This window comes from Micromonospora sp. Llam0 (genome assembly GCF_003751085.1).
In the GTDB taxonomy this organism is placed as follows: domain Bacteria; phylum Actinomycetota; class Actinomycetes; order Mycobacteriales; family Micromonosporaceae; genus Micromonospora_E.
In genome coordinates, this window is the sequence record NZ_RJJY01000001.1 from 2584872 (window position 1) to 3046244 (window position 461373).

Here is a 461373-nt window from a genome sequence, read left to right on the forward strand (position 1 = left end):
GTTGATGTCGGCCGACCAGGTCGGCCCAGTCGACGTGCTCACCGCGGGCCTGGTGGCGATGACCCTGCCAACCGCGATCGTCACGGTCAGCTACGGGATGCAGGCCCGGCGTGAGGCCGCCGCTGCCGCCCAACGGATCGTCGACCTGCTCAACACGCCGGTGCTACCGCTCGCCGCGCATCCACGCGATCCCGCCGACGCGACGGTCGCGTTCGAGGACGTGTCGTTCAGCTACGACGGCACGACGACGGTGCTCGACGACATCAGCCTGCGGCTGCCGATAGGCAGCGTCACCGCGCTGGTAGGGCCATCCGGCTCCGGCAAGTCCACGCTCGCCACGCTGCTGCCGCGGTTCCATGACGTGACCAGCGGACGGGTCAGCGTCGGCGGGGTCGACGTGCGCGAGCTCAGCCAGCGTGCCCTGTACGAGCGGGTCGGCTTCGTACTCCAGGACGTGCAGCTCCTGCGGCTGAGCGTCGCGGACAACATCCGCCTGGCCCGCCCGGATGCCTCCCTCGACCAGGTACGGGCCGCAGCCCAGGCGGCGCAGATCGACGCCCGCATCCTCGAACTGCCGCGGGGCTACGACTCGGTGATCGGCGACGACGCGCAGCTCTCGGGCGGGGAGGCACAGCGGGTGTCCATCGCGCGCGCCATCCTCGCCGACCCGCCGATCCTCGTGCTCGACGAGGCGACCGCCTATGCCGACCCGGAATCGGAGGCTGCCATCCAGGACGCTCTCTCCCGACTCACCGGCGGCCGGACTCTACTGGTTATCGCACACCGGCTCGGTTCGATCGTCGGCGCCGACCAGATCGCCGTCCTCAGCGCCGGACGCCTGGTCGAACTCGGCACCCACCCCGAGCTCGTCGCCGCGCAGGGCGAGTACGCACGGATGTGGCAGATCTACACCTCGGCATCCGCAGCGACCGGAAACGCCGCGGCGACGACGTCGACAGGAGGACAGCGATGATCCGCCAGCTCCGGGCAGTCCTGGGACCCCAGGACCAACGCCTCTACACCCGGTTCCTGATCTGGGCGACTGCCTACGGGGTCCTGCAAGGCGTCGCGATCGTCTTCCTGGTGCCCATCGCCCGGGCGCTGATCGCAGGCGACTACCCGGCGACGCTCGCCTGGCTTGGCGGCATGCTCGTCGCGGTCCTGGCCTGCTCGGTCGCGCACTACACGCAGGCGATGCTCGGATACCAGGTCGCGGTGATCGTGCTGAAGACCATGCATCTGAACATCGGCGACCACCTGGTGAAGCTGCCGATCGGCTGGTTCGCCGGCAAGGTCGGCCGGGTCGCCCAGGTCGCCAGCAAGGGCACGCTCGCGGTCGGCGGCGGCGCGGCCCACCTGATGACCCCGCTCATCACCGGGATCGCCGGGCCGGCGACGGTGACGGTCGCAATGTTCTTCCTCGACTGGCGTCTCGGGCTCACCCTGCTCGCGGCCGCACCGGTGGTCGCGCTGGCGAGCCGCGGGGCCAGCCGGCTGATCTCCCGCTCGGACGCCGCGGTACACGCCGCCGCGGTCGAAGCCAACGACCGGGTGATCGAGTTCGCCCGCGCCCAAGGCGTCCTGCGCGCCTTCGGCCGCTCGGCGGAAGGCTACGAACCGCTGGAGGACGCCACGCAACGGCAACGCGTCGCCGTACGCCGAAACCTCGTCGAATCGGTGCTCGGACTGATCCTCAGCGGCGTGGCGATCCAACTCACGTTCTCGATCTTCATCGTGCTGGCCGCGAGCTTCGCTCTGGGCGGCACATTGACCGGGGCTGAGCTGATCGCCCTGCTCGGGGTCATGGCCCGGTTCGTACAGCCGCTCAACGAAATCGGAGAGTACGGCGGCTCAATCCGCTCCGCCCGCAGTGAACTGGCGCGCATCCAGGAGATCATGGACGCCACGCCGCTTCCCGAACCGGACGGTGCCGCCACCGTCGTCGAGCCCGGCGCGATCGAGTTCGACGCTGTCCGATTCGGTTACCGCACCGGTGAACCGGTGCTGAACGGAATCTCCTTCCGAGTGCCACCTCGTACGATGACCGCCCTGGTCGGACCCTCCGGTTCCGGCAAGACCACGGTCACCCGGCTCATCGCCCGGTTCTACGACATCGACGCCGGAACCGTGCGGGTCGGCGGCGTCGACGTACGTGACCAACGCGCCGACGACCTCATGGCCCAGCTCTCGCTGGTCTTTCAGGACGTCTATCTGTTCGACGACACCCTGCGCGAGAACGTCCGCATCGGCAACCCCGCCGCCACTGAGGAGGAGATCGACCGTGCCGCGCACCTGGCCGGCGTCAGCGAGATCGCCGCTCGGCTGCCACACGGGTGGAACACCAAGGTCGGTGAGGCCGGCTCAGCGCTTTCCGGCGGGGAACGCCAACGGGTCTCGATCGCCCGCGCAATCCTGAAGAACACCCCGATCGTCCTGCTCGACGAGGCGACCGCCGCCCTCGACCCCGAGAACGAGGCCTACGTGCAGGACTCCATGCGCACCCTCATGGCACGCAGCACCCTACTGGTCATCGCACACAAGCTCTCCACGGTGATGGCCGCCGACCAGATCGTGGTGCTCGGCGACGACGGCAGCGTCGTCGAACGGGGCCGCCACGACGAACTGCTGGCGGCAGGAGGCCGCTATGCCGACTTCTGGCACGAACGCGACCGCGCCCGTGGCTGGACGCTACAACCAGCGCAGGCCTGACCGGCCGTGGTCCCAACTCGCGCCGATCAGCGGCGGCCAGCCGACCAGCGCCTATCTCGACCACCGGCCGCTCATCCGCGCACCGCGCGCACGACACCGAACTGTCCGACCTCGGTCGTGAAGCCAGCCGCCGACAGCTCCTCGATGAGTTGTGACTCCGACACCACGTACCACGTGTAGTCCGCCACGATCTCCCGCACCGATCGACCTTCGTCGTCGAGCACCCGGTACCGCATCCGCCAGGTCACCTGGTCGGCCCCGGCGGGCTGTGCGGCTCCGCTGCCCTGGTAGCGGAGCCGACCCACCCGCACCGTGGTGAACTCCGACTCCGGGACGGCTACCGCCTCGGCTGGCGGCTGCAGATTCACCACCAGCGGGGCACCGTCACACAGCCGACTGGCCAGGCGTTGCCAGAGCGCACCGCGTTCCGCCGCCGTCAGATGGCCGATCATGTTCATCGCCAACACCGCACCGATCGACTCAGGCAGGGCGACCTGTTGCGCGGTGCCGGCAACGACCGTCGTACGGGAGACGAGATCCGGGTCGTCGACAATCCGGGCGTGCAGGGCCGCCCGCTGCACCGGTGACGGCTCCACCGCGATGATCTCGCCCGCCGGCAGGGTCTCGGCCAGGATCTGGACACCACGTCCACTGCCGGCACCCAGATCCACGGCGGGAGCGGATGAAGAAGAACCGACGAGAGCCTGCTGGACCGGCGTGCGCAGAGCCTCCCAGGCATCGACGCTCAACAGGTCGAGGAACTCCCCGGCTTCCTGGTACTGATCGAGCACGAAGATCTCCATTTCCGGGGGAACAGGTCGAGTCCATCATCTCCGAGCAGAACGCCGGGCGGCGTCCCCAGGTGGGCAGCCACGGCTACGACCCTTCGCACCCACTGGGGTCCACCAGGGTCGGGTCGGTCTCACCGACGACCACCGCCAGGCTGAACACATCCGACAACGGCGAGCCATCCGCACGCGTACCGGTGCGTTCGAACGCGAGGCAGTAACTACCCTGCGCCGTGAACGTCCAGTTGCCGTGCACGTGCGTACCCGTGCTGATCCGCTGGGTGTCCGGGAGCCCGTTACTCGAATCAAAGAGGTGGACCGGCGCACCGAACGGACCAACCTGGTAGACGAAGACGTCACCCGGTCCCTCGACGGCAGTCAACGACCAGGACAGCCCGTCCCCATCGAGGTCCGTCGGGCGGATCGTCTTCGCTGACCAGCCCGGCCAGAGCAGGCCCGGCTGCTCAGCCTGTGCAAGGTTCCAGACGGGAGTGCCCACCGGCCCGATGAAGCCGTACGCGTCACCCAGGACCACCGTCCGGGACTCCGGAAGCAGTTGGAACACCACATCCGACAACTCATGCCAGAACGCCTGATTGCCGTCCGAGGACCGGGAGATCCCTTCGACTGTCAGGTCCCGGACCCTGGTACGCAGCGTACCGTCGTCGAGCGTCGAGGCGATGTCCACGTATCCACGGTTGAGGATGACCGCGCCCGACGTCGTACGCGACCAGTTCGGGACGTTCCAGGGGTCCTCTACCGGGTTGGGATCTTCACCAGGTAGTAGGTCCGCGCATCCTCCCGGATCGACGCCGGTCGGGTCGGCCTCGCCGACGACGACCGCCAGGGTGAAGGCGTTCGACAGTTGTGTGCCGTCGGCTCGGGTGCCGGTCCGTTCGAACGCGAGGCAGTAGCTGCCCTGGGCAGTGAACGTCCAGTTGGCGTGCACGTGCGAGCCGGCGCTGATTCTGGTCGTGTCCGGCAGCCCGTTCGCGGAGTCGAAGATGTGCACCGGCGCCCCGAACGGACCGACCTGGTGGATGAAGAAGTCGCCGGGTCCACGGGCGGCAGTGAGCGTCCAGTTCAGTCCGTCTCCGGTGAGGTCGGACGGGCGGATGGTCTCCGCGGACCAGCCTGGCCACAGCAGGCCAGGTTGTTCGGTCTGCGGCAGGTTCCAGATGCGGCTGCCGACGGGTCCGATGAAGGTGTACGCCCCATTCGGCACGGTTGTCGCGGACTCCGGGAGCAGTTGGAGGACCACGTCCGACATCTCGTGCCAGTACGCCCCGCTGCCGTCGGGTGGGTGTGCGATCCCCTCGGTGGTGGTGTCCTTCACCATGGTGCGCAGTCCGCCGCCGTCGAGGGTCGAGGCGAGGTCGACGTGTCCGCGGTTGAGGATTGTCGCGCCGGATGTAGTCCGGGACCAGTTCGGGACGTTCCAGGGATGCTCCACGGGGTCGGGTTCGCCGCCGGGAATGGGAACCTCCTCGGGCTTGGTCGGCCGGCCGCCGTCGACACAGGTCTTCGTCAGCGTCTCGGCGTCGTGGGTGAAGGAGGCACCCGGGTAGCTGCCGTCAGGGTTGGCGCGGACGGTGGGGTCGAGCGGGCCGTCCACGACGAAGGTCAGTGTCCTGCGGTCCGAAGCGATGTCACCGGCGGGCAGGTCTGCTGTCCATTCCAGGTCGAGGCAGTACTTCCCCGGCCGGCTGAAGGACCATAGGACGGCGCTGTTCGTCTCGCCGCCGCCCGCACCCGGCCACAAACGGTGGGCCTCGGTCTGGCCGGTGGCGGTGTTGAACACGAACGGCCCGCTCTGAGTCTGACCATGAGACAGTGCCACATCTCCTGGCCCCACCACCGAGTGCAGCGACCAACGTAGGTCGCCGTCTAGTTGCTCGGGCCGGATTCCAGTGGTGTCCCACCGGATCACCTGCATCGAATTGCCGTACACGCCGGTGTCGAAGCCGGGCACGTTCCCGGTGCCGGCCCGGAACAACGCCGCCGGGCGGTGAAAGATCACGCTTTCCAGGTCGTGCCGGGTCCCGGGCGTGGACAGCGTCGGGTCGAGGACCGCGAGTTGGGTCTCCAGGTCGCCATCGTCGATCGCGCTGACCAGGGAGGACACGCCAGCGCCCAGCACGAACGAATCCGATATCGGATTCGGTGCCGGCACAGCGGCACTCCGCTCAGGATAGTCCTGCGTCCGTCCGCACGGTGTGACGGTGGACGGGTCGGTGCTGTCGCCGACCACGAGGGTCAGCTGCTCCGTGTCGGCGACCCGCCGACCATCCTCGGTCTCCGCATCGAGGGCCATCGCGATGCAGTAGACACCAGGCTCGGTGATCGACCAGTTGAAGTGGGCATGGGTGTGCAGCGGCACCCACCGCGCCGCCGGTAGGCCGAGTTTCGTGCTGAACACCGGCAGGTCGATGCGTTCCATTCCGATGCCGGCCCGCTGCGGGTATCCCTCCCACAGGATGACGTCCCCGGGGGCGGGCTGGTTGTCCGGCCCGGTGACGGCGTCGACGCGCCACAGCACCCGGTCCTGGCCCAACCCGGCCAGTGTCGGGGACTCGGTGCTCAGGCCGGCCCACGGCGCACCGGCCAACTGGCCGAGCGGCAGGTTCCAGTACGACGTGGCAGGCGGGGCGATGAAGGACCATTCGTCACCGGGCAGGTACGCGGCGGGGGTGCTCAGCTGCACGGAGTCCGGGACGACGATGACCAGCTCGTCGTACTCGATCCACTCCGCACGGGACTCGCCGGGAACGTCGTACTTCGCCTGTAGCGACAGCGCGTCCACGTCGTCAACGGTGTCGATCCGCCCGGCGACCGCATCGATGTGACCGTCACGGATCACCCAGTCGGCAACCGAGGGATCACCGGGGTCGGTCGGGTCGGTGGGATCGGTCGGGTCAGTAGGATCCGTCGGGTCGGAGCCGCCAGGGGTGTCACCGCACTGCGCATCGGCTGCGATCCCGTCGCCGACAGCGAACCGCAGCCGCACCGAGGCGGTCCCGGTCGTACCGTCCGCCAACGACGCGCTCGTCGTCACGGTCAGGCAATACATCCCGGCAGCGGAGAAGCGGAAACGGTCGTTGATCGTCGTGCGGGGTGCCAACTCGACCGGGACCGCCCCCTGCGGCGTGCCGTCACGTTGCACACCGGTACCGAAGCGGGAACCGGCCGGAGCATTTGGCTCCGGCGCCAGGAACGGTAGATCGGGAAGCTGATAGAACGCGAAGTCACCGGGACCGGTCACGTCCGAGAAGGCAAAGGAGATCGGCGCGTCCTCGCCGAGGAGGTCGTCGTAGTAGTCGTAGCCGGCGACTCCCCGGGTGGACAGCGACAACTTGACCGCCGACGAGCCGGTCAGCCAGCCCTCGGTCGCGTAGCCCGGCGATCCCGCCGACCCGAGCCAGGCGTACGCCCCGGCGTCGGGCACCGGGTAGGACGCCTGACTCGGAAGGCGGAACGTGAGCACATCGCCCGTGACCTCGGTGATCTCACCACGGTCGGCAAGACCGATCGTCATCCCACCGCTATCGACCGGATACGAGGTCAACTCGTACTCGCCCGCGGTGATCTCCTCCGGCACGGTAGCAGCGGCCGGCGTCGGGGCAGAAATCAGCGCGGTCATGACAGCGACCACCGTCACGACCGCGCACGTCGACCTCGGTGTTCGCTGACGCCGTCCCAGAGGCTCCACGGGTTTCCCTTCGAGTTGCACGGTCCTGTTTCATCGGAGCGACAGGGGCGGCCGCGCAACGGCCGCCCCTGCTCCAGAACTCAGGGGACGATTACGAACTTCGCTGCCAGCCAGTTCTGGGTGGACAGTGGCGCGGAGGCGGAGAATCCGAAGTACAGGTTGTAGATCTGCGGCGTGGTTGCCTTCGACGCCGCGTAGAAACGCCACTCGAAGTGGGTGTGCGCTCCCGACCCGAGCGGGTATGTGCCGGACGACGTGCCCAGCACCTGCGAGCCTGCCGAGTTGAACAGACGGACGTCACCCGGATTCGCGCCAGCGGCGCTCATCCACACCGCGCCACTTCCCGGGCAGGAACCTTCGAAGCTGAACCCGACCCAGGGAGCGGAGGACTGCGTGGCCGAGCCGATGTCGATCTTCCAGTAGCCGGCGGTACCGGTCGTCGACACCCAGGTCACGGCGGTGCTCACGTCGTCGTAGACGAACGCGTAGTTGTGCATGTCCACCGGGTTCACCGGGGTACCCGAACCGATCTTCGTGGTCAGGGCGAGCGTCGGAGTGGACGGACACTCAATGTTGACAATGTCGATGTGACCGGCGGTGATGTCGTTCGTCGCGTAGACGCCCGCGTACGCGGGCGAGCCAGCCGCTACAGCCAGCAGCAACCCACAGACGCCAGCGCCGACGGCGGCGAGGATGTTCCGCCCCGCCTTCCTCGGGAGACCGGTGTCTTCCGATGTCCGGACAGCAGTCATGGTCTCGGTCACCTCTCACTCACTGGAGTTGGCAGCCACTGATGAGTACGTAGTGGACGCAAACGGCTCCTTCCAGCACGTCTCACCCCAGTAGCGTTAATGAAAATGAATTTCATCTTGATCTAAGCAGTGAGCTGTCACCCTGTCAAGACGATCTAGTCGAAACCCGGAGGACACCAACCCCTACCGCGACGCAGCTCGAAGGCCACGACAGCACCTCGCACCGACAGGCGGCTCCGGCTGTCGGTGCAGAATGGAGAAGGCTGGAGTGGGCAGCCCATCCAACAAGGCTGGATCCTTCCGCCCCGGAACCAGGCCGGGCCGGCATTGCCGCAAGCCATCAGTCCTCGCGGGCTACAGCCGTTGGCCGCGGCTACGGACGATGCACGGAGCAGGGCGCCGGACCGCACCAGCGCTCGTTGCAATGGCAACCCTGCAACAGTGGTCCACGTGCCGGCGAGGTGCGATCCGAGGCGGCAACATGATCCGCCGGCTGGCACGCATTCCAGGTGCGCGAGCACGCCGGGAAGGACCGGGACACCGGTACTGGACGGCTGCCATGGCACGCCCGGCAAAGGTTGCGGGCCGGGCGCAGCAAGCGCCGCGCCAAGATCATCCTGATCGGCGGCGAGGGTGGCGATGTCGACCCGAGCCGTCCGGCGAATGTCCGGCCACGTCGTGGACTGATCCCCACGCGGAACCCGACCAGCACCGACCGGAGCGAGATGGGGATGAGAGCCGACCAGCAAGGCGGGCGGGCCTCGGTCGGTGGCCGCCGTCAACGCGACCGCGCCGGTCGGATAGGCGCGCATCAACTCCCGGAATCGGCCTGCAAGCATACCCGAAATTCAGTCATCGCCGTGCCGGGCGCAGTCGGTGCAGATGCCGAAGAGCTCGAGTATGCAGTTGACGTCGGTGAAACCGTGCTCGGCGGCGACCTGGCCGATCCACTCCTGAGTGGGCGGTCCGGCGACCTCGACGGTCCGGGCGCACAGCCGGCAGACCAGATGGTGGTGCTCGGTCTGGCTGCACCGACGGTACAGCTGCTCGCCGCCGGCACTGTGCATCACATCGACCTGACCGGCGCTGGCGAACACCTGCAGGGTCCGGTAGACGGTCGTCAGACCGACGGTCGAACCTCGTGCACGCAACGCCGCGTACAGCTGCTGGGCGCTGCGAAACTCGGCGGTCGCGTCCAGCAGAGCGAGGATCTCGTTGCGCTGGCGGGTGGAGCGGCCGGCCTCCGCGGGCTGTTGATTCACCACGCCCACCTCATGTTAGTAACGGTTGCCATTACCATAATGGCAACGAGGAAGGTCGGTGGTGATGTGGGTGCCGGTGACCGGTGGCAGGGGTAGCCGGCACCCACATCGCGTGAATTCGCGATCCGCGCTGACCTGGTCGGGGCAGTACCTGGGCTTCGCCACCGGGCAGGCCGTGGCCCGGCTGCTGCACCAACGGCTCGGCGAGAAGATCGCCCAGCTGCCGCTGGGCTGGTTCAGCCCGACCCGCACCGGCGAGGTCAGCCGGCTGGCGAGCCAGAGCGTCCTGCAGCTGATGAACGTGCCCGCACACCTGATGCGGCCGGTGATCACCGCCGCGGTGACACCACCAGTGGTGGTGCTGGCGCTGCTCGTCGTCGAGCCGCGACTCGGGATCGCCGTCGCCGTGGCCGCACCGCTGCTGCTGCTCATCCTGCGCTGGAGCAACCGGGCGATCGCCCGGGCCGACGCCGACCGGCACCGGGTGATGGACGACTCGGCGAGCCGGATCGTCGAGTTCGCGCAGGCGCAGCCGCTGCTGCGGGCATACGGGCGGACCGCCCGGGAACACCGTCTGCTCGACGACACCCTGCTCGCGCAGAGCCAGGCGGACCGTGCCCTGCTGAGCCGCGCCATCGTCGGCCTGATTTCCTTCGGATTCGCCGTACGGGCCCTACTCGGCGCCGTACTGCTGATCGGGGTCCACCTCGCGCTCGGCGGCGCGCTGGACGCGGCGACGCTCGTCGCCGTACTGGTGTTGACGGTCCGGTTCACCGAACCACTGGCCACGGCCGCCGAACTCGGCGCGTCGCTACGGATGGCCGCTGGACACCTCGCCGGGCTGAACCGGGTCCTGCAGGCGGCGACGTTGCCCGAGCCCCAGCACCCCCGGCAGCCGGACGGTTGCGAGGTCGTCTTCGACGACGTGCAGTTCGGCTACGAGGGGCGCCCGGTGCTACGCGGGGTCAGCTTCACGCTGCCGCAGCGGAGCATGACCGCGTTGGTCGGCCCGTCGGGCGCCGGCAAGACGACGGTAGCCCGCCTGCTGGCCCGGTTCTGGGACGTCGACGCCGGGGCGGTACGCGTCGGCGGAGTCGACGTACGGGACCTGAACGCGGCGGACCTGGCGTCACGGGTGTCGTTCGTCTTCCAGGACGTGTATCTGTTCGACGGCACCCTCGCCGACAACGTCCGACTCGGCCGGCCGGATGCCAGCGACGACGAGGTGCGCGAGGCCATCACCCAAGCCGGTCTCGGCGACGTCCTCGCCGAGCTGCCCGCCGGATTGGACACTGCGGTAGGTGAGGGCGGCACGGCGCTGTCAGGCGGGCAGCGCCAGCGGGTGTCGATCGCCCGGGCGCTACTCAAGGATGCTCCGATCGTCGTCCTCGACGAGGCGACCGCGTCGTTGGACGCCGAAGCCGACGCGGCGGTGCAGACGGCGGTAGCCGCCCTGGCCAGCCGGGCGACCCTGTTGGTCATCGCCCACCGGCTGCAGACCGTACGGGCCGCGGACCAGATCCTGGTGCTGTCCGACGGGCAGGTCAGTGACCGGGGCACCCACGACGAACTCGTCGACCGAACCGGCCTGTACGCGTCGTTCTGGCATGAGCGCGTCGCAGCACAAGGGTGGCGCCTCGTCGACCGATAGGCGGGTCTGTCCCCCGGTGCGCCACCGGCGGCGCGACAACCGGCGGAATCACCGGTGTCAGTGGTCGTCCCAGTGCCCGTCGTGCCGGGTGTGTCGATGTCCGTCGTGCACGTAGTCCACGTGTCCGTCGTGCGGCACCGCCACGTGCCCGCACCCTTCACGGTGCTCGTGGTCGTGCCGGTCGTGAACCTGGTGACCGCCGGGCTCGCATTCGTCGAAGTGGCCCTGGTGCTCACGGTGCAGGTGACCGTCGTGGGCGTAGTCGACGTGTTCCTGGTGCGGTACGGCGACGTGACCGCAGTCCGGCCCATGTCGGTGCTGGTGTGCCTCGTGTTGCCGATGCATCTGTTCGGTTGCCACTGCCCCTCCTCCGAAGAAGCCCGGTACGCCAGGAAACGGTAGTGAGGGCGGCACCGATTCTCACGGATTCGGAGACAACCTGCCCGATCGGCTACTACCGGTGCGGCCACTCGGCCGGTCCTACCAGGACGCCCTACGGATCCAGGGCAGTTCACCGCGCAGCGGAAGCTCGCGGAACGCACCCGCGTCGGGCCGAACGGGGTCCACTACGAGCTCATCCATCCGACTGACCGCAGCTCGCCCGGGCACAACAAACCCGACAGCGTCGCGCAGCGGCCCCGTTCCCGTCGACGATCCACCATCAGCGCCGCAGTCCACACGACAGTCCGTGACCACGAACCACCTCACGGTCAATCCGTAAAGATGATTGCCAGCGGCGCCTACGACGTCGCAGTCAGCGAGGGGCCGCTTCCCGCGATCGAAAGGGCACCACGGCACCGCCGACCACGTCAGCACCTTCAGCCCCGGGCTATGTCACTTGGCGGCGGGAGTTGGGTTCGCAGCTCGCGTCGTAGTCGACGGATGCGGCGAGCAGTCTGGCGGTTGCTGAAAAGCTGGGACTGCAGTTTCACCTGCCAGTTCGTCGAAAGCCGTTTCGCCGACCGCTACCCACAGGCCCAGAACTGCGAGGTCGGACCGGCTGATCAGCCGGTCCGTCGACGGCACCGGGGCTGGAGAACGACACCGAAGGCGCCGCAGGACGGGAAGACTTCGGTGGCGGCCATCGCGACGACGCGATCTGGGCCCCGGTAACCGGCAGGGTGGGCGAAATCTGGTCGAGCAAGCGCTGCGCCAGGGCGGCGTCGATCTCGAGGTCTGCGCTGATGCGAACATCAGCCGCGGTCGCCAGGTCCACGACGTCGTCGCTGGTGAACGTATCAGCTCCGAGAGTACTCAGCCGTTGCGCGAACTCCTGGACATTGATCATTTGCAGCCTCATCGTCGGATTGTTGGTTATCCACCGTAACCCCCGCTTCGGTCGGCGGATCGTGCGCCCGCCGTGCGGGCCACTGCGGCCGACAGTCGGCGCCGGCAACTGCGACCGCTGCGCGGCAGTCCGCAACTCTTCGGTGAGCTAATCGCGCGCGGGGCCGGCAGGGCTGTCACGCTCTGTGCTACCCATGCTGCCCCACGACGCCCCACGACGCCCCACGACGCCCGGAAATGCCGCCGCGCGGGCGCTGCTGAACGTCGAGGGACTCAGCCCTCAAGGAGGAGCGTGTCGTCACGGCAGGAACGTGCACCACACCGGGAACGGTGCAGGTGGCTGCGCCTTCCGCATGTCCGTGTCCGTGGCTTAATCGGTGATGTCGACCAGTTCGCTCCAGGAAACGACACCGGCTCCGGGTCCACAGCGGCCAGCTGCACAACCTCGACAGCGTCGCCGGTCACCACGGAGGGCGCTCGGAATGGAAGGGTCTCCGGTGGGAATGAGGACAGCGAACATCTCAGTTGGCCCGCCTGCTGGTCGTACCACGCGTAGAACGTGCCCGAGCTATGAGTGGCCAGACGCTGGCGGAGCTCCGCTGCGACGACCCGGAGCGCCGCCACGACCGCAGGCACGTCGCTGCTCCCCCGGAGCTTCGCCAAATGCGCTCTGCGGCACCGGCCAGTAAGGCTGTAGTATCAGCGCATGCGCACTCAAAGTGCGCGTAGGTGCGGACGGTGGGGATTCTCGGACACGTTAACCCCCACGGGTGGTCTTCACGGTAGATGAAGCGCCTCGGTGGGGTTTTCTGCTGCCCTGCGCTGGTGTGGGATCGCGGCTGGCCGGTGTATCGCCGACCGGGTGGGGATATCCATGACGGTCAGCGTTCCACCAATGGCGCAAGTGACGTGGACATCGTGTTCGAGCAGCGCGGCTACGACGGCGTTGGGGTCGGCGGCCGGGATACCGAGCCGCTGGGCAAGTTGTCTGATCGCTTTGGCTTCGTGGATGTAGACGTTGCGCGGCCGGGTCACCCCGTCTGCCGCTGTGGTGCGATGACCGTGGCGGCAGCGGTAGGCGGCGTGCTTGTTGACCCAGTGTGCGTCGAGAGTCCGGCCGCATTCCTGGCAGCGGATCAGTCCGGTGAGCAGATAGCGACCGCTTCCGCTGTCGGCCGGTGCCGGTCGGGCGTCGGCCTGCTGGGCGGCAACAAAGTCGCGTTCGCTGACCAGCGGCGGATGGGCGATGTCCTGGGAGATGACCCACTGTTGCATCAGACTCCAGCGGCGCACCTCCGAATGACCAAGAAGATCATCGGCGGCGTCGAGCGGGCCGCGGTCAGTGTGCTGCCGGTTCCAGACCTGCCGACCTGTGTATCGAGGGTTGGCCAGGATCGACGCCACCGTACGCAGCGTCCATCCCGCACCACTACGGTGCGGGTTACGACCCGGGTCAACGCTGGACGGGCATGGGACGCGACGGTCGTTGAGATCACGGGCGATCCCGGCCACGCTGCGCCCGGTGAGGCGTTGGGCGAACATCCACCGCACGTGCGGCGCGGTGGACGGGTCGGGTTCCAGCCGGTGGGCCACGCGTCCCCACTTGGCATGGGCCGGGTTCGGGTGCGGCCCCGCCGCGACGAGGCGGTACCCGTACGGCGGCCGGCCGCCGAGATGACGGCCCTGCTCGATCACCTGGGCGCGCATGGCCGCCTTCGCCCGAAACCGGGAGCGCTGGACCTCCCGTTTCGAGTGCACGCCGAGCAGGGCCAGTAGTGACAGGTGATGCTCGTTGCCGGTGTCGACCGGGCCATCGAGCTCGGGCAACCACAACCGCACCCCGTACAGATCGAACAGTGGCGCGAGTTCACGGAACTGGTTGCCGTAGAAGGCCCGCTCGAACTCGCCCACGACCACCGCATTGAACCCCCGGCCGGGATCAGCCAGACCTGCCAGCAACCGGGCGGCTTGCGGACGACGCTGCCAGGGCACCTGCCGGGAACAACCCACATCGAAGAAGTCGGCCACGATCGCACCCCGGCCCGCGATCGTCTCCTCAGCGACGTCCCGCTGCCACCGCGCCGACGACAACCGATCCTGGAACTCCCGGGTCGACATCCGTCCGTAGAAGGCGAACCGTATCCCCGCGGAAGCCGACGGTGGTGTCGGGCACCGCATCCGTGTGCGGCCCCGCCGGTCCGGCTGCCGCAGCCACCAGCCGAGCAGATCAGGACCGTCCGACTCCGGTGAGTACCGCACCAGGACCCTCCCGCGCAGAGACTCCACAAAAAATTACAGCTGTCGATGCAAGTGGACAACGATGCGGCGGTCGGTGAGACTCGGCTTCCCGCACGACGGCAAAGCCCGCCCAAGACGACCATGGAGCCCGAGGGGAACCGGTCAAGGAGATTACAGCGGTTGAATAGCTGGGGTCTGTTGGTCGGTTCGGGTCTGGTTGATCACAGGCGGCGTGTCGGCGTGACCACCGATGACGGCCGGTCTATGCCGGAGGTATGAGGTACGCCGATAGTGGTGGTCTGTCCGCCGGCGGGCGGGCCAAGCGGGAAGAGATGCGGATGCGGGCGGCGCGGATGTTCGCCGCCGGTGTGCCCGCGACCGAGGTCGCGGCCCGGCTGCGGGTGTCGACGAAGTCGGCCTACCAGTGGCGGCGCCGCTGGCAGGCCGGCGGGATGACCGCCCTCGCCTCGACCGGACCCGGCGGAACCATCTGCCGGCTCTCACCCGATCAGCTGCTGCGACTACGCGCCGAGCTGGACCTCGGACCAGCCGAACACGGCTGGAGCGAGGACCAACGCTGGACCCTCGCCCGGGTCGCCACGCTCATCGGACGGTTGTTCCACACCTCCTACACCCTGCGCGGAGTGTCCTACCTGCTGCACCGCATCGGCTACACCCCGCAGGTCCCGAAGCATCGGGCGGTCCAACGCGACGAGGACGCTATCGCCGCCTGGCGGGCCACGACCTGGGCCAAGGTACGAGGCTAGCGGCGGCGACCGGGGCGTGGATCGTCTTCGAGGACGAGGCCGGACAGACCCTGCGACCACCACGGGCCACCACCTGGGCCCGCAGAGGACACACACCCGTCGTGCGAGTCAACGCCAAGGGCTCGGGCCGGGTCTCGATCGCCGGCCTGGTCTGCCTCAAACCCGGCCGGCGCGGCCACGTCTTCTACCGGCTCCGTGTGCACCGCAACCGCGCCGGTGAACGCCGCAGCCTGTCCGAGGACGACTACGCAGCCCTGATCACCGCCGCGCACCACCAACTCCACGCCCCGATCATCCTGATCTGGGACGGGGTCAACACCCACACCAGCACCACGATGCGTCGCCTGACCGCCGCCCGTCACCGGTGGCTGACCGTGGTCCAGCTACCCGCGTACGCCCCGGACCTCAACCCCGTCGAGAGTCTGTGGTCGACAGTGAAGTTTTCTCAACAACGAATGGTTCGTTGAATGGTGCGACACGCACATAAGGGGCAATAGCGACGATTCTTGTGGGACGTGAGGTCCTCCGATAAACCGGTCTCACCACAAGAATCCGTCACCAAGAGGACCCCACGTGATCACTTATCGTGCCACACTCGACGTCCCGAGGGAACTCGTCTCCTACGTGGCGAGTCTGCTACGCGCCCACCGGCGGTCGCTGGGCACACGCAGGAAGACCCGACTGCTCACCTGCTGGCGGCAGGCGGTGTTCGGCCTTGTCTGGTTCCGTAACCGCGGCGTGGACATCCCCCAGCTCGGCGCCGGGTTCGGGCTGTCCCGGGCCACCTCCTACCGCTACCACGACGAGGTCTTGGCGGTGCTGTCCGCGCAGGCGCCGGATCTGTCCGAGGCCCTCGACCGGGTCGAAGCCGAGGGCTGGTCACACCTGATCCTCGACGGCAAGGTCGTGGACAGCGACCGGTACGCGGAGAAGACAGCCAACAGGAAGGGCGAGACCATCGACGCCTACTACTCCGGAAAGACCCACGACTTCGGCGGCAACGTCCAGGCGCTGATGCGCCCCGACGGGTTCCCGGTATGGGTCTCCGGTGTCGCTCCCGGCTCAGTCCATGACCTACGTATCGCCCAGGAAGAGGTCCTCGGCGCGCTCTACGCGGCCGCCGCTCGCGGACTACCCACCTTGGCGGATTCCGGGTACGAAGGTGCAGGTCAGGGCGTACACACCCCCGTGAAGAAGCCGACCAGTGGACACCGGCTCCACGTCGACAACCGGACCTACAACATGCTCCTGCGTGCGATGCGGTGCCTCGGCGAACGCGGATTCGCGCTATTGAGCCAGAGGTGGCGCGTCCTGCAAGGTGTCACGACTCCGCCGACGAAGATCGGCGACATAGCGAAAGCCGCCCTCGTGCTACTTCACTTTGAACATGGTTACAGATCTTGTTGAGATAACTTCAATGAAAGCCGGCCTGGGCAACCTCGCCGTCGACGGCGTGGACCACCTCGCCGCGATCATCCGCAACCGGCTCAAACGCATCCAGTACCGGCCGGAGCTGATACCCGGCTTCCTCGCCCAGACCGGACTCACCCTCGAACCGGAACCACCATGACAACTACAGACCCCAGCTATTCAACCGCTGTAGCGGGCCGGGGTATGGGTCATTGGGCCGGCGCGGTGACCACCGACAGTTCCAGGATCGGCGGCAGCGGTGCCACTCCGGGTCCACCGTCGAGCACCCATCCGATCAGGTCATCGTCGATCGCCGGGGCGTCGACCAGCCCGAACCAGACCGGACGGGCGCCTGCCCGACGGGTCGCCGGGGTGGGATGCACCACGATCACGTTGGCCTGGTCGCAGACGTCCAGACACTGGCTTGTGCGTACCCGGTGCCGCCCGGTCAACGCCTCCCGCAGCCGCCGCAGTTGGCCGTCGTGGTCCACGGCCGGGCGTTTGGACGGGTTGCCGCAGCAGCAGTCCCGGCACACGGTCACCGTGCATCCGACAGGCCCGGTCGTTGTCACTGGCGTGTCTCCTCGTCATCATGACCCCATGGGTCGGGTCGTCCGGCACGGTCACGGCGCCAGCGATGCAGCCGAGGGCACGCTGTGCAGTGTCCGGCCTCGTCACCGCCGCTGAAGGGGTCGGAGTGGATCCGGTACAGCAGGCAGCAGGTGCCGTTGATCAGCAGGATGTCGCTGGCGGCTACCGCTGTATCGTCCAGGCGGGGCCGGGTGCGCAGCGGCACACGCCTGGCGAGGCGGTCGGTGAGCCGGCCGGCCGCAATCCATGCGGTCGCCGGCTCCGGACCGGCGGCCAGGGCGCGGCGGTGGATCTGGTCAGCGACGTGCCCCCACAGGCCGGGCAGGCCGTAGCGGGTCAGGGCAGCGACATACGCGAATACCGGGGCGAGGAAGGCTGTGATCTCGTCGGCCGCGGCGTCGAGCAGGTCGCCGTCGGCCGGCAGGTCGGGTTCGCCGAGGTGGCGCAGGCGTGCCCCGGGTACGGCGATCGCGTCGAACCACCGGCCGTCGGGGTGCACCCGGGCATCGACCGGGCCGTCGCGGAGGGTCCATAGTGCGCTGTGTGCGGTGACGGCGGCGGCGATCGGTCCGGCGACGGCGTGGGCGAGGTACAGTCCGTGGAACGCCCCGGCGACGCCGGGATCGCCGCAGGCGTCGGTGGCGAGCATCGCGTCGACCGAGCGTTGGACCGCGTCGACGCGGCCGAGGCCGGTCAGGTCCACCCACTCCCGCCCGTTCGCAGGGTCGGGTGGTGCGCTGCTCAGCTGCAGGTCGCCGCAGCGCGCGGTCACGGCGGCCAGCAGCTGGTCGAGCGTCCCGACGCGGTCGGCTCCGGTCACTGGAACCGGTCGGGGTGCAGCGCCCGGGCGATCTGCGCCGCAGTGTCGGCGTTGCGGATTCCGCTGAACAGACCGGGGAAGGGCACGACGACGAACCGCTGGTCGCGTACGGCGGCCACGTCGGACAGCGCGGGGGCGGCGAGGTACTTGTCGATCTCCTTCTGTCCGTCGGCGACGGTCATGTCCGCGCCGCAGCAGGGGGCTAGCACGATGACGTCGGGGTCGCGGCGTACGAAGTCCTCGACGGAGACGCTGGCCTGGCGGGTGGCGACGTCCGCGTAGGCGTTAGTGCCGCCAGCGATGTCGATGATCTCCTGGGTGATACCGCTGCCGCCCTGGACCGATACGGTCCCGTCGTCGCGGAGGGTGCCGACGGCAACGCTGACCGAGGTGTCTGCACCGCTGACGCGCTGACGGGTGTCGTCGACGGTGGCTTGCATCGCGGCGATGATCTCGGCCGCCCGGTCCGCTGCGCCGAGGAGGTCACCGACCTGGGTGATGTCGGCGTAGGTCGTTTCGAACGTGGCCTGCGTCAGCTGCAGCGGGTTGCCCTCCCCCGGCTCCCCCGCTGGACACCATTCACCGAAGACGTAGCTTTCGATACCCTGCTGCGCCAGGTCGTCCTGGCTGCCGAGGACGGCGGGGGTGAAGGCGTCGTTGAAGGCGCTGAGCACGAAGTCCGGAGACAGCGAGTAGAGCCGTTCCTTGCTGGGATAGTCGTCGTTGTACGGCACATCGGCCTGTGCTGCGGCGTACTCGGGCAGGATCTCGTTGTCCAGGAAGGCCGAGCCGATGAGCCGGTCGCTGGCACCGAGTGCGTGCACCAGCTCGATGGCCGGGTGGAAGACAGCGAAGATTCGCTCTGGCGAGGTCTCCAGGGTGATCGTGCGCTGGCACGTTTCTACGGTGATCGGGCCGGTGGCTGCAGTCGGCGCGGCGGCGGGGTCGGCCCGGTTGGAGTCGGAGGTGCTGGTGCAGCCGGCGACGGCGACGACGCCGGTGAGGGTGGCTGCGACGACAGCGCGTCGGCTGCGGGTGGGCGCTGTCACGGTTGGTCCTGTGGTCATGGTCGCTCCGGTTGATCGGTGGGTTCGATGCCTTGGCTGGCGGGTCCGGCGTCCTGGCCGATGAGTCCGGCGTCAATGGGCAGATCCGCGAATGCGGTCGCGAGGTACTCGAGCGCGTCGATGTTGTTGGCGCCTTCGACGGTGTCGCGTAGCGGTAGGACGACGGTGGGCAGCTCGCCGACGCGCCACGCGGTGATCTCGGGTCGGGCCCGCAGGCGGTCGAGCTTGTCCGCTACGTCGAATGGGCCGTAGTCGCTGACGAGCAGCACGTGTGGGCGGGGTCGCGTGGCGAGCTGGTGCCAGGGCATCCAGCCGTAGGTGAAAGGCAGATCGGTTGTCACGGGTTCACCGCCGACTCGACGCAGCAGATCGGTCACCACGGCGGCGCTACCGGCGGTGAGCACGGCGTCGTGGCGGGGCATGTCGAGTACGAAGACCCGTCGTGGTGGGTTGCGTCGTGTTCGCGAGGCGACGGCGTCGATCCGGGTACGCCAGCCGGCGGCGATCGTCTCGGCCCGGTCGGCGACGCCGAGGGCGTGGCCGAGGGCGATGGTGTCGTTGATCGTCGAGTGGATCGTGGCCGGTGTGATGACGGGTGCGTCCTCGAGTGCGGCCTCGGTGAGCAGGAACGAGCGGATGCCGCGTCGGGCCAGTGCGGCGCGGGCGCCGAGGGCGCCGTCGCCGAACGCCTCGTTGTCGCCGGCGACTACCAGGTCGGGGCCGTGGGCAAGGATGTCGGCGAGTGTTGGGAAGCGACGCGGTAGCAACGAGATCTGTGCTCGGGTAGTGGCGGGCAGCGTCGACCAGCCGCCGTCGGTGTCGTTGGCGGCGACGACGCGGTCGACGGTGCCCAACGCCGCGAGCAGGGACAGTGGGCCGCTGTCGATGGTGACGACCCGCCGCGCCGGTGCCGCTGCTTCGCCGACGAGGCCCGGCCGGTAGGTCAGCTCGTCACCGGGCATTGTCGGCTCCGGTCGGTGTGTCCGGGACCGGATGCGACGGCGGGGGTCCGAGTGGGGCGTACACGAGTTGGGTTCCTCCGGTGAGTGGGTTGACGACGGTGGCGGCTCGGATGCCGAAGACCCGCTCGACCAGAGCGGGTTCGATGATCTGCGCCGGGGGGCCGCTGGCGACCAGCGCGCCGGCGTACAACACGTGCACGGCGTCGCAGTACGCCAACGCGAGGTTGAGGTCGTGCACGGCGGCCAGCACGGTGAGCTCCAGCCCGCGCAGCAGACGCAGGACCTCGTGCTGCGCGGCGACGTCGAGGTGGTTGGTGGGTTCGTCGAGCACGAGCAGATCGGCGCGTTGGGCCAGCGCGCGGGCAATGAGTACGCGTTGACGTTCGCCACCGGACAGCGTGGCGAAGGCCCGGTGCCGCAGATGGGAGGCGTCCACCCGGGTCAGGCAGCGGTCGAGCCAGGCGAGGTCGGCTGCGGTGTCGGGCTCGAATGCCCGCTTGTACGGGGTCAGGCCCATGGCGACCACGTCGGCGACGGTCAGTTCGAGCGCGTGGTCGCGTTCCTGCAGGACGACGGCGAGCCGACGGGCCAAGGCACGCGGGCGTAGCTGGGGAAGGCTCGTACCGTCGAGCCGGACGTCGCCGGAGTCGGGGCGCACGACGCGGTAGCCGGCGCGCAGCAGCGTCGTCTTACCGGCGCCGTTCGGCCCGAGGATGCCGGTTATCGTGCCGCGTCGTACGGTGATCGAGACGTCCCGCACGAGGTCCCGGCCGCCGACGTGCACGGTGACCGTGTCGAAGTCGAGCGCGCCGGTCACGCGGTGACCCCGAGCCCGCTGCGGCCGCTGCGGCGCAGCAGCAGCCAGAGGAAGAACGGGCCGCCGCACAACGCGGTGAGCACTCCCAGGGGCAGCTCCGCCGGAGCGGCCACGGTGCGGGCCGCGAGGTCGGCCAGGACGAGGAACGACGCGCCGGTGAGCATCGCCACCGGCAGCACGGCCCGGTGGTCGGCTCCCATGACGAGCCGCACGGCGTGCGGGGCCATCAACCCGACGAAGCCCACAGCGCCCACCCCGGCGACCGCCACGGCCGTCATCAGCGCGCAGACGCCCAGCAGTACGTATCGTTCCCGGGCGACATCGACGCCGAGGGTCGCGGCGGACTCCTCGCCGCCGCTGATGGCGTTGAGTGCCCGGGCGCGGGCCAGTAGTGCCGCGCCGCCGGCGACGGCCACCACGGCGGTCAGTGCCACCACGTCCCAGCGTGCCCCTGCCACCGTGCCGAGCAACCAGAACAGTATCCCGCGTACCGCCTGGTGGTCGGGTGAGCTGATCACCAGGTAGCTGGTGACCGCTGACAGGACGTACGAGACGACGACGCCAGCCAGTACCATCTGCACCGGTCCGGCCCGGCCGCTTCGGCGGCCGAGCGCGGTGACCAGCAGCACCGCCAGTAACGCGCCGAGGAAGGCTCCGGACGGCAGGGCGTAGATGCCCCAGGACGACAACGCGCCGAGCAGCGCCACCACGGCGGCGCCCACCGACGCTCCCGAGGAGACTCCCAACAGGTACGGGTCGGCGAGCGGGTTGCGCAGCAGCGTCTGCATGACCGCACCGACGGCGGCGAGCGCGGCGCCGACGACGGCGGCCAGCGCCGCGCGCGGCATCCGTACCAGCCAGACAATCTGTTCGTCGCCGTGCGGCCAGGTCACCGGGACCGGGGCCAGCAGTCGGCCACCGGTGTTGTTCCAGGCCACTGACCACACGGTCGTCGCCTTTACCTGCACCGGTCCGAGGCTCACCGCGGCGGTGAGGCAGGCGACGGTGACGACGGCGGCGACGGGCCAGTTACGGGCGCGCACGTCGGCGGCGTACGCGCGGGTCACCCCCTGCCGCTGATGGTGGGGGTTTCCGGAGCTGCCCGGGCAGCACGACAGTGACCACGGTGCCTCCACGCCTCGTAGAGCCGTTCGTTGTGGGGCGCGGTCGGTCTTCTGGCTTCCGGATCACTGCCGGCACCCGGCCTTCCCGGGCCGGGGTGGCCCAGTGGCGTCGCGAGGGGTGCCCGCTCCCCGGTCACAGCTGCGAGGGCAGCGCCGGATTCACACCGGCTTCCCACTACCGCGACCCGTTTCGGACCAGCGGAAACTAGCACACACGCCGGTGTGTGCCCTACAGCTGAGGTCTGCTGCCCGGTGCGTTCGCGCATGCTTGTCACGCCTCAGTGCGGCAGCGGGGTCAGCCGCAGCTGGCCGGGACCCTGCAGCAGTCGTGGCAGGCGAGCGCCGCCGAGCAGCGGAAACGCCGCTGCCGCGTTGCTGTACAGACCGGGCACGACTGCGCGTACGACGTGGAGCCCGGCCCAGCGTACGTCTGGTGTGGTCACGTCGACGGCGACGGCGTCGAATCCGTTGGCCCGGACCTGGTCGACCAGGAGGCGGACGCGCTGCGTCGCGCTCGGGTCGGCCCGGGCGGGCTCGGTGGGCGCGGCGGGTGGCGACGGCGGGGCAGGCTCGGCGGACCGGGCGGGCAGGGTCGGTGTGTCGGTCGGGGGCCAGCTGTTGACGGCGTCGACCAGCCCGTGTGCCAGCTCCGGGTCCAGGTATGCCTGCAGGTGGCATCCGGGGTCGGTGGCGTCGTGCCAGTCGGCGCGGTAGTCGCGCAGGTAGGCGCGGTCGGCGCGCCAGGGCTTGAGCGGGCTGCCGGGTGCGGCGGCCACCGCGGCGAAGGCGCCGTGGGGGTCGTCGAGGTCCCGCATGACCATCTGTACATGCAGGGCTTCGGCGAGTGCCTTGGCTGCGGCCGCATCGGTGTCGGGGTGGCAGGCGGTGCCCAGGGTGACGTAGTCGTCGACGGTGTCGTGCACGAGCGCGCCGAGCACCGGGAGCCCGAGTTCGCTGGGGAACCGGCAGAGCCGGGTCCGTAGGGCACCGGTCGCTCCCGCCGCTGGTGCCTGCAACCACGCCGGCGTCGGCAGGCGTGTCCCCGCCAGCCTCGCCGTCCAGGTCAGTGTCATCGCGTCACGTTCGACGAGTTCGGCCAGGGCGCTGGCGAGCGCTGCGTCCGTCGTCGTGCCGGCGCCGATCCCGGCGTACGCGGTGGCGGTGATCGGGGGCAGGTGGCGGTACCGGTAGCTGGTCCAGACCAGGGCTGCTGGCACCCAGACCGGTTCGCCGGTAGGGAGTCGGTGCCCACGGACCCACTCGGCCGGGGTGTCCCGGGTGAACGGGACGAAGGGGAAGCCGTCGGCGGCGTACTGGTCGGTGCTGTACAGCGGTAGGGTCTTCGGGTCCACCGCCTCATCACCGACGGTGGTCAGCTGCGTCCAGGTCGCGACGGGCAGGTCGGGCGGGACGAGGTTGCCGCAGTAGCGTTCCACCGCCTCGCCGATGGCGGCGCCCTCGGCCGCTGTCGGGTCCCACAACGCGGCGCCCATTCCGGACGGGTCGCTGCGCCATTCGCAGAAGGCGGTCGTGTCGCTGATGACGGAACGGACCAGGTGCAGCGCGGCGGGCAGGTGTGGGTGGCGTGGGTAGGGCTCGACGCGGCGGATGACGCCGGTGCGCGGGTCGACGAGCCCGCCGGGGACCGCTGTGCGCTGGCCGGTCACGAGTACGGAAGGGGGTCGAGCACCAGGTCCTCCTCGCGTGGTGGTGTGGACGTCCAACCCAGGCTGACCGGCTCGGTGTAGAGCCGTGGCACGCCGAGCAGGGGGAAGGCTGCGGGTGCGTACGCGGCGAGGCCGGGTACGACGACGCGGGCAACGTGCAGTCCGGCGAGCCGTACGTCCGGGGTGGAGAGGTCTGCCCACAGGGGTTGCAGCCCGGCGGCCAGCAGCGCTTGCAGCGGGCCGCCGGTGGTGTGGGCGGCGGCGTCGAGGTCGGCGGCGCTCACCCGGCCCTGTGGCCGGCGTAGGCGTGGCAGCAGGCGTTGTCGCACGGACGGGTCGAGGTAGAGCTGGGTGTGGCAGGCGAGGTCGTGGACATCGCGCAGGTCGGTGCGGTAGTCGGCTCCGTAGCCGCGGTCGGCGCGAAACGGCCGGTACGGGTGGGCATAGGCTGCCCCGCCGGCCACGGCCCGCCACAGCGCTGACGTCGGGTCGAGGAGCTCGGCGGCGACGGCGAGGCCGTCGAGTGCCTCCAGCAGCGCCTTGCGCAGCGCGGCCGTGGTGTCGGTGCGGCAGGCGGCGCCCAACGCGCTGGTGCCGTCGCGTGGGTTGTCCACCAGGGCGGCGACGACCGGCAGCCCGAGCCGGTTCGGGACGGCCAGCACCGTCGCCGTCAGCGACTCCGGCAGTCCATGCCGTGCGGGCCGGGCTGCTAGTAGCGCCTCGACCTGCGCGTCCACGCCGTCGAGGGCGACGGTGGGCCCGCCGCCGAGCCACCAGACCGTCAGCGCGTCGCGCTCCACCACTTCCAGCATGGCCCGGTGGCGGGCGTCAGCCGGTGTGGTCGCGGCGGCGATGCCGGCGTACATCTGCAGGTTGGTCGCGGGCAGGCCGTCGTGGCCGGGGTTCAGCACGACCAGTGACGCCGGGACGAACAGGGTGTCGCCGCTGGTGTCGGTGGTGGCTGAGCGGCTGGGCCGGTCGAGCGGACGGGCCGGCACCCAGCGCATCGGCAGGTCCCGGGTCATGGGGACGAACGGGAAGCCCGGTGCGGCGTACTGCGCGATGGAGTAGAGCGGCACCGCCTGCGGGTCGAGTACGGCGACGCCGCCGGCCTCCAGTTGGTCGAAGGTGGCAACGCGGACCCCGGAGGGCGGCGCGTTGCCACAGTAGCGTTCGACGGCTTCGCCGAGCGCGGCTGCCCGGGCCCCCTCCGGATCGTCGAACGCCGAGCCGTGCCCGGTCGGGTCCGCCCGCCAGTTGGCGAACTGCCCGGTGCCGGCGACCTGCGCGGTCGCGGCCGTGTACGAGCGGGGAAAGCCGTCGCGGCGGGCGTCAGGCACCACCCGCCGGACGAGGCCGGTGCGTTCGTCGACGAGCAGAGCAGCCGGCCCGTTCATCGCGCACCTGCCTCGTCGAGCACCGGCAGGACGACCCGGGTCGGCTGGTCACCGCCGTGGTGGACGCGCTGCCGGCCGACGGTCCACGTCGTGGCGCGAGTGCGGTCCTCCGCACGGTTGAGGCTCCGGGCGAGGTCGGGAAAGTCGCTGCTACTGATCTGCAGCAGCAGGGCTGAGCCGGCGCGGACCCGCGCCGCCACTGGGGTGAGCTGGACCTCGATGCCACCGTCTGCGGCGGTGGGCCGGTGCCGGGCGCTGCCGTGGGCCAGCGACAGCACTGCTCCGTCGACCCGTCGTTCCAGCAGGCGTACCACCCAGTCGGTGTCGTCTGCGTCGGTGTCGACGTGCAGCACCGCCACTGGGTCGCCGGTCAGGGTCAGCGGTGCCGGCAGCGGGCCGCTGTCGTAGTGCACGGTGTCGGTCCGGTCCAGCAGATCCCGGCGGTCAGTCCCGGGGGCGCGTGACGGAAACGGATCGGCCGGGTCGTCGAGGTAGCCGGTCTTCCCCGCGCGGCCGCCGGGGCGGCGCGTCAACCCGCCGTCGCCAGCGGCGTACCAGGTCGTGGCCGTGGTCGGGCCGGGCGGCCAGGTCGGCGCCGCACGCCACCGGTCGACGCCGGGCAGGAAGTAGGTCACCTGATCCTGACGACGGTCCGGGGCGTGCAGGCCGGTGGCGGCCAGCCAGTCGGCCAGCAGCGGGCCCAGCAGTCGCCGCGCGTGCGGGCCGTGCTCGCGCGCTCCGACGCGGGTGGCACCGGACAGACCGAAACCGTGATCCCACGGGCCGAGCACCATGGTGCGATGGGGACGAGGCGCGACGGCGGCGCCGACCAGCTGCCACAGCCGTACCGTCTCTGGGAGGAACAGGTCGTACCATCCGCCGACGTGCAACGTCGGCAGGTCCAGCCCGGCCAGATCGACGTCGGACAGTTCGCCCGCGCGGACGGCGGCGGAGTCGGGGCACAGCACCTCGCGCCAGCGCCGGGTCCGGGGCCAGGCGTGGTCGCCGATCTCGGCGACCGGCAGTCGGCGCAGCAGGTCCGGCTCGGCGGCGAGCATCCGTTCGGTGAGCTGCACCCGGCTAGTGCGGCCCTCGCCGTGCAGGAACCACCAGCCGGCGTGTTCGGCGAGCCGCAGGATGCCGCTGGGCTCGAACTTGGCCGACCGCAGCCCCAGGCTAGGGGCCACGCTCAGCACCGCGCGCACCACGCCCGGCCGGCTGACGGCCGCCGCCCAGGCGCAGAACGCCGAGTACGAGGCCCCGTAGGTGACCACCGGTCGACCGGCGGCCCACGGCTGATCCGCCAGCCAGTCGACGGTCGCCGCGCCGTCGGCGGCCTCATGGCGGTAGGGCTGCCAGTCGCCGTCGCTGTCGTAGCGGCCACGCACATCCTGCACGACGGTCGTGACGCCCCGGCTGCTCCACGCCAACGCCTCGTCGGTCATCCGGGAGCGGCCGTAGGCCGTGCGGACCAGCAGCACGGGGTGACCTGCGGGGTCGTTCCCCGCAGCGACGGCGGGAAAGCCGGCAGGGCTACTCGGGCTGTCGGTGCTGTCGGCGCTGTCGGGGGGGAGGTAGACGTCGGCGGTCAGTCGCTGTGCTGCCGGTCGGCCGGGCACCGGGACGCGTACCCCGCCGAGCACGCGGCGGGTCACGGGGCCGCCGCGGTCGGCGGCAGCGGTAGGACCGGATGGGCCAACGGCACCGGCTCGCCGGGCACGCACTCGATCTGGTGGTGACGGCCGGGCGCGGGTTCGCCCCGCAGATGCGCCAGTACGTCGCGGGCAGCGTGACCGGCCGCGACCGCAACCTCAGGCCCCGACGGCCACCAGTCGTCACGGCCATCGTCGCTGGCCTCCAGGTGCGCCCACAGCGCCCGCAGCTCGTCCGCCGCGCCGGCGGCCAGGCGCCGTCCCCGTAGGTCGCGGTAGCCTGCGGAGACTCCGGGGACGCCGAACGGGCCGATCACGAATCGGTCCCCTTCGACCAGGACCAGGTGGCGGGCGGTGCCGTGCGCAGCGCACCAGTCGTCCACCAGCAGCCAGCGTCGGTCGGGCAGGCGCGCGGCGATGGACACGACCACGTCGGCCGACGCGACGGCGGCCTCGTCCACCGGCCCGTGTCGCAGGTGGACGCCCGGGTGCTCGCCGAGAATGCCGGCGAGGGCGTCGGCTGGGTAGCCACCGCCGTCGAGGTGTACGACCCCGCGGACCGCGGCGACGGATGTCGCGTCCGACGGGGACACGGTCACCACGCCGGCCCGGCGCAGGGCGTCGAGCACCGGGCCCGCCTGCGGCAGCCTACGCAGCAGATCATTGCGGGTGTGCCCGCCGGCGCGCAGCAGCGGCCCCAGCCCGTCGAAGTCGTCGTACCCGCGCAGCCGGGTGAACTGGTCGCCGGGGCCGGCGCAGCGCCACACACCGTCCGGGCCAGGGTAGAGTTCCCGTCCCGGCGCGAGTCGCCACACCCCGGTCAGGTCACCGCTGCCGTCACCATCGTTGTCGCTGTTGGGTTGCGCGGCATCCTGGGTAGAGGAAACCGCAGGTGGGAACCCGGAGTGGGTCCCCACCTGCGAGGAGTGTCCTGCCATGTCGCCGTCAGGCGTCCGTGGGCTCCGCCCACTCGAACGGCGTGTGCAGCAGCGAGTTGTGCTTGTGCAGGGCCGGGATGACCTCCTGGTCCTCGACCGCCTCGAACGTGATCGCCTCGTCCTCTACTGCTTCGAACGTGACCGCGTCGCCCATGCGAACCTCCGCTGCTCGGCCGGAGAGCCATCACCCTCCGGATCGGGTGACTTGTTGCGACGATGTCGCCACAACGGATTCAACGCTATGGTCGTAGCGTCCATTCGTCAATGCTGATGGGAGCGCTCGGGTGGAGCCGGACACTGTGGCTGCGACGTCCGAGGCCGCACCGCCGCCCGGGCCGGGGTCCGAACGAGCTGTGCCGGCGGTGCGGCGGTGGCGGGTCGCGGTGCAGGTCCTGCCGGTCATGGCCCCGGCGTTCGTGGCGCGCCTGCCGGTCGGCATGTACTCCATCGCGCTCCTGCTGCTGCTGAGCGAGGGCACCGGCTCGTACGCGATCGCGGGCACCGCGACGGCCGGATATTGGGCGGCGACCGGGGTAGGTGCCCCGATCGCCGGCCGGCTCGCCGACCGACGGGGAGCGGTCGCCGTGCTCGCCGTGCTGGCCGGGGTGCACGCGGTGGCCCTGGTGGCGCTGGTGCTTCTCGTCCGTGGGATGTCACCGGCAGCGACGTCGGGTGCGACGATATCCGCAGCCGTTGCGTTGGCTGCCCTGGCAGGGTTGACCCAGCCGCCGGTCGCCGCCGTCGTCCGTGCCCACTGGTCGCGCCGGTTCGGCGGCGACGAGGCGGCGCTACGCACGGCGCTGGCCGTGGAGGCCGTCGTCGGGGAAGCCGTGTTCATCGCCGGGCCGTTGCTCGTCGCGGTCGTTGGTGTCGTGGGCGGCCCGCCGGTGGCGATGCTGGCCGGCGCGGCGATGACCGCCGCCGGCACCTGGTGGCTGGTCACCGCGACCGCCGTCCGCCACGCCCCTGCCGCCGCACCGCCTCCGGGCACCCGGTGGGCCGCGCTGGCGGTGCCCGGGCTGCGGGTCCTCACCACGGCGCAGATCCTGCTGTTCGCGGGATTCGCGTGCGTTGAGGTCGGGGTCCTGGCGACCGCCGGCGAACGCGGTGCCGGCTGGGCGGCCGGCGTGCTGCTGGCGGTGTGGGCGGCGGCGAGTGTCCTCGGCGCGCTGGCCTGGGCGGCACGCGACTGGCCGGGACCGGCACCTCGGCAACTGGTGGCCCTGCTCGCGGTCGGCGCGGTCGGCACGGCCACGATCACGCTGCCGACGTCGTGGCCGGCGATCGGCGCCGCACTCGTGTTGTCCGGGCTGTGCATCGCACCGGCCGGGATCGTCATCCAGACCGTGCTGACGCAGGTGACCGACCCGGCGCGACGCACCGAGTCGTTCGCGTGGCTGACCACCGCCGCGGTGCTCGGTTCGTCGATCGCCACGATGGGTGCCGGCTGGCTGGTGCAGGCGTACGGAGCGACGACCGTGCTACACGCGGCCGCGCTGTGCGGGGCGAGCGCCGCGGCGGTGGCGCTACTCGGCCGGCGGGCGCTGCAGCCCGCAGGTCGCTGAGCGCCAGCAACGGCAACGGCAACGGCAACGGCAACGGTCCACGTCGACGGGGTCGGACGGGTGCACCGCCCGAACGACCAGGTGGCGGGTCAGCCCCGCTTCGACAGACGCCAGCGTCCGGCGCGGTCGTGTGCGGTCCACAACGCACGGTACGTCGCGCTGGTACCCAGCACCTGATCGTGTGTGCCGGTGCCGGTGACCCGGCCATCCGTCACGACCACGACATGGTCGGCACGCGACGCGATCGCCAGGCGGTGGGTAACGACGACCACGGTCGTCCCGGCGTCACGCAGCCGGGTCAGCGTGTCGATGACCTGCTGCTCGTGGCCGGTGTCCAACGCCGCGACGGGCTCGTCGAGCAGCAGTAACGCGGCGTCGCTCAGCAACGCCCGGGCCAGGGCCACCCGCTGCCGTTCGCCTCCGGACAGCCGGTTGCCCAGCTCACCCACTTCGGCGTCGTAGCCGCCGGGCAGGTCGGCGACGATGTGCTGGCAGGCCGCAGCCCGGACAGCGGCCTCCACCTGTACGAACGTGGCGTCCGGGCGCCCGGCGAGGATGTTGTCCAGCACCGAACCGGAGAACAGCGACGGACGCTGCGGCACGAACGCGACCGTCGCTGGCGTGCGCACCTGCCCCAGGGTGGGGCGCCACAGCCGGGCGGCCAGGTGCAGCAGCGACGTCTTGCCCGCGCCGGACGGGCCGACCACCACGGTCAGCGTCCCGGTCGGGCACGTCAACGACACATCGTGGAGTGCCGGCGGCCGACCGTCGCCGTAGGAGAAGCTGACGCCGTCGACAGTCAGCCCTCCGTCCGCTGCCACCGCCGCCGCCTCCTCCGGGGTCGGCTCTGTTGCCTCGGTGGACTGATCAGGCAGCGGCGGACCCGGTACGGCGATGTGCTCGTCGTGGAAGCGCCGGACCCACGCCACCGAGGCGGCTGTACGCGGCAGACTGTCGAGCCGACCCGCCAGCTCCCCGATCGGCTGGGCGACCCGCAGGGCGAGCACCAGCGCCGCAGCCACCCGGGCGCCGTCGGCACCCGGGGCGCCCGCGACGGCCACCACGGCCGCCCCGGTCATGGCCGCGACGACCAGGAGGTCCACCAGCAGGACGAAGGCGGCGTACGCGGGGACGACTCGGCGCAGGATGCGGGTGTTGACGGCGCGGTAGGCGACCACCGCCCGGCTCAGGGCGTTGCCGCGCTGCTCGACCAGCCCGAAGGCGCGGATGACCTCGATGCCGTCGACGTGTTCGACCACCGCCTTGTCCAGGTCCGCGCGGCTGTCCCGGTGCTCGGTGGCGAAGCGGGCGTAGCGGGCCTGCGCCCACCGGTAGACGGGCACCCCGGCGGCCAGGACCACCACCAGCGAAGCGGCCACCACCGTTTCCACGACGAACAGCGCGACGAGGGCGGTGACCGGCGTCGCGGTCAGGCGCACCAGTTCCGGCAGTGTCCAACCCAGATAGTTCTCCACCACCCGGGTGTCACTGCCGAGCACGGTGCCGGCGTCGTCGCCGGCGAGCAGTCCACGTTGGCCAGGCCACGGCCCGACGAGCCCACGCACCCCGGCGGCACGCAGCCAGGCACCCGTGTCGTAGCACGCGGCCCACGTCACCTTGGCAGCCGCGAACGCGGTCGCCGACTGCAGGGCCACCAGCAGCAGACAGCCGGCGGCGTAGCCGACGATCCGGGCACCGTCAAGAACACCTGAGGACAGATCGACCACGGCCAGAACCGCCAGGACCGCCGGCCCGCACGCGAGCGCACCCTCCAGCGCGCGCAACGCCAGGCCGGCGATCAGACGTGGTCGGGCCGGCCCGGCCAGGAACAGGGCGTCGCGGGCGACCGCGTGCAGCCGGGGCGCCGTCACGACTGCCACAACCTGGCGTACCGGCCACCGGCTGCCACCAGGTCGGCGTGCCGGCCCTGCTCGACCAGCCGGCCGCCGTCGAGCACGGCGATCGTGTCGGCTCCGGCCACCGTCTTCAGCCGGTGCGCGACCACCAGAAGGGTGCGTCCGACGGCGAGGTTGGTCAGCGCGTCCTGCACCAGGGTCGCATTGTCCGGGTCCACGTGCGCGGTCGCCTCATCCAGGATGACCACCGGCGCGTCGTGTAGCACCGCCCGGGCGATCGCCATCCGCTGCCGCTCCCCTGCGGACAGTCGGGATCCGCGCTGGCCCAGCGGCGTGTCCAGGCCGTCCGGAAGCCGGGCGACGACCTCATCGAGTCTGGCGGCCCGCAGCGCGTCCCACATCTGGTCCACCGTCGCGTCCGGACGTCCGACCCGCAGGTTCGCGGCGACGGTGTCGTCGAAGAGAAAGACGTCCTGGAAGACGAATGTCACCAGCTGCCGCAGTCGGTGGGCTGGAAGGTCGCGTACATCGACGCCGTCGACGAGCACCGCGCCCGCCTGCGGGTCGAAGAACCGTCCCACCAGCCGCACCAGCGTCGTCTTGCCCGCACCCGACGCGCCCACCAACGCGGTCAGGGAACCCGGCGCACAGGTCAGCGTAACGTCGTCGACGGCCGGCCGGCTCGTGCCGGGGTAGCTGAACGTCACGTCACGCAACTCCAGGAGGCCACGCCCGACACCCCCACTGGTGTCGGCTGCCGTGCCCTCGCCGGCTCCGACGATTGTCGTTGGGCGGGGCGGCGGCAGGCTCGGGACATCGAGCAGTTCCTGCAGCCCGTTCGCGGCGCTGGTGAGCAGTGCGAGGCGCATCGAATGGTGGTAGAACCGCAGCAACGGCGCGCTGTACCCACCGCCGACGACCAGGACGACGATCAGCTGCGCGGGTGTTACCGCGCCGGCGTCCAGCCGCCACAGTCCCAGCGGCAGCAGGACCGCCAGCGGGGCGGCGAGCAGCACCGCGAACGCCGTTCCCGCCGGCAGGAACGCCGCAGCCCAGTCACGCTCACCGGCCGCGTACGCCTCGGCGCAGTCACACGACCGACCCACCGGCCCACGGCTGGCCGCACCGGGCAGCAGATGCAGCACCGGCAGACCACGCAGCACCTCCAGCACGGCACCGCTCCACGCCGACCAGGCGGCGTGGGTGCGTGCCTGCATCACGTCGGCGCCACGCAGCGCACGCGTCAGCGCGACGAACGCCAGCATCACCACCGCGACCGCGGCCAGCGCCAGCAGCGGATCCACGGTGACCAGCCACACGGTCACCGCTACCCACACCACCGCCGCCGAGACCGTTTCGGGCACTCCATGCGCGACGAAGACCTCCAGCTCCTCCACGTCGTCGGTGAGCAGAGCCCGCATCTGTCCGGCGCGCGGCCCGGTGACCCGGCCGAGCGGCACCTGGTGCAGCCGGTCGACCAGGCGGCCGCGCAGCCGCACCGACAGCACGTCGAACGCGACGTCGTGGCTGACCGCCAAACCCCACGCCCACAGCGCCGACCGCGCTACCGAGATCACCAACGCCAACGCCGTCCAGCGCACGATGTCGGCGCCGGTCGCGGCGCCGCCGAGCAGCAGTCCGCCGACGTGCGCGAGCACGAGGTAGACAGCGACCTCCCCGGCCGTGGCCACCACCGTGAGCGCCACCGCACCGGCCAGTCGCCGTCTGCCGGGCCGGGCGAAGCCGAGCATCAGGCCGACACCACGCCACAACGACACCGCACCTGCGCCGCCGGCGTCAGCGCCCGGACCGACGTTGGCCGAGGCACCCACGCTGCCCGCCTGCGCGCTCATGCCGACGCGTCCCCTTCTGAGTCCCACAGGAACAGGTGTGCCCGGCCGGTCACCGGATGGGTGGTCAACCGCGATCGCACCCCGAACACCCGGGCCACCAGCTCCGGCCGTAGCACCTCCTCCGCAGGTCCGACGGCGACGACGCTGCCACGGTCCAGCAGGACGATGCGGTCGGCGTAGGCCGCGGCCAGGTTGAGGTCGTGCAGTGCGGCCAGGGTGGTCACTCCCCGCGAGCGCACCAGCCGCAGGGTCTGCAACTGGTGCGCGACGTCCAGATGGTTGGTCGGCTCGTCCAGCACCAGCACTCCCGTCCGCTGCGCTAGCACCCGCGCCAGCAGCACCCGCTGCCGCTCGCCGCCGGACAGGTGCGAGAACCGGCGGCCCGCCAGATGCTCCACCCGGGCCGACGCCATCGCCTCGCGCACCGCAGCATCGCCCTCCGCTGGCCGGCTCTGGTGCGGCAGCCGACCCAACCGCACCACCTCCACCACCGTAAGGTCCACATCGGTGGGCCGCTCCTGCGGCAACGCGGTCAGCAGCCGAGCCACCGCAGTCGCACCCGTCCGCCAGACGTCGGCCTCCCCGACGTGCACCGCCCCGGCCACCGGCCGCAGCGCCCGGTACACCGCACGCAGCAGCGAACTCTTGCCACTGCCGTTCGGCCCGACCACCGCGACCACCTCGCCGGGCTGGCACAGCACCGTCGCGCCGCTGACGACCGTACGCCCGTCCAGGTGCACCCGCAGATCCGTCACGCGCAGCGGCAGCGCACTCGTCCCACTCACCCGGCCCGCCCACGTCGACGCACGAGCAACGCCGCGAGCACCGGGGCGCCCACGACCCCGGTAACCACCCCGATCGGCAGCTCACGAGGGGCCAGGACCGTGCGGGCCAACAGGTCAGCGACGACGAGGAACAACGCACCCGCCAACGCCGCCGCCGGCAACAGGCGCCGGTGGGCGGCGCCGAGCGCCAGCCGCACGGCGTGCGGCACCACCAGCCCCACGAACCCGATCGCCCCCGACACCGCCACCACCGTTCCAGTCAGGACCGCCGCCAGCGTGGCGAACACCCCCCGCGCCACCTGCGGACGCACCCCAAGGCTGGTCGCGGTCTCATCACCGAGCAGCAGCGCGTCGAGCCGCTGCCCCGCCAGCACCGCGACGACAGCGATGACCAGGGTCACCGCGGCGGGCAGCGCCAGCATCGGCCACCGCGCCGCCCCCACCGACCCGGCCAGCCAGAACAGCGCCGAACTCGTCTTCGCCGGATTGTCGGCCAGCAGCAGCAGAAAGTTCACCACCGCCTGCAGGGCGTACCCGACCGCTACCCCCGCCAGCAGCAGACGGGTCACGCTGTCCGGGCCGGCCGCCCGGCCCAGCGCCGCCACCACCGCGAACGCCACGGCGGCGCCCAGCACCGCAGCCAGGGAGGTCGAGGTCACCCCGAAGGCCGCGCTGCCCAGCACGATCACGGCGACCGCACCCACCGACGCGCCCTGCGAGACCCCCAGCAGGTACGGGTCGGCCAACGGGTTGCGGGCGATGGCCTGGACCAGGGTGCCCGCGACCGCGAGCGCCGCCCCCACGATCATCGCCAGCAGTACGCGCGGCAACCGGAGGTTGAACACGATGTCCTCCGCCGTCGCGTCCCAGTTCACCTCGCCCCACCCGGTGAGGCGGTACACCAGCACGGATGCCACGGTGTCCAGCGGCACCGGCACCTGCCCCGACCCGACCGATGCCAGACCCGCGACGGCCAACGCCACAGCCAGCACCGCACACGCCGCCACACCCCGGCCGACGCCGGGCCCGGGGCCCGCCTGGTCGGCAGCGACGCCCGTACCGACCGGACCGGTGTCCATCGGTGACGGCGACGCGGCCGACGTCACCGGGACCGCCGGTCCTCGCCGCTACCGGAACGCATCCGGGTGCAGTTGACGCGCCAGCTCGGCCACCCCGTCGGCGTTGCGTACGCTGCCCGCTCCCACCAGCCAGTAGTCCAAAGTGGCAAATCGCTCCTCACGTACGGCCCGCATCGAACGTGTCGCCGGATTCGTCGCCAGCGCCTGACGACCGGCGGCGAGGGCTTCCTGACGCTCCTTCTCGCCGCCGTAGCCGTAGCTCAGCAGCAGGATCACGTCAGGATCGCGCCGGGGAATCTCCTCCCAGGTGGTCACCGCGAAGCTTTCGTCGAGGTCGCCGAAGACGTTGCGCCCACCGGCCAGCTCGATCACCGCGTTGACCGTGTGCCGGTTGCCCAACGCTGATCCTGGGCTGGTCTCCTGTGCCTCCTCGACCGTGAACGCCCACACCGTCGGCCGGTCCGCGTCAGCCACCGTCGACTGCACGTCAGCCACCGTGGCTCGCATGTCGGTGACCAACTCCTGCGCCCGTTGCGGCGCACCCATCAGCCGGCCAACGTTCTCCAGGTCGCGGTAGACCAGGTCGAATGTGGTCTGCGCGGCGGCCTCGGGGGCGCAGTCGGTCGAGAACGCCAGGTACGACGGCACACCCCGCTCCGCCAGATCCGCCTGGGACGCCGCACCGGCAGCCTCGAAGGTCGAGGTGAAGTCGCTGATCACCAGATCTGGCCGCTCCGCCAACAGCACCTCCCGGCTCACCGGGTCGTAGCTGCCCGGCACGTACGGGCCGGTCAGGCTGCGCACCTGCTCCCCGGCTGCCTGGAACTGCGGCGGAAACGTCCCTGGCCGCACCGACTCCCCGGACCCGACGACGGAGTCCTGCACTCCCAGCCAGAACAGGTGCTCCAGCATCGTCGCGCTCAACGGCACCACACGCTCCGGCCGCTGCGCCACCGTAACGTCCTTGCCGCCACACTCCTGCACCGTCACCGGGTAGCCCTCACCTACCGCACCGGACGGCGAAGCCGGCGACCGCGTCGCCTCGCCACACGCCGTCACCGTCAGGGCGACCGCCACGGCCACCAACGGAACCCGCCACCTAGTGTCCATCCCGACCGTCGATCCCTCCGGACGCCTTACTGCGATGCAGTCACAATATGCCCAACCCACCTGCCCGCGACGATCGAGGTCTGACCGCCCGGGTCCGCCGTCCCAAGGCAGCAGGCCAGCGACGCCGGGAGCGGCGTTCGGCGATGATGGGCAGATGACCAGGACTCCCAGCGTGACGACGACCGACCGCGGTGATGTCGTCGCGGAGATAACCGCCGCACTGCACTCTCGGGGCGAGCGGATGACCACACCACGCCGCACGGTCGTCGAGGCACTGGCCCGGGAGCCGGGTCACCTCACGGCGGAGCAGGTCGTCGCCGCCGTCTCGAACTCACCCGTACACCGGGCTAGCGTCTACCGCACCCTCGACGCGCTCTGCGACCTCGGCGTGGTTCAGCACGTCCACGTCGGGCACGGTGCGACCACCTACCACCTCGTCGACCGTTCCGGGCCACACCCGCACGGCCAGTGCGGCCGTTGCGGCGTCATCTACGATCTTCCCCAGCGGATATTCAACACGGTCACGAGCCGGCTACACCGCGAGATCGGCTTCCGGCTCGACGCTTACCACGTCGCGCTGTCCGGAGTCTGTGCCAACTGCGTGGCGACCGGTGCCGACGAGTCCAAGTCCAGCCCAGCCTGAACGAACAGGCGGCGCGACGTGGTGGTCCCGCCGATCGGTACCCGGCTGCGGTAGCGTCACCCGGCCGCTGACTGCGACGGAGGTACGACGATGAGCGGGGTCCGGCGGTCGAGGTCGATGCGGCGGTCGTCGCTACGACTCGCGGTGGTTGTGCTGTTCAGCGTCTCGACTGCGGTGCTGCTGCCCACCGGCCACGCTGCGGCGCATGTCACGGTCGTTCCGTCGCAGGCGGTCCGTGGCGCGACGGTTCCGCTGACCTTCCGGGTGCCCAACGAGCGCTCGGACGCCACTACCGTGGAGATCTCGGTCCGGATACCGACTGATCCACCGATCAGCACCGCTGCGGTACGCGAGACACCAGGATGGCAGGCGGAGGTGACCCGGGCGTCCGCGGCGTCGGCAGGTGGGTCCGGACAACCAGCCGTCACGACGGTGACCTGGCGGGCGCTGTCGGCGGAAGCCGCGATCGACGGCGACCAGTTCCAGGACTTCGTGGTGCTGCTCGGGCCGGTGCCCGAGACCGAGCAGGTCGTGTTCCCGACCCGGCAGACGTACTCCGACCAGCAGGTCGTCTCCTGGGACGAGCCGCCCACGTCGGACGGAGCAGAGCAAGCTCGGCCGGCGCCGGCGCTGTGGCCGGTCGACGCGGGCGACGAGACCGTGGTGGACGGCCATGGCCACGGCGGCCCGGTGGGCTCAGGCCGTTCGACGGACGGCGCGATGTCAGGTGCCGCGCTCGGTGTCGCAGTCGCCGCGTTGGTGGTCGCGGTCGCGGCGCTGCTGCTCGCGTTGGCGCAACGGGCGCGACCGGCGCGACCGTTACCCACCGCGCTACCGCCGCTGCCGGGCCGGCACATCCCGCCACGACCGCCGGCCGAGGACGCAACCTGATTAAGACCGTGTGTCAGTAGGGGTTGTTGCTGGTCAACAGGTTGAGTCGGTCGGCGCGGCGGTAGCAGATCAGAGCGCATGCCAGGTGGAGGAATCCGAGGTAGTGGGAAGCCTTGCGGTCGTAGCGGCGGACCAGCCGCCGGAACCGGGTCATCCACTCGAGGCAGCGTTCGATGACGTAGCGGTGCCGGCCCAGGCGCTTCGACGACTCGATGCCCTTGCGTGCGATCCGCGGAACGATGCCGCGTTCGCGCAACAGGTCGCGGCATTCGGGGTAGTCGTAGCCCTTGTCGGCATGGAGTTTGGCCGGTCGTCTACGCGGCCGGCCGACCGGTTGACGCACCGGTGTGATGCCGTCGACCATGCCCTCGAGCATCCGATGGTCGTTGAGGTTCGCGGCGGAGACGCCCACGTGCAGCGGCAACCCGCCACGGTCACCGACGGCGTGGATCTTGGAGCCGGGCTTGCCCCGGTCCACCGGGCTCGGCCCGGTCAGGTCCCCCTTTTCACCGCGCGCACGTGCATGCTGTCGACACTCACCCTCGACCAGTCGATCCGCCCGGCCGCGCCCAGGACATCGAGCGTCGCCCGGTGCAGGGCGGACATCACCCCGGCCTCGACCCATTCGGCGAACCGGCGGTGCGCGGTACGCCAGTGCACCGGGAACGAGGCGGGCAGCTTGCGCCACGAGCACCCGGACTCCAGCACGTACAGGATCGCCGCGAGCATCGCCCGGTCATCGGTCCGCCGCCGGCCGCCGCCCTGGTGCCTTTCCGGATGCGGCGGCAGCAACGGCCGCGCGAGGTGCCACAACGCGTCGGGGCAGTACTTCTCCACGTCATCCACACCACGCCAACGAATGACCTTGAACTTCAACAACCCCAAACGACACACGGTCTAAGTCGGACGGGACGGCCGTTTAGTTCCCACGATCAACGATTGTCGCGGATGATGGATGAACGTCCGGTGCGCGGTCTGTACAAGCGAAGGACACGGCTAACGTCAACAGTTCGGCACGGCTCTCGATCTGGAGGCGGCAATGGCAGCCGAGGAACTTGTTCACGTCCTGACCCTGTGTGGAAATTGCAGTTGCGGTTGTCCGGAGCTCTACATCGACCCGTCAGCTCCCATTGATCAGCGAATCGTGATCTCCGACGACTTCGGAAGCACCATCCGGCTCAGTCCGGCCCAGCTCGGTGACATTGTCGAGCTCGCCCGCGCAGGCTCTCTCGACGAGGCGACCAAGGCCTAGCCGGCGGACATCCGGGCGCCTTCACCGGGCGTATCCCGCCCAGCTTCCCGCGCCGTGACCAGCACTTGTGGTCACGGCGCGACTGCGTGTCCGGAATAGAACGTGCCGGGTCGGGCCAGCCGGCAGTCGGCGGAGATCCGGCCCGGAAACGCGGCCGTGCCCTGAACCGATCCCGCAGCGGTGCCGTACCATCATCCGTGGGCAGCCGAGCAACCGGCCGGACGAGTGGCCGACGAATTCCGGGTAGTTTCAGAACGGACCGCGATCCCGTACGTCGTCCGTTCAACACCCCTGTTCCACCTGCCCTTCTCTCACAATCGAGGTAGAGGATCAATGGAACTGTCGTACCAGGTCCGCGGTATGAACTGCGACCACTGCGTTCAGGCCGTGACGAAGACGGTCAGCGCGTTGCCGACAGTCGGCTCCGTCCGCGTGGACCTGCCAACTGGCACGATCAGCGTCACCAGCGCGGCCGCCGTGCCGCTCGATGACCTTCGGGCCGCGGTGGACGACGCCGGCTTCGAACTGATCGGTGCCGCGACGTGACGGCGACCGTGGACACCCCCAGCGTCACCCTGCGGATCGCCGGGATGACCTGCGCGGCCTGCGCCGGTCGGATCGAACGCCGACTCAACCGGTTGACCGGGGTCCGCGCCAGCGTCAACTTCGCCACTGAGACGGCGTACATCGAACACTCGGCTGCAGTCACGGTGACCGAACTGACGGAGACCGTACGGGCGCTTGGCTATTCCGCGCTGGCACCGAGTCAGCCCGAACCGATCGACGGGACCGCAGCGTCGGCTACCGCCGGTTGGCGGCTCGTCGGCGCGACAGCCGGGACAGTTCCGGTGGTGGTGCTGTCGATGGCACCGGGATGACAGTTCGACTACTGGCAGTGGGTGGTCGCCGCGCTCACCACTCCCGTGGTCGCCTGGGCCGGTTGGCCCTTCCACCGAGCCGCCATCGCCAGCCTGCGCCACCGCGCCGCGACCATGGACACACTCGTGTCACTCGGCGCGGTCGTGTCCTACCTGTGGAGTGTCTGGGCACTGCTCGGCGGCGGCGCTGGCGATCCGGCGATGCGTATGGCGATGTCATGGCGGCCCGGCCACGGCCACGACGTCTACTTCGAGGTCGGCGCCGCGCTGGTGACGTTCCTGCTCGCCGGTCGGTGGCTGGAGGCACGGGCACGGCACCGGGCCGGCACCGCGATCCGGGCACTGGCCACGCTCAGCGCCCGGGATGTCACCGTGATCGGCCTCGACGGTCGTACCGAGCGTCGGATACCGGTGGCTCAACTGCGGGTCGGGGACCGCTTCGTCGTCCGCCCGGGGGAAAAGGTAGCCACCGACGGCGTGGTCGAGGCGGGCGCGAGTGCGATCGACGTCAGCATGTTGACCGGGGAGAGCTCGCCGGTTGAGGTCGCACCGGGTGCGATGGTGATCGGCGCGACGGTGAACGTCGGTGGACGCCTACTGGTCCGGGCGACCCGGGTCGGCGAGGACACCCGGTTGGCGCAGATCACCCGGCTCGTCACCGAGGCCCAGAACGGCAAGGCCCAGGCCCAGCGGCTTGCCGACGCCGTCGCCGGGGTCTTCGTCCCGCTCGTCGTCGTGCTCGCTGTGGCCACGCTGGCCGGCTGGTGGGCCGCCGGTGCCCCGGGCACCGCCGTCGGCGCCGCGGTCACCGTGCTGATCGTCGCCTGCCCGTGTGCGCTCGGTCTGGCGACCCCGACCGCGTTGCTGGTCGGCACCGGCCGGGGCGCGCAGATCGGGTACTGATCCGGGGCGCCGCCGCGCTCGAATCGGCCCGTCGGATCGACACCGTCGTGCTCGACAAGACGGAACGCTGACCACCGGTCGGATGCGGGTCGTAGACGTGCTGCCGGTGCCTGGTGTAGACCGCCGGGACCTGCTGCGCCGGGCGGCCGCCGTCGAACAGTACGCCGAGCATCCGATCGCCCACGCGATCGTGCAGGCCGCCGCCGAGGACGAGCCGGACCTGCCGGACGCCGACGAGTTCGCCACGCTGCCGGGCCTCGGCGCACGCGCTGTGGTGGACGGTACACAGGTGCTGGTCGGCCGGGCCGCCACGCTGGCCGAGGCCGGCGTGCCGGACGTCGCCACCGTCCCGACCGGCGGGCACACCGTGGTGCATGTGGCGTGGGACCGTCACCACCGGGGGATGATCACCGTCGCGGACGGGCTTCGCCCGACCGCCGTAGCCGCTCTGGACCGGCTGCGGGCGCTGGGGCTGCGCCCGGTGCTGCTGACCGGAGACACCGCTGAGGCGGCCAAGCCGGTCGCCGACCGCCTCGGGGGGCCCGAGGTGATCGCCGAGGTCCTGCCGGAAGAGAAACAACAGGTCATTCAGGCACTGCGGGCCAGTGGCCGGACCGTCGCCATGGTCGGTGACGGTGTCAACGACGCGGCGGCGCTGGCCGAGGCCGACCTCGGGGTGGCGGTAGCGTCCGGCACGGATGTGGCGATCGAGGCCAGCGACATCACGCTGCTGCGGATTCGTCGTGGCGATGTCGACCTGCTTGGCGTGGTCGACGCGATCGGCCTGTCCCGGGCGACGCTGCGGGTGATCAAGCCCGATGGCCGCCGCTGCGGCGATGGCCTGCTCGAGTCTGCTCGTCGTCGGCAACAGCCTGCGGCTGTTCCGGTGGCAGCCGATCGGCGGTGCCGTGCGCTCATAGCGCCGCGAGCAACGCGGCACTCATGGCGGCCGACATCAGCGCATGGAACGCCGCCTCCCCCGCATCGCCGAGAAGCCAGGTGGTGACCGGGGCAACGCTCGGGGATCGGGTCGACTGTCGCCCGCCACCAAGCGGGGCCGGACGACGGCTGACCCAGATCCACCACAGGGTCGACACCCCGAGACAACTGGCGAAGAGGATCGTGACTACCGTCGAGGTTCCACTCGTGGTGTGGTGCGCATGCGCCGCCGTCCCGTGGGTGCCGTGGCCAGGTGAGACATGTACGCCGAGGAACATCCAGGCCATCGCCGCCATGGCGACCCCCTGGTTGACCTGCCCGAAACGCACCCGGGCCGGCTCCTCATGACTGTGTAACGCCATGAGTATGAACCACAGTGTGGCGAGGACGAACCCGGCTGCCTGCAGACCCCACAGGTCACCGGCGTCTAGACCCCACAGCATGACGATCATGCTCACGCTCATCGCCAGATGGGCGGCGTCGCCGACCCACATCCGCCACCGGCCGCCGTGTCCCGACCCACCGACGTGGGCCAGGCACCGCCACAGACAGTACGTCCCAACGACGATGAGCGGCTGTGAGCAGCCACCGAACGGCGGTCGAGGGGACCACCAGCACCTCCCACAAGCCCGCCGGTCGAGCGTGGCCCGCTGCGGCCGTGAAGTCGACCACGGTGCCAGGCGCCGACAGCGCGACGCCGGGCGCACGTCATCCGATCGGCGCGGCGATCAACGACAGCTTCAGGGGCCGATTCATGTCGTCGCCGCGCCGAGCGATCAGGGTGGGGTGATCGAGGGCGCCTGGCCGGAGCCGAACCGCCAGCCCTCGACCGTGCCGATCGCCGGGTTGTAGCTGCTGGCGCCGAGGGTGCTGTAGGTCCAGGTGCCGCCCGGGGTGGCATGCCAGTATGACCAGTAGGCGCTGGTTGGTGGTGTGTTGACGCAGGGTTCGGCCGCAGGCGTAGGCAGGCCGTCGATGCGGCAGATGAAGGCGAGTCCCCAACGCAGGGTGCCGGTGGGGGTGAAGCCGGTGCCCTGCAGGGCGGCGAGGCCGGTGGGCGGGTCGCCGAGGTAGCAGTTGGTCTGCACGCCGAGGCCGAAGGCGGTGAAGTCGACGACGACGGTGACGCCGGTGCCGGGTGTGCAGGCGGCAGCATGCGCCGGGCGGGTCAGTGGGTCGACCGCGACCAGTCCTGCTGCCAGCACGACGATCGCGGCGAGTGCCGCCACACGACGGCGGATCAGTGTTGTCATCATTCCTCCGTGGGCTAGCTACGCGGGACTGAACGGCTGGGCGCAGGCCAGCGTCGGCGCGTCCGGTCGGGAGCCGTTGGCAGACAGGGTGACCAGGCTGGCCGCGGCCAGGCCGGGTACGGCCTGCGCGGTGGCGCGGGGTGCGGTGGCGGGGTCGAATCCGGTGGTGGTGTAGGCAATCGCGCCCCGGTCAGCAATGGCACCGGTGCAGCCGACCTGCAGGCTCAGCAGGAACTGACGGGCCTGCCACCAGGCCAGCACCCGGCCGGTCGCCACCAGCGCCTGGGCGGCCAGGCCGGTGCTGTTGGCGTTGGCGACCCCGCCGGCGGTGAACGAGCCGTCGGTGGACTGCACGGAGATCAGCCACTGCGCGGCCGTCTGGGCCTTGTGCCATTCGCCGGCCGCGATCAGTGCCTGGATCGCCATCGCGGTGGCGTCGACGTCGCTGGTGCAGGTGGCCTGGGCCAACTGGAGCGGGAACCCGGCGTCCGGACACTGGCTGGCGGCCAGGAACGATATGGCCTGCGCTGGTGCGCCGCCGGCCCGGTCCAGGGCAATGACGGCGAACGACTGGCTGAACATGTTGCTGTAGTCGCCGAACACGGACTGGTCGGAAAACCGGCCGGAGGGTGCCATCAGCCCGGTGAGCCGGGTCAGCAGATCGACACCACCGAACGAGGTGGGGTCGAGGCCACGGACCTGCACGCCGAGCGCGAGCTTGGCGGTGGCGCCGGCGTACGCCTCGGTGCCGTCGCCGATGTAGCCGGTGATCACCGCTGGTTCGGCGAGCCAGGTGATCGCGTTGGTCGCGTAGCTGTCGGCTTCCTTGGCTGCGGCGAAAGTGAAGATCGCGTCGATGGTGAGGCCCTGATCGGGGTAGGCGACGCCACCGAAGACGACTTCGAAGCGTTCTCCGTCGACCATCTGCCGGGCGAGCCAGCCAGCGGCGGCGTCGACGCGGTTGTGGGTCTGCGGTGGAGTGGCTGCGGCCGGCGCGGCCGCGGTCACGGTCAACGCGAGAGCGGCGAGTACACCGGTGGTGACGAGTCGGAGACGGTGACGGCGGTGGGTGGCCATCGGGCGGCGCCTTTCCGGCCCATACGTCGAGGCGACCCAGGCGACCCGGGTGGCTCCGACCCGTGGGCCACGACGGGTGGAAATCCTCAGCAGCAGTACGTCGACGGGTATTCGGGCTCGCGGCGTCGTGTTCGCCGCCTACCGTTGCGGGCCAGCGCCGGCTTCCGACCGGACTTCCCCCATCGACGCACAGGTACAGAACTGCTGCGGATAGTGTGGGCACGACTCCTCTCGGCCGTCAACGCTTCGGCCTTGATCAGGCCGGTGGCTGCGGCGGCCATACTCGGCACAGTGGTTGTCAACCGCTGAGCAGATCCGCTATTCGACCCGATCGGCCGCCATCCGTGACGTCCGGTGAGGACGCCCGCGGTTGCTGATCTGACATACTCGGTAGCAGCTCGTCACAACTGAATGTGCTCCCAGGCGGGGGAAGCCGGTGCGAGGCCGGCGCTGACCCGCAGCCGTATGCGCGCTGGTGTGCCCGTCAGCACCGGTACGCGAGCCGGATTGCCCGACTGTGGAGTGAGCGGCTCAACACGTCGTGGTCTACGGATCGAGCCCGGATCGGCCATGGTCGCGTGCGACCGGCGGATGCGGTTTCGGTCACCGCTCCGAAAGGTCTCCACCATGGTTCGTGGCTTCATCAGCCGGATTCTGCCGGCGCTTGCCGCCCTCACGGTGGTCGCCGCCAGTGCCGGGGTCGTTCTCAACCGTCCCGCCGGGTCTCCTGCGCTGCGGTTGGCCGCCACCCCCGCGGCGGCGCAGGCCGGCTCGCACTGGATTTCCGGTCAGCTGGTCGACGGCGGCCTGCCGGGCTTCGTCGGCAGTGACTGGGGACTGACGATCGACGCGCTCTTCGCGCTGCGGGCCACCGGTGCCGAACAGGCCGCCGTTGCCGCCATCGTCGAGGCGCTCACGGCCAACGCCGACGGCTACGCCGTCATCCGTACCGATATGGGCGATTTTGTCACCGGCGGATCGACGGCGAAGGTGCTCCTGGCCGCCGTCGCAGCCGGTGTCGACCCGACCGATTTCGGCGGCCACGACTGGCGTCAGCGCACACTGGACCTGATCTACGGTGCCGACCAGGGCACCAAGGCGGGCTGGCTCTACGACCGTAACCTCGACACCACCGCCGGGTCGAACCTGTTCGGTCAGTCGCTGGCCGTCATCGGGCTGGCCCGCTCCGGCGGCGTACCGCAGACCGCGGTCGACTTTCTCGTCAAGCAGCAGTGCCCAGGTGGCGGCTTCCGCCTCTATCCCAACGCGGCCGGCACCTCATGCTCGGCGGATCCGGTCACGGAGCAGAGCATGGAGGTGGACGCCACGGCGATGGCGGTGCAGGCTCTGCTGGCAGCCGCCGACGCCGGAGCGAGCGGCACCGCCGAGCCGGCGGCGGCCGCCACGTCGTGGCTGCTGTCAGCGCAGGCGGCTGACGGCTCCTTCAACGGCTCCGGTTTCACCGACTACCCCAACACCAACAGCACCGGTCTGGCTGGGCAGGCACTGGCCGCCGCTGGCGAGCACACCGCCGCCGGACAGGCCGCCGGGTTCGTCGCCGCGCAACAGATCACCACCGCCAACGCCGGCGCGGCCTCGGCACACGTCGGCGCGATCGCATACACCCCGGACGCGCTCGCCACAGCCGTCACCGACGGAATCGGCGAGTTCGAACTGGACCAGTGGCGCCGGGCCACCGCCCAGGCGGTCCTCGGCTTGGCACAGGTGCCGCTGGGTCGGATCGGGATCGGCGACCCGGCACCCACCCCGACCTTGACGCCGACACCGAGCCCCGCCGCGACGCCCACCCCGAGCGCCACGCCGAGTCCCACCCCGACACCCACCAGCAGCCCGGGCACACCGTCGCCGACGCCCACCTCGACGGCCACCTCCAGCCCGACCCCGATCCCGAGCCCGATCCCGTCCGTCACACCGGCCACGACGCCACCACCGAGTGGACGCCTGCCCACCACCGGTGCCCCGGTCGCCGCCTACGGTCTACTCGGCGGCGCGACGATCATCGCCGGGGTGGGCCTGCTCCTGGTGGCCCGCCGACGACGGGAAACACCGCAATGACGACCGGCACAGGAGCCGGAGTGGACAGCGCGGCGAGCCACCCAGCCTGGTCGATCCGTGCGGCGCAACTGCTCACCGCCGTGGTTGTCGCCGCCGGTGCCGCCTTGGCGCCGGTCGACCCGGCCATAGCAGCCGGCCGGGCCGGCTACTGCCCGGACGGCAACGGAGTCACCGTCATCGTCGACTTTCAGGAACTGGGTGGGCCGACGATCATCCGGTGCGCCGTCGGCGACCAGGCCACCGGCCACGCGGCGCTGAAGAACGCCGGCATTTCGATCACCGGCACCACCCGCTGGGGCGAATCATTCATCTGCCGGATCGAAGGCAGACCGACCGCCGCCGAGGAACCATGCATCGACACGCCCCCGGCGAGCGCGTACTGGTCCTACTGGCACGCCTCCGACGGCGGGCCCTGGACATATAGCCAGCGTGGCGTGCTGGCGCGCAAGCCTCCGCTGGGCAGTTTCGAGGGCTGGTCGTTCGCCAAGAACCGGACCGCGTCGACCAGCCCGCCGCCCCGCATCGCCCCGGTACGTCCCGCGCCACCGCCGCCGCCACCGCCCACCCCACCGCCGGCGACGCCGCAGCTGCCCAGGGCAACACCCCCGACCGACCCGCAACCGCCTACAGGTCCAGCACCGCCAGGCGGGGCACCCACCCGTCAACCACCGGCCACCTCGCCCGCAGACGCACCGACGTCAGTTCCGTCGTCTCCGGACCCGACCACCGCAGGCACCCCTGACGTTTCGACCGCACCGTCGACCAGCCCTGCGGGTGAGGTTTCCGCGCCGGTGGACAGTGGAGACTCTGCTGCCCGGGCCGAGGCGTGGACCGGGGACGTCAACCGGACGTCCGCCCAGCGCACCGGGGTGCCGGTCATGACAGTGCTCGGTGCCGGCCTGCTGCTCGTGGTCACCGTCGCCGCGGTGGTCACCGCGCGCCGCCGTCGCCGGAACGGATAGATGCCGACGTCACGCGCCCGGGTGCCCCGGGCGGTGCACCCGGGCGCCTGGTGGCTCTGGGCGCTCGGGCTGGCCACCGCCGCCACCCGTACCACAAATCCGCTGCTGCTCGCGCTGATCATCGGAGTGGCCGGTTACGTGGTCGCCGCCCGCCGCACGGACGCGCCGTGGGCCCTCGGTTTCCGGCTCTACCTGTGGCTCGGCGCGATCATCGTGTGCTCCCGGATCCTGTTCCGGGTCGTCTTCGGCGGCGGTCAGGGCGACCATGTCCTGTTCACCCTGCCGCAGATCCCGTTGCCGGAGTGGGCTGCCGGGATCCGGCTACTCGGGCCAGTCGCCCTGGAACAGGTCCTCGGTGGCGGGTACGACGGGCTGCGGCTGGCCGCGATGGTGATCTGCCTCGGCGCGGCCAACGCGCTGGCCAACCCGAAACGGCTGCTGCGGGCTGTGCCCAGCGCGCTCTACGAGGTCGGGACCGCCGTCGTGGTGGCGCTGTCCGTCGCGCCGCAACTGGTGGAGAGCGTGCTGCGGGTACGCCGGGCCCGACGGTTACGCGGCGCACGCCGCAGTGGGATGCGCGCACTGCGTGGCATCGTCATCCCGGTGCTCGCCGACGCCCTCGACCGGTCGCTGGCCCTCGCCGCCGCGATGGACTCCCGCGGTTACGGCCGCCGCGGACCCCAGCCCGGCTCGGTGCACGCGCTGACCGGTGCGCTGGTGATCGGCGGTCTGTGCGGGGTCTGCGTCGGGATGTACGGGCTGATGGACGCCTCCACCCCCCGTTATCTGGGACTGCCGATGCTGGCCGCCGGGGTCGGCGTCGCCGCCGCAGGGCTGGTGGTCAGTGGTCGTCGGGTGCTGCGCAGCACCTACCGCCCGGACCGGTTCGGCGGCGCCGAACTGCTGGTCGCGGCCTGCGGACTGGTCACGGCTGCCGGGCTCTACCTGACCACCCGGGTCGACCCGGCCGACCTCTACCCGTCGCTGAACCCGCTGGAATGGCCGCAGATCGCGCCGCTACCGGCCGCCGCGATCCTGATCGCCGCACTGCCCGCCTGGCTGGCACCGCCGCCACCGGCTGACACCGACGCAGTCGCCGCGCCGGCTGACACCGACGTGCCGGGCGGGCGTGAGCAGAAGGAGGCAGTGCACGGATGATCGAGTTCGACGCAGTCACCGTCACCTACTCGAGGGCGGCGGCACCCGCGCTGGTCGACGCGACGCTGACCATCGCCGAGGGCGAGCTGTGTCTGGTAGCCGGCCGTACCGGATCCGGAAAGTCCACTCTGCTCCGTGCGATCAACGGACTCGTCCCGCACTTCACCGGGGGTCGGCTCAGTGGCCGGGTCACCGTCGCCGGGCGCAGCACCCAGGACCATCCGCCCCGTGAGTTCGCCGATCTGGTCGGCGTCGTCGGACAGGACCCACTGGCCGGGTTCACCACCGACACCGTCGAGGAGGAGCTCGCCTACGGGATGGAACAGCTGGCCGTCCCTGCCACCGTGATGCGCAAACGGGTGGAGGAAACCCTCGACCTGCTGGGCATCGCCGAACTGCGCCGCCGCCCGCTACGTGCGCTCTCCGGCGGGCAGCAGCAACGGGTCGCGATCGGTGCCGCGCTCACCGCGCACCCCAAGGTTCTCGTCCTCGACGAGCCCACCTCCTCCCTCGACCCCACGGCCGCCGAGGAGGTGCTCGCGGCGATCACCCGCCTCGTCCACGACCTTGGTGTCACCGTCGTCGTGGCCGAGCACCGGCTGGAGCGCGTCGTCCAGTACGCCGACCACCTCGTCTACCTGCCCGGTGACGGCACTGTGCAGTCCGGGACACCGGGCGAGATCCTGGCCACCGCGCAGGTTGCCCCACCCGTCGTCGAGCTGGGCCGCCTCGCCGGCTGGCAGCCGCTACCGCTGTCGGTACGCGATGCCCGCCGGCACGCCGCCGACCTGCGTACCCGGCTGGCCGCTGCCGACCCGCCGCCGACCCGCGCCCTCGCCGCCGGGCCGGTCCTGCTACAGGCCCGACAGATCGTCGTCCGCTACGGTCCGGTCATCGCGGTACGCGGCGTTGACGTCGACCTGACGGCAGGTACCGTGACCGCGCTGATGGGACGCAACGGTTCCGGCAAGTCCTCGCTGTTGTGGGCACTGCAGGGATCCGGGCCGCGGCAGGGCGGGCGCGTCGACGTCGGCGGGTTCGATCCCCGCAGTCGGCCAGCGAACCAGGCCCGCGCGCTCGTCGGCCTCGTCCCGCAGACCGCCAGCGACCTGCTCTACCTCGACAGCGTCGCGGCAGAGTGCGATCAGGCCGACAGAGAGGCCGGCTCGCCCGCCGGTACCTGCAGGACACTGCTCGACGGGCTCGTACCCGGCATCGGGGACCAGCAGCATCCCCGGGATCTGTCCGAGGGGCAGAAACTGGCCCTCGTCCTGGCCGTACAGCTGACCGCCGCACCCACCACCGTCCTGCTGGACGAACCCACCCGCGGCCTCGACTACCCCGGCAAGAGGCACTTCGCGACGATGATCCGCCGCCTCGCCGACGACGGACGGACCGTCGTCGTCGCCACCCACGACGTCGAGTTCGTAGCCGCCGTCGCCGACCGCGTCCTGGTGATGGCCGACGGCGACATCGTCGCCGACGGATCCGCCACCGACGTGCTCGCCGCCTCGCCCGCCTTCGCACCGCAGGTAGCCAAGATCCTCGCACCGCAGCCCTGGCTGACCGTCGACCAGGTTGCCGCCACGCTCGCTGAGGGACCGAGATGAGCCCGGGAACAGCCGGCGAACCGGTGCCGCCGCTACCGCGCCGGGCACTGCTGCGGATTCCGGCACGCGGTGCCGTGGTCCTCGGCCTCGTGTCGGCTGCGGGTCTGGCCATGTTCTTCTGGCCGCTGTTCGCCGCCCCTGACCCGACGGCGATCGCGCACACCAACGACGCCCCGCTGATGTTCGTGCTGATCCTGCCGCTGCTCATCGCCATCGTCCTCAGCGAGCTCACCTCTGGCAGCATCGACTCGAAGACGTTGGCGATGCTCGGCGTACTGTCAGCGGTCAACGCCGCGCTCCGGCCGCTCGGTGCCGGCACCGCCGGCATCGAAACAGTCTTCTTTCTTCTCGTCCTCGCCGGACGGGTGTTCGGCCCCGGTTTCGGATTCGTGCTCGGCTGCACCAGCCTGTTCGCCTCGGCGCTGCTGACCGCCGGCGTCGGTCCGTGGCTGCCGTTCCAGATGGTCGCCGCTGCCTGGGTCGGCCTCGGCGCCGGGTTGCTCCCCCGCCGGTCTCGCGGCAAGGCCGAGATCGCCGTCCTCACCCTGTACGGGATCCTGGCCGCCTACGGCTACGGCTTCCTGATGAACATGTGGTTCTGGCCCTACCTGGCACAGGGCACCCAGCTCAGCTTCGTCCCCGGCGACCCCGTCGGGGACAACCTGCACCGGTTCGCTCTGTTCACCGTCACCACCTCCACCCTCGGCTGGGACACCGGCCGTGCCCTGACCAACGGCATCGCGATCCTGCTCGCCGGACCGGCGGTACTCGCCGTGCTCCGCCGCGCCGCCCGCCGCGCCGCCTTCGACGCACCGGTGGAGTTCGGGCCGGCTACTGTGCGATGACGTGTGTGGCCGACATGACGACGCGGTGAGGAGGTCTGCCGGGTGGGGTCATGCCGCTGCGGTGAGGTCGCGCAGTCGTGCCAGCAGCTCAGCTGGATCTCCGGTGGCCTTGCCCTGGGCGAACGCGGCATTGCCGCCACCGCGGCCGGCGAGCAGCTGCTTGATCAGGTCAGCAGCGGAGAGCCCACGTTCGACGCCGGTACCGGTGACAGCCACGACGACACCTGGTCCGGTGACGACGCCGACGACGCCCGGACGGCGGCCCAGCCGGTCGCGGACCTTCTCCGCGAGGCGTCGGCCGTCGCAGGTGGCGGTGACCCCGACGTAGGCCACGCCGCCGAGGTCAACAGCACCGGCAGCACAGCTCTCGGCATCGAGTTCCGGCAGCCGACCGCGCAGGTCGTTGGCCTCACGTTCGGTCTGCTTCATCCGGGACAGCAGGGCAGCCACCCGGTCGGGCAGTTCCTCAGGCCGGGCTTTGAGCTGGGCGGCGAGCTGGTGCACGAGGTCGCGTTCGCGGGCCAGGTACCGGAACGCCTCGATTCCGGTGACCGCTTCGATCCGGCGTTGGCCGGCACCGACCGAGATTTCGCCGGTCACGGCCAGGGGGCCGATCTGCGCGGAGCGGTCGACGTGCGTCCCGCCGCACAATTCCCGGGACCATTCGCCGCCGATGTCGACGACCCGGACGGTCTCGTCGTAGGTTTCGCCGAACAGCGCCAGGGCGCCCTCGGCGCGGGCGCGTTCCAGCGGCAGGTACCGCACCTCGACGGGCAGGTCACGGCGGATCGCGAGGTTCGCGACCTCCTCGACCTCGCTGCGGGCGGCGTCGGACAGGCCACCACGCCAGGCGAAATCCAGACGCAGGTATCCGGGCCGGTTGTACGAGCCGGACTGCAACGCGGTCGGCCCGAGCACCTGGCGCAACGCGGCGTGCACGACGTGGGTGCCCGAGTGCGCCTGACGGGCGCTGAAGCGCCATTCCGGGTCGACCGCGGCGTGCACGACGTCGCCGACGGCGAGGCCTCCATCGGAGATCCGGACAGTGTGCGCGATCAGGCCTTTGACCGGCCGCTGCACGTCAATGATCTCGGCCCGCAGGTTAGGTCCGGTGAGCGTGCCGGTGTCGGAGTCCTGGCCGCCGCTCTCGGCGTAGAACGGTGAGCGGTCCAGCGCGACGGTGACGATGTCGCCTGCCTGGGCCGCGGCAGCGGGCGTAGCGACGGACCAGATCGCGACGACCGTCGACTCGGTGTCGAGGGTGTCGTACGCGACCCAGTCTGTCGGGCCCTGGGCGTCGAGCACTGTCCGGTACGCGGACAGGTCGGCGTGGCCGGTTTTGCGGGCTGTCGCACCGGCCTTCGCCCGGGCGCGCTGCTCGGCCATCAGCGCCCGGAATCCGTCGGCGTCCACGGTCAGCCCTTGCTCGGCGGCGATCTCCAGAGTGAGGTCGATCGGGAAGCCGTACGTGTCGTGCAGCTGGAACGCCTTGTCCCCGGAGAGCACCGGATGTACGGCCTTCTTCGTCTCGGCGATCGCCGAGACGAGGATGGTGGTGCCGGCGCGCAACGTGCCGAGAAAAGTGTCCTCCTCGGCGTACGCGGCGGCGGCGATCCGGTCGAAGCCGGCGGCGAGTTCCGGATACGACGGGGACATGCAGTCACGGGCGACCGGCAGCAGTTCCGGCAGGGCCCGGCCCTGCCAACCGAGCAACCGCATGGCGCGGATCGCGCGCCGCATGATCCGCCGCAGCACGTACCCGCGGCCCTCGTTGGACGGGGTCACCCCGTCGCCGATGAGCATCAGCGAGGTCCGCACGTGATCGGCGATGACCCGCAGGCGTACGTCGTCGGGATGGGACTGGGTGGCCGCATGCCCGGACCGGAGGCCGTAGCGCTTGCCGGTCAGATCGGCTGCCCGGGACAAGATCGGGCGGACCTCGTCGATCTCGTAGAGGTTGTCGACGCCCTGCAGGATCGACGCGATCCGCTCCAAACCCATCCCGGTGTCGATGTTCTTGGCAGGCAGCTCACCGACGATCCGGAAGTCCTCCTTCGACACGACGTCGGCAATCTCGTACTGCATGAAGACGAGGTTCCAGAACTCCAGGTACCGGTCCTCGTCTGCCTCCGGGCCGCCCTCGGCCCCGTAGGCGGGGCCCCGGTCGTAGTACAGCTCGGAGCAAGGGCCGGCCGGGCCGGGAATGCCCATCGACCAGAAATTGTCGGCCTTGCCTCGGCGCACGATCCGCTCGACCGGGACTCCGGTGGTGAGCCACAGGTCGTACGCCTCGTCGTCGTCCAGGTAGACGGTCACCCAGATTCGCTCCGGGTCCAGGCCGAGGCCGCCCTCCTCGACCGGCTTAGTCGACAGCTCCCAGGCGAGGCGGACCGCACCGGCCTTGAAGTAGTCGCCGAACGAGAAGTTGCCGTTCATCTGGAAGAACGTGCCGTGCCGGCTGGTCTTGCCGACCTCGTCGATGTCCGGCGTCCGAACGCACTTCTGCACTGAGGCTGCGGTCGGGTAGGGCGCAGGCCGCTGACCGAGGAAGAACGGGACGAACTGCACCATCCCGGCGTTGATGAACAGGAGGTTGGGATCCGAGATCGCCGGCAGCGGAGCCGACGGGACCACCGTGTGCCCGTTCGCCGCGAAGTGGGCCAGGAACCGCTGCTTGATCTCCGCCGTGCGCACCAACACCCCCTTGTTGCATATACTTTGCAACTGCATCATATGCGTGACAGGGGAGGCGGATACGGGGTGCCCAGTACCCGCTACTGCGGCTCGCGCCCAGACCGCCGGGGTGGCGGCAGATCCGGGTGCAACGCACAACGGCGTCGTCACCTACGGTGATGCACCGGCCGCCGATCCACCGCCGACCGAGGCCATGACCACAGACCCACGGGAGCTTCCTGCCAATACTTTGCGGTTGCCTATAATTTGCAGTTGTGCAGACATCGACCGGCACCCCACACCCCATCACCAGATACGGATCCCCCGTCCTGCACCGCCGTTGTGCCGAGGTGACGGTTTTCGACGACGCCCTCACCGGGCTCGTGGCCGACATGTTCGCCAGCATGTACGCCGCACACGGCGTGGGGCTGGCCGCCAACCAGATCGGCGTCGACGCCCGGATCTTCGTCGTCGACTGCCCTGACGCCACCGGCGACCACACTGTCGCCGCGATCGTCAACCCGGTCCTGCACCTACCGGAACAGCGGGAGTTGATCACCGACGTCGAAGGATGCCTGTCCGTACCCGGCCAGCACGCCGACCTGGTCCGCTGTGCCACCGCCACCGTCACCGGGTTCGACGTACGCGGAACGGAGATCCGGCTCGACGGCACCGGCACCCTGGCCCGGTGCTTCCAGCACGAGGTCGACCATCTCGATGGCCTCGTCTACGTCGACCGGCTCCCGGCCAAACTTCGCAGGAGGATCATCACCGCCAGCGCCGAGCATCCCGGCGTAGGCGCAGGCGTCAACGCGACCCCGGACCGCTGACCGATGCCCATCGTCCTCGGCATCGAGACCTCCTGCGACGAGACCGGCGTCGGCATAGTCGCCGACGGGGTCCTCCTCGGCGACGCCCTCGCCACCAGTATGGACGAACACGCCCGCTTCGGGGGGATCGTCCCCGAGGTCGCCGCCCGCGCCCACCTGCACGCCATCACCCCGATGGTCCGCCACGCCCTCGACCACGCCGGCATCAACATCGGCGAAATCGACGCCGTCGCCGCCACCGCTGGCCCCGGCCTCGCCACCGCAGTGCAGGTCGGCCTCGCCGCTGGCAAGGCCTACGCGCTCAGTCTCGGCGTACCGCTCTACGGCGTCCACCACCTCGCCGGCCACGCCGCCGTCGACGTCCTCGAACACGGTCCCCTGCCCGCCCGCAGCGTCGCGTTGATCGTCTCCGGCGGGCACACCTCCCTCCTACTGGTCGGCGACCTCGCGACCGAGCCGGTCATCCACCTCGGCGACACCGTCGACGACGCCGCGGGAGAGGCGTTCGACAAGGTCGCCCGCCTCCTCGGACTGCCCTACCCCGGGGGTCCCGCCATCGACCGGGTCGCCCGCGACGGCAACCCCGACACGGTCGCCTTCCCCCGTCCCATGACCGGACCGGCCGACCCGCCCTACCAGTTCTCCTTCTCCGGCCTCAAGACCGCAGTAGCCCGCTGGGTCGAGAAACACCGCGAACACCCCCTGCCGGTAGCTGACATCGCCGCGTCCTTCCAGGAGGCCGTAGCTGACACCCTCACCCGCAAGGCCCTGACTGCCTGCCGGGACCACCAGGTCGACACGCTTCTGCTCGTCGGTGGCGTCGCCGCGAACAGCCGCGTCCGCGCCCTCGCCGAACACCGTTGCGCAGCCGCCGGCGTCCGGCTCCGCGTGCCCTCGGTACGGCTCTGCACCGACAACGGCGCCATGATCGCAGCACTCGGTGACCTGCTCGTGCGTGCCGGCGTCACCCCCGACCGGCTCAATCTTGGCGCCAACCCGTCCGCCGTCCTGGACGGCGCGCTCCTGTACGGACACCGCCAGAAGCGAGCACCGTGAGCAGTCCGGCGTAGCGTGATTCCATGTCTTGTAGATCAGCGCCCGCCGAATCCGTAGGCCAGGCGACACGCACCGTTCATGGCCTACCCCGGGTCCGGCCCGGGCGGACACCTACGTGGTGTCCGCCCAGGCGCCAGCCTCGTCAGTTCCCGCGCAGCTGCGCAGCGGCGACGACCAGATGCCGCAGCGACGCCTCGACCTCAGCGTAACCACGGGTCTTCAGACCACAGTCCGGGTTGACCCACAACCGCCCGGCCGGTACGGCCGCAACTGCCCTACGGAGGGCCTCGACCACCTCGTCGCGGGAGGGCACCCGGGGCGAATGTATGTCCCACACCCCGGGGCCGACACCGCGCCGGTAGCCGATCGCAGCCAGATCGTCGAGGATCTCCATCTTCGAGCGTGACGCCTCGATGCTGGTCACATCGGCGTCCAGCGCATCGATCGCGGCGATGACCTCACCGAACTCCGAGTAGCACAGGTGGGTGTGGATCTGAGTATCATCGGCGACGCCGCTCGTCGCCAGCCGGAACGCGCCGACCGCCCAGTCCAGGTACGCCTGCTGGCCGGCCCTACGCAGCGGCAGGGTCTCCCGCAGGGCTGGTTCGTCGACCTGGATCACCCGGATTCCGGCCGCCTCCAGATCCCGGCATTCGTCGCGCAGGGCGAGCGCAACCTGGTCGGCGGTGTCGGCCAGCGGCTGGTCGGTACGGACGAACGACCAGGCCAGGATGGTCACCGGGCCGGTCAGCATGCCCTTGACCGGCCGCTTGGTGAGGGACTGGGCGTAGGTGGACCAGTCGACCGTCATCGGGGCCTTGCGGGCCACGTCGCCATGGATGATCGGCGGGCGGACACAACGGGAGCCGTAGGACTGGACCCAACCATGCTCCGTGGCCGCAAAACCGTCCAGCTGTTCACCGAAGTACTGCACCATGTCGTTACGTTCCGGTTCGCCGTGCACCAGCACATCCAGGCCCAGCTTCTCCTGCAGTCGGATGACGTGTTCGACCTCAGCGCGCATCCGCTCGACATAGCCGTCGTGGTCGAGCCGACCAGCCCGGTACGCGGCGCGGGCCCGACGCAACTCGTCGGTCTGCGGGAACGACCCGATCGTGGTCGTCGGCAACTCCGGAAGCCCCAGCCGCTGCTGCTGCGCGGCCGCCCGATCCGGATAGTCGCCACGCAGGCGGTCGGCGGGGCCGAGGGCTGCCAGCCGGGCACGCACGTCGCCGCGCCGCCACCCGACCGAAGCGACCGGCAGAGGTGGGGGCAGTTGCGCGATGCCGTCGCGCAGCGCCCTGCCGAGCAGGACCACCTCATCGACCTTCTGCCGGGCGAACGCCAGCCGGGCGGACAGCTCCGGGTCGAGCCCGCCTTCGACCGCGAGGTCGACCGGGACGTGCAGCAGCGAACAGGAGGTGGCGACGGCGACATGGTCGGCCAGCCCGGCAACGTTCGCTCCGACAGCGACGGCGGCCTGCAGGTCCGTACGCCAAATGTTGCGGCCGTCCACCAGCCCGGCGACGATCGTCCGGCCGCGTAGCGGCCCGGCTGCGGCGAGCCGATTCATACTTGCCGGCCCGGCCACCAGGTCCAGGCCAATCGCCTCCACCGCCGTGTCCAGCAACGCGGGCAGGGCGTCACCGAGTTCACCGAAGTAGGTGGCTACGAAGATCCTCGGCCGCTGAGTGACCTCCGCGAGGCGGGCGTAGGCGCCGCGCAGGGCGTCAATCTCGGCCGGGGTGCGGTCGGCGACGTAGGCCGGCTCGTCCAACTGCACCCAGGCCACCCCTGCAGCCGCCAGCGCGGCGAGGATATCGACGTACACCTCGACCAGCTCGTCCAGCCGGGAGAACGGGTCGTCGCCCTTGGCCAGCAGCAGGAACGTGGCCGGCCCGACGAACACCGGTCGAGTGGTGATACCCAGCTCACGGGCTTCGGCGTACTCACCCAACGCCTTCGCCGGGCTCGGACGGAAGACGAGGCCCGGGTCGATCTCCGGCACCAGGTAGTGGTAGTTCGTGTCGAACCACTTCGTCAGCTCCAACGCCGGCTCGACGTCGGCCCCGCGCGCCATCGCGAAGTAGGTGTCCAACTCGCCGAGCCCAAGCCGGGCGAACCGGCCAGGGATCGCACCAACGGCGACAGCGGTGTCGAGCACGTGATCGTAGTAGGAGAACGTGTTCGACGGAATCGCGTCGAGCCGGGCGTCGGCCAACGTCCGCCAGACCTCGGACCGCAGCTCAGCGGCGGTCCTCTCCAATTCCTCGGCGCCGATGCCGCCCGCCCAGTAGGCCTCGAGGACCTTCTTCAGCTCACGGTCGGCGCCGATGCGCGGATAGCCGAGCACAGTGCTCTGCCCGAATGCGGTAGTCACCAATGGGTCCTTCCCTCGAAGTGCCCGGCGGACACGGGAGGGGAGGAAGGCAGGGTACGGCGAGGTACCAGCTTCCGCCCTGGCCCTCCCGAGGAGCCGCCGGCGGCGCACACCGTGCGGCGTGCGCAGTGCTGGCAGGTCTTCGGACTCGTGGGCGTGACACGTCGGTCGCCTACTGGCCGTCGCTTCCCAGACCTTACGGTCCAGTGCTTCGTTGACGGCGGTCGTTCCCACTCACCGCTGCGGGGCAGTCCCGGTCTCACACCGGGTTCCCTCTTACGACGCCCCACCCAACCTACGGACGGGACGAACCAACACCGTCCGCCATCGTACGGGCCGTACCGTCGCGCCAGTGTCCGCCGCACGGGACACCGCAGAATTTCGATGCCCGGTCGACGAATCTGGGATGCCCACCTGGGGCCATACGGTCTTGGGCCTGACCCGGTTTGACGGACATCCCAGGTCAGAGGGGCTGTGTGCTCCTCGGGAGGATGTTCATCATGGAAGGCATGGGCAAGAAACCACGCCGGCCGCGCAGAGCGTTCACGCCGGAGTTCAAGGCGGAGATCGTCGAGGTGTGCCGGCGGGGTGACCGGACGATGGCGCAGGTCGCGAGGGACTTCGACCTGACCGAGACCGCGGTACGCGAGTGGGTCAGGCAGGCAGACCTCGACAACGGCACCCGGTCGGACGGGTTGACCAGCGAGGAACGCGACGAGTTGGCGCGGCTGCGGCGGGAGAACCGCCGGCTCCGCGAGGACGTCGACATCCTCAGACGGGCCACGGCTTTCTTCGTGTTAATGCCAGGCTGATCGATGTCCGGCGGGGTTCGCTCGTTTCTTCGTTGCCCCGGCCCGCGCGGCTGGTGGCTTGTCCTGATGTGCGGCCCCGTCGGACACCGCGCCGGGCGGGGAGTGGCTTGATAGGAGCCTGCGAACGCTCGATTGAGGCATGCCCCCTCGTCCGGCTCGTGGACCTGCCCCCTGTCTGCGGTGAGGAGCCGGCATGACCGTGATCGGAACCGACGCCCACAAACGCACCCTACGCTGGTCGCAGTTGACGACCTTGGCCGCAAGCTAGGTGAACGGACCATCGCCGCCACGGACGAGGGCCATCTCCAGGCACTGGAGTGGTCCGCCCGATGGACCCAGGTGACCTTCGCCGTCGAGGACTGCCGGCATATGACCCGCCGGCCGGAACGTGACCTGCTGCGCGCCGGGCAGCGGGTGGTGCGGGTGCATACCCGGCTGATGGCAGCTGCGCGTAGTCGCCGCAGCACACGGGCATCGCAGCATCGTGCTCGGTGCGTGGGGGTGCGGGGTGTTTCGCAACGATCCCGCGACCGTGGCCGACGCGTTCGCCCAAGCCTTGGACGCGGTCGCTCACTTCGATCACGTGGTGTTCGCCATCCGCGACAACCTGCCCGGAACACCGGTCCGCGCGGCGTTCGCCGAACGTTTCAGCCCAACGGCCGGCGAGCGGACCAGCGGCGACCCTTGTGGCTGACCACCGCCCGGTACGCCAGACACAACCGGCAATCCGCTTCCAGTTCCAGCTACGCCCGCTGGACCAGGTGCACCCCTGGGGTCGGGACAAACAGACGCTGCACTGGTTCGGACTCACCGAAGGCTGGTACTGGCTCGACCTCAACGGACATCAGCTGCTGCGCTACTCCGCCGAGACGGTACGCCGACGGCCATGACGATCCGCCGTACGCCGACTACTACGTCGTACGGCTCTGGGAAGACCTGCTGCAGCTACTCCCTACGATTCTGGAACCGATGCCCGCCGACCTGCTGCCCTTCATCGAAGCGGACGCCACGACCTGGACCGCCCGAGACGACGAATCCGATGCAGACACCACGGCCGAGGAGTGGTGCGGCGATCACTACCTGGACTTCGGCTACCTACGTAACGCCCCGAAGGTGCGCTGCTGGCGCACGATCAGCACCGACGACGACACAGTGACAATCGACTGGTGGAACCAGCGCCTCGACCCGGACGACGACATCGTCTTCACCGGCCCAGTACGGGGACGGATCGCTTTCTGCACTCAGCAGTTCACCGACGCGGTGCGCGATCTGGATCGCCAGCTGATGGTTGCCATGGACAAGCAGGTCAGTGAGTTGGAGCGGCGCGGTTCTCTGCCCGGCGTCGAACTGGATCTGGTCGCGTTGCGCAACGAGCACCGCCAGCGCACCACCTGGCTCGCCCACGCCCTGGACCGGACGCCAGCGACGAGCCAGCCGGTGACGTAGCGGGAGTAGATGTCGATGACGACGTAACACCGGTACCAGACGCCTTTGACAGGTCCCTTCAACGCGGTGATGTCCCAGGACCACACCTGACCGGGTCCGGTCGCGACCAGCTCGGGCCGTACCCGGGGTGGGTGGGTCGCCAGTCGGCGTCGTTCCCGGCTCTGCCCCGCCGCGCGGGCGATGCGGTACATCGTGGACATGGAGCAGTGGTAGCGGCCCGCGTCGAGTTCCCGCGCCCACACCTGAGGAATCGCCAGATCGGCGTAGGCAGGCGAGTTCAGCACCGCGAGGACCCGGTCACGTTCGGCCGGGCTCAGCGCCTGCGGCGGCGGGTTCCGGGGCAGCCACGGCCCGTGTCGCGGACCGACCGGGCGCGCCCGCCGGTAGTAGGTCGCCCGCGAGGTCCCGGTCAACGCGCACGCCCGCTGCACCGAGATGTCCGCATCGCGCAACTCGCCGAACACGGCGGTCAGGACCTCCTCGGCGGGTTGTCGTTGTCCGCGCTCTCGGAGAGTTCTTCCAAGAGCGCGTGCGCTTTTCCCATGATGTCCAACGCCATCCGGGTCTTCTTCAGGTCCGCCTGCAGTTTCTCGTTCTGCCGGCGCAGCTTCTCCAACTCGATCTGTTCCGCGGACTTCTTCACCCGCGACCCGACCGCCGCGGTGCCGGCGCCCATCGCCGCAGGGGCATCGGGGCCGAGTTGCCCGGCGTCGCGGGCCCGTGTCCATTCGACGATGTGCGACGAGTACAGGCCTTCCCGGCGCAGGATCGCACCCTTCTCTCCGTTCGGGGCGTTCTCGTACTCGGCAACCATCGCGAGCTTGTATTCCGCGCTGAAGACCCGCCGCGACGGCTTCGGCGCCGGATCAGCCCCGCCGCTGGCCGCCGACTGCTTGCCAGATGAAGTGGACATGTACACAAGGATCTCCGATCCCCGCCCTCAGGTCAGCACCCCACTCACACGGGGTGTCTCACACCACCTTGACCAAGAAGGCAAATCCCCTCCGGTCCGCAGGTTCTCTAATCTGCTGCCGATCGGGCGTACCGCCGGCTGGTCAGGTCATTGATCTTGCTCATAGTCGCGGATGTCACCGCTGGCGAGGATGCCGTCGAGGAAGTGTCGAAAGACCGGCCAGGGAAACGTCGGGCTGCGGTGCCCGATAACTGTGACCTGCCCTGCGGGGGCCGGTACGAACGGTCCGCCACCCGGTTGGAGGTCGGGGATGCGTACGTCGATGTAGCCATCTGAGCTGTCTGTCGGGTTGACCTCGTAGAGCTCGTAGCACCAGCCGTCGTGCTGGCCGTCATGGTAGGACGTGACCTCGAAAGCCTGGCTCGCGAAGCGCCACGAGTTCACGGATAGAGAGAGGTCACCGCTCGCGGTCGCGGTCGCGGTCGCCGGGTCGGACACGATGTCGCCGGATGCCTCGACGAAGCGGATAAAGCGCAGCAACACCGGCCAGGGCAATGGCCCTCCAGCGAAGGCCACGTAGGCATAAGTCGCGTCCGCCGGCGTGAACGGCACACCGGCAGGCGTCGTATCCGGAATCACCACGGCGACCCCGCCGGAGGTTCGGTACCACCCAGTCAGCTCATAGGTCCATGCGTCCTCCGGCAGGAGGTACATCGAGTTGATCTGGAAGGTCGTCCCGTTGTACGTCCACTCTTCCACACCGGCAGGATGCCAGGCCCAAAGTGCGAGGTAGTGACCTGCGGGGCACGACGCCCGGATCTGCCGCCGATCGGTCGGGGAGCCTACGTGCGGGCAGGTATCGCTACGTCGCGTGTGCCAGGATCCTGCTGTGACAACGATCGAGATCGTCCAGGGCGACATCACTCGGGAACACGTGGACATCATCGTCACCGCCGCGAACGAGTCGCTGCTCGGCGGCGGCGGTGTCGATGGTGCCATCCACCGCGCCGCCGGACCTCGCCTGGCACAGGCCGGCGGCGCGATCGGTCCCTGCGAGCCGGGCGATGCGATGGCGACCCCGGCGTTCGACCTCGACCCGCCGGTTCGGCACATCATCCACACCGTCGGACCGATCTGGGAAGGCGGTGACCACGGCGAAGCCGACGTCCTGACCTCCTGCTACCGACGTAGCCTGCAACTCGCCGACGAACTCGGCGCCCGGACCGTCGCCTTCCCCGCGATCGCCACCGGCGTATACGGGTTCCCTCCCGACCAAGCCGCCCGGATCGCCGTGGCAACGATCAAGACCACACCAACCGCAGTCCAACGGATAAGACTCGTCGCTTTCGACGAAGACACCCGGGAACACCTGCAAGCGGCAATGGTACGCAGCGACTGACGAATCCGGATCTGCCGCGAAGCGCTCGTCACTGACGGTAGCGACAGTTTGCGCCTAGCTCCGGGCGCCTGGGCAATGGCGACCGTGATCTGGTCCGGGACCAGGTGTTGCGAATTGAACACCGAGTGATCTGGAGGATCGTCGTCAGGTGTGCCCGGAAGCGTTGGCGGGCGGAGTGGTGGAACGCGGGTTCACGCGACACGCCCCGTCCTGGGTCGGCTCGCGGGTACAGCGTCAGCTGCGGCCTGCTGGTGGGCGCCGTCGTCCGAGAGACGATCATCAGCCGCGAGCCCAGGAGGTCTTCTCCAGGCCGACCGCAGCTTCTCCTTGCACAGGCTTGACGCAAGCCGAAACCGCACTTCGCTGCTCCCCCAGAGCTTCGCCAAATGCGATCTGCGGCACCGGCCAGTGAGGCTGTAGTATCAGCGCATGCGCACTCAAAGTGCGCGTAGCTGCGGACGGTGGGGATTCGAGTCCCCCCTCGGACACAAGTTTTCCGCAGCTATGCGCAGGTTCACGTGTTCGTGTTCAAGCGTCTTTGAACACCTCATCTACCCTGTCTCGTCCCGATCGCTAATCACCTGCTGCGGGCGGGGGTGGTCGTGGTGACCACCTCGTTCGTGCCGCCGGTGATCCCCAAGGTGGCCCCGGGCGGTGGTGGCGGCACCGGCCCTGCGGGTCGGGCTCGAGGGCCGCTTCCCATACCGGCTTTGGCAGCCGGATACCCACGGGCGTCGGACACCGCGTACGCGTTGAGCGCGGTGGACAAGAGCGGCCGGGTCGCCGATCGCAGTATCGTCCGTGTGCTCTGCTGGATGCCGGGCACCCGGCTGGACATCCGCGAGAAGGCCGGCACCATCGTGGCCCGCCCAGCGGCTGACGCTGTGCACTTCATCGACGATCGCGGCCATCTACACCTGCCGTTGGCGGTGCGTCGGTGGTGCGGCCTGACCCCCGGGGACCGCGTGCTGCTCGCTGCCATCCGTGCCAGCGGTGTGCTGGTGGCGCATCCCCTCGCGGTGCTCGACCGGCTGCTCGCCGATGTTCACGCCGCCGTCGAGGGAGGTGAGGCGTCGTGAGTCGCAGCGTTGCCGGGCGGCCGGAATTGGAGGCGGCCCGGCTGTTGCTGGAGCGAATGGGCATCGCCCCGTCCGACCTGCTGGACGTACGGCCGACCCGTCCACCGGCCCCGACGTTCGCCGAGTACGTGCCGGTCGTGGCCGCCGCAGTGTCGCCAGGTACCCGGCGTGCGTACGGCTCGTACTGGAACCGCGTCGTGGAGGCATGGGGCGATCGGTGTATCGACGAACCCCGCCCCTCGGAAATCGAACAGCTACGCGTCAGGTGCAGGCCAACGTGGTGGCCCGACGCAACAACCGGGGCGGCCGATCCGCCGCCGAGCACTTGGTGGCCGCGCTGCGCTGCCTGTACCGGCGGGCCGTGGCGGACGGATACCTCGATGCGGCCGACAACCCGGCGCTGAAGGTGGACAAGCCGCGCCGGCTGCCAAGTACCCGACGCGCGATCGGAGACGCACGCCTGGCCCAGATCAACGAGGTGGCGGCCAGCACCGGCGATGACCCGGCTCTGGACGCACTGCTAATCCGGCTACACACCGAGACGGCCTGCCGCCGCGGCGGGGCGCTCGGGCTACGCCTGAAGGATCTGGACACCGACCAGTGTCTGATCTTCTTGCGGGAGAAGGGCAGCACCTCCCGCTGGCAGCCGGTCTCGCCGACGCTGACGCGACACCTGTTAGCCCACCACGCTGAACGCGGCGACGGCGACCGGGAGGGGCCGCTGTTGCGCTACCGCGACGGTCGCGCGCTGACCTACCGGCGCTACGACTATCTGTGGGCGCGGATCGGGCAGCATCTGCGGTGGGTGCACACCCAGCAGATCAGCACCCACTGGCTACGGCACACCACCCTGACCTGGGTGGAACGCACCTACGGTCACGCCGTGGCCAGCGCCTACGCCGGCCACACCGACGGCGGCGCCAGCGGATCGACAGCAACCTACGTGCGGGCAACACTTCACGAGGTCGCGGTGGCGTTGGCCGGCCTGACCGGTGAGGAGCACCCGCTCGCCGCAGAAGCCTGGAGATGATCACGGGTGGCCTCCCTCGCTCGTGGGCGAGGGAGGCCACCCATTTCTGCCGGGGTACGTGGCAGCAACCGAATGGCGCGGGCCGCACCCAGTGATGTCAATCCGGAACGGAATGTCGGCGTACGTAGGGGACCTGTCCGCACCCGCAGCACTGGGTCCGCCGCGCGGCGTCTACGGCATGGCGGTGACGTCACCACTCACCGCGGTCCGGTCCGCTGGGCAGACCCATCCACCGGGCGGCGACCGCGCGGGCCAGGGCCTGATCGAGGTCCAGGTGGGGGGTGTCCATGTCCAGGTCGAAACGGCCGTAGAAGTGGACGTTCTCGTGGTGGGTGGGCCAGTGCCACCACTTCGGTGGGCAGCTTGGCCAGGCCCGTCCGGGTGGCATCCACGGCGGCGTATGCAGCCCCCGCTCGCGGCACCCGGCTACCTTCGGGCCGGTTATCACGACTGAGGAGCGGGAGCCCATGCCAGACGTCAATTGGAGCACTGTGTGGACCGCCGTCGTTACCGCCGGCTTCGTCACGCTGGCCATCGAGTATGCCGCGAAGCCTCGGCTGGAGGCCCGCAAGGAGGACATCCTCGCCGGGCTGCGCGCCCGCCGTGAGGTCAAGACGCTGATCGTGCAGATGACGATGGCGGCGCAGAAGTACGGCGCCGTCCTGCCCACGGGCGTCGACCGCGAACTTGGGCAGCGCTGGAAGGAAGAGCGGGACCGCCAGTACGACATGGTGGTCGACCGCGTACGTCAGTTGGTCAACGGGCTCGACCTCTACGCCGGCACCTACCGAGAGCCGCTACTTAGCCTCGATCCACCGACGCGGTTGCCGCTAAATGTTGGTTGAACATTTCTGTATTGGGGTGGTGGGGCGGGCGTGAGGGAGTCGCCGATCACGTGATCGGCTTGCTCCGAGGGTGAGGGTTCGAGGTGGAACGGGGATTGTGGCCTGTGGTCGGGCCGCCTGGTTTCGGCTGGTGGGGTGTGGTCAGCCGGGTGCCGGCTGGACGGCGGTGAACAGGTTGTCGAACGCCGCCTGCCAGGGCCAGTACTCGGGCAGGTGTAGGTGGATGGTGCGGGCCCGGTGGGCGAGGCGGGCCGCGACGGTGATGATCCGGGTCCGGATGGTGGCGGGTCTGGCGGTCGACCAGGTGCCCGCGGCGAGGTGTCCGGCGGCGCGGGTGAGGTTGTGCGTGATCGCGGCGCAGGTCAGCCAGGCGTCGTTGGCGCTGAAGTGTCCGGAGGGCAGGTGGGCGAGGGGCCCGGCGATCAGGTCGGCGTTGACGTGCTCGATGATCGCGTGTTGCCGGTGCTGGGCTTCGGCCTGGACGAGGGTGTACGGGCTGTCGGTGAACACGGCGTGGTACCGGTAGGTCGGCAGGAGTTCGTCCTGGCCGGGGATCTGTTGCGGGTCGTCGCGGCGGACGCGGCGCACGATCAGCCGGGCGGTCGCCTCGTGTCGGGTGCCGGCGAACGCGGTGTACGTGGTTTCGGCGATCTGCGCGTCGGAGATCCACCGGCCGGCGTCTTCGTCCCAGACGGCCTGCGGATAGGTGATGTCGACCCACTGGTCGGCGGCGATGCCGTCGCACGCGGCGCGGATCTTCGGGTCGATGCGGCAGGTGACCGAGAACCGCACGCCACGACGCCGGCAGCCGCTGATCACCGTCTTGGCGTAGAACGCCGAGTCCGCTCGCACCATGATCTCCCCCGAAGCGCCGCATGCCCGGGCGGTCGTGATGGCCTCGGCGATCATGGTGGCGGCGCCCCGGGCCGAGCCGGCGTTACCCGACCGCAGCCTCGTGGCGGCGATCACCGGCGCGGACAGCGGGGTGGACAGCGTCGCGACCAGGGGGTTGTAGCCGCGCAGGTAGACGTTGTAGCCGCCGACCTTGGCGTGGCCGAACCCGATGCCCTGCTTCTGCTTGCCGTACACCCGCCGCAGCATGGAGTCGATGTCCACGAAGCACAGGGTGTCGGCGCCGGTCAGGATCGGTGCCCGGCCGGTCAGACCGATCAGGGTGTCGCGGGCGGCGGCCTGTAACTGCCGTACGTGCCCGTGGGTGAACGTACGCAGGAACGACCCGAGTGTCGACGGCGCGTACACGCCGCCGAACAGCGACCGCATGCCGCCGTGCCGGGCGATGTCGAGGTCGTCGATGCTGTCCGCGCCCGCGAGCATCCCGGCCACGATCGTGGCGACCTTGCCGGCCGGGTTCGCGCCCTTGTCCGTCGGTAGCCTGACCCGGTCTGCGACCGCGTCGTGCAGACCGGCCTGCTCGGCAAGGCGCATCACCGGAACGAGACCGGCACACGACACCAGATTCGGATCGTCGAACGTCGCGCGCACCACCGGCGCGTCCTGGCGTATTCTCACCTGCGAGGTGCCCTCTCGAACCGAGTGATAGAAGCGTCAGAACTCCTATCCTTCCAGTTCAGAGGGCACTTTCTGTAGCCGGGGTCCTGCCGGTCAAACCTTCATCGGTGGATCGAGGCTTAGCCTCCCCCAGTCAGTGGGAGAATTAGGTCATCGAGGCCGGTAAGGGAAAGATGCACCTGGCCTGCAAGGATGTGAGTGTCGAAGTCATATCCATAGCAGAAACGGGTGCACCTTTCCGGTGAGTAAGAGTACGGGATGGGCCACACGGTTGCGGGTGGCCGTGGGCGGCAAGGGTCTGGTCGGGCACGCGGGCGCGGTGTTGCTGCGGCAGTGCGCGGACCGGACCGGTCTGACCTCGGCGTTGAACAAGGTCCTGCCGCGCGGGAGCGGGCCGGGGTGGTGGGACCGGGGCACGGTGCTGGTCTGTCTGGCGACCGCGATCGTGCTCGGCGCGACGAGCATGTCCGATATCGGGCTGTTGGCGCATCAGGCCCTGGTGTTCGCGGATCCGCCGTCGGAATCGACCGTCCGCCGCGCTCTGGCCGGGCTGGACGAGACAGCGTTACGCCGGATCGCCACCGCGCGGGCGAAGGTCCGCGCCCGGGTATGGGACCTCCTCGCCCGCCGGCCGCAGGGATTTCCGTGGCTGACCGTGGCCGGGAAACCGTTGACCGGGTGGGTGGTCATCGACATGGACGCCACGTTGATCACCGCGCACAGTGACAAGCAGGGCGCGGCCGCCACCTTCAAGAAGGGCTACGGACACCACCCCCTCGGGGCGTGGTGCGCCAACACCGCGGAAAGTCTGGCCATGCTGCTGCGCCCCGGCAACGCCGGATCGAACACGGTCAGCGACCACACTGCGCCACGAGGCGCTCTGTCATATCCCCAGCACAGTTGGGAAGAATTCGAAGGGAAATTCTTGGGTCCAATGGCTCACCTGGATCTGAAAAGTGAAGGGAACCGTAGCATGCCAGGAAATCACCGCTCGTGTTCAGACGCATGAAACGAGGCGACGAGGGACCCGCGCGTCATGGTTAAAGCTGGATTGCCTGAACCCCAATTCCCGGTAGGTGAAGCGGCTGACTCCCGCCGGAAAGGCGTCTGCAACCGGCGTCACGCTCTGCGTCGACATGATGTGGTGGTCGGCGCAACCTTCGGAGCGTGGAACGGCTCCCAGCGAGGGAGATCAAGGGAATGAGTGGGGAACCTAAAACGCGCTATTACGTATGACAGGGACGAACGTGGGATCACCTGTCGGGTGCGAACCCTATGGTGACAGAGGCCCCGTATTAGTCGTCGGAGTCACGCCCGACCAGGGAGGACGGGAAGGCCGTCCACAGGGCGAAGGGGGCCAGGTGGCTGGATACTCAACGACCGTGAGGTATGCGTAATGCAGAACGCCGAAATGGTGCTGAATGTCCTACGTGAACGCGGAAGGCGTGGCCTGCCGTGCAACGAACTGTACCGACAACTGTTCAACCCGAGCCTGTACCTACTGGCCTACGGCCGAATCTACTCCAACGACGGAGCGATGACGCCTGGGGCCTGCGGAGAAACCGCCGACGCGATGTCTTTGGCCAAGATCGACCGCATCATTGATGCGATGCGCCACGAACGCTACCGATTCCAGCCAGCACGACGCGTCTACATTCCCAAAAAGAATGGAAAACGGAGACCCCTGGGTCTACCGTCATGGTCGGATAAACTCGTCGGCGAAGTCGTCCGCCTTCTGTTGGAGGCGTATTACGAGCCGCGATTCTCCGATCGCTCACACGGTTTCCGTCCCAACCGTGGCTGCCACACCGCACTAAACGAAGTGGCAACCACCTGGACTGGGACGACCTGGTTCATCGAGGGAGATATCGCCGACTGTTTCGGAAGTCTTGACCATGAGGTCATGCTGTCGATCCTGGCGGAAAACATCCACGATAACCGGCTCCTCCGGCTCATCAAACAGATGCTACAAGCCGGGTACTTGGAGGACTGGGAGTATCACGCAACACTCAGCGGCGCCCCGCAGGGTGGTGTGGCATCACCGATCCTTTCCAACATCTATTTGGATCGGTTGGACAGATTCGTCGAGACAGTGCTCATCCCGCAGTACACCCGAAGGGCTGGCAGAACACCCAACCCTGCCTACCACAGGATATCGGCCGCTATCAAAACGCGCTTACCGGCGCGGCGATCGGATAGCGGCACGCCGGCTGCGTGTGGAACGACGTGGCATGTCCGGATGGGACACTCATGATCCCGAATACCGGCGGCTACGATATTCCCGTTACGCAGACGACCACCTCCTCGGGTTCATCGGACCCAAGGCCGAAGCCGAGCAGATCAAACAACGCCTGGCCCAGTTCCTGCATGACGACCTCAAACTGGACCTGAGCCAGGACAAGACCTTGATCACGCATGCCCGCACCCAGGCTGCGCAATACCTCGGCTACGAGGTCACCGTCCAACACAGTCAGTGCCGCCCCAGCGTCAACGGCAGCATCTGGCTGCGGGTTCCCCGGACGGTGATCACCGCCAAGATCGCCCCCTACCTCGAACGCGGTCAACCCGAGCGCCGCAAGGAGTTGATGAGCTGGGACGACCACGCCATCATCAGCACCTACGACGCCGAGTACCGGGGCGTGGTTCAGTACTACCTGCTCGCCGGCGACGTGTCGAAGCTGAAACGGCTTCGGTGGGTCGCCGAAACGTCGATGCTCAAGACCCTGGCTGCGAAGCATCGCTCGACGGTGATGAAGATGGCCCGCAAGTACAAGGCCAAAATCGTCACACCGCACGGGCCGCGCACCTGCTTCCAGGCCATCGTGGCACGGCCGGGCAGGAAACCACTGGTCGCCAGGTTCGGTGGTATCCCCCTGAAACGGCAGAAGAAGGCGGCCATCAACGACCGCCTACCAGCCCCGATCACCACCCGTCGTAAAGAGCTGGTCATCCGGCTCACGGCGGGACAGTGCGAGTGGTGCGAGCGACGCGGCCCGGTGGAAACCCACCAGGTCCGCAAGCTCGCCGACCTCGACAAGCCGGGGCGACCACAGCCCGCGTGGGCGCAACTCATGGCCCGGAAACGCCGCAAGACCCTCGTGGTCTGCGCGGACTGCCACAAGGCCATCCATGCGGGACAGCCAACCGCGACACTCACGGAACAGCCGCTGGAGAGCTACGTGCGCTGAAAGGTGCCCGCGTGGTTCGGACCGGGGGCCGTTGGAAAAGGCGCCGCACACAGCGGAAACCTCGCCAACGGCCTACCGGTGTTTCGGGTACTCGACGACGCGATCGCCCAACTACCGGCGTCCTACCGGCGGAAGATCCTGATCCGCGTCGACGGCGCCGGCGCCACCCACGACCTCATGACACACCTGGAGCGGCTGAACCGGACACGACGCAACGTGCGCTTCACCGTCGGCTGGACCATCACCGCCGCCGACGAGACCGCCATCGCCCGGCTACCCGAGACCGCGTGGACCGACAGCCTCGGCCAGGACGGCACCGCCACCACCGGACAGGCACACACCGCCGAGCTGACCGGCCTCAACCAACGCCTCGACAACTGGAACACCGGGCTACGGCTGATCGTGCGACGCACCAGAGCGTCGGCCCGGCACGCGAAGAACCTCACCGCCCTGGAACGATCCACCGGCTGGCGATACGCGATCGTCGCCACCAACATCGGTCGCCTCGGACGGGTAGCCGGCTCGCACCAGCCACAATGGCTCGACGCCCTCCACCGCGCCCACGCCGGCGTCGAGGACCGCGTCCGCACCAACAAGGCCATGGGCCTACGGAACCTGCCCTCCAAGGACTGGACCGTCAACCAGGGCTGGGTCCTCGCCGCGAACATCGCCGCCGACCTCGACACCTGGACCCGGCTCCTCGGCCTACACGACCAGGCCGACCTCGCCCACGCCGAACCCGACACCCTGCGCTACCGAATCCTGCACCTCCCCGCGAAACTCGCCACCCACGCCCGCCGCACGATCCTGTCCATCCCCGACACCTGGCCCTGGGCCGAAGCGTTCACCCTCTGCTGGCAACGCCTCAGCCTGATACCCCCACCCACCTGACCCCCAACACCGGCCCCTACCAGCAGAAAGACGCCACCGGCACCAGGAGGACCGGCGCACCCGCAGCGACACGCGGCGAACCGACCCCCACCCCGAGTGGACAAAACGGTCAGCCGAACCGGACTACCAGGGATCAACACCCTCTGACGGATTGAGGCTAAGCCTCGCGTTTAGCGTCTGAGCTTTGCTTCTGTCGCTCTGTTGAGGGACTGGCATGGGACGGCCGGGTGTGTACAACTAACGGCGGATCTGCTGATCAAGGGAGATGCGCCAGATGACGACCGAGACCACCATCGAGCAGGAGCCCGCAGGCGGGTCGGTGGGTACGGCCACGGATGAGCAGTTGATCGCGCTGCTGGTGGACCGGGCACGCGGTGACGGGCTGAAGCTCACCGGTGAGGGCGGTCTGCTGCAGCAGCTGACCAAGCGGGTCCTGGAGTCCGCCCTGGAGGGCGAGATCACCGACCACGTCGGCTACGACAAGCACGACCCGGCCGGCAAGGGCACCGGGAACTCCCGTAACGGCACCCGGACGAAGACCGTGCTGACCGACGTCGGCCCGGTCGAGGTACGGGTCCCCCGGGATGTCGCGGGGACGTTCGAGCCGCAGATCGTGCGTAAGCGCCAGCGCAGGCTGTCCGGGGTGGACGAGCTCGTGCTGTCGTTGTCGGCCCGGGGGCTGACGCACGGGGAGATCGCCGCGCACCTGGCCGAGGTGTACGGCGCCGAGGTGTCGAAGCAGACGATCTCGACGATCACGGACAAGGTCATCGACGGGATGACCGAGTGGCAGAACAGGCCACTCGACCCGGTCTACCCGGTCGTGTTCATCGATGCCATCAATGTGAAGATCCGGGACGGGAAGGTCGCGAACCGGCCCATCTACCTGGCGATGGCGGTCACCGTCGACGGCCACCGGGACATCCTCGGCCTGTGGGCCGGTGACGGCGGTGAGGGCGCGAAGCACTGGCTGCACGTGCTCACCGAGCTGAAGAACCGGGGCGTGGCCGATGTGCTGATGCTCGTCTGCGACGGGCTCAAGGGCCTACCGGAGGCGGTCGAGGCGGTGTGGCCGGCCACCATCGTGCAGACGTGCGTGATCCACCTGCTGCGCAACTCGTTCCGCTACGCGGCGCGGCAGGACTGGGAGAAGATCGCCCGAGCGCTCAAGCCGGTCTACACCGCGCCGACGGAGGACGCGGCGACGGAGCGGTTCCTGGAGTTCGCCGAGGCCTGGGGGCGGAAGTACCCGGCGATCGTGAAGCTGTGGGAGAACGCCTGGGCCGAGTTCGTGCCGTTCCTCGCGTTCGACGTGGAGATCCGCAAGGTCATCTGCTCGACGAACGCGATCGAGTCCGTCAACGCCCGGATCCGCAAAGCGGTCCGCGCCCGCGGGCACTTCCCCAACGAGCAGGCCGCGCTCAAGTGCGTGTACATGGCGTTGATGAGTCTGGACCCGACCGGCAACGGCCGCCGCCGGTGGACCATCCGGTGGAAGGCACCTCTCAACGCGTTCCAGATCGCCTTCGAGGGCCGGCTCACCCCGGCCAACCTCTGACCACTTCAACAACCAAGATCAGCCGTTAACTTGACACTCCCGGACGGCCACCTGATCACTCTGTGAGGAAGAGACGAATCTTCTCGGGGAGGTTCAGGTGGCCGTTGTTCGTAGTGTCGGGCAGGTCGGTGGTGGTGACCAGGGTGAACTTCGCCGGTTTAGTACTGCAACGGCGGGTCGTTGCTTCGGCTGCTGATCGTTCGTTGGTTGGCTGTGGTGGATGCGCAAGTGGTCGGGTCGTGGGATGCCGGGTTGGAGGAGTTGTTCTTCCGGTTCGCGCATCGGTTTGAGCGGGTGGAGCCCCGGCGGCGGGCGTGGGCGTATGCGCGGGGGTTGTTGGCGCCGTTGGAGCGGCGGAACGGGTGGACTCTCGCGGAGCAGGCTGGGCATGTGTCGCCGGACGGGTTGCGGGGCATGCTGTGCAGCGCGGCGTGGGACCGGGACGCGGTCCGCGATGACGTGCGCGACTACGTCGTGGAGCGGATCGGCGATCCGGCCGGGGTGCTTGTCGCCGATGAGACCGGGTTCATCAAGAAGGGCCGCGCCTCGGCGGGAGTCCAGAGGCAGTACTCGGGCACGGCGGGCAAGACCGAGAACTGTCAGATCGGCACGTTCCTGTGCTACGCCACGGCGCGGGGTCGGGCGTTGATCGACCGGGAGTTGTACCTGCCGAAGTCGTGGACCGATGACCGGGACCGGTGCCGGGCGGCGGCGATCCCGGAAGAGGTGGAGTTCGCCACGAAGCCGCGGCAGGCACAGGCCATGGTGGAGCGGGCGATCGAGGCGCGGGTGCCGTTCTCGTGGTTCACGGCGGATGAGGCCTACGGGCAGAACCCGGGCCTGCGGGGCTGGCTGGAGGATCAGGACATCGCCTATGTGATGGCCACCCGCTGTGACGACGAGGTGCCCTCCGGACTGCACACCACCCTGCGTGTCGATGAGTTGGTCGCGAGGGTGCGTGCGGGCGCGTGGCAGCGCCTGTCGTGCGGCGATGGCGCGCGCGGGCCACGCCGCTACGACTGGGCCCGGGTACCGATCCGGCGCACCTTCGCCCACGGCCGCCGCGGCTGGGTCCTCGCCCGACGCTCGATCAGCGACCCTGACGAGATCGCCTACTACGTCTGCTTCGGCCGACGCGGCACCCGACTGCGTGAGTTGGTGCGGGTCGCCGGCGGTCGTTGGTCGGTGGAGGAGTCGTTCCAGACCGCGAAGAACGAGGTCGGCCTGGACCAGTACCAGGTCCGCCGCTACGACGCCTGGTACGCCCACATCACCCTCGCGATGGCCGCCGCCGCGTTCCTCGTCGTCACCCGCGCCGCCGAGGCCGCAAAGGGGGCACCACCCCAAGCGAGCGCAGCCTGATCCCGCTGAGCGGCAACGAGGTCCGCCGCCTGTTCGCCTACCTCGTCCTCATCGGGCGTACCGCAGCTGATCACGTGCTGCACTGGTCAACCTGGCGCCGCCGTCGGCAAGCTCAAGCGAAAGCCTCCCACTACCGCAAACGATTCGAACCGCCATAAGTCACGACCCGCCGTTGCAGTATTAGGGGCGAGGTGTACGACTGTTTCGACCGGCGGGCAGACGCGTTGTTCGATCTGGTCGATGGGATCTGCGCGCCGGTCACGGTGGCTGGGGTGGCCTATGTGAGCTTGGCGCCGGGTGCCCGGCGGGGGCACGACGCCGGGTACGGGGCGTTGTCCGCAGGTCGGATCGACGAGGATCTGCTGCGTGATGTGCTGCTGGCCCGGTTTCGGGCAGCGGGGTGGCGGCCGGATTTCGCGGTCGATGCTTCGGTGTGGGCGCGGTGCGATGCGGAGTGCTCGCCCGGGCGCGGGTTCTATCACCACCCGGCTCGGCATTCGGCGGGCCAGCCGATCGTGGCGGGCTGGTGTTACTCGTGGCTGGTCGGGTTGTCGACCGAGCATGATTCCTGGACAGCGCCGCTGGATGCCCGGCGCCTAGCGGTGTCGGACAACCCGAATATGGTGGCGGCCGGGCAGGTTCGGGCGGTCCTGTCCCGGCTCGGGCCGCTGGAGCAGCCGCGTTGGTCGCCTTCGACGGCGGTTACGACCCGGTGCAGTTGACCGTCGAGCTCGCTGGGACCGGCGCGCAGATCGTGGTCCGGGTCCGCGACGACCGGGCGTTCTACGCCCGGCCGGTTCCCCGGGTCGGTGGGCGTGGTGGCGCGCCGCGCCGGCACGGCGCCAAGGTGTCCTGCGCCGATCCGGGCAGTTGGCCGGGCACAGATGCCCGGCTCGAGGTCGACGACGAGGTTTACGGCCGAGTGCAGGTGTCCGCGTGGCATCGGTTGCACCCGAAACAGCGCACCTACCGGGGAGCCGGGCGGTGCCTTGCGGATCGTCGAGGGCACCCTGATCCGGCTGCGGGTGTCGCGGCTGCCTGGCCGCCGGGACCGGGAGCCGAAGACGGTGTGGCTGTGGTGGCACGGCCCGATCTAGTCCGATCTGGACCTGGACCGGGTCTGGCGCTGCTATCTGCGCCGCTTCGATATCGAGCACACCTTCCGTTTCGCCAAGCAGGTCCTGGGCTGGACCGTGCCGAAACTGCGCACACCGCAGCAGGCCGACCGGTGGACCTGGCTGATCCTGGCCGCCTGGCCCAGCTACGCCTGGCCCGCTTCCTGGTCGCCGATCACCGGTTGCCCTGGCAGCGGCCGCAGCCGGTCGGCGCGTTCACGCCTGGCCGGGTCCGTCGAGGTTTCGGTCATCTACTGCCAGCCATCGGCACTCCGGCCAGTGCACCGAAACCCACCCAACCCAGCCCCGGACGTCCGAAAGGCTCCCGATCCACGCCCGCCCCACACCATCCCGCGACCAAGAAGTCCCAGGTCAAGACCCCAAACGGCGAAACCGACGCTAACCGGAAGGCTAAGGCGCGGCGATGGTTCGCAGCAGCCCAGCGATCTCGTCGAAGTGGTCGGCGACGAAGAAATGGCCGCCCGGCATCGAACGGACTTCGGCGGACCCGTCGGTGTGCCGCTCCCAGACGCTCGCCTCCTCGGCGGTCACCATCGGGTCCTCGGTGCCGGTGAGCACCGTGACCGGGGCGTGCACCACCCGGCCGGGCTGGTGGCGATACGTCTCCACGGCTCGGTAGTCACCGCGTACGGCCGGAAGAATCAATCGCAGAGTCTCCGGGTCGGACAGGACACTCGCGTCGGTGCCGCTGAGCGCCCGCACCTGCGCGACGAGCCCGGCCGGTGGCAACCGATGGAACTGGTCGTCCCGGTAGCGCGACGGCGCCCGGCGGCCCGACACCACCAGGCGTACCGGCGGCGCGATGCCGTTGTCCTGCATGAGGAGGGCGATCTCATACGCGAGGAGCGCCCCCATGCTGTGCCCGAACAGGATCAGCGGCCGGTCGATCGACGGCCGCAGCGCCTCGAAGCACTGCCGCGCGAGCTCGGTGAGGGACGTGACGAGCGGCTCCCGATAGCGGTCCTGCCGCCCCGGGTACTGGGCGGCCAGAACCTCGATGCCGGGGGCCAGCGCCCGGGCGAGCGGGTGGTAGAAGCTCGCCGAGCCGCCGGCGTGCGGCAGGCAGGCGAGCCGGACGGGCGCTCCCGGTGCCGGCCGGAAGGTGCGCCACCACGCCGGGACGACCTGCGGTGCTGCGGACATGAACCCTCGTCTCCTCTACAGCGTGCGTGCCAGTTCGACCGCGCCGGCCAGCGATGACAGTCCACCGAGGGCGGCGGCGCGTACGGGCAACGGTTCCTGGCCGGGGCGGATCAGCCCGGCGACATGGCCGTTCAGGGCCGGTATCGCACCGGGGACCCCGGCGAGGAAGCCGCCCCCGACGACCACCAGACGCGGGTGCAGCAGTTCCGCCACGCTGACGATCGCCGTGGCCAGCGCGCGGTAGGCCGCGCCGAGCGCCGTGATCGCCCAGGGGGCCGTGGCGGCCGCCCGGCACAGTTCCTCGTACGTGACGGGCAGCCCCCGCGCGCGTGCGGCCCGGTCGAGGATCGCCGGGCCGGAGGCGACCGCCTGCAGGCAGCCGCCGCGGCCGCACCGGCAGCCCTCCCCTGCGCCGACGGCGATGTGCCCGATCTCGAAGGATCCCCGGCCGGGCCCCGGGCACAGCTCGCCGCCGAAGACGAAGCCACCCCCGACGCCGGTTCCGACGCCGAGGTACAGCAGGTCGGTGACGCCTGCCGCGCGGGCCTCGGCGAGCGCACCGAGGTCCCCGTCGTCGGCCCAGGCGACCGGGACGGGCCCGAAGAGCGCACCGAACACCTCCCCGGCCGGCAGCCCGATCCACGATGGACGGCTTGGCCACGCGCTGACCCGGCCGGCGGCGTCCACCGTCGCGGGCAGGGCCACCCCGGCCGCCCGCAATGGCAGGCCGACCTCGGCCACCCGCTCGGCGAGCAGTGCGAGATCCCGGCCGGCGTCGTGTCCCGGCACCCAGCGGAACGCGGATTCGTGCACGCGGCGGTGCCGGTCCTCGGCTCGCAGGGCGACCTTCGTACCACCGATGTCGACACCCAGGTCGTACACCGGCCCGGTCAGCGGGCCGGCACCGGCGGGCACAGCGCCAGGAGGTCGGCGGGCTTGTGCAGGACGACGTCGGGGCGGGCGGCAAACAGCTCGTCCTCCTCGGGTTGCGCCCACACCGCCGCGACGGCACTGACCCGGGCTCCGTGCGCGCTGAGCAGGTCGGTCGGCGCGTCGCCGACCATGACGGCTTCGCCGGCCGGTACGCCGAGCAGCTCCAGCGCCCGCAGCACGATGTCCGGTGCGGGCTTGGGCCGGGCGACCTCGTCGGAGCCGACGACGTGGGCGAAGTACGGCAACAGGCCGAGCGTGTCGAGCAGGGACCGCGCCCGTTCGCCGCTCTTGCCGGTGGCGATGGCGAGCAGCAACCCGCGCTCACGCAGCACCGACAGCAGGTCCACGACGCCGTCGAACACGGTGACGCGGTGGGCGAGCCGGTAGCTCTCCCGGACGAAGGGCTCCTCCATGGCCAGCGGCAGGCGCATCTCCCTCATGATGTCCGGGAAGTAGCGGCCGAGGTGCCGCCGGTACTCCGCGAAGGGTGCCGGGCCGGGCCCGACGACCTCGGCGTACGCGATGGCGAACGCCTCGCTCATCACCGCGAAGCTGTCCACGACGACCCCGTCGAGGTCGAAGATCACCGCGCGCCGCAGCGGCACGGCGACGCCGGTCCCGATGGGTTCGGTCAAGGGATTGGTCATGAGTGCCCTCCCTGGTCCCGGCGGCGCGGTCACCTGGCGTGCGGCGCCCCGGTCGCCGGAGGTCATCCGGCGACCGGGTGCGCGGACTGGTAGAACCTGTCGATAAGCCCGACGGTCAATCGGGCGTCAGCGATGGCGGTGCCGCGGTTTCCCGGATCGGCCAGGCTCGTGGCCAGACCGTCCAGCTGGGTCCTGTACTCGGCGCCGACGGGATCGGCGGGTACAGGCAACAGGGTGGTGGCGCCCACCCTGGTCACGGTGAGTTCGGATTCCGGCAGGCGGTTCGGGCTGAAGCCGAAGGTGCAGCGCAGGCAGGCGACGCCCTCACTGCCCTCGATCCGCAGCATGGACACGTCCCGCTCGTCGTGGGAGGCCCAGCTCGTACGCAGCGACACCGACACGCCGTCCTGGCGTACGAGAAAGCCCCGGGCCGTGTCCTCGACGTCGCCGCACCCGTCGGCCGGATCGCCGTCCCGGCGCCAGGCCGCGTTCCAGCCGCCGGCCCGGACGAAGTCGTCGGACGTGACGCCGACGACCTGCCGGCTCTCGGCCGGGCCGATCAGCGAGTTGAGCGTGTCGAGCAGGTGCCAGCCGAGGTCGACCAGCGCACCGCCGCCGGCCATGCTGAGCCGCGTGAACCACCCGCCGGGCCGCGGAATCCCCCGGGACCGGGTCCACGCCAGCTCGGCGTGCTGGATCCGGCCCAGGGTGGGCACCACCCGGCGCAGGGCGGTGACGTCGGCCCGGTGCCGGGCGGCGCTGCCGGCCAGCAGGGTGGCGCCCGCCGCGCGTTCGGCGCCGGCCAGTTCGGCCGCTTCCTCGAGCGTCAGGCACACCGGCTTCTCGAGGAAGACGGAGATGCCCCGGCGCAGCAATCGGGCGGCGGTCTCGGCGTGCAGGTGGTTGGGTACCGCCACCACGGCGAGGTCGATGTCGTACGGGTCAAGGGCATCAACGTCCGGGACCGTCCGCACGCCGGTCTCCAGCGTCGCCGCCTCGCGTGCCCGGGGATCCGGTTCGGCCGCCGCGACGACCTCGAAGGCGTCGTGCTCCCCGAGCAGCCGCAGCCAGAGCTCCCGGCCCGCCCAGCCGAGGCCGGCGACCGCCACCCGGATCGTCATGCGGCGGTCACCGCACCGGCGATGATCTCGACGGTGGCGTGCAGGGCCTCCGGCTCGGCCAGCAGGGTCCGGTGGTGCAGCCAGATGCCGTCGGTGCTGATCGCCTCGGTGTGCGGGCAGCGCTCGGCGATCTGCTCGACGGTCTCGGCCGGCCGCGCGCCGTCCCAGAACGCGTCGGTGCGGTAGATCGCCCGGAAGGTGGCGAAGGCCGGCAGCCCGGCCGCGACGAGGCGGTCGACCAGATCGTTGCGCGCCTGCTCGCCGAGGCCCGGTACCCGGAACATCGCCATGTAGTGGGTCTTGCGCTCGGCGCGCGGGTCACCGCTCTGCGGCACCACACCGGGGATCCCGGCGAGCAGCCCGGACAGCAGCGCCCAGCGCTCGTCGCGGACCGCGTTCTGGGCGTCGAGCCGGCGCAGCTGTGCGCGCAGCACGGCCGCCGCGAACTCGCCGAGCCGCAGGTTCGACCCGCTGACCTTGTGCATGTAGTGCCGGTCGGTGCGGGGCCGTCCGCAACTGTGGCGCAGGAACGCGTTCTCGAACATCTCCTCGTCGGGCAGCAGGAGGGCACCGCCCTCGCCGGCCGTCATGAGCTTGCCGTTCTGGAAGCTGAAGGCCGCGATCGTGCCGAACTCGCCGATGCGCTTGCCCTGCCAGCGGGCGCCCTGCGCGTGCGCGGCGTCCTGCAGCAGCGCCACGCCGTTGTCGGCGGCCAGCTTGGCGAGCGCGTCCATGTCGGCCACCAGCCCGGCCATGTGGACCGGCATGATGACCCGGGTCCGCGGCGTCACGGCGGCCGCGGTGGCGGCGACGTCGATGTTGTACGTCTCGAGGTCCACATCGACCGGTACGGCGACCGCGCCCAGCCGCTGCGCCGCCTGCGACGACGAGATGAAGGTGAACGCCGGGACGATGACCTCGCTGCCCGGCCCGGCGCCGAGGCACTGCAGGGCCAGTTCGAGGGCGTGGGTGCCGTTGGTGACCGCCAGGGCGTGCGGGGCGCCGTGGAACTCGGCGAACTCCCGCTCGAACGACTCCACCTCGGTGCCGCCCATCCGCCACCACTGACCCTGTTCCAGGGCCCGGATCAGCGCGGTGCGCTCCTCGTCGTCGTACTGCGGCCATTGCGGGAAGACGGGTGCTTTGCCGATGGCGTCCATGTCTCTCCGAAGCTCGCCGGGACTGAGGGGGGACTCGCTCAGGTTATGAGCGGCGGCCGGGGGCGTCGTATACCCCGACCTGCTAGTCATGGCCGGAGCAGGCGGGCGGCGTGCCGGGCGACTTCGAGCGCCTGGGACGGGTTGAGGCGGGGGTCGCAAGCCGTGCGGTAACGCCGCGGGATGTCGTGCTCCGCGAGGCCGTCCGTGCCGCCGACGCACTCGGTGACGTCGTCGCCGGTGAGTTCGAGATGCAGGCCGCCGGGGTGGGTGCCGAGATCCCGGTGCACCTCGAAGAAGCCGTCCAGTTCGTCGGCGATCCGGCCCAGGCTGCGGGTCTTGAAGCCGCTCGGGAGCAGATGGGTGTTGCCGTGCATGGGGTCGCACTGCCACACCACGGTATGGCCGGCGGCGGTGACCTTCTCCACGATGGGCGGCAGCACGTCGCGGACGCGGTCGTGGCCCATCCGGCTGATCAGGGTGAGGCGGCCGGGCTCGCGTTGCGGGTCGAGCCGCTGGGCGTACTCGACGGCTTCCTCGGGGATGGTGGTGGGGCCGATCTTGAGGCCGATCGGGTTGGCGAGCAGCGCGGCGAGGGCGATGTGCGCGCCGTCGAGCGCCCGGGTCCGCTCGCCGATCCACAGGAAGTGGGCGATGCCGCTGAGCACGCTGGATCCGTACGCCGTGAGCCCGGCCGCCTCGTAGTCCAGCAGCAGCGCCTCGTGGCTGACGTACGTCCCGGCGTGCGCGGCCCGGATGACGTCCATGGTCCGCGCCGCGTGGATCCGGGCGCGCCGCATCCGCCCCGGATCCGGGGTGCGCGCCGCCGCGGCGGCGGTCCGGCCGTTGATGATGTCGCCCCGGTACACGGGCAGGCCGTCCGCGTCAACGTACGCGGAACGCGGCTTGGCGTACTGGCCGGCGGCCCGGGCAAGGCGTACGACCGGCCGGTCGCCGGCGGTGGCGAGAAGGGCGGCCATGCGGTGCAGGAGGGCCACGTTTCCCCGTACGTGCGTGGCGGTGTTGTCGGTGAAGGTCTCCGCGCAGTCGCCGCCCTGCAGCAGGAAGCTCTGGCCCCGGGCGACGGCCGCGAGTCGCTGCCGCAGCCGGGCCATCTCCCCAGGCCGCACGATGGCCGGCAGGGTACGCAGGGAGGCGGTCACGGCGGCGGCGCGTTTGCGGTCGGGCCACTCCGGCTGCTGGGCCGCGGGCAGGGTCAGCGCGGCGCGTACAGGGGCACTGTGATCCCGGCCGATCCGGCGGCTCACCGGGTCCCCGCGGGTTCGGCGGTGTCCGCGACCAGGGCGTCCAGCGGTTGCCGCGGCATCTCGCCGAGCACCTGCCGGACGGCTTCGGCATCGACCCCGGCGACCAGGGCGGGACCGCCGTCGCCGTCGAGGACGAAGCTCAGCCCGCCGGCCGACTTCTTGTCGTGGCGCATGATGCTGATCAGCTCCTCGGCGGCGACGCCCTCCGGCAGGGCCGCGGGCAGGTCGTAGCGGCGTACCACCGCCTCGTGCTCGGCGGCCCGCTCCGCCCCGATCCGGCCCAGCGCGTGGGCGAGCCGGCCGGCGAAGACGGTACCCACCGCGACCGCTTCGCCGTGGTACAGCCGGAAATCGGTCGCGATCTCCAGCGCGTGCCCGAGCGTGTGCCCGTAGTTGAGGATGTGCCGCAGCCCGGTGTCCCGCTCGTCCCGGGAGACGACGTCCGCCTTCAGCGCGACGCTGGCGGCGATCTGCTGCTCGGTGGTCAGGCCGCTCAGATCGCCGGCCCCGATGAAGTGGCACCGGGCGATCTCGCCGAGCCCGTTGCGCCGTTGCCGGTGCGGCAGCGTGCTCAGGTATTCGGTATCGCACAGGACCGCAGCCGGCTGCCAGTACGCCCCGACGAGGTTCTTGCCGGCCGGCAGGTTGACCGCGGTCTTGCCGCCGACGCTGGCGTCGACCTGGGCGAGCAGCGTGGTCGGGACGTGGATGACCGCGACGCCGCGGTGGTAGAGGGCGGCGGCGAGCCCGGTCACGTCGGTCGTGGTGCCGCCGCCGCACGCGACGACCACGTCCGCGCGGCCCAGCCCGAAGGCGGCGAACCGCGCGCAGAAATCCTCCACGGTGGCGAGCGTCTTGGCGTGTTCCCCGTCGTGGGCCGGGACCACCGTCGAGGGGACCCCGGGATCCGGCACCCACGGCCGGGGGCGGGCCGAGACCACCACGGCCCGGCGGGCGCCGAGCCGTTCGACGATCCCCGGCAGCAGTTGGCGCACGCCGACGCCGATGACCACTTCGTACGGACGATCGCCGGCGCGCACCTCGACGGTCGTGGGCATCTCGATCCTTCCGGTCGGCGGAGGTTCAGTGCGAGGTGCCGAGGGCCCGGCGTACCAGGTCGGCGACGTCCATCTCGTCGATGAGGTCGTCCTCGGCCGGCGGGGAGTCCGGTTCGTCGGCCGGGGTGCCCGAGGCCAGGGCGATGAGCGTGTCGAGCACACCGGCCTGAGCGAACCGGTCGAGCGGCACCACGGCGAGCACGCGCCGCAGGGTGGCCTCGTCCGCCTCGGGCGGGGCGGGTTCGCTGAGCAGTTCGTCGCGCAGGTGCCCGACCAGCGCGGCCGGGGTCGGGTAGTCGAAGATCAATGTCGACGGCAGCCGCAGCCCGGTCGCAGTGTTGAGGCTGTTGCGCAGGTTGACGGCGGCCAGCGAGTCGAATCCGGCGTCCTGGAAAGGCTGCTCGGCGGCCACCGCGTCGCCGCTGCTGTGCCCGAGCACCGCGGCGGCATGCCCACGCACCAGCCGCAGCAGAATCCGGTCCCGCTCGCCCTCGGGTGCGGCGTGCAGCGAATCCACCAGCGTGCCGTCGGGTCCCCCGGCCGGCGCGGCGGACTCCTGGGCGGTCAGTGCGACCCGGGCCTCGGGCAGGGAGTCGAACAGCCGGGTCGGCCGCACCGAGGTGAACGCCGGGATGAACGCCGACCAGTCGACACCGGCCACCGTTACCGTGGTCTCGTCGGCGCCGGTGGCCCGGGCCAGTGATTCCATGGCGAGCGTGATGGTCAGCGGCAGCACACCCCGGCGGCGCAGCTGGGCGACCGCCGTCTCGTCGGCACCGATGCCGATCTGCTCCAGCACGCCCCACGCGACCGAGGTGGCGCGCAGGCCCCGCGCACGGCGGGCTTCCACGAGCGCGTCGAGGGTGGCGTTGGCGGCCGCGGACAGGCCCTGGCCGCCGCCACCCCAGACCCCGGCGATCGAGGTGAACGCGACGAACGCGTCGAGCGGGACGCCGGCCAGCGCTTCGTCCAGCCACACGGCCGGATCCACCTTGGCCGCGAACATCCGGGCCACCTCGGCCTCGCTCGTATCGGCGACGGCGCCGTTCCACCACTGGTCGGCCGCGTGCACCACGGCGGTGAGCGGCAGATCCGCCGAGACCGACACCAGCCGCAGGATCTCGTCCCGGTCGCCACCGTCGCAGACCTCGACCGGGACGCCGGTCCCGGCCAGGTCGGCGCGCAACTGCTCGGCGGCGTCGAGCGGGTCGCCGCCGCCGGTGGTGGTGGTGACGACTAGCCGCTGCGCACCGGCGTCGGCGAGCCAGCGGCAGGCGTACCGGCCCAGGCCGTCGTCGCCGCCGGTGACCAGCACGGTTCCGCGCGGCTGCCAGCCGTCGGAGGCCGAGACCGGGGCGGCGGCGCGCACGAGCCGCCGGGCGTACGTGCCGGAGCGCCGGACCGCGATCTGGTCCTCCCCGGAGGCGCCGGTCAGCGCGGCGAGCACCCGCGGGACCGTACGCCGATCGTCCGCACCGGGCAGGTCGACCAGGCCGCCCCACCGGTCGGGGTGTTCCAGCGCCACGACCATCCCGAGACCCCACAGCGCGGCCTGGTGCGGCGCGGTGACCGCGTCCCGGATGCCGACGTCCACCGCACCGCGGGTCAGCATCCACAGTGGTGCCGTGAGGCCGGCGTCGCCGAGCGCCTTGACGAGGTTCACCGCCGGGGCGACCGGTTCGGTCCCGCCCCCGAGCGCGAGCAGCGACAGAACCCCGGCGAACTCCCGGTCGTCGCCGATGGCCGGGGCGGTCCCGTCGTCCGAGCGTACGGTCACAGTGTTGAGGCCTTGGGCAGTGAGTTCCGCGACGAACCCGTCGACCACATCGCCGGTGGGGGCGACCACGAGCCAGCGTCCGGCCGGCACCCCCGCCGCGTCGTTGTCGAACTGCTGCCAGGACGCCCGGTAGCGGAGCCCCTCGATCGCGGTGGCGGACTCCCGCCGCGCCCGCCACCGGGCCAGCAGCGGCAGCACCCGGCCGAGGCTCTCGAGATCGGTGGGGTCGCCGGCGCCGAGCACCTCGGCCAGGGCCCGCGGATCCGCGTCGCGCACCGCCGCCCACACCTCGGCGGCGTCGTCCGCGGCGGTGACCTCGTCGCCACCGGCGGGCTCCCGCAGCCAGTACGCCTGCCGGTCGAACGCGTACACCGGCAGATCCACCCAGCCGTCCGCGGCGGGCAGCACGGCCGGCCAGCGCGGCGTGATCCCGGCGACGCTCAGTTCGGCGATCGAGGTGATCAGCCGCCGCATCCCGCCGTCGTCGCGCCGCAGCGACCCGGTGGCCGACACGTTCCGCCCGGCCGCCTCGGCACACTCGGTCACCGGCTGGACGAGGACCGGGTGCGGGCTCATCTCGACGAAGAAGCCGAAGCCCTCCTCGACGAGCGCGGTGACCGCCGGTCCGAAGTTCACCCGGCCGCGCAGATTGCGGTACCAGTAGTCGCCGTCGAGTTCACCGGCGTCGCGGATCCAGTCGCCGGTGAGCGTCGACCGCATCGGGATCGCGGGGGCCTGGGAGCGCACGTCGCCGAACGCCTCGGCGAGCGCGTCCCGCACCGCTTCCACGTGCCGGGTGTGCGAGGCGTAGTCGACGGCGACCCGGCGGACGCGGACGCCGTCGGCGGTCATCCGTTCCAGCGCGGAGTCCAGCTGTTCGGGCTCCCCGGCGATAACCACCGACGCCGGGCTGTTCACCACGGCGACCTCCACCGAGTCCGCCCACGGCAGCAGGCGCTCACCGGCCTCCGCCTTGGTCAGGACCGCCGACGCCATCCCGCCGCCCCCGGCCAGCTTGGCCGCGATGACCCGGCTGCGCAGGGCGACCACCCGGGCCGCGTCGTCCAGCGACAGCGCCCCGGCCACGCAGGCCGCGGCGATCTCGCCCTGGGAGTGACCGATCACCGCGTCCGGCACCACACCGGCCGAGGACCACACCGCAGCCAGGCTCACCATCACGGTGAACGTGGCGACCTGCACCACGTCGACGCGCTCGAGCATGGCCGGTTCGGCGTCGCCGCGCAGCACTTCGAGCAACGGCCAGTCGAGCCACGGCTGGAAGGCCCGCACGCAGTCGGCGACCCGGGCGGCGAAGACCGGCGACTCCGCGAGCAGGCCCCGGCCCATCCCCGCCCACTGCGCACCCTGGCCGGGGAACACCCAGGCCAACTTGCCGGCGCCCGCGGTACCCGAGACCAGCCGGGGATCACATTCGCCCCGGGCCAGGGCGTGCAGGGCGGGCAGCGCCTCGCCGGCCGTGCCGGTGACGACGACGGCCCGTTCGCCGAGCACCGCGCGGCGGGTGGCGAGCGCGGCCGCGACCGGTGCCAGCGGCACGTCCGGGTCCGCGGTCAGCATCGCCGCCAGGCAGGTGGCCTGGGCCGTCAGGGACGCCGGGGTTTTCGCGCTGAGCGTGAGGGCGACGACGCCGGGTCCGCCGGTCGGGGCCGGGTCCTCGCCGGGGGCTTCCTCGATCACGAGGTGGGCGTTGGTTCCGCTCGCCCCGAAGGAGGAGATGCCCGCGCGGCGGGGTTTGCCGGGCGTACGCGGCCAGTCCCGCTCCTCGGCGAGCACGCGTACCGTCCCGGCCGACCAGTCGACCTGGGAGGTCGGCTCCCCGGTGTGCAGCGACGCCGGGAGTACCCCGTGCCGCAGCGCCTCCACCATCTTGATGACCCCGGCCACGCCGGCCGCCGCCTGGGTGTGGCCGATGTTCGACTTCAGCGACCCCAGCCACAGCGGGCGATCCGGATCCCGGCCCTTGCCGTACGTGGCCATCAGCGCCTGGATCTCGATCGGGTCGCCGAGGACCGTGCCGGTGCCGTGTCCCTCCACCACGTCCACGTCGGCGGCGGCCAGCCCGGCCTCGGCCAGTGCCCGCCGGATGACGCGCTGCTGGGCCGGGCCGCTGGGGGCGGTGAGCCCGTTCGAGGCGCCGTCCTGGTTGACGGCACTGCCGCGCAGCACGGCCAGCACCCGATGGCCGTTGCGGCGGGCGTCCGACAGCCGTTCCAGAACCACCATCCCGGCGCCCTCGGCCCAGCCGGTGCCGTCCGCGTCCGACGAGTACGACTTGCAACGACCGTCCGCCGATAGCCCGCGCTGACGGGAGAATTCCAGGAACGCGTCGGGGCTCGCCATCACGGTCGCCCCGCCGGCCAGCGCCATCGAGCACTCGCCACCCCGCAGCGCCCGTGCGGCCAGATGGATCGCCACCAGCGACGACGAGCACGCCGTGTCGACGGTCACCGCCGGGCCCTCGAAGCCGAACACGTACGACACCCGGCCGGACGCCACGCTGGCGGCCGTCCCGGTCATCACGTAGCCCTGCACGTCCTCGGGCACCTGCCGCAGCCGGGTCACGTAATCGTGGTGCACGATGCCGGTGTAGACCCCGACGTCCCGGCCGCGCAGCGACAGCGGGTCGATCCCGGCGCGTTCGAACGCCTCCCACGATGTCTCCAGCAACAGCCGCTGCTGCGGGTCCATGGCCAGTGCTTCCCGTGGCGAGATCCCGAAGAGGGCGGCGTCGAACCGGTCGGCGTCGTGCAGGAAGCCGCCCGCGCGGGTATACAAGGTGCCGGGATGGGCGGGGTCCGGGTGGTAGAGCCGGTCGACGTCCCAGTCCCGGTCGGCCGGGAACCCGGTGATGGCGTCACGCCGCTCGGCGACCAGTGACCACAGTGCTTCCGGGCTGTCCGCCCCGCCCGGGAACCGGCCGCTCGTCGCGATGATGGCGATCGGCTCGTCGGCGCCGGGGATCACGGGAACGCCGGATCCGGCGTCGGCGTCGGCTTCCGCATCGCCGCGCAGGGCGGTGCCCAGGTGGGCGGCGAGGGCTTCGGTGGTCGGGTGGTCGAAGGCGATGGTGACCGGCATCTCGACGCCGGTGAGGTCGCGCAGGCGGTTGCGCAGCCGGACGGCACCCAGCGAGTCGAGGCCCAGATCCTTGAAGGACATCCGCTCGTCGAGGACGGTGTCCGGGCGGTGGCCGAGGGCGACCAGGGCACTCTCCCGGACGAGATCGGTCAGATCGGTGAGGCCGCGAACGGCTGCCGGGGTGACCGGGGCGGTGACCGGGAGCGGCGCGGGCTCGTCCGGCTGGGCGCCGATCCAGAAGCGCTGGTGCTCGAAGGCGTACGTGGGCAGTTCGGTACCGAGCGGCGCCCGGCCGGAGCGACCGAGGATGGCGGGCCAGTCGGCGCCGATTCCGCGTACGTGCAGGCCCGCGACGGCGGTACGGACGGCGAGCGTCTCGTCCGGGCCGGACGGCAGCAGGGGCAGGCAGGCGTCCGCCGGCAGGCCCGGTGCCTCGAGCAGCATGCCAGTGAGCGCATTGCCCGGTCCCGCCTCGAGGAACGTCGTGGCGCCCTCGGCCCGCAGGACGGCCACCGCGTCGCCGAACCGGACGGCGTGCCGCAGCTGCCGCACCCAGTAGCCGGCGGTGCTCATCTCCCCGCCGGCGTCGAGCCGCCCGGTCAGGGTGGACACGATCGGCACGGTGGCGGGCCGGTAGGTCAGGCCCGCGGCGACCGCCCCGAACTCGTCGAGCACCGGATCCATCAGCGCCGAGTGGAACGCGTGGCTGACGCTCAGCCGGCGCGTCTTGTGGCCGTCGCGGTGCAGCCGGTCGGCGATCGCGTCGACCGCCGCCTGCTCGCCGGCGAGCACCAGCGAGTCGTGGCTGTTCACGGCGGCCACGCCGACGCTGCCCGGCGCGTCCCGCAACAGGGCGGCGACCTGCTCCGGAGTCGCCCGGACGGCGGTCATCGCCCCGCCGGCGGGCAGGGCGTCCATGAGCCGGGCCCGCGCCGCCACCAGCCGGGCGGCCTGGCTCAGGTCGAGGATCCCGGCCACGTGCGCCGCGGCGATCTCCCCGATCGAATGCCCGGCGAGCAGCGCGGGCCGGATGCCCCACGCGACGAGCAGCCGGTGCAGCGCGGTCTCCAAGGCGAACAGCGCGGGCTGGGTGTAGAGCGTACGGTCAAGCAACGCCGCGCCGGGTGTGCCGGGCGCCGCGGCCAGAACCTCGGCCAGCGGGCGTGGCCAGTGACCGCCGAGGTGCCGTTCGAGCTCGGCGATCGCCGCCGTGAAGGCTTCCCGGAACACCGGTTCGCCGCGGCCGAGTTCGGCGCCCATGCCGGCCCGCTGGCTGCCCTGCCCGGTGAACACCACGGCGAGGCTGCCCTCCACGGTGGTTCCGGTGACCGCAGCGGCGCCGGGCGTACCGCGTTCGAGGTCGCGCAGTTCCGCGGTCAGGTGCTCGCGATCGGTCGCCAGGATCACCGCCCGCCGACCGAGGTGGGCGCGGGCGGTCGCGAGGGCGTGGGCGACGTCGCCCGGACGGGTGTCCGGGGCCGCGGCGAGGAAATCGGCGATCCGCGCGGCCTGGCCGGGGAGTCCCGACACGGTACGCGCCGACAGGAGCACGGGCACGACGGCCGGTTCGGGCATTTGCTCCGGCGCGGGCTCCGGTGCCGGTCCGGCTTCGAGGATCACGTGGGCGTTGGTGCCGCCGATGCCGAACGACGACACACCGGCGCGGCGGGGACGTCCGGCGTCCGGCCAGTCGCGGGGTTCGGTGAGCAGGCGTACGGTCCCGGCCGACCAGTCGATGTGCGACGACGGGCGGTCGACGTGCAGGGTGGCGGGCAGCGTGCCGTGCCGCATCGCCATCACCATCTTGATGACCCCGGCCGCACCCGCCGCCGCCTGGGTGTGACCGAGGTTCGACTTGACCGACCCCAGCCACAGCGGCCGCTCGGGGTCGCGGTCCCGGCCGTACGTCTCGATCAGTGCCTGGGCCTCGATCGGGTCGCCAAGAGTGGTTCCAGTGCCGTGTGCCTCGACGGCATCCACATCGGACGGACCGAGGCCCGCTCCGGCGAGGGCGGTGGTGATGACCCGTTGCTGGGCGGGCCCGCTCGGCGCGGTCAGGCCGTTCGACGCGCCGTCGGAGTTCACCGCCGACCCCCGGACAACGGCCAGCACCTGATGGCCGTTTCGGCGGGCGTCGGAGAGCCGCTCGACCAGCAGCAGGCCGGCGCCCTCGGACCAGCCGGTGCCGTCGGCCGCGTCGGCGAACGACTTGCACCGCCCGTCCGGGGCCAGGCCGCGCTGGCGGGAGAACTCGACGAACGTCTCGACCGTGCCGATGACCGTCACGCCACCGGCCAGCGCCAGCGAGCACTCCCCCTGCTGCAGCGCGCGCACGGCCAGGTGCAGGGCTACCAGCGAGGACGAGCACGCCGTGTCGACGGTGATCGCCGGGCCCTCGAAGCCGTAGTGGTACGCGATCCGGCCCGAGACGACGCTGCCGGAGTTGCCGGTGAGGCGGAAGCCCTCGGCACCGGTCGACCGGTGCGCCCGCATGCTGTAGTCGTGGCTGTTGACGCCCGCGAACACGCCGACGTCGCGGCCGTTCAGGCCGGCCGGGTCGATGCCCGCGCGTTCGAGCAGTTCCCAGGAGGTCTCCAGCAGGATGCGCTGCTGCGGATCCATGGCGAGCGCCTCGTTCGGCGAGATGCCGAAGAACGCAGCGTCGAAACCGGGGGCGTCGTCCAGGAAGGCACCGTGGCGAACGTACGTCGTACCGAAGTGGTCGGGGTCGGGGTGGAACAGACCGTCGGCCGGCCACCCCCGGTCGTCCGGGAAGCCGGTGACCGCGTCGGCGCCGTCGAGCACCAGCCGCCACAGGTCCTCGGGACTGTTGATCCCGGCCGGGAACCGGCAGGCCATGGCCACGATGGCGATCGGTTCGTCGGGGGCGGCCGGGGCGGCGCTCGGCGTGGTGTCGCGCCCGGTCAGCCGGTCCCGCAGGTACCCGGCCAGAGCGAGCGGACGCGGATAGTCGAACGCCACCGTGGCCCCGAGTTTGAGGCCGGTCTCGGCGGCGAGCCGGTTGCGCAACTCGATGGCGGTCAGCGAGTCGAGGCCGGTCTCCCGGAACGGCCGGTCGGCGGGCACCGACTCCGGGCCGTCGTGACCGAGGACCTCGGCCGTGTGCCGCCGCACCATTCGCAGGAGGGCGCCGGCCTCGTCCAGGCCTGCTGGCGGCTCGGCGGCCTCTCCTTTCCGCGCCAGCGGGCGGCTCGGCGGCACGAGGGCCGACAGCAGCGGCTTCTCTCGCACGCCGGCCAGGTCGAACCGGGTGGCGACGACGTCCGGTGGGGTGTCCCCGAGCAGCGCGGCGTCGAGCAGGGCCATGCCGTCGGCGGTGGAGAGGCCCAGCATGCCGCCGCGCCGGGTGCGGGAGTGGTCAGCGTCGCCCAGGTGCCGGGTCAGGCCGCCCGCCTCGGTCCAGAAGCCCCAGGCCACCGAGACCGCAGGGAGGCCGAGGCGGCGGCGTTCCCGGGCGAGGGCGTCGAGGCCGGCGTTGGCCGCCGCGTAGTTCGCCTGCCCCGGGTTGCCGAGCACACCAGCCGCCGAGGAGTAGAGCACGAACGCCGCGAGGTCGTGGCCGAGGGTCAACTCGTGCAGGTGCCGGGCCGCGTCCAGCTTGGGACGCAGCACGGTGTCGAGGCGATCAGCATCGAGCGTGGTGACGACGCCGTCGTCGAGGACCCCGGCGGAGTGCACGACGGCGGTCAGCGGGGCGGTGTCCGGGATGCCGGCCAGCAGCTCCCGGACCTGCTCGCGGTCGCCGACGTCGCACCGGGCAACCGTGACGGTGGCGCCGAGGGCGGCCAGTTCGTCGCGCAGCGTCCCGGCGGTGGGGGTGAGGCCACTACGCGAGGCGAGAAGCAGATGACGTACGCCGTACCGGGCCACCAGATGCCGGGCGGTGATCGCGCCGAGCAGCCCGGTGCCGCCGGTGATCAGGACGGTGCCGTCCGGGTCGAGCGGCCGCGCCGTGCGGGTGCCGCCCCGGGGTGTGCGGACCAGCCGGGGTACCTGCGCCCTTCCCTCGCGTACGCGGATCTGGGGTTCCCCGGTTGCCAGGGCATCGCCTTCCCGGCCGCGGGACTGCTCGTCGGTGGCGACCAGCACGATGCGGCCGGGGTGTTCCGACTGCGCCGAACGCACCAGCCCCCACACCGCGGAGGTGGCGACGTCGTCACTGTCGGAGGTGCGCACGACCAGCCGGCCGTCCGTCGCGTCGGGGCCGGTCAGCCAGGTTCGCAGGGTGGTGAGAACCTCGGCCAGAACCGTCCGGGGATCGTCGCCGGCGGGCACCTCGTAGTGGCGCGTACCAGGGATCGGGGCCGCCACCGGGGGCAACTCGATGTCGGTCCAGGCGGCGTGGAAGAGCGGGGGCCCGGCCGTGGGGGCCGTCGGCTCCGGTCCGGTCGTGACCGCCGCCGACAGCACGGGAGCCCCGGCCGGATCGGTGAGCAGCAGCCGGCGGCCATCCCCGTGAACCGTCAGCGCGGTGGCGCCGGTGGCGTGCAGAGCCACGCCGGTCCAGGTCAGCGGAGTCGTGCCGGGTTCGATGAGGGCGCGTACGGCCGCGTCGAGCAGTGCCGGGTGCAGTCCGTACCCGGCCGGTTCCCCGTCCAGCTCCACCTCACCGGCCTCGGGAAGGGACGGCGGGACGGGCTCGGCGGCGGCCGGGGTGAGCAGGCCGTGGGCGTGCCGGGTCCAGGGTTCGCCGGTCACCGGTCCGGCGGCGCGGGCCCAGATTTCGACGGTACGGTCGCCGTTCGGTCCGGGGCCGCCCACAGTCATCTGGACGTCGAGGGCGCCGTGCTCGGGAAGGACCATCGGCGTACCGGTGGCGAGGTCGGCGATGACCGGCGTTCCGGTCCGGTCCCCGGCATGGATCACCACGTCGAGCAGGGCCGAGGCGAGCAGCACGGTGGCGCCGTCCTCGCGGCGGGCGGTGATCCACGGGAACGACGACGCCGACCACCGTGCGACGGCCACCAACCCGCCGTCGCCGGACCAGTCCTCGCCCGGACGACCCTCGCCCGGACGGTCCAGGAGGGCGCCGAGCAGGGGGTGCCCGGGTTCGGTCAGGCCCAGGGGTCCGGCGCCGGGGCGGGTGGCGGTGGCCGGAAGCCAGTAGGCGCTGTGGTCGAAGGCGTACGGCGGCAACTCGGCCCGTCCCCGGGCGGGCGGCGACACGGCGGCCCAGTCCACGGCGATTCCCGTGACGAACAGGCGGCCCATCGAGGCCCCGAGACGCCGGAGTCCACCCTCACCGCGGCGCAGGGATTCGGTGACCACCACTTCGGCGCCGGCCGCCTCGGCGATCTCGGTCACCGGCTGCACGAGAACGGGATGGGCACTGGCCTCGATGAACGAGGTATGACCCCGGTCGATGAGGGCGGCGACGGCCGGGGCGAAACGCACCGGGTGACGCAGGTTGCGTACCCAGTAGTCGCCGTCGAGCTCACCCGCTTCGGTGATCCACTCGCCGGTGACCGTGGAGAGCAGCGGAATCCGGGGTGGCTCGGCGCGTACATCGGCCAGAGCGGCACCGAGCTCTCCGGCGATCAGCTCGACCTGGGCGGTGTGCGAGGCGTAGTCCACGGCGACACGGCGCACGCGCACCCCGTCGCCCTCCCACGCGGTCAGAACCTCCTCCAGCGCGGCCGGCGGCCCCGCGACGACCACCGACCCGGGACTGTTGACCGCGGCGATCGACACCCGGTCCCGGCCGGCAAGCCGCCCGGCGGCCTCCGCCTCGCTGAGCGCCACCGATGCCATGGCGCCGCCGCCCGCGAGTACGTCGCGGATGAGGGTTGCCCGGACGGCCACGACCCGCGCCGCGTCGGGCAGGGACAGGGCGCCCGCCACGTACGCGGCGGCGATCTCCCCCTGGGAATGGCCCACCACCGCCGACGGCTCGACGCCGGCCGACCGCCACACGGCCGCGAGCCCGGTCATCATCACGAAGGAGGCGATCTGGACGACGTCCACCCGCCCGGCGACGTCCTCGGGCCGCTCACCCAGCAACGCCCCGGTCAGCGGGAAGTCCGCGTACGGCTCGACGACGGCCGCGCAGGCCCGTACGTGCGCGGCGAAGACCGGTGAGGCGTCGAGCAGGTCGCGGCCCATCCCGGACCATTGCGCGCCCTGCCCCGGGAAGACGAAGACCACCGGGCCCGGACGAACGGATCCTACGATGATCCCGGACCCGCCGCGGCCCTGTTCGACGGTACGCAGCAACCTGACCGCCTCAGCGCCGGACTCCGCCACGACCACCGCGCGCTCGTCGAACGACGCCCGCGAGCGAAGGGCGGCCGCCACGTCCGCCAAGGTGTCGTTCCCGGCCTCGACGAACGCCGCGAGCCGGCCCGCACTCGCGGCGAGGGCCGCCGGCGTCCTGGCCGACAGGGCAAGCGCGACAACGGGGGCGATGGCTTGCGGTGCTTCGTCGGGCGCCTGCGGCGCCGGATCGCCGGGCGCCTCCTCCAGGATGAGATGCGCGTTCGTGCCGCTCACGCCGAACGACGACACCCCGGCGCGGCGGGGCCGCCCGGTCCGCAGCCAGGGCCGGGCCTCGGTGATCAGCCGGACGGCACCGGCCGACCAGTCGACACGTGACGACGGGCTGGTCGCGTGCAGCGTCGGCGGGAGTACGCCGTGCCGCAGCGCCTGCACCATCTTGATGACCCCGGCCACGCCGGCCGCCGCCTGGGTGTGGCCGATGTTCGACTTCAGCGAGCCCAGCCAGAGGGGCCGATCCGGAGCCCGTTCCTGACCGTACGTGGCAAGCAGCGCCTCGGCCTCGATCGGATCCCCGAGCACGGTGCCGGTGCCATGCCCCTCCACCACGTCCACGTCGGTGACGCCCAGCCCGGTTCCGGCCAGCGCCCGCCGGATGACGCGCTGCTGGGCGACACCGCTGGGGGCGGTCAGCCCGTTCGAGGCGCCGTCCTGGTTGATCGCCGACCCGCGCAGGACGGCGAGCACCCGGTGACCGCGGGCCCGGGCCACCGACAGCGGCTCCAGGACGACGACTCCGGCGCCCTCCGCCCAGCCCGTACCGTCGGCGCCGTCCGAATAGGACTTGCACCGCCCGTCGGGAGCGAGCGCCCGCTGCCGGGAGAACTCGACGAAAGCGCCGGGGGTGGTCATGACGGTCGCCCCGCCGGCCAGCGCCATCGAGCACTCGCCACCCTGCAGCGCCCGCGCGGCCAGATGGATCGCCACCAGCGACGACGAGCACGCCGTGTCGACGGTCACCGCCGGGCCCTCGAAGCCGAACACGTACGACACCCGCCCGGACGCCACGCTGGCGGCGGTCCCGGTGGTCATGAAGCCTTCGAGGCCGGGCGGCAGCTGCCCGTCCGGCGCGGGACCGTGCCCCATGACACCGGCGAAGACGCCGACGTCGGTGCCGCGCAGCGTGGCCGGGTCCAGGCCCGCGTGTTCGAGTGCCTCCCATGAGGTCTCCAGCAGCAGCCGCTGCTGCGGGTCCATGGCCAGTGCTTCCCGTGGCGAGATCCCGAAGAACGCCGCGTCGAATCCCGCGGCGCCGGCCAGAAACCCACCACGTCCGACGTACGACGTACCGACATGGCCCGGGTCGGCGTCGAACAGGTTGGCCAGGTCCCAGCCACGGTCGTCCGGGAAGCCGGTGATGCCCTCGCCACCCGCCAGAATCAGCCGCCACAGATCGGCCGGGCTGTGCACGTCGCCGGGCAGGCGGCAGGCCATACCGACGATCGCGATGGGGTCACCGGCCCCGGCTGCCGGAAGGGCAGCCTCCGCCGGTTCGCCGAGGCAGACGTCGGGGCCGAGCAGCCGGGCGCGCAGGTGGGTGGCGAGCGCGTCGATGGTCGGATGGTTGAAGGTCACGGTGGCGGGCAGTGCCAGCCCGGTCGCCGCCGTCAGCCGGCTGCGCAACTCGACCACGGCCGCCGAGGTGAGGCCGAAGTCCCGGAACGCCCGCCCGTGGTCGTCGGTGGCCGCACCGCCCAGCACCCCCCCGGTGTGCCCGGCGACGAGGTCACGCAGCAGGGCGAGCTGTCCCGGTTCGTCGAGCGCCGTCAGGCTGCGACGCAGTTCGGCCGTGGTGGCGGCGACCGGCGTGGCGGTTCCCGGCCGCGCGGCGACGAGTTCGCGGAGCAGATGCGGAACGTCGGCGGCGGGCGGTGGAAGCTCGGGGCGCATGGCTAGGAGCGTGGCGACGTCAAGGGCGAGCGCGACGTCAAGGGCGGGAGGCAGACCGTCCGCGTCCCCACCGATGTAGGTGGCGGGAAGCCCCATCCGACGACGGGTGTGGACCAGGGCTTCGGCATGCGTCGGGCCGGTGGCGATGAAGGGCGTCGTTCGCAGTGCGGCGGTTGCCTGGTGCAGGGCGCGGCCGACCTCGGCATCGCCCGAGGCGTGCAGGATTCCCACTACCGCGCTCGGCGAGGCGTCGAGTGCTTGCCGGAGGCTGTCGGGCGCGACTGTCACCACCTCGGCATCGGGGCCGAGAACGGTGGCGCCCACCACGAGGGCGGTGCTTGCGCCGGTGGCCGCGATCAGCCGCCGGGCCAGCGCGGCACCGGCCTCGGTGTCGGTTCCGGTGACCACCACCGAACCCCCGGGAGCGAGGTCGGCGAGCGGCCACGGGCGGTTCTCGGCCGGGGCCGGGATCAGGCGTGGCACGAGTGCTTCGCCGCGTCGGACCGCCACCTCCGGCTCGGTGCCACCGGTCGCCGCGGCGGGGGCGGTGGTCCCGTCGCCGAGGTCGACTAGGACGAGCCGACCGGACAGGTGCGGCCGGAGCCTGCGGGCCTCGTCCCAGATCGGGTACTGGGCGGGGTCGGGCGCGTCGTCGGCCGGGCCCGTCGTCACGGCGTGCCGGGTGAGCACGACGAGCCGGTCGCCGGCGCCGAGCTGCCCGGCGCGCTTGGCCAGTTCCCGCGCCAGACGACGGCCCAGTTCCTCCCGGAGGCCGGGATCCGCCGGACCGTCCGCCAGCGGCGTGAGGTCGAGCGGCGGCCCGGGTTCGCCGGTGGGGTCGCCCTCGGGCAGCGGCCTCCACACCACGGTCAGCAGGCCGGCGTGGTGGCCGCTCGCGGACCATCGCAACCAGGACGGCTGTTCGGCCAGGCGGCGTCGCGAGATCTTGCCGGACGCCGTACGCGGAATGGCCCGGACCTCCCGGATCTCCTCCGGCAGCTCGGCGGGAGCCAGCTCGGACCGGCAGTGGCCGAGGAGGGCGCCCAGGTCCAGGCCGCCGGGTCCCGGCCGCACGTACGCGACGGGAACCTCGCCCAGCACGTCGTGGGGAATGCCGCTCACCCCGGCGTCTGCTACTCCCCCGGCGTCGCGCAGTACGGGCTCGATCGCCTCCGGATGGATGTTCTCGCCGCCACGGATGATCAGGTCCTTGATGCGCCCGCAGACGGTGACGTAACCGGCGGCGTCGCTCCGGGCCAGGTCGCCGGTGCGGAACCAGCCGTCACGCAGCGCGGCGGCCGTCGCCTCGGGGTCGTTGTGGTAACCGGCCATGACGCTCGGGCCGCGTACCCACACCTCGCCCTCCGCACCGGTGTCCACGTCCTCGCCGGTGGCCGGGTCGACGATGCGCACGTCGACGCCGGGAACCGGCCGGCCGCAGGAGCCGTCGGGGCCGGCGCTGCCGGGCGGGTTCATGGTGATCGCGCCACAGGTCTCGGTGCTGCCGTAAGCGTCGACCAGCGGCACCCCGAACGACTGCTCGAACGCCCGCCGCAACTCGGGCCCGGTCACCGCACCGCCGACGAGTGCCATCCGCAGGCCGGGCAGCTCGCGGTCATCCGCCCGCCGCGCCTCGACCAGCCGGTGGTACGTCGTCGGCACCCCGGCCAGGAAGGTCGATCGGTGGGTACGCAGGAGTTCGAGCACGTCCTCGGCCGACTGCCCGTCCATGATCCGGGCGGTCGCGCCCACCGCGGTCACCGACAGCACGCAGGCGATGTGGGAGAGGCTGTGGAACAGTGGCAGCGGCCAGAGCACGCGATCCTTTTCGGACAGATCCGGGACCGGTACGTAGCAGGAGGCCACCGACCAGAGGCAGTTGCGCTGACTGGAGAGCACGCCCTTGGGCCGCCCGGTCGTGCCGGAGGTGTAGAACATCCAGGCGATCTCGTCCAGCCCGAGGTCGTCGGGAGCGGTCGCGGCCGGATCGGTGACGGCGAGCTCGTCGAATGACGAGCAGCCCGCGGCGGTCCCCGTCGACAGCACGACCGGCCGCTCGGGCGCCGAGGTGAACTCGCCAGCGTGGGCGGCGGTGGTCAGCACGAATCGCGCGCCGCTGCCGCTCATCACGAAGGCGAGCTCCCGGCGGCCGGCGTACGGGTTGAGGGGTACGCCGATGCCCCCGGCACGGACCGTGGCGAGGTAGCCCTCCACCATCGCGACCGTGTTGCCGAGGCACAGCCCGACCCGGTCACCGCGGCGCAGTCCCGCGTCGATCAGGTGACCGGCGAGCCGGCCCGTCCGCGCCTCGAGCTCCGCGTAGGTGACGGCCCGGGTGTCGTCCTCGTACGCGATCTTGTCGCCGAGGCGCTCCGCGTGCTCGCGCAGGATCACGGACAAGGATTTGACTAAATCGGCACGCACCACAGCCCCCTGACGCTCCGGGAAACCGGCACCGGGCACACCGGTGCCAGCCCTCCCGATATCGAAAGCGGCCGCCGGAAATGCATTCCTCTCCGAACACGGCATCGCACTTCGCGGGCGGGTATCCACCTTCATCCCTGCTGGACATTAATCACCGTCCGCGCCGGGCCGGATCCCCCGGTCTGGTAGCACCACGCGGCGGGCACGCCGCTCGAACCGGCCGGTTCCTGGTGAATCGGACGGGGGAGGCTGCGGATCTGTCGAGTTCATCACACGTCCTGCTCCTCGATTGACATGTCTCTTTAAAACCTTTTGCGGCACGTGAAGCGAACATGAAGTATTCATTCAGACACGAGGAGTGACATATGTGCGATCATCATTCACGCGGACGACGAGGCTCGCATGCCCGAGACCTCGTCACCGGAGGCCGCCCTCCAAAGATCCGCTGCGGGCCGGAACTTGACACCTATCAAGCATTCAGTGTTACCCGGAGTGATAACTACCAGACCTTGCGTATATGGCCCGGCGCCGACTACCGTGGGGCCCGAACGGGGGAAATAGCGATTTACCGATTCACTGTCGACTCATCGACGACCGACATTGCTCAAGCCACGGGCCGGCCTCGATCGGCAGGCCCGGAGGCGGCCACGGAGGAGAGGCCCCAGTGGACGGTTCGTGCCGTCGCACCTCCCGCACGCGGTTCCCGGGCAACGGCCCGGACGACCAGCCCGGACAACCGGGCCGGAATTCCGCGCGGGTGGGCGGCAATTCGAAGGTCGAGAACGCATAGACCACGCATGCGGTCGTTCGATCCCGCTTTGTGATCCACGTTCGCCGGTCCGGGACTTCCGGCGCCCCGTGAGGGTGCCCGGCAGCACGAAATCGAGGAAACGATGACGTCAGAGGCCTCATCCCTCTTGAAAGAACCCACCGGAAGTTACCTCGGGCAGGATGTCCACGCGACGGTGGCGACCATCGTGGCCTCCGCCGCCGCCTGGCGTGAGGGCCGGATCGACTGGTGCCGCGAGCTTGCCCGGCGGGCCGCGTCCGGCCGGGACGACAGCACCGCCGCCGATCGCGACCGCACCCGTCTCGCGCAGGTCTGGCACGCCACTGTCCTCGTCCGCCTCGGCGATCTGCCGCACGGTCGTCAGGAACTGGCCCGCGCGCTGACCCGCGACACGCACGTCCCGAGCGATCGCCTGCTGGCCGCCGCCACGCTGTGCCGATCGGAGATCGCGCTCGCCGTGGGCCGGCTGGACGACGTGGTCGCCGCCGCCCGGGACGGGCTGGTGCTGGCCGAACGGGCGGCCGCGCGCACCCTGCTGCCGCTGGGCCGGACCCTGCTCGCCCAGACCGCGCTGCGGCAGGGCGACATGAACGCCGTCGGCACGTACGTCAACCAGCTCAAGGACGACGCCCTGCTCGGGCACACCCGGTTCATACCGGGCCGGTGCTCGTGGGCCGTCGCCCAGATCCTGGAGGTCCGTGACGGCACCGCCAGCGTCGCGCACCTCATCGAGAGCATCACCACCGACGAGCGCCTGCTGCGGGAACTGCTGGTGGCCAACCCGGCCGCTGCGGCCTGGCTGGTGCGGGCCGCGCTGAAGCTGGACGCCCGGGACCTCGCCGCCCGGGTCGTCTTCCAGGCGCACGGCCTCTCGGTGTGCAACCCGCAGTACCCGCTGCTCTACGCCTCCGCGCTGCACGCCGCCGGGCTCTTCGACGACAGCGCCGAGCGCCTCCTCGCCGCCGAGGACCTCACCCAGGACCCGTGGGCACGAGCCTCGGCGGCCGAGGACGCGGGCCTGCTGCTGTCCGCCCGGGCGTCCGACCAGGACGCCGCCGTGGTGGCTCTCAGCCGGGCCGCCGACGGCTACCTCGACATCGGGGCGTCGCGCGACATGTTCCGGGTCAACAGCAAACTGCGCGACCTGGGCGTACGCCGGCGGCAGGTACCCCGGCTGACCGGGCGGGCCGGCACCAGCGCGGGTCCGCTCACCGACACCGAGTTCGCCGTGGCCGAACTGGTCAGCCAGGGTCTCACCAACGCGGGGGTGGGGAGGCAGCTGTTCATCTCGACGCACACCGTGGCGTTCCACCTGAGGAAGGTGTTCCGCAAACTCGACGTCAGTTCCCGGGTCGAGCTGGCCAGCACCTGGAAGCAGATCGCGACGCCCTGAGCGGCGACGACTATCGAGTTCGGTGATTGTGCCCGGGTGCTTCCGGGCGCGAGTCTGACCTGGTGGACAACGACGATTTCCTCGCGCTGGACGACCAGCTCGACGACGCCGAGCGCTCGGTGCGCGACACCGTTCGCGCGCACGCCACCGAGCATTTCCTGCCCCGTGTGGACGACTGGTACCAGGATGGCGAACTGCCCCGGCAGATCGCCAAGGACCTCGGGAAACTTGGCCTTCTCGGCATGCAGCTCGACGGGTACGGGTGCGCGAACGCCTCGCCGGCGGCCTACGGCGTGGCCTGCCGGGAACTGGAGGCCGTGGACTCCGGTCTGCGCAGCTTCCTGTCGGTGCAGAGCTGCCTGGCCATGTACGCGATCCACCGCTGGGGTGACGACGAGCAGCGCCGGGAGTGGCTGCCCACGATGGCCGCCGGCGATGCCCTGGGCTGCTTCGGGCTGACAGAGCCGGATTCCGGTTCCGACCCGGCGTCGATGCGCACGGTGGCCCGCCGCAACGGCGCCGACTGGGTGATCGACGGGACCAAGGCGTGGATGTCCAACGGGACGATCGCCGACGTCGCGATCATCTGGGCCGGCACCGAGGATGGCCCGCGCGGGTTCCTGGTGCCCACGTCGGCCCCCGGCTACACCGCGACCGAGATCCGGGACAAGCTCTCGCTGCGCGCCTCGGTCTCGACGAATCTGCGGCTGGAGAACGTACGCGTACCCGGCTCGGCCGTGCTGCCGCTGGCCCGCGGGCTCAAAGCGCCGCTGTCCTGCCTCAACGAGGCCCGCTTCGGCATCCTCTGGGGTCTGGCCGGCGCAGCCCGCACCTGCTACTCGGCCGCCCTCGAGTACGCCGGGCGGCGCCACCAGTTCGGACGGCCGATCGCCGGGTTCCAGCTGACCCAGCGCAAGCTCGCCACCATGGTCGTCGAGCTGACGTACGCCGGGCTCACCGCGCTCCGGCTGGCCCAGCTCAAGCGGGCCGGGACGCTGACCCCCGAGCAGATCAGCCTCGGCAAGCTGGCGAACGCGCGCTCGGCGATCGAGGTGGCCCGCGCCGCCCGTACGATCCTGGGAGCCGACGGCATCACGATGGCCCACCCGGTCGCCCGGCACCTGGCCAACCTCGACGCGGTGCTGACCGTAGAGGGCACCGAGGAGATCCACCAGCTGGTCATCGGGCGGGCGGTGACCGGGATCTCCGCGTTCCGCTGACCCGCGAAGGCGGCCGGCTCAGAGCGGCCAGGATCAGAGCGGGATGTTCCCGTGCTTGCGGTCGGGGGTGGCGACCCGCTTGCCCTCCAGCAGGCGCAAGGCCCGGCCGATCTGGCCGCGGGTGTGCGACGGCGGGATGACCGCGTCGACGTAGCCACGGCCGGCCGCCTGGTAGGGGTTGACGAGTTCCTCGTACTCCCGCTCCAGCTCGGCGCGGCGGGCGGCCCGCTCCGCCTCGCCGAGGGCGTCCAGCTCGACCCGGTTGAGCACGCTGACCGCGCCGGACGCCCCGGTCACCGCGATCTGGGCGGTCGGCCACGCCAGGTTGAAGTCGGCGCCGAGGTGCTTGGAGCCCATCACCCCGTACGCGCCGCCGTACGCCTTCCGCGTGATCACCGTGATCTTGGGGACGGTGGCCTCGGCGTACGCGTAGATCAGTTTGGCACCGCGGCGGATCAGCCCGTTCCACTCCTGGTCGGTGCCGGGCAGGAAACCCGGCACGTCGACGAAGGTCACCAGGGGCACGTTGAACGCGTCGCAGGTCCGCACGAACCGGGCCGCTTTCTCGGACGCGTCGATGTTCAGCGCCCCGGCGAACCGGGCCGGCTGGTTGGCGACCACGCCGACGCTGCGGCCGTCCACCCGGCCGAACCCGCAGATGATGTTCGGCGCGAACAGCGGCTGGACCTCCAGCACCTCGCCGTCGTCGAGGACCCGGGCCAGGATCTCCCGCACGTCGTACGCCCGGCGCGACGAGTCCGGGATCAGCGTGTCGAGCTCGAGGTCGGCGGTCGTGGGCTCGGCGGCGGCCGCGGCGCGCGGCACCGGCGGCGGCTGCTCCCGGTTGTTGCCCGGCAGGTGGCCCAGCAGCTTCCGGACGTAATCGAGCGCGGCGGGCTCGTCGGCGGCGAGGTGGTGCGCCACCCCGGTCCGCGTGTTGTGCAGCCGGCCGCCGCCGAGATCCTCCAGGTCGATCTCCTGGCCGGTGGCCGCCCGGACGATGCCCGGCCCGGTGATGAACATGTGGCTGGTCCGGTCGACCATCACCGTGAAGTCGGTCAGCGCCGGGGAATAGACGGCACCGCCCGCACACGGACCCATGATCAGCGAGATCTGGGGTACGACGCCGGAAGTCGCCACGTTGCGCATGAAGATCTCGCCGTAGATGCGCAGCGCGACGACGCCCTCCGGGATCCGCGCTCCCCCGCCGTCGTTGATTCCCACGATCGGGCAGCCGACGCGTACGGCCAGGTCCATCGCCTTGAGGATCTTCTCGCCGCCCACCTCGCCGACCGCACCGCCGAAGACCGAGGCGTCCTGGCTGTAGACGACCACCGGGCGGCCGCCGACCGTGCCGGTGCCGGTGACCACGCCGTCGCCGGCCGGGTGGCGGGTGGCCATGCCGGGGGCGCCGCTACGGTGGGCCGCCAGGGCGTCGATCTCCACAAAGGATCCCGGATCGAGGAGTCCGCCAATGCGTTCGCGCGCGGTGCCGCGGCCCCGGGCACGCTGGCGGGCGACAGCCGCCGCACCCCCGTTGCGCTCGGCTTCCGCCGTACGGTCGGACAGGTCTTTGATCTTGCCGGCGGTGGTGTCCGGCGCGGCGTCCTGATTTTCCCCGATCAGCACACCGGACCTCCCGCCACCTGGACGACTTGCCCGGACACGAACGACGCCCGCTCACCGGCCAGGAACGCCACGACCTCGGCGATCTCCTCCGGCTGCCCGACCCGCCGCAGCGCGATGCCGGCCGCGGCCCGCGCCTGGTGCTCGGCCACGGTCTGCCGCGCCCGGGCGGCCAGCGCCGCGGTCATGTCGGTGGCGATGTAGCCGGGCGCGACGGCGTTCACGGTGATGTTGAGCGGCCCGAGCTCCAGCGCGAGCGTCTTGGTCAGGCCCTCCACGCCCGCCTTGGCCGCCGAGTAGTTCGCCTGCCCGGCGTTGCCGAGCGCCGCGATGCTCGACAGGTTGACGACGCGGCCGGATCCGGCCTTCGCCATGTGGTCGACGACGGCCTGGGTCATCAGGAACGTCCCGCGCAGGTTGACGCCGAGCACCAGGTCCCAGTCGCCGGGCGACATCAGGAACAGGGCGTTGTCGCGCACAGCACCGGCGTTGTTGACCAGCACGACCGGCGGGCCGAGCGCCTCGGCCACGTGTTCGGTGGCGGTCCGCGCCGCGTCGGGGTCGTTCACGTCGGCCTCGACGGCGATCGCCCGGCCCCCGGTGCTGGCGATACGGTCGGCGGTGGCGGTGGCGGTGGCGCGGTCCAGGTCGAGGGCGGCGACCGGCATCCCCTCGGCGGCCAGCCGCAGGGCGATGCAGGCTCCGATGCCCCTGCCGGCGCCGGTCACGATGGCTACCCGGCTCATGCGACCGGGGTGGCTTCGGCGCGGGCCGGCGGGCACCCGACGGCGTCGAGGCCACGCAGCGCGGCGATCCGCTCGTCCGGGTAACCGAGGTCGCGCAGCACCGCCTCGGTGTGCTCGCCCAGCGCGGGCACCGGGCCCATCGGCAGTTCCACGTCGGCGAACGTGAACGGCGGCAGCAGCCCGCGCACGACGCCAGCCGGTGTGCGTACCGGTCGCCAGCGTCGTCGTCCGGCCAGCTGCGGATGGTCCAGCAGGTCGTTGGCGTCACCCAGCCGGGCGTACGCGATACCGGCCCTCTGCAACGACTTCTCCAGCACCGGGCCGGCCAGCCGCGACGTGACCCCGGCGATGAGCGCGTTCAGGGCGGTACGGCCGCGCACGCGGGCCTCGTTCGTCGCCCAGTCCGGGTCGGTCGCGAGGTGCGGCCGGCCGAGCACGTCGCACGCGAACCGCACCCACTCCCGGTCGTTCTGTACGCCGATCATCACGTCTGTCCCGTCGGCGGTCGGGAAGGCGTCGTACGGCGCGACCGAGGCGTGCGACAGGCCCATCCGCTGCGGCGTACGGCCGGTGCCCTGGGCGAAGTAGAGGTGGAAACCCATCCACTCGCTGGTCGCCTCCAGCATGGAGATCTCCAGCTGGACGCCGAGGCCGGTCGTCGTACGCCGGAGCAGAGCCGCCAGCACCGACGAGAGCGCGTACATGCCGGCGGCGATGTCGGACGCGGGGAAACCGGCCTTCGCGGGCCGGTCGGGCGAGCCGGTCACCGAGATCAGGGCGGCCTCGCTCTGCACCAGCATGTCGTATGCGCGGCGGCTCTCGTACGGGCCGCCGGTGCCGTAGCCCGACATGTCGACGGTGACCAGGCGAGGGTGCCGGGCGCGCAGGGCGGCCGCTCCGAAGCCGAGCCGTTCGGTGGCGCCGGGCGCGAGGTTCTGCACGAAGACGTCGGCGGTGGCGATCAGCCCGGCGAGCACCTCGCGTCCGCCCGGCGTCTTCACGTCGAGCGCCACGGATTCCTTGCCACGGTTGAGCCAGACGAAGTGGCTGGACTGGCCCTTGATCGTCGAGTCGTAGCCGCGGGCGAAGTCGCCGCCCTCCCGGCGTTCGACCTTGATCACCCGGGCACCGAGGTCGCCGAGATGGCGGGTGGCGAGCGGCGCGGCGACGGCCTGCTCCAGCGCCACGACCGTGACCCCGGCGAGCGGCAGGGGCGCCCGCTCGACGGCGGTGGGAGCGAGTGGCGGCTGAGGGTCCATGAAGGCGGCTCCGATCGGCTCCGGAAGCGCCGGGACCCGGTCCGAGCAGGCAATCCGCGGCGCGGGACGTTGTCTGAACGGTACGTCCGGGCCGCCGCGGCCGGGCATCCCTCGACCTGACAGTGCGCCCGGGCCGGCCGTGATCGGGAACGGCCGGTCCGCGGGAGTGCCGGTCAGTGGGCCGGTTTCAGCGGGACGGCGGCGTGAGGAACGCCCGCAGCGCGGTGGCGGCGTGCCGTCCCGCGTCGTGCTCGACCGCCTCGGCCAGCGCGCGCAACTGGGCGGTGGCGATCCGCTGGGTGAACGGGTCGACAATGGTCGTGGTGATCTCGCCGGTCGTCTCGTCCTTGACGTTCTGCAGGCGGGTGCCGGCCTCGTTGACGATGAGGTTGGGCCCCGATATGACGTGGGCGTGGCAGTCGTGCAGCACGCGGCTGAGGTCCGCCATGCAGTTACGGCCCAGGTTGCGACCCGGCGTCGCCACCATGACGCACACGCTCTTGCCGAGCAGGGCGGCGCTGGGCACCGGACGGGAGGCCCAGTCGACGGCGTTCTTGACCACGCCGGGGATCGAGTTGTTGTACTCCGGGGTGGCGATCAGGAGACCGTCCGCCTCCTCGATCGCCGTACGCCAGCGGCGCACCGGCTCGGGCGGGTCCTCGACGTCGAGGTCCTGGTTGTAGTGCGGGAGGTCGGCGAGGCCGTCGAAGACGTCGAACTCCATGGTGGCGGGCGCGACGCTCGGCAGGGCTCGTAGGAGCTGGGTGTTGAAGGATTCCTGACGCAGCGATCCGGACAGCGCGAGAATTCGCAACGGGATGACTCTCTTCCTGGAGCGGAGTGTGCCGCCTGCATTGACCATGCAGGTAACCAGGGCGAATGGGGTAAGTCTGAAAGACCGCGAAACTCTACCATGCTCGGGGCGAAACCGCCATGCGAATATCGCGTTCGGTGATCGACTCAGAACGTTGCGACATCCACCAATACCTTGCCGACCGATCCGGACTGCACCGCGTCGTGTGCCTCCGCCGTACGTTCCAGCGGGAAGCGCAGCACGGGCAGGCCCGAGTCCGCCCCGACGGTCAGGGCTTCGGCCGTCACCGCGGCGGCGACGTCCGTGACAGCGATCTCCTTAGCGGCGGCCGGTAACGTCGTGCCGAGGACGAACTGGTAGCGCACGTTGCGTCCCATGAGGACAGCGGTCGGCAGGGTGACCTGACCACGGCCCTCGGTCGCATAGGCGGCGACGGTCCCGGCCGGGGCGAGCACCTGCTGATCCACTTCGGCGTACGCCGAAGGCGCCACCTGCACGATCAGGTCGACTCCGTCGGGGGCCGCCGCGCGCACGTCCGCCACCGCCGTGTCCGCGCGGTAGTCGACGGTGTGCCGGGCTCCGGCCGCCCGCGCGCGCTTCTCCTGCTCGGGACGGCTCGCCGTGGCGATGACCTCGGCACCGCTCCACGCCGCGAGCTGGATCGCCGCGTGGCCGAACGTGCCGGTGCCGCCGACCACCAGGACCCGGCGCCCGGTCAGCGCACCCGGGCCCAGGCGATCGGGCGCACCCCACATGGCGAGCAGGCAGGCGTGCGCCGCCACGGCCGGCAGCCCGATCCCGGCGCCAGTCTCGTCCGACACGTCCGGCGGCAGCCCGACCGCCTGGCGCTGCGGGACGACGACGTACTCGGCGGCGGTGCCACCGGGGCGGCGCCAGGCCGCGTCCCACAGCCACACGCGCTGCCCCACCCGCCCCGGGTCGACTCCCTCGCCGACGGCGTCGATCACCCCGGCGCCGTCGTGGTGCGGGATGACCTCCGGGTACAGGAGCCGGCCCTGGACGTGGCCGAACTGGCGGCACTTCCAGTCGGTGGCGTTGACGCCGGAGACCCGCACCCGCACCCGCACCTCGCCGGGACCGGGCGACGGCGTCGGCCGCTCGGTCAGTTCGAGGACGTCGCTGGCACCGACCGAGGTATAGATGATGGCCTTCACACCGGTGACGCTAGGAGCGGCCTCCGTGCCGCACAACGGCTGTGGCACGGTACTACCAGCACTGGGGATGCGGGCCGGTCACCCCACCGGCGCAGGCACCCGGTCGGCCAGGCGGTCGAGGGTCCCGCGCACGTGATCGTGGATCCCGGTCATCTGCGCGGTGGTGAAGCACTCGGTGCTGTACGGCATCTCGATGCTGAGCCGCCCGTGGACGGTCATCGGCGACGCGAGCACCGGACCCTGCCCGAAGTCCGGGTTCCACTTACTGTTCACGGCGAACTTGCGCGTGTCGACGATCTCCAGACCGGGTGGCGACGCCGGGCCCTCGATCCGCCCGACGTTGGACAGCATCAGGCTCGACGCCCACACCGCCGGATGGGTCATCAGCCGGTCGAGGGCCTGCAGCTCCAGGGCGGGGCCGCCACGCTCGACCGCCTCCCACAGATCGGTGCCCAGCCAGTTGCCCAGCAGCACCAGGTCGGCGTCGCGCGGCACGGCGGCCAGCGTCTGGTGCCACGCGGCGGCCGGAACCATCTCCTCGTGGCCGAACGGCGTCACGACGCGGTCCCGCAGGTCGACGGCGTTGAAGCAGCCGAGGCGGTGGTCGTCGAACTCCGGGGGAAGCTGGTCGCGCAGGGCCGACAGGAGGGCCGCGGCGACGTAGCCGTTGAGCGGCACCCCGGCGTCCTTGGCCCCGGCCAGCACCCGGGTCGTCTCGTCGCGGGTGAGCAGGAGGCGGCAGGAGGTCATCGCACCTTCCCGCGGCGGTTCCTTGCCGTCCTGAGCCGCCAGGAACGGCAGCAGCGCCACCGGTGCCCCCTCCGCGCGTTCGAGGCGGCGCCGCACGTGGGCGTCGAGCTCCTCGTCGGTACGCGGCGGCAGCAGGTCGTCGATCGGCGCCGGCCAGTCCTCGCGCGGGGCGGCGGGCGGCTCGTAGGTGCCGGCCTGGATCTCGGCGTAGTAGCGCCAGAGGCGGTAGCACAGCTCGTTGGCGCTGCGCCCGTCGCAGATCGCGTGGTCGACGCCGAGCACCAGCGTGTCCTCGCCGTCGCCGGTGAGCAGCACCGCGCGCACCAGCGGGCCGCCGATCGGCAGCGGGCTGTTGTACTCGCGTACCTGCGCACCGGGACCGTCCGGCCGCACGGCCAGCCGGGGCAGCTCACCGGGATCCAGCGGGGTGAGGAACCAGCGGTCGCCGTCGCGCGTGATCCGGCTGCGCAGCGAGGGCTGACCGGCCAGTGCGGCGCTCAGCGCGCGGTCCAGCAGGGCGGGATCGACTCCGCCACGCACCGTGCAGATGGTCAGGGCCTGGGTCCGGATCTCCCCGACGTACATGAGTTCCGAGCGGGACAGTTCACGGCGCATGACGTTCCTGTTCTGTCCAAGGAGGCACGGCCGGTGCGAGGATGCGGTCGCGTACGGCGGGCCACTCCTCGTCGGTCAGCGTGCGGGTCTTCTCGATGCCGCCGCGCACGGTCAGCAGTCGCAGTCCTTTGAGGATGGTCTGGCCGTCGTCGGTGGCGCGGCTCCACAGCCCCGGGCCGTCCGGATCGGGCGGGACGGTCAGCAGGGCGTTCGCCGCTTTCTCGAACGGCCGCCACTCCGGCAGCTCCCGCGGCTCGGGGCTGACCCGGTAGACCGTGTTCCAGCGGCCGAGCCGGGGGCGGCGCCGCAGGACCAGACCGTCGCCGTCCGGTTCGAAGCGGTACCGGCAGCCGTGCCGTACCTGCTCGCCGGTCTCCCCCAGCCGCAACGGCGCGAGGAACGAGGGGCCGGCGTACCCGACGTCGGCCAGCCACGTGTCCCCGCCGGCCCGGACGTACAGCAGCATGTGCTCGATCTCGACGCCGTACGCCTCGGCGCCCTCCAGGGTGGTCCCGGCGAGCAGCCCGGCCTCGAACCCGAGGTCGCGCAGCAACCGCAGGAAGAGCCGATTCAGGTGTACGCAGCCGCCACCACCGCCCGCGACAACGACCGGGTCGAACGCGGCGTCCAGGTCCAGGTCGACCACCTCGACCACGGCACCGTCGCGGCGCGGCACCGCGAACGATCCGGTGCTGCTGAACGGCAGCGCCCGCATATGCCGCTCGTGCAGCATGACCAGCGTGTTGAGGCTCGGCCCGGCGCGGTGGACCGGTTCACTGCCGAGTCCCAGGCACCGCAGGTAGGTGTCGGTGTCGTACACGGGTGGCCTCCCGGTTGTCGATGGCACCGGTCACGCGGCGTCGAGGGTTTCCAGGACGTGCTTGGTGAGCCCGGACAGCGTCGGGTGGCTGAAGATCCCCGACGGGGTCAGCGCGATGCCGGCCCGGTCGCTGAGCCGGCGGGACAGGTCCATGGCCATCAGTGAGTCCAGGCCGAGCTCGAAGAAGCCGCTGCGGGTGTCCAGCGGCCGGCCCGGTTCCAGCCGCAGCACCTCGACGAGCTGGTCCCGGATCAGGCCGAGCACGATCTGTTCCCGCTGCTCGCCGGTCGCCCCGGCCAGCCGTTGCGCCCAACCGGCCCGATCCGGCCCAACCTCGGTCGCCGCAACCGCTCGCCGCCGGCGCGGACGCACCAGACCACGCAGCAGGAACGGCACCGGACGACCAGGTTCCACGGCGGCCCAGGCATCGGGCCGCCCCGGCGCCCGAAGCAGTTCACCCGATTCCAGCGCGGCGGAGACGGTGGTGGACGCCGGAGCGAGGGTTGCGGCCGCAGCGGCGGCTGCGTTTTTCGGAGCGAGGACGACCACGCGGCCGACGGGGTGCCGGGCCGCCAGGGCGCGAGCTGCTCCATCGGCGGCGGCGGTGGCTACCCGGTCGGCGGGGCCGGTCAGTCCGGCGGTCGAGATGACGACCAGGAAGGCGGTGAGCGGGAGTCCGGCGGTCAGTTCCACCAGCGGTTCGAGGGTTGCCGCCCGGGCGTCGAGCTCGGCGGTGAGCTGGTCGGCGTCCAGTTCCGCGAGGGGGGTCGCCTCCCCTCCGGATACCGCGTGCACTACGGCGGTGAGCGGGTGCAGTGCGTCCAGCAGTCCTCTCACGGCGGCGGGATCAGACACGTCGCCGGCCACGACCGTCACGCCGGGGAGATCCGGGGCGTCCCCGCTCGCCTCCGGCCACGCGAGGACGATCCGGCGCCGGTCGTCCTCCGCGGCCAGGTCGAGGGCGACAGCGGGATCGCCGATCACCAGGACCGTGCCGTCCGAACTGGTCACAGTCGGTTCGGCGCCGATCGGAGTCAGTCGTGGGCGCAGGACGCGGCCGCCCCGGAGAGCCACCTGCTCGGCGTTCACATCGAACCCGACGGCATCGGTGTCGGTGTCGGTGTCGGTGTCGACCAGCAGGAAACGGCCCGGATAGGCGGCCTGAACGGCGGCGACCATGTCCCACACCGCGGCGGCGGCAGGTTCCACCGTGTCGGCCGCTTCCACGGCGACCGCCCGGCGGGTGCGGACGATCAGGCGATGGCCCTCGAGGTCCGGTTCGTCGAGCCACAACTGGGCCAGGCCGAGCACCGTGGCGCACGCCTCCGCCGGCGTCTCGGCCGGGACGTCGAACACCGCCGCATCGGCTCCGCCCAGGTCCGGCAACCTATCAGGGTCGTCGAGGACAGTCACGGCCAACGGCGTGGCCGCGTGTGCGAGCGGAAGATCGAACCACCGCAGGGTCAGGTCCCCGCCCGGCGCGCCGGTGCGAGCGGGCGCGGCCACGACCCGGGCCACGGCGAGGACCGGCAGGCCCGCCTCGTCGACGGCGTCCAGCGCGACGCCGCCGTCCACCGGTGTCACGCGTACGCGCAGCGCCGAGGCCCCCGAAGCATGCAGGGTCACCCCCTCCCACCGGGCCGCCGTCATCCCGGCGGCGGCGCTCAGCAGCAGCGGGTGCAGCCCATAGTGCTCGGCCGCATCCTGCTCGGCGCGGGGCAGCACGACCTCGGCGTACGGCCGGGTCTCGTCTGCCCGCGGCCGGTGTTCGGCAACCGGGCCAAGAAGCCCTTCGGCGAGCACCGCACCCGCCACCGACTCGACGACCAGTGGCCGGCGGCCCACCGGGTCCTCGGCGCCCACCCGCACACGCAGCTCGACGTCAGGGCCGGTGGGCAGCGAGCCGGTCAGTTCCAGGTGTTCCAGGACCGGGCAGTCCACCTCGTCTCCGGCGCGAATCGCGAGTTCGACCAGGACGGCCGACGGATCCGCCTCGGCGATCCAGGCCTGCTCCAGGCGGGCCACGACGAGAGCGCCGTCGGGCAGACCGGCCGCCGCGACCACCAGCGGGTGGCCGGAGCCGCCCGTACGCCCGGCGTTGGTCTGGCCGTTGAGCCAGTAGTGGCGGTGCTCGAACGGATAGGTGGGCAGCGTCCCGCAGAGTCGCCGCCACGAGCCGCCGCCGACCGGCACCGCGGTCGTCCAGTCGACCGGCAGCCCGGCGGCGAACGCAGCGGCCATCGCGGCCAGCAGGCGCTTCCGGCCGCCCTCGCCGCGGCGCAGGGTGCTGAGCACCGCCGTGGGCCGCCCGGTGTCGGCCATGACATCCAGCAGCGAGGTGGCGAGCCCGGGATGGGTGGAAATCTCGACGATGGCCCGCGCGTCGGTCGCGGCCGCACGGATGGCGGGGTCGAGCAGCACCGGCCGGCGGAGGTTGCGGAACCAGTACTCGGCGTCGAGCCGTTCGTCTTCCCCGATCCAGCGCACGTCCACCGTGGACAGGAAACGGCAACGGGGTACGAGGCCCTGCGCGGGACGCTCTCCGACCCCGTCGAGCGCGCGCAGCATCGGCTCGCGCAGCTCCTCGACGAGGAACGAGTGCGAGGCGTAGTCGGCGGCCAGGCGTCGGTGCCAGATGCCCTGGTCGGCGGCCGTGGCGGCGATGGCGTCGATGCCGCCGCGCTCGCCGGTGAGCACCACGGCCGACGGCCCGTTCACCGCGCCGATCTCGACCCGGCCGCCGCAGCCGGCGATCAGCTCCTCGGCGCGCTCACGTCCGGCGCCCAGCACGAGCGTGCCACCGCCGGCGGGCAGGCCGGCCGCGAGCCGCGAGCGGAGCACCACGATGTGCAGGGCGTCCTCCAGCGACAGCAGACCGGCCACGCAGGCGGCGGCGATCTCCCCCTGCGAGGATCCGAGTACGACGTCCGGCACCACCCCGGCCGCGGCCCAGATCTGGGCGAGGCCGGTCATCATGACGAACGTCGCGGGCTGCACGACCTCGACCCGGGACAGGTCCCCGTCGTCGCCGATGGCCCGCTCGACCGTCCAGTCGAGGCCGTACCCGGCGAGGATGTCGTCGCAGCGGCGCACCCAGGCGCGGAAGTCGGGCGAGGTGGCCAGGAGCTCGCTTCCCATGCCGGTCCACTGGGCGCCCTGGCCGGGGAAGACGAAGACCACGTCGGTTCCGGGCCGGACCGTTCCGCTCACGACATCGTCGCCGGGGCGGCCGGCGGCCAGATCACCCAGGCTCGCGACCAGCTCGCCGGGGCCGGAGGCGAGAACCGTCGCCCGTACGCGATGGTGGCTGCGGCCGTGGGTGAGGGCGGCCGCCAGGTCCCGCAGCGGGGTCTCCGTCCGCCCGACGGTCCCCGCGAGGCGCGCGGCCAGCTCCGCCAGCCGGTTCTCGTCGCGGGCCGAGAGCACGAACGGCAGGACCTCGTCGTGCGGTTCCGGGGCGGCCTCGGCGACGGCGGGCGGTTCCTCGAGGATGAGGTGCACGTTGGTGCCGCTGAGGCCGAAGGCCGACACCCCGGCGCGGCGGGTGTGGTCCGGGCGTACCGGCCACGGCCGCGCCTCGGTGAGCAGCCGGACCGTCCCGGCCGACCAGTCGACCTCCGGGGTAGGGGTGTCCACGTGCAGGGTCGCCGGCAGCTTCTCGTTCTCCAGCGCCAGCACCATCTTGATCACGCTGGTCACGCCGGCGGTGGCCTGGGTGTGCCCGACGTTGGACTTGACCGAGCCGAGCCACAGCGGGTCGGCGCTGTCCCGGTCGCCGTACGTCGCGAGCAGCGCCTGGGCCTCGATCGGGTCCCCGAGGCGGGTGCCGGTGCCGTGCGCCTCGACGGCGTCGACCTCGGTGGGTGCAAGCCCGGCCACCGCGAGCGCCCGGCGGATGACCCGCTGCTGGGCCGGGCCGTTGGGGGCGGTGAGCCCGTTGGAGGCGCCGTCCTGGCTGACCGCTGATCCGCGGACCAGGGCCCGCACGGTGTGCCCGTTGGTACGCGCGTCGGCCAGGCGTTCCAGCAGCACGACCGCGACCCCCTCGGCGTTGCCGGTGCCGTCGGCCGACGCCGCGAACGCCTTGCAGCGCCCGTCGGTGGCGAGCCCGCCGTTCTGGGCGAACTCGACGAACGAGCCCGGCGTGGTCATCACGGTGACGCCGCCGACGACCGCCAGCGAGCATTCCGCGTCGCGCAGCGCCTGCCGGGCCAGGTGCATGGCGACCAGCGACGACGAGCAGGCGGTGTCCACCGATACGGCGGGACCGGTAAAGCCGTACACATAGGACACCCGACCGGAGACCACCGAGACGGCGCCGCCGGTACCGCGCAGGCCGTCGGACTCGGCGTCGCCGCCGAACATCCCGTAGCCCTGGCCCATGACGCCCACGAAGACGCCGACGTCGGTGCCGCGCAGGGCGAGCGGGTCGATCCCGGCGTTCTCCAACGCCTCCCAGACGACTTCGAGCAGGATGCGCTGCTGCGGGTCCATCGCCACCGCCTCGCGCGGGGAGATGCCGAAGAACCCGGCGTCGAAGCCCCCGGCGTCGTGCAGGAAGCCACCGGCCCGGACCGGGATCCGCCCGAGGTCCCAGCCCCGATCGGCCGGGAACGGCGACTGCGCGTGCCGGCCGCCGGCCAGCAGGTCCCAGAAATCGTCCGGCCCGTCGATGCCACCCGGCAGCCGACAGCCCACCCCGACGACGGCGATGTCGTCCCGCGGACCGGCCGGCAGCACGGGCGCCACCGCGAGTGGCTGGTCGCCGCCGGTGAGCAGGTCCCGCAGGTAGCGGGCGAGCTCCCGGGGCGTCGGGTAGTCGAAGACGAGGGTCGCCGGCAGCGTGATCCCGGTGCTCGCGCCGAGCCGGTTGCGCAGCTCGACGGCGGTCAGCGAGTCGAGGCCGGCCGACTGGAACGGCAGGTCGGGGCCGATCTCCTCGGCGGATCCGTAACCCATGATCAGCGCGACGCGGGAGCGCACCAGGGCGAGCAGCACGGACTCCTGCTCGGCGGGGGCGCGACCGGCGAGCGACCCGGCCAGGTCGGCGCCGGCCGCCGTGGCCGACGCCCGGCGGCGTACCCGCACCAGCGAGCCGAGCAGCGGCTGCACCGGTCCCCCGGCGGCGGCGTCGGCCCGCGCGGCGGCGAGGTCGAGCTTCATCGGTACGAGGTGAGCGCGGTCGCTGTCGAGGGCCGCGTCGAACAGGGCCAGGGCCTCGGCGGGTTCCAGGGCGAGCACGCCGCCCCGGCCCATCCGCGCGCGGTCGGCGGCGCCGAGGTGCCCGGTGATACCGCCGTCCTGCTCCCACAGGCCCCAGGACAGCGAGACGCCGGGCAGGCCGGCGGCGTGGCGGGCGGTCATCAGGGTGTCGAGGTAGGCGTTGGCGGCCGCGTAGTTGGCCTGTCCGGCCGACCCGAGCAACCCGGCCGCCGAGGAGAACGCGACGAACGCGGCCAGGCCGCCGTCCCGGGTCAGTTCGTGCAGGTGCCGCGCCGCCGTGGCCTTGGGTGCGAGGACGGCGGCGAGCCGTTCCGGCGTCATCGCGTCGAGCAGGCCGTCGTCGAGGATGCCCGCGGTGTGCACGACGGCGGTCAGCGGGTGCTCGTCCGGGATGCCGGCCAGCAGTGCGGCCACGGCGGACCGGTCGGCGACATCGCAGGCGGCCACGGTCACCGTCGCGCCGAGTGCGGACAGCTCGGCGACGAGCGGCTCGGCACCGGGGGCCTCCGGACCGGTACGGCTGACGAGCAGCAGGTGGCGGACGCCCCGGGTGGACGCCAGGTGGCGGGCCACCATGGCGCCGAGGGATCCGGTGCCGCCGGTGACCAGGACCGTGCCGGTGGCGTCGAGGGGTGCCGGGCGGTGGTCCAGCCGGCCGACCGGGGCCAGCCGGGGTACGAGGACCGCGTTCCCGCGTACGGCGATCTGGGGTTCGCCGAGAGTCAAGGCGAGCGTGACGGCGGCCTCGGTATCCGCACCGGTCCCGGCGTCGAGCAGCACGATCCGCCCCGGGTTCTCGGCCTGGGCGGCCCGGACGAGACCCCACACCGCCCCCGCGTGCGGATCGGTGATCGCATCGCGGGTCAGGACCACCAGGCGCGCCTCGGCCGGAGCGTCGCGCAACCAGGCCTGGAGCACGGCGAGAACGTCGGCCAGCAGGCCGTCCCCCGGCATGGCCGCGAACACAGCGTCCTCGGTGGGAACGTCGGCCGGGCCGGTGATCGGGGTGGTGCGGACGGGCGCGGGCGCCGGATCCGGCAGCGTGATCTCCTGCCAGCGCACCTCGAACATGGCGTCCATGGCGGCCACCGGGGCGGCCGCCGGAGCGGTGGTGCGCAGGGTCGCGGTCAGCACCGGGGCACCGGTCCCGTCCGTGGCCCGCAGCGTCCAGGTGTCGTCGCCCGCGGGGGCCAGCCGGGCCCGCAGGACGCGGGTGCCGGTCGCGTGCAGGGCGACGGCCTCCCAGCGGCCCGCGAACCCGGTCCCGGCCGTCACCGCGTCGAGCAGGCGCGGGTCGAGATGGAAGCCGTCCGCCTCGGTGTCGTCGTCGAGAGCCGCCTCGGTCAGCGTCTCGTCGCCGTGCCGCCACACCGCCACCAGCTCGGCGTGGTCGGCGCCGGGGTCGGTGGGTTCGACTGCGGCCGGGGGCCAGGGGCCGTTGTCGGGTCCGGGCACGGCCGGTGTGGCGGCCGACAGCACCGCGGTGGCGTGCCGCACCCAGGTTCCGAACCCGTTGGGTGCACTGTGGATGGTCAGGTTCCGCCGGCCGGTCTCGTCCGGCGCTCCCACGACCACTTCCAGGCGTACGGCGTCGGACGGCCCGAGAACCAGCGGCGCGTCGACGGTCAGGGTGTCGAGCGTGGTGCAGCCGGCCTCGTCACCGGCCCGCAGCGCCAGCTCGACGAAGGCCGCGGGCGGCAGCGTGCCACCGTCCGGCAGCCACCGGCAGGACGCCGCCGTCAGCCGAGCGGTTCCGATCAGGCCGGCGGCGTCCGGCAGCGGGGCGACGGCCGACAGCAGCGGGTGGTCGACCGGGGTGAGTCCGAGCCCGGCCGCACTCGCGCGGGACCCGGAGGTACGCAGCCAGTAGTGCTTGTGGTCGAACGCGTAAGTCGGCAGGTCGGTCCGGGCGCCACCGGTGGGCAGCAGTGCCGACAGGTCGACGGGCACGCCGCGTACGAACAGCTCGCCCATCGCCGCGACGACGTTGCGCACCTCGTCCCGGCCGTCGCGCAGGGTCGGCGTGAAGACCGCGGCGACCTCCGCGGCGGCGCCGGTGTGGGCCGTCGCCGCGGACAGCCCGGCCCCGGGTCCCATCTCGACGAACAGGCGCCCCCCACGGTCGAGCGCGGTCCGGGTGCCGTCGGCGAACCGTACGGTGCGGCGTACCTGCTCGACCCAGTAGCCGGTGCCGGCCGGGTCGCCGTCCTGCAGGTTGACGACCGGGATGCGGGCGGGCTGCCAGGTGACACCGGCGAGGGCCGCCCGGAAGTCGTCGAGCATCGGGTCCATCAGCGCCGAGTGGAAGGCGTGCGAGACGCGCAGCGCGGTGACCTTGCGGCCCTCGGCGCGCAGCCGCCCGGCGGCGGCCTCGACCGCCTCCGCAGTGCCCGACAGCACGACGGACGACGGGTGGTTGACCGCGGCGAGGTCGGCACCGGCGCCGAGCAGCGGGCGTACCTCGTCCTCGGTCGCCGCGACCGCGACCATCGCCCCGCCGGTGGGCAGGTTCTGCATGAGCCGGCCCCGGCTCGCCACCACGAGGGCCGCGTCGTCGAGCGAGAGCATTCCGGCGACGTACGCCGCGCTGATCTCGCCGATCGAGTGGCCGACGAGCTGGGCCGGGCGCACACCCCACGACTCGGTCAGCCGGAACAGTGCCACCTCGGTGGCGAACAGGGCCGGCTGGGTGTACGCGGTCTCGTCGAGCAGCGCCGCCTCGGGGCTGCCCGGCTCGGAGAACACGACGTCACGCAGCGGGACACCGCCGGTCATGTGGGCGTCGAGGCGGGCGCAGACGTCGTCGAAGGCCCCGGCGTACGCGGGGAAGGCGTCGTACAGCTCGCGGCCCATGCCCGGACGCTGGGATCCCTGACCGGGGAACACGAACACCACCGACCCGGCCGCAGCCGGGGTGAGCTCCCCGGCGGCGACACCCGGTGCGGTCTCCCCCGCGGCGAGCGCGTCGAGGCCGGCCAGCAACCCGTCGGTACCGGCCGCCGCGACGACGGCCCGGTGGCCGAGCAGGGCCCGGGCCTCGAGCAGGGTCCGCGCGGTGGCGGCCGGCGGCGCACCGGCGGCGACCGCGGCGTGCAGGCGACGGGCCTGTCCGGCCAGGGCGGCCGGGCTGTTCGCGGACAGGACGAACGGCAGGACCCCGGCCGGGGGCTCGGCGACCTCGGGGGCGGCCGGAGGCGCCTGTTCGAGGATCAGGTGGGCGTTGGTGCCGCTGATGCCGAACGAGGAGACGCCGGCCCGGCGGGGCCGCTCCCCGGCGGGCCACGGGCGGCTGTCGTTCAGCAGGGCCACCGTGCCGTCGGACCAGTCGACGTGCGGGGTGGCCTCGGCAGCGTACAGGGTCGGCGGCAGCATCTCGTGCCGCATCGCCTGCACCATCTTGATGACCGAGACCACACCGGCGGCGGCCTGGGTGTGGCCCAGGTTCGACTTTACCGAACCCAGCCGCAGCGGGTTCCCGGGCGACCGGCCGTTGCCGTACGTCGCGACGATCGCCTGCGCCTCGATGGGGTCACCGAGTGTAGTGCCGGTGCCGTGCGCCTCCAGCACGTCGATCTCGTCGGCGGCAACCCCGGCGACGGCGAGGGCGGCCCGGATCACGCGCTGCTGGGCCGGGCCGTTCGGGGCGGTGAGCCCGTTCGAGGCGCCGTCCTGGTTGATCGCCGAGCCGCGGACGACGGCGAGCACCTGGTGACCCTCGCGCCGCGCGTCCGACAGCCGTTCGAGCAGCACCACGCCGACACCCTCGGACAGCACCGTGCCGTCCGCATCGGCCGAGAACGGCTTGCAGCGGCCGTCGGCGGCCAGGCCCCGCGCCCGGGAGAAGCCCATGACCCCGACCGGGGAGCCCATCACCGCCACGCCCCCGGCGAGCGCCAGCCGGCATTCGCCGCCGAGCAGCGCCTGGGCCGCCAGGTGGATCGCCACCAGCGACGACGAGCAGGCGGTGTCGACCGTCATCGCGGGGCCCTCGAGGCCGAACGCGTACGACACCCGGCCCGACGCGACGCTGCCCGCCGTAGCGGTCGTGGTGTAACCCTCAAGCTCGGCCGGTACGTCGGTCAGCGAGCCCAGGTAGTCGTGGATGGACATGCCGGTGTAGACGCCGACGCGTTCGCCGCGCAGCGACGAGGGATCGATGCCGGACGACTCCAGCACCTCCCAGGTGCTCTCCAGCAACAGCCGCTGCTGCGGATCCATCGCCAGCGCCTCGCGCGGCGAGATCCCGAACAGGGCGGCGTCGAACTGCGCGGCGTCGTGCAGGAAACCGCCGCGCCGGGCGTACGACGTGCCCGCGTGGTCCGGGTCGGGGTCGAACAGGGCGCCGAGGTCCCAGCCCCGGTCCTGCGGGAACTCCGACATGCCGTCCCGGCCCTCGGCGACCATCCGCCAGAGGTCGTCGGGCCCGGCGACACCCCCGGGCAGGCGGCACGCCATGCCGACGATGACCACCGGGTCGTCGCCGGTCGCGGTGGTCGTGGCATGTGCCGGTTCGGGAGCCGCGGAGAGGTCGTCCCCCAGGCGTTCCAGCAGGTAGCGGGCGAGCACCTCCGGGGTCGGGTAGTCGAAGACCAGGGTGGCGGGCAGCTTGACGGCGGTGACCGCGGAGAGGCGGTTGCGCAGCTCGACCCCGGTCAGCGAGTCGAAACCGATGTCGCCGAAGCGGTGCGTGTCGAGGGTGGGGTCGGGCTGCCCGAGGCCGAGGACGGTGGCGACCTCCTCCCGGACCAGGCCCAGCAGCAGCTCGGTGCGCTCCGGCTGGGACAGGCCGGCGAGGCGGCGGCCCAGGTCCCCGCCCGCACCGGCCGCAGCGGCCTGAACGGCCCGGCGCGGCGGACGTACGAGCCCGCGGTACATCGGCGGCACCGACCCCGAGGCGGCCGCGTCAGCGCGCAGCGCGCCGAGGTCGAGGCGGATCGGGATCAGCACGTCGTTGCCGGCCCCGATGGCGGCGTCGAAGATGCGCAGGGCGTCGGCGGCGGGCAGCGGGCGGACCCCACCGCGGCTCATCCGGGTCCGGTCGACCTCGCTGAGGGTCCCCGTCATCGACGTCTCGGGCTCCCACAGGCCCCAGGCCAGCGACACGGCGGGCAGTCCGGCCGCCCGGCGGGCCGCCATCAGGGCGTCCGCACAGGCGTTGGCGGCCGCGTAGTTGCCCTGGCCGGCCGAGCCGAGAACGCTGGCGGCGGACGAGAAGGCGGCGAAGACACCCGGCGGCCGGGTCCGGGTCAGCTCGTCGAGCGTGCGCAGCACCCCGGCCTTGGGCTGGAAGACGGCGTCGAGGCGGCGCGGGTCGAGGCCCGCGATCGTGCTGTCGTCGAGCACCCCGGCCGCGTGCACCAGCCCGGTGAGCGGGTGCCCGGCGGGGATGCCGTCGAGCAGGGCGGCCACGGCGGCGCGGTCGGTCAGGTCGCAGGCCACCACGCGGACGGCGGCTCCCCGCCCGTCCAGCTCCTCGACCAGCTCGGGCACGCCCTCGGCGGCCGGGCCGCGACGGCTGGCGAGCACGAGGTGGCGTACGCCGTGCCGCTCGACCAGGTGGCGGGCCAGCAGCCGGCCGAGCACGCCGGTCCCGCCGGTGATCAGCACGGTGCCGTCGGCCAGCGCGGTCTCCGGCGTCTCCCGCTCGACGAGGCGTGCCGGGACCAGCCGGGGGACGTGGACGGTGTCCGCGCGTACGGCCGACTGGGGTTCACCGGCGGCCAGCGCGAGCACGACGGCCCGGTACCGGTCGGCGCCCGGCTCGACGTCGGTGAGCACGAACCGGCCGGGGTTCTCGGCCTGCGCGGCCCGGAGCAGACCCCACACCGCAGCGGCCGGCGGGTCGGTGACCGGGCCGGTGGGGCCGACCGCGCCGCTGGTAACGACGACCAGCGGCACCTCGTCCGGGACGGGCTCGGACAGCCAGGCCTGGACGACGGCGAGCACCCGGCGCAGCAGGGGCAGCGGCTCGGTGTCCGGACCGCCTGCGGTGAGGTCGAGAACGACGGTCTCCGGCATCTCGTCGCCGAGTTCCCCGGCCAGCGCGATCCGGGCGACGTCGCCGGTGCCGGTGACCTCCGCCCAGCGGCCCGGCCCGGTCGTGGTCGCCGGCGGCAGGGTCGCCCAGTCCAGCTGCCACAGCGAGTCCGGCACCGGAGCGGCGGTGAGGTCGGCGACCGGCAGGGACACCAGGGATTCCATGCTCAGGACCGGGGCGCCGTGCTCGTCGGCGGCCTCGAAGGACAGCGCGTCGGGGCCGTACGGGGCGACGCGTACGCGCAGCGACCGCGCCCCGGTGGCGTGCAGCTGCAGCCCGTTCCACGCGAACGGCAGGACGTTGCGCTCGTCGTCGCGGCGGTGGAACGCGTTGGCATGCAGCGCGGCGTCGAGCAGGGCGGGGTGGATGCCGAACCGGCCGGCGTCCTCGCCGTGCCCGGCCGGCAGGGCGGCCTCGGCGAAGATCTCGTCGCCGCGCCGCCAGACCGCAGTGAGGCCGGCGAACGCGGGGCCGTAGTCGTAGCCACGGGCGACCAGGGCGGGGTAGAAACCGTCGATGTCCTCCCGTCGCGCGCCGGCCGGCGGCCACGAGGTGAAGTCGAAGGTGCCGCCGGGCGCCGGGGCCGCGGAGAGCAGACCGGTGGCGTGCCGGGTCCAGCCGGTCGCGTGCTCGCCGCTGCTGAAGACCTCGATCGGGCGGCGGCCGGTGGCGTCCGTGCCGCCGACGGCGACCTGGATGCGGACGCTGCCGCTCGGGGGCAGGGGCAGGGGTGCCTCGATGACGAGCTCGTCGAGGGTGCCGCAACCGAGCTCGTCCCCGGCGCGTACGGCGAGGTCGACGTAGACGGTGCCGGGCACGAGCACGATGTCCTGGATGCGGTGGCCGGCCAGCCAGGGGTGCGTGGTCAGCGACAGGCGGGAGGTGAGCACCAGGCCGTCGGTCTGCGGGAGGTCGACCACGGCACCGAGCAGCGGGTGGTCGCTGGACTTCTGGCCCAGCGCCTCGGGGCTGGTCCGCGTCCCCGGCATGGTGATCCAGTAGCGCTGGTGGTCGAACGGGTACGTCGGCAGCGGGACCGGTTCCGGCGTACGGCCCGGGGTCAGGGATTCCCAGGCGATCGGCACCCCGCGGACGAACAGCTCGGCCATCGACCGCAGCAGCCGGTCCCGTCCGCCGTCGTCGCGGCGGATCGAGCCGGAGGCGATGACGTCGGCCGCCACGGCGTCGGCCGTCGCGGTGATCGCGGCCAGCAGCGTCGGGTGGGCGCCGAGCTCGATGAACACGCGGTGGTCGCCGGCGATGAGGTCGCGGACGGCGGGCTCGAAGCGGACGGTCCCGCGCAGGTTGCGGTACCAGTACCCGGCGTCGAGGCGGTCGTCGTCGGTCAGCCAGCGGACCTCGGTGGTGGAGTAGAACGGAATCCGCGGCGCGGACGGGTCGAGGCCGGCAAGGTCGTTGCGCAGGGCCGGTTCGATCGCCTCGACGTAGTGGCTGTGCGAGGCGTAGTCGACGGCGATCCGCTTGAACCGGAACTCACGCCCGGCCACCTCGGCGGCGAGCTCGTCGAGGGCGGCCGCCTCCCCGGCGACGACGACGGCGGCCGGCCCGTTGAGCGCCGCGATCTCCAGCCGCGGACCCCACGGCTCGATCAGCGCGGCGGCCTCGTCGGCGGGCAGCTCGACCGAGGCCATGCCACCGCCGCGCGGCAGCTTGCCGGCGACCGCCAGGCTGCGCAGGATGACGACGCGGGCGGCGTCCGCCAGGGTCAGCGCCCCGGCCACGCAGGCCGCCGCGATCTCGCCCTGGGAGTGGCCGATCACCGCGTCCGGCGTGACACCGGCGGCGGTCCACACCGCGGCCAGTCCGAGCATCACCGCGAAGCAGGCCGGCTGAACGACGTCGACCAGGCCGAGGTCCGGGCCCTCGCCGCGCAGGACGTCGGCGACCGACCAGTCCAGCCACGGGTCGAACGCCTCCTGGCACTCGGCGATCCGGGCGGCGAAGACCGGCGAGCTGTCCAGCAGGTCCCGGCCCATGCCCACCCACTGGGTGCCCTGGCCCGGGAAGACGAAGACGACCTGCCCCGGGTCACCGGCCGGGCCGGTCCCGGCCACGGCGCCGCCCCCGGTACGCCCGGCCGCCAGCAGCTCCAGGCCGTCCCGCAGCTCATCGGCGTCGCGGGCGACGACCACGGCCCGGCGGCTCAGGCGGGCGCGGCCGGTGGCCAGGGTGGCGGCGAGGCGGCCGAACGGCACGTCGTCCACTACCGCGGCGAGGCGGCGGGCCTGTTCGGTCAGGGCGGTGGGCGACTGGGCGGAAAGCACGAACGGCAGTACGCCGTCCGGGTCCGCCGGCGCCTCCGCCTCGGGTGCGGCCGGCGCCTCCTCCAAAATCATGTGGACGTTGGTGCCGCTGGCGCCGAACGACGAGACGCCGGACCGCCGGGGCCGCTCGCAGGCCGGCCAGTCACGCCCTTCGAGCAACAGTTCGACGGTGCCGGGCGACCAGTCGACCTGCGGGGTGGGCGCATCGACGTACCGGGTGGCGGGCAGGTGGCCGTGCCGCAGCGCGAGCACGGTCTTGATGATCCCGGCCACGCCGGACGCCGCCTGGGTGTGGCCGATGATGGACTTGACCGAGCCGAGCAGCAGCGGCCGCCGCGGGTCACGGTCCTGGCCGTACGTCGCGAACAGGGCCTGCGCCTCGATCGGGTCGCCCAGCGACGTACCGGTGCCGTGTGCCTCGACCGCGTCGATGTCGCCCGGGGTCAGGCCGGCCGCTCGCAACGCCCGGCGGATCACCCGCTGCTGCGCGGGACCGTTGGGCGCGGTCAGGCCGTTGGAGGCGCCGTCCTGGTTGGCCGCCGAGCCACGGATCACGGCGAGCACCTGGTGGCCGTTGCGCCGGGCGTCGCTGAGCCGCTCGAGCAGCACCACCCCGGCGCCCTCGGCCCAGCTGCTGCCGTCGGCACCGGCCGCGAACGACTTGCAGCGCCCGTCGAACGCAAGCCCCCGCTGCCGGGCGAAGCCGACGAACCCGCCGGGGGTCGCCATCACCGTGGCACCACCGGCGAGGGCCATCGCGCATTCGCCCCGCCGCAGCGCCTGGCTCGCCAGGTGGATCGCCACCAGCGACGACGAGCACATGGTGTCCACCGTGACGGCCGGGCCCTCCAGCCCCAGACAGTACGCGATCCGGCCAGAGGCGACGCCGCCCGCGCTGCCGAGCGCGCGTTCGAGGCTGAGGTAGTGTTCCGCCCCGGCGAGGTCGGGTGCGTAGTCCTGGTGGACGACGCCCGCGAACACGCCGGTGTCCGAGCCTCGCAGGCTGCGCGGGTCGATCCCGGCGCGTTCGATCGTCTCCCAGCACACCTCGAGCAGTTGCCGCTGCTGCGGATCCATCGCCAGCGCCTCCTGCGGGGAGATGCCGAAGAACCGCGCGTCGAACTGGGCCGCGTCGTGCAGGAAGGCGCCCTGCTTGACGTACGTCGTACCGGGAGTGTCCGGGTCGGGGTCGTACAGGCCCTCGAGGTCCCAGCCCCGGTCGTCCGGGAACGGGGTGTAGACGTCGGTCCCCTGCGACACCACGGACCAGAAATCCTCCGGGCCCGTGATGCCGCCGGCGAAACGACATCCCATCGAGACGATGGCAATCGGTTCGTTGGCCGCGGCGACCAGTTCGCTGTTGCGCTGCCGCAGTCGCGCGGTTTCCTTCACCGATTCCCGGAGCGCCTTGACGAGGTCGTTTTCCGGCATAGCCACGTTCGTCCTCCAGAGCTGCAAGGGTCCCCGCCGGCGCGGCGGTGCGCCTCGGGACCGACGCTAGATATCGCGCCGCGGCGGCGGCATCCCTCAGGCTGGTAGCGAGGTGGACACCGGCAGCGCCATCGGGCCGAAGAAGAGCAGGGACGGCCGCCACTCCGGGTCGCCGGCCAGTCGCAGGGCCGGAAGCCGGTGCAGGCCGGCGCAGAACTCCTCCACCACGAGCCGGGCCAGCGCCGCGCCCAGGCAGTGGTGGATGCCGGCCCCGAGCGCGAGCGTGGCCACCTCGGGGCGGTCCACGTCGAAGCCGTCGCCGTCGGCGTAGCGGGTGGCGTCCCGGTTCGCCGAGCCGAGCAGCATCACCACGACGGAACCCTCGGGCACCTCGACATCGTCGAACCGCACGGCCTGCGACGCGTACCGGCGGGCGATGTGGTACGTGCCACCGAACCGCAGTACCTCGGCCGCCGCCGCGGTGGCAGCGGCCGGATCGCGGGCCACCCGGGCCAGTTGCCGCGGGTTGGTGGCGAAGGCGTGCGCCGCGTTGCCGAGCGTGTCGCTGAGGGTGGTGATGCCGGATCCGAAGATGGGCAGCATGGTGAGCCCCAGCTCCCGGTCGGTGAGCCCGTCCGGATCGTCGGCGTGGTCCGTCGTACAGGCGCTGATCAGATCGCCCCGCGGGTCCTTGCGCCGGGCGGCGGCCAGCTCCGCGAAGTAGCCGACCAGCTCGGTGGACGCGACCTCGGCCCGGCGCATCGTCTCCGCGATCACCGCCGGGTCGCTGCCCGGTGGTGGCGGCGGCGGAATGGCCTCCCGGAGCAGGTCCCAGGTGCGGGCCTGGTCCTCGACCGGCACCCCGAGCAGGCGGCCGAGCACCCGCAGGGCCAGCGGCACCGCCACCAGCTCCTGGAAGTCGGCGGCCCGTCCCCCGCCACCGGCCTCGGCGAGCCGGTCCAGCACCCGCGCGACCTCCTCGCGGGCCGGTTCCCGCAGGGCCAGCAGCTGCCGCGCGCTGAACCCCCGCGCCAGCAGCCGCCGCAGCCGGGTGTGCGCCGGCGGGTTCTGGAAGAACAGCGACGACATGAACTGTTCCTGCGACGACGTCGGTGCCCGGTGCGGCTGCTTCGCCCGGATCCAGGCCAGATCGACCACCGGGAACGCACGCGCGTCGGTGAGCACCCGGACGCAGTCGGCGTGCCGCGAGAGCAGCGTCATGTCCAGCTTCTCGCTGCGATGCACCGGCGCGATGTCCCGCAGCCGCCGGTAGTACGCGAACGGGTCGCCGGCCGTCCCCGGGGCGAGGACGAAGCGTACGAGCTCCTCGGCCTCCAGCTCGTCCACCGGCGCCGTGGTTACGCGCGGCGGGCGACCCACAGCCCGTCCCTCACCGGCAGGATGACGCTGACGAAATCGGTGTCCTGGGAAAGCAGCTCGTTCATCGTCTGCACCCCGCGGGCCTCGATCGAGTCCGTGGCGGTCCCGTCGAGTACGTGGTTGCCGCAGAACGCGTTGTCGATCATCAGGACGCCCTGCGGGCCCAGGTGCGACTTCGAGAGCTTGAGCAGCGCGGCGGCCTTCGACGGGTCGTCGCCGAAGTAGCGGTGCTTCATGACGTCCTGGAAGATGACGTCGAACTCGCCGCGGCCCGGAACGATGTCGAAGGCGTCGCCGACCAGCACGTCCACCCGGTCGGCGTACCCGGCGCGCTCGATGAAGGCGGAGGCGCGTGCCGCGCGTACCGGGTCGATCTCGATGCTGGTGACCCGCCCGCCCGGCGCCAGCGCACGGGCCAGCCAGATCGCCGAATAGCCGATGGCCGTGCCGATGTCGAGGATCCGGCGGACCGACGGGCCCGGCAGCGACGCCAGCGTCTGGAGCGTCATGCCCTCGAGACGCCCGACGACCGGAATGTGCTCCTCGCGGGCGACGTCCTCCATCTCGCGCAGCACCTCGTCGATGACGGCCGGCAGGGCCGCCGCCCGGGCCAGCGAGGTGGCGTACAACTCACGCGGGTCGGTGCTGTCCTGGGGAACGATGGGGAGCGATCCCCTGAGCGAGCTGCTCATCGAGGTATACCTGATCCTTCCGGGCGCAGATCGGTCCATTGGTGTTCGACGTACGCGAGGCAGTCGGTCCGCGAGGACGGGCCGTTGACGACCGCCCAGCCGGGCGGCGGAACGGCGAACGCGGGCCACAACGAGTACTGCCCCATCTGGTTGGCGAGGGCGAGGAAGCTGGCGCCCTCGTCGTCGAACGCGTGCGGCATGTAATTCCTCCTACTAGGACAGTGGCGTGCTCTCGGGGTGCAGCCGCACCGGCAGCGAGCTCATCCCGTGCAGGATGCTGGAGTAGATCCAGCTCTCCGGGCCGGTCTGCACGGCGTGCGAGACCCGGCGGCGCAGCGTGTCGAGCATCGCCTCGATCTCGATGCGCGCCAGGTAGTGCCCGAGGCAGTAGTGGGTGCCGACGGCGAAGGTGAGGTGCTTGTTCGGCGAGCGGTCGAGCCGGAACCGGTCCGGGTCGCCGAAGACCTGCTCGTCGTAGTTGGCCGAGTCGATCCAGACGCTGACGACGTCGCCGGCCCGCATCATCTGACCGTTGACCTCGACGTCGGACGTGACCGTACGGCCGCCGTGCAGCGACGGCACGGTCCAGCGCAGCAGTTCCTCGCCGGCGACCGCGGGGTCGACGGCGCTTTCCTTGAGCGCCTGCCACTGGTCCGGGTGCTCCATCAGCGCGAGCAGGCCGCCGGTGATGGCGTGCCGCCCGGTCTCGTCGCCGCCGATCATCAGGCCGTAGCAGTTGGTCATCACCTCGGCGTCGCTGAGCGGCTCGCCGTCGATGTGGCAGTTCGCGAGCAGCGTCACCACGTCGTTCTCGTCGCTGCCGATACGCGACTTGGCCAGGTCGGAGAAGTACAGCAGGATCTCGCTCTTGGCCGCCCAGCTGTCCTCCGGCTTGGCGTCCGCCTCGTCGGAGCTCCAGGCCTGCGAGGTACGGTCCAGCAGGTACTGCCGGTCGGAGCGGGGCACGCCGAGCAGGTCGCAGATGGCGCCGAGCGGGACGTTGCCGGAGACGTCCCGGACGAAGTCGCAATCGTCCTTCTCGATGGCGGCGACGATCAGCTCCTCGACGGTCTGCCGCACCCGCGTACGGATGGAGTCCAGCATCCGCGGCGAGAACGCCCCCATCAGCAGATTGCGGATGCGGGTGTGGGTGATCCCGTCGGTCACCGCGAGCATCGTCCCGGCCGCGGGGTCACCCCCGGCCAGCAACGTGTTGAGGGCGTTGCCGCGCTCGACCGTGAAGTGCTCCTTGTCGCGGTAGACAGCGTTGGCGTCCTCCCACCGGGTGACCGCCCAGAAGCCGGGCTGGCTGCCGCGCTCGGGCTGGAAATAGAACCCGGGCTCGCCGCGCAGGTGCCGCCAGACCTCGCTGAGGTCCTTCTCGGCGTGCAGGCGCGGGTCGGCGAGGTCGATGTCGGCGAGGTCGTCCGGTGACACCACCGGATGCGTGGTCATCATGAGGGGTTCTCCTGGGCCGGCGGCGCGGACGGGCGGGCGACGGTGGTGGCGGCCGCGGCCAGGCCGGCGACCGTCGGGTCGGCGATGATTTCGCGGGGCGAGACGGCGTATCCCGCGTCGCGGGCGCGCTGGATGAGCGTGATGGCGAGCATGCTGTCGCCGCCGAGCTGGAAGAAGTTGCTGCCGGGCTCGGCGTCGGGCACGGTGAGCAGGTCCATGAAGATGGCCCGGAACGCACGTTCGGCGTCGGTGAGACCGGCATCCGGCGCGGCCGGTTCGGCGGTGGGCTCCGGCAGGGCGGCGCGGTCCAGCTTCCCGGCCGGCGTGACCGGGAACTCGCCGGTGAGCACGACCGCGGCCGGCACCATGAAGGCGGGCAGCTGGGCGGCGGCGTGCTCGCGCAGCTCGGCTCCGGTCGGTGCGGTGCACCCGGCCGGGATGACGTGGGCGACAATTTGGGCCCGGTCCGGCGTGATCGCGCGGACCGAGGCGACCGCCCGGCCGACCGCCGGATGGGTGGCCAGCACCGCCTCGATCTCACCCAGCTCGATCCGGTGGCCGTACAACTTGACCTGGTCGTCGCCGCGGCCGTGGAACATCAGCGTGCCGTCCGCCGTCCACGAGACGAGGTCTCCCGTGCGGTACATGCGGGAGCCGTCCGCGCCGAACGGGTCCGCCACGAAGCGGGTCGCGGTCAGGGCCGGGCGGCCGAGGTAGCCGAGGGCCACCCCGTCCCCGGCGACGTACAGCTCCCCGACGACGCCGGGCGGAACCGGCTGCAGGCCGGGTCCGAGGACGTACGCCGTGGTGCCCGCGATCGGCCGCCCGATCGGCGGCCGGTCCTCACCGGAGAGCGGATCGCTGCTGGTGGCGCACACGGTGACCTCGGTCGGGCCGTACGCGTTGACCAGGTGCCGCCCCGGTGCCCAGAGCGCCGCGAGCTCGGCCGGAAGGGCCTCCCCCGCCGTCATGATGCACCGGACACCGGGCACCTGCTCGGGGGTGATCGAACCGGCCGCCACCGGGGGCAGCAGCACCCGGTCCACATCGTGCGCGGTGATCATCGCCGCGAGGGACTCCCCGGCCAGGGTCTCCTCGCTGACGACCAGCGCGCAGCCGGCCTCGAACGCCCCGAGCAGCTCGGCGATGAATGCGTCGAAGCTGGGCGAGGCGAACTGCAGCAGTCGGCTCGCCGGCCGCAGGTCCATCCCGGCGACCATGGCCCGGCTCAGCGCGGTCAGGCCCGAGTGGGTGACGGCCACGCCCTTGGGCCGGCCGGTGGTGCCGGAGGTGTAGACGACGTACGCGATGTCGCCGAGCCCGGGCGTCACCGCCACCGCAGCCGGCACACCGTCCGGTTCGGATCCGAGGTCCGCGCCGAGCAGCAGCGCGGGTGTGTCCCCGGGCAGGGCGGCCGAGGCCGCGTCGGTGGTGCACACGAGCAGCGGACGGGAGTCGGCAAGCATGAAGGCGATCCGCTCCGCCGGGTACGAGGGATCGATGGTGACGAAGGCGGCCCCGGTCCGGGCCACCGCGAGCACCGCAGTGATCAGCTCCGCCGAGCGGGGCAGGGCCAGGGCGATCAGCGACCCGGGGGCGGCACCACGGGCGCGCAGGATTCCGGCCAGCCGGTTAGCGCGATCCGAGAGGGTGCCGTAGCTGATTGTCCCGGTCGCGGTGACCAGGGCGGTGGCCTCGGGCGTCTCGCGTATCGGACGGTCGAGCAACTCGGCCAGCACGTGGCGTTCGGGACCCGGATCGCCGCGGCCCCAGCCGTCGAGGATCTGCCGTCGCTGCGGTTCGGCCAGCATCGGCAGGCGGCCGACCGGTGCCCGCGGATCGGCTCCGGCCGCTTCGAGGACGGCGGCGAGCATACCGAGGGCGGTCCCGGCGTCGGCGCCCGGCTGGTGCCACGCCGCGAGCCGCAGGCCGTCGCCGGCGGGCCGGGCGTCCAGGGCCAGGGCGATCCCGGCGGCCGGCGGGGGCGGGGGCGCGCCGGTCTCCTCCGGCGGGACGGTCACCGCGGTGTCGAACAGCGGGTTCACAGTGGCGAGGTCCCGGATCCGCGGCACCGGCCGCACCGAACCGGCGAGCTCGGCGAAGGTGACCCCGCCGGCGACCTCCACCAGGATGCCGTCGCGCGGGTCGTAGCCGCCGAACGCGACGGTGTCCGCCCGGGTGAGCCAGGACAGCACCACGGCGTACGCGGCGTGCACGACGTCCCGGACCGCCAGTCCCGCGCCCTCGGCGTACGCGACGATCCGCTCCCCCACCACGCCGGGCAGCTCGACGAGGACGGGCGAGTCCTGGGCCGGCACGCCGAGCAGGCAAGGCTCCACGGTGGACAGCGCCGCCCGCAGTTGCTCGCGCTGCTCCTGCTCCGTCCGTAAGCGCAGGGTGATCGCCGTGACCACGCCCGTGCGCAGCAACGCCCGGTCGGGCTTGCCGGGCCCGGTCACCGGCAGGCTGTCGCGCATCTCGAACTCGGCGGGCACGTGGCTCGGCGACAGCACCAGGGCGACGTGTTCGGCCAGCTCGGCGACTTCGGCGTGCTCACCGGGGCGCAGCGCGACGACCGCGACCATGCGTTCCACCCGGTTGGCGTCCTCCACACCGAAGACGGCGGCCTGCGCCACCGCGGAGTGGTCCATCAGTGCCCGCTCGACGGCGTCCGGGTAGACCTTGATGCCGTTGACCTTCATGACGTCGGCGAGGCGCCCGTGCAGGTGCAGGTATCCGTCCTCGTCGAAGTGCCCGACATCGCCGGTACGCACGAACCCGTCGCGGATCGTGGCGGCGGTCAGCTCCGGCTCGTTCCAGTAGCGTTCCATACGCCAGCGGCCGGTCACGCACACCTCACCGGCCTGACCGGCGGGCAGCGGCTCACCGCTCACCGGGTCGCAGATGGCGACGGTCACCGGGCCCGGCGGGCGGCCGACGGTGCGGCGCAGCCCGGCGTCCAGGTGGTCGTGCGGCAGCAGGAGGCTGATGAGCCCGGTCTCGCTGGTGCCGTAGACCTGGAACAGGACCGGGCCGAAGATCTTGGCGGCCTCGGCGAGACGTTCCGGGGAGGCGGGGCTGCCGGTGTAGAACACCTCCCGCAAGGTCGACAGGTCGGTACGGTCGATGTCCGGGTGCCCCGCCAAAGCGTACACCTGCGGGGAACCCAGCACCAGCCGGCTGATCCGGTGCTCGCCGATGGCCCGCAGCACCGCCGCCGGCTCGAACCCGTGGTGCAGCACGACGAGCCCGCCGGTGACCACGGTGTCGTCGGCCGACGATCCGCCGGAGTGCGTCAGCGGCGCGGTGATCAGCAGGGTGACCTTCTGACCGTGCGCCGCCTGGGCCTGCGCCATCTCGTTCTTGACCCGGAAGCTCCAGCTCACACCCTTCGGCCGGCCGGTCGAGCCGCTGGTGAACGTGACCATGGCGACGTCGCCGTCGCGTACCGCGGCCGGGTCGAGGGCGGGGGCCGTGGTGAGGTCGATCAGGCCTTCGGCGGCGCCGAGCACCGCCACCAGGGGCGCCTTGGCGAGCGGCCCGCACAGCTGTCGGGCGCGCTCCACATTGGCCGGATCCACCACCAGCATGGCCGGCCGGGTCGAGGCGAGTATGTCGCGCTGCACGGCGAGCGGCAGCTCCTCGTCGGGGTTCACGGCGTTGACCCCGCGGATGTGGATGACCGTGGCGCCGAGCAGGTTGGCCGCCCAGCGCAGCAGCAGCGTCGCCGCGGTGTTGGGATCGGTCAGCACCGCGACAAGGCTGCCCGGCCCGATGCCACGCCCGTGCATCGCAGACGCCGCCGTTTCCACCGCGGCGGCGAGGTCTCCGGACCGCACGGGCTCACCACGCGAGATGAGCGCCGTGTTGCCGGGATCCTCGTTCAGCTTGCCGAGGATCTGGCGAACGTAGTGTTCGGGATGTGGCACGGTGCGCCTCCAATACCGATGCCTGACCGTCTAGCCAGGAACGTATCGGCGGGGAGCTTCGCGCCCTATCCCTCGGGTTGACAGTCGTTCGGGCGGCGGCCGATCGCGACCGTGCAGTACCACTCGTCGGACGTCGAGGTGTGCGCCACCAGCCCGTGGGCCGACATCGCCGCGGCCGTCAGTGCGGCCTGGCTCTCGCCGGTCTCGATGAGCAGGTGCCCGCCGGGTGCGAGCCATTGCCCGGCGTGCTCGGCGACGCGGCGGTGCACCTCGACGCCGTCGAAGCCGCCGTCCAGTGCCACCAGCGGCTCGTAGTCGCGGGCCTCCGGCGGCATCATCGCGATCTCGTCGGTGGGCACGTAGGGGGCGTTGACGATCAGGACGCCGACGGCGCCGCGCAGTTCGGCCGGGAGCGCGTCGAAGAGGTCGCCCTCGTAGACCCGGCCGCTGATCGGCTCGACGTTGCGGCGCGCGCACCGCACGGCGGTGGGCTCGATGTCGGCGGCGTACAGCCGGATGCCGGGAACCCGGGACGCGACGGCCGCGCCGATCGCACCCGTGCCGCAGCACAGGTCGACGACGACCGCGCCCTCGGCGGTGACGGCGACCGCCTCCTCGACCAGGTAGGCGGTGCGCCGGCGGGGGACGAACACACCGGGGTCGACGGCGATGCGCAGGCCGCAGAACTCGGCCCAGCCGAGGATGACCTCCAGCGGTTCGCCGTCCACCCGGCGCTGGGTCATCACGTCAAGGTCGTCGGGCGTACGCGCGGCGTCGACGAGCAGCCGCGCCTCATCCTCGGCGAACACGCAGCCGGCGGCGCGCAGCCGCAGGACGATGGCCTCGGTGGGGTCGGTGGTGGTCATCGCGGGGCTCCCGTCGTCGTGCCGGTCGTGGCCAGGGCGGCGCGGACGGCCGGCACGACGTCGCTTCCGAGCAGTTCGACCGTACGCGCGACGTCGGCGAAGGGCAGGCCACCCGAGTCGACCTGCAGCAGCACCCGGTCCTGGCCCAGCACCCGGTGTTGTTCCACGATCTTGGCGGCGACCTGTGCGGGGTCGCCGGCCAGCAGCGCCTCGGCGCCGGCGGCGTGCCGTTCGAAGCCTTCCCGGTCGAGCACGATCCGCCCGCGGGAGTGCAGGTCGAGGTATTCTGCGAGGTACGGATAGAAGCCCGCCGCCTGGGCGGACTCCGCAACGACGTACGCCTGGCCGGTAGTCGCCACCCGCAACGCGGCCGGATCGTGACCGTGCGAGGCCGCTGCCTCCCGGTACGCCGCGAGGTTCTCGGCCAGGCGGGCCGTGGATCCCGGGGTGACCGCCGCGGTCACCGGCAGCCCGAGCTTGCCGGCCCGGATCAGGCTGCCGCGGTTGCCGCCGACGCCGATCCCGACCGGCAGCGGCTGCTGCACCGCGCGCGGGCCGACCCAGGAGCCGAGCAGCGGCGGCCGGTGCTCGCCCCGCCAGGTGACCGAGGACTGCCGGGTGATCTGCAGGAGCAGGTCGAGGTGCTCGGTGAACACGGCGTCGTAGTCGTCCATGGAGTATCCGAACAGGTCGAACGGCTCCGGGAACGCACCCCGCCCGACGGTGATCTCGGCGCGCCCGCCGGACACCGCGTCGAGCGTGGCGAAGTCTTCGTAGACCCGCACCGGGTCGAGCACGCCGATCAGCGTGGTGGCGCTGGTGAGGCGGATGCGCTCGGTGGCCTGCGCGACGGCGGCCAACACCACGGCCGGCGACGGCACCGCGTAGTTGGGATGGTGGTGCTCCCCGACCGCGAACACGTCGAGACCGGCCTGCTCGGCGAGCTGCCCGAGACGGACGATCCGGCGGATCCGCTCGTCGGGTGCCACCGCGTGGTCCGAACGCGGGTCGGAAGTGAGGTCTGCGAGGCTGATCAGCCCGATTTCCATGAACCTGCCTCAACGGGACGGCTGCGACGATCCACCGTACCGTGGGACATCACGCCGCGTTCAGCTGCCTCCTCAGGTCGTCCAGCAGGGCGTGGACCAGCGCGAGGTCCGCCACCGCGCCGAAGACGTGGTAGTCGGGGCGCACCAGGACGGCGGCGGCGCCGAGTCCGGCCAGGTAGGACGTGTAGACACCGTCCACGTCGCCGACCGCGCCGGGTCCCAGCCGCGCGACGATCGGATCGACGCCGGGTATCGCCGGCCCGGTGTCGACCTCACCGGTGGTGAGCAGCACGAACCCGCGCCCCACCCGGTCGTCGAACAGGCCGGTCTGCCCGCCGACGCGTACCCGGCCCTGCGGGACCACGTCACCGCGGGCCGCCGCCAGACCCTCCGGCAGGCGGCTGAGCAGGCCCTCGGCCAGCGGCTTGGCGGGTTCCGGCCGATTCGGCCCACGCCGTGGGTTGGCGAGGATCGCGGCGTCGCGGTCGGCGGCGGCGTCCGGATCCGACACGCAGATGACCCGCCCCAGCTTCACCGACTCCCGGATGGACTGGCGGGCCTGGGCGCGTCGCTCGATCGTGTACGTGTCGAGCAGTTCCGCGGGTGCGCCACGCAGCACGAGGTCGAGCTTCCAGCCGAGGTTGGCGGCGTCCCGCAGGCCCGAGCACATGCCCTGGCCCGCGAACGGCGGCATCAGGTGCGCCGCGTCGCCGGCCAGCAGAACCCGCCCATCCCGCCACTGGTCGGCCCACATCGCCCGGAACGTGTAGGTGGAGCTGCGCAGCAGGCGCGCGTTGTCCGGCCGTACGCCGCGCGGCTCGAGCAACCGCCACGCCGCGTCGCTCGTGCGCAGCTCGTCGAGGTCCTCACCGGGCAGCCGCATGAACTCCCAGCGCCGGCGCCCGGGCCCGCTGCCGACCACCGTGGTCGGCCGGGCCGGATCGCACCACTGCTGGTTCGTCGGCAGGAACGTACGCTCGACAGCCAGCTCCACGTCGCACAGCAACCAGTCGTACGAGAAACCGAGATCCGTGACGCCGACGCCGAGCCGATCGCGGACGTAGCTGTTCGCCCCGTCGCAGCCGATCACCCACCGCGCGGCGACGGTGTGCGCCTCACCGTCCACGCTCTTGGTGCCGACCATCACCCGGTCGCCGGCCTCCCGCAGGTCGACGACCTCGTGCCCGCGCCAGATCCGGACATCCGGAAAGGTGGCCAGCCGGCGAGTGAGAAGGGCCTCCAGCGCGGGCTGGTGCATCGTGCTCGCGTCCGGCCAGCCGTACCGGCCGGTGGTGGCGAACACGATGTCCAGCAGCACCCGGCCCCGCGCGTCCAGCCACTGGTAGCCGGTGGCGGGCTGGGAGAGGCCCGGCAGGTCCGCGCCGACGCCCGCACCGGCGAGCAGCCGTGCCGTCTCGCCGTCGAAGCTGGTGGCGCGCGGGAGCGGGTACGCCTCCGGCCGGCGCTCGACGACACCGACCCGCCAGCCGCGCTGGGCCAGCAGGATGGCCAGGGTGGCGCCGATCGGGCCGAGGCCCACGACGGCGACGTCGACGTCGCCCTGCGGGCCGCTCACCAGCGTACGAGCAGCTCGTGGAGGCTGAAGACCGGCGTCCGCGCGCGCAACCGCACGTCGCCGGCCGGGACCTCCGGCACCAGCCCCGGCAGCCCGGTGACCAGGGTGCGCAGCGCGATCGTCAGCAGCGTACGGGCGAGGCGCTGACCGAGGCAGATGTGCACGCCGTACCCGAAGGCGAGGTGCCCGGACGGGTCCCGGCTCAGGTCGAGCAGGTCGGCGTGCGCGAAGCGGCTCCCGTCGCGGTTGGCGGCCGGCAGGGAGATGGTGACCGTGTCCCCCTCGCTGACCAGGCGGCCGCCGACCTCGACGTCGGTGAGCGCAGTCCGGAAGATTTGGTACTGGTTGACCGTGGTGTAGCGCAGCAGCTCCTCGACGGCGTTCTCCACGCCGGCCCCGCTCGCGCAGGCGTCCCGGAACGCCGCCAACTGCTCCCGGTGGTGCAACAGCGCCATGCTGGTGGCCGCCAGCGCGCCCTCGCAGGTGGTGAGCCCGGCCACGAACACGATCAGGAGCATGTTGGTGATCTCGCGGTCGGTCAGATCCGGTACGCCGGTCAGCCGGCCGATCATCGAGTCGCCCGGGTCGGCGCGCTCCTTCTCGACGCAGTCGCGCAGGTAGAGGAACGCCTCCTTAGACGCCGCGAACTCGTCCTCGACCGGCACGTCGTCGTCGTTCGAGGTCTCGGACAGCCGTGCCAGGATCGCCCCGCCCTCGGCCGAAATGCCGAGCAGATCGTTCAGGACCCGGCGGCACAGCGGTTGCACGTACGCGGTCACGAGGTCGGCCGGCGACCCCAGCCCGCGCAGCTCGGTCAGCTGCTCCGCGGCCGCCACCTCGATCCGCTCGCCGAGCGCCGCCACCCGGTGCGTGGTGAACTCCCCGGTCAGCGTGGCCCGGTAACGCGTGTGCTCGGGCGGATCCATGTGGATGAACATGCCGGGGATGATCGGCATGGTCGGGAAGGGCTGCCCCTTCTTGGTGACCGGGAAATGGGCCGAGTGGAAGTTGTGGCTGAACGCCGGGCTGCTCAGCACCTCCTTGGCCACCTCGATCCCGGTCGCCAGCCATCCGACGTGCCCGTCTGGATAGACCATTCTAGACAGTGGCTGCTCGGCGCTCAGCTCGCGCAGCACCGCCGGCGGGTCGAACGCGTCCGCGCGGTCCCAATGTTCCAGGTACGTGATCGGCTCGGACATGTCGAAACCTTTCCTCGATCCCCACGGGCGTCACCCGGACGTTTCGAGGCTAGGAAAGTTCCTGCCGCCCACCATCCCCAGCTCTGGTAACTCCACCGCGCACCCGTTGTTCACCCGTCGCCGCCGCCGTTAGCTTGACCCCATGCTCAGCGACAGCATGCGTGCCGTGTACGCCTCGGCGCCGACCCCCGATGACCCGCTTTCCGCCCTCGTCGTCGGGGAGCGCCCGGCCCCCGTGGTCCCCGACGGGTGGATCCGCGTCGACGTACGAGCCGTGTCGCTCAACCACAAGGACCTGTGGACGCTGCGCGGCGTGGGCCTAGACCACGATCAGTACCCCCGGATCCTGGGCTGCGAGGCCGCCGGGCTGGACCCCGACGGCCGCCGAGTGCTGCTGTACCCCCTGCTGAACACCCCGCCGGGCGCCAGCGACGAGACGCTGCACCTGCCGGCCGCGCAGCTGTCCGGCGCCCGCCCCGGCACCCTCGCCGAGCAGTTCACCGCGCCGGGCTCGAGCCTGCTGCCGATACCCGACCACCTGACCTGGGAGGAGGCCTCCTGCCTGATCTGCACCTGGCTGCCGGCGTACCGGATGCTGTTCACGAAGGCACAGCTGCGACCCGGCGACACGGTCCTGGTCCAGGGCGCGGCGGGCGGTCTCTCGACCGCGCTGATCGCCATCGGCGCCGCGTCCGGCCTGCGGGTCTGGGTCACCGGCCGTACGCCCGAGAAGCGAGCCCTGGCCCGCCGGCTGGGCGCCGCCAACACGTTCGAGCACGGCACCGAACTGCCGGCCCCGGTCGACGCGGTGATCGACGGCGTCGGCAAGGCCACCTGGCACCATTCCCTGCGAAGCGTCCGCCACGGCGGCACGGTCGTGGTGGCCGGCGCCACGACGGGCGACGTGCCCCCGGCCCGCCTGCACCGGGTCTACTTCCACCAGATCAACATCGTGGGCTCCCTGAGCGGCACACGAGAGGAGTACCAGCGCCTCTTCACCCTGATGAACACCACCGGCCTGCGCCCCCTAGTCGACGACGCACTCCCGTTGTCCGAGGCCCGAGCCGCCTTCAAACGCCTCTCCGACGGCGACGTCCGCGGCAACCTGGTGATCACCCTGCCCTGAAAGGACGTCTCATCCTGATTCACGTTTCCCGTTTTGAAGCTCTTGACGACCCTGATGGCTTATTCGGTGTAGGTCAGGCGGCGAGGGTGAAGTCGAGGCGTTGGAGGTGTGTTGTCCGGGTGCGGTCGAGGGGGTGTCCGGTCCAGTAGCTGTCGAGGCGGATGATGTTGATCGCGGTGGCCGTGAGGGTGTGTTCGAGTCTGGTCTTGGGCAGGCCTCGGTAACGGGCGGTACGGATCCCGGTGACATGGGTGCTTTGGCGCATGGTGCCCTCGACTCCGGCGCGGACGGCGTAGCGGGCCTTCCACTCGGAGGTGTTCTGCTGGATGCGGGCAGCGGTGAGGGCTTCGTGTAGGTCACGGGGGTGGATGGTGATCTGGCGGCGGGTGCCTCGGGTGCATTCCTGGCGGGTGGGGCAGGGCTGGCAGACGCTCTTCGGCCAGGACACCACGATGGTGTCGGTGTCGCGTTGTCGGCAGGGTGACCAGCTTGTGCTGGTGTTGCCCTGGGGACAGACGCCGTGGCGGGTGTCGAAGTCGAAGGTGAACGCCGCTTTGTCGTAGCCTCGCCCGGCGCGGGCCTGCGCGGACGGGTCGATCAGCATCGGGGAGGTCAGGGTGATCCCGTGCCGGCGGGCGGCGGGCGGCGGTGATCTCGGCGGACGGGTATCCGGAGTCGACGAGGTGCTCGGCGGGAGTCAGTGCCTTGTCGGCCAGTCGCTGGTGGATGATGGCGGTCATGGCCGAGTCCGGGACGGTCGCGGTGGTGGTGGCCACGTTCGTGATCAGGTTCGGGTGTTCTCCGCGTCCGGTTTCCCGGCCGGTGGTGCCGGTCGGTGGGTCGCAGGTCTCGGTGAAGTGGACCTTGTAGCCGCCCCAGCCGGTGTCGCGTTTGACGCTGTATCGGGCGTCCGGGTCGTATGGGGAGATGAGGCGGTCTCTGCCGGGCGGGACACCGTCCCCGTCCGGGGCGTGTTCCCGCCGTCGCGCCTCCTGCCCGGCGCCGTCGGTGTCGCGGTAGAACTGCTGGATCCAGATCAGGCGTAACGTCTGTGTCGCTGGGATCTGTGCCAGCCATTCCGGTGCGTCCGGGTGGTGCGCCGCGTCGAGCAGGTGGTAGCCGTCGATGCCGTAGCGGACCGTCAACTCGTCACGTCTGGTCTGGCTCTCGGGCAGGCGTAGGTTGTCGACGCGGGTGCCGTAGACGCCGGTCCAGGAATCGTCGATGACCGAGGTGAGCCAGTGCGGTGCCGCCGCGGCGAGGGCTTCCAACGCCGCCCGTAGTGTCTCTCCGGCCAGTTCGAGGCGGTTGAGGTCGCGGATCGCGCCGAGTACGTGGGTGGAATCGGTGCGTTGGCGGCCCCGGGCCTTGACCAGTCCGAGCCCGGCCAGGCGTCGCAGCAGGGCGTCCAGGGCCAGGCTGGTCAGGTCACCGGCGACCAGCCGGTCCCGGAACTCCGACAGGACGGTGGGGTCGAAACCCGGATCGTCGAGTTCCAGACCGAGGGCGTATTTCCAGGTGATTCGGTCCCGGACCGCGTCGGCGGCCTGACGGTCGGTCAGGTTCTCCGAGAACTGCAACACGCTGGCGGTCATCAACTGTGCCGGGGAGATCCCCGGCCGTCCCCGGAGCCCGAACGCCGCCGAGAACCGGGCGTCCTCGTACACCTGGCCGAGTTCGTCACGGATCCGCGTCGCCAGGTTCCCTTTCCGGAACGCCGCCCGCGCCATCCGCGCGGTCTGCTCCGGAACGTCTGGCCACGGCCTCGGTTGCATCGACATGACCACAACAACCCTACTGACCCACCGAAGGAGACGGGTACACGGCCGAATAAGCCATCAGGGTCCTTGACCCCATATGGACAGGCCAGCCGGGCAACACATGAGGGTGTCGGCCCCTATGGTTGTGCCGGCTGTCAGCGACTTGCGGACAAACCTAACCAGACACTCGTAGCGTAGTAAAACCGCTCAAGCTATACTTTCACGAATGCCCTCGATCAGGGCGAAGTCCCCATGAAACCGGCGATTATATCGACAGCCTTCACTTGTCGGGCCGGGCTTATCGGGCGCAACGTGAACAAGACGTCCAGTGAGAGGGCGGTCCGCAGTAGCTTGATATGATCTATGCGTTGCGCCCGGTTGGAGACCTTACGGCGGGTTCGCCGTGGATAGCGGCTGGTAGATCTGTGGAATGTGAGTCCTGGTCGTGACCGTTCCGGCTGCTGCGGCGTTAGCTTGATCTTTAACCTGTGCGGCGTGGTCTGGGATTGGCCGATTTTTTCTTTCTGGAGGTCGTCTTCCCGGTTTGGCTGCTGGTGACGGTGTGGACGTCGTAGCGGCGGGTGGGGTGACGGTTGGGTGTGCCGGGTGGTCGTCCGGGGCCTGGCCGGGTGGGTTTCGGCGCGCTGGCGGGGCAGGTGCTTGTCGGACGTAGGTGCCGAAATCCGCGGCGGACCCGGGATGGGGTGAGCCGTTCGGGTGGCGCTGGTCGTTCCCATGGGTGACGCAGGTCGGCGGCCAGTGGCCGGGCCAGCCTCAGCTGCGTGTAGGCGGCGATGATCAGCCAGGTCCACCGGTCGGCGGCGTGCGGGTCGCGCAGTTTCGGCACTGTCCAGCCGAGGGTCTGCTTGAACAGCCGGAACGTGTGCTCGATGTCGAAGCGGCGTAGGAACGCCTGCCACAACAGGTCGATCATCGCCGGATCCGGGCTGGGATCGTGGCCCGGCTCGTGGTCGATACCGGTGGACCACCACAACCATACCGGTTTCGCGGTCGCGCCCGACGGCAGCCGCCCGACGTCGAGACGGATCACGGTGCCTTCCAGGATCGGCAGTGCAGGGCAGTCGGTCCAGGCCGCGCGGCGGGTCAGTCTCGGATGCAAGCGGTGCCAGGCTCGGGCGGTGACGGTGCCGTAGAGGCGGGTATCGGTCACCGTGGTCACATCCGGGGCACCCCAACTGCGGGGGTCGCCGAAGATGAACTCGGCGCCGTGGCGGGGCAGCCGGCCCCGCCGGCCGGGCAGCGGTGGTGGCGCGGGTCGGCGCAGGACCCTGTCCGAGCGCAGCCTGGCCAGGACGCGCACCGGCAGGTCCCGCAGCAGCCAGGCCAGGCGGGCCGCGTCGTAGCCTGCGTCCATCACCACCCAGACCTGCGGATCGCCGGGCCGCCAATGGCCGGCGGCGATCAACCGGCCGACCACGTCCCGCAACTGGGCGGCGGTCACCGCCGCCAGATCCGCACCCGGAGCCAAGCGGACCGCGTCCAGCGGTGCGGTCCACGAGGTGCGGCCGGTCTCCAACGCCACAACGAACGCATACGGCCAGCCCGGAACTCCGATGTGCTGGTCCCTGCCACGGCCGTAGGTGTGACACAGGATCCGCTCCGGCGACGTGTGCGCCTCCGGCCGCAGCCAGCACGTCACATCCACGGCCAGGACGAGCCGCCCGTCAGCCGCCCGCGGCGGCGGCACCGCCGCCACCGCCGTACGCAGCCGTTGCACGTCAACCCGCCCGGCGGCCAAGGCGTCGTACAACGCGCCGTGCCCACGGCGGTACTCCGCTACCAGCGACAACCCGGGCAACGACCGCACCGGCCCATCCGCGCACAACACCGCGTCGGTCAACTCGAACAACGCATCCGACCGCCGTGACAGGGCCTGGTGGAAGTCCCGCCGAAACCCGGCCAACACCTCCGCCGGATCCCTCACCGGCCCGGTCGAGACAGAGCCGGGTAACACCAGCCCACTCAGATGGTCCAAAATCGTGGCCACGGCCACCGCCTTGATCTCGCGTCCTTGCCAGGGAACCCGAAGATCATCAACGGTGGCCGTTCCCACGTCAGCCCGACACGCCGGAATCCTCACAGGAGCAACCGGCGCCCGCCACCGACGGGTTAAAAATCAAGCTAAGCGCGGCCGAGGCCCAGAGCACATAGGCGAAGCTGATGGCACCTATCAGCACTTGCAGGCCCGTTGTCGATTGACTTCCTCCACTCACCGGAAGAAGCTGAGGTCACCGAAACGCGGATCCAACCGACGCAAAGGTGGCAGGGGTAGATGAGTGAGCCATACGACGTCGTCATTGTCGGGTCCGGTCCGGTGGGCACAGCAGTCGCTCGCGAGTTGGCGGATGACGACCCAGCGCTGCGGCTGATCGTCCTTGAGGCCGGACCCGCCTTGGACGACCCGGCCGGCGGACACGTCAGAAACATCGCCGACCCCGATCGGCGCAACCGCAGGCTGGCCGAACTCCCCCATGGCGCGGACCCGGTACCTGGCGGAACCGCAGCCCGCCCCGGTACCGCTCTCGTCGGAGCGCCGGCGATGCCGAACGCAGCCATCTCCACGAACGTCGGCGGCATGGGCGCACACTGGACAGCAGCGTGCCCACGGCCAGTGGACGACGAGATTCCCGACGCCCTCGACGCTGACGTGCTCGACAAGGCGCTCGGACGGGCCGAGGAACTCCTCGCCGTCACCACTCACGCCTTCGACCGTGCCCCTCTGATCGGAGCGATCCAGGAGCTGCTCGGCGCGTTGTTCGACCGGCCGGACCGCCGCCCGGTGGGACCCATGCCCGTTGCGGTCACGGTCGAGGACGACGGCGACTTGCACTGGACGGGCCCCGCGATCATCGCCGGCGATTTGTGGCAGCGGCCGAACGCCGCCTTGCGCACCGGGGCCCTGGCCACGCGGATCCGGCTAGATGGCAACCGCGCGACCGGGGTGGACCTCGTCAATCTCGCCACCGGCGAGCGGGAGTTCCTCGGCGCCCGCGCCGTCGTGATCGCCGCCGACGCCTTCCGGACGCCCAGGCTGCTGTGGGTCTCCGGTGTCCGCCCCGCAGCGCTCGGCCGCTACCTCACCGAGCATCCCCAGATCATGGCCGCCGCCCTCCTGGACGAAAAGTACATCCCCGACGACGCGCCGCTCGACATCCACCTACCGGTCTCGGCAACCGTGACCCCGGGCGGTGGTGCCATCGTGCCCATCTCCGGCGTTTCCTGGGTGCCCTACGCCACCGACCGGCCCTTCCACGGCCAGATCATGCAGATGGATGCCTCGCCGGTACCGCTGAACCCAGGCGTTACCGTCCGGCCAGGTCAAGTCATCGGCCTCGGCTGGTTCTGCCGCAAGGAACTCTCACCCGACAACCGGGTCTGGTTCGACGAGGACACCCTCGACGAGCACCACCTGCCGGCAATCCGCATCGACTACCGGCTAAACGCGGCCGACCGGGCCGCGATCGCGAACGCGACCGAGGAGGTCCGCGCCGCGGCACAGTCGCTCGGACGACCGCTCGGCGAACCGTTCCTCATGCCGGCCGGCAGCTCGCTGCACTATCTCGGGACGACTCGTATGGGCCGCGTCAACGACGGCACCAGCGTCTGCGACCCGACCGGCCGAGTCTGGGACACCGACAACCTCTACGTCGGTGGCAACAACGTGATCCCCACCGCGACCGCCTGCAATCCCACCCTGACCGCCGTGGCGGTGGGCGTCATCACCGCCCGCGCGATACGCGAGCAGCTCCAAACCGATACCCATTGAGGAAGGAACAACGTGCCTCGCCCGATCACCTTGTTCACCAGCCAGTGGGCTGATCTACCGTTCGAGGAGGTATGCCAGCTGGCATTCGCCTGGGGCTACGACGGCGTGGAAGTCGCCTGCTACACTTTCGCCGCCACCACCACGCTCGACAAGATCGCGCCGCGTCGCCGAGAGGCCGACCAGCACCGCACCGACCGCTTCGATCGGATGTGCCTGCTGGTAACCCACGGCTTCGCCGATGTGTCGGAAAATCTGGCACGCGGCAGCGACAACCGGCCGGCCAACCTGACCGCGGCACTCACCTGGTCGCGTCAACTGCCCGCAGGCAAACCCACCACCGCGCCCGGCTCGACACCCTGGAGATTGCTCGGGAACGGGCACAGAAGCAGCTCGAGAGCACGATGCGGTCCGTCAACCAGGCACTCGCAGAGTTCGACCGGCAGCTCGACAGCACCACCCTCGAGGGCACCGAATGGCGGCGCGTCACGCTCGCCGCTCCCAACGCCGCCGTCGGCGAGGATCTGCGGCAAGCCGCCGAGACACTCCGCACCCAGCCGAAGGCCTCGAACAAGATCTGCGCCAGGATGTCAAAGCGACTCTCAAGACGTCGATGTTCACCCAGCTGCGGCGGGACATCCAGACCCGCCGTTAGTTGTACACACCCGGTCTCGGCAGCGGGCCGGGTCGTGCGCGGCGACCTGTCGCGCAGCAGCCCGCGTAGTCCGGACTCGCGCATCAGCCGCTCGACCGTGCACCGGGCCACCTCGACGCCCCGCCGGTGCAGCTCGTGCCAGATCTTGCGGGCCCCGTAGACGCCGTAGTTCTCCTTGTGGACCTGCTCGATCATCGCGGTCAGCTCCTCATCGCGCCTCGACCGGGCGCTGGCGGGCCGGGCCTTGGCGGCGTAATAGGTCGACGGTGCGATCCCGGCGGGCGTGTCTTCAAGCGCCCGCAGGACCGACTGGACACCGTGTTCGGCCTTCTGCGAGTCGACGAACGCGACCCTCATCTCGACGGCCGGTCCAGTTCGGCCGCGAAGAAACTCGCCGCGGACTTCAGGATCTGGTTCGCCCGCCGCAGCTCACGGACCTCCCGTTCCAACGCGGCGAGGCGTTCCGCGTCGCCGCTGGTGGTGCCCGGCCGGTCGCCGGGCGTCGGTCTCGGCCTTCTTCACCCACCCACGCAACGCCTCGGGGTGCACCCCGAGTTGGTCGGCGATCCGCCGGATCGCGCCGACCGCACTGGCCGGATCCCGGCGGGCCTCGACCACCAACCGGGTCGCACGCTCACGCAGCTCGTCGGAGTACTTCTTCGGTGCGGGCATCGCTGGTGTTCCTCCCAGGTTTCGATGTCTCCATCAAACCCGGTGCGGGACAGTCTTACGGCACGACGTCCGTGAACGCCTCCCAGACGGCCACCGCTTCCCCGGCATGCTCTGGTCCCCCTTCAGGTTTCCCCTCCAGGTAAGCCGGGCGACCCAAGAACCTCCCTTCGAGTCCATCCCCGCTGCGCGGGGGATACAACGAAGCGCCTCACGGCGCACACGGAACGTGACAGTCTCCCGTCACTCCGCTCGTACCACCCTGGCCATCATCAGAGGGTTACGGACCCCACGCCTGGGTGTTCGCGTAGCCAGGCTTCCAGGGTGTCGGCGGTGCGGTCGGGCAGTACGTCGATGCGTTCGTGTGTTTCGGCGTCGATGACGACGGTGGCGTAGCGGTGCCTGCGGCGAAGGGCGAAGTCGTCGACTCCGATCACCCGGGGCGTGCGCCGGGTGGGTAGCGGGATGCGTAGCAGGGTCCGCAGGGCCGTCGACCACATCCTCGATGACCAGCGGGGAAAGACCCGAGAACATCGTCTGCGCAAGCTTGTTGGCGTCCGTCACGCGGGTGTCAACGAGCCGGACGACTCTCCGTCACCACCGCATGTGAGACAGGGCCGTCAACTTGACACTCCCCTGTGGCGGATGCGTGGTGAGGCTCAGCAGCAGGTCGACCCATTCCGTGATCCGCCCGCAGTCGGAACCGGGCACACCGAGCAACTCGCAGATCACGGCGACCGGCAGCCGGCGGGCGAAGCCGGTGACGAGGTCGGCCGGTGGCCCGGGCCGCCAGCAAGTCGTCGAGCAGCGTCCACGTCGCGACGCAGCGCCGGCCGGAGGTCCTCGATGCGGCGTGGGGTGAACGCCGGCGCGGCCAGGCGGCGCAGTCGGGTGTGCTCAGGGGGGCATGTTGAGCATCGATCCCGGTCCGGCGGGATCGGTTGCAGCCGGGGAGCACCAAGTGCAGCAGCGGCGGCTCGGCTGAACCGCTCATCGGTCAGCACGGTCCGGTTCTCAGCGTGGCCGGTGACCAACCAGGCCTCGTCCCCGGTGGGCAACCTGACCCGGGCGACCGGCTCCTCCTCACGCAGCCGGGCAAACGCGACCGGCGGCTCGCCGGGGAACGGCGACGGCATCGGGAAGGCCGGCAGGTCGGTGGTGTCGGTGGAGCGCATCCGCTCGGTCCCTCCGTCGGTGGCCGCCTGGAGCCTGCCGGACCTCGCTCGGCGGCGATCGAGGCCCGGTCGAAGGGGAGGGCTCGACCGCCAGTCGACCCGCACTCCAGGCCGGCCACGCAGCCTGCCTGCAGCAACTCATCGAGCGGAGGTTCCGACGTGCCCGAATCCCTCGGCACGCAGCCGGTCAGTGCCGAGCCCCTGTGGCGGCTCGGCACGGCGTACTTCAGCCGTAAGGTGACGTTGACCGCCGCCGAGCTCGGTGTCTTCACCGTCCTCGCCGACGGCCCACTGACCGCCGAGCAGCTACGTCGAAGGTCTGGGCAGGCTCAATCCCGATCATCCGGCAACCGGCTGCGGAGCCGGGTCTGACACGAGCGCGCGGTAGAAGGCGAGGTGCTGCTGAGCCGCCTCGGCCCATGTGTGCCGCGCGGCAAGCTGCCGACCCGCGGCCCGCACGGCCGGGTCGTCTTCGGCGAGCACCGCGGCAAGCTCGGTGGCGAAGGTCGGTGCGTCGCTGGCGAAGCGCGCGACCCGGGCGAAGACCTCGCGCAGGACCGGCAGGTCACGTACAACCAACGGCACGCCGGCGGCGAGGGCTTCCATCGCCGCCAGGCCGAAGCCCTCCTTGAGGGACGGGAAGGCGAATGCCCCAGCCGCCGCGACCAGCGCCGGCAGATCATCGTCTGGCACCGCGCCGAGGACGACCGGCTCGACGCCCAATTCGACGGCGTGCGCGTCCCAGCGTGCCCGGTAGTCGCGGTAGTCGAACAAAGTCTCGCCGCCGGCGATGACCAGTCGCACGTCGGGCATTTCGGTGTGCAGCAGGGCGTACGCGTCGAGCAGGTCGAGCGATCCCTTGCGCGGCTCGATGCCGCCGACGCTGAGCACGTAGCGGCCCAGCCGGGTCCGCCAGGCGGCGCGCATGGTCGCGTCGGTCGCAGCGAACCGTTCGTAGGCGACACCGTTCGGGATGACGTCGGCTTTGACGCCCCAGCCGTGGGCGAGTTCCGCGGCGACGGCTGCTGAGACACAGATGTGCGCGTACGGCCGGACAATCGCCTTTTCGTGGCAGTCGGCCAGCTCCGGGGTGGTGAACTGGTCGATGTGGTGGACGGTACGTACGCACCGGTCGACCGCGTTGGCGCTGATGCAGTCCTGGGCGTGCACGATGTCGTACGGCGAAGGGTCGAACGCGTCGCGCAGCACCGCGATCGAACGCAGGATCCGCGTGCCGACCGCCTCGTCCTGTGGGCCGTCTGGAAACGGCACGATCCGCTGGCGTACGGCCGGGTCGAGCGGCCGGTAGAAGCCGGCGTCGCCGCCACGGCCCAGGGTCCACACAGTCACGTCCTGACCCGCAGCGGCCAGGGCTTCAGCGAGGGCAAGCGTGTGCACCACTCCGCCGCGTGGCTTGGTGGAGTAGCTGAGCAGCGCGATCCTCACGGGCTGCTCCGGTAGGCGTCGAACCGCAGCTCGCCCAGGTGCCGCAGGACGCGGCGGGCACGCTCGATCTCGGCGGCGACGTCGATGTCAGCGACCGCGAGGCCGGCCTTGCCGAAGGTCCGGGCGAGAATGCCCCCGCCCGGTCCGACCACTTTGGACTGCCCCAGGAACCGCATCCCGCCCATGGCTCCGGTCTGGTTGGACGAGGCGAGCACGACCTGGTTCTCTGCGGCGCGGGCCTGGTCGTAAAGGTCGAACAGCCGGGCCTGGCGGTCCTGGGCCATGCGCGGGGCACGGTTGGTGATGCTGGTCGGCCAGGCGGACAGGCAGGCCAGGATTTCCGCACCGTCGAGGGCGAGGCTGCGGGCTGACTCCGGGAACGTCTTGTCGTAGTCGATGAGCATGCCGATGCGGCCGACCGGGGTGTCGAAGGCGTCGAAGCTGTCGCCGGGCGTGTAGGCGGCGACTTCACCTGCGGGAAGGTGGACTTTGCGATGCCGGCCGAGAACGCCGTCCCCGGTGACGCACGCTGCCGCGTTGTACCGGATGTTACCGTCGGCTTCGCAGTACCCGAAGCAGACGGTCAGCTCGGCGGCCAGCCGGGCGACCTCGAAGATGATCGGGTCGTCGGGCTTGAGCGCGGGCGGCAACGCGTCGGGATCCGGGTGGCGTAGATCGGCGAGGTACCCGCCCAGTGCCGCGTCAGGCAGGACGAGCAGCCCGCAGCCCTGGCTGCGGGCGTCGTCGATCAGCTTGCCGATCCGGGCGACGTCGAAGTCGAGGTCGCGGCCGAAGTGCGCGGCTGCGGCCGCGATGCGGACTGTACTCATGCGCTGGCCGCTCCCACGGGGTACGTGTATGTCTCCGGTCGCCGGTCGCGAAGGTGCCCCATCGACCGGCGTGCTGTCTCCAGCGCGTTGGCCACGTCGAGTTCGGCGATGGCCACACCGGCAGCCACACCGGTTTCGGCGAGGATGTCGCCGCCCGGCTCGACAACCTTGGCGCTGCCGACGAAGCGTAGCGACCCGAAGGACCCGGCCTGATTGGCAGACAGCCATACCATCTGGTTCTCCAGCGCCCGGGCACGATCGAACAGGTCGAAGCGCCGCTTCCAGCGGTCCTCGGCCAGGTCGGCTGCCTGGTTGGTCCGTGAGCCCGGCCAGGCCGAGACACAGACACCGATCTGCGCCCCATCCAGGGCCAGGGCACGCGCGGACTCGGGGAACGCCTTGTCGTAACAGATCATCATGCCGATCCGGCCGACCGGGGTGTCGAAGGCATCGAACCGGTCGCCCGATGCGTAGCTGGCGTTCTCGTTCAGCGGCTGGTGCACCTTGCGGTGGTTGCCGAGCACACCGTCACCGCTCACGCAGACCACGCTGTTGTACCGCGTGTCGCCATCCGCCTCGCAGTACCCCGCGACCACGGTCATCTCACCGGCGAGTAAGATCAGGCGGCGGATCTCCGGGCCGTCCAGAGCCAGGGCTGGCGGGCCGGCGTCCAGATCGGTGTCGCCGTCGAGGCCGAGCAGGTATCCACCCAGGCACGCCTCGGGCAGGGCCAGCAGCTGAACACCCTGAGCCCGTGCCGCCACGATCAACCGCTCGACGGTACGGAAGTCCACGTCAAGGTCGCGGCCGAACTCCTCGGCGACGGCGGCCATACGCAGGACGGTCATGCTCTCCCCATTCCGGTCACTACACCAGTGACGGCGTGCGTAACTTCTCCGTCGGGCCAACGCAGCCCGATACCTTGACCCTCGGTCAGCTCCCCGCACACCGCGCCCACAGCCGGTCCGGCCGGCAGCGGTGGCCGCCCCGGCTCGTCGGCGGTCAGCATCGCGTACCCCGGAAAGCAGGTGAGCCAGTCGCCAGCGGTGGCGCTGCTTGGGCGCGGGACGGCGGCGACGTCAAGAATGGCCGCACAGCCGCTCGCCTCGGCGAGCATGCCCAGCGTGCCGACGATGCCGGCCATCGACACGTCCTTGGCGGCGGCGGGGCGCGCGGCGGCCACGGCACGACTCATCGCGCGCAGCTCCGCGGTGGCGCGACCCGTGGTCGAATCCCACTGCCGACCGTGGTACCCGGGCCGCCACGCGCCGCTGAGATCGGCCGTGAGCCGGACCTGATGCCCGGGCCGGCCTCCGCCACCGGGCACCGGGTGGTGGGTGCGGCCGAAGGCGGTGACCGACAACGCGGCGGGCACCCCAAGATGTGTGTGGCCGCCGAGGACCGAGACGTCGTATGCACGCGCGGCGCGGCGCAGGCCGGCCAGGACGCGGGCCGCGTGGCTGGCGTCGCGGGCCGCAAGCGCGTCGAGCAGGCCGAGTGGTTCGGCGCCCATCGCGGCCAGATCGTTGACGTTCACCAGTACCGAGCACCAGCCGGCCCACTCCGGATCGCGTTCCACCATCGCAGGCACGATGGCGTCGCACGCCGCGATCAGATCCGTCCCGGGCACCGGTGCCCCGTCGTCGCCGACGAACCCGTTGCCGCCAGGGGCTATTTCGGCCAGCAGCGGGCCGAGTGTCGCCTTGACCGCCGCCGCGTGCTGGGTCCGCTCGATCGGCCACCGCATCAATGTGTGCTGGCTGCCCGCCACGGTCACCGGGCGCACGCGTGTCCAGCCCAGCCGGCGGAACATCGCCTCATTGCGGGACTGCACGGTGGCTTCGAAGCGCAGCGCACCCCGCGCCTCCGCGTGGGCGCACGCCGCCCGGACCAAGGCCGCTCCGATGCTCTGCGGGCCGCGCGCGGCGCGGGCCACGACCAGCCGCCCACCGGTCCACCAGCCGACGTCGGGACCGTCATCGACGGGGCCGAGCCGCACCCCGCCGAGTACGAGGCCGGTCGGATCGCGGGCGACCAGGACGATGGTGCGCGGGTCGTCGTCCCGGCCGTCGAGGTCGTGACCGTCGAACAGACCTTGCTCATCGACGAACACCTCGCGGCGCAGCCGCCGGTATGCGCGTACCGCGGCGGCGTCGCCGGCCGGCTCGATGTGGAAGCGCGGCTGGCGGGCCACGGTGCTGCGATCACCGAGCAGTAGCAGGATGTCCTGCGTGGTGACGACGGTTTCGGAGGTTTGCGGGGCGGTGGGGCCGCCGTCGAGCAGTGTCATGGTGTTCACCCGCCCGCGGTCTGCAGCACGCTGCATGCGCCACAGGCAGCACAACCGGCCCTCTGGTCGGCGCCGGACATGCCCGCGGCGCGCAGCTTGGCGGCGACCTGTTCGGTGACGTAGGCCAGCAGGTGCGGGTCGGGGGCGGTGACGCCGTCGTGGGCGGCCAGGGTGCCGCGCATCGGCCGGAAAGGGACGATGAACGGGTAGACGCCGCGGTCGATCAGCCGTGCGGCGCCGGCGATCAGCTCGTCGGGATTCTCGCCGAGGCCGACCAGCAGGTACGTGGACACCCCGTTGCGCCCGAAGACCCGTACCGCCTCGTCCCACGCGGCCTCGTAGTCCACCATGGCGACCGTGGACTTGCCCGGCATCCAACGGCGGCGTACCCGGTCGTCCATGGACTCGACGTGGATGCCGATAGCGGTGGCCCCGGCCTCGTGCAGTTGCCGGATCCACGCCAGGTCGCCAGGAGGTTCACATTGCACCTGGACAGGCAGCCCTGGGACTGCCTCCAGCACCGCCCGCACCGCACGGACGAGATTGCGCGCACCGCGGTCGGCTCCGGTCGTGGTGCCCGTCGTCATCACCATCTGCTTGACCCCGTCCAGGCGGACCGCCGCCTCGGCGACCTCGGCAAGTTGGGCCGGAGTCTTCGCGCCGACGGTCGCGCCCGAGTGCAGCGCCTCCTCGATGGTGCAGAACCGACACCGATCCGCCTCGGCGTACCGGACACAGGTCTGCACCACCGTGGTGGCGAGCACGTCTGCGCCGTGCAGCCGGGCTATCTGCTCGTAGCGCACCCCGTCCGCGGTGGTCAGGTCGTAGAACCGGGGGCGGCGCACCGGGGTCAGGGTCAGACCGGTGTCTTCGTCGCCGACCCAGACCTTGCCGTCGCGCACGCTGTACGGGCTTGCGGGATTCGTGGGTAGCGCGGCGTTGGCACCGTCAACAAGGACGTGGTCGTCGCCGCTGGGTCCCGCACCGTCCGGCCGACGCACGCCAGCGTCCACCTGGACACCTCGCAGGGCCAGCTCGGCGCGGGTCAGGATCCGTACATCCACCGTCGTACGAGTGCCAACACTCACGGCAAGCCCCTTACAACTGGTAGGTGGAATTGATGATGGCGCCCTTGCGGGCGTAGTGGATGATCGCGTCCTGCACGTCGAGCGGGTGGGTGGGGATGACTCCCTCGATCAGGTCCTCTTCCCGGGCACCGTGCAGCGACAGCCCGAACCGGCAGCAGTAAACCTTGCCGCCCTCGGCGATGAACGTCTTGAGCTGGTTGTTGATGTTGTGCTCACCGGGGAATGCCGAGGTGCCGGTGGTGGGGAAGCCACGGGTGGCCAGGCAGTTGAGGGATCCGGGCCCGTAGAAGTAGATCGCGGATTCGAATCCCTTACGTAGCGCACGCGTGGCCTGCAGGACCGCCACGAAACTCACCGACGACTCGTGCGCGATGCCGTGCACCAACGTGAAGTATGTTTCGCCGTTTTCGGCCCGATAGTCGGGGAACACCTTGGTGCTGCCGTAGATGCTGGAGCCCTCCGGCAGCGACGGGTGCGGGATCTCCACCAGGCTCTGCTTCTCAAGGTCGGTCAGGTCGACGGTCATTGCGTACTCCTCTTTGGATACATTGGTGTCTAGCGGTAAAGGGTGGCGAAGGTGTCCCGGAAGACGAGGTCTGCCAGTTCACCGCCGCCGGTCGCGGCGGACATCCGGGCGTACTCGCCCGCGTAGTCCCCCCATGGCTGATCGCTGGCGAACAGCACTCGGTCGTGGCCGAGGCCGCGTTGCTCGATCTGCTGTGCCAGCCAGTACGGGGCGAAGCCGATGGCCCAGGACAGGTCGGTGTAGACGCGCTTTCCGGCTGCGATCCACTCGAAGAACCGGCTGCCGACAAGCTTGATGTGCCCGCTCATACCGCCGCCGAAATGCACCAGGTGCACAGGTACGCGGTCGGCGTACCACTCGACGAGGTTGCCGATCTCGTCGATGTCGGATGCGGCGCCCGGGGAGGTGTGCACGTGAACCACCAGGCCATGGCGCTGCGCATGGTCGAAGATCTGGTCCAGCATTGGGCGGCAGGCCGGATCCGTGGCCCGGCCGCCGAGCAGGAAGCTGAGCTTCAGTGCCCGTACTCCGTCCTCCCCCGCCAGTGCCAGAGCGCGACGTGTGCGTTCGGCATCAGCCGGACGCGGCGAAACCCACAACCCCGCCCGGATCCGCTCGTCGGTCTGCGCCGCTTCGATGACGAGTTCGTTGAAGGAGAAGGCGATCTCCGGATCGGGTACCCCGTAGTTCGGCAGGACCAAAGCCCGCTCGGTGCCTTCGGCATCCAGATCGGCGATCAGGTGTTTGATGGTGGCGCGGGCGGTGGTGTCGGGGTTGACCGGTGGGCCGCCATAGAAGGGGTATGCGGGCAGGACACCGATGTGCCGGTGAGCGTCGGAAACCATGACGTGTCCTGCCTCAACCGACCGGCAGAGCAACGGACAGCGTCGTCGGCGCACCGGTGAGGGTGCCGCAGACATCGGCCAGACGGCGGGATGCGTCGATATGTCCAGCCAGGAACTCGGCGTCGCGACCCACCGCTTCGAACCGGCCCGAACCCCAGCTGCGCTGCCATGGCAGGCCCAGGAAGTACAGCCCCGGGCAGTTGGTCGCGCCGCGCCAGTGCATGGGGTAGCCGCGGCCGTCGAATACGGGAACCTCGATCCAGCGGTGGTCGCGGACGAAGCCGGTCGCCCACACTACCGAGGTGATGCCGGCCGCACACAGGTCCAGCGAGCGCGGATGGTCGGCGGACGGCTCCCACACCGGCATGTAGCGCGCTTCCCGGGGTGCGTCGATGGCGTGGGCGACGATGTGCGCGTCAATGGCGTCCTTGATGCCCTCGGCTACCGCGTCGGCGCCGTCCAGGTTCGCCCGCAGATCGTCGGCGAACGACATCATTGAACCTGCTACGCCGGCCAGTCGGCCATAGAGCCGCATGCCGTCGCGGGCAAATGCGCGCAGGTCGATGTCCCGGCCACCGTCACGGCCGGTGACGTAGTGGTTGACCCGCATCCGTACGGCGTCAGCGTCGGCAAACTCGTCGATACCCTTGCGGTAGTAGCCCATATCGTCCAGCCACGCCACGCAGTCGCGCCCCCGGTAGAACCGGGCGACCCGTGGTGCGCTGCCGACGGCCAGGTGCACCTGCCGACCAGCCAGGTGCAGGTCCTCTGCGATCTGGCATCCGGATTGACCGGTGCCAACCACCAGCACCGCGCCGTCAGGCAGCTGGGCGGGGCTGCGGTAGTCCCCCGAATGCAGCTGCACCACGTCGGCGGGCAGCCGCTCGGCCATCCGCGGCACCGATGGCGTGTGATAGGGACCGGTGGCCACAACCACCTGATCGGCGGTCAGCTGGCCGTGCGAGGTCGACAGCTCAAAGACTCCGGTGGCCGCACGGCGTAGCCCGTTCACGCGGACACCCTCGATCAGCGGCGGCCCGAACGAGGCCGCGTACTCCTCCAGGTATCGCACGATCTCGTCGCGGACCATGAACCCGTCCGGATCTGGTCCCCGGTAAGGGAAGCCGGGCAGTCGGCACTGCCAGTTCGGGGTCACCAGGCAGAAGGAATCCCAACGGCGGGTACGCCACTCGTGTCCGAGCCGGTTGGCCTCCAGCACGAGGTGATCGATGCCTCGCTGCCGCAGGCAGTAGCTGGCTGCCAGGCCGGCCTGGCCCCCACCAACGACCACGACCGGATGGTGCGCACCGGAAACGTTCACCGGGCTGCCCCGTCCGCGCGAGTGATGGCCTCCACCGTGACCGCAGCCTCAGGTGCGGAACCGAACCCGGCTGCCGCCGCCTCGATCTCGGCGAGCTGGTCGGCGGCCGAGCTACAGGCGAAGCCGTACTTCGCACGTACCCTGTCGCTGGCGACGCCGAGCGCCTGCCGGCTGCGCTCGACGAAGTCCGCGAGCGGGTATACTTCGCCCGGCACCAGGAAGTCTTCGATGACCGTTGACGGTGAGTAACACCGCTGGATCGCACCGTCCGGCCATCGGACTAGGAAATGCATCTCAGGCATAGTGTCCTCCAGACAAGTGCCGAGGTTGTGACACCTCGCCGCCGCTCGTGGAGAGCACTTCATCAGCGCTCCGTTACGGATCGACGTCATCCGGAACAAAGCTGCATTACCTAAACCTCACTGCGTTTGCCGATCTGGACCGGGGCGGGTACGCCCTTGCGTGCCCACCCCCGCTGTTCACCAGCACCACCGCCCACCGGGCCGTCACCTTCACCCGCAACGCCGCCTCCCGGTACCGGAGCACCAGGACGGTCCTGTACCTGCCGAGAATGTCATCCGGGCAGGTCAGGCGGCATGTTCGTACTCGTGGAGGATGCCGCCGAGGCGGTCACGTCGGTGGATGTTCAGGTGGATGAGCCGGTCCGGGTCGCTGATCGCTTCGGGCAGTGGCGCGACTGGCCGGACGTTGGCGATGCCCTGATGAGGGCGATGCTCGTTATAGAAGACCTCGTACTCGCGGAGTGCGTGCCGCAGGTGCCGCTGGTGGAGGATCAGGGTCTGGTCGAGGAGTTCACGCCGGCAGGTCCGGACCCAGCGTTCCATCACCGCGTTCATCCTGGGTACCCGGACTCGGCTGAGGACCACGTCGATACCGGCGTCGGCGAGGACGGTGTCGAACAGAACCCGGTACCTGCCGTCCCTGTCCCGGATCATGTACTTCACCTGGCAGCCGAGATTGATGTAGCCCGGGCGACCCACGGCCGCCAGCCCCAACCCGATCCGGGAGGCTCCGGCCAGACGGTCGATGATTGCCCTCAGCCCATCCAGCACCCTGCGTCACGCACTGCGGTAGCTGCCCCGCCCCACACCGGCTGGGGACACGGCGACGTGCGGGCCCGATCCTGGTCCGTGACAACGCTTCGCCTCGGTCGGCGGCACATCGAGTGCCGGGTTCTTGTCGAAGAAGTTCACCGGAAGCAGGTGAAAGCCCGCCTTCTCGACCGGCATCACGGGCCAGTCCTCGGCCCGCGGGATGTGGGTGACGCCCAGGGTGTGCCAGAGCACCACGTCGGTGTCCTCGGTCGGCCGGTTCTCCCGGGTCCACCGGGGTAGCCCGTCGCCGCTGCGGCTCTGGTTCGGGTAGTCGCCGGCCGAGCGCATCTCGCTCTGGCGGTACGGGGTGACCCACATGTTCCGGGTGCCGAAGCCCGCCCGCTTCGCGATCAGGGACGGGTCCTGCGCGAGCATGGTGGCCGAACTCCAGCCGGGCAGGAACTTGTAGCCGACCGGCACGCCCCACCGGTTGGTCCGGCCGGGGTTGACGACGGTCCAGTTGCGCGAGCTCTGGGTGTCGGTGACCCCGTCGCCGGCGTTCTCGGTGCCGATCACGGTCCGGCGTACGCCGATCGCGTTGCCGTTCGGGTTCTCCGGTCCGACCGGCACGCCGTACGCGTCGTTCTGGATCACCGTGTTCTGCCAGCCGTCGACCTCCATGTCCAGCCGGAACGAGAAGAGGTGCTGGTGGTACGTCGCCACGAGGTTCTGGCCGATCGGGGTGCCGTGCGGGGCGTGCTCGCCCTCCTCGACCGCGCGGGTCTGCACGATGCCGAGCAGCTTGATCTCCACCTGGATGGAGGCGTCCTGGTAGAAGTACCAGAAGAAGCCGTAGTGGTAGTTGCCGACCGTCGCGATGAAGCTGACCACCAGCCGCCGGGACCGGCGCACGTCGACGTTGCCGGTGACCCAGTCGGTGTGCTTCCAGAGGATGCCATCATCCTCCTCGTGGATGCAGATGGCGTTCTCGATCGTGGTCGGCTCGCCGTCCTCGCCGGCCAGCACCGCGTCCAGGTACACGATCTCGCCGAGGCAGTCGCAACCGAGCCGCAGCGGGTTCGCCAGCTTGCCGAGTCCGTACTCGCCGACGTCGAACGCGCTGCGCCAGAAGTGCTCGGACGCCGGATCGCCGTAGGGGACGACCATCTCGGCGAGCGATCCACGGTGCATGATCGACCGGTACGCGTCACCGTCGCGGTATTCGACGGCATGCAGCACCAGACCTTCGAGCGGGTGCATGCCGATCCGGAAGCGCCACTTCTGCCAGGTCAGCTCGGGACCGTCGAGCTGGAATCCGACGCCTTCCGGCTGAGTGATCTCCAACGGCGCGACATCCGTACGCATGGGTTGGTTGGCGTCCGGGGTGTAGTTGCACAGCTCGGGGTTCATCGGGCGGCCGCCGAAGTCGTGTACCGCGACGACCTCGCCGGAAACGAGGTCGACCACGGCCAACACACCCTCGATCGGGTGGGCGTACCCGTTGTCCTCGGGGAATTCCCGGTAGTACGAAACGGATCCGGCCATCCGGCGACCGTCGACCGGCACGTCGGGCATGTTGCCGACGCCCCACGGGTCGATCTGCACCTTCGACAGATCGGTGATGCCGCGCTTGGCGAGCGCCTCGACGTACCGCGGATCCTTCTTGATCAGCTCAGGAGCGAGGCTGAACTCCTCGAGAAGGACCGGGGCGGAGCCGTCGGTCACCTCGGCGACAGCCACCATCTTGTCATCATCCAGATCCACCACGACGTCGTACGAGCGTCCGGTGTCCCGGTCGAGGATCATCGCCCGCGCCTTGCGGGCCACCGCCTGCCCGGCTCGCAGCAGATGCTTGTCCGGCTCGTCGGTGAAGACCGCGCTGAATCCGGGCCGGGCTCCCCCGACCCCCGCATCGCGGATCACGGCGGCCACCCGGCCGATCTCATCGGCGGTCAGCGCATCGAACAGCGGATCACGCACAGTTCGTTCCCTTCGGTCGACAGCCCGATCAGCGAAGCACCTGCTGGTCGGTCCGGTCCTGGGCCCGGTCCGCTGAGCGGGCCGCGCTCTGCACGAGCATCAGGATCGAGCGCAGTTCGTCAAGGACGCGCTCGGTGCGTTCCGCGGACCGGTAGATGGAGTGCTGGAGGACGAGCCCGTCGAGCGCGGCGAAGACCAACGCGGCCAGGGGGTGGCCGGGATCCTCGACGCCGAGGTTGGCAAGCGTGCCGGAGATCTGGCCGATGTAGTGGTCGTACAGCTCGGTCACCGGCTCGATCGGGCCGCCGCCGCGCACCGCGCGCAGCAGGAAGTCGTACTGGATGAGCTGACGGTCGGGTTCCTCGGTGATGGTGCGAACCAGGCCGGCACCGAACGACTCCACATCCTCGGCGAGCAGGCCGGTGTCGGCGGCGTCGCGCCGGGCCGCCCGTTCGAAGGCCTGGGTGAGCAGGACCTCGCGGGACCCGAAGTAGAAGCGGACCAGGCTGTGCGACAGCCCCGCCTGCGCGCCGACCGACCGATAGGTGACCTTTTCGGGTCCCTGGGTGGCCGCGATGTGGATCGCGGCGTCAAGCAGCGTCTCCCGGGCGTTCGGATACAAGAGTGACCCCAAGATTGCACGGATCTTACGAACAGCTCTGGACAGCCGCCACGGTAGGCGCACAGAATCCGTGTTGTCCAGTTGGAAAAAAGTGCACGGGAGCTGCGATGACGGTCTCGGTCCTTGGCAAGGCGCACCAGCTTTTCGGTGCCTTCGACGGCAGCCGTACCACCCTCGGTCTGACCGACCTCAGCCGGCGGTCGGGCGTGCCCAAGGCCACGGCGTACCGCCTGGCCCAGGAGCTCGTCCAGCTGCATCTGCTGGAGCGGGTCACGGACGGCTACCAGCTGGGCTGGCGCATGTTCGAGCTCGGGCAGCTCGTCCCGGGGCCGGCGAACCTGCGCCGGGTCGCCCGACCGGCGCTGACCGATCTGCACGCGACCATCAAGGCGGTGATCCACCTCGCCGTTCCACACGGGCTGGACACGCTCTATCTTGAGCGGCTCGCCGGCCGACGAGACAAACGGATCCACACGGCGGTCGGCACTCGCCTACCGCTCTGGTTCACCGCGTCCGGCAAGCTGTTCCTGGCGCACAGCGCCGATTCCGAGTACGCGCTGAGCGTCCTCGAACGCGGCGACGTGACCGCCCGTACCCGCCGTAGTCTGCGCAGCTCCGCCCAGCTCCGCGCTCAGCTGGCCATGATCCGGGAACGCCGGTGGGCGGAGGAGCACGAGGAGTGCCTCGACGGCTACAAGACCTACGCCGTGCCGATCACGGTTGGCGGCCCGCAGCAGGTGTCGGCTGCGGTGTCGGCGACCGTCGAGGTGGGCCGCCGTGACGATCAGCAGATCGCTCGGACGCTGTGGGCGGCCGCCACGGAGATCAGCCGCGCCCTGTGAGGTCCAGGGCGATGTCGACGATGAGGTCCTCCTGTCCGCCGACCAGTCGGCGACGACCGACCTCGACCAGGATGTCCCGGACGTCCACGCCGTAACGGCCCGCAGCCACCTCGGCGTGCCGCAGGAACGAGCTGTACACGCCCGCGTACCCGAGCGTCAGCGTCTCCCGGTCCACCCGGACCGGCCGGTCCTGCAACGGCCGCACCAGATCCTCCGCCGCGTCCTGCAACGCGAACAGATCACAGCCGTGCTCCCAGCCCCGCAGATTCGCCACCGCCACGAAAGGCTCGATCGGGCAGTTTCCCGCCCCCGCGCCCTGGCCCGCGAGCGAGGCGTCGACCCGATAGACGCCCTCCTCCACCGCGACGATCGAGTTGGCCACCGACAGCGACAGGTTCTCGTGCGCGTGAATGCCGATTTCGGTACCCGCGCCCAGCACGTCGCGGTAGGCGCGGATGCGGGCCCGCACGTCGTCCATCATCAGCCGCCCACCCGAGTCGGTGACGTAGACACAGTGCGCGCCGAAGGACTCCATCAGCTTCGCCTGGACGGCCAGCTCGGCCGGCTCGGCCAGGTGGCTCATCATCAGGAAACCGGCGACGTCCATGCCCAGCTCGCGGGCGGTCGCGATGTGCTGGGCGGCCACATCCGCCTCGGTGCAGTGCGTCGCGATCCGCACCGACCGCACACCCATCTCGTTGGCGCGTTTCAGGTCCACGATGGTGCCGATGCCGGGCAGCAGCAGCGTGGTCAGCCGGGCCCGGCTGATGTTCGCGGCCGCGACCTCCAGCCACTGCCAGTCGGTGTGTGAGCCGGGGCCGTAGTTCAGGCTCCCGCCGGCCAGCCCGTCGCCGTGCGAGACCTCGATGCCGTCCACACCCGCCGCGTCCAGGGCACAGACGATCTTCGCGACCGCGTCGAGTTCCATCCGGTGCCGCACGGCGTGCATGCCGTCTCGCAGCGTCACGTCCTGGATGAACAGCCTTGTCATGCCATCGCCTCCGCCGCCGCGATCGCCGCCGACGTCATGATGTCCAGATTCCCCGCGTACGCGGGCAGATAGTGGGCCGCACCCTCGACCTCGAGGAACACCGACACTTGATGGGTCACCGGCTCACCACCGGTCAGCGTGTGCACGGGCTGGCCCTCCGGCACCGGCATGATCTGCACCTGTTGCTTGAGCCGGTAGCCGGGCACGTACTTCGCTACCACGGCGACCATCTCCTCGACAGTCGCGCGAATCGCGTCACGCGTCTCGGCGGACGGCGCATGCACGAGGCACAGCACGGTGTCCCGCATGATCAGCGGCGGCTCGGCCGGATTGAGCACGATGATCGCTTTTCCTCGCGTGGCACCGCCGACCGACTCGATGGCATGCGCGGTGGTCTCGGTGAACTCGTCGATGTTGGCTCGGGTGCCCGGACCAGCCGAGCGGGACGCGATCGAGGCGACGATCTCCGCGTACGGCACCGGAGCCATCCGGGACACCGCCGCCACGATCGGGATCGTCGCCTGCCCACCGCAGGTCACCATGTTGATCTCCGGAGCCGTCCGGTGCTCGTCGAGGTTGACCGCTGGGATCACGTACGGCCCGTCCGCCGCCGGCGTCAGGTCGATCATTCGGATGCGCCGGCCCGCCAGAGCTGCCATGTTGGCCCGGTGCGCGCCCGCCGAGGTGGCGTCGAAGACGATCCTGATGTCGTCGAAGCCGGCCAAGCCGATCAGTCCGTTGACGCCGTCGGCCGTGGTGGCCACGCCGAGGCGACCGGCGCGGGCCAGACCGTCGGACGCCGGGTCGATGCCGACCATCGCAACGATTTCCAACCGCTCCGACATCCGCAGAATCTTGATCATCAGGTCGGTGCCGATGTTCCCCGACCCGATGACGGCCACTTTGGTCTTACTCATACCCGGTCCTTCCCACCGAAGACGACGTCCACCGATCCGAGCGAGGAGATCTCCGCGTGCGCCCGCTCATACGGGCCAACCGCGACCATCCGGCCGAGCGCGCCGGAGAGTACGACCTGGCCCGCGCGCAGCGGATCGCCCAGGTCGGCGGCGGTGCGCGCCAGCCAGGCCAACGCGTTCAGCGGATCGCCGAGGCAGTCACGTCCAGTGCCCGCGGACACCGGTTCGCCGTCGACGGTCATCCGCATGACCACCTCGGCCGGTTCCACCTCGGCCATTGACACCGGGTGGCCGGACAGCACGAACAGGGCGCTGGACGCGTTGTCCGCAACGGTGTCGGCGAAGCTGATGTCCCAGCCCGCGATGCGGCTGTCCACGATCTCGACAGCCGCCTCCGCGTTGCTGACTGCCGCGCGGACGACCGCCGGGTCGAAGTCCGGGCCGGTCAGATCCGCGCCGAGCCGAAAGGCGATCTCGGCTTCTACCTTGGGCTGCAACAGGCCGTCGAACGGCACCTCGTCGAGGCCCGAGACGTCCATGGCGGCGAAGAGCACGCCGAAGTCCGGCCGGTCGACGCCGAGTTGCTTCTGCACGGCCGGCGAGGTCAACCCGATCTTGCGGCCGACGATCCGGTCCCCGGCGGCGATCCGGCGGCCCACACCGATGCGCTGGGCCCGGTAGGCCAGCTCGACGTCGTCGGTGCCGAGCAGGTCGCGGACCGGCGCGCACGGGATCCCGCTGCTCTGGGCGAGATGCAGGCGGTCGGCCGCCAACGATTCTGGTGATCTCATGGCGCTCCCCTGTGTCGGGAGCGCCATTGTGCCCACCTGCGGGGCAGGGCTCGTAGCGGGACGGTTCGGCTACCGGACTGGTGATTGTCAGGCAGCCACACCGGGTAGCCGGGCGACACACGCGTCAACGGCTCGGCTGATGAAGGCGGTGGCCGCCCGCATCTGTGGAAGCAGCCGGCCGATGATCAGCCGGTTGGTGGGCAGGGTGACCGAGACCGAGGCGTACACCATGCCGTACGGATCGACGAGCGGCACGGCGAGGGTGCTGTAGCCGACCAGCATCTCCTCCAACTCGACCGCGTACCCGTGCTGCCGTACGTCGAGCAGCTGCGCCCGCAGCGCCTCAACGGTGGCCACGCTGCGCGTCGTCGGCCGGACCAGGCCCTGCCGGTCGAAGGCGGCGAAGGCCTTTGGCGCGTCCGGGCGCAGGGCGAGGAAGAGCTTGCCGGAGGCCGAGCAACTGGCAGGCAGGCGGGCACCGACCTCGGAGTAGGTGAGCACGTCCGCAGCCCCGGCGATCTTCTCCAGGAACATGACGTGCGTGCCGTCCGGGACGACGAGGTGCACCGTGGCGCGGGTCGCCGCGTACAGGTCGACCAGGGCGGGCCGCGACACCCGGCGCAGGATCGCCGACGCCGGGACGCGCTGGCCCAGCTCGAAGACCCTCAGCCCGAGCTGGTAGCTGCTGCCGACGCGCTCAAGCAGGCCCCAGTGGACCAGCTCCTGGGCGAGCCGGTAGCATGTCGCCTTCGACACCCCGGAGCGCTGACTCAGCTCGGTCAGCCCGAGCCGGATGGCACCCGCGCCGAAGGCCGCGAGCAGTAGCTGAGTCTTACCTAGGACGGACTTCGGGCAGCCGGTCTCGTCGTCGATCTCGGTGCCGGGCGGAATCTCGATCGCGGGGTCGGACACAACGACTCCTCGCACTAGGAGTGGATCTAGATCCCTAGAATAACTCTGGGTAATGACGCCGGGCCTGAGCCGTCCGGCAGAACTTTCTGCACGAACGGATCCCGACCCTGGCCGGTCCGGTGACCGGACCGGGCTGGTTGCCGACCGTCGAGCAAAGCAATCACTCTCGGTATTCCCGACACCCGTGACGCGAGGAGTGCCATGACCACAGATCCGGTGCTGGAGAGATTCCGTCCCGGTGCGGACTACCGGATGTTCATCGGCGGCGACTGGATCGCCGCCTCGGACTCCTTCGAGGCCGTCGATCCGAGTCTGGGCACGTCGTGGGCGGCGATCGGCAACGGCACCGCAGCCGACGTCGAGACCGCCGTCGCGGCAGCCCGCAAAGCCCTGCTCGGATGGCGTCGGTCCAGCCCCTCGACCCGGCAGGCGATCCTGGCCGCGATCGCCGACCGGATCGAGGAGAACGCCCCACTGTTCGCCCGGCTGCTGCCGACCGAGAACGGCCGGCCGGTACGCGAGGTCGGCATCGCCGACGTGCCGGCCAGCGCGGCGATCTACCGCTACTACGCCGGGCTGGCCCGCTCGCACCGCGGCGACCAGATCCCGGTGGAGGACCCGGACAGCCTGATCTACACCGTGCGGGAGCCGCTGGGCGTGATCGCGGCGATCCTGCCGTGGAACTCTCCGCTGATCACCACGGCCAACAAGCTCGCGCCGGCCCTGGCATGCGGGAACACCGTGGTGCTCAAGCCCAGCGAGTTCGCCTCGGCAAGCGTTCTCGAGTTCGTCACGCTGATCGCCGACCTGCTGCCGCCGGGCGTGGTCAACGTGGTTACCGGCTTCGGTGCCGGAGTCGGCTCGGCGCTGGTCGGGCACCCGGACGTGGCGAAGGTGACGCTCACCGGCGGCGGTCCGACCGCTCGGGCGGTGATGGCGACCGCGGCCGGGGCGCTCACCCCGACGGCCATGGAACTGGGCGGCAAGAGCGCGATGATCGTGGCCGAGGATGCCGACCTCGGCCGGGCGGTCGCCGACGCCGCCCTCGGCATCTACCTGGCCAACGGCGAGGCGTGCATCGCGTCGTCGCGACTGCTGCTGCACGAGGGCATCGCGGTCGAGTTCCTCGACCGGCTCGCCGCGTTGGCCCGCTCGATCGTGGTCGGCGACGCGCTCGACCCGGCGACCCAGGTCGGCCCGATGGTGTCCCGGCCGCACTTCGAACGGGTGCTCGGCCATGTGCGCAAGGCCCGCGAGGAGGGCGTACGCGTGCTGGCCGGCGACGAGGACCTCGGGCTCGCACCGGTCAACGAGAAGGGATTCTTCCTACGGCCGACACTGCTGCACGACCCGTCCGGCGCCGCCGACGTGGTGACCAGCGAGGTGTTCGGCCCGGTCACGGTCGCGGAGACCTTCGTCGACTACGACGAGGCCGTCCTGCGCGCCAACGCGACCCGGTACGGGTTGGCGGCCGGCGTGTGGACCACCGATCTCGCGCGGGCACACCGGATCGCCGGTAGCCTCCAGGCCGGGATCGTCTGGGTGAACAAGTGGTTCGACCTGCCGGCCGGCGCGCCGATGGGCGGGGTGAAGGACAGCGGCTTCGGCCGGGAACTGTCCTGGGAGACGATGCTGGAGTACAGCGCCCCGAAGACGATCAACATCGACCTCGGCGCTCCACGGTTCCCGCTCTGGGGCTGACCCGACGAAAGCGCCCCGGTCGTCGTTGACCGGGGCGCTCTCGGGCTATCGGGTCACTTCACGCTCACCGGGATGTTCGCCAGGGTGTAGCCACGCTCGGCGGGCTCCTTGTAGTCGGCGATGTTGGACTTGTCCCAGTACTTCGCCGTCACGACGTAGTTCTTGCTGCTCGTACCCTTCTTGGCATCGTCGATCGCCTTCAGCACGCACATGCCGGTGGCGTACGCGTCCGGGTCCCAGGTGCCGGTCAGCCGGCCCTGCTTGATCGCCTCGATCGCGTCCGAGTCGCCGTTGGCGCCCTGGATGATCACGCCCTCACTGGTGCCATCGGAGATCATCAATCCAGCCTGCTGCGCCGAGGTCGAGGCACCGAGCGCGGTCGCGTCGTTGTACGCCCACACCGCGTCGACGTCCTTGTACTTGGTGAACAGGTCGGCGGTCAGCGCCGCCGCCTCGGCCGAGGTGTCCTTGGTGTTGTCGGTCTGGTTGACGATGGTCAGCCCGGCCGCCGTCGCCGCATCGCTGAAGCACTTGACGTTCTGCTGGATCGACGGCACCGGCGGACCGCCCATCACGATCACCTTGCCGCCCGGGCGTGCCGTGGCGATCTGCTTGGCCGCCTGCTTGAACGGCGCGTCCTCGCTGTCGCAGAGATTGAAGCCCCACCACACGGTCGAGGTGACGTTCTGGCCGGTCGAGTTGACCCCGATGACCGGGATGTTGGCGTCCTTCGCCCGGGCGTACGCGCCCTCCATGGCGCCCGCGTCGAGTGCCCACAGGCCGATTCCGGCGACGTTCTGCTGGATCATGGTCTGCACGTTGGACACCTGCGCGTCGGGCGAGAGGTTCGCGTCCACGACGCTCACGGTCCAGCCGAGTTCCTTCGCGGCGAGATTGAGGCCATCGGTGAGCAGCGCCTGGCTCGGTTGGGAGGCGACCGGGCTGGAGTAGCCGATCTTCAGCCCGCTCGTGCCACCGGGCGACTCGGGGTCGTCGGCATCGCCGCAGGCGGCGGTGACGGCCAGGACAGCGACGGCGCCAAGGGCGATCACGGGGGTCAGTTTCCGTCGGGAAATGCGCATGGTTGTACCTCCAGAGGGGTGCAGATCGCCGTGCTGCCGGATCGGCCCGGCACCATCAGCGCGGTGAGGCAAAGTCGGTGGTGACTGGTCGGCCGGTCAAGGTCGGCGTCATGGACCGGACCAGGGCGGACGCGGTCCGCTCGGCCAGCGCCATGACAGTGATCATCGGATTGACGCCGGGCGCGGTCGGCAGCGCGGATGCGTCACCGATCCAGACCCCAGCGGTGTCGTGCAACTGGCCCCAGCCGTCGGCCACCGAGGTGGCCGGGTCGGCACCGAGCCGGCAGGAGCCCATCTGGTGGGCCGAGAAAGCGGTGTGGTCGCCGATCGGCGAGTCGGCCAGCCGGCTCAGATACGCCTCGAAGTCCTCGCCGCGTCGCCAACGCTTGTCACTCCAATGGAAGGTGAAGATCTCGATGGCCCCGGCCGCACGGTGCATGCGGGCCAGTTCGGTATGCGCGCGGACGGCGATCTCGTGGTCGACCGGGTCGTCGAGGTTCCAGTGCACCGCCGCCCGGCCGTCGGCGTCCAGGTACACCTGCCCGCTGCCGTGGTCGTGCGACACGCCGTGCCAGGTGGCGTAGTAAGGCAGGTTCCGTAACTGGTCGCGGGTGGTCCGGCCGTCCACGAACGGCGACTGGCCGGCCCATGTGCCGGGGTTGAGGGCCAGGCTCTCCACCAGGAACCCGCCGCCCCTCACGACCTGGGTCAGGTCGAAGCTGACCGCCGACTGGATCTGGCCGTGCCAGGCCTGGATCGGCTCCTCGTACCGGCCGGTGACGATCCACGCGGGGTGCAGGGTCAGGTGACGGCCGACGGCGGGGCCGCCGATGCCCGAGCGCAGCAGCACCGCAGGCGACTCGATGCCACCGGCGGCCAGCACGACGGTCCGAGCGCCGACGGTGAGCGCGCACGGTCCGGTATCGGTGGCGGCGGTCGCCTCGACGCCGGTGGCCCGCCCGCCCGCGGTGGTGATCCGGTCGACGTGGGCACCGGTGACGATGCGGGCGCCGGCGTCCACCGCGTCCCGCAGGTACGTGTGCAGCGTCGACCGCTTGCTGCCCTGCTGGCACCCGGCGTTGCAGTAGCCGCAGAGCCCGGAGTCGTCGTCCGGTGCCGCGTTGCGGGGCAGCCGCTCGTGACGGTAACCCAGCGATGCCAGCCCGGTGATCATCGCCCGGGTGTTGGCGTTGTACGTGGTGGCGTCAGTGTTCACCCCGATCCGGTCCCAGACCAGGTCGGTGAACCTGTCGAAGTCCGGCCCGTCCAGGCCGGTGAGCCCCTGTTCGGTCCACAACTCCCGGATGTGCTGCGGGGTACGCAGACAGACCATCGAGTTGATCACTGTGCCGCCGCCAAGGGTGGCCCCGGCCAGCAGACCCATCTGCCCGGACGTCGACCACATCGAGCCGCCGCGCAGGAACATTGCCGCGCCGAGCGAGTCGATCTGCCGGAAGTCGGCCTCGTTGCGGTATTGCGCGGCCTCGAGCACCAGCACGGAGAGCCCGGCCTGGGCGGCCCGCGCGGCGACGATCGAGCCGCCCGCCCCGGACCCGATCACCACGACATCCGCGTCCAGGCTCGCCGTGCCGGCCGGCAGCGGCAGCACGGGCAGTGTTTTCGGGGTGTTCGGCGGCGCGCTGCCCGGGCCCGGGTAGCCCAGCGCCGGCCAGGTCGGGTTGACGCCGCTGTCGTCGACCGCACCGACGAAGGTCGCCAGGGTCATCGCCTTGAGCTGGCGCACGGCCAACCGCAGCCGCATCGACTCGTCCGCCACCGCCCGCAGTGTGGCGGTGCGAGTCTCGAGCGACGCTTGCGCGAACGCCGGCCCGAGTCTGGTCACCAGGTCGGCGACCGCACCGCGGGTGAGCGCGTCGAGCGAACCCACCGCAGTGGCGACAGCCGCGTCGATGCCGCGAGCCGCCGCACCGTCACGGTAGTAGGTGACCGTGGCCTCGTCGGCGCCGTCGGGGGCAGTCAGCGACGGCGCGAACGTGTCGCACACGGCGCGGACGATCTCGGTGGTCATGCGGTCTCCGTCTCTCGCGCTGTGGCCGGCTTCCTGGTCCGGTTGAACCTGAGCCAGCCGCGGTCGCGGGCGACGCCGAGCGTCACCGCGAGGATGAGCACCACGCCGTTGACCGTGCCCCGCCAGAAGGTGGACACGTCGCTGAGCGTCAGCCCGTTCTGGATCACGCCGAGAAACAGCACGCCCAGCACCGTGCCGCCAACCCCGCCCTCACCGCCGGTGTACGAGGTGCCGCCGATCAGCACCGCGGCCACGACCGTGAGCAGCAGGGTCGAGTCGACGCCGGGACCGGCGCCGGTGAGCCGGCCGACCTGGATCAGGCTGGCGACCGCCGCGGCCAGGCCGGCGATCAGGAACACGCTGAGGGTGGTCCGGGCGACGTTGACACCGTTGAGCCGGGCCGCTTCCCGGTTCGAACCGAGGGCGTACACGCTGCGCCCGAATGTGGTGTAGCGCAACGCCAGCGCGGCGACGACCACCAGCACCACGTCGAAGATCAACAGGTACGGAACTCCGCCCACGCCGCCGTTGGTGATCTTGTAGATCGGTTGGAAACCGGGCATCGAGAACACGTTGATCGTCCTGCCCTGGGTCATCACCAGCGCCGCGCTCGCGAAGATCGAGAGCGTGCCGAGGGTGACGACCAAGAACGAGACCTTCACGTACGCGATGAGCACCCCGTTGATCACGCCCAGCAACAGGCCCACGAGCAACGCCCCGGCGACCGCGGTCAGGGCACCCTGGCCGTGCTGCAGCAGCAGGCCGTACGTCATGCCGGTGACCGCCGCCGCCGAGGCGGTGGAGAGGTCGAGCGCGCCCGAGATGATCACGAAGGTCGCGCCCACCGCCAGCACCAGGATGACGCTGTTGCTGGCCACGATATTCGTGATGTTTCCCCAGGTGGGAAAGATTGGCTGGGTGATGCTCAGGTAGAGGCAGAGCAGGATCAGGCCGGCCAGCACGCCGGTGCTCCGGGCGGAGGCCCGCCACAGACTCGTCAGCCGGCCGGTGGCGCCCGCCGGCCGGTGGGCCGGCGCCGGCGCGGTCACCGGCTCGTCCGGACGGGTCGTGGTGTCATGGCTCATGCCGCTTCTCCGGATTCGTCGCCGTGGAGGTGGCCACTGACCGCGATCGCGTTCAGCGCCTGTTCCGTGAGGTCGTCGCCGTCGACCTCGCCGTGCACCCGGCCCTGGAAACAGACCAGCACCCGGTCGGCCAGGCCGATCAACTCGGGCAGCTCGGAACTGACGATCACGAGAGCCGCTCCGCTCTCAGCCAGCCGCTGCAACAGGGCGTAGATCTGACTTTTCGAGCCGACGTCCACCCCGCGGGTCGGCTCGCTGAGCACATACACCGCACAGCCGAGCGCGAAGATGCGGCCCAGAACCACCTTCTGCTGGTTGCCGCCGGAAAGCTGGGTGACCAGCTTGGCCGGCGAGGACGTCCGCACGCCGTACTCGTCGATCGCCGCACGGACCCGGCGCCGCTCCGCCCGGCTGCGCACCACACCGAACCGGGACAGGGTCGGCAGCCAGGTCAGCGTCATGTTGTGGGCGACGCTGCGGGTCGGCAGCAGAGCGGCACGCTTGCGGTCGTCGGGAACCAGACCGATACCGGCCCGCAGCGAGCGGCGCGGATCGCCCAGCACGACCCGCTCACCGTTGACCCGGACCTGGCCGGTGGCCGCGATGGCCCCACCCAGCGCCATGGCGATCTCGGCCTTGCCGGAGCCGACCAGGCCGGCGATGCCGACGATCTCGCCGCTGCGCACCTGGAACGACGTCGGTGCCAGCGAGCCGTCGACCGAGGCCAGGTCCCGGACCTCAAGCACGACCTCGCCCGGAGTCGCCGTCCGGCTGCCGTAGTAGTCGTTGAGTTCGCGGCCGACCATCATGTGCACGAGCCGCGACTCCGGCGTCTCCGGCAGCGGCACACGGCCGACCATCCGGCCGTCCCGCAGCACCGCCGCGGCACCCGCCGCCGCGTACAGCTCCGGCATCCGGTGCGAGATCATCAGCACCGCGACGCCGCGCAGGGCCTGTTCCCGGACCAGTTCCAGCAGGCGCGCGGTGGCACTCTCGGAGAGCGAACTGGTCGCCTCGTCGAGGATGAGCAGCCGGGCCCGCGCGGAGATCGCACGGGCGATCTCGACCTCCTGCTGCAGTTCCACCGACAGATCGCCGACCCGCGCCCCCACGTCGACGTGCACGCTGAGCGCGTCCAACTCTTCCCGCGCCCTGGCGTGCACCGTGGGCCAGTCGACGATCCCGCCGCGTCGCGGCAGCCGCCCCAGGAAGACATTCTCGGCGACGGTCAGGTGCGGGGCCAGCGTCAGTTCCTGGCTGATCATCACGATGCCGAGTCGCAGCGCGGTGGCCGGGTTGGCGATGACCATGGGCTGGCCGTCGACCAGGACCGTCCCACCGTCCGGCTGCTCCACCCCACCAATGATCTTCGAGAGGGTCGACTTGCCGGAGCCGTTCTCCCCCGTCAGCGCCAACACCTCGCCCGGGCGGACGGTCAGGCTGACATCGTCGAGGGCCAGCACGCCGGGATAGCGCTTGGAAACGCCACGAACCTCAACCACAGGCGCCGCACCTTCGTTCATCCGCGTACCTCCCTGGGGCTGGGCCGGCGAGTTCATCCGCCGGCTACCGGATTGGCGTCACCCTGGCACCGGGAGGTTGCCGCAAGTAGCAACCCGGTCCGCTGAACGAACTGGTCACACCGGGTTCGGTGAACGGACCGTTCGACGGGCGTGACGGACGCCGAAGCGGTCAAGTGGTGGCAGCACGTGACCCGGACCACCCTGGGAGGACGCCCGATGACCCCTGTGCCGACCCGCGGCTATGCGGGCACGCCGCACGGCCAGATGCACTACGCCGAGCTGGGTGAGGGACCCGCAGTCCTGCTGTTGCACCAGACGCCCCGCTCCTACGACGAGTTCCGCGAGGTGCAACCGCTGCTCGCCGGCGGCCATCGGGTGATCGCGATGGACATGCGTGGCTTCGGGTTGAGCGCACCGCTACCCGCGCCACAGACCATCGAGGCCATCGCCGAGGGCGCGTTCGCACTGCTCGACGCGCTCGGCGAGAACCAGGCGGTGGTACTCGGGCACCACACCGGGGGCGCGGTCGCCATCGAGATGGCCGCCTCCGCGCCGGACCGGGTGCCCGCGCTCGTGCTGTCCTCGGCGCCCTGGACCGACGCGGCATACCGCGAGGCCCACGCGGGCGGACCCGGCGTGGACGAGGCCGAGACCGCCGTCGACGGCACACATCTGACCACGCTGTGGGCGCTCCGCCAGCCGTACTACCCCGCCGACCGGCCCGACCTGCTCGACCGGTTCATCCGCGACGCGCTCGCCCCCGGTGTCGACCCGGCCGAGGGACACCTCGCCTGTTCCCGGTACGTGATGGAGGACCGGATCGGCAGGATCGAGGCGCCGACGCTGCTCCTCGGCGCCTCCGACGACCCCTTCGCGCTGCCCGACGTGGAACGGCTGCGCGCCAAGCTCACCGGTGCCGCGCGCGTCGAGGTCGCGGTCGTCGACGGCGGGACCATCCCGCTGATGGAACAGAAGGCACCCGAGGTGGCCGAGATCGTGCTCGCGTTTCTAAGAAGAGGTACGTGGTGAACACCTTCGACCCGGCGCTCGTGCGCGCCGTCTGCGACACCCTGCTCCCCCGCGTCGCGGCGAACGCCGCCGATTCGGCCGACGCTGCGACGCTGCTCGGCCTGAGCGCCTCGGACGCCGGCATCGACACGATCCTGTCGGCTGTGCTGCCCGGCTTCGCGCCACACGTCCGCGAGTCGGTGGCGGCGACACTGACCGCCCTGGGCGACGACTTCGTGAACGCCGGTGCGGCTGAGCGCACCGCAGCCTGGCGCGGCGTCCTGGCGAAGCAGGAGACCTACCCGGGCGCGATCATCCTGCAGAGCACCGCGCTGGCGATGTTCTACACCGCGCCGGACGCCGAGGCGAAGAACCCGACCTGGCCGGCGATCGGCTATCCCGGCCCGCTGCTGCCGGTGCCGACCGAGGCTGAGTTTCCGAGGACCCTCCGTACGATCGGAGCGGACGACGACCTCAGCGCCGACGCGATAGTGGTCGGTTCGGGCGCGGGCGGCGGGGTGGCGGCGGCCCGGCTCAGCGCGGCCGGGCTGCGCGTCCTGGTGCTGGAGAAGGGCTCGTACCGCAACGAGCCGGACCTGCCGCAGCTCGAGGCGCTGGCCTTCCCCAACCTCTACCTGGGTGGCGGCTTCCTCTGGTCGACCAGCGCCTCGGTGGGACTACTGGCCGGCTCCACCGTCGGCGGCGGCACCACGGTCAACTCGATGGCCTGCCTACCCACCCCGGGCTACGTCGTCGACGAGTGGCGGGCATACGGGATGACCGGTCTCGACGCCTACGACGAGCACGTACGCGCGGTGCTGGAGCGGATCAACGCCACCCCGGCCAACACCGTGCACAACCGGGTCAACCAGATCCTCATCCGTGGGTTCGAGGCGGCCGGACTGGCGTACGCCACGCTGGCCCGCAACGCACGCGACAACGACGACCGCTACTGCGGCGAGTGCAACGCGGGCTGCCTGACCGGATGCAAGCAGTCGACGATGAAGACGTTCCTGCAGGACGCCAGCGACACCGGCACCCGTCTGCTGCCGGACTGCGACGTGCGGGAGATCCTCACCTCCGACGGCCGCGCGGTCGGTGTACGCGCGGTGGTGGCCGGCCGGGAGATCGTGGCGCACGCCCCAATCGTGGTGGTCGCGGCCGGTGCCCTGGCCACTCCGACCCTGCTGCTCGCCTCGGCGATTGGCGGCCCGGCGGTCGGCCACAACCTGCACGTGCACCCGTCGTACTTCATGAGTGGCGTCTTCGACGAGGACGTGCGGGGCTGGGCCGGACAGATCCTGACCAGCGTCAGCCACGAGTTCGACCACGTCGAGGGCGACCACGGCTTCGTGGTCGAGGCGGCACCGATGGGCCTGGGCTTCTGGACCGCGCTGACCCCGTGGCACGACGGTGCCTCGCACAAGCGGGAGCAGTTGCGGCTGCGGCACGTGTCCGGGGTGTGGGGCTTCACCCGCGACCACGGCTCAGGCCGGGTCGAGCTGGGCCCAGACGGCATGCCGTTGATCCACTGGGAGCTGGCCGACGAGGTCGACCTGGCGATCGTCCGGCGCTGCCACATCGAGCTGGCCCGGCTGCTGCGCGCGGCGGGCGCCCGGGAGATCTTCACGTTCCTGCCCGGCGATCCGCGCTGGCGCGAAGGCGAGGACTTCGACGCGTTCCTCGGTGTGCTCGGCGCACTTGACGGTCCGGAGGTGTTGACCCTGTCGGCACACCAGTCGGGCACCTGCCCGACCGGCACCGATCCGGCCACGTCGGTGGTCGACGGGCGGGGGCAGTTGCACGACGTCCGCGGCGTCTACGTGGCCGACGCGGCGGCGCTGCCGACTGCGCCCGGGGTGAACCCGATGGTGTCGATCGAGGCGTACGCGGCGAGGACCGCCGGGCACATCATCGAGGACTGGACGGCGGGCACTCAGATCTGCTGAGCGCTCAGCAGTTTGGTGATCCGGCGGCCCACCAGGCTCAGCAGGCCGGCGAACCGGTCCGGTTTGGCCCGCACCGTCGGCGCGGTCACCGCCAAGGCCGCGACGGTGGTGCCGGTGGCACCGGCCAGCGGGATGGCCACGCTCATGTAACCCAGCCGGGCCTGCTCGAACTCGGCCGCGTAACCCAGCTCGCGGGCGCGTCGCAGTTCGCCGGCGAGCAGGCCCGGCGCCACCGTGGTGCGCGGCGTGACCCGCGCCAGCGGCGCCGCCATCACCTCCTCGAGCAGGGCGCGCGGGCCGAACGCCAGTAGCGCCTTGCCGGTGGCGGTGCAGTGCAGCGGCATCCGGCCGGCGACCCGCGAGGGGCTGCTGATCCGACTGTTCTGACCGCTCACCTTGTCCAGGTAGAGCACCTCGAGACCGTCCACCACGGCCAGGTGGACGGTCTCGTTGGTCGCCTGCACCAGATCGACCATCAGCGGCCGGGCCAGGTCACGCAGGATCCGCTGACGCGGCACCCGCTGCCCGATCTCGAACAGCCGCATGCCGAGCCGGTACTCCCCGTTGCTGCGCTCCAACAGTCCCCAGTGCACCAGCTCCTGGCTCAGCCGGTACACCGACGCCTTGGCCAGGCCGGTGCGCCGGGCCAGGCCGGAAAGGCTGAGCGTCTCGTCCTCGAAGCCGAAGGCCTCCAGGATCCGCTGCACCTTGCGCAGCACACTGTTGTTGTCCGGAGCGGCGGACTCGCTCTCGAACAGGAAACCGGTGGCCGTGGCGGTGGGTAGAGCCTCCATCACCCGAGGCTCGTTCAGCGCTGCCCGCCTATCAACAGATCGGTCCGGTCACCGGAACAGGTCCACCGACCGGACCGCTCAAAACCGCAGCACGGCCCGTCCGCGCACCCGGCCGGTGGCCATTCGCTCGAGCGCGTCGGCACCGTCCTCCGCCGGCACCGTCTCGGTCGTCACGCTCAGCTCGCCCGCGGCCAGCCGTCGGATCATCTCCGGGCCGAGTTCCCGGGCCCGCCGCTCATGCCGGATCATGTTGACCGGCAGCAGCGCCACGTCGGCGAGCAACCAGTTGGGCAAGTCGAGCGTGGTCTGCGTACCGGCCACGTAGCCGATCACCACGGCCCTGCCGCCGGACCGTACCCAACCGGTGCGCACGCTCAGATCGGTGCCGCCCAGCGTGTCGACCAGCAGGTCGAACGGGCGTTCCTCGGCCCAGCCAGCCGGGACATCGCCGAGCAGAACGCCGCCCGGCACGTCGGCGAGCTGCTCGGCGCGCCCGACCAGACCGGTGACCGTGGCACCGGCCAGCAGCGCCTGTTGCACCACACTGGCACCCACCGCACCGGCCGCACCGACCACGGCGACCTTCTCCCCCGGCTCGAGCCGGGCGATGTCCCGCAGCACGACGGCGGCGGTCGTGGTGGGAACGAAGAAGGTGGCCGCCACCTCTGCGGGCAGCCAGGGATCCAGCACGGTGACCGCCTTGCGTGACACACTGACCCGCTCCTGCCAGGTGCCGCCGCGCAGCAGTCCAAGGCCAGCCCCGCGCAGCATCACCTGAGTGCCCGACGGCAGGTCGTCCGACTCCAGCACCACACCGCTGCCCTCCACCCCGCCGGTGTACGGCAGCGTCGGCTTCATGCCGAAGCTCCCGGACGCCACCGTGAGATCGAGATGCGCCAGCGCGGCAGCCTCGATCTGGACCAGCACCTGGCCGTCGCCACGGACCGGTTCGTCGATGTCGTCGAGGACCGGAGGTGTGCCCCAGCCGTGGAACCGCAGCGCGCGCATCAGCCCGCCGCCTTTGCGAGGCCCGCCGCCTTTGCGAGGAACTCCAGGCTGAGCGGGTTGTAGCGGACCGCCTGCTCGTGCTGCGGCCAGTGCCCGGTGTCGTCGAACAGTTCCAGCTGCGACCCGGCGATCGCGGCGTGCATGGCCTGCGCCTCGGGCACGTCGCCGAACGGGTTCTTGCGCCCCCAGACGATCAGGGTGGGTTGGGTGATCCGGCCCATCTGCTCGGGCGTCAGCAGGTTGCGGAGCCGGATCTCCATCTTCTGCAACGAGAGCAGGTTGTCGATGTTCGCGACGAAGTCCGGCTCGTGGTAGATCCGGTGCCGCACCTCGACCAGTTCCTCGGTGGCGTTCGCCGGGTCGGCCATCAGCAGCCGCAGCCGCTTGCGGGTCAGCTCAACGTCGTCGGTGGCCACCGCCTGCCGGGTGCTGCTGTCGATCCGATGCATCACCTCGGGGTTGGCGACCGTGCCGCCGGCGCAGAGCAACTGGAGGCTCGCCACCCGCTCCGGATGTTCGACCGCGGCTCTGGCACCGACCCAACCACCGAGCGACTCCCCGATGATGTGCGCCCTGTCGATGCCCGTCGCGTCGAGGTAGGCGATCAGATGCTCGACGTAGCCGGGGATCTCGTACGGATGCGACGGTTTGCCGGTGTAACCGTGACCGACCATGTCGATCGCGTGCACCGCGTAATGCTCGGCGTGGCTGACGACGTTGCGGCTGAACGCCTCCAGGTGCCCGCTGGTGCCGTGCAGGAACACCACCGCGGGCCCGGCACCGGCGCGCAGTGTACGGGTGGCCACGCCACCGGCGTCCACATATGACAATGAGAGGGGCAGCGGCGAGAGGTCGGTCCAGATGGACATGGTTCTCCTAGGACTGGTTGATTCGGTGGACTTGGGTGTTGCTGCGGCGGGCCAGCCGACTCGCCAGCACCACGAGCAGGCCCACGCAGGTGAGCCCGAGCAGGATCTTCACGTCACTCGCCTTTCAGGTCGCGGTCGCGGCGGGCCGCGTCGGCCAGGAAGGCGGACACGGCGGCGTAGTAGCGCTCGGGCTGTTCCTCCTGCAGGTGGTGCGACACGTGGTCCATCACGTGCAGATTCCCCTGCGGAACCATCCGAGCGAGCATCATCGGGTAGTCCGGGGTGAGAAACGCGTCCTCGCGGCCCCAGATGAACAGCACGGGCGCCTGGATGAGGCCCAGTTCGGCGGTGAGGTCCTGCCAGTCGCCGCGCGGCGAGTCGGACATCGCGGCCAACTCCCGCTCCCCCGGGTCCAGGCTCTGCCGATAGCGCAGTTCGACGGTCTCCTCGGGGAGCCGGTCGCCGTCGTACCACTCCAGGCGGGTGATCAGCTGCCGCATCTTGTCCCGGGTCGGCCCCTCGCCGCCGTAGTAGGCGTCCCGCGCGGCACGGCCCCGGCGGCCGTTCTCCGGCAGCGGGGCCAGCGGGCCGTAGAAGACCGGCATGCTGCCGGTCACCACCAGCGAACGGACCCGCTCCGGATACCTGGCGGCGAGGTTGAGCGCGATCGTGCCGCCCCACGAGTTGCAGACGAAGTCGGCGCGCTCGACGCCGAGGGTGTCCAGCAGGCCGACCGTACGCTTCGCGTGGAAGTCCCACATCGGCCCGATGATGCGTACCTTGTCGGAGCGGCCGTACTGCAGGATGTCCGGGATCAGCACCCGCCGCTCGGCCGCGAACATCTCGGCCACTGGCCCGAAGTCGGACCAGCCAGTGCAGCCCGGACCGCCACCGTGCAGGAACACCGTGTCCAGCCCGGCACCCAGGTCGAGGTAGTGGTAGCCGTCGGCGTACCTGCCGTCGGGAGCGTGGCTCATCGGACCTCCTGAAGGTTGGCCACCGCGACACGGGCCAGCACTTCGCACAACCGGCGCATCTCGGTCACCTCGACGGTGTTCATGCCGAGCGCGAAGTCGATGCCGGGCAGCGGTGCCTTCGGCATGCCGACCCGCGCGGTGGGGATTCCCCTGGCGCGCAGAATGTTCGCGTCGGTGGCGCCGCTGTTCTCCGGCACCGGCACGTGCGGACGGCCGGCGGCGGCCTCCCACGCTCTGATCGTCTCGGTGATCACCCAGCTGTCCGGGTCGGTCGCCGAGGCGGGGATGTGGTTCACCAACTCGCAGTCGATCCGGACATCCAGTTCCCCGGCCACCTCGGCGAGAAAGGACTCGAGCTCCCGGCGTACCGCCAAGGGTTTCTGCCCCGGCGCGACCCGAAGGTCCAGACGCAGGCGGCAGACGGCGGGCGTGACCGCGAGCATTCGCTCCCAGCCGCCGGCGACCGCGCCGATGACACCCTGCGGGGCTGCGGTGCGGGTGCGGTGCCGGATCGGGAAGTCGGCCAACCACCGTTCCAGGCGGGTGGTCAGCTCGGCCGCGGTGACTATCGGATTGGCGTACGGCAACCGGTGCCGGCTACCGACGTACGTGTGGATGCCGTGCACGGTGATCTCGAACCAGCAGAGCCCGACCTCGTCGTGGGCGACGAAGTCCCCCGGCTTGGCGATGATCGCGTGATCGGTGTACCAGCCGCGTTCGAGCAGGAACGACACGCCGACGCCGTGGCCGGTGTTGGCCCGGCCCGGTCCGATCGCGTTGGTCGGCATGCCGCCGGCACCGAACGCCAGCACCAGATCCCCGGCGGACACGGTGCCGGTGGCGGCCAGCGCCTCGGCGTACGCCTGCCCGGTGACCAGCACGCACGCCGCGTGCCCCTTGGGATTGCCCGCGCCGAGCCCCTGGACGAGGTCGCCGTGCACGAACCCCTCAGGCCGCATGTCCGGCCGCAGCTCCGGCCCGATCCACGGCACGTCCTCGTCCGCCTCACCGGTGGTGAGCGTGTCGATCGGCGCGTACAGCATGAGGTCCGGACCGGTCCGGTTGCCCCGCACCCGGCCTGCCGCGTTGGCCTGTTCGACGTCGATCGGCTGCACCACCGCGTCGATGCCCGCAGCTCGCATCTGCCCGGCCAACCAGCCGGCCAGCGGAGCCTCCCGCCCGGTGGGGCTGGGGATCGAGGTGACCGCCACGGCCGCCGACCGCAGCCGATCGGGGGTGATCCGACGCAGCATCTCGGCGAGCAGGTCAGTCATGGGCGGATCACCGCGACGCCCATTCCGGTCAGCCACTCCGGCATCGCGCTGTACGCCAGCGTCCGGCCGGGCGCGAAACCGAGGGCCGCGGCCATCGTCAGCCAGGTGCGTACCTCCTGGCCGCCGTTGCCGGCCGCCGCGGCGACCTGCGCGGTGCTCCAGTTCTCGTAGTGCCGTAGTTCGCCACGATCGAGCCGGCCGAGGAACTCCTCGTCGAACTCCGGGAACAGGGTAGGCCGCGCGGCCACGATGATCTCCCGGCGTCGCTTGTCGTACTTCTCCCACTCGCCCCGGCCGTTGCGCCACGCCTCGACGAGAAACTCCTCGTCGTCGTTCTCCGGATCCTGCCACCGGCTCGGCCAGGGCAGTTGGTGCGACAGACCGCCGGAGGCGATCACCACGACCCGCGCGTCGCCCGGCACGGCGGCGACCGCGCGGGCGATGCCCGCACCCAGCTCGACGCAGCGGCGGACCCGTGGCAGCGGCGCGGCGAACACGTTGATCACCAGCGGCACGATGGGCACGTCGATGTCGCGCAGCAGATACTGCACCGCGTGGCTCTGCCCGTGGTCGATCTGCATCCTGACCGAGATCGCCACCTCGGTGCCGTGCTCGACCAGGTCCTCGGCGATCGCCTGGGCGAACGTCGGGTCGGTGCGCTGCGGCCCCTTCGGGGTGCCGGACTCACCGGCCGCCTCCACGACGTCCACCCCGAGCGTGAACGACGGGATCAGGTCGAGCCAGAAGCCCCGGAAATGGTTGGACCCGATGACGATCGCGACGTCCGGGCGCGCCTGTGCGATCTGGTCCCGGGCCTCGCCCAGGGCGGCCCGGAACCGTTCGGCGCGGTCCACCCCGGCGACCCTGTCCCAGTGGGTGTTCATCAGCGTCGAGTGCGACGCCCCGACGCCGAGTACGACGCGCGCCATCAGCGCGTCACCTCAGGCTGCCCGTCCTCGGGCGTGAGGCCCTGCTCCTTCAGCCGGGCGGCGCGTTCCTCGGAGACATCCTCGGCGAGCTTGCGCCACTGCAGCAACGACTCGTCCGGGCGGTAGAGCCGCTCCGGCGGGGCGTCGGTCACCTCGACCATCCACTTGTCCTGACCGGAGAACTGGCCGTGGAACAGCCATCGGATCGCGCCCAGGTACTTCGCGTAGAACGGCAGCGTGGCCACGCCGTTGCCGAAGTTGACCATCATGCCGACATACAGGTGGTGGTCGGCGTCGACCGGGACGTAGAACTCGTAGTGGATGAACGTGGGGTACACGATGCGCAGCACGCCCGGCATCGAGATGGACGCGAAGCCGGGGAATTCCTGGGCCGCGATCACCTCGTTGATCTTCGCGGCCCCGCCGGTGTTGCCGATGTTGCTGTTGCCCCGGCCGGGCTCGGCCGACGCCGGGTTGAGCTTGTACCAGGCCTTGCCGGTCCAGGTGCCGAGGCCGGGGAAGTCGGCTTCCCAGTACTGGTGGTCCTGCACCCGGTAGATCCACCGGCCGCGCCGGACGATCCGGGTGTCGTTGTAGACCGGCATCGCCTTGAACAGCCGCCACAGCGCGGTGCGGTGCAGATACTTGGCGTGTCCCTCGTCGTAACCGTTCTCGGCCGCGAACCGCCAGTTGCCTTCGCGCGACTGGATGCGGACGCCGACCACGCCCGCGTTGGACACCAACTCCTCGGGCAACTGCTCGTCGATCGGCTGGGCTTCCTCGCCGTCACCGACGAACAGCCAGACCAGGCCGAGGCGTTCCGCGGTCTCGAAGGTGGGTTGGGTGACCTTGCCGCAGATCGGCGAGGCCGGCCCGTCGGTGATGGCCGCGGCCAGGTCGCCGGTCTGCAGATCGAAGGTCCAGCCGTGGTAGACGCAGCTGACCGTGCCGGGGAACTGCTGGTTGCCGTAGCTGAGCGGGACCCCTCGGTGCGGGCAGCGGTCCTTCAGCGCGTAGACGGTGCCGCTGTCGCGCATCAGCATGATCCGTTCACCGAGCAGCGTGATGCCGGTCGGTTTGCCGGTGATCTGCGAGGAGAACGCCACCGGGTACCAGTAGCCGCGGAAGCCGGCGGCGGCAGCCTGGTAGTGCGGCCAGCTCGACCAGTCCTGCCGGCCGGGAAGCCGCCCGCGCCGGTTGCGCCACGCCGGCGGCCTACGTGTGGGTTCTGCGACCATCGGTCCTCCCTCGTCGATGACGCGAGCACACCATCACCGGGCGGCCGGTCCCAGCAGGCGAGTTCGTCCACCGAACCGCGTTCCGTTCAGCGGTCCACGGTCCGTCCAGCGGTCCACGACCGTCGCTCCCAGGGATCGCGAGTTCCTACCGTTCCGGCATGACCATCCACGCCGACCTGGCCATCGTTGGGGCCGGTCCGACCGGCCTGTACGGCGCCTTCTGCGCCGGATTCCGCGGTCTGAGCACCGTGCTGATCGACGCGTTGCCACAGGTCGGCGGGCAGATCGCGGCGCTGTATCCGGAAAAGGTGGTACGCGACGTGGCCGGGCTACCCGGCCTCACCGGCCGGCACCTGGTCGACGGGCTCGCCGTGCAGGCGGACGCGTTCGATACCCGGTACCTGCTGGAACGGCAGGCGGTCGGGTTGGCGTACGAGGCCGGGCGTCCGCAGCTGACCCTGTCGGACGGCACCGTGGTGGACACCGGCGCGGTGGTGCTCACTGCGGGCATCGGGTCGTTCACCCCGCGGGCTCTGCCGGCCGGTGAGGCGTTCCTCGGCCGCGGCCTTTCGTATTTCGTGCCCGACCTGAGCGCACACACCGGCCGGGACGTGATCATCGTCGGCGGCGGGGACAGCGCCATCGACTGGGCCAACGCCCTGGTGCCCCTGGCCCGCAGCGTGACGGTGGTGCACCGCCGCGCCCGGTTCCGGGCGCACGCGGCGAGCGTGGTCGAGGCCGAGCGGGCCGGCGTCGCGTTCCGGATCAACTGCGAGGTCTCCGAGTTGCTCGGCGGCGACTGGGTGGAGCAGGTCCGGCTCGGCGGGACCGAGGTGCTCCCCGCGACCAGCGTGATCGCCGCGCTCGGCTTCGTCTCCGACCTCGGCCCGCTCGCCGCCTGGGGGCTCGATCTCTCCGGGCGCACCATCCGGGTGGACCAGCGCATGCACACCAGCCTCACCTCGGTGTACGCGGCCGGCGACGTCACCGACTACCCGGGCAAGGTCCGGCTGATGTCGGTCGGCTTCGGCGAGGTCGCCACCGCGGTGAACAACGCCGCCGTCGAGCTCGACCCCGAGGCGTCGCTGTTCCCGGGTCACTCCACCGACCCCGCCTAGAACCCAAGGAGCACTGCCGTGCCGTACGTGATCGGTAAAGACTGCGTCGATGTCAACGACCGCGCCTGCATGGATATGTGCCCGGTCGACTGCATCTACGTCGGCGACCGGAAGAGCTACATCAACGCGGCCGAGTGCATCGACTGCGGCGCCTGCGAACCGGAGTGCCCGGTCGACGCGATCTTCGTAGACCGTTCGGCTCGTGGGAACGAGCTCAAGACGTTCTTCGTCGAGGACTCCCGGAACTTCTTTCAGATCACCCTGCCGGGCCGGAACGCCCCGATCGGTGCCCCCGGCGGTGCCGGCAAGGTCGGCGACATCGGCGTGGACACGCCGTACGTCAGCGACCTGTGAAGCGCGGCACGCGCTTGTCCAGGAAGGACTGAAGGCCCTCGGCCGCGTCCTCGGTGGCGATCACCTGCTGCACGGCCGCCCACTCGACATCCATGGCGGCGTCCAGGCCGAGCGGGGCACCGGCATCCATCGACCGCTTGAGCAGCCCGATCGCTGCCGTCGGACGCTCGGCCATGGTCCGCGCCCGGTCGGCCACCGCTGCCCCGAACTCGATGTCCGGGACGACCTCGTCGATCAGGCCGATCTGCAGCGCCTCGGCCGCGCTCAACCGCCGCCCCTCGATCATCATCAGCCTCGCCCGGTGCGTGCCGAGCAGCCGAGGCAGCCGCTGGCTGCCACCCGCGCCCGGAAACAGGCCGAGCTTCATCTCCGGGAAGCCGACCGATGCCGAAGCTGCGGCCATCCGCAGGTCGCAGGCCAGCGACAGCTCCGCGCCCCCGCCGAGCGCGTGCCCGTTGATCGCCGCGATCACCGGCTTCGGCGCGAGTTCGAGCAGGCGCTGCACCTCGATCCAACGACGCATCAGCACCTGGTTGTCCAGCGACAGGTCACGCATGACGCCGATGTCCGCGCCGGCAATGAAGTACCGCCCGGTCCCAGTGATCACGATGCAGCGCACCGTCGGGTCGTCGGCGAGACCCGGCAGCACCGTGAGGAACTCCTCGATCAGTGCCGGGTTCACCGCGTTCGCCGGTGGCCGGTCGATCACGACGGTTCCGATGCCATCGACGATTGCCACTGCCAGCATGTTCACTCCAGGACGGTCGGGCCGGCGGTCACGCCGCCGAGCAGTTCTTCGAGTACTTCTGCGGTGTGCTCACCCAGCAGCGGCGCTGGACGGTCGATTCGGGCCGGGGTACGCGACAGCCGCACCACGGTCCCCTCGTGCCGGACCTCGCCGGCGAGCGGATGACGCAGCACCGGGTAGAAGCCGCGTGCGGCAAGATGCCGATCGTGTTCGGTGAGGTCCTCGCCGGTCGCGACCACGGCCGCGGCGACACCCGCACGCTGCAACAGCTCGGCGGTTTCGGCCGCGTCCCGGGTACGGGTCCAGGTCCCGAGTGCGGCGTCCAAGTGGTCCTCATGCCGCTTGCGTTCGGTCAGGCGGAGCTCGGGATCCAAACCGACAAGATCCGCGAGGGTACGCCACTGAGCGTCGTCCAGGACGGCGATGGCGATCCACCGGTCCTCGCCGCACGCGGGATAGACGCCGTGCGGCGCCCGGTCCGCGTGACGGTTCGGCCGCTCCGCTGTGGCACCAATCTCCGGCGCGCCCAGCTGCTGTTCGAGCAGCGCCGGCCCCATCGCCGACGCCATCGCCTCCAGCTGCGACAGATCCACAAAGCCGCCCCGCCCTTCGGACCGCATCGCCACCACCGCGAGCACGGCCGCGTTGGCGGCCACCATGTCCCCCAACCCGAACGTGAGCCCCTGCGGGTCGCCGCCCGGATCGGCGGTCTCGTGGGTGAGCCCCGACATGGCCGCCAGGGTGTCGGCGAAGGTGACCGCGTTGCGCCACGGCCCGCTCTGCCCGACGCCGGACATCGACACCGCGACCAGCCCCGGGTTTATACGGGCCAGCGACGCGTGATCGAGCCCCCAGCGGGCCATCGTCCCCGGGCTGTAGTTGTCGATGATCACATCGCACTCGGCGGCGAGCCGCCGGACGATTTCCTGCCCCTCAACGAGGCGCATGTTGACCGCGATGCTGCGCTTGCCGCGGTTGAAGTTGAGGAAGTAGCCGCCGTCGTCGACACCGGCGTCCGGCCGCAGCCGCATCGAGGGCTGGAACCGCGTCGGGTCCTGTCGGTGCCGCGACTCCACCTTGATCACGTCAGCGCCGTGCTCGGCGAGTTGGCGCGTCGCGTACGGCCCGGCCAGCACCCAGGTCAGGTCGAGTACCCGCAGCCCGCTCAGCGGCTGCATCCGGTTCGCACCAACGCAGGGCCGGACCGCCGGGCTTGCCGGCAGCCTGACCGCGTAGCCCACGTCGGTGTAGCCGTCCACCTCGATGAAGAAGTCCCGGTCCCGCAGTTGCGGGTTGTCGGCCAGCCGGTCGGCGCGGCTCACCTCGGCCCACGGCAGCGCCCGCCGTCGGCCCTCCGCACCCAGCTCGGCAGCGGTACGTCGGGCAGCGAATCGGGCCACCACGGCGTCCACGTGCGGGCGGGAGTTCCACCGGAACACCGGCTCGGCGTACTTCTCGTCGGTCAGGTCCTCAGCCTCACCGGTCTCGGACATCCAGGCCAACAGGTCCGTCCACATCCGGTTGCTGCCCGAATAGCCACCACCGACGTGCCCGTCGGCGGCCCGGAAGACGCGGTGCGCCACGTGCGCGTAGATCCCGCCGCTTCGCCGCGGAAACGCCCCGGCGTGGATCCACGAGATCGCGCCGGTCTCCAGAGTCGCGGCCACGGCCTCCTGCGCCGACACCTCGATGAGCTGCCCGCCGCCGGCCAGCAGGCCCAGATACGCGCCGATCGCCGCGTGCACACCCGCGAGCTGCAGCGCTGACTCACGCGGCGGTGGTTTCGGTGGCCCGTCGGCGCGACCGCCCAGCCAGGTCATACCACCCGCAGAGGCGGCGATCAGGTCGTCGGCGAGCCAGTCCCGGCGCGGTCCGGTCAGCCCGAACGGCGTGACCACCACGTACACGAGATCCGGCCAGCGCGAGACGCCGTCCGGCGTAAGCCCGCGCAGCTTGTGCCGCGGCCCACTCTCCACCACGACGTCCACCTCGGCCGCCAACGAGTCGAGGTCGACGTCGGCCACTGTCCTGGTGCCCGCGTACCAGTGCAGCTCGTAGGCCCGGCTGCCGGGCGGACCGGCCGGGACGCGGACCACGTCGGCGCCGAGACCCATCAGGGCACGGATCGCCGCCGCGCCGAGTTCGTCGGTCAGGTCAAGAACTCGCACGAAAGTTCCTCTCCAGCGTTGCGTCTGAGGTGTTCGAGGTCGGTCGCCACCGACAGCACGGCCGGGGCTCGCAGGGCGGGCTTGCTGACCTTGCTGGAGGCGTTGCGCGGCAGTTCGTCAAGGACTGCGACGTAACGCGGCCAGGCATACCGGGGCAGCCGCTCGCGGCACCACGCGTGCACGTCCTGCGCGGTGACCCTGGGATCGGCCGGGACGACCGCGACCAGCAGGTCCTGCTCGGTGAACTCGGAATCGACCCCGACCGCCGCCGCCTCGCCGACGCCGGGCATCGCGGCGACGACCGCCTCGACGTCCCAGGCCGAGAGGTTCTCGCCGCGGCGACGCACCACGTCGTCGTGCCGGCCGCAGAAGGTCAACCGTCCGTCCGGGCCGAGCCGGCCGAGGTCGCCGGTGGCGATCCACTCCGGGACCGGGTCCGGCGCACCGCGGTAGCCGAGCGTACTGATGTGCGGGTGCCGCGCACGCACCGTGATCCTTCCGGTCGCACCGGAAGGCACAGACGCCCCCGTGGCGTCGCGCAGCTGAAGGTCGTACTCGGGCAGGGGGTGTCCGGCGGTGCCCGGCACCACGTCGCCGACCCGATTGGACGCGACATCGCCGAGTTCGGTGCAGGCGTACGCCTCGATCAGCTCCACCCCGAAGCGGTCCCGGAACCGCTCGGCCAGCCACTGTGGTGCCGGTCCGCCGTACGCCCGAGTCACTCGATGGTCCCGATCCTGCGGATCGACCGGCGCACGCAGCAGGATCGCCGCGACCGCGCCCATGAAGTTGAACGCGGTGACCTGCTGCTCCCGGCACAGCGTCCAGAACGCGGAGGCGGAGAAACGGGGCACCGCTAGTAGCCGCGCACCGCTGACCAGCGCCGCGAACAGCCCGGTGTGCCGGATGTTGACGTGGTTCCAGGGGAACGCGTTGTAGAGCACGTCGTCCGGGCCGTAGGCCATCGAGTCGCTGACCCGCCGCGCGTGCCGCACCCCGGCGAAGTGCGGCAGGATCACGCCTTTCGGCCGTCCGGTCGTGCCCGAGGTGCTCAACACCACCGCCGGATCCCCTGGGCCGGGCAGCCGGCGCAACGGCCCCGCCGGTAGCTCGTCGAGGTCACCGGGGCCGCCGCCGTCGTCCACGGTACGGATCACCGGGGCGACCCTGGCCAACCCGGGATCGGCGGCCAAGGCGGCGGTTCCCAGCACGGCCATCCGGGCCCCGGCGGCACGCCACGCGCCCGGCGGTGTCCCCTCGGCCAGCGGCACCTCCACCAGCCCGGCCCGCGCCACGCCGGCCAGCACGTGCACCAGCGTCGGTCCCGGGCGCAGACAGGTGACGACCGGATCGCCCGGGCGCAGACCGAGCCGCGCCGAGGCGAGCAGGCGAGCGATGCGTTCACTTTCCGCCGTCAGCGCGCCCGCGGGTACGTCCCGGTCCCCGAAGCGGGCCACGACCCGATCGGGTTCGCACCGGGCCAGGAGGTCGATCAGGGTTTCCGGCCGGTCCGCGACCCGGGTCATCGGGCCAGGTTGACCCATACGCCCTTGGTCTCGGTGAACTCGTCGAGCGCGAAGGTGCCCATCTCGCGGCCCCAGCCGGACAGACCGAACCCGCCCCAGGGTGCGCCCGGATCGATCAGCGGCAACTGGTTGACGAAGACCGTACCGGCGTGGATCCGCGCGGCGAGCCGGTGCGCGGCGGTCAGGTCGTGGGTCCAGAGCACCGCGGCCAAGCCGTAGTCGGTGTCGTTGGCTCGGGCCACGACCTCGTCCTCGTCCTCGTAGCTGAAGATCGACAGGACCGGTCCGAAGATCTCCTCCCGGGCGATCGTCATGTCGTCGCGGACACCGGCGAACACGGTCGGGCTGAAGAAGTAGCCGTCGTCCAGGCCCCGCCCGGTGGCCCGGGTGCCGCCGGTGACCAGCTGGGCGCCCTGGGCCACGCCGCCGTCGACGTAGCCGGTCACCCGGTCCAGCTGCTCCTGGGAGACCAGTGGGCCGAGCACGGTGTCCGGCTCGATACCGGGCCCGATCTTGAGGGTCTGCGCGGCGGCTGCGATCTTCTCGGTGAACTCCGCGGCCCGCTTGGCGTCGACGTAGAAGCGGGTGTAGGCCCCGCACGCCTGCCCGGTGTTGAACAGTGCGCCCTGGAGGTTGCCGGTGACCGCGGCGTCGATGTCGGCGTCGCGGGTGATGATGCTCGGTGCCTTCCCGCCCAGCTCCAGGCCGACCCGCTTGAGGTCGGCGGCGGCAGCGGCGGCGATCTGCTGACCGACCTCGGTCGAGCCGGTGAACGAGATCTTGGCGACGCCCCGGTGCGCGACCAGCGCCTTGCCCGCCTCGGGGCCGCCGGTCAGCACGTTGACCACACCGGCCGGGATCCCGGCCTCCAGGCATAGTCCGCCGAGCCGCAGCGTGCTCAGTGGTGTCTGCTCGGCCGGCTTCAGGACGACCGTGTTTCCGGTCGCCAGAGCGGGGGCGAGCTTCCACGCGGCGATCGCGAACGGGAAGTTCCACGGGGTGATCAGGCCGACTACGCCGAGCGGCTCGCGGCGGGTGTAGTGCAGGGTGTGCGGGACCGAGACCGACGACAACTTGCCCTCGATCTTGGTGGCCCAGCCCGCGTAGTACCGGAACACCTGGGCGGCCAGCACTACGTTGACGCCGCTGGACATCGCGATCGGCTGGCCCTGGTCGTGAGTCTCCAGCTCGGCCAGCTCGGCGGCGTCCCGCTCGATCAGGTCGGCGACCTTCCAGAGCAGCCGTCCGCGGGCGTCCGGGGTCAGGTCCCGCCACGCCGGGTCCTCGAACGCGGCCCGCGCGGCGGCGACCGCGGCATCCACGTCGGCGGCACTGGCCTCGGCGAAGCCGGCCAGCTCGGTTCCGGTCGCCGGGTCGTACGTCGTGCTGGTCCGCCCCGATGCCGCCGGAACCCACTCCCCGGCGATCAACAGTCGCTCCGCCTGCGTCACGGTGCCCTCCCACTTCCACGGGCACGTCCACCGTGCCGCCGCTCGATCGTCGGCCCGGCCCGGTACCCGGTCAAAGCATCTGGACCACCCACCGGACCGGTCCGGTTCACCCTCGGTTGAAGGGAAGCCGATCCTGGGTCAGGAAATGCTGAAGTACATTCCTGGTCACCCGCGAGACGTCGTTTCCGCCGCCGTCCACCAGCAGCGAGCCGGACCAGGCGATGCTGGCGGTGGAGAAGACCGCACCCTGGCGGGGTTTCGGCTCCAGCACCAGGTCCGCGCGGACCTTGTCGCTTGTCGTCCCGTCGTAGCAGCCGTCCGGCAGCGTCACCTCGATCGGATCGAGGCCGTACGAGCGGCTGAACCCGGTAGCGGTGGCGAGGATGACGGCGTCGTGCGAGGTGCCGAGGGCGGGATCGGCCCGGTCGATCTCGACTCCCGCCGCGCCGGCACCATTGACCATCGAGGCAAAGGCACCCAACTGCCCGCCGGGCAGCTCGGCCCCCTCGAAAACGAACGACCAGCGCGGATCCGCGACGTCGACGACGACGTCGTACGGGCGGTTGATGTCGAAGCCCTGGGACGCCATCCCGACGCCCACCAGCCGCTGCGGCGGGATCCCGCGGGTGCGCCACAGGCCGCCCAGTTCCCCGGTGGTCAGATGGTGCCACTCTCCGGGTTCGGGCTGCCACGCCCGGATCCCCGCAGTGCGCCGGATCTCGATGGTGTGCCCCTGCTCGGGATCGATGGAGGTCACCCAGTAGAAGCCGTTGCCGCCCAGGTACATCAACCGGCCCCCCTGGTCGAGGTAGGCGTGATAGGCGCGCAGCATCGCGGTCGTCGGGTACTCGGGGTGGCTGCCGGTCAGCACCACCCGGTAGGCCGAGAGCAGGTCGGCTCCGCCCTGGTGCACCTCCTCGTCGGTCACCACGTCGAACTCGTACCCCTGCTGGGTCAGCCAGGCAACGATGTGCAGGTCGGCGCTGAACTGGTGGGCCGAGGTGTCGCCGCCCGCGACGGCTGCCCAGCGGTGGTCGTGCCGCACGTTCGGCAGCGGCTTGCGGGACGACGCGAAGCAGACGCCGGTGCGGTCGGTGTGCACGTCGTAGAGGCTGCGTAACCCCGTGTTCAGGAGGTACGCGTCGTGCTTGTTGCCACCGAACTCGGGTACGTCCAGCACGCCGACGCCGGTGAGGTAGTCGCGGGCGCCCGGGTCGGCCATCACGTGTTCGCAGCTGTACGCGAGATAGCTGAACGTGGGCAGCACGAGGAGCAGGGGCGCGGTCGGACGGAGGGGTGTGACCGCGAACGGCAACGTGTCCTCGGTGCCGTCGGCCGCGACCACCGCGACGCCGTACACGCCGCTGGGCAGGTCCGCGGGCAGGGTCAGGGTCAGGTCGTCCTGCCAGCGGGCGTCGTCGAGGTCGTCGTCGTGGAAATGAATGGTGTCGTAGGCCTGCGGCGCCAGCCGGGGATCCATGTCGTCTCCCGCACCGGCGTGCCCCAGGCAGGCACGCAGCGGAAAGTTGTGGCTGCGCCCGGCGAACGACGCGCCGAGCCGGTTGCCGATCCGCCGGGGCGTGCTCGTCGGCCCGAAGTCCCACTCCGCCAGGCCGTCCAGCACCGGCGACTCGATTCGGCCGTTGAAGAAACCGGTGAACCAGTCGCCGTCCGGACGGGCCGCGAAGACCAGTCCGGCAGCGTCGACCCGTCCGACCTCGGCGCGCAGTTCGACATCCCGCAGCTGTGGCGACGAGATGACCACCCGGGCCGTTCCGTCCCCACCTATCGCCAGCGTCGCCCGATACCAGCGCTGGGGGTCGGCGGCTTCGCTGGACACGTCGTCGCCCAACACCCACCGGCCGTCCTCGGCCAGCGTGAGATCGATGACCGTCGCGCCGTCATGGGTGATGGCCACCAGGGTCTGCGGGTGTGGGCACGGCAGCAGCGTCGGCCTGGCCCAGAAGCTCAGGCTCAGGTCTTCGCCGTCGAGCGGGGACTGGTCGATCTCGACGCAGGAGCCGGCCCGGATCGGCTGGACCCGGCCGGTGAACGCCCGCCCATCCAGGGCGGAGGGAACGTCCCGAATGTCGACGCCCGGCCCCAACGGGTGCGGATCGCCGTTTACGATCCGCACCAATCGTGCCGTGAAGGTCTCAGCGGTGGTGCTGAACCGCGCGTGCACCGTCTGGCCCGGCCGGTAGCTGAGACGATCGCTGTATCCGATGATGTTCATAAGCCACCTTCCCGCCGTGGTCATGGTCGGAGAAACGTCGCGGTCTGGTGACCGGACCGGTCGGTCGACGAGCGTCTGACCCATCCGGGCGTATACCTCGGGGCGTCGGGTACGCGCCTGGAGGGCCGCCACCACCGCCCCGACGACGATGAGTACGTGCAGCCACGGCAGGCTGTTGATGACCGTGGACGTGGTGCCGGTGAGCGCCTCGTAGTCGACCAGCGCCAGGATGGTGGCGGTGCCGAGCGCCAGCGTGGCCAGGGCCGGTGCTCCGGTACGGACCCAGCCGAACTCGCCGCGCCACCATAAGAACACGAACACGGCCGCCGGCGTGACGGTGACCAGGCTGAGCAGGCCGACCGCGCCGAAGCCGGTCAGCGTCGAGGTGAGGGTGGTGAGCGGATCCAGCCCGGCCACCGCGAACGCGATGACGATCGCGGTCATGGCCACATAGCTGACCGACGCGGCAGCTTCGGCCGAAGCAACTGCTCCGGAGCACCCTGGGCTTCCGGTAGCGCGGCTGCGGTCGCCTGCGCAAGAGAGCAGAACGTGATACGTGGTAACAAGCCTTGACCATCGTGGCCGGCACGATCATGGTCACCTCCCGGACAGGTGCCCGCGAGACCGTGACCCGGCAAGGGCATCTGCGCCTACGCGCCTCGGTGCGGCACGCCTACCGGCTCCGACCCGAGTGAGGTTCACCGCCTCGAGTGGTGTTCCTCCGCCGTCTCGACAAGCCATCGGTCGCGCCCCAACTGCAATCGGGTTGCCCGCCACCACGGCGCTGCGTAGGTTCCTTGGCGTGTCGCTGCTCGCTAACCTCGCCGGCCCGGTGGATCCGTGAGCGGCCGTCTTCGAGAGATCGCGCGACACACGGTGACGATCACGGAGTCGGGCCGCTACCGCAACGACATCGGTGACGAGGTCGTCATCGCTGACGCGGTCCGCGCCGCAGTCTCCGGGACCCGGCACCACCTGCCCGATGAGAGAATCACTCTCGCGCACCGCCAAGCGGGTGCCCGCACGGTGGAGGTGACGGACGAGTCGACGCTGCTCGCGGCACGCCGTCTCGGCCCCGGAGCGGCGGCTCTGGTGTTCGCCTCGGCCAAGAACCCCGGCGGCGGGTTCCTCAGCGGCGCACAGGCGCAGGAGGAGAGCATCGCCCGCTCCTCAGCCCTGTACGCATGTCTGCGGGCCGCACCCGACTTCTACGCCTTCCACCGCGCTCAACGGGACCTGCGCTACAGCGACCGGGTCGTCTACTCCCCCGACGTGCCGGTGTTCCGCGACGACAACGGCAACCTGCTCGACCAGCCGTACACCACCTCGCTGCTGACCGCGGCCGCGCCGAACCTCGGCGCGATCGTACGCACCCAGCCCGAACACGCCGCCGACGTGCCAGCCGTACTCGCCCGGCGGGCACGGCGGATCCTCGAGGTCGCCGCCGCGCACGGGCATCGCGGCCTCGTGCTCGGCGCATGGGGGTGTGGGCTGTTCCGCAACGACCCCGCGACCGTAGCCGACGCGTTCACCCACGCCTTGAACGCGGTCGCTCACTTCGACCACGTCGTCTTCGCCATCCACGACAACCTGCCAGGAACACCGGTCCACACGGCGTTCGCCCAACGCTTCAGCCCCACCACCGACGAACGCACCAGCGGCGAACCTCGTGACTGACCACCGCCCGGTACGCCGGACACCACCGGCAATCCGCTTCCAGTTCCAGCTCCGCCCGCTGGACCAGGTACACCCCTGGGGTCGGGACAAACAGACGCTCCACTGGTTCGGACTCACCGAAGGCTGGTACTGGCTCGACCTCACCGGACACCAGCTGCTGCGCTACTCCGCCGAGACGGTACGCCGCCGGCAAGCCGACGGCCACGACGATCCACCGTACGCCGACTACTACATCGCACGGCTCTGGGAAGACCTGCTGCAGCTACTCCCTACCATTCTGGAACCGGTGCCCGCCGACCTGCTGCCCTTCATCGAAGCGGATGCCACGACCTGGACCACCCGAGACAACGAGTCCGATGCAGATACCACGGCCGAGGAGTGGTACGGCGACCACTACCTGGACTTCGGCTACCTGCGTAACGCCCCGAATGTTCGCTGCTGGCGCACCATCAGCACCGACGACACAGTGACAATCGACTGGTGGAACCAGCGACCCGACCCGAACGACGACATCATCTTCACCGGCCCAGCACGCGGACGTACGGCTTTCTGCACTCAGCAGCTCACCGACGCGGTGCGCGACCTGGATCACCAACTGATGGCCGCCATGGACAAACGGGTCAGTGAGCTTGAGGGACGCGGTTCACCGCCCGGCGTCGAACTGGACCTGGTCGCGCTGCGCAACGAGCACCGCGAGCGCATGACCTGGCTCACCCACGCCCTGGACCGGACGCCAGCGACTGACTGGGCAGCAACCCGAGCAGGCGCGGCCAGGCTACGAAACCGGCCGACCTGACCGCAGCCGCCGCGCACCTCGTCAGCCCACCGGGACGGCACTCACTTCCGCTGCTGCGCCGACAGCGGCGGACCCGTGCCCTGACTCCACAGGTAGACGGCGACATCATCGGGCACGCAGACACTCAGCTCCACAGTCACCTCCTCCCACCGCTGAGGGCCCGAAGGCCACACCCTGCAATGCGTTCTCGCTACGTGAGCACCAGTTCCTCGCGAAGAACGATCATGGAGTTGGAGATCAACTCCAGCCTCGGACACCAGCCGATAGGCCACAAACGTGCAGCTCAGCCCCACTACGAAGAGTAGGGTCGGGTCGCCCGGAGGGATCTCACCTCCGGGCTCCCACGGAACGGAGCGTGACAGTCTCCCGTCACTCCGCTCGTACCACCCTGGCCATCATCAGAGGGTTACGGACCGGCGGTGGATCTGCCATCGCCGGACGGTACGGCTGAGTCGTTTGAGAGCGTCCTTGCTGACCGCCGGGAGGAACGCGGTGAACACGTCCCCTCGACGATCCTTGGCCCCGCGAGGACGGAACGTGTACCCGAGGAACGTGAACGAGGTGTCCGGATGGGCTCCTCGCCGGTTGGTGTCCTTGCAGTACACGATTCGGGTCTTGTCCGGGTGCAGACGCAGCCCGACCTCGACCATCCTGTCCTCGATCGCCTGGCGCACCAGGTGCGCCTGGCGTTCGCTGGCGCAGTGCACCATCGCGTCGTCGGCGTAGCGTTCGAACGGCACGGACGGGAACGTCCGGGCCATCCAGGTGTCGAACGCGTAGTGCAGGAACAGGTTCGCCAGCACGGGTGAGACCGCGGACCCTTGCGGGGTTCCCCGGTCTCGGGGTTGCAGGCTACCGTCGGGCTGCTGCATCGGGGCGATGAGCCACCGTTTGACGTACAGCAGTACCCACGGCAGGTCGGTGTTCGCCTCCACCGCTTTGATCATGAGGTCGTGGTCGACGCTGTCGAAGAACGCCTGGACGTCCAGATCGACGACCCAGTCGTAGCGCCAGCACCGTTGCCGGCATGCCGCTACCGCGTCCAGCGCCGACCGTCGCGGCCGGTAGCCGTAGGAGTCGGGGTGGAAGATCGGTTCGACCTTCTCCTCGATCCTGCGGGCCACCACGGTCTGCGCCACCCGGTCACCCACATTGGGCACACCGAGTGTTCTGACCCCACCCTGCGGTTTTGGTATCCGCACCGCTTTCACCGGAGGCGGGAAGTAGCTGCCCGAGGACATCCGATTCCAGATCTTGTACAGATTTGCTTTCAGATCCTTCTCGAACTCCCCCAGGCTGACGTCGTCGACTCCGGGCGCTCCCTTGTTCGCCTTGACTCTTTCGTACGCTTCCCAGACTTCCCACTTCGAAATCTCGAATGGCTTCTCTGACAATGTCAGCTCGCTCCTCACAGTTCCTCCCAGACCGTTATGCGTTCTGGTTGACCAGACGAACCAACTGTGGATGGCCCGGCCCCTTCGCTCGACCCCGATTACCGGGGCTTCGTCACTACTACGGGCCGGTCCGCCAGCGCGTCTCGCTACGGTACTCACACCTCGCGGGCACATCCCGCTCGGCTACTCCCTCTCGCCCGGCTACCCGGGGCGGTATCGAGACACGCCTTCCCACGTTCCATGCAGAAGCCGCAGACCAGGCTCATGCCGCCTCCATGCCGAGCACCGCCTGGCCAGTCGTCGGGCACCCGCCAGATTCATCCCGCAGCCAACAGCAAGGACCACGGTTCTGATGCCACCTAAAACGTAACGACACGTCAACAGCGGTTCGGTTTCACTCATCTTCCTGGTCCGCCGAGTAGCCCGGGGGAATCTCACCCCCGGGCCCTCACAGAACCGTACGTAACAGTCGCCCGTTATACGGCTCTTGTCGCTCTGGTCACCAGACCGTGGGAGCGTGGGTGACCCACGCCCAGTGGGCGAAAGCCCTCGGGCGTTTCTGAACGGCTCTGTTCCATGCCGACCGGGCTTTCCTCTTGCCCCGCAACCGTTTGTACTTTCGACGGACCCACCGCAGCAGGTAGGCGTTGATACGTTCCAGGAGGGGATACAGGGCCGATCGGTAGAACGCCCCGTAATAGTTCATCCAACCCCGTACGATCGGGTTCATCCAATCGGCGAGGTCCGCTTCGGTTAGGCATGTGCGATGGTGCAGCCGCCAGGACCGCACCTGGGCACTGATCTTCTTCAGGGCCTGGCTACTGATCGCCGGCAGGAACGACAGGAACATCGCTCCTTCCTTTGTTCGCGCGGAGCGTCTCCGGAAGCTGTAGCCGAGGAAAACGAACTCGGTGTGCTCGGATGAATCTGCACGCCGGTTGTCGTCCTGACAGTAGACGATCCGGGTCTTCTCCGGGTGTAGAGCAAGCCCAACCCCAGTCATCCGTTTCGTGATCTCGGCCAGCACGTATTTAGCTTGCCGTTCACTGACGCAGTGCACGACCACGTCATCCACGTAACGCTCGAACCGGACGACCGGGAACACCTTGGCCATCCACGCGTCGAACGCGTAATGGAGAAACAGATTAGCCAGGACCGGTGAAATCGCGGACCCTTGCGGAGTACCACGATCTCTTTCCTGTAGCACGCCGTCGGGTAGTTGCAGTGGCGCCTTCAACCAGCGTCCCACATACAACAGAACCCAGGGCTTATCAGTATGCGCGGTGACTGCTTTTAGTAGCAGTTCCCACGGAACCGTGTCGAAGAACTTCCGGATGTCCAAATCGATCACCCAGTCGTTCTGCCAGCACCGCCTACGGCAAACAGCTACCGCGTCGACCGCCGACCGCCCAGGCCGGTAGCCATACGAGTCAGGGTGGAAGATCGGTTCGACCCGCGCTTCCAGCTCCCGCGCTGCCACCGCCTGCGCGATCCGGTCCGCGACCGTGGGCACGCCTAAAACCCGGACGCCTCCCCCAGTCCTGGGAATTTCCACCGCACGCACCGGAGGCGGAAAGTATGTTCCCGACGACATTCGATTCCAGATCTTGTACAGATTGTTCTTCAGATCCTGCTCGAAGTCCGCCAGGGACACCGCATCCACGCCCGGGGCACCCTTGTTCGCTTTCACCTTCTCGTACGCCTCCCAGACAGCCCGCTTCGAAATCATGAACGGCTTGCCCAGTGCTTTCAACTCATCCACGCGACTCCTCCCAACCACAAGGCTGGTTGATCGAGTAAACCAGTCACGAACGACCCGACCCCTTCGCTCCACCCCTATTACAGGAGCTTCGCCACTACTACGAGTCGGTCCGCCAGCGCGATCGGCAACGGTACTCAGTTCCTCACGGCTTCGGGCCGCCCGGAACGCTCCCTCTCACCCGCCCCAGCAGCGGCGGGTAGTTTCCTCACACGCCTTCTCCCGTTCCGCACGAAAGCCGCAGGTCGGGCTCGCGTCGCCTGTATGCCGGACACCGCCTGGCCAGTAAACTGGTCCCCGCCAGACTCATCCCGGGATCGCATTGACACCCCGGTTTCGATGTCGCCTTCTAATTTTCGACACGTCATCAGCGATTCGCTTTCGCTCGCCTTCCCGACCCCCACCTGACATCTCGAATGGATGCCTTTTCCCCATCGTTCACCACAACAGTCTTCAGCTAATGCAGCATGAGGTGGTTTGAAGCCTCCCCCAGCAGAGCGACTCCGAAGGGCCAAACCTTCATCTTCCGTACAGCATCGCCGCAAGACAGATATTCCTACATATTCCTGTCCTTTCGCGTTCGGGACACAACAATGCCACGTAGCCTAGGTTGATCTTGATGGTGGCTGGACCCGATGGATGTGGATGGTCGGTGGACGCTGGTGGCGGATGCTGGCCGGTTCGTGGGGTTTCTTGACCCGGTACTGGTTGTGGCGGGCGCGTTTGACCGCGCGGGGGCAGGTGCGTTCGCGTCGGGTGGGGATCAGGAGAGCGGCGATCCGGGCGAGGTGGGTCGGTAGCTGGTCAGCCCAGTCCTGAGGGGGGAATGTCCGCCGTGCCGGTGGCGGTGCGGCGGATCAGGCGCAGGGCTCTGGTGAAGGAGATCCTGTCCGGATCGAGGTCGGCGGCGGCGGACGCTTTCGCTGTCAGCGCGCTGATCGCGTGGTGGACGATCAGGTAGGCCCAGATCTCCTGATGGGCCAGGTCCGGCAGACGGGACCGCAGCACCCGTCCGGGACCACGGAGGTGGGTTTTGAGCTGGTCGTTGACCCTGATGGCTTATTCGGCCGTGTACCCGTCTCCTTCGGTGGGTCAGTAGGGTTGTTGTGGTCATGTCGATGCAACCGAGGCCGTGGCCAGACGTTCCGGAGCAGACCGCGCGGATGGCGCGGGCGGCGTTCCGGAAAGGGAACCTGGCGACGCGGATCCGTGACGAACTCGGCCAGGTGTACGAGGACGCCCGGTTCTCGGCGGCGTTCGGGCTCCGGGGACGGCCGGGGATCTCCCCGGCACAGTTGATGACCGCCAGCGTGTTGCAGTTCTCGGAGAACCTGACCGACCGTCAGGCCGCCGACGCGGTCCGGGACCGAATCACCTGGAAATACGCCCTCGGTCTGGAACTCGACGATCCGGGTTTCGACCCCACCGTCCTGTCGGAGTTCCGGGACCGGCTGGTCGCCGGTGACCTGACCAGCCTGGCCCTGGACGCCCTGCTGCGACGCCTGGCCGGGCTCGGACTGGTCAAGGCCCGGGGCCGCCAACGCACCGATTCCACCCACGTACTCGGCGCGATCCGCGACCTCAACCGCCTCGAACTGGCCGGAGAGACACTACGGGCGGCGTTGGAAGCCCTCGCCGCGGCGGCACCGCACTGGCTCACCTCGGTCATCGACGATTCCTGGACCGGCGTCTACGGCACCCGCGTCGACAACCTACGCCTGCCCGAGAGCCAGACCAGACGTGACGAGTTGACGGTCCGCTACGGCATCGACGGCTACCACCTGCTCGACGCGGCGCACCACCCGGACGCACCGGAATGGCTGGCACAGATCCCAGCGACACAGACGTTACGCCTGATCTGGATCCAGCAGTTCTACCGCGACACCGACGGCGCCGGACAGGAGGCGCGACGGCGGGAACACGCCCCGGACGGGGACGGTGTCCCGCCCGGCAGAGACCGCCTCATCTCCCCATACGACCCGGACGCCCGATACAGCGTCAAACGCGACACCGGCTGGGGCGGCTACAAGGTCCACTTCACCGAGACCTGCGACCCACCGACCGGCACCACCGGCCGGGAAACCGGACGCGGAGAACACCCGAACCTGATCACGAACGTGGCCACCACCACCGCGACCGTCCCGGACTCGGCCATGACCGCCATCATCCACCAGCGACTGGCCGACAAGGCACTGACTCCCGCCGAGCACCTCGTCGACTCCGGATACCCGTCCGCCGAGATCACCGCCGCCCGCCGCCCGCCGGCACGGGATCACCCTGACCTCCCCGATGCTGATCGACCCGTCCGCGCAGGCCCGCGCCGGGCGAGGCTACGACAAAGCGGCGTTCACCTTCGACTTCGACACCCGCCACGGCGTCTGTCCCCAGGGCAACACCAGCACAAGCTGGTCACCCTGCCGACAACGCGACACCGACACCATCGTGGTGTCCTGGCCGAAGAGCGTCTGCCAGCCCTGCCCCACCCGCCAGGAATGCACCCGAGGCACCCGCCGCCAGATCACCATCCACCCCCGTGACCTACACGAAGCCCTCACCGCTGCCCGCATCCAGCAGAACACCTCCGAGTGGAAGGCCCGCTACGCCGTCCGCGCCGGAGTCGAGGGCACCATGCGCCAAAGCACCCATGTCACCGGGATCCGTACCGCCCGTTACCGAGGCCTGCCCAAGACCAGACTCGAACACACCCTCACGGCCACCGCGATCAACATCATCCGCCTCGACAGCTACTGGACCGGACACCCCCTCGACCGCACCCGGACAACACACCTCCAACGCCTCGACTTCACCCTCGCCGCCTGACCTACACCGAATAAGCCATCAGGGTCGTCGTTGGCGGTTTCCTCCTCCCACCGCTCGTGGTAGCCGCCAGCTAGTTCGTCGGCGTGGGCGTCGGCGGGGTCGACGATGGTGGTGATCAGGGCGATCAACTCGCCGGTGCCGTCGCCGACGCGGTCGGGAATGTCGTACTCGACCACCCGGGCGAGGTGGACGACCGGCAGGCCCCGGTCGTCGAACGCGTCGGGAACGCTGTTGATGTCGGTCAGGTCAGCTCCGGCGCGGGCGGCCGCGAGCAGTCGTTCCCGTCGACCGCCACGGACGGTCGGTTTGATCAGGACGGTGAGATAGGTGCCGTCGGACAGGATCTTGACCACGGGCAGGTCGAGCTGGGTCGGGGCCCGCCACAGCAGCGCGGCGCCGGTCGCGGCGGCGGTGTCCCACGCCTGCCAGGAGTAGAACCCCCGGTCGGCGGTGAGTAGTTCGTCGGACCGTAGCCGTGGGTACAGCCGCTGCGCGAGGGTCTTCTCCCCTTCCGGGTAGGCGCCGATCTCGGCGGCGACGAAGGCGTGGGTGCCGCACTCCGCGAGGGCCACGACCCGGGCCTTCGGAAACGCGGAACGGTTCCCCCCTGACCCGGCGTAGCCGAACTCGGCCGCGTTGGCCGTGCTGTCGGGCACATCGACGGTGAACCCGTCGATCGCCAGCAGCCGCCACCGGCGTAGGAACGACCCCCGCGCGGTCCCCAACGCGCCCGCCGGCGCTGTCGGGCCCGCCTCGCCCGCGACCGGCCCGCACGTGCGCTCGAACAGCTCGGCGAACACCCGGCGGCCCAACCGTTTCCGCGCCTGGCTGATGGCACTCGAGGTCGGCACGCTCCACGCCGCGTCCCAGCACCCGAACCGGTCCAACGACCCGGTGACCCTGGTCGCGACCTCGGTGTAGTCATCGTCGGGGAACAACGCCAACCCCAACGTCAGGTAGGTGCTCACGTGCGCCGGCAGTTTCCCGTCCGACCGCTGCTCCCGCACCCCGCACACCTCGATCGCGGCGTCGACCTCCTCCCGCGACACCTGCGAGATCAGCACCCCGAGCGTCACCTGATCCGGCCGTACCACTGGACGGTCCACCACATCCACCGACATGACCCGTGATCAAAACAGTCAGCCGAGCCGTGGTCGTCCCGCCACGCCGCACCGCCCAGGAGTCCACATCAAACCCGCAGGTCAAACCCAAGATCAACTTAGGCTACGTGGCATTGTTCCTGGTCCCTACCTGACACCTCTCACGGCAAACATTCAGGTGGTGGGCGTAGGGTTCCGTGCGGTGGCATAGCGTGATGGCCGGTTGGCTGGTGGCCGCCGGCTGATGTTTACCTGGGTGGGTCGGGGTCAGGTGGGTACGGGTAGGTCCGGCATCCAGGGCCGTCCGAGGATGGCGTCGCGGAGGACCTGCATCTTGTCGAGGCCGTTCTTCGCCGCGCTGGACACATAGCCGAGAATTCTGTAGCGGTCTTTCGTGCGTTGCTCGCTGGTGAGCCGCCCGGAGATCTTCTGCTGGATCTTCGCTGGTCGTAGGTCCCGTTCGGCCTGGTTCGAGGTCGGCGGAACCTGTAGGTCGTCGACGAAGCGCAGCACGTCGGCGCGACGGTCCCGGAAGACTTCCAGCAGCAGGCGGGCTTTACGCTCACCGGGACGGTTGCCGGTGGTGGTGGTGTCACAGGCCAACCAGGACACCGTGGTGCAGGTTGTACAGCAGTTTGGCCTTGACCTGCGGGTCGATGCCGGGCCGGTTCTGTTCCCGGGCCACGTTCGTCTCGTGGATCAGAGCACGCGGGGCGTCGGAGATCCGCTTCGGCCAGACCGCGTCGGGGTACACCTCGGCCGCACCGTCGAGATCACGGAGGAGGTGGGCACAACACAACTGGTGTACCAGGGTGCCCAACCCGGCCGAGTCGTAGTTCTGGTAGCGGTCGTGCACGACCACCGAGGCGGTCAGGTCCTTGACCACGAACGCGGTGAACGTGGCCAGGTCCCGATCACCGACCTGGTAGTGAGTCCACCACTGGGTACAGGCCACGAGCAGGTACTTGTCCGCTTTCTTGCGGCCCGGCTTCGGCTCCTTCGGCCCGACCCGCAGCGGCGTCTCGTCACAGCACACCGCGTACGTGAGGGGCCTCGCGTTTTCCGGACAGTGGTTCGGCCGGTTCTTTCACGCCGCGATTTGAAGGTTCTCGAACTCTGCGTGGACTTCCCGGGGAGGTCGGTAGCCCACCGCTGAATGCAGACGCTGACGATTGTGCCAGAATTCGATGTAGGCAGTAACGTCCCGACGTGCCGCCTCACGCGTGGGATACTTCACACGCGACACGCGTTCGTTCTTCAGTGCACCGAAGAACGATTCCGCCATCGCATTGTCGAAACAAATTCCGGTCCGGCCAGCGGATCGCCGCAACCTCAGATCCCGAAGCGTTCTGCCGTAGTCGTCCGACATGTAGTTGCTGCCCCGGTCCGAATGAAAGATGGCGTTCTTCCTGAGTTCGCGATTCCGGGCGGCGTTACGGATGGCGCGGGAGATCAACGGCGTCTGGTAGTGGTCGTCCATCGCGTACCCGATGACTTCCTTCGTGCAGCAGTCGATGACGGTCGCCAGATACAGCCACCCCTCGCCGGTCGGGATGTACGTGATGTCGCCGACGAGCTTCTCCCCAGGCGCGTCGGCGGTGAACTCCCGGCCGACGAGGTCAGGCACCGTGCCGGACGACGACTGGGTGAGTCCCCACCGCCTCGGGCGGGGCTGGCACGGCACGAGCCCGAGCTCGCGCATCAGCTGGCGGACGAGTTCCGGCCCGGCGGACACGCCCTGGCGCCGCAGTTGCGCGTGGACACGTCGATGCCCGTAGGTGCCGTCAGACGCGGCGAACACCTCCTCGATGGCCGATCGAAGGTGGGCGCGGCGGGTGGCGGTCGCGGAGTCGGGGCGGGTTCGCCATTCGTAGTATCCGGACCTGGACACGCCGAGTTGTTCGCACATGAAGTCGACGGGGTAGGCGTACTTCGCGGTGTCGAGTCGCATCGTCTCGATGAACTCGTACAAGCTCGTTACCGAGGGTCCTTCGCGAAGTACGCCGCGGCTTTTTTCAGGAAGCTGTTCTCCATTTCGAGTTCCCGGTTGCGGCGTTCGAGTTCCTTCAGTCGAGCGCGCTCGTCGATGCCGATCTGTGGGCTGTTCTGGGCGCCGCTGTTTTCCCGCCGGTACTGGCGGACCCAGGAACGCAGCGTCTCCGGATGAACGTCGATCTCCCGGGCAACCTGCGACACTGGCTTGTTCGACTGTAGAACGAGTTGCACTGCTTCTTCACGGAACTCTGGGGTGTATGAGCTTATGCGTGCCATCGCGCTTCTTCCCTCGACTTTCCTAACAGGGTAACCTTATTGGCTCCCTGTCCGGAATCCTCGGGGCACCTCAACGCCAAGGTGATCAGCGTTCGGATCCGTTTGTCGACCTCACTGGTCAACGCGGCGGCCCGGCTCAGCATGCCGTGCACGAACCCCGGCGACGGTGTCGCCCCCGTCAACGACTGGAGCATCCGCACACACCGCTGCACCGGAATGAAATGCACGACCATCAGATAGACAGCCCACGCCTGCGGGTTCGGGCCGTACCCCACCGGACCGGCTCCCGCGCCTTGCGGGCGGGCCGCGGTGTGCAACGTCCCGCACCCGCACCGCACCGCGTGCTGGTCGTACTGGGTCAGCGTCGCGGTCATCAACGGGACCTCGACCTGCTGATACCGGTCCACCACACCCAGATCCCGCGCGTGCGTCAACTGCGCTCCGCACCCGCACACGCCTTCGGGGAACCGGTCCCGCCGCTGATCAGGGGCATCCGACCAGGCCAGGTTCGACCCCGGCGCACCCCGCTGTTTACCCCGCGTACCCGCCGGAGTGTCCCGCTTCTTCCTGACCGCCGGTGGCGTTCGACCCGGATCGTCGTCCTTCGACGGCGGAGACGACGAGTTCGACGAGTTCCGCGACAGCAGATGCTCCAACCGTGCCAACCGCGCCGCAAGAGCTTCGTTCGCCGCCGTCAACTCCGCGATCCGAACGTCCTGAGCAGCGATCCGCTCCGCCTGCGTCCGAGCGAGCGAGATCAGCTCTTCACGAGAAAGATCACCCAACGCCGGCACACCCAAGATGAAACCACATCGGACAGGGCCCCGCCGAACCAGCCAAGCCCCGTCACTCAGCCCGCACTGACCATCACGCTTCGAGAACCACGTGAATGTTTACCTCTCACGGCGCCTTTTCCACATCGCTCACCACGACGGTCTTCAGCCAACGCAGCATATGCGTGGTGGTTTGAAGCCTCCTCCCGAAAGGCGACTCCGAAGGGCCAAACCTTCATCTCCTGCACAGCATCGATTCCTGACATCGCTCCTACATTGCGATCACCATTCCTCGTTCGTGGCACACGCTGCTGCGTGGTAGGGGCCAGGTAGGGGAATCAGATCCGCCGCACCACCCCACCCGGCTCGGACTCCCGCACGGCGGCCAGGGCGCGCGCGTAGCCGCGGGCCTCGGCGTCAGCGATTCGCTGCGGCAGGGCCGACCACTCGGCGACCAGACGAGACAGGATCTCGTCCCGATCCCGCTCGGCAGCGCGCAGACGTTGTACCTGCCGAGAATGACATCCGGGCAGCTCAGGCGGCATGCTCGTACTCGTGAGGATGCCGCCTGAGCGGTCGCGTCGGTGGATGTTCAGGTGGGCGAGCCGGTCGGGGTCGGTGATCGGTTCGGGTAGCGGGGCGAGTGGTCGGACGTTAGCGATGCCCTGATGCGGGCGGTGTTCGTTGTAGAACGTCTCGTACTGGCGCAACGCGTGCAGCAGGTGCCGCTGGTTGAGGATCAATGTCCGGTCGAGGAATTCGCGCCGGCAGCTCCGGATCCAGCGCTCCATGATCGCGTTCATCCGAGGAACCTGGACACCGGTGCGTACCACGGTGATGCCAGCGTCGGCCAGGATCGTGTCGAACAGGGCCGGTACTTGCCGTCCCGGTCGCGGATCAGGTACTTCACCCGGCAGCCGGTGTCTTCGAGGTCCTTGACAATCCTCCCCGCCCTAAACGACTCCGTTGGGGAATGGCCAAACCCGTTGGTTCCGTCCGTTGGCATGATTACCGGGTCGATCGGGTGGAAAGGGTTCAGTATGTCGCTGCAGTCGTGGGACGACCGTGGGGTGCCGGAGTGGACCGCGCGGGTGGTCAGGGCGTCGTTCCCGAAGGGCACCCTGGCCATGCGGATCCGTGACGCGCTGGGCCCGGTGTTCACCGATGACATGTTCACGGAGGCGTTCCCGGCGGGAGGCCGTCCGGCGGCGTCGCCGGGGGCGTTGGCGCTGGTGTCGGTGCTGCAGTACGCCGAAGGGCTCAGCGACCGTCAGGCCGCCGACCAGGTCCGGGCGAGGATGGACTGGAAGTATCTGCTCGGCCTGGAACTCGACGATCCCGGGTTCGACTTCACGGTGCTCAGCGACTTCCGCGCCCGGCTGATCAAGCACGGCATCGAGGAGAAGGTACTGGACGTGGTCCTGGACCGGTGCGCGCGGCACGGACTGCTGCGCGCTGGCGGCCGGCAACGGACGGACTCCACGCATGTCCTCGCGGCGGTGCACACGCTGAACCGGATGGAGTTCGTCGGGGAGACCCTGCGGGCGGCACTGGAGGTCCTGGCCGCAACCGTACCGGCGTGGCTGACGCCGCTGATCGACGCCGGCTGGGTCGAACGCTACGGCGCCCGGGTCGACTCCTACCGGTTCCCCAAGGGCGACGACGTGCGTACCCGCTGGGCTGAACAGGTCGGCCGGGACGGCTACCTGATCCTGGACGCGATCGCCGCCAGCGCAGCGCCCGCGTGGCTGCGCGAGATCCCCGCGGTCCAGGTCCTGGCCCTGGCATGGCAGCAGCAGTACCACCGTGACGGCGAGGAGGTGCGCTGGCGGGAGGGCAAAGACCTCCCGCCGAGCAGAGACCGGCTGTCCTCGCCGTATGACACCGACGCCTGCTACGGCCTCAAACGCGGCAAGGGCTGGTGCGGCTACAAGGTGCACCTGAGCGAGACCTGCGACCCGCAGATGCCGCATCTGATCACCAACGTGGCCACCACGGACGCGACGGTCACCGACACCGAGATGACCGGGAACATCCACCAGAACCTGGCGACGCGCAGGCTGACGCCCGAACAGCATGTGGTCGACGCGGGCTACGTCACCGCCGCGCATGTTCTGACCGCCCGCGATGAGCACCGGATTGACCTGCTCGGACCCGTCGGGCCCGATACCCACCAGGGTGAACGCCTCCCGCGGTCGGCGTTCCGCGTCGACTGGCAGGCCAGGACCGTGACCTGCCCGCAGGGCAAGGCCAGCATCAGCTGGTCCACCCAGCGCAGGAACAGTGGCACCGAGCTGGCCCGGGTCCACTTCGCCGCCACCGACTGCACCGGCTGCACCGTCCGCGCGGCCTGCACCACGGCCGCCGTCAACAGCAAATGGGGACGCAGTCTCACCCTGCTTCCCGCAGCCCAGCAGCAGATCCTGGACACCCGGCGCCGCGAACAGACCACCGAAGCCTGGCAACAGAGCTACCACATCCGCGCCGGTGTCGAGGCCACCATCTCCCAGACGACCCGACGCACCGGCATCCGGCGCACCCGCTACCTCGGCATGGACAAAACACACCTCGGTCACCTCCTCGCCGCGACCGCCATCAACGTCATCCGCATCGACGCCTGGCTCACCGACACACCCCTCGGCCGCACCAGAACCAGTCACCTCACCCAACTCCACCTCGCCGGCTGACAGGCGGTACATCATGTCTTGGCCATTCCCCAACGGAGTCCTGAAGGCCGGAGTATCCACGGAAGGAATCCGATGACCAGGTTGCGGGCGGCCTGGGACACCCAGGCCGCAGTGGGGTGCGCGGTCGCGCCGAGGATCCGGATCCGGCGGCTGGCATGGTCGATGGCCGCGAGGATGTACAGGCGGGTGCCGCTGAGGGTGATCGTGTCGAGGAAGTCGACGGCCAGGAGCGTCTCGGCCCGTGACCGCAGGAACTGGGTCCAGGTCGTGGTCGCGCGGTCCAGGGCTGGATCGATCCCCGCCGTGTGAAGCATCTCCCAGACCGTGGATGCGGCGACCTTGACCCCGAGGGTCAGGAGTTCGCCGTGCACGCGCCGGTATCCCCAGGAAGGGTTCTCCGCCACGAGGCCGCAAGCGGGGCCTCGCCGTGGACGCGTTGGGGCTGGTCATCGCGGTCGTGGTCACCGCCGCGTCGGTCACCGACAACGCCATCGGCATCCGGCTGCTCGACCAGGTCGTCGCGCACACCCCCACCGTGACCCGCGCGTGGGTCGACGCAGGGTTCAAACAGGACATGGCGCTGCACGGCGCCCTGGTCGGCGTCGACGTCGAGGTCGAGGTCGTCAAACGCTCCGACACCCGGCCCGGGTTCGTACCGGTCCGCAGACGCTGGATCGTCGAACAGACCCTCGGCACCCTCATGCTGCACCGCCGCCTCGTCCGCGAGTACGAGAGCCGACCGGAGTCCAGCGTGTCACGGACCTGGTGGGCGTCCACCGCGAACCTGGTCCGCCGACTGACCGGGACCAGCACCCCCACCTGGCGGCAGCGGTGAACCTCACCACGGTCATCGACCTGATCGCCCACCAGAAGGCCGCCGCCGGCCAGACAGCCGACCGGCTACGCGAGCAGATCGCCAACCTCACCACCGAACTCGGCCGCGTCGACAGCGAACTGGCCGCCCTGGCGACCACCCGCACCACCCTACGCACGCTCGCCGCCACCGAGTTCACCGCCGACGACCCGACGATCGCCAGCACCCCCTACCAGCAGATCCTGGACGTCCTCGCCGCCACACCCGCCGGGATGCGGGCGAAGGGCATCTGCCTCGCACTCGGCGTCGAACCCTCACCGAAACACGTCGAAGGCACCCGCGCGAAGCTCAAACGCATGGTCAACCGCCAGGTCCTCACCGAAGACGAACCCGGAGTGTTCACTCTCGCCCCGAAAAGGACGTAATCTTCCGAACTGCCCTCTGAATCCGCCGGACGGCCCTCAGCGTGGCTGAGGGCCGCCCGGCCGTCGCGATGGTTGACGACCATCCGTAGTGCGAGACGTGGGACCGGCGTGCCTCGGCCGCGCTCACGACGCGGACCGCCTGCGCGGCGACTAAGTCCTTTCCGCCGACCAGCGGCGGGTGGACGACCTTCGTCGAGATCACCCAGTCCCGTGTCTGGTTCCACCGGTGGCCTTCCGTGTACTGCCGCTGACCATCGACAGCCTCGACCGGTTCCGGTCGGCGCGCGGAATCCACACAGGATTAACGCAGCCACCACCGTGCACGCTGAGTGATTGGCGAACGGATATGGTTGGAGGAGCAGTCACGGTCGGTCGAGTGTCGGTTCGACCGGTGCCGAGGCGCGCAGATAGGCGATCATGTCGGCAACCCCCTCGTCGAACGACACGTGGGCCCGCCAGCCGAGCCGCTCCGCCGCCCGGTCCGGGCACAAGCGGACCCGCTGCACCTCACCCGGCAGCGCGGGGCCGTACCTCGGCGCCCCGTCGAACCCCACATGCCGGGCGACCGTCGCGTAGACGCCGGCCACGGAGGTTCCGATACCAGTGCCCACATTGATCAAGCCATGCCCGCGGCTCATGGACCGCACGAACGCGTCCACGACATCCGAGACGTGCACGTAGTCGCGGATGACTGCGCCGTCGCCGTTGATCGTGCAGTCCGCGCCCCTCAGCAGATTGTTCGCGAAGATGGTGACCACGCCCGCCTCACCGTTCGGGTCCTGCCGAGGACCATAGACGTTGCCCAGCGCCAGCGCGACGTAGTCGATGTCCCGGTACCGGCGGTACAGCCGCAGATAGTCGCAGCCGACCCGCTTGGTGAGGCCGTAGAAGGACGACGGCCTCCCCCAGGACTCCTCGGTGAGCGCTGGATCGCCGGGCGGCGGGTCTCCGTAGATCGTGCCTCCACTGGATGCGAAGACGACCTTGTGCACACCGGCGTCGGCCGCGGCCTCCATGAGGTTGACGAGACCGAGGACGTTGCAGCGGACATCCAACAACGGGTCGCGCATGGAGACGTTGACGCCTGGCTGCGCGCCAATGAGCATGATCAACTCTGGCCGCAAGGACCGTACCAGTGCGGCCGCCGCAGGTTCCGCGATGTCCAGCCGGTGGAACTGCTTCTCGGCGAGCCCACGGGCCCGGGCGGCGTCGAGGTTCTCCGGGCGTCCGGTGGACAGGTCGTCGATAACAGACACATCGTGCGACGCGGCGAGCAGTGCGTCCACCACGTGTGAGCCGATGAAACCTGCACCTCCGGTGACCAGTACCTTCACGAGTTCCTCCCGTAGCAACGTCACCTGGTACGTCTGAGGCCGGCGCCGTGCTTCCGCCACCGGTGCGGACGATCACCGCTCGCCAGCCGTCAGCCGCCCGCACGCGGGTCGGCGCCGATCCACGTTGCGCCTGTCGAACTACACCAGGAGCCACGTTGGAGCATCCACGTGGCCTTCGGCCGACAGCAATTTTAGACCGACCTTCGTCAATGTATAGGCACCGCTGCCGCTCGTCAATTTCCGAAATGCCGTTTTCCGCCCATGGAAACAGGTCACCGAACACCGGGTGACTCTCACCCAGTCAATACAGTGGCGAGTCGCCAGATCTGAAGCCTGGCTGGGTAGCTGTGACGAATGTGGGCCGGGTCGGCGTCGAGGAGCTCTTTCACCCGATCGATGTCAAGGTATTTCCAGACGGGGTGATCCTTCGATGCCGGTATCCGATCCATAATCCGGCGCTGTATACCCGCGATAGGATCCGTTGCGGGATCCGAATCGGCACGATCAGCGAGTTCCGTGCGGTGGATCAGCCACTCGCGGTCACGTACACGCTCTTGGCGCCCCCCGTAGCGACCGCTCCGGCTGCAGTACGGGGTATCGTGAAGATCCGGGCCGAGCAGTGCGGTCAATTCCCGGTGAAAGCGTGCGCCCATCCGATCCTCAAGTGGCTGGCTCAGCATTGCCGGCCACAGTCGCCTGCTGACCAGTGGCGAAATCCCGTCCTGCCGGTAGTCGTACGGCACCGTTTTCATACCGTGCCAAGTCCCGAAGTATTCGAGGAAGCACAATTCCGGCACATCGGAGAGCGCGAAGCCTTCGTCGACCGCCCGCTCGACGAAAGACGTCAACCATTTGCGAAACATGTTGAGGGCTGATGGCGATGCGATCGAGCGCACATGGGTCGGAACATATCGGCGCATCATCCCCTCGATCATCTCCTGTGGGGTCCGGGCATCCCGGTACTGATCGAAGTTTCCGGCACGACCCCAGTGAGCATCGAATGATCCGCGGGAGAACTCACCGCCGACACCGTCGAAGACCAGGAGCGGGCGGGGGGCGTGCGGCGGCGATTCGAGCAGCAGGTCGGTGATCTCCTCCCAGCTGATCGTCCCCGGCGAACCGGCCCGGAGGAAGGCGGCTGCGGCGTCCGTCGCCCGGTAGATCGGGACGGAGTCGCCGATGTCCCGGACATGATGGTCGAACCTCAGCAGCCGGGCGAGGGTCCGGCTCAGTTCGACGTCCTCGGTCAGCGGATACCCGGGCAGGTACTCGAAGGCCATGCACGTCGCCGAGACCTCGACCCCGGCCTCCCGCAGAGCCGCGCCGACCAGCCGGGAGTCGTACCCACCCGTCAGGTGGACGTGACGAGCGCGCCCGGGCCAGTCCGCAGACGCGGCCGACACCGCGACGAGATCGCGCGCCGCCTGGGCGTAGTCCGTGGGGCCCTGCCGGAAGTCCTCGGGGGACACCCGGTTGAGCGGCACGGCACTCTGCTGTCCGTCGGCGGAGAACCGGGTGAGGGTGCCCGGCTCGACCCGGTCGACGAGATCGCTCATCGGCTGCCCCGTCGTGGCGTTCCCCGTCACGACGAACGCCGCCAGCGTGCTCTCCCGGATCGGATCCGTGACCTCGCTGACGAGCGGGGCGACGTTGGCCAGCCAGAAGGCACCGCCCCGGCGGGAGACGAAGATCGGCAGCAGGCCCGCAGGGTCGGTTACGAGGCGCACCGCGTCGTCCGCCACGTCGATGACCGCGAACCTGCCGTCGAGCCGCCTCAGCAGTTCCGGCGGCGCCCCGAGGTACGAGGACGGGTCGATCGCGCGGCGGCCGTCCGCGTCCGGCCCGTCCCAGAGCACGGGACGCCCGGCGAACAGCGAGAATCTGTCACCCGCCGGGAAGGTGTACTCGATGCCGCCGAGTTCCGCTGGCGCGTGCGCCACCCACCGGCAGTGGATCGTGCCGCCGGGCGAGTTCCACGTGCCCGTCTCGGTGAGGGTGCCGGGCGAGTGCGAGCCCGCGAAGGCGCTCAGCCGGCGGGCGGCGGCCGCGTCGAGCTCGCGGGACGCCCTGCCAATACGAAGAACGAAGGCAATCATCTATCCTCCGTACGGACGGCCGAGATCGACTATTGCCTGCTCCTGATCGGACTCGTGCGAGCGCAGATCGTCGACCACGCCCCAGAGCGTCGCCGCGTCGCCGAAGGTCTGCAGGTTGATGTAGTCGTCGGGAAACTCCACCTCGAACTCGTCCTCGATTTCCACCAGGATTGAGATCAGCGCCCGCGAGTCGAGTCCCAGGTCAATCAGCGACCGGCCGGCGATCGGGGCACCGCCCGACAGCGGCAGATACCGGCGCAGGATGGTGTCGAACGTGTCGGGCCACCGACTGCCAGTCATGCGTTCCTCCCATGGCCTTGGAATTGCTGGGCCGCGCTGAACACGGGCCTCCCGGCTTTCGCGGACGTCGGGGGTTGCGCAGCGAAACTCGCCGCCGCGGCGGCGTCCGGGGTCTCACCGCACGGAAGTCATCCCGGGCGTGATCGGGGTGCCCGGATGAGCGGTCCTCTCCATACTGGATGACAACGGTTCGCTCATCAAGCGAGCGGTCAGACCGCGTAGGCAGCGGACTGGATGCGGTACAGCTCGGCGTAACGTCCCGCGGCGGCCATGAGCTCCTCGTGCGATCCGGCCTCGATGAGGCGACCGGCGTCCATGACGAGGATCAGGTCGGCACCGGCCACGGTGGAGAAGCGGTGCGACACGATAATCGTGATCGTGCCGGCCTGCCGGGCGCTGGCCCGGGCGCGGGCCATGTGGTGCTGAAAGACCGCATGCTCACTGGGGGCGTCGAGCGACGCGGTGGGCTCGTCCAGCACCAGCAGGGCGGGGGCAGGGCGCATGCAGGCCCGGGCCAGCGCGGTCTTCTGCCACTGCCCCTCGGACAGCTCGACACCGCCCAGTTCCGCCCCCAGCTCGGTGTCGAGCCCTTCGGGCAGTTCGGCCAGCAGCCCGGCCGCGTCGGCCTCGGCGACGGCGGCGAGCACGTCCGCGTCGCCGGGCGCGGTCCGCGCGGGGTCGTCCGCGAAGCCGCCAAGCTGGATCGTTTCCCTGAAGGTGGCGTTGTAGCGGCCGAAGTCCTGGAACGCGGCGCTGATGCCCGACCGCCAGGCGGCGGTGTCGAGCGCGGTGAGGTCGGTGCCGTCGACGGTGATCGTTCCGGCACACGGCCGGTAGAACTTGCATAGCAGCTTGATCAGAGTCGTCTTGCCCGAGCCGTACTCGCCGACGACGGCGACCACCGACCCGGCCGGCAGCGCGACGCTGACGTCGTCGAGAGCGGGCCGGGTCGTGCCCGGGTAGGTGTAGGAAAGACCGGACAGGACGATGCCGGTGCCCTGACCGGCCGCCGGCGGACGCGGGGCGCCGGCGGACGCCTCGGTCCGTTCCGTCGCGGCGTAGGACCGCAGCCACAGCAACGGGTCCAGCAGCCGCCGGGATCCGGCCGCGACGACGGTCCGCTGGACCGTGGTCCCGATCGACCCACGCAGGCTGTTTGCCACCGTGACCGTGAGGACGACGTCGCCCGTGCTGCCCTGCCCGTGCGCCGCCTGCCAGATCACCAGCGCCAGTCCGGCCATGAAGCCGGTGGCGAACACACACCATCCGGCGGCCCGCCACCAGGCGGCGGCGACTTGTGCCCGCGTCCGCCGCCGGATCGCCGCGTCGTACGCGGCCTCCTGCCGGGACACCAGGTCAGCGGCCGACGCCGACAGCCGGATCTCCTTGCCCGCGGTGGCCGAGGTCGCCATCTCGAACAGGTGCCGCTGTACCCGGAAGTCCTCCGCCGAGTCGGTCTCCGCCCGCGAGATGCCCGCGCTGGCCCGGCTGTCGAACCAGAGCGGCGCGGCGGCGAAGGCCAGCAGGAACAGCAGCCAAGGGCTGACGTCGCCCAGCACGATCAGGCTGAGAGCTACCTCGCCCGCGCCGAACACGGCCAGTAGCACCGACCACGGCAGGTCAGCCAGGCCCCAGGCGGCGAAGCGCAGCGTTGTGATCCGGTCGAGGTAGTCGGTGCGCTCCAGATGCCCGATGCCCTCGATGCCGAGGACCGACTGGACGATCCCGCCCTCCACGTCGTCGAACCCGACCCGCTCGACCAGGACGATACGCAGCCAGTCCATGATGGTGTTGAACACCAGGGCGAGGCACGACACCAGGGCCAGGCCGACGGCGGCATACACCGCCGCAGTCGCCTGGCGGGACGCGCTCGCGTCGACGACCGAGCGCAGCGCCAGCGCGGTGGTAACCGGGACCGCCATGTTGATCAGCAGCAGCGCGACCATGGCCGTCGTGAGCGCGGGCATCCGGCGGAAGCACAGCCCGAGAACCTCGGCCCACACCCGCACGTATCTGCTCACGCGGTCTCCCGGTCGTCGTAGCCCTGCCGGAACCGCTCCGCCTGCAGCTCGAACATCGCCGCGTACCGGCCGCCCAGGGCCATCAGCTCGTCGTGCGTCCCCGACTCGCCGATCCGCCCTCCGGTCCCGTCGGCGCCCCTCTCGAGGAGCACGATCCGGTCCGCCTGACGCACCGTGGACAGCCGGTGCGAGACCAGCACCACGCTGGCCTTCCCGGCTCGCCCGGCCAGCCGCTGGAACAGCTCGAACTCCGTCCGTACGTCCAGGTGCGCGGTCGGCTCGTCCAGCACCAGCAGCCAGGCGCCCGTTTCCAGCCCGTACAGCGCCCGGGCCAGCACCACCTGCTGCCACTGCCCGCCGGACAGGTCCACCCCGCCGGTACGCGACCGCGCCAGCGGCGTGTCCCATCGGTCCGGCAGCCGGCGGAGCACCTCGTCGAAGCCCGACTCCCGGGCGGCGGCCTCCAGCGCGGCGTGCTGCGGCACGGCGAGGGTCACGTTCTCCCGGGCGGTCAACTCCCACTTGGCGAAGTCCTGGAACACCGCCGAGACCTGCCGCTGCCAGCCCGGCCGGTCCTCGGAGATGTCGGCGCCGTCCACGGTGACGCGGCCCCGCGACGGTTCGTACAGCCCGGTGAGTACCTTGATCAGCGTCGACTTGCCGGCACCGTTCAGCCCCACGACCGCGAGCAGCTCCCCCGGCCGGATTTCGAGGTCGAGGCCCTCCAGCACGGGTGTGCTGCTGCCCGGATAGGAGAAGCTCACCCGCTCGAAACGGACCCGGCGGGCCACCGCCGTCCCGCCGGCCGGCCGCGGTTGCGCCGGCTCGGTCACCAGGGCGGTCCCGAGCCGGGCCCGCAGTTCGCGCATCGCGCGCAGGCCCGGCAGCGCGCCCTCCACGGTCATGAGTGGCATGACGTTGCCGATCATCCCGGCGACCGAGACGCCGGCGATGAGCACGGCTGTCTCGATCCCCACGGAGCGGTACCCGGCTGCGGTTCCCGCCGCGACCACCGCGTAGCACACCGCCAGCGCCACCCCGCTCAGCCCCATCGTGGTCAGCGGCATGGTGACGCACATCGTGAGCCGGCCACGCCACACCGGGTCGAACATCGCGTGCCTGTGCCACTGGCTGCGCCCGAGTGCCCAGTGCCCGAACCCGAAGACCCGCACCTCCTTGCCAGCGGCGGCCGACATCGCGACCCCCTGCCAGTAGTACGTGCGCCGCAGGTGCCCCGACCCGGCGAGCCACCGCCGCTGGTCGCGGCGGACCAGCCGCAGGCCGATTTCCCGCCCGGCCCACGCCGGGATCACGAGTGCGGGAACCAGCCACCACGCGTAGGCCACCAGCACCGTGCAGGACGCGATGATCCCGACATAGCGGAACAGGTTGCCGATCTGGGCCACCACCGCGCTGCCTGGAGTGCTCTCGGTCCAGTTGTCCGGGTCCGCGTTCGCGATCCGGATCAGATCCCGGGTCTGCTGGCTCTCCAGCGTGGTGAGGGTCGGTGCGGACGCGGCGAGGCGGGTCACCGCCGCCCGGTGCCTGCCGTCGATCCGTGACTGCACCGCGAAGCCCAGCGGCGCGCTCGCCGCGTCCAGCAGATATCCGGCCACCAGCGCCACGCCGAAGGCCAGCAGCGGCAGCACCGACCCGCCGAGGTCGAGCCGGCGTTGGAGCGACCCCACCAGCAGACCCATAGTCACCGCCGCCGCCGCCGGGATCAGCGCTGCGGCCAGATGCAGCGCGCACAGTGCCAGGCCCAGCGGCCATCCCGCGTCGCGCAGCCATTTCAGCAGTTCACGACGCTCCCGGAACGCCGTGGATTTTCGAAACGGACCGGCATCCGCCAGGGCCACGCGGGTCTCCCATTGACTCGACCGAAGTTACCTCTGTCGATTTTCGGGGGACAGGCTATCACAGTGTTGCCGGCGATCGGTCGGCCGTTTCCGCAGTATTAGCAAAGGCGGCTGAGCCCGGACCTCGCGGATCGGATCACAGCCATTCGGCGCCGTGTTTCGGGGCTTCCAGTCGATCGAGCCCAGAGCTACGTTTCTCGACCACCGCCACGAACGGGTAGATCGCTACGGAGGCCACGGTCGTCTGTACGGGATTCGCCGGAAAATCGTAGGATCTCTCCGCCATCTCGTGGAGCTCCCCGCTCAGGCCGGAGAGGTAGTCCCAGAAGTGGTGGGTCGAGCGGTGAATGTCCTCGCAGAGATAGACCCCACCGGGGCGCAGGTGGGGAAAGAGTTCCTCGAACGCCGTGATCTGCTGATGCGCATGATGGCCGCCGTCGTCGATGACGATGTCGAACCCGTCCGGCGTCTCGGCGATCAGCTTGCGCAGGAACGACCGATCCGCCTGGTCGCCAATGAAGACGGTCGTGCCGGAATCCTCGTACGCAAGGCACGCCGGCTCGATGTCCAGCCCGTAGATCTGAGCACCGGGGCCGAAGTAGTCCCGCCACATACGCAAGCTTCCGCCGCTGTAGACTCCGATCTCCATGACCCGCGGGCCGTTCCCGGCGAAGCGTCCGAAGTGCCGTTCGTAGATCGGGAAGTAGTGACGCCATTTCCAGATCCCCGGCCCCGTGGTGTTCCGGTCGAAGAAACTCTCCAGCCGTCCGGGATCGGCGGCAGGAAGCGGGGACGGCATGGTCAGCGACTCAGCAAAACGCTTACCGGCAGCTTTCCGGCTTTCGCTTTCTTGCGCATTCGTTTCCATGCGCCGAGGGTAGCCGGGCCGGTCAGCGACGGGGAGTCCACCACGGCACGATCACGCCACGGTCGGATCCGCCGCGTCATCGCCCGAACGGAAAACGTGGAGTGCGGCGGCACGCGCCAGGAGCCTGACCTGGAAGTCGAAAGTGAACAGGCCCCGGTTGCTGCCGGTGCCGGTGAGAATGGTCCCGCCCTCCGGAACTGTCGCCCGGCCGTCGATGTGATCGATCAGCGGCGGGTCGCCGAAGTCACCGAGAAGGAAGATCCCCCATTCCGCGCTGGCGCGGTCGAAACCGAATCTAATAATGTCGGCCAGATACTTGCGATAAATCGGGATCTCCAGGCCGCGGATGGAATCACCGGGCCGCTCGAAGACCTCGGGCAGCACGACGCGGCGATAGAACTCGGTCCGCGAGAAGTGCGGGCTCGCAGACCAGGAGCATGTGCGGACGAGGGGGATCTCGCGTTTCACCGCATCGGGCTTCAGGACCGAATCCGACCCGGCCTCTTCGATGCGGCGCACGCTCAGCCTGACGTAGTTGATGTCGTTCCACCGTTCGAACGCCGCCAGGACAGCACCGGAGTCGATGGGCCGGATCAACTTCCAGTCGTGTTCGAAATGCAGGGCGTAGGGAGTGTCGACTCGCTCATATGCGGCCAGCATCGTGCCCCCCACACCAACGGGCCGGCCCAGTTCGACGACCTCGGACTCGGTGCCGAACGCCTTGCTGTCGGACAGCTTGCGCAGGCGCCGGAGATATTCTGAGTAGGCTTGAGTCGATTCCTCCCCCGGATCGGGATGGCCATCGCAGATGATCAGATGCCGGCAACCGTGCAGGCCGGCATTCTCGACGATACTTTGAATCGCCTCCAAAATGATATCGGTCGACGGATGGGTCGGGATTACCGACGTGGGCGTGACAATGGTGAGCTTCGCCTTCATTTCCAGAATACTAGATCAACCATCACCGGTCGTCAATGTGCCCACGTTGGCCGGGGATATGTTTCCGGTTATCCTCTTCATTTGGTCCGGGCCAGGCCGCCCGCCGTTCAGCTGGGCGGCGATGCATCCCACTCCTTCCGGCCGTGACCGCCGACGCGCAGCACGGTGCCGAGGAGAACCCTCGCCCCCGCGATGAGATCCGCGGGCCTCGTATCCTCCTCCGGTGCATGGCTGACGCCACCGATGCTGGGCGCGAAGATCATCCCGATAGGCGTGATCGCGGCCATGATCTGGGCGTCGTGCCCGGCCCCGCTGGTCAGGTCCATCGCGGGCAGCCCGAGGTCCTTGGCGGTGTCGGAGATGGTCTGCCTGAGTGCCTGGTCCGTCGTGGCGGGCCGGGAGTGCACCAGCCCGCGGCACTCCGCCCGCAGACCGTAACGTGCGGCGATGGCGGCGATCCGGCGGCGTACGACCGACTCCGCTTCGGCGAGGCGCCTCTCGCTGGAGTCGCGCAGATCGATGGTCATGTGGGCGCCCCCGGCGATCGTGTTGGCCGAGGCGGGGCTGACCTCGACCCGGCCCACCGTCGCGACACGGCACAGTCCGAGCCCGGGAAGCTCGCTCACGGCCACGGCGAGATGCGCGGCCCCGAGCAGAGCGTCCGCGCGCTGATCCATCGGGGTCGTCCCGGCATGGGCCGCCCGGCCGAGGAACTCCGCGCCCAGGACGACCCGGCCGGTGATGGCCTCCACGACGCCGATCGGCGTCCCGGAGGATTCCAGGACCGGTCCCTGCTCGATGTGCAGTTCCAGATAGCCGGCCAGCGACTGCGGCGCCCAGGCGGCGGTGCCGAGCGCGTCGATGTTCCCGCCGGAGCGGGCCAGCGCCTCGCGCAGGGAACAGCCGTGGTAGTCGGTGAGCGGGACGGTGCCCGCGTCCAGCGTGCCAGCCAGGACCTGCGACCCCCAGAACGCCTGGGGAAAGAGGGCACCCTCCTCGTTGGCGAAGGCGACGGCGATCGGGTCGACCCCCAGATCCAGTCGGTGGCTGGCGACGACCCCCACCGCCTCCAGAGCCGCGACGACGCCGTACGCGCCGTCGAGCCATCCGCCGTTGACGACCGTGTCGAGGTGCGAGCCGACCAACAGGGCCCGAGCGCACCGACGCGGCCCGGGGCGGCCGATCAGCAGGTTGCCGCCCGCGTCCGTGCGCGCGACGAGCCCGTCGTCCCGGGACTCGGAGGCGATGTAGTTCGCCGCATCGATGGCTGCCTGGCTGAACCCTGGCCTGCTGATGCCGCCGCCGGCTTGCCGGCCGATCCGTGACAGGTGCCGTAACCGGCGAAGCAGTCGACCAGGGTCGATGTCGGGTTCGGTCATGAGGACGAACCCGCCTGCCCGCCCGCCGGCGCGTGGACCGGCCGGCCCGGCGGCGGTTGCATGGCCGCGTGGGTCTGCTCGCACAGGTGCCCGAACGTGCCGGCCGCGCTCACCAGGCGAATCGCCGTGGCTGTGCTGATGTCCGCCGCGCCGGCGAGGCAGACAGCGAACTGCACTTCGGCGATGGGGTCACCGCTGGGAGGGGTGATCGGGTCACCGATGCTCGGCGGCGAGCCACCGTAGGCATCGCGCCACGCGAGCGCCACTGCACGCCCGGCGGGGCCGGCAGCCGCCCGCCTCTGCCTGCCGGTTCCGGCGCCGCAGCGCGCCGGGGCCGGTAGCGCGCCCCGATCGATCTTGCCGTTCGCAGTCAGCGGGATCTTGGGAATCCGGTCGAGGAAACTGGGCACCAGGTAATCCGGCAGGACCGTTCCGAGGAAGGTCCAGAGCTCCTCGGGGTCGATCTCGCCGGTGGCCACGTAGTAGCCGGCCAGGGCGAGGTTCTGCCGGGTCCCGCCGATGCCGCGCACGGCCGCGCCCGTGACCGCCGGATGGCTGGTCATGGCCGCCTCGACCTCGGCTGGTTCGATCCGGTAGCCGCGGATCTTCATCTGCCCGTCCTCCCGGCCCAGGAACTCGATCACGCCGCTCGGCAGCCATCGCGCGACGTCGCCGGTGCGGTACATGCGCGCCCCGGGTTCCCCGCTGAACACGTCGGGGACGAAGCGCTCGCGCGTCAGCTCGGGTTTGCCGACGTAGCCACGGACGACGCAGACCCCGCCGATGTAGAGGTCGCCCGGCACGCCGACGGGGACCGGTGCACCCGCCCGGTCCAGGATGTACATCGTGGTGTTCGGGTTGGGCCGACCGATGGGCAGAAGTTCGCCCTCCTCGTCACCGGCGGTGAGATAGTCGCTGTTCGCGACCGAGGCCTCGGTCGGACCGTAGTCGTTGAAGATCGGTGTCCAGGGATCCAGACGCCGCCAGCGTCGCAGGGTCCGTACCGGAAACGCGTCGGCGCCGACTACCAGCTTCCCCACGAGCCGCCGCGCGTCCTCGGGCGCCAGCAGGTCGCAGAGGGCGTCCAGCTGCCCCGGGGTCAGCTTGAGGAACGCGAAGGGTGCCAGCTGCCGGAGCCGCTCGGCAATCCCGCGCAGGTCATGGTCCTCCTCTATCATGCTGACCCGCTGTCCCATGAGGAGCGGGACGTAGAGGTTGGGCACGATCATGTCGAACGCGGGGGACGAGAACACCGCCGCGCCGCCCCGGCCTTCCCCGGCGAACTGCTCCACCCCGAACCGGAGATGGTTCACCACGCCCCGGTGCGGGACCTCCACCCCCTTCGGGACCCCGGTCGAGCCCGACGTGTAGACCACGTACATCAGGTCGGAGGCGGTGCTGGTGCGGCCGAGATCACCGGCCGGGAACTGCTCGTTCCGCACGTCGTCGTCGGCGCGCAGCACCGTCCACGGGCCGTCGGGGATCCCGTCCGCGTAGGAGGCGTCGGTCAGAACCGCGATCGCGCGTGCATCTCTGAGCATGTACGTCAGACGCTCGGCCGGTTGGGCCGCGTCCAGCGGCAGGTATGCCGCCCCCGATTTCAGCACCGCGAGAAAGTCGACGAGCATCCCCGCGTCGCGCCGCACGCAGACGGCGATCACGGAACCGGGCCGGGCGCCGGTGGCCCGGAGCCGGCGAGCGAGGCGGTTGGCCCGGCTGTTGACCCGGGCATAGCTCAGGGTGTCCGACGAGTCGGTGACCGCCGGAGCGTCCGGGGTGCGCCGCACCTGCTCCTCGATCAGCTCGTGCAGTGGACGGCCGAGGTCGTACGGGCGGGTCTGCCCGTTCCAGTCGGACAAGATCAGCTGCCGCTGCCGCGACGAGAGCGCGGACAGGGACTCGTGTGTCTCCGCGCCCGACAAGCAGTGCCGGAGGGCACGCTCGTGGAGGCCCGCGACGAGGGCGAGCTGAGCCCCGGTGAGACCCGGGCCGGCGGTGAGCCGGAGCCGGAGGCGCCCGGTGGCCGGACCCCGGAAGAACTCGGCCAGCACCTGCCCCTCGAACGGCGCTCGGCCGTGACCGGCGAGGTCGCCGCCACCGTGGCCACCGGCGAGGAGAGCGAGGCGGCTGTGCGCGCCGTCGAGCAGATCCGCCTCCACGGACCGCTCGCTGTAGGCGAAGCCGGCATCCACGAGTGACGCGACCCCCAGCAGCTTCCGCACCCGGCTGTGCGACAGGTGCGCCCAGGCTGTCGCCGCGTCCGCGGCGCGCCGCACCTCGCGGATCAGGGACTCCCAGGTGCCCGGGCGGACGGCGATCCTGGCCAGGACGTCCGCGGCCGAGGGGAACTCGGCGCCGATGGCGAGGTCGGCCTTGCCGGTGGCCATCGCGACGGCCTTGGCGTGGGCGGCGAAAAGGACGTCCGGGACGGCAACGGCGAGGCGGGCCGCCACCGTCTCGACGCGAGCCGCGACATCGCCGGGCAGCGGCACCTCCCACGACAGCGGGTCCTCGGCCGAGCGATGACCCGGCGGCTCGGTGTCATCGTCGTCCGCAGGCGAGATCCAGAAGTCGGGCGGAGCAGCCGCGAGCCCGTCGAAGGATCCGGCCCAGGCAGCAACCAGCTCGGCGCTGGGCCGCGCCGAGGGGCCGGGCTGCCCTGCGAGGGCCCCGGCGTTCATGGTTCGGGACGCGGGCAAATTGAGCGTGTATCGCTCCAGAATCTCGGCCATCAGCATCCGCTGACCGGTCCGGTCGAGCAGGGCGGGGTGGCTGGCGAGCACGAGACCGAATCCCCCGGCTCCCCGCCGGACGGCGACGATCCGGGCCAGTGCGGCGCCGTCGAGCGGGAACGGCCGCGCGGCTGTCTCCCGCGACGACGGCGTCTCGCCGTGCCCGTCGTCCGTCCCGTCGAGGATGATCAGATCCGGCTGTACGCCGGCCCGCGCGACCAGCGCCGGAGCGGTTCCGGGCCGCAGGTCGAACGTGCTGCGCAGCACGGGGTTGGCGGCACAGGTCTCCGTGACGACACGCCGGAGCCAGCCGGGGACAAGGCGCAGCCGGCACTCCAGGTAGGCGACGGAGTTGGCCGTGACGCGGCCGGTCTCCACGGCCTGCACCAGCGCGACCTGGCGCTCGGACGCAAGTACCAGGGCTGTGGTTCCTTCCAACGCTTGCTCCTTTGTGTCCCAAGCCGTTCCGGAGATGATCGGTCGAGCCGTGAGCCGCCGGACCGGCGGCACCGTTCACCAGTGGCTGGTGTTCTGTCGGTGGGTGACCCACAGGCGGATCAGCCGGTGCTCGGCGATCCGGTGGCGGTCCCAGTGGATCCCGGTCTGCCCGGCCAGCCATTCGATCAGCGACGCGCGGGCCGGTTCCGGGTCGCCCCACGTCCCGTAGAACTTGTTCCGGGTGAAGCAGATCGGCCGGAGTCCCTTCCGGAGAACCGCCTCCCACACGGCTGCGGCCGTACCTGGTGTGTGTTCCGCACGAAAGTCGTCGAACACCGCCACACCGGTCGGTCGCAGCATCGCCTGCACCGAGTCCACATCCTGTGAAACGTGCTCGTAGAGGTGCGAGGCATCCACGTGCGCGAAACGGCAGGTGCCGCCGCGCACGTGCTCCAGAACGGTTCTCGTATGCCCCTGCACTATCAGGGGCAATGTCTCGTGGAACCTCAGGTAGTTCTTCTCGAAGGCCGAGCGCAGCAGGCCGGGATACGTGCCCTCGCACTCCTCACGATTTCCGTCGTCCTGCGCTGGGATCTCGAACAGGTCGCACACCGTGAAGCGGTCGCCGGGGCGCAGGTGGCGGCCCATGAGAATCGCGCTCTTTCCCAGGTAGACCCCCAGCTCCACCAGGTCGCCCGGCGGCTCGTCGCCCTGGCGTCGCAGGAGCCATGTGAAGAGCACCTGGTCGAGCGGGCTGAACCAGCCTTCCACTCCGTCGATGGTGCTTGTCATCGCCATGTCGACATCCATGTCAGATCCTAGGTGAGGTCATCTGGAGAGCACCTTGCGCAGCTATCAGGCGCAGGGGCAGAAGGGTGAGAAGCTGCTGTCGCGTGACCCTGATTCCCGCGCTTTCCAGATCGCGGATGAAAGCCGGAATAGCGAGGTAGCGCCCCTCATTCTCGGCGTAGCTGAGATGGAGATCGGGGCGGACGCCGTGGTGGTACCGCTGGAAGGTGCCGGACAGGTGTGCTTCCGCCGGCGTTGCGAGCACCTCGGCTCTCGCGATGCCATCCCCTTCCGAGGCTCCTTCCTTCCGCCAGTTGTCCAACCGGCCGGGATCCTCCGGAACTCGTGCCGTCACCAGATACCACCCGGGCAGAACCGGGAGCCTCCCCTCCGCCTGTCGGGCAGCCAGGTGGTCACGGACGTCCTCCGGCCGTGTCCCCGGATCGACCGCCGCGCACACCACCAGGCCGTGGGTCCGGTCCGGGAACAGCGCGCCATCGCGGATCGAAGGACTGGCCAGCAGGAGATTCCGGAACTCGGAGTGTCTTATCCACGCACCGTCGTGGTCGAGCCAGTCGCAGGATGGCGGACGCCACACGGGTAGGACCCCCGGCAGTTCGCCGACCAGCGCCTCCGGGTTATCGCAGGCGTATGTCAGCAGCTTGTCGAGTCCCCCCAGGATGGTGCGGGCATCCTCTATCGCCAACGTTCCGGATCCGTCGGAGACGGAGACAAAGAGGTTGCCGCGCCCCATGACCACCTCGATTCCGTCGTGGCCCGACGTGGTCCAGACCACCGATTCCGCCGGCCGGTCGCCGAGCTGATCGACCTTGTCGTCTGAGATGAAGCTGAACGTCGTCGCACCGTCGGCCAGGTGACACAAACCGGCGGCCACGCGTTCGATGCCGTACTGGCCGGAGGCGAACTGACCGTGCCGCGCCGCAGCGACGAGGCCCGTCTGGGCGGCCCGCACGACATCGGTGAACTTGAGGTCCGCGCCGATCCGGATCGGAAGCCATCCCGCAGACGAGAGAGTACACACCGACTCGAGAGAGTCCGGCCTGATCCGGTTGGCCAGCAGCGGTGCTATCAGACAGGACGACCGTCCGCGGGCGTTCGCCAGGGAGACGGCGATGGCGGCCAGCAGGACGGAGGCCGGGAAACAGCTTTCCCGTGCGGCAACAGTGCGACTCAACGCACCTGTCCGGCGTGACGAGATGCTGGTTTCGTGCCGATGGGAGGCGCTGCCTGCGGCCGAGGCCAGATTACGGGGAGATTCCCTCAGCATCTGCCGCCAGTGCTGCAGAGCTCTGCGGTTTCTCGACCGGCCCCCCTCGGAGGACTCGAAGAGAGCCTGATCCCTCGGCTGCCACACCTCACCCGCCTCGGGGTCCGGCTCGCGGGAACAGCCCAGACGGACGAGATCGTCCCGGATCTTCCGGTCCAGCACCATGCTGGCGTGCCAGTCGCGGGCGATGTGGTGGACGACGATCGACAGAGACCGGGGTGCTCCGTCCGATGTCGAGATCACCGCGCGAAACGGAAACTCCGAACTGAGGTCGAAGCCGGCGGCATCGAGCGCGTCTTCCCGATCGGCTTCCGAGATGTCTCTGACCACGATGAGATCGAGGGGAATGCCCGCATGGATCACCTGGACCGGATTGCCGTCTTCTCCGATCGGGAACAGGGTGCGGAACACTTCGTACCGCTCCAGACGCCGGACCACGGCCCGCCGGACGGTTTCCACGGAAATGCCGTGCGGGATCTCAAACTCCATCGACAGCTTGAGGTACTCCGGCGTCACAGGAAAGTTGGCGACCCAGGGCCAGTGCTGAGCCCACGAAAGGGGAACTCGCGCCACGACCTCGGCATCGAATCGACGACTCATCGGACCACCTTCAGCTCATCATCGGCTCCGGGTACGTGCGGCGTCCACCGGATGACCGGGTGACGACCGGGATACCGGGTCTGCCCGGTGGCGCCGAGGTGCGAGGTCTGCTTCCGCCCAGCAGGATCGGCGGACACACCACACAAGAGGTGCCGGTCCCCGATGGACCGTGCGACCGCACCCCGAAGCGGTCGATCTTCCCGGACTCGAGAGCGGGTTGCCGGAACGCGTCGGAATCTACGGCCGCGCCGTGTGCAACTGCCAAATTCTGACAGTTGCACACGGGTTCAGGCAATGCCGTCCTCGTGGATCTGCTGCTCCAGCCGAGCGGCGAAGCCCAGCCATTCCCCCGCGTAGGCCTTGGCCAGCTCAGCAAGAGTGTACAAAGCGTGTGACGGAACGGCCGCCGCCAGTTTGTCCCCGCCCTTCAGCCCGGCGCTGTGCGCGAAAAGCCACTTGAGCAAGGCGCGTCCCGGTTCGCTGTAGCGCAAAGAAGGGTCATGGCGCAGACTTCGCAGGAGGTCGTTCAGGTCGCGGGTCGGCACGGAAACCAGGTCGTTCCGGTGTTTTCCCCTCGACCGGGAGCGCGGGAACCTCTGCCGTTCCGGCACCGGGTCGTCACCACGCTGCACCCGCTCACGGACGTCTCGGACCGTGCCCGGAGACAACCCTGTGGCCTGCGCTATGTCCCGCAGCGAGGCATCCGGCATCGCGGCCAGCATCCGGCTCGCGTTCACCCGGGCGGCCGCGCTGTTCAGCGGGCGCACACGGCCGTCACGCCCGATGCGGGAGGTGGTCTCGACCTCGTCCGCGGGCGAGGAACGCTGACGGATCGCGGCCACCGTGACCGGGGCCAGCCCGACGGCGGAGCCGATCATCCGATCCGAGAGCTGCGGATGGGAGCCGACGATCCGGACCGCGGCGGCCTCCCGATCGGCCTTCGTGAGCGGCAGGCCGTGCTTGATGTTGGACCTGACCGCGACGAGGAATGCCTCGCCCGGGTCGCAGTCGCTAAATGTTACCTCCACGGTGGACTCTCCGCGCAGCTGGGTCGCCCGCAGCCGGTGCATCCCGTCGATGACCTGCATGGTCCGGCGGTGCACGAGAATCGGTGGAAACGGTTGCTCGGACTCGGCCAGAAGGCGCACATGTTCCGGGACCTCACCGAGAACTCGCGGTGAGTCAGCGGGCACCAGCGACGCGACTGGGATGCGGCAGGTCTGCACTTCAGACAGATCCTCGGACAATCGAACCTCCCCGTGATTGATCCCTGGCAGCCAGCGGGGTGACGCTCGTGCGACCCCCGGTTCCCACCTCCTTCCCTCGGCGCGTGCGATGTCGTGCGCACGGCTGTCGATGGTCGCCTGGATCCTCATCGACTTGAGGCCAGGACCGACATGTAGCCCGGGGACAGGACCCCGGACGAGTCCGACTGGCTGCTCGGCGCTTCGGGACACGTCGGCCGGCGTCCGGCGTCGGCATTTCCCTGCGGCTCACCGGCCACGGACGAGAGGAACCGGCCGAAGTAGCGCCCGGAGCTCGGCGGGCTGCGGTACGGTAGCCCCTTGGAGTGCGTGCACACGCCTGGTCCTTCCCCCTCCCCCGAGGATGATTCACATGGACGCCTGTAGTGCCGGCCCTTCTGTTGCACGCCGATCTGCTGTTGTACTATCCTCGCAAACCCGCCGCCGTCCGGATGACTTCACCATTGACTCGTGTATCCGGCCTCTGCCGACTCGGACCGGGCAGGCGGGACACCTCGGCCGCACCTCGTGTTGTCTCTCCGCGCGCCGAGCGACTCGCCCAGCCGACCTATCCCGCTTTCCACGAGCAAGGTGAAATATCGCTGCACGCCACACCCGGCCCGCAGTCTGAACGACTGAACCAGAGCTGCCACACATGATGTTACTGCCGGAGATCGTTCGATACAAGTCTATATACTTATTCGCCGGGAGCAGGTATCGGGTACGACGTGGCCGAAGTCCGATGCGGCTGTTGCGGGCAGGTCGACCAGGGTCAGGACCGTCGTTTGTGACCGGCGGGGCAGCGGGGCCTTCGGTACCCGCCCGGGCGACCCTGACGACGATCGCCCATCGTCTGCCTACGGGCACCTGCGGCCCTGCTCAGGACCCGGTCGGGGGTTGCCGCTGCATGCCCTGCCCGACGACCGGCTGGCACAGCCGCGCTCTGCGTACGCCGGGGCGATCGCGGTGACGCGCGAGGACAACGGACGGTGGCAACACCGGTTCAGGAAGGCGACATGGGCAACTGCTTGATTCAATCAGTTGAACACCACGCCGGAGGGGACGCTGCGCCGCCAGCCGATCGGGCGTGGCCCCCTCAGCGGGCCCGGCAGCCCTCGGACGCCCGCGTCCCCGCCACCGCCGATCAGCCGCGCCGCGGGCTCCGCAGCCGGTCACCCGGACTCGCCTATTCGTCAGCGACAATCCCGTATCCCAGACCGGGAACCCAGCGGTGCGAACGGCCACGTCCAGAGCCGGTCGATCATGCGGCGGCGTGGCGTCGAGCAACTGAGGGTGTTCAACATTTGCCACGCTTCAGGTGTTGCCGTAGGGTTGTGGAGCATCGACATTAAGGTTACGTTTGCCGAGTTGGTCACATTGACTGCCCTTGGCAAATAGCGCCAGGCACCGGATTGCCGAGGTTCAGAGAGACTCAGCGAGCCCGTGCGCACCTCGCCGACTCGAGGCAGAGTGTCTGCGAATAGCCTCGTCGGTCGTTGGTGGACGTCCAGGAAGGCCCTCGTTATGCGGATTCTCGCTAGTGCCGAAGCATTCGGGTACGGACCCGCCTCCAAGCTCGTGACTATATGCAGCGAGCTCAACCGACACCATGCCGCAGTGGACTTCAAGGGAGCCGACGTAGCCTTCGACTTCGCCAAGGGCAACGCCGCCGAATTCCATTCCACCGAGCGACTCGACCGGATGACCGATCTCGCCACGGTGCCGCCGCACAGCTATGACGGCGCCATCAGCGTCATGGATCCGTTCCTCACTCTGTGGGCGGCGTTCCACGAGATTCCCTGCATCTATGTCGACAGCCTGTATTGGTTCTGGACGTGGCCCGTCGAGTCCGAGGCCGCTTTGCAGAAGAAGGCCGCCGAGCTGCTCAGCCTGGACACCGTCGGCGAAGCACTGGCAGCGCTCGCGGACGTCTCCATGCACGACGCCCAGTACGTCGCCCACCACCTGGCAACGGAATCGTGCGTGCAGCGCTCGGCGACCGGCGCCCGGCGCGGGCTCATGTCCGGGCATACCGGTGCGGACTACGTCGACGCGATCGTGGACACGAGCCGGCGCCGTCCCACCGAACCGGACATCTGGCTCGCCACCACGAGCGGGCTACTCAACCCGCTGGTGTCGCCCGAGCTGGCCGTCAGCTGGGTGCACTCCGTGTTCCTCCTGCTCGTCGAGGCGATGGCCGAGGCGGGCGAGGACACACCGGTCATCGTCGCCGGCAACCCGGAGATACTCGTCCTCGCCGGCACGGACGCGCCCGGTCGCCTGGTCATCAAGCCGCTCGACCACGCCGGGATCCTGTCGGCAATGAACAGCGCGATCGGCTGTCTCTCCCCGCCCGGCCTGACGACGATGCTCGAGGCCACGGCGTACGGCGCACCACTGATCCTGCTCCCGGAACAGCACTACGGCCATTTCGCCAACTACGACCTCATGTCGCAGCAGGGTGCCAGCACCCGCTTTCCGCAGGCGTTGGTGGGGACGCGGATCGAGGTCGACCACACCAGCGACATGCTCGCCAAGACCGAAGCGCTCATCCTCGGCCTGGCCGGACACCGCACGCAGCGGTCGCCACTATGGCGGGACCTGGTCGAGGCCGTCGCCGAGGGGGTGACGAGCATCCGCGCGGACCGGGCCGCCCGGGCCTCGGCCCAGGCATCGGTGATCCGCCGGGCGGTCGGGGGCTTCGCCGGGACGGTGCAGGTCGTCGACCGTGCGCTGGCCGTTTTCGGGAATTCCGGAGCGGGAACGACACCAGGCTGAAAGGTGAGGACCGGGTGAAGCTTTCCTACAGCACGCTGGCCTGTCCGGCATGGAGCTGGCAACATGCCGTCGACGTGGCTCGCACGCTGAACTACGACGGCATCGAGTGGCGGCTGGTCGACGGCAAGATGATCGACTCGGATTTCCCGCCCGGCCGGGCCCGGGAGATCACGGCGGCCGTCACCGCGGCCGGCCTCGCGGTGCCGGCGCTCGACACCAGTGTTCAACTGACCGCACCACCCGGGGCACGACGGGAGGCGATGCTCGACGACGTACGCCGATATCTGACGCTGGCCGGGCATTTCGCCGCGAGCTTCCTGCGGGTGTTCGCCGGGACCTACGCGCAGGAGATCGAGGACGCGCAGGCCCAGGAGTGGACCCAGGACGCGCTACGGGCGCTGCAGCCGGCGCTGGACGACACGCCGGTGCGGCTGGCGATCGAGCTGCACGACTGCGGGTGGAATCGTGCGGAGATCCGAGGGGTCACCTCCAGCGACTTCATCACCGAGCTCATCGACGCCGTGGGCACCAGGAGCGCGGGCGTGCAGTGGGACGTGGGGAACTCCATTGCCGAAGGCGAGGCCCCGGAGACCACCTGGAGCAAGATCGCCCCCGTCCTCACCTACCTGCAGATCAAGGACATGAGCCGGGACAGCGACGGCCATTGGCGTTACGTCCCGATGGGCGCGGGCGAGCTGCCCCTGGCCTCCATCCTCGACCTGGTCCGCGCCTCGGGGTTCACCGGCTGGGTGTCCTTCGAGTGGGAGAAGTGGTGGCACCCCGAGATCGCCGAGGCCGAGGACGTCCTGCCCGGATTCGTCTCATACATGAGGTCCGGTCCGGCCGGCCGGTGAGACCTGGGGTGCCGGCTCATCCAGCGACGAGGACGGAAGGACGGATCGCGACGTGGTTCACCACGGGATCATCGGGTGCGGACGGGTCGCGCCCAATCATGTCGACGGTTTCCGCGCGGCCGGGCGATACGGCGTCGGCTGGGCCTGTGACCGTGACGCACGTGTCCTGAAGGAGTTCGCGCTCGCCCACGGGATCGCCCGTTCCACCACCAAGGTGGACGAGGTGCTGGAGGATTCCGAGGTGATCAGCGTCTCGGTGGCCGTCGATCACGCGCAGCACGCCGCACTGGCCGAACGGGCCCTGGTCGCCGGCAAGCACGTGGTCTGTGAGAAACCCCTGGCGCTGACCATGGACGACGCCGGACGACTCGTCGCGCTCGCGGCCGAGCGGGACCTGGTGCTGTCGGTCATCTCTCAGCACCGCTACGACCCCTTGGTGCTGGAGGTGCGCCGATGGCTGCAGGCCGGACTGCTCGGCCGGATGCTCTACGCCCAGGTGTCGCTGGCCGCGCAGCGCGAGCCCGAGTACTACCGGGACAGCTACTGGCGCGGGACATGGTCCGGCGAGGGTGGTTCGGCCCTGATCAACCAGGGTTATCACGTTCTCGACGTGACCAGGCTCCTGCTCGGCGAGCTCTCCGTCGAGGCGGCCGTGGCGCGAACCGCCCTGCTGGACACGGTGATGGAGACGGAGGACAACCTCAGCGCCCTGCTCACCGCCGGGCCGGTCCCGGTCACGCTCAACGTCACGGTCGCGGCGAGGACGCTATGGCGGACCCGCATCCAGCTGGTCGGCACGCAGGGCTACGTCGAGTTCGACCTGGACCACCCCGGTACGCTCCACCACGCCGAGGGCAGCCCGCTCCTTCTGGAGGCAGCGGGCAGGCTCCGCGAACAGGCCGAGGAACCACCGCCGCCGGGGGTCGGCTATTACGGCATCTCCCATCGCCGGCAGATCGCAACCTTCGTCGAGGCGGTGATGGACGGGCGACCGCGGGAGGACCCGCGGGCCGGGCTCGGCATGGTCGAGTTGCTCGGCCGTCTCTACTCGGCCACGCAATTCGCTGACCGGCGGAAGTGAGGACGACATGGCGGACGAGATCCGGATCCTGGCCCAGCATCTGAGCGGCCGAAAAGGCGGAATGCTCGACATCGAGCTCATCTACGAGGGGATGCGTTCCGACGGTCGGGTGGTGGCCGAGTCCTACTCGACCACCGCGCTGCTGGGCGGTGGCTGGGACATCGTGCACCTGTCATGGCCCGAGTGGACCATCCGCCGCGATCGCGGCCCGGTCGTCGCCGCCGCGGACGCCGCGCGGATGCTCGCCGTCCTGCGCCTGGCCCAGGCCCGGGGATCGCGAATCGTTTGGACCGCCTACAACCACTGGCCGCACGAGTGGCACCAGTACCGGGTCGCGGACATGTATCTCCAGGCATTCTCCATGCTGGCCGACCAGGTCATCTGCAACTCCCAGACGCTGCTGGACGAGTTCATCCGCACCTATCCGGCGATCCGTACCGCCGACTGCCGGGTGATACCCCAGGGGCACTATCGCGGCGTCTATCCGGACACCGGCGCCACGACGGAAGAGGCTCGGAGCAGGCTCGGCCTGCCGCAGGACGCCACCGTCCTGCTCTGTCTCGGTGTGGCCCGGCGCTACAAGAACCTGCTGCCACTGCTGCGCTCGTACCGGGAGGTCGCCGCCGACCACGAGGACACCGTGCTGCTGATCGCCGGCGAGGCGATCGAGGCGGAGTTCGGCCGCCAGCTGCGGCGGGAAGCTGCGGGTCTGCCCGGCGTCCGGCTGGATCTGCACCACATCTCCGACGAGGAGATCCAGTACTACTTCAGGGCGGCCGACCGGTTCGTGATCCCGACGTCGCTGCCGATGAGTTCGGCCAGCACGATGTTGGCGCTGACCTTCGACTGCCCGGTCCTCGGTCCACACCGGGGCAGTTTCCTGGAACTGCGCGAGATTCTCGGCTCCTCCTGGATCTCGACCTACGAGGGCGGGATACGCCCGCAGGTCCTGCGCGACGCGCTCACGGTCTCCCGTCCGGTGGGCCGACCCGCCCTCGGCGAGGAGTTCGGATACTCCGCGATCGGCGAGGCGCATCTTCGCGCCTTCCGAGAGTTGGCAGGCAGGTCATGAGGGCATGACCCACCGCACAGGGAGCGACAGCATGGGAAATCCTCTCCGCGATCAGCTGGCCACCGAACGCGGCCGGCCGGCCTTCGGCCTGCTTCCTCTGGCCGTGCCCGGGCGTCCGTCCGTGGACTACGCGATGGCCATGATAAAGCTCGCGCTCGACGCCGGTGTCCGGTTGATCGACACCGCGGACATCTACGGCCTCCAGGACGAACCGCTCGGCTACACCGAACGGCTGCTGGGCGACCTGCTGGGCCACCTGCCACAGGAGGATCGGCCGATCGTCACGACGAAGGGAGGCATGGTGCACCTGCCCTCCGGGCGGCGGGGCTGCGATGGTCGTCCGGAACACCTGCACCGGGCCTGCCGCGAGTCGCTGCGCCGGCTGGGCACCGACGCCATCGACATCTACCAGCTGCACCGGCCGGATCCCGGAGTTCCCTACGCAGACAGCCTCGGCGCGCTCCGGGAACTGGTCGATCAGGGCCTCATTCGCGGTGCCGGGGTTGACAATGTCGACGCCGTTCAATTCGATCAGGCGGGCGCGGTGCTCGGCGACGACTTGGTGCTCGTGCAGAACCGGTTCTCGGTCGAGGACCACACGGACACCGAGGTGCTGTCGCGGTGCGTGCGGCGTGGTGTCGCCTACGCGCCTTGCGAGCCGCTGGGCGGGCTCGGCCGCGGGTCCGGCCTGGCCGAGCGCAGACCTGCGCTCGGCCGCCTCGCCCGGCGCCGGAACGTTTCCGCGCAGCGCGTCGCGCTCGCGTGGCTGCTGACCCGTCATCCGTACGCGACCCCGGTGATCGGCACGAGCAACACGGAGCACCTGCTGGACGCCCTGGAGGCCGGGCACCTGCAGCTGTCCGACGCCGACCTGGAGGAACTGGCCGCCTAGCCGGTTCCGGCCACTTCCGGCAATGTGCCATGTGAGGAGCGTTATGCGTAGTTTACTGCTGTCCGGTCTGGGCGTGACGTACCGCAACTCGTCCTACTTCGACGCAACCCTGTTCCGCGACGAGATCGACGAGCGGGCAAAGGCCATGCTCGAGCACGCTGGACTGGCGGGTGTGCGGATCAGGAACTTCTCCTTCCTGGACGGCGCCGTCCGCCGGCCGCTGCTGCGGCCGCCGGACCCCGTCCCCCATCTGACCTCCTTCACCCTGGAGTCGATCCTGGAGGCGGCGGGGCAGGAGTACATCAGGATCCCGCTGGAGGACGTGTGGACCGGCCTAGCGACAGCACCGGCCGTCGATGTGGACGTCATCCTGCTCAGCACCACGTACATCTGGAACCGGTCGATGCTGGGTCGGGCCCTCGATTGGGCACGGGTGCACCTGCCCGGTGTGCCCATCGTGGCCGGCGGCCAATACACGAATCTCAAGTACGCGAACATCATGCGCGCCTATCCCGACGTCGCCGGCGTCGTGCGCGGCGACGCGGAGAGCGCGCTGCCGCTCCTGCTTCAGACGCTCGCCTGCCACGGTGACCTGGGGCAGGTGCCCAATCTGGTGTGGCGGGACGGCGACCGGACCAGGATCAATCCCCTCCAGTACGTCGACCTCGAAACGCATCCCTCGCCGTCGTTCCCCGGCAGACTCAGAAGTGTGCCGTACGAGTCGATGCGAGGCTGCCCCTTCGACTGCAAGTTCTGCTCGTTCCCGGCGGCTTCGCCCAAGTGGCGTTACAAGTCCGCGCACAAGATCGCGGCCGACTGGCAACGCTACAGTGCCGAGAACGGTGCGGAGTCCATCGACGCGATGGACTCAACCTTCACCGTTCCGCCCACCCGGCTCCGTGAACTGACGAAGATCCTTCCGGGGGCCAAGGTGCCGCACTGGTCCTGTTTCTCCCGGGCCAACGTCTTCACCTCCCCTGAGTTCGTCGAGGACCTGCTGGCGGCGAACTGCGCGAACGTCGAGATCGGCTTCGAGTCGATGCATGACCGGACTCTCAAGCGGATGAGCAAGCGGGTCACGGCCAAACAGAACAGGCGTGCCTACGAGCTTCTCAGCAACAGCGACCTGGGCTTCGGAACCTGCTTCATGGTCGGCTACCCCGGTGAGACCGCAGAGGAGTTCGAGGTGACCCGGCGGTTCATCGTTGATGAGCACTCGGGCCGTTTCTCACTGCATCTGTTCTCACTGAGCGACGAGACGATGCCCCTGTGGGAGGACCGCGAGGAGTTGCAGATCGTCGTGGACGATCTGCTCGACCCGGACTCGGCCTGGTCCCACGTCGGCATGAACATCGACGAGGCGCGCAAGCTCCAAGCCGAGACGCTGGACGAGGTGAGGCGACGAAACGATACTGCGGTGGCCTCGCTGTGGCAGCGTGAGTACCAGCGGCCCCTGCTCCCCACCGTGGGCCCCCGGTCGAACCTTGTCCTGGAGAAGGCGATCGAACGCCTGGCCCTGTGCTCCCGGGACCATGAGACCGTGCAGGAGGCGGCGGCCGCGGCGCGGTCACACGTGGGCGAGCTCAAGGAAATGGGTGTCGAACTGGACCCGGGATCCCCGCTTGAGTCGCGGCCGTGAAGGCCGGGTTGTCGGCCAGCCAGTCCTTGATGAGACATTCCCAGTACTCCGGATGCACCATGTCCAGGCAGGTGTCGCGCCGCTCGAACTCGGGGCGACTGGTGAAGACCACGATGTTTTGCCGATACCAGCGCTTGACGCGCTTGTCAGTCCAGATGGCCGGCCGGACGACATCGACGGGCCAGAACCCGAGCCGGGAGAACCTTTCGGCCCAGTACGACGGCCAGCGTTCGTTCACATGATGAGTGCCGCCCTGGCACGGGATCGCCGCCGAGAAGAGCACGGTGTCGGCATGCCTGACGAGTGATTCCACGAATGCGTCGGCGCAGGACTCGTCGAGATGTTCGGCCACCTCCAGCGACTCCACAAGATCGAACGTACGGCCCAGCGAGAACGGACGCCGCAGATCCATGGGCCGGAACAGCGAGGGCTCCATGTGCATCGTCGAACGATCGACGTAGTCGCCGTCGATTCCGAGCAGGTCGGTAATTCCCTGGTCGGCCCATTCGGCCAGCCATGATCCCCGGCCGCATCCGACATCGAGAACCGACCGGGGCCGGACAAGCTCATGGACCAGCGGGACCACGACCCGAGCTGATCCACGAGAACCGTCATCAAGATCATCAAAGAAGGTTTGACCATAATGCGGTGCATGCTTTTCGGGCATGAAGGCAGCATAACATCGCTTATCGACGCTGTAAATCATCGTGCCGGCGACCGCATCGTTAAGCGTCCACTGGCCCCACCGGAGACCGTATGCCATAATGCCGGTGTGCGCGACAATGTGTTTCCAGTCCTGTGGATCAATGGGCAGCCGGGGTCGGGCAAGTCTGCGGTCGGCTGGGCGCTCTATGACGAAATAGCGCGCTCCGGCACGCGAGTAGGATTTGTCGACATCGACCAGTTGGGCATATTTCTTCCGGCCCCACTAGACGATCCCGAGCGTTATCGACTCAAGGTGAGCAATGTTTCCTCGACTGTAGAGAACTTCCGCGCGAGTGGCTGCGACGCACTCATTGTGTCCGGCGAATTGGGTATTTCCACGGCAATTTCCGCCGACACCGTCCACGGCGCCTCGCTCACGGTCTGCCGCCTGCAAGCGTCCCCCGGCGAACTGCGGCGGCGCCTGACGGTGCGCGGCGCACCGGCGAATCTGGCGGCGGCCTGGGTGCGCGAGGCCGAGGAACCGGATCGCTCGTCGCTGGCCGACACGTGTGTCGACACCGAAGGCCGCACCATCTCAGACGTGGCCCGGCTGGTACGAGAGCGGTGCGGTGACTGGCCGCCCCCGTACACCAGTGCCCGGACGGCCGCGACCGGGCCGGCGCTGTCGCCCGCAGCCGGAGCCGACGGCGAGGTCCTGCTGCTCTGCGGTGCCACCGGCGCCGGAAAATCGTCGGTGGGCTTCGAGGTCTTCCGCCGGCAGCTGCGGGCCCGGCACACGGCCGCCTACCTCGACCTCGGCCAGCTCGGCCTCCTGAGCCCGCCGCCCGCCGGGGACCCCGGTGGTCACCGGCTGAGGGCCCGCAACCTGGCGGACTTCTGGCGGGCCTACCACAAGGCCGGCGCGCGGCGCCTGGTGATGAGTGGCCCGGTGCCCGACGCCCACACCGCCGCGTCCTACGCCGCCGCCCTGCCCGCCGCCGACGTCACGGTGTGCCGGCTGCACGCCGGCCGCGCCGAACTGGCGCGGCGCATCGCCCTTCGCGGTCGCAGCTTCGACTGGCCCGAGCCCGGCGACCCGCTGATCGGCCGGTCGGACACGTACCTCCGGCAGGCCGCCGAAGCGGCGGCGACGACCGCCGAAGCGCTCGACCGGTCCAGCCTCGGCGATGTCCGCATCGACACCGACGGCCTGTCCGTCGCCGAAGCGGCGGACCTGGTCGGCCGCTGCTGGCGAGCGCCCCTGAGCAGCACCGTACGTCGTAGGTCGCAACAAGCCCGAGGAGGCGGCAGTGGTGGGTAGGCGTGCACTGATCACCGGGATCACCGGGCAGGACGGGTTCTACCTCGCCGGGCACCTGCTCGCCGAGGGATACGAGGTGTGGGGACTGGTGCGGGGTCAGTCGGGCTCCCGCGCATCCCAGATCCATCAGACGGTGCCCGACGTCCACCTGGTCAGCGGCGACCTGCTGGACCAGGGCAGCCTGATCTCGGCCGTGGACCGGGTCCAGCCGGATGAGGTCTACAACCTGGGCGCGATCTCCTTCGTACCGCTGTCCTGGCAGCAGGCGGAACTCACCGCCAAGGTGAACGGGCTGGGGGTGCTGGGGATGCTCGAGGCAGTCCGGGTATGCGGCGGCATCAACGCGTCACGGTCCGCTCCCCCGGGCCAGATCCGCTTCTACCAGGCCTCCTCGGCGGAGATGTTCGGTAAGGTCCGCGAGACGCCCCAGCACGAGGGGACGCCGTTCCACCCGCGCAGCCCGTACGGCGTGGCGAAGGCCTACGGACACTTCCTGACGCAGAACTACCGGGAGTCGTACGGGATGCACGCGGTCTCGGGAATCCTGTTCAATCACGAGTCGCCACGCCGTGGGGCGGAGTTCGTGACCCGGAAGGTGTCGCTCGCGGTGGCGCGGATCAAGCTCGGGCTGCAGGAGAAGCTGCCGCTCGGCAACCTGAGCGCCCGCCGCGACTGGGGATTCGCAGGCGACTACGTCCAGGCGATGCACCGGATGGTAACCCAGGACGAGCCCGAGGATTATGTGATCGGCACCGGCGTAACCCACTCCGTGCGGGACCTCGTCGAGATCGCGTTCGGCGCCATCGGCCTGGACTGGCGCGACCACGTGGTCTCCGACCCGGCCCAGATCCGCCCGGCCGAGGTCGATCTGCTGTGTGCCGACCCAGCCAAGGCCCGCGAGCTTCTCGGCTGGAAACCCAGCGTTCAGTTCGCCGGTCTGGTCCAGATGATCGTCGAGTCTGACCTCAAGATGCTCAGCGGCAGTGGGACCGCCTCCTGACACCGGCGGTCCCGCCGCACGCGAGGCGAACCAGCCCCCACCCGGCCCCGTCGGCGGACCGGCGCCGTGGGAGTAATGTAGACGCGCGGACCCGGCCTGAGGGTGACGTTGCCATCTCCAGGCGCACGATCACCACACGGTGCGAGGCGGCATCATCGGTGCACTCGCGCTCGCCCGGGCGAGCGCGCTGAATCGCGGAAACGAGAACGTATTCGAGCCAGGAAGCGGGCGACGGTGAGCAACAGACCCTCCCACGCGAGAGAGCGAAAGCAGCGACCGCGCCTGCGGCGGAGCGCCCCGTCACCCATTGAATTCCTCTTCCTGCCCGGACTGGCCCCGGTCGTGGCGGAAGAACTGCGCAGCACACTGCCGCAGCTCGGAAAACTGTACCAAGTCGACGGCCGATCGGACTCCCTGGAGGCCGAATACGCGGGCGATTGGCAGCGGCTGCTGCACCTGCGCACCATCGTCGCGCCCTTTCTGGTCCTGTCGTTCCCGGTGCCGCGGCCCCGTTCCCTTGCGAGCGGCGAACATTTCTCCCGCCTTCTGGAGGCGATGCGACTCGTCTCCCGCATCAACAACGAGCCGATCGACTCGTTCCGGATCGATGCGGCGGGCAAGGACTCACCGACCTTCCGGCGGCTCGCCGGCCAGATCCAGCAGTCGACCGGGCTGGCCGAGGTGGCCGAGGGCGGTCACGTGCTGCTCCGATTCCGCCGCTCGACGAGGCTGGAAGGGTGGGATGTCCTGGTGCGGCTTTCGCTCCGGCCGCTGTCGAACCGCGACTGGCGAGTGCAGAACCTGCCCGGTGCGGCCAACGCGTCGATCGCCGCAGCGATGAGCCTGATGACCTCGCCGAGGTCCGGCGACCGTGTCCTCAACCTCATGTGCGGGTCGGGAACGCTGCTCGTCGAACGGCTGCAGATGGCCCCGGCCAAGCTCGCCGTCGGTGTCGACATCGATTCAAAGGCCCTGGGCTACTGCGCCCAGAACCTCGAGGCCGCAGGATTCCACGGACGCGCGAACCTCGTCAACGCCGACCTCGCCGATGACAAATGGCTCGAGTGGGGGCAGTTCGACGTCATCTTGGCCGACCCGCCCTGGGGCGCGCTGATGGGCGACCACGATTCCAACGAAACGCTGCACACCATGCTCCTTGACCGCGCCCACGCTGCGGCCGCGCCCCGTTCCTGCTTGGCGGTGCTCACTCACGAGATTCGCATCATGGAGCGCTGCCTGCGCCGCGCGGCGTCGAAGTGGTCACAGAGCGACGTCCTGCGAGTCTTCCAGAAAGGCCACAACCCCCGGATCTACCTGCTGACCAAGCGGTGAGAGCGGAGGCGGCCGGGCCGGTTTCTCGAGGCCTACGGCCTGAGGTACGCGAACCGCCGGCTGCTCCCGCAGCCGGCGGTGGACGGCCCGCGCGCCGTCGGGACCGGGTGCCGACAGCACGGTAATCGAGTTGTCCGGGCCGATGCGACGGGGGCCGGGCAGCGGTTCTCCTGAAGCGCCGCGACGTGCCTGCTCAGGGCGGGACGACCGGCCTCGGACAAAGTTGGGCCGGTCGTCATAGGATGTCTGGTTCACGCATTTTGCTGGTAATGCGGGTTCCGCAGTGGTTGAGGCGAGCAATCGTTCGGGCGTCAGCACACTGTCGGGTGCCGACCGTGGCCGTTGTCCAGGGTGGAAAGCCTCGTCCGCACCTCGTTGGCTTCTGGGAGGCCCAGGTCCTGGTAGATCGACAGAGCGCGTTGGTGTTTGGTGTGATCGAGGTTGTTAGATGGTGATCCTGTCGCTGACAGGTGCGGACGGTGGGGTACGCTGCGCAAGCACCAGTTCCTCGCGCAGGGCGATCATGTAGTTGGAGTTCAATCCAGCCTCGGACACCAGTTCTGGTGGAGTTCCACCGATCATGAGTCGGACTCAGCTCCGCAGCTGTGCACGCACGACATACCCGCCGTAACAGGTGATCGTCGGCACCGGCGAGCCGCACATCGCTGCCGGCCCGCAGCGGCGTGCTCCCGGCTGGACCGGCCATGACATCACCTCGTCGCCGCGACCGTGAGCAGCTCATCGGCGCCTTCATCCCCACCCCACTGCCCAACCGACCGCGACCCCGCCGCACCACGGCAGGCACCGTCGGCCGGAAAGCCGGCAAGCAGCGCGGGCCATGGTCGAGCTTCGTTCCCGTACCCTCGCCGACAGGGAGGAGAACCCGCTTGCGCCAGGCGTTCGGCGTACGCGACGGTGTCGGCGCCTGGGGCGAGGCACGCGATGTTCCGGGTGGCCGTGGCGCGGGATCTGCTCCGTCGTAAACGATCTCGGCGCAACCGCCGCGTGCACTCTGGAGGTTGACGTATGAAGCCCGCCGCCCAGATGGCATGGTCGGCCACGATCGCGGCCCGGCGACGTCGCCGAGATCCGCGGCAGCGTTCTGCGGGGCCGGGAGAGCCGGCAGAACCTCGTCGCGGCAGCCGCCGACTGGGCGACGCCGATCGACGAGGCGCTCACCGCCGGCCGCGACCTGCCACCGGCGCTGGCCGCGCTTGTCGACGGCGTCACGCCGGCGACCCTGGACCCGCTGGCGGGTGAGGTCTACGCCCGGGTATCGGCCGCGCGGGCCGCCGACACCCGCGATGAGGCCCGGTACCGCCGGCTCCACGCACGGTCCGAGCGCGTCGAAGCCGGAGAGCGTGCCGCGAACGCTGCCCGGCAGGCCGATCTCGGCGCGGTCCAATGGCACTACCGCCCGCTCGTCGGCCCTTTCGTGCTGATCGGCATTCTCCTGACGTCACGAGCGGCGATTCCTGGGCTGGTGCTCTCGTGGTACTTCGGCTTGGGCGCGGTACCCATCGCTGCGGCCGCCGCCTGGACCGTGGTGTGGACTCGCCGGCACTCGATGCTGCTGCTCCGTAGCCGGATGGCACCCGAAGCGGGCGGTGATCCGGGCGCGACGAAGCCGCCAATGCTGTGCCCGACGACGACCCGTGGGCCCTCGCCACTGCCGGCCGCGCCCGCATGGGGACGGCTGCCGGGCCGCGGCGCCGAACGACTCGTCGTGCTACTCGCCATTCCGCACCCAGCCCCTGATTCACGCCGGTACGGCGAAGTCGGGCACGTTGATCGTGGGATGCTCGGCGAGTACGGCACGTACCAGCGCGTACTCCTCCTCGCGCAGCACCGGTGTCTCGGTGCGCTGGCGGCTGGCCCGGGACAGCGCCGTGCCCTCCTGGGAGTCGGCCGCGAACGTCCGGTACGCGGCGTCGATCTCGTCGGCGGGCAGTCCACAGAATGCCAGCACTGCGGCCAGCGTCGCCGACAGATCGGCGGTGAGGTCCTCGTAGCGAACCGGCCGGAGGGGCACGTCGGCCCGGCCCAGTCGCAGGCAGGCCTCCATCGCGGAAAGCCAGGTGAGCAGGTACGCCTCGACCGGGGAGGGTTGGCGCTGGTGCCGGACGGCGAAGGGCATCAGCAGCGGCGCCTGTGCGGTGACGTACCGCAGGAACGTCTGCTGATCCTGGAGACCGGATAGGTGCGGGGTGAAGCCCTCGTGCATCGACTCCAGCCACCGTTCGGCGTGCCGGTAGAGAAAGATGCCGCGGGAGTCGGGGAAGACCTGCTGGAACAGGTCGGCGAGTTGGATGCCGCTCGCGCGGAACTTGACGGCCAGCGTCCCGGCTCCCCGCCCGAGCAGCCGGGCGCAGCTGCGGAGCAGCTTCGCGTACTCGTCGTCACGGGTGGGATCCTCGTGCCGCGACACGGCGATCTGAGTGAAGACGTCGGGCTCGGAGTAGCTGCGGACGCCGGTCACCGCACCGAGCGCGTGGCTGAGGGCGGTGGAGCCGCAGCGACCCACGGAGTAGACCAGGATCGGCCGCACCGGGTCCGGCACCTCCTCGGCGATCCGGTGCAGCGTCTCGTACGGCACGGTGAACAGCCGTCGCGCGTTGCGGTACTGGGCGAGGTAGACGAACGGCGCCCTGGTCAGGTCGACACCTGGTGCGGTCTCGATGAAGTACGCCAACTGGTCGTCGATGTCGAGGCAGTAGAGACTGACGTCCGGTCGGTGCAGCAGGTCCCGCGCCGGGAGCTGCCCGTCCGCACGTGTCACGAAGTTCTGCGGTACGGCGGGGAAGAACTCGCCCGGAGCCACCTTGTCGACGATCCGTAGCACCTGCGCGATCATGTCGTCTCCCGTGGTCGCTCGTCGCGGTCGGCGAGCTCGCGCAACAGGTCCGCCGCGCGCTCCGCCCCACCGGCCCTACGGCTCTGCTCGCCCCAGTACCGGCTGCGCTGCCGGAAACCGTCCTCCGACAGCAGCCGGAGCAGCTTGCCGGCGACCTCGTCCGGGTCCACCGTGGGCGGGTCGTCGAGAGCCAGTCCGACGCCCGCGTCGACGGCCCGGGCCGCGATGTCGTAGCAGTCCAGCCAGAACGGGGTGAGCAGCATCGGTTGCCCGAAGTGGACGCCTTCGTGGAAGCCGTTCGCCCCGCCGTGGCAGACGAAGGCCCGTACGTGCGGATGGGCGAGCACGGCCAGTTGGGACGGGATCCACTCCTCGGTGCGGACGTGCGGGGGCAGTGGCTTGGTCAGCGCTGCGCGCTGGTCGGCCGGGAGTTTCCACAGCACCCGGTGTCGCGGGCCGATCCGGTCCAGTGCCTCGGCGAACGCGTCGAGCTGGGCGGTTGAGAGGGTGGCGAGGGTGCCCAGGCCGACGTAGACCACGCTGGGATGCTGGTCCAGCCAGGCGGTCAGTTCGCCGACGGGCTGGCCGGGCCCGGTGACGTCGGTGGGCACGATCGCGCCCAACAGGTGCAGGTGGTCCGGCGCGGGAAAGGGATACTCCAGCCCGAACACCGTGTAGCCGAAGACAGCGGCCGCGGCGACGGCGTGCTTCGCGGGGTCGCCGGACGCGTTGGCCAGCCTCAGGGTCCGGCGCCGCCGGGTCGGTCCGGCCACCGCGCGCAGCAGCGCCAGGTGCAGCCGTACGCGGAACAGCGCATTGGTCAACTTCTGTGTCCCGGTCAGCCGGCGCGGCAGCCCGGAGGTGGGCGTCGGATAGTTCCACGGCAGACGGCTCAGGTAGACGGCACTTACTGGATAGGGCACGCTCAGCACGAAGGGCACGCCTGCGGTGGTCGCCGCGTCGAGCGCGCCGAGGTTCATCACGTCGATGACCATCAATCGCGGGTTGACCCGATCGATGTGGTCCAGGGTCCGCTGGTAGACCTGGGCGGTGGCATCGGCCGTACGCATGGTCCGGGCGAGTGCGGCCACGCCGGCGGTGGTACGCGGCCCCCGGGCCATCGCGGCGTACAGCTCGCCGTCGATCCGCACGGGGGTGTCTGCGCCGGGAAGGTACCGCAGCGGGCTGCCGATCGTTGCCGACTCGACCCGGTGCCGGGCCTCGGCGTCGACACTGAACCAGAGGTCGGGTTCCCCCCGTCGGGACATCTCGGCGGCGATGGTCAGCAGCGGGTTGAGCTGTCCAGAGTGGGACGAGCTGGCGAACATGATCGGTCGGGGCGACGGCGCGGGCTGGATCATGACCGCAACCGCACCGGCAGGTGGTCGTAGCCACGTAGGACGCGGGTCGGCCGACGCCGTGGCACGCCGCCGAGCGCCAGGTCGGGGTACCGCTCGAACAGGCTACGCAGCCCGATCTCGCCTTCGAGCCGGGCCAGGCTGGCACCGAGGCAGTAGTGCGCACCGCTGGAGAAGGAGAGGTGGTCGCGCGCGTTGAGCCGGGTCACGTCAAAGCGGTCCGGATCGGCGAAGATGGCCGGATCCCGGTTGGCCCCGCCCAGCATCGGTATCACGATCTCGCCTCGGCGTAGCCGTACACCGGCTACCTCGGTGTCGGCCCGGCAGTACCGGCCTGTCGTCTGCACCGGGGAGTCGTAGCGCAGGATCTCCTCCACCGCGTTGGGCCACCGGTGCGGCTCGGCACGCAGCAGGGCGAGTTGTTCGGGGTGAGCCAGCAGCAGCGCCGTGCCCGTGCCGAGGAGGTTCACGGTCGTCTCGAAGCCCGCAGCCATGAGCAGTCCGGCGAGGGCGACCAGTTCGTCCTCGGTCAGTCGTTCACCCTCGCTGTCCGGCAGCACCAGTTGGCTCAGCAGGTCATCACCGGGGTCGGCGCGCAGGTTGGCGAAGTGTCCCCGCAGCCAGTCGTTCAGCTGCCGGGTTCCCGCCTCGACGCGCCGAAACTGGCCGAGGGACAGTCCCAGGTCCAATGCTGGCGATACGGCGGCGCCCCAGTCCAGAAAGCGTTGCCGCAACTGTGCCGGTACGCCGAGGATCTCCGCGATCATGGTGACCGGTAGCAGGCTGGCGTAGTGTGCGACCAGGTCCACCGGTCCGTCGTCCGGCGCGGCCCGCCCCAGTTCGTCGAGCAGGTCGGCGCAGTGCCGCTCGACCCGGGGTCGGAGGCTCTCGACCGCCCGCGCGGTGAAGACCTTGACGACGAGCCGGCGGTAACGGGTGTGTTCGGGTGGGTCGGTGACGAGCATCGACGGCGGGTCGATCGGCCCGACCGGCATCCGGCGTCGGCCGAGGTCGCGCAGCATCGCGATCGGGGCGGGCAACGGCAACGTGTCCGGATCGACACTGAATGCGTCGCTGCGGAGCACCTCGGTGGCCACGTCGTGCCGGGCGGTGCTCCACGTCAGGTGGCCACCTACGAGCGCACTCGTCTGGCGGACCTGGCGGTAGAACGGGTACGGGTCCTCGCGAATCATCGGGTCGAGGAAGTGGCGGGCCTGTGGATCATCCCGGCGTGCCGCGGCGGCGACGCTGAGCCGCAGCAGTCCGTGCCGGGTCGCCCACCGGAGGAAGGTTCCTGGCCCGGCCCTCGGCACTCCCGTCGTCCGGTGCGCGATGCCGGCCTCAGATCGTCGATCCGACGAGTCCACCCGCCCCATTCCCTTCCAAAACCGCTGGTGACCAGAGCCGAACACCGGTACATCAACCCCGGTCAGACATCGATGTCTTTCATTGGGTGCCGAGTGCGCCGACCCGAATACACTTATACAGCAGTCGATGGTCGGCACGCAACGCCTCCAGATTGGTCGACATCAGGCTCGAGTGGCGATGATTGACTCATGGCGATGACATTGCGTAGCCTCTCGGGTATGCTGGCCCAGCGTGATCAACTGGGCGGCTGTGACACAAAGCCACGCTCGTACGAGTTGCGCCGCGCGCGCCAGGAACAGGCATCAGGAAACAGCCGAGTACGGTCTCCGCATGGACCCTGCCGTCACGAGGGCGCTCCGTGGTGGCCAAGTTTCGACTGCAGCAGCGTCACCTGCGCATTGACCTGGTTCTTGATCATGATTGATCCACAAAGGTCCAGGTCAGTGAGCGGCAGCGAGTAGAAGGTGCCCCGTGATGGACTCAGGTCGGACGCCGCCAACCACCTACCAATCAGACATCTGGGTCGCAAGTCGCTTATCTCCTGATCTTCCGCAGTTTAATGTGTGCGGATACGAACAGTTCGTTGGCCCGATCGACCACGAGCTCCTGCTGTCCTGCATGCAACATGCCTTACAACGGAACGACGCGTTTCAATTACGTTTCGACGAGGAAAACGGGCAGCTCGTCCAATGGGTGGAGCCTGAGTCGGCGGTGGTCGAGGTCCATGATTTCACCAACGCACCCGACCCCCACCAGGCGTGCCATTCCTGGATGGCGCAGGCGTTCTCCCAACCGTTCAAGCTGCGCCGCAACCGGCTGTACCGGGTGGCCCTGCTCCGGGAGAGCGAGTCCGTCGCCTACGCGTACCTCAACGCGCACCACCTGGTCACCGACGGCTGGGGCGCCCGGCTGTTGCTGCGGCAGCTCTGCGCCGGGTACGCGGCGGCCGTCACGGGAGCAGAACCTGCGGCCGACCGTGCTGCCTCCTACCTGGACCTCGCGCGAAGCACTGTCGACTACGCCGGTTCCCCCCAGCGACAACGCGACGTCGAATACTTCCGCGCCAGCCTCGACGGAGTCACCCCCGCGCTGTTCGCTGGCCGGACCGCCGGTCGCTACCGGACCGCCCGGCACGGCTTCCCCCTGCGTCCGGAGGTCGTCGACCGGATTCGGGCCACCGGCCAGTCACCGTTCACCTTCCTCGCGGCGGCCCTCGCGGTCTACCTCGGCCGGATACACCGCACCGAGCAGGTCGTACTCGGCGTACCGGTGCTCAACCGGAGCACGTACGCGCAGCGGCAGGCGGTCGGACACTTCGCCAACGAGCTACCGGTACCGGTCGCGGTTCCCGGTACGCACACCATGCTCGACCTGGTAGCCGAGCTGCAAGGGACCCTGCGCTCGTTGCGCACCCACCAACGCCTGTCCCGGGGCGAACTGCTGCGCGAGATCATGCCACCGGGCGGGCCCCGGCAGCTCTACGACGTGACCCTCTCCTGGCTGCGTTGGCCACGACCGGAGCCGATTCCCGGCATCACCCACCGGACGGTGGCCGCCAGCCGGCTACACGAACAGGACGCCCTGGCCGTGCTCGTCAACGAGTACGACGACGGCGCGCTGACGGTCGACCTCGACTACTCCCTCGACGTGTTCGACGAGAACTTCCCCGTCACGGCGCTGGCCCGGCACCTCGAAACCCTCATCGACAACGCGCTCGACCGGCCCGGGGAGCCGTTGGCCCGGATCCCGATGCTCACCGACGCCGAACGCGACCTGGTCACCGGGGCGCACGACGGCAGTGAGGTCGAGTACCCGACCGAGGCGACGCTGCACGGCCTGTTCGAGGAACAGGCCGCCCGGACACCCGACCGGGTCGCCGTGGTGGCGGACGGCACCGGCGACACACTCAGCTACGCCGAACTCGACGCCCGCGCGAACCAGGTGGCGCGAGCGCTGCGCGCCGACGGCGTCGGCCCCGACGACCGGGTAGCCATCCTGGCCGAACGGGGGGTGCCCCTGATCGCCGGAATCCTCGGCACCTTGAAGGCGGGCGGAGCCTACGTTCCCATCGACCCGGACCAGCCGCCGGCCCGGATCCGCCGGTTGCTCGTCGACAGCGGCGCCAAGGTGTTGCTGACGACCGCGCACGCGGAGCGGGAGCGCGGTGACCACGAAGTCGCGGGACTGACCGTGCGCCACCTCGACGCGCTGACGACCTGTCCGAGCGACCCGGTCGGACCACTCGCCCGGGCCACCGACCTCGCCTACGTCATCTACACCTCGGGATCGACCGGCGAGCCCAAGGGGGTGATGGTCGAGCACCGCTCGGTGGTCAACCGGATCGCCTGGATGCAGCGTCAGTACCCTCTCGCCAGCGACGACGTGCTGGTGCAGAAGACGCCGGTCTCGTTCGACGTCTCGGTGTGGGAGCTGTTCTGGTGGGCGCTCGCGGGTGCCCGGCTCGTCCTGCCTCGCCCCGGGGCGCACCGGGATCCTCGTACGCTGGCGGCCATCGTGGCGCGGCACGGCGTGACGGTCATCCACTTCGTACCGTCGATGTTGGGGCCGTTTCTCGACCTGCTGGCTCAGGCGCCCGACCGGCGTCGGCAGGCCGACACGCTCCGGCTGGTCTTCGCCAGCGGCGAGGAGCTGCCCGCCCGGCGGGTCGACCAGTTCCACCGACTGTGGCACCCGCCACCAGGCGCCGATCCCGCCACCAGGCCACGGCTGGTCAACTTGTACGGGCCGACCGAGGCGACGGTCGACGTCTCGCATCACGAGTGCCACCACGATCCGGACCGGCCGACGGGTCGGGTGCCGATCGGCCGCCCGATCGACAACGTCCGGCTCTACGTGCTGGGCCCCGACGACCAGCCGCAGCCGGTGGGCGCGGTCGGCGAGTTGTGCGTCGCCGGGATCGCCGTCGCCCGGGGTTACCTGGGACGCCCCGGAGCTGATGGGGCGGGAGCCGGCGATGCCGGAGCCGATGGGGCAGCCCCTACCGCAACGCGGTTCGTCACCGATCCGGTACGCGGCGAGGGCCGGATGTACCGCACCGGTGACCTCGCGCGCCGGCTCGCCGACGGCAGCCTCGAGTACCTTGGCCGCATCGACGGACAGGTGAAGATCCGGGGAAACCGGGTCGAGCCCGGCGAGGTCCAGCAGGTACTCGCCAGCTACCCGGAGATCCGGGAGGCGGTGGTCGTGGCCCGTACCTCCGCCAGCCGGGATACCTACCTGGCCGGCTACTACGTGGCGGAGACGGATCTCGATCCGGTACGGCTGCGCGGCCACCTGCTGCGCCAGCTGCCGGACTTCATGGTGCCCGCCCTGTTCGCCCGGCTGGACCGGGTTCCGCTCACCCGCAACGGCAAGCTCGACGTCGAGGCGCTGCCCGACCCCGTGGCTCGGCAGCAGCGGGAACTGGACCAGCAGCCCCGCGACGATGTGGAGCGGACGCTCGCCGCGATCTGGTCGCAGGTGCTCGACCTGCCGTCGATCGGCATCCACCAGGACTACTACGCCGTCGGCGGCGACTCGATCCTGGCATTGCGGGTGCATGCCGAGGCGCAGCGGCAGGGCCTGCACTTCACCCTCGCCGACCTGGCCGAGCGGCCGACCGTGGCGGCGCTGGCGGGCAAGGTACGGCACATCGCGCCGGCCGGCCAGCCGGCCGACCCGGGGGGCCCGTTCGCGCTCGTCTCCCCGCTGGACCGGGCCCGGCTCGGCGAGGCGGCCGACGCCTCCCCGGCCACCGCGCTGCAACTCGGCCTCCTGTACCACAGCAGCGAGCACGAGGCGGCCACCGCCTACCACGACGTCTTCCGCTACTCGGTCCGGATGTCGTGGCACGAGGAGGCGTTCCGCACGGCGTACGACCGGCTCGTCGCCCGGCACCCCGGCCTACGTTCCTCCTTCGACCTGGGCGGCTTCACCGAGCCGCTGCAGATCGTGCACAACCGGATCGCCGGCGGCCTCGACGTGGTCGATCTGCGCACCCGCGACCCGGAGGTTGCCCGTGCCGAAGTGCTGGCGCACATGCGACAGCGACGCCGCCACCGGTACGCCTTCGACCGCCCCCCGCTGTACCTGTTCCGGGTGCACCTGCTCCCGTCCGGTGTGGTCGACCTGGTGTTCAGCTTCCACCACGTCCTGCTGGACGGCTGGAGCGTGGCCACCGTCGTCGGTGACCTGTTCCGCGACTACCTGCACCTGACCGGCGCCGCAATCGCGGCGGTCAGCGAGACGGCGCTGCCCGGACCGGCCGCGTACGCCGCCGAGGAGCGCCGGGCGCTCGCCTCGGAACCGGCCCGACGGTTCTGGGCCGACCGGCTCGCCGGTGCCGAGCCGACCCAGCTCGACGGCTTCCGGCAGTACGAGCCGCCGGGCGCCGATGAGCCGCCGGTCCACCTGGTCGCCCTGCCGCAATCCCTGGAGCAGCGGGTACGCGCATTCGCCCGCGATCACGGTCTGCCAGTGAAGTCGCTGTTCCTCGCCGCCTACTGCCTGACGGTACGGCTGTACTCCGGTGCCACCGACGTGACCGTCGGGCTGGTCACCCACGGCCGCCCGGAACTGGCCGGGGCGGACCGGATGGCCGGGCTGTTCCTCAACACGGTGCCGTTGCGCCTCGGGCCCGGACCCGAGCCCGCCTCCTGGCTGGCGACCGTTCGGCAGGTGTACCGGCGGGAGCAGGAGTGCCAGCCGTACCGGCGGTATCCGCTGCACGCCATCCAGCACGACCGAGGTGCCGGGCCGGTGTTCGAAGTCGCCTTCAACTACGTGCACATGCACGTCCTGGCACCACTGCTCGAACTGCCCACGATCGAACCGCTCGGTTTCGACGCCTGGGAGGAAACCAACTTCACGCTGTTGCTGAACGTGTTCGTGCACCCGGCGGAGCAGCGCGTGTCGCTGCGCATCGACGCGGACCGCCGGACCATCACCTGGGCGCAGAGCGGCCTGATCGCCGACACGTACCTGCGGATCCTCGGCCGGATCGTCGACGAGCCGGACGCCGTACCGGACTTCGGGTTCCTGGCCGCCCCGGCCGGGGCGCTGGCCACGCCCGGGCCGAGCGGCACAGCCGAGCTGAGCGGCACAGCCGAGCCCACCGGCACGCCGGGCGGGGCACGCAGCGACATCGTCCGCCGCCTCGCCGACCACGTACGGCGTACCCCGGAGGCCGTCGCGGTCGCCGCCGGAACCCGGCGGTGGACGTACGCGCGGTTCCACCGCGAGGTCGACCGGATCGCCTCCGCGCTGGCTTACGCCGGCGTACGGCGGGGCGACCTGGTCGGGGTCGCGGTGGGCCGCTCCCCCGAGATGATCGCGGCGATCTACAGCATCGCCCTGGCCGGGGCGGCCTGCGTCCCGCTGGACGTGACCTACCCGCCGGAGCGGATCGCGGCGATGCTCGCCCAGGCGCGACCGGCCCTGGTCGTCGCGGACCGGCAGCACGCCGGACTGATCGGCGAACCGGCCACGGTGCTCGTCGTGGATGACCTCCGTACGCCGTCCCGGGCGATCGTGCCGGCTCCGCTGCCCCCGATCCGGCCCGACGACCTGCTCTACGTGCTGTTCACCTCCGGTTCGACCGGTACCCCGAAAGGGGTGGCGATGTCCCACGCCGCCCTCGACAACTACCAGGAGTGGCAGGTGGCGGCGGCCAGCTCGGCGGCGGGCGGCGTCACCCTGCAGTTCGCCCCGCTCAGCTTCGACGTGTCGTTCCAGGAGATCTACACCACGATCAGCGCCGGCGGCGCCCTCCAGATCATCGACGAGCGGCAGCGCCGGGACACCCCGGAGCTGCTGCGGCTACTCGACCGCGAATCCGTCGAACGGATCTTCGTGCCCTACGTGGCCCTCCAGCAGCTCGCCGAGGCCGCAGTGGTGCTCGGGATCTATCCCCGGGCGCTACGGGTGGTGATCTCGTCGGGCGAGCAGTTGCGGGTGACCGCCGAGATCCGCCGGTTCATCGCCACGCTGCCGGCCGGCGCGATCCTGGAGAACCAGTACGGACCGACCGAAACCCACCTGGTTACCGCGTACCCGATGGCCGGCGACCCGGAACGCTTCCCGAACCTGCCCCCGATCGGACCGCCGATTCCCGGGGTCGACGTGTACCTGTTGGACGAACGGCTACGCCCGGTGCCGACCGGGGTCGCCGGGGAGCTCTACTTCGGCGGGGTCCAGGTGGCGCAGGGCTACTACCGGCAGCCCGAACTGACCAGCCAGCGGTTCCTGCCCAACCCGTTCGGCCCGCCCGGCGACCGGATCTACCGCACCGGCGACCTCGCCCGGGTGCTGCCCAACGGCGACCTGGTCTGGCTGGCCCGTACCGACACCCAGACCAAGATCCGGGGCTTCCGCGTGGAACCGCTCGAAGCCGAGATAGCGATCATGAAGCTGGCCGCGCAGCATCCGGGCATCCGCGAGGCCGCGGTGGTGGCGCGACGGCGGGACAGCGTCGATGCCTTCCTGGCCGCCTTCCTCGTCGGCGAGCCAGCCCGGGTCGACCTCACCGACCTGCGTCGACGGCTGCGGGAAACGCTGCCCGAACACCTCGTTCCCACCAATTTCAGCTGGCTACCCGAGATGCCGCTGACGCCGAGCGGCAAGCGCGACGACCGCCGCCTGCGGGAGCTGCCGCTGCGGGTGGAGACCGCACGGCCGGTGGCACCACGGAACCGACGCGAACACGTTCTCGCCGAAATCGTCGCGGACCTGCTGCACCTGCCGCAGATCGGCGTCGACGACAACCTGTTCGAACTGGGCGCGACCTCACTCACCGCGATGCGCCTGGTCACCCTGATCGAGAAGCGGTACGACGTCGCGGTACCGGTCTCCGCCTTCGTCACCGCCCCCACCGTGGCCAGCCTGGCCGAGTTGCTTCGAGTCGGCGGCGCGGACCCGGCGGCGTTCGACCCGCTGGTGCCGATCCGCGTCGGCGGCAGCCGGCCACCGCTGTTCCTCGTGCACCCGATCGGCGGCAACGTCCTGTGTTATCTCCAGCTCGCCCGACAGCTGCCCGGCGATCAACCCGTCTACGCGCTGCAGGCGGCCGGTGTCGACGCCGGGACCGAGCCGGTGCGGTCCGTGCCGGCGCTGGCCGCCAGCTACGTCGCGGCGATCCGCCGAATCCAGCCCGACGGGCCGTACGCGATCGGCGGCTGGTCGTTCGGCGGCGTGGTGGCCTTCGAGATGGCCCGCCAGCTCGACGCCGCCGGAGCCGGCCCGGTCGAGCGGCTCATCCTCATCGACCCGATCGCCCGGCGGCCGGGTGATCCGGTGCCGGTCGCCGACGACGTACTGCTCGACTGGTTCTTCTGGGAGCTGATCCCGCTCGATCAGGACCGGCCGTCGCTGGAGCCGATCCCGGCGAATCTGGTCACGCCCGAGGAAAAGCTCGACTTCGTCGCCCGCCGGGCCGGCGCCGCCGGAGTGTTGCGCCCGGGCGGGTCGCGGGCGGCGGTGCGGCGGCTGTTCGAGGTCTTCAAGGCCAACTGGGAGGCGATCATCACCTACCACCCTGAGGTCGTCGACCAGGACATCACACTGTTGCGGGCCGGCGACCCACTACCGACGCTGCTCGTACCGATGCACGACATCGCCGGAACGCTGCATCGCGACCCCCGCAACGGATGGGGCGAACTGACCACCGGCCGGATCGACGTGCTCGACGTACCCGGCAACCACCTGGCGCTGATGGAACCGCCGTACGTGGCGGGCGTGGCGGACCGGATCGCCGGGCTGTTGGCTGATTCGTCGGCGTGGTCGGCCGCCCGGGTCGAATCCAGCCCGGTCGGCGGTGCGCAGTGACCACGCCCAAGGCGTTGATCGTCGGCGCGGGCATCGGCGGGCTGGCGGCGGCGGCGACGCTGCGTCGGGTCGGCATCGACGTCGAAATCTACGAACAGGGCGCTGAACCGCGACCAGCCGGATCGGCGCTGTCGCTGACCGGCAACGCGCGCGTCGCACTGCGCACCCTCGACCTCGACCTCGACGTCGAACGACGGGGCCGGGTGTACCCGGCACTGCAGCTGCGCACCGCCGCCGGCCGCCTGATCAGGACCGTTCCGTTCGCGCACCTCGGCGACCGGGTCGGCGCGCAGAGCGTCGCCATCCACCGCGCCGAGCTGCATCAGGCCCTGCTCGCGGCGGCCGGCGACCCGCCGGTGCGCCTCGACGCGGCGGCCCGGCGGTTCCAGCTGGCCGGTGACCGGGTCCGGGTCGAGTTCCACGACGGTCGGACCGCCGAAGGCGACCTGCTCATCGGCGCCGACGGATTCCATTCGGTGGTCCGCCGGCAGATCGCCGGGCCCGAACAGCCCCGCGAACCCGGGTACGTCTGCTGGCTCGCGACCGTCCCGATGCGGCACCCGAAGATCCGGGACGGCTACGCCGCCCACTACTGGGGACGGGGCCAGCGGTTCGGTCTGGTACAGCTCGGCGGCGACCGGGTCTACTGGTGGGCAACGTTGAACATGGCACCGGCCATGGCCCGCGACTGGCGGGGCGGCAAGGCCGACATCGAACGGACGTACACGGGCTGGGCCGAGGAGGTCCGGGCCGCGATCGCCCGGACCCCCGAGTCGGCGATCATCGCCGTGCCGGCACGGGACCGGCCGTTCCTCGAACGCTGGGGCCACGGGCCGGTGACGCTGCTCGGTGACGCGGCACATCCGATGTTGCCGAGCCTCGGTCAGGGCGCGGCGGTGGCCGTGGAGGACGCCGTCGTCCTCGCCCACTGCCTGCGTCAGGCGGTCGACCTGCCGCTGGCCCTGCGGCGTTACGAGGCCGCGCGACGCGAGCGGACCCGCTGGATGGTCCACCAGGCGTACGCGCTGAGTCGGGTCGAGCAGCTGGCCCACCCACTCGCCGACCTGGCCCGCCGCGTCTACCTGCGCTGGCTGCCCGGCCGTCTCCTCGACCGACGCAACGAGATCGCGCTCACCTTCCCCGGTGTGCGCGACGAGACGGTGGCACCTGGATGAACGCGCCGACGAACAGTCATTCACCGACCGAGGTACGGCGGGCGCTGAGCCCGCTCGAACGCTGGTACTGGATCGCCGATCAGGTGTCGCCGCTCAACGTCATCGCCCGCGTCCAGGTACGCGGGCCGCTACCGGAACCGATGCTGCGCGCCGCGCTGGACCGACTGCGCCGGCGGCACCCGCTGCTGCGGGTGGCGATCGCCACCGAGCCGGACGGGCGTTCCCCCCGGTTCGTGCCGACCGACCGGCCGATCCCGCTGCGCCTGGTCGCCGACGACGAGACGAGCTGGGTACGGCGGGTCGACGAGCACGAGCTCGTCGACCGGGTCGACTGGCGTAGCGGTCCGCTGTGCCGGACCGTGGCGCTGACCCGCCCCTCAGCCCGCAGCGCGGCCGACGACGAGGTGCACGACCTGCTGCTGACCATGCCGCACTGTGTCGCCGACGGCACCACGGTGCTCTCCCTGCTGCGACAGTGGATCGACCTCGCCGAGCAGGAGCGTGCCCGTGCCGCGGGCACTGACGGTAGCGGGGACACCGAGCCAGGTGAGCCGGCGCTGCCCGGTTGCGAGGCGATGTTTCCCCGACGGTACCGAGGCCTGGTCGGGACGCTGCGGCTGCGGTGGCTGCTGGCCCAGGACCTGTTCCGGGTACGCCGGTACCGGCCGGCCCGGGTCGTACCGAGCCGCTTCGTGCCGTTCACCGAGCGACGTACCCGGCTGATCTCCCGGGCCCTCGCCCCGGCGCAGGTCGAGGCGCTGGTAGCGGCCTGCCGTAGCGAGCAGACCACGGTGCACGGCGCGCTCGCGGCGGCGATGGTGCTGGCCGTGGCCACAGAGGCCGGCTCACCGGCACCGGGACACGTCACGATCGGTTCCCCGATCACCTTCCGGGACGCGCTGGTACCCGCCATACCCGAGCGGGCCGTCGGCACGTACGTCGCCACCGTGCCCACCTTCGTCGCGTACCGTCCGGACCGCTCCCTCTGGGACGTCGCCCGGTCGATCGGTGCGGATCTCGCGGTCCGCCGCCGGGCGGGCGGCCACTTCGCCATGGTCGACCTGGTCACGATCTCCTGCCCGAGGTCGGTGGCCACCGCCGGGCGGTTCATCGCGATGATGGAACGGACCGGACCGGTCAACCTGTGCCTGTCCAACATCGGTCGGCACGACTTTCCCGACCGGGTCGGGCCGTGGCGGCTCTCCGGTGCCCAGTTCGTCGCCGGACTGTCCGTGGTCGGCTACTTCGTATCCACTGTGAATACCAGCCACGGGCAACTGTCCTGGAACTTCACCTACGTGCCCGACGCGCTGTCACCGGATCGGGCGGCCGCGCTGGTGGAGGCGAGTATCGACGCCGTACTCGCCGCGATCGACTCTCAACCAGAGCGGAGCCGGCCGTGAGCAAGGGAACGCGACGCATATCCCCGACAGGCCGTACTGTGGTGGTCACGGGCGCGTCGTCCGGCCTCGGCCGGGAGGCGGCGCTGCACCTGGCCCGGATCGGTTTCCGGGTCTTCGCCGGAGTACGCGCCCCGGCCGACGGCGAGCGGCTGCTCGCGGAGTCGTCGGGCGGCCGGCTGTATCCGCTGCGCATCGACGTGACCCGATCCGATCAGATCCGGCAGGCGGTCGACGAGGTGACCGGGCGGCTCGGCGACACCGGACTCTGGGGCCTGGTCAACAACGCCGGTGTCGCCCAACCCGGTCCGTTGGAGTGCCTGCCCACGGCAGCGCTGCGGCGGCAGTTGGAGACGAACGTGATCGGCCAGGTCGAGACCATCCAGGGGTTCCTGCCGATGCTGCGGGCCGGCCGGGGCCGGATCGTGAACGTCACCTCGGGGCTCGGCCGGGTCGCGCTGCCGTACCTCGGCGCGTACGCGGCGGCGCAGTTCGCGAAGGAGGCGATCAGCGACAGCCTGCGGCGCGAGTTGCGTCCGTCCGGCGTCACGGTGTCGGTGGTGCAGCCGGGCGCGATCCGTACCCCGATCTGGGAGAAGCTCGACCAGGCCGGCGAAGAGGTCATCGACGGCGCGCCGGAGTCGACCGTGGCGTTGTACCGGGGTCCGTTCCGGGCCTTCCTGCGCGACAACGCACGCCAGGTGCTCCGCAGCAGGACCACACCTGCGCGGTACGCCCGGACGGTGGCTCGCGCCCTCACCGCGTCCCGGCCGAAGACCCGCTATCCGGTCGGCCCGGACGTCCGGTTCGCCAGCCTGGCCGCCCGGTTGTTGCCGGACACCCTGATCGACCGCAACCTCGCCGCGCGGGTGCGGCCCCGCGAGGGCTGACCCGCCCGCCCCGCGGTGCCGGGCAGAGACCAGGCCCGGCCCCGGAACCTCGGCTCGTGACGACCGACCTCGAAAGGTGGCCACCGTGGACATCGACCAGCAGACCCGGGCGCAGGCGCAGGAGGTGTTCGCCCGCAACCTCGAGTACATCACCGCTGGACGCATCCGGGAGTGGGTGGAGTTGTTCGACCCGGCCGGGGTGCTGGAGTTCCCCTATCCGCCGCCGGGCGTGCCGTCCCGGTTCGTCGGGCACCACGAACTGTACGAGCATATGAAGGACTTCCCGAAGCAATTCGACGTCCACTTCTCCGGCCTCACCTTCCACGAGACCACCGATCCCGAGCTGGTGATCGCCGAGTTCGTTGGCGAGGGCAGGGGTGTGGTCACCAAACGACCGTTCCACCAGGTCTACATCTCCGTGGTCCGCTTCCGGGACGGCAGGATCGTCCACTTCCGCGACTTCTGGAACCCGCTGGCGACGATCCGTGCCGCCGCCACGGTCGGCCACATGTGGCGTGGTCTCGTCGATCTGATGCGTCCGGCATCCAAGCGAGGGCCGGCTTGACCTCTCGCCCCTCGCGCCGAAGCCGGACCTCACCTCCTGAAGTGCATTCCTCGCTACGTAAGCACCTCGGGGATCCGCAACTGGACGCCGAAGTGTTCGAACAGCGGGAACGTGAGCCCGAACTGGTTGATGGATCACGACCGGCCGCCCGGCGATGGCGGTGTGGGCCAGCCGCCGCCGGTAGCGGCCGTGCACCCGTGCCGACTCGATGCCACCCCGAGCCCATTCATCCTCACGGACGAGCCGGAACCAGGCTACCCCGCCGGGTCGACGACACCATCGACATCAAGACGATCCACGCTTCGGCCAAGAACGACAGAAGGTCAGCTCGGCGGCGGACCTCTTCATGGATGTCAACCGTGTCACTCAGGGCGAGGCACGATCTCCCAGATGCGTACGCCGCCGGCCCCATCGCCGGCCGCACCGAACGTATGCCCGTGCGACTGGGTCACGGCGACGCAGGTGACCGCTCCGGCGAGCCCGTTGACGCGATCCGTCAGGTCACGGCCGGTGGCGGCGTCGAACAGGACCACCGCATTGTCCGCAGCGACCAGGAGAACATCCCGGCCACGTGCCCTGGCGAAGACGAGCTGCTGGTTCCAGCCGGCATCGGGCCGGGAGTCTATCCCGATCTCTCCGGTGGCCATGTCGCGCAGATAGACGTCCCCCGCTTCCTCGGGCCAGACGCCCTCGCCTTCGTTCTTCTCCGCGTCGACCCCGTGCGCGGCAGTCAGCCGGCCCTCGACCACGCCGAAGGCGCCGTGCCCGCCGTCGTCGCTGGTCAGCATCGGTGGAAACAGCGGAGCGGCAGCGGCCACGTCCCACACGGTGATCTGCTGCGTGTCGTCATCGGCGGCCGGGAAGAGGTCGTCGTGCGGGGCTTCGACGGTCATCGCCACCAGCCGTCCGTCATGGACGGTGATGTCGAGCAGTTGCGCTCCGCCCGGCTGGTACAGAGCGGCCCGTCCCGGTAGGGGCATCGTGGTGTGCGACTCACCGGTTGCGACGTCCCACACGCACAGGTGCTGGTCGATGACTGCCGCGACCAGGGTGTGGCCGTCCATCTCGGCCGTGGCCAGCCGACCCGGTTCGGACTCGGACCGGCTGAAGGGCTCACCGACGGGCTCACCGCTCACCGCGTCCCACCGGCGCACCAGGCCTTCACCGCTGGTGATCAGAACGTTGCCTGCCAGGGCCAGCCCGTCGACGGTCCCGGATCGGATGATCGGCCCGATGTCGGCACCAGTGGACGCGTCCCAGAAGCGGATCGTGCCGTCCTCGCTGCCGGAGGCGAAGACCGGAAGGCCGCCGCGCACACCACCGGCGACCGAGGTGACCGAGTCGGTGTGCCCCACACCGCTGAGGAAGTCGATCATCCACATGCGCGGCGGACCCCACGTCTCGGCGGACAGCACGACGGGCCGGTCCCGCCACTGGGTGATGGCCAGCGCGGTGACACGGCCGGTGTGGCCGTGCCACAAAGCGCCGAGCGCCTCGCCGGTGGCGACATCCCACAAGCGGACGGAGCCGTTGTCACCGCCGGTGGCCAACAGCGAATGGCCGTCCATCTCACGGTACGCGACCGCGGTGACGGCGGCGGTCAGCGCGCCCGTTTCCCGGTCGTACTGCCCGTCGCGCCGCATCAACTCCTCACCGGTGACCGTGTCCCACACGCGGAACCCACGGCCCTCGACCGCGGCGGCAACCGGTCGGTCCGCCGGGTCCTCCGGCATGGTGACACGGGTGAAGGGGCGTCCAGCGTTGATGTCGTAGAGCATGTCCGGGTCACCGGAGAGCACCGCCAGGGTGCGACCGGACCGCCGGGCCCAGCCGTTGAACGAGCGGACCGGCCCACCGTAGTAAGGCGACCGGGCATCGGTCACCGCCAGCGCACCGGATCTGCCGGCGGTCGCCGTCACGAGCCGGCCGTCGTGCGGCAGGACGGCGGCGACGGTGGCAGTATCCGGCAGCGACACCCGCCGTGATCCGCCTGCTCCCGGTAACCACAGTTCGGCCCGGGCCGAACCGTCCTTGACGAACCACGTCACGGCCGCGGCCAGGCGGTTGTCCCACTCAGCGAGAGCCAGGCCGCCGAGCGAAGGCTCGACGCCCTCGATCTGCTCCGCGTGCCACAACGCACCCAAGGTGATCTCGGCGGCTGCCGTCACATCCCACGCCCGTACGGGAGTCGCCGGCCCCGCCCTCCACACCAGCGAGACGACCAGAACCCGACCCCGGGACACCACAGCCCCTACCAGTGAACCGTGAGCGGCGAAGGGCTCACCGTAGGGTTCGCCGGTCAGCGCATCGCGCATCTGCCAGGTTTCCCCATCGCCGGCCACGACCAGGAGCCGTCCCCGATGGTGGACGAACGCGTACCCACCGAAACCGTGCTCCGTGATCACCGTGCCCTCAACCGGATCCCAGACCCGGACCTCTTCCGTGCAACACGCCCCAGCTACCTCCCGCGCATCGACCACACCGGCGGCCACCGCCCGTATTTGTTCCGGCGCCTGGGCCGGGGGACCGGCCGGCTCCCCCGTCCGGGCGTCCCGTACCACCAGCACACCCCTGTTCGTGGACGTGACCATCAGTGTGCGTCCCGCCCCCGCGGCGAGCGCCAGCAGGCGCAGGCTATCGGCGCCGTGCAGCACGGACCGGTCCGGCAGCAGCGCCCCGCTGTCCAGGTCGATGAACCGCACCGGCAGCGACTCCCGGTCGACGCCGGCGAAGACCACCACCTCCCGGCCGTTAGCCACGGCCGGTGTGATCGACGCCGGCCAAAGCGAACCCAGCGAAGTACGCAGAATCCGGTGCGGTGGTTGCGCTTCGTCAACTACCCAGCCGGCTCGCTCAGACATGTCCATCTCCCATGACGATCGACTCCGCCATTCATAGCCGACCGGCGCGAGCCTCGGCCGGCGGCTCGACCGCGGCGGGGCGGTAGAGTGCGAGGATCGCTTGGCCCCACCGCCGAAGTCGTGGCCGACCAGGTCGACCGGCGTACCGATGCGGGCCAGTTCGTCGGCCAGTCGCGGTAGCCCTCGAGGTTCGGTGCAAAGCCGGCGGGCAGGGGTTCACCGAAGCCGGGTGGGCTGAGCGGGATGACGTCACGGTGGCCGAGCACCGCGAGTTCGCCCAGCAGCGGTTCCCATGGCTGAGGTCTCAGGTACTCCGTGACCGGGGAACTCGGTGGCGAGCGCGTTGAGGTGAGGGAGCTTCTGGGCGCGGGTCACATCGCGCACCGTGCCGCGCACGACATAGCCGTGCTGGAGCAACTCCTGAATGACGTGTCCCGCTATGAAACCTGAGGCACCAGTGACCAAGACCGTCGGCAACTGTTCAACCATCTATGAACTCCTCATATTTTAGTTCCGGTCGGAACGGAACAGAAGTGTATCACTTACGGTCCGCCCGGTACAGATGGCTATGATCGGTGGGGTGGACATGACGCAGGGGCGACGGATCGGCCGGCCGCGGGAGTTCGATGCAGACGAGGTACTCGACCGCGCCATGGTCGTTTTCTGGGAGCAGGGTTACGACGCCGTCAGCCTGACCGACCTGACCCGCGCCATGGGCATCGGCAAAACCAGCATGTACGGGGCTTTCGGCAACAAGGAACAGCTGTTCCGGGTGGTCCTGGAGCGCTACGCCGACGGCCCAGGCTCCTACGGGACCCGCGCACTGCAAGAGCCCCGCGCTCGCCAGGTCGGTGAGGCCTACCTTTCCGGCGCAGTCCTGGCGTCCACCCGGCCAGACTGCCCAAGGGGATGTCTTGGCGTGATGGGCTTCCTTTCCGCCGGCCGTCTCGGGCAAGAGGCTCGCGACGCGTTGAACGCCTGGCGCGACAAGCAACGCCTCGGCCTCCGCGATCGTTTCCGGCAGGCGGTCGACGAAGGCGATCTGCCCAGCGACTGCGATCCGGATTCACTGGCCGTCTACCTGATGACCCTGGCCAACGGCATTGCCGTCCAGGCTGCGGGTGGCGCTGATCACGCAGACCTACAGCTGGCGGTCGGCGCCGCGATGCGCAACTGGCCGTCTGTCTGACGGCCCCGTCACCTCGAACGCGCGATCAACGAAGCGGTCACCACTGAACCTTCAGGTCGACGAACGGGACGTCGGACCCGGCTGTCAGAGACGGGTCGCGGTCCGGACGAGGTCGGCGACGGCCCGGTTCCGGCTCCGTGGCGGCCAGGCGATGACGGTGGTGATGCGGGGAGCGTCAACGAGAGGAACCGCCACGACGTCCTCGTGCAGCTGGGCCCGGCAGGAGTTGGGGGCGATCATCATGGTACGGCCGAGCGCGATCAGCTGCAGAAGTTGTGCGTGGTTCCGCACCTCGGGGCCGGGGCCTACGGGGAAGGTGCCGTCCGGCCGGGGCCAGCGGGGCGCAGGCAGGCCGGCGAGTTCCCTGACATCCGCCACGCCCAGATGCGGACGGCTGGTGAGGGGATGCCCGGCGGGCAGGACGGCGATCTGGCCCTCGGTGAGCAGTTCCTCGGTGTCGAAGCCGGTGACCTCGTCGATGGGTGGATGCAGGATGGCGAGGTCGGCGTGACCGTTGCGCAGCAGTCCGGTCTGTTCCCCCGGCCCGCAGAGCATCACGTCGACGTGGATCGAACCGGGCTCGGCGGCGTAGGCGTGCAACAGCTTGGCGAGCAACTCGCTGGAGGCGCCGGCTTTGATCGCCAAAACGACGCTGGGCCGGCCGGTGGCGGAGAGGACGGCACGCCGGGTACGGTGCTCGGCTGCCTCCAGCGCCTCCAGCGCTGCTTGCCCCTCGTGCAGGAGCGTCGCGCCGGCTTCGGTGAGCGCCACCGGCCGGCTGTCCCGTTGCAGCAGAGCGGCACCGAGCCGGCGTTCGAGCTGGATGATCGTGCGCGACAGCGGCGGCTGCGCGATGCCCAAGCGCTGCGCGGCCCGGCCGAAGTGCAGTTCCTCGGCGACGGCGATGAAGTACCGCAGTTCCCGGCTGTCCATCGGCCCAGCGTAGATCCGTCTGCGCCACGACGGCATACCTTCTGGGTATGGCGTGTGACCGAGCCGGTCTTGGACCCCGGACAAGCGCGGCCCGCACGATCGGACCATGAACATCGCCATTCTCGGCACTGGCAAGGTCGGGTCAGCCCTCGGAGTGCGCTTGGCTTCCTCGGGCCATCAGGTCGTGTACGGATCCCGAGATCCCTCCGCGGCATCCGGGAGGACCGACCGGCGCACGGCCGTGGCGTCCGCCGACGTGGTCGTCACCGCCATTCCCGGCACGGCCGTGCTCACCACCCTGGACGAGATCGGGGAGGACGTCCTCGGCGACAAGATCGTGCTGGACCCGTCGGCCGCACTGACCGAGCAGCGGACGATGGCCTCGTACGGCGACAGTATTGCCCATCAGGTGCAGGAGCGTTTCCAGCGGGCCCGGGTCGTCAAGGCGCTCAACACGATGAATCACACGATCATGGTCGACCCGTGGGCCTCGCTGCCGCAGGCCACCGTCTTCGTCAGCGGGGACGACCAGGCGGCCAAGCGTACGGTGAGCGGTTTGCTCGTGGATCTGGGCTGGCCCCAGGACTGGATTCTCGATCTGGGCGACATCGGCACCGCGCTGGCCACCGAGCACGCCGCACCGTTGTTCTTTGCCACCGCCATGGCGCTGCACACTCTCACCTTCAACATTTCCGTCTCCCGGAGCAGCGAATGAGCAGCAGGCAACAGCCCCTCGGTACTGGTTTCACCGCCGCCTCCACCGTCGACGACGTCCTCGCCGGCATCGATCTCACCGGCCGCAACGTCGTGGTTACCGCCGGGCACACCGGCCTCGGTGCCGTGGTCACCCGCGCTCTGGCCGCGGCAGGCGCGTCGGTGACCGTCGGCGCCCGCGACCCGCAGCGCGCCGTCACCACGCTGGGCGAGATCAAGGGCGTCGAGATCGCCCCGCTCGACCTGCTCGACCCGGCCTCCGTCACGGCGTTCGCCGAGCGGTGGACCGGCACCGGCGGTGCTTACCCTCGATCCCCGCGGCTACGAGGCAGAGTTCGCGACGAACTTCCTCGGCCACTTCCAGCTCACCCGCGACCTGTATCCGGCGTTGCGTGCCGCGCACGGCGCCCGGGTGGTCAACGTGTCCTCCGGCGCACACCGGTTCGCCGGCATACAGTGGGACGACGTCAACCTGCGCGACAACTACCACGCCGGTCTCGCGTACGCCCAATCCAAAGCCGCCGTCGTGCTGCTGGCCGTCGAGGTCGACCGCCGCTGGGCCGATGACGGCATCCACGGGTACGCGGTACATCCCGGCGTGGTGGTCGGCACGAGCCTCAACAGTGCAGTCGGCAACGACGCGCTGCGCGCCATGGGCCTGATCGACGACGCCGGCAATCCCATCATCGATCCCGCCGTCGGCAAGAAGACCCCGCAGCAGGGTACGAGCACCATCGCGTTCGCGGCGGCCACCAGCCCCCTGCTCGACGACATCGGCGGCGTCTACCTCAAGGACAACGACATCTCGCCGGTCAACGACGAACAGGCCCCGGTCACCGCCGACAGCATCCCCTCCGAGGTCGCCTCGCACGCCATCGACCCCGGATCGGCCCGGCGGCTCTGGGAACTTGCCAAAACCATGCTCGCGAAGAACGGAAATCAGCAGTGACCAAGCGCTTCACCGCATCCGCCGGCCTGCCCGTCAACGCGGCCGAGCCCGTCATCACCTACAGTCCGGTGACCCTGCAGGTTCCGGGACGCCCGGTTCCGCTCGAAGTCAAGGTCTCCGTACCCGCCACAGGCGCAGACCTGCCCGTCATCCTGTTCTCCCACGGGCACGGGATGTCGAACTTCCTATCCTCACTACGCGGCTACGGGCCCTTGGTGGACTTCTGGGCCGCTCACGGCTTCGTCGTCCTGCAACCCACGCATCTCGACTTCACCGGTCTGGGCCTGCGCGACAACGGCACCGAGGACGCGCCCCTGTTCTGGCGCTCCCGCGTCGAGGACATGCACTTCGTCCTCGACCACCTCGACGAGATCGAACAGACCGTTCCCGGGCTCGCCGGACGCGTGAACTGGACGAAGATCGCCGCCGTCGGGCACTCACTCGGTGGCCACACCGTGAGCATGCTCGCCGGCATGACCGTCGCCAACCGCGTGGACGGCACCACGCTCGACCGGCGCGACGAGCGCATCCTGGCCAGCGTGATCATGGCAGGACCGGGAGCCGGAGAGGACCTCGCCGGCTTCGCCGCCGAGCACTACCCGGACCTGGCCGGCACCACCTTCGACACCATGACCGGGCAGGCGCTCATCGTGGTCGGCGACAAGGACCACAATGCCATGTTCACCAACCGCAAGGACTGGCGCGCGGACCCCTACCACCGCAGCCCTGGCCACAACAAGACACTAATCACCGTCTTCGCCGCCGAGCACATGCTCGGCGGCGTCTCCGGCTACGACGCCGGCGAGACCACGGACGAGAGTCCCGAACGGGTCGCCGCGATCCGCGCCATGATCTGGGCCTACCTCCGCAGCGCCCTCGTACCCGGCGACCGCGCCTGGGACCTGGCAGTGCAGGACCTGGGCGCCCAGCAAGCTCCGTTCGCCAAGATCGACACGAGAACCGCGCAGTGACGAGCCCCGTCGCTCGGCGGCGGCCGGGACCGCCTCGACGACGGACGACACTCGCGCCGTGCGAGCAAAGTAGGAGGGCTCCTTGACCTCGTAGAATATTGCAGTGAGTCACTCGTCGGATCCCCGCACCGCACGTAGCCGGAAAGTGATCCTCACCGCAGCGCGGCAGCTGCTGATCGGCGAGGGCCCAGGGGCCATCACGCATCAACGGGTCGCCCAAGAGGCAGGCGTGGGACGGGCCACCGTCTACCGGCATTGGCCGCGCCCCGAGCAGCTGCTGCTGGACGTCATGTCCGGCGGTGATCTGCCGCTGTTCAAGGATCCGCCGACGCCGGTCCGGCCCTGGTTGCACCAGCAGTTGCGGCAGATGGCGGACGAACTCGCCGCTCCGGCGGTCGCGGCGTTGTCGCTCACGCTGATGCAGTCGGCGGTGTGGGACGCAGAGATCGCCCAGCGGCGCGACGCATCGGTCCGGACGATCACTGAACGGCTGGATGTTGCCGTACGTTCCGCGGCCGCGACCGGGGAACTGGAGACCGACGCCTGCGCAGACGACCTGACCTCCATGCTGATCGGGCCGATCGTCTACCGCGCGACCATGCAGATGCGCGCGGTCACCGACGAGCTCATCGACCGGGCTATCGACAGCGTCGGCGTCTGGCGCCGTTGAGCCCTGGGTCGTGCGTCACCTTCAGGCGACCGTGACGACCACGATGACGAACCCCACGTGCGCAACCATCGCCAGCACGCGGACCCAGTCGGTGCGCCGCAGCCGTTCGATCTCCCGCGTCTCGGCGGTCCGGCGGATACGCAGCTGGATCGGAATCTGGATGAGCGCGGCCGACGCCCACGAGACGGCCAGCACAGCCATGCTCGCCCATAGCGGCCACGCCGGGATGCCATCCGGCGCGACGGCCAGCAGAACGATCAACAAGGCGGTGAGCAAGACCTTCGGAAGCACGTAGACGACCCCGCTGCCGTGGCCCTGCGCGGTTTGCACAGCCCGGAACTCGCCGCGCGCGACGGCCGGCCAGCCGGAGAAGACGGCGAAGTGTTCCATGAGGCAACCGGCGAGGCAGTATGCGGACAGCATCGCGTAGATCAGCAGCCAGCTGTCGGTAGTCACGGTGATTCTCCTCAGAAGACGGCGACGGTCCGGCCGCCGTATGCCGGGCTCTCGACCTCGGCGATCATGGCGGCGGCGACGTCCGCGCGGGAAACCTTGGGCGGCATGAACCGCCACGATCGGTCGAGTTCGTCCACCGGCGTCACCGTGGCCCGGCCTGTCGCCGCCCCGCCGGTGAGGATCACGGGATGGAAGATCGTGCAGTTCGGGCCCGACACGACCTCGTCAGCGGCCGCCTTGTCGGCGAATCCGGCCCCCAGCACACGACGCTGGATGAATGCGTAGAGCGGCCCGGCGCGGCGATGCGATGCTCCGATGCCGAACGAGCCCATCCAGGCCACGCGGGACGGCATGGCGTCGGTGATCGCGCGGGCCCCGGCGCTGAGCGTGCCCGTCGGCCCCTTTCCCCGGCTGCCGAGCGCGCTGACGACCGCGTCAGCATCACGGCACGCCGCAGCGACCCGGCCCGGCTCGTGTACGTCCGCTTGCCTGACCTCGAGGCCGACGTCAACCGCATCAGACAAGGCCTCGGGCCGCCGCGCGAGCGCCACAACGTGATGGCCGTGCCGGCGTGCGATGGCCAGAACCTGCCGGCCGGTAGCGCCGGTAGCGCCTAGAACAACGATGCGCATGATCCCTCTTTCTGAGACAGGATGTCTCAGAGATGCTGGCACGGCATCCGTTCCGAGTCAAGAAGTCTCACAAGTGCGCGATCGCCACTCCGAACACCCACGACCGCCCGAAGGGCGTACAGGTCCATCGACCACAGCCCGACGGTGCGCTGCACCGGCACGATGGAGGGTCGGTCCGCAAGAACACCCGCCGCCGCACCGTCGAGTACTCCATCGGCTGGCCGTTCGGTGAGCCGGAACGTGCCGCGATCACCGCCCTGCCCGTATCGGCGTCAACCGAGCAAGTCCGCAACGCGTCGTACCAACCGTGATCGGCACGCGATGCCGTTGGTGGCGGCAAACACGCGTCGTGGCCTGAGCCGGGCCGCCGTCCACATAGCGGATCACGACAAGACACCCCGGTACGCAGCGCCTGATCGCCGACCCGGGCTGCCCCGTCCAACCCTGAAACGATCGTCGCAGCTACATGAGCAGAAGTTCCTCGCGAAGAACGGTCATGTAGTTGGAGATCAACTCGGGCCTCGGACACAAACCAGTACCTGATCGATCGAGGTCAGCCTCCTCATCTCAGTTTGGGGAGGCTTCTTTCTGGCCGGCGCGCTGAACGCAGCGGCTGTTGGTTGCCATCTGCTCGTGGTGAGACGCCGGGCTGGTGCCGGCGTCTCACGGGTCACAGCGGATTCGTTTTGTGGTCAGGCCGGGCGCAGGCTGATCAGATCCGGTACTCCGTACCGAGACGAAGGTTGATGTCCAGGCCCGCGTGGGTGTAGTAGTTCAAAATGCTGAACAGGGCGAAGACCAGTCCGCTGCCGAACCAGAGCCACCGCGCGGCGGTGAGCAGCCAGCCCGGACGCAGGCGGCTCAGCGGTGCCAGGATGGCACCGAGGCCGGCAGCCAGGTAGAGCAGCACGAAGAAGGTGTTCTCCACCAGTGGATAGCCGTTGAGCAGCCCGGTGATGGGTTCGGCGGCCGGCGCGCCGCCGACGATCTCGAACCGTGCGATGGCGGCGGCACAGGCGATCAGGACGCCGCCGAGTCCGATGACGACCACGGCGACCGGGGTGAGGTCCACCTGTTGCAGACCGGCGAGGTCGCCACGCAGGTGCCAGAGGTAGACCGCTGCGGCGAGCAGCAAGACGCCCAGGATCAGGCACGGCTCGCCGAAGATGAAGTTGAGCGGCGGGTTGACGGTCAACGGCCAGGTGGTCGCCATCAGCGCGCCCAGCGGCGCGAGGACCAGGCCGAGCGCGCCGAATACCACCGCCCACAGCCGCGGGTCGAAGGTGCCACCGGCTGGTTCCACCGCCACCGACCGGTCCTGCGCTGGATCGGGATCCGCGCTGTCGACAGCCGGCAGGGCGGCTGCGGCGGCACGCCGCAGCAGCAGCGACACGAGGATCAATGCCAGCCCGGCGACCACTCCCATGGACGTGTTGTAGAGAATCACGTGCCCTCCCTCATGTGGTGTCGACCCTTGCCTGGGATCGGTGCCGTGTCGTCGGCATCCGCCCGTCACCATGACCGCGGCCGCCGCTGCCTGGGCAGCGGCACTGCGCGGTCGGATCCGCCCGGTCGTCCGCAACCGCGACGGCGAGCGATTCCGTGCTGCCCGCGCTGCCGTCGCCGGCTGTCGGCGCGTCGCGGTCCGGGAGTCGCTCGTCGAGTTCGGCAATCTGGCCCCAGGTGGCACCGGCTGGAGCGGATCCGCGTGGCGATTCATCCGTGACCACAGTGGTCGCCGGTCCGCGTCGCATCCAACCAATGGTCAGCCTGACTGTAACCACATAGCCACTTTACGTAGCGAAACCCTGTTGGCGCTAGGGGTTTGACCGGGCCATCTTGATCATCCATAGTGACGTTTGCCGGAACGTCAGGTGACCTGCCGGCGACTCGGCGTCGGGGCGGCAGCACCAGATACATTGGACAGAATGCCACGCCATGAGCCACATATCTCCCACCGACCGCCGACCCGCCCGCGCCAGGGCCGAAGCAGGCTGTCCTATCGATACAGCCCACACCGGACGGCAAGAAGACCGCCATGCGACTTCGAGCGATGATCACTACCGACTCCGCGCTTTCGGCCGCCACCGCGACGGCCGTCGTCGTCGGCCTGAGCCAGTCCCCGGCAGCCTGGGACCTGGCCGGCCACAGTTGGTCCAACTGATGCCGGCCGCCGCTTCCGCGCCTTACCGGTCCCCGGTCCAGGCCGCTTCCAGGATGGTGGTCAGGCTCGCGGTGTCGGTCGGGCCCGGATGGTTCTGGATCAAGCGGGTGACGCCACTGGCCATCTCCGCGAAGCGGGGCAGGTCGGCACGGGCCACGCCGATGTCCGCCAAGGTGGGAGGGATGCCGATGTCGGCAAGGAGCCCGTTGAGCCAGGTGAGGAACGCATCTGCGGCCTCGGCCTCCGAGGCGTCGGTCACGTCGAGCCCGCAAACCCCGGCGAGGATGGCCAGCCGGTCGGCGATGGCATACCTGGCCGCGTCCAGCGCGTAGGGCAGTAGCAGCCCGACGCCCAGGCCGTGCGGCGTGTGGGTGGCTGCGCCGATGGGGTATTGGAGGGCATGCGGGGCCGCGTTGCCTGCGTGGGAGAACGCGAGCCCGGCTAGCACGGACCCATAGGACATGTCCGCGCGCGCGTCCTTGTCGCCTCCGTCCCGGACCGCACGACGCAAGCTACGGGCGATCCGCTCCGCAGCCAGGAGCGCGTAGTGGTCGGTGACCGGGTTGCGACCGAGGAACACCTGCTCCACCGGGTCGCGCGGTCCGTGGGCCCGGGGTCGCGCGGTGTAGCTCTCCACCGCATGACAAAACGCGTCGATGCCCGAGTGGGCGGTGACGGTCGCAGGGCAGGTGTAGGTGAGTTCGGGGTCGACGATGGCGAAGTCGGGCACGATGTGGACGCTGGAAACCCCCACCTTCAGCTCGCGGTCCGGGTCGGTCAACACCGATACGGGTGTGAGCTCGGAGCCGGTGCCGGACGTCGTCGGGACCGCGACGAGCGGAATCGTCGGCCCCGGCACCTTCGACTCGCCGTAGAAATCGCGCGGCGTCCCACCGTGGCGCCGGATGACGCCGACGATCTTGGCGAGGTCGATCACCGTGCCACCCCCGATGGCGAGGATCACGTCGGCGTCCACCTCCGCGGCGACCGAGACGGCCAGGGCGACATCGGCGAGCGGCACGTCTGAAGTGGCGTCGGCGAACACCTCGACGATCTCGACCTTCTCCCGCACGGCGGCGACGATCTCGGCCACGCCCGGCTGTCCCAGTAGAACCTGGTCGGTCACGATGAGGACTCGCGAGCCACTCTCGGCCACCACTCGTGGGATGTTCTGCGCGACCCCTTCGCCCACTATCAGCTGGCGTGGTCCGCGGACGGTCTCAAGCATGTCAGTGCCTCTCCGAACGTCGGCGGTGACTAGCTGGGCGGGACGTCCAGCTCATCTGCGAGACCGGGACGGCGTCGGCGAGGCTGGCCGCCAGGTACGCCCGGAGCAGCCGGTCGGTCACGGTAGGTCGATCGCCGCGTAGGTGAGGTCGAGGTACTCGAGGATGCCCTCGTGCGACCCCTCCCTGCCGATCCCGGACTGCTTCACGCCTCCGAACGGAGCTGACGGGTCCGAGATCAGCCCACGGTTGATGCCCAGCATCCCCGTCTCCAGCCCTTCGGTGAACCGCAGCGCCCGCTGCAGGTCACGGGTGAAGATGTATCCGACCAGGCCGTGCTCGGTGTCGTTGGCCTTTGCCATCACCTCGTCATCGGACGTGAACGAGATGATCGGCGCCACCGGACCGAAGATCTCCGCCGCCAGCATCCGCGCGTCCTCGGGCACGTCGACGACAACCGTAGGCGGATAGAAGTGGCCCGGGCCATCCGGACGCTCGCCGCCCACCAAGACACGGGCGCCGCGATCGACCGCGTCGGCGACCAGCTCGTCGATCTTGGCGACCGAGGCCTCGTCGATCAACGCCCCGACGTCCACACCCTCGTCGAGACCATGGCCCACCGAGAGCGCGCCCATCCGCTCGGCGAAGCGCGCCGTGAACTCCTCGCGCACCGGCTCCTCGACGTAGATCCGGTTGGCCGCGATACAGGACTCCCCGATGTTGCGCATCTTGGCCACCATGGCACCGTCGAGCGCGACGTCCAGATCCGCGTCGGCACACACGATCAACGCCGCGTTGCCGCCCAGTTCCATGGAGGTGCGCAGCACGTTGTCCGCCGCCTGTCGGAGCAGCACGCGCCCGACCTCGGTCGACCCGGTGAACGAAAGCTTGCGGGTCCGACGGTCGGCTAGCAGTGCGGAGACCACTTTGCCGGCACGTTTGGTTGTCACCACGTTGACGACGCCCAGGGGTACGCCGACCTCCTCCATGATGCGGGCCAGGAACAGCATGGTGAGTGGCGTCTGAGCTGCTGGCTTGGTGAGCGTCGTGCAGCCCGCCGCCAGCGCGGGAGCGATTTTGCGGGCACCCATGGCCAACGGAAAGTTCCAGGGCGTCACGAAGACGCACGGTCCGACCGGCTTCGGTACGGTGAGGATGCGATATCCACCTGCGGGAGCGGTGCTGTAGCGCCCCTCGACGCGCACCGCCTCCTCGGCGAACCAGCGGAAGAACTCGGCGCCGTAAACCACCTCGGCCCGAGCCTCGGCGAGCGGCTTGCCCATCTCGAGCGTTATCAGCCGGGCGACCTCCTCGGATCGCTCGGTCAGTGCCCGGTACGTCGCGGTCAACAGCTCTGACCGTTTCCGCGGTGGGGTCGCCGCCCACTGCGTCATCGCCTTGCTCGCCATGTCCAGAGCGGCGAGGCCGTCGACGACGTCGGCGTCCGCCACCTCGGCGATGGTCTTGCCGGTGGCCGGGTCCTCGACGGAGAAGGTGGCACCGCTTGCAGCGTCGCGCCAGGCGTCGCCGATCCGGAGCCGCCGGTGCTCGGGGGCCAGGACGTTCATCGGGTCACTCATTGCGTCGCCTCCTGCGAGCTTCTGGTGATGTCGAGCGTGACCTCGGCGATCGCGTCCGACACGGCTACCTTCCCGCCTCGGACAGCGACAGCCCGGTAGCCGCGTCGAACAGGTGCGCACGGTCCAGGTCGACCGTGACGACCAGGCGCTCGCCCGGCGTACCGGTGACGGTGGGTCGCGCCTTGATCTTGAGGATCTTCGTCCCCACTCGGACGTCGACCACGGTGCGGTCACCGAGCGGTTCGAGTCCGTAGAGCTCCCCCGGCAACGACGCGTCCCCACGCTGCTCGACGGACAGATCCTCGGCGCGCAGGCCCAGTAGCAGCGCACGACCGTCCTCAGCGGTGGTCCAGCGGGGCCTCGGCAGCGTCCAGCCTTCCGCACCAACCAGACGATCTCCCTCGGCGCGGCAGGCGAGCAGGCTGATCGGCGGGCTCCCGACAAATCCCGCGACCCACTGGTTGGCTGGCCGCTCGTACACCTCGGTCGGCGTTCCGACCTGTTGCACCTTCCCCTCCTTGAGGACCGCGACATGGTCGGCCATGGACAAGGCCTCGACCTGGTCGTTGGTCACGTAGACGAAGGTTGCGCCGAGGCTGCGGTGGATGCGGGTGAGCTCGGTGCGCATCTCGACGCGGAGCTTGAGGTCGAGGTTCGTCAGTGGCTCGTCCATGAGAAACGCGCGCGGGCGACGGACCAGCGCCCGGGCCAGGGCGACACGCTGCATCTCACCGCCCGACAACTGCGCGGGCCGACGCTGCAGCAGACGTTCGATGTGCAGCAGGCTCGACATCTGCTCGACGGCAGCGGCGATCTCGGTCGGAGAACAGCGGCGTGCCCGCAGCGGCGAAGCGATGTTCTCGTACGCCGTGTGTCGCGGGTAGAGGGCGTAGCTCTGGAACACCATGGCCAGGTCGCGTGCGGCCGGGGTGTCACCGGTCGCGTCCCTCCCGTCCAGATGCACCGACCCGGCGTCGAGCTTCTCAAGGCCGGCGATCGCTCGCAGGGTCGTCGTCTTGCCTGCCCCGGATGGTCCGAGCACGACGAAGAACGAGCCCTCCGGCACATCCAGCGTCACCCCGTCCAGGGCTCGGACTTTGCCGAAGGACTTGCACAGCCCGTTCACTGCCACGGTTCCCATCAGGCCACCAGCTCTTCCGTGCTCACGTCGTAGACCGCCGGGGTCCCGCCGATATGCCGCAGCCCGACCGATGCGTCAGCGGCGAAACGGACAGTCGGTGGCATCCGAACCCGGACGTCACGCTGGCCGCTGTGGTCGACCACGTAGATGATCTCGTCGCCCAGCCACTCCGCCGAGACCACCCGGGCCGGGACCGAACGGTCCGCACCTGGTTCGGTGACTTCCAGCGCCTCCGGCCGGACGCCGGCGACCAGGCGACGGTCGCGCGGCGGGCCCGGCGGTGGCGGGAGAACCAGTCCGCCCTGACTGCACAGCTTCCCGTCGACCAGTTCCACCTCGATCAGGTTCATCGGCGGGGAGCCGATGAACGCGGCGCAGAAGAGACTCGCCGGACGGTCGTAGACTTCCAGCGGCGTGCCGATCTGCTCGACGCGGCCCTTGTTGAGGATGGCGATTCGGTGACCGAGCGACATCGCCTCGACCTGGTCGTGGGTGACGTAGACCATCGTCGCCCCCAACTCCCCCTGCAGGTGCTTGATCTCCGTACGCATGTCCGCCCTCAGCTCCGCGTCCAGGTTGGTGAGAGGTTCGTCCATGAGGAACGCACGTGGTCGTCGGACCAGGGCGCGAGCGAGCGCGACGCGCTGCTGCTCCCCGCCGGACAGTTGGCGCGGTCGCCGGTCCAGGAGTGGACCAAGCCGCATCAGCCGGGCGGCCTCGTCGACCCGCTCGCGCACCTGCGGCTTGGGCAGTCCCTCGGCCCGCAGTGGGAACGCCAGGTTGTCGCGGGTTCTCAGATGCGGGTAGAGAGCGTAGAACTGGAACACCATGGCGATGTCGCGCTCGGCGGGCGGCAGGTCGTTGACCAGCGTGTCGCCGATAAGGATGTCGCCCGTCGTCTGCCTCTCCAGGCCGGCTATGGCCCGCAACGTGGTCGTCTTGCCGCAGCCCGAAGGGCCGAGCATCACGAACAGCTCGCCGTCGCCGATGGACAGATCCACGTGATCAACCGCGACCGTCCCGTCCGGGTAGCGCTTGTGCAGTGCGGTCACCTCGATACCCGCCATCAGCGTCGCACCGCCCCGAGCGTCACACCGGCGACGAGGTGCTTGCGCACCAGGTAGGCGAAGACGAGCACCGGCAGGGCGAACACCACGGAGGCAGCGGCCACCAGACCCCAGTCCACGGTGGTGCCACCGATGAGGCCCGCGATGGCGGGTGGGGCCGTACGCACGTCGTCGCTGGAGGTGAGGAAGATGGCGAACACGAACTCGTTCCAGGAGAAGATGAGCGCGAAGACCGCCGTCGCGGCGATGCCGGGCACGAGCAGGGGAAGGGTGAATCGCCGGAACGCCTGCAACCTGGTGTAGCCGTCGAGCATGGCGGCATCCTCGTACTCCGCGGGTACCTCGTCGACGAACCCCTTCATCATCCAGATGGTGAACGGGAGGTTGAACGCGGCGTAGATGAGGATCAGTCCGAGCTTGGTGTCGATGAGTCCGACCTGGCGGTACATGAGGAAGATCGGGACAACGACCACCACGGGCGGCATGAAGCGGGTGGACAGGATGAAGAAGAGTTGGTCCTTCTTGGCCTTCACGGCGAAGCGGGAGTAGGCCCACGCTGCCGGAACCCCCAGCACGGTGGCCAGCACCGTGGAGACCCCGGCGACCACGATGGAGTTGAGGAACGCGACGGACAAGGCTGAGCGACCGCCGGCGGAGCCGACGAACACGTCCTTGAAGTGGTCCATAGTGACTGTGAAGCCAAGAAACTTGGCTGGGATGGCGTAGACGTCCCGATTTTCCTTGATGGACGTCTCGATCATCCACAGCACCGGAAAGAGCATCACGACGGCCAGCGCGGTCAGCAGCACGACCTCCAGCACGGAGCGGCCTCGGCCGCCGAGGCGGCGCGCTGGGGGCGGGTTGTCCCGGGCAGAGCCTGAGGACACGGCCTCGTCGACGGAGACGGCCATCAGTCCTCCTTGAGCTTGTTCAGGTAGCGCAGGTAGAGCTGCGTGAGGATGATGACGACGAGGACCATGAGGATCCCGTATGCCGAGGCGGTCCCGGTGTTGAAGCCCAGGAACGCGACCTTGTAGACGTGGAACGACAACGTCTCGGTGGAGACGCCCGGACCTCCGCTCGTGAGGATGTAGACGAGGTCGAACAGCCGAAACGCCTCGATGGCCCTGAACAACACCGCGATGAGGAGCAGCGGCCACACCAGCGGAAGAGTGATATGGCGGAACCGGAACCACTCGGACGCCCGGTCGATCGAGGCGGCCTCGTACAGGTACTTGGGGACTGCGGTAAGGCCCGCAAGCGCGATGAGCATGATGAACGGCGTCCACTGCCAGGTGTCGACCAGGATGAGGGAGAACAGTGCGGTTCGCTGCTGGGTCAGCCACTCCACCTGCCCCAGGCCGAGCGAGCCGAGCATGCTGTTGATCACGCCGAACTGCGTGTCGAGCATGAATCGCCAGAACAGCCCGACCACGACCGGCGACAGCATCATCGGAACCAGGAACAGAGTAGTCAGCAGTCCTCGCCCGTGCGTGCGCCGTGAGATCAGGTACGCGATGGCGAAACCGAGCACGGTCTGCAGGGTGACCGCACCGAACACGTAGATCAACGTCGTCAAGGCCCTCTGGTGGACCTGCGACGACGTCAGGACGGCGGTGTAGTTCCCGAACCAGATGAAATGGGCGGGCCCCCCGCGGGTGGCCGAGTAGTCGGTGAACGACAGGTACAACGCCCACAGCAACGGGAACACCGACATCGCGAGCAGCAGCAGCAGGGCTGGGGCGATGAAGGCCACGGCGAGCCCGCGGTCACTCAGCCGGCGGGACCACCCCGGTGCAGGTGGCGTCGCAGACGTCACCTGCACCGGGCGGTCGGTCGTCAGAGGGGCGGCGTCACTCACAGTCCGCCGCCACCCTTACGGCCGCTGGAGTCGAGCACGCTCTGCTGCTCCCTGGCGATGTCGTCGAGCGCCTCCTTCGGCGTCTTCACTCCGTTGAGCGCCGCGTTCACGTTGGTGTTCTCGATGTCGACGAGACGCGCGTACTCAGGCACGTTCCACATGTCCCGCATCCGTGGAACCGAGTCGGTGTACACCTGGTTGAACGGCTGGGCGTCGAGGAACTCGGGCGACTGCAGCGCGTCCGTGCGCGATGGCACACCACCGGCCGAGGCCCACTTCTTCTGGATCTCAGCCTGCTCGAACCACTTCATGAAGTTCAGGGCCTCCGCCTGGTGCGCCTCGGAGGCGTAGGCCGACACGTGCATCCCCATGCCGCCGAGGGGCACCAGATCCGTCTTCTGGGTCGGCAGGGTGGCAAACCCCAGCTTGTCGAGAATCTCCTCGCGCGTGGTGCCGAGCGTCGACTGCTCCGGGTCGAGCAGGCCACCGCTCGCGGCGATCCAGTTGAACGCGATGCATGCCTTGCCCTGGGCGACCGCCGCGTTCACCTCGTCGATGAACCAGTTGCCGGAGCCCTTGGCGGTCAGCGGCTTCATCTTGTTGACCAGGACGTCCATCGCCTCGTGCCCCGCCTCGTCGTTGAGGACGCCGTCGATCTTGCGCTCCTTGGCGTTCCAGAGGTTGCCGCCGTAGACGCCGTTGACCGTGTTGTACGTGACGGCCGCGGCGTCGGAGCCGTTGGCCTGGTGGAAAGCCAGCCCGCTGACACCAGGGTTGTCCGCCTGGCACTTCTCGGCGACCGAGATCATCTGATCCCAGGTCTCCGGTGGCTCGTCGCCGATCAGATCCTTGCGGTAGATCATCGTCCAGGTGTCGCCGAGCAGTGGCAGGCCGTACAGGCTGGCGTTCTCGTCGCGTTGGCCGGTCTCGGCCTGGGGAAACTGGCCGTAGGCCGCCAGGAGGTACGGGTCGTAGGCCTCGACGTCGATGTTCTCGTTGACGAAGTCGGTGATGTCGAGAATGTTGCCGTTCGTCACGGCCTCGCCGATGTGTTGCGAGTCCAGGATCGCGATGTCGAAGTCGGTCTTGCGCGCGGCGAACTGGGTGAACATCGCGTCGTGCCAGTTCGCGTTCGGCACGGTGTTGACCTTGATGGTCACGTTCGGCCGCTCGGTTGTGTACTCCGCGTTCGCGAAGGCTTCCAGCGCGTGGGCGGGGGGCCAGTCGAACCAGATGAAGCTGAGGGTCAACGGGTCCTCGGTGAGCGTCGGGATGGTCGCCGGCGCCTTCGGGGCGCCCCCCTGCCCGCCGTCGTCCTGGCCGCCGCCGCAGGCCGCCACCATCGTGGCGACCAGCACGGCCGCCGCCGCCATCCGCGCCTTTCGCCCGGTGAAGGTTATTTGTCCGATACGCGTCTGATATCGCATCTTAGTGCCTGCTTTCTGGGTAGGGACTTCTTTGAGCCCTGCCGCATGCTTCGCCAAGCAGTCGCTGCGTTGTACAGGCGTGTCACCGTGCTGTCGCGGGGGACGACCCGCAGACCGGCGTCACGAGTACGCCGCGACGTACCGGGGTCATGCAGCCGAGAAGTCCTTCGGTCCTGGTGCGGCCCGGTGGCGAACCGAGCAGGGCGCCGAGCATGCTCATGGAAGCTTCAGGTGATCGAAGTAGAGCGCTGGCAGGCGGTTCGGCGATGGTGCAGGATTGCCAGCCTCCGTCACCGTTCCTATACGATTCGGGTGGACGGCGTCAGCATGCAGCAGCGTTGCGACCGATGTCAACAGGTTCGCGGAGACGCGAGAAGGGACCTCACGTCACGATGGACGACGAAGCGATGATCGCGCGGGGCCGTGGGGCCATGACGGGCGGAGCGCCGCCGGAACGATCTCGCGGCCGGCTTGCCGACGAGGTGTACGACACGCTGCTCGGACAGCTGATGTCGCTACGGATCGAGCCTGGCTCCCGCGTCACGATCGACGTACTGGCGCGAGAGCTGGGGGTCTCGCAGACGCCGATTCGAGACGCCCTGAACCGCATGGAGGCCGAGGGTCTGGTCGTGCGTGTGCCCCACGCCGGCTACCGCATTCCACCTCAAATCACCCGGCACCGATTCGAGGACATGCTCGAGATCCGCCTGCTCCTCGAGCCGGCAGCGGCGCGCAGATCCGCCGAGCGCGCATCCTCAGAGCAGGTGGTCGGTCTGCAACGGATGCTGGAGGAGATGGCAGAGCTGGAGGGGGGTAGCGGGCGCATGGCCTACGGTGCCTTCGGGCTGCGCGACGCCGCTTTTCACGATCTCATCGCCCTGAGCGCGGGGAACCAGGTCATCCGCGAAGCGCTCGCTCGCCTGCACACGCACGTGCACCTGTTCCGGCTTCTCCATGACACCCAGGTCACTCACCTGGCCATGGCCGAGCACGAAGAAGTTCTGGCCGCGATCGCCGCGCGTGACCCCGACGCCGCCGCCTACGCCATGCGTCGCCACATCCTGCTGTCCGGCGAGCGGTTCCGACGACTGTTCGACGAGGCCAAGGACGCGGACGGGATGGCGGTGAAGGCTTGACGGGCGGGCCGGGCCGGGGAATGCTAGCTCAAATCGGATCGGATCGTATTTGATCTACCTCACCCGCCCCCAGATGCGAGGAGAAGCAGGTGCCCAGAGCACTGCTCCTGACCGGCGACGCCGCCGAGGAGCTCGACACCATGTATCCCTACTACCGCGTACAGGAGGGCGGCTGGGACGTTGACGTCTCGTCACGGACGATGCGTGACGTACAGCTGGTCATCCACGAGTTCGACCCCAACTCCGACGCCTACGTGGAGAAGAATGGCCGGAAGCTGCCGGTCGACGTGCCCTGGGCGGAGGTCGACGTCGAGCGCTACGACGCCCTCATCATCCCCGGGGGACGTGCCCCCGAGTGGATCCGGGTCGACGCCGACGTCAGGCGCATCACCGAGCACTTCTTCGCGCGTGACCTCCCGATCGCGCTGGTGTGCCACGGCGCGCAGGTGCCAGCGGTGTACGGGCTGCTCAAGGGTCGAAGGACGGCGTGCTTCCCGCCCATCACCGGGGACATGGAGAACGCGGGCGCGACGGTCGTCGACGCTCCCGACGTCGTGGACGGCAACCTCGTCTCCTGCCGCGGATGGCCCGACATGCCGCAGTTCGGCAGGGCGATGATGGAGCTCTTCTCGAAGTCCGTCAAGCCCGCGTCGGCATGAGCACGCCTGGCCCGCACCGGTGACGGCACTTCGGACCGTCACCGTCGACGGCTCCCCCGTCCACGTCCTGGAGAGCGGCTCCGGGCCCGCAGTGCTGATGCTGCACGGCTCCGGACCCGGCACGACCGGGTCCGGAGCCTGGGCAACAACGTCGCAGGCGCTGGGCACATCCTGGCACCTGGTGGCTCCTGACCAGGCGGGGTTCGGCCGTACACCCATCCCGGCGGGCTCCCGAGGTGGGCTCCGGCTGTGGACGGAGCAGGCCGCCGGCCTGATGGATACTCTCGGTATCGAGTCATACTCCGTGGTGGGTCACTCCATGGGCGGTGCCGTGGCGCTGGCATTGGCGGCCACGCGCCCCCAGCGGGTCACCCATGTCGTGGCAGTTTCGACGATGGGCGCCCCTGGGGCGCCGCTGTCCGCCGAGCTCGACGCTATCTGGGCCGCCCCCGCCGGCCCGCTCGGGGCACGAGACATGCTGAGTCGCCTCGTCCTCGACCAAGCGCTCGTGACCGAGTCGGCCGTCGCTGCCCGTGCGGCTGCGATGCGAGCGGGTGCGGCCGCATTCGCGTCGTTGTTCCCCCCACCTAGGGCGCGGTGGGCCGACGAGCTCACCCTCTCGGCGCAGACGCTGGCCGAGGTCCACGCGCCCGTGCTGCTCGTCCACGGCGCCGAGGACCGGGTCACCCCGCTCGCGACGGCAGCCCTGCCCCTGCTCGAACACCTGGCCGATGTCCGTCTGCACGTGCTCGGCCGATGCGGGCACGTGCCGGCGATCGAGCACCCGCTCGAGTTCAGGCAACTGCTGTCGTGCTTCCTCCGGCGCGACCGCTATCACTAACTTGCTGCGGCAGGACCGCAGCCCGCGTCGAGTGCCGAAGAAGAGTTTCGGTGACGCACCTGGCCGGATGAGCAGCCCGGGTACGTCCTGTGACAGCCGCGAGGTGGTCCACCGTCCGATACCTACGCAGCCGGTTCCAGTTTCGCCGAACGGGCACCGGCATATCGGTCGACGGCCCACAGCAGAGGGCCACTGAGCCCGGTGGTGATCAACGCCATGATGATCAGCGCCAGGAACAGACCGGGAGCAAGGATGCCCGCGCTGTAGCCGGCCTGGAGAACGGCGATCTCCGTGAGGCCACGCGTGTTCATCAGTGCCGCCAGCTTGAGACTCGCGAGTCGCGACTGCGCACCCAGGCGGGCACCCGCATAACTGCCCGCCAGCTTCGAGACGATCGCAAGGACGGTGGCGATGACGATCGCCTCCCAGGAGACGACGTTCGGCACGCCGGCCGCCAGCGCCGCTCCGGTGAGGGTGAACTTGACTTCCTCCCCGCCCTAAGGGACGGGGATTCCCTGGGTCGCCCCAGGGGGTTCCTGTTTCACCGACGACCGCCCCGTCCGAGAGGAGGACTCCCGGTGAGGTCTTACACCGCCTCCACAGGCAATCACGGAGAGCCCCTCCGCGAGAATGTTGCGGGCCGCGTTCACGTCCCGGTCATGGGCCTGCCCGCACCGGCAGGTCCACGACCGGACCGCCAACGGCATCCGCTCGGCCAGTACGCCACACGCGGAGCACAGTCGGGTCGACGGGAACCAGCGGTCCACGACCACCAGATCGCGGCCGTACCAGTCGGTCTTGTAGGTCAGCATGCTGCGGAACCGCCGCCAGCCCGCATCCGAGACGGCGCGGGCCAGACTGTGATTGGCCATCATGTTGCGGACGGTCAGGTCCTCGATCACGATCGTTTGGTTTTCACGAACGAGCCGAGTGGTCAACTTGTGCAGGTGATCGCGGCGGCGGTCGGCGATCCGGGCATGAACCCGGGCCACCGCCAACCGGGCCTTGGCCCGGTTCGCCGAACCTCGGGCCTTGCGCGCGAGGTTCCGCTGGGCCCGGGCCAGCCGATCGCGGTCGCGGCGTTCGTGCTTCGGGTTGGGGATCTTCTCCCCGGTGGACAGGGTGAACAGGCTGTCGAGGCCGGCGTCGACCCCCACCACGGCACCCGACGCCGGGGCCGGTTCGATCCGGTCGTCGCAGAGCAGGGACACGAACCAGCGGCCCGCCGGGTCCTGCGACACGGTCACCGTCGACGGCGCCGCACCCTCCGGCAACGGTCGGGACCAGACGATGTCCAACGGATCGGACATCTTCGCCAGGGTCAGCCGACCGTCGCGCCACCGGAACGCGCTGGCGGTGTACTCCGCCGACCGACGCGACCGCTTCCTCGACTTGAACGTCGGATACCGGGCCCGTCTGGCCCAGAAGTTGGTGAACGCGGTCTGCAGGTGCCGCAGCGCCTGCTGCAGAGGGACGCAGGAGACGTCGTTGAGGAACGCGAGGTCGTCGGTCTTCTTCCACGCGGTGAGCATCGCCGACGTCGCGTTGTAGGTGATCCGTTGCCGGTGTTGGGTCCACGCCTCGGTGCGGGCGGCCAGGGCCATGTTGTAGACCAGCCGGACACAGCCGAACGTCCGGGCGAGCTCGGCGGCCTGCCCGGGGGTGGGGTAGAAGCGGTACCTGAACGCCCGCTTCACGGTCCGGGACACAGTCCACAGTCTAGCGATTCGGTCGTGAGCCGTGGGGTTGCGTGTGGGGTGGACGCCGATCCGCCTTGGCGGCGGATCGGCTTTGCCTGCCCTGCTCCGCAGGGGTTCCGTTTCCTCCCCGGCCTGAAGGCCGGAGTATCCACGGAAGGACTCTGATGACCGGGAGCAGCAGGCGGCCGAGCCGGCCCAGTTGGTGGCTCACCCGCGCCCAGGCCCCGTCGCCGGGAAGGGCGAAGCCCACCAGGACAGCCCCGAAGATCTCGGTGAGACCGAGCCCTCTGGTGGTCTGCGAAGCGGCATAGGCGATGACAGCGACCAAGATCATGGCCGCGTACGGGTACCGGCTCGCCAGCGTTTCGAGTGCCTTGGTCCGGGCGATCCACCGGACCGCCAGCACCGCTGGAATACCGCAGAGGAGTACGGTCACCGCTTTGACGGCACCATCCTGTCCGGTGGCGAGACCGATAGCGACGGCCAGCACCACCCAGGTGACAGCGTCGATGGCCACGGCTGAGGTCATGGCGAGCCGGCCGATCCTGGTGTTCTCCATCCGCCGGTCCCGCAGGATGCCCGCGAGCACCGGGACCGCCGTGACCGCCAGCGAGACAGCCAGCATCAGTGTCAACGCCGCAGGCGACGCCTCTCTCTCCCCGTTACCTTTTTGATCGTCCCCAGCCGGGGACGGCTCGGTCGCCCGGCTCGGTATGACTGAATGCCCCTGTCGTACGCATGATCCGGGGGGTGTTGTCGCCGAGCCGGGTGGCGTCGGCGGACCGCTGATAGGGACCCGGCCACCCCGTCCGTGGGGTAGGTCTCTCCGTAACGTGGATGCCGGCAGTCCGACGCTATGACCGGCGGCCGAGCCAGGCCATCGCCGTGAGGAGGCAAGCTGTGCACGACGGGTTCGGCGTCTTCATCGGACTCGACGTCGGCAAGGAAGGACACCACGCGGTCGCGTTGAACCGCGACGGCAAACGGCTGCACGACGCGACCCTGCCCAACACCGAAGCCGGGCTGCGGAAACTGTTCGACAAACTCGCCCGGCACGGCCGGATCCTGGCCGTGGTCGACCAGCCCGCCTCAATCGGCGCGCTACCCGTCGCGGTCGCCCGCGCCTGCGGCCACCAGGTGGCCTACCTACCCGGTCTGGTCATGCGCCGGCTGGCCGACCTGCACCCCGGCACCGCGAAGACCGACGCCCGCGACGCGTACGTCATCGCCGACGCCGCCCGTACCCTGCCTCACACCCTGCGTCGGGTCGACACCGGCGATGAGGCCCTGGCAGAGCTGGAGGTGATGGTCGGCTATGACGACGACCTCGCCGGCGAGGTCACCCGCGTGGGCAACCGCATCCGGGGCCTGCTCACCCAGATCCACCCACCCCTGGAACGTGTTCTGGGACCGAAACTGCAGCACCCCGCCGTCCTGGAGGCCATCTCGCGGTGCGGCGGACCCACCGGGCTACGCAGGGCCGGCCGGGCGAAACTCACCGAGATCGTCAAGGCCCGCGCGCCACGCATGGGTGCCCGCCTGGTCGAACAGATCTTCACCGCGCTCGACGCGCAGACCGTCGTGGTCCCCGGCACCACCGCCGCCGAAACCGTCCTTCCCCGACTCGCCGACAGCCTGCGTGACCTGCTGCGCCAACGCGACCAGGTCGCCGAACAGGTCGAGGGGATGCTTGATGCGCACCCTCTCGCCCCGGTCCTGACCTCGATGCCCGGCATCGGCGTCAGGACCGCGGCCCGCATTCTGCTCGAAGTCGGCGACGGCAGCTCGTTCCCCACCGCCGGCCACCTGGCCGCCTACGCCGGTCTGGCCCCGGTCACCCGCCGCTCCGGCACCAGCATCCGTGGTGAACACCCGCCCAAGGGCGGCAACAAGCAGCTGAAACGCGCGTTCTTCCTGTCCGCGTTCGCCGCCCTGGCAGACCCGCTCAGCCGCGCCTACTACGACCGCAAACGCGCTGAGGGCAAGAAGCACAACGCCGCCCTTATCTGCCTCGCCCGCCGCCGCGTCGACGTCCTCCACGCCATGCTCCGCACCCAACGGCCATACCAGCCCACACCGGCGGACGAACCCCGCCTCGCTGCTTGACACAACCCATAGGGACACCCCCCCCCACAGGTCGGCGCCGCCCACCGTCAACACCCAGGCCGCGAGCAGTACGCCGGACACCATGGCCGGTAGGGTGGACCCCGCCGACAACCAGGCCACGGCTCGACCGGAGAGCCGTTCGCCACCCTGCCGAATGCCATGGGCGACGCTCACCAGAAACAGGGCGAGACCGAAGTGCCCCAGAAACTCGAGCACCTCCCGCCCCTGCGGTCTCCGGCGCGCCCCAGCCCACCTGTGACGCCCAGCAACAGGCAGACGGTGATCTCAAGGACGATCTCCGGCTGCTTGAGCCTCCCCGCCAGCCAGCGCCCCACCGCCGCCGTAACCAGCACGCCGGCCAGAACGAGCGCCAGCGTGCCGGCTATGAGCGCGTCCAACCGCGCCTCCCTATCGGAGCGTCGACTGTTTCCGACTCACTTCTCAGCGCCCGGACGCGAGGGCCGACCGCCACTTCTCGGCCGCGGTCAACGGGACGGGTGCGGGGCGTTCGACCGCCGTCGTCAGCTCGACCCGCCGGCCCTCGGCAGCCGACCGGAGCAGGGCGGTCATGATGTCGAGTACGTGCAGCCCCATCTCACCGCTGGCCCGTGGTGGGCGCATCTCGTCGGACCGGACCAGGTCGATCAGGCCGACCCCACGGGAGGCGGCGACGTAGCCCGCCTGCGGTTCGAGGGAGCGCCAGCCGGGGCCGTCCAGCGCGAGGTGGCGGACCTCGCCGTCGAAGGTGTTCGGATCGGGTACGGCGAGGGTGCCGTCCTCCCCCTGCACCTCGATCGGCGCGGCCGTGGTCGCGACACCGTCGAAGCTGGTCGTGAGGGTGGTCAGGGCGCCGCCCGCGTGTTCCAGCACCCCGGTCACGTGGGTCGGCACCTCGACCGGGATCCGCTGCCCGAGGCGGGGGCCCGAGCCGATGACCCGGACATCGCGCAGTTGGCTGGCCGCCCCGATCACCGCACGGACCGGCCCGAGCAGGTGGACCAGCGCCGAGATGTAGTACGGCCCCATGTCCATGAGCGGGCCGCCGCCCGGTGCGTAGTAGAAGTCGGGGTCAGGGTGCCAGCGCTCATGTCCCGGGGTGACCATGACGGCCGACGCGCAGAGCGGGCGCCCGATCAGTCCACCGTCGATCGCCGCCCGGGCGGTCTGCGTACCGGTGCCCAGGACGGTGTCCGGCGCGCAACCGACGCGGACTCCAGCCGACGCCGCCCGGTCGATGATCGACCGGCCCTGCGGAAACGTGACGGTGAGCGGCTTCTCGACGTAGACGTTGCGGCCGGCGTCGATCGCCGCGCCGCATATCTCGGCGTGCGCCGCCGGGATCGTGAGGTTGAGCACCGTCGCCACGTCGGGGTGATGGAGCAGTCGCTCGACGCTCACCGCCTCGGCACCGGGAATCGCGGCGGCGGCTGCGACGGCTCGGGCCGCGTCCAGGTCGGCCACCGCGACGACCCGCACCGTGGGGTGGTTGGCGAGCGTGTTCAGGTACGCCCGGGAGATGACCCCGAGACCTACGACGCCGACGCCGTGCGGGTCGCCCACACCATCCCCCTCTCGATGACGGTTCGGACACCCGGGTGCTCCAGCACGTCGAGGCTGTGTCCCGGAGTCGTCACGACGATCCGCCCGGCCCCCCAGTTTCGGGTCCAGATCGCCGGCGAGGTGACCGGCCGGTGCCACGGGTGCCATGCCTGCCTCGGATGGGTGGTGGTGGCCAGCACGTCGATCAGGTCGTCGTGCAGCACCCAGTACTGCTCGGTGACCAGGTCGAAGTCGGCGATCCCGGCGGTGATCGGATGTTCCCGACCGAGGTCGGTGATGGTGACCGAGTGGGGCAGGAAGTTGTCCTTCTCCGTGCCGCTGCGTTCACACGGCTCGATGCCCGGGTGGGTGACGAACTGGCCGCCCACCAGGTGCAGGTAGTCCGAGCAGGCGCGGAACGAGTCGACGATGCCGCCGTGCCAGCCGGTGAGGCCCGTCCCGGCCGCGATCGCCGAAGCCAGACCTGCCACCTGCTCCCCGGTGATCTGCGACATCGTCACGCACTGCACGATAAGGTCGGTGCCGGCCAGTTCGGTGGCGTCGGCGTAGATTTCCGTCGACCCTTCCACCCGTACCGTGTATCCGCCGCGTTCGAGGAACGGGATGAACAGCTCCGTCGCCTCGACCGGCCGGTGCCCTTCCCACCCGCCTCGGACCACAAGGGCTCTCCGCAGCGCCACGCCTGACTCCCTCCCCCGGTCCGTCGCCTGCTGGCCTCCGCTGCCGCCGGCCGACGCCCGCAGCTTCCGATCATCGACAACCGTACCCGATCAGGGCCGACCGGACCCGCGGCGCGAACTCCCAATCGGCGCGCTCAACCCGACCTCGGCGCTGCTGGTCCAACGGCAGCACCCAGTCACTGGACCAGGTGGCTGCCGGACGGCGTCAGGGCCATGTTCGCCGAGCGGAGTCGGTCACTCGCAGCAGAACCGACACGACGAGCCTGCGGGTACGCCACCGTCTTCCTTGGTTCCACGCGGAACCGGTTACTGACGCTTCGGTTGCCCCAGTGGGGCGCAGCGAGTGCCTACTGGCTGGGGACGGTCATGTCGAAGTCGATGATGACCTCTGAACGACCAACCCAGACCAACCTCGCCTCACGGAAGACGTCGCCGCTCGGATGCCAACGGCTAAGACCAAAGCCGCAGTCGCAGCGCAGTTTGATTGCCTGACCGGGCAGCACTTGCAACTGGTAGGTGTCACCGACGTAATCCACACCAGAGACGTCACCGGTAACCGCGTTGAAGGCAATCACCGGGCTGTAGCTGGGCAGTTCGTCGACCACAACGTTGCCGCGCACCACGGTCGCGCCGCGCAACGGCTGGTCCAATGTGCTGCTGCCGCCCGCCCGCACCGGCACCGTCCGGGCAAGTCGGGCGTTACCGACCCCGCCGGACCACTGGGTCGCGATCTGCGGACCGGAGAACTGTAGCGCCCAGTCGTACGGTCCGAGCCTACCGACCGTGTAGCGGCCGACGGCGTCAGTGATCGCCACATCCGGGGTGTACTTCGGATGCGGCACCATGGGGACCAGCCCGACGTACACGCCGGCCACCGGCCGGCCGGTGGCTGCGGCAGTGACGGTGCCGGTGATCTCGCCCGGCGGATCGAGTCGGATCTGTGGCGCGGAGGTCACGGCACCGGCCCGGACCCGGATCACGGCGGCACGATGCCGTTGCCCGGTGCCACCATGCGTCCCGACCCATTGCAGCCCGTGCCGCTGCTCGTCGTACGGCGGGCTGACGAAGAGCTGGTAGCGGCCCGGTTCGACACCGTCCGCGAGGAGTGTGCCGTCCGCAGCAGCACAGTGACTACCCCGGCCGAGCTGCAGGTCGCCGAGATCGATCAAGGTGTACCGGTCGCGTTCCATCGGCACGAATCGGACGCACGCGCGGGCGGGCAGGCCGGTGACGGCGTCGCGAACGGTGGTGCTCACCACTCCCGATTCGGCCGTAGCGCCCCGGTCAGGGGCCTGGTCCGCAGCAGACACGGTGGACGCGCCGGTGGCGAACACGGGTGACACGAGCAGCAGGACGGCGAACCGGAGACCGGACCGGGTCAACAATCCGTACATGATGGACTCCTAGTCACGATGGCGCCCGACCGTACCCGCTGCCACCAGAAGCGCATTGTCGGATCTAGGAACGAGTTCACCATCCACAACAACCGACACAACGCCTCGGCGGACCGTCGCGAAGTGACCTTCGGGCACGCCTGGACCATCGAGTGCGACCTCTACTTGAAATACGGCCACCCGTACAGGAATGAAACCACCAGCCAGAAAAGATCATTTATAGTTAATTGACAGCGGTTATCTCCATACTGACGTCCACCCATCACGCAAAAGTGCCCGATGCCACACCGCCGGTTGCGATCACGCCATGGAGGCAAGCGATTACAAGTGATAGACTTTCGTGAATCAGCTGGATTTTCTCATTATTGGCCGTAGCGCCTCGTCGGACCGCCGCGAAGGAGTGGTCAAGACCATTCACTCCCATGGAATGACGCGTCAATGACACCGCAGAAGAACCGGAGTGACTACCGGAGGTAACAGCGTGCGTGTAGAAATACTGGGGCCCCTTCGCGTCGGCTACCACGGGCAGCACTTCCGCCTACCGGGGCGCCGCAGCCAGGTGATCATGGCGCTCCTCGCGCTGGAGGCCAACCGCGTCGTACCGATGGATCGGCTCATCGACGCGGTGTGGGAGGACACGCCTCCGTCGACCGCGCGCGGCCAGGTGCAGATCTGTCTGTCGACCCTGCGCCGGGCCTTTACCGGTCGTGACCTGGCCAGCCCTTTCGAAACGCACCGCTGCGGATATCTGCTCCGGGTCGCCGACGGTCAACTCGACGTCGACGTGTTCGGCCGGCTTATCGCCGAGGCACGCTCCATCGCGTCCGTCGGTGACCTGGCCGCCGCCGCCGAACGGCTGCGTGCGGCTCTGGCGCTGTGGACCGGTCCCGCCCTGGCCGGCCTGCCGGGGCGGATTCTCGAGGCAGGCCGGAAACGGCTGGAGGAGTTACGTACCGCCGCGATCGAGGAGCGGATCCGGCTCGATCTGGCCTTGGGCCGCCACGAAGAGGTGGTCAGTGAGCTGATCTGGCTCATCGAACGCCATCGGCTACGCGAGCGGCTGTACGCACTTCTGATGCTGGCGTTGTACCGCTCGGGCCGGCAGGCGGAGGCGCTGAACATCTACCACGCCGCGCGGACTGCGTTCGTCGACCTGCTCGGCATCGAGCCGGGCGACGAGTTGCGCCGCCTCGAACAGGGAATTCTCCGTGGCGAGTCCGACCTCGAACTACCCACGCACCGCGCCGATACCCGCCGGACGTACCAGCCGGCGGCACCGCGCCCCACGCCACACCAGCTACCGACGGACACAGCAGACTTCGTCGGCCGCCAGGACGAGGTCACCGCCGCCTGCAACGCGCTGGCTCCAGGCAGGGCCGACGGACGGGCGGTACCGGTGGTCAGTGTCACCGGCCGTGCCGGCATCGGAAAATCCGCCCTGGCCCTGCACGTGGCACACCGCATGCTTCCCGGCTACCCGGACGGGCAGCTCTACGCGTCGCTCGACCCGGCGCACGGCCGTACGGAGCAGGTCCTGCGGCGCTTCCTCCGCGCGCTCGGCGTGGACCGGGCCGACATCCCAGCGGAGATCGACGAGCAGACCCAGCTGTACCGGAGCCGACTCGCGGGTCAGCGGATCCTCGTCGTACTCGACGGCGTCACCGACGAGTCGCAGGTCCAGCCGCTGCTACCCGGTAGCGGCACCTGCGGCGTGCTCGTCACCAGCCGATCCGCGTTGGTGGGCCTGCCCGGCGCGCACCGGGTCCGGCCCCGGCTGCTCAGTCCGGCCGACGGGCTGCGGCTGCTCGCCAAGATCGTCGGTCACCGGCGGGTGGACACCGAGGCGGACGCGGCGGACGCTCTCGTCACCTTCTGTGGCGGACTGCCCCTCGCCCTGCGTATCGCCGGTGCCCGGCTGACCGCGCGGGAGCACTGGGGCATCGGTCAACTCGTGGCGCGGATGCGTGACGACACGCGGCTGCTCGACGAGCTGGAGCACGGACCGCTCAGTGTGCGGGCGAGCCTGGCGGGTAGCTACCGGGCCCTGCCCGACGGCCCCCGCCGGCTGCTGCGCCGGCTCGCGCTGCTGGACTGCGCTCAGCTCCCGGCCTGGGTCGCGGCGGCGCTGCTGGACACCGACCCGAACGTCGCCGAGGACCTGCTCGAACAGTTGACCGACGCGCAACTGGTGGACGCGGATCGCGCGCCGGGTGGCGGCCAGCCGCTGTACCGGTTGCCGGCGCTGGTCCGCGTGTTCGCCGCGGAACGGGCCGATGTCGAGGACACCGCAGTCATCCGGGAGCAGTCGCTGCGCCGGGTCTGGGCCACCTGCCTGTACCTGTCCGGTACGGCGAGCCAACCGACGGAGGGAGCCGGCACGGACATGCCGTCGCCGACGGTGACCGACGCGGTGGTGGACCGGCTGCGCGCCGATCCGATCAGCTGGCTGGCGGCCGAACTGCCCACCCTGATGGCCGCGGTGCACCAGGCCGCCCGGCTCGGCTGGCAGGGCCCGGCCGGTGACGACGTCACCGGTACGCCGCGTACGGCCAGCGGTTAGCCGCACCCGGTATCCGGCGACTATCGATCGGGCATCGACCACTTTCGCTGGGTCGCCGGTCAGTCTCCGCGACCGCCGAGCGGGACAGCGAAGCGATATTCCATCGAAGTCGGTGACTGTTTTGCTGGCCGCATGGCCCTCACCGTCTCCGTGGTCATCCCCAACTACAACTACGCCAAGACCCTCGACGCCTGCCTGAGCTCGGTGTACGGGCAGACGTACCCGCCGCACGAGGTCATCGTCGTCGACGACCACAGCACGGACGGTTCGCGGGAGATCGCCGCGCGGTTCCCATGCCGGACCGTCGTCCACCCGGACAACCGGGGCGTCTCCGCCGCCCGCAACACCGGAGCCGCCCTCGCCACCGGCGACGTGCTGTTCTTCCTCGACTCCGACGAGGCGCTGGAGCCCGACGCCATCGCCAACGCGGTAGCGATCCTGCGCGACGATCCGGCGGTCGGCTGCGTGCACGGGGTCATCGCACCGGAGCCGCTGGTCGACGACGGGCCGGTCGAGTGGTACCGCACGCTGCACGCGTACTGGTGGCGACGGCGGCACGCCGGCCCGGTCCGGACCGCCTTCTTCGCCCAGGCGGCGATCCGCCGCTCGGTGTTCGACGAGGTCGGGCCGTTCGACGAGGAGCTGCGCGACTCCGAGGACCTGGAGTACAGCGACCGGCTCGCCCCGCGTACCCGGATCGTGCTCAGCGAACGCGTCGTCGCCCGGCACGACGAGGTCGCCCGGCTCGGTCCGCTGCTGGCCGAGCAGTTCCGCCGCTCCCAGTTGCTCGCCCGGACCGTGCTGGCGGCCCGCCGCGAGGGCCGCGCCAGTCTGACCGCGAACCGGCCCGCCGGGATCCTCGCCGTGGCGGGGGCGCTGGGCATGCTCCCGCTGGCCCTGGTCCATCCGGCTTTCGCCCTCGGTTCGGCGCTGCTGGTCGCCGTCTTCGCGGTCTGTGACATCGGGCTGCTGCGGTTCGTCGCCCGCCACCGTGGTCGGCGGTTCCTGCCGTTCTTCCTCGGGGTGCATCTGCTGCTGCACGTCGCGCTGGTCGCCGGGGCGGTGCTGGGCTGCGTACGGCTGCTGCTCGGCCACCGGCCGACGCGCTGGCTCACCCCGCTGGTGCTGGTCTCCGCCGTGGTCGCGCTCGGCTTCACGGTACGCGCCGCCGGCACCGCACCGCTGGTGGCGCTGAGCCGCCCGGCCGGCCTGCCGCTGCTGCTGGCGGCGACCGCCACGAACCTGGCCGGGCTGCTGATCGGCATGGTGGCGTGGCGGGTCCTGGTCCCGGTCCGCGGCCTCCCGGCGGCCCGGATCTTCTTCCTCGGCCAGCTCGGCAAGTACCTGCCCGGACGGGTCTGGGGCGTGGTCACCCACGTGGACCTGGGCCGGCAGGCCGGGGCACCCGCCGAACGCATGATCACCGCCTACCTGGTCAGCATCGGGCTCACCATCCTCGCCGGGGCCGGGGTGGGACTGCTCGCCGCGCCGGGGCCCTGGATCCTGCTGCCCCTGGTCGGATTCGTCGCCCTGCTGGTCCGCCCGGCGCTGCTCGACCGGCCCGTCGCCCTGGTCGCCCGGCTCGTCCGACGCCCGGTCACCCCGCTGCCGCGAGCGGCGGTCCGCGCCGCGCTGGCGCTGGCGCTGCTGTCCTGGCTCGTCTCCGGCCTGCACCTGTGGGCGCTGGCGGTGGCGCTCGGCGCGCCGGCCGACCGCTCGGCTGCGGTCGCCGTCGGCGCGTTCGCGCTGGCCACCGTGGCCGGCAGCCTGTCGATCGTCGCACCCGACGGCTGGGGTGTCCGCGAGTTCGCGCTCGCCGCCGCGCTGGCCACCGTCCTGCCCTGGGGGGTGGCCGGCACGGTCGCCCTGGCCAGCCGGTTGGTCTGCGTCGTCGTCGAGATCGGCACCTCCCTCGCCGTACTCGGCCTGGCCCGTTTCCTGCATCGAGGAGAGTCTCATGTCCACGCTGTTCACCCTTGACGACGCCGAGCGACTCGGCGTCGGCGAGGTCCACGACCTGTACCGACGGCACGTGAACAAGTCCCAGGTGTCGCTGATGACCTCGTTCGGGTTCGGCCGCGAACTGGTCGACCGCGCCGAGGGCGCCTACCTCTACCAGCGTGACGGCCGCCGGATCCTCGACATCACCGGCGGGGTCGGCGTGCTCAACCACGGTCACAACCACCCGCGGATCCTGGCCGCCCGACGACGGTACACCGACCGGCACCGGATGGAGGTGCACAAGACCTACTTCTCTCCGTACCTGGCCGCGCTGTCCCACAACCTCGCCCAACTGCTCCCCGGCGACCTGAACATGTCGTTCCTGCCGAACTCCGGCGCCGAGGCGGTGGAGGGGGCGGTCAAGCTCGCGTACAAGTACCACGACGGGCGCCGCGCGACGGTGCTGCGCGCCGACATCAGCTTCCACGGCAAGCTGCTGGGCTCCGGCGGCCTGACCGGGCAGAGCCAGTACGCCTTCCCCACCATCCCCGGTATCGACACCTTCACCTACGGCGATCTGGAGTCGGTGCGCGCCGCCGTCGCCCGCCACCGGGGCGACGTCTACGCCATCCTCATCGAGCCGTTCAGCGCGTCGACGATCCGCTGGTGCTCGGCCGAGTTCCTCTACGGCCTACGCCAGCTCTGCACCGAGCAGGACATCGTCCTGATCTTCGACGAGATCTACACCGGCTGGGGCAAGACCGGCAGCCTGTTCTACTTCATGCGTCACGAAGGGCTGATCCCCGACGTGCTGACCACGTCGAAGTCGTTCGGTGGCGGCAAGTCGTCGATCTCCGCGTTCGTCGCCCGGGAACCGCTGTACCGCAAGGCCTACGACAACCTCGGCGACGCGTTGCTGCAGAGCACCAGCACCACCTACTACGGCTTCGGCGAGGAGTGCGCCACCGCGCTGGAGGCGGTCAACGTCGCGGTCGGCGACGACTACCCGGCCCTGGCCCGCGACCTGGAACGGGTCCTGCGTCCCGGCCTGGCGCGGATCGCCAAGCAGTACCCGGACATCGTCAGCCAGGTGGCCGGCGCCGGTGCGCTGTGGGGGGTCTTCATCGACGGCGGCCCACGGATCCTCGACCTCGTCGCCAAGCTGGCCCCCGGCGGCATCGCCAAGGACCCACGGTTCAGGACGAAGCTGGTCACCTGCGCCGTGATCAACGCGCTCTATCACGACCACGACGTGTTCGCCTACTACACCCTCAACGGCCGCAACCCGCTGATCTTCGCACCGAGTCTGGTGACCGTGCCGGCGGACGTCGAACGCGCCGTGGACAGCCTGGACCGCACCCTCGCCCAGGGGCTCGGCCGGCTGGTCACCCGGTTCGTCCGGGAGAAGGTGAGCACGCTGTGGTGAGCCGGACCGTCGTCGTCACCGGAGCCGCCGGCATGCTCGGCTCCCACCTGGCCGCCCGGCTGCGCGCCGACGGTCACCACGTCCGTGGCGTCGATCTGCGCCCCGGGGTCGACGTCGCGGTCTCCGGCGACGTGCGGGATCCGGCCGCGATGTCCCGGGCGGTGGCGGGTGCCGACGCCGTCGTGCACTGCGCGTCGGCGCTGCCCAGCTACCCGGTCGCCGAGATCCGGTCGATCGTCGTCGATGGCGCGCGGACCGTGCTGTCCGCCGCGGTCCGCGCCGGGGTGGCCCGGGTGGTGCACATCTCGTCGACCGCCGTCTACGGTCTGCCCCGGACCGTACCCACGACGGAGGAGCACCCCCGGGAGCCGGTCGACGCCTACAGCGCCGCGAAGACGGCCGCCGAGGAGTACGCCGAGCGGCTGCGCGCCGACGGCGCCTGCCTGCCGATCGTGCGGCCCAAGACATTCCTCGGCCCGGGCCGGATGGGGCTGTTCTCCATGCTGTTCGAGTGGGCCGAGGAAGGCCGCAACTTCCCGGTCATCGGCCGCGGCGACGTGCGCATCCAGATGCTCGCCCTGTCCGACCTCGTCGACGCGGTGACCGCCGTGCTGGACGCACCCGACACGGTGGCGAACGACACCTACAACATCGGCGCGGCCTCCTTCGGCACCTTGCGCGAGGACTTCCAAGCCGTACTCGACGCCGCCGGTTACGGCAGACGGGTGGTCTCGGTGCCGAGCCGCCCGGCGCTCGCGCTGCTCGGCACGCTCGAACGGCTGCGGTTGTCCCCGGTGTACGGACGTCTGCTGCACAAGCTCACCGCCGACTCGTACGTCTGTATCGACAAGGCCCGGGACCGGCTCGGCTTCACCCCCCTCATGTCCAACCAGGACGCCATCCTCGACACCTACGCCTGGTGGCGTGACCAACGCAAGGAGCCCCGTGATGCTGCCCAGAACACCGGACGCACCAGCCGCGATCCCTGGAAGCAGGGGGCACTCGCCGCCGCCAAGGTCTTCTTCTGACCGTCCGGCCCGCACCAGCCTCGCCCGCGACCTGTTCGTGCTGCTGCGGCCCGGACAGTGGCCGAAGAACCTGGTGGTCCTGCTCGCGCTGCTGGACCCCGCGCTGATGGACTGGCGGGCCGCGGGCCGCCTCGGCGTCGCGGTCGGCGCGTTCGTCATCGCCGCCTCGGCCGTCTACGTGCTCAACGACATCGCCGACCGCGAACGCGACCGGGCCAGCCGGACCAAACGGCACCGGCCGATCGCGGCCGGACGGGTCACCCCCCGGACGGCGGCGCTGCTCGGAGTACTGCTGCTGGGCGTCCTCGCGGTGATCGTCGGCGACGCGCTGACCACCTGGTGGCCGCTGCTGGTGTACCTGCCGTTGAACCTCGCGTACAGCTTCGGCCTCAAGCACGTACCGCTGGTGGACCTGTTCGTCGTCGCCGCCGGCTTCGTGCTGCGGCTGGTGCAGGGCTACACGACGGTCGGGGCGCGGCCGCCCGGCTGGCTGGTGCTGTGCGTGCTGTCGGTGTGCCTGCTGCTCGTCCTCGGCAAACGCCGCCACGAGCTGCTCGCCGGCGAGGCCGCCCACCGGCCGTCGCTGGCCGGCTACAACCAGCACCTGGTCGATGCGCTGCTGGTGCTGACCGCCGCCGCCACCCTCGTCACCTACCTGGCGTACGCCGCCACGGTCAGCGCCACCGGACTGCTGACCGTCCCGTGCGCGCTGTTCGCCCTCTTCCGCTACCTGCAGGTCGTGTTCGTCGACTCAGGTGGCGGCAACCCTGTCTCGGTGCTGCTGCGCGACCGGGTGCTGCTGGTCAACGCCGCGCTGTGGCTGCTGCTGCTGGAAGGGAGCCAGTTGCATGGATGAGCCGAAGGTGTCGGTCGTCGTCCCGATGTACAACGACAGCCGGACCATCGACCTGTGTCTGGCGTCGGTGTCGACCCAGACCTACCCGGCGCACGAGATCATCGTGGTCGACGACGCCAGCACCGACGACAGCGCCGTACGTGCCGCCCGGCACTCCTGCACCCTCGTGCGGGCCGAGCGCAACGGCGGGCCCGGCGCCGCCCGCAACCTCGGCGTACGGCACGCCAAGGGCGACATCGTCTTCTTCATCGACGCGGACATGATCATGTATCCGGACGCGATCGGAAACGCGGTCACGTTGCTGTCCGGCCCGCGGGGGTACGGCGCGGTGTTCGGCGTACCGGACAAGGTGCCGTTGTTCGTCGAAGGGCCGGTCGGGCAGTACCGCATCCTCCAGTACCACTACTGGCGGGTCAGCGCGCAGGGGGAGGTCAGCGGTGGCTTCTACGCGCTCGGGGCGGTGACCCGCGCGGCGTTCGACGCCGCCGGCTGGTTCAACCCGGCGCTGCGGCAGACCGAGGAGATCGACCACGCGGAGCGGCTGTCCCGGCGGTACCCGATGCTGCTCACCGCCCGCGTCAGCGGGCGGCTCTCCGACGAGAGTCACCTGATACCCCTGCTGCGCAAGGCGTTTCGCCGCGCCCGGCTGCGGGTGCCGTTCTACCTGCGCCGCGGCCGGGCCATGCAGGGCATGGAGACCGGTGGCCGGGCCGCCGCGGCGGTGCTGGCCCTGCTCACGATGCTCAGTCTGCCGGCGGCGGTGGGGTACCCGCCGGTGCTGGTCGGTACCGCGCTGCTGCTGGCCGCGTTCGTCGCCGTCGACGCCGGCCAGTACGCGTTCGTCCGCCGCGAGCGGAGCTGGCCCTTCCTGGTCTTCTTCACCACGGTGCACCTGCTGGTCAACGCCACCGTCTCCGGTGGGCTCGCCGTCGGTGTCCTCACCTGGCTCACCAGCCGACAGTTCCGTCACATGTACGAAAGGACCGCGCCGTGACGATCGACGACATCGCCGGATCCCCTGCCCCGGCCACCGGCCCTCCGCTCACCGGCCGGAGCGAGCCACGGTGGCGGCGCGTGGCTCGGGCCCTGCGCCGTTGGTACGGCTGGCTGCTGATCGCGGTGGCGGTGCTGTGGCTGGGCTACAACGTCGTACGTCGCGCCGCCACCGGCAGATGGCACTGGTCGATCCTGCTCGACGCGGTGCCGCCGGTGTTCCTCGTCGCCGTGCCGCTGCTGCTGCTCGGGCTCAGCGCCGCCGCCTGCGGCCCGCGTCGGCGGTGGGCCGCCGCCCTGGCTCTGGCCGGGCTGCTGCCCGGCATCGACCAGTCCGGCGTCAACCTGCACGCGCTGCGGCCCGGCGACCGACCCGTCCCGGCCAGCGCGGTGCATGTGGTGAGTTGGAACACCAACTACTGGGGCATGAGCAACGACGACCCGCAGGCGCAGCTCAGGTTTCTGAAACGGCTCGACGCCGACGTGTACCTGTTGCAGGAGCATGTGATCTGGGTGCCCGGCACCGGCGAGATCGGCTATCACCCGATCCGGGACGACGCCAGGTTGCAGGCGGAGTTCCCCGGCTACCACATCGTGCGCCGCAGTGAACTCGTCACCATCTCCCGGTTCCCGGTCGTGGCCACGCCGGTCTTCGGCCCGGCCGCGCAGCTGCCCCCGGACGCACCGTTCAACCAGGTGTTCAGCCGGGACAAGGTGCTGCGCACCGACCTGCGCGTGGGGGACAGCACCGTTTCGGTCTACAACGTGCACGTCACCGTGCCCACCGCCATCGACCTGAGCATCCTGCGGCCCCAGGTCGACCCGGACGCGTACTTCCGTCGCAAGTTCGACTGGCGGCAGGCCGAGGTGCAGGGTCTGGTCGACGATCTGCAGGCCAACCCGAACCCGTCGATCATCTCCGGCGACTTCAACGCCACCTCGTCGATGGGGACGCTCGACCCGCTGCGGGCGGTGGCCGAGGACGCCACCACGGCAAGCCGCCACCTGCTGCCGATGAGCTGGCGGTTCAACGCCCCGATGACCTTCCAGTGGGACAACCCCCTCGCCGGCCTGCCGCTGCCGTTCTGGCGGATCGACTGGACGTTCACCGCAGGTCCGGTCACGGTGCACCGGTACGAACTGGCGTCCGCGGAGTACCTGTCCGACCACCGGCCGCAGCATCTGTGGTTCTCGGTAGGTTGACGGGTCGCGCCCTGCTTCTAGGGAAAGTAGATGTTGATCAGATCGATGACGTCCCATACTCTGACGGGCGGTAGTCATCACGTAACGACGAGCCAATGGCGACCGCCGTCCCTGGGGGCACAGATTGCCGCACCCTTCCTGCTCCGCCGATCACCCCCCACGACCGAGGCCGCCGGCGCCTGACGTACCCGCCGGCCGATCGTGACCGTCACGGACCAGGACCCGGGGCGTACCGGCAGCGGGATGCGGCACTTCCGGTTCCTGGTGGTCGGCAACGCGGTCTCGGCGTACGGCACCTATCTGGACATGATCGCGCTGAGCCTGTTCGCGTACTCGCTTACCGGCAGCGCCACCCACACCGGGCTGTTCATGGCGTTGCGCCTGGCGACCAGTGTCCTCACCGGATTCGGCGCCGGCAGTCTGGTGTCCCGGCTCGACCGCAAGCGGCTCATGGTGACCTCCGACGTCAGCCAGGCGGTCGCCCTGGTCGTGCTGGTCATCGCGCCGACCACGGCCCAGGCGGGCCTGTTGTACGCCGTCGCGGTCGTCACCGGCGCCGGGGCGACCGTCACCAGCGTCGCGCTGCGCAGCAGCATCCCCGAGATCGTCGGGCAGGACCAGCGGGTCCGGGCCAACGCACTGCTCGCCACCGGCCGGTCGCTGGCGATGGTCGCCGGGTTCGCCTCGGCCGGAGTGCTCATCTCCACGGTCGGCTACACCGGTGCGTTCCTCATCGACGCCGGGGCGTTCCTCTTCTCGGCCGCGGTCCTGGCCCGGCTGCCGATCACCACCCGCAGCCGACAGCCGGTATCCGCGACAGGCACCGAAACGGACCCCGGGCCGGGCACCGCGGCAGGCCCCGAGCCGGACGACGCGCGGCGGCGGCCCGGGATCCTCGCCGCGCAGTTGACGGCCCTGCGCTACCTGCGGCTGACCCCGGTCCTGCTCGCGCTGATCAGTCTGCGCGCCGTCGACGCCTTCGGCTCGGCCTCGCACAACGTCGGCCTGCCGGTGCTGTCCACCATGCTGGACCCGCAGCATCCGGCCGCGTTCATGTCCCAGTTCTGGGCCACCTGGGCGATCGGCAACATCATCGCGCAACGCGGGGTCGCCCGCTGGGCCAGACGCACCGGCCGGACCATCAACGAGCGCGCGTTCGCCGCCGGCGCGGCGCTCATGTCGGTGGCCTTCATCCTCACCTTCACCGCGCCGCCGCTGCCGCTGGCCGTCCTGGTCGCCACCGTCGCCGGCGTCGCCGACGGCTTCACCGAGATCGCCTACACCACCCGGCTGCAGGCCACCCCGGACGATCAACGCGGGTACGTCTTCGGGTTCTCGGCGACCGCGGAGAACCTCGGCTTCGGCGTCGGCATGGTGGCCTGCTCCTTTCTGCTGGAACAGTTCAGTCCGTTGACCGTGGTCACTCTGTTCCACGGGCTGGCGGTGCTGCTGGCAGTGGCGTTCCTGGCCACGCTGTGGGCGCGCCGGCGGACGACGACATGAGCGCCCCGACGCGCGGTGGCACCGACGACCGGCGGATCGCCATCATCGGCATGGCGTTGCGGCTACCCGGCGCGGACACCCCGCAGGCGTACTGGCACAACATCCGCGACGGCGTGACCAGCGTACGCAGGTTCAGCCCCACCGAGTTGACCAACGCCGGGGTACCGGAGCAACTGCGCGAGTCACCCGATTTCGTCGCCGTCAGCGGAGTGCTCGACGACATCGACTCGTTCGACGCCGAATTCTTCGCAATGAGCGCGCAGGAGGCGCGCACCGTCGACCCGCAGCACCGGCTGTTCCTGCAGACCTGCTACCACGCACTGGAGAACGGCGGATACGCGGCGACTCGACCCGGCACGCGGGTGGGTGTCTTCGCCGGTGTCGGATACCACCTCTATCCCCTCAACACCTACCTGCGCAACAACCTGGCCAACGCCCGCTGGGACGGTGACTTCGCCCCCGCTTTCCAGGTGGCGGTGGGAAACTACAGCGACTTCGCCGCCACCCGGGTCGCGTACCGGCTCGGCCTGACCGGCCCGGCGGTCACCGTACAGAGTGGCTGCTCGACCGCGCTGGTGGCCGTCCACCTGGCCGGACAGGCGTTGCTCGCCGGCGACGCCGACCTGGCCCTGGCCGGCGCGTCGGCGGTGCACACCCCGCAGATCCTGGGCTACCGCCACGTCAAGGGCACCATCCTGTCCCGGTCCGGCCGGTGCCGCGCGTTCGACGCGTCGTCCGACGGCACCGTCGGCGGCAACGGGGTCGCGGCGGTGCTGCTCAAGCGGTACGACCGCGCGGTCGCCGACGGGGACACCATCCACGCGGAGATCCTGGGCGGCGGGGTCAACAACGACGGTGCCGCGAAGACCAGCTACGCCGCGCCCAGCGCCGCCGGGCAGCGCGACGCCATCCTGCGGGCGCTCGACGTGGCCGGGGTCTCCCCCGAGACGATCGGCTACCTGGAGACCCACGGCACCGGCACCTACAAGGGCGACCCGATCGAGTTCGACGCCATGACCTCGGCCTACCGCCGGCACACCGACCGGACCGGCTACTGCGCGATCGGCTCAGCCAAGCCGGCCATCGGGCACCTGGATGCCTGTGCCGGCATGGCCAGCCTGATCAAGACGGTGCTGGTGCTGCGGCACGCGACGATCCCGCCGTTGGTCGGGTTCGAGCGCCCCAACCCGGCGTTGGACCTGGCGGCCAGCCCGTTCGTCATCCCCGCCGAGGCTCGTGCCTGGCCCGACCTGCCCGGGCCCCGCCGGGCGGGAGTGACCGCGCTCGCGGTCGGTGGCACCAACGCCCACCTGATCCTGGAGGCACCACCACCGGCGCGACCGGCGCCGGCGGCGACGGCACGCCTCGGCCCGGCGCATCACGAGGCGGAAGAATCCGGGGCGGCACAGCCTGCGACGGCCGGCCCGGTGCCGGTGCCGGTGTCGGCGCACCACCCGGACAGTCTGCGTACGCTCGCCCGCCGGATGCGCGACCACCTGCGGGCCGACCCCGGTCTCGACCCGGCCGACCTGGCCACCACCGCCGCGCTCGGCCGGCCACACCTGCCGTACCGACTCGTCGTGACCGGCGCGACGACGGCGGCGCTCGCCGACGCCCTGGACGACTACCTCGCCGCTGCGGGGCGGCAACGCCCGGCGCGGGTGGCTACCGGCTCGGTGCCGGGCGCCGGCGTCGCCGCCGGTGGGCTCGGCGGGGTGGCGCCGGTGGTGCTGTACGGCGGGCAGGGCGCCTCGTACCCGGGCATGGCCGCAGCGCTCTACCGGCGGTACCCGCAGATGCGGGCGGTGCTCGACGCCTGCGAGTCGTACCAGCTTCGCACCGGCGGGCTGTCGGTGCTGACCCCGCTGCTCGCCACCGACGCCGGTGATGACCGGATCTGGCCGGCCGACGTAGCGCAGCCTGCGCTGTTCGCGTTCCAGGCCGCGCTGACCCGGCTGTGGCGCTCGCTCGGAGTGGCGCCGCGACTCGTCGCCGGCCACAGCATCGGCGAGTACGCGGCCCTGGCCGCGGCCGGCGCACTGTCGATCGAGGACGGACTGCGACTCACCGGGATACGTGGGCGGCTGATGCGGCAGCACATCACGCCCGGCGGGATGGTCGCGGTCTTCGCCGACCGTGCCGTGGTCGACGAGGTGCTCGCCACCGACGGGCGGCTCGACCTCGCCGCGATCAACGCGGCCGGGCAGCACGTCGTCGCCGGACCGGTCGAGGCGCTCGACGCCGGCTGCGGGGTGCTGGACCGTCTCGGGTTGCGCTGGCACCGGCTCGCCGTCGACCGCGCCTTCCACTCGGCGCTGCTCGACCCGATCCTCCCCCAGCTGGGCGAGGCATTCGAGTCGGTCCCGTGGGCGCCCCTGGACACGCCGCTGGTCAGCAGCGTGGACGGCACCGTGCTGCCGGTCGGGCACCGGCCGGACCCGGCGTACCTGGTGCGACAGACCCGGATGCCGGTCCGGTTCGACCTGGTCACCGCCAGGATCGCCGCCGAGACAGCCGAGACGTCGGCCGCCGCCGAGCCGGCCGGTGTGCCGGTGCTGGAGCTCGGTCCACAACCGAACCTGGTCGGGCTGCTGCGCTCGGCTCTGCCCGGATCGCCGGTGCTCGCCGCACAGCGCCGGGGCGCGGAACTCGATCAGGTCATCGACAGCTGCGCCCGGCTGCACGTGCACGGGGTCGACCTGGACTGGGCCGCCCTGCTCGGTCCTGACCGCGCACGCCGGGTGCCGCTGCCGGCGTATCCGTTCCAGCGGCGAGTCCACTGGACCGGACCGCCGCTGGTACGAACCGAACCTGGAGGGTCGATGGTCGACGTTGACACCGTCCGCGAGGCTGGCTCCGCGATCTCCGCCGGTCCGACCGCGCCGGACCTCGCGCCGGTGGTCGAGCGGGTACGCGAGATCAGTGCCCGGCACCTCGGCTGCGCGCCGGACGACATCGTCGTCGACCGGCCGTTCGTCGAGATGGGCGCCGACTCGCTCGCCATGATCAACGCGCTGCGGGAGTTCGAAGGAGAGTTCGGTGTCCGACTCGCCATGCGCGAACTGTTCGAGGAGGCGGACACCCCGGGCAAACTGTCCCGGCTGATCCTGTCCCGTCAGGCCGCAGCCCCGCACCAGGCCCAGGCCCCAGCCCCGGCCCCGGCCGTCCCGTCAGTACCGCCATCGCCCGTACCAGCTGCGGCTCCGGCGGCACCGGACGTCGACGTGCACGGGCCCAGGGTGGTCGTGGCGCCCGACAGCGGTCAGGTCGGTGCGGTCGCCAGCGACCGCGGCCGGGCCCATCTGGACGACCTGCGGCGACGGTTCGTGGCGAAGACCCGGCGGTCGAAGGAGATCGCCCAGCGCCACCGTGGTGTGCTCGCCGACAGCAGGGCGGTCGTCGGCTTCCGCAGCGCCACGAAGGAGATGCTGTACCCGATCGCCGGCCACCGCGCCAAGGGCGCATGGCTGGAGGATGTGGACGGCAACCGGTACGTCGACATCACCATGGGCTTCGGGGTGCTGCTGTTCGGCCACGAGCCGGACTTCGTCGCCGACGCGGTCCGGGAGCATCTGTCCCGAGGCGTCCAACTCGGACCGCGCAGCGTCGACACGGGCGAGGCCGCGCGGCTGTTGAGCGAGCTGACCGGGATGCCCCGGGTGGCGTTCGCCAACTCGGGCACCGAGGCGAACTCGGCCGCGATCCGGCTCGCCCGGGCCGCCACCGGACGCGACAAGATCGTCATGTTCCACGGGTCGTACCACGGACACGCCGACAACGTGCTCGGCCGCTCGGTCGGGACGGGAGCGGACCGGACCACCGTCCCGGTCAGCACCGGCATCCCGGCCAGCGCCGTCGCGGACCTGGTCGTGCTCGACTACGGCGTACCGGAAAGTCTGCGGGTGATCGAGGCGCTCGGTGAACAGTTGGCCGCCGTCGTGGTCGAGCCGGTGCAGAGCCGGCACCCGTCGCTGCAGCCGGCGGAGTTCCTGCGCCGGCTCCGCGACATCACCCGGCGGTACGGCATCGTGCTGTTGTTCGACGAGATGCTCACCGGGTTCCGGCCCCATCCGCGCGGCGCCCAGGGCCTGTTCAACGTGACCCCGGACCTCGCCACGTACGGCAAGCTGCTCGGCGGCGGCTTCCCGATCGGGGCGATCGCCGGACGCGCCGACATCATGGACGGCGTCGACGGCGGTTTCTGGCGCTACGGCGACGACAGCCGCCCGCAGCGGGAAACGACCTTCTTCGGCGGCACCTACATCCAGCATCCGGTGTCCATGGCCGCCGCGCGCGCGGTGCTGACCCGGTTGACCGAGCACAGCCCACGACTGCAGCAGGAGCTCAACGCCCGGACCGATCGGCTCGTCGGCACGCTGAACGACTTCTTCGCCGAGGAGGAGTACCCGCTGCGGCTGAATCACGTCGGCTCGCAGTTCCGCTTCGAGCACCGCGCCGACCTCGAGCTCTTCTACCACCACCTGCTACTCAAGGGGGTGTACGTCTGGGAGTGGCGCAACTTCTTCCTCTCCACCGCGCACACCGATGACGACGTCGACCTGGTGATCGACGCGGTACGTGCCTCGCTACGCGAGATGCGCGCCGGCGGGCTGCTCCCCCGTCCGGCCGGCACCGCCGTACCCACGGCAAGACCGAACGGCACCGCCCGAACCGAACCGACGGTACGGACCGAACCGGCGGTGCGCGCCGAGCCGGCAGCGAGTGCCGCAGCGGCGGGCAGCCTCGAACCGGCGAGCGGACCGGGACGACCGGCACCGGACTTCAGCGTGTACTTCTTCGGGGACTATCCGCCCGGCTCGGGGGCTGCCGACCCGTACGAGCTGATCGTCGACACGGCCCGCTTCGCCGACCGGCACGGATTCCACGCGCTGTGGATTCCCGAGCGCCACTTCCATTCCTTCGGCGGGGTGTTCCCCAACCCGGTGGTGCTGGCCGCCGCGCTGGCCCGCGAGACGAGCCGGATCCGGCTGCACGCCGGATCGGTGGTCCTGCCGCTGCACGACCCGATCCGGGTCGCCGAGGACTGGTCCATGGTCGACCGGCTGTCCGGCGGGCGGGTCGGCATCGGCTGCGCGCCCGGATGGCACGCGGGCGACTTCGTCCTCGCCCCGGAACACTTCGGTACCCACCGCGACGTGATGTACCGCCACCTCGACCAGGTACGCCGGCTGTGGCGTGGCGAGGCCGTCGAACGGCGCAGCGGCACCGGCGAACCGGTCGAGATCCGCACCCTGCCCCGCCCGGTGCAGGCGATGCCGCCGATGTTCGTCGCCGTGGTGGGCAACCCGGAGTCGTACCAGCGGGCCGCCGAGCACGACCTCGGCATCGTGACCAACCTGATGAGCCAGTCGGTGGAGCAGTTGGCCGACAACATCCGACGCTACCGTAAGACCCGCGCCGCGCACGGGCTCGACCCGCACGGCGGCCGGGTGGTCGTGCTCGTGCACACCTACCTCGGTGCGGACTCGGCCCGGGCGCGGGCCGAGGCGTTCGCGCCGCTGAAGGCGTACCTGCGCTCCTCGCTGTCGCTGTTCGGGCAGCTGACCAACAGTCTCGGATTCCAGGTGGACCTCGACACCGCCGACGCCGACGACCTGGACTACGTGTTCCAGCGCGCCTACCACCGGTACTGCGAGGCACGGGCGCTGATCGGATCGCCGGACGATGGCGCGCGGCTGATCGACGCGCTCACCGCCGCCGGCGTCGACGAGGTGGCCGCGCTGGTCGACTTCGGCGCATCCCCCGACCAGGTGCGGGCCGGGCTGCCGCAGCTGGACCGGCTACGGGCCAGCTACCAGGCGCCGGCCGACACGCCAGCGGGCAGGCAGGCGGCGACCGGCAGCCCCGTGGCCGTCCGCGACGCCGGACCGGACCGGACCGGACCGGCGTCGCGCGGGCAGGCGCGGATGTGGTTCCTCGAACGGCTGCATCCGGGCCAGGGCACCTACAACGAGGCGGTCACCGTACGGCTCGACGGTCCGCTGGACGTGTCGGCGCTGCGGGCCGCGCTGGACCGGCTGGTGGTCCGCCACGCGGCGCTGCGTACCGTGTTCCGGGAGCGCGACGGCGAGCCGGTCCAGGTCATTCTCGGCCGGGGCACAGCGGAGCTCACCGTTGAGGAGCACGCCGGGCGTGCCGAGAGCGACACCGTACGGCAGGTGCTGGCCGAGGAGAGCCGGCGCGGGTTCGACCTCGCACAGGGTCCGCTGCTGGTGACCCGGCTGCTGCGCTGGTCGCCCGAGCGGCACGTACTGGTGCTGTCCTTGCACCACATCGTGGTCGACGCCGCGTCGGTGCGGGTGCTGGCCGGGGATCTCTCCGCCTTGTACCGGGCCGCACTCGACGGCCGGCCCGCCGACCTGCCGGAGCTGCCGGTGGACTGCCTGGACCTGGCCCGGCGGGAGGCGGATGCCGGCAGCGGGTCGCCCGGTGAGCCGGCCGGTCTGGCCTACTGGCGGGGGCGACTGGCCGGGGAGCTGCCGGTGCTGGACCTGCCGACCGACCGACCACGCCCGACGGTACGCGGTGGCACCGGCGCGTCGGTCCGGCGCCGGCTCGACCCGCAGCTGTCCGGGCTGCTGAGCCGGCTCAGCGGCGCGCACCGGGCCACGCTGTTCATGACGGTGCTCGCCGGGTACGCGGCCACGCTGCGCCGGTTCACCCGCAGCGATCAGCTGGTCGTCGGAACACCGGTGTCGGTCCGGCCATCCGGCGCCGAAGCAGTGGTGGGGTTCTTCCTCAACACGGTGGCCCTGCGGCTGGACCTGTCCGGCGACCCGACCTTCGCCCACCTGCTCAAGCAGGTCCGCGACACCGCCCTGGACGCGTACGACCATGCCGACGTGCCGTTCGACGCCGTCGTCGGCGCGGTCAGCCCGGACCGGGACACCAGCCGGACGCCGGTCTTCCAGACCATCGTGGAGTTCGACAACGGCGGCGACCCGCTCCCACTCGACCTGCCCGGGGTGACCGCCCGCACCCTGGCGCACCGGTCCGAACGGGCGGTGACCGACCTGGCCCTGTACGTGACCAACCACGCCGACGGGATCGACTGCCGGTTGGAGTACGGCACCGACCTGTTCGCGGCGGACAGCGCCGAGCGGCTGCTGTCGTATCTGGTCGCGATCCTGGCTGCCGCCGTCGACCAGCCCGACACGCCGATCTCAGCGCTGGTCGGCGTCCTCGACGCCGACCGGGAGACGCTGGCCCGCTGGGGCGTTGGACGGCAGCGTGACCTGCCGCCCGGTGGCGTGCCCGACGCGGTGCTGCAGTGGGCGCACCGCACCCCGCAGGCGGTCGCGGTGATCGGTGGCGGTACGGTGCTGACCTACCGGCAACTCGACGAGCAGGCCACCGCTTTGACCCAGCGGCTGGCCCGGCACGGGATCGCCGCAGGCGACATCGTGGCGCTGTGGCTGCCCCGGTCGCCGCAGTTCGTCGTCGCCGCCCTGGCGGTGCTGCGCGCCGGAGCCGCGTACCTGCCGTTGGATCCGTCCCTCGACGGCCGGCAGGTGCGTTTCATGGTCTCGGACAGCGCGGCCCGGGTGGTGCTGGCCACCGGGGGTGACACCGCGCCGGACCTGCCCGACGGGGTCCGCCTGCTGCACGTCGACGAGTCCGGCGATGGTGATCCCGTCGGCGGATACGGCGACGATCCCAGCCGCGCGGCGGACGTTCCGGATCCGGCGTGCTACGTCATGTACACCTCCGGTTCCACCGGCAGGCCGAAGGGTGTGGTCATCACCCACCGCAGCGTGCTGAACCTGTGCCAGTGGTACCGCGACGAGCTGGAGCTGACCGCCGCCGACCGTGGTGCCGTGGTGTGTGGGCAGAGCTTCGACGCCTCGGTGCTGGAGATCTGGCCGCCGCTGCAGGTCGGCGCGAGCCTGACGATCGCCGACGATGCCGTACGGCTGGACTCGATGGCGCTGGCGCGCTGGATGCGTACCGCCGGGGTGAGCGTCGCGATGCTGCCCACGCCGCTCGGGGAAGGGTTGCTCTCGCTGCCTGTCGCGGCCCAGCCCCGGCTGCGCCACCTCACCGTCGGCGGCCAGCAACTGCGGGTACGCCCACAGCCCGGGGTGCCGTACGTGGTACGCAACGTGTACGGACCGACCGAGACGACGGTCATCGCCACGTCCGAGGTGGTGGCGTCGGCGTCCGCCGGGTCCGACGGTCCGATTCCGATCGGCCGGCCGCTGGACAACGTCCGCGTCGAGATCCGCGACGAATGGGGCAACCTGGCTCCGGTCGGCGCCGTCGGGGAGCTGTTCATCGGCGGTGCCGGAGTGGGTCGTGGCTACCTGAACCGGCCCGAGTTGACCGCTCAGCGGTTCGTCGACGACCCGGCCGGCGGTGCCGGTTCCCGCCGCTACCGCACCGGGGACCTGGTGCGGTGGACCGCCGACGGGGTGCTGGTGTTCCTCGGCCGTACCGACGACCAGGTCAAGATCCGGGGGAACCGGGTCGAACCAGGCGAGGCGTCGGCGGTGCTACGCGGGCTGGATCTGGTCGCCGACGGCATCGTGGTGGCCCGCCGGGACCGCCGCGACGAGCCGTACCTCGCCGGGTACGCCGTGCCCGCGCCGGGTGTGGCATCCGACGGGCTGGCCGACCGGGTCGTCGCCGCGATGGCCCGCGAACTGCCCGATGTGCTGATCCCCCGGGTGTGGGCGGTGCTGCCGGCGCTGCCGCAGACCGGCAACAACAAGGTCGACCACGCCGGGTTGCCGGAGCCGACCATCCGTACCGGCGTGCCCGCGCCATCGGTGGCCCGACCGGTTCCCCGGCCGCCGACACCGCAGCCGGCGGCCCACCCGCCGACACCGCAGGCAACGGCCCCGCGCGACGGTGGGACCGGTGACGCGCTGACCGGGACGGTGCGGGCGCTGTGGGCCGCCGAACTCGACCTGGATCCGGAACGCATCGACCACGGCGCGTCGTTCTTCGCCCTCGGCGGGCATTCGATCAACGCGATGCGCCTGCTCAACCGGGTACGCGAGGCCACCGGAGCGGACTATCCGGCGTTGGAGTTCTTCCGCGCCCCGACCATCACGGCGATGGTGGGCCGGCTACGCGGGCACGTCACGTCCGCCGACGACGGGCCCACCCGCCGGGTACGGGGCACGCTGTGACCTTCGACGAGCTGCTGGAGTACGTCGCCGTGCACGACGTGCGGCTCACCGGCACCGGCGACGCCCTGCACTACGACGCCCCGGCCGCCGCGATGGGTCCGCAGCTGGTCACGGCGCTGCGGTCGTACAAGGGCGAACTGTTGCGGTGGCTGGCCGCACCGGCTGATCAGCGGGAGGTGACCCGGGCGCCGCTGTCGGCCCAGCAGGAGAGGGTGATGGAGGTCGCCGGGCGTAGCACGCACCCGGCCAGCTGGAACGTCGGGTTGCGGCTGGAACTGGTCGGCGCCCTCGACGTCGCCGCGCTCGACGCCGCGCTCGACGGCCTCGTCGCCCGGCACCATGCGTTGCGCGCCCGGCTGATCCGCGACGGTGGCACCTGGACCCAGCGGATCCTCGCCCACCGGTCGGTCCCGCTGCCCGTCGACGAGCTGGCCGCGCTGGCGCCGGACGCGGCGCGGCGGCGGGCCGAGACCCTCTGCCGGGAGGTGGTGTCGCCGGTGTTCGCGCTGGCGGACGAGGCACCGGTGCGGTTCACGCTGATCCGGCTGTCGCCCGACGAGTCCTGGCTGGTGCTGGTCCTGCATCACGTCGCCTGCGACGGTCGGGCGGTCACCGTACTGCTGCGCGAGCTGGCGGACGGGTACCGCACCGCCCGGGACGCAGGTGCGCCGGACTTCGGTCCACCCGCCGCCCAGTGCACCGACTACGCACGCTGGCAGCAGGGCCAGTGGGACGAGCCGACCCGCCGCCGGCGGCTGGCCTACTGGGCGGAGCACCTGGGCGACGGGCCGCTGGCGCTGGATCTGCCGTTCGACCGCCCCGTACCGCAGCAGCCGAGTGGGCAGGCCGCCACCTGTCGGTTCGAGATCCCGGGACAGGTTCGGCTCGCCGTCGAGGTGCTCGCCCGCGAGCTGGGCGCCACGGTGACCGCGGTCGCCGCTGCGGCGTTGGCACTGCTGCTCGCCCGGCTCAGCGGACAACCCGACGTGGCCCTGTCGATGCCGTACGCCAACCGGTCACCCCGGGCGTACGAGGACACCGTCACCGTGCTGGCGACGGCGTTGCCGGTACGGATCCGTACGGCCGCCGCCGCGACGTTCGCCCACCTGGTCTGCCAGGCCGCCGACGGCCTGTTCGCCGGCATCGACAATCTGCTGCCCACGGCCTGGATCTACCAGCAGCTGCCCGCGCCGGACAAGGGCGCAGTGCCGTCCGGGATGACAGTGAGCTTCGCCTTTCAGAGTACGTTCGACACCCGGATCGAGCTGCCGGAGTTGGCGGTCCGGGTGCACGAGGTGCCGACCGGGGTCGGGCGGGCGGCGCTGCTGATCGTCCTGATGCCGGGCCCGGACGGGATAGACGGCTATCTGGAGTACCCGGTGGACCGACTCGACGACGACACCGTCCGCCGCTGGATGACGAGGTACGTCGACCTGCTCGCCTCGGCGTGTGCCGGCCCGAACCGCCTACTTGCCGACCTCTGACCGCCGGAGTCGTCCACCAAGCCGCCGGAGTCGTCCGCCGAGGGCCGCGACGAAGGGTCCGCACTGAACGATCGTGTTCGATTCCTTGACACTCCGGATGCGCTCGCTAACACTTGGCCGAAACACGAACGTAACGCACCGAACACGTGGCTTCCTGCCGGCTCCGACGCGCCTGATCTGCCCCGTGTGGTGTTAACGCACACATCGCCAGTTTGACCGGAGAGACAGCGGTGCCGGCGGTAGCCGTCCGGCCCGATGTCCGTACCCAGGGAGGCCAGATCTTGTCAGGATCATCGTCGAACACCCGGTCGTTGCGTCGACTGTCGATCACCCTGGTGGCCGTGGTGACGGCGATGGTCGGCACCGTCGTCACCACGTCGTCGCCAGCCACCGCCGCCACCAGCCAGTTCCGCGGCATGAACTGGGCGGTGCTGGGTGACAACTTCAGCACCGGTCCGCTCGTCGTGCACGGGCTCAGCTCATCCGACAGCAACGCGACGGTGCGGGCGAAGGCCAACGCGCTCTACGACGACATGGCTGCCGCCATGGGCGTCAACACCGTCCGGCTGCCCATCAACACCCACACGGTCGGGACGGCGTGGTGGGAGGCCTACCGAGGCGCCATCGACGCCGCCACCGAACGCGGGTTCAAGGTCATCCTCGCCTACTGGGAGGACGGCGCCGCCTCCGGCGGAAGGATCACGAACCTGGCCGCGTGGAACGCGATGTGGTCCACGGTGACCCACACGTACGGCGCGAACCCCAACGTCTACTTCGAGCCGATGAACGAGCCGCACGGCTACAGCTCGACACAGTGGCGCGACGTCGCGGCCAACTGGCTCAGCTACCACTACTCGGCGGTACCCAGCCAGGTGCTCATCGGCGGCACCGGCCTCAGCCAGGACCTGCGGGACGTCTGCAACGACAGCCGATTCAGCGCGACGCTGTTCTCCTTCCACCACTACGCCTTCTTCTACGGCGAGATGACCTACGACGCCTTCCGCAGCCACATCCAGACCCGCCTCGGCAACTGCGCCTCCCGGGCGGTCGCCACCGAGTTCGGCGCGCCCATGAACGACGGCCGCAACTACGCCGACCCGAACAGCACCGACAACTTCGTCCGCCACATCCGCGCCATGGCCCAGGTCATGCGCGACAACCAGATGGGCGGCACCTACTGGCCGGCCCTCGGCGGAAAGACCGGCAGCATCGGGTACGACTGGTACTCGATGTTCGCGCTCAGCGGCAGCGGCACCGCCCTGAACCTGACCGTCCGCAACCCGTCCGGCGCCGACCGGATCCGCTACGGGTGGGGCGACACCATCAGCACGCCTCCGCCGCCGACGGACCCGTTCTACCGGGTCGATGCCCGCCACAGCGGCAAGGCCATGGACGTCCAGCAGCCGAACACCGACAACGGTGCGCGGGTCGGCCAGTACGCGTACAACGGCAACCCGTGGCAGCAGTGGCAGTTCCAGGATGCCGGCAGCGGCTACTGGCGCATCATCAGCCGGCACAGCGGAAAGTGCCTCGACGTGGTGAGCGCCTCCACCGCCGACGGTGCCGAGCTCATCCAGTACACCTGTGGCACCGGCACCAACCAGCAGTTCCAGATGGTCACCAACGGCAGCTACTTCCAGCTGCGGGCGCGGCACAGCGGCAAGTGTGTGGACGTGCCGGCCGCGTCGACCGCAGACGGCGTCGTCCTCAAGCAGTGGTCGTGCCACACCGGCACCAACCAGCAGTGGTCGCGCACGCCCGTCTGACGGTCGCTAACCTGCTGGTCATGCGGACATCCGGCGACCGGCTCGACCTGGCCGTCGACCCGGCCAGGTCGACCGGGCGCATGCTGCTCGCCGACGGCGTCGAGCAGTCGTACGTGGATGTCGCCGATCCCACGTACCTGCGCTTCGAGTACGTCCGCCGGATGGCCGCCGTGACCGATCTCGCCGCGCCGGGCGGTGCCCCGCTGGACGTGCTGCACCTCGGCGGCGGTGCGCTGACACTGCCACGCTACGTCGCCGCCACCCGGCCCGGCTCGGTGCAGACCGTCGTCGAGCGGGATCCCGAAGTGGTCGCGCTGGTGGCGCGGGAGCTGCCGCCCCGGCCGGCCGACGTCGAGGTCATGGTCGCCGACGCGCGGAAGGCGGTCACCGCCGCGCCCGCCGACGCGTACGACCTGGTGCTCGCCGACATCTACCAGGCGGCCCGGATGCCGCCGCATGTCACCACCGTCGGGTTCGCCGCCGAGGTGGCCCGGGTGCTGCGACCGGACGGCATCTACCTGGTCAACGTCACCGACCTGCCGCCGCTGGCCGGCACCCGGATGCAGGTGGCCACCCTGCGGGAAGTCTTCGCCGACGTCTGCGCCGTCGCCGACCGGCGGATGCTGCGCGGCCGGCGGTACGGCAACGTGGTGCTCACCGCGACGCGGCAACCGGACCGCCTGCCGGTGCCGCGCCTGGCGGTACGGGCACTACGGGACCCGGTAGCCGGCGGGGTGCTGCACGGGCCGGCGCTGGACAGGTTCGTCGCCGGCGCCCGGCCCCGCACCGACGAAGCGTAGCGGTCAGCTCCGCCGGCGGCGGGCGTTGCTAGGACAGCAGCGAGTCGCCGTACTTCGACACCACGACCAGGACCAGCGCGAGAATCCAGATCGTCACCGCCATGACGTCCAGGTCGGCGTCGATGAACTGCCGGGCCGACCGTTGCGCGCGCGGTGGCAGGTAGAGGTTGCCGTCGCGGACGTTGACGTGGGTCAGGGTGACGAACACCAGGGTGGTGGACACGGTCACCAGCAGGCACCACGGACAGAGCGCGCCGATGACGAACATGGACTGGTAGAACAGCCAGTACGCGAAGATCACGCCCAGGGTGTAGACGACCTGCGCCGTGAACATGAACCAGCGCGGGAACCGGACGCCGCCCAGGGCAGCCACCGAAATGGTGATCACCACCGGTTCCGCGACCAGCCCGAGGAAGGCGTTCGGGAAGCCGAACAGCTGTGCCTGCCACGAGCCGCCCACCGTGCCGCAGCTGATCACCGCGTTGATGTTGCACGAGAGCCGCGCGGCGGGATCGGCGGCCAGGCGCACCGCGTCGACCGACAGCACGAACGAGGCGAGCAGGCTCAGGCACGCCGAGAACAGCATCGTGCCGTAGATCCAGCCGGTCGAGTGGCGTACCGCGCGCAGCCGGGTCAGCGTCACGGTCACTGCGGCCCCGTCGCTGCCGCGGTGAGGGCCCGGGTCAGCGGACCGACGGTGTACAGGTCGCCGTCGAACTTCGTGCCGTCGATACGCACGGTCGGGGTGCCGGAGATGCCGGCGGCGAACGCCTGCTCGGTGGCCTCGGCGACCCACCGGACGAACCGTCGGTCGTCGAAGGTGTCGACGACCGACGCGGGCACGCCGACGGCGCGGGCCAGCTCGGCGATCTCGTTGTCGGAGAGTCCGCTGGTGCCCTCGGCCGGCTGCTGCTCGAACAACGCCTGGTGGAACGCGAGCAACTGGTCCGGCGCGCGGTCCGCGACGGTCGCCACCGCGTTCGCGGCCCGGGTGGGATACTCACCGCCCGCCGACGCCTCGTCCAGGAACGACAGCGGGTGCAGCTCCAGACGGACGGCGCCCTGTCGGACCAGCCTGGCGACCTCTCCGCCGTTGGTGCGTTCAAAGCGCCCGCAGAACGGGCACATGTAGTCCAGGAAGACCTCGACCGTCACCTCGGCCGCCGGATCTCCGACGGCCAACGCGCCCGCCTCGGTGGCCGGGGCCGGACGACGCAGCACCTGTGCAGCCGCCGCGTCGCCGCCCCGGTCCTGTCCCGCCGCGTCGACCAGGGTCACCGCGATCGCCACTATCAGAGCGGCGATCACCACGCCGCCACCCGCGTACGCCCATCGACGTCGACGTCCACGCCGCTCGGCGATCACGGCCCGCGCCTCGCGCAGCGCGCGAGCCTTGTCCCGGCTCTGCTTACCCACTGTCCTGCTCCTGCGGTCGCAACGGACGGCGGAGCAGCGGTTCGCGGCCGACACCGCCGTACTGGTCGATGTCAGTCACTCTCCCCCCCGCAGGCGCTGGCCGACGCTGGCGAAGGTCACCTTCGAACCGGGCCATTGGTCCTACGACCGGGCTCGGTGTCGGTCAGGACCAAAGTCTCTGGTCCACGCGCGCCGCGGTACCGCAGAGTGATCGGGTGCCTCGCAATCACCAGGACACGGAAGTCCGTACGCCCGCCGCAACGCACGATTCGGCGGGCAATCCCTTGATCATTCAGGGCGGAATGGGCGTCGGCGTCTCCGGATGGCGGCTGGCCCGGGCGGTGGCCCACACCGGTCAGCTGGGGGTGGTCTCCGGGGTCGCGTTGGATGCGTTGCTCGCTCGCCGGCTGCAGGACGGCGACCGGGACGGGCGAATCCGGCGGACGCTGGCCCGATTTCCCGCCCCCGCACTGGTACAGCGCGTCGTGGAACGCTACTTCGTGCCGGGCGGGCGACCGGACGGGACGTCGTACCGGCCGGTGCCTCGGCTTGGGCTACGGCCCCGCCGCGACGGGCTGGAGCTCGCGGTGCTGGGTAACTTCGTCGAGGTGCTGCTCGCCAAGGACGGCCACCATGGACCGGTCGGGGTGAACTACCTGGAGAAGACCCAGATGGCTACACCCGCAGCGGTGTACGGCGCGATGCTCGCCGGGGTCGACTACGTGCTGATGGGTGCCGGACTGCCGACCGAGATTCCACGTCTGCTCCACGCCCTGGCCGAGCACCGCTGCGTCCGGCTGCCGGTGTCGGTCCAGGAGGCAGCGCCCGGCCAACAGTTCCACGCCTCGTTCGACCCGCAGGATCTGCTGGGTGTCGCACCTGCGGCGGTGCGGCGCCCGCGGCTGCTCGCGATCGTGTCGTCCGCCACGCTCGCGCTCTACCTGGCCCGCGACGACGCCACCCGACCGGACGGCTTCGTGGTCGAGTCGCCGGTTGCCGGCGGGCACAGCGCCCGGCCTCGCGGAGCGCTGCGGTTGACTGCCGACGGGGAGCCGGTGTACGGACCGCGCGACCGTGTCGATTTGCCGAAGATTGCCGCCCTGGGGCTGCCGTTCTGGACCGCCGGCGGGCAGTGCGGCCCCGCCGGCCTGTCCGCGGCGCACGCCTCCGGCGCCGTGGGCGTGCAGGTCGGGTCCGCGTTCGCCCTGTGCCGCGAGTCCGGCCTGGACGACAGGCTACGTCGGCGGCTGCTACACGATGCCATGCGCGGCGCCCTGGTGGTGCGCAACCGTGCCGGGGTGTCACCCACCGGCTTCCCGTTCAAGGTGGCGCATCTGCCAGGTACGGCCGCGGATGAGAGGGTCTACGCCGACCGGCCGCGCCGGTGCGACCTCGGCTACCTCCGGAGCCCGTACCAGCGGCCGGACGGCAAGGTCGGCTTCCGCTGTCCCGCTGAACCCGTCGACGAGTACCTCCGCAAGGGCGGCGTCGTGCAGGACACCGTCGGGAGCCGCTGTCTGTGCAACGGTCTCGTCGCCTCGGTGGGCCTGGGACAGCGACGACCCGACGGCTATCACGAACCCCCGCTACTCACTCTCGGGCAGGATCTGGCGTTCCTGCCGGCACTGATCGGTACCGGCGACGACTACAGCGCCGCCGATGTCGTGAACTACGTGCTCGGCACGTCGGTCGCGGGTTCATCCGATGCCTCGGGTGGACATCCGGGGCCCTCGACGGCGACCCGACCTGCTCCCGATCGATGAGCAGCACCATGGCCGGAGCGGGTGCGACCCGGTCAAGAGCGCGGCAGTACGTCCCACCTACCTGTGCTGCTACTACGCGCCCTGCAGGCCGTCGGTTTCGCGTCAGTGGCGCAGAGTACGTCGGCATCCTGGAGATCTGCGGCTCCGCTCTGGTGCTCACGGCCGCCGTGACCGGTTGACGACTTTGCGGGCGACCGCCCCGTACATGGCGATGTCCTTGTCCGCTACTCCTGGGTCCTGTGAGCCGTCCGGGCGCCACTTGTGAACCTGGACCAGGCCCGGCTCGACCAGCTCCAAGCCGTCGAAGAACGCCAGCGCCGCGGCACGATGGCGGAAGACGAGGGTCTCTCCCAGCCGGTTGTACTCCTGTTGGACCTCGGCCAACGGAATCGGGTCGAACTCATCGGTCGCGATGGACATCGCCAGGTAGCTGCCCGCTGGGAGCACGTCCAGGACCTGCCGTACGACCTGTTGCGCTACCGCGTCGTCCTCAATGAAGTGCACGACCGCGATCAGCAGCAACCCCACCGGCTGGTTCAGGTCGAGAGTCCGCAGGAGTTCCGGCGCGGAGATGATCGCCTGAGGGTCGCGCATGTCGGCCGCGACGTAGGCCGTGCGCCCCTGTGCCGTCCCCACCATCAGAGCCCGCGCGTGCGTGAGCACCAGCGGATCGTTGTCGGTGTACACGACCCGTGCGGTCGGGTCGACCGACTGCACGACCTCATGGAGATTCGGTGAGGTCGGCAGTCCGGTGCCGATGTCGAGAAACTGCCGGATCCCGTGCTCGGCCGCGAGGAAGCGCGCCACCCGGTGCATGAACTGCCGGTTGGCCTGCATGTGGGCGCGCAACGCGGGCCATATCCGCAGCGAGTTCTCGCCGGCCTCGCGGTCAGCGGCGAAGTTGTCCTTGCCGCCGAGGATGTAGTCGTAGATCCGTGCGCCGTGCGCCCGATCGGTGCGCAGATCGACCTCTCGGGCATCTTCGCCGCGATGTTCCACCAAGGCCTCCGTAAACGATGTCGTCCTCGCGCAGGCGACCCTACACGGGTCGGCCCTCACCTCCTGTGTAGACATGTCGACGCGAAGATCGCCACCACCGCCGCCCGTGCCCGGTGCGCGACCGCCCCGGCCTTGCCCGACGGCGTGAAACAAGCCAATCGGCGCAGGCTCAGGCGGGCCGGCAGCTGAGGGCCGGCCCGCCGAACCGGTTGGCCCGTCCGGATCGGTGGGATCAGATCCCGGCGCAGGTGACGGCGGCGCCGCTGCCGTTTCCAGTGCCCTGGAATCCGAAACTGGTGCTCTGACCGGCGGCCAGCCGGCCGTTGTAGCTCTGGTTCTTGACAATCCTCCCCGCCCTAAGGGACGGGGATTCCCTGGGTCGCCCCAGGGGGTTCCTGTTTCACCGACGACCGCCCCGTCCGAGAGGAGGACTCCCGGTGAGGTCTTACACCGCCTCCACAGGCAATCACGGAGAGCCCCTCCGCGAGAATGTTCCGTGCCGCGTTCACGTCCCGGTCATGGGCCTGCCCGCACCGGCAGGTCCACGACCGCACGGCCAACGGCATCCGCTCGGCCAGTACGCCACACGCGGAGCACAGTCGGGTCGACGGGAACCAGCGGTCCACGACCACCAGGTCCCGGCCGTACCAGTCGGTCTTGTAGGTCAGCATGCTGCGGAACCGCCGCCAGCCCGCATCCGAGACGGCGCGGGCCAGACTGTGATTGGCCATCATGTTGCGGACGGTCAGGTCCTCGATCACGATCGTTTGGTTTTCACGAACGAGCCGAGTGGTCAACTTGTGCAGGTGATCGCGGCGGCGGTCGGCGATCCGGGCATGAACCCGGGCCACCGCCAACCGGGCCTTGGCCCGGTTCGCCGAACCTCGGGCCTTACGCGCGAGGTTCCGCTGGGCCCGGGCCAGCCGATCGCGGTCGCGGCGTTCGTGCCTCGGGTTGGGGATCTTCTCCCCGGTGGACAGGGTGAACAGGCTGTCGAGCCCGGCGTCGACCCCCACCACGGCACCCGACGCCGGGGCCGGTTCGATCCGGTCGTCGCAGAGCAGGGACACGAACCAGCGGCCCGCCGGGTCCTGCGACACCGTCACCGTCGACGGCGCCGCACCCTCCGGCAACGGTCGGGACCAGACGATGTCCAACGGATCGGACATCTTCGCCAGGGTCAGCCGACCGTCGCGCCAGCGAAACGCACTGGCGGTGTACTCCGCCGACCGACGCGACCGCTTCCTCGACTTGAACGTCGGATACCGGGCCCGTTTCGCCCAGAAGTTGGTGAACGCGGTCTGCAGGTGCCGCAGCGCCTGCTGCAGAGGGACGCAGGAGACGTCGTTGAGGAACGCGAGGTCGTCGGTCTTCTTCCACCCGGTCAGCATCGCCGACGTCGCGTTGTAGGTGACCCGTTCCCGACGCAGGGTCCACGCCTCGCTGCGGGCGGCCAGGGCCATGTTGTAGACCAGCCGGACACAGCCGAACGTCCGGGCGAGCTCGGCCGCCTGCCCGGGGGTGGGGTAGAAGCGGTACCTGAACGCCCGCTTCACGGTCCTGGACACAGTCCACAGTCTAGCGATTCGGTCGTGAGCCGTGGGGTGGCGTGTGGGGTGGACGCCGATCCGCCCTGGCGGCGGATCGGCTTTCCCTGCCCTGCTCCGCAGGAGTTCCGTTTCCTCCCCGGCCGCAACGCCGGAGTATCCACGGAAGGAATCCGATGACCGACCACCGGGCACCGGGCACGTGGTGCAGCGACTCGTCCAGTGCCCGCTTCACCGGCTCGGCGTCGGATCCGGGCCGGATCCAGACGCTGTCGTACAGGCCCACGAAGCGCAGCGCGCTCAACGCTCTGCGTACCGCGTGACGGGACGCCTGGCCCGGGCTCGGGATCGAGAAGGACACCATCAGCCACTGGCCGGACCACTGGGGCGGGCGGGCGCCGAAGTTCAGGAAGTGCCGCATCCGCGAACGGTGCCGGGCGATCGCGGCGGGCGTGAGGTGGTAGACCGGTGGCCGCCCGGTCCCCCGGGTCGCGATGAGTCCCCGCTTGACCAGCCGGGACAACGCCGCACGGGCGCTGGACTCGCTGACCCCGAACTCAGCCAGGATCGCGATGACCGCCGCCGACGGCAGACCCGCGTCCGATGAGTCGAGATACTCACCGAGCAGGGTCGCCAGCAGATGCTGCGGGCTGGAGCCGACCTGCGCGCGGGGGATTCGAAGGTCGTCGGCGGGTTCCTCGGCGTTCACCTCACCAGACTGCACCCGCCGGGCCGGCACCGCCTCGCCGGTCAGGCCCGTCGTTCGTAGACGACGACGGGGACGCCGCCTGGGTCGACGACCACCGACCGCCGCTCGTGCGGGCCCGGCACGGGCTCCCCGACCGACGCGCCGGCGGCGGCCAACTCGGCGACGCAGCTGTCGAGGTCGTCGACTTCGACGCTGAGCAGGGTGCGGCCGACGACGGGCTGCTGTGATCCGTCGGCCAGGCCGATGGTCACCGTCCCGTCGGTGAGCGCGACGTAGCGGTCACCGTCGCGGAACCGCACCGTCAGTCCGAGCCGGGTGTAGAAGTCGACTTGGGCGGCCAGGTCCCCGGCCGGAACGATAACGTGGCCGATCCTCATCGCCGGAACCTCGGCATCACCTCGTGGGCGAACCGTTCGACGATCTCGACGGAGCGCTCGATCGGCAACCCGAGCCACTGGGCGCGGAAGACGAAGTGGTTGAAGCCGGCGGTGGCGAAGTCGGAGATCTTCGCGGCGATGTCGTCGGGAGAGCCGAAGAAGAGCGCCTTCTCCTTGATCGCCTCCCACTGGGACTCGAAGTAGTCCATGCCGTACTGGACGTACTCGCCGTAGGACCGCCGGACCGCGTCGCCGGCGATCGCGTGTGCGGCGTCGGCGGAGTCCGCGACGCACAGGTCCCGGTGGATCGGGAAGACCGCGTCCTGTTCGTCGAAACCAGCCGCGCGACGCTGTTCCCGGTATTCGGTCAGGTTTCCGATCGCCCAGTTGCGCCGCACGTTGGACGGGGCGAGCCACGGCAGGCCCTGCCGGGCGATCCGGGCGATGCCGGTCGGGCCGTTGGCGCCGACCCAGACCGGCGGGTGCGGGCGCTGCCGCGGCAGTACGCTGCACCGCACCCCGTCCAGGGTGAAGTGCCGCCCCTCGTGGTGGACGGGCTCACCGGTCCACAACCGCTGCATCACCGCCAGCGCCTCGGTCATCCGCGACACCCGGGTACGCCGGTCGATGCCGAACGAGGCGAACTCGGCGTCGCGGTAGCCGGAGCCGATGCCCAGGACGAACCGGCCGCCGGACATCTGGTCGATGGTGGCAATCTCCTCGGCCCAGTGCACCGGATGTCCGAGGGGCAGGATGAGGATGCCGGTACCGATCTGCATGCTGCCGGAATGCTCCACGAGCCGGCTCAGCAGCGGCATCGGCTGGGGTGTGGCCAGCGACGACAGATAGTGGTGGATGCCGAACACGGAGTCGTAGCCGAGGTCGCGAATGTGCTGGACGTACTCGACCGTCTCACCGATCCGCCGCTGCAGGTCGTCGCCGAGATCGTACTGGTGGTCGAGAAGGATGCCGAACTTCACGGTAGCGCCTACTTCTCGCGCGACCGGGTGTCGCTGAGCCGGAAGTACGGTGCGACCAGCCGGTCCCGGTCGGCCAGCGCCTGGCCGATGCCCTTCTCCCGGCGCTCCTTGAGGAAGTTCCAGTCCCCGTCGTCGAAGCTGACGTTGGTTGCCCAGCCGTGCCCGACCCAGCCGGTCATCGCGCCGAGGCCCTTGCCCCGGGCCTCCATGACCAGCTGCATCATCGACTTGCCCATCATCAGCGAGTCCAGCGGCATGACCGCGATCGCGTCGGCGTAGTCGTCGACCCAGCGCTGCAGTTCGTCACGTTCGACGACCTTGGTGACCAGGCCCTTGCGTTCGCCCTCTTCGGCGCCGATGGCCCGCATGGTCAGCATGACGTCCTTCATCGTGGTCAGGCCGACCTTCTCGATCCAGTGGTACATGTCCTGCGGGGCGGGACCGAGGTAGCGGAACGCCGGATGGGTGAACCGGGCGTCGGGGCTGGCGATGACGATGTCGGCCGACAGCGCGATCTGGAAGTGGCCGCCGTAGCAGTACCCCTGCACCTGGCAGATGGTCGCCTTGAGCGACTCGATGATCGGGCGGGTGAATCCGGAGCTGAGCACGTTGCGGTCGGGCAGGATGCGTTGCCGTTGCGCCGGCCGCCGCCGTGACACCTTGTCGGTGCCGGTCCGGTAGCCGATGTAGTGCCCGAGTTCGGCGGCGTCGGCGCCGGTGCCGAAGTGTTCGCCTTCGCCCTTGAACACGATGACCTTGACCCGGTCGTCGGTCTCGGCCTCGCGGACCAGATCGCCGACGCGTTCGAAGGCGGCCACCGGAATGGCGTTGAGCCGCTCGGGACGGTCGAAGGTGATGGTGGCGACCGACCGCTGCTCGTCGACGTCGTACCGGACGTACTTCGCCAGGACCTCGGGGTCGACCTCCATGTTCTCGACGTCCCACTGGTGTTCCAGAAGTTCGGCTTCGGTCTTCTTCACGGCGGGTTCCTTAGGTCAGCTGGTACGGAAGGCGGGCATCACCTCGGCGGCGAACAGCCGCAGCGAGGCGCGCAGTTTCCCGGTCGGCATACCGAGCCAGCCGGGGCGGAAGATGACGTGGTCGAAGCCCAGCTCCCGCAGGGCGGAGATCCGTTCGATGAGCAGTTCCGGCGAGCCCAGCAGCAGTGTGTTGCGGACCAGTTCGTCGAATCGGTCCCGCTGCCAGCGCAGCGCCGGGTACTCGGCGTAGGTGGCGTACTCCCGCCGGGCGTGCGGCAGCGCCTCGGTGACGGCCTGCTCGGTGCTCCGCGCGCAGTACAGCTCGACCCCGACCGGGCGCTGCACCGTCGTCGGGTCCCGGCCGTACTCGGCCAACGCCTCCTCGTAGACGGCCCGATGCTCGGGCAGGAAGCGCCGGCTCGGTGAGTTGCCCGGCGCGTACCAGGCGTCGCCGAGTCGGGCGGCCCGGCGGACCGCTTTCCGGCCGCCGGCGCCGATCCAGATCGGCGGGCCGCCCGGGGTCAGCGGCGCGACGCCGATGGTCGCGTCGGTCTGCGGGTAGAACTCGCCGTCCTGGGTGACCGCTCGTCCGGTCCACAGCGCGCGGATCAGCCGGATGCTCTCGTCGAAGCGCCGGAACCGGGTCTGCGGGTCGATTCCGAACGCGGCGAGCTCGTTTTCCCGGTAGCCGGCGCCGACGCCGAGGACCACCCGTCCGCCGGAGAGGTGGTCCAGGGTCGCGAACTCCTCCGCGACGTGTACGGGATGGAACATCGGCAGCAGCAGAATGCCGGTGCCGAGCAGCATGTCGCCGGAGCGCGGGATGAGGCTGGCCAGCATGGAGATCGGCTGCGGGGTGGCCAGGTTCGACTGGAAGTGGTTGATCGTCCACACCGAGTCGTAGCCCAGTTCAGCGGCGAGTTCGACGGTGCCGAACAGTTCGGCCAGGTGCGCGCCGAGGTCGTCGCCGTGCGGATACTGGTGCGAGGCCATGATGCCGAACTTCATCCGGACGCACCTGCCTGCGTGGCACCCGCCTGCGTCGTGGCCGGTGTGGCTCGGCTGATCTTGCCGGTGGCGCTGCGTTCCAGCGCGGTCACGAACTCGATCCGCCGGGGCGTCTTGAAGTGGGCGAGCCGGTCCCGGGCGTATGCGACGAGGCGCTGGGAGAGTTCGCTGTCGGTCACCGCGTCGTCGGGCCTGCGCACCACGAGGGCCACCGGTATCTCGCCGAGCCGGTCGTCCGGCCGGCCGAGCACCCGCACGTCGTCGACCAGCGGATGCCGGCGCAGCTCGTCCTCGATCTCCTCGGGCCAGACCTGGAAACCACCGCATTTGATCATGTCCCGTTTCCGGCCGACCAGGAACAGTACCCCGTCGTCGTCGACGTAGCCGATGTCACCGGTGTGCACCCAGCCGTCCCGGACCAGCTCGCGGGAGGCGGCGTCGTCGTCGACGTAGCCCTTGGTCAACGCGGAGCGGACCACCACCTCGCCCGGTCGGCCGCCCGGCAGTGCGGCACCGGTGTCGTCCCGGATCTCCAACTCCACCCCCGGGTAGACCCGTCCGGCGGAGCCGGGCTTCCAGCGGCCGGCCTTCATGTCCCGGCCGGTCCAGCCGGCGATGTGCCCGGCCTCGGTCGATCCGTAGTTGACCAGGATCGGCACCTGGTACCGCTCCTCGAAGGCGCGGCGCAGCGACCACGAGATGGCCTGACCGGCCACCAGGACGGACTTGACCCCGTCGAACGGCAGGTCCCGTTCGGCGTGCACGATGTCGTAGACCATCGTGGGCAGGAAGAAGAAGTTGTCGAACCGGAACCGGTCCATCAGCTCGGCGAGCCGGTCGACGCCGAACCTCTCCCAGACCACCGCCGCACGCCCGACGAAGAACGCGAACAGCAGCGAGTGCTGACCGCCGCTGTGGAACAGCGGCAGGGCGATCAGGTTCGGCCTGGCCGCCGCCGTGGCGGTGCCTTCGGCGTCGGTGCCGGTGGCGACGCGGGCCAGCCGCATCAGCGAGTCACGGGTCCCGCCGTGGGTGACGCTGACCGCCTTCGGCCGGCCGGTCGTCCCGCCGGTGAACAGCACGCAGGCCTCGGCCTGCGGGTCGACGTCGACCGCCGGCACCCGGACCTGCCGACGCCACGGCAGCGGCTCGACGTCCGCTTCCCCGACGCCGTTGGGCGCGCAGGGCCGCTCCCCGACGCCACCGGTCGCGGAGGGCGGCTGCGCGACGAGGCGGATCGGGACCCCGGTGCCGGTGCTGGCGAGTTCGGCGACCACGTCCGGGCTGCGCCCGTCGACGAGCAGCAGCCGAGGGCTGGTCTTGGCCAGCGACTCGGCGAGTTCAGCCGCGTTGTACAGACTGCTGACGGTGACCGGGACCGCGCCGATCTTCCAGCAGCCGAAGAGAAAGAAGACGATGTCCGGGCCGTTGGTCAGGTAGCAGGCGACCCGGTCGCCGGGGCCCACGCCCTCGGCCCGCAGCGCGACGGCCACCCCGCCGGCGAGCAGGTCGATCTCGTCGAACGTCCACGACCGGCCGTCCTCGCCGTACAGGCCGACGGCGTCGGCGCGGTCGACGCTACGACGTTGCAGGACACGGGCCAGATTGTCGGCGTCCGGCGGCGTGGTCACCGGGTCGGCGTTCATCGGGCAACCTCCGGCGCGGCTGGCGACGCGGGCGGCGACGCGGGTCGTGACCCGGCGAGCCGGGGGACGACCTCCGCGCCGAAGCGGGCGAGCTGCTCCATCGCCTCGGCCTGGCTGGCGCCGACGAACTGGTGCCGCAGCGAGACCTCGGTGATGCCGAGTTCGGTCTCCCAGCGCCGCAGCTTGTCGACGATCTCGTCCGCCGAGCCGACCAGGCAGTCCTGCGCGAGGTACCGGTCGATGTCCAGGGACTGGGCGTCGTCCCAGGACCGGTAACCGGCGTACTGACGCTGCAGGTGCGGTCGGACGGCCGTGACCGCGGCGGGGTAGCTGTCGCCGATGAACGCCTCCCGACTCATCGGATACTCACGGTCGAGGGTGAAGCCGCGGTCGGCGAGTTCGCCCCGGTAGACGCCGAGCAGGCGGGCGAGCTCCGCGTCGGTGCCCTTGGGACCGATGAGCCAGGGAGCGTCCAGTCGGGCGGCGCGGCGGACCGCCGGCTCGGCGAACGCGCCGATCCACAGCGGCGGGCCGCCGGGCTGCACCGGGCGCAGCGCCAGCGACGCGCCGGGGACCTCGCCCCAGCTGCCGGCGATGTCGATCGTCTCGCCGTTCCACAGCGACCGCAGGATCGGGACGTACTCACGTAGTCGACGCAGCCGGTCGGTCCACTCCACGCCGAACGCGGCGGTCTCCCGTTTGCGGTAGCCGGCGCCGAGGCCCACCGTCAACCGTCCCCGGCAGAGCACGTCGAGGGAGGCGAGATCCTCGGCGAGCGCGACCGGGTTCAGCAGCGGCGCCAGCAGCACCCCGAAGCCGATGCGTACCCGGGTGGTCGCCCGGGCGAGGTAGCCGGCCAGCGGCACCGGCTGGACGAACGCCGACCTGGCGAGGAAGTGGTGGCCGAGGTAGACGGCGTGGAAGCCGGCCGCCTCGGCGGCGGCGGCCTGGTCCAGCACCTGATCGATGCCGTCGGAGGCGCTGGTCGACGGATCGAACTGGGCGCTGAGGAAACAACTGATCCTCATCCGATGACCGCCTGGGTGGCTGAGGTCGTCAGCACCTCGTCGGTCCGGTGGTGGCCGTCGGTCCGGCGGCCCGCCTGATCCGCCGCGCGGAAGTGCGGGATCACCTTGGTGGCGAACTCCTCCATGGACTTCAGCGCGCTCCGCCGGTCGAGCGACGGGATCCGCAGCCAGCCGATGTAGTGGTTGATGCCGAGCTGCTCGCGCAGCATCTCGATGGTCTCGATGACGCGCTGCGCGGAGCCGAAGTTGCCACCGTGGGTCAGGGTCTGCTCCAGGGTCAGCAGTTCGATGTTCTTGGCGACCGCCGCGTAGTAGGACCGCTCCTGTTCGATCGCCTCCTCCGAACCCGGGATCACCTTCCCGACTGACTTGTAGTAGTTCATCGCGGCCGAGGCGGCTTCGCGCAGGCCGTCCTCGCCGTCGCCGCACCACACCTGTTGCATGAAGGGCAGTTCGTAGGTGGCGATGTCGAAACCGTTGGCCTGCATGCTCTGCCGGTAGAGGCTGAAGTTCTTCTGCATGATGCCCAACGGCGTGAAGTTCGGTGAGGTGATGATCGGTTCGCCGACCGCGCCGCGCTCCCGGAAGCTGTCCGGGGAGACCGTGCCCTGCAGGATCGGCGGACCGCCGGGGGTGAACGGCCGGGGGTAGGTCGTGACGTCGTCGAAGTGGTAGATCTCGCCGTGGTAGGAGAACTTCTCCTGGGTCAGCGCCAACCGCAGCACGTCCAGGGTCTCCTGGTAGCGCTGCTTCGACTCGGCCAGGGCGATCCCGAAGCCGGCGAACTCGGCCGGCTGGTAGCCCCGACCGACCCCGATGGTCACCCGACCGCCGCTGAGCACGTCGAGCGCCGCGATGTCCTCGGCCAGCCGCAGCGGGTGGTGCAGGGGAAGCACCAGCACGGCGGTGCCGATCGTGATCCGCTTGGTCCGCTCGGCGACGGCCATGCCGAAGTTGACCGGGCTGCCGAGGATGCCGTACTTCGAGAAGTGGTGCTCGGCCAGCCAGATCGAGTCGAAGCCGAGTTCGTCGGCCAGCTGGATCTCGTCGAGAGTCTCTCGCAGCACCTGATGGTCCGATGCCCCGTCGGCCACCGGGAACAGGTTCATGATTCCGAACTTCACGACCACTCCTCGTTTATTCCGACCAGCCGGTATGTTACCGCTGCGTTTCTGGCACTGCAAGGTCTGCGCAGGTCAGCGCACTAGTCCGTAGGTTGTCCCGGGCCCGTCCGACGCGCTTCGATCCGCAGCGCGCCGGCCCGGTGACGGTGCCACCGGCCACGGCCGGCCCGGGCGTCGAGCACCAACGCCCGACGCAGGAACAGATGCGGATCCGCTTCCATGGTGATGCCCATCCCGCCGTGCACCTGGATCCCCCGTTCGGCGGCGAAGACCGCCGCCTTCCCCGCCGCGGCCTTCGCGGCGTGCACCTGGATCCCGGCGTCCGGGCGGCGGTTGTCGACGGCCCAGGCGGCGTAGAGCGTCAGGTCCCACGCCGCCTTGCGCGCGGTGGCGGCCTCGGCCAGCTGGAACGCGACCCCCTGGAACGACCCGATCACCCGGCCGAACTGCACCCGGGTACGGGCCTGCTCGGCGGCCAGCTCGATCGCGCCCTGCGCGACGCCGCACAGCTCGGCGGCGACCACCAGCGTCGCCCGCCACAACCCGGTGCCGACCGGGTCGACCCGGTGCGGGGTGGACAGCGCCACGTCCGACAGCGGCACCGACGGGTCGAACGACCGCCGTTCGGTGACCCCAGCCTGCTCGGCGAGCGCGGCAGCGTCGGCGACCCAGACCCCGTCGGGACCGGCGACGACGAACCCGTCCGCCTGAACGGCGTACGGCACCAGGGTCCGCACCAGCGGATCCGGCACCGACCGGTCCGGCCAACCGGCCGTGGACGGCACGTCGACCGCCGGGGTGAGCACCCGGCGGCCGTCGAGGATCTCGTCGGGCAGCGGCGACGACCGCCGGTCGTCGCCGCAGAGCAGCTGTACGGCGCCCGCGTGGGCCGCGAACCGGCTCGGAACCAGCTGCTCACCGAGCACCTCGACGGCGACGAGCAGGTCGATCAGAGCCGACCCGACCCCGCCGGCCGACTCCGGCACGCCGAGCAGCCCGAAGTCGCGCAGCAGCGGCCCGTCGGCGGCACAGGGCCGCCAACCGCCCGACAGCGCGGCGCGCGCCGCGCCGGCCTGCGCCTTGGCCAGGGCCGCGACGGTTGCGCCGATCTCCTGCTGCTCCTGGGTGAATGTCGCGTGCACGCGGTCACTCCGCTCAACGTGAGCGGGGCAGGTGCAGCACCCGCTCCGCGAGAATCGACTTCTGGACTTCCTCCGTGCCGCCCTCGATCGTGTGGGCGCGGGCACGCAGGTAGCGGTGCATCCGGGCGGCGGCGCCGGCACCGTCGAGCAGCACCCCGCCGGCGTCGTCGAGCTGCACCGCGAGCCGGTTCGCGTGCTGCACCACGCCGGCCCACAGGCTCTTCAACGCCGATGTCTCCGGGCCGGGGACGCCACCGGCACGGCTCTCCGCCAGCATCCGCATCGATCCGATCCGGACCGCCTCGGCGTCGCACTGCAACGCGCCGACCGTGTCGACGACGGCGCTGTCGTCGGCCAGTCCCCGCGCTATCGCCAGATCGACGACCCGGTCCACCGCCTGGCGGGCCCACACCCACAGGTTCAGCGCCATGCTGCCGCGTTCGAAGGCGAGCGTGGTGAGCGCGACCTTCCAGCCGTTACCGACCCCGCCGAGCACGTCGGAGTCGGGGACGAACACGTCGTCGATGAACATCTCGTTGAACTCGGTGTCCCCGTTGATCATCACCAGCGGACGGACGGTGAACCGGTCCATCGGGGCCAGGAAGTAGGTGATGCCCCGGTGCCGGGGTTCCTCGGGGTCGGTTCGCGCCAGCAGCAGACACCGGGAGGCGTTGTGCGCGTTGGAGGTCCAGATCTTGGTGCCGTTGATCAGCCAGCCGCCGTCGACCCGGGTCGCGGCCGTCCGCAGACTCGCCAGGTCGGAGCCGGAGCCGGGCTCGCTGAAGCCCTGGCACCAGTACACCTCGCCGCGCAGGATGCCCGGCAGGTACCGGGCCTGCTGCTCGTCGCCGCCGTGCGCGATGATCGTCGGACCGGCCAGCATCATGCCGACGCCGTTGAGCGGGTACGGCGCGCCCCGGACCGCGGCCTCCTCGTTGAAGATCGCCTGTGCCAACGAGTCCATTCCCCGGCCGCCGTGCTCGACCGGCCAGGACAACCCGGCCCAGTTGCCGGCGCAGAGCCGCTCCTGCCACACCCGTGACCAGTGCTCACGCTCGGTCTGGGACAGCTCCTCCTGATCGGGCACGTCGCGCAACGCCTGGTCGAGCCAACTGCCGGCCGCGCGCCGGAACGCGAGGTCGCTGTCGCTGTCATCGAAGTCCACGCCGGGCTCCCCTGTCGTCGGGCACCTCACACGTCGCGGTCACGCCGACACCTCCGGGGCACGGGTGAGCCGTGCCTTGTAGAGCTTGCCGTTGGGGTCGCGGGGCAACGCCTCGCGGACGACGTACGAATGCGGACGTTTCGGCTTCGCCAGCCGTCCGGCGAGATAGGTACGGATCTGCGCGAGCGCCGTTTCGGCGTCGGGCGCGCGCTCGGTCAGCACGACGTGCGCCTGCGGCACCTCGCCGAACTCCGGATCGGGTACGCCGACGACCCCGGCGTCGGCGATCCAGTCGTGGCCGAGCAACGCGGCCTCGATCTCGGCCGGGTAGACGTTGACCCCGCCGACCAGGATCAGCTCGGCGGCCCGGCCGGTGATGTACAGGAAGCCGTCGGCGTCGACGTGGCCGACGTCCCAGACGGTCATCAGGCCGTCGCGGCGGGCGCCGTCGGTCTTGCCCGGGTCGTTGTGGTACTCGACCCGGTCGGAACCCTGACGCATGTACACGATGCCGGTCTGGCCGACCGGCACCTCGTTGCCGGCCTCGTCGAGGATCCGCAGCGTCGAGATGGAGGCCGGGCGACCGACCGTGCCCGGGTGGGCGAGCCACTCGTGCGGGCGGGCGATGGTGGTGCCGACCTCGGTCGAGCCGTAGTACTCGTAGACCACCGGGCCGAACCAGTCGAGGATGCGCTGCTTGACCTCGCGCGGGCACGGCGCGGCACCGTGCAGGACGTAGCGCAGCGAGGAGATGTCGTAGCTGTCGCGAACCTGTTGGGGCAGTTGCAGCAGCCGGTAGAAGTGGGTCGGCACCATGCTGGTGCCGGTGACCCGCCGGTCGTGGACCCGACGTAGGAAACCCTCCGGCGTCCAGCCGTCCATCAGCACCATCGTGCCGCCGGCGTGCAGAGCGCCCATCGCGGGGGTGATGTTCGCGGAGTGGTACAGCGGGGCCGAGACGAGCCAGGACCCGAACGCGGGGCGTTCCATCCCGAACTCCTGGAACAGCCACCGGTAGGTGGACGCGCCGGTGTCGGCGTCGACTCCGGCCAGGGGCCGTTTCACCCCCTTCGGGCGGCCGGTGGTGCCCGAGGTGTACATCATCAGCGACCCGGCCGGCGTCTGCTCCGGGCTGAGAGTCGACATGCCGTCGGTGAGCTGCGACAACGGACGGACGCGATCGGTGGTGGGGGATCCGTCGACGTACACCTGGGTCCCGGGCACGCCGACGGCGGCCGCGGCGGCGACGACCGGCTCCACCCGCGCGGAGCAGACGACCACCTTGGCGCCGCTGTCGGCGAGGATGTAGGCGATCTCCGGCTCGGTCAGGTGGTAGTTGAGCGTCACCAGGTAGAGCCCCGACTGCATCGCCGCCAGGTAGAGCGCGGCCATGCCGGCGCTGTTGGTCATCACCGCCGCGACCGTGTCACCGGCCCGCAGGCCCGCACGGGTACGCAGGCCGTGCGAGATCCGGTTCACCTCGGCGTACAGCTCGCCGTAGGAGATCTGCCGATCGTCGGCAGTCACGATCGCGCACAGGTCCGGCTCGGCGGCTGCCCAGAGCCGGAAGCCGGTCCGCTCGTCGCTCATCGGACTCCTTGAGTTAGATTCCGACCATCCGGTATGTTGTTGTTTCCACAGTAAGGGAGGCGTCTGACGATGTCCAGACCCGTGAACGACACGCACGCCGCCAGCTATCACGCCCGACAGATACCCGCTCCGGCCGAGGTCACCGACGGAGTCTGGGCGATCCCGGTCCCGCTGCGCGGCAGCGCACTGCGCTACGTCACCGTCTTCCTGGTCGACACCGGCGACGGCGCCGTCCTCATCGACGCCGGCTACGACCACCCGAGCTGCTGGCAGTCGTTCACCGGGTCGGTCGCCGCGATCGGCCACCGGATCGAGACGATCTCCACCGTCCTGCTCACCCACAACCACCCGGACCACATCGGCTTCGCCGCCCGGGTACGGGCGCTGTCCGGTGCCTCGGTGGTCATGGGGCGGGCCGACGACTTCGCCACCATGCGCCGCAGCAGGGGCGGCTTCCTCACCCAGCTGCGCACCGCCCTCACGGCGACCGGCGCCCCGCCCGACGTGGTCGAGGCGATGTACGCCGACGCGGTCGCGGTCACCGCGCACCACGAGGACCTGCGGATCGACCTGGCCGTGGCCGACGAGACCGAGTTCCGGTTCGGCGACGCGACCATCCGCGCCGTACCGGCCCCGGGGCACACCTACGGGCACACCGTCTACGTCGACACCCGCGGCCTGGTCTTCACCGGCGACACGATGATGCCCGAGGGCCCCACCCAGCTCGCGATCGTCAGCCGCGCCGACGACGACCCGGCGGCCGACCTGTTCCGGACGCTGGAACGCATCCGTGACCTCGGCGCGACGATCGCCTGCCCGGCCCACCAGTTCCCGTACCGCGACGTCGCGGCCCGCGCCGACGAGCTGACCGCCTTCCACCGTGCCGAGGTCGCCGCCGTCGACGCTCTGGCCGGGACCGACGGAAAGGCCACCGCCTGGGACGTCGCCCGGCGGATGCGATGGCGCAGGCCCTGGGACGAACTCGGCCGGGGCACCCAACGGTTCTCCCTCGTCCATGCCCAGGCGCTGCTGCGGCACACCGCGGGCGTCCACCGGTAGTCGTCAGTCGCGTCGCGGCCGGTCGTACGTCCAGTCCGGGCGCGCCGACGACCGCAGCTCCCGCAGACTGCGCTTCAGCACCTTGCCGGAGGGATTCGTCGGAAACTCGTCCACCACGTAGATCTCCTTCGGCACCTTGAAGCCGCCGAGGCGCTGCCGGGCGTGCGCGATCAGCGACTCGGCTTCCAGGCCGGGCCGGCCGATCACGAACGCCACCGGGACCTCCAGCCACACCGGATGCGGCGCCGCCACCACCGACGCGGCCAGCACCAGCGGGTGGTCGGCCAGCACGTTCTCGATCTCGGCGCTGGACATGTTCTCCCCACCGCTGCGGATCATGTCCTTGAGCCGGTCCCGGATGTACAGGTAGCCGTCGGCGTCGAAGCGACCGATGTCGCCGGTGTGGAACCATCCGTCGCGCCACGCCGCTCCGGTCGCCTGCGGATCGTCGAGATAGCCGGGGCTCACCTTCGGGCCGCGCGCGATCACCTCGCCGTCGTCACCGACCAGCACGTCGTTGCCGTCCGCGTCGACCACCCGCACCTGGACCCACGACACGGGCAGACCGACCGACCCCTGCTTGGACCGCATGTGCGCCTCGTCCAGATACGTCAGGGCGCTGCACGTCTCGGTCAGACCGTAACCCTCGATCAGCCGGGCGTCCGGGAAGAGCTCCCGCGCCACGGCGAACAACGCCGACGTGACCTGCGAGTAGATGACCCACCGCACCGAGGACAGGTCGGCGGCGGCGACGTCGGCCGCACGGCGGACCATGTCGAGCATCGTCGCCGCCATCACCATGCCGGTGATCCGCTCGGTCTCGATCGCCCGCAGCACCGCCGCCGGCTCGAACCGCCGGTGCAGCACCATCGTGCCGCCGACATGCCAGATACCGAAGCCCGGCAGGTCGGTGCCGCCAACGTGGTACAGCGGTGCGAAGTTGAGGATCCGGTCGCTCGACCGCAGCCCGAGCTCGACGATCTGGGCGTGCATGTTCATGTTCACGTTGCCGTGGGTGAGCAGCACTCCCTTGGGCAGCCCGGTCGTGCCGGAGGTGTAGACGATCCGGTGCAGGGCCGCGTCGTCGAGATCGGCGTCGGTGACCCGGGCACCCCGGTGGGCCTCGATCACCGCCCGCACGTCGACCCAGCCGTCGGCGATCGGTTCCAGCGCGAACCGGCGTACGGCAGCCGCCGGGCCGGCGCCCGCCCCGGTCAGGGCGGCCTCCGTCAAGGCGGCGTCGGTCAGCGCGGCGAACTCCGGGACCGTGGCGACCGCCTCGACCCGCGCGTGCCGCAGCAGCTGGGCCAGCTCCCCTGCGGTGAGCCGGTAGTTCAGTGGCACGAAGACCGCGCCGAGCTTCGACAACGCCAGCGACAGCAGCAGAAACTCGGGCACGTTGTTCGAGATGATCGCCACTCGGGCGTCGCGGCGGATCCCCTCGGCCGCCAGACCCGCGGCCAGGGCCTCGACGTCGGCGGCGAGCTGGCGGTGGGTCCACCGCCGGTCCTCGAAGACCAGCGCGTCGGCGTCGGCGAACCGCCGGGCGTTGCCGGCCAGCATCGCGGCGACGTTCGCCGTACTCATCCGGTCACCGCCGTCTCCCGCAGCTGCTTCTTGAGCACCTTGCCGGAGTCGTTGCGCGGCAACGACGTCACGATCTGCACGTACTTCGGCACCTTGTACCGGGCCAGTTCGGCCCGGCAGTGCTCGCGGATCCCCTCCGCCGTGGTGGTCGCGTCGGCGCGCAGGATCACGTACGCCTTCGGGACCTCGTCCCAGGTCGGGTCCGGCACCCCGACGACGGCGACCTCGCTGACATCGGGATGCCCGGCGATGACCCGTTCGACCTCAGCGCTGGCGATGTTCTCCCCACCGGACTTGATCAGGTCGGCGCGGCGGTCGACGAACCACAGGTAGCCGTCGGCGTCGATCCGCCCGACGTCACCGGTCAGGAACCAACCGTCCCGGCGGGTCCGCCGGTTCGCCTCGTCGTCGTTCCAGTAGCCGGGTGAGATCTTCTCGCCCCGGATGATGATCTCCCCCTCGACACCGGGCGGCACCGGCTGGAAGTGCTCATCGACGATCCGGATGTGCACCCCCGGAAACGGCGCGCCGAGCGCGCCGACCTTGCTCTGTTCGTGGGCGGCGTCCAGGTAGCAGACGCCGTTGCACAGCTCGGTCATGCCGAAGGTGTCCACCAGCCGTACGTGCGGCAGCCGGCGTTTCACCTCGCGCCGCACGCTGGGCGCGACCCCGGCGAAGAGCAGGTAACGCAGCGACCCGAGGTCCGACTGGTCGTCGCGGTCGAGCAGGCCGAAGAGGATCTGCGCGGCCAGGACCATGCCGGTGATCCGCTCCCGGGCCACGGTCCGGGCGATGTCGGTGGCCTTGAACGTCGGGGTCAGCACCATCGTCGCGCCCGCCACGAACGTCGCCAGACCAGGTGCCTCCAGACCGCTGACGTGGAACAGCGGCGCCGAGACGAGGATCCGGTCGGCTGCGGTGAGCTCCAGTTCGAGCACCTGCGCCAGGTGGTTCGCCGTCAGGTTGCCGCAGGTGTGGATCACGCCCTTGGGCCGTGCGGTGGTGCCGGAGGTGTAGAGCAGCCGGTGCACGTCGGTGGTGGTCTTCTCGGCGTCCGGCACCCGCACGCCGGGCGGCTGCGCGGCGAGCAGATCGGCCAGCCGACGGGCGTCGGCGACGGCCCGGGCACCGTTGGCCACGACGGTCCGCAGCCCGGTCGTAGCCACCAAGGTGGCGGCGGTGTCGGCGAAATCGTCGTCGTAGATCAGCCCGGTGACGCCGGCCTGGTCGATGACGTACGCCTGCTCGTGGGGGTGCAGCCGCCAGTTGAGCGGAACCGAGACCGCACCGAGACGGCTCAGCGCCAGCAGCTCGATGACGTAGGTGGCGGTGTTGCGGCCGAGCACCCCGACCAGGTCACCGTCGGCGATGCCGGCGTCGCGCAGTGCCGCCGCGTGCCGGTCGACGTCGGCGTCCAGTTCGGCGTACGTCCAGCGGGAATCCCCGTCGACCAGTGCCTCCCGGTCGGCGCGGCGCAGCGCCTGCCGGCGCAGCGTTTCGGTGAAGTTGCTGGTCGCCATCAGTTGCCGCCCTCCCGCCGCCGGGCCAGGATCTCCTCCCGGGACGGCAGCGCCACGAACTCCAGCAGGTTGCCGTCGAGGTCGCGGGCCGCGAAGGCGGTGATCGGCCCGTAGTTGTCGAGCAGGACCTGGTTCGGCGGGCTCAGACACTGCGCGCCCAGCTCGACCAGTCGTACGTGCAGTTCGTCCATCTCCGCCAGCGGCACCGCGAAGCTGAGCAGGAAGGTGCCCAGCTCCAGGTGTCCACCGGTCGCCGTCCGGGTCGCGGTGCCGTTCCACTCGATCAGTTCCAGCTGACCGATCTGGCTCGGCCCCTGCAGGTACTGGACCCGGCCGGTGGTGCCGGCGGGCAGGCCCAGCGACACCTCGATGCCGGGGCCGGCGACGTCGGCCCGCAGCGTCCGGCGGTAGCCCAGCGCCTTCTCGTAGAAGTCCGCGGCGCGGTCGACGTCGGAGACGGTCACGGCCACGTGGTGTACCTCGCTCACCGGCATGGTGGCTCCCTTCCTTGACGCGGCTCAGGCGGTTGGACCGGCTGGTCCGGACAGGGCCCGCTGGATCAGCGTGACCTCGTCGGCGCCGCTGTCCGGGACGATGAAGTCGTCGAGCCGGCAGATCTCGTCGATCGACGCGCTGATGTCGTCGGGCGAGACCGGCTCGGCCCCGCCGTACCAGCCGGGGGTGACGCCGAGGAAGATCCGCCCGACCCGGCCGCCGCCGACGGTGAGGATGTGCCGGTTGAGCTGGCACTGCCCGGAGGCGAGGTAGGTCGCCACCGCGGCGACGTGCCGGGGGTCGAACCGGTCGGTCAGCTCACCGAGAAGATTCTCGGTCATCCGGGTCGCGGCGGTCGGTGCGATCGCGTTCACCAGGATGCCCCGGCGGGCTCCTTCCAGCGCGAGCACGTTCATCAGCCCGATCAGGCCGGCCTTGGCGGCCCCGTAGTTGGCCTGGCCGAAGTTGCCGAACAGCCCGGACGAGGAGCTGGTCAGCACGATCCGCCCGTACCCCCGCTCGGCCATCTGCCGCCACGCGGGCCGCAGCACATGGAACGCACCGGCGAGGTGCACGTCGAGGACCGCGGTGACGTCCTCCTCGCGCATCTTGGCCAGCGTGCCGTCCCGCAGGATGCCGGCGTTGTGGATCACCGCGTCGATCCGGCCGTACTCTCCAACGGCCCGGGCGACGAGGTCGGCGCCGCCGGCGGCGGTGGCGACCGAGTCGGTCGACGCGACCGCGACACCGCCGGCGGCGCGGATCTCCTCGACCACCCGCTGCGCCGCACCGGAGGAACCCGAGCCGTCCACCGCCCCGCCGAGGTCGTTGACGACGACGCGGGCACCGCGTTCGGCCAGCAGCAGGGCGTGCGCCCGGCCGATCCCGTTGCCGGCGCCGGTGACGACGACGACCTGCCCGTCGAGGCGCACCTCGGCGCTCACCGCTGGCTCCCCAGCACCGCGACGAACGCCACGCAGGAACCGGGCTGCCCGCCGAGGTTCTGCGCGAGAGCCAACCGGGCGTCGGGCACCTGGCGGGCGCCGGCCGCACCCCGCAGCTGGGTGAAGCACTCGAACATCATCCGCAGCCCGGTGGCGCCGATCGGGTGGCCGAACGACTTGAGACCGCCGTCGGTGTTGACCGGCAACGCGCCGCCGAGGTCGTACCGGCCGTCGAGGATGTCCCGCCAGGCCTTGCCCCGCTCGGAGAAGCCTAGGTCCTCCATCAGCACCACCTCCGTCGGAGTGAAACAGTCGTGCACCTCGGCCAGCGAGATCTGTGTCGCCGGGTCGGTGACGCCCGCCTGGTCGTAGGCCTGTCGCGCCGCCCGCACCACCTCCGGGAAGGTGGTGAAGTCGTAGCCGTCGGTGGCCAGGCCCGCGCCCGAGCCGGCGACGAACCCCATCCCGCGCAGGAACACCGGCTTGTCGGTGTAGCGGTAGGCGTCCTCGGCGCGGACCAGGATGGCCGCGGCGGCACCGTCGGACACGCCCGAGCAGTCCAGCACGCCGAGCTGACCGGCGATACGTGGCGCGTTCTCGACGGTCTCGGCGGAGACGGCCTTACGGAACTGGGCGCGTTCGTTCAACGCGCCGTTCGCGTGGTTCTTCGTCGCGACCCTGGTGAGCGCGTCGCGCATGTCCCGCGCCCCGACGCCGTACGCCTGCTGGTAGGCGGGGGCGAGCAGGGAGAACCCGGCGGGCGCGGTCCAGTCGACGTCGGTGCCGTCGGCCGGTGGGTAGACGGCGGCCAGACCGGAGTACGCCGAATCCTTCAGCTTCTCCACACCGGTCGCCATGACCATGTCGTACGCCCCGGAGGCGACCGCGAACGCCGCGTTGCGCAGCGACTCCGAGCCGGTGGCGCAGTAGTTCTCCACCCGGGTCACCGGCTTGCCGACCAGGCGCAACGGCCGGGCCAGGGTCTGCCCGGACATCCCGGAGCCCTGGGTGCCCACCCAGAACGCGTCGATGCCGTCGAGGGTGACACCGGACAGCGACCCGACGCACTCGTGCACCGCGTCGACCAGCAGATCATCGGCGGAACGGTGCCAGTGGTCACGGAACGGGGTGCAGCCCATCGCGACGATCGCGACGTCGTGGGCCATCCGCCTACTGGCCATCGGTGGCCTCCTTCCGTGGCCGGAGTTTCCAGAAGTAGTTTGGGATCGAATCGGTGGTCCACAGCCGCCGGAACGTCGGCGTCATCGCCATGCCCACCGCCACGTCGCCCGGCGCGACGTCGGTCGCGTACGTGCTGAGCCGGCCGCCGCCGTCGACATCGGCGACGACGACCGCGACCTCCGGCTCCGGCATGGTGGTCAGGTGGTCCCTGGTCACCGAGACCACCCGGGCGGTCTTGTCCCGCAGCGGGACCGTCGCTGGCGTCTGCCCCGTCGCGGCGGTGCCGCAGGAGGCGCAGACCTTGGCCGGCGGCGTGGTGACCTTCGCGCAGGCGTCGCACCGGCTGCCCTCCAGCCGGAACTTCCAGCCGGACCGGCGGAACATCGGCGGCGACGCCGGTGCCGGCGAAGCGGGCCGGGCCGGGCCCTGCACGTCCAGCAGTCCGCGCCAGCGCAGGTAGCGGCCGTAACCGACGGCTTGCCGGGCGGCGAGCTGCTGCCGTACGGACGCCCCGCCGCGCGCCGCCCGCACCCCGTCGCCGACCCGCCAGACGAAGGCGTCGGCGCCCTCGGTCGCCGACAGCAACAGGATCGTCCGGCCGGGCTGCGCCTCGTCGAGCGCGGCGGCGAGCAGCAGTCCGGGGTGGGCGGCGCCGGTGAAGCCGGTGGCCCGTTCGACCTTCGCGTCGGCTCCCGACCCGCCCAGCGTACGGCGCAGCGCCGCGGCGGCGCGGGCGTTCGACGACGACACGACGACCTCGTCGACGGCGTCCAGGCCGGCGAGGGTGAAGGCGCGGCGGGCCGCGGCGAGGCCGGCGGTGACGAGGACGTCGGCGGTGAACCGTTCGTCCCAGACACGGTCGTGCCGGTCTCCGGGCAGCCGCCACCGTTCCAGGATCTCGGTGGTGTGTCCGGCGCGGGCGAGCAGCGTCGCGGCGCTGGTGCCGCCGCCGACGAACGCTGCGGCGCCGTCGCCCTGGGCGAGCTCGTCCGGTGCCCCCGGGCGGGTGGTCCGCAGGTCGGCCAGCACCGCCGCGGCGCCGGTACACGCGACGAGGTCGAGGGCGGTCGCGCCGCAGCGGTGTCCGCGCAGATCGACCGCGCCGACGGCCGGATCGAGCCCGAGCGCGGCGTGCACGACCCCGGCCGAGGTCTTCGCCTCGTACGGCGCGCTGGTGGTGGCGAGCAGCAGCTGCCGACCGGCGGGGTCGTCGGCGGTGAGGTGTCGCATCGCCTCGACGGCCATGGTGACGGTGTCCTCGTCGAAGGCGGCGACGCCGCGCACCGGTCCGCCCGGCCTGGGTGGTCCGGACCCGTCGAGTCGGTTGTCGTGCAGGGCGTACGCCGGCAGGTGTACCGCGTAGCCGTCGATGCCGGGCTGGTCAGGCATGGTGTCGCGGTTCTCCTTCAACTCCACGAGGGGATGGCGGCGAGCAGTCGTCGGGTGTACTCCTGTTGCGGCTCGTCCAGGACCTGATCGGCCGCACCCTGTTCGACGACCCGGCCGCCGCTCATCACCGCGATCCGGTCACAGAGGTCGCTGGCGAGCATCAGGTCGTGGGTGACGAAGAGCAGGCCGATGCCGAGTTCGTCGACCAGGGTGCGGAACAGCCCGACGACCTTGGTCTGGGTGGTGACGTCGAGGGCGGTGGTGCACTCGTCGGCGATCACCAGCGCCGGACGGGTGACGACGGCCAGCCCGATGGCGACCCGCTGGCGCAGCCCGCCGGAGAGCTGGTGCGGGTAGCTGCCCAGCACCCGGGCCGGGTCGGTGATGCGCATCTGTGCCAGGACCTCCACCGAGCGGCGCTCGACCTCGGCCCGGGTGATGCCCCGGACGTGGCGGCGCAGCACCTCGGCGAGCTGGGTGCCGACCTTCATCAGCGGGTTCAACGACCGGGAGGCGTCCTGGAAGACCATGCCCACGGCGCTGCCCCGGACCCGGTCGGTGCGGTCCACGCCGGGGGCCACCACCTCGTCGCCGGCGAGCGTGACCCGGCCCTGTTCGACATCGACGTTGCGTTCGAGCAGCCCGACGACGGTGCGGGCCAGGGTGGTCTTGCCGCTGCCGGACTCGCCGACGACGCCGACGATGCGGCCCCGGTCGACGTCGATGTCGACGTCGTCGAGCAGGCGCAGGTCGCCGCCGGCGAGTCGGGCGACGACGGACAGGCCGCAGATGCTCAGCAGCGCGGTCATCGGCGCCTCTTCCGTGGGTCGTGGTGGGTGAGCAGCGCGTCGCCCAGCAGGTTGACCAGCAGCACCAGCAGGGTGATGGCGAGCCCGGGGAAGAGCGCGATCCACCAGGCCTGGCTCAGCTCGTCCTGGCCGGAGGCGAGCATCGACCCCCAGCTGACACTCGGTGGCGGTACGCCGAGGCCGAGGAAGCTCAACGCGCTCTCGATCAGGATCGCCGTGCCGACCTGGAGGGTGCCGAGCGCGACGACCGTGCCGGCGAGGTTGGGCAGGACGTGTCGGAAGACGATCCGCGCCTCCGACGCGCCGGCCGCCCGCAGGCCGGTGACGAACTGCCGCTCGCGGATCGCCAGGGTCGCCGACCGGGTGACCCGGGCGCAGACCGCCCACCCGGTCAGCGCCAGCACCAGGAACAGCACCGGCAGCGAACTGCCCCGGTTCGAGATGATCGCGAGGGCGACCAGGATGAACGGCAGGGCCAGCTGGGCGTCGATGAGCACCGAGATGACCCGGTCGACCCAGCCGCGGAAGTAGCCGGCCAGCACGCCGAGCAGGGTGCCGGGGCCGATGGCGACCAGCGCGCCGACCAGGCCGATCAGAATGGTCAGCCGGCCGGCGGAGACGAACTGGGTGAGGACGTCCTGGCCGAGCTTGTCGGTGCCGAGCGGGTGCGCCCAGGTTCCGCCGTCGAGGAAGGCGGGCGGTCGCCGGGTCGCCGCCAGGTCCTGCCCGGTGTCGGGCAGCAGTCCGGTCAGCGGCAGCACCAGCACCAGGCCGGCGACGACCACCAGCGGCAGGGACAGCCAGAACACCGAGGTACGGGACCGCCGTACCGGGCGTCGTGGCGGTTGCGCCGCCGGCGGCGCCGGGTGCAGATCGGATCGGCTCACGGCCGTCACCTCACCCTCGGGTCGACGACCGAATGGATCACGTCGACGAGCAGGTTCAGCAGGACGAACGTCAACGCGCCGAAGACGACGATCGCCTGGACGAGCGGGAAGTCACGGAACTGGATGGCCTGCAGCGCCAGCTGACCGAGGCCGGGCCAGGAGTAGACGTACTCGATCGCGACGGCGCCGGAGAGCAGGATCCCGGTCTGCAGCACGACGATGGTCAGGATCGGCATCATCGAGTTCTTGAACGCGTGCCGCCACACGACCCGCCGGCCGCGCAGCCCGCGGGCCCGGGCGGAGTCGATGTACGGCTCGGCCAACGTCTCGCTCATCGACGCCCGGGTGAGCCGGGCGATCTGCGCCATCGGGTACACCGCCATGGTGACGGCGGGAAGGACCAGATGCTGCGGGGTACCGGACTGTCCGGCGGGCAGCCAGCCGAGGTTCACGGCGAACAGCGCCACCAGCATCATGCCGAACCAGAAAACGGGCACCGACTGGCCGAGCAGGGCGACGGTGGAGGCGGCGCGGTCCCACCAGGTGCCCTCCCGGGTCGCGGCCAGCACCCCGAGCGGCACTCCGACGAGTACGGCGAGTGCCATGCCGGCGGCGACCAGTTGCAGGGTGAACGGCAGTCGGTCGGCGATCAGGGTGGTGTTGGCCTGGTAGAACTGCAGCGACTGACCGAGGTCACCGGTGAGGATGCCCGTGAGGTAGTCGAGGTACTGGACGACCAGCGGCAGGTCGAGACCGAGTTCGTGGCGCAGGGCGTCCCGCTGCTCCGGGCTGGCCATCGGTCCGAGGATGGCCACGGTCGGATCACCGGAGAGCCGGCCGAGGGCGAACGCCAGGCTCAGCGCGATGAGCAGGGACGCGAGTAGTGACGCCAGGCGGCTGCCGACCCGTCGGACGGTGCTGGCCTTCATCGGCGGGACCTCCAGCGCGCGCCGGGCATCGCGGCGAGCAGTTCGCGGGTGTAGTCGTTGCGGGGGGTGGCGAAGACCGCCTCGCACGGCCCCGACTCGACCACTCGGCCCTGGTACATGACGTACACGGCGTCGCAGACGGAGCGGACGACGGCGAGGTCGTGGCTGATCATCAGCAGGGCCGCGCCGGTGCTCTGCCGGATCTGGGCCAGCAGGGTCAGCACGTCGGCCTGCACCGAGACGTCCAGACCGGAGGTCGGTTCGTCCGCCACGATCAGCCGCGGCCGCATCAGCAGAGCGCGGGCGATGCAGACCCGCTGGGCCTGGCCGCCGGAGAGCTGGTGCGGGTAGCGGTCCAGGATCTGCGGTGCCAGCCGGACCCGGTCGAGCAGTTCGGTGTCGCTGATCCAGGAGGTGCGCTCGGGTTGCAACCGACGCAGTTCGCGCAGCCCGGAGCGGACCGACTGCCGGGGGTCGAGCGACCCGTGCGGATCCTGGAAGACCACCTGCGCCTCGGGGCGCAGCCGCCGCAGCCGCGCCCGACTGATCGAGGAGAGCTGGTGCCCGAGCAGCCGGATGGCCCCGTCGCCACGGGTGCCCAGCCCGGTGGCCGCCATGGCGAGCGTCGTCTTGCCGGACCCCGACTCGCCGACGACGGCGACGCTCTCGCCGGCGCCGATACGCAGCGACACGTGGTCGACCGCGCGCAGCACCGTCCCGGTGCTCCGGTCGCGGTGCTCGACGACCAGATCGTCGACCACCAGCACGGCGGTGTCGGTGTCCGGGGTGCGGGGGTGCCCGGCGAGGTCGCCGGGCACCCCCGTCTGCGCTGCTCCGGTCATCGTCAGCGGGTCGTCTTCGTGAAGTCCACGGTGTTCAGCGGACCGAACTCGACACCGGTGACACCGGGACCGGTCGCGTAGTTGAAGATCTGCCGGTAGAGCGGCACGTAGCAGTGCTTCTCGACCACTCCGATGGTGTTGAGCTGCTCGTAGATCGGTGCGGCCTGCTCGGCGCTGTCCTGTTCGAGCGCCTGCTGGGCGAGTTGGTCGATCTGCGGGTCAGGGCAGTTGCCGGTCAACGACGCGGTCTTCATGAAGCCGCTGACGAAGTAGTCCGGCACGGCGACGTTGGGCACTCCGGCGAAGATGGCGACACCGGGGACCTGGCGGCCGATGATCCGCTGAACCAGGGTGCCGTAGTCGAGCGGCTCGTAGCTGACCGTGAAGCCGGCCTGTTCGAGGCTGCCGCCCACCGCCTGGGCGACCTCTTCGATGTTGGTGTACTGCGCCGCCGGATAGGTGATCTGTACGGCCGGGGTGGCGTCACCGACGAGTCGCGCGGCCTTCGCCGGGTCGGCGGTGACGCTGTTCTGCGGTTGCTGGCCGGGCCGGACGTTGAGCAGTCCGGCGTCGGCGGCGGCCTGGCCGTCGAAGATGCCGCTGACGATCGCGTCCCGGTCGATGGCCAGGGCCGCGGCCTCACGCAGCTGCGGGTCGTCGAACGGCGCCTTGGTCGAGTCGAGGAAGGCGATGATCTTTATGGCGGTCTCGGTGCGTACCACGTCGACCCCGGCCGCCTCGGCCGCCTGCGCCTGGGCCGGCGGTAGGTCGAAGGAGACGTCGACGGTCCCGCTCTGGATCAACGCGAGCCGCTGCGCGGCCTCGTTTGCCCAGGTGAAGGTCACACCGTCGTTCGTCGGTTCGTCGCCCCAGTAGTCGGGGTTCTTGGTGACCGAGATGTCGCGACCGGCGTTGGCGCCAGCCCACACGTACGGGCCGGTGCCGACCGGGGCCGCGGCGAAGCCTTCGGACCCCTGCTCCTGGTAGTAGGCCGGTGGGACCAGGTAGACCGTGGTGAGCAGGTCGGGAATGTTGTACTGCGGCGTGCCGGTGGTGACCACGACGGTGGCGTCGTCGGTGGCCTCGATCGAGGTGACGTTGCCGAAGTAGGACTTCAGCGGTGACCCCTCGGTGTCGCGGGTGAGCGTGATGGTGTTCGCGACGGCGGCGGCGTCGGCCGCTTCCCCGTTGCTGAAGGTGATGTCGGGGCGGACGGTGAACGTCCAGGTCGTGGCGTCGGTACGGGTCCAGTTGGTGATGAGACCGGTGTCGGTGGGCGCGAGGTCGTCGCCGGTGTCGATCAGCGGTTCGAGCATCGTCGCCCAGACGACCTGGGCGGAGCGCGCACCGACGATCGGATCGAGGGTGGCGGGCTGGGCCGCGAGCAGCGCACGGATGACAGTCGGGCCGGACGAACCGGTGTCGTCGGGTTCGGTGCCACCGCAGGCGGTCAGGCCGACGCTGGCGACAGTGATGGCGGCGGCGGCCACGAGGGGCCGCCGGGAACGCAGGATTTTCATGATCATCAGGGGTGTCCTTCACAGCGATGGACCCGTTCACGTCGCCGCGTTGCGCGCCGGTGACGCTCGCCACAAAGTACCGACCAGCCGGTATCAAGTCAACGGTTCAAGCAGGTATCTCGACTATGACATTCGCGTGACAAAGGCCAGCCAGCCAGCGGCGTTGTGAACATACCGACCGGTATGTATGATACCCCGGTGGCCCCTACCCTCACCCCTCGGCACGACGGACGCCTCATCCGGGTGCGCTACGACAACGCGGCCCGCGGCAACTGCTTCGACGACACCGCGCTGCATGAACTCGTCCACGCGCTGGAGACCGCTGCGGCCATCGACAGCTGCGCGGTCGTCGAGCTCGAGATGGCCGGCCGGAACTTCTGCGGTGGCTGGGACACCACGGCGTTCACCGAGCTGGCCGGCAGCACGCCGGAGACGGTGGCGGACAGCCTGCGCGCCAGCGACGCCGCACTGCGGCGGATCCGGCGACTCCCGGTGCCGGTGGTCGCCGCGGTACGGGGCCGGGTGATCGGCTTCGGCGCCGGCCTGCTCGACGCCGTGCACCTGCCGATCGCCGCGACCAGTGCCCGCCTGTCGTTACCCGAGGCCCGGTTCGGTTTCGCCCCCGCCGGAGTCGGCCACGCGATCGCCCGGGCGCTACCCCGCCCGCAGGCCTACCACCTGCTGACCGGGGCCACGACCGCGTCCGCCGATCAGATGCTCGCCTGGGGGTTGGTCGCCGAGGTAGTCGCCGACGACGACCTCGACCGCGCGGCCGAGGCTCTGGTCGAGACGCTGCTCGCCGTACCCGGCCACACCCTGCGAGCGGTCGTCGAGGTCGTCGAGTCGAGCCGGGCCACCGGACGGCCCGATCACGCCTACGACGTCTCGGCGCGCACCATCGTCGCCGGTGTCGCCGCACGCGGAGCGAACCGATGAGCGGTCGGTTCCAGGCTGGCGAGGCCGTCTGGGTGGAGCTGGCCACCCCCGATCCGGACAAGGTCGAACCGTTCTACCGCGCGTTACTCGGCTGGACGGTACGCGCCGAACGGCTCGGTGCCACCACCTACCGGATGTGTGGCATCGACGGACGCGACGTGGCCGGCATCTCCGACGCCGCCGCGCTGCACGCCGGTCGGCCCCGGGGCTGGATCGTCTACTTCGCCGTCGACGACGTCAGCCGCAGCGCCTCCCGGGCGGTCGAGCTCGGCGGCGAGCTGGTCACCCGGCCGCGGTATCTGCCGGCCGCCGGCACCGGCGCCGTCGTCATCGACCCGTTCGGCGCCGCGTTCGGTCTCTACCAGGGCGAGTCACGCACCGGCGTGCAGCTGCTCAACTCGGCCGGCGCACTGTGCTGGAACGAATTGAACACCGGGGAGCCCGCCGCGTCGGTGAGCTACTACCGGTCCCTGTTCGGCTACACCACCCGGCGGACGACAGACACGCCTACCGCCCGCCCGTACACCCTGCTGATGCTCGGCGACGTCGCGGTCGCTGGCGTGCTGGCACTCGACAACGAATGGCCGAACCTCATCCCGGCGAAGTGGATCACCTACTTCGCCGTGGACTCCCTGGACGACGCGCTGCGGCGGGTCTGCGCGCTCGGCGGGACGCCGACCGTCGGCCCGGTCCAGAGCCCGTACGGACGTCTTCACCTGGTGAAGGATCCCGGCGGCCATTCACTCTGCCTCATCCAGCTCGACGGCGGCCTGCGCCCCGGGCACGACTCCTCCCCCAGGCGGTGACCTCCCGATGACGGCCGAGCCACTGTTCGACTCGACGGAGTTCCGTCAGGTGTGTGGCCACTTCCCCACCGGCGTCACCGCGGTCACCGCGATCACCGCCCAGGGGGGCGTCGCCGCGCTGACCGTGAACTCGTTCACCTCGGTCTCGCTGCAGCCGGCGAAGGTGCTGTTCTGTGTGACCAGCTCCTCGTCCAGCTTCCCGACACTGGTCGGATCCGAACGGATCGCCATCCACATCCTCAGCCGGGACCAGGAGGACGTGGCGCGCCGGTTCGCCACGTCCGGGCTGACCGGCGCGGAGAAACTCGCCGGGGTGTCCTGGCTGCCCGGTCCGGACGGGGTTCCACTGCTGCCCGGCACACCGGCGGTGCTCGCCGGACGGCGCGACGAGGTGATCACCAGCGGCGACCACGTCATCTTCCTGCTCGACATCGACCACGTGCATCTGAAGCCGACAAACGTGCCGGCGCTGTCGTTCTACCGAGGTCGGTTCGTCAGTCCGTCGGCCACCGCGACCGAGTGAGAGTGGGCAGGCCCGCGATCGTCGACCGCCGACGCGTGCCGGTAGCGCCGGCCGACGTGGATCAGCTGTAGTACCGGAACAGGATCTCGGCCACGCAGCAGGGGGTCGACCGGTCGGCGAACTCGACCGTCACCGAAGCCTTGGCCTGCACGCCGTCCCCGGTACCGGGGACGGCGGCGATCGGCTGGGCCGACACCAGCGTCGCGGTGCCCTGGATCGGCACACCGGGCGGCAACGGCCTGACGAACCGGACCCGGTCCAGTCCGTAGTTGACGCCCACGGAGAAGGTCTGCACCTCGAGGATGTCCGCGAGCAGGCGCGGGACGAGCGCCAGGGTCAGGAATCCGTGCACGACGGTGGTGCCGAACGGGCCGGACCGCGCCCGCTCGACGTCGACGTGGATCCACTGGTGGTCGCCGGTGACGTCGGCGAACTGGTCGATCTGCCGCTGGGTCACCACCTGCGGTGCGCTGGCCCCCAGCTCCGTGCCGACCAGGTCGAGCAGGTCACCCGGGCTGTGCACGATCGTCCGTGATGCGGTTCGCATAGTCACTCCAGTTGGCGAACGGGCCATCGGCGGCCTTCTTCATTCCGACCGGATGGTATCATCGGTTTCCGGGTCGCTGAGCAGGGAGGTTCCGTGGTGTTCGAGGCGTACCAGTTGCCCGAGGAGCACGCAGCAGTGCGGCAGGCCGTACGACAGGTGTGCGACGACAGGGTCGCGCCGCACGCGGCGGCCGCCGACGAGAACGCCGAGTTTCCGCAGGCCTCCTACGACGCGCTGCGCGCCGCCGACTTCCACGCCCCGCACATCCCCGTCGAGTACGGCGGCGCCGGCGCGGACGCGCTCGCCACCGCGATCGTCATCGAGGAAGTGGCGCGGGCCTGCGCCACCTCGTCACTGATCCCGGCCGGCAACAAGCTCGGCACCATGCCGCTGCTGCTCGCCGCCGGCGAGCACCTCAAGCAGCGATACCTACCGCCGGTCGCCCGGGGCGAGGCGATGTTCTCGTACTGCCTGTCCGAACCCGATGCCGGCAGCGACGCGGCCGGCATGCGGACCCGCGCCGAACGCGACGGCGACTCCTGGGTGCTCAACGGGGTCAAGCGCTGGATCACCAATGCCGGCCTGAGCGAGTACTACACGGTCTTCGCCGTCACCGACCCGGCGGCACGCTCGCGCGGCATCTCCGCCTTCGTGGTGGAGAGGTCCGACCCCGGCGTCAGCTTCGGCGCGCCGGAGCGCAAGCTCGGCATCAAGGGATCCCCGACCCGCGAGGTGTACCTCGACAACGTGCGCGTCCCGGCGGACCGGGTCATCGGTACGCCGGGAACCGGCTTCGCGACGGCGATGCGGACGCTGGACCACACCCGCGTCACCATCGCCGCTCAGGCCCTGGGCATCGCCCAGGGCGCGCTGGACTACGCCCTGGGTTACGTACGGCAACGACAGCAGTTCGGCCGGGCCATCGCCGACTTCCAGGGCATCCAGTTCCTCCTCGCGGACATGGGCATGACCCTGGAGGCGGCACGGCAGCTCACCTACGCGGCCGCCGGCCGGTCCGAGCGGGGCGAGCCGGACCTGACCTACTTCGGCGCGGCAGCCAAGTGCTTCGCTTCCGACGCGGCGATGAAGATCACCACCGACGCCGTCCAACTACTCGGCGGCTACGGGTACACCCGTGACTTTCCGGTGGAGCGGATGATGCGCGACGCCAAGATCACCCAGATCTACGAGGGCACCAACCAGGTGCAACGTGTCGTCATGGCCCGCCAACTGCTCGCCGGCTGACCGGCCCCGCCCGGTTCAGCGGAGACCGTCGAGCACCATCGCGCTGAACTGGCGCGCCACCTCGTCGATGCTGAGCGGACCGTCGACGTTGAGCCACTGGTAGGCCCAGGCACACATGCCGACCAGCCCGAAGGTGACGATCCGCGGGTCCATGTCCGCGCGGAAGACGCCACGGGCGATACCGTCGGAGATCATGCCGGCGAAGGCCGCCTCCACCGCGTCACGCTTGCGCGTCACCTCGGCGAACATGTCTCCCGCGAGGTACCGCCGCTCCTGGTAGAAGATCGTCACGTGTGCCCGGTACTCGGCCACGCTGGTCAGGCTGAACCGGATGAGCTCCGCCACCCGTACCGTCGGGTCGTCGCTGCCGGACTCGATCTGCTGGATCGCGGCCAGCTGCGCCTCCAGGTACTCCTCCTGGATGTGCCGCAGCAGGTCGTCCTTGCTCTCGAAGTGGTGGTAGAAGGCACCCTTGGTCAGCCCGGCCTGGTCGGCGATCTCCTGCACCGACGTCCGGTCGAAACCCCGACGCCCGAACAGTTCCAGCGCGCTGGCGATCAACGACTTGCGGGTGTTCTCCGGGTCGTATCCGTCGGCCCAGCGTTGCCTGCGCCGGGTCGCCGCCGGGCGGTTGGACGTCGCACGAGCCATCGGTGGCCTCCGCTTCCCGCTCCACTCGGAGCCCGACAATCCTACCGCCCGGTCGGAAGGTTCGCTGTCACCGCCCCTGCCGCAGCCAGGATTCGATCGTGGCGATGATCCGCGGGCGCAGCTCGGCGGCGCCGATGACGGCGTCCACCGAGCCGACCTCCACGGCGCGCTGGATGTCGTGGATCCGGTCGAACTCGGTGGCCACCTCGCCCAGCTTCTCCGCCCGCACCGACGACCGCAGCTCGTCGAGCTCAGCCGCCAACGCGGCACGATCGGTGCCGGCCGCGGCGGCCGCCCGGGCCTCCAGGTCCCGGATCCGCGGGTCGCGTGCGGTACGGGAATCCACGTCACCGGAGAACACCACGGCGGCGGCGGGAGCGCCACCGAGTACCGAGGCGAACGAACCTTCCAGCGCGAGCACGGTCATGGCGGGGTTCAACGCCTTCGAGAAGACCACGAACGCGCCACCGTGGTACCGCGAGATCACACAGAACACGATCGGCCCACGGAAGTTCACGATCGCCCGGCCGATCTCGGCGCCGTACTCCAGCTGCAGCTTGCGCATCGACTCGGGCGAGCCGTCGAAGCCCGACAGATTCGCCAGCACCACCAGCGGCCGGTTGCCGCTGGCCGCGTTGATCGCCCGCGCGGCCTTCTTCGACGACTGCGGGAACAGCGTGCCGGCGGTGTAGGTGTCCGGGCCGTCGGTGGGCGGGAAACCACGCCGCGGCACCGTCCGCGACTCGATGCCCAGCAGGCAGACGGGGATGCCGCCGAGATGCACGTCCTGCACCACGGCGGTGTCGGCGTCAGCCATGCCCGCCCAGCGTTCCAGCACCGGGTGGTCCTGATCGGCCAGCGCCCGCATCACGGTCCGGATGTCGAACGGCTTCTTGCGGTCCGGGTTCGCCTCGGCCGAGAAGATCTCCCCGACGGTGGTGAAGTCGCTGCCGGCCAGCGTGTGCGGGAAGGTGGAGACGTCGCGGTCGGTGGGGTCGGTGGTGACCGCCCGCCGCGGCCCGGTCTCACCCGGTACGACATACGTGTGGTCGTAGTGGGCCAGCAGCACGTCCCGTGCTGCGGTCAGGCTCGGCGCCCAGTACTGCGCCTGCCCGTTCGGCCCCATCACCCGGTCGTAGCCGCCGATGCCGAAGTTGTCCTCGGCGGACACCCCGCCGGAGAAGTCCAGCGACTGCTTGCCGGTGAGCACCATCGCCGAGTCCGGCGTCATCACCAGGATGCCCTTGGTGTGCATGAGCATCGTCGCCTCGGCGTTCCAGTACGGCTGCGCGCCGACGTTGATGCCCGCGACCACGATGTTGATCTCACCACCGGCCTGGGTGAACTCGACGATCCGTTTGAGCGCGGCGGCCACCCAGTCCATGTTCTCGGTGCCCGACTCCATCGAGATCCGGGCCCCGGCGGACAACGCGTACCACTCCACCGGCACCCGCATCCGCTCGGCCAGATCCAGGGCCGCGATGATCCGACGGCACTCCGGCTCGGACAGGGCGCCGAGCGACTTCGTGGGATCGCCGAACAGCACGACCCGGGTGACCCCCTCGGGGTGACGGGCGGTGACCGTGCTGACCACACCGGCGACGATGGCCGCGCCGTTGCCCCCCTTCGGCCGGTCGACCGGCACCAACGCGTTGCCGTCGTCGAGGTCGTGCTCGACGAAGTCGCCGAGCCGGCCGGTGAGTTCGTACGGGTACACCGTGTTGCGACTGCTCGCCCGCAGTACCTTCAACCGGTAGTCGTCCAACGGCTCGACCGGCTCGACCGGCGGCTCGCCGACGACCAGTTCGGCGCCGCCGGTGGCGTCGAAGGCGATCCGTACGGCCATCTTCGTCAGCTCGCCGGTCGCCCGGTCGCGTTGGCGCCCGATGAACAGGATCTCCTCCAGTCCGGCGCCTGCGGTCGTCGGGCGCATCCGCCCGGCGATCATCTCCATCTCCGAGCGGGTGAGGTCGTTCGGCGGCCAGACGTAGATCACGATCCGGTTGGTGGTGAAGCGGGTCTTCGACGGTCGGCGCGACTGGGCCCGGCGGATCGAGTCGAGGCAGGCCGCGACGGTGTCCTCGGTGGTCGGCAGCGACACCAGGCGTCCATCGTGGTCACGCAGCCGGGTCAGGTCACGTACCTGCGCGAACGCGACGAGACGCTGGTCCGACGGGTTCTCCCGCGCGATGCACTGAAAGAGGTAGACCTCCTCGTCGAGCGAGGGCAGCCGGGTCAGGTCGAACTTGCCCAGCCGCTCCAACTGCATGCGCTGCGCGATGTACGGGTGCAGACCGCGCATCAGCCGTTCCTCGACCATCCCCTGGCTCGACGGGCGGAACGTGAAGTGATGGTGCATCACCGCGCCGGCGCGGCCCGCGATGGTGGTGGTCACCCGACGGACCTGGGGCGGCAGCGGGTGCGCGGCGACGACGTCGAGCAGCGCCGCCGCCATCGCGTCGAAGTCCTCCGGCTGGTTCTCCCAGGCGAGATAGATATCGGCGTCGATGGATTCCCGGCCGTCGGCCAGCTCGGCGAGCCCGTCCAGTGCGGTGCCCAGGGCGTCGATGGCCACGGCGGCGGTGACCACGCTCGAGTCCGCCCGCTCGGCGACCACGAAGGCGCAGCCGGCGACCTGGTGGGCGTGGACCGCGGTGAGCCCTTTGTTGCCGTAGTACCGGCGGGTCAGCACCTCCAGCATGACCGCGTTGTCGAGGTGGTCACGGACGATCCGCTGGCCGAGCAGTCGGACCAGCGGTTCGGTGCTGCGGACCATGTCGGCGATGCGCTCGGCGCGCTCCGGCGTGTCCGGACGGGCGTCCAGGTGACGCAGGTGCGCGCGGACCCGGGCGTAGACGGTGGCCCGGTTGCGGCGCAGCAACGGCTGAGCGAACCAGGCGAACACCACGCCCCGGGCGAGGTCGGCGATCACCGGGAAGCGGACCTGGGTGGCGGCGACCAGTCGCTCCAGGGCGAGACCGGCGGGCTCGTGCAACGACTGGCCGGGCGGCGGCTCCCGCAGCCAGGCGCGCAGCAGTGTCGCCACGACGGTGGCGTCGGCGGCGGCACGCTGCAGAGCGAGGAAGATCCGGAAGACGGCGGCTTCGAGATCGGCGGAGCGCTCCAGCTCGGTGACGCCGTAGTGGCTGAGCGCCTTGGCGAGCTTGGTCTGGAAGGCGTCCGGCAGGCCGGCCCGTTCGACGTCGAGGCTCTGCAGGTAGGTGTGGAAGTACTCGCGGTCGCTGTGCACGTGCCCGTCGCCGCCGTCGGCGTCGGTCGGCCGGTTGCGGCTCAGCTCGGCGAGGTCGGCGAAGACCTCGATGAGGTCGATCTCAGCGGCCAACGGCCGGTCGCCGTCCTCGGCGGCGGCCCGGCGCGCGACGAGATAGTCGTCGAGGACGCGCCGGTCGTCGTGCGGGTCGACGTCGAAGCCGAGGAGCAGGCCGCGCAGACCTTCCTGACCCCGCCGGCACCGTTCGGCCGGCGGGAGCGCCCCGGACGCGGCGGGCATGTCCAGCTCGACGGGTGCTGCCGGGCCGGCGTCGGTACCGGCTGCCGCGTCGTCCGCGACCGGCTCCAACCTCAGCAGCGGTGCGCCCGCCTCGACCTGGTTTCCGACCGACACGGCGGATTCCTTCAGCCGGGCCTTGAACGGTGCCCGCAGCACCGTCTCCATCTTCATGGCCTCGAGCACCAGCACCGGTGCGCCCGCCTCGACCTCGGCACCGACCGGCACCGGGGTGGCGACGACCAGGGCGGGCATCGGTGCGCGGAGCACGCCGCCCTCGTCGCGGCTGACCCGGTGGGTCACCCCGTCGACCTCGACCAGGTGCACCGGCCCGTGCGTTCCGGTGACCAGGCGGTGCCGGCTGCCGTTGACGACGATCTGCCCGGTGTGCCGGTCGAAGCGGTCCAGCTCGACGTCGGCGCTGTGCACGACGTCGGCCACCTCGATGCCGACGCGGAACCGGTACGCGCCGGTACGCGCCACCCGTACCCGGTAGCCGACGCCCCGCAGCTTGAGGTCCACCGGTCGGCCGCTGGCGTGCTGCACCTGTGGACGGCCGCCGGACGCGGTGGCCAGCAGGCGCTGCCGTTCGACCTGCTCGTCGGCCTCGTAGCCCTCGATCGCGGCTGCGGCGAGGGCTACGGCGACGTGCCGGTGCGCGACGAGCCGGCCCGCACCGCGGACCCGGTCGATCCACCCGGTGTCCGCGCTGGCGTCGATCACCTCGGGCTGATCGAGCAGGTCGATCACGAAGCTCTTGTTCGTCGCCCCGCCCTCGATGATCACGGTGGTGTTCGCCATCGCCCGGCGCAGCCGGCCGAGCGCCTCGTCACGGTCCCGTCCGTACGCGATGATCTTGGCGATCATCGAGTCGAAGGCGGCGGGAATGGTGTCGCCCTCGCTGACCCCGGTGTCCACCCGGATCCCGGGCCCGGACGGCAGGTCCAGCCGGGCGATCCGACCGGGCGACGGCGCGAAGTCGCGGTCCGGGTCCTCGGCGTTGAGCCGGGCCTCGACGGCGTGCCCGCGCTCGGGCGGCGGGTCGCCCTCCAGCCGCCCGCCCGACGCCACGTGCAGTTGGGCCTTGACCAGGTCGAACCCGGTGGTGGACTCGGTGATCGGGTGCTCCACCTGCAGCCGGGTGTTGACCTCGAGGAACGCGAACATTCGGTCACCCGGGTGGTAGAGGAACTCGACGGTCGCCGCGCCCCGGTAGCCGACCGCGACGGCGAGCCGTTCGGCCGACGCCTTGAGGTCGGCGGCCTGCGCCGGACTGAGCACCGGCGACGCCGACTCCTCGATCACCTTCTGGTTGCGCCGCTGCACCGAACAGTCCCGTACGCCGAGCGCCCAGGCGGTGCCCTGACCGTCGGCGATCACCTGGACCTCCACGTGCCGGGCACCGGTGACCAGCCGTTCCAGGAACACGACGCCGCTGCCGAACGCGCGGGCGGCCTCCTGGCTGGTGCGCTCGTACGCGTCGACCAGCTCGGCCTCGTTGGTGATCACCCGGATGCCGCGCCCGCCGCCACCGGCGGTCGCCTTCAACATCAGTGGGTAGCCGATGCCGCTCGCCGCCGCCACGGCGGCCTCCAGGGTCTCGACCGCGCCCCGGCTCCACGGGGCGACCGGCACGCCGACCTCCTCGGCGATCAGCTTCGCGCCGATCTTGTCGCCGAGCTGGCGCATCGCGTGCGCGCTCGGTCCGACGAAGGTGACGCCGGTCTTCTCGCACAACTCCGCGAACGCCGGGGACTCGGCGACGAAACCCCAGCCGACCCACGCCGCGTCGGCGCCGGTCGCCACCAGGGCGCGTTCCAGGACCGTCAGATCGAGGTACGGCCGGGCGGACGCCGGCCCGAGGTCGTAGGCGATGTCCGCCTCACGGACGAACGTCGCGGTACGGTCGACGTCGGTGTACAGGGCGACGGTCTCGATCCGCGCCCCGGTCTCGGCAGCCAGCTCCCGGACGGCGTGGATGAGCCGCATCGCGGCCTCACCACGGTTGACGATGGCAATGCGGCTGAACACCCGATCGGCCCTCCGGTACGCCTACGATCCACGCGTCGCTGATGCGACTCCGACAGGATCACCCTTACGCCTGCCGGCTGGAAACACCATAGGGCGTACGACAAAGTAACGACCATGTCACTCGATGCTGTTCCCGCCACCGGTAGCGGCCGGCGGCCCGCCGGGACCTCAGGCCAGCGTGGTCCGCACGGCGGTAGGTGCCGACGCGGTGGGTCCGACCTGGGTGGATGCCGCCGCCGTGGCGGCGGCCGGGACGTCGGCGCCGTTCGGCGGACGGTAGGGGCGGCACGACGCGCGGACCACCAGCTCGGTCGGCAGTCGGATGTGGGTGTCCCGCTCGACGCCGGCGATCAGGTCGACGAGCAGACCCAACGCCTCGGCCCCCATCCGCTGCAGGGGCTGCATGATCGTGGTCAGCGGCGGGTTGACCGACGCCGACTCCGGGATGTTGTCGAAGCCGATCACCGAAAGGTCGTCGGGCACCGTCAGACCCATCTCCTGAGCGACATTCAGCGTGGAGATCGCTGACAGGTCGTTCCCCGCGAAGATGGCGGTCGGCCGGTCCGGCAGGGCCAGCAGCTCGGCCGCGGCGCCGGCGGCGCTCTCGATGCGGAACCCACCGACCCGCACGAGCGTCTCGTCCACTGGGACGTCGGCGTCGGCCATCGCCTGGCGGAAGCCCGCCTCGCGCAGCCGCGCCGACTCAAGGTCCGTCCGGCCGATGATGTGCCCGATCCGGCGGTGGCCGAGGGAGAGCAGGTAGTTGGTCGCCAGAATGGCGCCGGCGAAGTTGTCGGAGTCGACGGTCGGCAGGCCGGACGGGCCGGTGTGCGGGTCGACCGCCACCACGTGGAAACCCTGTTTGGTCTCCACCACGGTCGGCGTGACGATCACGGCGCCGTCGATGAGCGTGCCGGAGAGCCGGGCCAGCGACCGGCGTTCCCAGCCGACGGCTGTGCCGGCCCCGTCCCCGCCGGAGTAGGCCAGCAGCTGGTAGCCGGTGCCGGCGACCTGCTTGGAGGCGCCCTTGAGCAGCTCGGTGGAGAAGGGTTCGAACTCGGCCACCAGGATCCCCAGCACGTTGGTGCGGTGACTGCGCAGGCTCTGCGCGCCCAGGCTCGCCTCGTACCCCAGCTGGTGGATGACCTGCTGCACCCGCTCGACCGTCGCCTGCGCAACGCCGTAACGACCGTTGACGACCTTCGATACCGTCGCCACGGAGACGCCGGCCGCCCGGGCCACGTCCGACATCTTCACACGCTGCGAGAACTCCACGTCGACGATGATAGGGGTCCGGCGGCGGCGCGTCACCGCCGAGTCGAAAACGTTATCGATACCGATTGACACCGCGTTACGCGGCTGTAAAACTCCCCGACAGGCCAAGCACCCGACTGACCAGTCGAGGAGATCATGATGGCAATACCGCGCCGCGCAGGCGCCGTCCTAGCGCTCTTTCTGACCAGCACCCTGCTAGCCACCGGATGCAGCAACGGTGACGACAACACCGAGCCCGCTGGCGAGCTGTACGAGAACCCGGTGACCCTGACCTGGTGGCACAACGCCTCCCAGGACGGGCCCGGCAAGGAGTACTGGGAGAAGGTCGCCAACGACTTCTCCGCGCTCCACCCGACCGTCACGATCGAGATCGAGGCGATCGAGACCAACCAGCTGCAGCGCACCCGGCTGCCCGCCGCCCTGCTGAGCAACGACCCGCCGGACATCTTCCAGGCCTGGGGCGGCGGCGAGCTGCGCGAGCAGGCCGAGGCCGACTACCTCAAGGACATCACCGACCAGGTACAGGCCGAGGTCGAGAGCATCGGCTCCTCGGTGGAGATCTGGCAGGCCGACGGCCGGCAGTACGGCCTGCCGTACCGGATGGGCATCGAAGGCATCTGGTACAACAAGGACCTGTTCGCTCAGGCCGGCATCGACGCTCCCCCGACCACCTTCGACGAGCTCAACGACGCGGTCACCAAGCTCAAGGCGATCGACGTCATCCCGATCGCCCTCGGTGCCGGCGACAAGTGGCCGGCCGCGCACTGGTGGTACAACTTCGCCCTGCGCGCCTGCTCGGTGGAGACCCTCCGGTCGGCCACCACGGAGCTGAACTTCGACGACCCGTGCTGGGTGAAGGCCGGCGAGGACCTGCAGGCCTTCATCGCTACCGAGCCGTTCCAGGACAACTTCATCGCCACCCCGGGTCAGAACGACCCGACCAGCGCCAACGGGCTGCTGGCCAACGGACAGGCCGCCATGGAGCTGATGGGCGACTGGAACCGCGGCACGTTGGACACCGTCGCGTCCGACCCGGAGGCGCTCGCCGAGTTCATCGGCTGGTTCCCCGTGCCGGCGATCGCCGGCTCCGCCGGTGACCCGGCCGCGGCCCTCGGCGGCGGTGACGGCTTCGCCTGCGCCAAGAACGCTCCGGCGGAGTGCGTCGAGTTCCTCAAGTACATCGTCAGCCCCGAGGTGCAGACGGGTTACGCCGAGACCGGCACCGGTCTGCCGGTGGCCCCGGAGGCGTCGGCGGCCGTGACCGACCCCGCGCTCCAGTCGATCCTGCAGGCCACGACCGACGCCAGCTACGTCCAGCTCTGGTTGGACACGGCCTTCGGTAGCACCGTCGGCAACGCGATGAACGACGCGATCGTCGCGATCTTCGCCGGCAACGGCTCGCCCGAGGACGTCGTCACGGCGATGAAGTCGGCCGCAAGCAAGTGACCACGATCAGCCACAACCCGAGCCCCGCCGGCGGCGCCACCGCGCCCCCGGCGGGGGTCCGGCGTGCCGGGCGCCGTTCGTCCCGCGCGGCCGAGACCCGACGCAAGTGGTACGAGATCATCGGACTGACCACCCCGGCGGTCATCGTCTACGTGATTTTCGTGCTGGTCCCGATGGGCTTCGCGTTCTACTACAGCCTGTTCCGGTGGCGCGGGGTCGGTCCGCCCACCGACTTCGTGGGCCTGAACAACTACGTCCTCGCCTTCCAGGACCCGATCTTCCGCGACGCGCTGCGTAACAACGCGTTCATCGTGATCGGATCGCTGGTGATCCAGGGCCCCATCGCCCTCGGCATCGCGCTGCTGCTGAACCGGCCCTTCCGCGGCCGTACGGTGTTCCGCCTGCTGGTCTTCGTGCCCTACGTGCTCGCCGAGGTCACCGCCGGCATCATGTGGAAGCTGCTGCTGACCGACGGCGGCACCGTCGACGCGCTGCTGCGATCGGTGGGGCTGGGTGCCCTGGTACGGCCCTGGCTCGCCGACCTCGACCTGGTGATCTGGACGCTGCTGTTCGTCCTCACCTGGAAGTACGTCGGCTTCGCCATCATCCTGCTGCTCGCCGGTCTGTCCAACGTACCGACCGAGCTGACGGAGGCGGCCGAGATCGACGGGGCCGGCTGGTGGCAGATCCAACGCCACATCACCCTGCCGTTGCTGGGGCCCACGATCCGGATCTGGATGTTCCTGTCCATGATCGGCTCGCTGCAGGTCTTCGACGTCATCTGGGTTACCTCGGTGCCCGCGGTACGGTCGTTGGGCGCCTCGGCCACGATGGCGACCTACATGGTGGACAACGGCTTCTTCGCCCGGCTGTGGGGCTACGGCAACGCGATCGCCGTGATCCTGTTCGCGATCTCGTTCGTCGCGGCGCTGTTGTTCCAGCGCTTCCTCCTCCGCCGGGACATCGAGGGCGCAGTGACCGGAAGGAGGAACTGACCGTGACCGCAGTCGCCGCTCCCCGCACCAAGCGCCGCCGGGACTCGTCGTGGGGCAGTCCGCTCACCTACGCGTTGGCTCTCGCGGTGGCCGGGGTGTCGATCGTTCCGGTGATCTACGTGATCATCGGTGGCTTCCGTACCACCCCGCAGATCATCGCCGACCCGGCCGCGCTGCCCGATCCATGGGTGGTCGACAACTACGTCCGGGTAATGACCGAGAGCGATTTCTGGCTACAGACCGTCAACAGTGCGATCGTCGCCTTCGGCACGACGCTCGGCGTCGTGACGCTGGGACTCTGCGCCGCGTTCGTGCTGGCGCGGTACACCTTCCGTGGGCGGGAGGTCCTCTACACCTTCTTCACCCTCGGTCTGCTCTTCCCGGCCGGGGCGGCGATCCTGCCGCTCTACCTGATGCTGCGCGACATGAACCTGATCAACTCCTACTTCGCGGTGATCCTGCCGCAGATCGCCTTCGCGCTGCCGCTCACGATCGTGATCCTGCGTCCGTTCCTGACCGCCGTGCCCCGCGAGTTGGAGGACGCCGCGGCGATCGACGGTACGGGGCGGCTCGGCTTCCTCTGGCGCATCATGCTGCCGCTGTCGCGTCCCGCTCTCGTCACCGTCGGGATCCTCGCGTTCGTGACGAGCTGGAACGCGTTCCTCCTGCCGCTGCTCGTCCTCGGTGACGCCGACCAGCACACCCTACCGCTGGGCGTGCAGAACTTCTCCAGTCAGTACACCTCGGACACCGCCGGGATTCTCGCCTTCACCTCGATGGCGATGCTGCCGGCGCTGCTCTTCTTCACGATCGCCGAGAAACAGATCGTCGGGGGTCTGCAGGGTGCCGTCAAGGGCTGACCGGCCCCGGTACGTACACGGCGGTGCCCGCGACGACGTGGCACGCGCACGACAAAGGAAGGCACAGGATGACTGAGGTCCGCGCGACGGTGGACGGGGGCGAGCCGGTGCAGACCGGCCCGCACCACGACCGGCCGGAGCGGCCCGACCGGCGGAACGTGCCCGACGGCGAGGCCCGCGTCCGGGACCTGCTGGACCGGATGACGGTCCAGGAGAAGGTCGCGCAGCTGGTCGGCTTCTGGGAGAAGGAGGACGGCGAGTCGGTCGCCCCGATGCAGGGTGAGTTCGGCGCGGCCGCCCGGCTCGAGGACTTCTCCCGGCACGGGCTCGGCCACGTCACCCGGGCGTACGGCACCCGCCCCGTCGATCCGGCGGCACGTGCGGCCTGGCTGTGGAAGTTCCAGTCCGAGCTGGTGACGGGGACCCGGCTCGGCATCCCGGCGATCGTCCACGAGGAGTGCCTGACCGGCCTCTCCGCGTGGCAGGCGGCGACCTTCCCGACACCGCTGGCGTGGGGAGCCGCCTTCGACCCCGACCTGGTCGCCGAGATGGCGGCGGCGATCGGATCGTCGATGCGGACCCTCGGCGTGCACCAGGGCCTCGCACCGGTGCTCGACGTGATCCGCGACCCACGCTGGGGCCGGGTCGAGGAGTGCATCGCCGAGGATCCGTACCTGGTCGGCACGATCGGCACCGCGTACATCCGAGGTCTGCAGTCGCAGGGGGTGCACGCCACCCTCAAGCATTTCGTCGGCTACTCCGCCTCGCGGGCCGGGCGCAACTTCGCTCCGGTGCACGCCGGCCCGCGGGAGGTCGCCGACGTGCTGCTGCCCCCGTTCGAGATGGCGCTGCTCGACGGTGGCGCCCGCTCGGTCATGCACTCGTACGCCGAGATCGACGGGGTGCCGGTCGCCGCCGACCCGGCCATGCTCACCGGTGTGCTGCGGGACCGGTGGGGGTTCGACGGTGTGGTGGTGGCCGACTACTTCGGGGTGGCGTTCCTCAAGCTGCTGCACCATGTCGCGGGTGACCACACCGAGGCGGCGGTCCAGGCGCTGACCGCCGGCGTCGACCTCGAACTGCCGACCGGCGACGCCTATCTGACGCTGCCGGAGGCGGTCCGCTCCGGCCAGGTCGACGAGTCGCTGCTCGACCGGGCCGTGCTGCGGGTACTGCGCCAGAAGCAGGAGCTGGGACTGCTCGACGCCACCTTCAGCGAGGACCCGCCCCGGGAGATCGACCTCGACTCGCCCGAGCACCGGGCGATCGCCCGTCGACTCGCGGAGCGGTCCGTCGTCCTGGTCTCCAACCAGGACGTCCTGCCGCTGGCGGCGGGTCGCCGGCTGGCGGTGATCGGGCCGAACGCCGACCTGGCCAGTGCCCTGTTCGGGTGCTACTCGTTCGTCAACCACGTACTGCCGCAGCATCCCGGCGTGGCGGCCGGGATCGAGGTGCCGACGGTTCTCGAGGCGGTGCGGGCCGAGTTCGGCGCCGAACTGGTCAGCTGGGCGCACGGCTGTGACGTCGACGACGCCGACCGGTCCGGCTTCACGCCGGCCGTCGACGCCGCTGCCACCGCCGACGTCGCCGTACTGGTCGTCGGGGACCGGGCCGGGCTGTTCGGCCGCGGTACGGTCGGCGAGGGCTGCGACACCGACGACCTGGAACTGCCCGGGGTGCAGCGCGACCTGGTCGAGGCCGTGCTGGCCACCGGCACCCCGGTGGTCCTGGTGCTGCTCACCGGACGGCCGTACGCGATCGGTTGGGCGCTGGACCGGTGCGCCGCGGTGGTGCAGGCGTTCTTCCCCGGCGAGGAGGGCGCGGCGGCGGTCGCCGGGGTGCTCTCCGGGCGGGTCAACCCGTCCGGCCGGCTGCCGGTCAGCCTGCCCCGGTCGGCGGGGGCACAGCCGTACTCGTACCTGCACCCGGCGCTCGGTGAGGGCAACGAGGTGACCAACCTGTCGGTGACCCCACCGGCGGTGTTCGGCCATGGTCTGTCCTACACCACGTTCGCCTACTCGGAGCTGGCTGTGCCGGCGACGGCGCCCACCGACGAGGCGCTGGTGGTGACGGTACAGGTGACGAATACCGGGGCGGTCGCCGGCGACGAGGTGGTGCAGCTCTACGGCCACGATGTGGTGGCCTCGGTGACCCGACCGGTGGCGCAGTTGCTCGGTTACCGCAGGGTCCATCTCGAACCGGGTCGGACGGTCACCGTCGAGCTGACCGTGCCCACCGCCCGGCTGGCGTTCGCCGACCGCACCCTGACCCGGGTGGTCGAGCCCGGCGAGGTCGAGATCTGGGTGGGTACCAGCGCGCGGCGGCTCGCACAGGGGCGGACCACGCTGGTCGGGCAGACCGTGCCGGTCACCAACGCGTCGCCCCGATGGACCACCTCCGAGGTACGCTGACCATCTGTTGGTGGCTGGCCGTCTGTCGGCGAGCTGGCCGTCTGTCGGCCGGGCTGGCCGTCTGTCGGCCGGGCTGGGCTTCCACTGGGTGAAAGCGGGGGTCCCGGGTGCGATGGGCCACCCGGGACCATACGACCGTCCCGCCGTCGCACGCCAGGGAGGTCAGTCACATGCCGTTCGCCCGTGATCAGTGGTACGTGGCCGCGTACAGCAACGAGGTCGGACGGGAGCTGCTCGCCCGCACCGTCCTGGGTGAGCCGTTGGTGCTGTACCGCACCACCGCCGGCACGGCGGTGGCGCTCGCCGACCGGTGTGTGCACCGACGCTTCCCGCTCTCGCAGAGCCGCCTCGACGGCGACAGGATCGTCTGCGGCTACCACGGCTTCACCTACGACGAGACCGGCAGCTGCGTCTTCGTGCCGGGTCAGCAGCGCATCCCGCGCACCGCGCGGGTCGCCGGGTACCCGGTGGTGGAACAGGACACGCTGGTGTGGGTGTGGATCGGCGACGCCGAACCTGATCCGGCGACGGTCCCCCGCGCGCCGTGGCTGGACGACCCCGGCTACACGGTGGTGCGCGGCATGGCGCCGCTGAACGCGCGCTACAGCCTGCTGGTCGACAACCTGATGGATCTGTCCCACGAGACCTACCTGCACGGCGGCTACATCGGCACGCCCGAGGTGGCGAACACGCCGATCACCACGACGGTGGACGAGGAGAAGGGCGTCGTCCACGTCAGTCGGCACATGGACGACGCGGAGTGCCCGCCCTTCTACGCCCGGTCGACCGGCATCCAGGGCCGGATCACCCGGTGGCAGGACATCGAGTACCACCCGCCGTGTCTCTACCTGCTGCACAGCCGGATCGCCCCGCAGGGGGTGTACCCACCGGCCGAGGGCCCGGACAGTGCCGCGTTCCACGCCGAGATCGTCTACGCGATCACCCCGTCGACCGAGCACACCACCTACGACTTCTGGGCGGTGGCGCGGGACTTCGCCGTCGACGACGAGTCGGTCAGCGAGTACCTCTACCAGAGCAACCACACGGTGGTCATGCAGGACGTCACCGCGCTGAACACCCTGGAGCAGGTGATCGCCGCCGAACCGGAGCGGTACCAGGAGCTGAGCATCAACATCGACACCGGTGGCCTCGCCGCCCGCCGCCTGATCGAACGGATGATCGGGGCACCGACGGTAGGGGCGTCCCGGTGACCGTCTCCGACGGCCTGCCCGCCGGCGACCGGCTGTACCGGATCCACTGGCTGCCCGGCACCGACACCCTGCGGGGCACCTGCCACTGCGGTGCCGAACGGACCGCCGACGATCCGGTGGAGTTGTGGCAGTGGCTGCTCGACCACCCGCGTGACCACCTCGCGCCGCGGGCGGTCCCGGCGGCGGCGCGGCGGACCCCGGCGGGTGCCACCCGTCGCACCTCGGTGCCGGCATGAGCGCTGACGGTCCGACCACGACGCAGCTGGTGGTCGCCGGCCGGGAGCAGGTGGCGGCCGGCGTCGTCGTGCTGACCCTGTGCCACCCGACCGGCGGTGAGCTGCCCGGCTGGTCCCCCGGCGCGCACGTAGACCTGCTGCTGGGCCCGGGTCTGGCCCGCCCGTACTCGCTCTGCGGTGAGCCGGACGACCGCGGCACGCTGCGGCTCGCGGTGCAGCTCGAACCCGGCGGACGGGGCGGCTCCCGGCACGTCCACGAGCGGCTCCTCCCCGGCACGCAGGTGCTGGTCCGCGGGCCGCGGAACAACTTCCCGCTGGTCACGGCGGAGCGGTACCTGTTCATCGCCGGTGGTATCGGCATCACCCCGATCCGGCCGATGGTCGCCGCCGCCGACGCCGCCGGGGCCGACTGGCGGCTGGTGTACGGCGGACGCAGCCGCGCCACGATGGCGTTCGCCGACGAGTTGCGGCAGCGCTACGGCGACCGGGTACGCCTGTACCCGCAGGACGAGGCGGGCCTGCTCGACCTGGCCGGACTGCTCGATGTTCCGGGTGACGAGCTGGTCTACTGCTGCGGGCCGGAGGCGCTGATCGGGGCGGTGGGGCAGCGGTGCCGGGCGTGGCCGGCCGGCAGCCTGCGGGTGGAGCGGTTCACGCCGTCGGACGGCACTGCGGTCGACCAGGGTGGCGGCGACCGGGGCGTCGTCGAGCAGGGTGGCGGCGACCGGGCGGGCGACCACGGCGGGCCGGGCACCGACGGCGCGGTCGAGGTGGAGTTGGCGCTGTCCGGTCGGACGGTGTCCGTGCCGCCCGGGACGTCGATCCTGGCCGCGGTGGAACAGGCCGGCGTCGCGGTGCTCTCCTCGTGCCGCGAGGGCACCTGCGGCACCTGCGAGGCCACGGTACTGGCCGGGGTGCCCGAGCACCGCGACAGTCTGCTCACCGAGGAGGAACGGGCCGCCGGTGACACGATGCTGATCTGTGTCTCCCGGTCGCGTACCCCCCGACTCGTGCTGGAGCTGTGACCGGCCGACGGCGATGATGGTGGGATGGGTACGCAGCCCGGCCGGTCGGTCACCAGCAAGGTGCTGGCGCTGCTCGCCGCGTTCAGCCCGGCCGACCCGGCGTTGACGCTGAGCGAGCTGGCCAGACGGGCCGGACTGCCGGTACCCACCGCGCACCGGCGGGTCGCGGAGCTGGTCGACTGGGGCGCGCTGGAGCGCGGCGCGGACGGCCGTTACCGGATCGGGCTGCGGCTGTGGGAAGTGGGCTCACTCGCGCCGCGCGGGCTGGGGCTGCGGGAGCTCGCCCTGCCGGTGATGGAGGACCTGTACGAGGTGACCCGGGAGAACGTCCAGCTCGCCGTACGACAGGACCTGGAGCTCGTCTTCGTCGAGCGGATCGCCGGCCGACACGCGGTGCCGGTGCTGACCCGCGTCGGCGGCCGCTTCGCCCTGCACGCCACCGGGGTCGGGCTGGTGCTGCTCGCGCACGCGCCGGTGCCGGTGCAGGAGCAGGTGCTCGGTGCTCCGCTGGAGCGGTACACCGAGCGGACCATCACCGACCCGGCGGCGTTGCGCCGGCAACTCGCCGGGGTACGCCGGTCCGGGTACGCGGTGAGCGACCGGCAGGTGACGATGGACGCGTTGTCGGTCGCCGCGCCGATCACCGGGCCGGAGGGGGTGCTCGCGGCGATCTCCCTGGTGGTGGCCTACGACCGGGCCGACCCGGTGGCCCTGGCCCCACTGGTGCAGGCGGCGGGGCGGGCGATCTCCCGGGCGGTCGCCAGGCCCGGGGTCCGGTAGCCGCGACCGACCCGGCCGTGGTCAGTCGGGGAACGCCAGCAGCCGCAGGATCCGCGCCAGCCGCTGCCGGTCCTCGGGCGTGACGCCGGCCAGCAGGTCGGCCTCGGCCGCCCGCGCGGACTCCTGGGCCCGGGCGAAGAGCACCCGGCCGGCGTCGGTGGCGACGAGGACGTTGGCCCGCCGGTCGGCGGGGTCGGTGCGCCGCTCGACCAGGTGACGCTTCTCCAGGTCGTCGATGAGGGCGACCACCTGGCTCGGGTCGAGGCGGAGGAACTCGGCCAGTTCCCGCTGGGTCGGGCGGGTGTCGTAGACGGCCAGCGCGAGGACGGAGAAGGATCGGGCCTTCAGACCATGTTCGGCGAGGGCCGAGTTCGCCGCCGTCAGGCTGAGGGCGTTGGCTCGGGCGAGCAGGAAGCTGAGGTCCTCGCCGAGAAGACCGTGCCGTAGACGGGCGGTTCCCGCCGGCCGGGGCTTCTCGCTCGCGGTCATGGCGGCCATGGTAGCAAGCCTCGGCAATAATTGACTTCCTCAACGGTTCATGATTCGATCGGCTGCGACGCGAAGGAGTTCCCGATGTCCCTGGACGGCAAAGTCGCCATCGTCACCGGTTCCGGCAAGGGTCTCGGCCTGGCCTACGCTCAACAGTTGGCCAGGCAGGGTGCCGCCGTGGTGGTCAACGACGTCGACGCCGAGGCCGCGAACCAGGCCGTCTCGGCAATCGAGGCGGCCGGCGGACGCGCCGTCGCGCTGGTCGCACCGGTCGGTCCCACCGAGACAGCCGAGGCCCTCGTCGGCACTGCGGTCGAGCGCTTCGGTCGACTCGACATCCTGGTCACCAACGCGGGAATCCTGCGGGACACGGTGCTGTGGAAGATGAGCGACGAGGACTTCGACACCGTCGTCAACGTGCACCTGCGGGGCACCTTCACCACCGTCCGGGAGACCGTCCGGCACCTGCGGCAGGCCGGCGAGGGTGGGCGCATCATCTGCATCGGCTCCCCGACCGGCCAGCGCGGCAACTTCGGGCAGACCAACTACGCCGCCGCCAAGGCCGGCATCGTCGGCATGGTGCGGACCTGGGCGCTGGAACTCAAGCGGGCCGGCATCACCGTCAACGCGGTCGTGCCGGTGGCCGCGACCGCGATGACCGCCACCGTCCCCTACTTCGCCGCCGCCGTGCGGGCCGCCGACCAGGGCGAGCCGATGCCCGACTTCTTCCGGCACGATCTCGGCTTCGGTACCGCCGACGACGTGGCCGGACTCATCGCCTTCCTCGGCTCCGACGCCGCTGGCGACGTGACCGGCCAGGTCATCGGGGTGGGCGGCGACCGCATCCAGATCTGGACCCACCCGGAGGCCGCGCTGACCGCGTACCACGAAGGTGGCTGGTCCTACGACGCGCTGACCGACGCGTGGCCGACGCAGTTCGCCGACGCGCTGCAGAGCGTCGGCGAACGCTTCCCGGAGCTCCCCGAGGAGTTCCGGACCGACGCCTCCTGACCCGCGGCCGGACGGAGGGTGCCGAGCATGTACCAACCCGCGATCGACCTTGCCGCGATCACCGCGATCGACGTGCACGTGCACATCGAGGTGGACGACCACGGCCACGCCTCGCTGCCCGAGCCACTCGTCGCGGCCGCGTCGAAGTACTTCCGGACCGACGGCCCACGGCCGGCCGTCGAGGCCGTGGCGCAGTACTACCGGCAGCGCCAGATGGCCGCAGTCGTCTTCACCGTCGACGCCGGCACCCAACTGGGCCACCGACCGCTGTCCAGCATCGAGATCGCCCGGGCCGCCGCCGAGCACGCGGACGTGCTCATCCCGTTCGGCTCGGTCGATCCACGCACCGGCGACGCCGCCCTCGAACTCGCCGCCCGACTCGTCGAGGACGAGGGGGTACGCGGTTTCAAGTTCCACCCGACAGTGCAGGGCTTCGATCCGAGCCACGACGAGTACGCGCCGCTGTGGAGCCTCATCGAGAAGGCGGGCGTACCGGCGTTGTTCCACACCGGGCAGACCGGCATCGGCGCCGGCCTGCCCGGCGGCTACGGCCTGCGGCTCGGGCTGTCCAACCCGATCCTGCTCGACGCGGTGGCCGCCGAGTTCCCTGATCTGCAGATCATCATGGCGCACCCGTCGGTGCCCTGGCAGGACGAGGCGCTGTCGGTGGCGACACACAAACCCAACACCTGGATCGACCTGTCCGGGTGGAGCCCGAAGTACTTTCCGGCAGAGCTGGTGCGCCACGCCAACTCGATCCTGAAGCGCCGGGTGTTGTTCGGCACCGACTATCCGCTACTCACCCCCGACCGGTGGCTCCGGGACGTGGCGAACATCGACCTCAAGCCCGACGTGCTCCCCGGCATCCTGAAGGACAACGCCGCCCGGCTGCTGCGCCTGACCGGGTGACCAGGACGAGAGGAATCCCGTGACGACGACTGTCGATTTCCAGCAGCTCGGTGGACTCACCGGCACCGACCTCGGATACACCGACTACCGAACGATCACCCAGGACCAGGTGAACCTGTTCGCCGACGCCACCGACGACCACCAGTGGATCCACGTCGAACCCGAGCGGGCGAAGGCGGGTCCGTTCGGCGCACCGATCGCCCACGGCTTCCTGACCCTCTCCCTCGCCGTTCCGTTCTGGACGGAACTGCTCGATGTGACGGGCGTGTCGACGAAGGTGAACTACGGTCTTGACAAGGTGCGTTTCCCCGCGCCGGTGGTGGTCGGGTCGCGGGTACGGATGCGGGCCGTCATCGCCGAGGTCACCGAGGTCACCGGCGGGTACCAGCTCACCGTCGACCAGACGATCGAGATCGAGGGCGGGGCCAAACCTGCGGTCGTCGCCCGGGGCCTGTACCGCTTCTACGCCTGAGCGCTGCCGTCCGCTCCCACCAGTAGTCCGCTCCCCCACCAGGAGGTCGCCGATGCATCAGCACGGAATCGGCACCTGGCTGTCCAGGCGCCGCCGGACCGCTCCGGACCGGATCGCCCTCGTACACGGCGAGCAGTCGGCCATCACCTACCGGCAGTTCGCCGACGGGGCGGACCGGATCGCCGCAGTGCTGCGAAACCTCGGTGTCGGCAAGGGAGACTCCGTCGCCTACCTCGGCGAGAACAGTCCCGAGTTCCTCCAGACGATGTTCGGCACCGCCCAACTGGGAGCCGTGTTCGTACCCGTCAACACCCGGCTCGCGCCGCCCGAGATCGCTCACGTCCTCACCGACAGCGGCGCCGTGGTGCTGCTGCACGATCCCGAGTTCGCGCCCCGGCTGGCCCCAGTCGTCGGCACCGTACCGACCCGGCACGTCGTCGTCACCGGGGCCGGCACCGCGCAACATCCCGGCCTCGACGCGCTGCTGGGAGACGCCGCACCGGGAGACGCCGCAGACGTCACCGCGGACGACCCCGCAGCGATCATCTACACCTCGGGCACCACCGGCCGGGCCAAGGGCGCGGTGCTGACCCACGGCAACCTGACCTGGGTTGCGATCAATACCATCGTCGACTACGACGTCGTCTCCACCGACGTCGCACTGATGATCTCGCCGCTGTTCCACGTCGCGTCGCTGGGCATGGGCGCGCTACCGGTCGTGCTCAAGGGTGCCACGCTGGTACTGGAGAAACGGTTCGAACCGGGGCGGGCGCTCGCCCAGATCGAGCGGCACCGGGTGACCATGCTCAGTGGGGTGCCGACCACCTACCAGATGATGGCCGACCACCCGGAATGGGCGTCGACCGACCTGTCGACGCTGACCAAGCTCACCTGTGGCGGGTCGGCCGTCCCGACCCGCATTCTCAACGCCTACGAGGAACGCGGCCTGTCCTTCTCGCAGGGGTACGGGATGACCGAGACGTCACCGGGTGCCACCGCGCTGTCAGCGGCGATGACCCGGGCGAAGCAGGGCAGCGTCGGCCTGCCCCACTTCTTCACCGACGTCCGGGTCACCGACGAACGCGGCGAGCCAGCTGCGGCAGGCACCGTCGGCGAAATCGAGATCACCGGCCCGAACGTCTTCGCCGGCTATCACCGGCTGCCCGGGGAGACGGCCCGGTCGTTCACCGCGGACGGCTGGTTCCGCAGCGGCGACCTCGGCTATCTGGACGCCGACGGCTACCTCTACATCGTCGGCCGGCTCAAGGACATGATCATCTCCGGGGGCGAGAACATCTACCCGCCGGAGATCGAACTCCTGCTCGGTGAACTGGACGGGGTGACCGGGGTCGCGGTCATCGGGGTGCCCGACCCGCAGTGGGGCGAGGTGCCGTGGGCGATCATGACGGTCCGGGAAGGCACCATCGTCGACCTCGACGTGGTACGCGACCACCTGGACGGCAAGGTCGCCCGCTACAAGCTGCCCAAGAACGTCGTCATCGTGACCGAGCTGCCCCGGACCGCGTCGGGGAAGGTGCGGAAGGCCGACCTGCGGGCCCGGTTCGGCGGCTAGGCCCGGAGCGGGTGGCGAGCGCGGCGAACTCCGCGTCGGACTCGGTGGCCAGCCGCTCGTGCACCTGCCGGTACACCTGCGTCGATCTCGTCGCCGGCCAGTCGTCGTCCATGAACTCGCGGGGCAGTCTCGGGTCGACCCGCAGCAACGCGAGCCAGTCCGCGACGAGCATCGTCCGCACCGTCAGGGCGCTCGGCGCCTGGGTCACCGCACCCGGGTCGTCCCAGACCTCGATGAACGCCAGGTGTTCGCGCCGGATCGCCTCGATGTCCCACGCCGAGCGGACGCTGTCGGCGATCGGAAAATCCGTGAACTCCCGCGCGTGGAAGGCGATCACCGTGTTCGGCGGCAGATCCTGGCGCAGCGGTTCCAGGGAGCCGGCGAGGTCGACCTCGCCGGGTGCCAGCCACAACCCGTCGCGCAGTGGCGCGAAGCCCTCCCAGGTGAGGGTCGACCGCAGCCGGTGACGGAACGTCCGCTGGCCCTCCGGAATGGTGAAGGTTACCAGCGTCCATCCGGTGCCCTGCGGATCGAACGGGTGCGGGCCGCGGACCCGGTCCGTCGCCTCGCGCAGGACCGCTGAGCCGTGTCCGGTCAGTGCGAAAGAGATCTCCCGGCCGCTTCTGCTCCGCGCGAGGATGCCGCTGTGGACGAGCCGGTCCAGGGTGGCCCGGGTCGCCGGGGCGGCGACGCCGGCCCCTTCGAGCACCCCGATCAACGCGCTGGCCCGGATCGGACCCGGATCGTCGTCGACGACGTACTCGCCGAAGAAGGCGAGCAGCAACTGCTTCGGCTGACGGCTACGCACGGTCACCCCCCGGACGGATCGATCGACGGTACGATCATGACGCCACGGCCTGCCCCCGTTTGGCCCGTTGGATCTGGTCGTACACGTGCGTGCGCAGCTGGGTGAAGCGGGGCAGCGCCCGGGTGTTGATCTGGTCGCGGCCCGGTGGCAGGTCGACGGTCAGATCCTCCTGCACCCAGGTGGGCGACCTGGACAGCACGAGCACCCGTTCGCCCAGGTAGATCGACTCGTCGATGTCGTGGGTGACGAAGACGATCGACATGTTGCGCGAGGTGTGCAGCTCACGTACGAGATCCTCCAGGTCAGCCCGGGTCTGGGCGTCCACTGCGGCGAACGGCTCGTCCATGATCAGCACTTCCGGTTGGTACGCGACGGCGCGCGCGATCGCCACCCGCTGCTGCATCCCACCGGACAGTTGCCACGGGTGGCTACGGGCGGCGTGAGCCAGGCCCACCGCTTCGAGGGCGTCGGCCACCAGCTTCCCCCGTGCCGCGCTGGACAACCGCTTGTGGCGCAACGGCAACTCGACGTTGCCGCGGACCGTCAGCCATGGATAGAGGCTGCGGCCGTACTCCTGAAAGACGACGGCCATCGCCGGGCTCGGGCCGGTCACCGGGGCCCCGTGCATCTCGACCCGCCCGCTCGTCGGCCGTAGCAGACCGGCGAGACACTTCAGCAGGGTCGTCTTGCCACAACCCGACGGCCCCACGACGCAGAGCAGCTCACCGGCGTCCATCGTGAAACTGACGTCACCGATCGCCTCGACGTCGCCGTTGGCCGATTCGTAGACCTTGCGCAGGTGCTCCACCTGCAGCAGGACATCGCGGTCAGGCACGGTTGACCTCCCTGATTCCGTGGTACCAGCGCAGCACCCGCCGCTCCACGACACCGAACGTCACGGCGAGCAGGACACCGACGAGACCGAGCAGCAGGATGCCGCTCCACATCTCGGCGATGAGGTAGTTCCGTTGGAAGTAGGCGATCCGGTACCCGAGACCAGCGGACGAGGCGAACATCTCCGAGATGACCATCAGGATGAGCGCCACCGACAGGCTCTGCCGCACACCGGCCATGATGCGCGGGCTCGCCGAGGGCAGTACCAGGAACCAGAGCCGCTCCCACCAGGTGACCTGGAACGACTCCGCGGTCTCCGACATGACGCTGTCGATCGCCCGGACCCCGTCGATCGTGTTCAGCAGAACGGGCCACAGCGCGCCGGAGACGATCACCACCACCTTCATGGTGTCGGTGATCCCGAGCAGCAGCATCACGACGGGGATCAGCACGGGCGGCGGGATGGCCCGGAAGAACTCCAGTAGTGGTTCGAGCAGCTCGCGCAGCCAGCCGAACAGACCGATGAGGGTGCCGGCGGCGACACCGAGCACGATCGAGGCGAGGATCCCCAGGGCGAGCCGGTACAGGCTCGGCAGCACGTCCTCGACGAACGCCGCGCCGACCCAGGTGTCGATGAAGGACTCGCCGATCGCGACCGGCCCGGGGAAGAACCTGTTCGTCGACGAGGTGGACAGCGCACCCCAGAGCACCAGCAACAGGAACGGCAGACCGAGCGAGTAGAGGAACCCGCCGACGACACGGCGCCCGACGCCGCGTCGTCGGCGCGGTCGGCCGGTGCCCGGGACGGTCCGGGCGGTCACGGCGACGGTCCGGGTGCTCACTGGACCTGCTCCCCTCGTACCGACTGGTGCCACGACAACGATCGGCGCTCGATGAACCGGAAGACCAGGTTGACTCCGAGGCCGAGCAGCCCGGTGACCACGACGAAGGCGTACAGCCCGGTGGCGTCACCGGCGGACCGGGACAGTTCGATCATCTGGCCCAGGCCCGGATTGCCGATCACCATCTCGGCGGTGATGGCGAGGATGAGCGCGACTGCGGCGGCCAGTCGGACGCCGGTCATCAGGTACGGCAGCGCGGTCGGCAGGACGAGATACCACAGACGTTCCCGACGGGTCAGGTCGAAGCTGCGAGCGGTGTCCCGGGCGACCGCGTCGACGTCGGCGACGCCGTAGATCATCTGAACGAACACCTGCCAGAACGACGCGTAGATGATGATGACGAGGGCGGCCCGCATCTGGATGCCGAACATCAGCACGGCGAGCGGGATGAGGGCAACCGACGGGATCGGGCGCAGGAACTCGACCATCGTGTGGGTGGCACGGCGCAGGAAGGGCACCAGGCCGACGACCGCGCCCAACGCGACCGCCGCAGCCGTCGCCACCGACAGGCCGATCCCCCATGACGTCATGGTGAGCCCGAGCCGACGCCAGAAGGCGAGGTCACGGAACTCCTCGACCAGCCGCACGAGCACATCGGTGACGTACGGCAGGTACTGCGAGTTGACCAGTCCCAGGGTCGGGACCAGCTGCCAGACGAGGAGGAAACCGAGCAGGCCGACGCCGCCCAGCAGAACCTTGCGCGGCGAACGGGGACGCCGGATGGACAACACGTGCATGTCGCTCCCGGGGTGGGCGGTCCCGCCCGCTGCGGCGGGCGCCGCAGCGGGCGGGACCGTACGGCTACTGCTGCTGGATGAGGCGGTCGAAGTCCGGCTGCTCGTCCAGCACGCCGTAATCGCCGGCGAGCGTCGCGAGCGTCTCCAGGCTCGCCCGGTCCAGCTCCCAACCGAACTCCGGCAGCCGGACCGAATCGGCGACCGCCTCGGGGAGCTCGAGGTTGTCCTTGATCGCCTGCCGGACGTCCGCCTCGTTGGCGGGGTCCTGCGCCCACTCGAGCGTCTCCTGCATCGCCGCCGAGAAGTCGGCGATCAGCTCGGCGTCGGACTCGAGGCTGTCCGCGAGGGTGATCGTGGTCAGGGTCGCCAGACCGGGGATGACCGCCTGGTAGGGCTCGACGACGACGGCATCGCCGCGGTCCCGCAGCTGGGTGACGAACGGCTCCGGCACCCACGCCGCCTCGATGTTGCCGGCTTCGAGCTGGGCCGGGACGTCGGGGAAGGCGACCTCGACGAACTCGATCGTCGTCGGATCGCCCCCGTCCTGCTCCACCGCCGCCATGATCGTCACGTCGCCGGCCGCGCCGAGGCTGTTCACCGCGACCCGACGCCCGGCGAGTTCGGCGGGACGGGTGATGCCGGACGCCGCGGACGCCACCACGGCGTTGATGTCGTCGCCCTCCGCGTACGAGGACGCGTAGTTGCCGATGAGCACGACGCCGAGGTCCTGCACGTCGGCGCGGAACGGGCCGAACGGCTGGCCGATGGCGAAGTCGATGTCCCCGTTGATCAGGGCGGGGATCGCCTGGGCGCCGCCCTGCGCGGGCAGCACCTCTACCCCGATGCCCCGCTCGGCGAAGATGCCGGCTTCGATGCCGCCCCACAGGGCGGCGGTTTCCGTGATCGGCAGCGCCGCGACCCGGACCTGACGCAGCTCGCCGTCCGACTGGTCGGTCGGGGTCGAGTCCGAGTCGGTGCAGGCGGTAAGGGCGAACGCCATGGTGGCGATCAGCCCGAAGGTAAATGTCTTCTTCACTGACGAGGCCTTCCGGGACGGAGGTCGTGGGGTGCGTCGATCCCGGCAGTAGGCCCACCCCGCGCAGGTACATGTCGATGTGAGCGGAGTCACCCTGCCGTGGTGGCCATGCTCGACTACGAGGCCGCCAGATGTCAACAAAATCTGACGACCGTCACGAAAAAGTTGAATATCGCTGCCTGACAGGTCGCGCCACACGGCCGCGCCGGACCGGGATCCCGGTCCGGCGCGGCCGTCGCAGTCGGGTCAGCTCAGCGGCTCGACCCAGATGTTGCGGTACTGCACGGCGTTCTGGTGGTCCTGCAACCGGATCGACCCGGTCGCCGGCCCCTCGGGGATGTTGCCGCCGGTCGGGCCGGTGATGGCGACGTCGTCGTGCACGGTCACACCGTTCCAGACCACGGTAACCCGGGCGTCGGAGGTCTTCTCACCGGCGCTGTCGTAGCGGGCCGCACGGTAGGTTATGTCGTACGTCTGCCACGTCTCCGGCGGCCTTGCGGCGTTGACATCCGGCGCCTTCTGCAGGTAGATGGCACCCGACTCGTTGTTGTCGAGGGTCGGGTCCCCGTACGAGTCGAGGACCTGGATCTCGTACCGTTCCTGCAGGTAGACACCGCTGTTGCCACGGTCCTGACCGGTGACCTCCGGCGGCAGTTGCGGCACCTTGAACTCGACGTGCAGCCGGAAGTCGCCGAACGCCTGCCGGGTACGCAGGTCGCCGCAGCAGACCTCCATCGCCCCGTCACCCACCAGTGGCCAGCTCGCCGAGCGCCCGTCGGTGTGCTGCCACTCGGACAGGCTGCCACCGTCGAACAACACGATCCGTTCACCAGGCTTACGGACGGTAATCAGATCAAGGTTGACGTGACCGGTGTCGGTGGCGTCGACCCGGTACTGGATCGCGTTGGCGCCGCGGCGCAGGGTGAGCAGTTCCGTCTTGGTGGCCCACTCCTTCCAGGTGACGGTGGTGGGCAGGACGGTCTGCCGGACCTTCTCGCCGTTCACGTAGATGCTGACCGTCTTGTCGCCCTGGAACGGGTTCGGACCGTTGCTGTAGCGCAGCCCCACCTCGTACTCGCCGTTGCGCTTCACCTCGACGTGCACCGTGTTGGCGGCGTTCAACTCGCCGAACCCGGCCACGAAGCCGACGCCGGAATGGCCGGCGTGCTCGGTGTCGTACCGGGCACTACCCTGCTGGTAGCCCTCCTCGGCCTCGTAGAAGATCCGGTCCGGCTGCGCCCCCGGGATGGCGTTGAGCGTGTACCAGGCCTCGGTGCTCCACAGCTCCTCGCCGTTGGAGGCGGTGAACGAGCGCGGCGAGCGCAGGTGCACCACCCGGCCCTGCTGCAGGCCGTCGACCATCAACCGGACGGTACGGCGGTCGTTGGAGACGATGACCTCGCGCACACTCAGCGTCTCCTCGTCGACCTTCGGTCCGCCGTACGTGGGGGTCGGCGCGTAACGCCACTGCTTGATCTGGTAACGCTCGGCGATGTCCTGGATCGTCTCGGTGGACAGCGGCCGGGTGTATTCGATCTTGAAGCCGTTCGGGGTGGCGCTCATCGACTTCATGTCGAACGTCCGGTTGCCGTTCGGGGTCAGCTTCTGCAGCCCGTACCGCAGCTTGCCGGCCTGGCCCCAGTTGCCGTCGGCACCGAGCCCACCGACGTAGATCGCCCCGTCCGGGCCGATGGAGACCTCGTTGACCCCGGCCTCCAGCCCCTGGGTGTGCCGGAACACCGCACCCTGGTACTCGCCGTGCACCTCCTCCAGGTACGCGCGCTGCAGCCCGCCGTACGTGACGTCACCGATCAGGAACTGGTCCCGGTACGGGCCCTTCTTGATCCGTACCGGGGTGCTCGGCGAGTTGGCGATCTCGTTCTGCGGCAGCCAGAGCGCCGGCTGGCTGACCGGGTTGGCGTCGAACGGCCCGTCCGGGTTGGTGTAGTGGTTGAAGAACCGGTCCTGCTCGATGTGCACCAGTTTGGAGGCGGGCAGCCAGCCACCCTGGTTGTCGGTGACGAAGAGTTCCTGGTCCCGCCCCCAGCCGATGCCGTTCGGGGTGCGCAGGCCACCGGCGATGTAGCTGACCTCGCCGGTGCGCCGGTTCACCTTGATGCTGGTGCCCCGGTTGCCGATCGGTTGCGGGTCGGTGGTGGCGCCGCCGTAGTCGATCGCCACCGAGAGGTTGAGGTAGAAGTGGCCGCCCCGGTAGAGCAGGCCGAAGGCGAACTCGTGGAAGTTGCCCCCGTACGGCCAACTGGCCACCGTCCGGTACTCGTCGGCGACCTCGTCGCCGTCGGTGTCGCGCAGCTCGGTGAGCTCGTGCTTCTGCGAGACGTAGATGGTGCCGTCGACCACCGCCAGGCCCATCGGCTCCCGCAGACCGCTGGCGACCTTCTTGTACGTGACCTGCTCGGCGCTGGTTGTCCCGGTGACGTTCTCGACGATGTAGACCTCGCCGAGGACCTCCTCACTGCCGCCCCAGGTGGCGATGACCAGCCGACCGTCCTCGGTCCAGTCCATGCCCGAGACCTGCGGCTCGAACCCGTCCGGCCGCAGGTCGGTCAGGGTGTAGTCGGGGTGCACCGCGTCCAGCGGAAGCCCGTCGCCGGGGGTGTCGGTGACACCCTGGCACGCCTTGCGGCCGGGCGCGGTCACCCGGACCACGCCGGCGTCGGTGCTCAGCACGGAGTTGGGCACGACGGCGAAGTCCTCGGTGCCCGGCGGCTGCCAGGACAGGGTGAGCTCCTGCCCACCGCCGGCCTCGAAGTACTCGACCCGCAACGCGTGGTAACCCTCGGTCAGGGTCACCGCACCGTCCATCGGGGTCGCCCCGTGCAGTCCGTCGTGGTCGACCACCATCGCGTCGTCGATGTAGAGGCGGGAGCCGTCGTCGCTGAACAGCCGGAACGTGTACGTCCCCGCTGCGCTGATGTGCAGGTTGGCGAGGGCGTGCGTGACGAAGTTGTCCTCCTGCCCGAAGTCGTCCGCAGTGGACCAGTCGACGACCGGCATCAACTTGTCGACGTTCGGGGTCTGTCCGGGCTTGAGGGTGCAGATCTCGGTCAGCGGTACGCCGATGTCGTAGGTACGCAGGGTGACGCCCGGTTCCTGCGGGGGCAGGTCGGCGACCTGGGCAGCGGCCGGCGACGAACCGACGGCGGCCAGTGAAGCGAGCATGACGGTGGCGACGAGTATGGCCGGGCCACGTGTTCTTGGCGGGCGTGGAGACATTCCTCCCCCTTCGAGGGTGCTGATGAACGCCGCGGTCGCAACCATCGCCGAGGGGGTGCCTGCCCGGTGGACGAGATGATCTCGAAGCACGGCTGCGGCACATCATGAGTCACATTCGCTGAAGTAGCAAGATCTTCTGAGCGATCAGGTCAAACTTTTGCTCGCCACAAGCAAAAGATCCGCGGAGGCCACTATCGTGCGGTGGGTGTCCAGCTTCGAGGAGATCACCCGCCATCGGGACTGCAACCCGTCCGAGGACCCTGGGTCAACGGGCCGCCTGCACCCGAGACAGTCACCATCACCGCGTACAACCCCGGATGGCCTGTCCGCTACCAGGCTCTGTCGGGGCAGATCCGCAGCGCGCTCGGCGACCGGGCACTGGATGTCGAACACATGGGATCGACATCAATCGAAGGACTGGTTGCCAAGGACGTGATCGACATCGACCTGACTGTCGCCGACCCAATCGACGAGGACGCCTACCTACCCGCGCTCGGACGTCTCGGATACGTCCTCACCGTCCGGGAACCGTCCTTTCACGAACACCGGTGCCTGAAGCTGACCGACCCCTGGGTTGTCAACCTGCACGTCTTCGGCCCAAACTGCCCGGAGATCATCCGACACCGGATGTTCCGCGACTGGCTGCGTGCGCACCCCGACGACCGCGCGCGCTACGCGGACGCGAAACGGGCGGCGGTGCCCGGAGGCGGCAACGTGATGGGCTACAACGCGCGCAAGCAACAGGTGATCCGGGAAATCTATGACCGGCTGTTCCGGGCGGCCGGGATGCTCTAGCCGAGCCGCGCCCCGCCGGGCGGTGCCGACCGGCGGACAGCACCGTCCGCCCGGCACCCTCACGGGACGGTAGAGTCGGCCCGGGCCGACCTGCGCCCAGCATGAAGGAGTGCAGATGGCCATGCGTTTCGAGGAACTTGACTGGCGGCAGACCCCGATGGGCGAGATCAGCCTGCGGCGGCGGCGGGACCCGGTCGTCGACCGAGACGTGTACGAGGTCAAACTGGGCGACGAGTACCTGATGTCGAGCCTGTTCACCGTCGCCGAGGTCGAGCTGGCCCGGCTCGCCCTGGCGGACCTGGCCGGCGAGGACCTCGACGTCGTCGTCGGTGGGCTCGGCCTCGGCTACACCGCCCACGCCGTACTGCGGGACCGACGGGTCCGGTCGTTGGTCGTCGTCGAAGCGCTGGCCGACGTCATCGGGTGGCACCAGCGCGGTCTGGTGCCGGGTGGAGAGGCGCTGGTCGCGGATCCCCGGTGCCGGTTGGTGACCGGGGACTTCTTCGCCCTGACCGCGGCTGCCGGCCCCGATCCGGCCGCACCTGGACGACGGTTCGACGCCGTCCTCGTCGACATCGACCACTCCCCCGGACATGTCCTGCACCCGTCACACGCCGCCTTCTACCGGCCGGACGGTCTGCGGCGGCTGGCCGGCCATCTGCGGCCCGGCGGCGTGTTCGCGCTGTGGTCCGACGACCCACCGGAAGCCGGGTTCACCGAAGCGCTCGGACGGGTGTTCCCGCAGGTCCGCACCGAAGTGGTCACGTTCCGCAACCCACTGCTCGGCAGCGACTCGGCCAACACCGTGTACCTGGCGCAGACCTCGCCCCGCAGCGGCTTCGGTAGTGGCGCCCGGGCACGGCCGCCGGGCGAGCCGGGTCAGCCTCCGCCCGGCTGAGCGGCGATCGGCGGAGCCGCCACCGGAATGCGCAGGTCGCGGACCTGCAGTGCGGTCGGTGTGCCGGTCGGGTCGGGATGGGCGCACGGGGTCGCTGCGGTCGCCAACTCGGCGTGGTCGTCCGCGCTGCTGATCTCGACGGCGACCTCGACGCACCCCTCGGTGGTCCGCAGAACGTTGCCGTACACGCTGTACACCTGACTCGGCACCAGGTAGGGGTAGTCGAACCGGCTGACGGCCCCGTCGGACGGGCGGCTGATGGACAGCCGGATGGTGACCCCGGTCGGCACCCGCTCGGTGGAGACGAAGAGCGGCCAGGCCGCCTGACACCGCTGAGAGTAGCGCAGGGTGAGGCTGCCGTAGGGCGGCTGAGCCGGATCGCGGTCGGGAACCTGCACGGTGTGCGTGCTCACCGCATCGAGGTGGCACTGTTCCTGCTGCGGGTCCGCGCCGTCCGCCGCCGGTGACACGGCGGCCGAGGTCGCCACGGGTTCCTGCGCCGCCCCGCCGAGCCGGTCGAGTACCGACGTCGGCACCAGGATCACCGCGGCGACGACCGCCGCGATCCCGCCGGTCGCCGCCAACGCCCGCCGCGAGACGTGCGGCTCCCGTACGGCGGGCCGGTCGGCCGGTGGCGCGGCACCGTTGACGAGTGCGTCGACCTGGCTCCACCGCTGCCGCCAGGTGTTCTCGTCTCCGTCACAGGCACGGACGAAGGCCAAGGTCAGCTCCAGCGAGGGCAGCCGGGTTCCGGACAGCACACTGGACAGCGCGGTGTGCGAGTAGTGGGCCCGCTCCGCCATCTTGCGCAACGAGGGCTGCCCGGCGTCGCGTCGAAGCTGTTCGAGATCGGCGACGAAGGCACCGAGCGGGCCGGCGGCGGAACCACGAGTGCCGGCGTGTCCATTTTGATCCGTCATGGCCTCTCCTGAACGCGTAAACCTGGTGTCAACAGCGGTCAAGCCAGTGCTTTACGAGCAGGTCCACGCCAGTATCAGCCTCGACGCAGCTGCCCGTTGGATAGACGCCAGTGAACAGCGTCTCACAGTCCGTACTGGACCACGCACGCGTCCGTATCCTGACCGACCGGCGGATCCGGGCGGCGAGAGCCGCCTGTGGCGTCGTCCGGCATGGACGCGGTACCGGGTGGACGGGCAGTCCGCTCTACGACAGGAGGACCGCGTGCACCACCGCAAGGAAACCGAACCCGCCCACCGACCGGTGTCCAGAACCCTCCCCCGGCTCTTGCGGGGCGTTCTGGCGTCCCTCGCCGCACTGGTGATGGTGCTGGTCGGAGCCGCCGCACCGGCGATCGCCGGGATCAACGGCTACCGGGTGACCGGCACCGGTGGTGCCGGGCTGATCGTGCGGACCAACCCGCACGATGCCTCGGCACCGGCGGTCACCGTCCTCGCCGACGGCACGTACTTCACCGCCGAGTGCGCGGTACGTGGCCGCAACATCTACGGCAACAACGTCTGGCATCAGATCAGCGCGCCGGTGAACGGCTGGATCAGCGACTACTACACCACTACGCCCGGCTTCAACCAGTACCTGCCGGGCGAGCCGGAGTGCGGCTCAGGCACCCCGCCGCCGACCGGCACCCGGGAGCAGCGCGCCCTCGCCTGGGCCCGGTCGGTGCTCGGAAACACGCACACCAACGGCGACCTCGGCGACACCAACCATCCGTGGGACGGCTGGTGCGACAACTTCGTCGGGCACGCGTACGGACGGGCCGCCAGCGGCTACGCCACCGCGCTGGTCCACTACAACGCGCTGTCCCAGCGCGGCCTCATCCACACCACCGGCACACCGCCGCCCGGCGCCCTGGTCTTCTTCGCCGGAGCGCAGATCAACGGCTACGCCGGTCACGTGATGCTCTCCGAAGGCAACGGCAGCTACATCACCACCGCCCCCACCATTCGCCAGGTCTCGCTCAGTTGGCCCGGCGCGCCGTACCTCGGCTGGTCGTACGCGGACCCGGAGTGGCCGGGACGTTGACCACCGGTTCACCCGTCCGCCGGTTCACCCGTCGCAACTTAGTCACCGCTCGTCGTTTCCAGGAAGGAACGTGATGGATCCCGATCGTCTCCCGCCCGCCTCCGCCGGCGGCCGCCGGCGCCTTCCTCGGCTGGCGCTCGGCCTCGTCCTGCTCTGCGTCGTCGGCACGGTCGCTCTCGCGGTGCCGGGCACGGCCAGCGCCGCACCGGACAGCGGCGCCGTCGATGGCGCCGTCCCGGCCAGCGTCGGCGAGCCGGCCGCCACGCCGGCATCGGACACTGTCAGCGTCAACGCCGTCGGTATCGACCTGTGCGCCCAGGTCGGGTACGCCGCCGGGTTCCGGGGCAGCCCGCTGGTCACCGCGGTCGCGGTGGCCATGGCGGAGTCCTCGTGCAACCCGTCGGCGGTCGGCAGCAACGGCCCCACCTATGGATGTCCGAACGGATCACTGGACCGCGGGCTCTGGCAGATCAACAACTGCTACCACCCGACCGTGACCGACACCTGCGCCTACGACGCCCAGTGCAACGCGAACGCCGCGTACAACATCTCCAGCGGCGGCAGCAACTGGCAGCCATGGTCGACCTACAACAGCGGCGTGTACGCCAACTACCTGTCCGCCGCGCAGGCCGCGGTGGACCGGCTCGGTGGCGGCGGCACGCCGGGCGGAGTGACCGGGACCATCCTGGCCAGCCCGTGGCTCAACGTCCGGGCCGGCCCCGGCACGTCGTACGCCGTCACCGGGTACACCTACTACGGCAGTACGGTGAACATCTCCTGCTACACCTTCGGCGAGTACGTCGGCGGCGGGTACTGGCCGTCGTCGACGTGGGACCGGATCACCGATCCGGCCACCGGTGCCACCGGATTCGCCGCCGACACCTGGATCAACACGACCTACGACGTCAAGAGCATGGTCCCGTCCTGCTGATCCGTCACGTCGGACGGCACCGGTGACCCGGCCGTGTTGTCCCGTGCCGCCAGCGGCACGGGACAACACGGCCGGCTGCCGTGGAGACGCCGGAACGGGCGACGCCAGGCAGGATAGCCTTACCGGATCACGCACGGCGGTGGCAGAGGGAGGCGGGCCTGCGGACATGGGTTCCCGTGAGCTGATGCAGATCGGTGAGGTGGCGGAACGCACCGGGTTGAGCCTGCGGACGATCCGCTACTACGAGGAGGTCGGCATCGTCGTGCCGTCCGCCCGCAGCCAGGGCGGATTTCGGCTCTACACCCAGGCCGACGTCAACCGGCTCCTGGTGGTCAAGCGGATGAAGCCGGTGGAACTCACCCTCGACCAGATCCGTGAGCTGCTCGAGATCCTCGACCGGCTGGCCGCTGCCGGAGAGTCTCTTGGACGGACCGAGCGGGTGACTCTGCAGACGAAGCTGCGGGAGTTCCAGGCGACTGCCCGCGCCCGCGAAGCCGTGCTGGAGACCCAGCTGTGCATGATCAGGGAATTCGCCGACGACCTGTCCATCCACCTGGACGACGTGCCGACCGGAGCAGGCCGTCGCGCGGTCGCGGGCTGACCGGCGGACCGACCGACAAATCGCCTCTTACGTTAGAGTTCGGTCGTCGACCTGCCGTTAGGCGCCGGGCGGCCGAGGGAGGACCTCAGGTGTCAGGAGCAGTGGAAACCGTACAGCAAGTCACAACGGAGGCGGCCCGGCGGCGTACCTTCGCGGTGATCTCCCACCCGGACGCCGGTAAGTCCACCATCACCGAGGCCCTCGCGTTGCACGCCCGGGCGATCAACTCCGCCGGCGCCGTGCACGGCAAGGGCGACCGCCGTGGCGTGGTCTCCGACTGGATGGCGCTGGAGCAGCAGCGCGGCATCTCGATCACCTCGGCGGCGCTGCAGTTCACCTACCGGGACACGGTGGTCAACCTGCTCGACACGCCCGGGCACGCGGACTTCTCCGAGGACACCTACCGGGTGCTGACCGCGGTCGACTGCGCGGTGATGCTGCTCGACGCCGCCAAGGGACTGGAGCCGCAGACACTGAAACTGTTCGAGGTGTGCCGCCACCGCCGGGTGCCGGTGATCACCTTCATCAACAAGTGGGACCGCCCCGGGCTGGATCCGCTCGAACTGCTCGACGAGATCGAGCAACGGATCGGGCTGCGCTGTACCCCACTGACCTGGCCGGTCGGCGTCGCGGGGCAGTTCCACGGGGTGGCCGACCGGCGCACCGGCGGCATGATCGCGTTCACCCGCACCCCGGGCGGAGCCACCGCCGTCATCGAGGAGACCCTCACCGCCGACGAGGCAACCCGACGGTACGGCGCTGACTGGACCCAGGCGGTCGAAGAGCTGGACCTGCTCGCCGCCACCGGCGCCGAACACGACCGGGCCGCGTTCGTCGCCGCGACCACCACGCCCGTGCTGTTCGGCGCAGCGGTCACCAACGCTGGCGTACGCCAGCTCCTCGACGTGCTGGTGGACACCGCCCCCGCGCCGGCGGCCCGACCGGACACCACCGGCACCCCTCGCGAACTGGACGCGCCGTTCGCCGGATTCGTCTTCAAGACCCAGGCGAACATGAACCCGGCCCACCGCGACCAGGTGGCGTTCGTCCGGGTCTGCTCCGGCCGGTTCGAACGCGGCATGGTCGTCACCCACGCCGGCACCGGCCGCCCGTTCGCCACCAAGTACGCCCAGCAGGTCTTCGGCCGCGACCGGGACACCATCGACGAGGCGTACCCGGGCGACGTGGTCGGCCTGGTCAACGCCACCGCGCTGAGCATCGGCGACAGCCTCTACGCGCCCGGGCCGGCGGTGACGTTCCCGCCGCTGCCCTCGTTCGCCCCGGAACACTTCGTCGCGATCCGGGCCACCGACGCGTCGAAGTTCAAACGGTTCCGCCGCGGCATCGAACAACTCGACGGCGAAGGCGTGGTCCAGGTACTGCGATCGGACCGCCGGGGCGAGCAGTCCCCGGTGCTCGCCGCCGTCGGGCCGATGCAGTTCGAGGTCGCCACCCACCGGCTGTCGACCGAGTTCGGGGTACCGACCGCGGTCGACCATCTGCCGTACACCCTGGCCCGGCGCACCGACGCGGCGAGCGTGGCCGGGTTGAACGCCGCCCCCGGGGTCGAGGTGATGACCCGGGTGCGCGACGGCGAACTGCTCGCCCTGTTCCCCGACAAGTGGCGGCTGTCCACCGTGCGCAACCGCGACCCCGACCTGGTGCTGGAGCCGTTGCTCGCCGACGCCGAGGGCTGACCTCCCGCACCGCGTCAGGCGGCGGGCCGGGCCGGGGACCGCCGCGCGGTGACCGGGTACGTGCGGACCTCGGGGTAGACGAGTGGCGCGGGGTTGATCTCGCACCCGAAGCCGTGGGACGCGAGGACGGCGAGCGTGCGAGCCAGCCGGTCCGCCGAGTCCTGCACCTCCAGCACGATGTTGTCGACGCGGGTCCACTGCCGATCGTCGACGCCGGCCAGCACATTCAGCTCGGTGCCCTCCACGTCGATCTTCATCAGGTGGACGTGCCCGACCAGGTCGAGATGCTCCGCTAGGCGACCCGTCGGAACGGTGAGGTTCACCGGCCGGTACTGCTCGACCACGTCCCAGTCAGGGCGTGTGCGGGCCACCACCGCCTTCTGGAGTTCCTTGTCCTCCGGATACCGGATGGAATTGCCCGGCATGTTCGGACAGTGCACGAAACTGGCGTCGCCAGCGGGCCGGCAGGTCCAACAGGTCGTAGCACTTGAAGCCGAAACTGGAAATCGGCCTCGGGCGGGACCGGCGCGTGCAGTTCCAGGCCGTCACCGGGTACGACGAGGTCCGAGGTCGTGGCGAATGGTTGCATGGTCGGTCTCTCCTCTGATCGGATGAGGTGACGAGGGTTGTCGCCGGGGATGTTCCGGCGTGCCGTCCGGCTCCTCGGCGATGGCCAGCCGCGCAAGTCGAGCCACCGCCGCCGCCGGATCGTCCGCGGCGAGTTCGGCGAACCGCTCGGTCCGGCGCAGCAGCGTCGCCGTGTCCACACCGGCCAGACGTTCGTTGACGTTGATCCTCACCCAGACCGCGCCGGGCACCCGCCACGACCAGAAGACGAGTTCGCCCTGCACGTCCATGTGGATGTCGGACCGCCGGGACGCGATCACCTCGGTTGGCCGTGCGCCGCTGGCCAGGTCGACCGGGCCACGTTCGTCGGCCGGTACGTCCCAGGCGTTGAACATCACGAAGCCGTCCGTCGCCGCACCGAGCTGCCCGGCGCGCTCGGCCTGCAGGTCCGGCAGAGCACAGACGTCGAAGTCGCCGTGTGCGTGCCCGGCCATGGCGGCGACCTCGGCACCGCCCAGATACAGCTCGCCCACCACCCCCACCGGGACCGGCGCATACCGGCTGTCCAGCAGGTACGCGAGCCGGCCGTCGACCGGATGCATCACCGCGAACGTGGTGGTCTCGGTCGACCCGTAGCCGTTGAGGAACCGAGCCGGCCGCAACGTACGCAGCAGCTCGCCGACCGGGCGGCAGGACGTCCCGACCAGCCAGTTTCCGGCACCGGCCGCCAACCCGGTCTGGTCCACCACCGACATCGGCGAGGTGGCCGCCGGCGCGCCGGCCCAGCCGAGCAGTCGCCGACGGTCGGCGGCACGGGTCATCGGTAGCGCACCGACCGGGGTGTCCGGCGCGGTCCCGATCCCGTCCAGCAGCACCAGGTAGTGCTCCGCCAACCGGGCGATCGTCGCCGGGCTGAACCGGGCACGCGGGTAGTCGACCAGTCCGGCGAGGCCGTCGCCGTCGCGACCGACGACCAGGGACAGGTCGAACTTGGTGGTGCCGTCCACGGAACCGTCGACCCGGCCCTCGGTGACGACCGAGACCAGTCCTGGTACCTCGGACGGGTCAGCGACGGATGGATCGGGCAGGTTCTCGTACACGAAAGCAGCCTGGAACAGCGGATTCAGGCCGGTGTCCCGGGCGGTGCCGGTCGCCGCGACGACGTCGGCGAACGGCACCTCGTGCGCGAACGCCTGTGCGGTCAGCGACCGTAGCCGGCGGATCAACCCGGCTACGGTCGGACCGTCGGACAGGTCGCAGCGCAGCACCACGGTGTTGGACAGGAAGCCGACCGTGCCGGCCAGCTCGGGACGGTCCCGGCCGCTGGTGACGGTGCCGATCACGATGTCGTCCTGCCCGGTGTGCCGGTACAGCAGCACCGCCCAGGCCGCGAGCAAGACGACGTACGGCGTGGTGTCCAACTGCCGGGCCAGCGCCCGTAGCCGGTGCAGCAGCCGCGCCGGCACCCGGAAGTGCCATGTCGAGCCGCGGTGGTCGCGTTCCCGGGCTGTGCCGGCGCCGTCGCAGGGCAGGTTCAGCGGGACCACACCGGCCAGGTGCCGACGCCACCAGTCGAGCCGGTTCCGGTACGGCGGCGCGGCCCGCCGGGCTTTCTCCCAGCGGACGAAGTCCGGATAGTCGACCGAGTCGACGTCGGACAGCGGCCCGGCGGCGGGCCGGCCGCTCGTCAGCGCGCCGTAGCTCCGTACCAGCTCGGCCAGGAGCAACCCGACGGACCAGCAGTCGGTGACCAGGTGATGCTGGGTGACGGCGATCAGATGCTCGTCGTCGGCGACGGTGACCACGGCAATCCGGGTGAGCGGTCCGGACGCCAGGTCGAACGGGGTGTGCTGCTGGCCGCGCAGCAGTTCGTCGGCCGCCGCGCCGGACCGGTCGGCGATGGCAATCTCGACCAAGGGCTCCTCGTCCGCCGAGCGGACCACCGCGACCGGTGCCGCCCCGGAGGTACGGAAGACGGTACGGAGCGCGGCGTGCCGGCGCGCCAGTGCGTGGGCGGCGGCCGACATGACCGCCGGGTCCAGGCCGCCGTGCCACCGCAACCGCGCGTGTACGTGGTGCAGGGTGCTCGGTCCCACCATCTGCTCGACCAGCCAGAGCCGTTGCTGTCCGCTGGACATGCCGGACTCGGCACCGGTGGACCCGGTCGGCACCATCGGTTCGACGGTGTCGGTACGGCGCAGTACGCCGATGATCTCGTCTCGGTGGTCGACGAGCTGCCCTCGCAGATCGTCGGGCAGCCCGCCGGTGGCCCGGTAGCTGAGCCGGTCACCGTCGAGGCTCAACGTCACCCCGGCCCGCACCGCCCGCAGCAGCAGTTCGTCGACGTTCACAGCGACAATGGTCGTGTCATCCGGTGCCGGGGCGGGCCTGGTCATCTCCGCTGCCTCCCACGGGTCTGCACCCCGACCGGCCCGGGGCGCTGGCCGCGTCAGTCAAGCATCGGGCCGCCCGGGGCGGCCAGGAGGATCGACCGGAAGAAATGTTTCCGGTCGGCTGCCGCCGTGGTCGACCCTGACGCGACCGGCTCACCCGGACGTGTCGGGACGCTCCGACGTGCCGGGACGCCCGGACGGGCCGCCGCCGGGCGGATGGTCGATGCCCCGCAGCAGGACGCGGACCTCGACGGCGTCCCGGTGGCCGAGGTCGTCGAGGATGTCGAGCGCCGACCGCCAGGCGGTCCCGGCCGGCCCGACGTCACCGGCCGCCAGGTGAGCGTGCCCGAGATGGGTCAGTGTCGCCGCCTCGAAGAACCTGTTGCCCGAGGCCCGGTACAGCCGCAGGGCCCGCTGGTAGCAGTCGACCGCCTCGCTTGGTCGGCCCAGGCGGTGGTCGGCGTATCCGATGCTGTCCCAGGTGTCGGCGGCACCGTCCGGATCGTCAAGTTCCTCGAACAGGATCAATGCCTCGACGCAGTGCAGTCGGGTCTGCTCCGGTTCGCCGAGCAACGCGTGGTACCAGCCGACCGCGTTGTGGGCGCGGGCCTGCAACCAGGGCTCGGCTGCCTCGCGGGCCAATCGCAGCGCCACCAGGACCTGACCCAGCGCCTGATCGGGCAACTGCTGCCGCTCCAGGGCGTACGCGCTGGTCAACGCGACCCGGGCCTGGCCCGCGCGATCGCCGATCTCGGCGTAGCACCGGTCGGCCCGGCGCAGGTGGCGGTGGGCCTCGTCGAACCGGTCGAGGTTGGCCGCCGCCTCGCCGATGTGGTGATCGCTGCGCGCCTGCATGGGCAGGTCCCCCATCCGACGTGCCGCCCGCAACGCGGTGAGGTGGACCGCCGACATCTCCGGCCAGCGGCCCTGCCGGTGCAGGTAGGTGCGCAGAACCGCAGCCAGACGCCAGACGTACCCGTCGAGCCCGAGCTCGGCGGCGATCCGGATGGCGGCGAGGATCGTCGCGAACTCGGCGTCGAACCAGCACATCGCGGCATCGCTGTCGGCCACCCCGGTGCACACGGTGCCGGGCACCGGCGGCGGCAGGGCCAGCCGGTCCCGGTGTGCGCCGAGCGCCCGGTCCGCCGTCGCACCCGTGTGCAGGCAGTGGTCCAGCAGTCGACGCAGCGCTGCCCGGCGGTCGACCGCGGAATCGACCTGACCGACCAACTCGGTGGCGTAGCTGCGCCAGAGATCATGCAGGCCGTAGCGGCCGGGAGCCGGTTCGGTCACCAGGTGCGCGTCGGCGAGCTCCGCCAGTAGCGGCTCGACGTCGCGGACCGTGGCCCCGACGAGGCTGGCAGCGGCTGGCGCGGCGAAGTCCAGGCCGGGATGCAGGCCGAGCAGCCGGAAAAGGCGGGCGGCAGTAGGACGCAGTTGCCGGTACGACCAGGAGAGCACTGTCCGCACGTCGATGGCCGCCTCGGTGCCGTGCAGCGCGTCGAGCCGGTTCTCCGCGCGGTCCATCTGGCCGACGAGCCCAGCCAGGGAGAACGTGGGATTGATCGCCGCCCGGGCGGCGACCACGGCCAGCGCCAGCGGCAACCGGCCGCTACGCGCGACAAGAGCGTCCACCGCCGCCGGCTCGGTCGAGATCCGCCGTGGACCGAGCCGGCGGAGCAGCAGCTGTCGGGACTCCTCGACGGTGAGCAGGTCCAGGCTCAGCGGTACGGCACCGTCGGCGGCGACCAGGCCGGCCAACTGCCGGCGGCTGGTCACCAGGGTCAGACAGCCCGCGGTCCCGGCGATCAGCGGCCGGATCTGTGCCGCGTCGACGGCGTTGTCGACAACCACCAGCACCCGCTGATCGGCCAGCAGGCGGCGGTACAGGGAGGTGCGTCCCGGCAGGTCCGGGGGCAGTTCGCCGGTCGGTACCCCGAGTGCGCCGAGCAGGTACCGCAGTGCCTCGGCGGGGCTGACCGCCGACCCGGCCGGGTCGAAGCCGCGAAGGTTGACGTACAGACGCCCGTCGGGAAAGTGGCCGGCGGCGGTCCGTCCCCAGTGCACCGCCAGGGTGGTCTTGCCGACACCGGCGGTCCCTGACACGACGACGGTGGCCCCCGCCTGCCGATCCAGCAGACCGTTCAGCCGCTGCAGCTCCGGGTGGCGGCCGACGAAGTCCGCCACGACCGGTAGCAGGTCGGGCACCGCGCCGGCCGATCGCCCGGCTGCGGGTGGCGCGGCGGTACGCCGTGCCGGTGCGGGCAGCCGCCACGACGCGGCGGACGCGTAGAAGCGCTCCCGGTCGGTTCCGGACAGGCCGAACACGTCGGCGAGCAGACCGACGGTGATCCGGCGCGGCGATGGGCTCCGCCCGCTCTCGATCGCCCGGATCGTGCGCGCGCTGATCCCGGTACGATCCGCCAACTCCTCCTGGGTCAGCCCCGCCTCCTGGCGGTAGGCACGCGTCAACTCGCCGATCACCAGAACTCCTCCAGCCAGGCCCGTCGTCGCCTCGGCGGAGGCGACGACGAAGGCCGGCCGGTGGCCGGGCGACGGCCGGAGGAGGATCGTGTGGACCACCGCTGGGGGTGGTGTTTCACCTGGTCCAGCCGCGGAGAGGATGGCATCGACGACGTCGAACTCCTACCGACGACCGCCAGTATTGGACCGTAGAAATTGGCCTGTCAACATCTTCCGGAATTGCCCCGGAAACTCGCGGACGCCATGGGCCCGGCCCCGGGCCGCTGGTATAGGCTGGTCACCGCCGGTCAGTGGGGTGCGAACAGCCAGCTCTGACGAACCGGAGTGGAGTGCCACCACGCCGCTCGCGGCCGGGTCGATCGGGCAGGTTTCCGGTAATCACTCGGACCGCTGCTCAGCCCGTGCTCGGTCCACGCAGCCCGGCGACGCTACTCGGCCGCTGGTCGGTCCACTCCCGCTCGACCCAGGCCAGACGGTCGGCGCGGCCGCGGCCGACAGCCTTCCACCGTCGCTCGCAGCGCCTGCTCGACCCGTTCGGCACCGACCGCGACCGAGAAGACCTTGTCGTAATAGGACCGACCAGCCTGCCCGAGCAGCTCGAGCTTCTCGCGGCCCAGGTCGCACACTTCGCGTAGGGCGGTTCCGATCGAGTCCGGATCCCCCGCCCGGGCGACGAAGCCGGCGCCGCTGTCCTGGGCGACCGCTGCGGCGTCGCCCTCGGCCGCGACGAGCAGCGCCCGACCTGCCGCAAGGATCGCCTGCACCTTGCTCGGCATCGTGTACGCCGACATCCCGCCGGGGCGCAGGCTCACGTAGTGCACGTCGCCAGCGGCCATCAGTGCGGGCATCCGGTCGCGGGGCAGCCGGCCGAGAAACCGGACGTTGGTGGCGCCTGCCCGCGCCGCCCGGGCACGCAGCCGGTCCTCGGTGGTGCCCGAACCGGCGATGAGACAGACCAGCCTCGGATCGTCGACCCGGGCGCACGCGTCGATCAGCGAGTCGAGGCCCTGCGCCTCACCGAGCGCCCCGGCGTACGACAGCACCACCTGATCGGGACGGATCCCGAGCTCGGCGCGTAGATCGGGACGGCGGACCGGTGCCGCCTCGTCGGCCCACATCGGAATGTGGACCAGCTTTTCCGGCGGTACGCCCCGCGCGGCGAGCAGTCCGCCCGCGCCGGGCGAGACGTAGGCCACCCGATCCGCGCTGCGGTACATCGCCTCGCACCAACCGGCCATCCCCCGCGCGAGAGTCCGTGACAACGGACCACCACCGAGGAATCCGCTGGCCACCGCGCTGTCCGGCCAGATGTCCAGGACGTGCAGCAGGACCGGCACCCGGTGCACGTACCGGGCGTACCACATCGGGACCGCCACCGAGATCGGCGAGTTGCCGACCCAGAGTGCGTCGAGCCCGCGCAGCGCGTCGGCGCCGGAGATCAGCGCCGAACCGGCGAACGAGCCATAGTTGACCAGTCGCCGTGCGGCGGACCGGTCATGGCTGGGGTAGAGCGCCACCCGACGGATCCGCACGTCGCCGTCGATCTCGTCGAGCCGGCGCGCCATCCGGTACCCGGGTGTGAGCCGGCCGGTCGGATAGTTCGGGAAGCCGGTGACCACCCGTACCTCGTGTCCCCGTCGGGCGAGGGCGTGTGCGAGCCGGCCAGGCAACGCGGCCGGCCCCGGCTCGGGATCGAACCATTGGGTGAGCAGACCGATCAGCATGCAATACAACTACCAGCCACTACGGACTGTTTTGCCCCTTTCGTAGTTATTGATGACCTGGTCGACGATCGCGGGCCGGCGGGGCATCCGAACCTTCCTCATCTTGCCGGAAATGACCTCTACGCCAGTTATGTGGATATATCGTCACGTGCGACGACATCCACCGTCCCCCGGGGTGGCCCGACGGGAGAAGCAAGACAGGGGCAGATGTGGTTTCCTCGCTATCGGACCGACGCATCCTGATCACCGGTGGCACCGGGTCCTTCGGTCAGACGATGGTTTCCCGGTTGCTCGACGCCGGCGCCGAGGAGGTCCGGGTCTTCAGCCGCGACGAGTCCAAACAGGACGCAATGCGGCACCGGCTCGCCGACGAGCGTGTCCGCTACTACGTCGGCGACATCCGAGACTACGACAGTGTGCACAAAGCCGTACGGGGCATGGAGTTCGTCTTCCACGCCGCCGCGCTCAAGCAGGTGCCGTCGTGCGAGTTCTTCCCACTTGAAGCGGTCCGGACCAACGTCCTCGGCAGCGCCCACCTGGTGGACGCGTGTGAACGGGTCGGGGTCGAGGCGCTGGTGCTGCTGAGCACCGACAAGGCCGTCTATCCGGTCAACGCGATGGGCATGACCAAGGCGCTGATGGAGAAGGTGGCACAGGCACACGCCCGGGACAACCTGACTGCCCGCACCCGGGTCTGCTGCGTGCGGTACGGCAACGTCATGTACTCGCGCGGCTCGGTCATCCCGCTGTTCATCGACCAGATCCGCCAGGGCAGCCTGCCGACCGTCACCGAGCCGTCGATGACCCGGTTCCTGATGTCCCTGGCCCAGTCGGTCGACCTGGTGGAACACGCGTTCCACCACGGCCGGCAGGGCGACGTCTTCATCCGCAAGGCCGATGCCTGCACCATCGGCGACCTGGCCACCGCGTTGTGCAACCTGTTCGGCGTACCGGCCAAGTTCGACGTGCTCGGCATCCGGCACGGCGAGAAGATGTACGAGACGTTGGCCAGCCGCGAGGAACTGTCCCACGCCGAGGACCTGGGCGAGTTCCTCCGGGTCCCGGTGGACAGCCGCGATCTCAACTACGCCCTCTACGTCGACGAGGGCGATGTCGACAGCGGCGGGCTCACCGACTTCAATTCGCACAACGCCCGACGGCTGACCGTGCCGGAGGTCGAGTCGCTGCTGCTCACCCTGCCGGAGGTACGGGCGCACCTCGATGCCGCCGCGACCCCGGTCGGCGCGGCATGAGCGCCCCGTCCGGCGATGGCGGGCGCCTGGAGCGGGTGCCGCGGCGGCGGACCGACGGGCCGGTTCCCGCTCGACAGCGGGTCCTCATCGCCGGAGCCACCGGGATGCTCGGCCACACCCTGTTGCGGGAACTCAGCGCCGACCCGGCGCTCGACGTTCACGGCACCGCCCGCGACCTGGCCGACCGCGCACACCACTTCCCGGCGCCACTGGTCGAGCGGATCGCCGATGGCATCGACGCCACCCGGTTCGACCAGGTCCGCCGGATCGTCGACGAACTCCGGCCAGACGTGGTCGTCAACTGTGTCGGGGTGATCAAGCAACGCCCTGACGTGCGGGACGCCACGCACACCGTCACCCTGAACGCTCTCTTCCCGCATCTGTTGGCGCAGACGTGCGGCCAGTTCGGCAGCCGGCTGATCCACGTCAGCACCGACTGTGTCTTCTCCGGGCGCCGGGGCGGCTACGTCGAGGACGACCTGCCCGACCCACCCGACCTCTACGGACGGTCCAAGCTGCTGGGTGAGGTCACCAGGGAGGGGGCACTCACGCTGCGTACCTCGATCATCGGTCACGAGCTCACCAGCAGCCGGTCGTTGGTGGACTGGTTCCTGTCGCGCCCCGGAGTCGTCCAGGGCTGGACCGGGGCGATCTACACCGGCGTGACGACCGTCGAGTTCGCCCGGCTGCTGCGGACCGTGGTGCTGCCCCGGACCGATCTCACCGGGCTGTACCACCTGGCCGCCGAGCCGATCTCGAAGTACGACCTGCTCCGGTTGATCGCCGAGGTGTACCGATGGCCGGGTGACATCGCGCCGGACGACGGGTTCGTCTGTGACCGGTCGATGCGCGCCGACCGGCTGGCCGACGTCACCGGCTACCGTCCGCCCTCCTGGCCGGACATGGTCCGCTCGATGCACGCCGCCCGGACCCGCTGGGCCAGTGCCCTGACCGAGGCGGACCGGCAGCGCCTCGTGGTCTGACGCGCCGGACCGACAGACAGACCGATCGGGGTGACCCCGGCCGACCGCAAGCCGAAGGACGACACGTGGTAGACCGAATGAGCCGACTGACCGTACTGGTCGGCGCGGCAGCCCTGCTGGGGGTCACGACCATCCTTGCGGTACGGAATCCGCTGGTCGCCTCGGCCGCCGTCGCGCTGCTCGTCATGGTCATCTGCGCGTCACAGATGGACGGCTGGCGCTGGCTGCTGGCGCTGACGATGGCGCTGCTGGTCGGCGCGTCGTCCGACGTCGCGGCACTGGCCGACGCCAGCTTCTATCCGCGTTACGTGGCCGTCGGTGGCCTGGTCGTCTGGGCGCTGTGCATCCGCCGATCTGCCGCCGCCGCGCCGCCGAGGCCGTGGACCGGTGTCCTTATCGGGTCACTCTGGGTACTCGCCGGTCTCGCCACACTCAGCGCGGTCTGGTCGATCGCGCCGTTCGAGTCCTTCCAGCGTGGCCTGGCCCTGCTGCTGCTGGCCGGGCTGGTCCACCTGTTGGCTCAGCGGCGCTGGCCGGACCGGGCGGTCATGATGGCCGACCTGCGGGTGGTCTACCTGGTGCTGGCCGTGTCCGTCGTGGTCAGCATCGGCTACGGAGCGACCGACGGCACGCTGGCCGCCGCGTTGTCCGGCAGCTCCCGGTTCCAAGGACTGTTCAGCAATCCCAACATGCTCGGCATGGTCTGCGCGTTGGCCCTGCCGCTCGGCTGGGCGGTCTACCGGGAGACCGGGCGACGTGCCGAACTGCTCGGCATCGTGCCGGCGGCCGGCGCTCTCGTGTTGTCCCAGTCCCGCACCGGACTGGTCGCCGTGCTCGTCGGCGCGCTCTGGGTGGTGCTACGGCACGGGATCGGTACCCTGGCCCGGGTCGCCGTCGGCGCGACAGCGGCCCTGCTGGCCGGGTACCTGTCCGGCCTGTTGCCGTCCGTCTTCGCCGCGTCCTGGATGCAGCAGTTCGTCGGCCGGTTCACCCAGAGCGACCTGTCCAACGGCCGGATCCGGCTATGGCACATGACGGTCGACCTGTGGTGGGAGAACCATCCGGCCCTCGGCTACGGATACGCGTCCCGCAACCACCTCTACGAGCTGGCCAGCTACGACGAACTGCGCGGCTTCAACGTCGGGCTGGTGCACAACAGCTACCTGCAGATGATGCTGGAGCTCGGGCTGGTGGCCGCGGTGCCGCTGCTGCTCACCGTGCTCGCCGCCGGGTGGGCCGCCGTCCGGGCTCCGGTGAACGGAGCGAACTCCGGTCTGGTCTGGCTCATCGTCACCGGCCTGCTGATCCAGGTCACCGAGTCGGCGATGTTCGGTACCGGGCAGACCTACCCGTACGTGTTCTGGCTGGCCGTGGTCGCCGTCCTGCTGCACCTGCCCGCCCGGCGACGGTCCGGACACCACCGGGCGGCGGACGTCCCGCCGCCGTCGCCCCGGCCGGGTCCGGCGCGGCCGCCAGCACCGTCGGCCGAGCCGGGCAGGTCGCCCAGCCGGGTGCGGACCCCGGTCCTACGGTAGTCGTCAGTCCCGGCCCTCGACCGGGACAACGAACGTACTGACCCGCTCCGACCAGGCCCGGTGGTCGAACGAACGGCGGGCCCGCGACCGCGCCGCCTGGCTCATCGCCGTCCACTGCTCGTCGCGCAGCCGCAACGCGCGCTGCACCGCCAGCCGGACGTCGTCCGGACCGTTGCCGTCGAGCACCAGCCCTTCGGCACCGTCGCGCACATAGTCGGCCAGGTCACTGGTGTGGTTGAGCAGCACCGGGCACCCGGCGGCGAGACTCTCCGGCACCTTGGACGGGAAGCCGTTCGCCGCGTAGCCGCCGGTGGGCCGCACCAGCATGGCGAAATGCGACTCGGCCAGCAGGTCCAACACGGTCGCCCGGGGCACCCGGCCGAGGAACACCACCTCCGCGTGGACCGCGTCGAGCACCGCCGGGTCCAGGTCGGACAGGTTCGCCGCGTCGTCGCGGGTGATCCCGGCGATGGTCAGCCGGACCCGCCGCTGGTCCTGCGGTGTCAGTCGGCCGATCCCCGCGACGATCACGTGGAGCATGTCCTTGCGACCCGGCGTACCCGCGTACAGCAGACGCAGTCCGGCGTCGAGCGACGGCGGCCGTGGTGGCGCGAACTCGTCGCAGTCCACCTGCGGTGGCACCACCAGCACGGCCCCGCCGCGCCGCTCGAAGTGGCCGGCCAGAGTGGTGGACACCGCGGTGAACCGGTCGACGAGCCTGGTCGCCAGGAACGTCGACCACCGGTGGCGTACGAAGTAGGGATCGGACCAGCCGCGCCGGAACTGTCGCCGGTCGTGACGTTCGCTGGCGTCGACCACGATCGGGCAACGCAGCCCGAGACGCAGTACCGCCCAGTTGCCGAGCGTCATCATGGCCATCGGCAGCAGGACCACGGAGACGTCGCCGCGGCCGACGCCACGGTGCCGCAACGCCCGCAGCACGCGGATCGGACGGGCCAGGCGGGCCGACATCCGGCTGAGGTGGTTGGCTCCCCGACGACGCAAGGTGATCAGTTCGACGCCGCTGGCCCGTGGCCCGTCCGGCGGGAACGGCAGTTCGCAAGGCCAGTCGTTGACCACCAGCGTTGGCCCGCCCTCGCCGGCGGCGCAGCGGGCGAGCTGCAGCAGCCGGTTCGAGGTGGCGTCGCCGTACGGAAACGCGTACGCGCCGATCAGCAACGGTCGTGGCCGACCCCGCCGGTCCGCCGGCCGGTCACCGGGTTGTGGTCCATGCTCGACCGCCGTGGTCTGCTCGGTCATCGGACTCCTTCGGTTCGGGGCCGGACGCGGCCGGACGCCGTCGGTAGATCGCCAGGTGGGTTTCGGCCGCAGCGTCGATCGCGAACGCGCTGTGGGCGAAGCGCTCGCCGGCGGCCGAGGGGGTGGTCGCGGCGGTGTACGCGGCCGCGACGAGCGCCGCCTCCGCCCAGTCCGCCGCCGACGCCCCGGGATCGACGATCACGACGCCGGGCAGCCGCTCGTCGATGAACCGCACGCCGGGCAGATCGCAGGCCACCGTGCCGATGCCCAGCGCGACCGGCTCCAGCACCCCGCCGGGCAGCCCTTCCAGGCTGGACGGATGGACGACCAGGTCGGCCTGGGCGAGCAGGCCGCCCACGTCGTCCCGGGGGCCGAGCAGATGCACCCGGTCGGTCACCCCGGCGGCGTCCGCCGCAGCCCGCACCCGGGCGTCGTCGGCAGGGTCACCCGGCCCGACGAGGACGGCATGCGCGGTGACCCCCCGGTCATGCAGCGCGGCCAGGATCGGTGGCAGCAGCCAGCGGCGCTTCTCCGGCGAGGCCCGTCCCACGCTCACGCAGACGACGTCGGTGACGCCAGCTCCGATCACCGCCCGCAGGTCGTCGCCGGACGGTTGTCGCAGTCGGTCCAGGTCGAGACCGTTGAGTACCACCTGGCAGCGTGGATCGTCCCGCCAGGCCCGGTGGAAGCCGTAGGTGAGCGAGCCCGGCGACACGCCCAGGACGTCGGTGGCGAAGGTCCGCAGCAGCCGCCCGCCGAGCCACCGGAGGATCCGGCGGCGCAGGCTCCTCGGCGCGTTGTCGTCCCCCCGGAAGTGCGCGACGCGGCCGGGCACCCCGGCGACCGCGGCGAGGGCGAGCAGCACGCCGGAAAAGTTGGCGCAGTCGACGTGCACCACGTCGGGCCGCAACTGGCGCAGCAGACGGTGGAACCGGACCGGGAACCGCGCACCGAGCGGTACGGCGGTTACCGAGCCACCGTGCCGCTCGACCGCCCCGGCCAGCGGCCCCGGCCCAACGTGGTCACTGAGCGTGACCAGGTGCATCTCGGTTCCGCCGCGGACGAGCCGTGGCAGCAGTTCCGCGGTACGCGTCTCGGTGCCGCCGAAGTTCAGTTCGCCCACCACCCGCAGGACGCGGCGGCGGGCCGCGCCCGGTGGCGCGACGGCCGGCGGTGGAACGATCGCGCCACCGCCGTGTGCGTCCGGACGGTCACGGACGTCGTCGTGGTCAACTACCGACTCGGACACCGGTCCCCCTTTCGTCGACTGTCGGCCGGACCGCCGGACCGCCGTCGGCGGCAGGATCGGGACCGGCGGAATCGGGCCCGGCAGGATCGGGCCCGGCGGGGGACGCGCCGGCACCCTGGCCGGCCCGGTCCAGTGTGCGCCGGTAGCCGATCACCGCGGCGGGCCAGACGGTCAGCAGGTACGCCACGCAGGCCGCCAGCGGCACGGCCAGCAGACCGAGATGGTGTAGTCCCCAGATCTTCAGGCCGGTCGCCAGGACCAGGAACGCGGCCCAGCCGACGGCCTGCGGCCGGAGCAGGCCGGCGCTGTTCTGCACCAGGATCAGCGGCGAACTGACCGCGACCAGAAAGGACCAGCAGGCGAGTCCGGCGAGGACCGGGACCGGCACCGCGGCGCGGTCGATGCCGCCGACCCACAACTCGATCAACGGGTGTCCCCAGCCGACCAGCGCCGCACCCGCCACCCCGACCACCGCCCCGTAGAGCAACACCATCCGTCGGGTGTGCCGGCGTACCCAGGCCACCTCGCCACAGGCCAACGCCGCGCCGTTCACCGGCCAGACGGTCATGCCGACCAGGCCGACGAAGATGGACAACACGCCGAAGAGCTTCACCACGACGGCGTAGTGCGCCGCCACGGCGAGTCCGAGGATGTTCGCCACCAGCGGGCTGTCGACGTTGATGGCGATCGACGACATCGTGGTGAGCGCGAAGAACCGCAGGCCGAGCCGGAGCAGGCCGGCTGCGGTCGCCCGGTCGACCAGCCTGGGGCCGGGACGCTTGGCCGGCTGCTGGACGCCGAAGTAGACCACGGTGTTGACCAGGTTGACGGCGGGCACCGCCAGCACCGCGCAGGCGATCACCGCCAGCGGATCCCAGCCACCGCCGATGGCGCACAGCACCGCCACCATGGCAGTCAGCGAGCCCGCCGACTGCCAGACGCTGCTCTGCACGACCTGACCGTCGGCGTACTGAATCCGTTGGATCAGCGACAGCGGGATGTTGACGGCGAACGCCCCGAACGACAGCAGGACCAACGTCGACGTCTCGGCGGCGATGCCCGGATCGGTCACCCCGAGAAGCCGGTCCCAGGGCACCAGCGGATTGACCACGAGCAGGCCGCCGAGCAGGGCGAGGGCGACCGTGCCGACGGTGGCGAACGCGCTGGAGATCTCCCTGGCCTGCTGCCGGACGTCGGCACCGAGCCGGCTGAGCCGGGTGAGCAGTCCGTTGCCCAGCCCCAGGTCGGCGAACCAGGCCATCCCGGTGAGCGCGGTGACCGCCATCCACAGCCCGTACCGCTGGTCGCCGAGATACTGGAAGCAGGCCGGGGTGATGACCAGCGGGGCCGCCATGCCGGTCGCCTTCGCCGCCATGGCCGCGGCGATGCCGGACCGGACGGCACGGTCACGGTCATTGCCGTCCGGTCCGGTCCGGTCGGCGGCCCCGGTCACCGGTTCGCGACGGGCTCGACGGGCTCCACGGGCTCGACGGGCTCGACGGGCTCGACGGGCTCGACGGCCAGCCGACGGGCCATCCACTCGACGGTCGCCCGCAGGCCGTCCCTACGATCGACCGGGCTGATGCCGGGGAAGAGCGCCCGCAACGTGGCGGTGTCGGCGAGGGAGTGCGCGACGTCGCCGGGACGCGGCGGCGCGTGCTCGCGGTCGATGCGCCGGCCGAGCAGTCCGGCGAGGTCGTCGAGGACCTGCAGCAGGCTGGCCCGGGCGCCGAAGGCAAGGTTGACCGGGTGTGGGTGGTGCACCCGGCGCCGCAGCGCGTCCAGAATGACCGCGCACACCGTACCGACGTAGGTGAAGTCCCGGGACTGGGTGCCGTCGCCGTGCACCAGGGCCGGCTCGCCCCGCAGCGCGGCGTGGACGAACCGGGGGATGACGGCCGCGTAGGCGTGGTCGTGCCGCTGCCCGGGGCCGTACACGTTGAAGAACCGCAACGCCAGCGTCGGCAGCCCGAACGACGCCTGGTGGGCCAGGGCGTACGCCTCGGTGGCGAGCTTGCTGGCCGCGTACGGGCTCATCGGTCGGGTCCAGGTCAGCTCGGTCTTCGGCAGTGTCGGATTCATGCCGTACACCGATGAGGAGGAGGCGACCAGCAAGTGGGCCACGTCGTGCCGGCGGGCCGCCTCCAGCACCAGCAGGGTCCCGGTCGCGTTCGCGTGGTGGGAGGCCACCGGGTCGCGTAGCGATCGGGGCACGCTGGGCAGGGCGGCCAGGTGGACCACGGCCTCCCGGCCGGCCATCGCGGCGTCCAGCGCGGCCGGATCCAGGATCGACCCCTCGACCACCTCGACGTCCAGCCCGGTGAGGTTGTCGCGCAGTCCGACCGACAGGTCGTCCAGGACGGTCACCTCCTTCACCGCCGGCTCGACCAGTGCGGCACGGGCCAGGTTGGAGCCGATGAAGCCGGCTCCGCCGGTGATCAGAATGCGCATGGGACAACTCCTCGCAGTGCCGCCCGGTCACCTGTACATCGAGCCGACCGAGGACCGAGTAACGGGTCTATAACATCTTTTGTCGGAAATATCATTTTAGGGTCAACCATGTCGCCGGTGAGGATCGCCGATCGTGCTGCGAGCACCCCCGCCGAACGGCCGGCAGCGCTGTCACGTCACCGACCGAAAAACGTCCTGAACTGCGAAAAGGCGCACAGTGACAGCAGATCGCGCGGCTCGCCACGGAGGTGCCCAGATGCCTGGACTGACGGTCTACCGGTCGAACGCCCTGATGTCGATCAGGTCGAGGTTCGACGGCACCCGGGACCTGGTGATGCCGGCCAACCTGGCCTACGCCGAGTCCATGGTCGGCATGTGGCACGCGGGCCTGCCCCAGGTCACCCTCGTCCCGTCGACCGCCACCGACGCCCAGGTCTGGCCGGTCATGTCGGCGGTGGGCACCCGGATCCACGACACCTCGGACGACAACTGCCCGATCCACACCGGCTGGTCGTACATCGGCGGCAACCACGGCTACAACATCGGCACCCAGGTCGCGGTCACCAACCACGGCAAGTCCACCGCCGACCTGGGATCCCGGTGGACCGACGGAATCCGGACCTTCACCCTGCTCGCCGTGCCGAACGGCAACAGCCTGCTGTTCGGCAACCCGTACACGGTCGTCGACGGGGTCGCCCAGGGAGTACGGGTGCGGCCGGCGGCGGCGCTCACCCACGTCGCCGGGGCGAGGAACCGAACCACGGTACCGATCACCTGGTTGACCCCGGACGTCCAGATCCGCCCGGCCACCCATTCCCACACAGTGGTCGTCGACCTCGACGGTCGGCCACTGCCCGACGGCCGGTCCACCGGTGACGAGCTACGGATCCGGGAGTCCTACGTCGTCCCCTCGTACCGGGGCATGATCGACACCGCTCAGGCCAACATCGGCACACCGCTCGCCACGATCATGACCCGGATCCCGCCGATGTGTCGGATCGACAACGACTACCGCTGGTCGCCGGGGGGCCTGCTGGTCACCCAGCGGGTGACCGCCATGGACCGGTTCACCCTGAGTACCGGGGTCACCCAGTGCTCGGCGCTGACCGTGCCGGCCGGCGGCAGCCGCCGGCAGTTCATGCCGAACGTCGAGGTGGCCGGGACCCTCAACTGGTCGACCTGGGCGCGGATCGACACGATCACCGCGATCACCGACATCACCCCGGCGAGCCTGCGGGACCCGACGATGCCGGCGGCCGGCATGACCCAGTGGGCGATCAGCGGTGGCGGGTCCCAGCTGTGGGGATTCGCCGCTGGCCTGCTGCCGGTCGACGACGGGCAGCCGGCGACCAGGGTGCGGCACACCACGGCGAAGAGCTGGTTCGTCTCGTCCAGTCTGAAGAAGAACTACCCGCAGCTGGTGTGGGGTCGCGAGCTCTGGCCGGGACAGACAGTCACCGGTACCGCGTACCGTCGCTATCTGGCACCGCCGTCGGCCGCCACCGAGTTGGTTGTCTCCGACGGCAGCCGCGACTTCGTGATCATCGAACGGGTGGGTGCCGTCGCCGCCGCCCGGATGGCCGCGCCGGAACTGTTCCACCGCCGGCTGGTCCCGGTCGGACCGACGAACCTCGCGGTCGCGGAGCGGGTAGCGGCCGACGGCGTCGCCTACCAGGTGCCGGTCTCCCCCGGGTACGGCGTCTGGCGGGCGGACCCCGACCAGGCCAGCCCGCAGCCGCTGCCCGGAGCCACCTCCGGGATCGGCAGCTACTTCCTGCCGTTGGCCGGTCCGACCGGGACCACCAGGTGCACCGACGCGTTCCAGCGGCTGCTGCTGCACCCGATGTACTTGGCCGAGGCCACCCGGGTCGACCGGGTGTGTGTGGAGGTGACGGCCGCCGGCAGCGGCTGGTTGCGGCACGGGGTGTACGCCCACGACCCGACGACCGGCCGACCGGCGTCGCAGGGGCCGATCGCCGATTTCGGCGCGCTCGGCGTGGCAACCGCCGGTATCCGGGAGTACGTGCTGGCCACGCCGGTGACGCTGCCCGCCGGCTGGCACTGGTACGCCGTCGTGTGGCAGGGCTCCGCCACCACCCCGCCCACCCTGCGGACCAGTCAGGTCGGCGGTGCCACGGCGTTGAACATCGGCACCGGCCCGGCGGCGATGGCCGGTGACCGGTTCGGCTACCAGATGTCCGGTGTGGCCGGTCTACTCGGACCGGTCACCGTCGCCGGCGTGCACCAGTTCCCGCCGCCGCGGATCGCCTACCGCCGGGCCTGATCACCCCGCCGGTACGCCGTAGATCCGCTTCATCTCCGCATGCTTGACGGCGACCGGAAGGTGCCCGATACCCAACGACTTGGCCTGCAGCCGGCGCAGATAGTCGTCGGTGCTGCGCAATGGTCGGGCCGGCACCCCCGCCGCCACCGTGTTGTCCGGGATGTCGCGGGTGACGACCGAACCCGCGCCGATGACGCACCGGTTGCCGATGGTCACCCCGGCCAGGATCATCGACCGCATCCCGATGTAGACATCGTCGCCGATGACGATCGGAGCGGTCCAGTCCAGCTCCGGGTGCTCCTTGCGGAGGATCAGGGTGCCCCCGTCATGGGTGACGAACTGCACCTCGGAGGTGACGTAGACGTTGTCGCCGATCGTGATCAGCCACGGCTCCGAGCCGAACATCGCACGGTTCACGCCGTAGAACCGCACCCGACCGGTCAGGTTGACCCCTAACGATCGGACGAAGGCCTCGGGGTCCCGGCTGGCCGCCAGATGGTCCCGCACCCGCCGGACGATCGTACGAACACGACTGGACACACCCAGTCCAACGAGCCTGGCGCCGCACCGGTGACGGTGGGTCACCGGCAGAAGTGGCGGGCGTGGTCGAGGACGTTGAGTTCGCGTACCTGCCGCCGCCAGAGCCGGTACCGCCGCCCCGCCGTCACCTTCGCCGCGGCCCGCTCACCCGCCGGCCGACCGGCCAGCTCGTCCACCACCTCGGCCAGCGCCGGCACCGTCATCGGCCGGACCACCGCCCCACCGGCACTGGAGATCAACTCACTGAACGGGGTCCGGTCGGAACAGACGACCGGGCAGCCGGCCGCCAGACTCTCCAGGATGACGTGTCCGAAGTTCTCGCCCAGGGTCGGGAACAGGAATGCGTCGTACCGGGCGAACGTCGACAGCACCTCGTCGGCCGGCAGCTCGCCGTGGTACCGCACCCGGACATGGCCGGGCATCGTCGCGATGAGCTGGCCGCACCGTGCCCAGTACGGCTCGTCCTCGTCGGGCCCGAAGATGTCGAAGTCGACCGGCCGGGTCGCCCGGGCCACCGCCGCCAGCGCCGTGACCAGGTTCTTCATCGGTGATATCCGGCCGATGAAGACCAGCCGCAACGGACCGTCGTGCGCCACGACCGGTGGCGGCGGACGGTCCGGGATCGGGCACTCGTTGCCGTTGACCATCACCCGGGCCCAGGGCAGCGCCGCCGCGATCTGATCCGCTTCCAGCTGGCTGCACGCCTGCCACCGCACGCCGAGCCGACGTAGCACCGGCGCCCACCCCGCCAGGAAGAGCCGTTTCTTGCCGCTCTTGATGGCCAGCGCGGCAGGGGCCAGTTCGCCGCGCGGGGCGATCATGATCGCCGGTACCCGCAGCAGTCGCAGGGCCACCGCCAGGATCGGGACCACCGAGAACATCGACCAGAGGCTGTTGACGTACAGCAGATCGACCGGCCGCGACCGGATTTGCCGCAGCAGCCGCAGCCACTGCCGGGGACGCACCGGATCGAGATAGAACACCGCGGACCGGGCGTCGCGGTGGACCAGTTCACCGGACAGCCCCGGGTACCGCTCGGTCGCGTGCAGGTCCCGGTCCCGGGTGACCAGGGTGACGTCGACGTCGTCGGGCAGGGTGTCCAGGATGAAGCGCAGCGACCGGATCGGGCCACCGCCACGGAACCCCGGCTCGAACACCGCGGCGGTGGCGAGGATCCGGAAGGCGGTGGTTGCCGCGTCGGCGGCACTCTGCCGGGCCGCCGGCCCGCCGGCGGTGGGTCGGTCCCGGGTTGTCGTTTCACGCACTGTCGGCTCGGCTTTCGATTCGTCCGGCTGCCGCGCTCAGCGACGCAGCCCGGCCCACTCGTGGTGGCGCCGCACAGTGGACAGGATGAAATCGACGACCCGCCGCGAGGTGTCGGGAACCTGGTAGTCCGCCGGGCAGGGCACCCCGGCCGAGGCGACCTGCTCGACGGTTGCCCGGACGGCTTCCACCACGCCGGCCGGGTCCAGCCCGGTCATGATGATGCCGCCGGCGTCCAACGCCTCCGGCCGTTCGATCGACTCCCGCAGTGTCACCGCTGGAAAGCCGAGGATCGCCGCCTCCTCGCTGATCGTGCCGCTGTCGGACAGCGTGCAGCGGGCGGCGCACTGCAGGCGTACGTAGTCGAACAGCCCGAACGGCTCGTGGAAGGTGATCCGGTCGAGGCTGGTCGGGTCGGTGGCCAGGGCCTCCAGCCGTTTGCGGGTCCGCGGATGGGTGGAGACCAGCACCGGCAGCGCCCACTCGTCGCGTACCGCCCGCAGGCAGTCGAGCAGCCGGTGCAGCCGGTCCGGGCGGTCGACGTTCTCCTCACGGTGGGCACTGACCACGAAGTACCCGTCGGCGGTCAGTCCGAGCTGGTCGAGCACGGTGGACCGGACGATGTCCGACCGGTAGTGCTCCAGCACCTCGCGCATCGGTGAGCCGGTGTGCAGGATGCGGCGCGGGTGCAGACCCTCGGCGATCAGATTGCGGCGGGCGTGCTCGCTGTAGACGAGATTGAAGTCGGAGACGTGGTCGACCAGGCGTCGGTTGGTCTCCTCGGGCACGTTCAGGTCGAAGCACCGGTTGCCCGCCTCCATGTGGTAGACCGGCACCCGCATCCGGCGGGCCATCAGGGCGGCGATAGCGCTGTTGGTGTCCCCGAGCACCAGCAGGGCGTCGGGCCGGCAGTCATCGAGGGCTGCCTCGATGCCGACCAGGACGCCGCCGAGCACCCGGCCGAGCGAGGTGGTGTCCACGCCCAACGACCGGTCCGGTGGACGCAACCGCAGCTCGGTGAAGAAGACCTCGGACAGGACCGGATCCCAGTTCTGCCCGGTGTGTACCAGGACATGGTCGACGGTGCGGTCCAGCCGGTCCATCACCCGGGACAGCCGGATGATCTCCGGCCGGGTGCCGACGACCGTCATCACGCGGGTCATGACCGACTCCATTCATTGCCGACTCGGGGCGCACACCTACTACCAGCACAAAAACGGGCAATCTCCGCATACCATAGCGGAACATCGAGGCAACGGTGACGGCCCGGCCGAATCCGAACCGTGGCACCCTGGCCCGTTCGTACTGTCGTCCACCTGACAGAAGAACTTGTTGGCCGGGGCGGACCGCCGCTCTCCCAGTTGTTGTCCGACAACCGTCGGGCACATCGAGAGGAGCAGCGGACCATGAGATCCGAATCCGTACGCGGCACCCTGAGCCGCGTACTCGCCGCGCTGATCGTCGCGGCGACGGCGGCCACGCTCGCCGGTGGGGCGACGACCCCGGCAGCGGCCCACCCGGGCCCGCCCTCGGCCGTCTTCGATCCCGACGAGGTGGCCTGGGCCTCGGTGCGGGACATGACCCCGGCCGACTTCCAGGTGCGGTTCGACGAGTACGCCGCCGCCGGTTATCTGGTCGTCGACCTGGATTTGGACGTGGCCGACGACGGACGGCGCATCGGCGCCGCCTTCCAGCGCAACCTCGACGGGCGGGGCTGGCTGGTACGCACCAGGCTGACCAAGGCCGAGTTCGACACCGAGTTCGTCAAGGCGGCGGACGACGGGATGCGGCTGGTCGACTTCGAGACCTACGTCGAGGGCAGTGCCCGCTACTACGCCGCCGCCTGGGTACGCAACGTGGAGGGCTACGGCTGGTCGATGAAGTACAACCTGACCGCCGCCGAGTTCACCGCGTACTACACGGAGCAACGACGCACCCGGATGCCGGTCGACGTCGACATCTACCCGACCGGTGCCGGCACCAGGTACGCGCTCGTCTGGGTGGACAACGCCGAGAACCTGGACTGGCGGCTGCTCGGCGGCATCACCCGCACCGAGTACCAGGACGCGGTCGACGCCTACCAGATCGTCTACCGGTCGCTGGTGGTCGACTCGGCGCTCACCACCGTCGACCAGCGGTACGCCGGCATCTGGGTGGAGAACACCAACCACCGCCGCTGGTGGGTACGCAGCGATCTGACCCGACAGGAGTACGTCAACTGGTGGCACCGGTACGCCGACGAGGGCTACCGGGTGATCAACTTCGAGCGGTACGAGACCGCCAAGGGCACCCGGTACGCCGGCGTCTGGCGGCAGAACTCCGACCGGCCGGGCTGGAAGCTGCGCCGGTCGGTGGACAACCTGGTGCAGGCCGAGGCGAACAGTCTGAACATGCCGGGCATCGCCGTGGCGGTGATCCAGGACGGCGAGTTCCGCTACCTGCGCGGGTTCGGGCACGCCAACGTCGACGACGACGTGTGGTTGGACTCCGGGCACGTGCTACGGATCGCGTCGGTGTCCAAGGGGGTCGGCGGGGTGCTCACCATGCGGGCGGTCGAGGACGGACAGATCGACCCGGCCGACGTCGCGCAGTGGCAGGCCGAGGACACCGATCTCGGCACCACCTGGTACGCCAACGCCACCGCGGCCGCGGCCGAGTTCTGGGACTCCGACCTGGTCTGCCCGGTCGGTGACGGGCACTACAGCACCCACGGCTACACCGTCCTGGGCGCGGCGTTGGAGGGCGCGACCGGCACCCCGGTGGCGGAGCTGACCGAGTCGGAGTTGACCGCCTCGTTCAACCTGGGCACCCTGCGACCCGAGGACCTGTCGGACACCTCGGTACGACGCAGCACCTTCTACGACGGCGCCAACGACGAGTACGGCGGCGACGAGGTGAGCTGGAAGGTCCTCGGCGGCGGGATGGAGTCCTCGGTCGCCGACCTGGCCCGGTTCGCCGACAAACTGATCGGCGCCGAGATCGTCGGCCCGGACTCGCTCGACGCCATGTGGGTCGACACCGGGTGGAGCTACGCCTACGGGTGGTCGATCAGCACCGAGGACGGGCACCGCCGGATCGGCAAGAACGGTGGCGCCAACGGGTCCACCGCGTACCTGCAGATGTACCCGGACGACGGGATCGTGGTGGCGGTGCTGATGAACCGGGCCGACGGGGTCTCCGGCGAGAACCGGGCCGAGGCGCTGGGCTCCGAGATCGGCACGCTGGTACTGAACACGTTGCCCTGACCGATGCCGGATCCCCGGTCCGCGAGATGCCCGAGCGGCGTCCGGCGGGCCGGGGATCCGGCGTCGCCGCCGGTACGCCGAGCGGCCGGTGACCGGCGACTTTCCCTCGATCAACGTTTAGGGTAGCCTCACCTAACATGATCGCGACGGCGTTGCACGGCGACGACCTGGTGCTCGGATACCAGCGCACCACGGTCGTCCACGGCGTGTCCGTCGCCATCCACCCCGGCGTGGTGACCGCCCTGATCGGCCCCAACGGCAGCGGCAAGTCCACGGTGCTGCGCTCGCTCGCCCGGCTGCACCGGGCATCGTCCGGCCGGATCCTGCTCGGCCGCGAAAACGGCGACCTCGAGGACGCGGCACCGCTGTCCGTCCGCGACTTCGCCCGCCGGGTGACCCTGCTGTCCCAGTCCCGACCGCACCCGTCGGGCCTGCGGGTCCGCGACGTCGTCGCCTTCGGGCGTCACCCGCACCGCCGCCGGTTCAGCCCGCTCACCGACACCGACCAGGCGATGGTCGACCACGCCATGGAGCTGACCGGGACCGCGCCGATGGCCCGCCGCGCGGTCGACCAGCTCTCCGGCGGTGAACTGCAACGGGTGTGGCTGGCCGCCTGCCTCGCCCAGGACGCCGGGGTCCTACTGCTCGACGAGCCGACCAACCACCTCGACCTGCGCTACCAGGTCGAGATCCTCGATCTGGTCCGCGACCTCGCGGACCGGCACCAGACGGCCCTCGGCGTCGTCCTGCACGACCTGAACCAGGCCGCGGACGTGGCCGACCGGATCGTGCTGCTGCACCTGGGCCGGGTGCGGGCCACCGGACCGCCGGCCGAGGTGCTGACCGCGGAGCACCTGTCCGAGGTCTACGGGCTGCCGATCGACACCACCGTGGACCCGACCACCGGTCGGGTACGGGTCGAGCCCCGAGGGCGACACCACCGACGCCGTTGAGCGCCGGTCAACCAGCAAGTGAGGAACCCATGAGAACCCGATCGATGACGGCTGCCCTGGCCGCCGTCCTGCTGATCCCGCCGATGCTGGCCGCCTGCGGCACCAGCGATCCGCAGACCGCAGACGAGACGCCCACGGCCAACGCCTCCGGTGAATGCGCCGACGACACCACCGCCACCTCGACCGACCCGGTCGAGGTCACCGACGCGCTCGGGCGCACCGTGACGTTGGACGCGCCGGCGCAGCGGGTGGCCGTACTGGAATGGCAGCAGATCGAGGACGTCCTCACCCTGTGCCTGACCCCGGTAGCGGTCGCCGACCCGGACGGCTACCGCACCTGGGACACCGCCGAGGAGCTACCGGACGGCGTCGCCGACGTGGGCCTGCGCGGCGAGCCCAACCTCGACGCGCTGTTCGCCGCCAACCCGGACCTGGTGATCGTCGAGGCCACCGCCGAGGACGACCCGGTCATCGCGCAGCTCGCCGAGTACGACGTCCCGGTGCTGGCCACCCGGGGTGCGGACGCCGCCGACCCGGTCCAGAACATGCTGGACACCTTCGCCCTGATCGCCGAGACCGTCGGTCGCTCCGACCGGGCCGACCTCGTCGCCGACGAGTTCCGGGCCAGCCTCGACGAGGCGAAGCAGCAGATCACCGACGCCGATCCGGCGAGCACCGAGTTCGTCTACTTCGACGGGTGGGTCCAGGGCGGCAACGTCGCCATCCGGCCGTTCGGCCAGGGATCGCTGATCGGTGAACTCGGCGAGGCGATCGGCCTGACGAACGCCTGGACCGGCGAGGTCGACCCGGTGTACGGCCTGGGCCAGACCGACATCGAGGGGATGACCACCGTCGGCGACGCCACCCTGCTGTACACCGGCACCACCGACCCCGCCGGCAGCGTGCTGACCGAGTTGGAGAAGAACGAGATCTGGGCGTCGCTGCCGGCGGTCGAGCAGGGCCGGGCGTACGCGTTCCCGGCCGGCATCTGGACCTTCGGCGGACCCCGCTCGTCGCAGCAGGTGCTCGACGCCTACGTCGACGTCCTGGCCAGCTGAGCATCGTGAACGACGGTCCACGGTCACCCACGGGGCTCCGCCCGACGCCCGACGCCGCCACCGCCCGACCGGCGGCGGCGTCCGGGGCGGACCGCCGGACCGTGGTCGGCGGGTTGGGCACCCTGCTGTCACTCGGGGTGGCCCTGGCGATCGCCGCCGGCTGGCACCTCACCCAGGGCACCTCGTCGGTGGGGCTCGGCGACCTGCTCGCGGCCACCGTCGGCGGCGAGACAGGTGCCGCCGGGGCGGCCCGGGAGATCCTGCTCGGCTCCCGGCTCCCACGGCTGGCGGCCGGGATCGCGGTCGGCTTCGCGCTCGGCGTCGCCGGTGCCCTGTTCCAGTCGCTGGCCCGCAACGCACTCGCCTCGCCGGACACCCTCGCGGTGACCGCCGGGGCGTACTTCGCGGTCAGCGCGGTCGCGGCGTTCGGCCTCGGGGTGCCACTCTGGGCGTCGGGCGTCGTCGCCTTCATCGGCGGACTGTTGGCCGCCGGTCTCGTCCTCGGTCTGGCCGGCGGCGCCGGCAGTTCGACGACCCGTCTCGTCCTGGCCGGCTCCGTGGTGGCGATGGCGTTGCAGTCGGCCACGGCCGCGGTGCTGATCGGTTTCCAGCAGGAGACGACCGGGCTGTTCGCCTGGGGCAGCGGATCACTGAGTCAGCTGGGGCTGACCGCCTTCGGGCAGGCCGCACCGGTCGTGGTCGGCGCCACGGCGGTGGCTCTGCTGCTGGCCCGCCGGCTCGACCTGCTGGGCCTCGGCGACGACACGGCCGGGGCGCTGGGCGTACCGGTCCGGGCGACCCGGGCGGTCGGGACGGTGCTCGCGGTGCTGCTCACCGCAGCGGCGGTGACCCTGGCCGGCCCGATCGGGTTCGTCGGTCTCTGCGCGCCAGCGGTGACCCGGATGTCGGCACGGTTCGTACCGGCACTGCACCGGCACGCCGTACTGGTGCCGGCGGCGGGTCTGGTCGGCGCGCTGACGGTCGTCGCGGCCGATGGGGTGGTCCGCGCCCTGCTCGGCGCGGACCGGGCCGGCCAGGTGCCGACCGGGGTGGCCACCACCCTGGTCGGGGCCGTCCTGCTAGTCGTGTTGGCCCGCCGGGTGCGCGATAGCGGCCCGACCCGACGGCCACCGGGCAGCCGGATGGGGCCGCAGGGTCGTCGCCGGTACTGGACGGTGCTGGCGGTCGTCGGCGCGACCGCCGCCGGCACCGGACTGCTCGGTCTGCTCGCCGGCAACACCTGGCTGCTGACCGGCGACATCGCGCTCTGGCTGACCGGCGAAGGGTCGCCGGTGGTCCGCTTCGCGCTGGACGAACGGGCGCCACGGGTGGCGGCGGCGCTGGCCGCCGGGGGTGCCCTCGCGCTGTCCGGTTCGCTGGTCCAGGCGACCTGCCGCAATCCGCTCGCCGAGCCGGGCATCCTGGGCATCACCGGCGGCGCCGGGCTGGCCGCGGTGGTCGTGGTGACCGGCGGTGTCGGCGGTGTCGGCGGCAACGCGATGATGATCGCGGCCGCCACCGGCGGTGCGCTGGCCGCCTTCGGCCTGGTCTACTCGGTGGCCTGGCGCGGTGGGCTGCACACCGACCGGCTGGTCCTGGTCGGCGTCGGTGTCTGGTACGCGGCGACCGCCCTGACGACCTATCTGCTGGTGCGGTCGAATCCGTGGGACACGCCGAAGATCTACACGTGGCTGTCCGGCACGACGTACGGCCGCAGCTGGACCCAGGTGGTCCCGGTGGTGCTCGCCCTGCTGGTGGCGCTGCCGGTGGCCCTGGCCGCCCGCCGGGAGCTGGACCTGCTCGCCATCGACGAGGACACGCCCCGGATCGTCGGCGTCGGTCTGGAACGGACCCGTCTATTGGTGCTGGCGCTCGCCGCCGCGCTGGCCGCGTTGAGCGTGACCGCGATCGGCGTCGTCGGCTTCGTCGGGCTGGTCGCGCCGCACGCCGCACGGGCGCTCGTCGGTGGCCGCCACGCCCGGATCATCCCGGCCGCGGTGCTGCTCGGTGCGGTCCTGCTCGGACTGGCCGACATCGTGGGCCGTACCGTCGTCGCGCCGGCTCAGCTGCCGGCCGGACTGGCGGTGGCGCTGATCGGTGCCCCGTACTTCGTCTACCTGCTGGCCCGGTCCCGGGCCTGATCCCGGCGGCCGCAGCCGCGTCCAGCAGCCAATGTGGTCACGGCTGGTGACCCTACGCCCTTCCACATCTTCTGTCGACACTGGCAAAAGTCTGGGATGAACCACCGAAAGATGTAGACACCTCGATCCCAAGTCCGCTAGCCTCCAGATCACCGAGGCATTCGGTTAGGTAGCCAAACAGTTTGGCTGCCCCGACCGGACGCCGTCGGGCGGGCACGGCACCCGCCCGACGGCGACAACCTCGCCGGGGCCGTGGCACCCCCCGGAAACACTGGACGCATCCGATCGGCGCGGCGGCGCGCGCCTGCACCCCCGTCGCCCTACTCATTCCCTGGCCAGCCAGGGCAGTCGTCACCTGTCGGACCCGCCCGGACGTTTCCCGTCACCCACCACCCACACACCCGGTATCACCACCGCACCCGCCCGGCGTCGGCCGCCGAGCTCGGTTGCCGGTGAACCGTGCCCGCCGCACCCGTATCCCACTGGTGCAGCTACCACGCGCCCGGATCACCCCCAACTTCTGGCCGACCATGCGCCGAGTCCGTCCAGAACGGACCGGTCTGTGATGAAAGGTACGCAGACATGGCAGTCAACCCTGACCAACACGGCGGAGCTGTCCGCCCGAGCAGAGCACCGACCCGACCGAGACGGTCGCTGACCGCCCTGGCGGCCGTGGTCGGCATGGTCCTCACCAGTACGTTGGCCGCAGCTCCGGTCAACGCCCGCCCGACTCACGGCGGTCCACCCGAGTACCGGGCCACCCAGGTGCTGACCTGGACCGCCGGCAACGACGTCACCGCGTACACCTCGGCGCCGACCACCGCCGAACCCGGCCCGGCGACGCTGGTCTTCGAGAACAGTGCCGCGACCGGCAACACCAGCGGCATGCAGCACACGCTCACCTTCGAGACCGGGGACCCGACCTACAACCAGGACGTGAACGTCAACATCCTGGCCGACCCGTACGACGCCAACGGCGGCCTGTGGACGGTCGACGTGGTACTCAGCCCGGGGACGTACCGGTACTTCTGCGCCATCCCCGGCCACGGTCTGATGAACGGGCTGCTGGTGGTCAGCGACGACGGCACCGAGGACACCACCGCACCCCAGGTGACCGCAGCGCTGTCCGGGCCGCGCGACGACGACGGGGCCTACCTCGGTGCCGCCACCGTCACCCTCACCGCCACCGACGACATGTCCGGTGTCGACACCATCGAACACTCCCTCGACGGCGGCGAGTTCAGCGAGTACACCGCCCCGGTCACCGTCAACGAGCCGGGCCAGCACACCGTGGCCTACCGGGCGACCGACATCGCCGGCAACACCTCGGATCCGCAGTCGGTCACCTTCACCGTCGCCCCGCCGCCGGACCCGGACACCACCGCGCCCACGGTGACCTCGTCCGTGTCCGGCGCGCAGAGCGCGGACGGCTCCTACCTCGACACCGCAACGGTCACCCTGGTCGCGACCGACGACGACTCCGGGGTCGCCAGTGTCGAGTACTCCCTCGACGCGGGCGCGTACACCGACTACACCGCCCCGGTGACGGTGAACAGCCCGGGTACGCACACCGTCAGCTACCGCGCCACCGACGAAGCCGGCAACACCTCCGACCCCGGGTCGGTCACCTTCACCGTGGTCGCCGGCGGCGGCGATCCGCAGTGCCCGGTGCTGGACACCCGCCCGACGGTCTGGCTAGGCACCCGCAACAGTGCGGTGCCCAACCGGCAGGTGGGCCCCGGCTGCACCATCAACAACCTGATCGCCAGCGAACGCATCTGGCGTAACCACAACGAGTTCATGCAGCACGTCCGCGCGGTGGTCAAGAACCTGCGCGAACAGGGCGTCATCAGCCAGGCCGAACGGGTCACCCTGATCGACACGGCCAAGCTGTCCGCAGTCGGCAAGTCGGACGCCCACACCGGCTACCAGTCGATTCTCAACCGGTCGGGCGCGTCGTTCCAGCAGTGGGAGCAGGTCGGCGCGGGCGGTTTCACCCGCAACGCCGACGGTTCGATCACCAGCCAACCGGTCGCCGGACTCGGCCTGCTCTGGTTCCCGATCCGCACCTACGGCGACTTCTCGATGAAGCTGCAGTGGCGCGACGACGCACCGGGTGACGCCCGGGCCAACAGCGGCGTCTTCGTCCGGTTCCCCGCAGTGCACCAGCATCCGCAGGAGCCCCGGCCGGAATGGGTGGCCATCAAGTACGGCCACGAGGTGCAGATCTTCGACAGCCCGGACGGCGACCGATACAAGACCGGTTCGGTGTACGGGTTCGACGGCGTCGACGTCGACGCCGCCGGGGTCACCCCGAAGGGCACCTGGAACGACTACGAGATCCGGGTGGTCGGCCAGCACTACTCGATCTTCCGCAACGGGGAGCTGGTCAACGAGTTCGTCAACACCCCCGACCTGGTGTTCGACCCGCCCCGGGCCGACGACCCGGGCGGCGCCGGCCGGCAGCGCACCGAAGGCTACCTCGGCCTGCAGGTGCACGGCGCCGACGACATCGTCAGCTTCCGCAACGTCCGGATCGCCCCGCTGACGCCGTGAGCGGACCGGGACCCCGACGGACACCCCACACCCGGCCGGCGATGACCGGCCCGACGAACAGGAACGGGCGTTGAACGATACGACAGAGTTGAGCACCGAACCGATCGACGAACCGGCCAGACCGGGCGGCCCGCTCGGCAACGGCGTGGGCCGGGCCCTGGTGGTCCTGGCGGTCCTGGCGGTCACCTTCGCCAGCGCGGGCGCCGCGTACGCCGTCAACCACCGCGCCACCGACCAGGTCGCCGCGGTCGAACCAGCCGACGGCGTGGTACCCGAAGGCTGTGTGGCACCCGACCGGGAGCTGCAGATGTACGCCGTGGAGCTGCCCCGCGACCCGGTGACCAACCAGATCCGGCTGGGCTACGGCCTGACCCCGGAGACCGCCTCCTATCCCGGTCCGACGATGGAGATGATCGAAGGCGAGTGTCTGGCGATCACCCTGCACAACCAGGTGACCGCCGAGACGCTGGGGCAGCTGCGGACCGATCCGGAGCACCCGCTCGGCGTCTCGTTGCACGTGCACGGGGTCAAGTACACCCAGGACTCGGACGGCACCGTACACAGTGGCTCATTTGTCGGTCCGGGCGAGTCGCGGACCTACACCTGGTACGCGAAGCCGCGCAGCTCCAGGACCGGATCTCCGGGGACCGCCGGCTACTGGTGGTACCACGACCACGTGGTCGGCGGCCCGCACGGCACCCAGGGCATCGGCTCGGGCCTGTTCGGCGGCCTGGTGGTACGCCGGCAGGGCGACCCCCGCCCGGACCGGACCTACGTGACCGTCTTCGGCGACCGCCAGTCGATCAACCTGCGCCGAGGGGCCGCTACCGACGACTGCGACCTGGACAACCCGGTGCCCGGCCCGGCCTGCTTCGTAGCGAAGGTCGGCGAACGGGTCGAGTTCATCGTGGTCGGCGTCGGCGACGACATGCACACCTGGCACGTCCACGGCCACTCCTGGGCGGACACCCGCACCGGCGTGGTCGCCGGCGACAACAAGGCGATCGTCGACTCCATCCCCGTCATCGACAACAAGACCCTCGGTCCCGGCGACTCGTTCGGCGTGACCATCATCGCCGGCGACTCGGTCGGACCGGGCCACTGGATGCTGCACTGCCACATGCAGTTCCACTCCGACCTGGGCATGGCCACCACCCTGCACGTCCTCGACGAGAACGGACAGATGCCGCCCGGCGGTCACCAGCACCGGGCGGTGCTCGCCCAGTCGGGTGTCGACGTCGGCGGCGAGCCGGCCACCGACATCCAGGCCGGTGCCGGACACGACGGCCACCAGAACTGACCCGTCCCAGCCACCCCACCCCGGCGCACTCCGCGCCGGCCGCCCTAAGGAGCAGGAATGGCCGACAGACGCCATTTCAGATTCCCCCGACTGCGCCACCGATCAGCCGCCGCAGCTGCGGCCGTCACCCTGCTGGCCGGTCTGCTGACCGCGCCGGTCTCCCCCGCCCTGGCCGACCCCACGCCACCCACCTGGGGCAACCGGGTCGTCAACGTGCTGGTCTTCCACGGCCCCGAGGCCGAACAGAGCGACCCGGTCCGCCGGGCCACCAACGTCATCCGACGGCTCGGCAACGAGCACGGCTTCTACGTGCACTCATCCGACGATCCGAGCGTGTTCAATCCCGACAACCTGGCCCGCTACCGCAGCGTGGTCTTCCTCTCCACCGCCGGCGTCACCCTCGACGACGCGCAGGAGGCGGCTTTCCAGGCGTACGTCAAGGGCGGCGGCGGCTTCGTCGGCGTGCACGACGCGGCGTACGCCCAGCCCGGCTCGGAATGGTTCACCGGTCTGCTCGGCACCCGGCCGGCACCGACCCTGCCACCGGCGGAGACGGTGATCGAGGCGAGCGCCAGCGGCAACAACCCGCCGAACGAGACCGCCAGCCACGCGTTCGACCGCGCCACCGGCACCAAGTGGCTGACCCGCTCGCCGACCGGCTGGCTGGCCGGTGAGCTGGCCGAACCGACCGTGGTCAACCGGTACGCGCTGACCTCGGCCAACGACTTCGCCGGCCGGGACCCGCGGGACTGGACGCTGCAGGGCTCCAACGACGGCGAGAGCTGGACCGACCTGGACCGCCGGACCGGGCAGAGCTTCCCGCAGCGGTTCCTCACCCGGCAGTTCGCGTTCGACAACACCGAGGCGTTCCGGCACTACCGGCTGGACATCACGGCGAACAGCGGCGAGCCGCTGACCCAGCTCGCCGAGCTCTGGCTGATCGGCGCCGACGCCGGTGCGGCACCAGAGACCCAGGTCCAGCAGGCAAAGGTCGACGTCACCGACCGGAACCACCCGGCGACCCGCGACCTGCCGGTGCACTGGACCCGCGACGACCAGTGGATCAGCTGGGATCCGAGCCCGGTGGGCCGGGTGCACGTCGTGGCCCAGGTCGACGAGACCAGCTACGACGCGGGGCTCAGCGGCAACGGTCCGTTCCACCCGGTCGCCTGGTGCCACGACTACGACGGTGGCCGGTCGTTCTACACCGGGATGGGCCGCACCGAGGCGAGCTGGGCCAAGGACCTGCAGTTCCGCGACCACATCCTCGGCGCGATCCGGTGGACCGCCGGCACGGTACGCGGTGACTGCCAAGCGACGATCGCCGCCAACTACCGGGTCGAGCGGCTCACCGGCGCCAACCAGCAGGGCGAGATGGACCAGATCGGTGAACCGCACGGCCTGACCATCGCGCCGGACGGCACGGTCTTCTACATCGGCCGCGCCGCCTGCGCTTCCGGGGCGATCCCCGACTGGTCGAACCCGGACATCGGCAAGGGCTGCGGCACCATCCACCAGTGGGATCCGCAGACCAGGCAGGTGAAGCTGCTCACCACCCTGGAGGTGATGGGCAACCGGGGCAGCGGCAGTGAGCTGGTCAAGAGCGAAGAGGGCCTGCTGGGCATGACCCTGGACCCGGCGTTCGCCGACAACGGCTGGTTCTACGTGTACTGGATGCCGCACGAGTCGATCGACCGGGAGAACCGGATCGGCCAGCGGACCGTGTCCCGGTTCACCTACGACCACGACACCGCCAGCATCGACCAGGCCACCCGTGAAGACCTGCTCAGCTGGGACACCCAGATCCACAGCTGCTGCCACGCCGGCGGCGGGATGACCTTCGACGACGCGGGCAACCTGTACGTCAGCACCGGTGACGCCAACTCGTCCGGTGGCTCCAGCGGCTACTCCGGCAACAACTGGACCCAGGAGTACGCCGGCACCTCGTTCCAGGACGCCCGCCGTACCGCCGGCAACACCAACAACCTCAACGGCAAGATCCTGCGGATCACGCCGGAGCCGGACGGCACGTACAGCATCCCGGACGGCAACCTGTTCACCGGCGAGGAGGAAGGCGGCGGCAAGACCCGCCCGGAGATCTACGTGATGGGGGTACGCAACCCGTCGCGGATCGCCTGGGACCCGGTCAACGACTGGCTGACCGCCGCCTGGGTCGGCCCGGACGCCACCAACCCGGACCCCGAGCTCGGGCCGGCGAAGTACGAACACGCCACGATCATCACCTCCGCCGGCAACCAGGGCTGGCCGTACTGCATGGGCAACCGGCAGCCGTACCGGGACCGCAGCAACACCGACGCGTCGGTGCTGACCGGCTGGTACGACTGCGACAACCCGCGTAACACCTCGCCGCGCAACACCGGTCTGGTGGAGCTGCCGCCGGTACGGGACAACATGATCTGGTACTCGCCGCAGGGCGGTGGGCCGGTCTTCCCGACCCGCACCGACGGCAGCGGACTGCCGACCTACGAGCCGGGCGAGGAGACCTTCACCCGGCCGTACCTGCGCGGCGGCGGCCAGGCCGTGATGAACGGCCCGACGTACCACCGCTCGCAGGTCGACACCGACAGCGGCGTCGCCTGGCCGGCGTACTGGGACGGCAAGTGGTTCATCGGCGACCAGTCCAACTCCGGCAACCGGGTGGCGGTCACCGTCGACCCGGCGGTAGTGCCCGACCAGGGCGCCCCGGCCTACGCGGAGGACCTACGGGCGATCATCCCCGGTGGTGGCGGCGGCTCCCAGCTGCAGTCCTGGATGGATGCCAAGTTCGGCCCGGACGGCGCGCTCTACCTGCTGGACTACGGCGGCGGCTTCTTCACCCTGCACGGCAACCAGAAGCTGATCCGGATCGTCTACGACGGCGACGCGCCGACCCCCGGTCCGCAGTACGCCTCGGCCCGGGTCCCGGACCCGAGCGACCCGCGTACGGTCACCTTCTCCAGCCACCGCGTCGGCGGGGTGGCCTGGGAGTGGACCTTCGGTGAGGGCAACCGGGTGTCGCACCTGCCGCACCCGACCCACACCTACCGCAAGCACGGGCGGTTCGAGGCGACGGTGAAGGTGACCTACGCCGACGGCGAGGTGGCCGAGCACACCGTCGTGGTCGACACCGGCTGCGACGCGCCGGATGCCCGGGAGACGGTCTGGCTGCTGGACACCGACACCGGCGTACCGAACCACGACGCCGGTGCCGGGTGCACGGTCAACGACCTGATCGACGACGAGCGGCAGTGGCCGAACCAGGGCTCGTTCACCAGTCACCTGGACGAGGTGCTGGCGCAGCTCACCGACGCCGAGGTGCTCGACGAGCAGGAGGCGGCGACGCTGCGTACCGCCGGTGCCGACTCCCCCGTCGGTCGGACCGCCGGCTACCGGACGTTGTTCGACGGCACCAGTCACTCACTGTCCGGCTGGCGGCAGGCCCCCGGCGGCACGTTCCGGCTGCTACCGGACGGGTCGATCAGCAGCTCCGGCGGGCTGGGCATGCTCTGGTACGGCGAGGAGGAGTTCGCCGACTATTCGCTACGGCTGCGGTTCAAGGACGTCTCGCCGGGTGACACCCGGGCCAACAGCGGGGTGTTCGTCCGGTTCCCGGATCCACGGGTGCCGGTGGACGAGCGGCCGGAGGGCAGCTGCGGCACGGTCGGCTCCGCCCGTAGTTCCCAGGCCTGGGTGGCGATCTTCTGCGGCCACGAGATCCAGCTCTACGACGGGGCGGGCGGGGAACCGCAGAAGACCGGGTCGATCTACAACTTCCAGCCCAACGACCTGGACCAGGCGCTGCCCGCGCCGAAGGACGAATGGAACGACTACGAGATCCGGGTGGTCGGGCAGCACTACACGATCATCCGTAACGGGGTGACGATCAGCGAGTTCGACAACGTGCCGGGCAAGCAGTCGTCCCGGGCCGGTGACCCGCCTACCGATCTGCGCCAGTTCGTCAGCGGATTCATCGGTTTGCAGAACCACGGTAACAGCGACGTGATGGAGTTCCGCGACGTACGACTACGGGCTCTCTGACCGGTGACGTGCCGGGCCCGGACGCATCGTCCGGGCCCGGCACGTCAGGTCGTCGGGGCCCGGCGCGTCAGGTCGTCCGGCCGGCGACCTTCGTCCAGAGTTCGGTGACGACGACCCGCCGCAACGACGGCACCAGCACCGTGTAGCCCGACCAGACCAGGCCGATCGCGACGCACGAGGCGGTCGTGCGGAGCAGTCCGTCACCGGCCAGCGCCCAACCGACGACAACCGTGGCAGCCACCGCCGGGGCCAGCAGTGACAGCAGCCGGACCAGTTGGCGGATCAGGTGCAGCGACAGCGCCGAGCCGAGCAGCATCACGAGGCTGGCGACCGTCGCGGCGACCCCGATCGTGACCGGACCCCAGTAGCGCCACATGACCAGGTTGACCACGGCGGCGGCACCGAAGGACAGCCCGTTGACCACCGCCACCCGTCTGTTCCTGCCCCTGGCGTTGAGCACCTTCACGAAGGTGTACCCGAGGACGTGCGCCCAGATGCCGAGGGAGAAGCCGAGCAGCATGACCGACGTCACGTCCACCGCCCGGTCGTCGAACGCACCACGGGCGTACAGCACCGAGGTGATGCCCCGGGCGTTGACCGTCAACGCGACAGACAGCGGGATCGTCACCAGCAGCACCGGGGCGATCAGCCGCTGCAGCCCCGCGACGACCTCGTCGCCACGCATCCTGGCGAAGGCGGCGAGGCTGGCCAGACCGAGCGGGGCGGCAATCAGCGCCATCAACGAGTCAACGACGAACCGGGAGTACTCGGTCGCCGCGACCACCTCGATGCCGAGCAACGAACCCACCGCCCGCTCGACGGCGATCGACCCCTGCAGCAGCACCGGAAGCAGCAGCAACGGGCGGAGCCGACGCCAGAACATGGTCAACGCCACCGCGTACTGCGCCCGCGAGGTGGGCGGCAGCGACCCGTCGCCGCCGTCGGCACGCAGATACCCCCTGCGCCGGACCCAGTACGCACCCCAGAGGAAGAGCACCACGTACGGCGCGGTGAAACCCCAGGCGAGCAGGACCACGTCGCCGGTGAGATAGGCGAGCAGCGTCGCGCCGATCAGGCCGACGCTCTGCACGCAGGCGCGCAGGTTGACCAGGCTGACGTCGTCACGGGCCAGGGCGACCAGCGCGTACAGCGCGTACAGCACGTAGAACGGCACCGAGAACGCCGCGATGGTCAGCATCGCCACGGCGAGCGTGGCGGCGGCGGCGTCGAGACCGGGTCCGAGCAGTGCGATCCACAGCTTCCGCAGCAGCAGCAACGCGACGACCAGCAGCACGGAAAGTCCACCCAGGATCGTCCGGACCGCACGGTAGAGCGCCACCGCCAGCGCCGGGCTGTCCTGCCGGTAGCGCACGTAGAGCGGCAGGAACCCAGCGGACAGCGCGTCCGCGGTGAAGAAATTGACCGGGACCATGGTCGCGGTCTGCGCGACCCGGTTCGCACCCACCGCCCGGCCGGCGCCGAACAGAGCCGCCAGCAGCACCTCGCGGACGATGCCGAGGAGCTTCCCGGCGATACCACCAAGTACGAGACGAAGAAAGATGCTAGCCACCGGTCTTCGCCAGCCCGGTCACACCAGCTCCCGGTAGAGCGACTCGAGCTTCGCGGCCTGTCTGCGCAGATCGAAGCGCTCCTCGATCAATGCCCGGCCGCCGGCACCGAGCCGCTGACACAGGTCCGGATCAGCGAGCAGCGCGACCAGGCGATCAGCGAGCGCCGCGGGGTCGCGCTCCGGTACCAGGTAGCCGGTGACGTCATCAATGACGGCCTCAGGGATACCGCCGTGCCGGGTGCCGACGACGGGTCGACCGGTGGCGGCCGCTTCCAACAGCACCATGCCGAGCCCTTCCTGGTCGCCGTTGGACGCCGTCACGCTCGGCAGGCACAGCACTCGAGACCGCGCCACCGTGGCCAGTACCTCGGCGTGTGGACGGACCCCGAGGAATCGCACCGTCTCCGCTACGCCCAGCTCCGTGGCGAGTGCACCCAACCGCCCCCGCAGCGGGCCGTCGCCAATGACGACGAGCTCCGCCGCAGGCACGGCTCGGCGCACGACGGCGAAGGCGCGCAGCAGGTCAGCGGTGCCCTTCTTCTCGACCAGCCGGGCAACGTGCACGATCCGAGGTGTCTGCGGCAGCGGCACCGGTGTGATGACGTCGGTGTCCACCCCGATCGGGAGCGTCAGGGTCCGTTCGGCCGGGTAGCCCCACTCGATCGCGCACCGCCGGATGTGCTCGGATACGCAGATGAACTTCGCACCGGTGTCGAACAGTGAGTCCCGCCGGGTCACATAGGTGATCCAGGAGGGTTTCCGCGATGCGAGGAGTTGCCTTTTGGTGACGGTCACGTCGAAGCCGTGCAGTGTCGTCACGAGCGGCACCCCGAGCGTTCGGGCCGTGGGGGCGATGTAGACGCCCTCGACGCCGAAGTGCGCGTGCAGAATCCGCACCCCACGGTTGCGCAGGGTCCGCACCAGATGGTCGGACCTACGGGTCAGCAGGTACGACAGGGCCGCCGCCCGGCCGTGGGCGGCGAGGCTGACGACGTCAGCGCCGGCCGGTGCCCGGGGCGCCGGGTCCCGGCCGACGAAGACCGGATGGTACGTGCGCATCGCCAGCGCCTGCGCCGGGATGAATGTCTCGGACGGCTGGAACAGCTGGTGGCGCACTATCCCGACGCTCGGTCTGCCGGACACGTCGGACCTCCTCGGGAAGCGGATGGACCAGGTAGCACAGGAGCAGGGCGATGACCGGGATGGTGTGGATGTCACCGAAGACGTCGGTGTTCTCCCCCATTGCCTGGATGCAGACCCAGCCGACGGCCGCGCCGGTCCAGGCCACGAACATCGCGTTGCGCGGGGAGCCAGCGGCCGCGGCCCGGGCGACGAGTCGAAATTCGACGACGAAGAATCCGATGGTCGCGGCAAGACCCGGCAGGCCGGTGGACGCCCAGGCCGCCAGCAGGATGTTGTGTGGTGGGAAGGCGTCGTCGTAGATGTCGTTGCGGCGCGCGTAGTCGGCGAAGCCTTCCAACCAGCCACCCCAGCCGAGCCCCAGCACGGGGCCGTCCCGGAACGCCGCCGCGGCGTACCCCCAGATCTCGGTCCGTTGGCCGAACGCCGTGCGGACCGCGCCGAGAAAACCGCCACCGTCACCGAGGGCCACCAGCAGCACGGCCGGCACCGCCGTGGCACCCACCGTGACCAGCAGAAGGCGGCGGGCCCGGACGGTCGTCCGGGTCTGCCAGTAGTACGCGGCGACCACGGCCAGCGGCAGCAGCGCCGCGAGCACCCAGCCCGCCTTGGAGCCGGTGAACCAGACGCCCAGGTAGGCAACGAGCCCGCAGATCAGCACGATCCGCTGCCGGGTGACCGACCAGATGGCGAACGCCGCCATCGCGCAGACGCCGAGGAACAGCCCGGCGACGTTGCCGTTGACGAACACGCCACCGGCCTTCGCCGGGTCGAGAACGTTGTTCCGGTGCACGTCGAACAGCCCGGCGACGGTGTTCTGCCCGGCGAAGTATCCGGCGACCCAGCGGAGGTAGGCGTCCTCCACATCGGGGAAGAGCTGAAAGACCGCGACCAGGACGGACTGCGCGACGACGAACGGCCACAGCAGGTAGTGGGCCCGGTAGAGCAGCCACGGATCCTCCCGGGCCGCGTTGTCCATCAGCACCAGCGTGACCAGGAACTGCACCAGCAGCATGGTCGGCAGCCGCCCGTCCCCCGGAACCGGCGACCAGGCGAACGCCGCCAACCGGGCGAGCAGCAGCACGAGCAGGCTGTACCCCAGGGCGGTACGCAACAGTCCGCCGCCGGGAGTGCTGCACGCCCGGGCGGCGACGACCGGCGCCAGCGCCAGCGCGGCGACCGTCGACAACGGGACGTCGATCGTGCCGGCCGGCAGGAGATACAGCTGCGGCACCGCGAGCGCGAAGACGATCATGACGCCGGTCCGTTGCGGTACCTGCGTAGCGGCGGCCACGATTCGGTTCAGCATTTTTCGGGCCTCGATCGGGGGGTCAGAGGAGCCGGGTAGCCGGTGAATTCGGTCATCCGGCGGCGGTCCGCCGGGCGGTGAGCAGCGCGGCCAGCAACTGACGCAGCAGCTGACCACGCTCGCCCCAGCCGTGCCGCCCGGCGCTGTCGATCCGTCCGGCGATCACCTCGTCGGTGACCGGGGTCAGCAACCGGCCCAGATGGTCGGCGAATTCGTCGTTCCCGGCGGTGACGACGTGCGGGTTCGATTCCGCCACCCGGCGCACCGACGGCAGCGGGGTGCTGAGCACCGCGAGGCCGGACGACAGATACTCGAAGCACTTCAACGGGCTGACGCCGACGGTGTACTCGTTCAGCGCGTACGGGACCAGGCCGACCGCGCAGCTGCCGGCCACCTCGGCGAGCTGCGCCGGGGTGAGCAGACCGACGTGGCGGGCACCCAGCTGTTCGAGCCGACGCAGCTCGGCGGTGAAGCTGCCGCCACCGGCTGCGAGCGGGCCGGCCAGGATCAGCTCACCGCCCAGCTCTGCGACGGTGACGGCGACCCGCTCCAGCAGCGCGACATCGAGCTTGGCCGTGGTGAGGTTGCCGGAGAAGATCGCCGCCGGTCGGCGCTCGGCCGCCGGACGGCTGCCCCGCTGGAACACCGTGCTGTCCGCGACGTTCTCCAACAGCTCGATCCGGGAGAAACCGGACGACGCCAGGTGGTCGCGTACCGCGTCACTGGTCGCGATCGCCACCACGCCGGGCCGGGCGGCGAGGTCGCGCTCGCCGTTGGTCACGGCCACCGGGTCGACGCCAGGAAACCTGGCCAGCAGGTCGACACAGTGGTAGACGACCACGTCCGCCGTGTCCTCGAGCCCGTAGGTCACCGGGGTGAACGTCCACAGCACCCGCGGCCGGTCACCGGTGAGCCAGTCCGCCGTCGCCCGGCGCAGGACGGCCCGGTTCAATGGTCGCGTCGGTGCCCGGTGCACCGGTACCACCAGCGGCGAGACGATCGTGGTGTTCGCCGGCCTCGCTCTGGCCGGCTGGCGGGTTGACGGACCGGCCGACGCGCCGAAGGCCCGCCGGACGCGGCCCACCATCCGGGCGAGGTCGGCAGGGCGCAGTGTCGGTCGACGTAGACCGAGCGACTCCACGAAGGTGACCTGCGCACCGACCGCCAACTCACGGGTGACGTAGTGCTGGTTGGTGGCGACGGCCGAATCCCATTCGGCCGTACCCAGGATCAGCACGCTGACCGCAGGTTCTGTCGCACCGCCCGGTGTACTGAGCATCGTCCATCCAACGAGTCCGCCCGGGCAGAGGAATCGGAGGAACCGACAGTTGCTCGACCCACGGGCGGCCTTCGTCGCACCACGGCCCGCCGACTGCGACAATCGCGCCATGGGTGACAGCGATGAGAGCGTTGACCGTGCCTCGGCGAGCGCGGACTTCCTGGAGTGGAGCTTCTCCCTGAGGGGAGAGAGTTCCCCGTGGTCGGTGGAGCAGAGCATGACCCAGTTGCTCGCCCACGAGAGCGCCGAAGGGATCGGCCTGCCACTCGCCGACGCCGTACAGGCCGACGCCGCGGTCATTCACGAACTGGGCCGGCGGCGGACCCCGACGGCGGTCGCCGCGCTGCGCGGCTTCCAGGCGATGAGCACCATCGACACCCAACGGGAACTCGCCCGGCTCAACGCCGACCGGCTCGTCGGGCACGGGCTACCGGAACCGCCCTGGACCGGCACCATCGGCCGGGTCGACATCGACTGCTGCCGGTGGGCGCACGACCCGTACGGCGAGACGGCGGTGCTGCTCTGCGGCTTCTCCTACGGCGGCACCGACGAACACGGCATCCTCACCGTGATCGACCAGGCGATCGGCGGTGGACGGATCCGGGAGATCCTGCTCGGCACCCGGGTCGACTCGCTACGGCAGCTGCTCGACCGGACGCACGGGGGCGAGGACGGCTTCGTGACCGAACCGCTCGATCCGGCGCTGGCCCGACGACTGCTCGAGGACGCCGTCGCCACGTCGGACGAGCTGATGGAGAACCCGGAGTACAAACTGCGGCCGATGCCCGACGCGTACCGGAAGATGCGGGCGTTGACGTTGGCCCGGGCCCGCGCGCTCAGTGACGTCGCGGCCCCGCCGGAGCCGTTTCCGACCACCGTGGAGATCGAGCTGCTGAAGCGGGCGTTCCTGGCCTCCGAGGCGGCGGCCGGGTTCCCGGCCGACGGCACCGCCAGCCGCGCGGTCGACCTGCTCGTCGAGCAGTTCGTCGAGCAGGCCGCCTGTCATCCGCTGCAGCTGGGTCCACGCCGGGTGCTCGCCGTACTCGGCCTGCCGGCGCTCGCCGCCGAAGCCGGTGCCGACCCGGTGGCCGGCCCGGTCCTGCCCGACGTCGCCGCGGCCTGGGTCGGCTGGACCGCCACCGAACGCGGGTTGAGCCCCGACGCGCGCGAGCGACTCGCGCGTACGGCGGACCAGGCTTGCGCTCAGCTGCGGTCGGCGATCGCCGGTGGTGACCCGCCGGTCTGACAAGCCAGCGCGGTCACCAGCGCTTACGCCGGTAGTGGCCGTGGTAGCCGTGGTGGCCGCTGCCGTAGTGGCCGTGGTGGCCGCCCCGGTGCCGGCGGTTGAGCCGGTGGTCGACCTCACGGAGCAGGCTGTCGACGGGCGAGCCGTTCCCCCGCCGCCGGGCGTGCCGGCTCAGCTTCGACGCGAGCATCGACAGCAGGAAACGTTTGACGAAGCGGCCCATCGTAGGTTCCTCCAGCCCTCGGGTCCCCGACGCCCGTCACGGTAGCCGGCGGTGTCCAGCCGGGCCGGTGTCTGCCATGCTCGCAAGGGTGACCACCGGGTTCCCCACCAGCCGCCACCCAGGCCAACGTCGTCACCGGACGCTGCGTACCCTGCTGATCCTCGTCGCCGTCGCGACCGTGCCGGCCGTCGTCGCACTGGGTGTGGTCGTGGTGCCGTGGCTGCGCGAGCCCGGGCCGCGGCCGCTGTTCCAGCTTCCGGTCGCCTGCGGCGAGACCTGGCAGCTGGGCACCTACCCCGGCCACGACGACTACGACGTCGACCTGTTCCCGACCGAGGGCGAACCGTGGGGTCGACCGGTGCTCGCCTCCTACGACGGCGTCGTCACCGTGGCCGGGATCAACGGCTCGGTGGGCGGCCGGAACCCGGACAACCCGGACGGACCCCGGGGCCGCGGTGGCGGCTACTGGGTGAAGATCGACCATGGCGGCCGGTGGGAGACTCAGTACCTGCATCTGCTCGAACCGCCGATGGTCCGGGAGGGTCAGCGGGTCGCGCGCGGCGAACAGATCGGGCTGCTCGGCAGCACCGGAAACTCAGGCGCGCCACACCTGCACTACGAGCAGCGGCGCGGCTGGCAGAAGGTGGAGACCTACTTCGACGGCCTGCCGTCGGGCATCACCCACGACGACTACGAGTACACCGTACGGCTGACCAGCAACAACTGTTGACCCACGCCGCTGCGCGAGCCGGAGTCTCTCGACGTTTCCGCTCCGCCCGGCTAACATTTCCGCCGTCTGGATCTGCTGGCGCGATTCACCAGGCACCGACCACACGTACGTACGTCCGTGCAGGAGCCTTCATGCGCCTCAGATACCATCCACTCCGCCCACCCGTGCGCCTGGCCGCCCTGGCCGCGTTCTGCGCGGCCGCGCTGGTGGCCACGATCGCGACCGCCCCGTCCGCGACGGCGGACACCACGGTGCTCGCCAACGACTTCGAGTCCGGCTCGTACGCACCGTGGGGCCCCCGCGGTGACGTGACATTGGCGATCGCCGACGAAGGCCGGGACAGCGCGAGCAGCCTGTCGGTCACCGGCCGTACCGCCGACTGGCAGGGCCCCGCGACCAGCGCGACCGACCTGTTCTCGCCCGGCGTCGCCTACTCGGTCACCGCCTGGGCGAAGCTGCCGGCCGGCACCGACGGCTCGGCCGGTGTCCACTTCACCGTCGCCGCCACCCCGGCCGACGGCGGCGACGACACGTACACCTGGATCGGCGACGAGGCCGAGACCACCGCCGACAGCTGGGTGCGGATCGGCGGTGCGTACACCATGCCGGCGGGCCTGACCTCGGCGACGCTGTACGTCGAAGCCGCCGGGACCACTCCCTTCCTGCTCGACGACGTTCTCGTCACCGGCCCCGACGAGACTCCCGGCGTGGTCACGGTGAGCGCGGTCGACTTCGAGGACGGCACCACCGGCACCTGGTCCGCCAGCGGCGGCCCCACCCTGACCGTCGTGGACGCCGAGGACGGCCGGGCGCTGCGGGTCAGCGACCGTGTCGAAGGGTTCGACGGGCTGCAGAGCCCGGCCGCCATCTTCACCGCCGGCGTCGCGCACACGTTCTCGGCCCGCGTCCGGCTGGCCCCGGACGGGCCGGCGTCGTCCGGATTCCGGTTCGTCATGAAGCCGGACTACGACTGGATCGGCGACACCACCGTCACCGCCGACGACTGGACCACGGTGACCGGCGAATTCACCGTGCCGGCCGACGCCGACCCGGCCACGTACCAGGTCTACCTGGAGGCCGCCGAGGCCACCGCCACGTACCTGGTCGACGACATCCTGATCACCGCGCCGGACACCGGACCGGGCGGGCCGCCGCCGGGCACCGTCGTCATCGACAGCGACTTCGAGGACGGCCTCGACGGTTGGGGGCCGCGCGACGGTGGCCCGGGGGCACCGACGGTCGAGCTGACCGACGTCGCACACGGTGGCGAATCGGCCGCGCTCGTCACCGACCGGGTCAACCAGGGTGCCGGGATCGGGCGGGACGTCACCACCGCGTTCGAGCCGGGCGTCGGCTACGAACTGTCCGGGTGGCTGCGGTTCGCGCAGGGTCAGCCGACCGACGCGATCTGGTTGAGCATCGCCACCACCACCGCCGACGGCAGCGAGTCGTTCAGCACCCTCGCCCAGTTCGACACGGTCACCGACGACGGGTGGACCGAGGTGACCGCGAGCTTCACCGCACCCACCTTCGCCAGCGCGTTCCTCTACTTCGAGACCAGCTGGCAGGGCGCGGACGTCACCGGCAACACCAGCGACTTCCTGCTCGACGACGTCGTGGTGCGGGTGCCCGAGCCACCGGTCGTCGAGGACCTCACCGGAATCCACGAGACCACCGACTTCCCGGTCGGCGTCGCGATCGACAGCCGGGAGACCACCGGCTCCGCCGCCGAGCTACTGACCCGGCACTTCACCAACATCACGCCGGAGAACCACATGAAGCCGGAGGCGTGGTACGACCCGGACCGCAACTTCCGGCCGCACGAGCAGGCGATCGCGATGATGGACTTCGCCCAGGCCAACGAGCTCGGCGTGTACGGGCACGTGCTGGTCTGGCACAGCCAGACCCCCGAGTGGATGTTCCAGGACGCCGACGGCGAGCCGCTGAGCTCGTCGGCCGCCGACCAGCAGGTGCTGCGCGACCGGCTGCGCGGGCACATCTTCGCGGTGGCCGGGTCGCTGAGCGACCGGTACGGCCGGTTCGGCTCCGACACCAACCCGCTGAACGCGTTCGACGTGGTTAACGAGGTGGTCAGCGACAGCGGCGAGTACGCCGACGGCCTGCGCCGCAGCGAGTGGTACCGGATCCTCGGCGAGGAGTTCATCGACCTGTCGTTCCAGTACGCCGACGAGGCGTTCAACGACGTGTACGCGGTGGCGGACACCGACCCGGTCACCCTGTACATCAACGACTACAACACCGAGCAGAGCGGCAAGCAGACGCGCTACCACGCGCTCGTGCAGCGGCTGCTCGACCGAGGCGTGCCGCTGGACGGGGTGGGACACCAGTTCCACGTGTCACTGTCGACACCGGTCGGCAGCCTCGAAACCACGCTGGAGAGGTTCGCCGGCCTGCCGGTGGTCCAGGCGGTCACCGAGCTCGACGTCACCATCGGGACCCCGGTGACCCAGGCCAACCTGATCGAGCAGGGCTACTTCCTGCGGGACGCGTTCCGGATCTTCCGGGCGTACACCGAGAAGCTGGCCGTGGTCACCGTGTGGGGGCTGACCGACGGCCGGTCGTGGCGCGCCGACAACGGCGCCCCGCTGCTGTTCGACGACGGATTCCAGGCCAAGCCGGCGTACTATGGCGCGGTCGACGCCCAGCTGCCGGCCCGGTTGCGCACCGCGAACGTCTTCGCCGGCGAGGTCGCGTTGTCCGCCGGGGCCACCTCGGACCTCACCTGGCGCACGCTGCCCCTGCATCAGGTGGAGGAGACGGCGGGGTTCCAGCTGCGTTGGTCGGCGGACCGGCTGACCGCGTACGTCTCGGTCACCGACGCTGACCCGTCGTCGGACGACCGGGTGAAGTTCGTACTCGACGGCGAGACGTACCCGGTGGCCCGGGACGGATCGGGCGACGTACCGGCGGTGGCGACCGAGCGGGACGGCGGCTACGCCGTCGTCGCGCAGCTGCCGCTGACCGACCCGGCCGAAGGCGGCACCGTCTCCTTCGACCTGCGGGTCACCGACGACGACACCACGACCGGCTGGGCCACGGCCGACACCGTCGGTACCCTCACCCTGGTCGAGGAGCTGTCCTACCTGGAGGTGGTACGGACGCCGAGCGCACCGGTCATCGACGGTACGGTCGACGCGGGCTGGTCGCACGCGACCGAGGTCACCACCGCCAAGCAGGTGTCCGGCACCGACGGGGCGGTGGCCACCGTCCGGACCCTGTGGCAGGACCAGACGTTGTACGTGCTGGCCGAGGTGGCCGATCCGGTGGTCGACGTCACCGGCTCCGATCCGTGGACGCAGGACTCGGTGGAGATCTACGTCGACGCCGGCAACGCGAAGAACGGCCCCTACCGTTACGACGACACGCAGATCCGGATCAACGCCGACAACGTCGTCTCGTTCGGCACCGGTGACGAGGCGTTCCAGGCCGGCCGGTTGACCAGCGCGGTGGAGCGCACCGACACGGGCTACACCGTCGAGGCGGCGATCAGTCTGCTCGAGTACGGCGGTCCGGGCACCTTCCACGGGCTGGACTTCCAGGTCAACGACGCCGCCGACGGTGCCCGTACGGCGATCCGCAACTGGGCCGAGCCCGACGGCGTCGGCTACCAGACGACCGCGCGGTGGGGGGTCGGCCGGCTGGTCGACGGCACCAACGTCGACGTGACGTTCGAGCCGATCACGCAGTGGGACTCGGACAGCGGCGGCGGGTACTGCACGGAGATCGTCGCCAGCAACGCCACCGATCAGCCGGTCGACTGGCGGGCGGCGGTCGAGCTGCCCGGCGACATCTACACGGCGTGGAATTTCGAGCGGGAGTCGTTCGGTGACGGGACCTGGCGGATCACCGGCGTGGACTGGAACCGGACGTTGAAGGCGGGTGCCCGGACGTTCAGCGTCGGTTACTGCGCCACCTGGTGACCGCCGCCCGGGGGTGCGTCGACGGGTCGTCGGCGCACCCCCGGGTGCCACCGGCGGGCGGGGTGCCGGGCCGGGGCATTGCCCGGTCGACCGGACCGGGCATACCATCAGGTCAACCAAGCATTTGCTTGACAGGTGTCCGGGTCCCGGGCGCCACCCGCCCCGCCGACCCCCGGGAGCTCCGATGGCCCGCAGCTACCTCGGTCACGTCCTGCCCGACCGCCTCGACCTCAAGATCGAACCGACCCGTACGGCACTGCTCGTCGTGGACATGCAGAACGACTTCGTGCACGACGACGGATACTGTGCGAAGGCCTTCGGCACGGCGATGGTGGCCGGCTTCCAGAGCGTGGTCGCGCCGATCGCCCGGCTCGTCGCCGCCGCCCGCGCGGCCGGCGTCGCGGTGCTCTACTGCCGGGTGGTGCAGCATCCCGACGGGTCCCTGGCCTCACCGGTCTGGCTCGCCGACAACCTGCGGCACGGCTTCGAACCGCTGCACTGCATGCGGGGCACCTGGGGTTGGGAGATCGTGGACGAGCTCGCCCCGCAGCCGGGCGACGTGGTGTTCGAGAAGCTGCGGCGCAGCGCGTTCGTCGGCACCCAACTGGAGAACCTGCTCCGCAGCCGGGACATCCGCAGCCTGGTGGTGACCGGTGTCGCCGGCACCGGATGTGTCGAGTCCACCGTCCGCGACGCGATCGAACGGGACTACTTCACCGTCGTGCCGGCCGACTGTATCGCCAACAACAACGCCGAGCTCACCGCCGCCTGCGAACCGGCGTTCCGGGCGCTGCTCGCCCCGGAGGACTGGACCACCAGCGATCAGGTCGTCGCGGTCTGGTCCGGCTCCTGACCCCGCCGTACGGGACCGTCGTCGACCTCGCACCGGCCGGTCAGCCGAATCGGTTCGCGGCATCGGCCCGCAACCGGGCCTTGTCCGCCTTGCCGCCCGCGCTCAGCGGCAGCTCGGCCAGGGTGACCAGCCGTTCCGGCCACTCGTACTTGGAGACTCCCCGGGCGGCCAGCTCGGCCCGCAGCTCGTCGAGGGTCAACTCGGCTCCGTCGGTGGTCACCACGTACGCGCAGGCCCGCTCGCCGAGCACCTCGTCGGCGGCCGGCACCACCGCCACCTGGGCGACCCGCCCACAGCCGCCGACCGCCTCCTCGACGGCCAGCACGCTGATGTTGTGTCCACCCCGGATGATGAAGTCCGCCACCCGGCCGGTGACCGTCAGGTAGCCGGCCGGGTCGATCCGCACCAGGTCACCGGTGAGCATCCAGCCCTGCGGGTTGACCAGTTGCCGGTTGGCGTCCGGGTCGTCGTAGTAGCCCGGGGTCAGCCCGGGCCCCCGGGCGGCGCACTGCCCAGGCCCGCCGGACGCGGTCACGTCGGCACCGTCGGCGTCGAACAGCCGCACCCGCATCTGCGGGATCACCCGGCCGGCGGTGCCCAGCCGATGCTCCCGGGAGTCGTCGACCCGGGTCACACTGATCGGTCCGGCCTCGTTGGAGCCGTAGAACTGCAGTACGGCGCAGCCGGTCTCCTCCTCGAACCGCGCCGCCCGCTGCGCCGGCACCCGCTCCCCGCCGGTGAACAGCACCCGCAGCGACGACACGTTCCGCCCGGCGTACCCACCGGCGTTGAGCATCATCACGAACTGGCTGGTCACGGCGGCGAGCACGGTGACCCGGTGCCGTTCGATCAGCTGCCAGGTCTGCTCCGCGTCGAACTCCTCGGCCAGCACCGTCGGGTAGCCGTACATGGTCGGCACCACGTGCCCGCTCCACTGCCCGAAGCCGTACGGGGCGGGCAGCACACTGGCGAACACCTCATCCGGGCCGAACCGGGCGGCCTCGGCCGCGAGCGGCCCGAAGTACTTGCGGGTGTTCATCGTCTGCATCACGCACTTGGGCAGGCCGGTCGTGCCCGACGTGGAGTTGAGGAAGAACAGGTCGTTGGCGCCGAGGCCGCGGCCGGCGAGGGCCGCGGTCGCCGTGGCTACGTCGGGCAGCGGGAGCCGCTCACCGTCGCGCAACAGGCTGACCTCGCCGGCCGCAGTGAGCTGCACGGTCAGGTGCGCCGGCGGGTCGGCGGGGGGTTCAGGTTCACCGGCGCGCAGCTCGGCGGCCAAGTCGGCGGCGGCGCGGCCCCGGTGCACCGGCCGGGTGAGCAGCGCGGTCGCGCGGGTACGCCGGATGAGGTGCCGTACCTCGGCCGCGCCGGCCCGGGGGCCGATGCCGACCGTCACCAGGCCGGCCTTCTGCGCCGCCAGGTAGGCGACGTGCACCAGCGCGCCGTTGGTGAGCAGAGTGGCGATCCGCTCCCCCGGCCGCAGGCCGGCCAGCGCGTAGCCGCCGGCCAGCCGGGTGCTCAGCGTGTCGTACGCCGACCAGCTCAGGGTGGCGTCGGTGGCGAAGAACGCCGGGTCGTCGGGGCGGGCGGCGGCGTGCCGGGCGACCATCGACGCGATGGTGTCGTCGTCCCAGTGCCCGGCCCGGGTGTACTCGTCGATGGTCGCCCGGTCGAAGACGGCCGGTCCGGTGGCTGCGGTCATGCGCTTTCTCCTGCGGGGTAACCGGTCGATGCCGGGTCGGGCCACAGCGGCGCGAGCCGCTCGGCGACGGAGTCGAGGGCGGCCAGCCGGTCCGCCCGGGTGGCCGCCGGTGGCAGCCGGGTGAACGGCGCGACGACCAGGTGGTCCAGACCGGCGTCGCGGTACGCCTCGACGGCGGCGACGCTGATCTCGCCGGAGAGTCGGACGTGATAGGTGAAGTCGTCGTCGGCCCGGCCGAGCTGCTCCCGCAGCGCGGTGATCCGAGCGCACAGCCGGGCGGAGGTGGCCAGGTCGACATCCGGACCGAACCAGCCGGCGCCGTGCCGGGCCGCCCGCCGCAGCGCGGCCCGGCTGTGCCCGCCGACCACCACCGGCACCGGCGGTTGCGGCGCGGCACCGAAGTGTACGGTCGGGAAGTCGAAGAACCGTCCGTGGTGGGCGACCGGCCGGCCGGACCAGAGCAGGTCGAGCACCCGCAGCATCTCGTCGGTACGGGCACCCCGGGTGCCGAAGTCGGTGCCGAGCGCGGCGAACTCCTCGGCCATCCAGCCGACCCCGACGCCGAGCACCGCCCGGCCGGCGGACAACTGCTGCAGGCTGGCCCAGGCACGGGCGATGTGGAACGGGTCTCGCAGCGGGGCGATCAGCACGCCGGTGCCGAGCCGGATCCGGGTGGTCCGGGCGGCCAGGTGACCGAGCGTGACGGTCACGTCGGCCAACGGGGTACTCGGCCGGATGCCGGGGTCGCCGGAGGACCGGTACGGGTAGGTCGGTGCGTACCGGGCCGGGGTGATCACGTGGTCGGCCAGCCAGACGGTGTGGAAGCCGAGCCGCTCGGCGTGCACCGCGAGCGGCGCGTACTCGGCGGCCGGCAGACCGAACAGCTGCAGGTCGAACCGCATCAGCCGGCACCGTCCGTCGGCTCGCGCATGCTGCGGGCGTCGTGGCCGGCCAGCGGATCGTCGCCCACCTCCGCGTTGTGCGCGTGCGCCACGTGGTGCAGACCGAACACCGAGTCCATCCCGGCGCGCAGACCCATCAGGTCCTCGGCCTGGTTGACCGCCTTCTTGGTCAGCGCCAGGCCGAGCCGGGGCATGGTCGCGATCCGGCCGGCCAGCTCCATCGTGTACGGCTGCAGCTCGGCCCGGGGCACCACCCGGTTGACCATGCCGAGGGCCAGCGCCCGGTCCGCGTCGACCCGTTCGCCGAGGAAGAGGAACTCCTTGGCGAACCGGGGGCCCATCACCCACGGGTGGGCGAAGTACTCGACGCCGGGGATGCCCATCCGCACGACCGGGTCGGCGAACCGGGCGTCGTCGGCGGCGACGATCAGGTCACAGCACCAGGCGAGCATCAGCCCGCCGGCGACGCAGGCGCCCTGCACCATGGCGATGGTCGGCTTGGGCAGTTCCCGCCAGCGCCGGCACATGCCGAGGTAGACCTCGGACTCGCGGGCGAACCGGCTCTCCGCGCCGGCCTTGCCGACGTGGTCCCACCACAGCCCGGCCCGGCGCGGGAAGCTGCGGTCGGCGTCGCGCCCCGGGGTGCCGATGTCGTGCCCGGCGGAGAAGTGCTTGCCGGCACCGGCGAGCACCACCACCCGTACGTCGTCGTCGGCGGCGGCCCGGGAGAACGCGTCGTCGAGGGCGTAGGTCATCGCGGAGTTCTGCGCGTTGGCGTACCGGGGGCGGTTCATGGTGACCACCGCCACCGGCCCGTCGGTGGCGTACCGGACCACCGTCTCGTCGTGGGCCGTAGCGTCGTCGGCGGCGTCGGTCACGGTCGTCCTCCTTGCTCGGCGGTGGCGGCGGGCAGTCCGATCGCGGTGCCGAGCCGGTCGAGGTGGTGGTCGGTGCCGGCGGCCGCAGCTACGATCGCCCACACCCGCTTGGCGTACAGGTGCAGGTCGTACTCGGTCGTGTAGCCGATCGCGCCGTGGCACTGCAGCGCGGCGCGCGCGGTGCGCTCGGCGGCGTCGGCGGCGAGCAGGTAGCCGGCCGAGACGTCGGCCGGGCGGCTGTCGGCGCCGGTGGCGGCCGCCCAGCTGGCGGCGAGCACCGCCGGGGCCGCCAGTTCCAGCCCGAGCAGGGCATCGGCGAGCTGATGCTGCACCGCCTGGAAGCTGCCGACCGGGGCGCCGAACTGGCGGCGGGTGCCGACGTGCGCGACGGTGAGGTCGAGCATCCGGCGGCCGAGCCCGACCAGCTGGGCCGACGCGGCCAGGGTGGCCCGGTCGGCGGTCAGCGCCAGCAGGTGGGCCGGCACGTCGAGCCGGGTGCCGGCCGACGGCCCGATGACGGGGTCCCCGGTGAGCCGCAGCGCGGCCCGGCTGCCGTCCATTGTCGGTACCGGCGTGGTCGCGACCTCGTCCGGCCGGACCAGTCGGGCTCCGTCCGGCGGGGTCAGGATCAGCAGCAGGTCGGCCCGCTGCCCGTACGGGACGAGGCCGCCCGGCCCGGCGACGGCGATCCGGCAGCGGCCCTCGACGAGCGCGGCGAGCTGCCCGCCGGGGTCGCCGGCGGCGGCCAGCAGCGGGCCGGCGACGGCGGCGGTCTCGGCCACCGGCAGCGGCACCGCCGCGTACCCGGCGGCGGTGAGCGGTGGCACCAGGTCCACCTCGGTCAGTCCGAGTCCGCCGGCGGACTCGGGCACCGCTGCGGCGAGCAGGCCCATTTCGGCGAGCGCGGTCCACAGCCGGTCCAGCGGCGCGGGGTCGCCACCGGGCCAGCCGGCACGGACCACCGCCGGCGGGCATTCGGCGGTGAGCAGGTCGTCGACCGCGTCGCGCAGCGTGGCCTGCTCGTCGGTGAGGGCGAACCACATGCCGTCTCCTCCTCAGCGTCGGGGCAGGCCGAGCAGCCGCTCGGCGACGATGCCGCGTTGGATCTCGTTGGTGCCGGCGTAGATCGGGCCGGCCAGGGAGAACTGGAAGCCACGGGTCCACTCGGCGTCGACCTCGGCGTCCGGCCCGAGCAGTTCGAGGGCGGTGCGGTGCAGCGCGATGTCCAGCTCGGACCAGTGGATCTTGTTGAGGCTGGCCGCCGCGCCCGGCGGGTCGCCGTCGAGCATCCGGGTCACCTGGGCCAGGGTGAACAGGTGATAGGCGCGGGCACCGAGCCAGGCCCGGACCACCTGCTCGCGCAGCCGGCCGGTGAGCCGGTCCGGACGGTCGCCGGCCAGCTGGACCAGCCGGGCGGCGGCCGCGGTGAACCGGCCCGGCGGGCGCAGGGTGAGGCCCCGCTCGGAGCCGGTGGTGGCCATCGCCACCCGCCAGCCGGCCCCGACCTCGCCGATCACGTCGGCGTCGGGCACGAACACGTCGTCGAGGTAGACGTCGGCGAACCCTTCGTCGCCGTCGAACCGGCCGAACCCCCGCACGGTCACCCCGGGGGCGTCCAGCGGCACCAGGAAGTAGGTCAACCCCCGGTGTCGCTGCTGCTGCGGGTCGGTTCGGAACAGACCGAACAGGTGGGTGCAGAACGCGCCCCGGGTGGTCCACGTCTTGTGCCCGGTCAGCCGCCACCCGCCGGCCGCGTCGTCGCGGACCGCCCGGCTGGTCAACGCGGCCAGGTCGCTGCCGGCGCCCGGCTCGGACCAGCCCTGGCACCACAGTTGGCGGGCGGCTGCCATCGCCGGGAGGATCCGGTCCCGCTGCTCGTCGGTGCCGAACTCGAACAGCGTCGGCGCGAGCAGGAAGATGCCGTTCTGGGTGACCCGCTGCGGCGCACCGGCGGCGGCGTACTCCTCCTCGAAGATCAGCCACTGCCAGAGCGAGGCGTCCCGGCCGCCATAGCGGCGCGGCCAGGAGACCACCGACCAGCCGCCGTCGTGCAGCGTGCGCTCCCACTCCAGGTGGGCGGCGAAGCCGGCGCGGGTGTCGCCGGAGGGCAGCGGGCGGGACGGCCGGTGGGCGCGCAGCCAGTCGCGGGCCTCGGCGCGGAACTGTTCGTCGGCGGGGTCCGGACGCAGGTCCATCGGTCAGCCCTCCCGGCCCGGGTCGGCGGCCGGGCCAGCACCGTTTTGCTGCGCCGCCCCGGTGTCGGGCCGGTCGCCGAAGCCGTCACGGACCCGGTGGGCGACACCGGAAAGGTTGAGCTCGAAGGTGAAGCCCTGCTCGTAGCGGTAGCTGCGTTTGACGTCCCACGGGTCGATGCCGTTGAGCGACTCCTTGGCCGCCCGGATCACCACCGGGTCCTTGGCGGCGATCTGCCGGGCGACCTCCAGCGCGGCGGACCGCAGCTCGGCGGCGGGGACCACGCGCAGCACCGAGCCGTAGGCGTGCAGCTCGGCGGCGGTGGCGGTGGCGGAGGTGTAGAGCATCGCCCGGGCCCGGTGCTGCGGCACCAGCCGGGACAGGTGGGTGGCGGCGCCGAGCGCGCCCCGGTCCACCTCCGGCAGTCCGAACGTGGCGTCGTCGCTGGCCACGATGATGTCGGCGTTGCCGACCAGGCCGATGCCGCCGCCGAGGCAGAAGCCGTGAACGGCGGCGACCACCGGCACCGGGCAGTCGTAGACGGCGGCAAACGCCGCGAAGCAGCCCCGGTTGGCGCCGATCAGCGCGTCGTTGCCGGGGTCCGCCTGGATCTGCTTGATGTCGACCCCGGCGTTGAAGCCGCGGCCCTGCGCCCGCAGCACCACCGCCCGGGTGGCCGGGTCGGCACCGGCGACGGTGACCGCCTCGGCGAGGCGGTACCAGCCGGCGACCGGCAGGGCGTTGACCGGCGGCCGGTCGACCACGATCTCGGTCACTCCGTCGGCGCCGGTGGTCGCGACGACCATCGCACTGTCCGCTGTCGATGTCATGGTCGGGTCCTCACGGGTGTTGGCTGCTGACCGAGAGCACCTCGCCCACCAGGTACGAGGCGTAGTCGCTGGCCAGGAAGACGATCACGTTGGCCACCTCCCAGGGTTCGGCGGCCCGGCCGAACGCCTCCCGGTCGGCCAGCGCGGCCAGCAGGGCGTCGTCGGTGACCTTGGCCAGGTTGGCGTGCATCGCGAGGCTCGGCGCGACCGCGTTCACCCGGACGCCGGCCTCGGCCGCCTCGACGGCGCTGCACCGGGTCAGCGCCATCACCCCGGCCTTGGCCGCGGCGTAGTGCGCCTGACCCTGCTGGGCCCGCCAGCCGAGCACCGAGGCGTTGTTGACGATCACGCCGCTGCCGCGCGGCATCATGTGCCGCAGCGCGGCACGGGTGCACCGGAAGGTGCCGGTGAGGGTGACGTCCAGCACCCGGTGCCACTGGTCGTCGGTCATCTCGGTGATCCGGGCCGTGCCGCCCAGCCCGGCGTTGTTGACCAGCACGTCGAGCTGGCCGTAGCCGGCGACGACCTGGTCGACCATCGCCTGGACCTGCGACTCGACGGTCACGTCGCAGACGACCGCGAGGGGTTCGACACCGGTCGCGGCGGCGAGTTCGGCGGCGGTCGCCCGCAGCCGGGTCTCGTGCCGGTCGCTGATCGCCACCCTGGCACCCTCCTCGGCGCAGCGCCGGGCCGTCGCCGCGCCGATGCCGGTGCCAGCGGCGGCGGTGACCAGCACGGTCCGGCCGGCGAGCAGGCCGTGCCCGGCGGGCGGGCGCGGCCCGGCCGCCCCGCCGGGCGGGCGCGGCCCGGTGGACGTGCGTCCGGTCGGTGGTTCAACGGTCGCCATCGGCTCGTCCCTCCTGCAGTCCGTCCAGCACCGCCGACGCCTCGGCGACGATCCGGTCGATCAGCTCGGCGCAGCTGGGCAGGTCGTCGATCAGCCCGGTCACCTGCCCGGTCGCCATCACCCCGAGGTCGGCCCGGCCGTCGACCATCGCGGCCCGCAGCAGCATCGGGGTGTTCGCGGCGAGCAGCACCTGGCCCCAGGTCAGCTCCCGGTTGCGGCGCATCGCCCGACCTTCGGCGAGCAGGTGCCGCCACGAGGTGCCGGTGAGCCGCCGGAACCGGGCGGCGCTGCGTACCGAGCGGACCAGCCGGCGTGCCGGCCCGGCGCGTTCCAGCCGGTCGATGAAGTCGGTGCGCAGCACCCGCTGTGGTACGCCGTCGAGCGCCCGGGTCACCACGGTGCCGTCCAGCCCGGCGTCGAGGTAGCGCCGCAGTACCTGCGGGCTGACCGTGCTGTCGCTGGTGAGCAGGAACCGGGTGCCCATCGCCACCCCGGCCGCGCCGTAGGCGAGGGCGGCGACCAGCCCCCGGCCGTCGAAGAACCCGCCGGCGCCGATCACCGGGATGTCGACGGCGTCGGCCACCTGCGGCAGCAGCAGACTGGTCGGTACCGCTCCGGTGTGGCCGCCACCCTCGCCGCCCTGCACGATGACCGCGTCGGCACCCCAGGCGGCCACCTTCTCGGCGTGCCGGCGGGCACCGACCGAGGGCACCACCCGTACCCCGGCGTCGCGCAGCCGGGCGATCAGCTCCGGCTTCGGGGCCAGGGCGAACGAGGCCACCCGGACGTTCTCCCCGATCAGCAGGTCGATCCGCTGCGCGGCGTCGGCGGCGTCGGCCCGCACGTTCACCCCGAACGGCCGCGTCGTGTTCCGCCGGATCTCGGTGATCGCGGCGGCCAGGTCGGGCAGGTCGAGGGTGGCACCGGCGAGGATGCCCAGCCCGCCGGCCTCGGCGGTGGCGGCGACCAGCCGGGGGCCGGAGACGAAGCCCATGCCGGTCTGCACGATCGGGTACCGCACCCCGAACAGCTCGCAGATCGGGGTACGCAGCGCCGGGTGGGCCGAGGTCGGCGTCGGGCCGGCAGCCGGCCGCGCCGGGCGGTCGGTCATCGCCGTACCTCGGCGTCGCGGTGGCCGGCCGGGTCGATGACGGTACGGATGAGGGTCAGCTCGTGCGCCGTCGGCAGCCGGGTCTGCGGCACCTCCCCGCCGGTCCACAGCTCGAACCCGGTCGCCTCGTGGACCTGTTCGACGGTGACGCCGGGATGCGTCGACACCAGTCGCATCCGGTGGTCCGGGCCGGTGAAGTCGAAGACCCCGAGGTCGCTCACCACCCGGCGCAGCTGGTGGAAGCGGGCCGCGGACGGCCCGGCAGACGCGGCCCTGTCGTAGCCGATGCCGCAGACCAGGTCGACCTGTTCGACGAAGGTCCGGCGGCTGTGCCGGGGCACCCAGTAGCTGCACGGGTGGCTGACCGTGTTGCCCGGTGCGCCCCGTACTCCGAGCAGGGCCACCTTCGGCCGGTGGAAGTCACCGATCGCCGAGATGTTGATGTTGCCGTACCGGTCGATCTGGCCCGGCCCCATCATGACGTGCCGGCGGCCGGACCAGATCAGCTCGAAGATCTGCCGGAACGGCAACGCTCCCTCGGTCTGCGTCGGGGATCCGCCGACCGGCCAGGTGCCGACGCCGAGAGCGGCTTCGCCGTCGGTGAGCAGCAGTTCCGGGGAGAAGGTGGCCCGGGCCAGCCGGGCGCCGATCGTCGGGACCAGCCCGATCGGGCTGGCCAGGATCTCGCCGTCGCCACGCCATGCCTCGGCGCAGGCGACGACGCACACCTCGGCGCGCGTCGGCGCGGTGCCGGTCACCGGATCACCTCCATCTGCGGGCCCCGGGCGGCGACGGCCTGCTGGTAGCCGGCCTCGTCGGTGTCGAGGTAGCGCTGGCGGAACGCGGCCCACCGGTCGGTGCCGGCCACCGCGGCGTACTCGCGTTGGAACCGCTCGTCACGGGGGTAGTCCGGGTCGCACGAGGTGAAGTGGGCACCGCGTGCGGCCGGAACCACCCCGCGGACCTGGTGGCGGCGGACGAGTACCGAGGCGGCCGGGGTGAGCTGCTCGGTCGGCACGACCTGTTCGCAGGAGACGTAGGCGCGGTCGGCGGCCGCGCAGTACAGGTCGTCGAAGTACGGGTCGGGCCCGAGGCAGAGGGCGTTGCCGTGGATGTCGGCGCGGTGCAGGTGGACCAGGGCGGCGTCCAGCCGCAGCGCCGGCACGGCGAGCAGTTCCTCGTCGTCGTACGGCGAGCGCACGGTCCGCAGGTCCGGGTTGATCCGCATCAGGTCGGAGCCGAGTCCGACCCGGGTGGGCAGGAACGGCAGCCGGCAGGCGGCGGCGTACAGGCCGAGGTAGAGCATGCCCTCGTCGTACTCGACGGCCTCGACGGCGCCTGCCTGGCGGGCGGCCCGGAAGTGCGGCTCCAGCGGAATCGAGTCGAGCGAGACGAAGCCGTACACCAGCCGACGGACCTTGCCGGCGGCGAGCAGCAGGCCGGCGTCGGGGCCGCCGTAGGTGACGACGGTCAGGTCCTCGAGGTCCGACCGCAGGATCGCCCGGATCAGGGACATCGGCTTGCGGCGCGAGCCCCAGCCGCCGATGCCGATGGTCATGCCGGAGCGCAGTTCGCTCACCACCTGCTCGGCGGTCATCCGTTTGTCGGTCATCGCCACCTACTCGATCCTGGCTGGTCACGGGTGCGGGTACGCCGGAACCGGCGCACCCGCAATGTACCAAGCGCTTGATTGGTTGGCCAGCCCGGGTTCAGCTCGCCCGCTCGATCACCATCGCCATTCCCTGACCACCGGCCGCGCACATGGTGACCAGCCCGAACTGCCGGTCACGTTCGCGCAGCGCCCGGATCAGGCCGGTGGTGATCCGGGCACCGGTCATCCCGAACGGGTGACCCACCGCGATCGCCCCGCCGTTGACGTTCACCCGGTCGGGATCGATGCCGAGCAGCCGCACGCAGGGCAGCACCTGGGCGGCGAAGGCCTCGTTGATCTCCACCAGGTCGATGTCGCCGATGGTCAGCCCGGCGTGCCCCAACGCCCGCCGGGTCGCCTCCACCGGGCCGAGACCCATGATCTCCGGACTGAGCGCGGAGACACCGGTGGCCACGATCCGGGCCAGCGGGGTGACGCCCAGCTCGGCGGCCCGGGCGGCGCTCATCACCACCAGAGCGGCGGCACCGTCGTTGAGCGGGCAGCAGTTCCCGGCGGTGACCGTGCCGTCCGGGCGGAACACCGGCTTGAGCGCGGCGACCGACGCCAACCGCACTCCGGGGCGGGGGCCGTCGTCGCGGTCGACGACGGTGCCGTCCGGCAACGTCACCGGGGTGATGTCGCGGGCGTAGAAGCCGTCGGCGATCGCCTGCTCGGCCAGGTTCTGGCTGCGCACCGCGAACTCGTCCTGGTCGGCCCGGCTCACCCCGTACACCTGCGCGACGTTCTCGGCGGTCTCCCCCATCGCGATGTACGGATCCGGCGGCACCCCGGTGTCCCGGGGGTCCTGCCACCGCCCACCGTCGCCGGCGGCGCGCGCCGCGCTGCGGGCACCGGCGGCCGCGTACCGCTCGTTGCGGGTGCCCGGCAGATTGTCCGACTTGCCGGCCTCGTACCGGGAGACCATCTCCACCCCGGCGGAGATGAAGACCTCGCCCTCCCCGGCCCGGATCGCGTGGAAGGCCATCCGGGTGGTCTGCACCGACGAGGCGCAGTAGCGCTGCACGGTGGTGCCGGGGGTGCCGTCCAGGCCCAACCCGACGGCGACCATCCGGGCCAGGTTGTGGCCGTGTTCGCCGGCCGGCTGGGCGCACCCGAGCAGGACGTCCTGCACCTGCGCCGGGTCCAGGGCGGGCACCTGGGCCAGCGCGGCCCGGGTGATGTCCACGGCGAGGTCGTCGGGGCGCAGCGTGGCGAGCGAGCCCTTGCGCGCCCGGCCGATCGGCGAGCGGGCGGCGGCGACGATCACGGCCTGCGGGGTGGCGGAGTCTCGGGGCGACATGGCGGGCAGCGTACCCTAACAAGCGCTTGGTACGCCATGGTCGGCCCGACCGGCAGTCCGGCAACCGGCGGCCGTTCTGCTGACCAGAAACGCCGCTCGACGCAGATTCTTCTGAACAGAAGCGGGGTTAGCGTCGGGCAACCTCGGCCGGCCCGCGTCCGCAGACCGGCCCGGCCCACACCCACCAGGAGGCACGTTGACGGCCAGCGACGGGCAGACCGACGAGTTCATCCTGGTCGGTGGCGGCATCGGCGGGCTCGGCACCGCTCTCGCCCTGGCCCGCGCCGGGCGGCAGGTCCGGGTGCTGGAACGGGCCGCCGCCTTCGGCGAGGTCGGTGCCGGCATCCAGCTCGCCCCCAACGCCACCCGGCTGCTGCGCGAATGGGGCCTGCTCGACCGGTTGATCACCGCCGGGCTGGCGCCCCGACACCTGGTCCTCGCCGACGCCCGCACCGGCCGGGAGCTGAACCGACTCGACCTCACCGGGCCGTTCACCGACCGCTACCTGGCCCCGTACGTCGTCGCGCACCGCCGTGACCTGCTCGACCTGCTGCTCGCCGGGGCCGCCGAGGCCGGCGCGGTACTCGAACCCGACCGCGAGGTGACCGCGGTCCGGCCCGGCCCGGACGCCGTCGAGATCGACTGCGCCGGCGGGCAGCGTTACCGGGCCCGCGCGGTCGTCGCCGCCGACGGCCTGCACTCCCGGTTCCGCGCCCTGGTCAGCGCCGACGAACCGGAATGCAGCGGCTACGTCGCCTACCGGGGCGCCATCCCGATCGAGCAGGCCAGCCGGACCGCCGACCTGTCCGACGTGGTCGCCTTCATCGGCCCCGGGATGCACTTCGTGCAGTACGCCCTGCGCGGCGGCAGCTACTACAACCAGGTCGCGGTGTTCCGCAGCGAACGGTACCGGCAGGGCGACCCGGACTGGGGCGGCCCGGCCGAGCTGCGGGAGGCGTTCTCCCGGGCCTGCCCGCACGTGCGGACCGCCGTCCAGGCGATCCGGACCGACCAGCGGTGGCCGATGTACGACCGGACGCCGATCGCCGACTGGGTACACGGCGGCCGGGTCACCCTGCTCGGCGACGCCGCCCATCCGATGCTGCAGTACCTGGCCCAGGGTGCCTGCCAGGCGTTGGAGGATGCCGCCGCGCTCGCCGCCGCCGTCACCCGGCACCTGCCCGCCGGGTCGATCGGCGCCGACGCCCCGGTCCACCTCGCACTTCGGGAGTTCGTCCGCGAACGGGCACCCCGCACCGCCCGGGTGCAGCGCAACGCCCGTACCTGGGGCGACATCTGGCACGTCGACGGCGTCGCCGCCGCGCTGCGCGACGACGCGCTGGCCCATCGCGGACCGACCGACTACCGGTCCACCGACTGGCTCTTCGGCCACACCCCCGCGCAGCGGGGCTCCTCGCCTGCCGCGAGCCCCGCCGCACGCGCCAGCGCCAGCGCCGCCACGGCGGCGGACGCGCCGACCGCCACCCCGACGACGAGCCGAAACGAGGCGCGATGATCCCGGACCCCGGACGCGACTGGCACCTACTGATCGACGGTCGGCTGGTCCCGGCCGGCGACGGCGGGGCGACCCCGACCCGGTCACCGGCCACCGGCGCGGTGCTCGGCCGGGCACCCGCCGCCACCGTCGCCGACGTCGACCGGGCCGTACGGGCCGGGCACGCCGCGCAACCGCAGTGGGCGGACACCCCGCCCCGGCACCGGGCCGCCGTACTGCGGGCGATGGCCGACGTGCTGCGCGCGCACCGCGCCGAACTCGGTCACCTCGACGCCGCCGACGGCGGCAACCCGGTGACCGCGATGACCGCCGACGTCGACCTCGCCGCCGAGCTGCTGGACCGGTTCGCCGACTGGGCCGACCAGCTGGGCGGCCGGACCGTGCCCGGCGACGACGACCATCTGCACTACACCACCCGACGGCCGTACGGCGTGGTCGCCCGGATCGTGCCGTACAACCATCCGGTCATGTTCGCCGCCTCCCGGGTCGCGGCGCCGCTGCTGGCCGGCAACTCGGTGGTGCTCAAGGCCCCCGACCAGACGCCGCTGTCCGCGCTGCGCTTCGGTGAACTGGTCGCCGACCTGCTGCCGGCCGGGGTGCTGGCGGTGCTGACCGGCGACGGCGCCACCGTCGGGCCGGCGCTGGTCGGCCACCCGCTGGTGCGGCGGATCGCGTTCACCGGCAGCACCGGCACCGGCCAGGCGGTGCTGCGCACCGCCGCCGCGCACGGCGTCAAACAGGTGTCGCTGGAGCTCGGCGGCAAGAACCCGATGGTGATCCTGGCCGACGCCGACGTCGCCGCCGCCAGCGCCGGCGCGGTCGCCGGGATGAACTTCCACTGGACCGGCGGGCAGTCCTGCGGCTCCACTTCCCGGCTGCTGGTGCACCGCTCGCTCGCCGACGAGGTGGTCGAGCGGGTGGTGGCCGGCACCCGCGCCGTCCGGGTCGGGGATCCGCTGGACCCGGCCACCGAGATGGGCACCATGGTCTCCGCCGCCCACCGGGACCGGATCGCCGGATTCCTGCGGCAGGGCCGCGATGCCGGGCTGACCGTGGCCACCGGCGGTGGCCTGCCCGCCGGGCCCGGCGCGTACGTGGAGCCGACCGTCTTCGTCGACGTGCCGCCGGACAACCCGCTGGCCCGCGAGGAGATCTTCGGGCCGGTGCTCTGCGTCACCCCGTTCGACGACGAGCGGGAGGCGCTACGGATGGTCAACGACTCGCCGTACGGACTGACCGCGAGTGTCTGGACCGACGACGTCGGTCGGGCGCACCGCTGGGCCCGGTCGGTCGACGCCGGCTACGTGTGGATCAACACCGCGTCCCGGCACTTCGCCGGCCTGCCGTTCGGCGGGGTCAAGGACTCCGGCCTCGGCAGCGAGGAGAGCGTCGAGGAACTGCATTCGTTCACCCAGCCCAAGTCGGTAACCGTCCACCTGGGACCGACGAACGACCCACGAGGAGGCGACCGTGGCGACCACTGACCACCCGGCCGACACCTACGACGGCATCATCATCGGGGCCGGCCAGCACGGCCTGATCCTCGGCACCTACCTGGCCCGGGCCGGGCTGCGGGTGCTCCTGGTCGAGCGGCGGCTGCGCCACGGCGGCGGGCTGAGCACCGAGGAACGCACCCTGCCCGGCTTCCAGCACAACCTGCACTCGATCAACCACTTCAGCGTCACCTCGACGCCGTGGTTCCGTGACCTGGGGCTGTCCGCCCGGGTGCGCTACCTGACCCCACGGTACGAGTTCGCCCAACCGCACCGCGACGGCAGCGCGCTGGTCTTCTCCCGCGACCTCGACGAGACGCTGGCCAGCATCGGCCGGTTCAGCAAGGCCGACGCCGACACGTTCCGCGAGTGGAACGCCAAGGCCGAGGAGATGACCCAGCGGATCTTCCTGCGGGAGCGGTTCAGCGAGCCGCTGAGCCCGGCCGACCGCGACGAGCTGCTCGGCCGTACCGCGTTGGGTCGCGACTTCCTGGAGCTGACCCGGCGGCAACCCGGCGAGGTGGTCGAGGAACTGTTCACCGACGAGCGGGTCAAGGTGCTGTTCCTGTTCAAGCTGTCACTGTTCGGCACCGTGCTGCACGAGACGCTCGGCACGCACAGCCCGCTCGGCTCACTGATCCGCGCCTTCGACCTGACCACCGGCTACGAGCTGTGCGCCGGCGGCAGCTGGAACCTGGCCCGTGGGCTGATGGAGGAGTTCATCGCCGCCGGCGGGCACTTCGTCAACCAGGCACACGTAGAGCGGATCGTCGTCGAGGGCGGCCGGGCCACCGGCATCGAGCTCGCCGACGGGCGCTCGATGCGCGCCCGGCAGTTCGTGGCCAGCACCCTGGACCTGCACCAGACCCTGGAGACGTTGATCGGCCGCGATCAACTGCCCGCCGACTACCTGGCCCGGCTGGACAAGTTCCACTACACCGGCTGGACGTTGTTCGGCCTGCACCTGGCGCTCGACGAGGCCCCGGCGTACACCTCGGCGGCCTTCGACCCGCACGTGAACGGGGCGCTGAAATACAACATCGGCTCGGAGACCATCGCCAGCCTGATGGCCGCGCACGACGACGTGGACAACGGTCGGGTACCGAGCAACGTCCAGTTCGGCGCCGGGGCGCTGAGCGTGCTCGACCCGAGCCAGGCGCCGCCGGGCAAGCACACCGCGTACGCCTGGCACGTGGTGCCGTGGGCGCCCGACGGCGACCACGAGAACCTGCGCCGCATGCAGGGCGACATGGCCGCGTCGATCATGGACAGGTGGCGGGAGTACGCGCCCAACCTGACCGACGCCACCGTGCTGGGCTCATACACCTACACCGCGTACGAGTACGCCCAGGAGCTGATCAACATGCGGCACGGCGACATCTTCATGGGGGCGCTCAGCGCGGACCAGGTGCTGCACAACCACTTCGGCTACCGCACCCCGCTGCCGAACCTCTACCTGGCCGGCTCGGCCTGCCATCCCAACGGGGCGATCAGCGGCGGCGCCGGGTACATCGCCGCCGGGGTGATCGCCCGCGACCTGGGTGTCGAGCCGTGGTGGCAGCCGATGGACGCCCGTACCGAACTGTCCCGGCTCGGCGATGGCTGACCGGCTGACCGGCCGGGTGGCCATCGTCACCGGCGGCGGACAAGGGCTCGGCCGGGCCTTCGCGCACCGGCTGGCCGCTGACGGGGCGCGGGTGGTGGTGGCCGACCGCAACATGGCCGCAGCCACCGCCGTTGCCGCCGAGATCGGCGACGGCGCGCTCGCCGTCGAGGTCGACGTCGCCGACCCGGACAGCGTGGCGGCGATGGTCCGGCGCGGCACCGACGCGTACGGCGGGATCGACGTCCTGGTCAACAACGCGGCGATCTTCTCCACCCTGGCGATGCGCCTGTTCGAGGAGATCGACCCGGCCGAGTGGGACCTGGTGATGGCGGTCAACGTGCGCGGACCGTTCCTGTGCACCCGGGCGGTGGCACCGGTGATGCGCCGGGCCGGCTACGGCAAGGTGGTCAACATCTCGTCGGCCACGGTGTGGATCGGCCGGCCGCACTATCTGCACTACGTCACCTCGAAGGCGGCGCTGATCGGGATGACCCGGGCACTGGCCACCGAACTGGGCCCGGCCGGGGTACGGGTCAACGCGGTCACCCCGGGCGCCACCCGGACCGAGATTCCACGGGCCACCGTCACCCCGGAGCAGGAGGCGGCGATCGTCGCCGGCCAGGCGATCAAACGGCGGCAGGTGCCGGCCGATCTGGTCGGCGTGGTCGCCTTCCTGGCCGGGCCGGACAGCGATTTCATCACCGGGCAGACGGTCAACGTCGACGGTGGTGCGGCATTCCACTGAGGAGTACGCGAATCGGTACGAGGATCGGAGGCACCATGGCGCACCGGCTGCCGATCAGCCTGGCCTGCTGGGACTACGACCGCACCCGGGCACTGCGGGAGGGCACCGTCCGGCCGACCGGCGTGGACCTGACCTACCTGCCGCTGCCACCGGAGGAGACCTTCTTCCGGATGCTGCGCTGGCAGGAGTTCGACGTCGCCGAGATGTCCCTGTCGTCGTACGTGCTGTCGCTGTTCGCCGACGAACCGCCGTTCGTGGCGATCCCGGTCTTCCCGTCGCGGGTGTTCCGGCACGGCTCGATCTACCTGGCGCCGTCGTCGACGGTCCGCGACCCGGCCGAGCTGGCCGGCCGCACCGTCGGGATCCCCGAGTACCAGATGACCGCGGCCGTGTGGATCCGCGGCATCCTGGCCGAGCACCACGGGCTGCCGGTGGACGGGGTCAGGTACCGCACTGGCGGTCTGCACCACGCCGGCCGGCAGGAGAAGCTGCGGCTGGACCTGCCGGACCGGTTCGACGTACGGCCGATCGGCGCGGACGAGACGCTCGACGGGCTGCTGCGTACCGGCGCGATCGATGCCCTGTACACCGCCCGGGCACCCCGGTCGTTCGAGCCGGCCGGCGGCCCGGACCGGGTCCGGCGGCTGTTCGCCGACCCGGCCGCCGCCGAACGGGCGTACCTGCGGGCCACCGGCATCTTCCCGATCATGCACACGGTGGTGCTGCGACGCGACGTCTACCAGCGGCACCGGTGGCTGGCCAGGGCGCTGCTGGACGCGTTCACCGAGGCGAAGGACCGGGTCTACGCCGAGCTACGGGAGGTGACCGCGTTGAAGGTCAGCCTGCCGTGGGTGGTGCCGGCCGCCGAGGAGGCGGCGGCGCTGCTGGGCGACGACTTCTGGCCGTACGGCGTCGAACCCAACCGGACGGTGCTGGAGACGTTCCTGCGCTACTCGCACGAACAGGGCCTGGCCCGGCGGCGGCTGGACCCGGCGGAGCTGTTCGCCCCGGAGACCCTCGCCGACACCCTGGTCTGAACCCGACACCTGACACACGCTGGTCTCAGTCCGGGCCGGCTACGACACCGCGGACCGGCGCAGCAGGGCCCGCAGGGCCGGCTCCTCCACCGGCCGGGACAGGCCGAACCCTTGACCGAACTCGCAGCCCATCGCGGTCAGCTCGGCCCGCTGGTCGTCGTTCTCGATCCCCTCGGCCACCGTGCTGAGCCGCAGCCCCCGGCTCATCGCCAGGATCGCCCGGACCACCGGCAGGCAGGTCGGATCCTCGGCGCCGATCCGGCCCACGAACATCTTGTCGATCTTCAACTCGTCGATCGGATAGCGGTGCAGGTGGCCGAGGGAGCTGAATCCGGTGCCGAAGTCGTCCAGGGCGATCCGCACGCCGAGTCGACGCAGCGCGGACAGCTGCGACTCGATCGCGTCGTGCTCGGTGGCCAGGACGCTCTCGGTCATCTCCAGGGTCAGCGTGGCCGGCGGCAGACCGGAGCGTTCCAACGCGGCCAGCACGTCCGCGACCACGTCGCCCAGCATGAACTGGCGCACGCTGACATTGACGTTGATCTGCAACGGTCGGCCACTGAGTCGCTGCCATCCGGCACCGGTGACACAGGCCTCGCCGAGGATCCAGCGGCCGAGTGGCACGATCAGGCCACTGCCCTCGACCAGCGGGATGAACTGGTCCGGCCGGACCATTCCGCGCTGCGGGTGACGCCACCGGACCAACGCCTCCACTCCACGTACCGCACCGTCCGACAGCGTGTGGATCGGCTGGTAGTGCAGGACGAACTCGCGCCGTGACAGCGCGTCCTGGGCCTCCACCTGCAGGCGTATCCGGTCGACCGCAGGCTGGTGCAGTTCGGTGCGGTAGCGCACCCGGCGGGCCCGGGGCGCGGCCTTGGCGATCTGCAGCGCGATGTCGGCCTCGCGCATCAGCCGGTCGGTGTCGGCGTCGCCGTCGCCGATCGCGATGCCGACCCGGGCGGAGACCAACCGCAGGTGGCCGGCCACCTCGATCGGCCGGTCGAAGACCGCCAACAGATCGTCGGCGATCCGCTCGGCGTCGCGGGCGGCGGCCCGCTCGGCGGTCAACAGCACGGCGAACTCGTCACCGCCGAGGGCAGCCAGCAGGTCGGTGGCCGCCAGCTGGTGCCGTAGCAGGCCGGCGACCGCGACCAGCAGCTCGTCGCCCGCCTGGTGGCCGAGAGCGTCGTTGACCACTTTGAAGGCGTCGATGTCGAGCAGCAGAAGCGCCACGTCGGTGGTGGTGGTGCCGAGCGCCGCGGCCAGCCGTTCCCGTAGCAGGGCCCGGTTGGGCAGTCCGGTCAGCGGATCGTGGTAGGCCTGGTGACGCAGCCGCTCGGTGAGCCGTACCCGCTCGGTGACGTCCCGAACGGCGAACAACAGCCCGCGTACGTTCGGATCGTGCAGCAGGTTCTGCCCGCTGATCTCGACCGTGGCCGGCTGGTCGGCGTCCAGGACCGGGACCCGGCACTGCAGCGTCGCCGCCGCACCGGCCTCATCGAGCAACCGCGTAAGCCACCTGTCGGCCGCCGGCCGGTCCGCCGGGACGATCCAGGAGAGCAGCCGGTCACCGGGCAGCCCGTCGGCGAGGCCGAACACGTCCACCGCCGCCGGGCTCAGGTAGCTGACCGTGGTGTCCCGGCCGGTCAGCACGATCACGTCGCGCGACGACCGGACGACCGCCTCGAACCGGGCGGCGGTGCCGGCCTCGTACCGGCGGACCGCGACCAGCACCAGACGCAGCGCCAACGACGACAGCAGCAGGCCGGGGCCGTACTGGCCGAGCTGCACCTCGGCCAGCGTGCCGCCGGCGGCGAGCACGCCGGTGGTCATCGCCGCGAGGGTGAACCCGACCGAGAGCACCGCGGTGGGCAGGCCGCCGTAGAGCGCGCGCAGCGCGGTGCCGACGAACAGCACCCCACCGGCCGGTAGCGCCCCGACCGCCCAGATCACCACACCGACGGCGACGGCGGCGACCAGGTCGTGGGCGATCGTCGGCTGTTCCCGCCGGTACAGCCGCACGGCGAGTACCGCCAGGACGGCGACGGCGGGTAGCACCGGCCAGGACCGGTTCGGCTCGACCACCGGTGAGATGAGCCACTGTGGAATGACGGTGGCCAGGCAGGCCAGCAGAAAGGCCAGGAAAGCCCGGCGCACCACCGGCAGCAACGGTTGGTCCGCGCCGACCTTCACCCAGGAGCGCAGCGCGGTCAGCCACTGCCGGTGGCGTCCAAGGGCCATGTCCGCCAGACTACGGTCTGCGATCATGGCACGGGGGGACGACATTCCAGCGTTCGGTGTCCCTGGTGGACTATTCGGTGGATACCGCCGGCCGGGTCGCCGGTGGTACCCGCCGACGCGTCACAACAAGTTGGACCGGTGGAACCCGCCGTCGACCGGGATCATCGCCCCGGACAGGTATGACGAGTCCTCCGAGCACAGGAAGGCGATGGCCGCGGCGAACTCGTCGTACCCGCCGACCCGGCCCAGGTGTACCGCCCGGTCCAGATGCTGCTGGCGGTCCGGGGTCCGGTTGGGAAACGGCGCGTTGCCGACGACGATCCCGTTCGACGAGACGCCACGGGGTCCGTACTCCTTGGCGATCGAGGCGATCAGGGCGCTCATCCCCGCCTTCGCGGCGGCGTAGGCCGCACCGTTGACCTGACCGTTGGTGCCGGAGATCGAGCCGATGCCGACGATGTGCCCGCGCCCGGCGGCCAGCATGCCGGGCAGTACGGCCCGGGCGCAGAGGAACGCCGAGGTGAGGTTCAGGGCGAGGAAACCGCTCCAGTCCTCGACGCTGGCGTCGGCCACCGCCGCCCACGCGGCTCCGGGCAGTGCTCCACCGGCATTGTTGACCAGGATGTCGACCGGGCCGTACCGGTCGGCTACCTCGGCGACCAGGTCGGCCACCTGGTCGGCCGAGGTGACGTCGGCCCGGCCGGCGACCGCCCGGCCGGCCAGGTCGTCGGCGGCCGCCCGGGTCTGGGCGATGCCGTCGGGGTTGATGTCGTTGACGACCACCGTCGCGCCTTCGGCGGCGAACCGCAGCGCGGTGGCCCGGCCGATTCCCCGGCCGGCTCCGGTGACCAGAGCCACCTTTCCGGTGAACCTCCCGGGCATCGCGTCAGCCTTTCTGAAACAGGGGGTTGCGGGCGTTTTCGCTGATCACGACCATGGTGGCGAAGCGCCAGCCGACGTCGGGCTCACGTCGCATGCCGAACAGGTAGGCACCTTCGTGCTCACCCCGGCGAAACCGCAGGCCGTCGCCGCTGGTCGCGACGAGGCTGTACACGGCGGCGACCGAGGCGGTGCGGCCGTCGTCGGCGACCCGGATCACCGGAGGGTGGATGAGGTGACGCAGTTCGTAGGTGTTGATCACGTCGGCGGACGGCGGCCCGTCGGCGTCGCCGGAGCGCGGCAGCACCGGGCGGAAGTACAGCTCGCGGAGCTTCTCCTTGCCCTTGACGGTCTCGTTCAGGGTGCCGCGCAGCTGCCGCTCGAAGTCCTCGGTGTAGTACTCCAGCAGGTCGTCCCAGCGGCGCCGGTCGCACAGCCAGCCGTAGAGCATCACCAGGTCGGCGATCCGGCGGTGGTCCTCGGCGAGGGCCACCCGCTGCTCGACCGTGTCCGGGGTCCGCTCGGGCAGTTGGACCACGGCGATCAGTTCGTCGAGTTCGTCGTCAGTCATCGGGTCTCCACGTTTCAGGCAGGTAACAGGGTCTCGCTCAAAGTACCAAGCGCTTGTTAGGCTGGCAACGTGCGATCCGATGAACCGGCTCCGTTGCTCGCCGTCGAGAACCTCGCCACGAGCTTCTCGACGCCGCGCGGTGTGCTGCGCGCCGTCGACGGGGTCTCCTTCACCCTCGCGCCCAGCGAGGCGCTCGGCGTCGTCGGCGAATCCGGCTCCGGCAAGTCGGTGCTGGTCCGGACCGTCATGAACATCCTGCCCCGGCAGGCGCAGGTCGCGGCGGAAAGTCGGATCCTGTTCGAGGGCCACGAGGTACGCGACCGACGAGGCGCCGCCGCCCGACACTTCTGGGGCGCCGAGGTGGCCATGGTGTTCCAGGATCCGATGACGTCACTCAACCCGGTGCGCACCATCGGGCGGCAACTCACCGAGCCGATGCGTCACCACCTCGGGCTCAGCAGACGGACCGCCGACACCCGCGCCGCCGAACTGCTCGCCGAGGTCGGCATCAGCGAGCCGGTCCGACGGCTGAGGCAGTACCCGCACGAACTCTCCGGCGGCATGCGGCAACGCGTCATGATCGGCATCGCGCTGTCCTGCTCACCCAAGCTGCTCATCGCCGACGAGCCGACCACCGCGCTGGACGTGACCGTGCAGAAGGAGATCCTCGACCTGCTCGCCCGGCTGCGTACCGAACTGCGGATGGCGATGATCCTGATCAGCCACGACCTGGCCGTGGTGTCCGGCCGCACCGACCGGACCATGGTCATGTACGCCGGACGGGTGGCCGAGATCGGTCCGACCGCCGAGCTGTTCCGGCACACCCGGCACCCGTACACGGCGGCCCTGCTGCGCTCGACCCCCCGGATCGACCAGCCCAGCCACACCCCGCTGGAGGTGATCGCCGGCGGCGCCCCCGACCTGGTGCACCCACCGCCCGGCTGCCGCTTCGCCCCCCGCTGCCGGCAGGCCCGGCCCCGGTGTCAGCAGGAGGACCCGCGTCTGGTCGACGACCCCGGGCACCGGTACGCCTGTTTCTACCCGGTGGGCACCGCCGCCGGTGACCGGGCGCTCGCCGAAAACCTCGCCGCCGGCCGGACCGGGGCCGGGCTCGACCTCGGGCCGGTCAGCACCGACCAGTCCACCCTCGACGGGGCGGTGCAGTGATGGCCGGTACCGGCAAGGCACACCTGCGCGACACCGACGACGTGGTGCTGCGGGTCGAGGACCTGACCGTACGGTTCCCGGCCGGCCGGGGACGCAGCGTGCAGGCGGTCTCCGGAATCAGCCTCGACGCCCGGGTCCGGGAGACCGTCGGCCTGGTCGGTGAGTCGGGCTGCGGCAAGTCCACCACCGGCCGGGCGATCCTGCAGCTGCCCCCGCCGACCAGCGGATCGGTCCGGTTCGACGGCACCGAGTTGACGTCGCTGCGCGGCGAGCGGCTGCGCCGCACCCGCACCCGACTCCAGATGATCTTCCAGGACCCGATCTCGTCGCTCAACCCCCGCCGTACCGTCCGGGACATCGTCGCCGAAGGTCTGCGGATCTGGCACCGCGAGGGCGGTCCCGCCGCCCGTCGGCGGGTGGACGAGGTCCTCGACGCCGTCGGGCTGGACCCCCGGCTGGTCGGCGACCGACGACCGCACGAGCTCTCCGGCGGGCAGTGCCAGCGGGTCTGCATCGCCCGCGCGCTGGTGCTGGAACCGGCCGTGGTGCTCTGCGACGAACCGGTCAGCGCGCTGGACGTCTCGGTGCAGGCCCAGATCCTCAACCTGCTGGAGGAGATGAAACAGCGGTACGGCCTGACGCTGCTGTTCGTCGCCCACGATCTGGCGGTGGTGAAGCGGGTCAGCGACCGGATCGTGGTGATGTACCTGGGCAAGATCTGCGAGGTCGCATCGCCGGACGTGCTGTTCGCCCGTCCCGCCCACCCGTACACGGCGCTGCTGCTGCGCTCGATCCCGGAGCTGGACGACGGCTCCCCGGCACCGGCCCGCACCAGCGGCGAGCTGCCGTCGGCACTCGACCCGCCGAGCGGCTGCCGGTTCCGCACCCGGTGCCCCCGCGCGGCGGATGTCTGCGCCCGCACCGAGCCGCAGCTGCGCCAGACCGGCCCGGACCAGTACGTCGCCTGCCACTTCCCGCAGGACGCACCGGCCGACGGACCCACCGCCGGCCGGTCGCGGCCGTGACGGCCGGGTCAGTCCGCGGCGGCCGGCGCGACCAGCAACTCGTCGCGGCGCATCCAGTCCAGCACGTGTTCCCGACGGCTGATCAGCCAGCGGCCGTCGACCCGGACCAGTTCGTCGAGGTAGCGCAGACCCCGGGTGCGCATCCGGGGGCCGGTGGCCGGCCGGTCGATCAGGTGGGCCTGGGCGTAGGTCTGCGCCACCGCACGGTCGCCGGTCACCTCGGCGAAGTGGTTGCCGATGAAGTGCATCGACGCCCGCAGGTCGACGATCTCCAGGGGGAACCGGACCGGCGACCGGCCGGTGAAGAACGCCATGATCCGGTCGATCCCGCCGGCTACCCGTACTCCTTCGTAGATTCCCTCCACGTCATCGGTGAAGCAGCCACGCAGCCGGTCCCAGTCCCGGCTGTCGATCGCCATGAAGTACCGGTTCACCACGTCGGCGATGGCCAGCCGGTCGGCGGTCAGCGTTTCCATGACCCGATCTCCCGTTCTTGAGTCGACGGTGCCGCGCAACTGCGGCACCCAATCGAAAGGTGTGCATGATGCCCGGATACGCCGATGACCGAGCGGCCATCGTCGAGTTGCTGAACCGGTACGCGCAGTGCTGCGACCGGCGTGAGTTCGAGGCGGTCGGCGGCTGCTTCACCGACGACGCCCAGGCCGAGTACTCCGGCAAGCGGCTGCCGCGCGGGGTGCGCCACATCGTCGCGCACATGGCGCCGCTGGCCCGGCTGGCCGCCAGCCAGCACGTGGTCGGCTCGGCCACCGTCGAGGTCGACGGCGACTCGGCGGTCGCCAGCTCGTACACGGTGGCCCACCTGGTCCGGCCGGTGCCGGACGGGCACGAGGTGGTGCACCGGGGACTGCACTACGCCGACCGGCTGGTCCGCACCGGCGACGGCTGGCGAATCAGCGAACGGGTGCACCAGGTGCTCTGGAGCACCAGCTCGCCGACCACCTGGCCGGTGCCCCGGTTCACCACCGCCGCCCAGCCGGCCGACTGACCGGTCGCTGCAGGCGGATCCGGGGTTGCCGGCGGATCCGGGTGGGTCCGGCACTGCCGGACTCACCCGGACGCCGTCAGGTCGTCGAAAGCGTCCCCGAGGCGGTCGACCGCGGCCACCAGACCCGCCGGGCCCAGCATGCTGAACGACAGGCGCAGGTGCCGGGGGTAGCCGTCGGCCAGTGAGAACTCGTTACCCGGGACCACCGAGACGGCCCGGCGCATGGCGGCACGGGCCAGGGCCAACGCGTCGATCCCCGGGGTCTGGACGCCGGCCCAGACGAACATCCCGCCGTCCGGCATCTGGGTGGCCAGCCGACCGACCAGCTGGTCGGCCACCGCCCCGGTCAGGGCTTCGGCCCGCACCCGGTACAGGTCCCGCAGCCCGGCCAGGTGCCCGGCGAACCAGTCCGGATCGGCCAGCAGCTCGACGAGCAGCCGTTGGCTCAACGCGGCGGAGTTCAGATCGGTCGCCTGCTTGGCCACCGCCAGCGCCCGGTGCAGCCACCTCGGTGCGGCCAGGTAGCCGACCCGCAGCCCGGGTGCCACCAGCTTGGAGAAGCTGCCGAGGTAGACCACCTGCTCGGCGTCGTCGGCGGCGACCGGCGGCAGGTCCGCTCCGGCGAACCGCAGCTGGCCGTACGGGTCGTCCTCGACGACGAGGAAGCCGTACCGGGCCGCGAGCTGCGCCAGTCGGGTACGCCGTCGCGCGGTGAGGGTGCGTCCGCTCGGGTTGGAGAAGTTCGGCACCAGGTAGCACAGCTTCGGCCGCAACCCGGCCCGCAGCCGCCCGGCCAGCACCTCGGTGTCCATCCCGTCGTCGTCGACCGGCACCTCGACTATCCTCGGCTGGTATCCGGCCAACGCCCGCAGCGCCCCGACGTAGGCCGGCGACTCGACCACCGCCACGTCACCGGGGTCCAGCAGAACCTTGCCGATCAGGTCGAGCGCCTGCTGCGAACCGGTGGTGACCAGCAACCGCCCGGTCGGGTCGGGCAGCCGCAGCCGGCCGGCCAGGTCGGCACCGACCAGGTCGAGCAGGTCCGGGTCGCCCTCGGTGGCCGAGTACTGCAGGGCGGAGCCGGCGGAGCCGGCCAGCGCCCGCTCGGCCGCCGCGGCAACCGCCCGCGCCGGGAACGCCTCGGCCGGCGGCAGCCCGCCGCCGAGCGACAGCAACGCCGGCCCGGGTACGTCGCCGGCGGACGGCCGGGCCGCCGCCGCGACCAGCTCCCGCAGCTTCGACGGACGCATCCCGGCGGTACGGGCGGCGAACTCCGGTCGGGACGTCATCGCATTCCTTCCGTGGACGCTGGTCGACGTCACCCCATCGACCATCCGCCGTTGGCCCGGATCAACTGCCCGGTGACGAACCGGGCGGCGTCGGAGACCAGATAGAGCACCAGCAGCGCCTGGTCCTGCGGCTCCCCGACGATGTTCAGCGGCGAGCGGGCAGCCATGCCGGCCAGCCACTGGCTGCGCCGCTCCTCGTCGACGGTGCCGTCCGCGGCGGTGAAGTTGCGGGCGCTGAAATTGGTCAGGGTGGCACCGGGCGCGATCGCGTTGACCCGTACCCCTTTCGGGCCGAGCTCCAGGGCGAGGGTCCGGGTCATCCCGACGACGGCGAGTTTGCCGAGGTGGTACAGCCCATAGCCGGCGGCGGGCAGATCGGCGGCGGTCGACGAGATGTTGACGATGGCCCCGTGGCCCTGGCGCGTCATCACCGTCGCGGCGGCCTGGCAGCCGTACAGCACGCCCTTGACACTGATCGCGAACTCGGCGTCGAGGTCCGCGCCGGTGACCTCGGTCAGCTCGCGGACCAGGGACGGCACGCCGGCGATGTTGCACGCGACGTCGAGGCCGCCGTACCGGTCGACGGCGGCGGTGGCCAGGGCGTCCAGGTCGGCCCGACGGCTGACATCGGTGTACTGGAAGCTGGCCCGACCGCCGGCGGCGATGATGTCGGCGACGGTCGCCGCGCCGCGTTCGGCGTCGATGTCGGCGACCACCACGGCGGCGCCGGCGCGGGCGAGGGTCTGTGCGACCGCCTGGCCGATTCCGCTGCCGGCGCCGGTGACCGCGGCGACCCGGCCGTCCAGCCGGAACGCCGACTCGTCCATCCGCATGACGTACCTCCTGCTGCTCGGGTCGAGGGCGGCCCGGTCCCGGACGTTGCCGTCAGACCTGGGAGTCCCGGGGATCCCAGCGGGCCCGGGCACGTTCCCCGACGATGTTCAGGCTGAAGACGGTGAGGAACATGAACACCCCGGGGATCAGCGGTACGTGCGGGTGCCGGCGCAGCTCCCGCAGGCCACCCTCGGCGATCATGTTTCCCCAGGACGGGGCGGGCTGCTGCAGCCCGAGGCCGAGGAAGGCCAGCGATCCCTCCGCGACGATCAGCACGGCGGCGACGATGAAGGCGTAGGAGACCAGCGGCAGTGCCACGTTGGGCAGCAGTTCGCGGATCAGGATCCGGGTGTGCCGGGCGCCCATCGCCCGGCTGGCGGTGACGAACTCCCGTTGGGCGAACAGCAGCGTGTTGGCCCGGGCCAGCCGGATCATCGTCGGGATGCCGACCACGGCCAGGGCCAGACCGCTCTTCAGCACCGCCTCCGGCACGGTCCGGGGCGGGCCGAGCACCGCGGCGAAGGCGATCAGCAGGACAAGTGCGGGGATCACCAGGGCCGCGTCGGCGAAGACGCCGATCACCACGTCCACCCAGCCACGGAAGTAGCCGGCGACCATGCCGACCGCACCGCCGATCAGCAGGCTGGCCAGCACGGTGCAGCCGACGGTCAGCAGACTCACCCGGGCTCCGTAGATGGACCGGGCCAGCAGGTCGAGACCGAAGCCGTTGGTGCCCAGCGGGTTGGCCGAGAACAGGTCGGGGCGGGCGTAGCCGGCGATCCCGATTGTCTGGGTGGTGTCGTCGGCGTTGCCCAGCGGCAGCAGGTCGGCGAGCAGGGCGCAGCCGGTGAGGGCGACCAGCCAGCCGAGGCTGAGCCAGAAGGCGACATCGGTGCGACGGCGTCGGGTACGGCTGGGCTCAGGCATGCCGCCTCCGGATCCGTGGGTCCAGATAGCCGTACAGCACGTCGACGGTGAGGTTCAGCAGCAGGTAGATGACCGCGATCAGCAGTACGCCGCCCTGCACCAGCTTGTAGTCGTTGCTCTGCGCGGCGTTGATGATCACGTTGCCCACCCCGGGCAGGACGAAGACCGCCTCGACGATGATGGTGCCGCCGAGCAGCCGGCCGGCGCTCACCCCGGCCAGCGTGATCAGCGAGAACGACGAGGGGCGCAGCGCCTCCCGGAGCATGATGTGCCAGCCGGGCATGCCCTTGGCCTTCGCGGCCAGGATGAAGTCCTCCTGCAGGGTGGCGACCAGGTCGCCGCGCAGCAGCCGGGCGAAGACCGGGGCCTCGGCCAACGCCAGGGTGAGCGCGGGCAGGAAGGCGTGCCACAGGTTCTGGCCCAGACCGTCGTCGGACGGCCGGGACCACTGCCCCAGCGGGAACCAGTCCAGGTGGATGGCGAACACCAGCAGCAGAAGCAGGCCGACCAGGAACGGCGGCACCGAGATGACGCCGATGGTGCCGGCCGAGATCCACCGGTCGACCAGTCCGCCGGCCCGGTACGCCGACCACATCGCCAACGGGACGGCGATCAGCAGAGCCAGCACGATGGCCATCGCGGCGAGCTGCAGGTTCACCGGGAACGCCCGCAGCAGCCGGTCGGAGACGTCTTCGATCGGCGGGACCAGGTTCTGGCCGAGGTCGCCACGCAGCACACCGCCGAGCCATTCGAGGTAGCGCTGCACCGGCGGCTGGTCCAGCCCCATCTCGGTCCGGATCCGCTGGTAGTCGGCGGGCGTACCGGTGTTGCCGAGCACCTGCGCGGCGGGGTCGCCCGGCCCCATCTGGAGCAGGACGAACGTGCCCACACTGACCAGGAACAGCACCGGGACGAGCAGGGCCAGTTTGACGGCCACCGTCCGTAACATCAGTGCTCCTCCTCTCGTCGTCGCCGGCTCACACCAGCGGGGCCGGGCCGCCGTCGACCTCGATGGTCTGGCCGGTCAGGTACGACGCCGCGTCGCTGGCCAGCCACCGGATCGCCGCGGCGATCTCGGCAGGGTCGCCGATCCGGCCGAGGACCGCGATCCGGCCCATCGCGTCGATCTCGGCGGCGCTGCGGTTGCGCTCCATCAACGGGGTACGGACCGGTCCGGGTGCGACGCAGTTGACCCGGACCCCGGCAGGACCGTGGTCGATGGCCAGCGCCCGGGTCAGTCCGACGACCCCGGCCTTGGCGGCGCAGTACGCCGGGTTGGCCCGCATGCCGCGCAGTCCCGCCCCGGACGAGACGTTGACGATGGCCCCGCCGACCGCCGTCAGCTGCGGCAGCGCGGCCCGGCACATCAGGTAGACCGACGTAAGGTTGAGTGCCAGCCAGCGGTCCCACTCGGCGAGGTCGATGTCGATCACGGTACGGCCGGGCCGGCTGCCGCCGACCACGTTGATCAGCGCGTCCAGCCGCCCGTACCGGGTGGCGGCCGCGTCGACCGCCGCGGCAGCCCCGGCCTCGGTGGTCGCGTCGGCGACCACGGTCGTCACGCGGTCGCCGCCGCCCGGTTCAGCGCCGGCCAGGTCGGCGGCGGTCGCTGCCAGCCCGACCGCGTCGACGTCGGCCAGCACCAGCCGGTATCCGGCCTCGGCGAACGACCGTGCGGTGGCCGCCCCGATCCCGTGGGCGGCCGCGGTGATCAGGGCCACCGGGGGTGCCGGGGTGGTGCCGGCAGCGCCGGCACCACCCCGCCCGGTGACCCGCGCCGACGGGTCAGCGGCGTCGGTCGCGGATCGTCCGGTCATCCTCGCGTCGCCCTGCCGAGCAGCACCACGGTGTTGACGCTCTGCAGCACGTCGCCGACCTCGTCGGAGATCAGCACGACCTCCGGCTGGGCGGTCAGCGCGAGGAACGGCACGTCCTCGGCGTACGCCCGGGCGATGGTGCTGATCGCGGCCTTCACCTCGGCTTCGCTGCCGGCGCCCCGACCGGCGGCGATCGCCTCGTCGACGGTGGGGTTGACGTAGCCGGAGAAGTTGCCGCCGCCGGTGGTGACGTAGGTCGAGTTGAAGTCGCGGTTGAGGGCGAAGAACGGCTCGGCGTCGGAGATCGACGAGCCGAAGCAGGCCAGGTCGAAGTCCTTGCGCACGATGACCGCCGAGGTGTTCGCGGCGATCTCCTGCTGGTCGGTGAGGTCGACCTGCATACCGGCCGCCTCCAGCATGCCCTGTACCGCGGTCCCCCAGGTCGGCAGGCCGGTGTGGCAGCTGACCCGGATCCGTCCGTCCCAGCCGTCGGCCTTGGCCTGCTCGACCAGGTCGCGGGCCCGCTCGATGTCGTAGGCCGGTCCTTCGACACCGTCGTACCAACGGGAGTCCTCGGAGATCAGGGCGCTGGACATGAAGCCGGCGCCGCCGTACACCCGTTGTTTGAGCGTCTCCAGGTCGATGGCGGCGGCCACCGCCTGCCGGACCCGCTTGTCGGCGGTGGGTGCGGTGGACTCCAGTTCGGTGCCGTCCGGCTGGTCCTCGCACCGGGGTGCCGGCTCGCCTTCCTGGCAGGTGATCGGGAATCCGTTGTTCATGATCAGGGTGTCGTTGGCGGAGTACTGGACCCGGATGCCCTCGGCGCCGTCCGCCTCGGCGTCCGCGATCGCCCCGGCGTCACGCAGGAAGGCCAGGTCGACGCTGCCCGCACGGAACGCCTCGTAGGTCTGCGGCCCGTCACCGGCGTGGATGAACCGCACCCCGTCCAGCGGGACCTCGCCGCCCCAGTAGTCGGGGTTACGGGTGAGGGTCAGCGACTCGTCGGGGCGGAACTCGTCGAAGACGAACGGCCCGGCACCGGCATCCTGCGGGTTGGTACCGAACGCGTCGCCCTGGGCGGCCACCGCCGCCGGGTTGACCACCATGCCGGGGGTTCCGGCGAGGGCGAACGGGAAGTTGTTCCACGGGAAGGCGAGGGTGAACACCACTGTCAGGTCGTCGGGGGTGGCGTAGTCGGTGATCGGCGCGACCAGCGAGCTGGCGTTGGACCGTGCCTCGGTGTGCCGTTGCAGGTTCGCCACGACGGCCGCCGAGTCGTACGGCGCGCCGTCGCTGAAGGTGATCCCGGACCGCAGGGTGAGGGTCCACTGGGTGAAGTCGTCGTTGGGGGTCAGCGACTCGGCGGTCTGCGGCTCGAAGGCACCGCTGGCCGGGTCGTACCGCATGATCGTGTCGTAGAGCGCCGCGAGTTCCGCGCCGCCGGAGTTGCCGGTGCCGGCCACCTGGACCGGGTCGAGTGACTGGGTGGCGGACCAGGTGGCCATGGTGATCGTGCCGCCGGTCTCGTTGGTTTCGTTGTCGTCGCCGCACGCGGCGACGGTGGCGAGCAGCAGCCCGGCCACCGCGACGCGGGCGGACGCCCCGTTCCACTTGTATTTCCGACCAGTTGCCATCTGCTTCTCCTGGTAGCCGTGAAGCCCGAGGCTTTGTGAATGCCATGTAAACTAGCCGCGTACCGGCCACCAATCAAGCGCTCGCTTGGAGATTGTTACCCGAGCTCGACCTGGGGTGACCTGCTCGGCCACGACGCCCGTCGCACCAAGCGCTTGATTGACCCTGCTATGCTGGCGCCCGCCCGTTGCACCGCAGACCCGAAAGAGGCACCGTGGCAGAGTCGCTGGATCGACGACAGCAGATCATCGCCTGCGCGGCGGCCTTCTTCGCCAGTCGTGGCGTGGCCGCTACCACGGTCCGGCAGATCGCCGACGAGGTCGGCATCCTGTCCGGCAGCCTGTACCACCATTTCGACTCGAAGGAAGCGATCATCGAGGCGATCCTCGGCCCCTACCTGGAGGATCTGCGCCACCGGTACGCCGAGGTGCTGGCCGGGGAGAACGATCCGGCGACCCGGCTGCGCGAGCTGGTCCGCGCCTCGCTGGACACCGCCGCGGCGCATCCGCACGCCACCGAGATCTATCAGAACGACGTCAACTACCTGCGTGGGCTGGCCCGGTTCCACTACCTCAAGGACGTCGCCCGCGAGGTGCAGAACGCCTGGCTCGGGGTGATCGAAGCGGGCGTCAGCAGCGGAGCGTTCCGCCCCGACATCGACACCCGGGTGTTCTACCGCTTCATCCGCGACGCGGTCTGGCTGTCGGTCCGGTGGTTCCATCCGAGCCCCGACAATCCCACCAGCCGGCTCGCCGACCAGTGCACCGCGATCTTCCTCGACGGCCTGGCCGCGCGCCCGACCGATGTAGACGCGCCGGCCCAGGCGGCCCCGCCGACCCCACCAGCCGCAGTCGACGCGGTCGATGGGGCGGCGCCGGCACCGGCCGGCTGACCGGCCGGTAGCCGGCCGGCTCATCCGGCGGCCAACGAGCGCCCGCTCAGGTATCCGTACGTCATCCCGGCGGCGAGCGTCGCGCCGGCACCCGGATAGCCCGGTCCGAACGGGCTGGCCGCCACGTTCCCGCAGGCGTACAGTCCGTCGATCAGCCCACCGTCGACGTCCCGCACCTGGCCGTGCTCGTCGCAGAGCGGGCCGCCCTTGGTGCCCAGACAGCCCAGGTGCAGCCGTACCGCGTAGTAGGGACCGTCCCCGAGCGGACGCAGGTTGCGGTGCGGGCTCACGGCCGGATCGCCCCGGTACCGGTCGTACACCGTCGTACCCCGACCGAACTGCGGATCCCTGCCCTGCGCGGCGTGCCGGTTGAACTCGGCGACCTGGTCGGCCAACCCGTCCGGGTCGATGCCGACCGCACCGGCCAGCTCCGCCAAGGTCGGTGCCGTCGCCATCCACCCCGGGGTCGGCGCGTCCGGGGTCGCCGTGGCGACCGAGTACGACGACCGGAACCGGTCGTCGAACACCAGCCAGCAGGGCAGGTTGGCGTACTCGTAGCGGATCGGGTCGAACGTCGCCATCGCCTTGCCGAGGTCGTTGTAGTTCATCGCCTCGTTGGAGAACCGCCGGCCGTGCCGGTTGACGATGATCCCGCCGGGCAGCGCCCGAAGACCCGACGTGGGTCGGAACAGCGGCGCGCCGTCGTAGGTGTCGCCGGCCGCGTACACCATCGGCCCCCACCAGGCCTCGCTCATGTTGCCGAGCGCGGCGCCGACCTCCATCACCATGCGCAACCCGTCGCCGGCATTCGCCGGTGGACTGGCCGGTGCGTCCATCGGTACGCCGAGGAACTGCCCGACCATCGCCGGATCCCACTCGAACCCACCGGAGGCGAGCACCACACCCCGCTGCGCGAGGATCTCCACCTCGCCGTCGCCGGTGGCCACGGTGATCCCGTCGACCCGCCCGCCGGTACGCCGCAGCCGGACCGCCCGGGTGTCGGTGTGCACCGTGGCACCGAGCCGCAGGCAGCCGTACAGCAGCTCACCGACCAGGGCGGCGCCCATCCCGACCACGCCCTTCGCGGCGCGTTCGGCGATCAGCGCCCAGTCCCACCGGTCCAGGGTGTCCATCCCCCACTGGTCCAGTTCGAGCTTGGTCACCGGCACCGTCGAATGCGTCGGCCGCAGCTTGCCGCGCAGCTCACCGAGCACGGTCGCGTCGAACAGGTCGCTCTGCAGCGTACGTCCGCCCGGATGCGCCCCGGGCAGGTCCGGCTGGTAGTCCGGGTGCTCCAGGTTCGGGGTGAAGCGCAGGCCGGTACGAGCCACCACCAGGTCCAGCATCGGGTTGACCTGGTCGACGAAGGCCTCGATGACCCGGTCCGGGACCCGGTCCAGGGCGAGCCGTCGCAGGTAGGTGAGTGCGTCGTCGCGGCTGTCCGGCACGCCCGCATCGGCCAGCCAGCGGTTCGCCGGCGCCCAGATGGAGCCGCCGGAGACCACGGTGGTGCCGCCGATCACCGGCGCCTTCTCCAGGATGGTGACCTGCAGGCCGGCTGCGGCGGCGGTCAACGCCGCGGTCAATCCGGCGGCGCCGGTGCCGACCACCACCACATCGGTACGGCGTGGCAACTCGTGCATGGCTCGTCTGCTCCCCTCGTCAGGCGCTGGCCCGCCGGGCTTCGAGTGCCTGGCGGATGTTGCGCAGGAAGTCCTCGGCGGTCGGCTCCACCATCGGCCCCATCAACAGCTCGACCATCGGGGCCATCGGCCCGCCCGGGGTGAGCTGCAGATGGAAACGCAGCCGGGACCGGCCTGTCCGGGGCGATGTCGGCGGGCCCGACTCCCGGTCGACCGCAGCGGCCTCGGTGGCAGCGGCCGGCGGGCCGTCCGCTGCCACCGGACCGGCCGGCGGGTGGGTCGCCCGGCGGCGGTTCAACCAGCGCAGCAGGCGGCCGGCCACGGCGAACCTGATCCGGCGCAGCAGTCCGGGACGGGTCTGCTCGTCGCCGCGCGCGGGCCGTCGCTGCTCTCCCGAGGTTGGGGAACCGTTGGCCGGGGAACCGTCAGCTTGGGAAGCGTCGGCCGGGCCGGCCGCGGTGGCGCCGCCCGGTGCCGACGTCGGCACGTCGAGCGGCTCGATGTCGAAGCTGCCCTGCCCGGTGATCCGTTCGGTCAGCCCGGTGATGGTGAACTCCGCCCGCCGGCCCGGCTCCCAGACGGTGATGTCGGCCTGCAGGTCCACCTCACGGGCGAGGACCCCGACGTCACCGCGCAGCGTCCAGATCGACCGCCGGTCGTCGACCAGGTCCAGCTTCTGAAAACCGACCAGGAAGTGCGCCCAGTTCGGGATCACCTCGACGAACGACCACACCTCGTCGACGCCGACGTCGATGTCCAGGGTGTAGCTCGCCTCAATCATGGTCGGGCCGGCCCGGCAGGATGGAGATCGGCTGCTGCCGCATGCTCCAGGTGAACTCGATGTCGATCGCGCCGGCCGGACACTCCACCCGGCAGACGTCGCAGTAGCTGCACTCGTCCGGGTAGCGGACCATTTCCGCCACGCCTCGGTCGATGTGCAGGATGTCGCCCGGACAGACGTCCTGGCAGATCCCGCAGAGCGTACAGAGGTTCTCATTGATCCGTGGTGCCATGCCTATCCCACCTTTCCGGCGAGCCGTGCTCCCCGCTCACCGACCAGTTCCACGACCGACCGGTTCTCCAGTTGCGCCGCACGCCAGGACGGGGTCGGCACGGTGTGCTCCAGCACCGGTTGCTCGCCGTCGTGGCCGGCCAGGATCGACACGCCGAGCCACCGCTGGTCGTCGGCGCCGGGCCGGTCGGTGCGGTAATGGCCCATCAGGAAGCTGAACCGGCTCTCGTCGCGCTCCAGCGCGACGGCGGTCATCATCTCGTCGAACAGCCGCAGGTCGAACGCCTCATGGGCGCGCATCAGCTCGTGGCCGTTGCCGGCGTGGACCTCGCCGGCCGCCGCCGCGTATCCGCGCAGGTACTCGGCGGCCTGCCGCAGCCCGATCTCGTTGCGGTCCATCCCGACGTACTTGGTCATCAGGTCCTGCAGCTGGTGCTCGTACTCGCGCCAGCCGATCCCGCTGGTCCGGTTCAGCGGTGCCAGGGTCCGCCGACGTTCGGCGGCCACCGCCGAGGCGTCCAGTACCGGCGCGGCGGCGGACCGGGCGAACTCGGCGGCGGTCCGGCCGATGACGTACCCGCTGGCCAGCGAGCCGGCCAGGGCGTACGCCGGGGTGGCCAGGTCACCGGCGGCGAACAGGCCGGGGACCCGGGTCTGCCCGTCCGCGCCGACCACCACGCCCTTGGGCGACCCGGTGGCCGACCAGGCGCCGTTGAACAGCTCGAACTCGACCGGGTGCCGGGAAAGGTCGATGCCGGACTGCTCCAGGAACTCCAGGAACAGCGGGGCGTCGTAGGAGATGTAGTCGCTGATCGCGGCGATCTCGGCGGGCGGCAGGTGGGTGCAGTCGATGTACACCGGCCCACGGCCGGCGAGCACCTCACCGGCCGCCTTGCCGACGATGCCGAACCCGAACCGCCGCTCCCCCTCGACGTCCGGCAGGTCGGCGATCAGCTGACCGTTGCCGTTGACCAGCCGGCCGCCGGCCTCCAGCAGGTTGCCCATCGCGCCGGTGGCGAAGCCACGCGGGAAGAGGAAGGTCCCGAGGAACTCGATGTTGGCGGCCACCGCGCCGGCCCGGGCGGCCAGGGCGAACCCGGTGGTGGCGTGGTAGGGCCGGTGGTAGGTGTGGAACGCGTCGCGCCGGGGCGAGTTGAAGATGACCCGTTCGGCGTTGCCGGTGGCGACGATCACCGCGCCGGCGCGGAAGGTCAGGAACTCACAGGACCGGATGTCGAAGCCGGTGGCGCCGACCGCGCGGCCGGTGTCGTCGAGCTGCACGCTGGTGGCGTGCACGCCGCCGATGATCCGGACCCGGTCGGTGGCCGCCGCCCGCTCGGCGAGCCGGGGCTTGATGTCGGCGCCGTCGAACTTGAGCACGATCGGCCCGGGCGTCCACATCCGGCCGACCCGCTCGTAGTCGCCGTCGGCGTTGCGCAGCGGCACCCCGGACTCCTCCAGGAACCGGCAGACCGCCGGCAGCGGGTCGATGCCCAGCGGCCGGGCCACCTCCATGTCGACCAGCCCGAGGGCAATGTCGCAGTACCAGTCGGCGAAGACCTCCGGGGTGTCCCAGGGCTCGCCCAGATCCAGGTAGGTGGTGAGGAAGGCCAGT

At 70.7% G+C, this 461373-nt stretch carries 355 protein-coding genes, 8 pseudogenes and 4 riboswitches (2 of these 367 running past the window's edge); of the genes and pseudogenes, 138 read left to right on the forward strand and 225 right to left on the reverse strand.

The genetic code is table 11. From position 1 onward, the window contains the following. Positions 1-973: the 3' portion of an ABC transporter ATP-binding protein gene (locus EDC02_RS11530; protein WP_123601945.1), read on the forward strand. 875 nt of this gene lie to the left of the window's left edge; the window shows 973 of its 1848 coding nt (coding positions 876-1848); the start codon falls outside the window, past its left edge; its stop codon occupies positions 971-973. After that, entirely contained in the window at positions 970-2709 is a 1740-nt protein-coding gene (locus EDC02_RS11535; protein ID WP_123601946.1) for an ABC transporter ATP-binding protein, read from the forward strand. Before EDC02_RS11530 ends, EDC02_RS11535 begins: the two co-directional genes overlap by 4 nt. 71 nt (positions 2710-2780) lie before the next feature. On the opposite strand, the gene EDC02_RS11540 is transcribed toward EDC02_RS11535, so the two are convergent. The 5 genes from EDC02_RS11540 to EDC02_RS11560 all read right to left on the reverse strand — a co-directional run bounded on the left by EDC02_RS11540 (position 2781) and on the right by EDC02_RS11560 (position 9220). Continuing rightward, positions 2781-3500, reverse strand: a complete 720-nt coding sequence (locus EDC02_RS11540) for a trans-aconitate 2-methyltransferase (protein WP_233605871.1) — start codon at positions 3498-3500, stop codon at positions 2781-2783. An 85-nt stretch (positions 3501-3585) separates the two neighbouring features. Further along, positions 3586-7137: a choice-of-anchor M domain-containing protein gene (locus EDC02_RS11545; protein ID WP_148083424.1), complete on the reverse strand. Its 3552-nt coding sequence runs from the start codon at positions 7135-7137 to the stop codon at positions 3586-3588. 149 nt (positions 7138-7286) lie between these two features. Beyond that, a complete protein-coding gene (locus EDC02_RS11550; RefSeq protein WP_148083425.1) occupies positions 7287-7958 on the reverse strand; it encodes a hypothetical protein in 672 nt (223 codons plus the stop codon). A 155-nt stretch (positions 7959-8113) separates the two neighbouring features. Beyond that, positions 8114-8797, reverse strand: coding sequence for a flavin reductase (locus EDC02_RS42785; RefSeq protein WP_123601950.1), 684 nt, complete (start codon positions 8795-8797; stop codon positions 8114-8116). Between the two features lie 9 nt (positions 8798-8806). Continuing rightward, positions 8807-9220, reverse strand: a complete 414-nt coding sequence (locus EDC02_RS11560) for a Fur family transcriptional regulator (RefSeq protein ID WP_123604710.1) — start codon at positions 9218-9220, stop codon at positions 8807-8809. Positions 9221-9332: 112 nt separating this feature from the next. Between EDC02_RS11560 and EDC02_RS11565 the strand changes: the two genes are divergently transcribed. Then, positions 9333-10871 carry an ABC transporter ATP-binding protein gene (locus tag EDC02_RS11565; RefSeq protein ID WP_158632153.1) on the forward strand — a complete coding sequence of 513 codons (1539 nt, stop codon included), beginning with the start codon at positions 9333-9335 and terminating at the stop codon, positions 10869-10871. A gap of 57 nt (positions 10872-10928) precedes the next feature. On the opposite strand, the gene EDC02_RS11570 is transcribed toward EDC02_RS11565, so the two are convergent. The 3 genes from EDC02_RS11570 to EDC02_RS11575 all read right to left on the reverse strand — a co-directional run bounded on the left by EDC02_RS11570 (position 10929) and on the right by EDC02_RS11575 (position 14417). Continuing rightward, the gene (locus tag EDC02_RS11570; RefSeq protein ID WP_199757592.1) at positions 10929-11231 is read right to left on the reverse strand and encodes a hypothetical protein; all 303 of its coding nucleotides are present in this window, start codon (positions 11229-11231) and stop codon (positions 10929-10931) included. A 568-nt stretch (positions 11232-11799) separates the two neighbouring features. After that, positions 11800-12171, reverse strand: a complete 372-nt coding sequence (locus EDC02_RS39520) for a hypothetical protein (protein ID WP_148083427.1) — start codon at positions 12169-12171, stop codon at positions 11800-11802. 764 nt (positions 12172-12935) lie between these two features. Then, positions 12936-14417: a recombinase family protein gene (locus EDC02_RS11575; RefSeq protein WP_123604711.1), complete on the reverse strand. Its 1482-nt coding sequence runs from the start codon at positions 14415-14417 to the stop codon at positions 12936-12938. Between the two features lie 254 nt (positions 14418-14671). Between EDC02_RS11575 and EDC02_RS11580 the strand changes: the two genes are divergently transcribed. From EDC02_RS11580 to EDC02_RS11595, 4 genes are all read left to right on the forward strand, one after another. Further along, positions 14672-15163: a winged helix-turn-helix domain-containing protein gene (locus tag EDC02_RS11580; RefSeq protein ID WP_123601952.1), complete on the forward strand. Its 492-nt coding sequence runs from the start codon at positions 14672-14674 to the stop codon at positions 15161-15163. A 20-nt stretch (positions 15164-15183) separates the two neighbouring features. Next, the gene (locus tag EDC02_RS11585; protein ID WP_199757836.1) at positions 15184-15630 is read left to right on the forward strand and encodes a transposase; all 447 of its coding nucleotides are present in this window, start codon (positions 15184-15186) and stop codon (positions 15628-15630) included. 106 nt (positions 15631-15736) lie between these two features. Further along, positions 15737-16570 carry a transposase family protein gene (locus EDC02_RS11590; RefSeq protein ID WP_123601953.1) on the forward strand — a complete coding sequence of 278 codons (834 nt, stop codon included), beginning with the start codon at positions 15737-15739 and terminating at the stop codon, positions 16568-16570. A gap of 10 nt (positions 16571-16580) precedes the next feature. Continuing rightward, positions 16581-16733, forward strand: coding sequence for a hypothetical protein (locus tag EDC02_RS11595; protein WP_233605872.1), 153 nt, complete (start codon positions 16581-16583; stop codon positions 16731-16733). A gap of 49 nt (positions 16734-16782) precedes the next feature. On the opposite strand, the gene EDC02_RS11600 is transcribed toward EDC02_RS11595, so the two are convergent. From EDC02_RS11600 to EDC02_RS40195, 11 genes are all read right to left on the reverse strand, one after another. Continuing rightward, a complete protein-coding gene (locus EDC02_RS11600; RefSeq protein ID WP_123601954.1) occupies positions 16783-17115 on the reverse strand; it encodes a hypothetical protein in 333 nt (110 codons plus the stop codon). 26 nt (positions 17116-17141) lie between these two features. Next, a complete protein-coding gene (locus tag EDC02_RS11605) occupies positions 17142-17984 on the reverse strand; it encodes a hypothetical protein (RefSeq protein WP_123601955.1) in 843 nt (280 codons plus the stop codon). After that, positions 17981-19033, reverse strand: coding sequence for an ABC transporter substrate-binding protein (locus EDC02_RS11610; RefSeq protein ID WP_123601956.1), 1053 nt, complete (start codon positions 19031-19033; stop codon positions 17981-17983). The genes EDC02_RS11605 and EDC02_RS11610 overlap by 4 nt, the downstream gene beginning before the upstream one ends. A 14-nt stretch (positions 19034-19047) precedes the next feature. Next, entirely contained in the window at positions 19048-20013 is a 966-nt protein-coding gene (locus EDC02_RS11615) for an ABC transporter substrate-binding protein (RefSeq protein WP_123601957.1), read from the reverse strand. After that, positions 20003-20830: an ABC transporter ATP-binding protein gene (locus tag EDC02_RS11620; protein WP_123601958.1), complete on the reverse strand. Its 828-nt coding sequence runs from the start codon at positions 20828-20830 to the stop codon at positions 20003-20005. Before EDC02_RS11620 ends, EDC02_RS11615 begins: the two co-directional genes overlap by 11 nt. After that, positions 20827-21897, reverse strand: a complete 1071-nt coding sequence (locus EDC02_RS11625; RefSeq protein ID WP_199757594.1) for an iron ABC transporter permease — start codon at positions 21895-21897, stop codon at positions 20827-20829. Before EDC02_RS11625 ends, EDC02_RS11620 begins: the two co-directional genes overlap by 4 nt. 81 nt (positions 21898-21978) lie before the next feature. Next, positions 21979-22169, reverse strand: a riboswitch (cobalamin riboswitch). Between the two features lie 63 nt (positions 22170-22232). After that, positions 22233-23621, reverse strand: coding sequence for a YcaO-like family protein (locus tag EDC02_RS11630; protein ID WP_123601959.1), 1389 nt, complete (start codon positions 23619-23621; stop codon positions 22233-22235). After that, positions 23618-25018: a YcaO-like family protein gene (locus EDC02_RS11635; RefSeq protein WP_123601960.1), complete on the reverse strand. Its 1401-nt coding sequence runs from the start codon at positions 25016-25018 to the stop codon at positions 23618-23620. Before EDC02_RS11635 ends, EDC02_RS11630 begins: the two co-directional genes overlap by 4 nt. Then, the gene (locus tag EDC02_RS11640) at positions 25015-26673 is read right to left on the reverse strand and encodes a CocE/NonD family hydrolase (protein ID WP_158632154.1); all 1659 of its coding nucleotides are present in this window, start codon (positions 26671-26673) and stop codon (positions 25015-25017) included. Before EDC02_RS11640 ends, EDC02_RS11635 begins: the two co-directional genes overlap by 4 nt. Beyond that, a complete protein-coding gene (locus tag EDC02_RS11645) occupies positions 26670-27587 on the reverse strand; it encodes a hypothetical protein (protein WP_148083428.1) in 918 nt (305 codons plus the stop codon). Before EDC02_RS11645 ends, EDC02_RS11640 begins: the two co-directional genes overlap by 4 nt. A 28-nt stretch (positions 27588-27615) precedes the next feature. Continuing rightward, positions 27616-27762 (reverse strand): hypothetical protein, encoded by a 147-nt coding sequence (locus tag EDC02_RS40195; RefSeq protein ID WP_158632155.1) that lies wholly within the window; start codon positions 27760-27762, stop codon positions 27616-27618. 145 nt (positions 27763-27907) lie between these two features. Here EDC02_RS40195 and EDC02_RS11650 point away from each other — a divergent pair, with 145 nt between their 5' ends. After that, on the forward strand, positions 27908-29173 hold the full coding sequence (locus EDC02_RS11650) for an MFS transporter (RefSeq protein ID WP_148083429.1): 1266 nt from the start codon (positions 27908-27910) through the stop codon (positions 29171-29173). Between the two features lie 89 nt (positions 29174-29262). On the opposite strand, the gene EDC02_RS11655 is transcribed toward EDC02_RS11650, so the two are convergent. The 5 genes from EDC02_RS11655 to EDC02_RS11675 are packed head-to-tail and all read right to left on the reverse strand — an operon-like array spanning position 29263 to position 35856. Continuing rightward, positions 29263-31044 carry an ABC transporter ATP-binding protein gene (locus EDC02_RS11655; protein ID WP_158632156.1) on the reverse strand — a complete coding sequence of 594 codons (1782 nt, stop codon included), beginning with the start codon at positions 31042-31044 and terminating at the stop codon, positions 29263-29265. Next, complete coding sequence (locus EDC02_RS11660) at positions 31041-32882, reverse strand: ABC transporter ATP-binding protein (RefSeq protein ID WP_123601965.1); 1842 nt, start codon at positions 32880-32882, stop codon at positions 31041-31043. Before EDC02_RS11660 ends, EDC02_RS11655 begins: the two co-directional genes overlap by 4 nt. Next, entirely contained in the window at positions 32879-33667 is a 789-nt protein-coding gene (locus EDC02_RS11665) for an ABC transporter ATP-binding protein (protein ID WP_233605873.1), read from the reverse strand. Before EDC02_RS11665 ends, EDC02_RS11660 begins: the two co-directional genes overlap by 4 nt. Then, positions 33664-34773: an iron ABC transporter permease gene (locus tag EDC02_RS11670; protein ID WP_199757595.1), complete on the reverse strand. Its 1110-nt coding sequence runs from the start codon at positions 34771-34773 to the stop codon at positions 33664-33666. Before EDC02_RS11670 ends, EDC02_RS11665 begins: the two co-directional genes overlap by 4 nt. A gap of 21 nt (positions 34774-34794) precedes the next feature. Next, a complete protein-coding gene (locus EDC02_RS11675; RefSeq protein ID WP_123601967.1) occupies positions 34795-35856 on the reverse strand; it encodes an ABC transporter substrate-binding protein in 1062 nt (353 codons plus the stop codon). A 154-nt stretch (positions 35857-36010) separates the two neighbouring features. Here EDC02_RS11675 and EDC02_RS11680 point away from each other — a divergent pair, with 154 nt between their 5' ends. Then, positions 36011-36499, forward strand: coding sequence for a Fur family transcriptional regulator (locus tag EDC02_RS11680; protein WP_158632157.1), 489 nt, complete (start codon positions 36011-36013; stop codon positions 36497-36499). Positions 36500-36589: 90 nt separating this feature from the next. Then, positions 36590-37390 carry a YcnI family protein gene (locus tag EDC02_RS11685; protein WP_123601969.1) on the forward strand — a complete coding sequence of 267 codons (801 nt, stop codon included), beginning with the start codon at positions 36590-36592 and terminating at the stop codon, positions 37388-37390. Between the two features lie 13 nt (positions 37391-37403). Here the strand turns inward: EDC02_RS11685 and EDC02_RS11690 are convergent. Beyond that, positions 37404-38227, reverse strand: a protein-coding gene (locus tag EDC02_RS11690) for an IS5 family transposase (RefSeq protein ID WP_123604715.1) whose coding sequence is annotated in 2 segments (ribosomal slippage) — positions 37404-37888 and positions 37888-38227 — 825 coding nt in all. Because the reading frame shifts where the segments join, the coding sequence is not laid out codon by codon here. Between the two features lie 202 nt (positions 38228-38429). Here EDC02_RS11690 and EDC02_RS11700 point away from each other — a divergent pair. The 3 genes and pseudogenes from EDC02_RS11700 (at position 38430) to EDC02_RS11710 (ending at position 41343) form a co-directional block, all read left to right on the forward strand. Beyond that, on the forward strand, positions 38430-38642 hold the full coding sequence (locus EDC02_RS11700) for a hypothetical protein (protein WP_123601970.1): 213 nt from the start codon (positions 38430-38432) through the stop codon (positions 38640-38642). 333 nt (positions 38643-38975) lie between these two features. Beyond that, positions 38976-39188 carry a heavy-metal-associated domain-containing protein gene (locus EDC02_RS11705; protein ID WP_123601971.1) on the forward strand — a complete coding sequence of 71 codons (213 nt, stop codon included), beginning with the start codon at positions 38976-38978 and terminating at the stop codon, positions 39186-39188. 44 nt (positions 39189-39232) lie between these two features. Beyond that, positions 39233-41343 (forward strand): annotated as a pseudogene (locus tag EDC02_RS11710) (heavy metal translocating P-type ATPase). Here EDC02_RS11710 and EDC02_RS11715 read toward each other — a convergent pair. The 3 genes from EDC02_RS11715 to EDC02_RS11725 all read right to left on the reverse strand — a co-directional run bounded on the left by EDC02_RS11715 (position 41338) and on the right by EDC02_RS11725 (position 43692). Next, a complete protein-coding gene (locus tag EDC02_RS11715; RefSeq protein ID WP_123601972.1) occupies positions 41338-41856 on the reverse strand; it encodes a DUF5134 domain-containing protein in 519 nt (172 codons plus the stop codon). The pseudogene EDC02_RS11710 and the gene EDC02_RS11715 overlap by 6 nt on opposite strands. 282 nt (positions 41857-42138) lie before the next feature. Continuing rightward, positions 42139-42615 (reverse strand): hypothetical protein, encoded by a 477-nt coding sequence (locus EDC02_RS11720; protein ID WP_233605874.1) that lies wholly within the window; start codon positions 42613-42615, stop codon positions 42139-42141. Positions 42616-42633: 18 nt separating this feature from the next. After that, positions 42634-43692: a prenyltransferase/squalene oxidase repeat-containing protein gene (locus EDC02_RS11725; protein WP_123601974.1), complete on the reverse strand. Its 1059-nt coding sequence runs from the start codon at positions 43690-43692 to the stop codon at positions 42634-42636. An 84-nt stretch (positions 43693-43776) separates the two neighbouring features. After that, positions 43777-43894: riboswitch (cobalamin riboswitch) on the reverse strand. A gap of 176 nt (positions 43895-44070) precedes the next feature. Beyond that, a riboswitch (cobalamin riboswitch) is annotated at positions 44071-44226 on the forward strand. 93 nt (positions 44227-44319) lie between these two features. Between EDC02_RS11725 and EDC02_RS11730 the strand changes: the two genes are divergently transcribed. The 5 genes from EDC02_RS11730 to EDC02_RS11750 are packed head-to-tail and all read left to right on the forward strand — an operon-like array spanning position 44320 to position 50343. Continuing rightward, positions 44320-45768: an LPXTG cell wall anchor domain-containing protein gene (locus EDC02_RS11730; RefSeq protein ID WP_158632158.1), complete on the forward strand. Its 1449-nt coding sequence runs from the start codon at positions 44320-44322 to the stop codon at positions 45766-45768. After that, a complete protein-coding gene (locus tag EDC02_RS11735) occupies positions 45765-46730 on the forward strand; it encodes a hypothetical protein (RefSeq protein WP_233605875.1) in 966 nt (321 codons plus the stop codon). Before EDC02_RS11730 ends, EDC02_RS11735 begins: the two co-directional genes overlap by 4 nt. Continuing rightward, on the forward strand, positions 46731-47888 hold the full coding sequence (locus EDC02_RS11740) for an energy-coupling factor transporter transmembrane component T (protein ID WP_123601976.1): 1158 nt from the start codon (positions 46731-46733) through the stop codon (positions 47886-47888). Continuing rightward, on the forward strand, positions 47885-49498 hold the full coding sequence (locus EDC02_RS11745; RefSeq protein WP_123601977.1) for an ABC transporter ATP-binding protein: 1614 nt from the start codon (positions 47885-47887) through the stop codon (positions 49496-49498). The genes EDC02_RS11740 and EDC02_RS11745 overlap by 4 nt, the downstream gene beginning before the upstream one ends. After that, the gene (locus EDC02_RS11750) at positions 49495-50343 is read left to right on the forward strand and encodes an ECF transporter S component (protein ID WP_123601978.1); all 849 of its coding nucleotides are present in this window, start codon (positions 49495-49497) and stop codon (positions 50341-50343) included. The genes EDC02_RS11745 and EDC02_RS11750 overlap by 4 nt, the downstream gene beginning before the upstream one ends. Before the next feature lie 48 nt (positions 50344-50391). Here EDC02_RS11750 and alaS read toward each other — a convergent pair whose 3' ends face one another. After that, positions 50392-53037, reverse strand: a complete 2646-nt coding sequence (alaS, locus tag EDC02_RS11755; RefSeq protein WP_123604717.1) for an alanine--tRNA ligase — start codon at positions 53035-53037, stop codon at positions 50392-50394. Positions 53038-53291: 254 nt separating this feature from the next. Between alaS and def the strand changes: the two genes are divergently transcribed. Together def and tsaD are read left to right on the forward strand one after the other, a co-directional pair. Then, positions 53292-53846 (forward strand): peptide deformylase, encoded by a 555-nt coding sequence (def, locus tag EDC02_RS11760; protein ID WP_123601979.1) that lies wholly within the window; start codon positions 53292-53294, stop codon positions 53844-53846. A 3-nt stretch (positions 53847-53849) separates the two neighbouring features. Continuing rightward, complete coding sequence (tsaD, locus tag EDC02_RS11765; protein WP_123601980.1) at positions 53850-54902, forward strand: tRNA (adenosine(37)-N6)-threonylcarbamoyltransferase complex transferase subunit TsaD; 1053 nt, start codon at positions 53850-53852, stop codon at positions 54900-54902. A gap of 142 nt (positions 54903-55044) precedes the next feature. Here the strand turns inward: tsaD and metE are convergent, their stop codons facing one another. Next, the gene (metE, locus tag EDC02_RS11770; protein ID WP_123601981.1) at positions 55045-57282 is read right to left on the reverse strand and encodes a 5-methyltetrahydropteroyltriglutamate--homocysteine S-methyltransferase; all 2238 of its coding nucleotides are present in this window, start codon (positions 57280-57282) and stop codon (positions 55045-55047) included. A gap of 115 nt (positions 57283-57397) precedes the next feature. Continuing rightward, positions 57398-57613, reverse strand: a riboswitch (cobalamin riboswitch). A gap of 178 nt (positions 57614-57791) precedes the next feature. Between metE and EDC02_RS11775 the strand changes: the two genes are divergently transcribed. The 4 genes from EDC02_RS11775 to EDC02_RS40205 all read left to right on the forward strand — a co-directional run bounded on the left by EDC02_RS11775 (position 57792) and on the right by EDC02_RS40205 (position 59540). Further along, positions 57792-58094, forward strand: a complete 303-nt coding sequence (locus EDC02_RS11775) for a transposase (RefSeq protein ID WP_158632159.1) — start codon at positions 57792-57794, stop codon at positions 58092-58094. A gap of 508 nt (positions 58095-58602) precedes the next feature. Further along, on the forward strand, positions 58603-58788 hold the full coding sequence (locus tag EDC02_RS11785; RefSeq protein WP_370461444.1) for a hypothetical protein: 186 nt from the start codon (positions 58603-58605) through the stop codon (positions 58786-58788). Beyond that, a complete protein-coding gene (locus tag EDC02_RS42345; protein ID WP_123601984.1) occupies positions 58781-58984 on the forward strand; it encodes a DUF5984 family protein in 204 nt (67 codons plus the stop codon). Before EDC02_RS11785 ends, EDC02_RS42345 begins: the two co-directional genes overlap by 8 nt. A 49-nt stretch (positions 58985-59033) precedes the next feature. After that, the gene (locus EDC02_RS40205) at positions 59034-59540 is read left to right on the forward strand and encodes a DUF5984 family protein (protein ID WP_255500586.1); all 507 of its coding nucleotides are present in this window, start codon (positions 59034-59036) and stop codon (positions 59538-59540) included. A gap of 29 nt (positions 59541-59569) precedes the next feature. On the opposite strand, the pseudogene EDC02_RS42790 reads toward EDC02_RS40205, so the two are convergent. The 3 genes and pseudogenes from EDC02_RS42790 to EDC02_RS11800 form a co-directional block, all read right to left on the reverse strand. Next, positions 59570-59740: pseudogene (locus EDC02_RS42790) on the reverse strand (IS3 family transposase); the annotation flags it as partial. A 269-nt stretch (positions 59741-60009) separates the two neighbouring features. Then, positions 60010-60453 carry a transposase gene (locus tag EDC02_RS40210; protein ID WP_158632161.1) on the reverse strand — a complete coding sequence of 148 codons (444 nt, stop codon included), beginning with the start codon at positions 60451-60453 and terminating at the stop codon, positions 60010-60012. A 147-nt stretch (positions 60454-60600) separates the two neighbouring features. Further along, positions 60601-61212, reverse strand: a complete 612-nt coding sequence (locus EDC02_RS11800; RefSeq protein WP_233605876.1) for a hypothetical protein — start codon at positions 61210-61212, stop codon at positions 60601-60603. A 130-nt stretch (positions 61213-61342) separates the two neighbouring features. Here EDC02_RS11800 and EDC02_RS11805 point away from each other — a divergent pair, with 130 nt between their 5' ends. The 3 genes from EDC02_RS11805 (at position 61343) to EDC02_RS11815 (ending at position 63961) form a co-directional block, all read left to right on the forward strand. Then, a complete protein-coding gene (locus EDC02_RS11805; protein WP_123601986.1) occupies positions 61343-61852 on the forward strand; it encodes an O-acetyl-ADP-ribose deacetylase in 510 nt (169 codons plus the stop codon). A 710-nt stretch (positions 61853-62562) separates the two neighbouring features. Continuing rightward, entirely contained in the window at positions 62563-62931 is a 369-nt protein-coding gene (locus EDC02_RS11810) for an AbrB/MazE/SpoVT family DNA-binding domain-containing protein (protein WP_199757596.1), read from the forward strand. A 265-nt stretch (positions 62932-63196) separates the two neighbouring features. After that, positions 63197-63961: a site-specific integrase gene (locus tag EDC02_RS11815; protein ID WP_233605877.1), complete on the forward strand. Its 765-nt coding sequence runs from the start codon at positions 63197-63199 to the stop codon at positions 63959-63961. Positions 63962-64151: 190 nt separating this feature from the next. On the opposite strand, the gene EDC02_RS39525 is transcribed toward EDC02_RS11815, so the two are convergent. Then, complete coding sequence (locus EDC02_RS39525) at positions 64152-64349, reverse strand: hypothetical protein (protein WP_148083431.1); 198 nt, start codon at positions 64347-64349, stop codon at positions 64152-64154. A gap of 79 nt (positions 64350-64428) precedes the next feature. On the opposite strand from EDC02_RS39525, the gene EDC02_RS11820 reads away from it, so the two are divergent. Beyond that, the gene (locus EDC02_RS11820) at positions 64429-64806 is read left to right on the forward strand and encodes a hypothetical protein (protein WP_148083432.1); all 378 of its coding nucleotides are present in this window, start codon (positions 64429-64431) and stop codon (positions 64804-64806) included. 141 nt (positions 64807-64947) lie between these two features. On the opposite strand, the gene EDC02_RS11825 is transcribed toward EDC02_RS11820, so the two are convergent. Continuing rightward, positions 64948-66336 (reverse strand): IS1380 family transposase, encoded by a 1389-nt coding sequence (locus EDC02_RS11825; protein WP_199757597.1) that lies wholly within the window; start codon positions 66334-66336, stop codon positions 64948-64950. Between the two features lie 277 nt (positions 66337-66613). Between EDC02_RS11825 and EDC02_RS11830 the strand changes: the two genes are divergently transcribed. The 7 genes from EDC02_RS11830 to EDC02_RS11855 all read left to right on the forward strand — a co-directional run bounded on the left by EDC02_RS11830 (position 66614) and on the right by EDC02_RS11855 (position 74057). Further along, positions 66614-67345: a transposase gene (locus EDC02_RS11830; protein ID WP_233606310.1), complete on the forward strand. Its 732-nt coding sequence runs from the start codon at positions 66614-66616 to the stop codon at positions 67343-67345. 387 nt (positions 67346-67732) lie between these two features. After that, positions 67733-68590 (forward strand): reverse transcriptase/maturase family protein, encoded by an 858-nt coding sequence (locus EDC02_RS41570; protein WP_233605878.1) that lies wholly within the window; start codon positions 67733-67735, stop codon positions 68588-68590. Beyond that, a complete protein-coding gene (locus EDC02_RS41575) occupies positions 68568-69524 on the forward strand; it encodes a group II intron reverse transcriptase/maturase (RefSeq protein WP_233605879.1) in 957 nt (318 codons plus the stop codon). The genes EDC02_RS41570 and EDC02_RS41575 overlap by 23 nt, the downstream gene beginning before the upstream one ends. 78 nt (positions 69525-69602) lie before the next feature. Then, on the forward strand, positions 69603-70415 hold the full coding sequence (locus tag EDC02_RS11840) for a transposase (protein ID WP_233605787.1): 813 nt from the start codon (positions 69603-69605) through the stop codon (positions 70413-70415). A 274-nt stretch (positions 70416-70689) separates the two neighbouring features. Continuing rightward, entirely contained in the window at positions 70690-71973 is a 1284-nt protein-coding gene (locus tag EDC02_RS11845) for an IS256 family transposase (RefSeq protein WP_123604599.1), read from the forward strand. A gap of 228 nt (positions 71974-72201) precedes the next feature. After that, entirely contained in the window at positions 72202-73335 is a 1134-nt protein-coding gene (locus tag EDC02_RS11850; protein ID WP_123601988.1) for an IS701 family transposase, read from the forward strand. A gap of 191 nt (positions 73336-73526) precedes the next feature. Continuing rightward, on the forward strand, positions 73527-74057 hold the full coding sequence (locus EDC02_RS11855) for a transposase (protein WP_158632162.1): 531 nt from the start codon (positions 73527-73529) through the stop codon (positions 74055-74057). Positions 74058-74861: 804 nt separating this feature from the next. Here the strand turns inward: EDC02_RS11855 and EDC02_RS11860 are convergent. The 8 genes from EDC02_RS11860 to EDC02_RS11895 form a co-directional block, all read right to left on the reverse strand. Continuing rightward, positions 74862-75614: a thioesterase II family protein gene (locus EDC02_RS11860; RefSeq protein ID WP_123601990.1), complete on the reverse strand. Its 753-nt coding sequence runs from the start codon at positions 75612-75614 to the stop codon at positions 74862-74864. Between the two features lie 15 nt (positions 75615-75629). Further along, complete coding sequence (locus EDC02_RS11865; RefSeq protein WP_233605880.1) at positions 75630-76529, reverse strand: ROK family protein; 900 nt, start codon at positions 76527-76529, stop codon at positions 75630-75632. Then, entirely contained in the window at positions 76505-77194 is a 690-nt protein-coding gene (locus EDC02_RS11870) for an HAD-IA family hydrolase (protein WP_123604720.1), read from the reverse strand. The genes EDC02_RS11865 and EDC02_RS11870 overlap by 25 nt, the downstream gene beginning before the upstream one ends. Before the next feature lie 62 nt (positions 77195-77256). After that, a complete protein-coding gene (locus EDC02_RS11875; protein WP_123601991.1) occupies positions 77257-78315 on the reverse strand; it encodes a Gfo/Idh/MocA family protein in 1059 nt (352 codons plus the stop codon). Further along, complete coding sequence (locus tag EDC02_RS11880; protein ID WP_123601992.1) at positions 78312-79475, reverse strand: aminotransferase class I/II-fold pyridoxal phosphate-dependent enzyme; 1164 nt, start codon at positions 79473-79475, stop codon at positions 78312-78314. Before EDC02_RS11880 ends, EDC02_RS11875 begins: the two co-directional genes overlap by 4 nt. Before the next feature lie 86 nt (positions 79476-79561). Beyond that, complete coding sequence (locus EDC02_RS11885; protein ID WP_123601993.1) at positions 79562-80740, reverse strand: 3-deoxy-7-phosphoheptulonate synthase; 1179 nt, start codon at positions 80738-80740, stop codon at positions 79562-79564. Further along, positions 80737-81798, reverse strand: a complete 1062-nt coding sequence (locus EDC02_RS11890) for a 3-dehydroquinate synthase family protein (RefSeq protein WP_123601994.1) — start codon at positions 81796-81798, stop codon at positions 80737-80739. The genes EDC02_RS11885 and EDC02_RS11890 overlap by 4 nt, the downstream gene beginning before the upstream one ends. Before the next feature lie 25 nt (positions 81799-81823). Next, the gene (locus EDC02_RS11895; protein WP_370461530.1) at positions 81824-97252 is read right to left on the reverse strand and encodes a type I polyketide synthase; all 15429 of its coding nucleotides are present in this window, start codon (positions 97250-97252) and stop codon (positions 81824-81826) included. Between the two features lie 995 nt (positions 97253-98247). Between EDC02_RS11895 and EDC02_RS11900 the strand changes: the two genes are divergently transcribed. Together EDC02_RS11900 and EDC02_RS11905 are read left to right on the forward strand one after the other, a co-directional pair. Continuing rightward, the gene (locus tag EDC02_RS11900) at positions 98248-99465 is read left to right on the forward strand and encodes a LuxR family transcriptional regulator (protein ID WP_123601996.1); all 1218 of its coding nucleotides are present in this window, start codon (positions 98248-98250) and stop codon (positions 99463-99465) included. Positions 99466-99527: 62 nt separating this feature from the next. Beyond that, the gene (locus EDC02_RS11905) at positions 99528-100685 is read left to right on the forward strand and encodes an acyl-CoA dehydrogenase family protein (protein ID WP_123601997.1); all 1158 of its coding nucleotides are present in this window, start codon (positions 99528-99530) and stop codon (positions 100683-100685) included. 33 nt (positions 100686-100718) lie between these two features. Here EDC02_RS11905 and EDC02_RS11910 read toward each other — a convergent pair whose 3' ends face one another. From EDC02_RS11910 to EDC02_RS11995, 17 genes are all read right to left on the reverse strand, one after another. After that, positions 100719-102308, reverse strand: a complete 1590-nt coding sequence (locus EDC02_RS11910) for an acyl-CoA carboxylase subunit beta (protein ID WP_199757838.1) — start codon at positions 102306-102308, stop codon at positions 100719-100721. Then, complete coding sequence (fabG, locus tag EDC02_RS11915; protein ID WP_123601999.1) at positions 102308-103057, reverse strand: 3-oxoacyl-ACP reductase FabG; 750 nt, start codon at positions 103055-103057, stop codon at positions 102308-102310. The genes EDC02_RS11910 and fabG overlap by 1 nt, the downstream gene beginning before the upstream one ends. Beyond that, positions 103054-104316, reverse strand: coding sequence for a CaiB/BaiF CoA-transferase family protein (locus EDC02_RS11920; RefSeq protein WP_123604721.1), 1263 nt, complete (start codon positions 104314-104316; stop codon positions 103054-103056). The genes fabG and EDC02_RS11920 overlap by 4 nt, the downstream gene beginning before the upstream one ends. 187 nt (positions 104317-104503) lie before the next feature. Then, entirely contained in the window at positions 104504-105130 is a 627-nt protein-coding gene (locus EDC02_RS11925; RefSeq protein ID WP_158632163.1) for an NADPH-dependent FMN reductase, read from the reverse strand. A gap of 146 nt (positions 105131-105276) precedes the next feature. Next, positions 105277-106305, reverse strand: a complete 1029-nt coding sequence (locus tag EDC02_RS11930; protein ID WP_123602001.1) for an NADPH:quinone reductase — start codon at positions 106303-106305, stop codon at positions 105277-105279. A 78-nt stretch (positions 106306-106383) separates the two neighbouring features. Continuing rightward, a complete protein-coding gene (locus EDC02_RS11935; protein WP_123602002.1) occupies positions 106384-107670 on the reverse strand; it encodes a hypothetical protein in 1287 nt (428 codons plus the stop codon). Next, positions 107660-108490, reverse strand: coding sequence for an arylamine N-acetyltransferase (locus tag EDC02_RS11940; RefSeq protein WP_123602003.1), 831 nt, complete (start codon positions 108488-108490; stop codon positions 107660-107662). Before EDC02_RS11940 ends, EDC02_RS11935 begins: the two co-directional genes overlap by 11 nt. Positions 108491-108520: 30 nt before the next feature. Then, positions 108521-123472, reverse strand: a complete 14952-nt coding sequence (locus EDC02_RS11945) for a type I polyketide synthase (RefSeq protein ID WP_148083433.1) — start codon at positions 123470-123472, stop codon at positions 108521-108523. A 90-nt stretch (positions 123473-123562) separates the two neighbouring features. Next, positions 123563-124813, reverse strand: coding sequence for a cytochrome P450 (locus EDC02_RS11950; protein WP_148083434.1), 1251 nt, complete (start codon positions 124811-124813; stop codon positions 123563-123565). An 11-nt stretch (positions 124814-124824) separates the two neighbouring features. Next, the gene (locus EDC02_RS11955) at positions 124825-125538 is read right to left on the reverse strand and encodes an O-methyltransferase (RefSeq protein WP_158632164.1); all 714 of its coding nucleotides are present in this window, start codon (positions 125536-125538) and stop codon (positions 124825-124827) included. Beyond that, positions 125535-125738 carry an MbtH family protein gene (locus EDC02_RS11960; protein WP_123602007.1) on the reverse strand — a complete coding sequence of 68 codons (204 nt, stop codon included), beginning with the start codon at positions 125736-125738 and terminating at the stop codon, positions 125535-125537. Before EDC02_RS11960 ends, EDC02_RS11955 begins: the two co-directional genes overlap by 4 nt. Positions 125739-125751: 13 nt before the next feature. Next, complete coding sequence (locus EDC02_RS11965; protein ID WP_123602008.1) at positions 125752-126996, reverse strand: cytochrome P450; 1245 nt, start codon at positions 126994-126996, stop codon at positions 125752-125754. Next, entirely contained in the window at positions 126993-130925 is a 3933-nt protein-coding gene (locus EDC02_RS40820; RefSeq protein ID WP_199757598.1) for an amino acid adenylation domain-containing protein, read from the reverse strand. Before EDC02_RS40820 ends, EDC02_RS11965 begins: the two co-directional genes overlap by 4 nt. 65 nt (positions 130926-130990) lie before the next feature. Beyond that, positions 130991-131791, reverse strand: coding sequence for a putative protein N(5)-glutamine methyltransferase (locus EDC02_RS11980; protein WP_123602009.1), 801 nt, complete (start codon positions 131789-131791; stop codon positions 130991-130993). After that, the gene (locus tag EDC02_RS11985) at positions 131788-132840 is read right to left on the reverse strand and encodes an LLM class flavin-dependent oxidoreductase (protein ID WP_123602010.1); all 1053 of its coding nucleotides are present in this window, start codon (positions 132838-132840) and stop codon (positions 131788-131790) included. Before EDC02_RS11985 ends, EDC02_RS11980 begins: the two co-directional genes overlap by 4 nt. Before the next feature lie 49 nt (positions 132841-132889). Continuing rightward, the gene (locus tag EDC02_RS11990) at positions 132890-134416 is read right to left on the reverse strand and encodes a bifunctional 3-(3-hydroxy-phenyl)propionate/3-hydroxycinnamic acid hydroxylase (RefSeq protein WP_123602011.1); all 1527 of its coding nucleotides are present in this window, start codon (positions 134414-134416) and stop codon (positions 132890-132892) included. Next, complete coding sequence (locus tag EDC02_RS11995; RefSeq protein WP_123602012.1) at positions 134413-135615, reverse strand: cytochrome P450; 1203 nt, start codon at positions 135613-135615, stop codon at positions 134413-134415. Before EDC02_RS11995 ends, EDC02_RS11990 begins: the two co-directional genes overlap by 4 nt. A gap of 142 nt (positions 135616-135757) precedes the next feature. Here EDC02_RS11995 and EDC02_RS12000 point away from each other — a divergent pair, with 142 nt between their 5' ends. Then, positions 135758-136741, forward strand: coding sequence for a zinc-binding dehydrogenase (locus EDC02_RS12000; RefSeq protein WP_199757599.1), 984 nt, complete (start codon positions 135758-135760; stop codon positions 136739-136741). Between the two features lie 73 nt (positions 136742-136814). Here EDC02_RS12000 and EDC02_RS12005 read toward each other — a convergent pair. Then, positions 136815-138522 (reverse strand): annotated as a pseudogene (locus EDC02_RS12005) (IS1182 family transposase). Between the two features lie 460 nt (positions 138523-138982). Next, positions 138983-140446: an NF041680 family putative transposase gene (locus tag EDC02_RS12010; RefSeq protein ID WP_305036219.1), complete on the reverse strand. Its 1464-nt coding sequence runs from the start codon at positions 140444-140446 to the stop codon at positions 138983-138985. A gap of 687 nt (positions 140447-141133) precedes the next feature. Between EDC02_RS12010 and EDC02_RS12015 the strand changes: the two genes are divergently transcribed. Both EDC02_RS12015 and EDC02_RS41585 read left to right on the forward strand, forming a co-directional pair. Continuing rightward, positions 141134-142288: a GMC oxidoreductase gene (locus EDC02_RS12015; RefSeq protein ID WP_199757600.1), complete on the forward strand. Its 1155-nt coding sequence runs from the start codon at positions 141134-141136 to the stop codon at positions 142286-142288. 12 nt (positions 142289-142300) lie between these two features. After that, positions 142301-142411: pseudogene (locus EDC02_RS41585) on the forward strand (sugar phosphate isomerase/epimerase); the annotation flags it as partial. Positions 142412-142586: 175 nt separating this feature from the next. Here EDC02_RS41585 and EDC02_RS40215 read toward each other — a convergent pair. From EDC02_RS40215 to EDC02_RS12045, 4 genes and pseudogenes are all read right to left on the reverse strand, one after another. Beyond that, positions 142587-143297, reverse strand: coding sequence for an IS3 family transposase (locus EDC02_RS40215; RefSeq protein WP_158632165.1), 711 nt, complete (start codon positions 143295-143297; stop codon positions 142587-142589). Positions 143298-143369: 72 nt separating this feature from the next. Beyond that, the gene (locus EDC02_RS12035; RefSeq protein ID WP_123602014.1) at positions 143370-143612 is read right to left on the reverse strand and encodes a transposase; all 243 of its coding nucleotides are present in this window, start codon (positions 143610-143612) and stop codon (positions 143370-143372) included. Positions 143613-143899: 287 nt separating this feature from the next. Next, positions 143900-144100 (reverse strand): annotated as a pseudogene (locus EDC02_RS12040) (transposase); the annotation flags it as partial. 237 nt (positions 144101-144337) lie between these two features. Next, complete coding sequence (locus EDC02_RS12045; protein WP_123602015.1) at positions 144338-144784, reverse strand: hypothetical protein; 447 nt, start codon at positions 144782-144784, stop codon at positions 144338-144340. 159 nt (positions 144785-144943) lie between these two features. On the opposite strand from EDC02_RS12045, the gene EDC02_RS12050 reads away from it, so the two are divergent. After that, a complete protein-coding gene (locus tag EDC02_RS12050) occupies positions 144944-145156 on the forward strand; it encodes a hypothetical protein (protein ID WP_123602016.1) in 213 nt (70 codons plus the stop codon). Here the strand turns inward: EDC02_RS12050 and EDC02_RS12055 are convergent. The 12 genes from EDC02_RS12055 to EDC02_RS12110 all read right to left on the reverse strand — a co-directional run bounded on the left by EDC02_RS12055 (position 145124) and on the right by EDC02_RS12110 (position 156799). Next, positions 145124-146230, reverse strand: a complete 1107-nt coding sequence (locus EDC02_RS12055) for an MSMEG_0565 family glycosyltransferase (RefSeq protein ID WP_123602017.1) — start codon at positions 146228-146230, stop codon at positions 145124-145126. The genes EDC02_RS12050 and EDC02_RS12055 overlap by 33 nt on opposite strands. Beyond that, complete coding sequence (locus EDC02_RS12060) at positions 146227-147060, reverse strand: carbon-nitrogen hydrolase family protein (protein ID WP_123602018.1); 834 nt, start codon at positions 147058-147060, stop codon at positions 146227-146229. The genes EDC02_RS12055 and EDC02_RS12060 overlap by 4 nt, the downstream gene beginning before the upstream one ends. Further along, positions 147057-147908, reverse strand: coding sequence for a carbon-nitrogen hydrolase family protein (locus tag EDC02_RS12065; RefSeq protein ID WP_123602019.1), 852 nt, complete (start codon positions 147906-147908; stop codon positions 147057-147059). The genes EDC02_RS12060 and EDC02_RS12065 overlap by 4 nt, the downstream gene beginning before the upstream one ends. Then, positions 147905-149350 (reverse strand): MSMEG_0567/sll0787 family protein, encoded by a 1446-nt coding sequence (locus EDC02_RS12070; protein ID WP_123604724.1) that lies wholly within the window; start codon positions 149348-149350, stop codon positions 147905-147907. Before EDC02_RS12070 ends, EDC02_RS12065 begins: the two co-directional genes overlap by 4 nt. A 5-nt stretch (positions 149351-149355) precedes the next feature. Then, a complete protein-coding gene (locus EDC02_RS12075) occupies positions 149356-150438 on the reverse strand; it encodes an MSMEG_0568 family radical SAM protein (RefSeq protein WP_233605881.1) in 1083 nt (360 codons plus the stop codon). A 10-nt stretch (positions 150439-150448) separates the two neighbouring features. Next, on the reverse strand, positions 150449-150964 hold the full coding sequence (locus EDC02_RS12080) for an MSMEG_0572/Sll0783 family nitrogen starvation response protein (protein WP_123602021.1): 516 nt from the start codon (positions 150962-150964) through the stop codon (positions 150449-150451). Positions 150965-150993: 29 nt separating this feature from the next. After that, complete coding sequence (locus EDC02_RS12085; protein ID WP_123602022.1) at positions 150994-151809, reverse strand: amidohydrolase family protein; 816 nt, start codon at positions 151807-151809, stop codon at positions 150994-150996. A 13-nt stretch (positions 151810-151822) separates the two neighbouring features. Continuing rightward, complete coding sequence (locus tag EDC02_RS12090; RefSeq protein WP_233605882.1) at positions 151823-153100, reverse strand: MSMEG_0569 family flavin-dependent oxidoreductase; 1278 nt, start codon at positions 153098-153100, stop codon at positions 151823-151825. 26 nt (positions 153101-153126) lie between these two features. After that, positions 153127-153432 (reverse strand): MSMEG_0570 family nitrogen starvation response protein, encoded by a 306-nt coding sequence (locus EDC02_RS12095; RefSeq protein WP_123602024.1) that lies wholly within the window; start codon positions 153430-153432, stop codon positions 153127-153129. A 285-nt stretch (positions 153433-153717) separates the two neighbouring features. Next, complete coding sequence (locus EDC02_RS12100; protein ID WP_199757601.1) at positions 153718-154086, reverse strand: integrase core domain-containing protein; 369 nt, start codon at positions 154084-154086, stop codon at positions 153718-153720. Between the two features lie 123 nt (positions 154087-154209). Then, positions 154210-156165: a primary-amine oxidase gene (locus EDC02_RS12105; protein ID WP_123602026.1), complete on the reverse strand. Its 1956-nt coding sequence runs from the start codon at positions 156163-156165 to the stop codon at positions 154210-154212. Between the two features lie 28 nt (positions 156166-156193). Next, on the reverse strand, positions 156194-156799 hold the full coding sequence (locus tag EDC02_RS12110; protein WP_158632166.1) for a TetR/AcrR family transcriptional regulator: 606 nt from the start codon (positions 156797-156799) through the stop codon (positions 156194-156196). A gap of 95 nt (positions 156800-156894) precedes the next feature. Between EDC02_RS12110 and EDC02_RS12115 the strand changes: the two genes are divergently transcribed. Next, positions 156895-157629: an IclR family transcriptional regulator gene (locus tag EDC02_RS12115; RefSeq protein WP_123602028.1), complete on the forward strand. Its 735-nt coding sequence runs from the start codon at positions 156895-156897 to the stop codon at positions 157627-157629. Here the strand turns inward: EDC02_RS12115 and dmpG are convergent. The 4 genes from dmpG to EDC02_RS40220 all read right to left on the reverse strand — a co-directional run bounded on the left by dmpG (position 157613) and on the right by EDC02_RS40220 (position 161240). Next, positions 157613-158620 carry a 4-hydroxy-2-oxovalerate aldolase gene (dmpG, locus tag EDC02_RS12120; RefSeq protein ID WP_123602029.1) on the reverse strand — a complete coding sequence of 336 codons (1008 nt, stop codon included), beginning with the start codon at positions 158618-158620 and terminating at the stop codon, positions 157613-157615. The genes EDC02_RS12115 and dmpG overlap by 17 nt on opposite strands. After that, on the reverse strand, positions 158617-159537 hold the full coding sequence (locus EDC02_RS12125; RefSeq protein ID WP_123602030.1) for an acetaldehyde dehydrogenase (acetylating): 921 nt from the start codon (positions 159535-159537) through the stop codon (positions 158617-158619). Before EDC02_RS12125 ends, dmpG begins: the two co-directional genes overlap by 4 nt. Further along, entirely contained in the window at positions 159534-160328 is a 795-nt protein-coding gene (locus EDC02_RS12130) for a 2-keto-4-pentenoate hydratase (RefSeq protein WP_123602031.1), read from the reverse strand. Before EDC02_RS12130 ends, EDC02_RS12125 begins: the two co-directional genes overlap by 4 nt. An 87-nt stretch (positions 160329-160415) precedes the next feature. Beyond that, positions 160416-161240, reverse strand: coding sequence for an IclR family transcriptional regulator (locus EDC02_RS40220; protein ID WP_158632167.1), 825 nt, complete (start codon positions 161238-161240; stop codon positions 160416-160418). A 201-nt stretch (positions 161241-161441) separates the two neighbouring features. On the opposite strand from EDC02_RS40220, the gene EDC02_RS12145 reads away from it, so the two are divergent. After that, the gene (locus tag EDC02_RS12145) at positions 161442-162941 is read left to right on the forward strand and encodes an aldehyde dehydrogenase (protein WP_123602032.1); all 1500 of its coding nucleotides are present in this window, start codon (positions 161442-161444) and stop codon (positions 162939-162941) included. Positions 162942-162994: 53 nt separating this feature from the next. On the opposite strand, the gene EDC02_RS12150 is transcribed toward EDC02_RS12145, so the two are convergent. The 4 genes from EDC02_RS12150 to EDC02_RS12165 all read right to left on the reverse strand — a co-directional run bounded on the left by EDC02_RS12150 (position 162995) and on the right by EDC02_RS12165 (position 168639). Beyond that, complete coding sequence (locus EDC02_RS12150) at positions 162995-163993, reverse strand: sugar ABC transporter substrate-binding protein (RefSeq protein WP_199757602.1); 999 nt, start codon at positions 163991-163993, stop codon at positions 162995-162997. Positions 163994-164078: 85 nt separating this feature from the next. Further along, positions 164079-166052, reverse strand: a complete 1974-nt coding sequence (locus EDC02_RS12155; RefSeq protein ID WP_123602034.1) for a GMC family oxidoreductase — start codon at positions 166050-166052, stop codon at positions 164079-164081. Next, positions 166049-167137: an ABC transporter permease gene (locus EDC02_RS12160; RefSeq protein ID WP_123602035.1), complete on the reverse strand. Its 1089-nt coding sequence runs from the start codon at positions 167135-167137 to the stop codon at positions 166049-166051. The genes EDC02_RS12155 and EDC02_RS12160 overlap by 4 nt, the downstream gene beginning before the upstream one ends. After that, complete coding sequence (locus EDC02_RS12165) at positions 167134-168639, reverse strand: sugar ABC transporter ATP-binding protein (RefSeq protein ID WP_199757603.1); 1506 nt, start codon at positions 168637-168639, stop codon at positions 167134-167136. Before EDC02_RS12165 ends, EDC02_RS12160 begins: the two co-directional genes overlap by 4 nt. Before the next feature lie 237 nt (positions 168640-168876). On the opposite strand from EDC02_RS12165, the gene EDC02_RS12170 reads away from it, so the two are divergent. After that, positions 168877-169689, forward strand: coding sequence for an alpha/beta fold hydrolase (locus tag EDC02_RS12170; RefSeq protein WP_199757604.1), 813 nt, complete (start codon positions 168877-168879; stop codon positions 169687-169689). Then, entirely contained in the window at positions 169686-171617 is a 1932-nt protein-coding gene (locus tag EDC02_RS12175; RefSeq protein ID WP_158632168.1) for a GMC family oxidoreductase N-terminal domain-containing protein, read from the forward strand. Before EDC02_RS12170 ends, EDC02_RS12175 begins: the two co-directional genes overlap by 4 nt. Here EDC02_RS12175 and EDC02_RS12180 read toward each other — a convergent pair. The 7 genes from EDC02_RS12180 to EDC02_RS12210 all read right to left on the reverse strand — a co-directional run bounded on the left by EDC02_RS12180 (position 171605) and on the right by EDC02_RS12210 (position 178706). After that, positions 171605-172411, reverse strand: a complete 807-nt coding sequence (locus EDC02_RS12180) for an IclR family transcriptional regulator (protein WP_123602038.1) — start codon at positions 172409-172411, stop codon at positions 171605-171607. The two genes, EDC02_RS12175 and EDC02_RS12180, sit on opposite strands and share 13 nt — an antisense overlap. A gap of 78 nt (positions 172412-172489) precedes the next feature. Beyond that, on the reverse strand, positions 172490-173419 hold the full coding sequence (locus EDC02_RS12185) for a zinc-binding dehydrogenase (protein WP_123602039.1): 930 nt from the start codon (positions 173417-173419) through the stop codon (positions 172490-172492). Further along, a complete protein-coding gene (locus tag EDC02_RS12190) occupies positions 173419-174288 on the reverse strand; it encodes an alpha/beta fold hydrolase (protein ID WP_123602040.1) in 870 nt (289 codons plus the stop codon). Before EDC02_RS12190 ends, EDC02_RS12185 begins: the two co-directional genes overlap by 1 nt. Before the next feature lie 113 nt (positions 174289-174401). Continuing rightward, positions 174402-175265, reverse strand: coding sequence for an alpha/beta fold hydrolase (locus EDC02_RS12195; protein ID WP_123602041.1), 864 nt, complete (start codon positions 175263-175265; stop codon positions 174402-174404). Further along, positions 175262-176539, reverse strand: coding sequence for a M20 family metallopeptidase (locus tag EDC02_RS12200; RefSeq protein ID WP_123602042.1), 1278 nt, complete (start codon positions 176537-176539; stop codon positions 175262-175264). Before EDC02_RS12200 ends, EDC02_RS12195 begins: the two co-directional genes overlap by 4 nt. Next, positions 176536-177468: a catechol 1,2-dioxygenase gene (locus EDC02_RS12205; RefSeq protein WP_123602043.1), complete on the reverse strand. Its 933-nt coding sequence runs from the start codon at positions 177466-177468 to the stop codon at positions 176536-176538. Before EDC02_RS12205 ends, EDC02_RS12200 begins: the two co-directional genes overlap by 4 nt. Further along, entirely contained in the window at positions 177468-178706 is a 1239-nt protein-coding gene (locus tag EDC02_RS12210) for a Rieske 2Fe-2S domain-containing protein (protein ID WP_123602044.1), read from the reverse strand. The genes EDC02_RS12205 and EDC02_RS12210 overlap by 1 nt, the downstream gene beginning before the upstream one ends. Before the next feature lie 158 nt (positions 178707-178864). On the opposite strand from EDC02_RS12210, the gene EDC02_RS12215 reads away from it, so the two are divergent. Together EDC02_RS12215 and EDC02_RS12220 are read left to right on the forward strand one after the other, a co-directional pair. After that, positions 178865-179824: an NAD(P)/FAD-dependent oxidoreductase gene (locus EDC02_RS12215; RefSeq protein ID WP_123602045.1), complete on the forward strand. Its 960-nt coding sequence runs from the start codon at positions 178865-178867 to the stop codon at positions 179822-179824. A gap of 18 nt (positions 179825-179842) precedes the next feature. Then, positions 179843-180178, forward strand: coding sequence for a ferredoxin family protein (locus tag EDC02_RS12220; protein ID WP_123602046.1), 336 nt, complete (start codon positions 179843-179845; stop codon positions 180176-180178). On the opposite strand, the gene EDC02_RS12225 is transcribed toward EDC02_RS12220, so the two are convergent. From EDC02_RS12225 to EDC02_RS12245, 5 genes are all read right to left on the reverse strand, one after another. After that, positions 180165-180917, reverse strand: a complete 753-nt coding sequence (locus EDC02_RS12225; RefSeq protein ID WP_199757605.1) for an enoyl-CoA hydratase/isomerase family protein — start codon at positions 180915-180917, stop codon at positions 180165-180167. The two genes, EDC02_RS12220 and EDC02_RS12225, sit on opposite strands and share 14 nt — an antisense overlap. An 11-nt stretch (positions 180918-180928) precedes the next feature. Continuing rightward, positions 180929-183094: a CoA transferase gene (locus EDC02_RS12230; protein ID WP_123602048.1), complete on the reverse strand. Its 2166-nt coding sequence runs from the start codon at positions 183092-183094 to the stop codon at positions 180929-180931. Beyond that, a complete protein-coding gene (locus tag EDC02_RS12235) occupies positions 183076-184620 on the reverse strand; it encodes an AMP-binding protein (protein WP_158632169.1) in 1545 nt (514 codons plus the stop codon). The genes EDC02_RS12230 and EDC02_RS12235 overlap by 19 nt, the downstream gene beginning before the upstream one ends. Beyond that, entirely contained in the window at positions 184617-186071 is a 1455-nt protein-coding gene (locus EDC02_RS12240) for an aldehyde dehydrogenase (RefSeq protein ID WP_123602050.1), read from the reverse strand. Before EDC02_RS12240 ends, EDC02_RS12235 begins: the two co-directional genes overlap by 4 nt. 106 nt (positions 186072-186177) lie before the next feature. After that, on the reverse strand, positions 186178-188751 hold the full coding sequence (locus EDC02_RS12245; protein WP_123602051.1) for a N,N-dimethylformamidase beta subunit family domain-containing protein: 2574 nt from the start codon (positions 188749-188751) through the stop codon (positions 186178-186180). 125 nt (positions 188752-188876) lie between these two features. On the opposite strand from EDC02_RS12245, the gene EDC02_RS42350 reads away from it, so the two are divergent. The 3 genes from EDC02_RS42350 to EDC02_RS12255 all read left to right on the forward strand — a co-directional run bounded on the left by EDC02_RS42350 (position 188877) and on the right by EDC02_RS12255 (position 190780). After that, positions 188877-189002, forward strand: a complete 126-nt coding sequence (locus tag EDC02_RS42350) for a hypothetical protein (RefSeq protein WP_255500210.1) — start codon at positions 188877-188879, stop codon at positions 189000-189002. 145 nt (positions 189003-189147) lie between these two features. Beyond that, the gene (locus EDC02_RS12250) at positions 189148-189984 is read left to right on the forward strand and encodes a TIGR02452 family protein (protein WP_123601346.1); all 837 of its coding nucleotides are present in this window, start codon (positions 189148-189150) and stop codon (positions 189982-189984) included. After that, positions 189977-190780, forward strand: a complete 804-nt coding sequence (locus EDC02_RS12255) for a DUF5984 family protein (RefSeq protein ID WP_199757606.1) — start codon at positions 189977-189979, stop codon at positions 190778-190780. The genes EDC02_RS12250 and EDC02_RS12255 overlap by 8 nt, the downstream gene beginning before the upstream one ends. Positions 190781-191178: 398 nt before the next feature. Here EDC02_RS12255 and ltrA (EDC02_RS12260) read toward each other — a convergent pair whose 3' ends face one another. The 3 genes from ltrA (EDC02_RS12260) to EDC02_RS12270 form a co-directional block, all read right to left on the reverse strand. Then, the gene (gene ltrA, locus EDC02_RS12260; protein WP_199757607.1) at positions 191179-192174 is read right to left on the reverse strand and encodes a group II intron reverse transcriptase/maturase; all 996 of its coding nucleotides are present in this window, start codon (positions 192172-192174) and stop codon (positions 191179-191181) included. 499 nt (positions 192175-192673) lie between these two features. Beyond that, on the reverse strand, positions 192674-193936 hold the full coding sequence (ltrA, locus tag EDC02_RS12265) for a group II intron reverse transcriptase/maturase (RefSeq protein ID WP_199757608.1): 1263 nt from the start codon (positions 193934-193936) through the stop codon (positions 192674-192676). Positions 193937-194737: 801 nt separating this feature from the next. Beyond that, complete coding sequence (locus EDC02_RS12270; protein ID WP_123602053.1) at positions 194738-194941, reverse strand: hypothetical protein; 204 nt, start codon at positions 194939-194941, stop codon at positions 194738-194740. A 104-nt stretch (positions 194942-195045) separates the two neighbouring features. Here EDC02_RS12270 and EDC02_RS12275 point away from each other — a divergent pair. Beyond that, positions 195046-196753, forward strand: a pseudogene (locus EDC02_RS12275) (IS1182 family transposase). Here EDC02_RS12275 and EDC02_RS12280 read toward each other — a convergent pair. The 7 genes from EDC02_RS12280 to EDC02_RS41590 all read right to left on the reverse strand — a co-directional run bounded on the left by EDC02_RS12280 (position 196678) and on the right by EDC02_RS41590 (position 201700). Further along, positions 196678-197859 carry an IS4 family transposase gene (locus tag EDC02_RS12280; RefSeq protein ID WP_158632170.1) on the reverse strand — a complete coding sequence of 394 codons (1182 nt, stop codon included), beginning with the start codon at positions 197857-197859 and terminating at the stop codon, positions 196678-196680. The pseudogene EDC02_RS12275 and the gene EDC02_RS12280 overlap by 76 nt on opposite strands. Before the next feature lie 261 nt (positions 197860-198120). Continuing rightward, positions 198121-198456 (reverse strand): transposase, encoded by a 336-nt coding sequence (locus tag EDC02_RS42355; protein WP_158632171.1) that lies wholly within the window; start codon positions 198454-198456, stop codon positions 198121-198123. After that, positions 198446-198889, reverse strand: coding sequence for a transposase (locus tag EDC02_RS12290; RefSeq protein WP_123602056.1), 444 nt, complete (start codon positions 198887-198889; stop codon positions 198446-198448). Before EDC02_RS12290 ends, EDC02_RS42355 begins: the two co-directional genes overlap by 11 nt. A gap of 51 nt (positions 198890-198940) precedes the next feature. After that, positions 198941-199825, reverse strand: a complete 885-nt coding sequence (locus EDC02_RS12295; RefSeq protein ID WP_370461430.1) for an IS3 family transposase — start codon at positions 199823-199825, stop codon at positions 198941-198943. A 5-nt stretch (positions 199826-199830) separates the two neighbouring features. Further along, positions 199831-200124, reverse strand: a complete 294-nt coding sequence (locus EDC02_RS42795; RefSeq protein ID WP_370461403.1) for a transposase — start codon at positions 200122-200124, stop codon at positions 199831-199833. Beyond that, positions 200112-200909 carry a DUF6444 domain-containing protein gene (locus EDC02_RS39530; RefSeq protein WP_148083435.1) on the reverse strand — a complete coding sequence of 266 codons (798 nt, stop codon included), beginning with the start codon at positions 200907-200909 and terminating at the stop codon, positions 200112-200114. Before EDC02_RS39530 ends, EDC02_RS42795 begins: the two co-directional genes overlap by 13 nt. A gap of 326 nt (positions 200910-201235) precedes the next feature. Next, positions 201236-201700, reverse strand: a complete 465-nt coding sequence (locus tag EDC02_RS41590; RefSeq protein WP_233605883.1) for an integrase core domain-containing protein — start codon at positions 201698-201700, stop codon at positions 201236-201238. A 237-nt stretch (positions 201701-201937) separates the two neighbouring features. Between EDC02_RS41590 and EDC02_RS12315 the strand changes: the two genes are divergently transcribed. Further along, positions 201938-203584: an IS1182 family transposase gene (locus EDC02_RS12315; RefSeq protein ID WP_123602059.1), complete on the forward strand. Its 1647-nt coding sequence runs from the start codon at positions 201938-201940 to the stop codon at positions 203582-203584. A gap of 11 nt (positions 203585-203595) precedes the next feature. On the opposite strand, the gene EDC02_RS40225 is transcribed toward EDC02_RS12315, so the two are convergent. Next, positions 203596-203955: a hypothetical protein gene (locus EDC02_RS40225; protein WP_158632172.1), complete on the reverse strand. Its 360-nt coding sequence runs from the start codon at positions 203953-203955 to the stop codon at positions 203596-203598. Positions 203956-203990: 35 nt separating this feature from the next. Here EDC02_RS40225 and EDC02_RS12325 point away from each other — a divergent pair. Both EDC02_RS12325 and EDC02_RS12330 read left to right on the forward strand, forming a co-directional pair. Then, a pseudogene (locus tag EDC02_RS12325) lies at positions 203991-204419 on the forward strand (transposase); the annotation flags it as partial. Next, entirely contained in the window at positions 204416-204823 is a 408-nt protein-coding gene (locus tag EDC02_RS12330) for a hypothetical protein (protein ID WP_123602061.1), read from the forward strand. The pseudogene EDC02_RS12325 and the gene EDC02_RS12330, both read left to right, overlap by 4 nt. Positions 204824-205185: 362 nt before the next feature. On the opposite strand, the gene EDC02_RS12335 is transcribed toward EDC02_RS12330, so the two are convergent. The 12 genes from EDC02_RS12335 to EDC02_RS12395 all read right to left on the reverse strand — a co-directional run bounded on the left by EDC02_RS12335 (position 205186) and on the right by EDC02_RS12395 (position 222713). Next, entirely contained in the window at positions 205186-206157 is a 972-nt protein-coding gene (locus EDC02_RS12335; RefSeq protein ID WP_123604729.1) for an NAD-dependent epimerase/dehydratase family protein, read from the reverse strand. Positions 206158-206450: 293 nt separating this feature from the next. After that, positions 206451-208253: a hypothetical protein gene (locus tag EDC02_RS12340; protein ID WP_123602062.1), complete on the reverse strand. Its 1803-nt coding sequence runs from the start codon at positions 208251-208253 to the stop codon at positions 206451-206453. After that, on the reverse strand, positions 208254-208553 hold the full coding sequence (locus tag EDC02_RS12345) for a phosphopantetheine-binding protein (RefSeq protein ID WP_123602063.1): 300 nt from the start codon (positions 208551-208553) through the stop codon (positions 208254-208256). A gap of 209 nt (positions 208554-208762) precedes the next feature. Then, positions 208763-210574, reverse strand: coding sequence for an ABC transporter ATP-binding protein (locus EDC02_RS12350; RefSeq protein ID WP_199757609.1), 1812 nt, complete (start codon positions 210572-210574; stop codon positions 208763-208765). Then, the gene (locus EDC02_RS12355; RefSeq protein WP_123602064.1) at positions 210571-212433 is read right to left on the reverse strand and encodes an ABC transporter ATP-binding protein; all 1863 of its coding nucleotides are present in this window, start codon (positions 212431-212433) and stop codon (positions 210571-210573) included. The genes EDC02_RS12350 and EDC02_RS12355 overlap by 4 nt, the downstream gene beginning before the upstream one ends. Positions 212434-212569: 136 nt before the next feature. Next, a complete protein-coding gene (locus tag EDC02_RS12360) occupies positions 212570-213301 on the reverse strand; it encodes a class I SAM-dependent methyltransferase (RefSeq protein WP_123602065.1) in 732 nt (243 codons plus the stop codon). Positions 213302-213352: 51 nt separating this feature from the next. Then, positions 213353-214240: a hypothetical protein gene (locus tag EDC02_RS12365; protein WP_123602066.1), complete on the reverse strand. Its 888-nt coding sequence runs from the start codon at positions 214238-214240 to the stop codon at positions 213353-213355. Positions 214241-214347: 107 nt separating this feature from the next. After that, on the reverse strand, positions 214348-215619 hold the full coding sequence (locus EDC02_RS12370; RefSeq protein WP_148083436.1) for a M20 family metallo-hydrolase: 1272 nt from the start codon (positions 215617-215619) through the stop codon (positions 214348-214350). Then, a complete protein-coding gene (locus tag EDC02_RS12375; RefSeq protein ID WP_148083437.1) occupies positions 215616-218789 on the reverse strand; it encodes an amino acid adenylation domain-containing protein in 3174 nt (1057 codons plus the stop codon). The genes EDC02_RS12370 and EDC02_RS12375 overlap by 4 nt, the downstream gene beginning before the upstream one ends. Before the next feature lie 75 nt (positions 218790-218864). Then, positions 218865-219599, reverse strand: a complete 735-nt coding sequence (locus EDC02_RS12385; RefSeq protein WP_123602070.1) for a class I SAM-dependent methyltransferase — start codon at positions 219597-219599, stop codon at positions 218865-218867. 1 nt (position 219600) lies between these two features. Further along, the gene (locus EDC02_RS12390) at positions 219601-221466 is read right to left on the reverse strand and encodes a condensation domain-containing protein (protein WP_123602071.1); all 1866 of its coding nucleotides are present in this window, start codon (positions 221464-221466) and stop codon (positions 219601-219603) included. A 287-nt stretch (positions 221467-221753) separates the two neighbouring features. Continuing rightward, entirely contained in the window at positions 221754-222713 is a 960-nt protein-coding gene (locus EDC02_RS12395) for a ParB/RepB/Spo0J family partition protein (protein ID WP_199757610.1), read from the reverse strand. Positions 222714-224153: 1440 nt separating this feature from the next. Between EDC02_RS12395 and EDC02_RS40230 the strand changes: the two genes are divergently transcribed. The 6 genes from EDC02_RS40230 to EDC02_RS12430 are packed head-to-tail and all read left to right on the forward strand — an operon-like array spanning position 224154 to position 231026. Continuing rightward, positions 224154-225488, forward strand: a complete 1335-nt coding sequence (locus tag EDC02_RS40230; RefSeq protein WP_158632173.1) for a hypothetical protein — start codon at positions 224154-224156, stop codon at positions 225486-225488. A gap of 14 nt (positions 225489-225502) precedes the next feature. Beyond that, on the forward strand, positions 225503-226342 hold the full coding sequence (locus EDC02_RS12410; protein ID WP_158632174.1) for a sugar phosphate isomerase/epimerase: 840 nt from the start codon (positions 225503-225505) through the stop codon (positions 226340-226342). Between the two features lie 52 nt (positions 226343-226394). Continuing rightward, positions 226395-227423 carry a Gfo/Idh/MocA family protein gene (locus EDC02_RS12415; protein ID WP_123602076.1) on the forward strand — a complete coding sequence of 343 codons (1029 nt, stop codon included), beginning with the start codon at positions 226395-226397 and terminating at the stop codon, positions 227421-227423. A 7-nt stretch (positions 227424-227430) separates the two neighbouring features. Then, positions 227431-228495 (forward strand): glycosyltransferase family 4 protein, encoded by a 1065-nt coding sequence (locus tag EDC02_RS12420; protein ID WP_123602077.1) that lies wholly within the window; start codon positions 227431-227433, stop codon positions 228493-228495. A 4-nt stretch (positions 228496-228499) separates the two neighbouring features. Beyond that, positions 228500-229387, forward strand: coding sequence for an aldo/keto reductase (locus tag EDC02_RS12425; RefSeq protein WP_123602078.1), 888 nt, complete (start codon positions 228500-228502; stop codon positions 229385-229387). Between the two features lie 43 nt (positions 229388-229430). Beyond that, positions 229431-231026, forward strand: a complete 1596-nt coding sequence (locus EDC02_RS12430; protein WP_158632175.1) for a B12-binding domain-containing radical SAM protein — start codon at positions 229431-229433, stop codon at positions 231024-231026. Here the strand turns inward: EDC02_RS12430 and EDC02_RS12435 are convergent. Next, positions 230971-231789: a bifunctional 2-polyprenyl-6-hydroxyphenol methylase/3-demethylubiquinol 3-O-methyltransferase UbiG gene (locus tag EDC02_RS12435; protein WP_123602080.1), complete on the reverse strand. Its 819-nt coding sequence runs from the start codon at positions 231787-231789 to the stop codon at positions 230971-230973. The two genes, EDC02_RS12430 and EDC02_RS12435, sit on opposite strands and share 56 nt — an antisense overlap. Positions 231790-231798: 9 nt before the next feature. Between EDC02_RS12435 and EDC02_RS12440 the strand changes: the two genes are divergently transcribed. The 3 genes from EDC02_RS12440 (at position 231799) to EDC02_RS12450 (ending at position 235324) form a co-directional block, all read left to right on the forward strand. Beyond that, on the forward strand, positions 231799-232992 hold the full coding sequence (locus tag EDC02_RS12440; protein ID WP_199757611.1) for a hypothetical protein: 1194 nt from the start codon (positions 231799-231801) through the stop codon (positions 232990-232992). Next, positions 232985-233992, forward strand: coding sequence for a GDP-mannose 4,6-dehydratase (locus EDC02_RS12445; protein WP_123602081.1), 1008 nt, complete (start codon positions 232985-232987; stop codon positions 233990-233992). Before EDC02_RS12440 ends, EDC02_RS12445 begins: the two co-directional genes overlap by 8 nt. Positions 233993-234334: 342 nt before the next feature. After that, complete coding sequence (locus tag EDC02_RS12450; protein ID WP_123602082.1) at positions 234335-235324, forward strand: methyltransferase; 990 nt, start codon at positions 234335-234337, stop codon at positions 235322-235324. Positions 235325-237083: 1759 nt separating this feature from the next. On the opposite strand, the gene EDC02_RS12455 is transcribed toward EDC02_RS12450, so the two are convergent. From EDC02_RS12455 to EDC02_RS12465, 3 genes are read right to left on the reverse strand one after another with little or no spacing between them, the layout of a single operon-like run. Beyond that, positions 237084-238178: a sulfotransferase gene (locus EDC02_RS12455; protein WP_123602083.1), complete on the reverse strand. Its 1095-nt coding sequence runs from the start codon at positions 238176-238178 to the stop codon at positions 237084-237086. After that, positions 238175-239539, reverse strand: a complete 1365-nt coding sequence (locus EDC02_RS12460) for a glycosyltransferase (RefSeq protein WP_148083438.1) — start codon at positions 239537-239539, stop codon at positions 238175-238177. The genes EDC02_RS12455 and EDC02_RS12460 overlap by 4 nt, the downstream gene beginning before the upstream one ends. After that, the gene (locus tag EDC02_RS12465) at positions 239536-240903 is read right to left on the reverse strand and encodes a cytochrome P450 (RefSeq protein WP_199757612.1); all 1368 of its coding nucleotides are present in this window, start codon (positions 240901-240903) and stop codon (positions 239536-239538) included. Before EDC02_RS12465 ends, EDC02_RS12460 begins: the two co-directional genes overlap by 4 nt. Positions 240904-241378: 475 nt before the next feature. Between EDC02_RS12465 and EDC02_RS12470 the strand changes: the two genes are divergently transcribed. The 5 genes from EDC02_RS12470 to EDC02_RS12490 all read left to right on the forward strand — a co-directional run bounded on the left by EDC02_RS12470 (position 241379) and on the right by EDC02_RS12490 (position 252755). Beyond that, on the forward strand, positions 241379-248725 hold the full coding sequence (locus EDC02_RS12470; RefSeq protein ID WP_123602086.1) for a non-ribosomal peptide synthetase: 7347 nt from the start codon (positions 241379-241381) through the stop codon (positions 248723-248725). After that, positions 248722-249900, forward strand: a complete 1179-nt coding sequence (locus EDC02_RS12475) for an FAD-dependent monooxygenase (protein ID WP_123602087.1) — start codon at positions 248722-248724, stop codon at positions 249898-249900. The genes EDC02_RS12470 and EDC02_RS12475 overlap by 4 nt, the downstream gene beginning before the upstream one ends. Next, a complete protein-coding gene (locus EDC02_RS12480) occupies positions 249897-251303 on the forward strand; it encodes a hypothetical protein (protein ID WP_123602088.1) in 1407 nt (468 codons plus the stop codon). Before EDC02_RS12475 ends, EDC02_RS12480 begins: the two co-directional genes overlap by 4 nt. A 38-nt stretch (positions 251304-251341) precedes the next feature. Continuing rightward, positions 251342-252190, forward strand: coding sequence for an SDR family oxidoreductase (locus EDC02_RS12485; RefSeq protein WP_233605885.1), 849 nt, complete (start codon positions 251342-251344; stop codon positions 252188-252190). Between the two features lie 85 nt (positions 252191-252275). After that, positions 252276-252755, forward strand: a complete 480-nt coding sequence (locus EDC02_RS12490) for a nuclear transport factor 2 family protein (RefSeq protein WP_199757614.1) — start codon at positions 252276-252278, stop codon at positions 252753-252755. Positions 252756-253117: 362 nt separating this feature from the next. On the opposite strand, the gene EDC02_RS12495 is transcribed toward EDC02_RS12490, so the two are convergent. After that, entirely contained in the window at positions 253118-255514 is a 2397-nt protein-coding gene (locus EDC02_RS12495) for a WD40 repeat domain-containing protein (RefSeq protein WP_158632176.1), read from the reverse strand. A 351-nt stretch (positions 255515-255865) separates the two neighbouring features. Then, on the reverse strand, positions 255866-256105 hold the full coding sequence (locus EDC02_RS40825; protein ID WP_199757615.1) for an NAD-dependent epimerase/dehydratase family protein: 240 nt from the start codon (positions 256103-256105) through the stop codon (positions 255866-255868). Positions 256106-256202: 97 nt separating this feature from the next. Here EDC02_RS40825 and EDC02_RS12505 point away from each other — a divergent pair, with 97 nt between their 5' ends. Then, entirely contained in the window at positions 256203-256805 is a 603-nt protein-coding gene (locus tag EDC02_RS12505; RefSeq protein ID WP_123604731.1) for a TetR/AcrR family transcriptional regulator, read from the forward strand. Between the two features lie 84 nt (positions 256806-256889). On the opposite strand, the gene EDC02_RS12510 is transcribed toward EDC02_RS12505, so the two are convergent. Beyond that, a complete protein-coding gene (locus EDC02_RS12510) occupies positions 256890-257738 on the reverse strand; it encodes a LysR family transcriptional regulator (protein ID WP_123602092.1) in 849 nt (282 codons plus the stop codon). 106 nt (positions 257739-257844) lie between these two features. On the opposite strand from EDC02_RS12510, the gene EDC02_RS12515 reads away from it, so the two are divergent. The 4 genes from EDC02_RS12515 (at position 257845) to EDC02_RS12530 (ending at position 261042) form a co-directional block, all read left to right on the forward strand. Next, on the forward strand, positions 257845-258453 hold the full coding sequence (locus tag EDC02_RS12515; RefSeq protein WP_123602093.1) for an NADPH-dependent F420 reductase: 609 nt from the start codon (positions 257845-257847) through the stop codon (positions 258451-258453). A gap of 297 nt (positions 258454-258750) precedes the next feature. Then, positions 258751-259401, forward strand: a complete 651-nt coding sequence (locus EDC02_RS12520; RefSeq protein WP_199757617.1) for an SDR family NAD(P)-dependent oxidoreductase — start codon at positions 258751-258753, stop codon at positions 259399-259401. Further along, a complete protein-coding gene (locus tag EDC02_RS12525) occupies positions 259398-260372 on the forward strand; it encodes an alpha/beta fold hydrolase (protein WP_123602094.1) in 975 nt (324 codons plus the stop codon). Before EDC02_RS12520 ends, EDC02_RS12525 begins: the two co-directional genes overlap by 4 nt. 103 nt (positions 260373-260475) lie before the next feature. Continuing rightward, the gene (locus EDC02_RS12530; RefSeq protein ID WP_123602095.1) at positions 260476-261042 is read left to right on the forward strand and encodes a TetR/AcrR family transcriptional regulator; all 567 of its coding nucleotides are present in this window, start codon (positions 260476-260478) and stop codon (positions 261040-261042) included. A gap of 21 nt (positions 261043-261063) precedes the next feature. Here EDC02_RS12530 and EDC02_RS12535 read toward each other — a convergent pair whose 3' ends face one another. Beyond that, positions 261064-261498 carry a hypothetical protein gene (locus EDC02_RS12535; RefSeq protein ID WP_199757618.1) on the reverse strand — a complete coding sequence of 145 codons (435 nt, stop codon included), beginning with the start codon at positions 261496-261498 and terminating at the stop codon, positions 261064-261066. 11 nt (positions 261499-261509) lie between these two features. Continuing rightward, positions 261510-262130: an NAD(P)-dependent oxidoreductase gene (locus EDC02_RS12540; protein ID WP_123602096.1), complete on the reverse strand. Its 621-nt coding sequence runs from the start codon at positions 262128-262130 to the stop codon at positions 261510-261512. A 32-nt stretch (positions 262131-262162) separates the two neighbouring features. Between EDC02_RS12540 and EDC02_RS12545 the strand changes: the two genes are divergently transcribed. Then, entirely contained in the window at positions 262163-262441 is a 279-nt protein-coding gene (locus EDC02_RS12545; protein WP_123602097.1) for a hypothetical protein, read from the forward strand. A 401-nt stretch (positions 262442-262842) separates the two neighbouring features. On the opposite strand, the gene EDC02_RS12550 is transcribed toward EDC02_RS12545, so the two are convergent. From EDC02_RS12550 to EDC02_RS12585, 8 genes are all read right to left on the reverse strand, one after another. After that, a complete protein-coding gene (locus EDC02_RS12550; RefSeq protein WP_158632177.1) occupies positions 262843-263577 on the reverse strand; it encodes a DUF981 family protein in 735 nt (244 codons plus the stop codon). 739 nt (positions 263578-264316) lie between these two features. Next, positions 264317-265522 (reverse strand): iron-containing alcohol dehydrogenase, encoded by a 1206-nt coding sequence (locus tag EDC02_RS12555; RefSeq protein ID WP_123602099.1) that lies wholly within the window; start codon positions 265520-265522, stop codon positions 264317-264319. Positions 265523-265639: 117 nt separating this feature from the next. After that, complete coding sequence (locus EDC02_RS12560) at positions 265640-267100, reverse strand: NAD-dependent succinate-semialdehyde dehydrogenase (protein ID WP_123602100.1); 1461 nt, start codon at positions 267098-267100, stop codon at positions 265640-265642. A gap of 64 nt (positions 267101-267164) precedes the next feature. Then, complete coding sequence (locus EDC02_RS12565) at positions 267165-268241, reverse strand: ABC transporter ATP-binding protein (RefSeq protein ID WP_123602101.1); 1077 nt, start codon at positions 268239-268241, stop codon at positions 267165-267167. Next, the gene (locus EDC02_RS12570) at positions 268241-269308 is read right to left on the reverse strand and encodes an ABC transporter ATP-binding protein (protein WP_123602102.1); all 1068 of its coding nucleotides are present in this window, start codon (positions 269306-269308) and stop codon (positions 268241-268243) included. The genes EDC02_RS12565 and EDC02_RS12570 overlap by 1 nt, the downstream gene beginning before the upstream one ends. Next, positions 269308-270219, reverse strand: coding sequence for a carbohydrate ABC transporter permease (locus tag EDC02_RS12575; protein WP_123602103.1), 912 nt, complete (start codon positions 270217-270219; stop codon positions 269308-269310). The genes EDC02_RS12570 and EDC02_RS12575 overlap by 1 nt, the downstream gene beginning before the upstream one ends. Then, a complete protein-coding gene (locus EDC02_RS12580; protein ID WP_233605886.1) occupies positions 270219-271133 on the reverse strand; it encodes a carbohydrate ABC transporter permease in 915 nt (304 codons plus the stop codon). Before EDC02_RS12580 ends, EDC02_RS12575 begins: the two co-directional genes overlap by 1 nt. A gap of 32 nt (positions 271134-271165) precedes the next feature. Beyond that, positions 271166-272653 carry an extracellular solute-binding protein gene (locus tag EDC02_RS12585; protein ID WP_233605887.1) on the reverse strand — a complete coding sequence of 496 codons (1488 nt, stop codon included), beginning with the start codon at positions 272651-272653 and terminating at the stop codon, positions 271166-271168. Positions 272654-272988: 335 nt separating this feature from the next. On the opposite strand from EDC02_RS12585, the gene EDC02_RS12590 reads away from it, so the two are divergent. From EDC02_RS12590 to EDC02_RS12600, 3 genes are all read left to right on the forward strand, one after another. Further along, a complete protein-coding gene (locus EDC02_RS12590) occupies positions 272989-273732 on the forward strand; it encodes a GntR family transcriptional regulator (RefSeq protein ID WP_123602106.1) in 744 nt (247 codons plus the stop codon). Positions 273733-273821: 89 nt separating this feature from the next. After that, positions 273822-274391, forward strand: coding sequence for a DJ-1/PfpI family protein (locus tag EDC02_RS12595; protein ID WP_123602107.1), 570 nt, complete (start codon positions 273822-273824; stop codon positions 274389-274391). A gap of 97 nt (positions 274392-274488) precedes the next feature. Continuing rightward, entirely contained in the window at positions 274489-275232 is a 744-nt protein-coding gene (locus EDC02_RS12600) for an alpha/beta fold hydrolase (RefSeq protein ID WP_233606385.1), read from the forward strand. Positions 275233-275354: 122 nt separating this feature from the next. On the opposite strand, the pseudogene EDC02_RS12605 reads toward EDC02_RS12600, so the two are convergent. The 3 genes and pseudogenes from EDC02_RS12605 to EDC02_RS12615 all read right to left on the reverse strand — a co-directional run. Continuing rightward, positions 275355-275699: pseudogene (locus EDC02_RS12605) on the reverse strand (cation:proton antiporter); the annotation flags it as partial. Positions 275700-275729: 30 nt separating this feature from the next. After that, positions 275730-276941, reverse strand: a complete 1212-nt coding sequence (locus tag EDC02_RS12610; protein WP_123602110.1) for an RNA-guided endonuclease TnpB family protein — start codon at positions 276939-276941, stop codon at positions 275730-275732. Positions 276942-276951: 10 nt separating this feature from the next. After that, complete coding sequence (locus tag EDC02_RS12615) at positions 276952-277557, reverse strand: cation:proton antiporter (RefSeq protein WP_123602111.1); 606 nt, start codon at positions 277555-277557, stop codon at positions 276952-276954. Between the two features lie 260 nt (positions 277558-277817). On the opposite strand from EDC02_RS12615, the gene EDC02_RS12620 reads away from it, so the two are divergent. Beyond that, positions 277818-279038 (forward strand): IS110 family transposase, encoded by a 1221-nt coding sequence (locus EDC02_RS12620; protein ID WP_370461445.1) that lies wholly within the window; start codon positions 277818-277820, stop codon positions 279036-279038. Between the two features lie 170 nt (positions 279039-279208). Here the strand turns inward: EDC02_RS12620 and EDC02_RS12625 are convergent, their stop codons facing one another. The 4 genes from EDC02_RS12625 to EDC02_RS12640 all read right to left on the reverse strand — a co-directional run bounded on the left by EDC02_RS12625 (position 279209) and on the right by EDC02_RS12640 (position 282672). Next, positions 279209-279436, reverse strand: coding sequence for a hypothetical protein (locus EDC02_RS12625; RefSeq protein WP_123602113.1), 228 nt, complete (start codon positions 279434-279436; stop codon positions 279209-279211). Between the two features lie 43 nt (positions 279437-279479). After that, complete coding sequence (locus tag EDC02_RS12630) at positions 279480-280598, reverse strand: Gfo/Idh/MocA family protein (RefSeq protein ID WP_123602114.1); 1119 nt, start codon at positions 280596-280598, stop codon at positions 279480-279482. Continuing rightward, positions 280568-281278, reverse strand: a complete 711-nt coding sequence (locus tag EDC02_RS12635) for a ThuA domain-containing protein (protein ID WP_123602115.1) — start codon at positions 281276-281278, stop codon at positions 280568-280570. The genes EDC02_RS12630 and EDC02_RS12635 overlap by 31 nt, the downstream gene beginning before the upstream one ends. A gap of 347 nt (positions 281279-281625) precedes the next feature. Continuing rightward, positions 281626-282672 carry a carboxypeptidase-like regulatory domain-containing protein gene (locus tag EDC02_RS12640; protein ID WP_123602116.1) on the reverse strand — a complete coding sequence of 349 codons (1047 nt, stop codon included), beginning with the start codon at positions 282670-282672 and terminating at the stop codon, positions 281626-281628. Positions 282673-283153: 481 nt separating this feature from the next. Here EDC02_RS12640 and EDC02_RS12645 point away from each other — a divergent pair, with 481 nt between their 5' ends. The 12 genes from EDC02_RS12645 to EDC02_RS12700 all read left to right on the forward strand — a co-directional run bounded on the left by EDC02_RS12645 (position 283154) and on the right by EDC02_RS12700 (position 307387). After that, positions 283154-285232: an AfsR/SARP family transcriptional regulator gene (locus EDC02_RS12645; protein ID WP_148083440.1), complete on the forward strand. Its 2079-nt coding sequence runs from the start codon at positions 283154-283156 to the stop codon at positions 285230-285232. 132 nt (positions 285233-285364) lie between these two features. Beyond that, positions 285365-287212: a glycosyltransferase gene (locus EDC02_RS40235; protein ID WP_158632178.1), complete on the forward strand. Its 1848-nt coding sequence runs from the start codon at positions 285365-285367 to the stop codon at positions 287210-287212. 76 nt (positions 287213-287288) lie between these two features. Continuing rightward, positions 287289-288599, forward strand: coding sequence for an aspartate aminotransferase family protein (locus EDC02_RS12655; RefSeq protein ID WP_199757842.1), 1311 nt, complete (start codon positions 287289-287291; stop codon positions 288597-288599). Then, positions 288593-289627, forward strand: coding sequence for an NAD(P)-dependent oxidoreductase (locus EDC02_RS12660; RefSeq protein ID WP_123602119.1), 1035 nt, complete (start codon positions 288593-288595; stop codon positions 289625-289627). The genes EDC02_RS12655 and EDC02_RS12660 overlap by 7 nt, the downstream gene beginning before the upstream one ends. Continuing rightward, positions 289548-290483 carry a UbiA prenyltransferase family protein gene (locus EDC02_RS12665; protein ID WP_123602120.1) on the forward strand — a complete coding sequence of 312 codons (936 nt, stop codon included), beginning with the start codon at positions 289548-289550 and terminating at the stop codon, positions 290481-290483. Before EDC02_RS12660 ends, EDC02_RS12665 begins: the two co-directional genes overlap by 80 nt. Next, entirely contained in the window at positions 290476-291477 is a 1002-nt protein-coding gene (locus EDC02_RS12670; RefSeq protein WP_123602121.1) for a glycosyltransferase family 2 protein, read from the forward strand. Before EDC02_RS12665 ends, EDC02_RS12670 begins: the two co-directional genes overlap by 8 nt. Next, positions 291474-292679 (forward strand): endonuclease/exonuclease/phosphatase family protein, encoded by a 1206-nt coding sequence (locus EDC02_RS12675; protein WP_123602122.1) that lies wholly within the window; start codon positions 291474-291476, stop codon positions 292677-292679. The genes EDC02_RS12670 and EDC02_RS12675 overlap by 4 nt, the downstream gene beginning before the upstream one ends. A gap of 201 nt (positions 292680-292880) precedes the next feature. Beyond that, entirely contained in the window at positions 292881-294182 is a 1302-nt protein-coding gene (locus EDC02_RS12680) for an MFS transporter (RefSeq protein ID WP_199757621.1), read from the forward strand. Next, the gene (locus tag EDC02_RS12685; protein ID WP_148083441.1) at positions 294179-303337 is read left to right on the forward strand and encodes a non-ribosomal peptide synthetase/type I polyketide synthase; all 9159 of its coding nucleotides are present in this window, start codon (positions 294179-294181) and stop codon (positions 303335-303337) included. The genes EDC02_RS12680 and EDC02_RS12685 overlap by 4 nt, the downstream gene beginning before the upstream one ends. Then, positions 303334-304821: a condensation domain-containing protein gene (locus EDC02_RS12690; protein ID WP_123602124.1), complete on the forward strand. Its 1488-nt coding sequence runs from the start codon at positions 303334-303336 to the stop codon at positions 304819-304821. Before EDC02_RS12685 ends, EDC02_RS12690 begins: the two co-directional genes overlap by 4 nt. A gap of 281 nt (positions 304822-305102) precedes the next feature. Then, a complete protein-coding gene (locus EDC02_RS12695; RefSeq protein ID WP_233605888.1) occupies positions 305103-306587 on the forward strand; it encodes an RICIN domain-containing protein in 1485 nt (494 codons plus the stop codon). Between the two features lie 20 nt (positions 306588-306607). Beyond that, positions 306608-307387, forward strand: coding sequence for a spermidine synthase (locus EDC02_RS12700; protein WP_123604735.1), 780 nt, complete (start codon positions 306608-306610; stop codon positions 307385-307387). A 28-nt stretch (positions 307388-307415) separates the two neighbouring features. On the opposite strand, the gene EDC02_RS12705 is transcribed toward EDC02_RS12700, so the two are convergent. Beyond that, the gene (locus EDC02_RS12705; protein ID WP_199757622.1) at positions 307416-308036 is read right to left on the reverse strand and encodes a vitamin K epoxide reductase family protein; all 621 of its coding nucleotides are present in this window, start codon (positions 308034-308036) and stop codon (positions 307416-307418) included. Continuing rightward, the gene (locus EDC02_RS12710; RefSeq protein ID WP_123602125.1) at positions 308033-308803 is read right to left on the reverse strand and encodes a thioredoxin domain-containing protein; all 771 of its coding nucleotides are present in this window, start codon (positions 308801-308803) and stop codon (positions 308033-308035) included. Before EDC02_RS12710 ends, EDC02_RS12705 begins: the two co-directional genes overlap by 4 nt. A 302-nt stretch (positions 308804-309105) precedes the next feature. Between EDC02_RS12710 and EDC02_RS12715 the strand changes: the two genes are divergently transcribed. Beyond that, the gene (locus EDC02_RS12715; protein WP_123602126.1) at positions 309106-310566 is read left to right on the forward strand and encodes a nitronate monooxygenase; all 1461 of its coding nucleotides are present in this window, start codon (positions 309106-309108) and stop codon (positions 310564-310566) included. Positions 310567-310722: 156 nt separating this feature from the next. Here EDC02_RS12715 and EDC02_RS12720 read toward each other — a convergent pair whose 3' ends face one another. From EDC02_RS12720 to EDC02_RS12785, 14 genes are all read right to left on the reverse strand, one after another. Then, on the reverse strand, positions 310723-311718 hold the full coding sequence (locus EDC02_RS12720) for an SAM-dependent methyltransferase (RefSeq protein WP_233605889.1): 996 nt from the start codon (positions 311716-311718) through the stop codon (positions 310723-310725). A 79-nt stretch (positions 311719-311797) separates the two neighbouring features. Further along, positions 311798-311953, reverse strand: a complete 156-nt coding sequence (locus tag EDC02_RS42800; protein WP_370461531.1) for a cellulose binding domain-containing protein — start codon at positions 311951-311953, stop codon at positions 311798-311800. Further along, a complete protein-coding gene (locus EDC02_RS12730; protein WP_123602128.1) occupies positions 311922-313133 on the reverse strand; it encodes an RNA-guided endonuclease TnpB family protein in 1212 nt (403 codons plus the stop codon). Before EDC02_RS12730 ends, EDC02_RS42800 begins: the two co-directional genes overlap by 32 nt. A 10-nt stretch (positions 313134-313143) precedes the next feature. Continuing rightward, positions 313144-313821, reverse strand: a complete 678-nt coding sequence (locus EDC02_RS12735; RefSeq protein WP_233605890.1) for a hypothetical protein — start codon at positions 313819-313821, stop codon at positions 313144-313146. A 41-nt stretch (positions 313822-313862) separates the two neighbouring features. Continuing rightward, on the reverse strand, positions 313863-314198 hold the full coding sequence (locus EDC02_RS12740) for a VOC family protein (protein WP_199757623.1): 336 nt from the start codon (positions 314196-314198) through the stop codon (positions 313863-313865). Beyond that, entirely contained in the window at positions 314195-315178 is a 984-nt protein-coding gene (locus EDC02_RS12745; RefSeq protein WP_158632179.1) for an LLM class flavin-dependent oxidoreductase, read from the reverse strand. The genes EDC02_RS12740 and EDC02_RS12745 overlap by 4 nt, the downstream gene beginning before the upstream one ends. A gap of 8 nt (positions 315179-315186) precedes the next feature. After that, on the reverse strand, positions 315187-316158 hold the full coding sequence (locus tag EDC02_RS12750; RefSeq protein WP_123602130.1) for an enoyl-CoA hydratase/isomerase family protein: 972 nt from the start codon (positions 316156-316158) through the stop codon (positions 315187-315189). Between the two features lie 15 nt (positions 316159-316173). Then, positions 316174-317166, reverse strand: a complete 993-nt coding sequence (locus tag EDC02_RS12755; protein WP_123602131.1) for an LLM class flavin-dependent oxidoreductase — start codon at positions 317164-317166, stop codon at positions 316174-316176. Continuing rightward, on the reverse strand, positions 317163-318812 hold the full coding sequence (locus EDC02_RS12760) for a class I adenylate-forming enzyme family protein (RefSeq protein WP_123602132.1): 1650 nt from the start codon (positions 318810-318812) through the stop codon (positions 317163-317165). The genes EDC02_RS12755 and EDC02_RS12760 overlap by 4 nt, the downstream gene beginning before the upstream one ends. After that, on the reverse strand, positions 318809-319840 hold the full coding sequence (locus tag EDC02_RS12765) for an LLM class flavin-dependent oxidoreductase (protein WP_123602133.1): 1032 nt from the start codon (positions 319838-319840) through the stop codon (positions 318809-318811). The genes EDC02_RS12760 and EDC02_RS12765 overlap by 4 nt, the downstream gene beginning before the upstream one ends. Continuing rightward, positions 319837-320964: an LLM class flavin-dependent oxidoreductase gene (locus EDC02_RS12770; protein ID WP_148083442.1), complete on the reverse strand. Its 1128-nt coding sequence runs from the start codon at positions 320962-320964 to the stop codon at positions 319837-319839. The genes EDC02_RS12765 and EDC02_RS12770 overlap by 4 nt, the downstream gene beginning before the upstream one ends. Positions 320965-321044: 80 nt before the next feature. Next, positions 321045-322106, reverse strand: coding sequence for an acyl-CoA dehydrogenase family protein (locus EDC02_RS12775; RefSeq protein WP_123602135.1), 1062 nt, complete (start codon positions 322104-322106; stop codon positions 321045-321047). A gap of 13 nt (positions 322107-322119) precedes the next feature. Continuing rightward, positions 322120-323271 (reverse strand): acyl-CoA dehydrogenase family protein, encoded by a 1152-nt coding sequence (locus tag EDC02_RS12780; protein ID WP_158632180.1) that lies wholly within the window; start codon positions 323269-323271, stop codon positions 322120-322122. A 39-nt stretch (positions 323272-323310) separates the two neighbouring features. Then, positions 323311-324861 carry an AMP-binding protein gene (locus tag EDC02_RS12785; RefSeq protein ID WP_123602137.1) on the reverse strand — a complete coding sequence of 517 codons (1551 nt, stop codon included), beginning with the start codon at positions 324859-324861 and terminating at the stop codon, positions 323311-323313. 69 nt (positions 324862-324930) lie between these two features. On the opposite strand from EDC02_RS12785, the gene EDC02_RS12790 reads away from it, so the two are divergent. After that, entirely contained in the window at positions 324931-325920 is a 990-nt protein-coding gene (locus EDC02_RS12790; RefSeq protein WP_123602138.1) for an MBL fold metallo-hydrolase, read from the forward strand. A 3-nt stretch (positions 325921-325923) separates the two neighbouring features. On the opposite strand, the gene EDC02_RS12795 is transcribed toward EDC02_RS12790, so the two are convergent. The 11 genes from EDC02_RS12795 to EDC02_RS12845 are packed head-to-tail and all read right to left on the reverse strand — an operon-like array spanning position 325924 to position 338030. Further along, entirely contained in the window at positions 325924-327507 is a 1584-nt protein-coding gene (locus EDC02_RS12795) for a class I adenylate-forming enzyme family protein (protein WP_123602139.1), read from the reverse strand. After that, entirely contained in the window at positions 327504-329027 is a 1524-nt protein-coding gene (locus EDC02_RS12800; protein ID WP_123602140.1) for a class I adenylate-forming enzyme family protein, read from the reverse strand. Before EDC02_RS12800 ends, EDC02_RS12795 begins: the two co-directional genes overlap by 4 nt. Next, the gene (locus tag EDC02_RS12805; RefSeq protein ID WP_158632181.1) at positions 329027-329515 is read right to left on the reverse strand and encodes a VOC family protein; all 489 of its coding nucleotides are present in this window, start codon (positions 329513-329515) and stop codon (positions 329027-329029) included. The genes EDC02_RS12800 and EDC02_RS12805 overlap by 1 nt, the downstream gene beginning before the upstream one ends. A 30-nt stretch (positions 329516-329545) precedes the next feature. After that, positions 329546-330466: an SDR family NAD(P)-dependent oxidoreductase gene (locus EDC02_RS12810; protein WP_199757624.1), complete on the reverse strand. Its 921-nt coding sequence runs from the start codon at positions 330464-330466 to the stop codon at positions 329546-329548. Then, positions 330463-331647 carry an acetyl-CoA acetyltransferase gene (locus EDC02_RS12815; RefSeq protein ID WP_123602142.1) on the reverse strand — a complete coding sequence of 395 codons (1185 nt, stop codon included), beginning with the start codon at positions 331645-331647 and terminating at the stop codon, positions 330463-330465. The genes EDC02_RS12810 and EDC02_RS12815 overlap by 4 nt, the downstream gene beginning before the upstream one ends. Continuing rightward, positions 331637-333037 carry a zinc ribbon domain-containing protein gene (locus EDC02_RS12820; RefSeq protein ID WP_148083443.1) on the reverse strand — a complete coding sequence of 467 codons (1401 nt, stop codon included), beginning with the start codon at positions 333035-333037 and terminating at the stop codon, positions 331637-331639. The genes EDC02_RS12815 and EDC02_RS12820 overlap by 11 nt, the downstream gene beginning before the upstream one ends. A gap of 17 nt (positions 333038-333054) precedes the next feature. Further along, entirely contained in the window at positions 333055-333846 is a 792-nt protein-coding gene (locus tag EDC02_RS12825) for an ABC transporter ATP-binding protein (RefSeq protein WP_123602144.1), read from the reverse strand. Further along, positions 333843-334733, reverse strand: a complete 891-nt coding sequence (locus EDC02_RS12830) for an ABC transporter permease (RefSeq protein ID WP_148083444.1) — start codon at positions 334731-334733, stop codon at positions 333843-333845. Before EDC02_RS12830 ends, EDC02_RS12825 begins: the two co-directional genes overlap by 4 nt. A gap of 5 nt (positions 334734-334738) precedes the next feature. After that, on the reverse strand, positions 334739-335662 hold the full coding sequence (locus EDC02_RS12835) for an ABC transporter permease (RefSeq protein ID WP_123602146.1): 924 nt from the start codon (positions 335660-335662) through the stop codon (positions 334739-334741). Then, complete coding sequence (locus tag EDC02_RS12840) at positions 335659-336504, reverse strand: ABC transporter ATP-binding protein (protein WP_123602147.1); 846 nt, start codon at positions 336502-336504, stop codon at positions 335659-335661. Before EDC02_RS12840 ends, EDC02_RS12835 begins: the two co-directional genes overlap by 4 nt. A 2-nt stretch (positions 336505-336506) precedes the next feature. Further along, positions 336507-338030 (reverse strand): ABC transporter substrate-binding protein, encoded by a 1524-nt coding sequence (locus EDC02_RS12845; RefSeq protein WP_123602148.1) that lies wholly within the window; start codon positions 338028-338030, stop codon positions 336507-336509. A 192-nt stretch (positions 338031-338222) separates the two neighbouring features. Here EDC02_RS12845 and EDC02_RS12850 point away from each other — a divergent pair, with 192 nt between their 5' ends. From EDC02_RS12850 to EDC02_RS12860, 3 genes are read left to right on the forward strand one after another with little or no spacing between them, the layout of a single operon-like run. Then, entirely contained in the window at positions 338223-338960 is a 738-nt protein-coding gene (locus EDC02_RS12850; protein ID WP_158632182.1) for an enoyl-CoA hydratase/isomerase family protein, read from the forward strand. Further along, on the forward strand, positions 338957-339766 hold the full coding sequence (locus EDC02_RS12855; RefSeq protein ID WP_123602150.1) for a VOC family protein: 810 nt from the start codon (positions 338957-338959) through the stop codon (positions 339764-339766). Before EDC02_RS12850 ends, EDC02_RS12855 begins: the two co-directional genes overlap by 4 nt. A gap of 7 nt (positions 339767-339773) precedes the next feature. Further along, positions 339774-340289, forward strand: a complete 516-nt coding sequence (locus EDC02_RS12860; protein ID WP_123602151.1) for a flavin reductase family protein — start codon at positions 339774-339776, stop codon at positions 340287-340289. Positions 340290-340350: 61 nt separating this feature from the next. On the opposite strand, the gene EDC02_RS12865 is transcribed toward EDC02_RS12860, so the two are convergent. After that, positions 340351-340836: a MaoC family dehydratase gene (locus EDC02_RS12865; RefSeq protein ID WP_123602152.1), complete on the reverse strand. Its 486-nt coding sequence runs from the start codon at positions 340834-340836 to the stop codon at positions 340351-340353. 96 nt (positions 340837-340932) lie between these two features. Between EDC02_RS12865 and EDC02_RS12870 the strand changes: the two genes are divergently transcribed. Further along, the gene (locus EDC02_RS12870; RefSeq protein WP_199757843.1) at positions 340933-342081 is read left to right on the forward strand and encodes an acyl-CoA dehydrogenase family protein; all 1149 of its coding nucleotides are present in this window, start codon (positions 340933-340935) and stop codon (positions 342079-342081) included. A 15-nt stretch (positions 342082-342096) separates the two neighbouring features. On the opposite strand, the gene EDC02_RS12875 is transcribed toward EDC02_RS12870, so the two are convergent. The 3 genes from EDC02_RS12875 to EDC02_RS12885 all read right to left on the reverse strand — a co-directional run bounded on the left by EDC02_RS12875 (position 342097) and on the right by EDC02_RS12885 (position 349546). Next, positions 342097-342732: a TetR/AcrR family transcriptional regulator gene (locus EDC02_RS12875; protein ID WP_123602154.1), complete on the reverse strand. Its 636-nt coding sequence runs from the start codon at positions 342730-342732 to the stop codon at positions 342097-342099. Positions 342733-342799: 67 nt separating this feature from the next. Continuing rightward, positions 342800-348271, reverse strand: a complete 5472-nt coding sequence (locus EDC02_RS12880; protein WP_123602155.1) for a carboxyl transferase domain-containing protein — start codon at positions 348269-348271, stop codon at positions 342800-342802. A 168-nt stretch (positions 348272-348439) separates the two neighbouring features. After that, entirely contained in the window at positions 348440-349546 is a 1107-nt protein-coding gene (locus EDC02_RS12885; RefSeq protein WP_199757625.1) for a LacI family DNA-binding transcriptional regulator, read from the reverse strand. A 135-nt stretch (positions 349547-349681) separates the two neighbouring features. Between EDC02_RS12885 and EDC02_RS12890 the strand changes: the two genes are divergently transcribed. The 8 genes from EDC02_RS12890 (at position 349682) to EDC02_RS12925 (ending at position 358510) form a co-directional block, all read left to right on the forward strand. Further along, the gene (locus tag EDC02_RS12890; protein WP_233605891.1) at positions 349682-350992 is read left to right on the forward strand and encodes an ABC transporter substrate-binding protein; all 1311 of its coding nucleotides are present in this window, start codon (positions 349682-349684) and stop codon (positions 350990-350992) included. After that, positions 350989-351987, forward strand: coding sequence for a carbohydrate ABC transporter permease (locus tag EDC02_RS12895; RefSeq protein WP_123602156.1), 999 nt, complete (start codon positions 350989-350991; stop codon positions 351985-351987). Before EDC02_RS12890 ends, EDC02_RS12895 begins: the two co-directional genes overlap by 4 nt. 2 nt (positions 351988-351989) lie before the next feature. Further along, the gene (locus EDC02_RS12900) at positions 351990-352847 is read left to right on the forward strand and encodes a carbohydrate ABC transporter permease (RefSeq protein ID WP_233605892.1); all 858 of its coding nucleotides are present in this window, start codon (positions 351990-351992) and stop codon (positions 352845-352847) included. A gap of 68 nt (positions 352848-352915) precedes the next feature. After that, positions 352916-355258, forward strand: a complete 2343-nt coding sequence (locus EDC02_RS12905; RefSeq protein ID WP_123602157.1) for a glycoside hydrolase family 3 N-terminal domain-containing protein — start codon at positions 352916-352918, stop codon at positions 355256-355258. A 170-nt stretch (positions 355259-355428) separates the two neighbouring features. Continuing rightward, a complete protein-coding gene (locus tag EDC02_RS12910) occupies positions 355429-356469 on the forward strand; it encodes an aromatic ring-hydroxylating dioxygenase subunit alpha (RefSeq protein ID WP_123602158.1) in 1041 nt (346 codons plus the stop codon). Then, on the forward strand, positions 356466-356705 hold the full coding sequence (locus EDC02_RS12915) for a hypothetical protein (RefSeq protein WP_123602159.1): 240 nt from the start codon (positions 356466-356468) through the stop codon (positions 356703-356705). Before EDC02_RS12910 ends, EDC02_RS12915 begins: the two co-directional genes overlap by 4 nt. Continuing rightward, complete coding sequence (locus EDC02_RS12920; protein ID WP_123602160.1) at positions 356702-357730, forward strand: PDR/VanB family oxidoreductase; 1029 nt, start codon at positions 356702-356704, stop codon at positions 357728-357730. The genes EDC02_RS12915 and EDC02_RS12920 overlap by 4 nt, the downstream gene beginning before the upstream one ends. Positions 357731-357754: 24 nt before the next feature. Then, positions 357755-358510, forward strand: coding sequence for an IclR family transcriptional regulator (locus EDC02_RS12925; protein ID WP_123602161.1), 756 nt, complete (start codon positions 357755-357757; stop codon positions 358508-358510). Between the two features lie 21 nt (positions 358511-358531). On the opposite strand, the gene EDC02_RS12930 is transcribed toward EDC02_RS12925, so the two are convergent. Beyond that, positions 358532-358999, reverse strand: coding sequence for a MarR family winged helix-turn-helix transcriptional regulator (locus EDC02_RS12930; protein ID WP_123604741.1), 468 nt, complete (start codon positions 358997-358999; stop codon positions 358532-358534). A gap of 84 nt (positions 359000-359083) precedes the next feature. Here EDC02_RS12930 and EDC02_RS12935 point away from each other — a divergent pair, with 84 nt between their 5' ends. From EDC02_RS12935 to EDC02_RS12950, 4 genes are read left to right on the forward strand one after another with little or no spacing between them, the layout of a single operon-like run. Continuing rightward, positions 359084-360010, forward strand: a complete 927-nt coding sequence (locus tag EDC02_RS12935; RefSeq protein WP_123602162.1) for an SDR family NAD(P)-dependent oxidoreductase — start codon at positions 359084-359086, stop codon at positions 360008-360010. Between the two features lie 27 nt (positions 360011-360037). Next, a complete protein-coding gene (locus EDC02_RS12940) occupies positions 360038-360919 on the forward strand; it encodes an amidohydrolase family protein (RefSeq protein ID WP_123604742.1) in 882 nt (293 codons plus the stop codon). A gap of 19 nt (positions 360920-360938) precedes the next feature. Beyond that, positions 360939-361391 carry a MaoC family dehydratase gene (locus EDC02_RS12945; protein ID WP_123602163.1) on the forward strand — a complete coding sequence of 151 codons (453 nt, stop codon included), beginning with the start codon at positions 360939-360941 and terminating at the stop codon, positions 361389-361391. A gap of 52 nt (positions 361392-361443) precedes the next feature. Continuing rightward, positions 361444-362964, forward strand: a complete 1521-nt coding sequence (locus tag EDC02_RS12950) for a long-chain fatty acid--CoA ligase (protein ID WP_123602164.1) — start codon at positions 361444-361446, stop codon at positions 362962-362964. On the opposite strand, the gene EDC02_RS12955 is transcribed toward EDC02_RS12950, so the two are convergent. From EDC02_RS12955 to EDC02_RS12980, 6 genes are all read right to left on the reverse strand, one after another. Next, positions 362888-363772: a PaaX family transcriptional regulator C-terminal domain-containing protein gene (locus EDC02_RS12955; protein ID WP_123604743.1), complete on the reverse strand. Its 885-nt coding sequence runs from the start codon at positions 363770-363772 to the stop codon at positions 362888-362890. The two genes, EDC02_RS12950 and EDC02_RS12955, sit on opposite strands and share 77 nt — an antisense overlap. Positions 363773-363806: 34 nt before the next feature. Next, positions 363807-364607 carry an ABC transporter ATP-binding protein gene (locus EDC02_RS12960; RefSeq protein ID WP_123602165.1) on the reverse strand — a complete coding sequence of 267 codons (801 nt, stop codon included), beginning with the start codon at positions 364605-364607 and terminating at the stop codon, positions 363807-363809. Then, positions 364600-365448: an ABC transporter permease gene (locus EDC02_RS12965; protein ID WP_233605893.1), complete on the reverse strand. Its 849-nt coding sequence runs from the start codon at positions 365446-365448 to the stop codon at positions 364600-364602. Before EDC02_RS12965 ends, EDC02_RS12960 begins: the two co-directional genes overlap by 8 nt. Continuing rightward, entirely contained in the window at positions 365445-366245 is an 801-nt protein-coding gene (locus EDC02_RS12970) for an ABC transporter permease (protein ID WP_123602166.1), read from the reverse strand. Before EDC02_RS12970 ends, EDC02_RS12965 begins: the two co-directional genes overlap by 4 nt. A 64-nt stretch (positions 366246-366309) precedes the next feature. Next, on the reverse strand, positions 366310-367281 hold the full coding sequence (locus tag EDC02_RS12975) for an ABC transporter substrate-binding protein (RefSeq protein WP_233605894.1): 972 nt from the start codon (positions 367279-367281) through the stop codon (positions 366310-366312). A gap of 246 nt (positions 367282-367527) precedes the next feature. Then, entirely contained in the window at positions 367528-370464 is a 2937-nt protein-coding gene (locus EDC02_RS12980; protein ID WP_199757626.1) for a family 16 glycoside hydrolase, read from the reverse strand. Between the two features lie 255 nt (positions 370465-370719). Here EDC02_RS12980 and EDC02_RS12985 point away from each other — a divergent pair, with 255 nt between their 5' ends. Then, positions 370720-371313, forward strand: a complete 594-nt coding sequence (locus tag EDC02_RS12985; RefSeq protein ID WP_199757627.1) for a GrpB family protein — start codon at positions 370720-370722, stop codon at positions 371311-371313. 115 nt (positions 371314-371428) lie between these two features. Further along, the gene (locus tag EDC02_RS12990) at positions 371429-372211 is read left to right on the forward strand and encodes a spermidine synthase (protein ID WP_233605895.1); all 783 of its coding nucleotides are present in this window, start codon (positions 371429-371431) and stop codon (positions 372209-372211) included. Here EDC02_RS12990 and EDC02_RS12995 read toward each other — a convergent pair. Next, positions 372193-373131: a DUF2690 domain-containing protein gene (locus tag EDC02_RS12995; RefSeq protein WP_123602167.1), complete on the reverse strand. Its 939-nt coding sequence runs from the start codon at positions 373129-373131 to the stop codon at positions 372193-372195. The two genes, EDC02_RS12990 and EDC02_RS12995, sit on opposite strands and share 19 nt — an antisense overlap. Before the next feature lie 325 nt (positions 373132-373456). On the opposite strand from EDC02_RS12995, the gene EDC02_RS13000 reads away from it, so the two are divergent. From EDC02_RS13000 to EDC02_RS13015, 4 genes are all read left to right on the forward strand, one after another. Further along, a complete protein-coding gene (locus EDC02_RS13000; RefSeq protein WP_148083445.1) occupies positions 373457-374212 on the forward strand; it encodes a hypothetical protein in 756 nt (251 codons plus the stop codon). A gap of 73 nt (positions 374213-374285) precedes the next feature. Further along, on the forward strand, positions 374286-375143 hold the full coding sequence (locus EDC02_RS13005; protein WP_123602169.1) for a transglycosylase SLT domain-containing protein: 858 nt from the start codon (positions 374286-374288) through the stop codon (positions 375141-375143). A 166-nt stretch (positions 375144-375309) separates the two neighbouring features. Continuing rightward, positions 375310-375744: a MerR family transcriptional regulator gene (locus EDC02_RS13010; RefSeq protein WP_123602170.1), complete on the forward strand. Its 435-nt coding sequence runs from the start codon at positions 375310-375312 to the stop codon at positions 375742-375744. An 89-nt stretch (positions 375745-375833) separates the two neighbouring features. Continuing rightward, entirely contained in the window at positions 375834-377441 is a 1608-nt protein-coding gene (locus EDC02_RS13015) for a peptide chain release factor 3 (RefSeq protein ID WP_123602171.1), read from the forward strand. A 14-nt stretch (positions 377442-377455) separates the two neighbouring features. On the opposite strand, the gene EDC02_RS13020 is transcribed toward EDC02_RS13015, so the two are convergent. From EDC02_RS13020 to EDC02_RS13035, 4 genes are all read right to left on the reverse strand, one after another. After that, on the reverse strand, positions 377456-377866 hold the full coding sequence (locus EDC02_RS13020) for an FkbM family methyltransferase (RefSeq protein WP_123602172.1): 411 nt from the start codon (positions 377864-377866) through the stop codon (positions 377456-377458). A gap of 120 nt (positions 377867-377986) precedes the next feature. After that, positions 377987-380359: a condensation domain-containing protein gene (locus EDC02_RS13025; RefSeq protein ID WP_158632183.1), complete on the reverse strand. Its 2373-nt coding sequence runs from the start codon at positions 380357-380359 to the stop codon at positions 377987-377989. A gap of 195 nt (positions 380360-380554) precedes the next feature. Then, positions 380555-382984, reverse strand: coding sequence for a tetratricopeptide repeat protein (locus EDC02_RS13030; RefSeq protein ID WP_123602174.1), 2430 nt, complete (start codon positions 382982-382984; stop codon positions 380555-380557). A 329-nt stretch (positions 382985-383313) separates the two neighbouring features. Continuing rightward, positions 383314-384609, reverse strand: a complete 1296-nt coding sequence (locus tag EDC02_RS13035; protein ID WP_123602175.1) for a glycosyltransferase family 4 protein — start codon at positions 384607-384609, stop codon at positions 383314-383316. A 209-nt stretch (positions 384610-384818) separates the two neighbouring features. On the opposite strand from EDC02_RS13035, the gene EDC02_RS13040 reads away from it, so the two are divergent. The 3 genes from EDC02_RS13040 (at position 384819) to EDC02_RS13050 (ending at position 388380) form a co-directional block, all read left to right on the forward strand. Continuing rightward, a complete protein-coding gene (locus tag EDC02_RS13040; protein ID WP_123602176.1) occupies positions 384819-385862 on the forward strand; it encodes an SDR family NAD(P)-dependent oxidoreductase in 1044 nt (347 codons plus the stop codon). Continuing rightward, on the forward strand, positions 385859-386845 hold the full coding sequence (locus EDC02_RS13045) for an SDR family oxidoreductase (protein WP_123602177.1): 987 nt from the start codon (positions 385859-385861) through the stop codon (positions 386843-386845). Before EDC02_RS13040 ends, EDC02_RS13045 begins: the two co-directional genes overlap by 4 nt. 77 nt (positions 386846-386922) lie before the next feature. Next, positions 386923-388380, forward strand: a complete 1458-nt coding sequence (locus EDC02_RS13050) for an O-antigen ligase (RefSeq protein WP_123602178.1) — start codon at positions 386923-386925, stop codon at positions 388378-388380. Between the two features lie 3 nt (positions 388381-388383). Here the strand turns inward: EDC02_RS13050 and EDC02_RS13055 are convergent, their stop codons facing one another. From EDC02_RS13055 to EDC02_RS13070, 4 genes are read right to left on the reverse strand one after another with little or no spacing between them, the layout of a single operon-like run. Further along, positions 388384-389640 carry a glycosyltransferase family 4 protein gene (locus EDC02_RS13055; protein ID WP_123602179.1) on the reverse strand — a complete coding sequence of 419 codons (1257 nt, stop codon included), beginning with the start codon at positions 389638-389640 and terminating at the stop codon, positions 388384-388386. Next, the gene (locus tag EDC02_RS13060; RefSeq protein ID WP_158632184.1) at positions 389594-390889 is read right to left on the reverse strand and encodes a glycosyltransferase; all 1296 of its coding nucleotides are present in this window, start codon (positions 390887-390889) and stop codon (positions 389594-389596) included. Before EDC02_RS13060 ends, EDC02_RS13055 begins: the two co-directional genes overlap by 47 nt. After that, positions 390870-392429 (reverse strand): lipopolysaccharide biosynthesis protein, encoded by a 1560-nt coding sequence (locus tag EDC02_RS13065; protein WP_370461446.1) that lies wholly within the window; start codon positions 392427-392429, stop codon positions 390870-390872. The genes EDC02_RS13060 and EDC02_RS13065 overlap by 20 nt, the downstream gene beginning before the upstream one ends. Next, on the reverse strand, positions 392339-393340 hold the full coding sequence (locus EDC02_RS13070) for an NAD-dependent epimerase/dehydratase family protein (RefSeq protein ID WP_123602182.1): 1002 nt from the start codon (positions 393338-393340) through the stop codon (positions 392339-392341). The genes EDC02_RS13065 and EDC02_RS13070 overlap by 91 nt, the downstream gene beginning before the upstream one ends. Positions 393341-393596: 256 nt before the next feature. On the opposite strand from EDC02_RS13070, the gene EDC02_RS13075 reads away from it, so the two are divergent. Next, positions 393597-395624, forward strand: a complete 2028-nt coding sequence (locus tag EDC02_RS13075) for a hypothetical protein (RefSeq protein ID WP_123602183.1) — start codon at positions 393597-393599, stop codon at positions 395622-395624. Here the strand turns inward: EDC02_RS13075 and EDC02_RS42530 are convergent, their stop codons facing one another. From EDC02_RS42530 to wecB, 3 genes are all read right to left on the reverse strand, one after another. After that, positions 395625-396131, reverse strand: coding sequence for an acyltransferase (locus EDC02_RS42530; protein ID WP_305036213.1), 507 nt, complete (start codon positions 396129-396131; stop codon positions 395625-395627). It abuts the gene before it with no gap. Between the two features lie 74 nt (positions 396132-396205). Further along, positions 396206-397429, reverse strand: coding sequence for a glycosyltransferase family 4 protein (locus EDC02_RS13085; protein ID WP_123602185.1), 1224 nt, complete (start codon positions 397427-397429; stop codon positions 396206-396208). 36 nt (positions 397430-397465) lie between these two features. Next, positions 397466-398590, reverse strand: a complete 1125-nt coding sequence (gene wecB / locus EDC02_RS13090; RefSeq protein WP_123604747.1) for a non-hydrolyzing UDP-N-acetylglucosamine 2-epimerase — start codon at positions 398588-398590, stop codon at positions 397466-397468. A 243-nt stretch (positions 398591-398833) separates the two neighbouring features. Here wecB and EDC02_RS13095 point away from each other — a divergent pair, with 243 nt between their 5' ends. The 7 genes from EDC02_RS13095 (at position 398834) to EDC02_RS13130 (ending at position 412718) form a co-directional block, all read left to right on the forward strand. Then, entirely contained in the window at positions 398834-400672 is a 1839-nt protein-coding gene (locus EDC02_RS13095) for a serine hydrolase (RefSeq protein ID WP_123602186.1), read from the forward strand. A gap of 137 nt (positions 400673-400809) precedes the next feature. Then, the gene (locus EDC02_RS13100) at positions 400810-401625 is read left to right on the forward strand and encodes an ABC transporter ATP-binding protein (protein ID WP_123602187.1); all 816 of its coding nucleotides are present in this window, start codon (positions 400810-400812) and stop codon (positions 401623-401625) included. 29 nt (positions 401626-401654) lie between these two features. Continuing rightward, the gene (locus EDC02_RS13105; protein WP_123602188.1) at positions 401655-402683 is read left to right on the forward strand and encodes an iron-siderophore ABC transporter substrate-binding protein; all 1029 of its coding nucleotides are present in this window, start codon (positions 401655-401657) and stop codon (positions 402681-402683) included. 5 nt (positions 402684-402688) lie between these two features. Next, positions 402689-404824 carry an iron ABC transporter permease gene (locus EDC02_RS13110; RefSeq protein WP_123602189.1) on the forward strand — a complete coding sequence of 712 codons (2136 nt, stop codon included), beginning with the start codon at positions 402689-402691 and terminating at the stop codon, positions 404822-404824. 582 nt (positions 404825-405406) lie between these two features. Further along, complete coding sequence (locus tag EDC02_RS13115) at positions 405407-407380, forward strand: family 16 glycoside hydrolase (RefSeq protein WP_199757628.1); 1974 nt, start codon at positions 405407-405409, stop codon at positions 407378-407380. Between the two features lie 70 nt (positions 407381-407450). Beyond that, positions 407451-408680, forward strand: coding sequence for a multicopper oxidase domain-containing protein (locus tag EDC02_RS13120; protein WP_148083446.1), 1230 nt, complete (start codon positions 407451-407453; stop codon positions 408678-408680). Positions 408681-408737: 57 nt separating this feature from the next. Continuing rightward, complete coding sequence (locus tag EDC02_RS13130; RefSeq protein ID WP_123602192.1) at positions 408738-412718, forward strand: ThuA domain-containing protein; 3981 nt, start codon at positions 408738-408740, stop codon at positions 412716-412718. 67 nt (positions 412719-412785) lie between these two features. Here the strand turns inward: EDC02_RS13130 and EDC02_RS13135 are convergent, their stop codons facing one another. From EDC02_RS13135 to EDC02_RS13150, 4 genes are read right to left on the reverse strand one after another with little or no spacing between them, the layout of a single operon-like run. Then, positions 412786-414288, reverse strand: coding sequence for a lipid II flippase MurJ (locus tag EDC02_RS13135; RefSeq protein ID WP_123602193.1), 1503 nt, complete (start codon positions 414286-414288; stop codon positions 412786-412788). Between the two features lie 18 nt (positions 414289-414306). Next, positions 414307-415347 carry a glycosyltransferase gene (locus tag EDC02_RS13140; RefSeq protein WP_123602194.1) on the reverse strand — a complete coding sequence of 347 codons (1041 nt, stop codon included), beginning with the start codon at positions 415345-415347 and terminating at the stop codon, positions 414307-414309. Continuing rightward, complete coding sequence (locus EDC02_RS13145; RefSeq protein ID WP_123602195.1) at positions 415283-416737, reverse strand: O-antigen ligase; 1455 nt, start codon at positions 416735-416737, stop codon at positions 415283-415285. Before EDC02_RS13145 ends, EDC02_RS13140 begins: the two co-directional genes overlap by 65 nt. Positions 416738-416789: 52 nt before the next feature. Continuing rightward, entirely contained in the window at positions 416790-418016 is a 1227-nt protein-coding gene (locus EDC02_RS13150; RefSeq protein WP_123602196.1) for a glycosyltransferase, read from the reverse strand. Positions 418017-418125: 109 nt separating this feature from the next. Here EDC02_RS13150 and EDC02_RS13155 point away from each other — a divergent pair, with 109 nt between their 5' ends. Then, a complete protein-coding gene (locus EDC02_RS13155) occupies positions 418126-419262 on the forward strand; it encodes a hypothetical protein (RefSeq protein WP_123604749.1) in 1137 nt (378 codons plus the stop codon). Positions 419263-419275: 13 nt separating this feature from the next. On the opposite strand, the gene EDC02_RS13160 is transcribed toward EDC02_RS13155, so the two are convergent. Next, positions 419276-419485 (reverse strand): hypothetical protein, encoded by a 210-nt coding sequence (locus tag EDC02_RS13160; RefSeq protein WP_123602197.1) that lies wholly within the window; start codon positions 419483-419485, stop codon positions 419276-419278. Positions 419486-419561: 76 nt separating this feature from the next. On the opposite strand from EDC02_RS13160, the gene EDC02_RS13165 reads away from it, so the two are divergent. From EDC02_RS13165 to EDC02_RS13175, 3 genes are all read left to right on the forward strand, one after another. After that, complete coding sequence (locus EDC02_RS13165) at positions 419562-420215, forward strand: M23 family metallopeptidase (protein ID WP_123602198.1); 654 nt, start codon at positions 419562-419564, stop codon at positions 420213-420215. Between the two features lie 131 nt (positions 420216-420346). Further along, positions 420347-424156 carry an endo-1,4-beta-xylanase gene (locus EDC02_RS13170; protein ID WP_123602199.1) on the forward strand — a complete coding sequence of 1270 codons (3810 nt, stop codon included), beginning with the start codon at positions 420347-420349 and terminating at the stop codon, positions 424154-424156. Positions 424157-424340: 184 nt separating this feature from the next. Continuing rightward, positions 424341-425009, forward strand: a complete 669-nt coding sequence (locus tag EDC02_RS13175) for a cysteine hydrolase family protein (protein WP_123602200.1) — start codon at positions 424341-424343, stop codon at positions 425007-425009. 40 nt (positions 425010-425049) lie between these two features. Here the strand turns inward: EDC02_RS13175 and EDC02_RS13180 are convergent, their stop codons facing one another. From EDC02_RS13180 to EDC02_RS13230, 11 genes are all read right to left on the reverse strand, one after another. Then, the gene (locus EDC02_RS13180; protein ID WP_123602201.1) at positions 425050-426711 is read right to left on the reverse strand and encodes a class I adenylate-forming enzyme family protein; all 1662 of its coding nucleotides are present in this window, start codon (positions 426709-426711) and stop codon (positions 425050-425052) included. Beyond that, positions 426708-427613 carry a TIGR03619 family F420-dependent LLM class oxidoreductase gene (locus EDC02_RS13185; RefSeq protein WP_123602202.1) on the reverse strand — a complete coding sequence of 302 codons (906 nt, stop codon included), beginning with the start codon at positions 427611-427613 and terminating at the stop codon, positions 426708-426710. The genes EDC02_RS13180 and EDC02_RS13185 overlap by 4 nt, the downstream gene beginning before the upstream one ends. Then, positions 427613-428449 carry an enoyl-CoA hydratase gene (locus tag EDC02_RS13190; RefSeq protein ID WP_199757846.1) on the reverse strand — a complete coding sequence of 279 codons (837 nt, stop codon included), beginning with the start codon at positions 428447-428449 and terminating at the stop codon, positions 427613-427615. Before EDC02_RS13190 ends, EDC02_RS13185 begins: the two co-directional genes overlap by 1 nt. 38 nt (positions 428450-428487) lie before the next feature. Then, the gene (locus tag EDC02_RS13195; protein WP_123602204.1) at positions 428488-429534 is read right to left on the reverse strand and encodes an acyl-CoA dehydrogenase family protein; all 1047 of its coding nucleotides are present in this window, start codon (positions 429532-429534) and stop codon (positions 428488-428490) included. A 12-nt stretch (positions 429535-429546) separates the two neighbouring features. Then, positions 429547-430686, reverse strand: coding sequence for an acyl-CoA dehydrogenase family protein (locus EDC02_RS13200; protein WP_123602205.1), 1140 nt, complete (start codon positions 430684-430686; stop codon positions 429547-429549). 3 nt (positions 430687-430689) lie between these two features. Then, entirely contained in the window at positions 430690-431490 is an 801-nt protein-coding gene (locus tag EDC02_RS13205) for an enoyl-CoA hydratase family protein (protein WP_123602206.1), read from the reverse strand. Positions 431491-431524: 34 nt separating this feature from the next. Beyond that, positions 431525-432361 (reverse strand): SDR family oxidoreductase, encoded by an 837-nt coding sequence (locus tag EDC02_RS13210; protein ID WP_123602207.1) that lies wholly within the window; start codon positions 432359-432361, stop codon positions 431525-431527. Further along, the gene (locus tag EDC02_RS13215) at positions 432348-433472 is read right to left on the reverse strand and encodes a nitronate monooxygenase family protein (RefSeq protein WP_123602208.1); all 1125 of its coding nucleotides are present in this window, start codon (positions 433470-433472) and stop codon (positions 432348-432350) included. The genes EDC02_RS13210 and EDC02_RS13215 overlap by 14 nt, the downstream gene beginning before the upstream one ends. Next, entirely contained in the window at positions 433469-434230 is a 762-nt protein-coding gene (locus tag EDC02_RS13220) for a CoA-transferase subunit beta (RefSeq protein ID WP_123602209.1), read from the reverse strand. Before EDC02_RS13220 ends, EDC02_RS13215 begins: the two co-directional genes overlap by 4 nt. Continuing rightward, positions 434227-435084 (reverse strand): CoA transferase subunit A, encoded by an 858-nt coding sequence (locus EDC02_RS13225; protein ID WP_123604750.1) that lies wholly within the window; start codon positions 435082-435084, stop codon positions 434227-434229. Before EDC02_RS13225 ends, EDC02_RS13220 begins: the two co-directional genes overlap by 4 nt. 97 nt (positions 435085-435181) lie before the next feature. Then, complete coding sequence (locus EDC02_RS13230) at positions 435182-436432, reverse strand: acetyl-CoA C-acetyltransferase (RefSeq protein WP_370461533.1); 1251 nt, start codon at positions 436430-436432, stop codon at positions 435182-435184. A gap of 187 nt (positions 436433-436619) precedes the next feature. On the opposite strand from EDC02_RS13230, the gene EDC02_RS13235 reads away from it, so the two are divergent. Genes EDC02_RS13235 through EDC02_RS13255 form a run of 5 tightly spaced genes read left to right on the forward strand, consistent with a single transcriptional unit; the run spans position 436620 to position 442820 of the window. After that, a complete protein-coding gene (locus EDC02_RS13235) occupies positions 436620-437939 on the forward strand; it encodes an FAD-dependent monooxygenase (protein WP_123602211.1) in 1320 nt (439 codons plus the stop codon). Further along, the gene (locus EDC02_RS13240) at positions 437936-439423 is read left to right on the forward strand and encodes an aldehyde dehydrogenase family protein (protein WP_123602212.1); all 1488 of its coding nucleotides are present in this window, start codon (positions 437936-437938) and stop codon (positions 439421-439423) included. Before EDC02_RS13235 ends, EDC02_RS13240 begins: the two co-directional genes overlap by 4 nt. Continuing rightward, positions 439410-441038 carry an NAD(P)/FAD-dependent oxidoreductase gene (locus tag EDC02_RS13245; protein ID WP_123602213.1) on the forward strand — a complete coding sequence of 543 codons (1629 nt, stop codon included), beginning with the start codon at positions 439410-439412 and terminating at the stop codon, positions 441036-441038. The genes EDC02_RS13240 and EDC02_RS13245 overlap by 14 nt, the downstream gene beginning before the upstream one ends. Continuing rightward, positions 441031-441783, forward strand: coding sequence for an SDR family NAD(P)-dependent oxidoreductase (locus EDC02_RS13250; protein ID WP_123602214.1), 753 nt, complete (start codon positions 441031-441033; stop codon positions 441781-441783). Before EDC02_RS13245 ends, EDC02_RS13250 begins: the two co-directional genes overlap by 8 nt. A gap of 35 nt (positions 441784-441818) precedes the next feature. Beyond that, the gene (locus tag EDC02_RS13255; RefSeq protein ID WP_123602215.1) at positions 441819-442820 is read left to right on the forward strand and encodes an ABC transporter substrate-binding protein; all 1002 of its coding nucleotides are present in this window, start codon (positions 441819-441821) and stop codon (positions 442818-442820) included. 39 nt (positions 442821-442859) lie between these two features. On the opposite strand, the gene EDC02_RS13260 is transcribed toward EDC02_RS13255, so the two are convergent. From EDC02_RS13260 to EDC02_RS13270, 3 genes are all read right to left on the reverse strand, one after another. Continuing rightward, positions 442860-445064 carry a bifunctional diguanylate cyclase/phosphodiesterase gene (locus EDC02_RS13260; protein WP_158632186.1) on the reverse strand — a complete coding sequence of 735 codons (2205 nt, stop codon included), beginning with the start codon at positions 445062-445064 and terminating at the stop codon, positions 442860-442862. Between the two features lie 120 nt (positions 445065-445184). Beyond that, positions 445185-445946, reverse strand: coding sequence for an SDR family NAD(P)-dependent oxidoreductase (locus tag EDC02_RS13265; RefSeq protein ID WP_123602217.1), 762 nt, complete (start codon positions 445944-445946; stop codon positions 445185-445187). A gap of 4 nt (positions 445947-445950) precedes the next feature. After that, a complete protein-coding gene (locus tag EDC02_RS13270) occupies positions 445951-446514 on the reverse strand; it encodes a nuclear transport factor 2 family protein (RefSeq protein WP_123602218.1) in 564 nt (187 codons plus the stop codon). A gap of 69 nt (positions 446515-446583) precedes the next feature. Here EDC02_RS13270 and EDC02_RS13275 point away from each other — a divergent pair, with 69 nt between their 5' ends. Further along, positions 446584-447681, forward strand: a complete 1098-nt coding sequence (locus EDC02_RS13275; RefSeq protein WP_123602219.1) for an ABC transporter ATP-binding protein — start codon at positions 446584-446586, stop codon at positions 447679-447681. Next, positions 447681-448706 (forward strand): ABC transporter ATP-binding protein, encoded by a 1026-nt coding sequence (locus EDC02_RS13280; protein ID WP_123602220.1) that lies wholly within the window; start codon positions 447681-447683, stop codon positions 448704-448706. Before EDC02_RS13275 ends, EDC02_RS13280 begins: the two co-directional genes overlap by 1 nt. A gap of 8 nt (positions 448707-448714) precedes the next feature. On the opposite strand, the gene EDC02_RS13285 is transcribed toward EDC02_RS13280, so the two are convergent. After that, positions 448715-449182 (reverse strand): nuclear transport factor 2 family protein, encoded by a 468-nt coding sequence (locus EDC02_RS13285; protein ID WP_123602221.1) that lies wholly within the window; start codon positions 449180-449182, stop codon positions 448715-448717. Between the two features lie 65 nt (positions 449183-449247). Between EDC02_RS13285 and EDC02_RS13290 the strand changes: the two genes are divergently transcribed. Next, positions 449248-449712 carry a nuclear transport factor 2 family protein gene (locus EDC02_RS13290; protein WP_123602222.1) on the forward strand — a complete coding sequence of 155 codons (465 nt, stop codon included), beginning with the start codon at positions 449248-449250 and terminating at the stop codon, positions 449710-449712. 62 nt (positions 449713-449774) lie between these two features. Here EDC02_RS13290 and EDC02_RS13295 read toward each other — a convergent pair whose 3' ends face one another. From EDC02_RS13295 to EDC02_RS13320, 6 genes are read right to left on the reverse strand one after another with little or no spacing between them, the layout of a single operon-like run. Continuing rightward, complete coding sequence (locus EDC02_RS13295) at positions 449775-451001, reverse strand: PLP-dependent aminotransferase family protein (protein ID WP_158632187.1); 1227 nt, start codon at positions 450999-451001, stop codon at positions 449775-449777. A gap of 29 nt (positions 451002-451030) precedes the next feature. Continuing rightward, on the reverse strand, positions 451031-451834 hold the full coding sequence (locus EDC02_RS13300) for an SDR family NAD(P)-dependent oxidoreductase (RefSeq protein ID WP_199757629.1): 804 nt from the start codon (positions 451832-451834) through the stop codon (positions 451031-451033). 52 nt (positions 451835-451886) lie between these two features. Continuing rightward, a complete protein-coding gene (locus EDC02_RS13305; RefSeq protein WP_123602224.1) occupies positions 451887-452762 on the reverse strand; it encodes an ABC transporter permease in 876 nt (291 codons plus the stop codon). Continuing rightward, positions 452755-453711 carry an ABC transporter permease gene (locus tag EDC02_RS13310; RefSeq protein ID WP_123602225.1) on the reverse strand — a complete coding sequence of 319 codons (957 nt, stop codon included), beginning with the start codon at positions 453709-453711 and terminating at the stop codon, positions 452755-452757. The genes EDC02_RS13305 and EDC02_RS13310 overlap by 8 nt, the downstream gene beginning before the upstream one ends. A 28-nt stretch (positions 453712-453739) precedes the next feature. Continuing rightward, positions 453740-454579, reverse strand: a complete 840-nt coding sequence (locus EDC02_RS13315; protein ID WP_123602226.1) for an SDR family NAD(P)-dependent oxidoreductase — start codon at positions 454577-454579, stop codon at positions 453740-453742. Further along, positions 454576-456213 (reverse strand): ABC transporter substrate-binding protein, encoded by a 1638-nt coding sequence (locus EDC02_RS13320; RefSeq protein WP_123602227.1) that lies wholly within the window; start codon positions 456211-456213, stop codon positions 454576-454578. The genes EDC02_RS13315 and EDC02_RS13320 overlap by 4 nt, the downstream gene beginning before the upstream one ends. A 212-nt stretch (positions 456214-456425) precedes the next feature. Here EDC02_RS13320 and EDC02_RS13325 point away from each other — a divergent pair, with 212 nt between their 5' ends. Then, positions 456426-457103 (forward strand): TetR/AcrR family transcriptional regulator, encoded by a 678-nt coding sequence (locus EDC02_RS13325; protein ID WP_199757630.1) that lies wholly within the window; start codon positions 456426-456428, stop codon positions 457101-457103. Between the two features lie 20 nt (positions 457104-457123). On the opposite strand, the gene EDC02_RS13330 is transcribed toward EDC02_RS13325, so the two are convergent. The 4 genes in view from EDC02_RS13330 to EDC02_RS13345 are tightly spaced (at most 19 nt apart) and all read right to left on the reverse strand, a layout consistent with a single transcriptional unit that may run on beyond the window. Next, positions 457124-458746 (reverse strand): FAD-dependent oxidoreductase, encoded by a 1623-nt coding sequence (locus EDC02_RS13330; protein WP_123602228.1) that lies wholly within the window; start codon positions 458744-458746, stop codon positions 457124-457126. Between the two features lie 19 nt (positions 458747-458765). Then, positions 458766-459527 (reverse strand): hypothetical protein, encoded by a 762-nt coding sequence (locus EDC02_RS13335; protein WP_123602229.1) that lies wholly within the window; start codon positions 459525-459527, stop codon positions 458766-458768. Next, positions 459520-459759: a ferredoxin family protein gene (locus tag EDC02_RS13340; protein WP_123602230.1), complete on the reverse strand. Its 240-nt coding sequence runs from the start codon at positions 459757-459759 to the stop codon at positions 459520-459522. Before EDC02_RS13340 ends, EDC02_RS13335 begins: the two co-directional genes overlap by 8 nt. A 2-nt stretch (positions 459760-459761) precedes the next feature. Further along, positions 459762-461373, reverse strand: partial view of an FAD-dependent oxidoreductase gene (locus tag EDC02_RS13345; protein ID WP_123602231.1) — the 3' portion only. Its footprint extends 152 nt past the window's final position; 1612 of the gene's 1764 nt are visible here — the last part of the coding sequence; its start codon lies beyond the right edge, outside the window; its stop codon occupies positions 459762-459764.

Excerpts from the sequence above, each read along its gene's own strand:
- EDC02_RS11535 (WP_123601946.1), top strand. The coding sequence starts at position 970 with ATGATCCGCCAGCTCCGGGCAGTCCTGGGACCCCAGGACCAACGCCTC.
- EDC02_RS11545 (WP_148083424.1), bottom strand. The coding sequence starts at position 7,137 with ATGACCGCGCTGATTTCTGCCCCGACGCCGGCCGCTGCTACCGTGCCG.
- EDC02_RS11550 (WP_148083425.1), bottom strand. The coding sequence starts at position 7,958 with ATGACTGCTGTCCGGACATCGGAAGACACCGGTCTCCCGAGGAAGGCG.
- EDC02_RS42785 (WP_123601950.1), bottom strand. The coding sequence starts at position 8,797 with ATGCTTGCAGGCCGATTCCGGGAGTTGATGCGCGCCTATCCGACCGGC.
- EDC02_RS39520 (WP_148083427.1), bottom strand. The coding sequence starts at position 12,171 with ATGAGGCTGCAAATGATCAATGTCCAGGAGTTCGCGCAACGGCTGAGT.
- EDC02_RS11580 (WP_123601952.1), top strand. The coding sequence starts at position 14,672 with ATGAGGTACGCCGATAGTGGTGGTCTGTCCGCCGGCGGGCGGGCCAAG.
- EDC02_RS11595 (WP_233605872.1), top strand. The coding sequence starts at position 16,581 with ATGAAAGCCGGCCTGGGCAACCTCGCCGTCGACGGCGTGGACCACCTC.
- EDC02_RS11615 (WP_123601957.1), bottom strand. The coding sequence starts at position 20,013 with ATGCCCGGTGACGAGCTGACCTACCGGCCGGGCCTCGTCGGCGAAGCA.
- EDC02_RS11635 (WP_123601960.1), bottom strand. The coding sequence starts at position 25,018 with ATGAACGGGCCGGCTGCTCTGCTCGTCGACGAACGCACCGGCCTCGTC.
- EDC02_RS40195 (WP_158632155.1), bottom strand. The coding sequence starts at position 27,762 with ATGGGCGACGCGGTCACGTTCGAAGCAGTAGAGGACGAGGCGATCACG.
- EDC02_RS11660 (WP_123601965.1), bottom strand. The coding sequence starts at position 32,882 with ATGAGCGCGCAGGCGGGCAGCGTGGGTGCCTCGGCCAACGTCGGTCCG.
- EDC02_RS11675 (WP_123601967.1), bottom strand. The coding sequence starts at position 35,856 with ATGGACACTAGGTGGCGGGTTCCGTTGGTGGCCGTGGCGGTCGCCCTG.
- EDC02_RS11680 (WP_158632157.1), top strand. The coding sequence starts at position 36,011 with ATGACCAGGACTCCCAGCGTGACGACGACCGACCGCGGTGATGTCGTC.
- EDC02_RS11685 (WP_123601969.1), top strand. The coding sequence starts at position 36,590 with ATGAGCGGGGTCCGGCGGTCGAGGTCGATGCGGCGGTCGTCGCTACGA.
- EDC02_RS11700 (WP_123601970.1), top strand. The coding sequence starts at position 38,430 with ATGGCAGCCGAGGAACTTGTTCACGTCCTGACCCTGTGTGGAAATTGC.
- EDC02_RS11705 (WP_123601971.1), top strand. The coding sequence starts at position 38,976 with ATGGAACTGTCGTACCAGGTCCGCGGTATGAACTGCGACCACTGCGTT.
- EDC02_RS11715 (WP_123601972.1), bottom strand. The coding sequence starts at position 41,856 with ATGTGGGTCGGCGACGCCGCCCATCTGGCGATGAGCGTGAGCATGATC.
- EDC02_RS11720 (WP_233605874.1), bottom strand. The coding sequence starts at position 42,615 with ATGACAACACTGATCCGCCGTCGTGTGGCGGCACTCGCCGCGATCGTC.
- EDC02_RS11725 (WP_123601974.1), bottom strand. The coding sequence starts at position 43,692 with ATGGCCACCCACCGCCGTCACCGTCTCCGACTCGTCACCACCGGTGTA.
- EDC02_RS11730 (WP_158632158.1), top strand. The coding sequence starts at position 44,320 with ATGGTTCGTGGCTTCATCAGCCGGATTCTGCCGGCGCTTGCCGCCCTC.
- EDC02_RS11735 (WP_233605875.1), top strand. The coding sequence starts at position 45,765 with ATGACGACCGGCACAGGAGCCGGAGTGGACAGCGCGGCGAGCCACCCA.
- EDC02_RS11740 (WP_123601976.1), top strand. The coding sequence starts at position 46,731 with ATGCCGACGTCACGCGCCCGGGTGCCCCGGGCGGTGCACCCGGGCGCC.
- EDC02_RS11745 (WP_123601977.1), top strand. The coding sequence starts at position 47,885 with ATGATCGAGTTCGACGCAGTCACCGTCACCTACTCGAGGGCGGCGGCA.
- EDC02_RS11750 (WP_123601978.1), top strand. The coding sequence starts at position 49,495 with ATGAGCCCGGGAACAGCCGGCGAACCGGTGCCGCCGCTACCGCGCCGG.
- tsaD (WP_123601980.1), top strand. The coding sequence starts at position 53,850 with ATGCCCATCGTCCTCGGCATCGAGACCTCCTGCGACGAGACCGGCGTC.
- EDC02_RS11775 (WP_158632159.1), top strand. The coding sequence starts at position 57,792 with ATGGGCAAGAAACCACGCCGGCCGCGCAGAGCGTTCACGCCGGAGTTC.
- EDC02_RS40210 (WP_158632161.1), bottom strand. The coding sequence starts at position 60,453 with ATGTCCACTTCATCTGGCAAGCAGTCGGCGGCCAGCGGCGGGGCTGAT.
- EDC02_RS39525 (WP_148083431.1), bottom strand. The coding sequence starts at position 64,349 with ATGCCACCCGGACGGGCCTGGCCAAGCTGCCCACCGAAGTGGTGGCAC.
- EDC02_RS11820 (WP_148083432.1), top strand. The coding sequence starts at position 64,429 with ATGCCAGACGTCAATTGGAGCACTGTGTGGACCGCCGTCGTTACCGCC.
- EDC02_RS41570 (WP_233605878.1), top strand. The coding sequence starts at position 67,733 with ATGCAGAACGCCGAAATGGTGCTGAATGTCCTACGTGAACGCGGAAGG.
- EDC02_RS41575 (WP_233605879.1), top strand. The coding sequence starts at position 68,568 with ATGTCCGGATGGGACACTCATGATCCCGAATACCGGCGGCTACGATAT.
- EDC02_RS11845 (WP_123604599.1), top strand. The coding sequence starts at position 70,690 with ATGACGACCGAGACCACCATCGAGCAGGAGCCCGCAGGCGGGTCGGTG.
- EDC02_RS11860 (WP_123601990.1), bottom strand. The coding sequence starts at position 75,614 with ATGTCCGCAGCACCGCAGGTCGTCCCGGCGTGGTGGCGCACCTTCCGG.
- EDC02_RS11870 (WP_123604720.1), bottom strand. The coding sequence starts at position 77,194 with ATGACCAATCCCTTGACCGAACCCATCGGGACCGGCGTCGCCGTGCCG.
- EDC02_RS11875 (WP_123601991.1), bottom strand. The coding sequence starts at position 78,315 with ATGACGATCCGGGTGGCGGTCGCCGGCCTCGGCTGGGCGGGCCGGGAG.
- EDC02_RS11880 (WP_123601992.1), bottom strand. The coding sequence starts at position 79,475 with ATGGACGCCATCGGCAAAGCACCCGTCTTCCCGCAATGGCCGCAGTAC.
- EDC02_RS11890 (WP_123601994.1), bottom strand. The coding sequence starts at position 81,798 with ATGCCCACGACCGTCGAGGTGCGCGCCGGCGATCGTCCGTACGAAGTG.
- fabG (WP_123601999.1), bottom strand. The coding sequence starts at position 103,057 with ATGAGCCGGGTAGCCATCGTGACCGGCGCCGGCAGGGGCATCGGAGCC.
- EDC02_RS11920 (WP_123604721.1), bottom strand. The coding sequence starts at position 104,316 with ATGGACCCTCAGCCGCCACTCGCTCCCACCGCCGTCGAGCGGGCGCCC.
- EDC02_RS11935 (WP_123602002.1), bottom strand. The coding sequence starts at position 107,670 with ATGCGCCGTGAACTGTCCCGCTCGGAACTCATGTACGTCGGGGAGATC.
- EDC02_RS11955 (WP_158632164.1), bottom strand. The coding sequence starts at position 125,538 with ATGAGCAGCTCGCTCAGGGGATCGCTCCCCATCGTTCCCCAGGACAGC.
- EDC02_RS11960 (WP_123602007.1), bottom strand. The coding sequence starts at position 125,738 with ATGCCGCACGCGTTCGACGACGAGGGCGCCAGCTTCCTCGCCCTCGCC.
- EDC02_RS11965 (WP_123602008.1), bottom strand. The coding sequence starts at position 126,996 with ATGATGACCACGCATCCGGTGGTGTCACCGGACGACCTCGCCGACATC.
- EDC02_RS11980 (WP_123602009.1), bottom strand. The coding sequence starts at position 131,791 with ATGACCACCACCGACCCCACCGAGGCCATCGTCCTGCGGCTGCGCGCC.
- EDC02_RS11985 (WP_123602010.1), bottom strand. The coding sequence starts at position 132,840 with ATGGAAATCGGGCTGATCAGCCTCGCAGACCTCACTTCCGACCCGCGT.
- EDC02_RS11995 (WP_123602012.1), bottom strand. The coding sequence starts at position 135,615 with ATGTCCGAGCCGATCACGTACCTGGAACATTGGGACCGCGCGGACGCG.
- EDC02_RS12000 (WP_199757599.1), top strand. The coding sequence starts at position 135,758 with ATGCTCAGCGACAGCATGCGTGCCGTGTACGCCTCGGCGCCGACCCCC.
- EDC02_RS40215 (WP_158632165.1), bottom strand. The coding sequence starts at position 143,297 with ATGAGGGTCGCGTTCGTCGACTCGCAGAAGGCCGAACACGGTGTCCAG.
- EDC02_RS12035 (WP_123602014.1), bottom strand. The coding sequence starts at position 143,612 with ATGCCCGCACCGAAGAAGTACTCCGACGAGCTGCGTGAGCGTGCGACC.
- EDC02_RS12045 (WP_123602015.1), bottom strand. The coding sequence starts at position 144,784 with ATGCGCTCCACCGACACCACCGACCTGCCGGCCTTCCCGATGCCGTCG.
- EDC02_RS12060 (WP_123602018.1), bottom strand. The coding sequence starts at position 147,060 with ATGAGTACAGTCCGCATCGCGGCCGCAGCCGCGCACTTCGGCCGCGAC.
- EDC02_RS12065 (WP_123602019.1), bottom strand. The coding sequence starts at position 147,908 with ATGACCGTCCTGCGTATGGCCGCCGTCGCCGAGGAGTTCGGCCGCGAC.
- EDC02_RS12070 (WP_123604724.1), bottom strand. The coding sequence starts at position 149,350 with ATGACACTGCTCGACGGCGGCCCCACCGCCCCGCAAACCTCCGAAACC.
- EDC02_RS12080 (WP_123602021.1), bottom strand. The coding sequence starts at position 150,964 with ATGACCGTCGACCTGACCGACCTTGAGAAGCAGAGCCTGGTGGAGATC.
- EDC02_RS12085 (WP_123602022.1), bottom strand. The coding sequence starts at position 151,809 with ATGGTTTCCGACGCTCACCGGCACATCGGTGTCCTGCCCGCATACCCC.
- EDC02_RS12095 (WP_123602024.1), bottom strand. The coding sequence starts at position 153,432 with ATGCCTGAGATGCATTTCCTAGTCCGATGGCCGGACGGTGCGATCCAG.
- EDC02_RS12100 (WP_199757601.1), bottom strand. The coding sequence starts at position 154,086 with ATGATCCGGGACAGGGACGGCAGGTACCGGGTTCTGTTCGACACCGTC.
- EDC02_RS12115 (WP_123602028.1), top strand. The coding sequence starts at position 156,895 with ATGACGGTCTCGGTCCTTGGCAAGGCGCACCAGCTTTTCGGTGCCTTC.
- dmpG (WP_123602029.1), bottom strand. The coding sequence starts at position 158,620 with ATGACAAGGCTGTTCATCCAGGACGTGACGCTGCGAGACGGCATGCAC.
- EDC02_RS12125 (WP_123602030.1), bottom strand. The coding sequence starts at position 159,537 with ATGAGTAAGACCAAAGTGGCCGTCATCGGGTCGGGGAACATCGGCACC.
- EDC02_RS12130 (WP_123602031.1), bottom strand. The coding sequence starts at position 160,328 with ATGAGATCACCAGAATCGTTGGCGGCCGACCGCCTGCATCTCGCCCAG.
- EDC02_RS12145 (WP_123602032.1), top strand. The coding sequence starts at position 161,442 with ATGACCACAGATCCGGTGCTGGAGAGATTCCGTCCCGGTGCGGACTAC.
- EDC02_RS12155 (WP_123602034.1), bottom strand. The coding sequence starts at position 166,052 with ATGACCACCGAGATCGTCCGCGCCGTGTGCGACACGTTCGCGCCGTCG.
- EDC02_RS12160 (WP_123602035.1), bottom strand. The coding sequence starts at position 167,137 with ATGAGCCATGACACCACGACCCGTCCGGACGAGCCGGTGACCGCGCCG.
- EDC02_RS12170 (WP_199757604.1), top strand. The coding sequence starts at position 168,877 with ATGACCCCTGTGCCGACCCGCGGCTATGCGGGCACGCCGCACGGCCAG.
- EDC02_RS12180 (WP_123602038.1), bottom strand. The coding sequence starts at position 172,411 with ATGGAGGCTCTACCCACCGCCACGGCCACCGGTTTCCTGTTCGAGAGC.
- EDC02_RS12185 (WP_123602039.1), bottom strand. The coding sequence starts at position 173,419 with ATGCGCGCGCTGCGGTTCCACGGCTGGGGCACACCTCCGGTCCTCGAC.
- EDC02_RS12190 (WP_123602040.1), bottom strand. The coding sequence starts at position 174,288 with ATGTCCATCTGGACCGACCTCTCGCCGCTGCCCCTCTCATTGTCATAT.
- EDC02_RS12195 (WP_123602041.1), bottom strand. The coding sequence starts at position 175,265 with ATGAGCCACGCTCCCGACGGCAGGTACGCCGACGGCTACCACTACCTC.
- EDC02_RS12200 (WP_123602042.1), bottom strand. The coding sequence starts at position 176,539 with ATGACTGACCTGCTCGCCGAGATGCTGCGTCGGATCACCCCCGATCGG.
- EDC02_RS12205 (WP_123602043.1), bottom strand. The coding sequence starts at position 177,468 with ATGGCGCGCGTCGTACTCGGCGTCGGGGCGTCGCACTCGACGCTGATG.
- EDC02_RS12210 (WP_123602044.1), bottom strand. The coding sequence starts at position 178,706 with ATGGTCGCAGAACCCACACGTAGGCCGCCGGCGTGGCGCAACCGGCGC.
- EDC02_RS12215 (WP_123602045.1), top strand. The coding sequence starts at position 178,865 with ATGACCATCCACGCCGACCTGGCCATCGTTGGGGCCGGTCCGACCGGC.
- EDC02_RS12235 (WP_158632169.1), bottom strand. The coding sequence starts at position 184,620 with ATGACCCGGGTCGCGGACCGGCCGGAAACCCTGATCGACCTCCTGGCC.
- EDC02_RS12245 (WP_123602051.1), bottom strand. The coding sequence starts at position 188,751 with ATGACCGCGATCGTCATCGCGTTCGCGGTGGCCGGGCTGGATCCGCTC.
- EDC02_RS42795 (WP_370461403.1), bottom strand. The coding sequence starts at position 200,124 with ATGGCACGCATAAGCTCATACACCCCAGAGTTCCGTGAAGAAGCAGTG.
- EDC02_RS41590 (WP_233605883.1), bottom strand. The coding sequence starts at position 201,700 with ATGAACGCGATCATGGAGCGCTGGATCCGGAGCTGCCGGCGCGAATTC.
- EDC02_RS12315 (WP_123602059.1), top strand. The coding sequence starts at position 201,938 with ATGTCGCTGCAGTCGTGGGACGACCGTGGGGTGCCGGAGTGGACCGCG.
- EDC02_RS12340 (WP_123602062.1), bottom strand. The coding sequence starts at position 208,253 with ATGATTGCCTTCGTTCTTCGTATTGGCAGGGCGTCCCGCGAGCTCGAC.
- EDC02_RS12345 (WP_123602063.1), bottom strand. The coding sequence starts at position 208,553 with ATGACTGGCAGTCGGTGGCCCGACACGTTCGACACCATCCTGCGCCGG.
- EDC02_RS12360 (WP_123602065.1), bottom strand. The coding sequence starts at position 213,301 with ATGGAAACGAATGCGCAAGAAAGCGAAAGCCGGAAAGCTGCCGGTAAG.
- EDC02_RS12365 (WP_123602066.1), bottom strand. The coding sequence starts at position 214,240 with ATGAAGGCGAAGCTCACCATTGTCACGCCCACGTCGGTAATCCCGACC.
- EDC02_RS12370 (WP_148083436.1), bottom strand. The coding sequence starts at position 215,619 with ATGACCGAACCCGACATCGACCCTGGTCGACTGCTTCGCCGGTTACGG.
- EDC02_RS12385 (WP_123602070.1), bottom strand. The coding sequence starts at position 219,599 with ATGGATGTCGACATGGCGATGACAAGCACCATCGACGGAGTGGAAGGC.
- EDC02_RS12390 (WP_123602071.1), bottom strand. The coding sequence starts at position 221,466 with ATGAGTCGTCGATTCGATGCCGAGGTCGTGGCGCGAGTTCCCCTTTCG.
- EDC02_RS12420 (WP_123602077.1), top strand. The coding sequence starts at position 227,431 with ATGGCGGACGAGATCCGGATCCTGGCCCAGCATCTGAGCGGCCGAAAA.
- EDC02_RS12425 (WP_123602078.1), top strand. The coding sequence starts at position 228,500 with ATGACCCACCGCACAGGGAGCGACAGCATGGGAAATCCTCTCCGCGAT.
- EDC02_RS12430 (WP_158632175.1), top strand. The coding sequence starts at position 229,431 with ATGCGTAGTTTACTGCTGTCCGGTCTGGGCGTGACGTACCGCAACTCG.
- EDC02_RS12435 (WP_123602080.1), bottom strand. The coding sequence starts at position 231,789 with ATGGCATACGGTCTCCGGTGGGGCCAGTGGACGCTTAACGATGCGGTC.
- EDC02_RS12455 (WP_123602083.1), bottom strand. The coding sequence starts at position 238,178 with ATGATCGCGCAGGTGCTACGGATCGTCGACAAGGTGGCTCCGGGCGAG.
- EDC02_RS12460 (WP_148083438.1), bottom strand. The coding sequence starts at position 239,539 with ATGATCCAGCCCGCGCCGTCGCCCCGACCGATCATGTTCGCCAGCTCG.
- EDC02_RS12470 (WP_123602086.1), top strand. The coding sequence starts at position 241,379 with ATGGACTCAGGTCGGACGCCGCCAACCACCTACCAATCAGACATCTGG.
- EDC02_RS12480 (WP_123602088.1), top strand. The coding sequence starts at position 249,897 with ATGAACGCGCCGACGAACAGTCATTCACCGACCGAGGTACGGCGGGCG.
- EDC02_RS40825 (WP_199757615.1), bottom strand. The coding sequence starts at position 256,105 with ATGGTTGAACAGTTGCCGACGGTCTTGGTCACTGGTGCCTCAGGTTTC.
- EDC02_RS12505 (WP_123604731.1), top strand. The coding sequence starts at position 256,203 with ATGACGCAGGGGCGACGGATCGGCCGGCCGCGGGAGTTCGATGCAGAC.
- EDC02_RS12510 (WP_123602092.1), bottom strand. The coding sequence starts at position 257,738 with ATGGACAGCCGGGAACTGCGGTACTTCATCGCCGTCGCCGAGGAACTG.
- EDC02_RS12515 (WP_123602093.1), top strand. The coding sequence starts at position 257,845 with ATGAACATCGCCATTCTCGGCACTGGCAAGGTCGGGTCAGCCCTCGGA.
- EDC02_RS12540 (WP_123602096.1), bottom strand. The coding sequence starts at position 262,130 with ATGCGCATCGTTGTTCTAGGCGCTACCGGCGCTACCGGCCGGCAGGTT.
- EDC02_RS12545 (WP_123602097.1), top strand. The coding sequence starts at position 262,163 with ATGCTGGCACGGCATCCGTTCCGAGTCAAGAAGTCTCACAAGTGCGCG.
- EDC02_RS12555 (WP_123602099.1), bottom strand. The coding sequence starts at position 265,522 with ATGCTTGAGACCGTCCGCGGACCACGCCAGCTGATAGTGGGCGAAGGG.
- EDC02_RS12560 (WP_123602100.1), bottom strand. The coding sequence starts at position 267,100 with ATGAGTGACCCGATGAACGTCCTGGCCCCCGAGCACCGGCGGCTCCGG.
- EDC02_RS12565 (WP_123602101.1), bottom strand. The coding sequence starts at position 268,241 with ATGGGAACCGTGGCAGTGAACGGGCTGTGCAAGTCCTTCGGCAAAGTC.
- EDC02_RS12570 (WP_123602102.1), bottom strand. The coding sequence starts at position 269,308 with ATGGCGGGTATCGAGGTGACCGCACTGCACAAGCGCTACCCGGACGGG.
- EDC02_RS12575 (WP_123602103.1), bottom strand. The coding sequence starts at position 270,219 with ATGGCCGTCTCCGTCGACGAGGCCGTGTCCTCAGGCTCTGCCCGGGAC.
- EDC02_RS12590 (WP_123602106.1), top strand. The coding sequence starts at position 272,989 with ATGGACGACGAAGCGATGATCGCGCGGGGCCGTGGGGCCATGACGGGC.
- EDC02_RS12600 (WP_233606385.1), top strand. The coding sequence starts at position 274,489 with ATGCTGCACGGCTCCGGACCCGGCACGACCGGGTCCGGAGCCTGGGCA.
- EDC02_RS12615 (WP_123602111.1), bottom strand. The coding sequence starts at position 277,557 with ATGCTGGCTGTCTCGCTGGCGGTCACGGCGGTCCCGGTGCTCGCGGGC.
- EDC02_RS12640 (WP_123602116.1), bottom strand. The coding sequence starts at position 282,672 with ATGTACGGATTGTTGACCCGGTCCGGTCTCCGGTTCGCCGTCCTGCTG.
- EDC02_RS40235 (WP_158632178.1), top strand. The coding sequence starts at position 285,365 with ATGGCCCTCACCGTCTCCGTGGTCATCCCCAACTACAACTACGCCAAG.
- EDC02_RS12655 (WP_199757842.1), top strand. The coding sequence starts at position 287,289 with ATGACCTCGTTCGGGTTCGGCCGCGAACTGGTCGACCGCGCCGAGGGC.
- EDC02_RS12665 (WP_123602120.1), top strand. The coding sequence starts at position 289,548 with ATGCTGCCCAGAACACCGGACGCACCAGCCGCGATCCCTGGAAGCAGG.
- EDC02_RS12670 (WP_123602121.1), top strand. The coding sequence starts at position 290,476 with ATGGATGAGCCGAAGGTGTCGGTCGTCGTCCCGATGTACAACGACAGC.
- EDC02_RS12685 (WP_148083441.1), top strand. The coding sequence starts at position 294,179 with ATGAGCGCCCCGACGCGCGGTGGCACCGACGACCGGCGGATCGCCATC.
- EDC02_RS12700 (WP_123604735.1), top strand. The coding sequence starts at position 306,608 with ATGCGGACATCCGGCGACCGGCTCGACCTGGCCGTCGACCCGGCCAGG.
- EDC02_RS12715 (WP_123602126.1), top strand. The coding sequence starts at position 309,106 with ATGGGCGTCGGCGTCTCCGGATGGCGGCTGGCCCGGGCGGTGGCCCAC.
- EDC02_RS12740 (WP_199757623.1), bottom strand. The coding sequence starts at position 314,198 with ATGAGGATCGGCCACGTTATCGTTCCGGCCGGGGACCTGGCCGCCCAA.
- EDC02_RS12755 (WP_123602131.1), bottom strand. The coding sequence starts at position 317,166 with ATGAAGTTCGGCATCATGGCCTCGCACCAGTATCCGCACGGCGACGAC.
- EDC02_RS12760 (WP_123602132.1), bottom strand. The coding sequence starts at position 318,812 with ATGAACGCCGACCCGGTGACCACGCCGCCGGACGCCGACAATCTGGCC.
- EDC02_RS12765 (WP_123602133.1), bottom strand. The coding sequence starts at position 319,840 with ATGAGGATCAGTTGTTTCCTCAGCGCCCAGTTCGATCCGTCGACCAGC.
- EDC02_RS12785 (WP_123602137.1), bottom strand. The coding sequence starts at position 324,861 with ATGAGCGACGAGCGGACCGGCTTCCGGCTCTGGGCAGCCGCCGAGCCG.
- EDC02_RS12790 (WP_123602138.1), top strand. The coding sequence starts at position 324,931 with ATGTCCAGACCCGTGAACGACACGCACGCCGCCAGCTATCACGCCCGA.
- EDC02_RS12795 (WP_123602139.1), bottom strand. The coding sequence starts at position 327,507 with ATGAGTACGGCGAACGTCGCCGCGATGCTGGCCGGCAACGCCCGGCGG.
- EDC02_RS12800 (WP_123602140.1), bottom strand. The coding sequence starts at position 329,027 with ATGGCGACCAGCAACTTCACCGAAACGCTGCGCCGGCAGGCGCTGCGC.
- EDC02_RS12815 (WP_123602142.1), bottom strand. The coding sequence starts at position 331,647 with ATGGCCAGTAGGCGGATGGCCCACGACGTCGCGATCGTCGCGATGGGC.
- EDC02_RS12820 (WP_148083443.1), bottom strand. The coding sequence starts at position 333,037 with ATGCCTGACCAGCCCGGCATCGACGGCTACGCGGTACACCTGCCGGCG.
- EDC02_RS12825 (WP_123602144.1), bottom strand. The coding sequence starts at position 333,846 with ATGACCGCGCTGCTGAGCATCTGCGGCCTGTCCGTCGTCGCCCGACTC.
- EDC02_RS12835 (WP_123602146.1), bottom strand. The coding sequence starts at position 335,662 with ATGAAGGCCAGCACCGTCCGACGGGTCGGCAGCCGCCTGGCGTCACTA.
- EDC02_RS12840 (WP_123602147.1), bottom strand. The coding sequence starts at position 336,504 with ATGACCGGAGCAGCGCAGACGGGGGTGCCCGGCGACCTCGCCGGGCAC.
- EDC02_RS12845 (WP_123602148.1), bottom strand. The coding sequence starts at position 338,030 with ATGATCATGAAAATCCTGCGTTCCCGGCGGCCCCTCGTGGCCGCCGCC.
- EDC02_RS12855 (WP_123602150.1), top strand. The coding sequence starts at position 338,957 with ATGAGCGGTCGGTTCCAGGCTGGCGAGGCCGTCTGGGTGGAGCTGGCC.
- EDC02_RS12860 (WP_123602151.1), top strand. The coding sequence starts at position 339,774 with ATGACGGCCGAGCCACTGTTCGACTCGACGGAGTTCCGTCAGGTGTGT.
- EDC02_RS12865 (WP_123602152.1), bottom strand. The coding sequence starts at position 340,836 with ATGCGAACCGCATCACGGACGATCGTGCACAGCCCGGGTGACCTGCTC.
- EDC02_RS12875 (WP_123602154.1), bottom strand. The coding sequence starts at position 342,732 with ATGGCTCGTGCGACGTCCAACCGCCCGGCGGCGACCCGGCGCAGGCAA.
- EDC02_RS12890 (WP_233605891.1), top strand. The coding sequence starts at position 349,682 with ATGATGGCAATACCGCGCCGCGCAGGCGCCGTCCTAGCGCTCTTTCTG.
- EDC02_RS12905 (WP_123602157.1), top strand. The coding sequence starts at position 352,916 with ATGACTGAGGTCCGCGCGACGGTGGACGGGGGCGAGCCGGTGCAGACC.
- EDC02_RS12910 (WP_123602158.1), top strand. The coding sequence starts at position 355,429 with ATGCCGTTCGCCCGTGATCAGTGGTACGTGGCCGCGTACAGCAACGAG.
- EDC02_RS12920 (WP_123602160.1), top strand. The coding sequence starts at position 356,702 with ATGAGCGCTGACGGTCCGACCACGACGCAGCTGGTGGTCGCCGGCCGG.
- EDC02_RS12925 (WP_123602161.1), top strand. The coding sequence starts at position 357,755 with ATGGGTACGCAGCCCGGCCGGTCGGTCACCAGCAAGGTGCTGGCGCTG.
- EDC02_RS12930 (WP_123604741.1), bottom strand. The coding sequence starts at position 358,999 with ATGACCGCGAGCGAGAAGCCCCGGCCGGCGGGAACCGCCCGTCTACGG.
- EDC02_RS12935 (WP_123602162.1), top strand. The coding sequence starts at position 359,084 with ATGTCCCTGGACGGCAAAGTCGCCATCGTCACCGGTTCCGGCAAGGGT.
- EDC02_RS12940 (WP_123604742.1), top strand. The coding sequence starts at position 360,038 with ATGTACCAACCCGCGATCGACCTTGCCGCGATCACCGCGATCGACGTG.
- EDC02_RS12950 (WP_123602164.1), top strand. The coding sequence starts at position 361,444 with ATGCATCAGCACGGAATCGGCACCTGGCTGTCCAGGCGCCGCCGGACC.
- EDC02_RS12970 (WP_123602166.1), bottom strand. The coding sequence starts at position 366,245 with ATGCACGTGTTGTCCATCCGGCGTCCCCGTTCGCCGCGCAAGGTTCTG.
- EDC02_RS12980 (WP_199757626.1), bottom strand. The coding sequence starts at position 370,464 with ATGCTCGCTTCACTGGCCGCCGTCGGTTCGTCGCCGGCCGCTGCCCAG.
- EDC02_RS12990 (WP_233605895.1), top strand. The coding sequence starts at position 371,429 with ATGGCCATGCGTTTCGAGGAACTTGACTGGCGGCAGACCCCGATGGGC.
- EDC02_RS12995 (WP_123602167.1), bottom strand. The coding sequence starts at position 373,131 with ATGACGGATCAAAATGGACACGCCGGCACTCGTGGTTCCGCCGCCGGC.
- EDC02_RS13005 (WP_123602169.1), top strand. The coding sequence starts at position 374,286 with ATGGATCCCGATCGTCTCCCGCCCGCCTCCGCCGGCGGCCGCCGGCGC.
- EDC02_RS13010 (WP_123602170.1), top strand. The coding sequence starts at position 375,310 with ATGGGTTCCCGTGAGCTGATGCAGATCGGTGAGGTGGCGGAACGCACC.
- EDC02_RS13020 (WP_123602172.1), bottom strand. The coding sequence starts at position 377,866 with ATGCCGGGCAATTCCATCCGGTATCCGGAGGACAAGGAACTCCAGAAG.
- EDC02_RS13035 (WP_123602175.1), bottom strand. The coding sequence starts at position 384,609 with ATGCTGATCGGTCTGCTCACCCAATGGTTCGATCCCGAGCCGGGGCCG.
- EDC02_RS13045 (WP_123602177.1), top strand. The coding sequence starts at position 385,859 with ATGAGCGCCCCGTCCGGCGATGGCGGGCGCCTGGAGCGGGTGCCGCGG.
- EDC02_RS13050 (WP_123602178.1), top strand. The coding sequence starts at position 386,923 with ATGAGCCGACTGACCGTACTGGTCGGCGCGGCAGCCCTGCTGGGGGTC.
- EDC02_RS13055 (WP_123602179.1), bottom strand. The coding sequence starts at position 389,640 with ATGACCGAGCAGACCACGGCGGTCGAGCATGGACCACAACCCGGTGAC.
- EDC02_RS13070 (WP_123602182.1), bottom strand. The coding sequence starts at position 393,340 with ATGCGCATTCTGATCACCGGCGGAGCCGGCTTCATCGGCTCCAACCTG.
- EDC02_RS13075 (WP_123602183.1), top strand. The coding sequence starts at position 393,597 with ATGCCTGGACTGACGGTCTACCGGTCGAACGCCCTGATGTCGATCAGG.
- wecB (WP_123604747.1), bottom strand. The coding sequence starts at position 398,590 with ATGACCCGCGTGATGACGGTCGTCGGCACCCGGCCGGAGATCATCCGG.
- EDC02_RS13095 (WP_123602186.1), top strand. The coding sequence starts at position 398,834 with ATGAGATCCGAATCCGTACGCGGCACCCTGAGCCGCGTACTCGCCGCG.
- EDC02_RS13100 (WP_123602187.1), top strand. The coding sequence starts at position 400,810 with ATGATCGCGACGGCGTTGCACGGCGACGACCTGGTGCTCGGATACCAG.
- EDC02_RS13105 (WP_123602188.1), top strand. The coding sequence starts at position 401,655 with ATGAGAACCCGATCGATGACGGCTGCCCTGGCCGCCGTCCTGCTGATC.
- EDC02_RS13115 (WP_199757628.1), top strand. The coding sequence starts at position 405,407 with ATGGCAGTCAACCCTGACCAACACGGCGGAGCTGTCCGCCCGAGCAGA.
- EDC02_RS13130 (WP_123602192.1), top strand. The coding sequence starts at position 408,738 with ATGGCCGACAGACGCCATTTCAGATTCCCCCGACTGCGCCACCGATCA.
- EDC02_RS13140 (WP_123602194.1), bottom strand. The coding sequence starts at position 415,347 with ATGCGCACGTACCATCCGGTCTTCGTCGGCCGGGACCCGGCGCCCCGG.
- EDC02_RS13145 (WP_123602195.1), bottom strand. The coding sequence starts at position 416,737 with ATGCTGAACCGAATCGTGGCCGCCGCTACGCAGGTACCGCAACGGACC.
- EDC02_RS13150 (WP_123602196.1), bottom strand. The coding sequence starts at position 418,016 with ATGCTCAGTACACCGGGCGGTGCGACAGAACCTGCGGTCAGCGTGCTG.
- EDC02_RS13155 (WP_123604749.1), top strand. The coding sequence starts at position 418,126 with ATGGGTGACAGCGATGAGAGCGTTGACCGTGCCTCGGCGAGCGCGGAC.
- EDC02_RS13160 (WP_123602197.1), bottom strand. The coding sequence starts at position 419,485 with ATGGGCCGCTTCGTCAAACGTTTCCTGCTGTCGATGCTCGCGTCGAAG.
- EDC02_RS13165 (WP_123602198.1), top strand. The coding sequence starts at position 419,562 with ATGCTCGCAAGGGTGACCACCGGGTTCCCCACCAGCCGCCACCCAGGC.
- EDC02_RS13170 (WP_123602199.1), top strand. The coding sequence starts at position 420,347 with ATGCGCCTCAGATACCATCCACTCCGCCCACCCGTGCGCCTGGCCGCC.
- EDC02_RS13175 (WP_123602200.1), top strand. The coding sequence starts at position 424,341 with ATGGCCCGCAGCTACCTCGGTCACGTCCTGCCCGACCGCCTCGACCTC.
- EDC02_RS13180 (WP_123602201.1), bottom strand. The coding sequence starts at position 426,711 with ATGACCGCAGCCACCGGACCGGCCGTCTTCGACCGGGCGACCATCGAC.
- EDC02_RS13185 (WP_123602202.1), bottom strand. The coding sequence starts at position 427,613 with ATGCGGTTCGACCTGCAGCTGTTCGGTCTGCCGGCCGCCGAGTACGCG.
- EDC02_RS13195 (WP_123602204.1), bottom strand. The coding sequence starts at position 429,534 with ATGTGGTTCGCCCTCACCGACGAGCAGGCCACGCTGCGCGACGCGGTC.
- EDC02_RS13200 (WP_123602205.1), bottom strand. The coding sequence starts at position 430,686 with ATGGACCTGCGTCCGGACCCCGCCGACGAACAGTTCCGCGCCGAGGCC.
- EDC02_RS13205 (WP_123602206.1), bottom strand. The coding sequence starts at position 431,490 with ATGGTCGTCGCGACCACCGGCGCCGACGGAGTGACCGAGATCGTGGTC.
- EDC02_RS13210 (WP_123602207.1), bottom strand. The coding sequence starts at position 432,361 with ATGGCGACCGTTGAACCACCGACCGGACGCACGTCCACCGGGCCGCGC.
- EDC02_RS13215 (WP_123602208.1), bottom strand. The coding sequence starts at position 433,472 with ATGACCGACCGCCCGGCGCGGCCGGCTGCCGGCCCGACGCCGACCTCG.
- EDC02_RS13225 (WP_123604750.1), bottom strand. The coding sequence starts at position 435,084 with ATGACCGACAAACGGATGACCGCCGAGCAGGTGGTGAGCGAACTGCGC.
- EDC02_RS13240 (WP_123602212.1), top strand. The coding sequence starts at position 437,936 with ATGATCCCGGACCCCGGACGCGACTGGCACCTACTGATCGACGGTCGG.
- EDC02_RS13250 (WP_123602214.1), top strand. The coding sequence starts at position 441,031 with ATGGCTGACCGGCTGACCGGCCGGGTGGCCATCGTCACCGGCGGCGGA.
- EDC02_RS13255 (WP_123602215.1), top strand. The coding sequence starts at position 441,819 with ATGGCGCACCGGCTGCCGATCAGCCTGGCCTGCTGGGACTACGACCGC.
- EDC02_RS13260 (WP_158632186.1), bottom strand. The coding sequence starts at position 445,064 with ATGGCCCTTGGACGCCACCGGCAGTGGCTGACCGCGCTGCGCTCCTGG.
- EDC02_RS13265 (WP_123602217.1), bottom strand. The coding sequence starts at position 445,946 with ATGCCCGGGAGGTTCACCGGAAAGGTGGCTCTGGTCACCGGAGCCGGC.
- EDC02_RS13270 (WP_123602218.1), bottom strand. The coding sequence starts at position 446,514 with ATGACTGACGACGAACTCGACGAACTGATCGCCGTGGTCCAACTGCCC.
- EDC02_RS13280 (WP_123602220.1), top strand. The coding sequence starts at position 447,681 with ATGGCCGGTACCGGCAAGGCACACCTGCGCGACACCGACGACGTGGTG.
- EDC02_RS13285 (WP_123602221.1), bottom strand. The coding sequence starts at position 449,182 with ATGGAAACGCTGACCGCCGACCGGCTGGCCATCGCCGACGTGGTGAAC.
- EDC02_RS13290 (WP_123602222.1), top strand. The coding sequence starts at position 449,248 with ATGATGCCCGGATACGCCGATGACCGAGCGGCCATCGTCGAGTTGCTG.
- EDC02_RS13295 (WP_158632187.1), bottom strand. The coding sequence starts at position 451,001 with ATGACGTCCCGACCGGAGTTCGCCGCCCGTACCGCCGGGATGCGTCCG.
- EDC02_RS13300 (WP_199757629.1), bottom strand. The coding sequence starts at position 451,834 with ATGCGGATGGACGAGTCGGCGTTCCGGCTGGACGGCCGGGTCGCCGCG.
- EDC02_RS13305 (WP_123602224.1), bottom strand. The coding sequence starts at position 452,762 with ATGCCTGAGCCCAGCCGTACCCGACGCCGTCGCACCGATGTCGCCTTC.
- EDC02_RS13310 (WP_123602225.1), bottom strand. The coding sequence starts at position 453,711 with ATGTTACGGACGGTGGCCGTCAAACTGGCCCTGCTCGTCCCGGTGCTG.
- EDC02_RS13315 (WP_123602226.1), bottom strand. The coding sequence starts at position 454,579 with ATGACCGGACGATCCGCGACCGACGCCGCTGACCCGTCGGCGCGGGTC.
- EDC02_RS13320 (WP_123602227.1), bottom strand. The coding sequence starts at position 456,213 with ATGGCAACTGGTCGGAAATACAAGTGGAACGGGGCGTCCGCCCGCGTC.
- EDC02_RS13330 (WP_123602228.1), bottom strand. The coding sequence starts at position 458,746 with ATGCACGAGTTGCCACGCCGTACCGATGTGGTGGTGGTCGGCACCGGC.
- EDC02_RS13335 (WP_123602229.1), bottom strand. The coding sequence starts at position 459,527 with ATGATTGAGGCGAGCTACACCCTGGACATCGACGTCGGCGTCGACGAG.
- EDC02_RS13340 (WP_123602230.1), bottom strand. The coding sequence starts at position 459,759 with ATGGCACCACGGATCAATGAGAACCTCTGTACGCTCTGCGGGATCTGC.